This is a genomic window from Rhizobacter sp. SG703, from assembly GCF_012275445.1.
Classification (GTDB): domain Bacteria; phylum Pseudomonadota; class Gammaproteobacteria; order Burkholderiales; family Burkholderiaceae_C; genus Rhizobacter.
Map to the genome: position 1 here is coordinate 1 of NZ_JAAZQK010000004.1, position 455,457 is coordinate 455,457.

General features: G+C 68.9%; 401 protein-coding genes, 2 tRNA genes, 1 other RNA gene and 1 pseudogene (1 of these 405 only partly in view). 195 read left to right on the top strand and 210 right to left on the bottom strand.

What is annotated here, in order from left to right:
- Positions 1–107: 107 nt before the first annotated feature.
- Entirely contained in the window at positions 108–5,318 is a 5,211-nt protein-coding gene (locus FHT26_RS08215; protein WP_168559685.1) for a choice-of-anchor D domain-containing protein, read from the bottom strand.
- 331 nt (positions 5,319–5,649) lie between these two features.
- On the opposite strand from FHT26_RS08215, the gene FHT26_RS08220 reads away from it, so the two are divergent.
- Positions 5,650–6,414, top strand: a complete 765-nt coding sequence (locus tag FHT26_RS08220; RefSeq protein WP_168559686.1) for a response regulator — start codon at positions 5,650–5,652, stop codon at positions 6,412–6,414.
- A 133-nt stretch (positions 6,415–6,547) separates the two neighbouring features.
- Entirely contained in the window at positions 6,548–9,070 is a 2,523-nt protein-coding gene (locus tag FHT26_RS08225; protein WP_168559687.1) for an ATP-binding protein, read from the top strand.
- A gap of 58 nt (positions 9,071–9,128) precedes the next feature.
- Here the strand turns inward: FHT26_RS08225 and FHT26_RS08230 are convergent, their stop codons facing one another.
- The 10 genes from FHT26_RS08230 to FHT26_RS29505 form a co-directional block, all read right to left on the bottom strand.
- A complete protein-coding gene (locus FHT26_RS08230) occupies positions 9,129–10,481 on the bottom strand; it encodes an HlyD family type I secretion periplasmic adaptor subunit (protein WP_168559688.1) in 1,353 nt (450 codons plus the stop codon).
- Position 10,482: 1 nt separating this feature from the next.
- Positions 10,483–12,639, bottom strand: a complete 2,157-nt coding sequence (locus tag FHT26_RS08235) for a peptidase domain-containing ABC transporter (protein WP_168559689.1) — start codon at positions 12,637–12,639, stop codon at positions 10,483–10,485.
- Between the two features lie 102 nt (positions 12,640–12,741).
- Complete coding sequence (locus FHT26_RS08240; RefSeq protein ID WP_168559690.1) at positions 12,742–16,965, bottom strand: calcium-binding protein; 4,224 nt, start codon at positions 16,963–16,965, stop codon at positions 12,742–12,744.
- Positions 16,931–18,496: an SPM autocatalytic domain-containing protein gene (locus tag FHT26_RS08245; protein WP_168559691.1), complete on the bottom strand. Its 1,566-nt coding sequence runs from the start codon at positions 18,494–18,496 to the stop codon at positions 16,931–16,933. Before FHT26_RS08245 ends, FHT26_RS08240 begins: the two co-directional genes overlap by 35 nt.
- 69 nt (positions 18,497–18,565) lie before the next feature.
- Complete coding sequence (locus FHT26_RS30470; protein ID WP_349238112.1) at positions 18,566–19,978, bottom strand: calcium-binding protein; 1,413 nt, start codon at positions 19,976–19,978, stop codon at positions 18,566–18,568.
- A 37-nt stretch (positions 19,979–20,015) separates the two neighbouring features.
- A complete protein-coding gene (locus tag FHT26_RS08255; protein WP_168559692.1) occupies positions 20,016–20,738 on the bottom strand; it encodes a hypothetical protein in 723 nt (240 codons plus the stop codon).
- Between the two features lie 136 nt (positions 20,739–20,874).
- Positions 20,875–21,558 (bottom strand): hypothetical protein, encoded by a 684-nt coding sequence (locus tag FHT26_RS08260; RefSeq protein ID WP_168559693.1) that lies wholly within the window; start codon positions 21,556–21,558, stop codon positions 20,875–20,877.
- A 515-nt stretch (positions 21,559–22,073) separates the two neighbouring features.
- A complete protein-coding gene (locus FHT26_RS08265; protein WP_168559694.1) occupies positions 22,074–23,333 on the bottom strand; it encodes a glycosyltransferase family 4 protein in 1,260 nt (419 codons plus the stop codon).
- A gap of 172 nt (positions 23,334–23,505) precedes the next feature.
- Positions 23,506–23,859 carry a hypothetical protein gene (locus tag FHT26_RS08270; protein ID WP_168559695.1) on the bottom strand — a complete coding sequence of 118 codons (354 nt, stop codon included), beginning with the start codon at positions 23,857–23,859 and terminating at the stop codon, positions 23,506–23,508.
- 101 nt (positions 23,860–23,960) lie between these two features.
- Positions 23,961–33,464 carry a calcium-binding protein gene (locus tag FHT26_RS29505; protein ID WP_210427306.1) on the bottom strand — a complete coding sequence of 3,168 codons (9,504 nt, stop codon included), beginning with the start codon at positions 33,462–33,464 and terminating at the stop codon, positions 23,961–23,963.
- A gap of 237 nt (positions 33,465–33,701) precedes the next feature.
- On the opposite strand from FHT26_RS29505, the gene FHT26_RS08340 reads away from it, so the two are divergent.
- The gene (locus tag FHT26_RS08340) at positions 33,702–34,724 is read left to right on the top strand and encodes an aldo/keto reductase (protein WP_168559696.1); all 1,023 of its coding nucleotides are present in this window, start codon (positions 33,702–33,704) and stop codon (positions 34,722–34,724) included.
- An 11-nt stretch (positions 34,725–34,735) separates the two neighbouring features.
- A complete protein-coding gene (locus FHT26_RS08345) occupies positions 34,736–35,665 on the top strand; it encodes a dihydrodipicolinate synthase family protein (RefSeq protein ID WP_168559697.1) in 930 nt (309 codons plus the stop codon).
- A 108-nt stretch (positions 35,666–35,773) separates the two neighbouring features.
- Here the strand turns inward: FHT26_RS08345 and FHT26_RS08350 are convergent, their stop codons facing one another.
- The 3 genes from FHT26_RS08350 to FHT26_RS08360 form a co-directional block, all read right to left on the bottom strand.
- Complete coding sequence (locus FHT26_RS08350) at positions 35,774–38,416, bottom strand: hypothetical protein (protein WP_168559682.1); 2,643 nt, start codon at positions 38,414–38,416, stop codon at positions 35,774–35,776.
- Positions 38,417–38,633: 217 nt separating this feature from the next.
- Complete coding sequence (locus FHT26_RS08355) at positions 38,634–41,075, bottom strand: O-linked N-acetylglucosamine transferase family protein (protein WP_168559698.1); 2,442 nt, start codon at positions 41,073–41,075, stop codon at positions 38,634–38,636.
- Between the two features lie 71 nt (positions 41,076–41,146).
- The gene (locus FHT26_RS08360) at positions 41,147–42,295 is read right to left on the bottom strand and encodes a LacI family DNA-binding transcriptional regulator (RefSeq protein WP_246867801.1); all 1,149 of its coding nucleotides are present in this window, start codon (positions 42,293–42,295) and stop codon (positions 41,147–41,149) included.
- 190 nt (positions 42,296–42,485) lie between these two features.
- Between FHT26_RS08360 and atzF the strand changes: the two genes are divergently transcribed.
- From atzF to FHT26_RS08400, 8 genes are all read left to right on the top strand, one after another.
- On the top strand, positions 42,486–44,315 hold the full coding sequence (gene atzF, locus FHT26_RS08365) for an allophanate hydrolase (protein WP_168559699.1): 1,830 nt from the start codon (positions 42,486–42,488) through the stop codon (positions 44,313–44,315).
- A gap of 42 nt (positions 44,316–44,357) precedes the next feature.
- The gene (locus FHT26_RS08370; protein ID WP_168559700.1) at positions 44,358–44,576 is read left to right on the top strand and encodes a DUF4089 domain-containing protein; all 219 of its coding nucleotides are present in this window, start codon (positions 44,358–44,360) and stop codon (positions 44,574–44,576) included.
- A gap of 118 nt (positions 44,577–44,694) precedes the next feature.
- Positions 44,695–46,080: an AtzE family amidohydrolase gene (locus tag FHT26_RS08375; protein WP_168560109.1), complete on the top strand. Its 1,386-nt coding sequence runs from the start codon at positions 44,695–44,697 to the stop codon at positions 46,078–46,080.
- Positions 46,081–46,083: 3 nt separating this feature from the next.
- Entirely contained in the window at positions 46,084–46,458 is a 375-nt protein-coding gene (hpxZ, locus tag FHT26_RS08380; RefSeq protein ID WP_168559701.1) for an oxalurate catabolism protein HpxZ, read from the top strand.
- Complete coding sequence (locus FHT26_RS08385; RefSeq protein WP_056817425.1) at positions 46,455–47,168, top strand: GntR family transcriptional regulator; 714 nt, start codon at positions 46,455–46,457, stop codon at positions 47,166–47,168. Before hpxZ ends, FHT26_RS08385 begins: the two co-directional genes overlap by 4 nt.
- A 377-nt stretch (positions 47,169–47,545) precedes the next feature.
- Positions 47,546–48,412, top strand: coding sequence for a FecR family protein (locus tag FHT26_RS08390; protein ID WP_168559702.1), 867 nt, complete (start codon positions 47,546–47,548; stop codon positions 48,410–48,412).
- A gap of 65 nt (positions 48,413–48,477) precedes the next feature.
- The gene (locus tag FHT26_RS08395; protein ID WP_168559703.1) at positions 48,478–49,347 is read left to right on the top strand and encodes a Tll0287-like domain-containing protein; all 870 of its coding nucleotides are present in this window, start codon (positions 48,478–48,480) and stop codon (positions 49,345–49,347) included.
- A 21-nt stretch (positions 49,348–49,368) separates the two neighbouring features.
- Positions 49,369–50,760 (top strand): serine/threonine-protein kinase, encoded by a 1,392-nt coding sequence (locus FHT26_RS08400; RefSeq protein ID WP_168559704.1) that lies wholly within the window; start codon positions 49,369–49,371, stop codon positions 50,758–50,760.
- Between the two features lie 268 nt (positions 50,761–51,028).
- Here the strand turns inward: FHT26_RS08400 and FHT26_RS08405 are convergent, their stop codons facing one another.
- The 11 genes from FHT26_RS08405 to FHT26_RS08455 form a co-directional block, all read right to left on the bottom strand.
- Positions 51,029–51,706, bottom strand: a complete 678-nt coding sequence (locus FHT26_RS08405) for a cysteine hydrolase family protein (RefSeq protein WP_168559705.1) — start codon at positions 51,704–51,706, stop codon at positions 51,029–51,031.
- Positions 51,703–53,292: an ABC transporter ATP-binding protein gene (locus tag FHT26_RS08410; RefSeq protein ID WP_168559706.1), complete on the bottom strand. Its 1,590-nt coding sequence runs from the start codon at positions 53,290–53,292 to the stop codon at positions 51,703–51,705. Before FHT26_RS08410 ends, FHT26_RS08405 begins: the two co-directional genes overlap by 4 nt.
- A gap of 55 nt (positions 53,293–53,347) precedes the next feature.
- The gene (locus FHT26_RS08415; protein ID WP_168559707.1) at positions 53,348–54,121 is read right to left on the bottom strand and encodes an ABC transporter ATP-binding protein; all 774 of its coding nucleotides are present in this window, start codon (positions 54,119–54,121) and stop codon (positions 53,348–53,350) included.
- The gene (locus tag FHT26_RS08420; protein ID WP_210427307.1) at positions 54,118–54,888 is read right to left on the bottom strand and encodes an ABC transporter permease; all 771 of its coding nucleotides are present in this window, start codon (positions 54,886–54,888) and stop codon (positions 54,118–54,120) included. Before FHT26_RS08420 ends, FHT26_RS08415 begins: the two co-directional genes overlap by 4 nt.
- A 16-nt stretch (positions 54,889–54,904) precedes the next feature.
- Positions 54,905–55,873 (bottom strand): ABC transporter substrate-binding protein, encoded by a 969-nt coding sequence (locus FHT26_RS08425; protein WP_168559708.1) that lies wholly within the window; start codon positions 55,871–55,873, stop codon positions 54,905–54,907.
- A complete protein-coding gene (gene biuH / locus FHT26_RS08430; protein WP_168559709.1) occupies positions 55,870–56,592 on the bottom strand; it encodes a biuret amidohydrolase in 723 nt (240 codons plus the stop codon). The genes FHT26_RS08425 and biuH overlap by 4 nt, the downstream gene beginning before the upstream one ends.
- The gene (locus tag FHT26_RS08435) at positions 56,589–57,503 is read right to left on the bottom strand and encodes an ABC transporter permease (RefSeq protein ID WP_490362779.1); all 915 of its coding nucleotides are present in this window, start codon (positions 57,501–57,503) and stop codon (positions 56,589–56,591) included. Before FHT26_RS08435 ends, biuH begins: the two co-directional genes overlap by 4 nt.
- A 5-nt stretch (positions 57,504–57,508) precedes the next feature.
- The gene (locus FHT26_RS08440; RefSeq protein WP_168559711.1) at positions 57,509–58,666 is read right to left on the bottom strand and encodes an ABC transporter permease; all 1,158 of its coding nucleotides are present in this window, start codon (positions 58,664–58,666) and stop codon (positions 57,509–57,511) included.
- 16 nt (positions 58,667–58,682) lie between these two features.
- Positions 58,683–59,798, bottom strand: coding sequence for a BMP family ABC transporter substrate-binding protein (locus FHT26_RS08445; protein ID WP_168559712.1), 1,116 nt, complete (start codon positions 59,796–59,798; stop codon positions 58,683–58,685).
- Positions 59,799–60,089: 291 nt separating this feature from the next.
- The gene (locus FHT26_RS08450) at positions 60,090–61,193 is read right to left on the bottom strand and encodes a carbonic anhydrase (RefSeq protein WP_168559713.1); all 1,104 of its coding nucleotides are present in this window, start codon (positions 61,191–61,193) and stop codon (positions 60,090–60,092) included.
- Between the two features lie 57 nt (positions 61,194–61,250).
- Positions 61,251–62,477, bottom strand: a complete 1,227-nt coding sequence (locus FHT26_RS08455) for a multidrug effflux MFS transporter (protein ID WP_168559714.1) — start codon at positions 62,475–62,477, stop codon at positions 61,251–61,253.
- An 87-nt stretch (positions 62,478–62,564) separates the two neighbouring features.
- Here FHT26_RS08455 and FHT26_RS08460 point away from each other — a divergent pair, with 87 nt between their 5' ends.
- Positions 62,565–63,719, top strand: a complete 1,155-nt coding sequence (locus FHT26_RS08460; RefSeq protein WP_168559715.1) for an HD-GYP domain-containing protein — start codon at positions 62,565–62,567, stop codon at positions 63,717–63,719.
- Between the two features lie 2 nt (positions 63,720–63,721).
- Here FHT26_RS08460 and rnpB read toward each other — a convergent pair.
- The 11 genes from rnpB to FHT26_RS08515 form a co-directional block, all read right to left on the bottom strand.
- Positions 63,722–64,065: RNase P RNA component class A (gene rnpB, locus FHT26_RS08465), an RNA gene on the bottom strand.
- Positions 64,066–64,074: 9 nt separating this feature from the next.
- Positions 64,075–64,917, bottom strand: a complete 843-nt coding sequence (locus FHT26_RS08470) for an NYN domain-containing protein (protein WP_168559716.1) — start codon at positions 64,915–64,917, stop codon at positions 64,075–64,077.
- Positions 64,914–65,954: a dihydroorotase gene (gene pyrC, locus FHT26_RS08475; protein ID WP_168559717.1), complete on the bottom strand. Its 1,041-nt coding sequence runs from the start codon at positions 65,952–65,954 to the stop codon at positions 64,914–64,916. Before pyrC ends, FHT26_RS08470 begins: the two co-directional genes overlap by 4 nt.
- A gap of 29 nt (positions 65,955–65,983) precedes the next feature.
- Positions 65,984–66,718, bottom strand: a complete 735-nt coding sequence (locus FHT26_RS08480) for an amino acid ABC transporter ATP-binding protein (RefSeq protein WP_168559718.1) — start codon at positions 66,716–66,718, stop codon at positions 65,984–65,986.
- Positions 66,719–66,732: 14 nt separating this feature from the next.
- The gene (locus tag FHT26_RS08485; RefSeq protein ID WP_168559719.1) at positions 66,733–67,398 is read right to left on the bottom strand and encodes an amino acid ABC transporter permease; all 666 of its coding nucleotides are present in this window, start codon (positions 67,396–67,398) and stop codon (positions 66,733–66,735) included.
- A complete protein-coding gene (locus FHT26_RS08490; RefSeq protein WP_246867802.1) occupies positions 67,395–68,102 on the bottom strand; it encodes an amino acid ABC transporter permease in 708 nt (235 codons plus the stop codon). The genes FHT26_RS08485 and FHT26_RS08490 overlap by 4 nt, the downstream gene beginning before the upstream one ends.
- A 159-nt stretch (positions 68,103–68,261) precedes the next feature.
- Positions 68,262–69,164 carry a transporter substrate-binding domain-containing protein gene (locus FHT26_RS08495; RefSeq protein WP_168559721.1) on the bottom strand — a complete coding sequence of 301 codons (903 nt, stop codon included), beginning with the start codon at positions 69,162–69,164 and terminating at the stop codon, positions 68,262–68,264.
- Between the two features lie 109 nt (positions 69,165–69,273).
- The gene (locus tag FHT26_RS08500; RefSeq protein WP_168560111.1) at positions 69,274–70,140 is read right to left on the bottom strand and encodes an amino acid ABC transporter substrate-binding protein; all 867 of its coding nucleotides are present in this window, start codon (positions 70,138–70,140) and stop codon (positions 69,274–69,276) included.
- A 349-nt stretch (positions 70,141–70,489) separates the two neighbouring features.
- Positions 70,490–71,410: a LysR substrate-binding domain-containing protein gene (locus tag FHT26_RS08505; RefSeq protein ID WP_168559722.1), complete on the bottom strand. Its 921-nt coding sequence runs from the start codon at positions 71,408–71,410 to the stop codon at positions 70,490–70,492.
- 29 nt (positions 71,411–71,439) lie between these two features.
- Positions 71,440–71,937: a hypothetical protein gene (locus FHT26_RS08510; protein WP_168559723.1), complete on the bottom strand. Its 498-nt coding sequence runs from the start codon at positions 71,935–71,937 to the stop codon at positions 71,440–71,442.
- Between the two features lie 198 nt (positions 71,938–72,135).
- Positions 72,136–73,959, bottom strand: coding sequence for an ABCB family ABC transporter ATP-binding protein/permease (locus tag FHT26_RS08515; RefSeq protein ID WP_168559724.1), 1,824 nt, complete (start codon positions 73,957–73,959; stop codon positions 72,136–72,138).
- 43 nt (positions 73,960–74,002) lie between these two features.
- Here FHT26_RS08515 and FHT26_RS08520 point away from each other — a divergent pair, with 43 nt between their 5' ends.
- Positions 74,003–74,425 (top strand): acyl-CoA thioesterase, encoded by a 423-nt coding sequence (locus FHT26_RS08520; protein ID WP_168559725.1) that lies wholly within the window; start codon positions 74,003–74,005, stop codon positions 74,423–74,425.
- Positions 74,426–74,429: 4 nt separating this feature from the next.
- Positions 74,430–75,341: a delta(1)-pyrroline-2-carboxylate reductase family protein gene (locus FHT26_RS08525; RefSeq protein WP_168559726.1), complete on the top strand. Its 912-nt coding sequence runs from the start codon at positions 74,430–74,432 to the stop codon at positions 75,339–75,341.
- A 199-nt stretch (positions 75,342–75,540) separates the two neighbouring features.
- Here FHT26_RS08525 and FHT26_RS08530 read toward each other — a convergent pair whose 3' ends face one another.
- From FHT26_RS08530 to FHT26_RS08570, 9 genes are read right to left on the bottom strand one after another with little or no spacing between them, the layout of a single operon-like run.
- Positions 75,541–76,383 (bottom strand): SDR family oxidoreductase, encoded by an 843-nt coding sequence (locus tag FHT26_RS08530; protein WP_168559727.1) that lies wholly within the window; start codon positions 76,381–76,383, stop codon positions 75,541–75,543.
- Positions 76,380–77,141, bottom strand: a complete 762-nt coding sequence (locus FHT26_RS08535) for an SGNH/GDSL hydrolase family protein (protein ID WP_168559728.1) — start codon at positions 77,139–77,141, stop codon at positions 76,380–76,382. The genes FHT26_RS08530 and FHT26_RS08535 overlap by 4 nt, the downstream gene beginning before the upstream one ends.
- Positions 77,142–77,155: 14 nt before the next feature.
- Entirely contained in the window at positions 77,156–77,920 is a 765-nt protein-coding gene (locus FHT26_RS08540; RefSeq protein WP_168559729.1) for an enoyl-CoA hydratase, read from the bottom strand.
- Complete coding sequence (locus FHT26_RS08545; RefSeq protein ID WP_168559730.1) at positions 77,917–78,777, bottom strand: alpha/beta hydrolase family protein; 861 nt, start codon at positions 78,775–78,777, stop codon at positions 77,917–77,919. Before FHT26_RS08545 ends, FHT26_RS08540 begins: the two co-directional genes overlap by 4 nt.
- 58 nt (positions 78,778–78,835) lie before the next feature.
- Complete coding sequence (locus tag FHT26_RS08550; RefSeq protein WP_168559731.1) at positions 78,836–80,032, bottom strand: acetyl-CoA C-acyltransferase; 1,197 nt, start codon at positions 80,030–80,032, stop codon at positions 78,836–78,838.
- A 20-nt stretch (positions 80,033–80,052) separates the two neighbouring features.
- On the bottom strand, positions 80,053–82,437 hold the full coding sequence (locus FHT26_RS08555) for a 3-hydroxyacyl-CoA dehydrogenase/enoyl-CoA hydratase family protein (protein WP_168559732.1): 2,385 nt from the start codon (positions 82,435–82,437) through the stop codon (positions 80,053–80,055).
- Between the two features lie 22 nt (positions 82,438–82,459).
- Complete coding sequence (locus tag FHT26_RS08560; protein WP_168559733.1) at positions 82,460–82,903, bottom strand: DUF2147 domain-containing protein; 444 nt, start codon at positions 82,901–82,903, stop codon at positions 82,460–82,462.
- A 49-nt stretch (positions 82,904–82,952) separates the two neighbouring features.
- Complete coding sequence (locus FHT26_RS08565) at positions 82,953–84,743, bottom strand: acyl-CoA dehydrogenase C-terminal domain-containing protein (protein ID WP_168559734.1); 1,791 nt, start codon at positions 84,741–84,743, stop codon at positions 82,953–82,955.
- 38 nt (positions 84,744–84,781) lie between these two features.
- Positions 84,782–85,474: a TetR/AcrR family transcriptional regulator gene (locus FHT26_RS08570; protein ID WP_168559735.1), complete on the bottom strand. Its 693-nt coding sequence runs from the start codon at positions 85,472–85,474 to the stop codon at positions 84,782–84,784.
- A gap of 306 nt (positions 85,475–85,780) precedes the next feature.
- On the opposite strand from FHT26_RS08570, the gene FHT26_RS08575 reads away from it, so the two are divergent.
- Both FHT26_RS08575 and FHT26_RS08580 read left to right on the top strand, forming a co-directional pair.
- Positions 85,781–86,338, top strand: coding sequence for an HNH endonuclease (locus FHT26_RS08575; RefSeq protein ID WP_168559736.1), 558 nt, complete (start codon positions 85,781–85,783; stop codon positions 86,336–86,338).
- An 82-nt stretch (positions 86,339–86,420) separates the two neighbouring features.
- Complete coding sequence (locus tag FHT26_RS08580; RefSeq protein WP_056817327.1) at positions 86,421–86,921, top strand: outer membrane lipoprotein; 501 nt, start codon at positions 86,421–86,423, stop codon at positions 86,919–86,921.
- 30 nt (positions 86,922–86,951) lie between these two features.
- Here FHT26_RS08580 and pgi read toward each other — a convergent pair whose 3' ends face one another.
- Entirely contained in the window at positions 86,952–88,550 is a 1,599-nt protein-coding gene (gene pgi / locus FHT26_RS08585; RefSeq protein ID WP_168559737.1) for a glucose-6-phosphate isomerase, read from the bottom strand.
- On the bottom strand, positions 88,547–89,497 hold the full coding sequence (gene tal, locus FHT26_RS08590) for a transaldolase (RefSeq protein ID WP_168559738.1): 951 nt from the start codon (positions 89,495–89,497) through the stop codon (positions 88,547–88,549). The genes pgi and tal overlap by 4 nt, the downstream gene beginning before the upstream one ends.
- Before the next feature lie 244 nt (positions 89,498–89,741).
- Between tal and zwf the strand changes: the two genes are divergently transcribed.
- Positions 89,742–91,187 (top strand): glucose-6-phosphate dehydrogenase, encoded by a 1,446-nt coding sequence (gene zwf, locus FHT26_RS08595; protein ID WP_056817322.1) that lies wholly within the window; start codon positions 89,742–89,744, stop codon positions 91,185–91,187.
- A 24-nt stretch (positions 91,188–91,211) separates the two neighbouring features.
- Complete coding sequence (locus FHT26_RS08600) at positions 91,212–92,081, top strand: MurR/RpiR family transcriptional regulator (RefSeq protein WP_056817318.1); 870 nt, start codon at positions 91,212–91,214, stop codon at positions 92,079–92,081.
- A gap of 507 nt (positions 92,082–92,588) precedes the next feature.
- Here FHT26_RS08600 and FHT26_RS08605 read toward each other — a convergent pair.
- The 6 genes from FHT26_RS08605 to FHT26_RS08630 all read right to left on the bottom strand — a co-directional run bounded on the left by FHT26_RS08605 (position 92,589) and on the right by FHT26_RS08630 (position 96,622).
- Entirely contained in the window at positions 92,589–92,876 is a 288-nt protein-coding gene (locus tag FHT26_RS08605) for an STAS domain-containing protein (RefSeq protein WP_168559739.1), read from the bottom strand.
- Between the two features lie 7 nt (positions 92,877–92,883).
- Positions 92,884–93,504, bottom strand: a complete 621-nt coding sequence (locus FHT26_RS08610; protein WP_168559740.1) for an MlaC/ttg2D family ABC transporter substrate-binding protein — start codon at positions 93,502–93,504, stop codon at positions 92,884–92,886.
- A 145-nt stretch (positions 93,505–93,649) separates the two neighbouring features.
- A complete protein-coding gene (locus tag FHT26_RS08615; protein ID WP_168559741.1) occupies positions 93,650–94,495 on the bottom strand; it encodes an MlaA family lipoprotein in 846 nt (281 codons plus the stop codon).
- Positions 94,492–94,995, bottom strand: coding sequence for an outer membrane lipid asymmetry maintenance protein MlaD (gene mlaD, locus FHT26_RS08620; protein WP_056817501.1), 504 nt, complete (start codon positions 94,993–94,995; stop codon positions 94,492–94,494). The genes FHT26_RS08615 and mlaD overlap by 4 nt, the downstream gene beginning before the upstream one ends.
- Positions 94,996–95,009: 14 nt before the next feature.
- Positions 95,010–95,792, bottom strand: coding sequence for a lipid asymmetry maintenance ABC transporter permease subunit MlaE (gene mlaE / locus FHT26_RS08625; RefSeq protein WP_168559742.1), 783 nt, complete (start codon positions 95,790–95,792; stop codon positions 95,010–95,012).
- Entirely contained in the window at positions 95,789–96,622 is an 834-nt protein-coding gene (locus FHT26_RS08630) for an ABC transporter ATP-binding protein (protein ID WP_168559743.1), read from the bottom strand. The genes mlaE and FHT26_RS08630 overlap by 4 nt, the downstream gene beginning before the upstream one ends.
- A 182-nt stretch (positions 96,623–96,804) precedes the next feature.
- On the opposite strand from FHT26_RS08630, the gene FHT26_RS08635 reads away from it, so the two are divergent.
- From FHT26_RS08635 to FHT26_RS08660, 6 genes are read left to right on the top strand one after another with little or no spacing between them, the layout of a single operon-like run.
- A complete protein-coding gene (locus FHT26_RS08635; protein WP_168559744.1) occupies positions 96,805–97,410 on the top strand; it encodes a GspH/FimT family pseudopilin in 606 nt (201 codons plus the stop codon).
- 16 nt (positions 97,411–97,426) lie between these two features.
- Positions 97,427–97,879, top strand: a complete 453-nt coding sequence (pilV, locus tag FHT26_RS08640) for a type IV pilus modification protein PilV (RefSeq protein WP_168559745.1) — start codon at positions 97,427–97,429, stop codon at positions 97,877–97,879.
- An 11-nt stretch (positions 97,880–97,890) separates the two neighbouring features.
- Positions 97,891–99,069 (top strand): PilW family protein, encoded by a 1,179-nt coding sequence (locus tag FHT26_RS08645; RefSeq protein ID WP_168560112.1) that lies wholly within the window; start codon positions 97,891–97,893, stop codon positions 99,067–99,069.
- Positions 99,066–99,530 carry a pilus assembly PilX family protein gene (locus FHT26_RS08650; protein WP_168559746.1) on the top strand — a complete coding sequence of 155 codons (465 nt, stop codon included), beginning with the start codon at positions 99,066–99,068 and terminating at the stop codon, positions 99,528–99,530. Before FHT26_RS08645 ends, FHT26_RS08650 begins: the two co-directional genes overlap by 4 nt.
- 33 nt (positions 99,531–99,563) lie before the next feature.
- Positions 99,564–103,382: a pilus assembly protein gene (locus FHT26_RS08655; protein WP_168559747.1), complete on the top strand. Its 3,819-nt coding sequence runs from the start codon at positions 99,564–99,566 to the stop codon at positions 103,380–103,382.
- A gap of 41 nt (positions 103,383–103,423) precedes the next feature.
- A complete protein-coding gene (locus FHT26_RS08660) occupies positions 103,424–103,858 on the top strand; it encodes a type IV pilin protein (protein WP_168559748.1) in 435 nt (144 codons plus the stop codon).
- Positions 103,859–103,923: 65 nt separating this feature from the next.
- On the opposite strand, the gene FHT26_RS08665 is transcribed toward FHT26_RS08660, so the two are convergent.
- The 12 genes from FHT26_RS08665 to FHT26_RS08720 all read right to left on the bottom strand — a co-directional run bounded on the left by FHT26_RS08665 (position 103,924) and on the right by FHT26_RS08720 (position 119,487).
- Positions 103,924–105,402 carry a glutamate synthase subunit beta gene (locus FHT26_RS08665; protein WP_168559749.1) on the bottom strand — a complete coding sequence of 493 codons (1,479 nt, stop codon included), beginning with the start codon at positions 105,400–105,402 and terminating at the stop codon, positions 103,924–103,926.
- Between the two features lie 38 nt (positions 105,403–105,440).
- The gene (locus FHT26_RS08670; RefSeq protein ID WP_168559750.1) at positions 105,441–110,219 is read right to left on the bottom strand and encodes a glutamate synthase-related protein; all 4,779 of its coding nucleotides are present in this window, start codon (positions 110,217–110,219) and stop codon (positions 105,441–105,443) included.
- Between the two features lie 132 nt (positions 110,220–110,351).
- Positions 110,352–111,017 (bottom strand): transposase, encoded by a 666-nt coding sequence (locus tag FHT26_RS08675; protein ID WP_168559751.1) that lies wholly within the window; start codon positions 111,015–111,017, stop codon positions 110,352–110,354.
- A gap of 3 nt (positions 111,018–111,020) precedes the next feature.
- Complete coding sequence (locus FHT26_RS08680; RefSeq protein ID WP_168559752.1) at positions 111,021–112,184, bottom strand: deoxyguanosinetriphosphate triphosphohydrolase; 1,164 nt, start codon at positions 112,182–112,184, stop codon at positions 111,021–111,023.
- A 3-nt stretch (positions 112,185–112,187) separates the two neighbouring features.
- Positions 112,188–113,279, bottom strand: a complete 1,092-nt coding sequence (gene aroB / locus FHT26_RS08685) for a 3-dehydroquinate synthase (protein WP_168559753.1) — start codon at positions 113,277–113,279, stop codon at positions 112,188–112,190.
- 32 nt (positions 113,280–113,311) lie between these two features.
- A complete protein-coding gene (locus FHT26_RS08690) occupies positions 113,312–113,848 on the bottom strand; it encodes a shikimate kinase (protein ID WP_168560113.1) in 537 nt (178 codons plus the stop codon).
- 67 nt (positions 113,849–113,915) lie between these two features.
- On the bottom strand, positions 113,916–114,314 hold the full coding sequence (locus FHT26_RS08695) for a hypothetical protein (protein WP_168559754.1): 399 nt from the start codon (positions 114,312–114,314) through the stop codon (positions 113,916–113,918).
- A 75-nt stretch (positions 114,315–114,389) separates the two neighbouring features.
- Positions 114,390–116,534: a type IV pilus secretin PilQ gene (locus tag FHT26_RS08700; RefSeq protein ID WP_168559755.1), complete on the bottom strand. Its 2,145-nt coding sequence runs from the start codon at positions 116,532–116,534 to the stop codon at positions 114,390–114,392.
- A gap of 23 nt (positions 116,535–116,557) precedes the next feature.
- Positions 116,558–117,103: a pilus assembly protein PilP gene (locus FHT26_RS08705; RefSeq protein WP_157598203.1), complete on the bottom strand. Its 546-nt coding sequence runs from the start codon at positions 117,101–117,103 to the stop codon at positions 116,558–116,560.
- Entirely contained in the window at positions 117,103–117,795 is a 693-nt protein-coding gene (locus FHT26_RS08710) for a type IV pilus inner membrane component PilO (RefSeq protein WP_168559756.1), read from the bottom strand. Before FHT26_RS08710 ends, FHT26_RS08705 begins: the two co-directional genes overlap by 1 nt.
- A gap of 13 nt (positions 117,796–117,808) precedes the next feature.
- Positions 117,809–118,453, bottom strand: coding sequence for a PilN domain-containing protein (locus FHT26_RS08715; RefSeq protein ID WP_168559757.1), 645 nt, complete (start codon positions 118,451–118,453; stop codon positions 117,809–117,811).
- Positions 118,450–119,487, bottom strand: coding sequence for a pilus assembly protein PilM (locus tag FHT26_RS08720; protein ID WP_056817274.1), 1,038 nt, complete (start codon positions 119,485–119,487; stop codon positions 118,450–118,452). Before FHT26_RS08720 ends, FHT26_RS08715 begins: the two co-directional genes overlap by 4 nt.
- Positions 119,488–119,818: 331 nt before the next feature.
- Between FHT26_RS08720 and FHT26_RS08725 the strand changes: the two genes are divergently transcribed.
- On the top strand, positions 119,819–122,209 hold the full coding sequence (locus tag FHT26_RS08725) for a penicillin-binding protein 1A (RefSeq protein ID WP_168559758.1): 2,391 nt from the start codon (positions 119,819–119,821) through the stop codon (positions 122,207–122,209).
- 90 nt (positions 122,210–122,299) lie between these two features.
- On the opposite strand, the gene cyaY is transcribed toward FHT26_RS08725, so the two are convergent.
- Entirely contained in the window at positions 122,300–122,662 is a 363-nt protein-coding gene (gene cyaY, locus FHT26_RS08730; RefSeq protein ID WP_168559759.1) for an iron donor protein CyaY, read from the bottom strand.
- 73 nt (positions 122,663–122,735) lie between these two features.
- Here cyaY and lptM point away from each other — a divergent pair, with 73 nt between their 5' ends.
- Both lptM and lysA read left to right on the top strand, forming a co-directional pair.
- On the top strand, positions 122,736–122,879 hold the full coding sequence (lptM, locus tag FHT26_RS08735) for an LPS translocon maturation chaperone LptM (protein ID WP_168559760.1): 144 nt from the start codon (positions 122,736–122,738) through the stop codon (positions 122,877–122,879).
- Positions 122,876–124,150, top strand: coding sequence for a diaminopimelate decarboxylase (lysA, locus tag FHT26_RS08740; protein ID WP_168559761.1), 1,275 nt, complete (start codon positions 122,876–122,878; stop codon positions 124,148–124,150). Before lptM ends, lysA begins: the two co-directional genes overlap by 4 nt.
- Here lysA and FHT26_RS08745 read toward each other — a convergent pair.
- From FHT26_RS08745 to FHT26_RS08780, 8 genes are all read right to left on the bottom strand, one after another.
- Complete coding sequence (locus tag FHT26_RS08745; RefSeq protein ID WP_168559762.1) at positions 124,147–125,139, bottom strand: ABC transporter ATP-binding protein; 993 nt, start codon at positions 125,137–125,139, stop codon at positions 124,147–124,149. The two genes, lysA and FHT26_RS08745, sit on opposite strands and share 4 nt — an antisense overlap.
- Complete coding sequence (locus FHT26_RS08750; RefSeq protein ID WP_168559763.1) at positions 125,136–126,128, bottom strand: ABC transporter ATP-binding protein; 993 nt, start codon at positions 126,126–126,128, stop codon at positions 125,136–125,138. Before FHT26_RS08750 ends, FHT26_RS08745 begins: the two co-directional genes overlap by 4 nt.
- A 1-nt stretch (position 126,129) precedes the next feature.
- Positions 126,130–127,068 (bottom strand): ABC transporter permease, encoded by a 939-nt coding sequence (locus FHT26_RS08755; RefSeq protein WP_490362775.1) that lies wholly within the window; start codon positions 127,066–127,068, stop codon positions 126,130–126,132.
- Positions 127,050–128,618, bottom strand: coding sequence for an ABC transporter substrate-binding protein (locus tag FHT26_RS08760; protein WP_168559764.1), 1,569 nt, complete (start codon positions 128,616–128,618; stop codon positions 127,050–127,052). Before FHT26_RS08760 ends, FHT26_RS08755 begins: the two co-directional genes overlap by 19 nt.
- A 43-nt stretch (positions 128,619–128,661) precedes the next feature.
- Entirely contained in the window at positions 128,662–129,894 is a 1,233-nt protein-coding gene (locus tag FHT26_RS08765) for a M20 aminoacylase family protein (RefSeq protein ID WP_168559765.1), read from the bottom strand.
- On the bottom strand, positions 129,894–130,877 hold the full coding sequence (locus FHT26_RS08770) for an ABC transporter permease (protein ID WP_056817260.1): 984 nt from the start codon (positions 130,875–130,877) through the stop codon (positions 129,894–129,896). Before FHT26_RS08770 ends, FHT26_RS08765 begins: the two co-directional genes overlap by 1 nt.
- Positions 130,878–131,018: 141 nt before the next feature.
- Positions 131,019–132,116: a porin gene (locus FHT26_RS08775; RefSeq protein WP_349238114.1), complete on the bottom strand. Its 1,098-nt coding sequence runs from the start codon at positions 132,114–132,116 to the stop codon at positions 131,019–131,021.
- 243 nt (positions 132,117–132,359) lie between these two features.
- Positions 132,360–133,415 (bottom strand): porin, encoded by a 1,056-nt coding sequence (locus FHT26_RS08780; RefSeq protein ID WP_168559766.1) that lies wholly within the window; start codon positions 133,413–133,415, stop codon positions 132,360–132,362.
- Between the two features lie 253 nt (positions 133,416–133,668).
- Between FHT26_RS08780 and coq7 the strand changes: the two genes are divergently transcribed.
- A complete protein-coding gene (coq7, locus tag FHT26_RS08785; RefSeq protein WP_168559767.1) occupies positions 133,669–134,325 on the top strand; it encodes a 2-polyprenyl-3-methyl-6-methoxy-1,4-benzoquinone monooxygenase in 657 nt (218 codons plus the stop codon).
- A gap of 21 nt (positions 134,326–134,346) precedes the next feature.
- Here the strand turns inward: coq7 and FHT26_RS08790 are convergent, their stop codons facing one another.
- The gene (locus FHT26_RS08790) at positions 134,347–134,769 is read right to left on the bottom strand and encodes an OsmC family protein (protein ID WP_168559768.1); all 423 of its coding nucleotides are present in this window, start codon (positions 134,767–134,769) and stop codon (positions 134,347–134,349) included.
- Between the two features lie 312 nt (positions 134,770–135,081).
- On the opposite strand from FHT26_RS08790, the gene ilvA reads away from it, so the two are divergent.
- Together ilvA and FHT26_RS08800 are read left to right on the top strand one after the other, a co-directional pair.
- Entirely contained in the window at positions 135,082–136,662 is a 1,581-nt protein-coding gene (ilvA, locus tag FHT26_RS08795) for a threonine ammonia-lyase, biosynthetic (protein ID WP_168559769.1), read from the top strand.
- A gap of 172 nt (positions 136,663–136,834) precedes the next feature.
- The gene (locus tag FHT26_RS08800; protein WP_168559770.1) at positions 136,835–137,920 is read left to right on the top strand and encodes a nicotinate-nucleotide--dimethylbenzimidazole phosphoribosyltransferase; all 1,086 of its coding nucleotides are present in this window, start codon (positions 136,835–136,837) and stop codon (positions 137,918–137,920) included.
- A 125-nt stretch (positions 137,921–138,045) separates the two neighbouring features.
- Here FHT26_RS08800 and FHT26_RS08805 read toward each other — a convergent pair whose 3' ends face one another.
- On the bottom strand, positions 138,046–138,684 hold the full coding sequence (locus tag FHT26_RS08805) for a hypothetical protein (RefSeq protein ID WP_168559771.1): 639 nt from the start codon (positions 138,682–138,684) through the stop codon (positions 138,046–138,048).
- Positions 138,685–138,759: 75 nt separating this feature from the next.
- Here FHT26_RS08805 and gspG point away from each other — a divergent pair, with 75 nt between their 5' ends.
- The 12 genes from gspG to FHT26_RS08865 all read left to right on the top strand — a co-directional run bounded on the left by gspG (position 138,760) and on the right by FHT26_RS08865 (position 150,664).
- On the top strand, positions 138,760–139,197 hold the full coding sequence (gene gspG / locus FHT26_RS08810) for a type II secretion system major pseudopilin GspG (RefSeq protein ID WP_168559772.1): 438 nt from the start codon (positions 138,760–138,762) through the stop codon (positions 139,195–139,197).
- A complete protein-coding gene (locus FHT26_RS08815) occupies positions 139,181–139,681 on the top strand; it encodes a prepilin-type N-terminal cleavage/methylation domain-containing protein (protein ID WP_246867803.1) in 501 nt (166 codons plus the stop codon). The genes gspG and FHT26_RS08815 overlap by 17 nt, the downstream gene beginning before the upstream one ends.
- Positions 139,678–140,055, top strand: coding sequence for a type II secretion system minor pseudopilin GspI (gene gspI / locus FHT26_RS08820; RefSeq protein ID WP_168559773.1), 378 nt, complete (start codon positions 139,678–139,680; stop codon positions 140,053–140,055). Before FHT26_RS08815 ends, gspI begins: the two co-directional genes overlap by 4 nt.
- A complete protein-coding gene (locus FHT26_RS08825) occupies positions 140,055–140,726 on the top strand; it encodes a prepilin-type N-terminal cleavage/methylation domain-containing protein (protein ID WP_168559774.1) in 672 nt (223 codons plus the stop codon). The genes gspI and FHT26_RS08825 overlap by 1 nt, the downstream gene beginning before the upstream one ends.
- Positions 140,723–141,694, top strand: coding sequence for a type II secretion system minor pseudopilin GspK (gene gspK, locus FHT26_RS08830; protein ID WP_168559775.1), 972 nt, complete (start codon positions 140,723–140,725; stop codon positions 141,692–141,694). Before FHT26_RS08825 ends, gspK begins: the two co-directional genes overlap by 4 nt.
- 124 nt (positions 141,695–141,818) lie before the next feature.
- Positions 141,819–143,087 carry a type II secretion system protein GspL gene (gene gspL, locus FHT26_RS08835; RefSeq protein ID WP_168559776.1) on the top strand — a complete coding sequence of 423 codons (1,269 nt, stop codon included), beginning with the start codon at positions 141,819–141,821 and terminating at the stop codon, positions 143,085–143,087.
- Entirely contained in the window at positions 143,084–143,626 is a 543-nt protein-coding gene (locus FHT26_RS08840) for a type II secretion system protein M (protein ID WP_349238115.1), read from the top strand. The genes gspL and FHT26_RS08840 overlap by 4 nt, the downstream gene beginning before the upstream one ends.
- Positions 143,626–144,546, top strand: a complete 921-nt coding sequence (gene gspN, locus FHT26_RS08845) for a type II secretion system protein N (RefSeq protein WP_246867804.1) — start codon at positions 143,626–143,628, stop codon at positions 144,544–144,546. The genes FHT26_RS08840 and gspN overlap by 1 nt, the downstream gene beginning before the upstream one ends.
- A complete protein-coding gene (gspD, locus tag FHT26_RS08850) occupies positions 144,543–146,771 on the top strand; it encodes a type II secretion system secretin GspD (RefSeq protein WP_168559777.1) in 2,229 nt (742 codons plus the stop codon). Before gspN ends, gspD begins: the two co-directional genes overlap by 4 nt.
- Positions 146,772–146,775: 4 nt before the next feature.
- Positions 146,776–148,197, top strand: coding sequence for a type II secretion system ATPase GspE (gene gspE, locus FHT26_RS08855; RefSeq protein WP_168559778.1), 1,422 nt, complete (start codon positions 146,776–146,778; stop codon positions 148,195–148,197).
- A gap of 32 nt (positions 148,198–148,229) precedes the next feature.
- A complete protein-coding gene (gspF, locus tag FHT26_RS08860; RefSeq protein WP_168559779.1) occupies positions 148,230–149,444 on the top strand; it encodes a type II secretion system inner membrane protein GspF in 1,215 nt (404 codons plus the stop codon).
- A gap of 215 nt (positions 149,445–149,659) precedes the next feature.
- Entirely contained in the window at positions 149,660–150,664 is a 1,005-nt protein-coding gene (locus FHT26_RS08865; RefSeq protein ID WP_168559780.1) for an AAA family ATPase, read from the top strand.
- Positions 150,665–150,676: 12 nt separating this feature from the next.
- On the opposite strand, the gene FHT26_RS08870 is transcribed toward FHT26_RS08865, so the two are convergent.
- A complete protein-coding gene (locus tag FHT26_RS08870) occupies positions 150,677–151,504 on the bottom strand; it encodes a MipA/OmpV family protein (protein WP_168559781.1) in 828 nt (275 codons plus the stop codon).
- Positions 151,505–151,624: 120 nt separating this feature from the next.
- Between FHT26_RS08870 and FHT26_RS08875 the strand changes: the two genes are divergently transcribed.
- The 3 genes from FHT26_RS08875 to FHT26_RS08885 all read left to right on the top strand — a co-directional run bounded on the left by FHT26_RS08875 (position 151,625) and on the right by FHT26_RS08885 (position 154,247).
- Complete coding sequence (locus tag FHT26_RS08875) at positions 151,625–152,302, top strand: response regulator (RefSeq protein WP_168559782.1); 678 nt, start codon at positions 151,625–151,627, stop codon at positions 152,300–152,302.
- 5 nt (positions 152,303–152,307) lie between these two features.
- A complete protein-coding gene (locus FHT26_RS08880; protein ID WP_168559783.1) occupies positions 152,308–153,714 on the top strand; it encodes an ATP-binding protein in 1,407 nt (468 codons plus the stop codon).
- Positions 153,715–153,812: 98 nt separating this feature from the next.
- Positions 153,813–154,247, top strand: coding sequence for a globin family protein (locus FHT26_RS08885; RefSeq protein WP_168559784.1), 435 nt, complete (start codon positions 153,813–153,815; stop codon positions 154,245–154,247).
- A gap of 27 nt (positions 154,248–154,274) precedes the next feature.
- On the opposite strand, the gene FHT26_RS08890 is transcribed toward FHT26_RS08885, so the two are convergent.
- The 4 genes from FHT26_RS08890 to FHT26_RS08905 form a co-directional block, all read right to left on the bottom strand.
- A complete protein-coding gene (locus FHT26_RS08890; protein WP_168559785.1) occupies positions 154,275–154,592 on the bottom strand; it encodes a hypothetical protein in 318 nt (105 codons plus the stop codon).
- Between the two features lie 527 nt (positions 154,593–155,119).
- Positions 155,120–157,237, bottom strand: a complete 2,118-nt coding sequence (locus FHT26_RS08895; RefSeq protein WP_168559786.1) for a PAS domain S-box protein — start codon at positions 157,235–157,237, stop codon at positions 155,120–155,122.
- A 56-nt stretch (positions 157,238–157,293) separates the two neighbouring features.
- Complete coding sequence (locus FHT26_RS08900; protein WP_246867806.1) at positions 157,294–158,187, bottom strand: response regulator; 894 nt, start codon at positions 158,185–158,187, stop codon at positions 157,294–157,296.
- A gap of 8 nt (positions 158,188–158,195) precedes the next feature.
- Positions 158,196–158,399 (bottom strand): hypothetical protein, encoded by a 204-nt coding sequence (locus tag FHT26_RS08905; protein ID WP_168559787.1) that lies wholly within the window; start codon positions 158,397–158,399, stop codon positions 158,196–158,198.
- Between the two features lie 203 nt (positions 158,400–158,602).
- Between FHT26_RS08905 and FHT26_RS08910 the strand changes: the two genes are divergently transcribed.
- The gene (locus tag FHT26_RS08910) at positions 158,603–159,550 is read left to right on the top strand and encodes a 5'-nucleotidase (protein WP_168559788.1); all 948 of its coding nucleotides are present in this window, start codon (positions 158,603–158,605) and stop codon (positions 159,548–159,550) included.
- Here the strand turns inward: FHT26_RS08910 and otnI are convergent.
- Positions 159,535–160,320 carry a 2-oxo-tetronate isomerase gene (otnI, locus tag FHT26_RS08915; protein WP_168559789.1) on the bottom strand — a complete coding sequence of 262 codons (786 nt, stop codon included), beginning with the start codon at positions 160,318–160,320 and terminating at the stop codon, positions 159,535–159,537. The two genes, FHT26_RS08910 and otnI, sit on opposite strands and share 16 nt — an antisense overlap.
- 13 nt (positions 160,321–160,333) lie before the next feature.
- Positions 160,334–160,753, bottom strand: a complete 420-nt coding sequence (locus FHT26_RS08920; RefSeq protein ID WP_168559790.1) for a PH domain-containing protein — start codon at positions 160,751–160,753, stop codon at positions 160,334–160,336.
- Positions 160,754–160,840: 87 nt separating this feature from the next.
- On the opposite strand from FHT26_RS08920, the gene FHT26_RS08925 reads away from it, so the two are divergent.
- From FHT26_RS08925 to FHT26_RS08955, 7 genes are all read left to right on the top strand, one after another.
- Positions 160,841–162,040, top strand: a complete 1,200-nt coding sequence (locus tag FHT26_RS08925) for an MFS transporter (protein WP_168559791.1) — start codon at positions 160,841–160,843, stop codon at positions 162,038–162,040.
- 25 nt (positions 162,041–162,065) lie between these two features.
- A complete protein-coding gene (locus tag FHT26_RS08930) occupies positions 162,066–162,419 on the top strand; it encodes a YciI family protein (protein WP_168559792.1) in 354 nt (117 codons plus the stop codon).
- 128 nt (positions 162,420–162,547) lie between these two features.
- Positions 162,548–163,093 carry an SRPBCC family protein gene (locus tag FHT26_RS08935; RefSeq protein ID WP_168559793.1) on the top strand — a complete coding sequence of 182 codons (546 nt, stop codon included), beginning with the start codon at positions 162,548–162,550 and terminating at the stop codon, positions 163,091–163,093.
- 8 nt (positions 163,094–163,101) lie between these two features.
- Positions 163,102–164,376 carry an RNA polymerase sigma factor gene (locus tag FHT26_RS08940; protein WP_168559794.1) on the top strand — a complete coding sequence of 425 codons (1,275 nt, stop codon included), beginning with the start codon at positions 163,102–163,104 and terminating at the stop codon, positions 164,374–164,376.
- A 77-nt stretch (positions 164,377–164,453) separates the two neighbouring features.
- Positions 164,454–165,071 carry a 2-dehydro-3-deoxy-6-phosphogalactonate aldolase gene (locus FHT26_RS08945; protein WP_168559795.1) on the top strand — a complete coding sequence of 206 codons (618 nt, stop codon included), beginning with the start codon at positions 164,454–164,456 and terminating at the stop codon, positions 165,069–165,071.
- Positions 165,050–166,015, top strand: coding sequence for a 2-dehydro-3-deoxygalactonokinase (locus tag FHT26_RS08950; RefSeq protein WP_246867807.1), 966 nt, complete (start codon positions 165,050–165,052; stop codon positions 166,013–166,015). The genes FHT26_RS08945 and FHT26_RS08950 overlap by 22 nt, the downstream gene beginning before the upstream one ends.
- Positions 166,016–166,033: 18 nt before the next feature.
- Positions 166,034–166,819, top strand: a complete 786-nt coding sequence (locus tag FHT26_RS08955; RefSeq protein WP_168559796.1) for an SDR family NAD(P)-dependent oxidoreductase — start codon at positions 166,034–166,036, stop codon at positions 166,817–166,819.
- A 16-nt stretch (positions 166,820–166,835) separates the two neighbouring features.
- Here the strand turns inward: FHT26_RS08955 and FHT26_RS08960 are convergent, their stop codons facing one another.
- The 5 genes from FHT26_RS08960 to FHT26_RS08980 all read right to left on the bottom strand — a co-directional run bounded on the left by FHT26_RS08960 (position 166,836) and on the right by FHT26_RS08980 (position 169,120).
- Positions 166,836–167,030 carry a hypothetical protein gene (locus tag FHT26_RS08960; RefSeq protein ID WP_168559797.1) on the bottom strand — a complete coding sequence of 65 codons (195 nt, stop codon included), beginning with the start codon at positions 167,028–167,030 and terminating at the stop codon, positions 166,836–166,838.
- 187 nt (positions 167,031–167,217) lie between these two features.
- Positions 167,218–167,463 carry a hypothetical protein gene (locus FHT26_RS08965; RefSeq protein WP_168559798.1) on the bottom strand — a complete coding sequence of 82 codons (246 nt, stop codon included), beginning with the start codon at positions 167,461–167,463 and terminating at the stop codon, positions 167,218–167,220.
- An 82-nt stretch (positions 167,464–167,545) separates the two neighbouring features.
- Positions 167,546–167,764, bottom strand: a complete 219-nt coding sequence (locus FHT26_RS08970) for a cold-shock protein (RefSeq protein ID WP_073462332.1) — start codon at positions 167,762–167,764, stop codon at positions 167,546–167,548.
- Positions 167,765–167,995: 231 nt separating this feature from the next.
- A complete protein-coding gene (locus tag FHT26_RS08975) occupies positions 167,996–168,205 on the bottom strand; it encodes a hypothetical protein (protein ID WP_056817178.1) in 210 nt (69 codons plus the stop codon).
- Positions 168,206–168,376: 171 nt separating this feature from the next.
- Entirely contained in the window at positions 168,377–169,120 is a 744-nt protein-coding gene (locus FHT26_RS08980) for a S1 family peptidase (protein ID WP_168559799.1), read from the bottom strand.
- Between the two features lie 90 nt (positions 169,121–169,210).
- Here FHT26_RS08980 and FHT26_RS08985 point away from each other — a divergent pair, with 90 nt between their 5' ends.
- On the top strand, positions 169,211–169,630 hold the full coding sequence (locus FHT26_RS08985; protein ID WP_168559800.1) for a hypothetical protein: 420 nt from the start codon (positions 169,211–169,213) through the stop codon (positions 169,628–169,630).
- Positions 169,631–169,640: 10 nt separating this feature from the next.
- On the top strand, positions 169,641–170,993 hold the full coding sequence (miaB, locus tag FHT26_RS08990) for a tRNA (N6-isopentenyl adenosine(37)-C2)-methylthiotransferase MiaB (protein WP_168559801.1): 1,353 nt from the start codon (positions 169,641–169,643) through the stop codon (positions 170,991–170,993).
- Here the strand turns inward: miaB and FHT26_RS08995 are convergent.
- Positions 170,990–171,271 carry a hypothetical protein gene (locus FHT26_RS08995; RefSeq protein ID WP_168559802.1) on the bottom strand — a complete coding sequence of 94 codons (282 nt, stop codon included), beginning with the start codon at positions 171,269–171,271 and terminating at the stop codon, positions 170,990–170,992. The genes miaB and FHT26_RS08995 overlap by 4 nt on opposite strands.
- A gap of 135 nt (positions 171,272–171,406) precedes the next feature.
- Here FHT26_RS08995 and hemA point away from each other — a divergent pair, with 135 nt between their 5' ends.
- From hemA to FHT26_RS09025, 6 genes are all read left to right on the top strand, one after another.
- On the top strand, positions 171,407–172,696 hold the full coding sequence (gene hemA / locus FHT26_RS09000) for a glutamyl-tRNA reductase (RefSeq protein ID WP_168559803.1): 1,290 nt from the start codon (positions 171,407–171,409) through the stop codon (positions 172,694–172,696).
- 94 nt (positions 172,697–172,790) lie between these two features.
- Positions 172,791–173,876: a peptide chain release factor 1 gene (gene prfA / locus FHT26_RS09005; protein WP_056817165.1), complete on the top strand. Its 1,086-nt coding sequence runs from the start codon at positions 172,791–172,793 to the stop codon at positions 173,874–173,876.
- Complete coding sequence (gene prmC, locus FHT26_RS09010) at positions 173,873–174,718, top strand: peptide chain release factor N(5)-glutamine methyltransferase (RefSeq protein ID WP_168559804.1); 846 nt, start codon at positions 173,873–173,875, stop codon at positions 174,716–174,718. The genes prfA and prmC overlap by 4 nt, the downstream gene beginning before the upstream one ends.
- Positions 174,719–174,873: 155 nt before the next feature.
- On the top strand, positions 174,874–175,449 hold the full coding sequence (locus tag FHT26_RS09015; RefSeq protein WP_168559805.1) for a hypothetical protein: 576 nt from the start codon (positions 174,874–174,876) through the stop codon (positions 175,447–175,449).
- A gap of 133 nt (positions 175,450–175,582) precedes the next feature.
- The gene (gene grxD, locus FHT26_RS09020) at positions 175,583–175,900 is read left to right on the top strand and encodes a Grx4 family monothiol glutaredoxin (protein WP_168559806.1); all 318 of its coding nucleotides are present in this window, start codon (positions 175,583–175,585) and stop codon (positions 175,898–175,900) included.
- Positions 175,901–175,904: 4 nt separating this feature from the next.
- Positions 175,905–176,474 (top strand): UbiX family flavin prenyltransferase, encoded by a 570-nt coding sequence (locus FHT26_RS09025; protein WP_168559807.1) that lies wholly within the window; start codon positions 175,905–175,907, stop codon positions 176,472–176,474.
- 7 nt (positions 176,475–176,481) lie between these two features.
- Here the strand turns inward: FHT26_RS09025 and FHT26_RS09030 are convergent, their stop codons facing one another.
- Complete coding sequence (locus tag FHT26_RS09030) at positions 176,482–177,138, bottom strand: lytic transglycosylase domain-containing protein (protein WP_168559808.1); 657 nt, start codon at positions 177,136–177,138, stop codon at positions 176,482–176,484.
- Positions 177,135–178,880, bottom strand: a complete 1,746-nt coding sequence (locus FHT26_RS09035; RefSeq protein ID WP_168559809.1) for a proline--tRNA ligase — start codon at positions 178,878–178,880, stop codon at positions 177,135–177,137. Before FHT26_RS09035 ends, FHT26_RS09030 begins: the two co-directional genes overlap by 4 nt.
- 134 nt (positions 178,881–179,014) lie before the next feature.
- Here FHT26_RS09035 and FHT26_RS09040 point away from each other — a divergent pair, with 134 nt between their 5' ends.
- Positions 179,015–179,614: an RNA pyrophosphohydrolase gene (locus FHT26_RS09040; RefSeq protein ID WP_056817152.1), complete on the top strand. Its 600-nt coding sequence runs from the start codon at positions 179,015–179,017 to the stop codon at positions 179,612–179,614.
- Here the strand turns inward: FHT26_RS09040 and proB are convergent, their stop codons facing one another.
- From proB to rplU, 4 genes are all read right to left on the bottom strand, one after another.
- Complete coding sequence (proB, locus tag FHT26_RS09045) at positions 179,615–180,733, bottom strand: glutamate 5-kinase (protein ID WP_168559810.1); 1,119 nt, start codon at positions 180,731–180,733, stop codon at positions 179,615–179,617.
- Between the two features lie 18 nt (positions 180,734–180,751).
- On the bottom strand, positions 180,752–181,843 hold the full coding sequence (gene cgtA, locus FHT26_RS09050; RefSeq protein WP_168559811.1) for an Obg family GTPase CgtA: 1,092 nt from the start codon (positions 181,841–181,843) through the stop codon (positions 180,752–180,754).
- 132 nt (positions 181,844–181,975) lie between these two features.
- Positions 181,976–182,236, bottom strand: coding sequence for a 50S ribosomal protein L27 (gene rpmA, locus FHT26_RS09055; RefSeq protein ID WP_168559812.1), 261 nt, complete (start codon positions 182,234–182,236; stop codon positions 181,976–181,978).
- 42 nt (positions 182,237–182,278) lie between these two features.
- Positions 182,279–182,590, bottom strand: a complete 312-nt coding sequence (gene rplU / locus FHT26_RS09060) for a 50S ribosomal protein L21 (protein ID WP_056817140.1) — start codon at positions 182,588–182,590, stop codon at positions 182,279–182,281.
- 282 nt (positions 182,591–182,872) lie between these two features.
- Between rplU and ispB the strand changes: the two genes are divergently transcribed.
- The 4 genes from ispB to FHT26_RS09080 all read left to right on the top strand — a co-directional run bounded on the left by ispB (position 182,873) and on the right by FHT26_RS09080 (position 186,196).
- Positions 182,873–183,814 carry an octaprenyl diphosphate synthase gene (gene ispB / locus FHT26_RS09065; RefSeq protein WP_056817138.1) on the top strand — a complete coding sequence of 314 codons (942 nt, stop codon included), beginning with the start codon at positions 182,873–182,875 and terminating at the stop codon, positions 183,812–183,814.
- 74 nt (positions 183,815–183,888) lie between these two features.
- Positions 183,889–183,965, top strand: a tRNA-Pro gene (locus FHT26_RS09070).
- Positions 183,966–184,133: 168 nt separating this feature from the next.
- Positions 184,134–185,744, top strand: coding sequence for a site-specific integrase (locus tag FHT26_RS09075; protein ID WP_168559813.1), 1,611 nt, complete (start codon positions 184,134–184,136; stop codon positions 185,742–185,744).
- A 77-nt stretch (positions 185,745–185,821) separates the two neighbouring features.
- Complete coding sequence (locus FHT26_RS09080; protein ID WP_168559814.1) at positions 185,822–186,196, top strand: helix-turn-helix transcriptional regulator; 375 nt, start codon at positions 185,822–185,824, stop codon at positions 186,194–186,196.
- Positions 186,197–186,313: 117 nt separating this feature from the next.
- On the opposite strand, the gene FHT26_RS09085 is transcribed toward FHT26_RS09080, so the two are convergent.
- The 4 genes from FHT26_RS09085 to FHT26_RS09100 form a co-directional block, all read right to left on the bottom strand.
- Positions 186,314–186,997, bottom strand: a complete 684-nt coding sequence (locus tag FHT26_RS09085) for a hypothetical protein (protein ID WP_168559815.1) — start codon at positions 186,995–186,997, stop codon at positions 186,314–186,316.
- Positions 186,998–187,153: 156 nt separating this feature from the next.
- Positions 187,154–187,366 carry a hypothetical protein gene (locus tag FHT26_RS09090; RefSeq protein WP_168559816.1) on the bottom strand — a complete coding sequence of 71 codons (213 nt, stop codon included), beginning with the start codon at positions 187,364–187,366 and terminating at the stop codon, positions 187,154–187,156.
- Between the two features lie 676 nt (positions 187,367–188,042).
- Positions 188,043–189,251 (bottom strand): hypothetical protein, encoded by a 1,209-nt coding sequence (locus FHT26_RS09095; protein WP_168559817.1) that lies wholly within the window; start codon positions 189,249–189,251, stop codon positions 188,043–188,045.
- The gene (locus FHT26_RS09100; RefSeq protein ID WP_168559818.1) at positions 189,244–190,371 is read right to left on the bottom strand and encodes a hypothetical protein; all 1,128 of its coding nucleotides are present in this window, start codon (positions 190,369–190,371) and stop codon (positions 189,244–189,246) included. Before FHT26_RS09100 ends, FHT26_RS09095 begins: the two co-directional genes overlap by 8 nt.
- Positions 190,372–190,952: 581 nt before the next feature.
- Here FHT26_RS09100 and FHT26_RS09105 point away from each other — a divergent pair.
- From FHT26_RS09105 to FHT26_RS09145, 9 genes are all read left to right on the top strand, one after another.
- Positions 190,953–191,780 carry a hypothetical protein gene (locus FHT26_RS09105; protein WP_168559819.1) on the top strand — a complete coding sequence of 276 codons (828 nt, stop codon included), beginning with the start codon at positions 190,953–190,955 and terminating at the stop codon, positions 191,778–191,780.
- 212 nt (positions 191,781–191,992) lie between these two features.
- Positions 191,993–192,709 carry a hypothetical protein gene (locus FHT26_RS09110; RefSeq protein WP_168559820.1) on the top strand — a complete coding sequence of 239 codons (717 nt, stop codon included), beginning with the start codon at positions 191,993–191,995 and terminating at the stop codon, positions 192,707–192,709.
- Complete coding sequence (locus FHT26_RS09115) at positions 192,706–193,341, top strand: hypothetical protein (protein ID WP_168559821.1); 636 nt, start codon at positions 192,706–192,708, stop codon at positions 193,339–193,341. The genes FHT26_RS09110 and FHT26_RS09115 overlap by 4 nt, the downstream gene beginning before the upstream one ends.
- A complete protein-coding gene (locus FHT26_RS09120) occupies positions 193,338–196,661 on the top strand; it encodes a UvrD-helicase domain-containing protein (protein WP_168559822.1) in 3,324 nt (1,107 codons plus the stop codon). Before FHT26_RS09115 ends, FHT26_RS09120 begins: the two co-directional genes overlap by 4 nt.
- Before the next feature lie 99 nt (positions 196,662–196,760).
- Positions 196,761–197,258: a hypothetical protein gene (locus FHT26_RS09125; protein WP_168559823.1), complete on the top strand. Its 498-nt coding sequence runs from the start codon at positions 196,761–196,763 to the stop codon at positions 197,256–197,258.
- Positions 197,259–197,268: 10 nt separating this feature from the next.
- Entirely contained in the window at positions 197,269–197,727 is a 459-nt protein-coding gene (locus FHT26_RS09130) for a DUF7665 family protein (protein WP_168559824.1), read from the top strand.
- Positions 197,684–198,199, top strand: coding sequence for a M67 family metallopeptidase (locus FHT26_RS09135; RefSeq protein WP_168559825.1), 516 nt, complete (start codon positions 197,684–197,686; stop codon positions 198,197–198,199). Before FHT26_RS09130 ends, FHT26_RS09135 begins: the two co-directional genes overlap by 44 nt.
- Positions 198,196–199,593, top strand: coding sequence for a ThiF family adenylyltransferase (locus tag FHT26_RS09140; RefSeq protein ID WP_168559826.1), 1,398 nt, complete (start codon positions 198,196–198,198; stop codon positions 199,591–199,593). Before FHT26_RS09135 ends, FHT26_RS09140 begins: the two co-directional genes overlap by 4 nt.
- Positions 199,590–199,994: a hypothetical protein gene (locus FHT26_RS09145; protein ID WP_168559827.1), complete on the top strand. Its 405-nt coding sequence runs from the start codon at positions 199,590–199,592 to the stop codon at positions 199,992–199,994. The genes FHT26_RS09140 and FHT26_RS09145 overlap by 4 nt, the downstream gene beginning before the upstream one ends.
- Before the next feature lie 315 nt (positions 199,995–200,309).
- Here FHT26_RS09145 and FHT26_RS09150 read toward each other — a convergent pair whose 3' ends face one another.
- Positions 200,310–200,888: a hypothetical protein gene (locus FHT26_RS09150; RefSeq protein WP_168559828.1), complete on the bottom strand. Its 579-nt coding sequence runs from the start codon at positions 200,886–200,888 to the stop codon at positions 200,310–200,312.
- Between the two features lie 209 nt (positions 200,889–201,097).
- Here FHT26_RS09150 and FHT26_RS09155 point away from each other — a divergent pair, with 209 nt between their 5' ends.
- The 4 genes from FHT26_RS09155 to trfA all read left to right on the top strand — a co-directional run bounded on the left by FHT26_RS09155 (position 201,098) and on the right by trfA (position 203,482).
- Positions 201,098–201,649 carry an RNA 2'-phosphotransferase gene (locus tag FHT26_RS09155; RefSeq protein ID WP_168559829.1) on the top strand — a complete coding sequence of 184 codons (552 nt, stop codon included), beginning with the start codon at positions 201,098–201,100 and terminating at the stop codon, positions 201,647–201,649.
- A 10-nt stretch (positions 201,650–201,659) separates the two neighbouring features.
- Entirely contained in the window at positions 201,660–201,842 is a 183-nt protein-coding gene (locus FHT26_RS09160; protein WP_168559830.1) for a hypothetical protein, read from the top strand.
- Between the two features lie 264 nt (positions 201,843–202,106).
- On the top strand, positions 202,107–202,298 hold the full coding sequence (locus tag FHT26_RS30600; protein WP_168559831.1) for a helix-turn-helix domain-containing protein: 192 nt from the start codon (positions 202,107–202,109) through the stop codon (positions 202,296–202,298).
- Positions 202,299–202,510: 212 nt separating this feature from the next.
- Positions 202,511–203,482: a plasmid replication initiator TrfA gene (trfA, locus tag FHT26_RS09170; protein WP_168559832.1), complete on the top strand. Its 972-nt coding sequence runs from the start codon at positions 202,511–202,513 to the stop codon at positions 203,480–203,482.
- A gap of 1,348 nt (positions 203,483–204,830) precedes the next feature.
- Here trfA and FHT26_RS09175 read toward each other — a convergent pair.
- Positions 204,831–205,274 (bottom strand): hypothetical protein, encoded by a 444-nt coding sequence (locus tag FHT26_RS09175; RefSeq protein WP_168559683.1) that lies wholly within the window; start codon positions 205,272–205,274, stop codon positions 204,831–204,833.
- Between the two features lie 44 nt (positions 205,275–205,318).
- Here FHT26_RS09175 and FHT26_RS09180 point away from each other — a divergent pair, with 44 nt between their 5' ends.
- Both FHT26_RS09180 and FHT26_RS09185 read left to right on the top strand, forming a co-directional pair.
- Positions 205,319–206,605, top strand: coding sequence for a DNA (cytosine-5-)-methyltransferase (locus FHT26_RS09180; RefSeq protein WP_210427309.1), 1,287 nt, complete (start codon positions 205,319–205,321; stop codon positions 206,603–206,605).
- Positions 206,602–207,678, top strand: coding sequence for a hypothetical protein (locus FHT26_RS09185; RefSeq protein ID WP_168559834.1), 1,077 nt, complete (start codon positions 206,602–206,604; stop codon positions 207,676–207,678). Before FHT26_RS09180 ends, FHT26_RS09185 begins: the two co-directional genes overlap by 4 nt.
- A 25-nt stretch (positions 207,679–207,703) precedes the next feature.
- Here FHT26_RS09185 and FHT26_RS09190 read toward each other — a convergent pair whose 3' ends face one another.
- Positions 207,704–208,108: a DNA mismatch endonuclease Vsr gene (locus tag FHT26_RS09190; RefSeq protein ID WP_168559835.1), complete on the bottom strand. Its 405-nt coding sequence runs from the start codon at positions 208,106–208,108 to the stop codon at positions 207,704–207,706.
- A 96-nt stretch (positions 208,109–208,204) separates the two neighbouring features.
- On the opposite strand from FHT26_RS09190, the gene FHT26_RS09195 reads away from it, so the two are divergent.
- Positions 208,205–209,005: an endonuclease NucS domain-containing protein gene (locus tag FHT26_RS09195; protein WP_168559836.1), complete on the top strand. Its 801-nt coding sequence runs from the start codon at positions 208,205–208,207 to the stop codon at positions 209,003–209,005.
- Positions 209,006–209,171: 166 nt separating this feature from the next.
- Here FHT26_RS09195 and FHT26_RS09200 read toward each other — a convergent pair whose 3' ends face one another.
- The gene (locus tag FHT26_RS09200) at positions 209,172–210,872 is read right to left on the bottom strand and encodes a hypothetical protein (protein WP_168559837.1); all 1,701 of its coding nucleotides are present in this window, start codon (positions 210,870–210,872) and stop codon (positions 209,172–209,174) included.
- A 370-nt stretch (positions 210,873–211,242) separates the two neighbouring features.
- On the opposite strand from FHT26_RS09200, the gene FHT26_RS09205 reads away from it, so the two are divergent.
- The 8 genes from FHT26_RS09205 (at position 211,243) to FHT26_RS09240 (ending at position 220,440) form a co-directional block, all read left to right on the top strand.
- Positions 211,243–213,297 carry a hypothetical protein gene (locus FHT26_RS09205; RefSeq protein ID WP_168559838.1) on the top strand — a complete coding sequence of 685 codons (2,055 nt, stop codon included), beginning with the start codon at positions 211,243–211,245 and terminating at the stop codon, positions 213,295–213,297.
- Positions 213,298–214,118: 821 nt separating this feature from the next.
- A complete protein-coding gene (gene pilB / locus FHT26_RS09210) occupies positions 214,119–215,846 on the top strand; it encodes a type IV-A pilus assembly ATPase PilB (RefSeq protein ID WP_168560121.1) in 1,728 nt (575 codons plus the stop codon).
- A 76-nt stretch (positions 215,847–215,922) separates the two neighbouring features.
- On the top strand, positions 215,923–217,146 hold the full coding sequence (locus FHT26_RS09215; RefSeq protein WP_168559839.1) for a type II secretion system F family protein: 1,224 nt from the start codon (positions 215,923–215,925) through the stop codon (positions 217,144–217,146).
- Between the two features lie 9 nt (positions 217,147–217,155).
- The gene (locus tag FHT26_RS09220; protein ID WP_168559840.1) at positions 217,156–218,007 is read left to right on the top strand and encodes a prepilin peptidase; all 852 of its coding nucleotides are present in this window, start codon (positions 217,156–217,158) and stop codon (positions 218,005–218,007) included.
- 16 nt (positions 218,008–218,023) lie between these two features.
- Positions 218,024–218,626, top strand: a complete 603-nt coding sequence (coaE, locus tag FHT26_RS09225; RefSeq protein ID WP_168559841.1) for a dephospho-CoA kinase — start codon at positions 218,024–218,026, stop codon at positions 218,624–218,626.
- Between the two features lie 64 nt (positions 218,627–218,690).
- A complete protein-coding gene (gene zapD / locus FHT26_RS09230; RefSeq protein WP_056817127.1) occupies positions 218,691–219,449 on the top strand; it encodes a cell division protein ZapD in 759 nt (252 codons plus the stop codon).
- The gene (locus FHT26_RS09235; RefSeq protein WP_168559842.1) at positions 219,446–219,652 is read left to right on the top strand and encodes a DNA gyrase inhibitor YacG; all 207 of its coding nucleotides are present in this window, start codon (positions 219,446–219,448) and stop codon (positions 219,650–219,652) included. The genes zapD and FHT26_RS09235 overlap by 4 nt, the downstream gene beginning before the upstream one ends.
- Positions 219,653–219,741: 89 nt before the next feature.
- A complete protein-coding gene (locus FHT26_RS09240; RefSeq protein ID WP_168559843.1) occupies positions 219,742–220,440 on the top strand; it encodes a hypothetical protein in 699 nt (232 codons plus the stop codon).
- A gap of 13 nt (positions 220,441–220,453) precedes the next feature.
- On the opposite strand, the gene FHT26_RS09245 is transcribed toward FHT26_RS09240, so the two are convergent.
- The gene (locus tag FHT26_RS09245) at positions 220,454–221,029 is read right to left on the bottom strand and encodes a TetR/AcrR family transcriptional regulator (RefSeq protein ID WP_168559844.1); all 576 of its coding nucleotides are present in this window, start codon (positions 221,027–221,029) and stop codon (positions 220,454–220,456) included.
- Positions 221,030–221,121: 92 nt separating this feature from the next.
- On the opposite strand from FHT26_RS09245, the gene FHT26_RS09250 reads away from it, so the two are divergent.
- Positions 221,122–222,336, top strand: coding sequence for an MFS transporter (locus FHT26_RS09250; RefSeq protein WP_168559845.1), 1,215 nt, complete (start codon positions 221,122–221,124; stop codon positions 222,334–222,336).
- 4 nt (positions 222,337–222,340) lie between these two features.
- On the opposite strand, the gene soxA is transcribed toward FHT26_RS09250, so the two are convergent.
- The 6 genes from soxA to FHT26_RS09280 are packed head-to-tail and all read right to left on the bottom strand — an operon-like array spanning position 222,341 to position 227,088.
- Positions 222,341–223,096, bottom strand: a complete 756-nt coding sequence (gene soxA, locus FHT26_RS09255; RefSeq protein WP_168559846.1) for a sulfur oxidation c-type cytochrome SoxA — start codon at positions 223,094–223,096, stop codon at positions 222,341–222,343.
- 7 nt (positions 223,097–223,103) lie between these two features.
- The gene (locus FHT26_RS09260; protein ID WP_168559847.1) at positions 223,104–223,424 is read right to left on the bottom strand and encodes a thiosulfate oxidation carrier complex protein SoxZ; all 321 of its coding nucleotides are present in this window, start codon (positions 223,422–223,424) and stop codon (positions 223,104–223,106) included.
- Positions 223,425–223,431: 7 nt separating this feature from the next.
- Positions 223,432–223,869 carry a SoxY-related AACIE arm protein gene (locus FHT26_RS09265; protein ID WP_168559848.1) on the bottom strand — a complete coding sequence of 146 codons (438 nt, stop codon included), beginning with the start codon at positions 223,867–223,869 and terminating at the stop codon, positions 223,432–223,434.
- 8 nt (positions 223,870–223,877) lie between these two features.
- Positions 223,878–224,300: a sulfur oxidation c-type cytochrome SoxX gene (gene soxX / locus FHT26_RS09270; protein ID WP_168559849.1), complete on the bottom strand. Its 423-nt coding sequence runs from the start codon at positions 224,298–224,300 to the stop codon at positions 223,878–223,880.
- Entirely contained in the window at positions 224,300–226,525 is a 2,226-nt protein-coding gene (locus FHT26_RS09275) for a xanthine dehydrogenase family protein molybdopterin-binding subunit (RefSeq protein ID WP_168559850.1), read from the bottom strand. The genes soxX and FHT26_RS09275 overlap by 1 nt, the downstream gene beginning before the upstream one ends.
- Before the next feature lie 59 nt (positions 226,526–226,584).
- On the bottom strand, positions 226,585–227,088 hold the full coding sequence (locus tag FHT26_RS09280) for a (2Fe-2S)-binding protein (protein WP_168559851.1): 504 nt from the start codon (positions 227,086–227,088) through the stop codon (positions 226,585–226,587).
- A 136-nt stretch (positions 227,089–227,224) separates the two neighbouring features.
- Between FHT26_RS09280 and FHT26_RS09285 the strand changes: the two genes are divergently transcribed.
- Genes FHT26_RS09285 through FHT26_RS09300 form a run of 4 tightly spaced genes read left to right on the top strand, consistent with a single transcriptional unit; the run spans position 227,225 to position 231,510 of the window.
- A complete protein-coding gene (locus FHT26_RS09285; protein ID WP_168559852.1) occupies positions 227,225–227,551 on the top strand; it encodes a c-type cytochrome in 327 nt (108 codons plus the stop codon).
- Positions 227,548–228,834 (top strand): NAD(P)/FAD-dependent oxidoreductase, encoded by a 1,287-nt coding sequence (locus tag FHT26_RS09290; RefSeq protein ID WP_168559853.1) that lies wholly within the window; start codon positions 227,548–227,550, stop codon positions 228,832–228,834. The genes FHT26_RS09285 and FHT26_RS09290 overlap by 4 nt, the downstream gene beginning before the upstream one ends.
- Positions 228,831–229,481, top strand: coding sequence for a hypothetical protein (locus FHT26_RS09295; RefSeq protein ID WP_168559854.1), 651 nt, complete (start codon positions 228,831–228,833; stop codon positions 229,479–229,481). The genes FHT26_RS09290 and FHT26_RS09295 overlap by 4 nt, the downstream gene beginning before the upstream one ends.
- A 31-nt stretch (positions 229,482–229,512) precedes the next feature.
- Positions 229,513–231,510 carry a TFIIB-type zinc ribbon-containing protein gene (locus FHT26_RS09300; RefSeq protein WP_168559855.1) on the top strand — a complete coding sequence of 666 codons (1,998 nt, stop codon included), beginning with the start codon at positions 229,513–229,515 and terminating at the stop codon, positions 231,508–231,510.
- On the opposite strand, the gene FHT26_RS09305 is transcribed toward FHT26_RS09300, so the two are convergent.
- Together FHT26_RS09305 and FHT26_RS09310 are read right to left on the bottom strand one after the other, a co-directional pair.
- Positions 231,501–231,881, bottom strand: a complete 381-nt coding sequence (locus tag FHT26_RS09305; protein ID WP_168559856.1) for a hypothetical protein — start codon at positions 231,879–231,881, stop codon at positions 231,501–231,503. The genes FHT26_RS09300 and FHT26_RS09305 overlap by 10 nt on opposite strands.
- Positions 231,882–231,927: 46 nt before the next feature.
- A complete protein-coding gene (locus tag FHT26_RS09310) occupies positions 231,928–232,323 on the bottom strand; it encodes a YybH family protein (protein ID WP_168559857.1) in 396 nt (131 codons plus the stop codon).
- A gap of 245 nt (positions 232,324–232,568) precedes the next feature.
- Here FHT26_RS09310 and FHT26_RS09315 point away from each other — a divergent pair, with 245 nt between their 5' ends.
- From FHT26_RS09315 to FHT26_RS09335, 5 genes are all read left to right on the top strand, one after another.
- Positions 232,569–232,859, top strand: coding sequence for a co-chaperone GroES (locus FHT26_RS09315; RefSeq protein ID WP_056817099.1), 291 nt, complete (start codon positions 232,569–232,571; stop codon positions 232,857–232,859).
- Positions 232,860–232,893: 34 nt separating this feature from the next.
- The gene (gene groL, locus FHT26_RS09320) at positions 232,894–234,546 is read left to right on the top strand and encodes a chaperonin GroEL (protein ID WP_168559858.1); all 1,653 of its coding nucleotides are present in this window, start codon (positions 232,894–232,896) and stop codon (positions 234,544–234,546) included.
- A gap of 83 nt (positions 234,547–234,629) precedes the next feature.
- Positions 234,630–236,810, top strand: coding sequence for a DUF1631 family protein (locus FHT26_RS09325; protein WP_168559859.1), 2,181 nt, complete (start codon positions 234,630–234,632; stop codon positions 236,808–236,810).
- Positions 236,811–236,838: 28 nt separating this feature from the next.
- Positions 236,839–239,124: a patatin-like phospholipase family protein gene (locus FHT26_RS09330; protein WP_168559860.1), complete on the top strand. Its 2,286-nt coding sequence runs from the start codon at positions 236,839–236,841 to the stop codon at positions 239,122–239,124.
- A 120-nt stretch (positions 239,125–239,244) separates the two neighbouring features.
- Positions 239,245–239,502, top strand: coding sequence for a hypothetical protein (locus tag FHT26_RS09335; protein WP_168559861.1), 258 nt, complete (start codon positions 239,245–239,247; stop codon positions 239,500–239,502).
- Positions 239,503–239,613: 111 nt separating this feature from the next.
- Here the strand turns inward: FHT26_RS09335 and FHT26_RS09340 are convergent, their stop codons facing one another.
- The gene (locus FHT26_RS09340) at positions 239,614–240,513 is read right to left on the bottom strand and encodes an alpha/beta fold hydrolase (RefSeq protein ID WP_168559862.1); all 900 of its coding nucleotides are present in this window, start codon (positions 240,511–240,513) and stop codon (positions 239,614–239,616) included.
- Complete coding sequence (gene yihA / locus FHT26_RS09345; RefSeq protein WP_168559863.1) at positions 240,510–241,211, bottom strand: ribosome biogenesis GTP-binding protein YihA/YsxC; 702 nt, start codon at positions 241,209–241,211, stop codon at positions 240,510–240,512. The genes FHT26_RS09340 and yihA overlap by 4 nt, the downstream gene beginning before the upstream one ends.
- Positions 241,212–241,296: 85 nt before the next feature.
- Between yihA and FHT26_RS09350 the strand changes: the two genes are divergently transcribed.
- The 5 genes from FHT26_RS09350 (at position 241,297) to FHT26_RS09370 (ending at position 245,926) form a co-directional block, all read left to right on the top strand.
- A complete protein-coding gene (locus FHT26_RS09350) occupies positions 241,297–241,920 on the top strand; it encodes a c-type cytochrome (protein WP_168559864.1) in 624 nt (207 codons plus the stop codon).
- Between the two features lie 114 nt (positions 241,921–242,034).
- Positions 242,035–242,394 (top strand): hypothetical protein, encoded by a 360-nt coding sequence (locus tag FHT26_RS09355; protein WP_056817082.1) that lies wholly within the window; start codon positions 242,035–242,037, stop codon positions 242,392–242,394.
- A gap of 77 nt (positions 242,395–242,471) precedes the next feature.
- Positions 242,472–243,464: a protein-methionine-sulfoxide reductase catalytic subunit MsrP gene (gene msrP, locus FHT26_RS09360; RefSeq protein ID WP_168559865.1), complete on the top strand. Its 993-nt coding sequence runs from the start codon at positions 242,472–242,474 to the stop codon at positions 243,462–243,464.
- Between the two features lie 13 nt (positions 243,465–243,477).
- Complete coding sequence (gene msrQ / locus FHT26_RS09365) at positions 243,478–244,137, top strand: protein-methionine-sulfoxide reductase heme-binding subunit MsrQ (RefSeq protein ID WP_168559866.1); 660 nt, start codon at positions 243,478–243,480, stop codon at positions 244,135–244,137.
- Positions 244,138–244,222: 85 nt separating this feature from the next.
- Positions 244,223–245,926: a tetratricopeptide repeat-containing diguanylate cyclase gene (locus tag FHT26_RS09370; protein ID WP_168559867.1), complete on the top strand. Its 1,704-nt coding sequence runs from the start codon at positions 244,223–244,225 to the stop codon at positions 245,924–245,926.
- A gap of 137 nt (positions 245,927–246,063) precedes the next feature.
- Here the strand turns inward: FHT26_RS09370 and uvrA are convergent, their stop codons facing one another.
- Positions 246,064–251,802, bottom strand: coding sequence for an excinuclease ABC subunit UvrA (gene uvrA, locus FHT26_RS09375; RefSeq protein ID WP_246867808.1), 5,739 nt, complete (start codon positions 251,800–251,802; stop codon positions 246,064–246,066).
- Between the two features lie 264 nt (positions 251,803–252,066).
- Between uvrA and FHT26_RS09380 the strand changes: the two genes are divergently transcribed.
- The 3 genes from FHT26_RS09380 (at position 252,067) to FHT26_RS09390 (ending at position 256,472) form a co-directional block, all read left to right on the top strand.
- The gene (locus FHT26_RS09380) at positions 252,067–253,956 is read left to right on the top strand and encodes a response regulator (RefSeq protein WP_168559868.1); all 1,890 of its coding nucleotides are present in this window, start codon (positions 252,067–252,069) and stop codon (positions 253,954–253,956) included.
- 146 nt (positions 253,957–254,102) lie between these two features.
- Positions 254,103–255,206: an ABC transporter substrate-binding protein gene (locus FHT26_RS09385; protein ID WP_168559869.1), complete on the top strand. Its 1,104-nt coding sequence runs from the start codon at positions 254,103–254,105 to the stop codon at positions 255,204–255,206.
- A 150-nt stretch (positions 255,207–255,356) separates the two neighbouring features.
- On the top strand, positions 255,357–256,472 hold the full coding sequence (locus FHT26_RS09390; protein ID WP_168559870.1) for an ABC transporter substrate-binding protein: 1,116 nt from the start codon (positions 255,357–255,359) through the stop codon (positions 256,470–256,472).
- 129 nt (positions 256,473–256,601) lie between these two features.
- Here FHT26_RS09390 and FHT26_RS09395 read toward each other — a convergent pair whose 3' ends face one another.
- From FHT26_RS09395 to FHT26_RS09405, 3 genes are all read right to left on the bottom strand, one after another.
- The gene (locus FHT26_RS09395; RefSeq protein ID WP_168559871.1) at positions 256,602–257,402 is read right to left on the bottom strand and encodes a DUF1295 domain-containing protein; all 801 of its coding nucleotides are present in this window, start codon (positions 257,400–257,402) and stop codon (positions 256,602–256,604) included.
- Entirely contained in the window at positions 257,399–258,475 is a 1,077-nt protein-coding gene (locus FHT26_RS09400; RefSeq protein ID WP_168559872.1) for an SAM-dependent methyltransferase, read from the bottom strand. Before FHT26_RS09400 ends, FHT26_RS09395 begins: the two co-directional genes overlap by 4 nt.
- A 75-nt stretch (positions 258,476–258,550) precedes the next feature.
- Positions 258,551–260,014 carry a wax ester/triacylglycerol synthase family O-acyltransferase gene (locus tag FHT26_RS09405; RefSeq protein ID WP_246867809.1) on the bottom strand — a complete coding sequence of 488 codons (1,464 nt, stop codon included), beginning with the start codon at positions 260,012–260,014 and terminating at the stop codon, positions 258,551–258,553.
- Positions 260,015–260,117: 103 nt separating this feature from the next.
- Here FHT26_RS09405 and FHT26_RS09410 point away from each other — a divergent pair, with 103 nt between their 5' ends.
- A complete protein-coding gene (locus FHT26_RS09410; protein WP_168559873.1) occupies positions 260,118–260,375 on the top strand; it encodes an acyl-CoA-binding protein in 258 nt (85 codons plus the stop codon).
- Positions 260,376–260,378: 3 nt separating this feature from the next.
- Here FHT26_RS09410 and FHT26_RS09415 read toward each other — a convergent pair whose 3' ends face one another.
- The 4 genes from FHT26_RS09415 to FHT26_RS09430 form a co-directional block, all read right to left on the bottom strand.
- Entirely contained in the window at positions 260,379–260,726 is a 348-nt protein-coding gene (locus FHT26_RS09415; RefSeq protein ID WP_168559874.1) for a polyhydroxyalkanoic acid system family protein, read from the bottom strand.
- 34 nt (positions 260,727–260,760) lie between these two features.
- The gene (locus tag FHT26_RS09420) at positions 260,761–261,855 is read right to left on the bottom strand and encodes an aminopeptidase (RefSeq protein WP_168559875.1); all 1,095 of its coding nucleotides are present in this window, start codon (positions 261,853–261,855) and stop codon (positions 260,761–260,763) included.
- 76 nt (positions 261,856–261,931) lie between these two features.
- Positions 261,932–263,089, bottom strand: coding sequence for an ABC transporter substrate-binding protein (locus tag FHT26_RS09425; RefSeq protein ID WP_168559876.1), 1,158 nt, complete (start codon positions 263,087–263,089; stop codon positions 261,932–261,934).
- Positions 263,090–263,219: 130 nt separating this feature from the next.
- The gene (locus tag FHT26_RS09430; protein WP_490362776.1) at positions 263,220–265,265 is read right to left on the bottom strand and encodes a molybdopterin-containing oxidoreductase family protein; all 2,046 of its coding nucleotides are present in this window, start codon (positions 265,263–265,265) and stop codon (positions 263,220–263,222) included.
- Positions 265,266–265,399: 134 nt separating this feature from the next.
- Here FHT26_RS09430 and FHT26_RS09435 point away from each other — a divergent pair, with 134 nt between their 5' ends.
- The 4 genes from FHT26_RS09435 to FHT26_RS09450 all read left to right on the top strand — a co-directional run bounded on the left by FHT26_RS09435 (position 265,400) and on the right by FHT26_RS09450 (position 270,311).
- On the top strand, positions 265,400–266,527 hold the full coding sequence (locus FHT26_RS09435; protein ID WP_168559878.1) for an ABC transporter substrate-binding protein: 1,128 nt from the start codon (positions 265,400–265,402) through the stop codon (positions 266,525–266,527).
- A 172-nt stretch (positions 266,528–266,699) separates the two neighbouring features.
- Complete coding sequence (locus tag FHT26_RS09440) at positions 266,700–267,797, top strand: ABC transporter substrate-binding protein (protein ID WP_349238116.1); 1,098 nt, start codon at positions 266,700–266,702, stop codon at positions 267,795–267,797.
- A 218-nt stretch (positions 267,798–268,015) separates the two neighbouring features.
- Positions 268,016–269,218 carry a M20 aminoacylase family protein gene (locus FHT26_RS09445; protein ID WP_168559880.1) on the top strand — a complete coding sequence of 401 codons (1,203 nt, stop codon included), beginning with the start codon at positions 268,016–268,018 and terminating at the stop codon, positions 269,216–269,218.
- A gap of 10 nt (positions 269,219–269,228) precedes the next feature.
- Positions 269,229–270,311: a M14 family metallopeptidase gene (locus FHT26_RS09450; protein WP_168559881.1), complete on the top strand. Its 1,083-nt coding sequence runs from the start codon at positions 269,229–269,231 to the stop codon at positions 270,309–270,311.
- A gap of 36 nt (positions 270,312–270,347) precedes the next feature.
- On the opposite strand, the gene FHT26_RS09455 is transcribed toward FHT26_RS09450, so the two are convergent.
- Positions 270,348–272,480, bottom strand: coding sequence for a hypothetical protein (locus FHT26_RS09455; protein ID WP_168559882.1), 2,133 nt, complete (start codon positions 272,478–272,480; stop codon positions 270,348–270,350).
- A gap of 152 nt (positions 272,481–272,632) precedes the next feature.
- Here FHT26_RS09455 and FHT26_RS09460 point away from each other — a divergent pair, with 152 nt between their 5' ends.
- Both FHT26_RS09460 and FHT26_RS09465 read left to right on the top strand, forming a co-directional pair.
- Positions 272,633–272,941 carry a DUF1272 domain-containing protein gene (locus tag FHT26_RS09460; RefSeq protein WP_168559883.1) on the top strand — a complete coding sequence of 103 codons (309 nt, stop codon included), beginning with the start codon at positions 272,633–272,635 and terminating at the stop codon, positions 272,939–272,941.
- Positions 272,938–273,969: a GlxA family transcriptional regulator gene (locus FHT26_RS09465; protein ID WP_168559884.1), complete on the top strand. Its 1,032-nt coding sequence runs from the start codon at positions 272,938–272,940 to the stop codon at positions 273,967–273,969. The genes FHT26_RS09460 and FHT26_RS09465 overlap by 4 nt, the downstream gene beginning before the upstream one ends.
- A 94-nt stretch (positions 273,970–274,063) precedes the next feature.
- Here FHT26_RS09465 and mdoH read toward each other — a convergent pair whose 3' ends face one another.
- The 3 genes from mdoH to FHT26_RS09480 form a co-directional block, all read right to left on the bottom strand.
- A complete protein-coding gene (mdoH, locus tag FHT26_RS09470; RefSeq protein ID WP_490362777.1) occupies positions 274,064–276,208 on the bottom strand; it encodes a glucans biosynthesis glucosyltransferase MdoH in 2,145 nt (714 codons plus the stop codon).
- Positions 276,209–276,246: 38 nt separating this feature from the next.
- Positions 276,247–277,731, bottom strand: a complete 1,485-nt coding sequence (locus FHT26_RS09475; protein WP_168559886.1) for a glucan biosynthesis protein G — start codon at positions 277,729–277,731, stop codon at positions 276,247–276,249.
- A 371-nt stretch (positions 277,732–278,102) separates the two neighbouring features.
- Complete coding sequence (locus FHT26_RS09480) at positions 278,103–279,407, bottom strand: DUF4397 domain-containing protein (protein WP_168559887.1); 1,305 nt, start codon at positions 279,405–279,407, stop codon at positions 278,103–278,105.
- 134 nt (positions 279,408–279,541) lie between these two features.
- Between FHT26_RS09480 and FHT26_RS09485 the strand changes: the two genes are divergently transcribed.
- From FHT26_RS09485 to FHT26_RS09540, 12 genes are all read left to right on the top strand, one after another.
- On the top strand, positions 279,542–280,414 hold the full coding sequence (locus FHT26_RS09485; protein ID WP_168559888.1) for a DUF6502 family protein: 873 nt from the start codon (positions 279,542–279,544) through the stop codon (positions 280,412–280,414).
- Positions 280,411–281,595 carry a DUF5666 domain-containing protein gene (locus tag FHT26_RS09490; protein WP_168559889.1) on the top strand — a complete coding sequence of 395 codons (1,185 nt, stop codon included), beginning with the start codon at positions 280,411–280,413 and terminating at the stop codon, positions 281,593–281,595. Before FHT26_RS09485 ends, FHT26_RS09490 begins: the two co-directional genes overlap by 4 nt.
- A 144-nt stretch (positions 281,596–281,739) precedes the next feature.
- A complete protein-coding gene (locus FHT26_RS09495) occupies positions 281,740–282,426 on the top strand; it encodes a heavy metal response regulator transcription factor (RefSeq protein WP_168559890.1) in 687 nt (228 codons plus the stop codon).
- The gene (locus tag FHT26_RS09500; protein WP_168559891.1) at positions 282,423–283,796 is read left to right on the top strand and encodes a heavy metal sensor histidine kinase; all 1,374 of its coding nucleotides are present in this window, start codon (positions 282,423–282,425) and stop codon (positions 283,794–283,796) included. Before FHT26_RS09495 ends, FHT26_RS09500 begins: the two co-directional genes overlap by 4 nt.
- An 89-nt stretch (positions 283,797–283,885) precedes the next feature.
- Positions 283,886–284,224, top strand: a complete 339-nt coding sequence (locus tag FHT26_RS09505) for a DUF4148 domain-containing protein (protein WP_168559892.1) — start codon at positions 283,886–283,888, stop codon at positions 284,222–284,224.
- Positions 284,225–284,422: 198 nt separating this feature from the next.
- On the top strand, positions 284,423–284,869 hold the full coding sequence (locus FHT26_RS09510) for a hypothetical protein (RefSeq protein ID WP_168559684.1): 447 nt from the start codon (positions 284,423–284,425) through the stop codon (positions 284,867–284,869).
- Positions 284,870–284,982: 113 nt separating this feature from the next.
- The gene (locus FHT26_RS09515; RefSeq protein WP_168559893.1) at positions 284,983–288,738 is read left to right on the top strand and encodes a DUF4132 domain-containing protein; all 3,756 of its coding nucleotides are present in this window, start codon (positions 284,983–284,985) and stop codon (positions 288,736–288,738) included.
- Positions 288,735–291,722, top strand: a complete 2,988-nt coding sequence (locus tag FHT26_RS30475; RefSeq protein ID WP_168559894.1) for a DUF4132 domain-containing protein — start codon at positions 288,735–288,737, stop codon at positions 291,720–291,722. The genes FHT26_RS09515 and FHT26_RS30475 overlap by 4 nt, the downstream gene beginning before the upstream one ends.
- Positions 291,719–292,810: an ATP-binding protein gene (locus FHT26_RS09525; RefSeq protein ID WP_168559895.1), complete on the top strand. Its 1,092-nt coding sequence runs from the start codon at positions 291,719–291,721 to the stop codon at positions 292,808–292,810. The genes FHT26_RS30475 and FHT26_RS09525 overlap by 4 nt, the downstream gene beginning before the upstream one ends.
- The gene (locus FHT26_RS09530; protein WP_168559896.1) at positions 292,810–295,305 is read left to right on the top strand and encodes a DUF5682 family protein; all 2,496 of its coding nucleotides are present in this window, start codon (positions 292,810–292,812) and stop codon (positions 295,303–295,305) included. Before FHT26_RS09525 ends, FHT26_RS09530 begins: the two co-directional genes overlap by 1 nt.
- Entirely contained in the window at positions 295,302–296,447 is a 1,146-nt protein-coding gene (locus FHT26_RS09535) for a VWA domain-containing protein (protein ID WP_168559897.1), read from the top strand. The genes FHT26_RS09530 and FHT26_RS09535 overlap by 4 nt, the downstream gene beginning before the upstream one ends.
- Positions 296,444–298,462: a YehQ family protein gene (locus FHT26_RS09540; RefSeq protein ID WP_168559898.1), complete on the top strand. Its 2,019-nt coding sequence runs from the start codon at positions 296,444–296,446 to the stop codon at positions 298,460–298,462. Before FHT26_RS09535 ends, FHT26_RS09540 begins: the two co-directional genes overlap by 4 nt.
- On the opposite strand, the gene FHT26_RS09545 is transcribed toward FHT26_RS09540, so the two are convergent.
- Complete coding sequence (locus FHT26_RS09545) at positions 298,447–299,688, bottom strand: serine hydrolase domain-containing protein (protein WP_168559899.1); 1,242 nt, start codon at positions 299,686–299,688, stop codon at positions 298,447–298,449. The two genes, FHT26_RS09540 and FHT26_RS09545, sit on opposite strands and share 16 nt — an antisense overlap.
- Before the next feature lie 249 nt (positions 299,689–299,937).
- On the opposite strand from FHT26_RS09545, the gene FHT26_RS09550 reads away from it, so the two are divergent.
- The 3 genes from FHT26_RS09550 (at position 299,938) to FHT26_RS30325 (ending at position 301,475) form a co-directional block, all read left to right on the top strand.
- Positions 299,938–300,651, top strand: a complete 714-nt coding sequence (locus FHT26_RS09550) for a hypothetical protein (protein WP_168559900.1) — start codon at positions 299,938–299,940, stop codon at positions 300,649–300,651.
- A gap of 129 nt (positions 300,652–300,780) precedes the next feature.
- Positions 300,781–301,347, top strand: a complete 567-nt coding sequence (locus tag FHT26_RS09555) for a thioredoxin family protein (protein ID WP_168559901.1) — start codon at positions 300,781–300,783, stop codon at positions 301,345–301,347.
- Entirely contained in the window at positions 301,344–301,475 is a 132-nt protein-coding gene (locus tag FHT26_RS30325) for a hypothetical protein (RefSeq protein WP_282597157.1), read from the top strand. Before FHT26_RS09555 ends, FHT26_RS30325 begins: the two co-directional genes overlap by 4 nt.
- On the opposite strand, the gene FHT26_RS09560 is transcribed toward FHT26_RS30325, so the two are convergent.
- Complete coding sequence (locus tag FHT26_RS09560; protein WP_168559902.1) at positions 301,439–302,179, bottom strand: response regulator; 741 nt, start codon at positions 302,177–302,179, stop codon at positions 301,439–301,441. The two genes, FHT26_RS30325 and FHT26_RS09560, sit on opposite strands and share 37 nt — an antisense overlap.
- A gap of 173 nt (positions 302,180–302,352) precedes the next feature.
- Between FHT26_RS09560 and FHT26_RS09565 the strand changes: the two genes are divergently transcribed.
- From FHT26_RS09565 to FHT26_RS09580, 4 genes and pseudogenes are all read left to right on the top strand, one after another.
- On the top strand, positions 302,353–302,778 hold the full coding sequence (locus FHT26_RS09565) for an organic hydroperoxide resistance protein (protein WP_168559903.1): 426 nt from the start codon (positions 302,353–302,355) through the stop codon (positions 302,776–302,778).
- Positions 302,779–302,801: 23 nt separating this feature from the next.
- Entirely contained in the window at positions 302,802–303,401 is a 600-nt protein-coding gene (locus tag FHT26_RS09570) for a 2-hydroxychromene-2-carboxylate isomerase (RefSeq protein WP_168559904.1), read from the top strand.
- Complete coding sequence (locus tag FHT26_RS09575) at positions 303,398–304,705, top strand: ATP-binding protein (RefSeq protein WP_168559905.1); 1,308 nt, start codon at positions 303,398–303,400, stop codon at positions 304,703–304,705. Before FHT26_RS09570 ends, FHT26_RS09575 begins: the two co-directional genes overlap by 4 nt.
- 49 nt (positions 304,706–304,754) lie before the next feature.
- Positions 304,755–305,042, top strand: a pseudogene (locus tag FHT26_RS09580) (cytochrome c biogenesis protein DipZ); the annotation flags it as partial.
- Between the two features lie 44 nt (positions 305,043–305,086).
- On the opposite strand, the gene FHT26_RS09585 reads toward FHT26_RS09580, so the two are convergent.
- On the bottom strand, positions 305,087–306,652 hold the full coding sequence (locus FHT26_RS09585) for an AbfB domain-containing protein (RefSeq protein WP_168559907.1): 1,566 nt from the start codon (positions 306,650–306,652) through the stop codon (positions 305,087–305,089).
- Between the two features lie 183 nt (positions 306,653–306,835).
- Between FHT26_RS09585 and FHT26_RS09590 the strand changes: the two genes are divergently transcribed.
- Together FHT26_RS09590 and FHT26_RS09595 are read left to right on the top strand one after the other, a co-directional pair.
- Positions 306,836–307,057 carry a hypothetical protein gene (locus FHT26_RS09590; RefSeq protein ID WP_168559908.1) on the top strand — a complete coding sequence of 74 codons (222 nt, stop codon included), beginning with the start codon at positions 306,836–306,838 and terminating at the stop codon, positions 307,055–307,057.
- A gap of 162 nt (positions 307,058–307,219) precedes the next feature.
- Positions 307,220–307,699, top strand: coding sequence for a carboxymuconolactone decarboxylase family protein (locus FHT26_RS09595; RefSeq protein ID WP_168559909.1), 480 nt, complete (start codon positions 307,220–307,222; stop codon positions 307,697–307,699).
- Here FHT26_RS09595 and FHT26_RS09600 read toward each other — a convergent pair whose 3' ends face one another.
- On the bottom strand, positions 307,700–308,662 hold the full coding sequence (locus tag FHT26_RS09600) for a LysR family transcriptional regulator (RefSeq protein WP_168559910.1): 963 nt from the start codon (positions 308,660–308,662) through the stop codon (positions 307,700–307,702). It lies immediately after the preceding gene.
- 154 nt (positions 308,663–308,816) lie between these two features.
- Between FHT26_RS09600 and FHT26_RS09605 the strand changes: the two genes are divergently transcribed.
- From FHT26_RS09605 to FHT26_RS09620, 4 genes are all read left to right on the top strand, one after another.
- Positions 308,817–309,587, top strand: a complete 771-nt coding sequence (locus FHT26_RS09605) for an SDR family oxidoreductase (protein ID WP_168559911.1) — start codon at positions 308,817–308,819, stop codon at positions 309,585–309,587.
- A gap of 48 nt (positions 309,588–309,635) precedes the next feature.
- Complete coding sequence (locus tag FHT26_RS09610) at positions 309,636–310,517, top strand: RNA polymerase sigma-70 factor (RefSeq protein WP_168559912.1); 882 nt, start codon at positions 309,636–309,638, stop codon at positions 310,515–310,517.
- A 42-nt stretch (positions 310,518–310,559) separates the two neighbouring features.
- A complete protein-coding gene (locus FHT26_RS09615; protein ID WP_168559913.1) occupies positions 310,560–310,961 on the top strand; it encodes a TA system antitoxin ParD family protein in 402 nt (133 codons plus the stop codon).
- Between the two features lie 237 nt (positions 310,962–311,198).
- On the top strand, positions 311,199–311,771 hold the full coding sequence (locus FHT26_RS09620) for a hypothetical protein (protein ID WP_168559914.1): 573 nt from the start codon (positions 311,199–311,201) through the stop codon (positions 311,769–311,771).
- Here the strand turns inward: FHT26_RS09620 and FHT26_RS09625 are convergent.
- Positions 311,746–313,557 (bottom strand): cellulase family glycosylhydrolase, encoded by a 1,812-nt coding sequence (locus FHT26_RS09625; protein ID WP_168559915.1) that lies wholly within the window; start codon positions 313,555–313,557, stop codon positions 311,746–311,748. The genes FHT26_RS09620 and FHT26_RS09625 overlap by 26 nt on opposite strands.
- 144 nt (positions 313,558–313,701) lie before the next feature.
- Between FHT26_RS09625 and FHT26_RS09630 the strand changes: the two genes are divergently transcribed.
- Positions 313,702–314,181: a DUF4275 family protein gene (locus tag FHT26_RS09630; protein WP_168559916.1), complete on the top strand. Its 480-nt coding sequence runs from the start codon at positions 313,702–313,704 to the stop codon at positions 314,179–314,181.
- Between the two features lie 45 nt (positions 314,182–314,226).
- Here the strand turns inward: FHT26_RS09630 and FHT26_RS09635 are convergent, their stop codons facing one another.
- Complete coding sequence (locus tag FHT26_RS09635; RefSeq protein ID WP_168559917.1) at positions 314,227–315,996, bottom strand: ATP-binding protein; 1,770 nt, start codon at positions 315,994–315,996, stop codon at positions 314,227–314,229.
- A gap of 349 nt (positions 315,997–316,345) precedes the next feature.
- Between FHT26_RS09635 and FHT26_RS09640 the strand changes: the two genes are divergently transcribed.
- Positions 316,346–318,025, top strand: coding sequence for an ABC-F family ATP-binding cassette domain-containing protein (locus FHT26_RS09640; RefSeq protein WP_168559918.1), 1,680 nt, complete (start codon positions 316,346–316,348; stop codon positions 318,023–318,025).
- Here the strand turns inward: FHT26_RS09640 and FHT26_RS09645 are convergent.
- A complete protein-coding gene (locus tag FHT26_RS09645; RefSeq protein WP_168559919.1) occupies positions 317,995–318,897 on the bottom strand; it encodes a LysR substrate-binding domain-containing protein in 903 nt (300 codons plus the stop codon). The two genes, FHT26_RS09640 and FHT26_RS09645, sit on opposite strands and share 31 nt — an antisense overlap.
- Before the next feature lie 129 nt (positions 318,898–319,026).
- On the opposite strand from FHT26_RS09645, the gene FHT26_RS09650 reads away from it, so the two are divergent.
- Complete coding sequence (locus FHT26_RS09650; protein ID WP_168559920.1) at positions 319,027–319,464, top strand: carboxymuconolactone decarboxylase family protein; 438 nt, start codon at positions 319,027–319,029, stop codon at positions 319,462–319,464.
- 6 nt (positions 319,465–319,470) lie between these two features.
- Here the strand turns inward: FHT26_RS09650 and FHT26_RS09655 are convergent, their stop codons facing one another.
- On the bottom strand, positions 319,471–319,908 hold the full coding sequence (locus tag FHT26_RS09655; RefSeq protein WP_168559921.1) for a hypothetical protein: 438 nt from the start codon (positions 319,906–319,908) through the stop codon (positions 319,471–319,473).
- A gap of 151 nt (positions 319,909–320,059) precedes the next feature.
- Here FHT26_RS09655 and FHT26_RS09660 point away from each other — a divergent pair, with 151 nt between their 5' ends.
- Positions 320,060–320,590 carry a hypothetical protein gene (locus FHT26_RS09660; protein ID WP_168559922.1) on the top strand — a complete coding sequence of 177 codons (531 nt, stop codon included), beginning with the start codon at positions 320,060–320,062 and terminating at the stop codon, positions 320,588–320,590.
- Positions 320,591–320,609: 19 nt separating this feature from the next.
- Here FHT26_RS09660 and FHT26_RS09665 read toward each other — a convergent pair whose 3' ends face one another.
- Positions 320,610–321,218 carry a hypothetical protein gene (locus FHT26_RS09665; RefSeq protein ID WP_168559923.1) on the bottom strand — a complete coding sequence of 203 codons (609 nt, stop codon included), beginning with the start codon at positions 321,216–321,218 and terminating at the stop codon, positions 320,610–320,612.
- Positions 321,219–321,460: 242 nt separating this feature from the next.
- Here FHT26_RS09665 and FHT26_RS09670 point away from each other — a divergent pair, with 242 nt between their 5' ends.
- From FHT26_RS09670 to FHT26_RS09690, 5 genes are all read left to right on the top strand, one after another.
- Positions 321,461–322,528, top strand: coding sequence for a zinc-binding metallopeptidase family protein (locus FHT26_RS09670; RefSeq protein ID WP_168559924.1), 1,068 nt, complete (start codon positions 321,461–321,463; stop codon positions 322,526–322,528).
- Between the two features lie 70 nt (positions 322,529–322,598).
- Positions 322,599–323,066 (top strand): Rrf2 family transcriptional regulator, encoded by a 468-nt coding sequence (locus FHT26_RS09675; protein WP_168559925.1) that lies wholly within the window; start codon positions 322,599–322,601, stop codon positions 323,064–323,066.
- Entirely contained in the window at positions 323,050–323,988 is a 939-nt protein-coding gene (locus FHT26_RS09680; protein WP_246867810.1) for an NAD(P)/FAD-dependent oxidoreductase, read from the top strand. The genes FHT26_RS09675 and FHT26_RS09680 overlap by 17 nt, the downstream gene beginning before the upstream one ends.
- Positions 323,989–324,047: 59 nt before the next feature.
- A complete protein-coding gene (locus FHT26_RS09685; RefSeq protein WP_168559926.1) occupies positions 324,048–324,257 on the top strand; it encodes a hypothetical protein in 210 nt (69 codons plus the stop codon).
- 84 nt (positions 324,258–324,341) lie between these two features.
- Positions 324,342–325,787 carry a CoA transferase gene (locus FHT26_RS09690; protein ID WP_168559927.1) on the top strand — a complete coding sequence of 482 codons (1,446 nt, stop codon included), beginning with the start codon at positions 324,342–324,344 and terminating at the stop codon, positions 325,785–325,787.
- Positions 325,788–325,795: 8 nt separating this feature from the next.
- On the opposite strand, the gene FHT26_RS09695 is transcribed toward FHT26_RS09690, so the two are convergent.
- From FHT26_RS09695 to FHT26_RS09740, 10 genes are all read right to left on the bottom strand, one after another.
- Entirely contained in the window at positions 325,796–327,148 is a 1,353-nt protein-coding gene (locus tag FHT26_RS09695; RefSeq protein ID WP_168559928.1) for a sigma 54-interacting transcriptional regulator, read from the bottom strand.
- 22 nt (positions 327,149–327,170) lie between these two features.
- Positions 327,171–327,884 carry a hypothetical protein gene (locus FHT26_RS09700; protein WP_168559929.1) on the bottom strand — a complete coding sequence of 238 codons (714 nt, stop codon included), beginning with the start codon at positions 327,882–327,884 and terminating at the stop codon, positions 327,171–327,173.
- Positions 327,874–329,298, bottom strand: a complete 1,425-nt coding sequence (locus tag FHT26_RS09705; protein ID WP_168559930.1) for a sensor histidine kinase — start codon at positions 329,296–329,298, stop codon at positions 327,874–327,876. The genes FHT26_RS09700 and FHT26_RS09705 overlap by 11 nt, the downstream gene beginning before the upstream one ends.
- Positions 329,299–329,583: 285 nt before the next feature.
- Complete coding sequence (locus FHT26_RS09710; RefSeq protein WP_168559931.1) at positions 329,584–330,561, bottom strand: M48 family metallopeptidase; 978 nt, start codon at positions 330,559–330,561, stop codon at positions 329,584–329,586.
- A gap of 36 nt (positions 330,562–330,597) precedes the next feature.
- Positions 330,598–331,341: a lysophospholipid acyltransferase family protein gene (locus tag FHT26_RS09715; protein WP_210427312.1), complete on the bottom strand. Its 744-nt coding sequence runs from the start codon at positions 331,339–331,341 to the stop codon at positions 330,598–330,600.
- Positions 331,341–331,949, bottom strand: a complete 609-nt coding sequence (gene gmhB / locus FHT26_RS09720) for a D-glycero-beta-D-manno-heptose 1,7-bisphosphate 7-phosphatase (protein ID WP_168559932.1) — start codon at positions 331,947–331,949, stop codon at positions 331,341–331,343. Before gmhB ends, FHT26_RS09715 begins: the two co-directional genes overlap by 1 nt.
- A 39-nt stretch (positions 331,950–331,988) precedes the next feature.
- Positions 331,989–334,112 (bottom strand): glycine--tRNA ligase subunit beta, encoded by a 2,124-nt coding sequence (gene glyS / locus FHT26_RS09725; RefSeq protein ID WP_168559933.1) that lies wholly within the window; start codon positions 334,110–334,112, stop codon positions 331,989–331,991.
- Positions 334,113–334,115: 3 nt separating this feature from the next.
- Complete coding sequence (gene glyQ, locus FHT26_RS09730; protein WP_168559934.1) at positions 334,116–335,036, bottom strand: glycine--tRNA ligase subunit alpha; 921 nt, start codon at positions 335,034–335,036, stop codon at positions 334,116–334,118.
- Between the two features lie 207 nt (positions 335,037–335,243).
- Positions 335,244–336,845 carry an apolipoprotein N-acyltransferase gene (gene lnt, locus FHT26_RS09735; protein WP_349238117.1) on the bottom strand — a complete coding sequence of 534 codons (1,602 nt, stop codon included), beginning with the start codon at positions 336,843–336,845 and terminating at the stop codon, positions 335,244–335,246.
- On the bottom strand, positions 336,829–337,722 hold the full coding sequence (locus FHT26_RS09740) for a CorC family transporter (RefSeq protein ID WP_168559935.1): 894 nt from the start codon (positions 337,720–337,722) through the stop codon (positions 336,829–336,831). The genes lnt and FHT26_RS09740 overlap by 17 nt, the downstream gene beginning before the upstream one ends.
- 136 nt (positions 337,723–337,858) lie before the next feature.
- On the opposite strand from FHT26_RS09740, the gene FHT26_RS09745 reads away from it, so the two are divergent.
- From FHT26_RS09745 to hslU, 5 genes are all read left to right on the top strand, one after another.
- Positions 337,859–338,896, top strand: coding sequence for a CobW family GTP-binding protein (locus tag FHT26_RS09745; RefSeq protein WP_168559936.1), 1,038 nt, complete (start codon positions 337,859–337,861; stop codon positions 338,894–338,896).
- 123 nt (positions 338,897–339,019) lie between these two features.
- The gene (gene dksA, locus FHT26_RS09750) at positions 339,020–339,910 is read left to right on the top strand and encodes an RNA polymerase-binding protein DksA (RefSeq protein WP_168559937.1); all 891 of its coding nucleotides are present in this window, start codon (positions 339,020–339,022) and stop codon (positions 339,908–339,910) included.
- Between the two features lie 28 nt (positions 339,911–339,938).
- Positions 339,939–341,666, top strand: a complete 1,728-nt coding sequence (locus tag FHT26_RS09755; protein ID WP_168559938.1) for a hypothetical protein — start codon at positions 339,939–339,941, stop codon at positions 341,664–341,666.
- Positions 341,667–341,822: 156 nt separating this feature from the next.
- Positions 341,823–342,359 (top strand): ATP-dependent protease subunit HslV, encoded by a 537-nt coding sequence (gene hslV / locus FHT26_RS09760; RefSeq protein ID WP_168559939.1) that lies wholly within the window; start codon positions 341,823–341,825, stop codon positions 342,357–342,359.
- A gap of 1 nt (position 342,360) precedes the next feature.
- Positions 342,361–343,713: an ATP-dependent protease ATPase subunit HslU gene (gene hslU / locus FHT26_RS09765; protein ID WP_168559940.1), complete on the top strand. Its 1,353-nt coding sequence runs from the start codon at positions 342,361–342,363 to the stop codon at positions 343,711–343,713.
- A gap of 7 nt (positions 343,714–343,720) precedes the next feature.
- On the opposite strand, the gene FHT26_RS09770 is transcribed toward hslU, so the two are convergent.
- The gene (locus FHT26_RS09770; RefSeq protein ID WP_168559941.1) at positions 343,721–344,647 is read right to left on the bottom strand and encodes an AraC family transcriptional regulator; all 927 of its coding nucleotides are present in this window, start codon (positions 344,645–344,647) and stop codon (positions 343,721–343,723) included.
- A gap of 98 nt (positions 344,648–344,745) precedes the next feature.
- Between FHT26_RS09770 and FHT26_RS09775 the strand changes: the two genes are divergently transcribed.
- The gene (locus FHT26_RS09775) at positions 344,746–345,762 is read left to right on the top strand and encodes a zinc-dependent alcohol dehydrogenase family protein (RefSeq protein WP_168559942.1); all 1,017 of its coding nucleotides are present in this window, start codon (positions 344,746–344,748) and stop codon (positions 345,760–345,762) included.
- Here FHT26_RS09775 and FHT26_RS09780 read toward each other — a convergent pair whose 3' ends face one another.
- Positions 345,763–346,539: a type III pantothenate kinase gene (locus FHT26_RS09780; protein WP_168559943.1), complete on the bottom strand. Its 777-nt coding sequence runs from the start codon at positions 346,537–346,539 to the stop codon at positions 345,763–345,765.
- Positions 346,540–346,624: 85 nt separating this feature from the next.
- Positions 346,625–347,251, bottom strand: a complete 627-nt coding sequence (locus FHT26_RS09785; RefSeq protein ID WP_168559944.1) for a hypothetical protein — start codon at positions 347,249–347,251, stop codon at positions 346,625–346,627.
- A gap of 235 nt (positions 347,252–347,486) precedes the next feature.
- Between FHT26_RS09785 and FHT26_RS09790 the strand changes: the two genes are divergently transcribed.
- Positions 347,487–348,275 carry a PPK2 family polyphosphate kinase gene (locus FHT26_RS09790; RefSeq protein ID WP_349238118.1) on the top strand — a complete coding sequence of 263 codons (789 nt, stop codon included), beginning with the start codon at positions 347,487–347,489 and terminating at the stop codon, positions 348,273–348,275.
- Positions 348,276–348,321: 46 nt separating this feature from the next.
- The gene (icmF, locus tag FHT26_RS09795; RefSeq protein ID WP_168559946.1) at positions 348,322–351,612 is read left to right on the top strand and encodes a fused isobutyryl-CoA mutase/GTPase IcmF; all 3,291 of its coding nucleotides are present in this window, start codon (positions 348,322–348,324) and stop codon (positions 351,610–351,612) included.
- 12 nt (positions 351,613–351,624) lie between these two features.
- Here icmF and FHT26_RS09800 read toward each other — a convergent pair whose 3' ends face one another.
- Complete coding sequence (locus FHT26_RS09800; RefSeq protein ID WP_168559947.1) at positions 351,625–351,984, bottom strand: cupredoxin domain-containing protein; 360 nt, start codon at positions 351,982–351,984, stop codon at positions 351,625–351,627.
- Positions 351,981–352,904 carry a metallophosphoesterase family protein gene (locus FHT26_RS09805; RefSeq protein WP_168559948.1) on the bottom strand — a complete coding sequence of 308 codons (924 nt, stop codon included), beginning with the start codon at positions 352,902–352,904 and terminating at the stop codon, positions 351,981–351,983. The genes FHT26_RS09800 and FHT26_RS09805 overlap by 4 nt, the downstream gene beginning before the upstream one ends.
- A 132-nt stretch (positions 352,905–353,036) precedes the next feature.
- On the opposite strand from FHT26_RS09805, the gene FHT26_RS09810 reads away from it, so the two are divergent.
- From FHT26_RS09810 to FHT26_RS09820, 3 genes are read left to right on the top strand one after another with little or no spacing between them, the layout of a single operon-like run.
- On the top strand, positions 353,037–353,624 hold the full coding sequence (locus tag FHT26_RS09810; protein ID WP_349238119.1) for a sigma-70 family RNA polymerase sigma factor: 588 nt from the start codon (positions 353,037–353,039) through the stop codon (positions 353,622–353,624).
- Complete coding sequence (locus FHT26_RS09815; RefSeq protein WP_168559950.1) at positions 353,621–354,415, top strand: anti-sigma factor family protein; 795 nt, start codon at positions 353,621–353,623, stop codon at positions 354,413–354,415. The genes FHT26_RS09810 and FHT26_RS09815 overlap by 4 nt, the downstream gene beginning before the upstream one ends.
- A gap of 56 nt (positions 354,416–354,471) precedes the next feature.
- Complete coding sequence (locus FHT26_RS09820; protein WP_168559951.1) at positions 354,472–356,295, top strand: diguanylate cyclase; 1,824 nt, start codon at positions 354,472–354,474, stop codon at positions 356,293–356,295.
- Between the two features lie 88 nt (positions 356,296–356,383).
- Here FHT26_RS09820 and FHT26_RS09825 read toward each other — a convergent pair whose 3' ends face one another.
- Complete coding sequence (locus tag FHT26_RS09825; RefSeq protein ID WP_168559952.1) at positions 356,384–357,745, bottom strand: M28 family metallopeptidase; 1,362 nt, start codon at positions 357,743–357,745, stop codon at positions 356,384–356,386.
- A 146-nt stretch (positions 357,746–357,891) separates the two neighbouring features.
- Between FHT26_RS09825 and FHT26_RS09830 the strand changes: the two genes are divergently transcribed.
- The gene (locus FHT26_RS09830; RefSeq protein WP_168559953.1) at positions 357,892–358,845 is read left to right on the top strand and encodes a pyridoxamine 5'-phosphate oxidase family protein; all 954 of its coding nucleotides are present in this window, start codon (positions 357,892–357,894) and stop codon (positions 358,843–358,845) included.
- Here FHT26_RS09830 and FHT26_RS09835 read toward each other — a convergent pair.
- The 22 genes from FHT26_RS09835 to FHT26_RS09940 form a co-directional block, all read right to left on the bottom strand.
- Positions 358,842–359,888 carry a hypothetical protein gene (locus FHT26_RS09835; protein WP_168559954.1) on the bottom strand — a complete coding sequence of 349 codons (1,047 nt, stop codon included), beginning with the start codon at positions 359,886–359,888 and terminating at the stop codon, positions 358,842–358,844. The two genes, FHT26_RS09830 and FHT26_RS09835, sit on opposite strands and share 4 nt — an antisense overlap.
- On the bottom strand, positions 359,885–361,990 hold the full coding sequence (locus FHT26_RS09840; protein WP_168559955.1) for a GNAT family N-acetyltransferase: 2,106 nt from the start codon (positions 361,988–361,990) through the stop codon (positions 359,885–359,887). The genes FHT26_RS09835 and FHT26_RS09840 overlap by 4 nt, the downstream gene beginning before the upstream one ends.
- Before the next feature lie 10 nt (positions 361,991–362,000).
- Entirely contained in the window at positions 362,001–363,764 is a 1,764-nt protein-coding gene (gene sctC / locus FHT26_RS09845) for a type III secretion system outer membrane ring subunit SctC (protein WP_168559956.1), read from the bottom strand.
- A complete protein-coding gene (locus FHT26_RS09850; protein WP_168559957.1) occupies positions 363,764–364,210 on the bottom strand; it encodes a CesT family type III secretion system chaperone in 447 nt (148 codons plus the stop codon). Before FHT26_RS09850 ends, sctC begins: the two co-directional genes overlap by 1 nt.
- Positions 364,207–365,271, bottom strand: coding sequence for a type III secretion system export apparatus subunit SctU (sctU, locus tag FHT26_RS09855; protein WP_168559958.1), 1,065 nt, complete (start codon positions 365,269–365,271; stop codon positions 364,207–364,209). Before sctU ends, FHT26_RS09850 begins: the two co-directional genes overlap by 4 nt.
- Entirely contained in the window at positions 365,268–366,080 is an 813-nt protein-coding gene (gene sctT / locus FHT26_RS09860) for a type III secretion system export apparatus subunit SctT (RefSeq protein ID WP_168559959.1), read from the bottom strand. Before sctT ends, sctU begins: the two co-directional genes overlap by 4 nt.
- A gap of 9 nt (positions 366,081–366,089) precedes the next feature.
- Positions 366,090–366,359, bottom strand: a complete 270-nt coding sequence (gene sctS / locus FHT26_RS09865) for a type III secretion system export apparatus subunit SctS (protein ID WP_282597158.1) — start codon at positions 366,357–366,359, stop codon at positions 366,090–366,092.
- A 17-nt stretch (positions 366,360–366,376) separates the two neighbouring features.
- On the bottom strand, positions 366,377–367,027 hold the full coding sequence (gene sctR / locus FHT26_RS09870; RefSeq protein WP_168560128.1) for a type III secretion system export apparatus subunit SctR: 651 nt from the start codon (positions 367,025–367,027) through the stop codon (positions 366,377–366,379).
- The gene (gene sctQ / locus FHT26_RS09875; RefSeq protein WP_168559960.1) at positions 367,027–368,469 is read right to left on the bottom strand and encodes a type III secretion system cytoplasmic ring protein SctQ; all 1,443 of its coding nucleotides are present in this window, start codon (positions 368,467–368,469) and stop codon (positions 367,027–367,029) included. The genes sctR and sctQ overlap by 1 nt, the downstream gene beginning before the upstream one ends.
- The gene (locus FHT26_RS09880; protein ID WP_168559961.1) at positions 368,466–369,074 is read right to left on the bottom strand and encodes a hypothetical protein; all 609 of its coding nucleotides are present in this window, start codon (positions 369,072–369,074) and stop codon (positions 368,466–368,468) included. Before FHT26_RS09880 ends, sctQ begins: the two co-directional genes overlap by 4 nt.
- Positions 369,071–369,559: a type III secretion system stalk subunit SctO gene (gene sctO / locus FHT26_RS09885; RefSeq protein WP_168559962.1), complete on the bottom strand. Its 489-nt coding sequence runs from the start codon at positions 369,557–369,559 to the stop codon at positions 369,071–369,073. Before sctO ends, FHT26_RS09880 begins: the two co-directional genes overlap by 4 nt.
- Positions 369,559–370,878 carry a type III secretion system ATPase SctN gene (gene sctN, locus FHT26_RS09890; protein WP_168560129.1) on the bottom strand — a complete coding sequence of 440 codons (1,320 nt, stop codon included), beginning with the start codon at positions 370,876–370,878 and terminating at the stop codon, positions 369,559–369,561. Before sctN ends, sctO begins: the two co-directional genes overlap by 1 nt.
- Before the next feature lie 19 nt (positions 370,879–370,897).
- A complete protein-coding gene (locus tag FHT26_RS09895; protein ID WP_168559963.1) occupies positions 370,898–371,524 on the bottom strand; it encodes an HrpE/YscL family type III secretion apparatus protein in 627 nt (208 codons plus the stop codon).
- A complete protein-coding gene (locus FHT26_RS09900) occupies positions 371,494–372,150 on the bottom strand; it encodes a SctK family type III secretion system sorting platform protein (protein WP_168559964.1) in 657 nt (218 codons plus the stop codon). Before FHT26_RS09900 ends, FHT26_RS09895 begins: the two co-directional genes overlap by 31 nt.
- Positions 372,147–373,067 carry a type III secretion system inner membrane ring lipoprotein SctJ gene (sctJ, locus tag FHT26_RS09905; protein WP_210427314.1) on the bottom strand — a complete coding sequence of 307 codons (921 nt, stop codon included), beginning with the start codon at positions 373,065–373,067 and terminating at the stop codon, positions 372,147–372,149. Before sctJ ends, FHT26_RS09900 begins: the two co-directional genes overlap by 4 nt.
- Positions 373,064–373,582: an EscF/YscF/HrpA family type III secretion system needle major subunit gene (locus FHT26_RS09910; RefSeq protein WP_168559965.1), complete on the bottom strand. Its 519-nt coding sequence runs from the start codon at positions 373,580–373,582 to the stop codon at positions 373,064–373,066. The genes sctJ and FHT26_RS09910 overlap by 4 nt, the downstream gene beginning before the upstream one ends.
- 50 nt (positions 373,583–373,632) lie before the next feature.
- Positions 373,633–374,226, bottom strand: coding sequence for an RNA polymerase sigma factor (locus tag FHT26_RS09915; RefSeq protein WP_168559966.1), 594 nt, complete (start codon positions 374,224–374,226; stop codon positions 373,633–373,635).
- A gap of 140 nt (positions 374,227–374,366) precedes the next feature.
- Positions 374,367–374,882 (bottom strand): type III secretion system chaperone, encoded by a 516-nt coding sequence (locus tag FHT26_RS09920; protein WP_168559967.1) that lies wholly within the window; start codon positions 374,880–374,882, stop codon positions 374,367–374,369.
- Between the two features lie 50 nt (positions 374,883–374,932).
- Positions 374,933–376,648 carry a hypothetical protein gene (locus tag FHT26_RS09925; protein ID WP_168559968.1) on the bottom strand — a complete coding sequence of 572 codons (1,716 nt, stop codon included), beginning with the start codon at positions 376,646–376,648 and terminating at the stop codon, positions 374,933–374,935.
- A gap of 36 nt (positions 376,649–376,684) precedes the next feature.
- The gene (locus tag FHT26_RS09930) at positions 376,685–377,167 is read right to left on the bottom strand and encodes a type III secretion system chaperone (protein ID WP_168559969.1); all 483 of its coding nucleotides are present in this window, start codon (positions 377,165–377,167) and stop codon (positions 376,685–376,687) included.
- A gap of 58 nt (positions 377,168–377,225) precedes the next feature.
- Positions 377,226–377,549, bottom strand: coding sequence for a hypothetical protein (locus FHT26_RS09935; protein WP_168559970.1), 324 nt, complete (start codon positions 377,547–377,549; stop codon positions 377,226–377,228).
- A 128-nt stretch (positions 377,550–377,677) separates the two neighbouring features.
- Positions 377,678–378,259 (bottom strand): ECF-type sigma factor, encoded by a 582-nt coding sequence (locus FHT26_RS09940; protein WP_168559971.1) that lies wholly within the window; start codon positions 378,257–378,259, stop codon positions 377,678–377,680.
- 382 nt (positions 378,260–378,641) lie between these two features.
- Between FHT26_RS09940 and FHT26_RS09945 the strand changes: the two genes are divergently transcribed.
- Positions 378,642–379,823, top strand: coding sequence for a serine/threonine-protein kinase (locus FHT26_RS09945; RefSeq protein WP_168559972.1), 1,182 nt, complete (start codon positions 378,642–378,644; stop codon positions 379,821–379,823).
- Here the strand turns inward: FHT26_RS09945 and FHT26_RS09950 are convergent.
- From FHT26_RS09950 to FHT26_RS09985, 8 genes are all read right to left on the bottom strand, one after another.
- Positions 379,771–380,277 (bottom strand): tetratricopeptide repeat protein, encoded by a 507-nt coding sequence (locus tag FHT26_RS09950; RefSeq protein WP_168559973.1) that lies wholly within the window; start codon positions 380,275–380,277, stop codon positions 379,771–379,773. The genes FHT26_RS09945 and FHT26_RS09950 overlap by 53 nt on opposite strands.
- Positions 380,274–380,741 (bottom strand): hypothetical protein, encoded by a 468-nt coding sequence (locus FHT26_RS09955; protein WP_168559974.1) that lies wholly within the window; start codon positions 380,739–380,741, stop codon positions 380,274–380,276. Before FHT26_RS09955 ends, FHT26_RS09950 begins: the two co-directional genes overlap by 4 nt.
- A gap of 15 nt (positions 380,742–380,756) precedes the next feature.
- Positions 380,757–381,812, bottom strand: coding sequence for a hypothetical protein (locus tag FHT26_RS09960; RefSeq protein WP_168559975.1), 1,056 nt, complete (start codon positions 381,810–381,812; stop codon positions 380,757–380,759).
- Positions 381,813–381,881: 69 nt separating this feature from the next.
- Positions 381,882–383,060, bottom strand: a complete 1,179-nt coding sequence (locus FHT26_RS09965) for a hypothetical protein (RefSeq protein ID WP_168559976.1) — start codon at positions 383,058–383,060, stop codon at positions 381,882–381,884.
- A gap of 76 nt (positions 383,061–383,136) precedes the next feature.
- Positions 383,137–383,634 carry a hypothetical protein gene (locus FHT26_RS09970; protein WP_168559977.1) on the bottom strand — a complete coding sequence of 166 codons (498 nt, stop codon included), beginning with the start codon at positions 383,632–383,634 and terminating at the stop codon, positions 383,137–383,139.
- Between the two features lie 17 nt (positions 383,635–383,651).
- Positions 383,652–384,212 carry a hypothetical protein gene (locus FHT26_RS09975; RefSeq protein WP_168559978.1) on the bottom strand — a complete coding sequence of 187 codons (561 nt, stop codon included), beginning with the start codon at positions 384,210–384,212 and terminating at the stop codon, positions 383,652–383,654.
- Between the two features lie 9 nt (positions 384,213–384,221).
- Positions 384,222–385,628 (bottom strand): hypothetical protein, encoded by a 1,407-nt coding sequence (locus tag FHT26_RS09980; protein WP_168559979.1) that lies wholly within the window; start codon positions 385,626–385,628, stop codon positions 384,222–384,224.
- 27 nt (positions 385,629–385,655) lie between these two features.
- Positions 385,656–385,991 carry a hypothetical protein gene (locus FHT26_RS09985; RefSeq protein WP_168559980.1) on the bottom strand — a complete coding sequence of 112 codons (336 nt, stop codon included), beginning with the start codon at positions 385,989–385,991 and terminating at the stop codon, positions 385,656–385,658.
- Between the two features lie 120 nt (positions 385,992–386,111).
- On the opposite strand from FHT26_RS09985, the gene FHT26_RS09990 reads away from it, so the two are divergent.
- The 7 genes from FHT26_RS09990 to FHT26_RS10020 are packed head-to-tail and all read left to right on the top strand — an operon-like array spanning position 386,112 to position 392,853.
- Positions 386,112–387,755 carry a hypothetical protein gene (locus tag FHT26_RS09990; RefSeq protein WP_168559981.1) on the top strand — a complete coding sequence of 548 codons (1,644 nt, stop codon included), beginning with the start codon at positions 386,112–386,114 and terminating at the stop codon, positions 387,753–387,755.
- A gap of 12 nt (positions 387,756–387,767) precedes the next feature.
- Complete coding sequence (locus FHT26_RS09995) at positions 387,768–388,151, top strand: CesT family type III secretion system chaperone (RefSeq protein WP_168559982.1); 384 nt, start codon at positions 387,768–387,770, stop codon at positions 388,149–388,151.
- A 9-nt stretch (positions 388,152–388,160) separates the two neighbouring features.
- Entirely contained in the window at positions 388,161–388,565 is a 405-nt protein-coding gene (gene sctX, locus FHT26_RS10000) for a type III secretion apparatus assembly protein SctX (RefSeq protein ID WP_168559983.1), read from the top strand.
- Positions 388,566–388,570: 5 nt separating this feature from the next.
- Entirely contained in the window at positions 388,571–388,942 is a 372-nt protein-coding gene (gene sctY / locus FHT26_RS10005) for a type III secretion apparatus assembly chaperone SctY (protein WP_168559984.1), read from the top strand.
- 4 nt (positions 388,943–388,946) lie between these two features.
- The gene (sctV, locus tag FHT26_RS10010; protein WP_168559985.1) at positions 388,947–391,052 is read left to right on the top strand and encodes a type III secretion system export apparatus subunit SctV; all 2,106 of its coding nucleotides are present in this window, start codon (positions 388,947–388,949) and stop codon (positions 391,050–391,052) included.
- A complete protein-coding gene (sctD, locus tag FHT26_RS10015) occupies positions 391,049–392,554 on the top strand; it encodes a type III secretion system inner membrane ring subunit SctD (protein ID WP_168559986.1) in 1,506 nt (501 codons plus the stop codon). Before sctV ends, sctD begins: the two co-directional genes overlap by 4 nt.
- 2 nt (positions 392,555–392,556) lie before the next feature.
- Entirely contained in the window at positions 392,557–392,853 is a 297-nt protein-coding gene (locus FHT26_RS10020; protein ID WP_168559987.1) for an EscE/YscE/SsaE family type III secretion system needle protein co-chaperone, read from the top strand.
- Positions 392,854–392,863: 10 nt separating this feature from the next.
- On the opposite strand, the gene FHT26_RS10025 is transcribed toward FHT26_RS10020, so the two are convergent.
- The 5 genes from FHT26_RS10025 to FHT26_RS10045 form a co-directional block, all read right to left on the bottom strand.
- Positions 392,864–395,044 (bottom strand): winged helix-turn-helix domain-containing protein, encoded by a 2,181-nt coding sequence (locus tag FHT26_RS10025; protein WP_168559988.1) that lies wholly within the window; start codon positions 395,042–395,044, stop codon positions 392,864–392,866.
- Positions 395,044–397,287 carry a winged helix-turn-helix domain-containing protein gene (locus FHT26_RS10030; protein ID WP_168559989.1) on the bottom strand — a complete coding sequence of 748 codons (2,244 nt, stop codon included), beginning with the start codon at positions 397,285–397,287 and terminating at the stop codon, positions 395,044–395,046. The genes FHT26_RS10025 and FHT26_RS10030 overlap by 1 nt, the downstream gene beginning before the upstream one ends.
- Before the next feature lie 133 nt (positions 397,288–397,420).
- Entirely contained in the window at positions 397,421–398,224 is an 804-nt protein-coding gene (locus FHT26_RS10035; protein ID WP_168559990.1) for a DUF72 domain-containing protein, read from the bottom strand.
- 75 nt (positions 398,225–398,299) lie between these two features.
- On the bottom strand, positions 398,300–398,761 hold the full coding sequence (locus FHT26_RS10040) for a glycine zipper 2TM domain-containing protein (protein ID WP_168559991.1): 462 nt from the start codon (positions 398,759–398,761) through the stop codon (positions 398,300–398,302).
- Between the two features lie 124 nt (positions 398,762–398,885).
- Positions 398,886–399,863: a GlxA family transcriptional regulator gene (locus tag FHT26_RS10045; protein WP_168559992.1), complete on the bottom strand. Its 978-nt coding sequence runs from the start codon at positions 399,861–399,863 to the stop codon at positions 398,886–398,888.
- A gap of 109 nt (positions 399,864–399,972) precedes the next feature.
- On the opposite strand from FHT26_RS10045, the gene FHT26_RS10050 reads away from it, so the two are divergent.
- Positions 399,973–400,602, top strand: a complete 630-nt coding sequence (locus tag FHT26_RS10050) for a cysteine hydrolase family protein (protein ID WP_168559993.1) — start codon at positions 399,973–399,975, stop codon at positions 400,600–400,602.
- A gap of 15 nt (positions 400,603–400,617) precedes the next feature.
- Here the strand turns inward: FHT26_RS10050 and FHT26_RS10055 are convergent, their stop codons facing one another.
- The 3 genes from FHT26_RS10055 to FHT26_RS10065 all read right to left on the bottom strand — a co-directional run bounded on the left by FHT26_RS10055 (position 400,618) and on the right by FHT26_RS10065 (position 403,335).
- Positions 400,618–402,252: a hypothetical protein gene (locus FHT26_RS10055; protein WP_490362780.1), complete on the bottom strand. Its 1,635-nt coding sequence runs from the start codon at positions 402,250–402,252 to the stop codon at positions 400,618–400,620.
- An 81-nt stretch (positions 402,253–402,333) separates the two neighbouring features.
- Positions 402,334–402,705: a hypothetical protein gene (locus tag FHT26_RS10060; protein ID WP_168559994.1), complete on the bottom strand. Its 372-nt coding sequence runs from the start codon at positions 402,703–402,705 to the stop codon at positions 402,334–402,336.
- An 81-nt stretch (positions 402,706–402,786) separates the two neighbouring features.
- Positions 402,787–403,335, bottom strand: a complete 549-nt coding sequence (locus tag FHT26_RS10065) for a glycine zipper 2TM domain-containing protein (protein WP_168559995.1) — start codon at positions 403,333–403,335, stop codon at positions 402,787–402,789.
- 465 nt (positions 403,336–403,800) lie between these two features.
- On the opposite strand from FHT26_RS10065, the gene FHT26_RS10070 reads away from it, so the two are divergent.
- Positions 403,801–404,022: a hypothetical protein gene (locus FHT26_RS10070; RefSeq protein ID WP_168559996.1), complete on the top strand. Its 222-nt coding sequence runs from the start codon at positions 403,801–403,803 to the stop codon at positions 404,020–404,022.
- Between the two features lie 27 nt (positions 404,023–404,049).
- Here the strand turns inward: FHT26_RS10070 and FHT26_RS10075 are convergent, their stop codons facing one another.
- The 7 genes from FHT26_RS10075 to FHT26_RS10110 form a co-directional block, all read right to left on the bottom strand.
- A complete protein-coding gene (locus FHT26_RS10075) occupies positions 404,050–405,075 on the bottom strand; it encodes a GGDEF domain-containing protein (protein ID WP_168559997.1) in 1,026 nt (341 codons plus the stop codon).
- Positions 405,076–405,108: 33 nt separating this feature from the next.
- Positions 405,109–411,717: a hybrid sensor histidine kinase/response regulator gene (locus tag FHT26_RS29835; RefSeq protein WP_246867811.1), complete on the bottom strand. Its 6,609-nt coding sequence runs from the start codon at positions 411,715–411,717 to the stop codon at positions 405,109–405,111.
- Between the two features lie 97 nt (positions 411,718–411,814).
- A complete protein-coding gene (locus tag FHT26_RS10090) occupies positions 411,815–414,112 on the bottom strand; it encodes a methyl-accepting chemotaxis protein (protein ID WP_168559998.1) in 2,298 nt (765 codons plus the stop codon).
- A 59-nt stretch (positions 414,113–414,171) separates the two neighbouring features.
- The gene (locus tag FHT26_RS10095) at positions 414,172–414,690 is read right to left on the bottom strand and encodes a chemotaxis protein CheW (protein WP_056816806.1); all 519 of its coding nucleotides are present in this window, start codon (positions 414,688–414,690) and stop codon (positions 414,172–414,174) included.
- A 62-nt stretch (positions 414,691–414,752) separates the two neighbouring features.
- Positions 414,753–415,118, bottom strand: coding sequence for a response regulator transcription factor (locus FHT26_RS10100; RefSeq protein ID WP_047509914.1), 366 nt, complete (start codon positions 415,116–415,118; stop codon positions 414,753–414,755).
- A 46-nt stretch (positions 415,119–415,164) separates the two neighbouring features.
- Positions 415,165–415,557: a response regulator gene (locus FHT26_RS10105; protein WP_056816804.1), complete on the bottom strand. Its 393-nt coding sequence runs from the start codon at positions 415,555–415,557 to the stop codon at positions 415,165–415,167.
- Positions 415,558–415,629: 72 nt separating this feature from the next.
- The gene (locus FHT26_RS10110; protein WP_073463028.1) at positions 415,630–415,782 is read right to left on the bottom strand and encodes a rubredoxin; all 153 of its coding nucleotides are present in this window, start codon (positions 415,780–415,782) and stop codon (positions 415,630–415,632) included.
- Positions 415,783–415,973: 191 nt separating this feature from the next.
- On the opposite strand from FHT26_RS10110, the gene thiD reads away from it, so the two are divergent.
- Genes thiD through mpl form a run of 3 tightly spaced genes read left to right on the top strand, consistent with a single transcriptional unit; the run spans position 415,974 to position 419,599 of the window.
- Entirely contained in the window at positions 415,974–416,915 is a 942-nt protein-coding gene (thiD, locus tag FHT26_RS10115) for a bifunctional hydroxymethylpyrimidine kinase/phosphomethylpyrimidine kinase (RefSeq protein ID WP_168559999.1), read from the top strand.
- Positions 416,905–418,203, top strand: coding sequence for a glutamate-1-semialdehyde 2,1-aminomutase (hemL, locus tag FHT26_RS10120; protein WP_168560000.1), 1,299 nt, complete (start codon positions 416,905–416,907; stop codon positions 418,201–418,203). The genes thiD and hemL overlap by 11 nt, the downstream gene beginning before the upstream one ends.
- A 43-nt stretch (positions 418,204–418,246) precedes the next feature.
- Positions 418,247–419,599, top strand: coding sequence for a UDP-N-acetylmuramate:L-alanyl-gamma-D-glutamyl-meso-diaminopimelate ligase (gene mpl / locus FHT26_RS10125; protein ID WP_168560001.1), 1,353 nt, complete (start codon positions 418,247–418,249; stop codon positions 419,597–419,599).
- Between the two features lie 590 nt (positions 419,600–420,189).
- On the opposite strand, the gene FHT26_RS10130 is transcribed toward mpl, so the two are convergent.
- Positions 420,190–422,952 carry a zinc-dependent metalloprotease gene (locus FHT26_RS10130; protein WP_168560002.1) on the bottom strand — a complete coding sequence of 921 codons (2,763 nt, stop codon included), beginning with the start codon at positions 422,950–422,952 and terminating at the stop codon, positions 420,190–420,192.
- A 245-nt stretch (positions 422,953–423,197) separates the two neighbouring features.
- Between FHT26_RS10130 and FHT26_RS10135 the strand changes: the two genes are divergently transcribed.
- The 14 genes from FHT26_RS10135 (at position 423,198) to FHT26_RS10200 (ending at position 435,561) form a co-directional block, all read left to right on the top strand.
- Positions 423,198–423,785, top strand: a complete 588-nt coding sequence (locus FHT26_RS10135; protein ID WP_168560003.1) for a YqiA/YcfP family alpha/beta fold hydrolase — start codon at positions 423,198–423,200, stop codon at positions 423,783–423,785.
- A gap of 40 nt (positions 423,786–423,825) precedes the next feature.
- On the top strand, positions 423,826–425,883 hold the full coding sequence (locus FHT26_RS10140; protein ID WP_168560004.1) for a ribonuclease catalytic domain-containing protein: 2,058 nt from the start codon (positions 423,826–423,828) through the stop codon (positions 425,881–425,883).
- A gap of 7 nt (positions 425,884–425,890) precedes the next feature.
- A complete protein-coding gene (locus tag FHT26_RS10145) occupies positions 425,891–426,751 on the top strand; it encodes an energy transducer TonB (RefSeq protein ID WP_082542244.1) in 861 nt (286 codons plus the stop codon).
- 9 nt (positions 426,752–426,760) lie between these two features.
- On the top strand, positions 426,761–427,600 hold the full coding sequence (aroE, locus tag FHT26_RS10150; protein WP_168560005.1) for a shikimate dehydrogenase: 840 nt from the start codon (positions 426,761–426,763) through the stop codon (positions 427,598–427,600).
- Positions 427,597–428,370: a transglycosylase domain-containing protein gene (locus FHT26_RS10155; RefSeq protein ID WP_168560006.1), complete on the top strand. Its 774-nt coding sequence runs from the start codon at positions 427,597–427,599 to the stop codon at positions 428,368–428,370. Before aroE ends, FHT26_RS10155 begins: the two co-directional genes overlap by 4 nt.
- A gap of 63 nt (positions 428,371–428,433) precedes the next feature.
- Entirely contained in the window at positions 428,434–429,045 is a 612-nt protein-coding gene (locus tag FHT26_RS10160) for a hypothetical protein (protein ID WP_168560007.1), read from the top strand.
- A complete protein-coding gene (locus FHT26_RS10165; protein ID WP_168560008.1) occupies positions 429,042–429,554 on the top strand; it encodes a TlpA family protein disulfide reductase in 513 nt (170 codons plus the stop codon). Before FHT26_RS10160 ends, FHT26_RS10165 begins: the two co-directional genes overlap by 4 nt.
- Before the next feature lie 123 nt (positions 429,555–429,677).
- Positions 429,678–430,136, top strand: a complete 459-nt coding sequence (gene aroQ / locus FHT26_RS10170; RefSeq protein WP_168560009.1) for a type II 3-dehydroquinate dehydratase — start codon at positions 429,678–429,680, stop codon at positions 430,134–430,136.
- An 89-nt stretch (positions 430,137–430,225) separates the two neighbouring features.
- Positions 430,226–430,684, top strand: a complete 459-nt coding sequence (gene accB, locus FHT26_RS10175; protein WP_168560010.1) for an acetyl-CoA carboxylase biotin carboxyl carrier protein — start codon at positions 430,226–430,228, stop codon at positions 430,682–430,684.
- A 120-nt stretch (positions 430,685–430,804) separates the two neighbouring features.
- Positions 430,805–432,154, top strand: a complete 1,350-nt coding sequence (accC, locus tag FHT26_RS10180) for an acetyl-CoA carboxylase biotin carboxylase subunit (protein WP_056806226.1) — start codon at positions 430,805–430,807, stop codon at positions 432,152–432,154.
- Positions 432,155–432,161: 7 nt separating this feature from the next.
- Complete coding sequence (gene prmA, locus FHT26_RS10185) at positions 432,162–433,070, top strand: 50S ribosomal protein L11 methyltransferase (RefSeq protein ID WP_168560011.1); 909 nt, start codon at positions 432,162–432,164, stop codon at positions 433,068–433,070.
- Positions 433,071–433,077: 7 nt separating this feature from the next.
- Positions 433,078–434,121, top strand: coding sequence for a zinc-ribbon and DUF3426 domain-containing protein (locus FHT26_RS29510; RefSeq protein WP_210427316.1), 1,044 nt, complete (start codon positions 433,078–433,080; stop codon positions 434,119–434,121).
- A gap of 51 nt (positions 434,122–434,172) precedes the next feature.
- Positions 434,173–435,078, top strand: a complete 906-nt coding sequence (locus FHT26_RS10195; protein WP_168560012.1) for a carbohydrate kinase family protein — start codon at positions 434,173–434,175, stop codon at positions 435,076–435,078.
- 135 nt (positions 435,079–435,213) lie between these two features.
- Complete coding sequence (locus FHT26_RS10200) at positions 435,214–435,561, top strand: prefoldin domain-containing protein (protein ID WP_168560013.1); 348 nt, start codon at positions 435,214–435,216, stop codon at positions 435,559–435,561.
- Between the two features lie 156 nt (positions 435,562–435,717).
- On the opposite strand, the gene FHT26_RS10205 is transcribed toward FHT26_RS10200, so the two are convergent.
- The 9 genes from FHT26_RS10205 to FHT26_RS10245 form a co-directional block, all read right to left on the bottom strand.
- Positions 435,718–436,248: a histone H1-like DNA-binding protein gene (locus tag FHT26_RS10205; RefSeq protein ID WP_056806204.1), complete on the bottom strand. Its 531-nt coding sequence runs from the start codon at positions 436,246–436,248 to the stop codon at positions 435,718–435,720.
- Between the two features lie 227 nt (positions 436,249–436,475).
- A complete protein-coding gene (locus FHT26_RS10210; protein ID WP_168560014.1) occupies positions 436,476–437,678 on the bottom strand; it encodes a ribonucleotide-diphosphate reductase subunit beta in 1,203 nt (400 codons plus the stop codon).
- Between the two features lie 143 nt (positions 437,679–437,821).
- Positions 437,822–440,761, bottom strand: a complete 2,940-nt coding sequence (locus FHT26_RS10215; RefSeq protein ID WP_168560015.1) for a ribonucleoside-diphosphate reductase subunit alpha — start codon at positions 440,759–440,761, stop codon at positions 437,822–437,824.
- 38 nt (positions 440,762–440,799) lie between these two features.
- Positions 440,800–441,057 carry a hypothetical protein gene (locus FHT26_RS10220; RefSeq protein ID WP_168560016.1) on the bottom strand — a complete coding sequence of 86 codons (258 nt, stop codon included), beginning with the start codon at positions 441,055–441,057 and terminating at the stop codon, positions 440,800–440,802.
- A 281-nt stretch (positions 441,058–441,338) separates the two neighbouring features.
- On the bottom strand, positions 441,339–441,980 hold the full coding sequence (gene ampD / locus FHT26_RS10225; RefSeq protein ID WP_168560017.1) for a 1,6-anhydro-N-acetylmuramyl-L-alanine amidase AmpD: 642 nt from the start codon (positions 441,978–441,980) through the stop codon (positions 441,339–441,341).
- Positions 441,955–443,553, bottom strand: a complete 1,599-nt coding sequence (locus tag FHT26_RS10230; protein WP_168560018.1) for a sigma-54-dependent transcriptional regulator — start codon at positions 443,551–443,553, stop codon at positions 441,955–441,957. The genes ampD and FHT26_RS10230 overlap by 26 nt, the downstream gene beginning before the upstream one ends.
- Positions 443,550–445,463 carry an ATP-binding protein gene (locus tag FHT26_RS10235; protein ID WP_168560019.1) on the bottom strand — a complete coding sequence of 638 codons (1,914 nt, stop codon included), beginning with the start codon at positions 445,461–445,463 and terminating at the stop codon, positions 443,550–443,552. Before FHT26_RS10235 ends, FHT26_RS10230 begins: the two co-directional genes overlap by 4 nt.
- Positions 445,460–445,717 (bottom strand): PP0621 family protein, encoded by a 258-nt coding sequence (locus tag FHT26_RS10240; RefSeq protein ID WP_210427317.1) that lies wholly within the window; start codon positions 445,715–445,717, stop codon positions 445,460–445,462. Before FHT26_RS10240 ends, FHT26_RS10235 begins: the two co-directional genes overlap by 4 nt.
- Before the next feature lie 7 nt (positions 445,718–445,724).
- Positions 445,725–446,522: a cytochrome C assembly family protein gene (locus FHT26_RS10245; protein WP_056806184.1), complete on the bottom strand. Its 798-nt coding sequence runs from the start codon at positions 446,520–446,522 to the stop codon at positions 445,725–445,727.
- 100 nt (positions 446,523–446,622) lie between these two features.
- On the opposite strand from FHT26_RS10245, the gene ffh reads away from it, so the two are divergent.
- Both ffh and FHT26_RS10255 read left to right on the top strand, forming a co-directional pair.
- On the top strand, positions 446,623–448,002 hold the full coding sequence (ffh, locus tag FHT26_RS10250) for a signal recognition particle protein (protein ID WP_168560020.1): 1,380 nt from the start codon (positions 446,623–446,625) through the stop codon (positions 448,000–448,002).
- A gap of 137 nt (positions 448,003–448,139) precedes the next feature.
- Complete coding sequence (locus FHT26_RS10255) at positions 448,140–448,874, top strand: DUF2726 domain-containing protein (protein WP_168560021.1); 735 nt, start codon at positions 448,140–448,142, stop codon at positions 448,872–448,874.
- 4 nt (positions 448,875–448,878) lie between these two features.
- Here FHT26_RS10255 and ftsY read toward each other — a convergent pair whose 3' ends face one another.
- The gene (gene ftsY, locus FHT26_RS10260; RefSeq protein WP_168560022.1) at positions 448,879–449,937 is read right to left on the bottom strand and encodes a signal recognition particle-docking protein FtsY; all 1,059 of its coding nucleotides are present in this window, start codon (positions 449,935–449,937) and stop codon (positions 448,879–448,881) included.
- Between the two features lie 106 nt (positions 449,938–450,043).
- Between ftsY and FHT26_RS10265 the strand changes: the two genes are divergently transcribed.
- A tRNA-Met gene (locus FHT26_RS10265) sits at positions 450,044–450,120 on the top strand.
- Positions 450,121–450,212: 92 nt separating this feature from the next.
- On the opposite strand, the gene FHT26_RS10270 is transcribed toward FHT26_RS10265, so the two are convergent.
- Genes FHT26_RS10270 through FHT26_RS10280 form a run of 3 tightly spaced genes read right to left on the bottom strand, consistent with a single transcriptional unit; the run spans position 450,213 to position 452,853 of the window.
- A complete protein-coding gene (locus FHT26_RS10270; RefSeq protein WP_168560023.1) occupies positions 450,213–450,956 on the bottom strand; it encodes a GIN domain-containing protein in 744 nt (247 codons plus the stop codon).
- Positions 450,953–451,717 (bottom strand): LytR/AlgR family response regulator transcription factor, encoded by a 765-nt coding sequence (locus FHT26_RS10275; protein WP_168560024.1) that lies wholly within the window; start codon positions 451,715–451,717, stop codon positions 450,953–450,955. The genes FHT26_RS10270 and FHT26_RS10275 overlap by 4 nt, the downstream gene beginning before the upstream one ends.
- A gap of 5 nt (positions 451,718–451,722) precedes the next feature.
- Positions 451,723–452,853: a sensor histidine kinase gene (locus FHT26_RS10280; protein WP_168560025.1), complete on the bottom strand. Its 1,131-nt coding sequence runs from the start codon at positions 452,851–452,853 to the stop codon at positions 451,723–451,725.
- Positions 452,854–453,049: 196 nt separating this feature from the next.
- On the opposite strand from FHT26_RS10280, the gene FHT26_RS10285 reads away from it, so the two are divergent.
- The 3 genes from FHT26_RS10285 to FHT26_RS10295 form a co-directional block, all read left to right on the top strand.
- A complete protein-coding gene (locus FHT26_RS10285) occupies positions 453,050–453,301 on the top strand; it encodes a hypothetical protein (RefSeq protein WP_168560026.1) in 252 nt (83 codons plus the stop codon).
- Between the two features lie 37 nt (positions 453,302–453,338).
- Positions 453,339–454,361: a pirin family protein gene (locus FHT26_RS10290; protein ID WP_168560027.1), complete on the top strand. Its 1,023-nt coding sequence runs from the start codon at positions 453,339–453,341 to the stop codon at positions 454,359–454,361.
- 166 nt (positions 454,362–454,527) lie between these two features.
- Positions 454,528–455,457, top strand: the 5' portion of a protein-coding gene (locus FHT26_RS10295; RefSeq protein ID WP_168560028.1) for an RICIN domain-containing protein. 1,191 nt of this gene lie beyond the right edge of the window; only the first 930 of its 2,121 coding nucleotides appear in the window; its start codon is at positions 454,528–454,530; the stop codon falls past the right edge of the window.

Here is a 455,457-nt window from a genome sequence, read left to right on the forward strand (position 1 = left end):
CACCGTGCGGGTCACGGTCTGGCCGGCCGTCTGGGCCTGCGTTGCAACGCTCAACCCGAGCAGCGCCGCCAAGAACGCGGCCCGCATCATCTTGTTCTTCGTCGTGCTCATGTGCACTTCCCCGTCTTGATCGTGCCGGTCAGGCGCGCGGTGGCGGTCGTGAAATTCGCGCCCTGCACCTTGAGGTCACCCGCTGCGCTGCCCGAGGTGCATCCCGTCACGAAGACCACCCCCAGCGTGCACGACGCCCCGGCCGCAAGCTGCTGCCCGTTGACGGGACAAGTACCGCCCTGGCGCTGGAACGACCAGCCGCCCGAGCCCGACGGAAACACCGTCGTCATCGGTGCGGGCGCCGCCCCGGTGTTCGACACCGTCACCGTCTGTGCCGCCGACGTGCGATCCAGCCCCTGCGCGCCGTAGTCCAGCGCCGTCGGACTCAACGCAATCGTCGTGTTGCTCGGCGCGGGCAGCACCGTCAGCGTCACCGAGATCGACGGCACGCTGCCGCCCATCGACGACGTGCCGGTGATCGTGCCGGTGTAGGTGCCAGCAGTGGCCGGCGAATCGATCCGCACGCCGCTGCAGTACCCGCCGCCGAGATCCGACCAGGCCGGACACGTCATGGTCGTGCTGCTCAGCGTCAGGCCGCTGCCGCTGAACGACAGGTTCAGCGTTGTCGGCGTCGGCGTGCTGTTGATGTAGATCGCGTAGCCGACCGCCGGCGTCGGTGCCGTCGACGTGGCGCTGACCGAGGTGCTCGGGGCCGTGAGGACCGGAATGACGTAGCCGGTGCCCGAGACGCTGAAGGTGTTGCTGTTGTACGAGGCCGCGCTCATCGAGATGCCGCTGCCGCCCTGGCTCGTCACTGCACTCGGTGCGAAGCTCACCGCCACCGTGCAGCTGCCGCCCGGTGCCACGTTGCTGCAGTTGCCGGTGTTCACGCTGAAGCCCGCCGGCAGGTTCGCGATGCCCGAATTGGCAGCCCAGTTGTAGGCCACGTTGCCATCGTTGACGAGCGTCAGGTTCTGCGAGGCCGAGTTGCCCACGCCCACATTGCCGAAGGCCAGGCTCGTCGGGCTCCAGCGCGGCACCGCCGATTGCGTGGTCCACGTCACCGTCGTCGCAGCCGGTGCCGTCGTGGCGCCGCTCGGTGCAAAGGCCTGACTCTGGCCGATCCCGGGCACATTGGTCGCCGCTGCGATCACCAGGTTGCAGCTCGCGCCCGCCGCCACGGCGCTGCAGCCGTTGCTTGCCACGCTCAGCGGCGCTGCCAGCGCCGGCGAGGCCAGGCTCATCGGCAGGTTGCCGTCGTTGCGGTAGGTGGCCGTCACCGTCTGCGCACCTCCGCCGTACCAGGTTGCGGGCACGACGAGGTTCGCCGCCGAGGTCAGCGTGGCGATCGTGCCAGTGCCGTTGCCCGCCACCGGGATCGCGAGGTTCACGCCATTCGCGAGGATGTAGCCCCCGTTGGCCCCGCCTTGCATGCGCGGATACGACCCCTGCACCTGCAGCGTGGCACCGATGCCGTTGGCGATCGCGGTCGGCTTGAAGCTCACGGTCACCGTGCAAGCCGCGCCCGCGGCGAGACCGCTGCCGCAGCTGTGCGTCAGCGCGAAGTCGCCCGGCTTCGTGCCGGTCAGCGCGATCGACAGGTTCGCGAGCGTGCCGCCATTCGTCGCGTTGTTGGTCAGCGTGAAGCTCTGCGTGGCGCTGGTCGTGTTCATCGGCACGTTGCCGAACGACAGGCTGCTCACACTGGGCGTGGTGCTCGCCATCGAGAAGGCGTAGCCCTGCTGCACGGTGTAGGTCGTGCCGGTCGCGCCGACCACTTGGTAGCCGATCTGGTCGGTGGCGGTGTACGAACCTGGCGTGGCCAGGGCACCGGTGCCGAAGAAGGTCTGGCACGACGCGCCGGGCGCGAGCACCGTGCTGCCCGGCACGCAGTACCCGGACTGTCCCTGCCACGACCACATGCCCCCCGGCCCGGCGGCGGTCGTGTGTGCGGTGATCAGCAGCGACACGCTGCTGTTGTTCTTGATCGTCGGCCAGTCGCCCGAGTCGGACGCCGCACCGATGGTGCCCCACTGCGTCGACACCGGCACGAAGACCAGCGGCGGCGGCGCCACCGTCAGCGACACCGCCTTCGACGCGGCGCTGCCCGCCGGCGACGGCGTGGCACTCAGCGTGCCGCCGTAGGTGCCGGCGGCCGCGCCCGAGGTCAGCACCACCGCACCGCAGTCGGCGGTGTTGGCCGAGCAGTTGGCCGGGCCGTTCACCGTCATGCCCGCCGGCGCGGCGTACGCGATCGACGCGGCCACCGTCTGGCCGGTGTTGCCCAGCGTGCAGCTGATCCACGCCAGCGCCGGCATGGCCGCCGGGCTCGAGGTGTTGCAGGCCGAGAAGGTCAGCGCGGCCGGCGTCGCCGCCACGTCGCCTGCCTGCTGCGCCGACTTGGCCACCACAGACTTGCGCAGCAGCCCGATCAACCACGGGCCGGTGAGGTTGTCGTAGGTGTTCGTCGTGGTCGTCGTGAAGCTGTCGCCCCCGCCGCTCACCGTCTCGCTGCTCGATGTGATGTTGCCGAAGGCGTCGATGCCGTTCGCATTGACCTGCGTCGTGCGCGTCACCATCAACGCGTTGTTCAGGTCGCGCGTGGCGCTGGTGCTGCTGCTCGTGTAGGTGAACAGCGCGCCACCGGTGGTCGCGAACGACGCGAGGGTGCTGTCGGTCTGGCTCAGCACGACGCCGTTGGCCTGGGTGGCCTTGGTCTGCACCGGCATGCCGATGAACGGGTCGTCCTGCTTGAACCGGCTCAGCGTGGTGGTGCCGGTGGCCTGGTCGGTCGACTCGATCGTCTCGAAACCCACCGAGCCCAGGCCCTGCTGGTTGCTGCGCAGGCCCTGGTAGCGGTAGTCGGTGCTGAGCCAGCCGCCCTGCCCGTTGGCGACGCGGCGCTGCGCCACCAGCGGCGGGCCGCTGACGGTGTTGCGCAGCGGCCAGGCGACATCCGCGCCGCGCGTGTAGACGCTGGTGTCGTCCATGCGCTTGTAGCTGAACTGCGTCTGGTGGCCCTCGCCGTCGGTCACCGACTCGAGCAGGTCGGTGCTGCCGCCGTTGCCGGTCAGCGCGACGTACCAGTATCCCGAGGAGTTGGTCGTGGCGATGTAGTAGGCCCGGTCTGGGATGCCGTCGCCGTTGAAGTCGCCGACGTACGAAGCCGTCACCTCTGCGCCGGGGTTGGACGGCGCCCATGGGCGGCAGGCGATGTTGACGCTGCCGCCGTAGGGGTCGCCGAGCTGGTATGGCGCGCTGTCGCCGATCTGGCAGACGCCGGTGCTGCGGGCCGCATCGAGGCGGCCGTCTCCGTCGTAGTCGCCGACGTTCGAGAACCCCGGGTTGGTCGACACGCCCTGGATCGGAGAACACGACCATGCCACGCCGGTCGAACGGCACATCTTGGCCGTGCTGACGCTGTTCAGCGTGTGCGACTCCAGCACGTCGCTGTAGCTGTCGTACGGATCGCCGTTCTGGTCGGCCAGCCGGGTCGTCCCCGGGTCGGGGATCGACGGCAGGAAGAACTCGGTGGTATTCATCGCCCGCACCCTCACCAGCCCCTGGTCGGTCGACACATACACGCTTGCGCTGCTGAGGATCCCGGTTTTCTGCGTGAGGAGGAAGTCGGTGCGTCCGTCGCCGTTGAAGTCACCCGTCACGCGCTTGACGTTCGGCCCGGTCTCCCAGTCGGTCTCTATGGCCCCGATGAAGTCGACGGCGTCGATGACGCTGCAGCCGCCGCCGCTTGCCACCGCAAGGCACAGCTTGCTGCCGCCCTTGTCCCGATAGCGGTCGAGCACGATGATGTCGTCGCGACCGTCGCCGTTGAAATCGCCGACGAGGTTCCCGTTGGCGCCCGAGGACTCCGCGGTCCAGGCATTGCACGAGAATGAACTGCCGGTGGACAGGCAGATGATCCAACCCGGCCGGTTGGTGTCTGGCAACACAGCAAGGTCCGTACGTCCGTCGCCGTTGAAATCGCCCTGCATCACCGGCAACGAACCACTGATCGAGCTGACGCCAACGGCTGGACCAGCCCAGGCTTGACAGTCAAAGCTGGTGCGCCTGGACAGGCACACGCGCCAAGTACCGTTGCCGTCCGAACGCGCCAGGTCGGCCGCGCCGTCGCCGTCGAAGTCGCCCATCATCACCTGTGTCTGCACCTGCTGCGTCTTGCTGCCGAACTGCTGGTTCACCGGCATCAGTTCCTGCAATTGCGGCACCGGGCCGCCCCAGTTGCCGCTGCCGGGGGCCGCGAAGGTCTCCGCCGCGGGGTCGCGAACCGTCCAGGCGAAGCGCGTCGAAGGAAGGCAATTACCCGCGCCATCGCAATCGCTGATCGCATCGACCAGGCTGCGACCGTTGATCGGGTTCGTCTTGTAGGCCACGCGGTAGTCGCGGACCAGCGTGCCGCCGCTGCCGTCGGCCGCGGTGTCGATGCGCGTCTGGATGGCCGTCAACCGCAGCGTGCGGCTCAGCAGGTTGCCGGCCACATAGCCCTGCCACGGGTCGGGCCGGGTCTCGTAGACGAAGTTCACCGCGTTGTACGGCAGCAGCCCGGTGCTGTCGTTGCCGGTGTAGCGGATGCGCGTCGGCACCATCTCGCCGAGCGCGCTGTTCTTCGCGTAGCTGATGGCGAAATAGCTGCCGCGCCGGTCCTGCGAGCGCGACAGCGCCCAGCGCAGGTTGCGGGTGCCGCCTTGCACGTCGAGCGTGGCGTCAGCCGTGCCGCCATAGGTCATCACCTGCCCGGACTTCAGGTAGACCGTCCAGGCGTCCGGGCCCTTGGCGGCATCGGTGATGACGGGAACGATCTTGCTGAAGGCGTCGATGCGCGTGCGGTACTCGCTGCCGTTCGAGTCCGTCACCGGCAGCAGCCGCTGGCCGTCGAGGCAGAACCCGTCGGCCGTGCTCAGCTGCACCGCAGTGCGCACGCCATCGACAGCCCATGTCTTGCCGCAGCGCGCGATGCTCGACTGGCCGCCCAGGGCCCAGCCGCGCCCGAGCGTGCCCGTGCCGGACTGGCTCGAGTAGTTCAGCGACACGCCAGGTGCCATGCCCGCCGTGCCCGGCGGCACCGCGATCGACACCGAGTACGTCGCCGCACCCGCGCCCACCGACGCCCGGCCGGCCAGGCTGCCCGACACCGCGCCCGACAGGTTCGGCGGCTGGATCGTCACGGCCGTCTGCGCGAGCGCCGCCATCGGAATGCTGAAGAGAACAAGCACCAGAACGGCCACCGCGGCAAGCACCGCAACAGCCATGCGCGGCCGTGCCACGGCCCCATGACGTAAATGATTCAAGGATTCCCCCCAATGAGCTTGACCTGCGCCGCTCGCATCGGTCGTGCGAATTTGCGGGCTGGCTGGCATCGATCCATTGGCGATGCCAGCGTTGGAGCGCGACGGTATCGGCCTGATCGGACGGCGTCAAGCAGTTGATTGAAGGACAAGCATCCCTCGCTGGGGGGATAACCATCCGGCCGTCTGCAGAACGCCCAGCGCATGAACAACGATCAACAACCCAAGGGAAAGCCGGGAAGTGAAGCCGGCGTCATGTGCTGCACACTCACGAGCGCCGCCATGAGTTCATGAGATGAGTTCCATCATCGCACCCGCGACATTGCCACGCCAGCGCGTGCTGGTCGTCGACGACGACCCGGACCTGCGCGCGTCGCTCGACGACGCGCTGACGCAGTCCGGCTTCGACGTCAGCGTGGCCGGCGACGGCATCGGCCTGCATGCCGCGCTGGCCGAGGCACCGCATGCGCTGGTGCTGCTCGACCTGCGCCTGAAGGACGAGCACGGGCTGGCGCTCGCGCGCGGCCTGCGCGAGCGGCACCCGGCCCTGCCGATCATCATGATCAGCGGCAGCAGCGACGAGATGGACCGCGTGCTGCTGCTCGAACTGGCGGCCGACGATTTCCTCGTGAAGCCGTTCAGCCCACGCGAGCTGCTGGCCCATGTGCGCGCGGTGCTGCGGCGCACGCAGCCGGCAGCCGTGGCGGCACAGCCGCGCGAGCCGGCCGCTCAACTGCAGTTCGGCGACTGGACGCTCGACCTGCGCGAACGCGAACTGCGCGGCGCCGACGGCCGCGTGTGCGCGCTGACGCCGGCCGAGTTCCGGCTGCTCGAGGCTTTCGTCGGCCAGCCCGGCAAGGTGTGGACGCGCGACCAGCTGCTGGAGCACACGCGCAGCCTGGAGACCGAGGTGTTCGACCGCAGCGTCGACGTGCTGATCCTGCGCGTGCGCCGCAAGATCGAGCCGAACCCGAAGCACCCGCGCTACATCTGCACCGAGCGCGGGCTGGGCTACGTGTTCGCCGTTCCGGTCACCGGTGGCCATGCCAGCACTGCTTGAAGCACGCGGCGGGCCGAGCGCCGGGCCGCCCCAAGCCGGCCCGCATCCCGCCGGGGGATCGTCCGACGTCCCGGGCGGGCGAGGGGTTGTCATCAATTTGGGGCCGCGTGCGCAGCGGGTGCGCACGCGGCTGATGGCCGCCTTCGTGATCCTGCTGGCCGCGGCGATCGCGCTGACCCTCGTCGGCTGGCTCGGCATGCAGCGCACGCAGCGCGAGCTGTCGGCCTACGAAGGCGAGGTGCTGCCGCAGATCGCGCAGGCGCTCGAACTGGCCGAGCGCACCACGCGGCTGGCCGCCACCGCACCGAACCTGGCCGAGTCGCGCACGCCGGAGAGCCTGGACGCCAACGCGACGATCGCGCGCGGGCTGATCAGCGAGATCCGCCAGCGCTCCGGCGAGATCGACGTGCAGGGCCCGCTGAAGGCCCGGCTCGACCCGCTGATCGACCGCGGCGACATCAACCTGCTGCGCCTGGCCGAGCTGACGCAGATGCGCCAGCAGGTACGCCAGCGGCTGCAGACGCAGATGGAGCGGCTGGAGGACATCGGCAGCCGGCTGCACGCCCGCGGCACGCCGCCGCGCCACGGCGACCCGGTGCTGACGCAGGTGTGGTCCAGCCTGGTGCTGGGCGCGAGCGTCGACACGCCGGCCACGCTCGGTCGGCTGCAGGCCGACGTCGAGGCGCTGCTGATCGCGGCCGACCGGCGCGACGCGTACGCCGGCCTCGGCGACGTGTTCCGCGCGACGCTGCGCGAGCTGTCGATCGGCCCGGCCGGCATCCTGCGGCTGCGCAGCGACCAGATCAACCTCGACGGCCGCAGCGGCTCGCTGGTGCTGCTGACGCGCACCAACGCCGACGAGCTGAGCGCGCAGGTCTCGCGCCACGTCGACACGCTGCGCGAGACGGCGCAGACGCGCAGCGAGCTGGTGTCGCGCGCGATCGCCTCCGGCAAGACCGGGCTGCTGCTGCTGACGCTGGTGTGCGGCGCGATCGCGCTCGGCGCGACGGCCTATGTGCACCGGCTGGTCGGCGGCGTCGAGCGGATCACCGCGGTGATGTCGCGGCTGGCGCGCGGCGACACCTCGGTGGCGACGCCGGCCACTGCCCGGCGCGACGAACTGGGCGCGCTGGCCCGCACCTTCGAGGTTTTTCGCGACAACCTGCTGGCCAAGCAGCAGCTGGTGGCCGACCTGCGCGAGCAGGGCGAGCTGCGCGCCGCGGTGCACAGCAGCATGAACGACGGCCTCGCGGTGTTCGACCGCGACGGCCGGCTGCGGCTGTGGAACGAACCGCTCGAACGCATGCTCGCGGTGCACGGCGTGCAGCCGGCCGCTGGCCAGCCGCCGCGGCAGCTGATGGCGCAGCTGGCGGGCGGCATCGCGTGGCGTGCGCCGGGGCGGACCGAGCGGCAGGCGCTGGCCGCCGGCGCGCTGCCGCCGTTCACCGCGCATGCGCACGTCGAGCTGTACCTGCCGGACAACCGGGTCTACGACGTGCGCAGCCGCGCGATGCCCGACGGCGGCGTCGTCAGCCTCGTCACCGACCTGACCGAGCGCCGCGCGATCGAGGTGCAGCTGCAGCATGCGCTGCGGCTGGAGATGCTGGGCCAGCTGACCGGCGGCGTCGCGCACGATTTCAACAACCACCTGGGCACGATCGTCGGCACGCTCGGGCTGCTGGAGTCGCAGCCGGCGCTCGACGCGGCCGGCCGCGCGCAGCTGCAGCGCGCCGCCCGTGCCGCCGAACGCGCGAGCGCGCTGACGCGGCGGCTGCTGGCCTTCGCGCGGCGCCAGCCGCTGCAGGCCGAACCGGTCATGGTGGATGCGATGGTCGAGGAAATGGTCGACCTGATCGACTACAGCGCCGGCGGCGCGGTGCAGGTGGCGCTGGCGTTGCAGGCAGGCGGCGCCAGCGTGCACCTGGACCGCGGCCAGCTGGAGAACGCGCTGCTGAACCTGGTGATCAACAGCGCCGCGGCGATGCCCGAGGGCGGGCGGCTGGAGATCGCGACGCGGGTCGACGACGGCGAGCTCGAACTGCGCGTCACCGACACCGGCAGCGGCATCCCGGAGGCGCTGCGCGAGAAGGTGTTCGAACCGTTCTTCACCACGAAGGCGGACGGCGAAGGCAGCGGGCTCGGGCTGTCGATCGTCTATGGCTTCGTGAAGCAGTCGGGCGGGCGCATCGCGCTGGCGAGCCGGGTCGGCGAGGGGACGAGCGTGACCCTGCGGTTTGCGCTCGAGGCGGGCGCTGCGCCGCCGGTGCCGGCCGCCGCGCCAGCGCCAGCGGCCGACGGGCCGGCGGCGTCGGTGCTGCTGGTCGACGACGACGAGGCGTTTCGCCACACGGTGACGGAGATGCTGTCGAGCGCCGGCTGCCGCGTGCACGCGGTGGCCAGCGCCGAGCAGGCGCTGCATGCGCTGGACCAAGGCGTGTTGCCGCAGCTGATGCTGTCGGACGTGCGCCTGGGAGACGGCATGAGCGGCGTGCAGTTGGCCCGCACCGTCGCGACCCGCTGGCCGCAGCTGCGGGTCGCCCTGATGTCGGGGATGCCGCTGGAGACCGTCGCCTCGCAAGCGGACGGCGGCTGGCCGTTCCTGCAGAAGCCGTTCGATGCCGGCGCCTTGCGCCATTGGCTGCGCGGCCTGCAGTAGCCCGGATGCCAATCCGGGAATCGTCCGACACATCCCGGATTGGCATCCGGGCAACCGGTCAGCGCTCCCGCGCCGCCTCCTGCGCCACCTTCTTCACCGGCGACAGCAAGTACTCGATCACCGAGCGCCGCCCCTGCTGCACCTCGGCGGTGACCGCCATGCCGGGGTTCAGCGCGAGCTTCTCGCCGGTGGCGGCGCTGGTCAGCACCGGGCTGTCGATCTGCACGATGGCGCGGTAGTTCAGTTGCGGCTGGCCCGGCTGCGGCGGCTGTTGCTGCTGCTTCGGATCGGCCGCGTCGGCGCTCACCAGGATCACGCGGCCGTCGAGCAGGCCGTATTTCTGGAACGGGTAGGCGGCCACCTTCACCTTCGCGAGCTGGCCGACGCTGACGAAGCCGACATCCTCGTTGTGCAGCTGCACCTCGGCCTGCAGCGGCTCGCCCTGCGGCACGATGTTCATCAGCAGCGCGCCGGCCGACACCACCGCGCCGCGCGTCGTGGTGGCCAGGTCCTTCACGATGCCGTCGTTCGGCGCGCGGATCTCCAGCTGGCCGGCGCGCACCGCGGACTTCTGCAGCTCCTGGTCGCTGCGGTTCAGCGTGGCCAGCGTCTCGATGCGCTCGTTCTCCAGCTGCGAGCGGTACTGCGAGCGCAGCGCCGCCAGCTTGCGCTCCGATTGCGCGACGGCCAGCACGCCGCTTTGCACGTTGGCGGTCTGCACCTTCACGTCCTGCTCGCGCTCGGTGGCCTCGCGGGCCTTCTCGTTGGCCGCCAGTTCGCCGACGAAACCTTCCTTGACCAGTTGCCGGAAGGCCTGTGCCGACTGCTGGTAGCTCGGCAGGGTCTGCGTGAGCTTCGACAGCTGCTGCTGCGCCGCCAGCAGGTCGGCCTGCGCGCGGGCGCGGGTCTCCTGCTCTTGCGCGACGGCGTCGAGGTAGGCTTGGCGACGCGCACGGAACTGCGCCTCGACCTGCGCGTACAGCAGCGGCGGTTCGTCGCGCCCGGCCAGCAGCGGCCGGTCGGCCAGCTCGGCCTCGATGCGACGCAGCCCGAGCTTCTTCAGCGCCACCTCGTGCGTCAGCGCGGTGGTGTCGGCCAGCGAGGCCCGCGCATCCAGGCGCAGCAGCAGCTGGCCCTGCTTCACCGCGTCGCCGTCCTGCACCAGGATCTCGGTGACGACGCCGGCCTCGGCCGGCTGCACGAGCTTGGTGAAGCTCATCGGCACGAGCCGGCCCTCGGCGGTCGCGATGATGTCGAGCTGCGCGAACACCGACCACGCGAGCAGCAGCGCGATCAGCACCGCCACCGTGACCAGCAGCACCCGCGGCAGGCGCGCCGGCGGGCGCTCCTGGATCGCGAGCAGGTCGGGCGCGAAGTCGAGCGCGTCCGGGTCGAGCAAGACGACGGTCATGTCAGTTCTCCATGCCGCGGGTTTCGTGCGGCACCGCCTGCAGCATCTGCGCACCCTCGGCATGCAACTGCACCACTGCATCGATCTTCAGCAGCTTCGGCAGGTTGTGCGTGATGAACAGCATCGTCACCCGCCCCTTCAGTGCGTTGATCGTCTTCGCGAAGCTCTCGGCCGTGTCGTGGTCCAGCGCCGACGTGGCCTCGTCGAAGATCAGCACCTTCGGGCCCTTCAGCAACGCCCGCGCAATCGCCAGCCGCTGCTTCTGCCCTCCCGACAACCCGCTGCCACGCTCGCCGATCTCCGTTTGATAACCCTGCGGCAGCGCCTCGATCGTCGTGTGGATGCCGGCCATCTTCGCGGCCTGCACCACCTGCTCGAAACTCGCCGCCGGGTTGCCGGCGCGCAGGTTGTCGAAGATGCTGCCGCTGAACAGCACCGTCTCCTGCGGCACCACGCCGAAGTGCGCGCGCAGTTCGTTGGCGGCCATGTGGCGGATGTCGACGTCGTCGATGCGGATCTGCCCCTGGCTCGGCTGGTAAAAGCCCATCAGCAGCTTTGCGAAGGTGCTTTTGCCGGTGCCCGACGGGCCCATGATCGCGACCGTCTGGCCCGGTTGGATGCTCAGGGTCAGGTCCTGGTACAGGAGCGGCAGGTCGTCTGCATAACGGAAGCCCAGGTTGCGCACCTCGATGCGGCCGGCACCGCCGGTTTGCCGCTGAGGCGCCAGCGTGTACGGCTCGGCCGGCGCGTTCATCACGTCGCCCAGCCGCTGCACGCTCAGCGAGGCCTGCTGGAACTGGCTCCAGAGCCCGACGATGCGCAGCACCGGCTGGCTCAGCTTGCCGGCGAACATCTGGAAGGCCACCAGCATGCCGATCGTGAAGCTCGGCTCGGTCATCACCGTGTACGCGCCGACCATCAGGATCAGCAGCGTCTGCAATTGGTCCAGCGTGGTCGCGAAGATGTTGTAGGTGTTGGCGGTCTGCTTGGTCTTGAAGCCCGATTGCAGGTAGGTGGCCAGGTAACCCGCGAAGCGCTGGCGCAGCTGCGGCTCCATCTGCAGGCTCTTCACCGTCTCGAAGCCGGCGATGTGCTCGGTGACGAAGGCCTGGTTGCGCGCGCCCAGCAGGAACTGCTCGTTCAGCCGGGCCTGGAACAGCGGTGCAATCACGACGCTCACCACCGCGATGACTCCCAGGATGCCGAGCGCGATGCAGGTGAGCAACGCGCTGTACCAGAACATCAGCCCGAGGCAGATCAGCAGGAAAGGGAGATCGAGCACCAGGCCGACCGCCGCGCCCGACACGAACTCGCGGATCGTCTCGACCGCATGCAGGCGCGCCGCGACGACGCCGGTCGGCCGGTGCTGGAAGTAGCGCAGCGGCAGGCGCAGCAGGTGCTCCCAGATGGCGGCGCCGAGCACCGCGTCGACGCGGTTGCCGGTGTGCAGCACCAGGTACTGCCGCACCCAGCTCAGCAGGCTGGTGAAGACGGTGAAGATCGCCATCGCGATGCCGATCGCCACCAGCGTGCTCTGCGTGCGGTGCACCACCACCTTGTCGATGATGGCCTGCGTGAACAGCGGCGTGGCCAGCGCGATCAGCTGCAAGGCCAACGAGGCCAGCAGCACGTCGCGCCACACCTGGCGGTGCTTCATCAACTCGGGCACGAACCAGCGGAAGCCGAAGCGCGGCGTGGCGGAGGCGCCATCGGGGTCGGTGGCCGCCGCGGTGATCGGCGCGGCCAGCCATGCCTCGCCGGTGATGGCCTGCGCGAACGCATCGTTGTCCAGCGCCTGCGGGGTCGTGCTGCCGGCGCGGAACAGCACCACCTTGCCGTCGGCCACGGCCGTGACGATGCCGATCACCGGCGGCTCGGCACCACCGGCATCGTCGGCCGTGTCGGCTTTCAACGCGACCAGCAGCGGAAACACCATGCGCCCGATGCGCGAGGCCTTCAACGCAATCTCGCGCACCTTGAAGCCGAGCGCCCGCCCGGCCGCAATCACCGTGGCCTGCGTGCACGGCGGCGGGAACTCGCGCGCCACCAGCTCGGCTGCGAACGGCTGCCGGTGCAAGGCACACAACGATCCCAACGCCCACAGCAATTGCTGCTGCGGCAGCGCGCGCGGCGCCGTCCCTCCTCTCGCCCTCGTCATGGACGCCTACTCCCTCTCTTGTACCGGCAGTCTATCGAGCGAACGGCTGTCTTCGCGTGGCGCGGCATCCCTCGTGTTGAGGATGGACGCGCTCATGGTTTGTCAGGCTGCCAGCCTGCGCAGTGATTGGGTGCGACTGCTGCCGATCAGTCCGGCGAGCAGCGCGTCCTGGTGCAAATCGCTGTCCATGGCGACCAGCGGCGTCGGCAACCCTTCGCGCACCGGCGTGCCGCGCAGCGACGCTTCCATCGCATTCCAGCCCGTCACCACGGACGGCATCGCCTTCTCGGTCGGCACACTGCTGGACAACGCGCTCGCCGTAACCACAACGCTCGTGCCGTCGGCCAGCTTGATCGTCTCGATCTTGTTGGCCGTGCCCACGTAGTAGTTGGTGATCGTCAGCTTGTCCGTCGTCGTGCCACTGATGCCTAGCACCAGGTTGTTGCCGCTGCGCACCTGCGTCAGTTGCGCAGCGCTGATGCCGCTGCCGATCTCGATGCGGTCGGTGCCACCGCCGTCGGTGATCGTGTCCAGCCCGTCGCCGCGCCCCCAGCGGTACACCTCGTTCGAGGTTCCCGCGTCCGTCATCGTGTCGCTGCCGGCACCGCCGTAGTAGGTGTCGTTGCCCGTGCCGCCGCTCAAGGCGTTGTTGCCAGCGTTGCCGAACAGCAAGTTGTCGAGCCCGTTGCCGGTGGCGTTCAGGTTGCCGGTGCCGAGCAGGTTCAGGTTCTCGACGTTGCCCCACAGCGTCGCGATGTTGACGAGGCTGTTGACAGTGTCGGTACCGCCACCGGAAGACTCGGTGAGGGTGTCGCCGCTCGCATCGACGTAGTAGACGTCGTTGCCGGCGCCGCCGATCAGCGTGTCGTTGCCCGCACCGCCATCCAGGGTGTCGTCGCCGGCGGCGCCGGACAGCGAGTTGTTCGACCCGTTGCCGATCAGCACATTGGCCACGCCGTTTCCGGTGCCGTTGATCGTTCCGGAGCCGATCAGCGTGAGATTCTCCAGGTTCGTGGCCAGCGTCTTCGTGATGCTGCTGCGCACGGTGTCGGTCCCGCCGTTGGCCGACTCGTTGATCACGTCGCTGGCCGAGTCGATGATGTAGGTGTCATCGCCATCGCCGCCCACCAGCGAGTCGACGCCGGCACCGCCATCCAGCCAATCGTTGCCAGCCAGGCCTTGCAACGTGTCGTTGCCCCCATAGCCGGCAATGGTGTCGTCGCCGTCGAAGCCGGTCAGCCAATCGTCCCCTTCGCTGCCTTGCAGCGAAAGCTGGCGGATGGTCTGCTGGCTCCATACGGTGCCATCGGCAAAGCGCAGTTCTTCGATCACGCCATCACCGGCGCTGGCTGAACCCGGCACGTGAACCATGCGCACCTGCAGGCTTCCATCGAGCGTACTGAACGAATCGGCACCCTTTACGCGGATGTCCGCTGCAGTGATGCCCGAGCCGAACTCGATCACGTCGAAGCCGCCGTCATCGATGATCCGCACATCGCGTGCCGCACTGTCGACGAAGTAGCGGTCGTCACCGTATGAACCATCCAGCAGTTGGGGCAGCGCGGAATCTGCGGTAGCCGCACCGCTGATCAACAGGTCGTTGCCAGCACCGCCGCGCAGGATGTCGATGCCCGCACCGCCCGAGAGCGTGTCGTCTCCAGCACCGCCGAACAACATGTCGTCGCCACCTGCGCCCTCCAGCACATCGTTGCCGCCGGTGCCGATCAGGAAGTCGCGCTCCTCGGTCACGACATTCTGGTTGCCGGTGGATAACCGGCTGGCGACGATATCCTGCCAACCGATCGACGCGCCCTCGTTGGGGATCCGCGCGTCGTAGCGCGATCGTTCTGCTGCAGCAAAGCCGATGACCAGTGGCATCGAAGCCGTTGGCGATCCGTCAGCCAGGTAGTCCTTGAAGGAGACGCTGCCGCCGCCATCGGCAACGGACACCACCAGGTCGTCGCCCACGCGATCGAAGGCGAGGTCGGTCAGGTCGAGATCGCCTTGGAACGTGAGCATCCCTTGACCGCTCGCCGGCGAATACGCTTCCACCCGCACCGTGTCGTTGCCGTCGCCGCGCTGGAAGTACATGCGGCCGCTGGACGCGACCGGGATCACGCCACCACCCCACGGATCGGTCGACGTATAGCCTGCGTTCCGAAAGACGATCTGGTCGTCGCCGGCCCCGCCGTACAGAGAGTCGACACCCAGTGTCGAGATCAGCGTGTCGTTTCCGGCGTCACCCTTCAGGACGTCGCGGTCGGCACTGCCACCCTGCACGAAGCCCAGCCATTTGTCCGCCGGCGGTTCGGAGTCGAGCAGAACATCATCGCCGCCCCCGCCGGACAGTTCCGACACGACGGCGCCGCTCACCAGGAGATCGCTGCGAATGTCGTTCGAATGCTCGTCCCCCAGCACCCTGCTGCCATGGAAGATCTCGACGTTCGCGAACAGCGACACGTTGATCTCGTTGGCATGGACCTCGTCGATGCCACCGTCCGCTGCCTCGATGACCGAGTCGCCGGCCGCGATGTAGTACACATCGTCTCCAGACAGGCCGACCAGCGTATCGTTGCTGCCCTTGGACTCGAAGACACCCGGTTCCACCTCGACCATGGCGGAGCCCCAGGCATTGAAGGTATTGCTGCCCTCGTTGCCGGTGACCCGCAACGGGGTATAGCCCTGAGGGCCCGCCAACAGCCAAGCATCCTGCAGACCTGTGCCGAGCGTGTAGTCGATCGAAGTCATCACCGTGTTGCGCACGTCGGCGGCGCCGGGTAGATCTTCGATCACGTCGCCCACGTTGTCGACGACGAAGATGTTGTCCCCGGCACCGCCTCGCAGCGCGTCGGCGCCGGCACCGCCGTCGACCACCACCGGATTGACGAATTCGCCACGGGCATCAATGAGGTTGTTGCCGGCGTTGCCGCGCGCATAGATCCAATCGGTCCGGGGCGAGTTGCTGGCCGGATGCAGCAGCACCAGGTTCTCGATGCCTCCGGAAAGTTCGGCAACGCCGCGCGTGTAGTTTGCGAAGTTGGAGAGCTCGATGCCGGATGCGAAGCGCTGCGCCACCGTGGTCTGCAACGTGTCTACCCCTTCGCCGGGCAATTCGACCAGCGTATCGGCGGCATCGGTCTGCACATAGGTGTCGTCGCCCAGGCCGCCGTACAGCGTGTCGGCACCGCCGCCGCCATCGAGCATGTCATTGCCATCGTCCCCGAACAATGCGTCGTTGCCGGCACCACCCACCAGTGTGTCCGCATCGGCATCGCCGTGCAGCAGGTCGTCGCCGTCGGCCCCGTTCAAGCGGTCGTTGCCGGCCCCGCCGTAGAAAGTATCGGCGTTGGGTGTTCCCATCAGGTTGTCGGCCGCGGCGGTCGGGATCGGAACCAGACTGCTGAAGTTGTGAAGGCCCCAGCTCGTGCCATTGGAGAACGTGATGAGCTGCACCGGGCTGCGGGTCTGCGGCAGCGCGTTGGGATAGAAATAGTCGCGGATCGTGACGGCGTCGCTGCTGCCGGTGAGCGTCAAGATCAGGTCGTTCGCGACCCGGCTGGCCTGCACGTCCGAGGGCAGCACGTTCGAGCGGAAAACCAACCTGCTCTGCTTGCCGTAGAACAAGTCCCACTCGGCCGCGATCGTGTCCTGCCCGTCACCGCGACCGAACACGAAGGTGTTGTCGCCGGTGCCGCCGATCAGCAGGTCGTTGCCGGCGCCGCCTTCGAGATCGTCGTTGCCGCCGCCTGCCGAGATGACGTCATCGCCGAGGCCGCCGTTGATCACATCTCTGCCTGCGTAGCCGGTCAGCGTGTCGTCACCGGGAGTCCCGGCTAGCACCCAGGGCTTGAATGTCGCGAGGTTCCACGACCCGATGGAGCTCGTGAACTCCACCGACTCAACGACGCTGGAGGTCCCACCGTCTTGCACGAAGTAGTTGCGCACGGTGAGCGTGTCTGCACCGGTGCCGACGACGAGTTGCAGGTCGTCGCCGATGCGCCGACTGCTGATCTGGCCGGGCATGATGTCGGGGCCAAACAGGATGCGGTCCGGAGCACTGGGACCGTTGGCGGTGTCATTGTCGTCGTTGTAGATCACGTCGTGTCCGGAACCGACGTTGAAGACGTAGGTGTCCGCACCGTCGTTGCCGATCAGCGCGTCGTCGCCGCTGCCGCCTTCCAGCGTGTCGTTGCCCGCCCCGCCAATCAACTGGTCAGCGCCGCCGCCGCCCTGCAGGTTGTCGCGCCCTTGGCCACCGTACAACAGCTCGCCGGCACCGGTGCCCAGCAGGTCATCGTCGGCCCGACGCAGCGCTTCCAGGGGCAAGGGGGCGATCGGGCTCGGCGCTGCAACCGTGACCGCGGCGACTGCATCGGCACCGACCGGCGCTCAGCACCGACTGCAACTGAGAGACGACGGCGCTCGACAGCGCCCGCTCGCCCGCCAGCGCGCGGACGAAGTCGCCGATCAACCGCAGGCCGGCATCGTGATCGGCAGTGACGGCCGCCGCCAAGCTCAGGCCCGCCTGGCCAACGTTGACGCGGAAGGTCTGGTTTGCTGGGTCCCACGTTGCGGTGATTTGGTCGTACAGCGCCGCCAAGTGGCTGGATGCCATCAGCCGGGACAGTGTCAACTCGTAAATCTGCCGCGCGGCGTCGTAGACCTCGGCTGCTGCGACCGGGCCCGGATCGGTCGAGCCGGCATCGGGCCCCGCCGGCTGTACGAACGGCGTACCGCCGAAGGCCTCGATCACCCGCAGCCACCGCGCATCGGCGATGAACGGGCCGCGCTCGCCCGGCGACACCGCATCTGCGCCGGTCCAGCGCCAAAGGATGCTGGGCAACAGCGCCTCCGCCTCCTGAGTCGTGGCTGCGGCGACGAACTGCGCGATCAACGCCTTCAGCGCCGGGTCGACCGCCATCGCCGCATGCAGCGACGGCACGGTACCGCGGCCGTCGACGTTCGGCAGCGCAGCGACGTCCGCAGGCACCGGCCCGGTGGCGAGCGGCGCCGTAGCGCTCATGTCGGTCGCGAGCCAGACGTCCGAGATTGTGTTGTTGGCACCGTCGTTGGAGGTGAAATGCCCGACCTGTCGGTGCGCGTTCCCATTGGCGTCGACGAAGCCGCTGCCGGCATAGCCAACCGAGATGCTGTTCGGGCCGTCGGCCGTGAAGAAGAAGTCGCGTGCCGACTGCAGCTCGCCTCGGCCGACCTTGCCGTCACCGTCTGCGTCCCGCCAGAGCATCAGGGTTGCGAAGCCGGCGTCGTTTGCATTGACGATGCCGTCGCCGTTCTCGTCCAGTTCGGCGAGCGCCTGGAAGCCGTTGGCCGCCAGCGTGCCGTCGGACAACATCGTGTTGCTGCCGAACAGCTCACGGCCGGACGCGATCTGGCCATCGCCGTCGAGGTCGCGCACCAGCAGCGCGTCGTTGCCGCCGACCCAGCCCGTGAGTTCAGCGAAGCCGTCGGCGTTGTGATCGAACAGCGTGGACAACGGAGTGGTGGTGACGCCGTTGCCGTCGAGGTCGAGGATCAAGGGTGAGGCCGTTCTGGGACGAGGCGTGCCGGGAGCGGGCTGACCCAGCGTGATGTCGAGCTGGCCGTTGCTCCAGTCCTTGACCACGATCGTGCCGTCGATGTCTTTGCGACCGATATAGAGTGTGGAGCCGACCTGGTAGTAGTAGCCGTAGCCTTTGCTGTCGAAATAGAGACCGGGAACCGACGATTGCTGGCCGCCGCCCGTCAGCTTCCTGTCCTCGACGATCAATTGGCCCTTTCCGTCCGAATCGATGACGGTGTCGGTCCCAAAAGTGCAGCAGAAGAAGTAGGTGTCGTAGTCGGCGCCTCCAATCAGCACATCGTCGTCGGTAGGCGCATGGTCTCCGAGTTTCCATGTACCTGCTCCGCCAGCCAAGAAGTCGTTTCCCTAGCCGCCGGTCAGTCGATCATTATTCAAGCCGCCTTGCAAGACATCATTGCCGACGCCACCGTCGAGCGTATCAAAGCCTAGTCCGCCAGAGAGCGAGTCATTATCAGCACCTCCACGTAAATCATCGTCGCTCCACCCACCCTCCAGAAGATCATCTCCTCCAGATCCGATTAGTGTATCCCTTCCGTTGCCGCCAAAAATCTTGTCATCGCCGCCTCCCCCTGCTACCAAACCACCTTCATCTCGCGAAAAATATACTTGGCGCGCCAAACGCCCATCAGCGACTCCGGCGACGTTCATGGTCAATCCCCTGCCTGCATCTGTATATATCCAGAAACCCGATACAGAAGTGACCGTCAAAGTTCCTCCGTTAGCCAGAGGAACAACCTTGTCCCCTATCCTCCGCTCCAGAAATGAAAATGCGGTATTGAGAAGATTTATGCGCGACGAAAGCCATGCAGCGGAAACCCCCACTCCACCACCATTCTGATCAACATCAAGTGATCCGTCGGCATTTTCTGCCCGATAGTCCCTGCTCTGAAAAACGACTGGATATAACTTTTTTAGCGCATATCGACACGCCAGTCCGGCGGGTGTTTCTTCTATCGCCCGAGACATCAGCTCCCATGGTGAGAAATCCTCTCTCAACGAGTTGGAAACCGTTTCCCCATAAATTGGCGATCGCCCCAATAACTCAGCCAGTTGTTCAGAATTGAATTCATGGTCCAGGCCAGCACTTGTTCCACTTCCCGGTACTGGACAATAACGTCCCGTCAATGCCATCTGCGCAGCTGCACCCAGCCGAATAGCCGGCATTCCAACGTTGTATGCTGTTACGTAAACGGCGTCCTTTGTGCACTGCGGCAGTGTCTCCCAGTATGTCGGATCGACAAGAGTATCGACTTCCTTCTTGATTTCCATCAAGGCTAGTGCGGCGATTTTCGCTGACACACCGTCTGTCCCCTCGATGAGTCCCACAACCAGTGCATGATAGTCATTTGCATAGGCCTTTAATCCCAAGGGATCCGAGGGATTCTCTGCAAGATAGGCTTCCAGCACACGAATTGCGACGGCGATTCGTATATTCCCTGGCCCTACGTCTGCCATCACCTGATAAAGAACAGTATTGAATGCGGTCTTCTCATCTATGATCCCTGCCGCAACTGCATCTGCATACGATGATCGGAGGTCAGCATCGGATTGCTCAAGCGCACGCTCATCCAGAAATCTATCCCTGATATAGTCCATTGAACCCAAAGGGTATTCAAAATAGGAGAATGCCTCTTCAGCCAATGCACCCGCAATCGCCTCAGGTGAGACCCCAAGGCTCAAAGAGGCTTGCAGGATTCCGATCGTTTGCTTCCCTGCAAAACCAAGAGATTGCAAGCTGTAAAAACGACGTGTCTTCACTTAATATCTCCTATCTCGCCAAGAGCAGCCAGCAATATTAGATTGGGCGATAGCGCGCCACCTTGCAGTACCGTAGGAACCAGTGCAGATCCAATGCGCGAAACGCGCAGTCTCGCTGACCAGCGTTATCGTCCAAAGAGTCGAGCAGCGGCCCCAAATGATTCCCCTGCACACTGACATACTTTTCAGCACCATTCACGACTATATCAGGCTGTTCCGAGAAGAATACTATCATCTTCGTTTCATACTCATCAGCATCGCTTGGAAAGTATTGTCTCGGACCTTGTCTCCACGCCCAAATCTCAAAGTCTCTGCCGGGACAATCCGGAACCGCTGATTGCGTTTGCTGCTGCAATTGGCGGCGCACACCCGCCAAACTCCGAGCCGTAATCAATTCTGCAATTTCTGCTGCCTCGATCAGCGCAACAGCCTCTTTTTTGTGCCTTCTGATACCATTTGCCATTTCATCAAGGCAAGTGACAGAGCTATACCTCGCGATTTCTTGAAGCGCCCGTTCATTCCTCTTGAAGATGGATATATATTCACTATCCCGAGGAGCCCTCCCAAGAAGTGTATCGAGAGTCGATAGCCCACCAAAACTTGATGAACCAATGAACAGCCGGCCAGCCACCCAGATAACCAGTAGCAGCAAAAGTGATAGAAAACCAAATAGAGCAAGTTTTTTCAACATATCCTCCCTTGCGGAAATTAGTCGCGAAATGGAATACGCAGATGCCTTCAACTTGTAATCGACATTCATCTTGATACGCCTTGCTCAGCTTTCAGGCCCTGAACACCAAGCGCCGTTGCAAGAAAACCAAATGCAGAGTGGTGCCAGACATCCGAGACGAAACTTGGAAGTCCTGGAAATTGGTGCGCAACGCTATTCGGCATGATCATCTTTCAGATTTGGATGGCACAAGATGCCGCATTGAGAATTCCCACGTGTGCTCATCGCTGCGGTGACATCGGGGCGCATGAGTTTTAGCCCAACCCCAAGGATCCCTGAATCCATCTGTACTCCCTTGCCCGCTATCTACAATGTAGCCAATGCGTTCCGCAACAACTTCATTGGTCTGTAGGTCAATTGCCTTGAGCAAACCGGCAGCTATCCACAACTCACGGTCTTCGTGGGTTGAAATATCGTCCCAGGTAATACCATACCGCGCAGTGAATTGCTCGACAGGCCTGCGCTCCATGGCGAAGACATATGCGGAAGAGTCGATATCTTTCCCAGTCAATTCTTTCTCGCGCGCAACCGCCTGTTCAGTCCATCGAGGATGCATCTTGATGACACCAACGTAGCGATACTTCCGGCCATCGCTCGGATCCACGCTTTCGACAAAGCGGTAGCCCTTTTCATACTGCTTGGCTTCCACTGGATTTAGTTCCACACCCTGCGTTACTCGCAGCATTCTTTTGATGCAATCATCACCGCTGCAATCCTTGCCATAGGGATCATCTGGTTCAAACTGACCGCTGTTCAAGTTCATCGGCCGCCACTTCAACCACACGATTCCGTCAACATTCTCGACAGTGCGATTGATCTTTTCCCAGCCGACCCGCACCGGGAACTCCACGAATGCGCACGACGTAGTGAACCCCTTTGATGCTGCAGGTCTTCGTCACTTGGCGCACTGACTCCACGTACTCACCGGATGGATCGTTCTTCTTCAGCTGGAAGGTATCTACCAGGTAGCCCTCGGAGAAGAGAGGGTGCAGATGATCGGAGTGGTATGAGATCCGCAGCATTCCGCTCGCGGGCACACATTCGAATCCAACGAACCTCTGGTCGTCGCTGGCGCGACACGCAAACGAGGCGACAAGCCCCGTCACAAACACCATCGATCCAACGCAAAGCCATGAAGTGCCTCGCGTTCCAGACACCGGTCGCGCCCGGCACGCAAGCCGCGTATTTGCATTCATGGATGATGTCCTTGTCCCTGTTCGGCGCAGTCTAGCCACGCACCTCAAGAATCGCCATCTCCATCGCTCCCCTCTCATGGGGGACATCTAATCGAGAGAAGCCGACATGAGCGAACGCTATGGCAGCCGCAGCCGCAGCTGCATGCGCCTCGCCCACCCCGCGTGCAATTCACCGCGTCAGTGATGGCGCTGCTGCCAGCGCGCTACCGACGAGCGGGGCCACGCTTTTATTCCCCTGCAGCAATCGCTCATGCCCGGCCAGCCCCGCCGCCAGGCTGTAGGCCTGCGCATCGACCCTCGCGCGCTCGCGCAGCGGCTGCCACGCTGCCGGCGATTCCAGCCCGGCCAGCACCGCATCGGCCACCACCGTTGGCTCGAAGAACGGCACCAGCCGTCCGTTCTCGCCGTCGCGGATCACCTCGCGCACCGGTGCAGTGTCCGACGCCACGATGGGCACGCCGCAGGCCATCGCCTCCAGCAGCGACCAGCTCAGCACGAACGGATACGTCAGGTACACGTGCGCCGCCGATACCTGCAGCACCCGCAAGTACTGCGCGCGCGGCAGCTTGCCGGTGAAGTGCGTGCGCTCGGGATCGAGCTTCACCTCGGCCAGCATCTTCTCGCGCCAGTTGGTCGCGTCGCGCGTGCGCTTGCCGTAGCTCACGCCGTCGCCGCCGACGATCAGCGCATGGCAGGTCTTGTGCTGCGTTTGGATGCGCTCCAGCGCGCGCATGAAGACGTGGAAGCCGCGGTACGGCTCCAGGTTTCGGGCCACGTAGGTGATCACAGGATCGCCTGCCTTCAGCACCGCACCGCTGCGCGTCTTCACCACGGCATTCGCATCGGGCGCCAGCCCTTCGGTGTCGATGCCCTCGTGCTGCACGCCGATCTTCGGCAAGAAGATCTCCGGATGCCGGCTGCGCTGCCAGTGCGTCGGGCTGACCGCCGCATCGCAGTTCGTCAGGTTCAGCGTGTGCAGCGCATTCCAGGTGCGCACGCGTGCGCGGTCGTCGAAGCTGAGCGGGAATTCCGGGTCGAAGCCCAGGTCGGCGCCGTCGGCACCGTAGTACCACTCGCACAGGTGCACCAGCCGTGCGTCGGGGAACACATCCTTCGCATAGAGCGTCTCGCCCCAGCCGGGGTGCGCGAGGATCACGTCGGGCGTGAAGCCGTCGTGCTGCAGCTTCAGCATCGCGCGGGCGGTGGCCTGCCCATGCAGCGTGGCCGATTCCATCTGCCGCAGGTAGCCGTGCTGCTGCGCATGCGGCGCGCGCGCCAGCTTGTAGCGCACCAAGCCGTCGAAACCGGGCAGCCCGGGCGCCGTCTCGCGGCCCAGTGCCCGCACGTCCCATCCGGGGCGACGCGACCACGCCGTGACGAGGTGGCCGAACTGGCCGGGAAAGTTCTGATGGATCACGAGCAAGCGCATCTCATTGTCCTCGTCGATTCGCGCCGCTCGGGATGCCTGCGGCGACGCGTGGGTCATTGTGCAGGGCACCGCGACCAGGGCATCGATTTCACCAGCGGAATCGGGCGGGCTCCACGATGCGTCCACCGCGCCAGCGGGCCTGCCTGGCCCGCCCCGTCGGCAGAGCTGACCGCTAGGTCAGTTCGTCTTCCCCCTCCCTCGGCATGCCGAAGCGCGAATTGCACAGCCCGCACCGGCAGCTCACGTCCACCACTGCCGCGATCGGTTTGCCGGGCACCGTCACCGCCCGCTCGGCCACCTGCACGCCGCTGCGGCATGCAGGGCAATGCGGGTCGACGTTCGGCTTGATGTGCCGGAGGTAGGCGCGGGCCAGGCTCACGGCCAGGCCCTGGGCCTGCAGGTACATCCGCTCGGCCCGCCGTTCGACGTGCAGCACGAATGCATCCATCACGACGCCCATCGCCTTCACGACCGCCAACGAAACGCACAACGGCACCGCCGCAAACAGCTGCGTCCAGTTCTTCATGTCCAGCCCTTTCCGACCCCGTGGGTTGCACTGCAAGGTGGCGTCGTTCGGGCGAGTCTAGAAATCAACTGTGCAGAAGGTATGCATGTACCGCCCGCAGCTCAGAGGGCATGCTCGCGCCTCCACAGGACCGCGTCGCGGCTCAGCGCCAGGCCCGGGCCGGACAGGTCGTGAGCCGCACCGGTCTGCGCCGCGGCGATCGGCGTCGGCAGGCCCTCGCGCGCAGGCTCGGCGATCCGCATGACCACATCCAACGTCGCCCAGGCCGCGACCACCGCCGTGGGCACGCTGACGGGCATGGCCTTCTCGGTCGGCGCGCTCGTGGCGAGTGCGGTCACGGTGATCGGCACCGTCGTGCCGTCGGCCAGCTTGATCGTCTCGATCTTGTTGGCCGTGCCGACGTAGTAATTCGTGATCGTCAGCTTGTCGGTCGTGACGCCGCTGATGCCCAGCACCAGGTTGTTGCCACTGCGCGTCTGCGTGAGCTGCGCCGCGCTGATGCCGGAGGCGATCTCGATGCGGTCGGTGCCGCCTGCGTCGGTGATCGTGTCCTGCCCGTCACCGCGGCCCCACCGGTAGACGTCGTTCGAGCTGGCCGTGTCGCTCAGCGTGTCGTTGCCGCCGCCGCCATAGTAGGTGTCGTTGCCGGCGGCTCCGCTCAGCGTGTTTGCTCCGCTGTTGCCGAACAGCAGGTTGTCCAGCTCGTTGCCCAGGCCGGTCAGGTTGCCGCTGCCGAGCAGGTTCAGGTTCTCGACGTTGCTCCACAGCGCCGTCGTGATGCTCACCTGGCTGTTGACCGTGTCGATGCCCTGGCCGGCCACCTCGGCGATGGTCTCGCCCGACACGTCGACGGCGTAGGTGTCGTCGCCTGCACCGCCGATCATCGTGTCGACGCCACCCGCACCGTCCAGCACGTTGTTGCCGGCATTGCCGGTCAGCGTGTTGGCCACCGAGTTGCCGGTGGCGGTGAGGTTCTGGCTGCCGAGCAGCGTCAGCTTCTCCAGCTCGCTGGTCAGCGTCCAGTTGATCCACGATTCGACGGTGTCGGTGCCGCCGCCGGAAGCCTCGGTGATGCGGTCGCCGATGTCGTCGAGCACGTAGGTGTCGTTGCCGGCCCCGCCGATCATCGTGTCGGCGCCCTGCCCTCCATCCAGCCTGTTCGCGCCGGCGTTGCCGGTGAGTGTGTTCGCCCCGCCGTTGCCGGTGGCGGACAAGCCGGTGTTGCCGGTCGCGAGCGTCAGGTTCTCGACGTTGGCCGACAGCGTGTAGCTGACGCTGGCCTGCACGCTGTCGGTGCCTTCGCCCGTCGCCTCGGTGACGAGATCGCCCGCGTTGTCGACGATGTAGGTGTCGTCGCCGCTGCCGCCGGCCAGGTCGTCGGCATCGGCGCCGCCGTCCAGGCGGTCGTTGCCGCTGCCGCCCTGCAGCCAGTCGCGGCCGGCCTTGCCATTGAGCTGGTCGTTGCCGGCGCCACCGTCGAAGTAATCGGCAACCGCGGTGCCATTCATCACATCGTCGCCGGCCGTGCCGAGCAGCGGCACGCGAATGCCCTGCGAGACGTCGACGGTGCTGCCGTCGGCAAAGCGCAGCAGCGAGAACATCTGCGGATTGGTGAAGTAGTCGTAGACCATGAACGCGTCCTTCACCGCGCCGCCCAGCACCTCGACCACCAGCGTCGAGTCCTGGCGCGTGAAGCGCAGGTCCGACATGGCGATGCCGGCGCCGAACTCGAGGACGTTGCCGGTCGAGGTGTCGGCGATGCGGTCGACATCGCTGGACTGCAGCGGGTCGGTCCCGAGCCACTGCGAGTCGCCGCGCTTGAACACGTAGGTGTCCGCGCCGCCCTTGCCCTGCATCGCCTGCATGCCCACGCCGCCCTCGAAGCGATCGCTCTGCTCGGTGCCCACCATGTAGCCGTACTGCGAATCGGCCACCACGTTGAAGGCGCCGACGCGCGCGACGAGCTGGTCCATCGTCAGCACGGTGCCGTCGTCGAAGCGGAACGAATCGATGGTGCCGAAGCTGTAGCCCGGCAGCTTCGTGATCGCGCTCATGTCGTAGGCGTCGTCGCTGCCCGAGATGGCGCCAAGGCGAATCTGCCCGCCGCCCTGGTTGATCTCGATGACGCGCTCGGAATAGAAGTCCCAGACGCGGTAGGTCTCGACACGCAGCGACAGGTCCTCGGGACGGATGCCGGCACCGAAGCGGAAGGTGTCGGTGCCGCCGTAGTCGCGCACCACGTCGTTGCCGTCGCCGCGGTTGAACACGTAGGTGTCGTTGCCTTCCAGCCCGACCAGCGTGTCGTTGCCCTGCCCGCCGGTCAGCGTGCTGCCGGATGACAGCACCTGCCAGCGGCCGCTCGAATTGAGGCTGAAGGTGCCGGCGCTCCACAGGTGGTCGTCGCCGGCGCCGCCGTAGACCGGCACGTTCTGCAACGAGGGCATCAGGTCGGCCAGGCTGCGCGTCGTGCCGTCGGCGAACGTGAAGTTCAGCGTCGGGCTCTGCAGCTGGAACTCGATCGCGCGGTAGCTGAGCGCGAACGACACCGTGTCGCCTTGCGTGCCGTAGGCCAGCGTCAGCTTCATGCCCTCGCCGGCCGTGTTCTGCAGCACCGTCGCCTCGATGCCCACCACGTGCACCGACGCGGCGGCCACGCTGGCGTCGAACGCGACACGCCAGCGCGACGCAGCCCCGGTGCTGCCGATGCCTCCCACGTACTGCACATCGGTCACCAGGTCATGGCCGTCACCCTGCGAGAACACCAGGTCGGCGGACTGCAGGTTGGTGAGCGAGATGCTGTCGTCGCCGTGCCCGCCAACGACCGTGTCGACACCACTGCCTTCGCCGACGCCGTAGATCGCGTCGTTGCCGTCGCCACCATCGAGCCAATCGGCACCGGCACTGCCTTGCAGGCGGTCGTCGCCCGCATCGCCAAACAGACGGCCTCCGTTGCCGTCGGCGCCGGCGGTTCCCGTCAGCGTGTCGTCGCCGTCACCGCCGTGCAGCAGGTCGGCACCCGCGTCGCCCGCCATCGCATCGGCCCCCTGCAGCAGGTCGTCGCCGTCACCGCCGTACAGCGAATCGGAGCCGACGCCGCCATACAGCGTGTCGCGCCCGGCTCCGCCCTGCAGCAGGTCGTCGCCCTCGCCGCCCTCCAGCATGTCGCGGTCCGCGCCGCCATCCAGCTGGTCATTGCCCTGTCGACCCTGCAGCCAGTCGTCGCCGTCGTCGCCGAACAAGGTGTCGTCGTGGCTCTGCCCGCGCAGAATGTCGCTGCCGCCGGCCCCGTGCAATTCCATCGGCCGGTCTTCGTAGCTGAACAGTTCGTCGTTGGCCTCGGAACCTCCTCGATGGAGGGTGGCGTGTGGCGCAAGCGTCTGCGCAGTCCACAGCGTGCCGTCGGCAAACTCGACGTCGCCGAAATGGTCGACCGTGAGGCGGTCTCCCGCGCCGTAGCTGAACGTGTAGCGGCCGCCGTAGTCGTCCACGCGCACCTCGCTCAGCAGCATGTCGCTGAAGACGATGTGTTCGTAGCCGACCTGGCCGCCCAGCATGTCGCTGATCACGTCGACGCCGTCGCCGCGCCGCAGCACGTAGGTGTCGTCGCCGGAGCCGCCATACAGCAGGTCGTCGCCGGCGCCGCCGACCAGCACGTCATCGCCCGCGCCGCTGACCAGCGTGTCGTTGCCGGCGCCACCGTCCAGCGTGTCGTTGCCGCTCAGTTCAGTCCAGTCGAACGGACTGGACTGGTCTTCCCCGGCCAGCCAGTCGTTGCCGTCGCCACCTCGGATCGAATCGTCGCCGGCGCCGCCGCGCACCACGTCGTTGCCGCCCAGCGCATCGAGCGTGTCGTTCGAAGTGCCGAACACCTGCAGCAGGTCGTCGCCGGCCGTCAGCAGGGCTTGCCATGCGACGACAGGCAGGTTGCCCCGCTCGTAGACCGTGCCGTCGCCGAACACCAGTTGCTGCCGCCCGGCGTTGGTGAAGAAGCCGGTGAGGCGCAGGTGGTCGGGCAACCCGTTGAAGAGCACGACCACGTCGTTGCCGTCGCGCACATAGCGCAGGTCGCTCACCGCGATGGTGTCGTCGAAGCGGATGCGGTCGATCTCGCCAGCCGTCGCGGCAGTGTCGTCGATGATGTCGGAGCCGATCCCGCGCCCGATGCGGTAGAGGTCGTCGCCGGCACCACCGACCAGCGTCTCGTTGCCGCTGCCGGCGCGCAGGTCGTCGTTGCCGCCGCCGCCGTCGATTCGCCGGGACTGGTCGCTGCCCACCATCACGTCGGGCGCCGAGGTGCCGTAGTAGAACGGGCCGGGGCGCGTGTTCTCGACCAGCACGCCGCGGTCCAGCAGCTGCTGCCAGGTCAGCGAGCTTCCATCGTCGAACTCGAAGCGGTCGAAAGCGACCGGCACGTCCAGTAGCGCGTTCTGGAAGTTGGTGGCCAGCACCAGCCGGTCGCCGGCCGGCCCCAGGTCGAGCACCAGGCGGAAGGTGTCCGCTTCGCAACGCAGCCGCAGGTCGGCAGCCTGCAAGCCATCGGAGAGCTTCAACACGTTCTCGCCGGTGCGGCCGGCGTTGGAGACGTTCACCGTGTCGCGTCCGTCGCCTTTCGAGTACAGCACCACCGAGCCACTGGTGTTGGCCAGCGTGATCCAGTCGTCGCCGCGGCCGCCGGACAGCGTCGACGCCACGTCGTCCTGCCCGCCCCACAGCTGGTCGGCCACCGCGCCGCCGATCAGCGGCCGGGAGCTGGTGGCACCCGAGCGCAGATCCTGCCCCTGCATCAGGCGTTCGCCGATCAGCCGCACGGTGTCCAGCGTGCGTCCGTCGGAGAAGCTGTAGTGCTCGATCGCGCCGTTCGCGCCATTGCGGACGACGAAGCCGTGCGTGGCATCGATGGCGACCAGCAGGTCGTCGCCGCTGCGCGCCACCTGCACCGCGTTGGTCGCGAAATCCATCTGGATGACGTCCTTGCCGCTCGCGTCGACGATGGTGTCGTTGACGCCGCCCGACTGCGCGATGCCGTCGAGGGTCAGCACGTAGGTGTCGTCGCCCGCGCCGCCCGACAGTGCATCGGCGCCGCTGCCGCCGTCCAGCGTGTCGTTGCCGGCGCCGCCGAACAGCATGTCGTCGTCGGCGCCGCCGAGCAGCGCATCCCTGCCGTTGCCGCCGATCAGCGTGTCCTTGCCTACGCCGCCGTCGAGCCGGTCGTCACCGGTCAGCGTGGACACCTCGTCGGTGGCCTGCTCGTCCTCGCCGGCCAGCCAGTCGTTGCCGTCGCCGCCGCTCAGCTCGTCGTTGCCGCCGCCACCGGCGAGCACGTCGTCGCCCGCACCGCCGTCGAGCACGTCCTTGCCGTGGAAGCTGCCGGCGACATTGCCGATGAAGTCGTCGCCCAGCAGTTGGTCGTTGCCGGCACCGCCGAGCAGCGTGTCGTCATTGCCGCCGCCGTACAGGCGGTCGTCGCCGTCGTCGCCGAACAGCCGGTCGCGGCCATGGTCCGCGCCTGCGGTGTAGGTGGTATCGGCGTCGCCGAACAGCACGTCGTCGCCGGTGCCGCCGCGCAACTCGTCGTCGCGCGCGCCACCGGTCAGCGTGTCCTTGCCGGCGCCGCCGTCGAGCTTGTCGTTGCCGGCCCAGCGCACATCGATCCCGGCCTCGTCGCCGTGCAGTTCGTCGTCGCCGTCGCCGCCGTCGAGGATGTCGGAGCCGCCGTTGCCGATCACCACGTCGTTGCCGGCGTCGCCGTACAGCAGGTCGTTGCCGTGCTGGCTGCCGTCGAGGCCGCTGCGGCCGCGGACGATGCCGGTGTTGGGATCGATGATCAGCCCGCCGGTCCCGTGGTAGTCGCCGTACAGCAGGTCGTTGCCGGCGTCGCCGTGGACCAGGTCGCTGCCCTGGTAGCCGGCCACCACGTCATTGCCCGTTCCGGCGCGCACGACGTCGTTGCCGCCGCCAGCGTTGACCACGTCGTCGCCGTCGCCGGTGTCGATCACGTCATTGCCGGCATGGGCCGCGGTGCTGAAGCTGTCCAGCAACCGGGTTGCCGGGTTCGGGTCGGCAGGGTCCGAGCCGTAGCCGTTGCCAGTGTCGCGGTTGACGCCCTGGATCACCAGGTCGAAGCTGCCGGGCGTGTAGCCCAGGTTCGCGACCACGGCGGCGTACAGCGAATTGCTTTCGGGCAGCACCTGCGTGCCCAGCTGGTCGCGCGCGAACGCACGCAGATCGATGTTCTGCAGCGGATCGACACTCTGGTAGGCCAGCGTCAGCTTGGCCCCGGCCCCGGCCGGGTTGCCGGTCCATCCCTTGGGCGTGATGTAGATCGTGTATTCGTGGCTGTTCACGGCATCGAGGTAGCGCACGGTTCCGCCCGTTCCACCGATGCCGTTGGTGTTGGCGCCGCCCATCAGGCGCGCCGTCGCGCTGAAGTCGGCGAAGGACAGGAAGCCCGGGCCCAGATCGCCGTCGCTCATCACGATGTCGTTGCCGGCCCCGGTGATGACGCGGTCGTTGCCCTCGCCCCCGAAGACCAGGTCGTCGGCGCTGCTGCCGACGAGGAAATCGTTGCCCCGGCCGCCGTCGAGGACCGGGCCTTCCTGCGCAGCGAGCGTGGGCGTGCCGGCGAGGGCCTGCGCCTCGGTCTGCACGGCCACCGCGAAGATGCGGTCGTCACCGGCGCGGCCGACGATCTGCGTGCTGTTGAAGTTCAGCGGGCTGGTCGCCGTGGTGCCGACCACCGTGCCGCCGGTCATCAGGTCGTTGCCCGAGCTGCCTTCCACGCGCGCCATGCCGCCGGCGATGTTCACGAAGGTGGCGACCGGGCGGCCTCCCCGGCTCCAGGCCTTGTACTTGTCGAAGCTGTCGGGGGTCAGGAAATCGATGAAGTCGATCGGCGCCGGCGGCGGCGCGACCGGCGGCGTCGGCACCGGCGCCAGGATGCCGAGGTCGCCGGACTGGAAGTCCTTGACGATCACCGTGCTGCCGTAGCCCGCCACCGTCAGCTGGGCGATGTTGGCGTCGAGCATGTACAGGATCGGCGCGGCGGCATCGGACTCGTCGATCCACACGGTGACGCCGTCGACGCTGCTCTTGACGGTGCCGCTGCCGTCGAGGTTGCGGCCACCCAGCTTCAGGATGTCGACGGCGTCGCTGGAGACGATGGTGTCGACGTCCTCGTCTGCCTTGACCTCGTAGGTGTCGGCGCCCGCGCCGCCGTTCAGCAGGTCGTTGCCGATGCCGCCGGACAGCCAGTCGTCGCCGGCGCCGCCGAGCAGCACGTCGTTGCCCTTCTCGCCGTAGAGCGAATCGACGCCGGCGTTGCCTTCGATGTAATCGTTGCCGCTGCCGGCGTTGATCTTGTCGGCACCGCCGCCGCCGTACAGGTGATCGCCCAGTTCGTCGCCGATGAAGGCGTCGTTGGCATCGCCGCCGAAGGTGATCAGCGACTGAGTGCTCGGGCGCGGCGTGACCGCTCCGGCGTCGTCCGGCATCTTGGGCACGTTGCTCGCCTCGAGCGGGCGCCGCTCGCCGGTGAAGGGGTCGATGTAGGTATAGAGGCTCGCCGTACCGATGGGCAGCGTCAGGTCGTCGAGGGTCCCGGTCTGGTTGTTCGCACCATTCACCTGTTCCACGTACGACAGCAGCGTCAACCGGTCGTCGATCCACTGGTCGGTGTAGGTCTCGGCCGGCTTTCCCGCGGCGACGAGCGCCTGGTCGGCCTTCCAGGCCAGGTAGCTGGCGCGCCAAGGCTCGGCTTCCCACAGCGCCGTCATTGCAGCCACGCCCGCGGCCATCGGCATCAGCACGAACGGCGACAAGGTCAGCAGCGCGGCAATCTCCTGGAAGCCTGCGCGCTGCTTCACCGTCGAACCCGACAAGGCCGTGCTCGGCCTCAGCGAGACCTTGCCGACCAGGCTCTTGAAGACGTCGCTCTCCACCAGCAGCTTCAGATCCTGCTGGAACGTCGCCCGGCCGGTCACGCCGTTCTTGTCGGCCACGTTGGCCCAGGTTCCGCCGGCGAGGCTCGGGTTGAGTTTCGTCCAGGCGCTCGAGCTGAATCCGAGCTGGTCGGCCAGCGACTGCAGCACGCGTTCCAGCGTGTCGCCCTCGCTCTGGCCCTGGTCGTTGTTCGCGGGGCCTTGAATCCCGGCACTGTTGCCGGCAACCGCGTAGATGTCCGACATCGCCTTCTGATCGACACTGCCATCCAGCGTCGTCAGCGTCTTCTGCAACGACAGCGAATCGACGATCAGCACCAGGCTGTGCGTGTCGCCGAAGTCGTTCAGGTTGTACTTGTCGATCAGCAGCCGGATGCCCCATGCCGCTGCGGACGCGAGCGCCGTGCCGCCGATGTAGTTGCCGCGGTACATCGGCTGGTCCTCGATCAGCACCGGCGTCTTCGTGCCGTAGTGCCATTGCGAGTTGGAGACGGCCGACGGCGGGCTCTGGCCATAGAGGTCGAAGAAGTTCGGCAGCTCCGTTTTCACGTTGCGCCCGAAATAGGCATCCAGGGCGCCTCTCAATTCGTCCGCGCGGTACGGCGCGGTCAGCTGGCTCGCCCGCAGTACCGCCAGTTGGTAGTCCAAACCGAGCCCTGCAATGTCATCGAGCCCGACGATCCTGGCCGGCTTGTCGAACATCGTCATCGCATCGTCGCCCCCTGCAGTCAGAGAGAAGACCGTCTCCGAGATGCTCGCGATGGAGGCGATGCGCTCGAGCGCCTGCTTCAACAGTGCCAGATCATCGCCAAACGGTGTATGAACGTATTCCTTGCGCACGCCGAGGGGCGTCAGGACAGGAATGTAGGGCCTCTTGCTCTCGACCAGGTCGATGTCGGCCTTGGCCTGGGCGGCCGTCACGTCGGCCGTCCCGCTGTAGTGCTGCTTCAGCTGGGCGTACAGCGCCTTGGCCTCGTCGGTCGCAAACACGTCGGCATTGCCGTTGTCCCGCCAGCCAGCGAACTTGTCGATCACGTCGTTCAGCGTGCCCGCTCCGGATTTGACGTCGCCGACGCCCGCACCATTGAACGTGACGGTCCGGTGGATGTCGGGGCCGTGCATCAGCGTGAAGGCCGTGGCGAGGTGCCCGCCGAGGCTGTAGCCGGTGATGTCGATGCCCTGCGAATCGCTGAACTCGATCGGGTAGCGCTGCTTGAGCTCGCCATACCACTGCTCCATGTCGGCGATCTGCCCGAGTGCGAAGCCCGTTGCCTTGACCTCCAGCGTGTTCGTGGCCTCGTTGTCGCGCGCCGAATCCTCGATGAACTCGGTGGAGCGGAAGCTCATCACGAGTTGCCCCTCGTGCAAGCCCAGCTCGGGCTTGTCGAACCCTTGGTACTGGAACAGCGTGCCGCTGAAGCCGGTCGCGGTGTTCGACTGGTGCTCGACCAGCTTCCAGTCCTGCAGGAAGGCGTCGACCTGCGCCTCGGTGAAGCGGCTCGAATGGTCGTTGCCCTTGAGCAGCATCTCCCGGGTCATCGCCGCGGTGATCTTCTGCCCGGGAGAGTCGGTGTGCGACACACCGAACATCGCCTCTGCCGCAAGCTGCAGCATCGCGTACTCGAGCTGCGTCGCGACATTGATGTTCTGCTTCTGGTCCTCTGCCATCGCTCACTCCCGTTGAATCGTCGTTGGCGGGCGTGAAAGCGCGGTGATCGCGCGCAGCGCAGGGCAGCGCCTCGCGGCGCCGCACCCTCCCCGAACCTTTGTGGTTCCTTCCCCGTCCCTCTTGCCACCGAGTCTACCCACGGCAGTGCACACTGCGGCCCTGATCCTTACCCCCAAAATTGGGGACGAGGGACGCCCACTCCCTCGCTTCCCGCATACCCACCGATGGAGATTCGCATGGAACATCGCAGACTCGGCTCGAGCGGCTTCAAGGTCCCCGTCCTCAGCCTCGGCACCGGCACCTTCGGCGGCGGCGGCGAGTTCTTCAGCGCCTGGGGCAAGACCGACGCCGACGGCGCGCGCCGCCTGCTCGACATCTGCCTCGAGGCCGGCCTCAACATGTTCGACAGCGCCGACATCTACTCCGCCGGCGCGGCCGAAACCGTGCTCGGCCAAGCCATCGCCGGCCGGCGCGACAAGGTCATCCTCTCGACCAAGGCGACCTTCCGCCTCGGCACCGGGCCGAACGACGTCGGCTCGTCGCGCCACCACCTGCTCGACGCGGTGCATGCCTCGCTGAAGCGGCTCGGCACCGACTACATCGACCTGTTCCAGCTGCACGGCTTCGATGCGCAGACGCCGGTCGAAGAAACGCTGCGCACGCTCGACGACCTGGTGCGCGCCGGCAAGATCCGCTACCTCGGCGTGTCGAACTTCTCCGGCTGGCACCTGATGAAGTCGCTGGCCGCGTCGGAGCGCCTGGGCATCTCGCGCTACGTCGCGCACCAGGCCTACTACTCGCTGATCGGCCGCGACTACGAATGGGAGCTGATGCCGCTGGCGCTCGACCAGGGTGTCGGCGCCGTCGTCTGGAGCCCGCTCGGCTGGGGCCGCCTGACCGGCAAGATCCGCCGCGGCACCGGCCTGCCCGCGCAGAGCCGGCTGCACAAGACCGCCGAGTTCGGCCCGCCGGTGCCCGACGAGCAGCTGTTCCGCGTGATGGACGCGATCGACGCGGTCGCGAAGGAAACCGGCAAGAGCGTGCCGCAGATCGCGCTGAACTGGCTGCTGCAGCGACCGACGGTCGCGAACGTGATCATCGGCGCGCGCGACGAAGCGCAGCTGCGCGACAACCTCGGCGCGATCGGCTGGTCGCTGAGCGCCTCGCAGATGAAACAGCTCGACGAAGCCAGCACGGTGACCAAGCCCTACCCGTACTGGCACCAGACGAGCTTCGAACGCAATCCGCCCGCCGTCTGAGGAGACATGCCATGACCGCACTCAAGAAGCCGCGCTACCAGGGCGTGTTCCCGGTGGTGCCCACCACCTTCACCGACAGCGGCGAGCTCGACCTGGCCAGCCAGAAGCGCTGCGTCGATTTCATGATCGACGCCGGCTCGACCGGGCTGTGCATCCTCGCGAACTTCTCGGAGCAGTTCGTCATCGCCGATGCCGAGCGCGAGCTGCTGACCAAGACCATCCTCGAGCACGTCGCCGGCCGCGTGCCGGTGATCGTGACGACCACGCACTTCAGCACCCGGCTGTGCATCGAGCGCAGCCTGCGGGCGCAGCAGCTCGGCGCGGCGATGGTGATGGCGATGCCGCCGTACCACGGCGCGACGCTGCGCGTGCCGGAGGGGCAGAGCATCGAGTTCTTCTCGCGGCTGTCCGAAGCGCTGGCGATTCCGATCATGGTGCAGGACGCGCCGGTCAGCGGCACCACGCTGAGCGCCGCGACGCTGGCGCGGCTCGCGCGCGAGACCGCGAACGTGCGCTACTTCAAGATCGAGGTGCCGCAGGCCGCGGCGAAGCTGCGCGACTTGATCGCGCTGGGCGGCGACGCGATCGAAGGCCCGTGGGACGGCGAGGAGGCGATCACGCTGCTGGCCGACCTGGATGCCGGCGCGACCGGTGCGATGACCGGCGGCGGCTTCCCCGACGGCATCCGGCAGATCGTCGATGCATTCGCGGCGGGCGACCGCGAGGCGGCGGTGGCGGCCTATGCGAAGTGGCTGCCGCTGATCAACTTCGAGAACCGCCAGGGCGGCTTCCTGAGCGCGAAGGCGCTGATGAAGGAAGGCGGCGTGATCGCATGCGATGCGCCGCGGCATCCTTACCCGCCGATGCACCCGGCGACGCGCGCTGGATTGCTCGACGCGGCGCGGCGATTGGACCCTTTGGTGCTCCGCTGGAATCGCTGACCTCCGAGCGAAGCAAGGAGTTCATCAAGCAACGCCCGCGGAACCGGCTTTGCCGGGCCGCCGGGTGGCGCCCCTTGGGGGCAGGAGCGAAGCGACTGGGGGGCACGCCTAGTTCGGCCACATCCTGGTCGTCCAATCGGAGAACGTCTTGAGCCGCTGCGCCTCGGCCCCATGGTTGCGCGCCGAGATCACGCTCCAGCTGGTGTACTGCTCGGTCGTCCAGTCGACCCAGCCGCCCACCAGGTGCGGCTGCCCCTTGTCGTTCAGCGGCAGCGGCGTGCGCTTCGCATCCAGGCAGAAGCGAAAGCCCGACTTGACCTCCGACTCGGTGCCGAACGTCGCGTTCGGATCGCAGCGCCGCCACTGCTCGTAGGTGGTGTTCGCATACAGCGTGTTGTAGAGAGAGATCGAGCTGTTGATGAACATCAGGTGCAGCCCCGGTGTCACGCTGTCCAGTTGGCGGAAGCGCGTCTTCTCCCAGTCGTCCGGCCCGCGGTCGACCACCTCGCCGATGCCCAGCTTGTGGTTCGCCAGGTCGGCCTTGCTCTGCAGCCCCTTGTTCTTGAACAGGTTGGTCGGATCGGCCGGGTCCGGCACGTTGAACGGCAGGTTGGTGTTGGCCAGTTGCGCGAGCTTGGTGCGGACCTGGAAATAGCGCGCCAGATGCGAGGCCGACACCGCCGCCGGTGCCTTGGCGGTCATCAGGTCGTCGACCATCGCGGTCGTGAAGCCCATGTGGTACGGCCAGTCCATCGGCCCTTCGGACGCTCCCGGCCAACCCGGGTTCACCGTCATCTGCAGCTGGTACCACTGGTTGGTGCGGTAGAACGACACCAGCCGCGGCTCCCAAGAGAAGTAGTTCTCGCGGCCGCTCGCCGGCACGTACAGGATGTGCGGCGCCATGTAGAACACGCTCGGCCAGCTGAACGGCCAGCCGCGCTTCTCACCCACGCCGGCCCACTGGCCGCTCGAATTCCGCGCGCCGTGCAGCACGTCCTGCGGCCCTTCGAGGCCGTGGGTGTGGGCCAGCTCCCACTGTTTGACACCCATCCAGCGGATCACGCCGAACAGCGCGCGTTCGATGAAGGCTTCCTTCGTGAACGCCGCCGGCAGGTTGGCCGCGCTCGCGGTCTGTGCCGACATCAGCGCCTGCAGCTTCCTGCCGCCCACTTCGCCGCCATACGGCTTCGACGGGTCGCCCGAAACGCGCGAGCCGCGGCCACCGCCGGCGAAGTCGATCGTCTTGCCGCCGACATCGTTGAGCCACGCCTGCGCACGCTCGCGCAGCTCGGGCGTCAGGTGGCTCCAGTCGCCATAGACACCGTTCGGGTTCTGGTTGGCCTTCAGGAAGTCGCTGACGCGCTTGACGACCTTGATCGGGTTCGAGCCGTCGTCGCCCTGGGTCTCGAACAACCCCTGCGCCTGGCCGGCCTCGGGCGCCCAGATGTCGAGCGGGCTCTCGATCGGCAGCCAGGCGCTCCAGTCCGGCAGCTGCAGCGGGATCGGCATCTCGCGGGTGTTCAGCACCTTGCCGGGACTGGGGTCCATCGCGGCATCGAGCTCGGCCTGCGTCACCGCGGCAGTGCTGGTCGCGGCCTTGCCGGTGAAGACGTTGACGAAGGACTTCGCGTCCGGCAGCACCGCATCGAGGCCGGCACCGGCCGCCCATTCGACGATCGGCCTGCTGTCGAGGCCGGGGCCCGGCTGGTACGGCGGGTTCCACGGCGTGGCCTGCGCGACGTGCGGCACCTTGTCGGCCAGCGTGAAGCGCAGGTACGCCGCGATCTGTTTGCCCTGCGCCTCGCTCAGCCCGTGGAAGCGCGAGCGCTGCACGATCGAGTTGTTCGAGAAGTTGAAGTACTGCAGGTCGCGGCCGTCGCTCGCATGGCACGACGAGCACGCGGCGCGGATCTTCACATCGACGATCGGCGACTTCATCAGCAGGTTGGTGCCGCTCCACAGCGCCTGGCCGGCGGTCGAATCGGCCGATGCGGTGCGGCCGGCCGTCTTCTCGGCGCCGATGTCGGCCCACTGCTTCGGCATCGCCAGCAGGTTCTTTCCGCTGTCGTCTTGCAGTTGCAGGTCGAGGATGCGGTAGCCGTTGGAGCTGCCATCGGTGCCGTTGAAGCGGAACTCGATGCGGTTGCCGCCGGACGCGACGAGGCGTGCGCGCGTGGCCGCGTCGAGCGGCACGCTGAAGCGGATCGTCAGCAGCCCGCCATTGACTCCGCCGTGCGAGCGCTCGACGTCGGGCAGCGTGACGGTCGAGTCGCTGATGTCGATCCACGGCGCGGCGCTGCCGTTGCGCGCGCCGACGATGCGCAGGCTGCCGGCGATCTTCGTCACCGGCTTGGCCAGCGCCTGGTATTCGGGCGAGTTGTAGAAGCCGCACCGGTGGCATTGCACCGACAGGCGCGTCGCCTGCGCGGCAGCAGTGGCGTCGAGCGTCAGGTCGGTGGCGACGATGGTGGCGGCGTCCGGTGCGCCTGCACCGAGCACTTCGATCGGCAGCGCGAGCGCGGCGGGTGAAGGTGAAGGTGAAGGTGAAGGTGACGGGGCGGGCGCGGGAGCCGGAGCCGGCGCAGGAGAAGGCGCCGGTGCGGGCGAGGGCGTGGGCGAGGGGGCGGGGGCCGGCGACGGCGACGGGGCCGGCGTCGGCGCGGGCGGGTTCGCGCCGCTGTTCGGCGCCGGCGCGGCGTCGTCGTCCTTGGCCCCGCCACAGGCCGCCAGGGCCACGCAGGCTGCCAGCATCGCCAGCCTGCTTCTCGTGATCAACCGCTTCTGCATCCACTGCCCCTGTGTCGAGTTGTTCGCGCGTGCGCGATGACACGGGACATGCAGGAAACGCACCGTGCGGAGATCAGGGTGAAATCGGTTGCAACCCCGAATTGCGACATTTCCCGACAGGACGCCGGCATCGCAAGCCGATGGATTCGATCGATCAGGACGATGACGCCGACATAGCCTGTCAGTTGCGTGTGGAACCGTTACCAGCCGCGTCGACGGGATCGCCGGAGATCATCAGGTGATCGGGCGCGAGACCCTCACGCAATCGCTGCATCATCGCGGCATAGGCCCGCTCGATGCTGCGGGTGAAGCGCGGCGTGTCGAACAGCGGGCAGGTCGAGCGCCGCTGTGCCAGCCGATCCCGCAGCGCAGCCAGGGGCTGCGGGTCGGTGGCCAGCCGGATCGCCAGCCGCTCGTAGTCGTGCAAGTGGTCGACCACCAGTTCGGGCAGCCCGCACGCATGCAGCAGGCTGGCCCCCACACGGGCCGCAAACGTCGCCCCGGCACACGTCAGCACGGACAGGCCGACCCACAGCGCGTCGCTGGCTGTCGTGTGGGCGTTGTAGTGCAGCGTGTCCAGGAACAGGTCCGCGTGCGCGTGGCGCGCCAGGTGCTCCGGCATCGGCACGCGCGGCGCGAAAACCAGGCGCTGCGCCTCCACGCCACGGGCGATCGCTTCGCGGCGCAGGTTCGCCGCAGCGGCTTCGCTGTCCTGCAGCAGCCACAGCACGCTGCCCGGCACCTCCTGCAGCACCCGCATCCAGACGTCGAACACGTCGGGCGTGATCTTGTAGTTGTTGTTGAAGCAGCAGTAGACGAACCCGTCCTGCGGCAGTCCGGCCTCCGCACGCGTCGATTGCAAGGTCGCCACCGGTCGCTTCGAATCGTTGACCTGGTAGCTGTCGGGCAGGAAGACGACCTTCTCGCTGCACGCCTGCTGGATCGGCCCACCCGGCGGCACGACCGTCGCATCGGCCAGCAGGTAATCGATGAAATCGCACCCCATCGTGCCTGGGAAGCCGATGTAGCTGACCTGCAGCGGCGCGGCGCGGCTCGCAAAGATGCCCGGCCGGCAATCCTCGGTGAAGCCCTTGAGGTCGACCGCGATGTCGATCTCCAGCTCGCGCGAGCGTTGCGCGATCTGTGCGTCGTCGAGGTCGCGCACGTCGAGGAAGCGGTCGAAGGCGCGCTCCAGGCGCTGGCGCATCGCATCCTGCGACCGCGGGCCGAACGAGAACGCGACGATCTCGAAGCGCTCGCGGTCGTGGCGCTCGAAAAGCTCGGCCATCAGGTACGACGTCGCGTGCTGGTGGAAATCGGCCGAGAAATAGCCGATGCGGATGCGTGCCTGCGGCCGATGCGCGGGCAACGGCGGCGTCTGCGACCATCGATTCGATGCCGAGTAGATCGTCGACACGGCAAGCAGCTGCGCAGCCGACAGCGGCACCGACAGCGCGGGCCATGGCGTCGTCGCGCGTTCGCCGCGGTCGATGCGGCGGGCGAGTTCATCGAATCGCGACGTGAACCCGGTCCAGTCGCACACCACCATGCGCCCGTGCAGCCACGTGCCGTACAGCCATGCCGCGCCGTCGTCGATCGCCATCGCCCGCTCGATGGCGACCTGCGACTCGTCGCGCCGCTTCAGCACCCCCAGCGCCTGCGCGAGGTTGACCGCGGCATCGGTGAAATCAGGCTTGAGGGCCAGTGCGCTCTCGAAGCAAGGCACAGCCTCCTGCGCCCGCTGCAGCTTGATCAGCGCGTTGCCCAGGTTGTTGTGCGCGCCGGCGAGCGTCGCATCGCGTGCCACGGCTTGCCGGCCCGCCTGCACCGCCGCTTCGGGCCGCCCCAGTTGCAGCAGGATGCCGCAGAGGTTGCTGAAGGTGACCGCACTCGACGCGTCCAACCCGAGCGATGCCTGCCATGCGTCGGCCGCCGCCTGCAGCTCGCCCAGCCCGTAGCGGGCGTTGCCCAGTTCCCGCAGCGCATGCGCCTGGCTCGGGTCGAGCGTGACGGCCTTCTCGAGCGCCGCCGCAGCGTCCCGAGAGCGCCCGACGCCTCGCAACGCGAGACCCCGCGCGGTCCAGGCGTCCGCATCGCCGGGTGCGAGTTCGACGGCCACGTCCAGGTGGGCCAGCGCGGGTTCGGGGCGGCCTTCGTCCAGTTCGATCCGGCCGAGCAGCAGGCGGTGATCGGCAAATCGCGGCGCGTGGCTGACGGCCTCTTCGAGCAACGCACGTGCCGCCTCGCGCCGGCCATCGCGTGCCAGCACACGTGCCAGCGCCGCGATCGCGACGTCGAACCGAGGTGCCCTGGCGATCGCGCGACCGTAGCGATCGGCCGCCGCCGCCAGGTCGCCGGCCTGTTCGCAGATCGATCCCAGCATGAACAGCGCGTCGTGTGCCACCCCATCGTCATGGCTGGCAGAGGTCAGCAGCGCGGCAGCCTCCGTCATGCGCCCTTGCTGCATCCGCACGAAGCCGAGGCTGGTCAGCGCCGATGCATCGTCCGCGACGTGCGAGAGCACGCGCTCGTAGCCCGCCGCGGCGCCGGCCAGATCGCCCCCCTTCAGCGCATCGTCGGCCTGGGCCCGCCACGCCGCGAGGTCGGCCAGGTCGCTGGTCACAGCGACCTGCGGCGCTGCCTGCACCCGATCCCCCTTCGCGAGACGCCTCAGCCAAGCCAGCATGCCGTCCCTCACCGAGGCAGGCGCCGCGTCGATTCCCGCGTCACCAGCACTGGCGGCGGCAGCTCCCCTGCCGGCGCTTCGCCGCGCAGCATCGCCAGCACCGCCTGCGCGCCCAGTTCGCCGAGCTGGTACACCGGCTGGCGGATCGTCGTCAGCGGCGGGATCGCGTACTGCGAACCCGGCAGGTCGTCGAAGCCGACCATCGCGACGTCTTCCGGAATGCGCAGGCCGCGCCGGTACAGCCCGAGCGCCGCGCCGTAGGCGGTCTGGTCGTTGGCCGCGAAGATCGCGCTGAAATCCTTGCGCGATTCCATCAGGTGGCTCACCGCCTTCAGCCCCCCGGCCTCGCTGAAATCGCCCTGCACCACCAGCGATGCGTCGTACGCGATGCCGGCTTCCTTCAGCGCGCGGCGGTAGCCTTCCTTGCGCTCGCGCGCATCCGCGTGCTCGCGCGGACCGAGGATGTGCACGATGCGCCGGTGGCCGAGCTCGATCAGGTGGCGCGTCGCCATGCGCGCGCCCTCGACGTTCGCGAAGTTCAGGCTGAACAGCCCGGGGCCCGACAGCTGGCGGCCAGTCACCACCGTCGGCACGCGACGCGCCACCTGCATCAGCGTCTCGTCGGGCAGCCGGCCGGTGAACACGATCATGCCGTCGACGCGGCGCGACAGCAGCAGGTCGACGCACTTCTTCTCGTCGGCGGCAGTCCAGTGGCCGCTCGCGAACAACGGCATGTAGCCGGCCGCGCCGAGCACCGCCTCGATGCCGCGCAAGCCTTCGCCGTAGAACGGGCTGTCGATCGCCTGCGTGACCACGCCAATGCTCAGCGTGCGCCCGCCGGCCAGGCCGCGCGCCACCGGGTTGGGCATGAAGCCCAGTTCCGCGATCGCGGCATCGACCGCCTTCTGCTTGCCGGGGCTCACCTTCGCGCTGCCGTTCAGGATGCGCGAGACGGTGCTCGACGACACGCCCGCGGCGTCGGCCACCATCTGCAGCGTCACCGTCGTGTCGGTCGCGGTGGCGGTCGGCACCGGCGCGCGCCGGCGCGTCGCCTTGGCGCTGCTCGGCGGGGCGGTCTTCGGAGATGCCTTGGCACGCACCTTCGATGAGACCTTCCGGGTGGCCTTCTTGGGGACCTGCTTGGAGACCGCCTTCATGCGTGGCCGTGCTGATGTGAGTGAATCCAAAAGTGTACGTTCGTGCATCCACGCCGGGCCATCTTGAAACACCCCCGAAGGAGCGTATCGGCACCCGCGCAACATGAGGGAAAACCATGGCTCACAACTTGCATACAAGATCGCATTCACTTCGATCGATCCTGCCTTGCCCTGTTGTGGAGCCGCCCCCATGCCCCTCGAGCCACGGACCTTGCGTGAACTGCAGCAGGCGCTGCGCGATGGCACCCTGACGGTGCGCCGCCTGATGGAGCGCGTGCTGCAGGAGCGTGCATTGCATGCGGCCTCGGCGTGGATCTCGCTGCGCCCCGCCGACGAATTGCTCGCCGAGGCCGAGGCCTGCGATGCCCGCGCACGCGGCGAAGGCGCGGCGCTGTGGGAGCGGCTGCCGCTGTTCGGCCTGCCGTTCGCGGTGAAGGACAACATCGACGTGGCCGGGCTGCCGACCACCGCCGCCTGCCCGGGCTTCGCGAGCGGCCCCGCCGCGCGCCATGCGACGGCGGTGCAGCGGCTGGTGGATGCCGGTGCGATCGCCGTCGGCAAGACCAACCTCGACCAGTTCGCGACCGGCCTGGTCGGCACGCGCTCGCCGTTCGGCGCGGTGCCGAACCCCTTCGATGCGGCGCATGTGAGTGGCGGTTCCAGTTCGGGCTCGGCCTACGTGGTCGCGACCGGCCAGGTGCCGTTCGCGCTCGGCACCGACACGGCCGGCTCGGGCCGCGTGCCGGCCGGCTTCTGCCACGTCAGCGGCCTGAAGCCGACCAAGGGCTGGCTGCCGTCGACCGGCGTCGTGCCGGCCTGCCGCAGCCTCGACTGCATCTCGGTGTTCGCGCTGACGCCGGAAGACGCCTGGGCCGTCGCGAGCCAGGCCGCCGGGCCGGATCCGCAGGACCCGTTCAGCCGCACCGCGCTGCCGCCGCGGCTGCGGCTGGATGCGCTGCAGGACCTGGCGGTCGGCGTGCCCGACCCGCTGGAGTTCTTCGGCGACGAGCAGGCCCGCGAGGCCTTCGACGCCGCGCTGCAGCACTTGCGCGTGCGCGGGTGCCGGCTGGTGCCGGTGCGGTTCGAGCCGCTCGCCCGGGTGGCCGCGCTGCTGTACCAGGGGCCGTGGGTGGCCGAGCGCTACGCCGCGGTCGGCGCTTTCCTCGACACCCACCCGGCCGGTGCCGACCCGACCGTCTCGGCGATCGTGCGCAGCGGCCGCGCGCCGGCCGCGCACGAGCTGTTCGACGCGCAGTACGCGCTGGCCGCGGCGCAGCGGCAGGCGCTCGCGCTGTGGTCGCAGGTGGCGGTGCTGGTGGTGCCGAGCGCACCGACGCACCCGACGCAGGCCGACTTGCAGGCCGATCCGTTCGAGCCGAACCGGCGGCTTGGCCACTACACGAACTTCGTCAACCTGCTCGACATGGCCGCCCATGCGCTGCCCGGCCCGATGCGCCGCGACGGCCTGCCGGCCGGCGTGACGCTGATCGGGCCGGCGTTCAGCGATTTCGCGCTGGCCGGGCTGGCGTCGACGCTGGCGCGCGTGTTCGAGCCGACCGCCGGCGCGATGCGCCAGCCGATCGGCGCCGCGCCGGTGCTGGCGGCGAGCGCGCCGGCCCAGCCGCTGCGGCTGGTCGTCGTCGGCGCGCACATGAGCGGCCTGGCGCTGAACTGGCAGCTGACCGAACGCGCCGGCCGACTGCTGCAACGCACCCGCACCGCGCCGGCATATCGCCTGTACTCGCTGACCGGCCACGCACCGACGCGACCCGCGTTGGTGCATGTCGGCCCCGACGCGGGTCGCGCGGTCGACGTGGAGGTGTGGGAGATCGACGCGGCGCACGGCGGCAGCTTCCTGCAGATGGTCGGCCCGCCGCTCGCGCTCGGCACGGTGGAACTGGCGGACGGCACGCGGGAGCGCGGCTTCGTCTGCGAGCCGCGCGGCGTGGCCGAAGGCGGCAGCGCGCTCGACATCACCGCGTACGGCGGCTGGCGCGGCTTCCTCGCCTCGTTGAGCTGAGCACGGTCCTTGCAGCACTCCCGCGCAAGGAGGTCTCCTGCCATGACCGACACCACGCCATCCGACATCGTGGACTTCGTGCGCGCCAGCGCCCGGCTGCTCGAGCTGCCGCTCGACGATGCGCAGGTCGCGCGCGTTGCGACGCACCTGGCCCGCACGCGCACGATGGTGGCGCCGCTGCGGCTGCTGCCGCTGGGTCCCGAGCTGGAGCCGGCGGAGGTCTACTGCCCTGCACCGTTTCCAGCCGAGGATCCGGCATGAGGCGGGCCGAGCGCCGGGCCGCTCCCGAGCCGGCCCGCGTCCCCTCGGGGGACCGGCCGACGTACCCGTCGGACGAGGGGTTGTCGTGACCGCGCGGCATGCGACGCACGCCGGTGGGATGACCACCGGCATGTCGGTGGTGCGCGCGGTGCGCAGCGGCGAGATGCTGGCCGAAGAGGCGCTCGAGCATTGCATCGCCCGCATCGAGGTCTGCGACGCGCGCGTCAACGCCTTCACCGACGGCACCTTCGAGCGGGCGGGGCGCGAGGCGCGCGCGATCGATGCGCAGCGCGCCCGCGGCGAGGTGCTGCCGGCCCTGGCCGGGCTGCCGTATGCGGTGAAGAACCTGTTCGACATCGAAGGCCTGACGACGCGCGCCGGCAGCAAGGTGCGCCAGGGCGAGCCGCCGGCCGCCGCCGACGCGGTGCTGGTCGAGCGGATGCGCGCGGCCGGCGCGGTGCTGGTCGGCGCGCTGAACATGGACGAGTTCGCCTACGGCTTCACCACCGAGAACAGCCACTACGGCCCGAGCCGCAACCCGCGCGACCTGGAGCGCACGGCCGGTGGGTCGTCGGGCGGCTGCGGGGCCGCGGTGGCGGCCGGCCAGGTGCCGGTGACGCTCGGCTCCGACACCAACGGCTCGATCCGCGTGCCGTCCTCGCTGTGCGGCGTGTGGGGGCTGAAGCCGACCTTCGGGCGGCTGTCGCGGCGCGGCAGCTTCCCGTTCGTCGCGAGCCTCGACCACCTGGGGCCGTTCGCGCGCAGCGTCGAGGACCTGGCCGCCACCTACGACGCGCTGCAAGGCCCCGATGCGCTCGATCCCGGCTGCCACGCCACCCGCGTGCAGCCGGTGCTGCAACAGATCGGCCACCCGCTGACCGGCCTGCGCATCGGCGTGCTGGGCGGCTACTTCGACGACCACGCCGGGCCGGCGGCGCAGCGGGCGGTCGCGATCGCGGCCGAGGTGCTGCATGCGACGCGCGGCGTGCTCTGGCCCGATGCCGCGCTGGCGCGGGCCGCCGCCTTCGTCACCAGCGCGGCCGAGGGCGGCGCGCTGCACCTGCCGGCGCTGCGCGAACGCGCCGCCGAGTACGAGCCGCTGTCGGTCGACCGCTTCATGGCCGGCGCGCTGCAGCCGGCCGAGTGGTATGTGCGGGCGCAGCGCTTCCGGCGCCTTTACCGCGAGCGCGTCAATGCGCTGTTCGCCGACTGGGACGTGCTGCTCGCGCCGGCCACGCCGGTGCAGGCCACGCCGCTCGGCGCCGAGCGTTTCGAGCTGAACGGCGTGCCGATGCCGACGCGCCCGTCGATGGGCCTGCTGACGCAGCCGGTGTCGTACGCCGGCTGCCCGGTGGTCGCCGCGCCGCTGTGGCCGGACGGCCAGCTGAGGCTGCCGATCGGCGTGCAGGTGATCGCCGCGCCGTGGCGCGAAGACCTCGCGCTGCGCGTCGCCCGCGCGCTGGAGGCGAGCGGCGCGGCGGTGTCGCCGGTGGCCGGGATCTGAGCCATGGAGATCAACCGGCCCGACGTGCTGGCCGCGCTCACGGCGGCGTTCGAGCGCTACGAGCGGGCGCTGGTCGGCAACGACGTCGCGGTGCTCGACGAACTGTTCTGGGACAGCCCGCACACGCTGCGCTACGGCGTCGGCGAGAACCTGTACGGCATCGAGGCGATCCGCGCGTTCCGCACGGCGCGGCCGGCGACCGGGCTGGCCCGCAGCGTGCTGCGCACCCAGCTGACGACCTATGGCGAGGATTTCGCGACCACGCACATCGAGTTCCAGCGCGACGGCGGCACGCGGCCCGGCCGGCAGACGCAGACCTGGATGCGCACCCCCGCGGGCTGGCGCGTCGTATCGGCCCATGTAAGCTTGCTGGGATGAAACCGCTGGCCACGAAGACCGCCCCGCGCGCCAATCCCCGCGAACTGACCCGCGCCGAAGGCGCCTACCGGCGCATCAAGGCGGCCATCTTCGACTTCGTGCTGCTGCCCGGCGACGGCTTCACCGAGAGCGACATGGCCGAGCGGCTCGAGATGTCGCGCACGCCGGTGCGCGAGGCGCTGTTCCGCCTTGAGCTCGAAGGCTATGTGCAGGTGGCGTTCCGCAGCGGCTGGAGCGTGTCGCCGTTCGATTTCCGCAAGCTGGAGGAGCTGTACGACCTGCGGGTGGTGCTCGAGGCCACCGCGGTCGACCGGCTGTGCGCGGCCGAGCCGATGCCCGATCTGGGGCTGCTGAAGGCGACCTGGCTGGTGCCCGAGAAGGAGCGCAAGGCCGACACCGCCGAAGTGGCGGCGCTCGACGAGGCCTTCCATGCGACGCTGGTGTCGGCGGCCGGCAACCTGGAGATGGCGCGGGTGCATGCCGACGTGACCGACGGCATCCGGATCGTGCGCCGGCTCGACTTCACGCAGCCGCCGCGCATCAGCGCGACTTACGACGAACACGCGAAGATCCTGAAGGCGATCCTCGCGCGCCGCGCCGACGCGGCCAAGCTGATGCTGCGCACGCACATCGAGGCGAGCAAGGCCGAGGTGCGCAAGATCACGCTGCACAAGCTGCACAGCGCGCGGCCGGCGGCGGGGGAGTTGTGAGACGAGGGCTTCGACAGGCTCAGCCCGGCCCTTCGACAGGCTCAGGTCCTTCGGCAAGCTCAGGACGATCGGGCCCTTCGACAGGCTCAGGTCCTTCGGCAAGCTCAGGATGATCGGGCCCTTCGACAGGCTCAGGTCCTTCGGCAAGCTCAGGATGATCGGGCCCTTCGACAGGCTCAGGTCCTTCGGCAAGCTCAGGACGATCGGGCCCTTCGACAGGCTCAGGGCGAACGGGTTCGCGGGCGGGCTGGAACGGAAATTCCCGTTCGGGCTGAGCCTGTCGAAGCCCCTCCCCTGAGCCCGTCGAAGGGCCCGTCACGCACTGCCGTTATGCTTGTCGGCCCCCAAACCCACGCCCACGAAGCGAAGATATGCCCATGTGGCTGAAAACGTTGCGGAGCCTGCTGTTCACTGTTCCTCTGATCGCAGCGGCCGCGCCGCCGGCCGCCCCGCTGGCGACGTTGACCATCGTCGACGGCGAGGCCGTGCTGATCCGTGAGGCGGCCCGCTACGCACCGGCCGAAGGCGTGCGGCTGCTGCGCGAGGACATCGTCGAGACCGGCACCCAGGGCCGCCTGCTGCGCATCGAGTTCCCCGACGGCCTGATCGCCGACCTCGGTCCGGCCACCCGGGTGCAGATCGCACCGAAGCTGGCCGGCCGCCCGCCGGGCCGCTTCTACCTGCTGCAGGGCTGGGTCAAGGTGACGGCGCCCGCCGCGGTGGCCGGCCCGGTCTTCAACAGCCCGCTGTTCGATGCGAACCTCGTCGCGCAACGTGCCGTCGTCTCGGTGCAGGCGCAGGATGCCAACGTGTTCGCCGAGGCCGGCGAGGTCGCGCTGGTCGAACTGCTCGACGGCCGGCCGCTGGGCAACGTGACGCTGAAGGGCGAGCAGTTCCTGACCCGCGCAGGCGCCCCGAAGGCCAGCGTCGCGGCCCGGCCGAGCGCCGCCTTCGTCCAGCGCGTGCCGAAGGATTTTCTCGACACGCTGCCGTCGCGGCTGGAGCGCTTCAAGACCCGCGAGGTCGAACCGGCCCGGCTGTCGGGCATCGCCTATGACGACGTGTCGGCCTGGATCGACGCCGAGGCCGGGCTGCGCGCCGGCTTCGTGCCGCGCTGGAAGGGCGAGGCGCGCAGTGCCGATTTCAGGCGCGGCCTGGTCGGCACGCTGCGTTCCCACCCGGAATGGGACCGCACGCTGTTCCCCGAGAAATACCTGCCCAGGAAGGTCGAAACCCGACCCTGACGCCGGCACGTGCGTCCGTTTGGCCATCACCCTCGTAAGTCCCGGCACCATCCCCAAGAGGCCCCATGAAGCTGCTGCTCAAATTCAACCTGGTGTTCCTGATCGTGTTCGCGCTCGGCCTGGGGGCCGCCGGCACCATCGCCCGCGGGCTGCTGCAGCAGAACGCCCACGACGAAGTGCTGGACCGTGCGCGGCTGCTGATGGAGAACGCGCTGGCGGTGAGCTCCTACACCGCGACGCAGATCGCGCCGCTGCTGGAGACGCAGATGAAGTACACCTTCCTGCCGCAGTCGGTGCCGGCCTACTCGTCGACCGAGGTGCTGAACACGCTGCGCAAGAACCACCCGGAATATGCCTACAAGCCGGCGATGCTGAACCCGACCAACCCGCGCGACCGCGCGCAGGACTGGGAAGAAGACGTGATCCAGCAGTTCAGGCAGAACCCGGAGCGCAGCGAATTCGTCGGACAGCGCGCGACGCCGTCGGGCCCGGTCACCTACATCGCGCGGCCGATCAAGCTGTCGAACCCGGTGTGCCTGCGCTGCCACAGCACGGTCGACGCGGCACCCAAGCCGATGGTCGACAAGTACGGCCCGGCCAATGGCTTCGGCTGGACGATGACCGAGGTGCTGGGCGCGCAGGTGGTGTCGGTGCCGATGTCGGTGCCGCTGGAGCGCGCCGACCGGGCGTTCCGCATCGTGATGGCGCTGCTGGCAGGGGTGTTCCTGCTGATCGTGCTGGCGCTGAACCTGATGCTGTGGCAGTTGGTGATCCGGCCGGTGAGCCGGCTGTCGACGCTGTCGGACCGGGTCAGCCTGGGAGAGCTCGACGCGCCGGAGTTCAACACGAAATCGCGTGACGAAATCGGCGTTCTGGCCGAATCCTTCGCGCGCATGCGCAAGAGCCTGGTGCACGCGCTCAAACTCCTTGAGTGAAATCACGCGCGCGCCCCGCCCATGAAACACCCTGAGCAACTCGGCAAGTACCCGATCACCGGCGTGATCGGCGAAGGCGCCATGGGCGTGGTGTACAAGGCGTTCGACCCGGTCATCCAGCGGCCGGTGGCGATCAAGACGATCCGCAAGCACCTGGTCGGCGAAGACCTGTCGGGCTCGTCCACCGCGGATCGCTTCCGCAACGAGGCGCAGGCGGTCGGGCGCATGTCGCACCCGAACATCGTGCCGATCTACGAGTACGGCGAAGACGACGACACCGCATTCATCGCGATGGAGTATGTCGAGGGCCGCACGCTGTCGAAGATCCTCGCTGCCACGCCCCGGCTGCCCGAGGTCGACATCCTGAAGCTGATGGACCAGCTGCTCGATGCACTGGACTGCGCGCACCGCCATGGCGTGTGGCACCGCGACATCAAACCGGCCAACCTGATGGTCACCACGGCCGGCCAGCTGAAGGTGACCGACTTCGGCATCGCGCGCATCGAGTCGCAGGTGCTGACGCAGATGACCTCGACGATCGGCACGCCCGGCTACATGGCGCCGGAGCAGTACGTCGGCGAGAGCGTCGACCACCGTGTCGACGTGTTCGCGGCCGGCGTGCTGCTGTACGGCATGCTGGTCGGCCAGTCGCCGTTCCGCGGTTCGCCCGAGGCGGTGATGTACAAGGTGATGAACGACGAGCCGGTCGCGCCGAGCCGGATCGACATCGCGCCGCGGCCGGCGTTCTACGACGGCATCGTCGCCCGCGCGATGGCGAAGAAGCCGCAGGACCGCTTCGCGAGCGCGGCGCTGTTCCGCCAGGCGCTCGCGAAGCGCGTGCTGCCGGTCACCGACGACGAATCCGAAACGACCATCATCATGGCGCCGCCGCGTGCGGCCGCGCCGCCATCGGCCGACCCGCATGCGCCGACGGTCGTGATGTCGGCCGGATCGGCGCGCACCACCACGCCGCTGACCGGCTGGGATCCGCAGACGCTGGCGCGTGTCGAGCTGGCGCTGGCCTCGTTCGTCGGGCCGGTCGCGAAGGTGCTGGTGCGCAACGCGGCGCGTTTCAGCACCGACCTGCCGAGCCTGGCGGCCAAGGTCTGCGAGCACCTGGGCAGCGATGCCGACCGGGCGCGCTTCACCGCGAAGCTCGGCGCGACCGGCACGCAGGCGCTGCAGCACCCGGCGAACCCGTCGCTGCCGACCGGGCACCATGCGCTGACCGACGAGATGGTCACGCAGTCGCGCAAGGTGCTGACGTCGCACCTCGGGCCGATCGCCGGGGTGCTGGTGAAGAAGGCGCTGGCGAAGGCGCAGTCGCAGGAGCAGTTCATCGCGCTGCTGGCGGAGAACGCGGCGGCGGGGAAAGAGCGCGAGAAGTTGATCGAGGCGTTGAAGCGCGGGTGAGGCCGCCGCAGTTCGATGCAAGCCCGGTAGCTGAAGCTCCGGTTCTTCTTCTGCCCGGTCAGCTCCGACAGCCGGGCCATCGCCAGCCCGGCATCCCGTGCACCGTCGACATGGGACTCCGGCGCCAGCACCGGACGCACCGGCGGCAGCGGACGCGGCATGAAGGCGCGCACCGCCTCACCCGCGGCGGTGCTCCTGACGTAGGTGCCGGTGCTGCGCATCGTATGAAAGCCGCCTTGAATGGCGGACCACCATACAAAAGACTTCTTCAATTTGCGATCTGCCTTTGAAAGGCCGCTCGAACAGCCCGCAGCGACGCCGTCCACCCGACGATCCCGCCCTGTGCGCGGATCATCGCGAGCGTCGCCGCCTTGAACTGCGGAAAGTACGAACCGGTCGCCTCCTCGACCAGCAGGCATTCGTAGCCGCGGTCGTTGGCCTCGCGCATCGTTGTCTGCACGCACACCTCGGTCGTCACGCCGCCGAAGATCAGCCGCGTGATCTGCTGCTCCTGCAGCACCTGGGCCAGCCGCGTCGCATGGAACGCGCCCTTGCCCGGCTTCGCGATCACCACGTCGCCGGGCTCGGGCATCAGCTCGGGCACGAAGCCCGCGCCCGGCTCGCCGTCGATCAGGATGCGCCCCATCGGCCCCGGGTCGCCGATGCGCAGGCTCGGCTTGCCGCGCAGCCGCTTGGCCGGCGGGCAGTCGGACAGGTCCGGCCGGTGGCACTCCTGCGTGTGCACCACCAGCACGCCCATCGCGCGGCACAGCGCCACCAGCTCGACCGCCGCCGGCACCACCGGCGCCAGCAGCGAGACGTCGTTGCCGAGCGCCGCGCCGAAGCCGCCCGGCTCGATGAAATCGCGCTGCATGTCGATCATCACCAGCGCGGTGTGCGCCGGCTCGAACTCGAACGGACCCGGCAACGCGTCGACCTGGATCATCGATGGCTCCCGCCCATGAACCCGCCCAGCACGTGGCGGTCGGCCTGCAATGCATCGGCCTCGTGCACGATCCGCCCCTCGCTCATCACCGCGATGCGGTCCGACAGCGCCAGCAGTTCGTCGAGGTCCTCGCTGATCAGCAGCACCGCGCCGCCGCGGTTGCGCACGTCCATCAGCCGCTGGTGGATCTCGGCAACCGCCGCGAAATCGAGCCCGAACACCGGGTTCGAGACGATCAGCACCTCGGCCTCGTCGCTCAGCTCGCGCGCCAGCACCGCGCGCTGCACGTTGCCGCCGCTCAGCGTGCGGATCGGCGCCAGCTCGCCGCGCGTCCTGACGCCGAACTCGGCGATCAGCCGGCGCGCCCGCTCGCGCAGTGCCGACGCGCGCAACCAGCCGCTGCGCGTCGCCGGCGCCCGGTCGAAGGCCCGCAGGCCGATGTTGTCCGACACGCTGAGCTCGCCGACGCAGGCATTGCGCAGCGGCTCTTCCGGCAGGCTGCGCACCTTCAGGCGCCGGTTCTGCGCACGCGTCGCGGCGAAGCGCTCGCGCTGCTCGCCGTCGCCGACCCACACCTGGCCCGACACCCGGCGGCGCTGGCCGACCAGCGCCTCGGCAAACTCGCGCTGGCCGTTGCCCGACACGCCGGCCACGCCGACGATCTCGCCGGCATGCACGCTCAGGCTCAAGCCGTCGACGGCGACCTGCCCGCGGTCGCCATCGACCGTCAGCGACTCGATCGCCAGCCGCGCGGCGCCCCGCTCGCGCACCGCCCGCTGCGGCGGCGCGAACTCGCGCTTCGCTTCTGTCGGCCCGTCGGCGGGCCCGCCGGTCGCGCCGATCATTTCGGCCGCCAGCTGCTGCGGATCGGTCTCGGCCACCCGGTGCGCCGCCACCAGCCGGCCGCGCCGCAGCACGCTGACGTCGTCCGCGTACGCCATGACCTCGCGGAACTTGTGCGTGATCAGCACGATGCTGCAATCGCCCGCCTGCGCGCGCTCGCGCAGCAGGCCCAGCACCTCGTCGGCCTCCTGCGGCGTCAGCACCGAGGTCGGCTCGTCGAGGATCAACAGCCGCGGCTTCAGCAGCAGCTGCTTCAGGATCTCGAGCTTCTGCTTCTGCCCGGCCGACAGCTGCTGCGGTGTCGCGTCGAGGTCGAGCCTGAACGGCGTCGTCTCCAGGAAGGCGGCCAGCTCGGCACGCACCGTCGGCCAGTGGATGACGGCGGGCAGCCGGCCGCGCGCGAGCAGCAGGTTCTCGGCCACCGTCATGCCGGGCACGACGGTGAAGTGCTGGTAGACCATGCCGATGCCGAGCTCGCGCGCGACGACCGGCGACGCGATGTCGCGCTCGCGGCCGTCGATCAGCACGCTGCCTTCTTCGGCGCGCTGCCAGCCGACCACGCATTTCACCAGCGTGCTCTTGCCGGCGCCGTTCTCGCCGAGCAGCGCGTGCACTGTCCCGGGCCGCACCGCGAGCGACACGCTGTCGAGCGCGGTGAAGGCGCCGAAGCGCTTCGTCAGCCGATAGGTGTCGAGCGCCAGCGCACCGGTCGGCCGCGCCACCGGGTCCATCGGCGCGGTCATCCGGATGCCTCCGTGCTTCGCACTCCGGATGCGACCTTGGGGCGGCCCGGCGGTCTCATGCCTTCATCTCCCTGCGGAACACGTCGAGCGTGTGCGCCTTCACGCGCACGAAGCGCTCGTCGGACACCGCCTCCGGCCGCCGCGGCCGCGGCATGTCGAAGGGCACGAACTCGGCGATGCGCGTCGGCCGGCGCGTCAGCAGCAGGATGTGGTCGGCCAGGAACACCGCGTCTTCCAGGTCGTGCGAGACGATCACCATCGTCACCCCGGTCGCGAGGTGCGCCTCCTGGAGCTTCTCGCGGATGAACAGCGTCATCTCGAAATCGAGTGCCGAGAACGGTTCGTCGAGGAACATCACCTCCGGCCGCGGCGCCAGCGCCCGCATGATGCACACCGTCTGCATCTGGCCGCCCGAGAGCTCGTACGGGTAGCGCTTCAGGTCGAAGCGGATCTCGAACAGCGCGACCAGCTCGTCGACCCGCTCACGCACCTGCGGCTCCTTCATGCCCTTGCGGCGCAGCGGGTAGGCGATGTTGTCCCAGGCGGTGATCCACGGGAACAGCGCGTCGCGGTAGTTCTGGAACACGTAGCCGATGTCGGTCTGCTTCAGCGTCTTGCCGTCGAACAGGATCTCGCCGGCGTCCAGCGGAATCAGCCCGGCGATCATGTTCATCAGCGTCGACTTGCCGCAGCCGTTGGGCCCGAAGATCGAGACGATCTCGCCGCGCGGCAGGTCGAGGTCGAAGCCGGTGTACAGCGGCACGCCGGCGAACGATTTGCTCAGCCCGCGGATCGTCACGTGCGGCAGGTTCATCGGACGCGCGGTCATGCCTTGCCGCTCCAGTGGATCAGCTTCTTCTCGACCAGCAGGAACGCGAGGTTCAGCAGGTAGCCGAGCGCGCCGGTGACGAGGATCGCGGTGTACATGTCCTTCACGTTGAACACCTGCTGCGCATCGATGATGCGGTGGCCGAGGCCGGTCTCGGAGCCGATGAACATCTCGGCGACGATGACGATCACCAGCGCCATCGACACCGCGCTGCGCAAGCCGACGAAGGTCTGCGCGAGGCTCTCCATCAGCATCACGTCCTTGAACACATGCCAGCGCGACACGCCCATGATCTGCGCCGCCATCACCCGCGTCTTCTTCGCGTTCATCACCCCGTAGGCGCTGTTGAACAGCACGATCAGCATCGCACCGAAGCTGGCGATCGCGATCTTGTTGATGTCGGTGATGCCGAAGATCAGCATGAACAGCGGGATCAGCGCCGAGCTCGGGGTCGAGCGGAAGAAGTCGATCACGAACTCGACGCTGCGGTAGGCCAGCTCGGAGCTGCCGAGCAGCACGCCCAGCGGCACGCCGACCAGCACCGCGATGCCGAACGCTGCCAGCGTGCGGTACAGGGTGGACAGCAGGTCCGGCAGGATCGCGCCGCTGGTCACCGCACCCCACAGGTAGGCCAGCGTCTCTCCCGGCGGCGGCAGCAGCACCGGCTTGATCCACTTCGCCGAGATCACCAGCTCCCACAGGCCGAACAGCAGCAGCGGGCCGATCAGCGGAAGCAGCCGTCGGTCCATCAGGCGCGATGCGAACATGGTGGCCTCCCGGCGCTCAGGCGGTGTAGAGCAGCGGCTTCACCGGCACCGCGCGCGAGAAGATCTTGCGCTCGGTGAACACGTCGAAGAACTTCTGGAAGGCGTCGATGTCGCTCGGCTTGAACTCGTTGTACAGCGTGAAGCCCGACAACGGCACCTCCTTCACCAGCGACGCGTCGATCGACGTGAAGCCGTCGAGGTGGTTGCGCGATTCGTCGGGGTTCCTGCGCACGTGCTCGACCGCCTTCGCATACGCGGCGATGTACTTCTTCGCGTCGGCCGGGCGCTCCTTCAGCAGCGTGGCGGTCACGCTGGCCGAGCCGCCGAACCACGGCGCGTCGGCATCGCCGAGCACGTACTTGCTGATCACGCCGGTCTCGAGCACGCGCGTCAGGCCCTTCAGCCGGCCCGCAGTGCCGGTGGGCTCCAGCGTGTAGACCGCGTCGATCTGCCCGCCGACCAGCGCCGGCACGTGCTGGCCGACCGGCAGCTCGGTGACCTGCGGGTTCGCGACGCCGTTCTTCTCGAGCATGATCTTCGCGAGCGTGACGTTCTGGATGCCGGGGCCGCTGGCGATCTTCCTGCCCTTCAGGTCGGCGAGCGACCTGATCGGGCTGTCTTTCGCGACGACGAACTCGTCGAGCACCAGCTTGTGGTTCGACGGGTTGCTGCAGATGATCTTGAACAGCCCGGGCGAGGTGATCTCGGCCAGCGCCAGTACCGCCGACGCGGTGCCGTTGGCCGAACCGTGGATGCGACCCGAGATCATCGCCTCGGCCACCTGCTGGGCGCTGGAGAACTTGACGCCCTCGACATGGAGCCCGGCCTCCTTGAAGGTGCCCAGCTCCAGGCCGGCGTACAGCGGCAGCCCGCTCGCGATCGGCCAGTAGCCGATCAGGATCGCGTCGTCCGCGGCGCGGGCGAAGGAGGCCGCGCCGAGCGAGGCGGCGGCGAGGGTCTGCAAGGTGCGGCGGCGGGTGATCATGGGGACTGCTCCTGGTGAATCTGGATCGCGTCGATCAACGCATTCGACTCGGCGACCGCGCCGAACACGCCGCCCTGCATCGTCACCATCTTCAGCGCCGCGAGGTGGTTGCCGGGGTCGGTGGCGGCGGTGCAGTCGGCGAGGATCAGGCATTCGTAGCCGCGGTCGTTGGCGTCGCGCATCGTGGTGTGCACGCAGACGTCGGTCGTGATGCCGGCCAGCACCAGGTTGCGGATGCCGCGGGTGCGCAGGATCAGGTCGAGGTCGGTCGCGTAGAACGAGCCCTTGCCGGGCTTGTCGATCACCGGCTCGCCGGGCAGCGGCGCCAGCTCGGGGATGATCTCCCAGCCGGGTTCGCCGATCGTCAGGATGCGGCCGCAGGGCCCGACATCGCCGATGCCGATGCCGCCGGCGCCGATCTGGCGCGAGCGCCAGCGCTTGTTGGCCGGCAGGTCGCTCAGGTCGGGGCGGTGGCCTTCGCGGGTGTGGATCAGCAGGTGGCCGGCCGCGCGCATCGCGGCCATCAGGCGCTGCAGCGGTTCGATGGGTGCGCGCGTCAGGCCGATGTCGTAGCCCATCTTGTCGACGTAGCCGCCGACGCCGCAGAAATCGACCTGCATGTCGATCACGACCAGCGCGGTGTTGTCGGTGCGCAGGTCGCCGTCGAACGGCCAGCGGTAGGGGTCGGCCTGCACGTGGCGGGTCGTCGCGGGGTTCATCGCGAGACGCCCAGTTCGGCCGGTGCACCCTTGACGGCGCGCGTCGGCGAGCAGGTCCACACCAGGATCGCGAGCGTCAGCACATACGGCACCGCGTTGAAGAGGTAGTAGCCGCTGCTGATGCCCACCGACTGCAGCGCCGGGCCGAGCGCGCCGGCGCCGCCGAACAGCAGCGCGGCACCGAGGCAGCGCCATGGGTTCCAGCGCGCGAAGATGACAAGTGCCACCGCGATCAGCCCCTGCCCGCTCGACAGGCCTTCGTTCCAGCTGCCCGGGTAGTGCAGCGACAGCGAGGCACCGCCCAGCCCCGCGATGAAACCGCCGGCCACCGTGGCCGCGATGCGGATGCCGTTGACCGAGTAGCCGAGCGAGCGCGCCGCATCGCTCGAGTCGCCGGCCATGCGCAGCACCAGCCCGAAGCGCGTCGCCCGGAAGCCCCACGACAGCAGCGCCGCGAGCGCGACGCCGATCGGGAACAGCGCATTGACCTGCAGCGCCGAGCGGATCTGGGCCGAGCTGCTCCAGTCGCCCAGCGCCAGCGCCGGGATCTGCGGCGCCTGCGGCTGGATCAGCGGCTTGCCGAGGTAGAACGCCAGCCCGCTGCCGAGCAGCATCAGCGCGATGCCGGTGGCGACGTCGTTGACGCGCGGCAGCGAGCACACCAGGCCGTGCAGCAGCGCGAGCGCCGCGCCCGACAGCCCGCCGACCAGCACGCCGACCCAGGCCGAGCCGCTGAGGTACGCGCCGCCGAAGCCGCTCATCGCCGAGAACACCAGCACGCCTTCGAGCCCGAGGTTGATGCGGCCGGCCTTCTCGGTGACGCATTCGCCAAGGCTCACCATCAGGAACGGCGTGCCGACGCGGATCGCGCCGCCGAGCACGGCGATCAGCACGTTGACGAACAGTTCCATGCTGGTCATGACAGCCCCTCGTCCGACGAGTGCGTCGGCCACTTGCCCGAGGGGAGGGCGGGCCGGCTCGGAAGCGGCCCGGCGCTCAGTCCGCTCACGGCGCCACGCACAGGGCCTGACACGGCGCTCGCGACGAACAGCCTGCCGCGCAGTGCCTCGCTCGCGAGGATCAGCAGGAACGCGAAGCCCTGCAGCACCAGCACCGACGCGTCGGGCAGGTCCATGCGCCGCTGCAGCAGGCTGCCGGCCGCGCCGAAGCCGCCGAACAGCACCGCCACCGGCATCACGGCCCACGGGTTGTGGCGCGCGACGAAGGACACCAGGATGCCGCTGTAGCCGAGGCCGGCGATCAGCGCGGCGTTTGCGCTGGTGTGCACCGCCAGCACCTCGATGCCGCCGGCGAGCCCGGCACACGCACCGCCGAGCGCGCAGGCGATGACGATCAACCGCGTGCCCGGCAGGCCGACCAGCAGCGCGGCACGGGCGTTGCCGCCGACCACGCGCGTCGCGAAGCCGGACGGCGTCTGGAACAGCCACAGCCCCGATGCGATGCAGGCCACGATGCCGAAGGCCAGGCCCCAGTGGATGTCGCTGCCGCCGATGCCGCCGATCAGCAGCCCGTCGGCGATCGGCCGGGTCGACGGCTTGTTGAGGCTGGCCGGGTCGCGCAGCGGGCCTTCGACCAGGTGCTTGAACAGCGCGATGGCAATGTACGCGAGCAGCAGGCTGCTGATGGTTTCGTTGACGCCGCGCCGCTGGCGCAGCAGGCCGACCAGCGCGATCCAGCCCGCACCGGCCGCGCCGGCCGCGGCCAGCAGCAGGGCGCTGCCGAACGCATTGGCCGGCGGCGTGACGACGTACGGCAAGGTCGCGCCGGCCAGGCCGCCCAGCACCAGCGCGCCCTCGCCGCCGATCACCACCAGCCCGGCGCGTGCAGGGATCGCAACGCACAGCGCGGTGAGCATCAGCGGGGCCGCGCGCTGCAGCGAGTTCTGCCACGAGAACCAGTCGCCGAACGCGCCCTTGAACAGCAGCGTCCACGCGTCGACCGGGCTCTTGCCGCCGGCCCAGACGAAGGCGCCGAACAGCAGCAGCGCGCCGCCCATCGCAAGCAACGGCAGCGCGACCGATTCGAGCGTTTCGGCCTGGCGTGCGGACAGCATCGCGTGCTCGTCGGGCTCAGGCGCCGGTCTTGCCGACGACGCCTTCGACCAGGTAGTTCATGCCTTCCAGCGTGGGATCGGTCTGCCTGAAGACCTTGCCGGCCTCGATGATCGTCTTGCCGGCGTTGTCCTTCAGCGGGCCCTTGAAGATGTCGAAGCTGCCCTTCAGCATCGCGGCCTTCACGTCATCGGCCGCCTTCTTCGCCGGGGCCGACACCATCGAGCCGTACGGCGACGGCTTCACGAAGCCTTCCTTCAGCCCGCCGCGCACGAAGTTCGGATGCGGCTTGCCGCTGCGCGCCGCGTCGATGATGGTCTTGTACGCGGTGATCCAGTTCCACTCGGCGCCGGTGAGGTAGGCGGCAGGCGCGAGCTTCGCTTGGCTCGCGTGGTAGCCGCAGACGAACTTGCCGCGCTTGGCCGCCGTCTCGACGATCACCTTCGGCCCGTCGACGTGCATCGTGAACACGTCGACGCCCTGGTCGGCGAGGCTGTTGGTCGCCTCGGCCTCCTTGACCGGCATCGACCAGTCGCCAGTGAAGATCACCGTGGTGGCGATCGACGGATCGACCGAGCGCGCGCCCATCGTGAAGGCGTTGATGTTGCGCAGCACCTGCGGGATCGGCTTGGCCGCGATGAAGCCGAGCTTCTTGCTCTTGCTCATGTGGCCGGCGACGACGCCGTTCAGGTACTGGCATTCGTCGATGTAGCCGAAGAAGCTGCCGGTGTTCTTCGGGTGCTTGCCTTCGGTCCACATGCCGCCGCAGTGGGCGAAGCGCACGTTCGGGTTCTTGCCCGCCACCGCGAGCATGTGCGGATCGAAATAGCCGAACGAGGTCGGGAACAGCAGCGTCGCGCCGTCCTGCGAGATCATGCCCTGCATCGCCTTCTGCACCGCGGTGGTCTCGGGGACGTTCTCCTCTTCGACCGCCTTGATGCCGGGCAGCTTCTTGATCTCGGCCACCGCCTCGGCATGCGCCTGGTTGTAGCCGAAGTCGTCCTTCGGGCCGACGTAGATGAAGCCGACGGTGATCGGCGCCTGCGCGTGCGCGAGGCCGCCGAAGCCACCGAGTGCCAGCGCCGCGCCGGCGCCCTTCAGAACGTCCCGACGATTGAATTCCGCTGTCGCCATCACACCGCTCCTGTGCGTTGCCCGCATGAAGGGGATCGCAGGACCCGTGCCCGAAAGCACGCACCGTCCGCTCGCCCGGTTTAGAACACCTTCTTGTATACATGCAACGGGCGTGCCAGCGGGATTGCACCGGGCACACCAGGGCGCGGCACGGAATGAGTGCTGCGTGAGGAGCCCAAACGAGGGCGCGATGCCAAGACCGGAGCGCCAAGCACGGGCGGCGCAGCACCAAAAGCGACCAGCGCGCCGTTCCCACGACGCGCCGCAAGCGCGCAGCGACGATTGGGGGGCCTAGTTCGAGCCTTTGATGAGGCGCCCGCTCGCCGACTGGATCGGCCGCGCATTCATCGGGTACAGCCGCGAGAAGATGCCGATCTGCTCCGGCGAGATGCCCACCGGCTGCTTCATCACCATCCACAGCACGCCTTCGCTGCACGGCGGCGTCGTCAGCGAGCCCATGTAGGTGTAGTAGCCGCGCTCGGGCGGCAGCAGCGCGTTCAGGTCGAGCGTCGCACGCGCGGCGACCTCGTCGCCCTTCTCGAGCGGCAGGTTGTTCCACACCGTCTGCACCACCTGCTGCGTGTTGCCGCGGTCCAGCAGCACCGCGACCACCGCGAGCTTGCCGTCGAGGTCCTTGTGCACCAGGTGCGCGACCATGTCGAACTGGCGGCCGTTGATGCGCTCCTCCGACGGCCGGTGGAAGTGGAACTGCAGCAACTCGAAGCGCCGGCCCATCACCTCGATCGAATTGCCGGGCGACACGTTGACCTGTACCGTGTGGCCGTTGTCCAGCACCTTGAAGCTGCTGGGCTTGTAGTCGAACTGCACCGGATCGAGCTGCACCGAGATACCGTCGCGGATGTCGATCGGGCTCTGGCGCTTGCCGGCCGAACACGCGCTGAACTCCGGCTTCAGCTTGCTCCAGTTCTCAGGTGCGCCGTCGCCGCTGTAGTCCCAGTGCGGCGATGCGCCATGCGCGGCCACCACCGAACGCGACGGCCGGCCGGCGGCGATCGCCCGCGGCTCGGCCGGCTCGTGCGCGTCGAGCGCGGCCGCGGTGCCGCCGCCACCGGCTTGCGGCACCGCGGCCCGCACCAGCGTGGTCGATGCCGCACCGGGCCGGTTGGCCACGCGCACGATGTCGGGGTTGGCGTCGGCCTGCTGCGCACCAAGCTTCTCGGCCAGGCGCTGGCGCAGGCGGTCCATCGGGTCCTCGAAGCCGCGCGCCTTGGCGGCCTTGGCCGCGGCCGGCTTGTCGGAATCGGCGTCCTTCATCGGCTTGACCGGCGAGCTGCGCGGGTCCGGCGAGCGAACATCGGACGCCTGCGCCGCAGCGGCGCACAGGCTCAGGCCGAGCACGGCCGCAGCGACGCGGCCAGACAGGATGGTGGACATGGTGGAACGCTCCCGGCACGCCACCGGGATTCGGGGCGCCTGTCGCGATATCGGCCGTCAGGCGGCAGGCTTGAGCTTCAACACCACCCGCGGCTTGACCCAGATCCACGCGACGACGCCGATGCTCATCATCAGCAGCGACGCGATCGCGAGCCAGAGCGTGGAATGCATCACCAACGGCGCGATCACGCCGGCCACCAGGCCGTTGGCGAGGCTGCCGATGCAGGCCTGGAACGACGACGCCATGCCGCGCCGCTCGGGCACCAGGTCGAGCGTCATCAGCGTGACCACCGGCACCATCAGCGCCCAGCCGAACGCGAAGATGCCGATCGGCGGCAGCGCCCACCAGGCCTGCGGCACGAACAGCAGGTTCAGCGCCAGGTTGACGACCGAGACCACCAGCATGATCACGAAGCCGTGGCGGATCTGGTGGTGCGGCTTGATCTTCCCGGCCAGCCGTCCGGAGACCCAGGCGCCACCCATGATCCCGCTGATCGTGATCAGGAAGAACCAGAAGAACTGGCCGGGCTGCAGGTGCAGGTGGTCGCCGAGGAAGACCGGCGCCGACAGCACGTACAGGAACATGCCGTTGAACGGGATGCCGCTGGCCAGCGCGAGCATCAGGAAGCGCGGGTTCGCGCCGAGCTGCCGGTAGCCGCGCATCAGGTGGCGCACGTTGAACGGCTGCTTGTGCGACGCGTGCAGCGTCTCGGGCAGCAGCCGCCAGTTGCCGATCCACAGCGCAATGCCGATGGCCGTCAGGAACCAGAAGATCGCATGCCAGCCGATGTTCACGAACAGGAAGCCGCCGACCATCGGCGCGATGGCCGGCGCGATGCCGAAGTAGATGGTGACCTGCGACATCACGCGCTGCGCATCGGCCGGCGGGAACATGTCGCGGATCACCGCCCGCGAGACGACGATGCCGGCACCGGCCGACATGCCCTGCAGCGCGCGGAAGAACACCAGCGCGCCGATGTGCTGCGACAGTGCACAGCCGGCCGAGGCGAGCGTGAACACCGCGATGCCCCACAGCACCACCGGCCGGCGGCCGAGGCTGTCGGACAGCGCGCCGTGGAACAGGTTCATCACCGCGAAACCGAACAGGTAGGCCGACAGCGTCTGCTGCATCTCGACCGGCGTCGCGCCGATCGACTGCGCGATGCCGGTGAAGGCCGGCAGGTAGGTGTCGATCGAGAAGGGCCCCAGCATGCCGAGGCAGGCGAGCAGCGCGGCCAGGGCCCAGCGCGGGGCGCGCCAGAGTTGTTGTGCGTCGGGGTTCATGCGGAGCGTCGAGTGTAGCGGGCGGGGCGCCGCGCGATACGGGTTTGCCGGCTCGACCCGCGACGCGGCTTGCCTCACACTGGCCCGATGGGCTCCCCGTCGGACCGCATCCCGCTGGTCCAGGTGCGCGATCTGCTGCACGTGGGCGAGCCGCTGCCATTCCGCATCCTCGACACGCACGAACGGCTGCTGCTGAACGCCGGGCAGCTGCTGCTCGACGAACGCCAGCTCGACGACCTGCACGAACGCGGCGCGTGGGCGGAACGGCCGCTGGTCGAGGCGGCCCGGCAGGCACAGGCCGCCGCCGCCAAGAAGTCCCAGACTGCTGCCGCCCTGTCGGTCTTCGACCGCTGGGAGCGCTTGATGCATCACTTCGACCAGGTGCCTCGCGCGCTGCAGCGCCGCGAGGCGCAGGGCAGCGCGGTGACGACCTTCTTCACCGCGCTGCAGGCGCTGGTCGACCGGGATCCGGACGTGGCGCTGTTCGAATGCATGCGCCAGGAAGAGCGCCGCTTTGCGCTCTACCCGTTCCGCCATGCGGTGCGGGTGGCGGCGCTGTCGCTTCTGACCGCCCGCCAGCTCGGGTGGACCCCGCAGCGCTGCACGTCGCTCGGGTGTGCCGCGCTGACGATGAACCTGTCGATGCTCGACCTGCAGGCCATCCTGGCCGCGCAGGACACGGCGCCGACCCGCAAGCAGATGGAGCAGATCCGGGCGCATCCCGAAGCCTCGGTCGCGATGCTGCAGGCCGCCGGCGTCGATGACGAGACCTGGCTGGCGACCGTGCGGGGCCACCACGAACAGCTGGGCGGCACCGGCTACCCGCACGGGCACGAACCGAGCCCGGAAGCCCGCGTGCTGCGCGCGGCCGACGTCTACATGGCCAAGGTCAGTGCGCGCGAAAAGCGCCCGGCGATGACGCCGCAGATGGCCACGCGCCAGCTGTTCCAGCAAAGCGCCGGCGATGAACTGGCGATGGCCATGATCAGGACCGTCGGCGTGCACCCGCCCGGCAGCCTGGTGCGGCTGCACTCCGGCGAGGTGGGCGTGGTCATCCGCCGGGCCAGCACCGGGCCGCACCCGATCGTCGCGACGCTCAGCGACAAGAACGGCAAGCCGGTCGGCGAAACCCACCGCCGCGATTCGTCGCACGCCGATTTCTCGATCGAAGGCGCCGCCGAGAACGCCGCCGCGTTCCCGCGCATTCCGCCGGAACGGGTGTATGGCCTGATGGCCGGCTGAAAGTGTGAAGCGGACCGATAGGCCGGATTCTGTGCATCCCCTTGCCTTGCGGCGCGGGAACGTGACCGCCATTCCTCTGGGCCGGGCATCGCTGCCCGGCTCGGTGCTACCTACCCGCACACTCCTCGGGCCGAATCAACGTGTGCCTATTTGGTATTGCTGCGCGTAGAGATTGCCCGTTTCACCCGCCACGCCGGCCTTGCGACCGATGCGGCGACTCGTCTCTGTTGCTCTGATCCTCACCTCGCGGTGGACAGCCGTTGGCTGCTACGCTGCCCTGTGCAGTCCGGACCTTCCTCCAGTGCGCCCTTTCGGGCCTTGCACCAGCGGCGGTCTGGCCCGCTTCACCGGCGCATTATCCCCTGGTCTTCGCGAGGCGCTTGTCGCGCAGCACCACCTGGCTGCCGCGGCGGTCGAGTTCGAACAGCTGCGTCGCCTCGATCAGGTCGATCAGCTTGCGGTAGCCGTAATTGCGCGGGTCGAACGAGGCCTGGTTGCCGATCTGCTGGCCGACCGCGCCGAGCGCCGACCAGCCGTCTTCGCCGGCCGCCGATTCCGCCGCATTGCGCAGCAGCGACACCAGCCGCGCGTCCTGCTTCAGCGCCGCGGTGTCCTGGCGCAGCGGCGCGGCCGGCTCGGCCGCCGCCGGCGCGGGTTCCGGCGCCGCCTTCGCGCCGCCGCGCGTCTTGCGACCGGCCGCCGGCTTCGCCTTCGCGGGCTTCGGCGCGCTGTCGGCCTCGGCCACGTCGACCGGCTGGCCCAGGTTCTCGAGGTACAGGAAGCGCGAGCAGGCGTTGACGAAGGGCATCGGCGTCTTCTTCGCGCCGAAGCCGTAGACCAGCGCACCCTTGGCCTTCAGGTGCATCACCAGCGGCGTGAAGTCGCTGTCGGACGAGACGATGCCGAACGCGTCGGGCTGGTCGGTGTAGAGCAGGTCCATCGCCTCGATGACCATGCCCATGTCGGTCGCGTTCTTGCCCTTGCTGTAGTCGAACTGCTGCACCGGCCGGATCGCATATTCGTGCAGCACCGCCTCCCAGCCCTTCAGCCCGTCCTTCTTCCAGTTGCCGTAGGCGCGGCGGATGTTCGCGACGCCGACCTTGGCCAGCTCCGCGAGGATCACGTCGATCTTGCTGGCCGGCGAGTTGTCGGCATCGATCAGCAGCGCGATGCGGGCGGGCTTGTCGAGCAGGGTCATGCGGTCTCCAATTTCCAGCCAAGGGTCTCGCCGCCGCGCAGCGGCTTCAGCGTGGCCTCGCCGAATGGCAGGGCTTCGGGGAGTGTCCATGTTTCGCGGCGCAGCGTCACGCGGCCGCTGTTGCGCGGCAGGCCGTAGAAATCGGCGCCGTTGAAGCTCGCGAAGGCCTCCAGCTTGTCGAGCGCGCCGGCCGCGTCGAAGGCCTCGGCATACAGCTCCAGCGCCGACAGCGCGGTGTAGCAGCCGGCGCCGCACACCGACTGCTCCTTCAGGTGCGACGCATGCGGCGCGCTGTCGGTGCCGAGGAAGAACTTCGTGCTGCCCGAGGTCGCCGCCTGCACCAGCGCCTGACGGTGCAGCTCGCGCTTGAGCACCGGCAAGCAGTAGTAGTGCGGCCGCAAGCCGCCCTGGAAGATCGCGTTGCGGTTGTAGAGCAGATGGTGCGCGGTGACGGTGGCGGCGGTGTACGCATCGGCCTGCGCGACGTACTGCGCCGCTTCGCGCGTGGTGATGTGCTCGAACACCACCTTCAGCTCAGGGAAGTCGCGGCGCAGCGGCTGCATCACGCTGTCGATGAAGACGGCCTCGCGGTCGAACACGTCGACCGCCGGGTCGGTGACCTCGCCGTGCACCAGCAGCAGCACGCCTTCGCGCTGCATCGCCTCGAGCGTGGCGTAGGTCTTGCGCAGGTCGGTGACGCCGGCATCGCTGTTGGTGGTGGCACCGGCCGGGTAGAGCTTCAGCGCGACGATGCCCGCGTCCTTCGCACGGCGGATCTCGTCGGGCGGCGTGCGGTCGGTCAGGTACAGCGTCATCAGCGGCTCGAAGGCCGAGCCCGCGGGGCGCGCCGCGAGGATGCGTTCGCGGTACGCGACGGCCTGCGCCGCGGTGGTGACCGGCGGGCGCAGGTTGGGCATCACGATCGCGCGGGCGAACTGGCGCGCGGTGTCGGGCAGCACCGCGGCAAGCGCGGCGCCGTCACGCAGGTGAAGGTGCCAGTCGTCGGGCGTGGTCAGGGTGAGTGAATCGGTCGTCATCGGCCGATTTTCGCACCCGCGCCATCAGTTCAATGTTGAAGGATCTTCGAGAGGAAATCCTTCGCGCGCGGCGTGCGCTCTTCCGGCTTGCCGAAGAAGCTGTCCTTGCTGCAGTCCTCGACGATCTTGCCGGCGTCCATGAAGATCACGCGGTTGCTGACCTTCTTCGCGAAGCCCATCTCGTGCGTGACGCACATCATCGTCATGCCTTCGTTGGCCAGCTGCACCATCACGTCCAGCACCTCGCCGACCATCTCCGGGTCGAGCGCCGAGGTGGGCTCGTCGAACAGCATCACGATCGGGTCCATGCTGAGCGCGCGGGCGATGGCCACGCGCTGCTGCTGGCCGCCCGACAACTGGCCGGGGTACTTGTCCTTGTGCGCGCTCAGGCCGACGCGGTCGAGCATCTTCATGCCGCGCTGCTTCGCCTCGTCGGGCTTGCGGTTCAGCACCTTGATCTGCGCAAGCGTCAGGTTCTCGGTGACCGTGAGGTGCGGGAACAGCTCGAAGTGCTGGAACACCATGCCGACGCGGCTGCGCAGCTTCGGCAGGTTGGTCTTCGGGTCGGAGATCGAGATGCCGTCGACGACGATGTCGCCCTTCTGGATCGGCTCCAGCGCGTTCACCGTCTTGATCAGCGTCGACTTGCCCGAGCCCGACGGGCCGCAGACGACGACGACCTCGCCCTTCGCGATGCTGGTGGTGCAGTCGGTCAGCACCTGGAAGCTGCCGTACCACTTCGAAACGTTGTTGATCTTGATCATGGGAATCTCCGGACTCAGCGGATGATGGCGATCTTCTTTTGCAGGCGACGCACGAGCATCGACAGGCTGAAGCAGATCACGAAGTAGACGACGGCAGCGACCAGGTAGGTCTCGACCGGGCGGTTGAAGTTCTTGCCCGCCACCTCGAAGCCCTTCAGCAGGTCGTAGGCGCCGATCGCGTAGACCAGCGAGGTGTCCTGGAACAGGATGATGGTCTGCGTCAGCAGCACCGGCAGCATGTTGCGGAAGGCCTGCGGCAGCACGATCAGCTGCATCGTCTGGCGGTAGGTCATGCCGACCGCGTAGCCGGCGTACACCTGCCCGCGCGACACGCTCTGGATGCCGGCCCGCATGATCTCCGAGTAGTACGCCGCCTCGAACACCGTGAAGGTGACGATGGCCGACAGCTCGGCGCCCATCGGGCGGCCGATCAGCAGCGGGATCAGCAGGAAGAACCACAGGATCACCATCACCAGCGGGATCGAGCGCAGCGTGTTCACGTAGAACGCCGCCGGCATCACCAGCCACTTCTTGCCCGACAGCCGCATCAGCGCGAGCAGCGTGCCCAGCGCGATGCCGCCGAGCATCGCGACCAGCGTCAGCTGCACCGAGAAGATCAGGCCCTTGGCGACGAACGCCGAGACGACGTTCCAGTTCAGGAAGGCGAAGTCGAGGTTCATTTGCCACCTCCGAGCGTACCGGGCACCTGCACCTTGTGCTCGATGAGCAAGGCCAGGCGGTTGATCGCGAACGCGGAGATGAAGTACAGCCCGGTCACGGCGAGGTAGACCTCGATGCCGCGCGAGGTTTCTTCCTGCGCCTGCATCGCGAACATCGTCATTTCGGAGATGCTGACCGCGAACGCCACCGACGAGTTCTTGATGATGTTCATCGACTCGCTGGTCAGCGGCGGGATGACGATGCGGAACGCCATCGGCAGCAGCACGTAGCGGTAGGTCTGCGGCAGCGTCAGCCCCATCGCGAGGCCGGCGTAGCGCTGGCCCTTCGGCAGCGCGTTGATGCCCGCCTTGACCTGCTCGGCCACACGTGCCGACGTGAAGAAACCGAGCGCGAACACCACCAGCAGGAAACTGGGCACCGCCCGCAAGCTCAGGAACAGCGACGGGATCACGTGGTACCAGAGGAAGATCTGCACCAGCAGCGGAATGTTGCGGAACAGCTCGACCCAGCATTCAGCGAAGAACGCCACCCCCTTGTTCGGCACCGTGCGCAGGATGCCGATCAGCGAACCCACGACCAGCGCGACCACCAGCGACAGCAAGGCCACCGACAGCGTCCAGCCCCAGGCAGACATCAACCATTCGAGGTAGGTCTGCCCGCCCCCCGTGTCTTGCAGGAATACCTGCCAGTCCCACTTGCCCAAGGCATTGCTCCAATTCTTGTGAGGGGTACGACCACGGCGCTGCCCCAATGAAAAGCGCGACGCGGGTCACCCTGCGCCGCGCTGGGGGGACTGTAAGCAAGTGTCGCGCCCAGTGGCGTCAGGGCTTACCTCAGTCCCCATCCATCGCAAGAGCCCGCCTTATTTCTTGGCGTAGTCTTCCATCGGCTTGTCGTTCGGATTCGCCCAGGCGTTCTTCGTGGCTTCGGACAGCGGCAGGCCGACCTTGGTGTTGCTCGGCGGGATCGGCTGGTTGAACCACTTGTCGTAGGTCTTCGCCAGGTCGCCGGACTTGATCTGCGCCTTGATGCTGTCGTCGACCGCCTTCTTGAAGGCCGGGTCGTCCTTGCGCAGCATGATCGCGATCGGCTCGACGCTCAGCACTTCGCCGACGATCTTGAAGTCGGCCGGGTTCTTCGCGCGCGAGATGTTGCCGGCGAGGATCTGGCCGTCCATCACGAACGCATCGGCACGGCCCGATTCGAGCAGCAGGAAGCTGTCGGCGTGGTCCTTGCCGAACACTTCCTTGAAGTCGAGGCCGGTCGCGCGCTCGTGCTTGCGCAGCGTCTGCACCGAGGTCGTGCCGGTGGTGGTGGCCACCGTCTTGCCGGCCAGCTGGGCGATGCTGGTGATGCCGGAGTTGGCCTTCACCGCGATGCGCACTTCTTCGACGTAGGTGGTGACGGCGAAAGCGACGTCCTTCTGGCGGGTCGCGTTGTTGGTGGTCGAGCCGCATTCGATGTCGACGGTGCCGTTCTGCACCAGCGGAATGCGGTTCTGCGAGGTCACCGGCTGGTACTTGATGTCGAGCTTGGCCAGGCCCAGCTGCTTCTGCACGTCGGCCAGCACCTTCTGGCAGACGTCGTAGTGGAAGCCGGCGTACTTGCCATCTCCGAGCGTGTAGGCCAGCGCGCCGGACGATTCGCGCACGCCCATCGTGACGGTGCCGCTGTCCTTGATCTTCTTCAGCGTGTCGCTCTGCTGCGCCTGGGCAACGCCCGTGACGACCAGCAGGACGGCAACGCTCAGCCATGCCTTTTTCATACGATCTCCTTCAGGGTGGAAAAGAGGGGGTGGGGGAACCCCCCTACAACGAAATTCTAGGGACACGGGGTCTACGCACTTCCACGTAGACGGGCCGGCCGTGGCGGCGTCAGCCGGGCACCTGGTCCGACGGGTACTTCCAGAAGTCGCGCAGCAGGTAGTTCATCGGCAGGTTCAGCGGCAGGTTCTTCGGCGGGATCGGCTTGTTGAACCAGTGATCGTAGATCGCATAGGCCTCGCGGCTGAGGATCAGGCGCTTCATTTCTTCGTCGCAGATCTTCTTGAACTCGGGATCGTCCTTGCGCATCATGATGGCGAGCGGCTCGATGGTCAGGAACTTGCCCACCACCTTCAGCTTGCCCGGGTCGGCACTCGACGAGATCAGGCCATAGAGCAGCACGTCGTCCATCACGAAGCCGTCGGCCTCGCCGGCCAGCACCATCTGCATCGCCTTGGCATGCTCGGGCGCCTCGAGGATGGTGATGCGCAGCAGGCGTTCGCGGTTCGCGCGGTCCACCTCCTTCAGCGGCGTCGTGCCCTTGGTCGACACCAGCTTCTTGCCCTCGAACATCGGCAGCTCGGCGATCGGGCTGTCGGCCAGCACCATGTAGCGGGCCCCGGTGATGTAGTGCGGGATCGTGAAGGCCACCTTCTGGCGGCGCTCGGCGTTGTTGGTCGTCGAGCCGCACTCCAGGTCGGCCTTCCCGTCGACCACCATCTGGATGCGGTTGCCGGCGGTGACGAGCACGTACTCCGGCGCAATGGTCTTGATCTCGAGCCGCTTGCGCACCGCTTCGGCCAGCTTCAGGCACAGGTCGACCGCATAGCCGACCGGCTTCTTGTCGGCATCGAGGTACGAGAACGGCAGCGACGATTCGCGGTGCGCGATCAGGATCTTGCCGGTCTGCCTGATGCGGTCGAGCACCGGGCCGGTGGGGACCGGTGCAGCCGCCGGAGTCGCCGCGCCGGCCGGCATCGCGAGGGTCAGCGCAGCGAGCGCCACGAGGACTGCGGACGCGAAAGCCGATGAGCTGAACGAGGCGTACTTCATGGGGTGATTCTCGCAACCTTCGTGCCACGAGCCGGGACGGCGGGAGGGGTGGGAGGCCGGCACGTGGCACGCGCGGCCGCACGCCAGTGTGCCTGCATGGGGGCGTGAGATCGTTCACGCTGGCGCAGGTTCGGCGGGGCATGGCGGTGGGTGGAGGTTCGAGAGGCGATGGGCGCGGACTGTATGCGCCCGCCGGTTGGAAATCCAATGCGGAATCGCGGGCAAGCCATGCATCGAATGCATGCCGCGCAAGGGAAAACCCTCTGGCTTCGCGTCAGGCCGCGGGACTCAGGAAGTTCCACAGCGCGCGTGCACCGGGCTTGCCGCTGTGACGCGACAGCTCGGGCAGCTCGCGGTACATGCGCACTTCCATCGTCAGCTCGAGTGTGCCGGGTGCCGAGGCGCGCACCAGGCGCCGGCTCTTCAGCTCCTTCTTCACCGAGCTGACCGGCAGGAAGGCCAGCCCGTGGCCTTCGAGCGCCATCGCCTTCAGGCCTTCGGCCATGTCGGTCTCGTAGATCGGGTCGAGGTTGAGCGGCGCCGGCGAGAGCTTGACGATCTGCTCGACCAGCCGGCCCAGGTAGGCGCCGGTGCCGTAGCTGAGGAAGGGCACGCGCTCGCCCGGCGAGCCGGGCAGGCGGAACAGCGGCTCGCCCTTCGGGTCGGCCTTGGCGTACACCGCGAGCGTCTCGTGGCCGAGGCTCAGCATCTCGTAGCGTTCCGGGCTCAGCTGCAAGGGTTGCGACGGGTGGTGGTAAGCGATCAGCAGGTCGCAGCTGCCTTCGGTCAGCTGCATCACCGCGTCGTGCACGTTGAGCGCGATCAGGCGGCTCTTCAGCGCGCCGAAGCGCTTGCGCAGGTCCATCACCCAATGCGGGAAGAAGGTGAACGCGAGCGAGTGCGGCACCGCGAACTCGATCATGTCCTGCGAGGCGACCTGATGGCCGCGCATCATGTTGCGGGTCGTCTGCAGCGCGCCGAGGATGTCGAGCGCCTGCGCATGGAAGGTCTCGCCGGCGGGCGTCAGGCGGGTCGGGTACGACGAGCGGTCGACCAGGTCCAGCCCAGCCCAGGCCTCCAGCGCCTGGATGCGGCGCGAGAACGCCGGCTGCGTCACGTGCCGCATCTGCGCCGAGCGCGAAAAGCTTCGCGTCTCGGCCAGGCTCACGAAGTCTTCAAGCCACTTGGTTTCCACCGCTTGAAGTGTAACGACGAGGTCGATCCCTATTTGCGGCTGAGCGTCACGTCGAGTTCGTGCACCAGGTCGTTCACCAGCTGCGTCGACGCCTGGCGCGAATCGGCGGTGGGACCGTGGGTCTGCGCGACGACGTCGGCATTCCATGCGCCGCCGGACTTCGCGCTGATGCCCGAGACGCGGAACACCACGCGGCTGGCCAGCGTGTTGCAGTTCTGGCCGCCTTCCACCGGCGTCAGCGTGACGAACTGCTGGCTCGCCGGCGTCACGCCGTTGTTCAGCATCATCGGGCCGAGGTCGCTCATCAAGCGCTCGCGCAATGCGCCCATCACCGCCGCCACATGCTCGCTGCCGGCAGCGGAGCAGGTGTCGAATGCAAAGCTCTCGTTGTCGACCCACACCACCTTGGCGTCGGGCAGCCGCAGGCTGGCGGAGGACACGGCATCGGGTGTCGCCGCCTTCGCCGACATCGAGATCGCGCCGGCCGCCGCCAGCAGCGAAAACAGAGCCATCGTCTTCAAAGTCATCGGGAGTTTCTGAGCAGTCATCGCATCCGTCCTCTGTGGGTGAATCGGTGCCGCGACTCTAGAAGTGCAACAAGATGTGTGCTCGCCGGCTCGGTAACGATTGTTCACAATTGACGGAGACTTCACGCTCGTTTTTCACGAAACGGGCGGGATTCTGAAAGCCTGTCCTACAGGCAGCGCGTCCGGACCGGAACGATGTCACGCCAGCGCGTCGTCGGTGCTGCTCTGCTGCAGGCGCCACATGTCGGCGTAGCGGCCGTCGAGTGCCAGCAACTGCGCATGGGTGCCGCGCTCGACGATGCGGCCCTGCTCCATCACCAGGATCTGGTGCGCATCGACGACGGTCGACAACCGGTGCGCGATGACCAGCGCGGTCTTGTTGCGCGCGACGCCCTGCAGCTCGGCCTGGATGGCCCGCTCGTTGGCCGAGTCGAGCGCCGAGGTGGCCTCGTCGAAGATCATGATCGGCGGGTCCTTCAGCAGCGTGCGCGCGATCGCGACGCGCTGCTTCTCGCCGCCGCTGAGCTTCAGCCCGCGTTCGCCGACCGTCGTCTCGTAGCCCTTCGGCGTCGACACGATGAAGTCGTGGATGCGGGCCGCGCGCGCCGCCGCCTCGACCTCGGCCGCACTCGCGCCGGGCCGGCCGTAGGCGATGTTGTAGGCCACGCTGTCGTTGAACAGCACGGTGTCCTGCGGGACGATGCCGATGCGCTGGCGCACGCTGCCCTGCGTGACCGAGCGCAGGTCCTGGTCGTCGATCGTGATCACGCCGGCCTGCACGTCGTAGAAGCGGTACAGCAGCCGCGCGAGCGTGCTCTTGCCCGAGCCCGACGGCCCGACCACCGCGACCGTCTTGCCGGCCGGGATCTCGAAGCTGACGTCGTGCAGGATCTGCCGGTTCGGCTCGTACGAGAAGTCGACGTGGTCGAAGCGCACCTGCCCGTGCGCCACCTGCAGCGGCAATGCGCCGGGCGTGTCGGCGATCTCGCGCTCGCGCTCGAGCAGCGCGAACATCTTGTCGAGGTCGGTCAGGCTCTGCTTGATCTCGCGGTAGATCACGCCGAGGAAGTTCAGCGGGATGTAGAGCTGGATCATGAACGCGTTGATCATCACCAGGTCGCCGAGCGTCATGTGGCCGGCCACCACGCCCTGCGTCGCGCGCCACAGCATCGCGACCAGCCCGGCGGCGATGATCAGCTGCTGCCCGGTGTTCAGCATCGACAGCGTGGCCTGCGATTTCAGCGCGACGCGGCGCAGCCGCTCCAGGCTCTCGTCGTAGCGGCTGGCCTCGAAGTCCTCGTTGTTGAAGTACTTGACGGTCTCGTAGTTCAGCAGCGAGTCGATCGCGCGCGAATGCGCGGTCGAATCGAGCTCGTTCATCTGCTTGCGGAACTGCGTGCGCCAGTTGGTGAAGACGATCGTGAAGCTGATGTACACCGCCAGCGCCGCCAGCGTGATCCAGGCGAACCAGGCGTCGAACTTGACGGCCAGCAGCGTCAGCACCAGCACCATCTCGACCAGCGTCGGCACGATGCTGTACAGCGAGTAGGAGATCAGCGAATGCACCGCGCGCGTGCCGCGCTCGATGTCGCGCGTCATGCCGCCGGTCTGGCGCTCGAGGTGGAAGCGCAGGCTCAGCGCATGCAGGTGGCGGAACACGTTCAGCGAGATGCTGCGTGCGGTGCCTTCGGTGGCCTTCGCGAAGATCAGCTCGCGCAGCTCGGTGAACAGCGAGGTCGACAGCCGCAGCAGCCCGTAGGCCGCCAGCAGCCCGGCCGGCACCACCAGCACCGCCTGCAGATCGCCCGGCTTGATCGACAGGCTGTCGACCAGCTGCTTCAGCAGCAGCGGCACGCCGACGTTGGCCAGCTTGGCGCCGACCATGAAGCCGAGCGCGATGCCGACGCGCCAGCGGTAGCGCCACAGGTAGGGCAGCAGCTTGCGCAGCGTGGCCGCATCGGAACGGGGTGCGGCAGGCGTCACGGCATCGGGCACCGGCACAGGGGTCGAGAGGGATCGCATCGTGGAAGAATCGTGGGGTTGCACCCAGTTGAAGGCGTCCAGTATGAATACAAGCCAGCCCCGGCACGACCCCGCGTTGGCGGTCAGCCTGCCGAAAGACCTCGACCTGGTGCTGCGCGTGATGCCGATGCCGGCCGATTCGAACAGCAACGGCGACATCTTCGGCGGCTGGATCATGGCCCAGGTCGACCTCGCCGGCTCGGTGCTGCCGGCGCGCATCGCGAAAGGCCGGGTCGTGACGGTCGCCGTCAACGAGTTCGTGTTCAAGCAGGCGGTGTCGATCGGCGACCTGCTGAGCTTCTATGCCCGCGTCGACCGCATCGGGCGCACCTCGATCACGGTGCACGTCGAGGTGTATGCCGAGCGCAACCCGGCCGAGCTGCAGGTGGTCAAGGTCACCGAGGCCAACCTGACCTATGTCGCGATCGACCGCGACGGGCAGCCGCGGGTGATTCCGAGGGACTGAGCCGATGCGCATCGTCGACGCGGAACAGACGGCGGCCCTGCTGCCGTGGAAGCCGCTGGCCGACGCAATGCGGCGGGCGGCCGGCGAGCTGCATGCCGGTCGGCTGCACGCGCCGCTGCGCCACGCCTTCGCGCTGTCGGGCGACGACCGGCTGCTGCTGATGCCGGCCAGCGACGCGTATTACGCGAGCGTCAAGCTGGTGACGGTGAACCACGGCAACCCGGCGCTCGGCCGGGCCCGCGTGCAGGGCGAGGTGGTGCTGATGGACCGCGCGACCGGCGAGCGGCTCGCGTGGTTCGACGGCGTGGTGCTGACGGCGCGGCGCACCGCCGCGGTGTCGCTGGCGGCGGCGCTGGCGTTGCAGGTGGCGGCGGGAGCGCGCCTGCTGGTCGTCGGCGCCGGCGCACAGGCGCTGGCGCATGCACTGGCATTCGACGCGGTGCTGGCGCCGGCGTGGATCGGCGTGGCGTCGCGGTCGCGGGCTTCTTCCGAAGGCCTGGTGGCCGCGCTGAAGGCGCAGGGCGTGACGGCGCAGGTGGTGGACGACATTGCCGCAGAAGCGGCGCGCTGCGGCCTGATCGTCACCGCGACGACGAGCCGCACGCCGGTGATTCCCGACACGCTGCGGCCGGGCGCGCGGGTGTTCGCGGTCGGCGCGTTCACGCCGGCGATGTGCGAGTTGCCGGCCGCGCTGGTGAACCGCGCCGCGCTCATCGTCGACGAAAAGGAAGGCGCGTTGGTCGAGGCGGGCGACCTGATCCAGGCAGGCGTCGACGGGTCTCGCGTGCGGGATCTGGCGAGCGCGCATGAACTGGCAGGTGCCGGCGATCAGGTGGTGGTGTTCAAGAGCGTCGGCAGCGCCGCATGGGACCTCGCGGCGGCGCGGCTCGCCTGGGACCGCCTCAGCGCCTGCTGACCGAGGCTGAACGGTGCAAGTGCTCCGTTCGCCCTGAGCCTGTCGAAGGGCCTGCTCGCACGGCACCAAGGCTTCGACAGGCTCAGCCCGAACGGGCGGTATCGCTGCAGCCCGAACGGGCGGTATCGCTGCAGCCCGAACGGGCGGTATCGCTGCAGCCCGAACGGACGGTATCGCTGCAGCGCGAACGGGTATCCGCTCAATCCACGAAGAAATCCGGCACGAACTCGGTCGTCCCCGGCGTCACGCTGTACTTCTCCAGGTCCGTCACGCCATGCCGCGCCAGCAACTCGTCGTCGATGAAGAAGTTGCCGCTTGTCTGCCGCGCGTCGCTCGTCAGCACCAGGTACGCCGCATCGGCCAGGATCTCCGGCGTGCGGCAGCGGGCGATGTCGGCGCCCGGGATCATCTGCAGCGCGGCCGTCGCGATCGCGGTGCGCGGCCACAGGCTGTTGACGCCGATGCCCAGCGGCCGGAACTCGCCGGCATGGCCCAGCGTGCATTCGCTCATGCCGTACTTGGCCATCGTGTACGCGACATGCGGGCTGAACCAGTGCTCGCGCATCGACAGCGGCGGCGACATGTTCAGCACGTGCGGGTTGCGCCCCGCCTGCGCCGCCTTCGCCAGGTGCGGCAGGCAGGCCTGCGTCACCAGGTAGGTGCCGCGCACGTTGACGCCGAACATCAGGTCGAAGCGCTTCATCGGCGTCGCCGTCGTCGGCGTCAGGCTGATCGCGCTGGCGTTGTTGACCAGGATGTCGATGCCGCCGAAGCGCGCCACCGCCTGCTCCACCGCGGCCAGCACGCTGGCTTCGTCGCGGATGTCGGTCTGCACCGGCAGCGCCTGTCCGCCGGCCGCCTCGATCTCGGCGGCGGCCGAATGGATGGTGCCCGGCAGCTTCGGATTGGCTTCAGCGGTCTTGGCCGCGATCACGATGCGCGCGCCATCGGCCGCGGCGCGCTTCGCGATCGCGAGGCCGATGCCGCGCGAGGCGCCGGTGATGAACAAGGTCTTGCCCGACAGGTTGCTGGACTGGCTCATGCAGGTCTCCGCGTGGGGGTGGTGGCAGGCAGGCGCGGCGCGAGATCGGTCGCGATCATGCCGGCCAGTTGTTCGGCCCACAGCGCATACACCGCCGGGCCGGGATGGAAGCCGTCGTCGGCCATCAGGATGCTGTCGGACATGCGCTCGTTCTCGAACGGCACCGGCAGCCACCAGCGATCGGGCCAGCGCTTGATCCAGTCGGCCAGCGCCCGGTTGTAGCGCCGCGCGTCGCGCCCCAGCACCCAGCGCAGCGGGTTGGGCAGCAATGGAAACGAATGGATGGGCGGCACGCCGCTGTGCACCACCTGGCGCACGCCGGCACGCCGGATCGCGACGCCGTCGAGTTCGTCGAGCTGGGCCAGCCAGCGCCGCACCGGCACCTGCGAGATCACGTCGTTGACGCCTAGCGCGGTGACCATCACGTCGGCCGGGTGCAGCGCCGCGCTCTCCAGCGCGATCAATGCGTCGCGGGTGGTGTCGCCGGTGTGGGCGACCAGTTGCCACACGACCGCGCCGCCCAGCCGCTGCGACAAGGCCTCGCTGAGCCGGCCGGCCAGTGCCTGCCCCTGCGTCGGCGCGCCGACACCGGCCGCCGACGAATCGCCGACGATCAGCACGCGCAGCCGCACGCGGCCGGTACCGGCCACGCCTTCGCGCGAGCCTTCGGCCTCCGGCAGGCGCAGCGCGAGGCGCCGCACGCGGGCGCCCTGCCACAGCAGCAACGGCGACAGCAGCACCTTGGCCGCGGTGAGCATCGACCGGGCCGTCTTCAGCTGAACTGCGAGAAGTCGGGCTTGCGCTTCTGGAAGAACGCGCTGAAGGCCTCGCGCGCCTCGGGGCTGGTGAGCCGCTCGCCGAAGACTGCCGCCTCGGCCTCGATGGCCTGCCAGGTGGCCTCGGTGCTCGCGCGGCGCAGCAGTTTCTTGGTGTCGCGCACGGCCCCCGGCGGCATCGCGTTGAAGCGCTCGGCGACGCGGCGCGCATGCAGCGCGACCTCGCCGGTCGGCAGCACCGCGTTCGCGATGCCGAGCTCGACCGCCTCGGCGCCGGTGAACGGGTCGCCGAGCAGGATCTTCTCTGCCGCCTTCACGCGGCCCATCAGCTGCGGCACCACCAGGCTCGACGCGAACTCCGGCACCAGGCCGAGGCTCACGAACGGCATCGCGAGGCGCGCCTCGTCGGCCACGTAGACCAGGTCGCAGTGCAGCAGCATCGTCGTGCCGATGCCGATCGCCGCGCCGGTGACGGCCGCCACCACCGGCTTGTCGCAGCCGCTCAGCGCCTGCATGAACTGGTAGGCCGGCGAATCGGCGCCGCTCGGCGGGCGTTTCATGAAATCCTCGAGGTCGTTGCCCGACGTGAAGATGCCGGGCTGGCCGGTGATCAGCACTGCGCGCACGCTGCCGTCGGCCTGTGCGGCCTTCAGCCCGTCGGCCATCGCCTGGTACATGTCGATCGTGATCGCGTTCTTCTTCTCGGGGCGCGCGATCTCGAGGGTGAATACGCCGTTCAGCACGGCCGTCTTGATGCTCATGTCGTCTCCTTCATCGTGTTCAGCAATGCCGTCATGCGCGGCCAGAGTGTCGCCTGGAACTGCTCGCGGAACAGCCCGAAATGCCCGATGCGCCGCGCCTGCACGTCGGCCGGCGCGATGCGCTCGATGCGGCGCGGCGCGTTCGGGTAGCAGTCGACCAGCACGCGGGTGCCGCGCTCGGTCATCAATTCGTCGTCGGTGATCGACAGCGCGACCAGCGGGAAGCGCGCCGCCGCGAACTGCTCGCGCACCGCCGCGCCCTCGGCGCCGACGTGGTAGCGCGGATTCAGGCACCAGCGCCGCCATTGCAGCATCACGCCCTTCGGCAGGTCGCCGACCTTGCGCAGCCGCTTGCCGGGGAAGTAGCCGAACAGCGCGGTCGCGACCGGCACCAGCAGGTACCAGAAGTACAGGATCATGCGCCGCAGCGGCGGCGCGTTGTCGCGCCAGTAGCCGCTGCCGGCGGCCACCGAGATCAGGCCGTCGACCTGCGCGCGGTTGCGCAGCAGCCCGGGCAGCTGCGCGCCGAGGCTGTGGCCGACCAGGTACAGCGGCACGCCGGGCGCGGCCTCGCGCAGCGCATCGATCGCGGTGTCGTAGTCGCGCGCCCAGCCGAACAGGTCGACCTTCAGGCCGCGCAGCGAGCGCGTTGCGCGCGACTCGCCCATGCCGCGGTAGTCGAATGTGGCGACCGCGTAGCCCTGCCCGGCCAGCCATTGCGCGAACGGCTGGTAGTAGTCCTGCCGCACGCCCATCGCGCCGCCGATCAGCACGGCCGCGGTGACCGGGCCTTCGGGGCGGTACAGGCGCAGCGACAGGCGGCTGCCGTCGTCCGCGACCAAGTGCCTCGTCTCCATGGTCACCTCCTGGGGTGAAAGGAAAAGCCCGCTCTGCGGCGGGCTCGTGCGGGAGAGATCAGACGCGCTCGAAGATGCCGGCGGCGCCTTGGCCTGTGCCGACGCACATCGTCACCATCCCGTACTTCAGGTTGTGGCGGCGCAGCGCGTGGATCACCGTCGCAGCGCGGATCGCGCCGGTGGCACCCAGCGGATGGCCGAGCGCGATCGCACCGCCCATCGGGTTCACCTTGGCCGGGTCCAGGCCGACGCTGTTGATCACCGCCAGCGACTGCGCGGCGAAAGCTTCGTTCAGCTCGATCCAGTCCATGTCCTGCTGCTTCAGCCCGGCGTAGCGCAGCGCGGCCGGGATCGCCTCGATCGGACCGATCCCCATGATCTCCGGCGGCACGCCGCGCGCGGCGAAACTGACGAAGCGGGCCAGCGGCTTCAGGTCGAACTGCTTGACGGCCTTCTCGCTCGCGAGGATCAGCGCACCGGCGCCGTCGCTGGTCTGCGAGCTGTTGCCGGCCGTCACGCTGCCCTTTGCGGCGAACACCGCCTTCAGCTTGGCCAGGCCTTCCGGCGAGGTGTCGGGGCGCGGGCCTTCGTCGAGGTTCACGGTGCGGGTCTTCACGCCCTGCTCGCCGGTCAGCAGGTTCGGGAAGCGTTCGACGATCTCGATCGGCGTGATCTCGTCGCCGAACTCGCCGGCCTTCTGCGCCTTCAGCGCGCGCATGTGCGATTCGTACGCGAACGCGTCCTGCGCCTCGCGGCTGACCTTCCATTGCGCGGCGACCTTCTCGGCCGTCAGGCCCATGCCGTACGCGATGCCGACGTTCTCGTCCTTCGCGAACACCTCGGGGTTGAACGACGGCTTGTTGCCGCCCATCGGCACCAGGCTCATCGATTCGGCACCGCCGGCGATCAGCACGTCGGCCTCGCCGACGCGGATGCGGTCGGCCGCCATCTGGATCGCGGTGACGCCCGACGCGCAGAAGCGGTTGACCGTCACGCCGCCCACCGGGTGCGCAAAGGCCAGCGCGACCGCGATGCGGGCCATGTTCATGCCCTGCTCGCCCTCGGGGAACGAGCAGCCGATGATCGCGTCCTCGATCGCCTTCGGGTCCAGCGTCGGCACCTGGGCCATCGCGCTGCGGATGGCGGCGACCAGCAGGTCGTCGGGCCGCGTGTTCTTGAAATAGCCCCGGCCCGAACGGCCGATCGGGGTGCGGGTCGCGGCGACGATGTACGCCTCTTGCACTTGCTTGCTCATGGTGTGTTCTCCGTTCCTGTTCAGTTGCGCACCGGCTTGCCGGTCTGCAGCATGCCCATGATCCGTTCCTGCGACTTCGGGTGCTCCAGCAGCCCGCAGAAATGCTTGCGCTCCAGCGCCATCAGGTACTCCTCGCTGACCAGCGAGCCGGCATCGACATCGCCGCCGCACACCACGTCGGCGATCAGCGCCGAGATGTGGAAGTCGTGCGCGCTGATGAAGCCGCCGTCGCGCATGTTGACGAGCTGCGCCTTGATGGTCGCGATGGCATTGCGGCCGGCGACCGGGAACAGCGTCTTCGCCGGTGCGCGGTAGCCGCTGTCGAACATCGCCCTGGCCTGCTGGATCGCGACGAACAGCAGCTCGTCCTTGTTCGGGACGATCACGTCGCTCCACAGCAGGTAGCCGAGCTTGCGGCTCTCGATCGCGCTGGTGCCGACCTTGGCCATCGCGGCGTTCGTGAAGCCGTCGGTCAGGAACTTCAGGATGTCGGCGTTCGCGTTCGCGGCGCTCGCCATCTCGGCCGCGCGGCGCGCAATGTATGCAAGGCCGCCGCCGCCCGGGATCAGGCCGACGCCGACCTCGACCAGGCCGACGTAGCTCTCCATCGCGGCGACGCGCTTCGCCGAGTACACCGACAGCTCGCAGCCACCGCCGAGCGCGATGCCGCGGATCGCCGAGACGACCGGCACCTGGGCATAGCGGATGCGCAGCATCGCGTCCTGCAGCTTCTTCTCTTCGGGGGCGATGCCCTTCGCGCCGCTCTTCATGAAGACCGGCATCAGCGCCTCGAGGTTGGCACCGGCCGAGAACACGTCGTCCGGCGACCAGATCACCAGGCCCTTGTACTTCGCCTCGGCGATCTCGACCGCCTTCAACAGCCCTTCGGTGACGGTCGGGCTGATCAGGTGCAGCTTCGCGGTGATGCTGGCGATCAGCACCTCGCCGTCGAGCGACCAGACGCGCACTTCCTCGTTCTTGAACTCTTCGGTGCCGGCCTTCAGCGGGTCGGTCGCGCCCGAGCCGAGCACGGCCTCGGGGAAGTGCTGGCGGGCATACACCGGCAGCGTGCTGCGGGCGATGTACCTGCGTTGCGCGGCGCTCCACGAGCCTTCCGGCGTGTGGACACCGTCGCGGCCGTCGAACACCCAGGCCGGCAGCGGCGCCTTGCTCAGCGCCTTGCCGGCGTCGATGTCGGCCTTGACCCACTCGGCCACCTGCTTCCAGCCGGCGGCCTGCCACAGCTCGAACGGGCCCTGCTGCATGCCGAAGCCCCAGCGCATCGCGAAGTCGACCTCGCGCGCCGAATCGGCGATGTCGGCCAGGTGCACCGCGACGTAGTGGAAGCTGTCGCGCAGGATCGCCCACAGGAACTGCGCCTGCGGGTTGGTCGATTCGCGCAGCAGCTTCAGGCGCTCCGGCGCGGCCTTCTTCAGCATGCGCGCGACGATCTCGTCGGCCTTGCCGCCCGCAGGAACGTAGTCGGCCTTGGCCGGGTCGAGGCGCAGGATGTCCTTGCCGACCTTCTTGTAGAAACCGGCACCGCTCTTCTGGCCGAGCGCGCCCTGCTCGATCAGCTTGGCCAGCACCGGCGGCGTCGCGTAGCTCGGGAAGAACGGATCGTCGGCGAGGTTGTCCTGCAGCGTCTTGACGACATGCGCCATCGTGTCGAGGCCGACCACGTCCGCGGTGCGGAAGGTGCCCGAGCTCGCGCGGCCCATCTTCTTGCCGGTCAGGTCGTCGACCACGTCGTAGGTCAATCCGAAGTTCTCGGCTTCCTTGATCGTCGCCAGCATGCCGGCGATGCCGACGCGGTTGGCGATGAAGTTCGGCGTGTCCTTCGCGCGCACGACGCCCTTGCCGACCGCGGTGGTCACGAAGGTCTCGAGCTGGTCGAGGATCTCCGGGCGCGTCGTCGGGGTCGGGATCAGCTCGACCAAATACATGTACCGCGGCGGGTTGAAGAAGTGGATGCCGCAGAAGCGCGGCTTGATCTCTTCAGGCAGCACCTCGGACAGCTTGGTGATCGACAGGCCCGAGGTGTTGCTCGCGACGATCGCGTGCGGTGCGATGAACGGCGCGATCTTCTTGTACAGGTCGAGCTTCCAGTCCATGCGTTCGGCGATGGCCTCGATGATCAGGTCGCAGTCTTTCAGCAGCTCGCTGTGCTCTTCGTAGTTGGCCTGCTGGATCAGCGCGGCGTCTTCCGGAATGCCGAGCGGCGACGGCTTCAGTTTCTTCAGGCCCTCGACGGCCTTCGTGACGATGCCGTTCTTCGGACCTTCCTTGGCCGGCAGGTCGAACAGCACGACCGGCACCTTGACGTTGACCAGGTGGGCGGCGATCTGCGCGCCCATCACGCCGGCGCCGAGGACGGCGACCTTGCGGACGTTGAAGCGACTCATGTTTCTTCTCCTTTGATGGTGTTTACTCGACGCGGACCCAGGTCTGCGTGCGGCCGAACAGCGGCGCGCCGACGTAGCCTCGAACTTCCAGTTTCCTGCCGCCCTCGACCGGCTTCAGGCGCAGCTTGTAGGTCTTGCCGTTGGCCGGGTCGAGGATCGTGCCCCCGTCCCACAGGCCGTCGGTGTCGGCGCTCTTCTTCGCGCCGCGGATGATCGGCAGGCCGACCAGCGGCTGGCCCTTGCGGTCGTCGCTGCATTCGTCGCAGACGGCGTCCTGCTTCGCGTCGGGGTCCAGCAGCTTCTCGAGCTTGCCGCTGAGCACGCCGTCGGTGTCGACGATGCGCACCAGCGAGCGCTCCTTCTTCGTGCTGTCGTCGATCGTCTTCCACAGGCCCGCAGGCGTGGCCTGGGCCTGCGCGCCCGCCACGGCCAGCGTGGCGGCGAGTGCCAGCAGCAGTCTTTTCATCGCTTGTCTCTCCTGATTGTTCTTGATTCGATCGATGGCCGGCCGGGCCTCAGAACAGCGCCTCGTCCATCTCCATCAGCGGCTTCAGGCCGGAGCGCGCGGTGCGGATCAACGACGCGGTCTCGGGCAGCAGCTTCGCGTAGTAGAAGCGCGCGGTCGCGAGCTTGGCCTTGTAGAACGGGTCGCCGCCGTCGAGCTTGGCCAGCGCCACCTTGGCCATGCGGGCCCAGAAGTACGCGAACACCAGGTGGCCCGCGACGCGCAGGTAGTCGACCGCGGCGGCGCCCACTTCGTCGGCGTTGCCGAACGCCTTCATGCCGAGTTCGGTGGTCAGCTTGGTGACCTTGTCGCCCAGCTCGGCGAGCGGGTTCACGAACTCCTGCATCGCCTCGTTGGTGCCTTCTTCCTCGACGAACTCCTGCACCAGCTTGCCGAACTTCTTCAGCTTGGCGCCGTTGTCCGACAGGATCTTGCGGCCCAGCAGGTCCAGCGACTGGATCGTGTTGGTGCCCTCGTAGATCATGTTGATGCGGGCATCGCGCACGTACTGCTCCATGCCCCATTCCTTGATGTAGCCGTGGCCGCCGAACACCTGCATGCAGTGCGAGGTCGCGATCCAGCCGTTGTCGGTGATGAAGGCCTTGATGATCGGCGTGATCAGCGCGACCAGGTCGCCGCAGTCCTTGCGCACGTCCTCGTCGTCGGACGACAGCTCCTTGTCGAGCTGCAGCGTGGTCCACATCGCGAGCGCACGGCCGCCTTCGGCGTAGGCGCGCGCGGTCAGCAGCATCTTGCGCACGTCGGGGTGCACGATGATGGTGTCGGCCGGCTTGTCGGGGTTCTTCGGGCCCGACAGCGCGCGCATCTGGATGCGCTCTTTCGCATAGGCCACGGCGTTCTGGTAGGCCACCTCGGTCAGGCCCAGCGACTGCATGCCGACGCCGAGGCGGGCGGCATTCATCATCACGAACATCGCCGCCAGGCCCTTGTTGGGTTGGCCGACCAGCGTGCCGACGGCGCCTTCGAGCACCATCTGCGCGGTCGCATTGCCGTGGATGCCCATCTTGTGCTCGAGGCCGCCGCACCAGATGCCGTTGCGCGAGCCGATCGAGCCGTCGGCATTGACGTTGAACTTCGGCACCGCGAACAGCGAGATGCCTTTCGAGCCGGCCGGCGCGTCCGGCAGGCGCGCCAGCACCAGGTGGATGATGTTCTCGGCCAGGTCGTGCTCGCCGGCGGAGATGAAGATCTTGTTGCCGGTCAGCTTGTAGCTGCCGTCGGCCTGCGGTTCCGCCTTCGTGCGCAGCAGGCCCAGGTCGGTGCCGCAGTGCGGCTCGGTCAGGCACATCGTGCCGGTCCACACGCCGCTGGTCAGCTTCGGCAGGTACAGCGCCTTCTGCGCGTCGGTGCCGTGCGCATGCAGCGCCTCGTAGGCGCCATGCGACAGGCCAGGGTACATGGTCCAGGCCTGGTTGGCCGAGTTCAGCATCTCGTAGAAGCACTGGTTCACGACGTGCGGCAGGCCCTGGCCGCCGAAGGCCGGGTCGCAGCTCAGCGCCGGCCAGCCGCCTTCGACGTATTGCGCATAGGCCTGCTTGAAGCCCTTCGGCGCGGTGACCTCGTGCGTGGCCTTGTCGAGCGTGCAGCCCTCTTCGTCGCCGCTCTGGTTCAGCGGGAACACCACCTGCGATGCGAACTTGCCGCCCTCTTCGAGCACCGCGTTGATCGTGTCGAGGTCGATGTCGGCATGCGCCGGCAAGGCCTTCAGTTCGTCGACCACGTTCAGCACTTCGCTCATCAGGAACTGCATGTCACGCAACGGAGGGGTGTACTGGGCCATCGAAAAAACTCCTGGGAAAGAATTGGGAAATCGTGGGTTCAGCGGCGCGCGGCGCGCACCGGCTTGTCGGAAGGGGCGGCGGCATCGAGCGCCGCATCGACGGCGTAGTGGCCGATCACGCGCTCGAAGGCGTTGCGCGCGCGGTCGAGCGCGCCGGGGATGCGCAGGAAGCGCGCATCGTGGTGCAGCGCGAGGATCAGGCCGTGGATCTCGAACAGCATCTGCAGCGGATCGGTGTCGGGCCGCAGCTGGCCCTCGTCGACCGCGATGCGGATCGCCTTCTCCAGCGCGGTGTGCCAGGCCTGCACCATGGTCGCGAGCGCGTCGCGCACCGGGCCCGGCCGGTCGTCGAACTCGACCGCGCCGCTGATGTAGATGCAGCCCGAGTCCAGCTCGACCGACACCCGCTTGACCCAGCGCTCGAACAGTGCGCGCAAGCGGGGCAAACCCCTGGCCTCGCGCACGGCAGGGAAAAACACTTCTTCCTCGAACTTGGCGTGATACTCGCGGATCACGGAGATCTGCAGTTCTTCCCGGGAGCCGAAGTGCGCGAAGACGCCGGACTTGCTCATCTGCGTGACCTCGGCCAGCGCCCCGATCGACAGGCCTTCCAGCCCCATCGATGACGCCAGGCCGAGCGCGGCTTCGAGAATCGTCGCCCGCGTCTGCTGGCCCTTCTGCAGGGTCTTCGAGACATCGCGGGCCGGGCGGCCGGTGACGGTCGCTGCCATGTTCACGGGTGTATCGGTTGTGTCGCTCACGGTGCATCCACAAAATCGAACGGTCGTTCTATTTTGCAGGTTCCGAGCCGATCACGCGCTGCTATTTCGAGCAAGCCGTCTGTTTTTATAGGGTTTAGTGCCTAGAAAGCGACGGGGACCGGCGTCGCCCCGGGTTAACCCGGATCGCCGGTTATCGCCGCTGCCGGTGATCGGCGTGTGACAGCGTGTGCTTGTGGCGCCGATGCACTGCAGTATTCGCGCCACGGTTGAGCGAACCGCGTTGATTGGATTACGCTGCGGGGAAGGAGATCATCCGTGGAAGTGCTCCAGCTCGATGTGTCCGGCCGCCCTCAGTCGTGGATTTCAGCGAAGGAAGCGGCCATCCTCTACGCCAGCGACGGCGTCGCATGGACGCTGGGCGATGCGTTCTACGTGCTGCGCGGCGGCATGCAGCGGCGCACGGGCCTGCAATCGCGCATCGAGGTGCACCCGATCGTCGCGGTGCGCGGCGCGGTCCCGAGCCGGGCCTGGCGCCAGACGCCTGCACTGTCGAACCCGAAGCTGTTTGCCCGCGACCGGCAGGTGTGCGCCTACTGCGCCGGGTGTTTCCATGCGGACGACCTGACCCGCGAGCACATCATCCCGACCTCGCGCGGCGGCGTCGACAGCTGGATGAACTGCATCACCGCGTGCCGGGCCTGCAACGGCCACAAGGGCAACCGGATGCCGGAAGAAGCGCACATGTCGCTGATGTACCTGCCCTACGTGCCGAGCCTGCACGAGGACATGATCCTGCGCGGCCGGCGCATACTGGCCGACCAGATGGAATTCCTGCTCGCAAGCGTTCCGCGACATAGTCGACTGCGAGCCTGACTTCCGCTTTCTTTACATCGCCGCCGCGGAACTCGCCGCCCGGCCGACTCGTCCATGCAGATGAGCAATGAGGAGTGACCCCATGAACAAGCTTTTGATCGCCGTGGCCGTGGCCGCCACCTTGAGCGCCTGCGCCACCAGCAGCCCCGATGTCGTCTCGCGCAATGAAGCGCAGCGGCTGTCGCAGATCCAGGATGCCACCGTGCTGTCGGTGCGGCCGGTCGTGATCGACGGCTCGCAATCCGGTGCCGGCGCGGTGACCGGCGGCGTGGTCGGCGGCATCGCCGGTGCATCGGTCGGCGGGCACCGCGAAGCGGTCGCCGTCGGCGTGCTCGCCGCGGTGGCCGGTGCGGTGGTCGGCAACGCGATCGAGCGCGCCGGCACCCGCGAAGAGGCACTCGAGATCCTGGTGCAGCTGCGCAACGGCGAACGCCGCTCGATCGTGCAGGCCAAGGGCAACGAGACGCTGACCCCGGGCGAACCGGTGATCCTGGTGTCGACGAACGGCAAGACGCGCGTGATGCGCGCCCCGGCCGTCACGCAACCGGCACCGGTGCCGGCCGCACCGTCGACCCAGGGCTGAGACGCTCGAACCTGAAGCGCCTGCGCCGGGTCAGCCGCGCAGGCGAGTCAGCAGCCCGGCGGTCGAGCCGTCGAGCCCCGCGGTGTCGCCGGACGCGAGCCGCGGCAGCAATTCGTTGCACAGCGCCTTGCCGAGCTCGACGCCCCACTGGTCGAAGCTGTTGATGCGCCACAGCGCGCCGCTGACGAACACCCGGTGCTCGAACAGCGCGATCAGCGCCCCGAGGCTGCGCGGCGTCAGCTCGTCGAGCAGCAGCGTCGTGCTGGGCCGGTTGCCCGGAAACGTGCGGTGCTTCGCGAGCGTCAACGGGTCGAGCGTGGCCGATGCCGTCGGCGCCTTCTCCTTCATCGCCTGCTCGGTGGTCTTGCCGACCATCAGCGCCTGTGCCTGCGCGAGCCCGTTGGCCAGCAGCTTGGTGTGCAGGTCGCTCAGCGAATGCGTCGGCCGCTTGACGAGCAGGAACTCGACGGGGATCACGTCGGTGCCCTGGTGCAGCATCTGGAAATAGGCATGCTGCCCGTTGGTGCCGGGCTCGCCCCACACGACCGGGCTGGTGCCGAACGGCAGCGCTTCGCCGTCGATGTCGACGCGCTTGCCATTGCTCTCCATCTCCAGCTGCTGCAGGTAGGCCGGCAGCCGCTTCAGGCCCTGGTGGTACGGCGCCATGCTGCGGCTGGTGAAGCGGTGGAAGTTGCGGTACCAGACGTCGATCAGGCCCTGCAGCACCGGCAGGTTCTTCTCGAGCGGCGCCTGCGCGAAGTGCTGGTCCATCGCGTGCGCGCCGGCCAGCAGGCCGCGGAAGTTGTCGGCGCCGATGGCCAGCGCGATCGGCAGCCCGATCGCCGACCACAGCGAGTAGCGCCCGCCGACCCAATCCCAGAAGCCGAAGGTGGTGGTAATGCCGAATTCGGCCGCCGCGCGCACGTTGGTGGTGGTCGCGACGAAGTGCTTGTGGATCTCTTCGCCGCCCTGCGCGAGGAACCAGGCCTTCGCGGCATGCGCGTTGGCCATCGTCTCCTGCGTCGTGAAGGTCTTGCTCGCGACGATGAAGAGCGTTTCCTGCGGCTTCAGCCGGCGCAGCACCGGCGCGATGTCGTGGCCGTCGACGTTCGAGACGAAGTGGAACGCGATGCCCGGATGGACGAAGGTGTCCAGCGCCGGCACCACCATCTGCGGGCCGAGGTCGGAACCGCCGATGCCGATGTTGACGACATGGCGGATGCCGCTGGCCGCGGTGTCGCGCACCGTCTCGGCATAGGCGAGCATTGCGTCGAGCACCGCATGGACCTCGTGGCCGAACGGCGACGCGCCTTCGGGTGCGCGCAGCGCCACGTGCTGCACCGCCCGCCCTTCGGTGACGTTGACCGGGTCGCCGCGCAGCATCGCATCGCGCTGCGCCTCGATCCCGCATTCGCGCGCCAGGTCGACGAGGAACTTCAGCGTGGCGGTGTCGACGCGGTTCTTCGACAGGTCGGCGAAGATCTCCGGCGCCTCGACGCTCAGCGACGCGAAGCGGTTCGCGTCGCGCGCGAACGCCTCGCGGATGTCGAAGTCGCGCCCGTGCGCTTCGAAGTGGCCTGACAGCGCAGCCCAGGCCGATGTGCGGTCGCAGCGCGGGAAGCCGCTCATTTCAGGCCTTCAATGAGCTTGTCGAGCTTGCCGGCGTCGACTGCGAAGGCGCGGATGCCTTCGGCCAGTTTCTCGGTCGCCATCGCGTCGTCGTTCAGCGCGAAGCGGAAGCTCGGCTCGTTGAAGGTGGCCGCATGCAGCGTCGCGCCCTTGGCCTTCGCCGGGTCGAGCTGGCGGGTGATCGGCTCTTCGCTCGCCTGCATCTGCGCGAGCAGCTCGGGGCTGATCGTCAGCAGGTCGCAGCCGGCCAGCGCGGTGATCTGGCCGACGTTGCGGAAGCTCGCGCCCATCACCTCGGTGGCGATGCCGAACTTCTTGAAGTAGTTGTAGATGTGGGTCACCGACTTGACGCCCGGGTCGTTGGGACCGGCGTTCGCGGCTTCGTCCCACTGGCTGCCGGCCGACTTCTTGTACCAGTCGTAGATGCGGCCGACGAACGGCGAGATCAGCTTGACGCCCGCATCGCCGCAGGCCACCGCCTGGCAGAACGAGAACAGCAGCGTCAGGTTGCAGTTGATGCCGTCGCGCTGCAGGATGCGCGCCGCCTGGATGCCTTCCCAGGTGGACGCGAGCTTGATCAGCACCCGCTCGCGGCCGATGCCCGCGGCTTCGTACAGCTCGATGATGCGGCGCGCCCGCGCGACGCTGCAGGCGGTGTCGAAGCTCAGCCGCGCATCGACCTCGGTCGAGACGCGGCCCGGCACCACCTTCAGGATCTCCTGGCCGAAGCGCACCAGCACCTGGTCGACGATGCCTTCGAGCGGCAGGCTCTTGTGCTGGGCCACCGTCTCCTTCAGCAGCGGCGCGTAATCGGCGTGCTGCACCGCTTTCAGGATCAGCGACGGGTTGGTGGTCGCGTCCTTCGGCGCGAACTGCGCCAGTTGCTTGAAGTTGCCCGTGTCGGCGACAACGGCGGTGTACTGCTTGAGCTGGTCGATTTGATTCATGGCAAGACGCTGTTGAGCACAGGGACGAAATTAGAACCCGGCCGACGTGACACATGCGCACGCGACCCACCGTTTGTTGTCGGAACGTAACCCGAAGTTCCGCACGCCGCATGATGCACCTTCGATGTCCGCCTCGCGCAGCCTGGGTTTCGTTGACGCTGCCGGGAAACTTGGGCATGATCCGACGTGAAACTAAATTACATCCGCCGGCGGCTTCGCGGGCGATATCCGACTGAGGCAAGGCATGTCTTTCGATCTCGTTTTCTTCGGCGGCACCGGCGACCTGACGTGGCGCAAGCTGATGCCGGCGCTGTTCCAGGCCTTCCGCCACGGCAAGCTGCCGGCCGGTGGCCGCATCCTGGCGGTGGCGCGCGACGAGCAGAGCGACGACAAGTACCGCGCGTGGCTGAAGGATCGTTTCCAGGAGGTCGAAGGGGCCAAGCGCCCGACCGACGAGGAGTTCGCCCGCTTTGCCGACATGCTGCACTACCGGCGCATGGACCTGTCGCAGCCGGAGCACTATGCCAAGCTGAAGACCTGGCTGGAAGAGCGCAATGCCGACACCGCGGTGCTGTACCTCGCGACCAGCCCGCACCTCTTTCCGCAGATCTGCGAGCAGCTCGGCGTGGCCGGCCTGAACACGCCGCGCATCCGCGTCGTGCTCGAGAAGCCGCTGGGCCATGACCTGAAGAGCGCGCAGGAGATCAACCGTGTCGTGCGCTCGGTGTTCAGCGAAACGCAGGCTTTCCGCATCGACCACTACCTCGGCAAGCCGTCGGTGCAGAACCTGATGGCGCTGCGCTTCGGCAATGCGCTGTTCGAACCGCTGTGGCGCCGCGAGAGCATTGCCAACATCCAGATCACGCTGGCCGAGGCGATCGGCGTCGGCACCCGCGGCGACTTCTACGACCGCACCGGCGCGCTGCGCGACATGGTGCAGAACCACGCGCTGCAGCTGCTGACGATGATCGCGATGGAGCCGCCGTCGCGCAACGATGCCGACGCGATCCGCGACGAGAAGCTGAAGGTGCTGCGCTCGCTGAAGCCGTTCACCGAAGAGAGCGTCGGGCGCGACGTGGTGCGCGGCCAGTACCGCGCCGGCACCGCCGGCGGGCAGCCGGTGGTCGGCTATTCGCAGGAGGTCAAGGTGCCCGCGGGCAGCCAATGCGAGACCTTCGTCGCGCTGCGCACCGAGGTGCAGAACTGGCGCTGGGCCGGCGTGCCCTTCTACCTGCGCACCGGCAAGCGGCTGGCCGCGCGCGACGCGCAGATCGTCGTCAATTTCCGCCCGACGCCGCACAGCATCTTCCCGGGCCACAACCAGCCGAACAAGCTGGTGATCAACCTGCAACCGGAAGATGGCCTCGAACTGCACCTGCTGGCCGCCAAGGGGACCGGGCAGCAGGAGCAGCTGGCGCCGGTGTCGCTGGACCTGGACTTCGACAAGGCCTTCGCCGAGAACCGCGTGGGCGCCTACGAGCGCCTTCTGCTGGACGCGATCGCCGGGCGGTTGAACCTGTTCGTGCGCAGCGACGAGCAGGAGCAGGCCTGGCGCTGGGTCGAGCCGATCCTGGACGCCTGGAGCAAGGACACCACCGGCCCGCGCCCGTACGCGGCGGGCACCTGGGGCCCGGCGGCCGCGAGCGCGCTGGTCGCGCGCGACGGCTTCGCGTGGTCCGAAGAACAGTAAGCCCCTTTGTCATCGCCCTCGACCATGCTGGACCGCATCCGCGCCTCGATCCCGGCGCTTCCCCCTGCGGAACAGCGCGTCGCGAAGCTGGTGCTGGCCGACGCCCGCAGCTTCGCGAGCCTGCCGGTCAGTGAGCTGGCCGACCGGGCGCACGTCAGCAAGCCGACGGTGGTGCGCTTCTGCCGCAGCGTCGGCTACGACGGGCTGGCCGACTTCAAGCGCAAGCTGGCCGGCAGCGTCAACGAAGGTGTGCCCTTCGTGCACCGCGCGGTCGACGAGGACGACAAGCCGGGCGACATCGTCGTGAAGGTGGTCGACAACGCGGTCAGTGCGCTGTTGAAGTACCGGAACGACGCCGCCAGCCTGGCGTTCGATCGCGCGATCACGGTGTTGACCGAAGCCGGCCGTGCCGGGCGGCGCATCGAGTTCTACGGGGTCGGCAATTCGGGCATCGTCGCGCAGGACGCGCAGCACAAGTTCTTCCGGCTGGGCGTCAATGCGCTGGCCATCAGCGACGGCCATGTGCAGGTGATGAGTGCGACGATGCTGCAGCCGGGCGACTGCGTCGTGATCATCTCGAATTCCGGCCGCAGCCGTGACCTGATCGACGTGGCCGACATCGCGCGCAAGAAAGGTGCGACGACGATCGTGATCACCGCGAGCGGTTCGCCGCTGGCGCAGATCGGTCAGTCGGGCAGCAACCAGATCCTGCTGGCGGCCGATCATCCGGAAGACTACGACCGCTACAGCCCGATGGTGTCGCGGCTGCTGCACTTGATCGTGATCGACATCCTGACCACCGGCGTCGCGCTGCGCCTGGGCAGCGAGCTGCGGCCGATGCTGCAGGAGATCAAGCGGAACCTGCGGGCGAAGCGGTACGCGCAGGCTGAGTAGCTTCGGCGTTCGGGTGCGGCAAAGGTGCGGATGGGGAGGCTGGGGCTCGCCGGTCGGTGCGGTCATCGCCCCTGGCGGGGCAATGACTTCCCTCCGCCCTGATTGGCGCTCCCCAGCCTCCCCACCCGCACCTTTGCAAACACCACAGCTCTTTGCGGGAGTTGGGGAAGAGACTGAAGTGACCGACGAGCATGCGAGCGCCCGCACGCTCGTCGGTCACTGCAGTCTTTTCCCCCCAAAAGAGCAGGTGGTGTTGAGCGGCGGGTGAGGGGATGGGGTGGGGGCGATTTCTGAGGCGACGGAGAAGATCGGCTTTGGGGATGGCGCGCGCCAGCGCGCTTCGTGGACTGACTCGCCGGCACTGTTTGACCACAGCGAACGAAGTGAGCGGAGGGAGTTTGCCGGCGCATCCCCAAAGCCGATCTTCTCCGTGGAGTCGGCCCGCCAGGGCCGACCGCCGAGGCATGAGCCCCCACCCCATCCCCTCACCCGCCGCGACGCTGCGGACTACGCGGCAGTCTTCAGCAGCAACCCATCAACACCATAGAGCCGAGCCAGCTCCGCCAGCTTCGCCGGTGCATTGCGCACCGCGAAGCCCTTGCCGAAGGCCTGGGCCAGCCGCTGGCACTCCAGCAGCACGGCCAGCGCCGCCGAATCGAATTGCGCCAAGCCCGAGGCGTCCACCGTCACGGTGGGCTCGGACTGCGTCTTCACTTCCTGCTGCAAGGCCTGCGACAGCATGCGCTGCGTATCGCGGGCCTCGCGCGTCGTCACGGTGGCGGGCAGCAGCAGCATGCGGGCCTCAGCTCTTGCCGCCGCCGGCCGACTTGTTGCGCTCGATCAGCTTGGCGATCAGGCCGTCGATGCCGCCGGCACCGATCTCCTGCGCGAAGCTGTTGCGGTAGTTCTCGACCAGCCACACGCCGAGCACGTTGACGTCGTAGATCTTCCAGCCGTCAGCGGCCTTCTCGAGGCGATAGTCGAGCTGGATCGGATCGCCCTTGCCGCGGATCTCGGTGCGCACGATCACCTCGGTGTCCGCCGGCGTCGAACGCATCGGCTTCAGCTGCACCGTCTGGTCGCGCACCTGCGCGAGCGCACCGGAATACGTGCGCACCAGCAGCGTCTTGAACTCGTCCTGCAGCTTCTTCTGCTGCTCGGGCGTGGCCTGGCGCCAGTAGCGGCCGACGGCCGAGGCCGTCATGCGCTGGAAGTTGACATGCGGCATCACCTTGGCTTCGACCAGCGCCGAGACCTTCTGCACGTCGCCGGCCTGGATCGACTTGTCGGCCTTCGCCGCATCGAGCACCTCGGACGACACCTGCTTGACGAGCTGGTCCGGCGCCTGCTGCGCGAACGTGGCGGCACTGGCGACCAGCAGCGTGGCGGCGGAGATCCATCTGACGATTTGTCGGCTGAGCATCTGTGGTTCCTTTCTGGGAAGAGCCTCGCAGCTCGGTGCGGGCACGTTAACCGGAGTTCGCGGCGCCTGCGCCGCGGCCCGGTATGACCTCAACGGCGACGGGTGTCTGCCGGTTGGCCGCCGGATCGTTTCCGGCAGGTGAAGTTCATGGCTTGGGTCCCGACGCAGGCGCCGCCGGTGCAGGGGCGGAAGCCCCGTCAGCCGCGGCCGCGGGCGCGTCGGCTGGCACCGCATCCTGGTCGTAGCGTTCGTCCTTCGATTCCGGCACCTCGCCGTCGTAGACCAAGCTGCGTCGGCGCTGCAGGTAGGCGTCGCGGATGAAGGTGTACTTGTCGAGCGCGATGTCGTCGAGCATGCCGGTCGCGCCGAGCAGCGCGGCACGCTCGTTGACGAAGCCGACGCCGACCACGGCGTAGCGGGCCAGGCTGTCGTTGAAGGCCAGCGCCGGCGACACCGAGCGGTCGACCGGCAGCGCGAACGAGTCGCGCAGCGTCGACGGCCCGAAGAACGGCCACACCACGTACGGGCCCGACGGCACGCCCCAGCGGCCGAACGTCTGCCCGAGGTCCTCGTTGTGCCGGTCCAGCCCCATCTCGGTCGCGACGTCGAAGAAGCCGCCGAGGCCGAAGATCGTGTTGGTGGTCACGCGCATCACGTCCTGCATGCCGTCGTTGACCTTGCCCTGCAGCACGTTGTTGAACGCCGACCACAGGTCGGACACGTTGCCGAAGATGTTGCTGATGCCACGGCGCGTCGGCTGCGGCACCACATCGCGGTAGGTGGTGGCCACCGGCTTCAGCACCGCAGTGTCGAGCGTGTCGTTGAAGTTGTAGACCTTGCGGTTCCAGCTCTCCCACGGGTCGACGCGCTGCACCGGCTTGCCGTCGGGGCCGGGCGCGGTGGTCGCGCAACCGGTCAGCAGCGCGAGCCATGCCAGCGCGAGGCCGGCGAAGGCCAACCGCAACGGTGACTGCCAAGCCCGCAGGTTCACTTCTTCGCTCCGCTGGCCGGCGCCGCCGCGGCGGCCGGGGCGCCGGAATCGGCAGCCTTGCTGTACAGGAACTGGCTGATCAGGTTCTCGAGCACCACCGCCGACTGCGTCTGGCTGATGACGTCGCCGGCCGCGAGGTTCTTCTCTTCGGCGCCGGCCTCGAGGCCGATGTACTGCTCGCCGAGCAGGCCTGACGTGAGGATCTTGGCCGAGCTGTCCTTCGGGAACGCGAACTTCTTCTGCAGCTGCAGCACGACGCGCGCCTGGTAGCTCTTGTCGTCGAAGCCGATCGACTCGACCCGGCCCACGACCACGCCGGCGCTCTTGACCGCCGCGCGCGGCTTGAGCCCGCCGATGTTGTCGAACTTGGTGATCACCGTGTAGGTCTCGTCGAAGTTCAGGCTCAGCAGGTTGCCGGCCTTCAACGCGAGGAACAACACCGCTGCCGCGCCGATCAGCACGAACAGGCCCACCCACACATCGTGACGAGATTTCTGCATCGTCGCCTCTTTCTTCAAATCGAGAACATCATGGCCGTGAGCACGAAATCGAGCCCCAGCGTTGCAAGCGATGCCATCACGACGGTGCGCGTGGTGGCGGCGGAAACGCCTTCAGGCGTCGGCTTGCAGTTGTAGCCCTGCAGCAGCGCGATGAAGGTGACGGTGAAACCGAAGACGACGCTCTTGATCACGCCGTTGCCGACGTCGGCCCAGACATCGACCCCGCCCTGCATCTGCGACCAGAACGAGCCGGCGTCGATGCCGATCAGCGGCACCGCGACCAGCCAGCCGCCGAGGATGCCGACCGCGCTGAACACCGCCGCGAGGAACGGCATCGCGATCACGCCGCCCCAGAAGCGCGGTGCGAGCACGCGCTTGACCGGGTCGACCGCCATCATCTCCATCGCGGCGAGCTGCTCGCCGGCCTTCATCAGGCCGATCTCGGCCGTCAGCGAGGTGCCGGCGCGGCCGGCGAACAGCAACGCGGTCACGACCGGGCCCAGCTCGCGCACCAGCGACAGCGCGACCAGCAGGCCCACCGCCTCGGCCGAGCCGTAGCGCTGCAGCGTGTAGTAGCCCTGCAGCGCCAGCACGAAGCCGACGAAGAGACCCGACACCGTGATGATCGACAGCGAGCGGTTGCCGAGGAAGAACACCTGGTCGCTGACCAGGCGCGGGCGCGCGAAGCTCGCGCTGCCGAGGCCGCCGAGCCGGAAGAACAGCCGCGCGGCGTCTCCGATGCCGGCGAGCTTGCTGCGCACCGCGAAGCCGATGTCGGCGGGGTTGTACCAGCTCATCGGGCCGCTCCTGCGCCGAAGTCTTCTTCGACCGACACGGCCGGGTAGTGGAAGCGCACCGGCCCGTCGGTCTGCGCGTTGACGAACTGCTGCACCAGCGGGTCGTCGCTCGCGCGCATCTCGGCCGGCGAGCCCTGGGCCGCGATCTTGCCGTTGGCGACGAACACGATGTGGTCGGCGATCAGGAAGGTCTCGGCCACGTCGTGCGAGACGACGATGCTGGTGACGCCGAGCGCGTGGTTCAGGTCCTTGATCAGCGTCGCCGCGACGCTCATCGAAATCGGGTCGAGGCCGGCGAACGGCTCGTCGTACATGATCAGGTCGGGGTCGAGCGCGATCGCGCGCGCCAGCGCGACGCGGCGCGCCATGCCGCCGGACACCTGCGACGGCAGCAGGTCGCGTGCGCCGCGCAGGCCGACCGCGTTGAGCTTCATCAGCACCAGGTCGCGGATCATCGACTCGCCGAGGTTGGTGTGCTCGCGCAGCGGGAACGCGACGTTGTCGAACACCGACAGGTCGGTGAACAGCGCGCCGAACTGGAACAGCATGCCCATGCGCCGGCGCATCGCGTGCAGGCCCTGTGCATCGAGCGTCGCGATGTCGACGCCGTCGAACAGCACCTGGCCCTTGATCGGCTGCAGCTGGCGCCCGATCAGGCGCAGCACCGTGGTCTTGCCGCCGCCCGAGGTGCCCATCAGCGCGAGCACCTTGCCTCGCGGCACGCTGAGGTTGACGTTCTCGAGGATGATCCGGTCGCCGTAGCCGCACGTCACGTCGCGCAGCTCGATCAGGACAGGCGCGGCTGGCGCCGCGGTGGGGGGGGTCGACATGGATCGGAACCGGCGGCCCGTTGGGGCGGACGTCTGTAGCGAAGCCGCAATGATAGGGGAAAGCCCGCGCCCCTCGTTTCCGGCCCGTTGTCCGGTTTCATCGACAGACGGCGACTTCCGCCTGATGTCCGGCGCCCGCCTTGCAGGATGCACCACGGATAATTTGCGCAGAGGAAGGACCCATGGCCACCACACACTCCAACACAAATTACAGCATGCGACACGCCCGGCGCGCGCGCGGCTTCACCTTGATCGAGCTGCTGGTCACCCTGGTGGTCATGGCCATCCTGGTCACCATCGCCGCCCCATCGTTCAGCCGGTTGATCGCCTCGAACCGGCTGACGAGCCAGACCAACGAATTCATCCTCGCGCTGAACCTGGCACGCTCCGAGGCCACGCGGCGCGGGCAGCCGGTGACGCTGCTGGCCACGGCCACCGCCACCCCGGTGTTCCAGTCCGGCTGGCAGATTTTCACCGACGCCAACGGCAATGGCGCCAAGGGATCGACCGCTGAGGACGGCAACGTGCTCCGCGAAAGCGCGGCCGTGACGGGCAACACGACGATCACGCGCGTGACGAAGAGCGGCTCCACCTACCCCACGGCCACCGCCAGCGACACGCCCGACCGCATGTACCTGACGTTCAACGCCCTCGGCAGCAAGTTGTCCGGCGGGATCGCCTACTTCAAGGTCTGCGACTCGTCCATCTCGTCGCTGCCGGGCCGCGTCATCCAGGTGTCGCTGGTCGGCCGGGCCTCCCTCTATGCCAACAACGTTTCCTGCCCGTGACAAGGACTGGACTGACATGCAGCTGAATCGCAGCCCCCGCAAACGGCGCCAATCGGGCGTCAGCATGATCGAACTGCTGGTCGCGTTCGTGATCTTCTCGTTCGGCATGCTCGGCCTGGCCGGCCTGCAGAGCCGGACCCTCTCGTACAACCAGAGTTCGCTGTTCCGTTCGCAGGCCACCGCGCTGGCGGACGACATCCTCGACCGCATGCGCGTCGACCGCGACAACGCGCTGGCCCTGCGGTGGAACACCGAGCTCGCCAGCACGTCGTCGTCGATCACGCCGCTGACCTACATCTACCAGACGGACCTGAAGGACTGGAAGGAACAGATCGAAGCCCTGCTGCCGGACGGCAAGGGCCGCATCGCCGTGGCGGCCGACCGGTCGGTGACGATCGAGATCGAATGGCTCGACAACCGCACCGCGGATTCGCCGCGCCAGAGTTTCACCACCGTGAGCCGGTTTTGAAAGGGCTTCCCATGACATTGCAGACTTCCGCGCCGCCGCGGCTGCGCCAGGCCGGCTTCTCGCTGGTCGAAATGATGGTGGCCCTGACGCTGGGCCTCGTGCTGACCGGCGTGATGACCGCCGTCTACCTGACGAGCAAGAGCGCCACGCGGCGTGTCGACCAGCTGAGCACGCTGCAGCAGAACGTGCGGCTGGCCTTCCAGTTCCTGTCGTCGGACGCGCGCATGGTGGGCTACCAGGGCTGCTTCACGAACCGCACGTCCGGCTTCACGAATTCGCTGGCGGTCGGCCTGGCCACCAACTTCGCGGTCGGCGTCGAAGGCTACAAGTACAACCTCTCCGGATCGGCGCTGACGCTGAGCAGCAGCAACCCGGCGGATGTCACCACGGCCGCCTCGTGGGTCAACAACACCGCCGGGACGAGCAACACCATCCCGGTCACGTCGATCTCCAGCGTCGGCCTGACGCCCGGCAGCGACGTGCTCGTGATCCGGACGGTGTCCGGAGCTCCGATCCGCCTCACTGCCGCAGCCGTGGGTTCTGCGACGTCAGTGAGCATCGAGGACAACGGCGCGCCCGGAAAATGCCTCGATGGCACGACCAGCAAGGTGTCGGGCCTGTGCACCGGCAGCTATGCATTGATCGCCAACTGTTCGAGCGCCCAGGCGTTCCGGGTCTCTTCCGCCGCCACCACGCTGGGCGTGACCGGCGGCTTGAACGCCAGCAACGTCTATCCGCAGGCCTCCACCGAGGTGTTTCCGCTGCAGACCGTCGTCTACTACGTCAGGAGCTCGGGCAGCGGCACCGGTACGTCGCTCTACCGGCGCACCTTCGATGGCCAGACGACCACGCCCGGCGCGGCGGATACAGGCGTCGAGCAGGAACTGATCGAGGGCGTCGAGAACCTGCAGGTGCGCTTCGGCCTGGACACCACGACCGAGCCCGACGGCGTCATCGACGGCAGCTATGTGGCGGCGAACGCGGTCGGCGACTGGTCGCGCGTCCTCGCGGTGCGCATGAGCCTGTTGACCCACGGCCCTGCCGCCGCGGAAGCCGATGTGACGTTGCCTGCCACCGGCAAGGTCGGCGACGTCACCGTCACCTACCCGACCAGCGGAACGCGCTTCGACCGCCGCGTGTTCAGCACCACGGTCGCCGTCCGCAACAAGATCACCTACGCGTCGCCATGAAACTCAAGACCCTGAAGGCCGCCCGTCCCCAGCAGGGCGCGATCCTGATCATCATGATGGTGATGCTGGTGCTGATCACGCTGATCACCGTGTCGAGCCTGCGCTCGACGGCGCTGGACGAGCGCATGGCCGGCAACGCACGCGACCGCAACAAGGCCTTGCAGGCTGCCGAAGCGGCCGTCCGGGCCTGCCTGCTGCAGGCGACCTCGTCGCCGCCCACCTACCCGGCCAACAAGATCCTGCTGCCGACTTCTCCGCCAACGGCGGCCAACTGGGACACCGACGCCACGTGGACCGCCAGCGGCGTCGACGTGACGATGACGGGGGCCGGCCTCGCGTCCGACCCGCGCTGCCTGGTCGAGAACATCGGCGGCGGCACCAGTTTCAGGGTCACCGCACGCGCGGTCGGCGGCTCGGACCTCAGCGTCGTGATGCTGCAAGCCACTTATTCGGCGGACTGAGCGCAAGCCCGGTCGCCCCAACGGAGAACGATGATGAAAACCCCCTCCCGCCACTGGATGCAGCCAAAGCGCGTCGCCGCCGCGGTGATCCTGGAAGTGCTGCTGGTGCACGCCGTGTTTCCCGCCTACGCCACGGTGTCGCAGATCCCCGGCATCTATGTCCCGCCACCGTTGCCCAACGTGATGTACACGCTGGACGATTCCGGCTCGATGACCTCGGATGCGATCCCTGACTTCGCCCGCTGCACCGCCGGCATGCCCGACAGTTCGTCGCTGACCGACAGCTCCAATTGCGGTAAATGGAACGAAGGAGGCAACGGCTCGCAACTGCCGTCGATGTGGAAGAACGGTTCGGGATACCTGTCGACCACTTACTATCACAGCAACAACGCCATCGCGCGCTACATGCGTTCGTCGTCGGGCAACCCGCTCTACTACAACCCGAAGGTGACCTACCTGCCTTGGCCGGACGCGTCGGACGACACCAAGCGCATGGCCAATGCCAATGTCAAGGCGGTCAACATCGACGCCCTGGATCCGACGCAAACCGGCCGCCGGCTCGACCTGACGGTACAGCAAGGCAACGTCGGCTCCGCCAGCCAGGACGACAGTTACTGGCTCGCAACGTACTACGTCTACACCGACGATGTGGCGAACCCCTTGCCTGCGGCCAACCCGAACACGTCGCTCAACATGGCGTCGAAGTTCGTCAAATACGAGGTGAAGCCCGGCGTCGCCACTTACCCGCGCGACGCCGCGCGCACCGATTGCAGCGGCGCCACCTGCACCTACGCCGAAGAACTGCAGAACTTCGCCAACTGGCTGCAGTACTACCGCAGCCGCATGCTGATGGCCAAGGGCGGCGTGTCGGCGGCATTCGCGCAGCAAGGCACGAACCTGCGCGTCGGCTTCACGACCATCAACCAGAACAGTTCCACCCCGCGCCGGCCCGTGGCCCAGTTCAGCGGCAGCAACCGCAGCGGGTTCTACAGCGATCTCTACAAGATCGGCAACAACGGCAGCACGCCGTTGCGCCTGGCGATGGACAACGTCGGCAAGTACTTCCTGGGCACGACAACCGCGAGCCCGTGGGCCGAGGACACTTCCAAGCTGGCGGGCAGCGCGGACTCATGCCGCCGCTCCTTCCATATCCTGAGCACCGACGGCTTCTGGAACGGTTCCGACGCCAGTTCTCCCGCCAACAACAACAACGACAACTTCACCGGTTCGACCCCGGTGCCGTACGGCGGCACGGTCGGCTACCCCTATACCGACACCGGCACCGCGGGAACGCTGGCGGCCCGCTTCTCGGTCAGCCCGTTCAACGACAACAACACGGCCAACGTCAACACGCTGGCCGACGTGGCGGCGTACTACTGGAAGACCGACCTGCAGACCGGCGTCGACAACCGGATCTCGGCTTCGACCCGTGACCCGGCCTTCTGGCAGCACCTGACCACTTTCACCGTCGGCCTGGGCATCAGCGGGACCGGCAAGGTGCGACCGAAGACCGCCGCGACCGACACCAATGTGTTCGGGCAGTACATCGTGCCGCTGTCGACCTCGTCGACGTCTCCGTATTACCCGTACCGCGGGCAGACCTGGTTGTCGTCGCAGGGCCTGCGCGACCTGCTGGTGACGGACAAGGTCGAGATGATCTGGTCCCACGCGACCGGCGATTCCGCCGAGACCGGCGACGACCTGATCCACGCCTCGATCAACGGGCATGGACGTTATTTCTCGGCCACCAACCCGACCCAGCTGTCCGCCGGCATCGCGTCGGCGCTGAGCGAGGCCGTCAACCAGCCCCAGGCCACCGCGAACCTCGAAACCAGCACCGGTTCAGCGGCCGCGGGCACCCAGGTGTTCCAGGGCGTCTACAACCCCTATGGCTGGGCTGGCCGCCTGTACTCGTTCCCGCTCGCCGCCAACGGCACGGTGAACACCGACCCGACGAAGGCGAACTGGGAAGTGTCCAAGGCGATGCCGACCCCTGCCAATCGCAACATCTTCACCTGGAACCCGCTCGCGTCGCCGAAGGTCGCCGTGCCGTTCACCTGGGCCGGCCTCAACGGCACCCAGCGCACCGCGCTGGGCAACGACCAGAACGTGCTCGACTGGCTGCGCGGCAGCGGCACGAATGAGGCCCAGAACGGTGGCTCGTTGCGCGACCGCGTGCGCGACACCGCCACCAGCGGGGTGCTCGGCGACATCGTCGGCGGCGGCCCGATCAAGGGCCCCGATGACGGTGGCGGCTACCAGCGCATGAAGGCCGGTACGCCCGGCCAGGACAGCTACGCGGCATTCCGCTCGACCTCGTCGACCGCGCTCGACAACATGCGCTCGACGCTGTTCTTCGGTGCGAACGACGGCATGCTGCACGCCGTCAATACCGCCAACGGCGTCGAGCGCTTTGCTTTCGTGCCCAACTCGGTCTTCAGCGTGCCCCGCACGCTGTACTCGGGCAGCGTGCAGACGGTGCAGAAGCTGAAGACCTTGAGCGACCCGTCCTACAGCCACCTGTTCACCGTGAACGGTCCGCCGCAGCTCGCCGATGCGTACGTTGGCGCCTCCGTCCCGGCGTGGAAGACGGTGCTGGTGGGCTCCACCGGGGCCGGCGCGCGCTCGGTGTTCGGGGTGGACGTCACCAACCCGGCCGTCGGTACCGGCGGGTTCGGTGCCAGCAACATCATGTGGGAGTTCTCCGGCGACGACAGCACCAACACGAGCGCCGGCTACATGGGCAGCGTGATCGCCTACCCGCACGTGGCGCAGATGCGAGACGGCACCTGGGTCGCGATGTTCGGCAACGGCTACGACAGCGCCAACGGCCAGGCGACGCTGTTCCTGCTGAACCTGCAGACCGGCGCGATCGTCTGGCAGCAACCGGTCGGTACGACCGGCATCGGCAACGGCCTCAGCCAGCCGAACTTCCTGTTGAACGCGAACCGCGAAGTCGTGGCCATCTATGCCGGCGACCTGAAGGGCAACCTGTGGAAGTTCGACGTGGACGATGCGGTCCGCTCCAACTGGAAAGTTGCGTTCGGCGGCCAGCCGCTGTTCGCCGGCAGCGCCAACCAGCCGATCACGGTGATGCCGGAGATCAGCTTCCACACGAGCGCCGGTGGCCAGCTCATCACGTTCGGCACCGGCAAGCTCTACGAAACGGAAGACACCGCCAGCAGCGTGGCGACGAACGTCAACCTGAACACCCAGGCCATCTACGGCATCTGGGACAAGCCGGGAGCGACCGCCGGCATCAGCGGCACCTCGACGCTGGTGGCGCAGACCGTGACGGCGAGCACCTTCCCGTCGTTCCAGGGCACCAGCTCGAACACCGTCGACTGGTCGACCAAGCGTGGCTGGTACCTCAACCTGACCGCAGGCAGCGGCGAACGGGTCAACGTGAATCCCCAGCAGCAAGGGCGCGTGCTGTTCGTGGTCGCCAACACGCCGTCGACCCAGCCGTGCAGCGCCGGCGGCATCGCGCGCATCTTCACGTTGGACCCGATCACCGGCCAGGCGCCCACCTTCAGCGTGTTCGACGCCAATCGCGACAATTCGATCAACAGCTCCGATGCGGGCGCGAACGTGCGCCAGGTCGCCGGCGGCATCCTGTCGCTGCCGAAGATCCTCGGCAAGCAGACCGCCACCGGCATCACGCTCGAAGCCGCCACCAGCCGAGGCCAGACCGGCGCCAACCTGGGCGGTGTCGAGCTCGACAAGACCGTGCCCTGCACGGGCGGCGGCACCGGGACGCTGGTGGCCGGCGTCTCCGACACGACCACGGCCAGCGAGAGCGTCAAGACCTGCGACGGGAAGGCCCGCGTGACCTGGCGCCAGATCCGATGAACCGCCACATCCACAGCACCGAGACTCCAGGGAACCTGATCATGCACCGCTACAGAACCAGCGCCGCCGGCTTCACCTTGATGGAGCTGATGATCACGGTGGCGATCGTCGGCATCCTCGCCGCCATCGCCTATCCGTCGTACACCGAGCAGGTCGCCCGAAGCCGGCGGGCCGATGCCAAGGCGGCATTGATGGACGCGGCGCATTGGATGGAGCGCCAGTACACGGTGAGCAGCAGCTATGCCGCCATCACCGATTCGTCGTTGCCGCCGTTGAGGTCGCCGTTGTCGAACTACTACACGCTGTCGCTCGGGACGGCTTCGGCAGCCTCGGCTCCGACCGCCTCCGCCTACTGGTTGCGGGTGGTGCCGAGGGGCACGATGAGCAACGACCGATGCGGCACGATGTCGATCGACAGCAAGGGCCTGCCCACCGTGTCGGGCACGCCGGGCCTGGACGGCTGCTGGAACCGCTGAAGGCACGAAGGGCGGCAGGCACTCGGCGCGCCTGCCGCCCTCGCTGACGTGTCGACTCTCCCGGCTCAGCGCGGCAGGTCGCTCGTCCCCATCAGGAACTCATCGACCGCACGGGCCGCCTGCCGCCCTTCGCGGATCGCCCACACCACCAGCGACTGGCCGCGGCGCACATCGCCGGCCGCGAACACCTTCGCGACGTTGGTGGCATAGCCCCCGGTGAAGTCGGTGCCGGCGCGCGCATTGCCGCGTGCATCCTTGTCGACCCCGAATGCATCGAGCACGCTCGCGACCGGGCTGACGAAACCCATCGCCAGCAGCACCAGGTCGGCCGGCAGCGTCTGCTCGCTGCCCGGCACCTCGGTCATCTTGCCGCCCTGCCACTCGACGCGCACCGCCTTCAGCGCCTTCAGCTTGCCCTTGTCCTTGCCTTCGCCGCCGATGAACTCCTTGGTGGCGATCGCGAACTCGCGCTCGCAGCCTTCTTCATGGCTGGAGCTGGTGCGCAACTTGATCGGCCAGTAGGGCCACACCAGCGGCTTGTCCTCCTGCTCGGGTGGCATCGGCAGCAGCTCGAACTGCGTGACGCTCTTCGCGCCGTGGCGGTTGCTGGTGCCCACGCAATCGCTGCCGGTGTCGCCGCCGCCGATCACGATCACGTGCTTGCCGTCGGCGCGCAACTGGCTCTTCAGCTTGTCGCCGGCATTCAACTTGTTCTGCTGCGGCAGGAACTCCATCGCGAAATGCACGCCGTCGAGCTCGCGCCCCGGCACCGGCAGGTCGCGCGACTGCTCGGCACCGCCGGCCAGCACGACCGCATCGAACTGCGCCTGCAGCTCGTCGGGCGCGATGCTCTCCTTCGCCCAGTTGGTCACCTTGCTGCCCTCGGGCAGCTTGCCGACGATCACGCCGGTGCGGAACTGCACGCCCTCGGCCTGCATCTGCTCGACACGGCGGTCGATGTGCGACTTCTCCATCTTGAAATCGGGGATGCCGTAGCGCAGCAGGCCGCCGACGCGGTCGTTCTTCTCGAACACCGTCACGTCATGGCCGACGCGTGCGAGCTGCTGCGCGGCGGCAAGGCCGGCCGGGCCGGAGCCGACGATCGCGACCTTCTTGCCGGTCTTTGCCTTCGGCGGCCGCGCCTTGACCCAGCCCTCTGCCCACGCGCGGTCGATGATCGCGTGCTCGATGCTCTTGATGCCGACCGCGTCGTCGTTGACGTTCAGCGTGCAGGCCGCTTCGCACGGTGCGGGGCAGATGCGCCCGGTGAACTCCGGGAAGTTGTTCGTCGAGTGCAGCACGTCGATGGCATTGCGCCATTCGTTGCGGTACACGAGGTCGTTGAAGTCCGGAATGATGTTGTTGACCGGACAGCCGTTGTTGCAGAAGGGCGTGCCGCAGTCCATGCAGCGCGCGGCCTGGATCTTCGACTCGTCCGCCTTGAGCCCGATCACGAACTCGTTGTAGTTCTTCAGGCGCGTCTGCACGGGCGCGTAGCCCTCTTCCAGGCGCTCGTACTCCATGAAGCCGGTGACTTTTCCCATGATCTCTTGCTACTCCGGTGGGTTGGGCTGGACCTGGCTCAGGCCTTGGCGCCACTCTTGGACTTGGGGGCGCTCTTCTCGACGACCTTCGCCTTCGCGATGGTGTCGCCGGCCTGCTTCGCCGCGTTGATCTCGCCGAGCGCGCGCTTGTACTCGCTCGGGAACACCTTCACGAACTTGCCGCGCGATTCGGCCCAGGTATCGAGGATCTCGCGCGCACGCAGGCTGCCGGTCCAGCGGTGGTGGTCGTCGAGCAGCTTGCGCAGGATCGCTTCGTCGGCTTGGCCGAGGTGCCACACCGCCTTGTCGACCGAGGCCTCCTGCTCGGCGGCCGGCAGCACCTTGTCGAGCTGCACCATCGCGGTGTTGCAGCGCTTCGAGAACTGGCCGTCTTCGTCGAACACATACGCGATGCCGCCGCTCATGCCGGCCGCGAAGTTGCGCCCGGTGCGGCCGAGCACCGCGACCGTGCCGCCGGTCATGTACTCGCAGCCGTGGTCGCCGGTGCCTTCGACGACCGCGGTCGCGCCCGACAGCCGCACCGCGAAGCGCTCGCCGGCAACGCCGCGGAAGAAGGCCTCGCCGCTGGTCGCACCGTACAGCACGGTGTTGCCGACGATGATGTTGCGCGTCGCGTCGCCTCGGAAGTCGATGCTCGGGCGCACCACCACGCGACCGCCCGACAGCCCCTTGCCGGTGTAGTCGTTCGCATCGCCGATCAGGTACAGCGTGATGCCCTTCGCGAGGAACGCGCCGAAGCTCTGGCCGCCGGTGCCCTCCATCTGCATGAAGATCGTGTGGTCGGGCAGGCCTTCGGGATGGCGGCGCACCAGCTCGCCCGACAGCATCGCGCCGACCGTTCGGTTGACGTTGCGCGTTTCCTCCATGAACTGCACCTTTTCGCCGCGCTCCAGCGCCGGCAGGCATTTCTGGATCAGCTTCACGTCGAGTGCGCGCGCGAGGCCGTGGTCCTGCTCCTCGACCTGGCGGCGCGCCACGTCGGCCGGGGCCGTCGGCAGGTGGAAGATGCGCGAGAAATCGAGCCCGCGCGCCTTCCAGTGCGAGATGCCCTTGCGGGTGTCGAGCAGGTCGGCGCGGCCGACCAGGTCGTCGAACTTGCGGATGCCCAGCTGCGCCATGATCTGGCGCGCTTCTTCGGCGATGAAGAAGAAGAAGTTGACGACGTGCTCGGGGCGGCCCTGGAATTTCTTGCGCAGCACCGGGTCCTGCGTGGCCACGCCGACCGGGCAGGTGTTCAGGTGGCACTTGCGCATCATGATGCAGCCCTCGACCACCAGCGGCGCGGTCGCGAAGCCGAATTCATCGGCGCCGAGCAGCGCACCGATCACCACGTCGCGCCCGGTCTTCATCTGGCCGTCGGCCTGCACCCGCACGCGGCCGCGCAGCCGGTTCAGCACCAGCGTCTGCTGCGTCTCGGCCAGGCCCAGCTCCCACGGCGTGCCGGCGTGCTTGATCGAGCTCCACGGCGAGGCACCGGTGCCGCCATCGTGGCCGGCGATCACGATGTGGTCGGCCTTGGCCTTGGCCACGCCGGTCGCGATGGTGCCGACACCGACTTCGGACACCAGCTTCACGCTGATGCTGGCGCGCTGGTTCGCGTTCTTCAGGTCGTGGATCAGCTGCGCCAGGTCTTCGATCGAATAGATGTCGTGGTGCGGCGGCGGCGAGATCAGGCCGACGCCCGGCACCGAGTAGCGCAGGAACCCGATGTAGTCGGTGACCTTGCCGCCCGGCAGCTGGCCGCCCTCGCCCGGCTTCGCGCCCTGCGCCATCTTGATCTGGATCTGGTCGGCCGACGACAGGTACTCGGCGGTGACGCCGAAGCGCCCCGACGCCACCTGCTTGATCTTCGAGCGCAGCGAGTCGCCCTCTTGCAGCTCGTAGTCGGCCTCGATGACCTTGTTCGCGATCACGTCGCTGACCTTGGTGCCGGCGGTGATCCTGATGCCCTTCAGCTCGTTGCGGTAGCGCGCCGGGTCTTCGCCGCCTTCGCCGGTGTTCGACTTGCCGCCGATGCGGTTCATCGCGACGGCGAGCGTCGCATGCGCCTCGGTGGAGATCGAGCCGAGCGACATCGCGCCGGTCGCGAAACGCTTGACGATCTCGGCGGCCGATTCCACTTCATCGAGCGGGATCGCCTTGGCCGGATCGACCTTGAACTCGAACAGGCCGCGCAGCGTCATGTGGCGGCGCGACTGGTCGTTCACCAGCTGGGCGTATTCCTTGTAGGTGTCGAACTTGTTCGCGCGTGCGCTGTGCTGCAGCTTCGCGATCACGTCCGGCGTCCACATGTGCTCTTCGCCGCGCACGCGCCAGGCGTATTCGCCGCCGGCGTCGAGCATGTTCTCGAGCACCGGGTCGTCGCCGAAGGCCGCGCGGTGCATGCGGATCGCCTCTTCGGCGACCTCGAACACGCCGATGCCGCCGACCTGGCTCGCGGTGCCGCGGAAGTACTGGTCGATCAGCGCCTTGTCGAGGCCGATCGCCTCGAAGATCTGCGCGCCGCAATACGACATGTAGGTCGAGATGCCCATCTTGGACATGATCTTCGACAAGCCCTTGCCGATCGCCTTCACGTAGTTGTAGATGGCCTTGTCGGCCGACAGCTCGCCCGGCAGCTCCTTGTGCAGGCCGATCAGCGTTTCCATCGCGAGGTAGGGGTGCACCGCCTCGGCACCATAGCCGGCCAGCACCGCAAAGTGATGCACCTCGCGCGCCGAGCCGGTCTCGACCACCAGGCCCGCGGTGGTGCGCAGGCCCTCGCGCACCAGGTGCTGGTGGATCGCCGACAGCGCGAGCAGTGCGGGGATCGCGACGTGGCCGCGGTCCATCGCGCGGTCGCTGATGATCAGGATGTTGTGGCCGCTCTTCAGCGCATCGACGCTTTCGGCGCACAGCGACGCGAGCTTCGCCTCGACACCTTCGTCGCCCCAGGCCAGCGGGTAGGTGATGTCGATCACGTGGCTCTTGAACTTGCCGCGCGTGAGCTTCTCGATCTCGATCAGCCGCTCCATGTCGGCGAAGTCGAGGATCGGCTGCGACACCTCGAGGCGCATCGGCGGGTTCACCGCGTTGATGTCGAGCAGGTTCGGCTTCGGGCCGATGAACGACACCAGCGACATCACGACCGCTTCGCGGATCGGGTCGATCGGCGGGTTCGTGACCTGCGCGAACAACTGCTTGAAGTAGTTGTACAGCGGCTTGTTCTTGTCCGACAGCACCGCGAGCGGCGAGTCGTTGCCCATCGAGCCGGTGCCTTCCTCGCCGGCCTGCGCCATCGGGCTCAGCAGGAACTTGATGTCTTCCTGCGTGTAGCCGAAGGCCTGCTGGCGGTCGAGCAGCGATTCGCCGAACTCGCGCGGCTCGCCGGTCAGCTCGATCGAGTCGAGGCGGATGCGCACGTTCTCGATCCACTGGCGGTACGGCTTGGCGAGCGCGAACTGGTTCTTCAGTTCCTCGTCGTCGATGATGCGGCCCTGGTCGAAGTCGATCAGGAACATCTTGCCGGGCTGCAGCCGCCACTTCTTGACGATCTTGTTCTCCGGGATCATCGGCAGCACGCCGGATTCGGAGGCCATCACGACCAGGTCGTCGTCGGTGACGATGTAGCGCGACGGGCGCAGGCCGTTGCGGTCGAGCGTGGCGCCGATCTGGCGGCCGTCGGTGAACACCATCGACGCCGGGCCGTCCCACGGCTCCATCATCGCGGCGTGGTACTCGTAGAACGCGCGGCGGCGCTCGTCCATCGTCGCGTGCTGCTCCCAGGCCTCGGGGATCATCATCATCGCAGCATGGGCGAGCGAGTAGCCGCTCATCGTCAGCAGCTCGAGCGCGTTGTCGAAAGTCGCGGTGTCGGACTGGCCTTCGAACGTGATCGGATAGAGCTTGTTCAGGTCGTCGCCGAGCACCGGCGACTTCATCACGCCTTCGCGGGCGCGCATCCAGTTGAAGTTGCCCTTGACGGTGTTGATCTCGCCGTTGTGCGCCACCATCCGGTACGGGTGGGCCAGCGGCCATTCCGGGAAGGTGTTGGTCGAGAAGCGCTGGTGCACCAGCGCCAGCGCCGACGTCACGCGCGGGTCCTGCAGGTCCTTGTAGTACTTGCCGACCTGGTCGGCCAGCAGCAGGCCCTTGTAGATGATGGTGCGGCAGCTCATGCTGGGCACGTAGTACTCGCGGCTGTGCGTGAGCTTCAGGCGCTGGATCGCGCTCGACGCCGTCTTGCGGATCACGTAGAGCTTGCGCTCCAGCGCGTCCTGCACGATCACGTCGGGGCCGCGGCCGATGAAGATCTGGCGCAGCACCGGCTCCTTGGCGCGCACCGTCGGCGACATCGGCATCTCGGCGTCGACCGGCACTTCACGCCAGCCCAGCACCACCTGCCCTTCGGCGCGAACCGCGCGCTCGAGCTCCTGCTCGCAGGCCAGGCGCGACGCATGCTCCTTCGGCATGAAGATCATGCCGACGCCGTACTCGCCGGGCGGCGGCAGCTCGACGCCGAGTGCCGCCATCTCGGCGCGGTAGAACTCGTCGGGAATCTGGATCAGGATGCCGGCGCCGTCGCCCATCAGCTTGTCGGCACCGACCGCGCCGCGGTGGTCGAGGTTCTCGAGGATCTTCAGGCCTTGCGCGACGATGCTGTGCGCCTTGTGGCCCTTGATGTGGGCGACGAAGCCGACGCCGCAGGCATCGTGCTCGTGCGCCGGGCTGTACAGGCCGTTCTCGGCCGCGTGCTGCAATTCAGCGGCGTCAGCGGCTGTTGCGGGAGCTGCCCCACCTTGGTCGGCCTGGGTCATGGCGTTCTCCGTCCGGAAATCTGGAATGGGTCGAAGAATACTGCAGCGCAGCACGGGCTTCAATCGAATTAAATGGGGTCAGAAACCTTTTATGGAACTAGCAATGTCCGCCAACATTTAAATAGGGACAGATCAAAGGGGCGCTTTGGGTGGGCGTCCACGTGGCCGCGCCGCCAAGCGGCGGCTCGTCAACTGCGACAGGTCGTCAATGAAAGCGCGCTCGCCGAGCGGCCAGCCTTGGGTGACGGCACGCCGGAAGCGGTCGGCCTCAGCGGACGAGGTGCCTTGCTCGAACCAGGCCCGGTATTTCATCTCTCGATCGAAGGGTGTATTTCCCAGGGCCCAGTAGAGAGGGTGATCGCTCACTGCGTGGTCGACGGCCTGCCCGAGGTGATGCGCCGCGCTCGACGCGAGCAGGTCCGGCGCGGCCGACTCGACGTAGCGCATCGCGGCCAGCAGGTGCTGTTTCCCGTCGATCGGCACGGCGCGGAAGCGGCCATCCCACAGGCTGCCGGAGCGTGCATGGCGGCGGTTGAAGGCCTGGCCGTGCTGGCGGCCGAGCGCCTGCATCAGGCGGCTCAGCGAGTCGGCCGCGGCCGGTGTCGCCAGCAGGTGCACCTCGTCGGCCGCCAGCCCGTAGGCATGCACCGCAACGCCGCTCGCCTTCGCGCCGTCGGCCAACAGGCGCAGGAAACCCTGCGTGTCCGCCTCGTCGAGGAACACCGGCTGGCCGTTGTGGCCACGCTGCTGCACCAGGTGCGGGTGGCCGGGAATGCACAGCCGGGCAAGGCGCGCCATGGCTCAGTCGAACAGGCGGCGACCCGTCAGCCGTTCGTGCTCGCGCAGCGCGTACCGGTCGGTCATCCCGGCGACGTAGTCGGCCAGCTGGCGCAGCCCGGACGGGCGGGATTCGCCCGTCGGGATCCATTCGGACGGCGCTTCGCGGTAGATCGCGAACAGTTCGCGCACCACTCGCTTCGCGCGGTCGGTCGTCGCGACCACCTGCGGATGTCGGTAGAGGTTGAGCCGCAGGAAGCGCTTCAGCTCGGTGCTGTCGGCCGCCATCTGGGCGCTGAAGCAGATCATCGCCGGGGCCTGGCGCACTTCTTCGACCGTGCGCGGCGCGTGCAGCGCAATCGCCGCGGCACTGGCGGCGAGCACGTCATAGACCTGGGCGGACAGCATGCGGCGGATGCTCTCGAACAGCAGCCGCTTGCCGTGCAACCCGGGATGCGCGACCAGCGATTCGGCCTTGTGCCGCGCGAACAGCGGCACCTCGTCGAGCTGTTCGAGCTTCAGCAATCCCGAACGCACGCCGTCATCCACGTCGTGCGCGTTGTAGGCGATCTCGTCCGCCAGGTTGCACAGCTGCGCCTCCAGGCTCGGGCGCAGCCGCGCGATGAAGCGCCGCGCGACACCATTCGGCTCCTTCGCTTCGAGCCGCGCCGCGGCCGGACCGGAACAGTGCTTCAGGATGCCCTCGCGGGTTTCGAGCGTCAGGTTCAAGCCGTCGAATTGCGGGTAGCGCTCCTCGAGCGAATCGACGACGCGCAGGCTCTGCAGGTTGTGCTCGAAGCCGCCGCTGCGTGGGTCGGCGTCGAGCAGGCAATCGTTCAGCGCATCCTGGCCGGCGTGGCCGAACGGCGTGTGCCCCAGGTCGTGGGCCAGCGCAATGGCCTCGACCAGGTCCTCGTTCAGCCGCAGGCTGCGGGCAATCGAGCGGCCGAGCTGGGCCACTTCGAGCGAGTGCGTCAGCCGCGTTCGGAACAGGTCGCCTTCATGGTTCAGGAAGACCTGCGTCTTGTAGACCAGCCGGCGGAAGGCGGTGCTGTGCACGATGCGATCGCGGTCGCGCTGGTACTCGCTGCGGGTCGGTGCGGCCGGCTCGTGCAGCCTGCGACCGGCGCTGTGCGACGGATCGCACGCGAAAGCTTGCCATCCTCCCGCCGGAAGCAAGGGCGACATCGTTCAGCCCGCGTGCGCCGCCAGCACCTCGCGCACGACGTCGTCAGGCGCGTGCCGCAATGCGGCGCGACCGGGTGCCTCGATCACGACGAAGCGGATTTCGCCCGCTTCGGATTTCTTGTCGCCACGCATCAGTTCGAGGTAACGATCGGCGCCGAGTTGGGGGCCATGCACCGGCAGCTTCGCGCGCTCGACCAGTCGGGCGATGCGCTGCGCGTAGGGCCCGTCGATCAGCCCGAGGCGCCGCGACAGATCGGCCGCCATCACCATGCCGCAGCCGACCGCCTCGCCGTGCAGCCAAGTGCCGAAGCCGAGCCCGGCCTCGATCGCATGGCCGAAGGTGTGACCGAAATTCAGGATTGCGCGCAATCCGGTTTCGCGTTCGTCCTGTCCGACCACCCAGGCCTTGATCTCGCACGATCGCTTGACGGCGTAGGCCAGCGCCGGCTTGTCGCGCGCCAGCAGCGCATCGAGATGCTCTTCGATCCAGCCGAAGAAAGCGTCATCGGCGATCGGGCCGTATTTGATGACCTCGGACAGGCCGGCCGAGATCTCGCGGTCGGGCAGGGTGTCGAGCGTGTCCAGGTCGGCGATCACGCGCAGCGGCTGGTAAAACGCACCGATCATGTTCTTGCCGAGCGGATGGTTGATTGCCGTCTTGCCGCCGACCGACGAGTCCACCTGCGCCAGCAAGGTGGTGGGGACCTGCACGAACGGGACGCCGCGCATGTAGCAGGCCGCGGCAAAACCGGTCACGTCGCCGACCACGCCACCGCCCAACGCATAGAGCACGGTCTTGCGGTCGGCGCCCGCCCTGAGCAGCGCGCCGAAGATGCGTTCCAGCGAGGTCCAGTCCTTGTGGATCTCGCCGTCGGGCAGCTCGACGACCAGGCACTGGGTCACTGCGGAGCGCAGCAGCGCCTGCAGCCGGTGCGCGTACAAGGGAGCGACCGTCGGATTGGTCACGATGACCGCCGTGTGCCCGTGCGGCACACCATCGAGCGCCGTCCGGTCGGCAAGCAGGCCGGCCCCGATGCGGATCTGGTAGCTGCGCTCGCCCAGCTCGATCGTCACGTCTTCATGCCGCGAATTCATGGCCGGCAGTTTAGCGCGGGGATCTGGCGTGCTCAGTCGGGTGGCGAAGGCTCGCCTGCCGCGCCGTCCGGCAGCGCGAGGATGCCCACGAGTTGCAGTTGTGCCAGCACCATGTTCACCAGCGTGTGCACTGTCGGCCGGCCCGTGTCGATGACGAAATGGGCCGTCTCGCGATAGAGGGGATCGCGCAGCTGGTAGAGCTCGCGCAGCCGGGTCAGTGGATCGGCCACCTGGAGCAGTGGCCGCTGGGTGTCGTGGCGCAGGCGCCGGTACAGCTCTTCGGGCGATGAGCGGAGGTAGACGACATCGCAGCGCCCATGCAGCCGGCTTCGATTCTCCGCCCGGAGCACCGCGCCCCCACCGGTCGCGATCACCGCGGGGCCGCCGCCCGACAACTCGTCGATGACCTCGGCTTCGATGTCGCGAAAACGCGCTTCGCCCTCGCGTTCGAAAAAGCTTCGAATCGGCTCTCCGATCCGCGCTTCGATCAGGGCATCACTGTCGACGAAGCGACGCCGTGTTCGCTTCGCGATCTGCCTGCCGGCGGTGGACTTGCCCCCCCCAGGCATGCCAATCAATGCCAACGGCCTGCCAGGCGTGTCGGGGGAAACCAAGGTGTGCGAGCACGCCCTGCGGTCAGGGAGTCGCCTCCTCGAACGGGCTCGAAACCGAGACCGTGACGGTCCGGTTCAGTTTGTCCTTCACGACGACCAGCCCTGGGTCCATGCACCGTCCGTTCAGAGTGATCGTGAAACTGCCACCAGCGTCGTCGACTTTCGACTTGTTCAACACGATACCGTCCGGGAAAGTGTTGTTGATGTAGTACGGAGCCGACCCGCCATACACGAACACCTCAGCCAGGAAGCCCGCCGCGCAGGTCCCTTTCGCATTCTTCACCCCGATTGTCGACGGCTGAACGTTGAACGGAGCGGGCGCACCCGCTTCGTTGTCTTCGCTTCCCCCGCCGCCACACGAGGCGAGAACCGCAACAGAGATCGAAGCCAGAGCAACGCGGTTCAGCAAAGGCAGTTTCATATGGAGCACCTGAATATCCTGGTTGGCGAAGACGGGCAGGCTGCTGGTCGCCCCTCCCGTGATTGCAGACTATTTTTACCGAACCGCAGACCGATCGCTGACCACCTTCGGCGTGATGAAGATCAGCAATTCGGTCTTCTTCGACGATTTCGTCTTGACCTTGAACAGATTCCCGAGGAAGGGAATGTCGCCGAGGTACGGCACCTTCGTCACGCTTTCCTCGTCGTCCTGCGTGAAGATCCCGCCGATCACGACCGTGCCGCCATTCTCCACCAGCACCTGCGTGCGCACATGCTTGGTGTCGATGGCCAGGCCTTGCGAGGTCACCTGGCCCACGGTGTCCTTCGTCACGTCGAGGTCGAGGATGACGTTGCCCTCCGGCGTGATCTGCGGCGTGACCTCGAGTTTCAGGTTGGCCTTGCGGAACTGGATCGCCGTCGCGCCACTGGACGTGGCGGTCTGGTACGGCAGCTCGGTGCCTTGCTCGATCAAGGCCTTGACCTGGTCGGCCGTGATGACACGCGGGCTCGACAGGATCTTGCCCTTGTTCTCGGCTTCGAGCGCCGAGAGTTCCAGGTTCAGGAAGCGATTGGCACCGACACCGAACAGCGAGAGCGCAAACGTGGCCGCGTTGTAGTCGTTCTGACGGACGGCCGGCAGGCTGACGAAGTTGGTGTCCGCGTAGGTCAGCGCCGTCCCGGACTGGCCGGTCTGTGCGCCGATCGCGTTGATGTTGCCGCCCACGCCGACGCGGGTGTTGCCGCCTGCGTTGAATCCGGCGACACCGCCGTTGATGCCGCGCAAGTCGGAATAGCCCAGCTTGGCGCCCAGCGAGCGGCCGAAGCTGTCGTTGGCTTCGACGATGCGCGCTTCGATCAGCACCTGCCTCACCGGCACGTCGATCTTCGCGATCATGGCCTGCACTTCTTCGAGCTTCGACGGGATGTCGCTGACGAACAGCTGGTTCGTGCGGGTTTCGAAGATCACGCTGCCACGGTTGGTCAGGATGCGCGTCGTCGCCGCGCCGCCGCCCGCCGTGTTCTGGCCCGTCAGCCCCTTGGCCACTTCTTCGGCCTTCGTGTAGTTCAGCTGGAACGATTGCGTGCGCACCGGTTCCAGGTTGGCGATCTGCGCCTTGGCCTCGAGGTCGATCTTCTCTTTCGACGCGAGTTCATCCTTCGGCGCGATCCAGATCACGTTACCCGACTTGCGCAGCCCCAGGCCCTTGGCCTGCAGGATGATGTCGAGCGCCTGGTCCCACGGCACGTCCTTCAGGCGCAGCGTCACGTTGCCGGTGACGGTGTCGCTGGTGACGACGTTGAAGTTCGTGAAGTCGGCAATGACCTGCAGCAGCGCACGGACTTCGATGTTCTGGAAGTTCAGCGACAGCTTCTCGCCCGCGTAGCCCGGGCCTTGCACCAGCTTGTTCGGATCCTGCTTCTGCTGGCGCACTTCCAGCACGAACTGGTTGTCGGTCTGGTAGGCGCTGTGCTCCCAGGCCCCGCGCGGCTCGACGACCATGCGCACGCGGTCGCCGTTCTGGAAGGTCGAGACGCTCTGCACCGGCGTGCCGAAATCGGTCACGTCGAGCTTGCGGCGGAGGTTTTCCGGCAGGTTGGAGCGCAGGAATTCCACCACCAGGCTCTGGCCCTGCTGGCGGATGTCGACGCCGACCTGGTTGTTCGGCAGGTCGACCACGACCCGGCCCGCACCATCCTGGCCACGCCGGAAGTCGATGCCCTTCAACGGCATCGGTGCGTCGTTCAGGTTCTCGGCGAACCGCGTCGATTCGCCCGCCACCGGCGACTTGGCCGTCGAGACGGCGCCGCCGGCAGGAGCCGACGATTCCATCACCACGACCAGCACCTTGCCTTCGAGCTGGGCGCGGTAGTTCGACGCCGTCTTCAGGTTCATCACCAGGCGCGTGCGGTCGCCCGACTGCGCTATGTTGATCGAACGGATGTTGCCCTGGTTGATGTCCAGGTTCGACTTGCCCATCGCGTTGCCGACGCCGGGCAGGTCCAGCGCGATGCGCGGAGGCGTCTGAACCGTGAAGCCGGTGGGCACCGCCGCCAGCGGCTCCGACAGTTCGATGCGCACGACCTCTGCGCCCGCCTGCTGGGAGCTGTTGATGGACTGGATGGCGTTCTGCGCCCACGCAGACAAGGACGCGCCGAAGAGCAACGCGAGCGCAACGCTTCGAACTTGCCACTTACCCATGATCTGTTTCTCCTGCATGTTCTTCACCGCGCCCGTTCCTGAAGCTGAAGAGAGCTCGTACGCTCGATCCACTCACCCGCCGCGTCCTGCACGATTTCGCGCAACGAGACGTCCGTCTCGGAAATCTTGGTGACCTTGCCGTAGTTCTGGCCGAGGTAGTCACCGGTCTTGACCTGGTACAGCAGGTTGTCGACCCGCAGCAGCGCGTACGGGCGCCCCTGCTTGGTCACGCTGCCGACCATCGCCATGCTGTCCAGCGGATAGGCTTCGAGCGGTTCCTTGCGGCGGTTGATTTCCGCTGCCAGCAGCGAATTCGGCTGCCGGGATTCCTGCTTGATCGCGACCGTCAGCTTCTGCGTGCTGAACGGCTCGACACCGGCGCCGGCCAGGTAGGCCTGCGGGTTGAATTTCTTCGGCGGCGACAGCGGCGTCACGTTCGGCTTCACCTCGCGGCGCTGCTGTTCGATCCATTGCTGGAGCTCATCCTGCGCATCGCCACAGGCGGTCAGCGCGAGCACCGTGATGGCGCAGGCGCAGGCGGTTGCCGGCCAACGCAAAGTGGTTCCCATCATTTCTTCGCTCCCGCGGCCTTGGCAGCAGCCTGACGCTGCGCGGTGACCTCGTTCGGATCCAGGTAGCGGTAGGTTCTGGCCGTCGCGTCCATGCCCAGCAATCCGGTGGCGTCCTTGCCACCGGCATACGTGATCACCATGTTGTGCAGCGTCACGATCCGCGAGAGGTTGGCCACGTCGGCCGCGAACGCACCGATGTCGTGGTAGCGGCCGGTCACCCGGATCGAGATCGGCAGTTCGGCGTAGTACTCCTTCACGAGCACCTGGCCAGGACGGAACAACTCGAACTGCAACCCGCGGCCGAGACCAGCCTGGTTGATGTCCGACAGCAACGCATCCATTTCGGCCTTGCCGGGCAGCTGCTTCTCGAGCTGGGTCACGTACTCCTCGACCTGCAGCTTCTGCTTGCGCAGTTCGTCGAGGTTGACGGCCTGCGCCAGCTTGCCCCGGTAGTCCTGCTTCAGCACGGGTTCCTTGTCGCGCTCGGCCTGCAGTTGGTCGTCGACCCCGGTCAGCAGCAGGAACCAGCCCACCACGACGACCATGACGGCCAGCGCCACCCAGGTCGCAAGCTTGGGAAGCATCGGCCATTGGCCGGGTTCATTCGGATTCAGCCCCCGGAACTGCGAGGCGGCAGCCCCGAAGACCGAGTTCAGATCGACGTTGACGGATTTCGCTTTCGTTGCCATGGCGTCTCGATGGTCAGGGCTTCTTCGCGGCGACGGCGGCGCTGGCCGCAGCCGCCGGCACGACGGCCGAGGCGGCAGCTGCGGCCGCGTCGACGTCTTGCGGGCGCTTGATGGTCACGCGCATCGAGAAGTCGAACAGGCGCTTCTGCTCGCGGCTGGCCGTCTGCACGACCGCCGCCTTGATTTCGACCAGCTCCGGCTTCGTCAGCCATTCGGAGTTGTTGCTCGTGTTGCGCAGCAGCTCGGAGACGCGCTCGTTGGTCTGCGCGATGCCGTTCAGCAGCAGCACCTGGCCGTCTTGCTTGATGCTGCTGAAATAGACGCCTTCGGGCGTTTGCTTGACCAGTTCGTTGAGCACGTGCACCGGCAGGTTGCGATCGATCTGCAGGTCTTCGACCGCCTTCTGCCGCGCCTTGAGCGCGTCGATCTCGGCACGCAGCGTCGCGATGTCCTTGATCTGGACCTCGAGCTTGCGGATCTCGGTCGTCAGGAAGTCATTGCGACGAATCTGGTTCTCGGTCATCTGCTGCAGCACCAGGTACCACAGGCCGACGGCCGCCAACCCGGCCGCGGCGGCGAGAGCCAGACCGAGGAAGAACGCCGCCTTGCGCCGCTTGCGCTTTTCTTCGCGGTGCGGGAGTAGGTTGATCAGAATCACTGCAAGAACCTCCGCATCGCCAGCCCACAGGCCGTGAGGTAGGAAGGCGCTTCACGGCGCAGCTTGCTCTCGCGGACCGCGGAGCCCAGCTTCATGTTTTCGAACGGGTTGACGACCATCGACGCGAAGCCGGTCAATTCGGTGACACGGTCCTTCAGCCCCGGCAGGGTCGCCGTGCCACCGGCCAGCATCACGTAGTGCACCTTGTGGTGCGGCGTGCTGGTGAAGAAATACTGCAAGGCGCGGCCGATTTCCTGGGACAGGCTGTCGACGAACGGCACCAGCAGCGACGATTCGTAGTCCTCGGGCAGTTCGGCCGACAGCTTCTTCTGCTCGGCTTCCTCGAACGAGAAACCGTACTGGCGCGAGATCAGCTGCGTCAGCTGCGAACCGCCAAAGGCCTGGTCGCGGTCATAGAGCATTTCTTCGTCGCGCAGCACCTTCAGGCTCGTGGTGTCGGCACCGATCTCGAACAGCGCGACCAGCGCATCCTTGCCCTCGTTCGGCAGCGCTTCGATCAGACGCCCCATCGCCAGCCGCGATGCATGCGACTCGATGTCGAGCACCGCGGGCTTCAGGCCGGCCGCTTCCGCGAGACCCTGGCGATCCTGCACGCGGTCCTTGCGGGACGCAGCGATCAGCACCTCGACGTCACCCACCGACGTGGGGCTCGGGCCGATGACGGAGAAGTCAAGACTCACCTCGTCCAGCGAGAACGGGATGTATTGATTGGCTTCGGATTCGACCTGCAGCTCAAGCTCTTCTTCGCGAAGGCCGGCCGGCAGCATGATCTTCTTCGTGATCACCGCGGACTGCGGCATCGCGAGAACGACATGCTTGGTCTTGGTGCCGCTCTTGGTGACCACGCGGCGCACCGCATCGGCCACTTCGTCGAACTTCTCGATCTGGCCATCGGTGATCCAGCCCTTCTCGAAGCTCTCGGAGGCAAAACGCTCGAGCACATATTCACCGGAGGCACTTTGGCCCAGCTCGACCAGCTTCACACTGGACGAGCTGATATCCAAGCCGACCATCGGTGGATGCTTTCGGCCTAACAACAGGTCTAGGAAGCTCAAGGGGCCATCTCCCAACGCGACACGAATCGACAACCGAATTGGCGGTGAAACGTGCGCTGGATTGTTAAGAAGTTACTTCAATGCTAGCAGTAAAGCCTTTGTGGAACAAAGATTTTTCCTTTTCTTGCAACCCGGCTGCGTTGCGAAAGCGTGACGAATTCTGGCGCCAAAAATTGTCATTTCGGGACAACCCTAGCCCCTCGGCGACCGAAGCTGCCAAGCAGTTCACGGTCGATGCGGACCCATCAAAGTCGCTTCATATAATCGTCTCGACCACTGTTGGAGTCCCATGAGCGAATCCGAGGGCCTGTCCGAGCGCCCGGCAGCCGACCCGAACCGCCGATCGTCTTCTTTCGCACCGTCGTCCCTGCCCGCGTGGGCCCGCTGGGCGGGTCGTGTGCTGCTGTGGCTGATGGGAGGCGCGCTGGCCGGCGCGCTGAGCCTGCTGCTGCTGATCGGCATTGCGCTGTCCGTGGCCTACCCGAACCTGCCGCAGGTCAGCGGCCTCGTCGATTACCGGCCGAAGCTGCCGATGCGCATCTATTCGGCCGATGGCGTGATGCTCGGCGAGTACGGCGAGGAGCGCCGCAACTTCACGCCGCTGGCCCAGGTGCCGAAGGTGATGCAGGACGCGGTGCTCGCGATCGAGGACGCTCGCTTCTACCAGCATGGCGGCGTCGACTACAAGGGCGTGCTGCGGGCGGGCCTCGCGCAGTTCAACGAGTCGCGCAGCCAGGGCGCATCGACGATCACGATGCAGGTCGCGCGCAACTTCTACCTGTCCACCGAAAAGACGTTCACCCGCAAGATCTATGAAATCCTGCTGGCGCTGAAGATCGAGAGCCTGCTCAGCAAGGACCAGATCCTCGAGATCTACATGAACCAGATCTTCCTCGGCCAGCGCGCGCACGGCTTCGCGGCCGCCAGCGAGATCTACTTCGGCAAGCCGCTGAAGGACATCACGATCGCCGAGGCCGCGATGCTGGCCGGCCTGCCGAAGGCGCCGTCGGCCTACAACCCGATCATCAACCCGAAACGCGCGACGCAGCGCCAGCTCTACATCATCGACCGCATGCTGGAGAACGGCTTCATCACGCCGGAACAGCACGATGCCGCGCGAGCCCAGCAACTGAAGTACCGCGCCGCGCCCGAAGTGGTCGTTCACGCCGAGTACGTGGCCGAGGCCGCACGGCAGATGATCTTCTCGCAGTACGGCGAAGAGGCGTACACACGCGGGCTCAACGTCTACCTGACGATCCAGTCGGCCGAGCAGACCGTGGCGTACCGGTCGCTGCGCAAGGGCATCATGGACTACGAGCGCCGGCAGGTGTACCGCGGCCCCGAGGCCTACATCGACCTGCCGGCCAATGTGAAGGACCTCGACGCGCGCATCGCCGAGGCGCTGGTCGAGCACCCCGACAACGACGAGTTGCGCGCCGCCGTCGTGATCGAATCGAGCCCGCGCAAGGTCGTCGCCGTGCTGCAGAGCGGCGAAGCACTGACCGTCACCGGCGAAGGCCTGAAGCCGGCCACCTCCGGCCTGGCCGAGAAGGGCAACCCGAAGACGCAGATCCGCCCCGGCGCGGTGATCCGGCTCGTCAAGCTGCCGAAGGGCGACTGGTCCATCACCCAGCTGCCCGAGGTCGAAGGCGCGTTCGTGTCGCTCGATCCGCGCTCCGGTGCGGTGCGCACGATGGTCGGCGGCTTCGATCATGCGAAAAGCAAGTTCAACCACGTGACGCAGGCATGGCGCCAGCCGGGGTCGAGCTTCAAGCCGTTCATCTACTCGGCCGCGCTCGAGAAGGGCTTCACGCCGGCCACCGTCGTCAACGACGCACCGCTGTTCTTCGACGCCGGCACCACCGGTAGCCAGCCCTGGGAGCCGAAGAACTACGACGGCACCTTCGACGGGCCGATGTCGATCCGCCGCGGCCTCGCGAAGTCGAAGAACATGATCTCGATCCGCATCCTGCAGGCGATCGGCCCGGCCTATGCGCAGGACTGGATCACGCGCTTCGGCTTCGAACCCGACAAGCACCCGGCCTACCTGACGATGGCGCTCGGCGCCGGCTCGGTGACGCCGCTTCAGATGGCCTCGGCCTACGGCGTGTTCGCCAACGGCGGCTACCGGATCAATCCGTTCCTGATCAGCAAGATCACCGATTCGCGCGGCCATGTGCTGAACGAAGCCGTGCCGCAGGTGATGGACGAGACCACGCGCACGCTGCCGGCGCGCAATGCGTTCGTGATGGACAGCCTGCTGCAGGAGGTTGCGCGCTCGGGCACCGCGGCCAATGCACAGCGCACGCTGAAGCGCCCCGACCTGTACGGCAAGACCGGCACCACCAACGACTCCAACGACGCCTGGTTCGCCGGCTTCCAGCGCAGCGTGGTCGGCGTGGTGTGGATCGGCTACGACAACCCGCGCAAGCTGGGCGACCGCGAAACCGGGGGCGGCTTGTCGCTGCCGGTGTGGATCGACTACATGCAGCAGACGCTGAAGGGCGTGCCGGTCGATGAACCGTCAGCGCCCGAGGGCGTGGTCAACATGGGCGGCGAGTGGTACTACGAGGAGTACACGCACGGCAGCGGCGTCAGCAGCCTGGGGCTGGACGAGAAGCTGCCGACACCGCCGACCGAAGAAGAGAAAAAGGGCATCCTCGATCTTTTCAAGAGGTAGATGTCAGCCCCTCGGTCGACGGGTACGTCGACCGATCCCCCGAGGGGAACGATGGCGGCTTCGGGCGGCCCGGCGCCCGGCCCGCCCGCGTCAAACAGGTGGCGTGAATTTCAGCGCCAGATCAGCCTGCTCGCTCGCACAACGCGACACGTCGGCGAAGAACTCCCGCCCTTCCCGGGTGTCGAGCCAACGCCCGTTGACGTGCTTGTAGTGGTACCCCCCCGAGCGGGCCGCGAGCCACAGCTCGTGCAGCGGCGGTTGCGTGTTGATGACCAGCTTGCTGCCGTTCGGAAAGCTCAGTTCCAGCAGGCCGCCGGTGCGTTCGGCATCGATGTCGACCAGGTCGTCCTGCAGCCAGGCGTCGACGCTGGCCTCGATGCTCGACAGGATGGCGCCGGTCAGCGCGTGGAACTGGGCGTCGCTCAGTGGCGTGGGGACGATCTCGACAGTCATGGCCGGTAGAATTGTTCGCATGTTTCAGCAGCAGCGCAGTGTAGCGAGACGCCCGTCCACACTGGGCGCATTGATGTCTTTGGTCCTGGCGCTGGCCTTGGTGTCGTCGCTGGCGGCCTGCGGCCAGAAGGGCCCGCTCAAACTTCCCGCGCCCGCAGCCTCGGTCCCGGCCGCCGCTGCCTCCGCCCCGTCCTCCGCTTCCGCTCCCTCGCCATGACCCTGCCCGGCTCGCCCCACATCGCCTACCGCGGCGATGACCTCGCCATCGAAGACTGCGCGCTGAACGACCTGGCGGACCGCTTCGGCACACCGCTGTACGTCTACTCGCGCAGCGCGATGCTGGCCGCCCTCGACAGCTACCAGCGCGCACTCGCCGGCCGCGACCACCTGATTTGCTACGCGATGAAGGCCAATTCGAACCTGGCCGTGCTGCAGACCTTCGCGCAGGCCGGTTGCGGCTTCGACATCGTCTCCGGCGGCGAACTGAAGCGCGTGCTGGCGGCCGGCGCGCCGGCATCGCGCATCGTGTTCTCGGGCGTCGGCAAGACCCGCACCGAGATGCACGAGGCGCTCGAAGCCGGCGTGATGTGCTTCAACGTCGAGAGCGAGCCGGAACTGGAGCTGCTGTCGCAGGTGGCGGGCGCGAGCGGCCACACCGCCCGCATCAGCCTGCGCGTGAATCCGGACGTCGATGCCGGCACCCACCCCTACATTTCCACCGGCCTGAAGGGCAACAAGTTCGGCATCGCGCACGAGCGCGCGGTCGCGACCTACCAGCGCGCCGCCGCGCTGCCCGGGCTCGAGATCGTCGGCATCGACTGCCACATCGGCTCGCAGATCACCGAAGCCACGCCCTACCTCGATGCGCTCGACCGGCTGCTCGACCTGGTCGAGGCGGTCGAGGCGCAGGGCATCCGGCTGCAGCACATCGATGTCGGCGGCGGCCTGGGCATCACCTACACCGACGAGACCCCGCCTGAGGCCGGCGCGCTGGTCGCGCAACTGCTGGCGCGCATCGACGCGCGCGGGCACGGCCACCGCAAGGTGCTGTTCGAGCCCGGCCGCTCGCTGGTCGGCAATGCCGGCGTGCTGCTCGGCGAGGTGCTGTACCTGAAGCCGGGCGACGAGAAGAACTTCTGCATCGTCGACGCCGCGATGAACGACCTCGCCCGTCCGGCGATGTACGAGGCCTGGATGGCCATCGTGCCGTGCCGCACGCGGGCCACGCCGGCGCTGACCTGGGACGTGGTCGGCCCGGTCTGCGAATCGGGCGACTGGCTCGGCCGCGACCGCCCGCTGGCCGTGCAGCCCGGCGACCGTGTTGCGGTGCTGTCCGCCGGCGCCTACGGCATGAGCATGGCCAGCAACTACAACACCCGGCCACGTGCCGCCGAGGTGCTGGTGTCGGGCTCGCAGGCCTGGCAGATCCGCGACCGGGAAGACGCGGCCGCGCTGTTCGCCGGCGAGCACCTGCTGCCACCCGCCTAGATTCTTCCTTCGGCCACCGCGTGGCAGGCCACCTGGATGCCGTTGAGCGACAACAGCGCCGGCCGCTCCGCCTGGCAGCGCTCGTTCGCGTGCGGGCAGCGCGGGTGGAACGAGCAGCCGCTCGGCGGGCTCAGCGGGTTCGGCACCTCGCCCTGCACGGGCGTGCGCGCCCGGCCGCTCATCGCGATGTCCGGAATCGCATCCAGCAGCATCCGCGTGTACGGGTGGCGCGGTCGCGCGAAGATCTCGGCCTTCGGCGCCAGCTCGACCACGCGGCCGAGGTACATCACGCCGACCTGGTCGCTGACGTGCCGCACGACCGCGAGGTTGTGCGAGATGAACAGGTAGGTGAGCCCGCGGCTGCGCTGCAGGTCCTTCATGATGTTGAGCACCTGGGCCTGCACCGACACGTCGAGCGCCGAGGTCGGCTCGTCGCAGACCAGGAACTCCGGTTCGGTGGCCAGCGCGCGCGCGATCGAGATGCGCTGCCGCTGCCCGCCGGAGAACTGGTGCGGGAACTTCTCCATGTCGACGCTCGCGAGGCCCACCGACTGCAGCAGCTCGCCAACCTTGGCCAACAGCCGCGCCCGGTCGGTGATCAGGCCGTGCTCGGTCAGCGGTTCGCCGACGATCTGGTGCACCTTCCAGCGTGGGTTCAGGCTCGCGAACGGGTCCTGGAAGATCATCTGCATGCGGCGGCGCAGCGCCGCGGCATCCTGGCTGGCCAGCGTCAACGCGATGTTCTTGTGCCCGAAATGCACCTCGCCGGCCGTCGGCGCATGCAAGCCGACCAGCAGCCGTGCCACGGTGCTCTTGCCGCAGCCCGACTCACCGACCAGCGCGAGCGTGGTGCCGCGTTCGATCGAGAAACTGACACCGTCGACCGCATGCACCTGCTGCCGAGGCTTGCGCTCGATCACGCGGTTCAGCCACGGGGCCGAGACATCGAAGGTCTTCACCAGCTCGCGCACTTCCACCAGCACGTTCATCGCGCGGCTCCTGCGACAGCCGTTGCGGCCGTGTCGTGCAGCCAGCAGGCGGCGCGTGTCGCTCCGGCCACCAGCAGATCGGGCCGCTCCTCGCGGCAGCGCTCGAACACCTTCGGGCAACGCGGATTGAAGGCGCAGCCGCGCGGGATCGCGTTCAGCCGCGGCATCGCGCCATCGATCTGCAGCAGGCGCTCGCGGTCGAGGTCCATCGCGGGGATCGAGCCCATCAGCCCGGCGGTGTACGGGTGCGCCGGCGCATGGATCACGTCGTTCACCGGGCCGATCTCGGCGACCCGCCCGGCGTACATCACCGCGACGCGGTCGCAGGTCTCGGCGATCACGCCCATGTCGTGCGTGACCAGCATCACCGCCGCGCCGTGCTCCTTGCACAGCCGCTTCAGCAGCGAAATGATCTGCGCCTGGATCGACACGTCCAATGCGGTCGTCGGCTCGTCGGCGACGATCAGCTGCGGGTTGCCGGCCAGCGCAAGCGCGATCACGACGCGCTGGCGCATGCCGCCGGAGAACTGGTGCGGGTACTGGTCGATGCGCGCCTCGGCGGCCGGGATGCCGGTTTCCTTCAACAGGTCGATGGCGCGCTGGCGTGCCTTCGCTGCATCGAGCGGCAGGTGGGCCTGGATCGTCTCGACGAGCTGGCGGCCGACGGTGAACAGCGGGTTCAACGAGGTCAGCGGGTCCTGGAAGATCGCGCCGATGTGCTTGCCGCGCATGCGCCGCATCTGCTCGTATGGCAGGTTGTCGATGCGCTGACCCTGGAAGCGGATCTCGCCGCCGGCCACGCGCCCGGGCGGGTCGAGCAGGCCGATGATCGCCGCGCCGGTCAGCGACTTGCCGGCTCCCGATTCGCCGACCACGCCGAGGATCTCGCCGGGCGCGATGTCGAACGACACGTCGTCCAGCGCCACCAGCGTGCCGCGCCGCGTCGGGAATTCGACGCGCAGGTTCTTGACTTCGAGCAGGGCCGGCATGTCAGCGGAGCTTGGGGTTGAGGGCGTCGCGCAGCCAGTCGCCGAGCAGGTTCACGCTGAGCGCGATCATCACCAGCATCGCGCCGGGGTAGAGGGTGATCCACCACTCGCCGGAGAACAGCAGGTCGTTGCCGACCCGGATCAGCGTGCCGAGCGACGGCGAGGTGGGCGGCACGCCGACGCCGAGGAAAGACAATGTCGCTTCGATCAGGATCGCCGACGCGACCTGGATCGTCGCCAGCACCATCACCGGCCCGGTGACGTTGGGCAGCACATGGCGACGCATGATGCGCAGCGTCGGCACGCCGATCACGCGGGCCGCCTGCACGTACTCCTTGTTGCGCTCGACCAGCGTCGAGCCGCGCACCGTGCGCGCGTACTGCACCCAGCCGGTCAGCGAGATCGCGACGATCAGCACCGCGAACGCGAGGCCTTCGTGCGCATTCGGGAACACCGCCCGTCCGACGCCGTCGATCAGCAACGCGACCAGGATCGACGGGAACGACAGCATCACGTCGCACAGCCGCATGATGAAGGCGTCGGTCTTGCCGCCGACGAAGCCGGCCAGCAACCCGAGCGACACGCCGACCGCGAGCGACACCAGCACCGAGGCGACGCCCACCAGCAGCGAGATGCGCGAACCGTAGATCACCGCCGACAGGATGTCGCGACCCTGGTCGTCGGTGCCGAGCAGGTACTTCGAGCTGCCCTCGGGCAGCCAGGCCGGCGGCAGCCGCGAGTCGGCGAGCTCCAGCGTCGCGAGGTCCATCGGGTTGTGCGGCGCGACCAGTTCGGCGAACAGCGCGCAGAAGATGCAGGCGAAGGCGACGACCGCCGCCACCATCGCGGTCGGCGAGCGGCGGAAGCTGTACCAGAGATCGCCGTCGAAGAATTGTCGCAACGTCCGCCGCAGCGCGGCCGTCATTTCACCGTCACCCATTTGTAGGGCATGAAGTTGTCGGGCAGCTGGACGATGTCGACGTTCTTCTTCATCGCCGATGCGAGCGCCTGCTGGTGCAGCGGGATGTGGCCGACGTCATTCGCATGCAGTTCGAACGCTTCCTTGATCATCGCGTTGCGCTTGGCCTGGTCGGTCTCGCTCTGGATCTTCAGCGTCAACTCGTCGACCTTCGGGTTGCTGTACGAGCCGAGGTTGAACTGGCCTTGCCCCTTGTCGGTGGGCGTGGCCATCAGCGAGGTCAGCGCGTTGTGGGCGTCGTAGGTGCTGGGCGTCCAGCCGAGCAGGTAGAAGCTGGTGTCGCGGCGCAGGATCTTCGGGAAGTAGGTGTTCTTCGTTTCGGTCTGCAGGTTGACCTTCACGCCGATGCGCGCGAGGTTGGCGGCCACCGCCTGGCAGATGTCGGCATCGTTGACGTAACGGTCGTTCGGGCAGTTCAGGCCGACCTCGAAGCCGCCCGGGTAGCCGGCCTCGGCCAGCAGCTTCTTCGCCGCGTCGACGTCGTACGGCAGCCGCTTGTTCTGCTCCGGCGTGAAGCCGCGGATGCCCGGTCCGACCATCAGCGCCGACGGCAGCGACGCGCCGCGCATCACGCGGTTCTTGATCGTCTCGATGTCGATCGCCTGGTAGAACGCCTGGCGCACGCGCTTGTCCTTGAACGGGTTCTTTCCCTTCACGCTCGAGAACTGCAGTTCGTCGCGCTTCTGGTCCATGCCGAGGAAGATCGTGCGCAGCTCGGGCCCTTGCGACACCTTCAGGTTCGGCGACGCCTTGATGCGCTCGATGTCCTGCAGCGGCACCGGCTCGATCACGTCGACCTCGCCGGACAGCAGCGCCGCGACGCGCGTCGGCGCGCTGCCGATCGGCGTGAAGATCACCTCGTCGACATTGCCATCGATCTTGCCCCAGTACGTGCCGTTGCGAACCAGCACGGTGCGCGCCGACGGCTGGCGTTCCTTCAGGCGGAACGGGCCGGTGCCGTTGGCCTTGAAGCTCGCGGTGTTCTCGATGCCCTTGCGGCGATCGACCGGGATCACCGCCTTGTTCTCCTCGCACCACTTCCTGCTCATCATGAAGACGTTGGTCAGCACGTCCGGCAGGATCGGGAACGGCGCGAGCGTCTCGATCTCGATCGTCAGCGGGCCGACCTTGCGCACTTCCTTGAACGGCGAGGTGTAGCTCTGCATGTCGGAGCCTTCGCCGGCCGCGCGCTTCAGCGAGAACACCACGTCGTCGGCGCTGAACGGCGTGCCGTCGTGGAACGTGACCCCCTTGCGCAACTCGAAGCGCCACACCGTCGGCGAGGTCTGCTTCCATTCGGTCGCGAGGATCGGCGCGAGGCCGAGCTTCCTGTCGCGGCCGACCAGCGGCTCGTAGACGTTGCCGGTGAAGGTGAGCTGCAGCGTCTCGTTCAGCGAATGCGGATCCATCGACTGCGCATCGCCCTGGTTGGCGACGCGCAAGGTCACGGCACCGGCCATGCCGCACGACAGGAACAGCACAGCCGCGAGCAGGGTGGGTTTCAACATCATCGTGGACTCCTTGGGGATGAACGAACGGCGGGCGGGTCGGCGGCTACAGCGGCATCGCGCGCTCGGCGAGCGTCGCGAGCAAGGCACTGCCGAGCGGCAGGATCTCGTCATTGAAGTCGTAGCGGGTGCTGTGCAGGAAGCAGCCGCCCTCGCCGCCCTGGCCGATGCGCAGGTAGGCCCCGGGGCGCGCCTGCAGCATGAACGAGAAGTCCTCGGCACCCATGCTCGGTACCAGTTCGCGCACCACCTTGTCCTCGCCGACCAGGCTGGCGGCGACATCGGCCGCGAAGGCCGCCTCGCGCGGCGTGTTGATGGTCGCCGGGTAGACGCGCTGGTAGTCGAGGCTCGCGGTCGCGCCGAAGCCGAGCGCGATCGATTCGGCCAGCCGGCCCAGGCGCTCTTCGATCATGTCCTGCACCTCGCGCTTGAAGGTGCGCACCGTGCCCATCAGCTTGGCCTGGCGCGGGATCACGCTGAATGCGCCAAGGTCGCCGGCCTGCATCGCGCACAGGCTGACGACGGCGCTGTCGAGCGGGTTGACGCTGCGCGACACCAGGCTTTGCGCCGCGGTGATGATGTGCGCGGCGACCAGCACCGGGTCGATCGCCATGTACGGGTGCGCGCCGTGGCCGCCGCGGCCGTTGACGGTGATCTCGACGCGGTCGGCCGCGGCCATCATCGCGCCCATGTTCAGGCCGATGCAGCCGGGCTGCATGCTCGGCCAGTTGTGCATCGCATAGACCGAGTCGACCGGGAAGCGGTCGAACAGCCCGTCGTCGACCATCGCCTTCGCACCGGCGAAACCTTCCTCGCCCGGCTGGAAGATCAGCACCACGTCGCCGGCGAACTGGCGGGTCTGGGCCAGGTAGCGCGCCGCGCCGACCAGCATCGCGGTGTGGCCGTCGTGGCCGCAGCCGTGCATCAGGCCCGGCGTCGCCGAGCGCCACGGGAAGTCGTTCTCCTCGCGCATCGGCAGCGCGTCCATGTCGGCGCGCAGGCCGATCGACTTCGCGACAGCCACACCGTTCGAGCCGTTGGCACCGGCCGCCCGGCTGCCGTGGATCACGCCGACCACGCCGGTCTTGCCGATGCCGGTGTGGATCTCGTCGACGCCGCAGACCCGCAACGCCTCGACCACCTTGGAGGCGGTGCGCACCTCTTCGAAGCCGAGCTCCGGATGGGCGTGCAGGTCGCGGCGGAATGCCATCAACTCGGACTGCCAGCCGGCCAGCCGCTGGTAGGCGCCCGAGGCGGCCAGGGGTGCGGATTCGCGCATCAGTGCACTCCTGCCGTGCGTTCGACGCGCAGGCGCGGATCGACGGCAAAGTAGAGAAGGTCGACGACCAGGTTGATCACCACGAAGATCAACGCGATCAGGCAGAGGTACGCCGCCATCACCGGGATGTCGGCGAAGGTCACCGCCTGGATGAACAGCAGCCCCATGCCGGGCCACTGGAACACCTGCTCGGTGATGATGGCGAACGCGATCAGCGCGCCGAGCTGCAGCCCGGTGATCGTGATCACCGGCACCAGCGTGTTGCGCAGCGCATGCGAGAAGTACACGACGCGGTTCGGCAGGCCGCGCGCGCGGGCGAACTTGATGTAATCGGCCCGCAGCACCTCGAGCATCTCGGAGCGCACGAGCCGCATGATCAGCGTCAACTGGAAGGCCGCGAGCGTGACCGACGGCAGGATCAGGTGCTTCCAGCCGTCGACGGTGAAGAAGCCCGAGGTCCACGCCCCGAAGGCGACCACCTCGCCGCGCGAGAAGCTCGGCAGCCACTTCAGCGTGACGGCAAAGACATAGATCAGCAGGATGCCGATCAGGAACGTGGGCAACGACACGCCGAGCAGCGACAGCGTCATCAGCGACTGCGACAGGAAGCTGCCGCGGCGCAGCGCAGCATAAACGCCGAACGGAATGCCGATCGCCAGCGCGATCACTGCGGCGGTGAAAGAAAGCTCGAGCGTCGCGGGCAGCCGCTCGACGATCAGCGACGACACCTTGCGGCCCTGGCGCAGGCTCAGCCCGAACTCGCCTTGCACCGCATTGCCGACGAAGCGTGCGAACTGGATCGGAAACGGCTTGTCGAGCCCCAGATCGGCGCGCAACTGTGCCCGCTGCGCGGGCGTGGCCTCCTGTCCGAGCAGGTTGGTGACCGGGTCGCCGACATACTGGAACAGCATGAAGGAGATGAAGGCCACCGACAGCATCACGACGATGGCTTGGAGGAACCGGCGAATGATGAAGGCGAGCATGCGTGCGTGAAGGGATCCCGCGTGACTTTACTTCCGAAGCAACTTCCGAACCGCCTCGGGCAAACGAGGGGCCCGGCGTCTGCACACGCATGAAAAAAGGGCCGCTCGATGGCGGCCCTGGCTTGCGAAACGCGTCGGAGATCAGAAGCGGTGGCGCAGTCCGATCGTGAAGCCGTTGCGCTTCTGGGCGCCGTTGGCCGCGCCGCCGGCGCCGTTCAGGCTGACGCTGCCGCTCAGCTTGGTGGTGTCGACTTCGAGGTACGCATCGGTGCGCTTGGACAGCGCGTAGTCGGCAGCGGCGGTCAGGAATTTCGCGGTGGCGTCGGCCGACGCCAGCGGCCCGCTTTGCTTCGCATGGAAGTAATGAACGCCGAGGTTCAGTTCGGTCGTCGCCTGGAAGTTGGTGCCGATGGTCCAGATCTGGCGCTTGTCGGCCGCCAGGAAGGCTGCGCCGCCGAAGCCACCGTTGGCCGTGCCGGTCCAGAAGGCGCCAAGTGTCGCCCTGTCGGTGGCCGTCAGACCCGAGTCGACCTTGTTCTCGCCCCAGCCGACATTGAAGTACCAGGGGCCTGTCTTGTACGACGCACCGATGGTCGAGGCCTTCAACTTCTTCTCCGAGGCGAATTCGTATTCTTCGTAGCCCACGCCAGCGCCGATGCCGCTGTCTGAATAGCGCAGGTAGCCACCCACGGTCTTCCCACCGGTGGGCGACCCTTCGCCGGCCGACACCTGCAGCGCGGCACGCACCGGGCCGACTTCAATCAGGTACTTGACCATGTTGTCGGAGCGCGCGCCCACCGCGAAACCGATCTCAGGCTTGTAGGCCTCGAAGTACGGCGAATAGGGGTAGGACGCGTAGGTGCTGGTGACGACGTCGAACAGCACGTTGTATTGCCTGCCCAGGGACACACGACCGAAGCCGGTCTGCAAGCCGACCCACGATTGCTGCCAGAACTGGGCGGCGGGCTGCGTGCCGTTGTCAGGCAGCAGCCGGTGCTCCAGGTTGACCAGCGCCTTCATGCCGCCACCGAGGTCCTCGACGGTGTTGATGCCGAGGCGGCTTTGCGACATGCCGCCGCCAATCACCCGCCACATGCCCTCGTCGCCGCCGGCATTCTGTTCGTTCGACGTGTGCCGCACGGCCACGTCGACGATGCCGTAGATCGTGACGCTGGATTGCGCAAATGCCGAAGAACCCATCGCAGCGAGTGCCGCAGTCACCAAGATCGTCTTGTTCACAGTTGTCTCCTGTTGTTGGTAGCAAACCAATTCTTGTTGAATTAATTGTCACGGAAGCAGCACGGTCGTGCGCTTCCTTGTTGCTGCGCGTTCACTGGCGTAAACCTTGATTGCGACAAAGCGCCGATCGTTCTTGTTGTGTCAATTCGTGTCACTCAGGCGACACGCCCATGAAAAAGGCCGCCCGAGGGCGGCCTTTGAACGAACTGCATCAAAGTGGCACAGCAAGCTGTGCCGCTGAGATCAGAACGAGTGGCGGATACCAGCTTCGAAGCCTTGCGACTTCTGGCCGGCAACAGCTGCCGGGGGCGTTGCCACGGTGAAGGCGGCAGCACCCTTGTTCTTGATCTGGGCGTACGTGCTGTACAGCGCGGTGCGCTTCGACAGGTCGTACTGGTAGCCCAGTGCGAACTGGTTCGCGTCGTTGGCATCGATGCTCTGGTTGGCCGCGTTCGTGCCCTTGGCATCGACACGGACATAGCCAGCACGGAAGGTGCTCGCACCGACCGGCACCGAGACGCCGACGTCGATCACGTTCTGCTTGGCATTCAGGAACTTGGCTTGAGACACAAAGCCCAGGACCTTGACGACGCCGAAGTCGTACGATGCGCCGATGTTGCCCTTCTTGTACTTGTCTTCAGCTGCGTTGGCATCGGTCGTGCCGTAGGAGCCCGACACGTCCAGCGGACCAGCAGCGTAGCCGATGCGGCCAGCGATGTGCTTCTTGCCGGGGGTGCCTTCACCAGCGGCCACCGAGGCGCGGGCGTACAAGCCGCCCATTGCCGGGGTGTAGTAGCTCACCATGTTGTCGGCACGGGTGACCGTGTCGACGAGGGGCGCGCCCACGGTGGTCGGGTTGTTGAAGTGGCCGACGTCGCCGACACCGTTGGTGCCCATCACGTCGTAGTCAGCGAAGCCCGTGTAGGTTGCGGTCAGTTCGCGACCCAGGCGGATTTCACCGAAGTTGCCAAGCAGGCTGACGGTCGAACGACGATGCCAGAAGCGGTTCGTGCTGTTCGTCGAGTTGCCGCTGGTGGTGCCGCCGGAGCCCGTATCTGCACCGAAGCTCGTTTCCAGCCAGAAGCCAGCCTTCAGGCCGCCACCCAGGTCTTCGATACCGCGGAAGCCCAGACGGCTGCTGTTGATGCCGTCGGTGCTCAGCGACTTGACCTTCAGATCGCCGTTCTTGGTGTAGCGGGCGTTGACGTCGACGATACCGAACAGCGTGACCGACGATTGCGCCGAAGCTGCACCAGCGAATGCGCCGAGAGCTGCGAGAACGAGTAGAGATTTTTTCATTGCGACGATCTCCTAAGTTGAACAAGAGGTCCCGGTCACCAGAATCCCCGCCGGGGACAGACCGAGCCAACCTCCTCAGTGGAAGTTGCCGTATTGCACCAGAGCGCGGCATGTAAGCAAAGGCTCGTGGCGCTGCATTGGGGCCATTTGTTGTCTGAGCACAACGTGCACGGAATCGACACGAAAGCATGCTTGCTGCGCTGGCTCATGCCCGCGCGAGCGTTCATTCGCGCCCATTCGGTATCCTGCACCCATGGCTTCCATCGCAACTTCCGGCCGCTCGCTGTCGCGCGTCGACCAATGGCTGGGCGCGGCCGACAGCGCCCTCAGAACCCTGGCGGCATCGACACCCGGCGCCGCATCGAAACCCACGCCGGCGCGCACGCTGCCGACCCTGACGCAGGCCGAGCAGCAGCTGTCCGGCGCCCTGATGCGCGTCAACCACGTCGGCGAGGTCTGCGCGCAGGCGCTCTACCAGGCGCAGGCGCTGACGGCGCGCGATCCGGCGCTGCGCACGCACTGCGAGGCCGCCGCGCGGGAAGAGGCCGACCACCTGGCGTGGACACACCAGCGGCTGGTCGAACTGCAGGCGCACCGCAGCCTGCTGAACCCGCTCTGGTACGCCGGCGCGTTCGGCATCGGCTGGGTGGCCGGCCTGGCGGGCGACCGCATCAGCCTTGGCTTCATCGTCGAAACGGAGCGCCAGGTCGAGGCGCACCTGGCGGGCCACAACGAGCAGCTGCCCGCCGCGGACGATGCATCGCGCGCCATCGTGCAGCAGATGAAGGACGACGAAGCTCGGCATGCCGACGACGCGCGCCATGCCGGCGGCGTCGCATTGCCATGGCCAGTACGCACCGCGATGCGGTTGGCGGCACGCGTCATGACGGCCACCGCGCACCGCATCTGACGCGATCGGGCCGGACGCGGCTCAGGCCTCGACGATCTCGAAGCTGGTCGTGATCTCGGCCGTCTCGGCCAGCATGATGGTGGCCGAGCAGTACTTGTCGTGCGACATCTGGATCGCGCGTTCGACCGCCAACGCCGGCAAGCCCTTGCCGCTGACGGCGAAATGCAGGTGGATCTTCGTGAAGACCTTCGGATCGACCGGCGCCCGCTCGGCCTGCACCTTCACCTGGCAGCCGGTCACCTCGTGCCGGCCACGCTTCAGGATCAGCACCACATCGTAGGCGGTGCAGCCGCCGGTGCCGGCAAGCACCGTTTCCATCGGCCGCGGCGCGAGGTTGCGGCCCCCGCCGTCCGGCGCGCCGTCCATCAGCAACACATGGCCGCTGCCGGTCTCGGCGACCATGCCCATCCCGGTCGCGGGCATCCAGTTGATCGTGCATTCCATCGTTCGACTCCAGCCTTCGGCAAACCGCCCCAGCGGGCGCCCGGCATTGTGCATCCCGTCACGACCACAAGTGCTGCGCGGCCACCGATCCCCCTCACGGATATTGCAGCGCAGCATCACTGCGGCTACACTCGCGCAATCGATGTCTTCCGGGACATCACCGTTTGTCTCCTCCACCTCCTCCATTGGTGGATTCAGCCCAAGTCAGCAATGACTTGGGCTTTTTTCTTGGCCGCGCGCACGGCGTGCGGTTGGCGACCACTGACGTATCATCCGGCGCCCCCCAAGAACAACCCTCCGAGGAGTCTCCCGATGGCTGGCGCCGCTCGCCCGAAGAAATCGCCGCGCCCCGCGCCCGTCAAAGCCGCCGGTTCGCCGCTCGGCCTCTCCGACTACCTGCAGAAGATCCTGACCGCCAAGGTCTACGACGTGGCCGACGAGACGCCGCTCGAGATCGCGCGCAGCCTCTCGAAGCGCGTCGGCAACCAGGTGCTGCTGAAGCGCGAGGACAGCCAGCCGGTGTTCAGCTTCAAGCTGCGCGGCGCGTACAACAAGATGGCGCACCTGGAACCGGCGGCCCTGAAGCGCGGCGTGATCTGCGCCTCGGCCGGCAACCATGCGCAGGGCGTGGCGCTCGGCGCCCACAAGCTCGGCTGCGCCGCAGTCGTCGTGATGCCGGTGACGACCCCGCGGGTGAAGATCGACGCGGTGCGCGCGCTCGGCGGCGAGGTCGTGCTGTTCGGCGACAGCTACTCCGACGCCTACGTGCACGCGCTCGAACTCGAGAAGAGCCGCGGCCTGACCTTCGTGCATCCGTTCGACGACCCGGACGTGATCGCCGGCCAGGGCACCATCGCGATGGAGATCCTGCGCCAGCACCAGGGGCCGATCGACGCGGTGTTCGTCGCGATCGGCGGCGGCGGCCTGGTCTCCGGCATCGCCGCCTACATCAAGGCGGTGCGGCCCGAGATCAAGGTGATCGGCGTGCAGACCACCGATTCCGACGCGATGCTGCGCTCGGTCAAGGCCGGCAAGCGCGTGCAACTGAACGACGTGGGCCTGTTCTCCGACGGCACCGCGGTCAAGCTGGTCGGCGAAGAGACCTTCCGGCTGACGCGCGAGCTGGTCGACGACTTCGTTCTGGTCGACACCGACGCAGTGTGCGCCGCGATCAAGGACGTGTTCCAGGACACCCGCAGCATCCTCGAACCGGCCGGCGCGCTCGGCGTGGCCGCCATCAAGCAGTACGCCGAGACGCACAAGCTGAAGGGCCGCACGCTGGTCGCGATCACCTGCGGCGCCAACATGAATTTCGACCGGCTGCGCTTCGTCGCGGAACGGGCCGAAGTCGGCGAAGAACGCGAGGCGCTGTTCGCGGTGACGATCCCCGAAGAGCACGGCAGCTTCCGTCGCCTGTGCGAGCTGATCGGCGCGCGCAGCGTCACCGAATTCAACTACCGCATCTCGGACGCGAACCAGGCCCATGTGTTCGTCGGCCTGGCCACCAGCAACCGCGCCGAGTCGATGAAGATCGCGCGCAGCTTCGGCAAGCAGGGTTTCGCCACCGTCGACCTGACCGACGACGAGCTGGCCAAGCAGCACGTGCGCCACATGGTGGGCGGGCGCAGCGAGCTGGCGAAAGACGAGCGCCTGTACCGCTTCGTGTTCCCCGAGCGCCCGGGCGCGCTGATGCGCTTCCTGTCGTCGATGCACCCGGATTGGAACATCAGCCTGTTCCACTACCGCAACCAGGGCGCCGACTACGGCCGCATCCTGGTCGGCATCCAGCTGCCGCGCGGCGACCGCAAGGCCTTCAAGGAATTCCTCGAGGGTCTCGCCTACCCGTGCGTCGACGAGACCGACAACCCGGTCTACCGCCTGTTCCTGCGCTGAGCCCTACCGTGCTCGCAACGCCCATGCAGTCTAGGGGTGACACGGCATTGCCGCGGCGGCGAACGCTGCCCCACAATCCACGCTCGACAGTCGAAATCGAAGCGAACGAAGTGACGGCGACGCCGGGGCGAATTCCATGACGACCTCTGCGGCACGCCCCAACAACCTGCCCATGTCCGTCAACCGATCACTGATCTCTCCCACGGCCAATCCGCTTCTCGAGCAGGCACTGCGCGAGAAGCTCAAGCGCCGCAGCGAAGTGACCGGCAACCTGGGCGAGCTCGAACCGCTGGCGGTGCGCCTGGGCCTGATCCAGAACACGCTGAAGCCGCGCTTCAGCTCGCCGCAGATCGCGCTGTTCGCCTCCGACCACGGCCTGGCGGTCGACGGCATCAGCCCGGTCGGCCAGCCGTCGACGGCCCGGTTGGTGCAGAACCTGCTGGCCTCGCAGCTGCCGGTGTCGGTGTTCGCGCGCATCCAGGGGCTGGAGCTGAGTGTCGTCGACTGCGGCGTCGCCGAGGCGGTGGCACCGCACCCGCGGCTGATGGCCCGCAAGATCGCCCACGGCACGCGCAACGCGCGGGTCAACGTCGCGATGACGCTCGACCAGGCGCATGCCGCGATCCGCGCCGGCATGGAGATCGCCGATGCCTTGCCCGGCAACGTGATCGCCTGCGCCGGTGTCGGCGTCGGCTCGCACGAGAGCGCGGCGCTGGTGCTGTCGGGGCTGTCCGGCGAGCCGATCCGCGACCTGGTGTTCGGTGGCCCCGGCACGCGGACCGACCACGAAGCCCGCTTGCTGATGGTGCTGCAGGGCGCGCAGGGGCGTCACCGCGACGTCACCGATCCGGTCGAGGTGCTGGCGGCGTATGGCGGTTTCGAGATCGCGATGATGGTCGGCGTGATGCTCGTCGCCTCAAGCAAGCGCCACCTGATCATGGCGGATGGCGTGCCGGCCTGCGCCGCGCTGATGGTGGCGTCGCGCATCGCGCCGACCGTCACCGATTACTGCGTCTTCTGCCGCAGCCACACCCACCCGGGCCTGACGCAGACGCTGGGCCTGTTCCATGCGCTCGCGCTGCTCGAACTCGGCATGGAGAGCACCGACGGCACCGGCGCGACGCTGGCATGGCCGCTGGTGCGCAGCGCCGCGGCGCTGCTGACGGAGGTGGCCGAAGGCGAGGATCCGGGACCGTCGCTGCCTGCGGAGTTCGGTCCGGGCAACATCTCCGGGCCGGGTCGCTTCACCCGCGACTGAGTCAAGCGAGCCGCGGACCGAGCGCCGGGCCGCCATGGGCCACGTAGAGGCCCACTTCGTGGACCTTGCCGGCCCGCATCCCCTGGGGGATCGGTCGACGTACCGTCGACCGAGGGGTCGTCATCTCAGCGCGCCGTCTCGCCGGGCTTGGCGTACGGCGGGCGCGGGCGCCCCATGCCGCCGCCCTTGGATTGCGATGTCGGCGGCGGCGGCACGCTGCCCTGCACCGCGGGCATCGGCGGGGCCGGCTGCATCTGGGGCGCGGCCGGCTGCATCGGCGGCGGGTTCGATTGCATCGATGCGGTGTCGACCGGCGGCAGGCTGCCGGTGGCCGGCGGCGGCAGCGCCGGAATCTCCAGCACCAGCGCCGGGGTGCCCTGCATCGGACCGATCGACGCGGTGCGCAGGCTCACCGTCTGCAGCACCCAGTTCTCGTCGACACGGGCACCGGCGAGGAATGCCCGGGCCGGCTTGCCGTCGACCGCGATCAGCGCGACACCCGGGGCCGAACCTTCGGGTCCGGTCTTCGCGGCCATCACGCCGATCAGCTTGAAGCGGTTCGCCGCCGGCGACACTTCGGCGACGGCCGCGACCGGCTCGGCACCGAGCAGGCGTGTCAGGTCGCCCCGCAAGCCCACGGAGGTCGCCACCGTCACCGCATTGGAGGGCGCAGGGGTCGGCCGCACGAAGAGGCGCATCCCCCAGAACACGATGGATCCGGCCACCAGGGCCCAGATTACGAATGCCGACAATCTCGCAGTCATTCGACGATTATGATTGATCGTTCACCTCCGAACGGTAACGTGATTGTTGCTGACACCTCTGTTGCAGACACGCCTATGACCCGCCCCTCTCTTCAATCCCTTCGCCGCCAGCGCGGCTTCACGCTGATCGAACTGATGGTCGTGCTGGTGATCATCGGCGTGCTGGCAGCGTTGATCGTCCCGAACGTGCTCGACCGCGCCGCCGAAGCGCGCGTCACCGCCGCCCGCACCGACGTCAACAACCTGATGCAGGCGCTCAAGCTCTACAAGCTCGACAACCAGCGCTTCCCGTCCGGCGAACAAGGCCTGCAGGCCCTGGTCGTCAAGCCGACCACCGGCACCATTCCGCCGAACTGGAAGCCCTACCTCGACAAGCTGCCCAACGACCCGTGGGGCAAGCCGTATCAATACGCCAACCCGGGCGTGAAAGGCGAGATCGATGTCTACAGCCTCGGTGCCGATGGCCAGGTGGGCGGTGAAGGCAAAGACGCCGAAGTTGGCTCCTGGCAATGACCCGTGCCGCGGCCCGGTGCTGGCGCGCCGGGCGCATGCGGGCGGCTTCACGCTGATCGAACTGCTGGTGGTGGTGACCTTGATCGCCATCGCCTCGGCGGTCGCAAGCCTGTCGATCCGCAATCCGGCCAGCACCCGGCTCGACCATGAAGCAGCGCGGCTGGTTGCGCTGCTCGAATCGGCGCGTGCCGCTTCGCGCGCATCGGGCATCGCGGTGACCTGGCTGCCGCGCGCGGCCGAACCCAACGCCGCCGAAGGCTTCCGCTTCGTCGGCCTGCCGACCACCAACGACCTGCCGACCAAGTGGCTGACGCCGGAAGTCACGGCCGACATCGCCGGCGCCAAGGCCATCGTGCTCGGGCCCGAACCGCTGATCGGCGCCCAGCGCATCGTGCTGCACCTCGACGACCAGAACGTCGCGCTCGGCACCGACGGGCTCGGCCCGTTCGTGGTGCTCGACAACGAGCAGGTCGCGCAACCATGACCCGCCACCGCGCGCAGCGCGACACCGCGTCCGGCTTCACGCTGATCGAGGTGCTGGTCGCGCTGGCCATCATCGCGGTCACGCTCGGCGCCGGCATCAAGGCCGCGGGCGCGCTGACCAACAACACGCAACGCCTGGTCGAGGTCACCGCGGCCCAGTGGTGCGCCGAGAACCAGCTCACCGGGCTGAAGCTCAGCCACACCTTCCCGAGCGTCGGCGACGCCGAATTCAGCTGCGACCAGTTCGGCGCCAGCTACAAGGGCAAGCAGGCGACGCGGCCGACGCCGAACCCGAATTTCCGGCGCGTCGATGCGCAGATCTTCAACGAGGACGACCAGCCGGTGCTGACGCTCTCGACCATCCTGCCGCGCTGATGGACACGCCGCACCTGCCCCGTCGCCGCCGCACCCGCGGCTTCACCTTGATCGAGGTGCTGGTCGCGATGACCATCATGGCGATCGTCGCGATCATGTCGTGGCAGGGCGTCGACGGCATCGTGCGGGCGCGCACCGCGAGCCAGCAGCGGCTCGAGCAGGTGCTGCGCGTCAGCAGCGTGCTCGCGCAGTGGGAGCAGGACCTCGACAACGCGCAGGACAGCGGCGTGCTGCCGAGCGCGATGGCCTTCGACGGGGCGTCGATGCGCGTTTCGCGCCGCGTGCCCGGCGGCCTGCAGATGGTGGTTTGGTCGCTGCGCGGCGGCACCTGGCTGCGCTGGGCCGGCCCGGTCGTCACGACGGCGAGCGAACTGCAGCAGAACTGGATGTCGAGCCAGCAGTTCCTCGGCAGCGAGGTCGGCCAGCTGCGGACGCTGACCGGCCTGTCCGACTGGCAGGTGTATTACTACCGCGGCAACGCCTGGACCAACGCGCAGTCCAGCGCCGACCCCACGCAGCCGAACAACGGGCAGCCGAATGGCGGGCAGCCGAACCCGCCGTCCGGCATCACCACCCCGCTGCCGCAGGGCGTGCGCCTGGTGCTGAGCTTCGGCGAAGGCAGCGGCTTCTCCGGCAATGTCACGCGAGACGTGACGATCGGCCCGCAATGACGCGCCGCCCCGCTCCCTCGGCCTCGTCGCAGCGCGGAGCCGCGCTGCTGATGGCGATGATCATCGTCACGCTGATCGCGACGCTCGCGGTGTCGATGGTCTGGCAGCAATGGCGGGCGGTGCAGGTCGAAACGGCCGAGCGCTCGCGCTCGCAGTCCGCGTGGATGCTGTCGGGCGCACTCGACTGGTCGCGCATCATCCTGAAGGAAGACGCCAAGTCCGGCGGCTCCGACAACCTCGGCGAACCGTGGGCCGTGCCGCTCGAGGAAGCGCGGCTGTCGACCTTCCTGGCCGCCGACAAGGACAACACCGACGACGCGCCCGACGCCTTCCTGTCCGGCGGCATCACCGACCTGCAGGCGCGCTTCAACCTGAGCAACCTGGTCGACGGCGGCAAGATCAGCGAGCCCGACCTGCTGGCATTTCGCCGCCTGTGCGAGCGCGCCAACGTCGCGGTGACGGTGGCCGACAACCTCGCGAAGGGCCTGCTGCAGGCGACGCCGCCCGCCCCTGGGGCCAGCGCGCCCACCGGCACTGCCAATGCGCCGCTGCTGCCGAAGCGCTTCGACCAGTTGGTCTGGCTCGGCGTCGATGCCGCTGCGCTCGCCCGGCTCGAACCCTACATCACGATCCTGCCCACCCGCACGCCGATCAACGCCAACACCGCCAGCAAGGAAGTGCTGGCCGCGGTGATCCCGGGCGTCGACCTCGGCACCGCCGAGCGGCTGGTGCAGGTCCGGCTGCGCACGCCGTTCAAGACACCGGCCGACGTCAAGTCGCAGCTGCCGGGCACCGCGCCCGATCTGAATCCGGCGCAGGTCGGCGTGAACACCAGCTACTTCGAGGTGCGCGGCCGGCTGCGGCTGGCCGACCAGGTGCTCGAACAGCGCTCGGTGGTCGAACGCCGCGGCACCACCGTCACCCCGTTGTCGCGAGAACGCGTGAGCTCGATGGACAACAGCAATTGACAAGCATGGACAGCGTCGCCACGCTGTCGCAGGAACTACTACAACAAGACACTGTAAGTCGTTGATTTGTTAAGGTTTGCGCGCGCCGCATGCCTACAATGCCGCAGCCAACATCGCGCCCCCCATGAGCACACTCGTCATCCAGATCCCGCCCCGCCCCCGGTTGCGCGCCAGCGCCCAGGGCCCGGCCGGCGTGGACGGCACGGGCACCGAGTACGTCTACGCGATGTCGCCCGACGGCTTGTCGATGGCCACCCACGGCCGCTGCGCCGCGTCGCTGCTGCCGAAGGCGAACGTCGTCGTCGCGGTGCTGGCCGACACCGACATCAGCTGGCACCGCATCACGCTGCCGAAGGCGCCCGCCGCGCGGCTGCGCGCCGCCCTCACCGGCGTGCTCGAAGAAGCGCTGCTCGACGACGCCGAAGGCGTGCACCTGGCCGTCGCGCCCGAGGCCACCGCCGGCCAGCCGACCTGGATCGCCGCGGTCGACCGCCTGTGGCTCACCGGCGAACTGGCCGCGCTCGAGAAGGCGCAGGTCTTCGTCGACCGCGTCGTGCCGGTGGCCTGGCCCGACGATCCGCCGACCGGCCACTTCGCCGAAGGCGCCGCCGACCCGCAAGGTACGCGCGGTGCCGAAGGCATCACGCTGAGCTGGTCGCACCACGACGGCGTCGCGCTCGTCAGCCTGCAGGGCACGCTCGCGCGGGCGCTGCTGCCGCAGCCGCTGCCCGACGGCGCGCGCTGGAGCGCCACGCCGGCCGCGGCGACTGCCGCCGAGCGCTGGCTCGGCAACCCGATCACCGTGATGACGCCGGCCCAGCGCGCGCTGCAGGCCTCGCGCTCGCTGTGGAACCTTCGCCAGTTCTCGCTGGCCCGCAAGAACCGCGGCACGCGCGCGCTGCGCGACAGCTGGCGCAAGTTCCTGACCCCCACCTGGCGGCCGCTGCGCTACGGGCTGATCACCCTTGTCGTCGTGCAGCTGCTCGGACTGAACCTGTGGGCCGCGCACCAGAGCTCGGCGATCTCGGCGCGCCGGCAGGCGATGGTCGCCGTGGTGCAGACCGCCTACCCGCAGGTGCGCGCGGTGCTCGACGCGCCGGCCCAGATGCAGCGCGAGACCGACACGCTGCGCGCCCTGGCCGGCCGTCCTGGAGAAACCGATTTCGAGCCGATGCTGCAGGCCGCCGCAGCGGCCTGGCCGCCCGATCGCCCGCCGGTCGAGACGCTGAAGTACGAGCCCGGCAAGCTGACGCTCGCGGCCGCCGGCTGGAGCCCGCCGCAGATCGACCAGTTCCGCAACCAGTTGACCCCCGCCGGCTGGCAGGTCGAGTCGGTCGATGGCCGGCTGACCATCAGCCGGGCCCCCGCCACGACGCCAGGACGCCCGCTGTGAGCACCGCCCGCCCCTCCCGTTCCCAGGGTGCCTCGCGGCTGGCGCTGCCGGCCCCGCTGGCCGCTGCCCGCACCCAGTTCCTCACGATGTGGAGCGGCCTGGCCGCACGCGAGCGCCTGGGCGCCGGCGCCGCGCTGGTCTGCGTCGGCATCCTGATCGTCTGGATGATCGCGGTCGCGCCGGCGCTGCGCGTGTTGCGCGAGGCGCCGGCCACGCTCGACGCGCTCGACGCCCAGCTGCAATCGATGCAGCGCCTGGCCGGCGAAGTGCGCGAGCTGCGCGGCGTCGCGCCGGTGTCGCCGCAGCAGGCGGCCGAGGCGCTCAAGTCCGCCACCGACCGGCTCGGCGACCGCGGAAGGATCTCGGTGCAGGGCGACCGCGCGACGCTGACGCTGACCGGCGTCTCCGGCGAGAAGCTGCGCTCCTGGCTCGGCGAAGCCCGCAGCGGCGCGCGCGCGCGGCCGGTCGATGCACAACTGACGCGCGGCCCGCAGGGCTACGCCGGCACCATCCTCGTGAGCTTCGGAGGGGGCGCCTGATGGCCACCCGTCCGTTCCTGCGCCCGCTCGGGCGCAACGTGCCGAAACGAGTCGGCAAGCGCCGCTTCGCCGCCAGCCTGAGCCCGTCGGCCTGGCAGGAATCCACCTTCGCCGAACTGGCCTGGGACCAGTCGCGCGGTGCCGCCACGCGCTGGGGCATCGCCGGCACCATGCTCGGCCTGCTGTTCGGGCTGGTCGCCTTCGCGCCCGCCAGCTGGTTGGCCGGCGCGATCGAATCGGCCTCCGGCCAGCGCGTGCTGCTGGCCGATGCGCGCGGCACCGTCTGGTCGGGCAGCGCGGTGGTCGTGCTGACCGGCGGTCCGGGCAGCCGCGATGCCGCGGCGCTGCCGGGCCGGCTCGACTGGTCGCTCGGCCTGCGCGGCCTCGGCTTCGAACTGGTCGCGCGCCAGGCCTGCTGCCTGAACGGCAGCGTCGCGCTGCAGATCAAGCCCGGCTTCGGCCGGCTGTCGATGACGCTGATGCCGCAGGCCGGCTGGACCGGCCAGTGGCCGGGCGCGTTGCTCGGCGGCCTGGGCACGCCGTGGAACACCTTGCAGCTCGGCGGCGCGCTGCGCCTGGTGTCGCCGGGGCTGACGATGGAATGGGTGCAAGGCCGCTGGCTGCTGAACGGCCGGGCCGACGTCGAACTGATCGGCGCCGCATCCCGCGTGTCGACGCTGGAAACATTGGGCAGCTACCGGCTGTCGCTGACCGGCAACGCGGGCGGCGGCCCGTCGCAGCTGAGCCTGACGACGCTCGACGGCGCGCTGCAACTCTCGGGCAACGGCAGCGTGGGCGCCAATGGCGTGCGCTTTCGCGGCGAGGCCCGTGCGAACAGCGGCGACGAAGCCGCACTGAGCAACCTGCTGAACATCATCGGGCGGCGCAACGGCGCCGTGTCCGTCATTTCGATCGGATGAGCATGAAAAAGCGCCACTCCCCTCTGCTCCAGCCGCGACGCCCGCTCGTCGGCGCGCTGGTGGCCGCGCTGTTGACGACCAACCTCGGGGCGTTCCCGGTCGTGCTGGCGCAGCAGCCCGCCACGCCGGCGCCGTCGCGCTTCAAGGGCGAACCGGTCACCCTCAACTTCGTCAATGCCGACATCGAAGGCGTGTCGCGCGCGATGGGCGCGATCCTGAAGCAGCAGTTCGTCGTCGACCCGCGCGTCAAGGGCACGATCACGCTGTTCAGCGAAGAACCGATGACGCCGCGCGAGGCCTACCTGAACTACCTGGCCGCGCTGCGCGGCCTGGGCTTCACGGTGGTCGAGGTCGGCGGACTGTTCAAGGTCGTGCCCGAGGCCGATGCGAAGCTGCAATCTGGCACCGTGTCGGTCGGCTCGGTGTCGCGCCAGGGCGACCAGGTGCTGACGCAGATCTTCAAGTTGAGCCACGAGAACGCGAACAACCTGGTGCCGGTGCTGCGTCCGCTGATCAGCCCGAACAACACCATCAACGCGAACCCCGGCAACAACACGCTGGTGATCACCGACTACGCGGACAACCTGACGCGCATCGCGAAGATCATCGCCGCGATGGACACGCCGAGCTCCGGCGACGTCGAGATCATCCCGCTGAAGTACGCGGTGGCCACCGACCTCGCGACCGTCGTGCAGCGCCTGAGCGACGGCGGCACCGGCGTGCAGGGCGGCGTGCCCGGCGGCGGCGCCACCTCGTCGATCCTGGTCGATGCCCGCAGCAACGCGCTGATCGTGCGCGCGTCCACGCCGGCCCGCATGGCCAACATCAAGGCGGTGATCGAGAAGCTCGACAAGCCGATGGTCGGCGACAACCCGATGGGCAACATCTACGTCGTCTACCTGAAGAACGGCGATGCGGTGAAGCTCGCGACCGTGCTGCGCGCGGCGTTCAGCTCGACCGGCGGCGGTGGCGGAGGCGGTGGCGGCAGCTCGCCGACGGCCGCGCTGTCGCAGGCCGCCAACCCGAACCAGCAAGGCGGCGGCAGCCCGCAGGCGGTCGCGCCGCTCACGCCGTCGGCCGCGCCGTCGACCGGCGGCATGATCCAGGCCGACCCGGCCAGCAACTCGCTGATCATCACCGCGCCCGAGCCGGTCTACAAGCAACTGCGCGCCGTCATCGACCAGCTCGATTCGCGCCGCGCGCAGGTCTACATCGAAAGCATGATCGTCGAGGTGACCGGCGACAACGCGGCCGAAGCCGGCTTCCAGTGGCAGGGGCTGATCGGCAAGAGCGGCGACTCCACCGGCATCGTCGGCGGCACCAACTTCACGCCCAAGAGCGGCAAGGGCAACCTGGTCCAGATCGATGCGACCGGCGTGGCCGCAGGCCTCGGCGAGGGCTTCAACATCGGCGTGATCCGCAAGTTCGCCGGCCAGTACGGCCTCGCGGCGATCGCCAACCTGCTGCAGAGCCAGACGAACAGCAACATCATCTCGACCCCGAACCTGATCACGCTCGACAACGAGGAAGCGAAGATCATCGTCGGCAGCAACGTGCCGTTCATCACCGGCCAGTTCACCAACACCGGCACCGCGACCACCAGCCCGTTCCAGACGGTGGAGCGCAAGGACGTCGGCATCACGCTGAAGATCAAGCCGCAGATCGGCGAGAACGGAGCGGTGCGCATGACGATCTTCCAGGAGTCGTCCAGCCTGTCCGACAAGGTGGCACCCGGCACGACCAGCGCCGGCCCGTCGACCAACAAGCGCTCGATCGAATCGACCGTGGTCGTCGACGACGGCGAGATCATCGTGCTCGGCGGCCTGATCGAGGACAAGTACACCGAGACCAACAACAAGGTGCCGCTGCTCGGCGACATCCCGGTGCTGGGTGCGCTGTTCCGCAGCCAGAACCGCCAGAAGACGCGCACCAACCTGATGGTGTTCCTGCGCCCGATCGTGATGCGCGATGCCGCCACCTCGAACGCCGTCTCGCTGGACCGCTACGAGACGATCCGCGCGCAGCAGAAGGCCGAGCAGCCGCGCAACAGCTGGATCACGCCGATCAACGAATCGCCGGTGCTGCCGCCGCTGAACACGCTGCAGGATTCGCCGAAGGCGCTGAGCGCGCCGCCGCCGAAGCCGATCCGCAATCCAGCGCTGCCCGCGGCGCCGGCATCGGGCGCTTCGGCTCCCGACGCGGCCGCCAGCGAGCCGGGGCAGTAAGGCCATGGGCGCACGCCACCCCCTGCCCTACGCCTACGCGAAGGCGCACACGCTGCTGCTCGAAGACGACGGCGAGCGCCTGGTGCTGTGGGCACCCGAGACGGTGTCGATGCCGGCGCTCAGCGAGGTGCTGCGGCTGTACTCGATCGACGCGCTGGAGCGCGAGCCGTCGGCCACGCTGGTCAACCGCATCGCCGCCGCCTACGCCGGCGCCGAATCGAGCGCGGCGGTGGTCATCGGCGAGGTCGAGAGCAAGGTCGACCTGAGCCGCATGATGCAGGACCTGCCGGCCATCGAGGACCTGCTGGAAGCCTCGAACGACGCGCCGATCATCCGCATGCTGAACGCGCTGCTGACGCAGGCCGCGAAAGACGGCGCGAGCGACATCCACATCGAGCCCTACGAGCGTTCGAGCTCGGTGCGCTTCCGCGTGGACGGTACGCTGCGCGAGGTGGTGCAGCCGAACAAGGCGCTGCATGCCGCGCTGATCTCGCGGCTGAAGATCATGGCCGAGCTCGACATCGCCGAGAAGCGGCTGCCGCAGGACGGCCGCATCTCGCTGCGCATCGGCGGCCGCGCTGTCGACGTGCGGGTGTCGACGCTGCCGTCCTCGCACGGCGAGCGCGCGGTGCTGCGGCTGCTCGACAAGGGCGAATCCAAGTTCACGCTCGAAGGCCTGGGCATGGGCGGCGACACGCTCGAACGCTTCGACAGGCTGGTGCAGCAGCCGCACGGCATCGTGCTGGTGACCGGCCCGACCGGTTCCGGCAAGACCACCACGCTGTATGCCTCGCTCGGCCGCGTCGACACCAGCAGCACCAACGTGCTGACGGTCGAAGACCCGGTGGAGTACGAACTCGGCGGCATCGGCCAGACGCAGGTCAACGCGAAGATCGACCTGACCTTCGCGAAGGCGCTGCGCGCGATCCTGCGGCAGGATCCGGACGTCATCATGATCGGCGAGATCCGCGACTTCGAGACCGCGCAGATCGCGGTGCAGGCATCGCTGACGGGCCACCTGGTGCTCGCGACGCTGCACACCAACGACGCGCCGAGCGCGGTGACCCGGCTCACCGACATGGGCATCGAACCCTTCCTGCTGAGCTCCAGCCTGCTGGGCGTGCTGGCGCAGCGCCTGGTGCGCAAGCTGTGCCCGCATTGCAAGAAGCAGGACGCCAAGGGCCGCTGGCATCCGGTGGGCTGCAGCGAATGCGGCAACTCCGGCTACAAGGGCCGCACCGGCGTCTACGAGCTGATGGTGGCTGACGACAAGGTGCGCGCGCTGATCCACAGCCGCGCGGCGGAATCGCAGGTGTTCGTCGCCGCCGAAGCCGGCGGCATGCGCTCGATGCGTGAAGACGGCGAGCGGCTGGTGCGTGAGGGCGTGACCTCGCTCGAAGAGGTCATGCGGGTCACCAAAGAGTAGACACGAGAGCACCCAGGAAAGAGCACGCCGACATGCCCGCCTACAAGTTCGAGGCGATCGACGCCGCCGGCAAGACCAACAGCGGTCTGCTGGAGGCCGACAACGCGAAGGCCGCGCGCGCGCAATTGCGGGCGCAGGCGCTGGTGCCGCTGGAGGTGACGCAGGTCGCGTCGGCCGGCACGCAGGCCACCGGCCTGAAGATCGTGCGCCGGGTGTTCAGCTCGACCGGGCTCGCGGTGTGGACGCGCCAGCTGGCCGGGCTGGTCGGATCGGGCCTGCCGCTGGAGCGCGCGTTGACGGCGCTGAGCGACGAAGCCGAAGACCCGAAGCAGCGCGAGCTGATCGCCCACCTGCGCAGCGAGGTCAACGGCGGCTCGCCGTTCGCCCGTGCGCTGGGCAGTGCGCCGCGCGAGTTCGACGACGTGTACCGCGCGGTGGTCGGCGCCGGCGAGCAGAGCGGCGCGCTGGGCCGCGTGCTCGAGCGGTTGGCCGACGACCTGGAAGAGCGGCAGCAGCTCAAGTCGAAGATCATCGGCGCGACGCTGTACCCGGCGATCGTCTCGCTGATCGCGGTGGTGATCGTGGTCTTCCTGGTGACCTACGTGGTGCCGCAGGTGGCGTCGGTGTTCATCAGCTCGAAGCGGGCGCTGCCGGGGCTGACGGTCGCGATGCTCGCGATCAGCGCCTTCCTGCGCAGCTACGGCTGGCTGCTGCTGATCGCGATCGCCGGCGGCGTCACGACGCTGCGGCTGATGCTGCGCAACGCGTTGTTCCGCGAGCAGTTCGATTCGAGCTGGCTGACGCTGCCGCTGATCGGCAAGCTCTCGCGCGGCTACAACGCGGCGCGCTTCGCCGGCACGATGGCGATGCTGGCGAATGCCGGCGTGCCGATCCTGAAGGCGCTGCAGGCTGCGGCCGAGACGCTGTCGAACCACGCGATGCGGGCCGACGCGATGGATGCGCTGGTGCAGGTGCGCGAAGGCGCGCCGTTCGCATCGGCGCTGGCGGCCAAGAAGCGCTTCCCGGGGATCCTGGCGATGTTCGCGCGGCTGGGCGAGCAGACCGGCCAGTTGCCGCAGATGCTCGACCGGGCGGCCAAGCAGCTCGGGCAGGAAGTGCAACGCCGCGCGATGGCGATGGCGACGATCCTGGAGCCCCTGCTGATCGTCGCGATGGGCGCCGCGGTGATGCTGATCGTGCTGGCGGTGCTGCTGCCGATCATCCAGCTGAACACCTGGGTGAAATAGGGCCCCCACGTCGCTGCGCTCCTGCCCCCGAGGGGGCGCCACCCAAGGGGCCCGGCAAAGCCGGTTCCCCGGGTGTTGCTTGATCAGGCTCTGGCATGCGTCCTGCATGCCGGCTCCACCAGAACTGGGTGGTGTTCCGGGTTTTCATCGAGTGCTGACTTCCGGACACCTTTGCTTCAATGAATGCCAAGGTCTGCGTCTTCTGGAGGTCTTCGATGAGCGCATCCAAGCAGTTGGTCCCGGTGTCGTCATCCTCGCGAGGCGGCATCCCGATTGCCCGCATGCGCAGCCTCTACCGGGTCGACGAGGTCGGCCGCAAACTCGACAAGCTGCCGCACAAGGAGCACGAAAACCTGCGCTCCACCTATGAGCGCATGCTCGAGAAAGGGCCGGAGCGTTTCCAGGTGAAACCGTCCGGCCTGCCGGCGATGGACCACCTCTACGACGAACTGCCCAATTTCAGCGAGGTGCTCGACGACGTGAAGCGCCAGCTCGCACTGTGCGAAGACAGCCGCGACGCGCTCGAGATCACCCCGCTGCTGCTGCTCGGCCCGCCGGGCGTCGGCAAGACGCATTTCGCGCGCGAACTCTCGCAGCTGCTCGGCACCGGCATGGGCTTCATGTCGATGAGCTCAATGACCGCCGGCTGGGTGCTCAGCGGCGCCTCCAGCCAGTGGAAGGGCGCGCGCCCCGGCAAGGTGTTCGAGACGCTGGTCGATGGCCAGTATGCGAACCCGGTGATGGTGGTCGACGAGATCGACAAGGCCGGCGGCGAACACGCCTACGACCCGCTCGGTGCGCTGTACAGCCTGCTCGAGCACGACACCGCCGGCAGCTTCGTCGACGAGTTCGCCGAGGTGCCGATCGACGCCAGCCAGGTGATCTGGGTCGCGACCGCGAACGACGGCCGTGCGATCCCCGACCCGATCCTGAACCGCATGAACGTCTACGAGGTGCAGGCGCCCGACCGCGATGCCGCCCGCCGCATCGCCGCCCGGCTGTACGACGGCATCCGCCGCGACCATGCCTGGGGCGAGCGTTTCGAGGCGCAGCCCCGCGCCGAGGTGCTCGACCGGATGGGCGAGATGGCGCCGCGCGAGATGCGCCGCGCCTGGATGACCGCCTTCGGCAATGCCAAGCTGGCGTGCCGCGATCACGTCGTCTGCGACGACCTGCCCGAATCCGGCGGCAGGAAGTCGACGATCGGGTTCATGCAATAGCGCGCAGCGGCATCAGAACAGGTACGCCAGCCCGACGTAGCCGGTCGCGCCGGTTTTCTTCGCGACGATCGGGCTGTTCTTCGCGTCGCCGCCCAGCGCCGACACGCCGGCCGACGCCCGCAGCTTCAGGTCGGGCTGCAGCGTGTACTCCGCGCCGACGCCGAGGTCGACCTTGTGCAGCCCGGCCTTCGGCGTGTAGACCGCATAGCCGCTGGCCGCGGACTGCTCCGGCGTCACGCCGAAGTAGGCCTGCAGGTAGCGCTGGTCGGCCCAGCTGGCGCCGGCCGTGAAGTTCAGCGCGAACGCATCGGTCACCGGCACCGGCCACGACACGCCGAGGTCGACCTGCGCGCCCCGGTGGCCGCGCTGGCCGAGCGACTTGCGATAGGTCAGTCCCAGCGGCCCGTAGCCCGCCGTCACGCCGGCTTCGGCACTGGCGCGCACGTCGCCCATGCCGCGCAGCCGGTCGTCGCCCGGCGCAAACCCGAGGCCCGTCACGTCGTGGTCCTTGCGGCCGGGGTCGGCAGTCAGCAGCAGGCCGGCGCGAAGTGCATCCTGCTCGAGGAAGGTCCAGCCGAGCCCGGTGTGGTCGAGGTCGACATGGCCCCAGTCGGCGGTGCGGTAGCTGAGCGTCAGGTCGGGCGCAGCCAGCGTGCGGCGGTTCGGGCTGCCTTCGTAGCGGGGCACCGTCGCGACGCCGAGCGACACGCTGCCGCTCAGGCCGGTCGGCGGTGCCGGCGGCGACTGGCTCTGGGCGCACGACGGCAGCGTCGTCGCGAGGAGGGTGGCGGCCAGCAGGGCCGGGCGGAACAGGGGATGAGCGATCGACGGGGTCGGCATGCGAGACGGGGCCCATGGGGCCGGCGATGGAGAGGCCCGCACTGTGGCAGCAGCCAGCTTAGGGAACGCCCAGGGCCGGCCCACTAGACTCGGCGCCGACCTCCCCGGATCCGCACCACCATGCACCTCCTCCTCGTCGAAGACGACCTCGAACTGGGCGCCGAACTGCAGCGCGCGCTGGCCGGCCACGGGCTGACCAGCGAATGGGTGCGCAGCGTGAAGCATGCGCAGACGCTGACCACGCCCCAGCCCGGGGCCGACGATGCGCTGCCGTTCGCCTGCGTGCTGCTCGACCTGGGCCTGCCCGACGGCGAAGGCCTGCAGCTGCTGCAGCGCTGGCGACGCAACGGGCTGAAGCTGCCGGTCATCGTGCTGACCGCCCGCGATGCGCTCGATGCGCGGGTGGCCAGCCTGGATGCCGGTGCCGACGACTACGTGATCAAGCCCGCGGCGCCACAGGAACTGGCCTCGCGCATCCGCGCCGTCACGCGGCGCAGCGGCGGGCATGCGTCGGCGGTGTGGACGGTCGGTGCGCTGCAGATCGACAGCCTGCGCCGCGAGGTGCGGCTGGACGGCGTGCTGACCGCGCTGTCGCCGAAGGAGTTCCAGATCGTCGCCGAGCTGGCGCGGCATGCCGGCGAGGTGGTCTCCAAGCACCGGCTGGCGCGCGCCATCACGCCGTTGAACGAGCCGATGGAGTTCGGTGCGCTCGAATGGCACATCCACAACCTGCGCCGCAAGCTCGGCGACGGCTGCATCCGCACCGTGCGCGGCGTCGGCTACAGCCTGGTGGAATGACGACCATGCTGCGACGACTGCTGGAGCGCTCCGTCACACGGCGACTGATGGTGGCGCTGCTGCTGGCCTATGTGCTGACCTGGGGCGTGATGGTCGTGATCTCGGACTTCAGCCTGTCGGCGGTCGGCTCGGGCGATTTCGACAAGGAGATGGAGAGCGTGGGCGACGTGGCGACGCAGGCGCTGGAGGACCGGACCCGGCCGGCGGAGGCCGTGCTGCGCGGCCTCGCGCTGAAGATCGTGGCCGACGGCGCGCGCGTGGGGGCGGAGGGCGGCTTCGAGGCCTTCCACGTCCACGACGCGAGCGGGCGCCTGCTGCTCGCCGGCGGCAGCCCGCTGCCCGCACTGGCCGACGACGGGCGCGAGGGCTTCTTCCAGGTCGGCGAGCGACCGAAGCTGCTGCACGTGTACCGGCGCTGGGCGGCGGACCGCACGCGGCGCATCGACGTGATCCAGTCGGCGACGGCACGCACCGAGATGCTGCGGTTCGGCCTGTCGAGCCCGGTGACGCTGGCGCAATTGCTGGTCGGGTTCCCGCTGCTGCTGCTGCCGGTGTGGCTGGCGGTGCGCACCGGATTGCGTCCGCTGCTGCGCCTGTCGCAGGACCTGGCGGCCCGTTCGCCGGGCGACCTGCGCCCGCTCGACGAGAACCAGCCCTACCGCGAGCTGCGGCCGGTGGTGCGCGAGCTCAACGAGACGCTGGCCCGCCTGCAGGCGCTGCTGCAGCGCGAGCGCGCCTTCCTGGCCGACGCGGCGCACGAGCTGCGCACGCCGCTCGCGGTGATCGCGGCGCAGTGCGACACCTTGAAGCGCAGCCGCGATCCTGCGGCCTGCGCGCTGGCCGCGCAGCGGCTGGAGCGTGGCCTTGCGCGCGCGATGCGGCTCGTCAACCAGCTGCTGGCCCTGGCCCGGCTGGAGTCGGACGTGGAGCACCGGCGCAGCGAGATCGACGTGGCTGACATCGTGCGCGACTGCCTCGCGCTGCATGCCGACGACGCGCAGGCGCGCGACATCGAGCTGAGCTATGCCGGGCCGGACAGCCTGCCGATGAGGAGCGTCGAGCACGCCCTGGAATCGGTGCTGCACAACCTGGTCGGCAATGCGATCCGCTACGGCCGGCCGCAGGGGCGCGTCGAGGTGAACCTGACCGCCCCGGCAGATCGCAGCGGCGAGCACGTGCTCGAGGTCAGCGACGACGGTCCCGGCATCGCGCCAGCCGACCGCGCGCACGTGTTCGAGCGCTTCTGGCGCGGCGCCGCCGCGGCATCGAACGCGTCGGGCTCGGGCCTGGGCCTCGCGATCGTGCAGGCGGCGGCACGGCAGCTCGGTGCGCGCATCGAACTCGCGCAGGGCCTGAAGGACGGGCAGGGGTTGCAGGGCCTGTCGGTGACGCTGCGCTGGCGCAGCGGCTGAGGGCGCGCGGCAACCAACGAAACAGGAGGGGACCGGCGTCGAAACGGCCTCGAATCAATCGGTCGCCATCCTTGCGGGACATTGCAAGGAATCGACCCATGACCCCGCACGAGATCCACCTGATCCGCCACAGCTTCAACCTGGTGCAGCCGCACGCGGCCGACACCGCGCAGCAGTTCTACGACAACCTGTTCGATGCCGACCCCGGCCTGCGCGCGCTGTTCCGCACCGACATCCGCCACCAGGGCGAGCGACTGATGACGATGCTGGCCGCGGCGATCCGCGTGCTCGACGATCCGTACACGCTGCATGCCGCGCTGCGCCTGCTCGGCCGCCGCCACGTCGGCTATGGCGTGCAGCCGGCGCACTACGCGACGGTCGGCGCCGCGCTGATCAAGACGCTGCGCGACGGACTCGGCGACGCCTTCACCGCCGAGGTGCACGACGCCTGGGCGGCAATGTACGGCGTGGTGTCACGCACGATGATGGAGGCGGCGCACGAAGGGGCCGGCGTCCAGACTGCGATGCCGTAGCTTGCGCGAAGACAGCGCAAACTCGGTTCACCGGCCGATCGCGCAAGGGCTGCGCCCACGTTGCCTTCGGACATGCCGGACCAGCCGCTCGGCCCCGACGCCCAACGCGAACAGCGCCGGCAGCGTGACACCGCCCACCCGAAGGTAGGCATCGCGCCAGCTGGTGCAATCCATCACCCAGCCGAGCCCGACATGGTCGAGCAGCCACGTCTGCGGCGCCAGCGGATACCACAGCCAGGTGCGCTGCCACGCGGTCGTTGCCGCACCGAGGCCACCGGCCATCCCGATGCAGATCACGCACAGGTACAGGTAGAGGACACACAGCACGAAGCCGGTCCAGTTCATCCTCCATCGAGGCCATCGTCTGCCGGCAGGTGCCGTCGAAGATTTCAGTGCCTGGGTTTGCGTCATCGTCTCCTCCTTTGACAGGGATTCAACGCTGAGCCTGGGGACGCTTTGTGCAGGAAATTTGCAGGCTGGCATGCCGTCACGAGATGGCGCCATGCGCGATTCAGATGGCTGGCGCGGCAGGGCCTGCTTTTTGCGGTGTATGGGTTATTGCCACCACGAGTCACCGCGGCCATTGCCCAGTTGCTCCTGTGCCAGCCGGCCTTCCGCCTCCAGCAAGCGAGTCATCGAAGCTCAGACCGGTGGCGTATGCCGTCGGCATTGATCCGGCAACACCACTTGACGTGCGCGGCCCATCCCGAGGAGAGGTTGGCTTCCACGACACCCGCTGCGATCAGATTGTCTGGACTTCCATGCTCATCCGAATCGTCCGGGCTCGGGCGCATCAATCGATGCGGCGACCGCGGCCGTGCACGTTAGCCAGTGTCGCGGGCCGCGTCAACGGCTCGGCTGGCGATTCGTCATCAAGACGAAGGACGCAAGCTGGCGTGACGCACCGATTCGACCTGGCGGGTGTCCCCGTCGCCCGCCAGCAGCGCCGCCACGCGCGCCAGCAGGTCCGCCTTCGAGAACGGCTTGTCCAGCCCGGTGCAGCGCGCCTCCTTCAGGAACTCGCGCGCATCGGGCGACAAGGTGTCGCCGGTCACGAACAGCATGTGCCGCGCGAGCCGCGGGCGGCGCCGGCTGACCTCGCGCCACAGCGCCGCGCCGTCGATGTCGGGCATGCGCAGGTCGGACACGATCGCGTCGAAGCGCGCCGTCTCCAGCATCTCCAGCGCGACCGCCCCCGATTCGGCGGTCGCCACGTCGTAGCCGGCGCCCTCCAGCATCTCGCGCATCAGGCCGAGCAGCTCGGCCTCGTCGTCGACCACCAGCAGCCGCGCCCGCGCCGGGGCCTCGGCCGGTTCGGCGCGCGGCGCGGCCACCGCCTCGTCGGCGACACCGCTGACCGGCACGCTGAGCCGGAAGCTTGCGCCGCCGTCGGCCCCGGCCGCTTCGAGGATCAGGTCGCCGCCATGCTCGCGCGCCAACGAGCGCGACACCGCCAGCCCGAGCCCGGTGCCCATGCCGTCGGCCTTGGTCGTGAAGAACGGCTCGAAGATGCGCGCCGCGAGGTCCGGCGACACGCCCGGCCCGCTGTCGGCGACGCGCAGCCACACCCGCTGCGCCCGGTTGTCGCGGCGCGCCTCGACACCGGTCTGCACCTTCACCCGCCGGCGCGCATCGCGGCCGGCCAGCGCCTGCTGCGCGTTGATCAGCAGGTTCAGCACCACCTGGCCGATCTGGTCGCCGTCGGCGTTGATGGCCGGCAGCGCCGGCTCCAGTTCGGTCTCCAGCTCGATGCCGTGCGTGCGGTAGCCGTAGTGCAGCATCTCCACCGCGGCCCGCACCAGGTCGTTGATGTCGATGGTGCCGCGCTGCGGCGGCTTGCTGCGCGCCATGTCGAGGAAGGTGCGCACGATGCGCCCGCAGCGCTCGGCCGCCTCGCGGATTCGCAGCACGTCGGCCTTCAGCGCGTCGTCGTCGCACTTCTCTTCCAGCAGGCTGGCGCGGCCCATCACGATCGCGAGCGGGTTGTTCAGCTCGTGCGCCACGCCGGCCAGCAGGCTGCCCATCGCGGTCAGCTTCTCGCTCTGGCGCAGCGCCTCGCGCTGGCGTTCGATCTGCTCGGCCGCGCCGTGCCGCTCGGTCACGTCGACCATCGACGCGGTGTAGAACGCGGTGCCGCCGACATCGCTGCGCCACAGCACCATCTCGATCGGGAACTCGCGGCCGTCGGCGCGCAGCGCGAACAACTCCATGCGCCGGCCCAGCACGCGCGGGGCGCCGCCGCCTTCCAGCCGCGCCATGCCGGCATCGTGCGCGGCGCGGTAGCGCTCGGGCATCACGACCTCGCTGACGCGCCGGCCCAGCACCTCGGCCCGGCTGCGGCCGAACATCGCTTCGGCCGACGGGTTGAACTCGACGATGCGGCCCTGCCCGTCGGTCGAGATCAGCGCCGCCAGCGCATGGTCGACGATGGCCGACTTCAGCGCCTCGCTGGTGCGCAGCTGCTCGACCTGGCGGGCCAGTGCCTCTTCGTGCAGCTTCAGCTCGGTGTGGTCGCGCCCGAACACGACGATCGCCTGCACCGGCTCGCCGGCCGGCCCGTACGGCACCATCGTCTCCTGGATGAAGCGCCGCCCGCGCACCGGGTATTCGACCCAGCCCTGCCAGCGCAGCGATTCGCCGCCGAACAGCCGCTCGGCCCACGGCAGGTAGCCTTCGTACGACGCACGGCCGATCACGTCGGCCAGGTGCCGGCCGGCGATCTGCTTCGGCGTCAGCCCGAAGAACCCGGCCGCCTCGCCGTTCGCGTAGCGGTAGCGGTGCTCACGGTCGATCACCGCGACGCGCGCGGTGATGTGGTCGAGCAGCGAGCTCATCAGCGCCGGGTCCAGCGTCGCGCCGTCCGCGTCGTCGGGGCGCTCGCCCCAACGCAGCGATCCGGTCCAGCTGAGTTCGCGCTGCAGTCCGGAGACTGGAAGACCTTCGTGCTGCGCACTCCGGTATTCGCCCTTGGGGCGGCCCGGCGGGCTCACTGGACTACCTTCGTGCTGCGCACTCCGGTATTCGCCCTTGGGGCGGCCCGGCGGGCTCATGCATCCGCAACGTGGGGCACGAACACGTAGCCCACGTTGCGAACGGTCTTCAGCACTTCCGGCTTGTCGGGGTTGGATTCGATCTTGCGGCGCAGCCGCATCACGCGCAGGTCGATCGAGCGGTCGAACACGTCCCAGCCGCGGTTGTGCGCCTGCTCCATGATCTGGTCGCGGTTCAGCGGCCGGTTCGGGTTGCGCGCGAACAGCGACAGCAGGTCGAACTCGGCGGCGCTGATCTCGACCTCGTGGCCGTCGAGCGCGAACAGCCGGCGCTGGTCGAGGTCGAGCTCGCAGGTGCCGAAGCGCACCCGCTTGCTCTGCGTCGGCTGCGACGCGGCGGCCGCGACCTGCGGCGCCAGCCGGGCCAGCGTCACGCGGCGCAGCACCGCGCGGATGCGGGCCAGCAACTCGCGCATCTCGAACGGCTTGGGCACGTAGTCGTCGGCGCCGAGCTCCAGGCCGACGATGCGGTCGACCGATTCGCCGGCGGTCGTCAGCATCACCAGCCCCAGGTGCGGGTGGCGCTCGCGCATCCAGCGGGCCAGCGACAGGCCGTTCTCGCCGGGCATGTTGACGTCGAGGATGGCCAGGTCGGGCAGCGATTCGGCCAGCATCTCGCGCGCCTGCGCGGCGTCCTGCGCGGTGCGCACGACCAGGCCGTGGCGGCCGAAGTATTCGCTCAGCAGCGAGCGGATCTCCGGCTCGTCGTCGACGACGAGCACGACAGGGATGGCCGCTTGCGCGCCGGACGCCATGGGGAAGATGCCTCGTTGCGGGTTGTCGCGGGGGGGTCGCGGCGGATCATATCGGTCCGGTGGCGCGATGCCGGCGCGGTTCGCGCCGCTCAGCACCGCGGTGATCCATTCGGTGGCGGTCGGCGTCGTGTTCATCGCGCGGCTCACAGGCTCAGGTGCAGGTGGGCGATGTCCTCGCCGAAGGCCTCGCTGCGGAACACCTGCGGCTTGGTGTCGGCGAAATCCAGCCGGTGCGTCTGCGCGAAACGGGCGCGCTGCACCGCGATCCGCGACGGACGACGCACCGGTGTGGCGGCCCGGCGGGAGAACAGGCGTTGCAGCGTGGTGGTGACGAGGGTCGCGGTCATGGGGGGACTCCGGGCGTTTGTGCGTGTTGGTATGCCGGCAGTGTCGAAGCCGTGGGTATCACCGCCGTTTCCACAACGCCCCGCATTGTTTCGTTTGTTTCAACTGGCCCCTCGCCGACGGTACGTCGGCGATCCCCCGGGGGGATGCGGGCCGGCTTGGGGCGGCCGGCGCTCGGCCCCCGCCTGGCCCGTATCATCCGGCGATGCCCGCCACCCTCGCCGGCCAGCTCGTCGTGGCCATTTCTTCGCGCGCCCTGTTCGATTTCGAGGAAGAGAACCAGCTCTTCGAAGCCAAGGACGACCGCGCCTACATGCAGCTGCAGCTGCAGCGCGTTGCCGAACCGGCCAAGCCCGGCGTCGCGTTCTCGCTGGTCAACAAGCTGCTGGCGTTCAACGCGGCGTCGCCGCAAGCGTCGGTCGAGGTGGTGATCCTGTCGCGCAACGACCCGGTGTCCGGCATGCGGGTGTTCCGCTCGGCCCAGCACTACGGGCTGCCGATCCAGCGCGGCGTGTTCACCCGCGGCGAATCGCCGTGGCGCTACCTGCGGCCTCTGAATGCCCACCTGTTCCTGTCGACGAACGAGGCCGACGTGCGCTCGGCGCTCCAGGCCGGCGTGCCGGCCGCGCGCGTCTACCCGCATTCAGCCCGCGCGTCCGACGCCCACCCGCACGAGGTGCGCATCGCGTTCGACGGCGATGCGGTGCTGTTCTCCGACGAGGCCGAGCAGGTGTTCCAGAGCGGCGGGCTCGATGCCTTCCAGGCGCACGAGCGCGACAAGGCGCTGAAGCCGCTGCCGGCCGGACCGTTCAAGCCGCTGCTCGACGCGCTGCAGCTGCTGCAGCGCCAAGCCTCGCCGGCAATGCGGGTGCGCACCGCGCTGGTCACCGCGCGCAGCGCGCCGGCCCACGAGCGCGCGATCCGCACGCTGATGGACTGGCACATCGAGGTCGACGAGGCGATGTTCCTCGGCGGGTTGCCGAAGGGCGAGTTCCTGCGCGAATTCGAGCCCGACTTCTTCTTCGACGACCAGACCGGCCACATCGAGAACGCCGCGGCCCACGTGCCGTCGGGCCATGTCGCGGCCGGCGTGTCGAACCTGATCGCGCAGGTCGAGGCCGTGGTCGCCTCGAAGGTTCAGGCCGGGCGCTGACGCCACCAGCCGAGCCCGGCCGTGGTGCCGGCGCGCGGCCGGTATTCGCAGCCGATGTGGCCGTCCCAGCCGAGTTCGTCGATCACGTCGAACAGGTGGGCGCAGTTCAGCTCGCCGAGGTCAGGCTCGTGCCGCAGCGGCACGCCGGCCACCTGCAGGTGACCGACGCGGCCGCTCGGCAAGTAGTGGCGCAGCTTCGTCTCGACATCGCCCTCGACGATCTGGCAGTGGTAGAGATCCATCTGCACCTTCAGGTTGGGCCGCCCGAGCTCGACGACGGCGGCATGCGCCTGCGACTGCCGGTTCAGGAAGTAGCCCGGAATGTCGCGGGTGTTGATCGGCTCGATCGTCAGCTCGATGCCGGCCGGTGCCGCATGGCCGGCGGCCCAGTCGAGGTTGGCGAGGTAGCACTCGCGCAGCCACGCGTGGTCGACCTCGGGCGCGGCGATGCCCGCCATCACGTGCAGGCGCGGGCAGCCGATCTCGGCGGCCAGCGCGAGCGCCCGCTCGATGCCTTCGCGGAACGCCGCCTCGCGGCCGGGCAGGCACGCCAGGCCGCGCTCGCCTTGCGCGGCATCGCCCGGCGGTGCGTTGAACAGCACCTGGCGCAGCCCGTGGTCCTGCAGCCGCGCCTTCAGTTCGGCCGCCGGCACGTCGTACGGGAACAGGCACTCGACCGCGTCGAAACCGTCGCGCGCCGCGGCGCCGAAGCGGTCGAGGAAATCGTGCTCGGTGTACATCAGGCTCAGGTTGGCGGCGAACCGGGGCATCGCGACACTCCCTTCAACGGTGAGAGGCGCCGTCCTGCGCCTCCATGAACGCGCGCCGGAAGGCCAGCGGCTTCGAGATGCCCCTCAGCGGCGCCTGCGGCGAGCCGGCGCCGGAGATCAGCAGCGAGCCGAAGTCGAGCAGGCGGCCCATCACCGTCTGGTCGACCTGGATCGACTCGACCTTGCTGATGTTGATCTCGATCGTCTGCCGCGAGATGAAGCCCTGCTTGACGATGACCCGCTTGTTCGTCACCGCGAGCTCGGTGGTCTTGTACATCACGTAGGCGTAGCCCCACGCGATCAGCCCGATGCCGAAGGCCGGCAGCAGCACCAGCCCGACCAGCAGCGGCACCCACAGCGACCAGAGGCTCACATGGGCGTAGTGCAGCACGCGTTCGTCCTGGGTCAGTGCGCCTTCGATGTAGCTCGACATGGTGGTCCTTGTGTTCCGCGAGAGGGAGGCGCGTGACGATAGCAGCTGCCGGTTGCTACAGTCGTCGCCCCTGCCTGCCGTCCCGCGATGCCGTCCACCATCCGCACCGTCCTGCCGCTGTCCATCGTCACCGCCACCAGCATGCTGGCGATGGACCTGTTCCTGCCGGCCGTGCCGACGCTGCAGGCCTCGCTCGGCATCGACGTGACGCTGGCGCAGGCGACGATCGCGGTGTTCCTGGCCGGGCTGGCCGCGTCGCAGCTGGTGTGGGGCGAGGCGATGACGCGGCTCGGCCCGCGCCGCTGCGTGCTGATCGGCGTCTCGCTGCTGGTGCTCAGCGCCTTCGGCTGCGCGCTCGCCCCCGACATCGGCTGGCTGCTCGCGATGCGCGCGTTGCAGGGCGCGGCGGCCGGCGCGGCGACGGTGGTCGCGCCGAGCGTCGTGCGGGCGACGCTGCCTGACGAGCATGCGGTGAAAGGCATCGCGTCGATCGCGATGATCGAATCGGCGGTGCCGGCCGCCGGGCCGCTGCTCGGCAGCGCGCTGCTGCTGGCGATGGACTGGCGCTCGACCTTCTGGATCCTCGGCGGCGTCACGCTGCTCGCGCTGCCCTTCGTCGTGCGGGTCACGCCGCGCGAGCTGCCGGGGCTGGACCGCACGGCCGCCGCGGGTTACCTTGCGATCCTCGGCAACCGCAAGTACCTGCGCCTTGCGCTGTGCCATGCGCTGTGCTTCGGCGCGCTGCTGAGCTTCGTCGCGAGCGCGCCGCAGCTGATGGTGCATGCCTTCGGGTTGGGTGCCGGCAGCTTCGCCGCGCTGCAGCTGATGAGCGTGCTGTGCTTCATGGCGGTCGCCAGCCAGTCCGGGCGCATCAGCCGGCGCTTCGGCCCGGCGCGCGCGGTGCAGTTCGGCTGCGTGGCGCATGTGGCGCTGTGCGGCGCCTTCGTGCTGCTGGCCTGGCTCGGCCGGCCGGGGTTCGTCGGCGTCGCCGTGTTCTGGTGTGCCTTCTGCGCGGTGCTCGCGGTGCGCGGCCCCGCGGCCTTCAGCGAGGCGCTGGCCTTGCCGCCGGTGCAGATGGGCCGCGCGTCGGCGCTGCTGATGCTGGCCATCCTGGCGGCCGGTGCGCTCGGCACGCAGGGCGTCGCGCCGTTCATGTCCGGCCCGTCGGCGCTGCCGCTCGCGCTGGCGATGCTGCTGCTGTGCCTCGCCAGTTTCGCGATGGTGCTGCCATATCCCCACGTTCGCACTGTCGCTTCACAATCGCCCGCTTCACAATGCCCCCCGTGAACGCCCTCTCGAGATCGGAGATTCCATGTCCTACGTGATGCTCATCGTCGAACCCGTCGAACAGCGCGGCCAGCGCACGCTTGCCGAAGGCCAGGCCGCCTACGACAGCATGCTGGGCTACGCCGAGAAACTGAAGACCCGCGGCGTGCTGAAGAGCGCCGAATCGCTGCTCGCACAGGACCGCGCGGTGCGCGTGCAGAAGCGCGCCGGCGAGAAGCGGCTGGTCGACGGCCCGTTCGCAGAGGCCAAGGAAATGATCGGCGGCTTCTTCCTGCTCGACGTGAAGACGCGCGACGAAGCGGTGGCCATCGCGGCCGACTGCCCGGCCGCCGAGTGGTGCACGATCGAAGTCCGCGAACTCGGCCCTTGCTTCGCGTGACGCGGGCGGCAGCGCAGGTTGCGGGTTATCCCTGAGCCGCTTGCCGCGATGTCGATCCGGCACGCGATCGCCCGTCGTGTGAACAGGCGCGGACCATTCGCTCCGCCCGTCACACCAAGGAGCCGATCATGCTGAAGTCCACCCTGCTCGTCATCGCCGCCGCACTCGCGGTGCTGCTGGTCTACGCGGCCACGAAGCCCGATACCTTCCGCGTCGAGCGCAGCCTGCGCATCCACGCGTCGCCGGAGCGGCTGCACGCGATGATCAACGACCTGCACAGCTTCAACACCTGGAACCCGTACGAGCGCAAGGACCCGGCGTTGAAGGGCAGCTACGGCCAGACCACCGTCGGCGCCGGCGCGCGCTACGGCTGGGAGAGCCACGAGGTCGGCACCGGCAGCCTCGCGATCCTCGAGACCGTGCCGGCCTCGAAGGTGACGATGGCGCTCGATTTCGTGAAGCCGTTCGAAGCCCACAACCAGGCCGAGTTCACGCTGCAGCCCGAGCAGGACGGCACCCGCGTGACCTGGGCAATGCACGGCCCGGTGCCGTACCTCGCCAAGGTCATGCATGTCTTCATCAACGTCGACCGCATGGTCGGCACCGACTTCGAGGCCGGGCTCGCGAACCTGAAGACCCTGGCCGAGAAGGCCGTGACCGAGAAAGCGACCTGAGGACCTGGATGGCATCCACCGAGACACACCGTGCGATCGAAGCCGTCTGGCGGGCGGAATCCGCGAAGGTCATCGCCCACGTCGCGCGCATCGTGCGCGACGTCGGGCTGGCCGAGGAGCTCGCGCAGGACGCGCTGCTCGCCGCGCTGGAGCACTGGGGCGACGGCGTGCTGCCCGACAACCCGGCGGCCTGGCTGATGACCACCGCGAAGCACCGCGCGCTCGACCGGCTGCGGCAGGATGCGCTGCATGCCCGCAAGCACGAGGAACTCGGCCACGAGCTGGATGCGATGCAGGCCCACGTGGTGCCGGACTTCGTCGACGGGCTCGATGCGGCGCGCGAGGACGACATCGGCGACGACCTGCTGCGGCTGATCTTCACCGCCTGCCACCCTGTGCTGTCGACCGATGCGCGGGTCGCGCTGACGCTGCGGCTGCTGGGCGGGCTCAGCACCGACGAGATCGCGCGCGCCTTCCTGGTCCCCGAGCCGACCATCGCGCAGCGCATCGTGCGCGCCAAGCGCACGCTGAGCGCGGCCCGCGTGCCGTTCGAGGTGCCGCAGGCCGCCGAGCGCGCGGCGCGTCTCGCGTCGGTGCTGGAGGTGATCTACCTGGTCTTCAACGAAGGCTATTCGGCCACCGCCGGCGACGACTGGATGCGCCCGGCGATGTGCGACGAGGCGCTGCGGCTCGGCCGCGTGCTGGCCGGCCTGGTGCCCGCCGAGAGCGAGGTGCACGGCCTGCTCGCGCTGATGGAGATCCAGGCCTCGCGCACGCCGGCACGCACCGATGCGCAGGGCCGTGCGGTGCTGCTGATGGAGCAGGACCGCAGTCGCTGGGATGCGCAGATGATCGGCCGCGGCCTCGCGGCGCTCGCGCAGTCGGAGGCGCTGGGCGGCGCGCGCGGGCCGTATGCGCTGCAGGCGGCGCTGGCGGCCTGCCATGCGCGGGCGCGCAGCGCCGACGAGACCGACTGGGTGCAGATCGTCGCGCTGTACGACGCGCTCGAGCAGGTGGCGCCGTCGCCGGTCGTCGCGCTGAACCGCGCGGTGGCGGTCGGCATGGCGTTCGGGCCGGCGGCTGGGCTGGAACTGGTCGACGAGCTCGAAGCAGAGCCGGCGCTCGCGAACTACCACTGGCTGCCGAGCGTGCGCGCCGACCTGCTGGCGCGATTGGGCCGTCATGCCGAGGCGCGCGAGGCCTTCGAGCATGCCGCCGAGATGACGCGCAACGAACGCGAACGCGAGCTGCTGCTGCAGCGGGCGCGGGAGCTGCCGCGCTGACCCTCGCCGGTTTTGCTATGGCGAGGGCCCAAAATTTCATTTGTGCCCGGCGGGCGCCGTCGCTACGCTGTCGCCCCATGACCTGGCCGACCTCCCTGCCGCTGATCGCGATCCTGCGCGGCATCCGTCCCGACGAAGCCCTGCCCCATGCGCAGGCCTTGATCGACGCCGGCTTCGATGCGATCGAAGTCCCGCTGAACTCGCCGCAATGGCAGAAGAGCGTCGACTCCATCGTGCAGCGCTTCGGCAGCCGCGCGCTGGTCGGCGGCGGCACGGTGCTGAAGCCGGCCGATGTCGATGCGCTGGTGGACGTCGGCGCCAAGCTGGTCGTCACGCCGAACACCCGGCCGTCGCTGATCGAATACGCCGTGCGGCGTGGTCTGCAGGTGGCCGCCGGCTTCGCGACCGCCAGCGAGGCCTTCGACGCGCTCGATGCCGGCGCGCAGGCGCTGAAGCTGTTCCCGGCCACCACCTACGGCACCGGCCACGTGAAGGCGCTGAAGGCGGTGCTGCCGGCCGGCGTGCCGCTCTTCGCGGTGGGCGGCGTCACGCCGGCCAACCTGGGCGAGTACCTGGCGGCCGGCTGCATCGGCGCCGGGCTCGGCAGCGACCTCTACAAGCCGGGACAGGACGTGTCGCGCACCGGCGAGATGGCGCGTGCATTCGTCGCCGCATGGCAGGCCGCTCGCGGCTGAAGAAGAACACACGCGGGCGCCGCTGGAGCGACCCGCAGCACGGAGACACGGACAAGATGATCGCCATCGACTGGGGCACGAGCAGCCTGCGCGCCTACCGACTCGACGCCGCCGGCCAGGTGCTCGCGCAACGCAGCAGCTCGGCCGCGCTGCTGGCTTGCCAGGGCCGCTTCGAGGCGGTGCTGGCCGAGCAGATCGACGGCTGGACCGACCGCCACATCGTGATGGCCGGCATGATCGGCAGCCGCAACGGCTGGCGCGAGGTGCCGTACGTCGCCTGCCCGGCCGGTGCCGACGCGATCGCCGCCGGCATGCTGGCCTTCGAGGCGCCGGCATTGCCGGGCCGCGAGCTCTTCATCGCCCCGGGCATGAGCGACCGGCCCGCGCAAGGCGCACCCGAGGTGATGCGCGGCGAAGAGACCCAGGTGCTGGGCCTGCTCGATGACCTGGCCGGCCCGGGCCCGCACACGCTGTGCCTGCCGGGCACGCACAGCAAATGGATCACCGTCGAGCAAGGGCGCATCGCCCGCATCCACACCGCGATGACCGGCGAGCTCTACGCGCTGATGACGCAGCACGGCCTGCTCGGCGCGCTGATGGACAAGGACGCCGGCGACGACGAAGCGGCGTTCGCACGCGGGCTCGACGCCAGCCGCGGCAGCGGCGGGCTGCCGAACCAGCTCTTCAGCGTTCGCACGCTCGGGCTGTTCGGCGAGCTGAGCGGCGCGGCGGCGCCGTCGTACCTGTCCGGCTTGCTGGTCGGCCACGAGCTGAACGGGCTGGCGCCGGCGAACGGCACGGTCCACCTGATCGGCAGCGCCGCGCTGACCCGCCGCTACGAGCGCGCGCTGGCGGCGCGCGGCCTGCAGGCGATCGCCCATGCCGAGGCGCTGACCGCGCGCGGCCTGCACCGGCTGGCCCGCGCGCGCGGGCTGGTCGGCTGAACCCGAAGGAAGCTGTCGATGACCTCCCCCCGCTTCGCCCACTACCCGAGCCTCGAAGGGCGCACCGTCTTCATCAGCGGCGGCACCACCGGCATCGGCACCGCGTTCGTCGAGCACTTCCATGCGCAGGGCGCGAAGGTCGGCTTCGTCGGTCGCAACCGCGAGGCGGCCGATGCGCTGCTGGCCGGCATCGCCGCCCGGCCGAACCCGCACGGCGCACCGACGCCGCTGTTCATCCCGTGCGACGTGACCGACATCGCGGCGCTGCAGGCGGCCATCGCGCAGACGCGCAGTGCATTCGGCCCGATCGGTGCGCTGCTGAACAACGCGGCCAACGACCAGCGCCACCAGGTCGAGGCGGTGACGCCGGAGTTCTGGGACCAGTGCATGAACGTCAACCTGCGCCACCAATTCTTCGCGGCACAGGCGGTGGTCGACGACATGGTCGGGCTGGGCGGCGGATCGATCATCAACCTCGGCTCGATCAGCTGGATGATCAAGGGCGCCGGCTACCCGGCGTACGCGACGACCAAGGCCGCGATCCACGGGCTGACGCGCTCGCTCGCCAAAGACCTGGGCAAGCGCAACATCCGCGTCAATGCACTGGTGCCGGGCTGGGTGATGACGGACAAGCAGCTGCGGCTGTGGGTGACGCCGGAGTCCGAGAAGGACCTCGATGCCAACCAGTGCCTGCCGGGGCGGCTTCAGTCGGAAGACATCGCGACGATGGCGCTGTTCCTTGCCGCCGACGATTCGAAGATGTGCACTGCGCAGAGCTTCGTCGTCGACGCGGGATGGTCCTGATCCCGATCGGCTGGCGTCAGTTCAGGTCGTAGGACGGCTTGAAGCGGAAGCGGTCTTCGACCTCGGTGTCGGCGAAGCCGAAGTCGCGGTCCGGGTCGACCACGGTGTCCTGAAGGTCGTCGCCATGGCCGCCGTCCCCGCGGCTCACGCGCAGCCACAGGCGGTGCAGCAGCTTGGCCACTTCTGCGGTCGACGACTCGGGTGCTGACATCGGATGCCTTTCGCGGGGCCGCACGGGGCGGCGACAGGTTCCAGATGGCAAGTTGCGGACCAGGGACCTGGTCGGCGCCGCGCCCGGCAGCGGACCTGACGCGGCAGGTCATCCGGTGCGAAATCCGTCACATCGCTGACCGCCCTGGTTCAGGACTGCCGCGGCGTGTCAGGCGCCGCCGGACCCGCTACGACCCGATCAGCGCGGCGGTGCGTTCCACGTCGCGTTCGAACGCGGCGATCGACAGCTCGGAGATCGACGCATGCAACATCACCGTGCGCGCGACCTCGGCGTTGCCGTCGAAGGCGGTGCGCAACGCGGCGCGCTGCTCGGCCGGCAGCACGCGGATCAGCGCCGCCATCAGCGCGTCCATCGCAACCAGCGAGCCCTTCAGGTCGCAGATGCGTTCGGTGGCTTCCTGCAGGTTCTTCATGTGCGAGACCTCCAATGAAAAAACCGCGACCGAGGCCGCGGTTTTCTTGAGGACCCGGGAAACCCCGGGGCCGCTGTGCCGGTCAGGCCGGAACGATGTTCGACGCTTGCGGGCCCTTCTGGCCTTGCGTCACTTCGAACTGCACGCGCTGGCTTTCGGCCAGGCTCTTGAAGCCGCCGCCCTGGATCTGGCTGAAGTGGGCGAACAGGTCCTTGCCGCCGCCGTCCGGCGTGATGAAGCCGAAGCCCTTGCCTTCGTCGAACCACTTCACGGTGCCGGTTTGCGTTTGAGTCGTCGTCATGTCGATTCCTTTCGAGTCATGCGCAGCACATGCTGCGCAGTGCAGAGACGCCAAGAAAATCAACGATGGGAGTCAGCCGGCATCCCCGGGCAGGCGCCCGGGAACAGGGATGAGGACTTGCTGAAAGACGGTCTTATGCATGCCTACCGGCCGCATCGTACCCCGCGGCGGTGCGCGGCCTGCGCGCAAAGCCCTGCTGGGCTATGCGAGCGAGGCGCTGGCAGCAGGCTTTCAGACCAGGCCGCTGCGGATCTGCTTGCAGATGTTCTGGCCGGTGAGCGTGATCTGCAACGCGCCGCCGCGCCACTCGAACCAGTCGAGCGCCACGTACTCGTCGATCAGCTTCGCATTGATCTGTTCGGCCTGCCGGTGCTGCAGCAGTTCCACCGTGCCGAGCAACGCGTTGCGCAGCGCCTGTCGTTTGAGTGCCGCGGGGGTCACGGAGGTTGCGGGGGGGCGAGCGGGCGCTTCGGTCGAGGGTCGGCGAGGCGCGGAACGGGTCATGCTCATGAGGCCTTTCGTGAACGACTTTGAACGGCGAACCCTCCGACAGTACCACCCCGATCCGACATACCTGTGACGATTTCAAGGAGATTTGCCGAGCGAGACGGGTCACGCCGCCGGAGCGATGTCCGCGTCGTCGTCGGTCAGCGTCATCAGGATGTCGGCGTACCAGGCGCAGTTCAGGCCGAGCGACTCGTCGTGTTCGAGGTCGCGCCCGCCCATGTCCAGGCGCGACGAGTGGATCCCGAGCAGCTTCCACGGCAGCGCGCCGCCCTGCGGGTGCCGCATCACCACCGGCGCGCCGCTGGTGCCGCGGTGGGTGCGCGCATCGGTCAGGAAGTAGCCCTGGCCCTGGAAGCGCAGCCCGAACGACGACGCGATCGCCGCCTGCCGCACCACCGGCAGGTGGTGCAGCACGTCGTGGAAGCCGAGCGGGAAGCCGACCACCAGCAGCGAGCTGCCGACCTCCACCTCGTCGAGCGAATGCTGCAGGTGGTCAGGCGTGAACGGCACCATCGCGACGCCGGACGGCAGCGCGGCGCGCTCGACCTCGAGCACCGCGACGTCGATCTCGCCACCGGCATCGCGCCCCTGGCGCCACACGCTCTTGCCGTCGCGGTACAGCAGCATCGACAGCCCGATCGAGCGGGTCAGGTTGACGGCGTCGGTGTGCAGCTCGATCTCGATGCGGCTCGGGTAGTGCTTGCTCGGCGCATCGACCAGCACATGGCGGCTGGTGACGAGGAAGAGCCGCCGGTCGCGCTCGAAGAAGAAGCCGCTCGCACCGGTCAGCGGCTGGGTGCCGTCGAAGGTGGAGACGCGGGCGGTGGTCAGCAGCAGGGGTTCGATCATGGGGCCCGAGTGTGGGGCCTGCCGGTCTCTGGACGGAGGGCTGACCTAGAATCGACCTTCCGTCTGACCGACAGCCACTGGATCAACACCATGTACCGCTGTGTGATCGCTGCCACCGCAGCCCTCGCCTTCGCCTGCGCCGCCCTCCCCGCTTCCGCCCAGGTCCAGTCCCAGCCCCAGGCCCCGGCCCAGGCACAGCGCCCGTTCCCGCAGAACGCATTGCGTGGCGTGATCGCCTTCGACAACCCGCCGCAGGTCACGCTGAACGGCAAGCCGGCACAGCTCGCGCCGGGCGTTCGCATCCGCGGCCAGAACAACCTGCTGGTGCTGACCGGCCCGCTGGTCGGCAGCAAGCTGGTCGTTCACTACACGACCGAATTCACCGGCCTGATCAAGGACGTATGGATCCTGCGCGACGAAGAGATCAAGGTCGTGCCGTGGCCGACCACGGTCGAGCAGACCCAGGCCTGGAGCTTCGACCAGGCCGCCCAGGTCTGGACCAAGCCGTGACGAGGTCGTGATGGAAGAACGCACCAAGAAGGTCTACATCAAGACCTTCGGCTGCCAGATGAACGAGTACGACTCGGACAAGATGTCCGACGTCATGCACGCGGCCGAAGGCTACGAACCGACGCAGGACCCGGAGCAGGCCGACCTGATCCTGTTCAACACCTGCTCGGTGCGCGAGAAGGCGCAGGAGAAGGTGTTCAGCGACCTCGGCCGCGTCAAGCATCTGAAGGCCAAGGGCGTGATGATCGGCGTCGGCGGCTGCGTGGCCAGCCAGGAAGGCGCGGCCATCATCGAGCGCGCGCCGTACGTCGACGTGGTGTTCGGTCCGCAGACGCTGCACCGCCTGCCCGAGCTGCTGAAGCAGCGCCAGCGGCAGCAGCGGCAGCAGGTCGACATCAGCTTCCCCGAGATCGAGAAGTTCGACCACCTGCCGCCGGCGCGGGTCGACGGCGCGACCGCCTTCGTGTCGATCATGGAAGGCTGCTCGAAGTACTGCAGCTACTGCGTCGTGCCGTACACCCGCGGCGAAGAGGTCTCGCGGCCGTTCGACGACGTGCTGGTCGAGGTGGCCGGCCTGGCCGACCAGGGCGTCAAGGAAGTGACGCTGCTCGGCCAGAACGTCAACGCCTACCGCGGCGCGATGGGCGACACCGCCGAGATCGCCGACTTCGCGCTGCTGATCGAGTACGTCGCCGCGATCCCGGGCATCCAGCGCATCCGCTACACCACCAGCCATCCGAACGAGTTCACGAACCGGCTGGTCGAGGTGTATGGCCGCGTGCCGCAGCTCGTCAACCACCTGCACCTGCCGGTGCAGCACGGCAGCGACCGCATCCTGATGGCGATGAAGCGCGGCTACACGGTGCTCGAGTACAAGAGCACGATCCGCAAGCTGCGTGCGGTGCGGCCGGACATCAGCCTGTCGAGCGATTTCATCGTCGGCTTCCCTGGCGAGACCGAGGACGATTTCACGAAGATGATGAAGCTGATCGACGACGTCGGCTTCGACTCGAGCTTCAGCTTCATCTACAGCCCTCGCCCCGGCACGCCGGCCGCGGCGCTGGCCGACGGCACGCCGCACGAGACCAAGCTGGCGCGGCTGCAGCACCTGCAGGCGGCGATCGAGGACAACCAGCGGCGCATCGGGCAGTCGCGCGTCGGCACGGTGCAGCGCATCCTGGTCGAAGGACCGTCGCGCAAGGACGCGAGCGAGCTGATGGGCCGCACCGAATGCAACCGCATCGTCAACTTCGCCGGGCCGGCACGGCTGGTCGGGCAGATGATCGACGTGACCATCACGCAGGCCTACCCGCATTCGCTGCGGGCGGAGGTGGTGACGCGGGAGCTGGAGGCGCTGGCCTAGCGCCTGCCGGGGCCGAAACCGGCCCACCACAAGGTGAGCGCGCAGCCGACCACCATCGCGCCGTAGGTGGCCATCTTGCCGTCGCGGCCCAGCCAGGCGAGGCCGACGATGGTCACGACGCTGGCGACGCCGGCCGACCACAGCCACAGCCGGGCCCAGCGGACAGTGGCCAGTTCACGCCGCCACAGCAACTTGGTCAGCGCCGACGCCAGCGCGGTGACGCCGAAGGCGGGCCCCAGGAAATTCAACAGATGCCACAACGCGTCCAGGGGTCCCATCGGTGGTCTCTCAAAAGCTGGTCCGGGAATTGCCGATAAGCCGAAAGATGTGTCGAGTCGTCAGCCGGCGGTTGGCTCGCAAGGGTTTGCGATTCGACAGACACCTGAGCCGACTTCGAATTTTATAATCTGACCATGAGTGTTTTTGCCCTCGGACTGAACCACACGACGGCTCCGCTGGATTTGCGGGGCCGTTTTGCGTTCACGCTCGAGCAGCTGGCACCGACGCTGCAGGGTTTTCGCGAACGGGTCGCGCGCCCGAGCGGCAGCCCCGAAGCCGCGATCCTCTCCACCTGCAACCGCACCGAGCTGTACTGCGCGGCCGAACCGGCGCTGGTGCGCCCGGCGATCGACTGGCTGGCCGGCGTCGGCGGCGTCGCGAGCCAGCACTTCATGGACCATGCCTACGTGCTCGAAGGCGGCGCCGCGGCGCGCCATGCCTTCCGCGTCGCGAGCGGCCTCGATTCGATGGTGCTCGGCGAGCCGCAGATCCTCGGCCAGCTGAAGCAGGCGGTGCGCGAGGCCAGCAGCGCCGGCACGCTGGGCACGACGCTGCACCAGATGTTCCAGCGCTCGTTCGCGGTCGCGAAAGACGTGCGCACCTCCACCGAGATCGGCTCGCATTCGATCAGCATGGCCGCCGCCGCGGTTCGCCTCGCGTCGCAGCTGTTCGAAGACCTGCGCGAGACCAAGGTGCTGTTCGTCGGCGCCGGCGAGATGATCGAGCTGGTCGCGACGCACTTCGCGGCCCGGGCGCCACGGGCGATGGCAGTGGCCAACCGCACGCTGGAACGCGGCGAGAAGCTGGCCGGGCGTTTCGGCGCCGAGGCGATCCGCCTGTCCGACCTGCCGGCCCGGCTCGGCGAGTTCGATGCGGTGATCTCGTGCACCGCGAGCTCGCTCCCGATCATCGGCCTGGGCGCCGTCGAGCGCGCCCTGAAGGCCCGCAAGCACCGCCCGATGTTCATGGTCGACCTGGCCGTGCCGCGCGACATCGAACCCGAGGTGTCGCGGCTGAACGACGTCTACCTCTACACCGTCGACGACCTGTCGGCGCTGGTGCAGACGGCCGGCGAGAAGCGCCAGGCCGCGGTCGAGCAGGCCGAGGTCATCATCGAAAGCGGCGTGCAGAGCTTCGTGCACTGGCTCGACCAGCGCGGCACGGTGCCGCTGATCCAGGCGCTGAACGCACAGGCCGACGACTGGCGCGCGGCCGAGATCGCGCGCGCCCGCAAGATGCTCGCGAAGGGCGAGGACCTCGACGCGGTGCTGGAAGCGCTGACCCGCGGCCTGACCCAGAAGATGCTGCACGGCACGCTGGCCGAACTGCATGCGGCCGACGGCGAACACCGCGCCGCGCTCGCGCAGACGGTGTCGCGGCTGTTCCTGCGCGGCGCGCCGCGCAAGCCCGGCGACCACCACTAGCGACGCCCCGTCGTCCGCCGCATCACGGCGGAGCGGGCGCATCCTGTGCGGCTCCGGCCGCGCGCCGGCTCCGCGAACCTTTTCCGGAGCCCCGATGAAAGACACCCTCCGCCAGCAGTTCGAACGCCTCGCGATGCGGCTGAGCGAACTCGACGCGACGCTCGCCGACCCATCGGTGGTCGGCGACATGAACCGCTTCCGCGCGCTGACGCGCGAGCATGCCGAGGTCGACGGCGTGGTGCAGCGGTTTCGCCGCTACCAGCAGCGCGAGCGCGACCTGCTGGCCGCGCGCGACATGCTGGGCGACGCCGACCTGGCCGAGATGGCGCGCGACGAGATCGCCGCCGCCGAGGCCGACCTCGAACGCCTGCAGAACGAACTGCAGACCGCGCTGCTGCCGCGCGATCCGGACGACGGCCGCAACGCCTTCCTCGAGATCCGCGCCGGCACCGGCGGCGACGAGTCCGCATTGTTCGCGGCCGACCTGCTGCGCATGTACACCCGCTATGCGGAGCGCTGCGGCTGGCGCACCGAGCTGATGTCGGAGAGCATGTCCGACCTCGGCGGCTACAAGGAAGTGGTGCTGCGCGTCGACGGCGACGACGTGTATGCGCGGCTGAAGTTCGAATCGGGCGGCCACCGCGTGCAGCGCGTGCCGCAGACCGAGACGCAGGGGCGCATCCACACCAGCGCCTGCACCGTCGCGGCGATGCCGGAGCCCGACGAGGCCGAAGAGATCCAGCTGAACCCCGCCGACCTGCGCATCGACACCTTCCGCGCCAGCGGCGCCGGTGGCCAGCACGTCAACAAGACCGACAGCGCGATCCGCATCACCCACCTGCCGACCGGGCTGGTCGCCGAATGCCAGGACGACCGATCGCAGCACCGCAACAAGGCGAAGGCGATGGCAGTGCTGGCCGCGCGGCTGCGCGAGAAAGACCGCAGCGAACGCGCCGCGAAGGAAGCCGCGACGCGCAAGGGGCTGATCGGCAGCGGCGACCGCAGCGACCGCATCCGCACCTACAACTTTCCGCAGGGCCGGCTGACCGACCACCGCATCAACCTGACGCTGTACAAGCTGCAGTCGGTGATGGAAGGAGAGCTCGACGACGTGGTGGCCGCGTTGCAGGCTGCGAGCGCCGCCGAGCAGCTGGCCGAGCTCGAAGGACGCGGCGCGTGAGCGCAGCCACCGTCGACGCAGCGCTCGCCGGCGCACGCGGCGCAGGGCTGGACCGGCTCGATGCGCAGCTGCTGCTCGGCGCGGTGCTCGGGCGCGACCGCAGCTGGCTGATCGCGCATGGCGACGACGCAATGCCAGCAGACCGGGCGGCGGATTTCGACGCGCTGGTCGCGCGCCGCCTCGCCGGCGAGCCGGTCGCCTACCTGCTCGGCCGGAAAGACTTCCACGGCCTGGCGCTGCAGGTGTCGCCCGCGGTGCTGGTGCCGCGGCCGGACACCGAGACGCTGGTCGACTGGGCGCTGGAACTGCTCGGCGGCGAACTCGCCGGCACCGGTGCGCCGCAGGTGCTCGACTTGGGCACCGGTTCCGGCGCGATCGCGCTGGCGATCAAGCACCGCTGCCCGCGCGCAGACCTCAGTGCCGTCGACACCAGCCCGGACGCGCTGGCAGTCGCCGCTGGCAACGCCAGCGCCCTCGGCCTGCCGCTCGCGTTGCTGCGGGGCCACTGGTGGGCACCGGTCGCGGGCCGCCGCTTCGACCTGGTCGTCAGCAACCCGCCTTACATCGCCGGCGACGACCACCACCTCGACGCACTGCGGCATGAACCACGACTCGCGCTGACCCCCGGCGGCGACGGCCTGGATTCGTTGCGCGAGATCATCGCGGGTGCCAGTGCCCACTTGCGTGACGGAAGCTGGCTGTTGCTGGAGCATGGCCACGACCAGGCCCGGGAGGTGCAGGCCTTGCTGGCCGCCGCCGGCCTGTGCGACGTGGCGACCCGGCGCGACCTCGGGGGCCACGAGCGCTGCACCGGCGGCCGTTGGCGGCAGGCCACGCGCTGAGCCTGTTACCGGCAGGACTGCACGCGCTGACGACTGTTGCCATTGGATCGCGGGGTGGCGCCCCCCAAGCCGGCGCGGCCGGCGTAGCATGGTCGCGAGGCCTTCAGCGGGCCGCAGGTTCGTCTCCCGTCACACCCGTCGCAAGGAGAGTCGCCATGTGGAACCCCAGGTGGAAGTGGATCGGCATCGGCGCGCTGGCGTTCGCCAGCGCACAGGCTGCGGTGGCCCTCGACATCGGCGGCAACGGGCTCGGGTGGCGCAACCTGCAAGGTCGCATGAGCCTCGGCACCGCCAGCACCAGCCCGGGCCTGCGCAACGACACTCCCGGCTTCGACAGCGCCGGCCTGAAGCTCAGCAGCCTGAGCCTGATGGCCGACTACTACCTGATGCCCGCCTTCAGCCAGGGCACCCCCGCCGGCGGGCTGCGTGCCACCAGCGGCGTGCTGTTCGGGCCGCGCTCGTCGCCATGGAGCGGCCCCGGCACCGGCGCGCAGTTCAGCATCGACCGCCGCGTGAATCCCACCCCCGACGGCAGCACCGACAGCATCACCTCGCCGTACGTCGGCATCGGCTACACCGGGCTGTCGCTGAAGGGCGGTTGGGGCTTCTCGGCCGATGTCGGCGTGCTGGCCGGACGTTTCGGGCGCAGCCTCGGCCAAAGCCTGGACGACCAGGTGCGCGAGCTGCGCCTGCAGCCAGTGCTGCAGCTCGGCGTGTCGTATTCGTTCTGACGCCGGGTCGCCGCGTCGGCGAAGTCGCATTTCCGCCGGGGGCATGCCGGAGGTCGGCACGGGTCGCCTCCGCTTTGCCGTATAACGTCGGTCCTTCCACCCTGAACTCTGCCGGGCCCGCCGGCGCCAGACCATGAGCGACGTACAGCAACGCATCGATGACCTCGTCAAGCAGAACCGCGTGGTCCTGTTCATGAAGGGGACGGCGCAATTCCCGATGTGCGGTTTCTCCGGCCGCGCGGTGCAGGTGCTGAAGGCCTGCGGCGTGACCGACCTGAAGACCGTCAACGTCCTGGAGGACGAAGGCGTGCGCCAGGGCATCAAGGACTACGCGAACTGGCCAACCATTCCGCAGCTGTACGTGAACGGCGAGTTCGTCGGCGGCTCGGACATCATGATGGAGATGTACCAGGCGGGCGAGCTGCAGCAGGTCCTCGGCGTCAAAGCCTGATCTGGTGAGCGCGCCGCAGCGCATCGTCGTCGGCGTGACCGGCGCCAGCGGCGCGGTCCATGCCGTGCGGCTGCTCGAACGGTTGAAGGCCCTCGGCCGAGAGACCCACCTGGTGGCAAGCCCGGCCGGCGTGCTGAACGTGCACCACGAACTCGGCATGGACCGGCGTGCGCTCGAAGCGCTGGCCCACACCGCGTACAACCCGGCCGACATCGGTGCCGCGATCGCGAGCGGCTCGTTCCCGAGCGCGGCGATGGTCATCGTGCCGTGCTCGATGAAGACGCTGGCCGCGGTGGCGCACGGCTTCTCCGACAGCCTGCTGGCGCGCGCCGCCGACGTGACGCTGAAGGAGCGCCGCCGCCTCGTGCTGATGGTGCGCGAGACGCCGTTCAACCTGGCGCACCTGCGCAACATGACCGCGGTGACCGAGATGGGCGGCGTGATCTTCCCGCCGCTGCCGGCGTTCTACCACCGGCCGACGACGATCGACGAGATGGTCAACGACACGGTGGAGCGGGTGCTGTCGCTGCTGGGGGTCGAGGCCGCGACGCCGACCGCCTGGCCCGGGCTTTGACGCCCGATCAGGCCTTGTAGTCCCAGTAGCGCTTCGCGCCGAACACCAGGTTCGGGTACTCCGGCTTGCCGCGGCTGCCGTTGTAGCGCCCCAGCGCCATGTAGAGGTCGCCGCGTTCGACGTCGAGGTAGTGCCGCATGATCACGCAGCCGAAGCGCAGGTTGGTCTGCATGTGGAACAGCCGGCTCACGTCGCCGTTGCCGATCAGCCGCGCCCAGAACGGCATCACCTGCATGTAGCCGCGCGCCCCGACACTGCTGATCGCGTACTTGCGGAAACCGCTCTCCACCTGCACCAGCCCCAGCATCAACGCCGGCTCCAGCCCGGCGCGGGTGCTCTCGTACCACAGCGTGTCGAGGAACTCGATGCGGGTGACGTGCTCGGCCTTGCGCTTCTTCAGCCGCGCGCTCATCTCGCCGAGCCAGCGCAGATAGGCCAGCCGGGCCTCGGTGCTGACGAAGACGGGCTTCGGCGGCGCGCTGTTCGCGATCGCGGCTGCCAACGCACCGCGCACTGCATCGGCGAGCGGCTCCTCGACCTGCGCGCCGGCCACGGCCTCGCGCACCGGCCATGCCAACCACGGAGCGGCCGCAGCCGCCAGCAGCGATCGCCGCTGGATGGCCCCCGCGGCGCGCGGAGCCGCCGCGGGCCTCGCGGCGGTCATGACGCCAGCTTCGCCTTCACGAAGTCGAGCACCTCGGTGGCAGCGACCGCCGAGGCCTGCGCGTCGGCGCGGCCCTGGTACTCGACCTTGCCTTCCTTCAGGCCGCGGTCGGACAGCACCACGCGGTGTGGCACGCCGATCAGCTCCCAGTCGGCGAACATCGCGCCCGGGCGCTCGCCGCGGTTGTCGAGCATCACGTCGACGCCGAGCGCTTCGAGCTGCTCGTGCAACTGGTCGGCGGCCGCCTGCACCTCGGCCGAACGGTCGTAGCCGATCGGGCAGATCACGACGCTGAACGGCGCAATCGCGGTCGGCCACAGCATGCCGCGTTCGTCGTGGCGCTGCTCGATCGCGGCGCCCAGGATGCGGGTCACGCCGATGCCGTAGCAGCCCATCATCATCAGTTGCGGCTTGCCGGACTCGTCGAGGTAGGTCGCGTCCATCGCCTTCGTGTAGTTCGTGCCGAGCAGGAACACGTGGCCGACCTCGATGCCGCGCTGGATCGCCAGCACGCCCTTGCCGTCGGGCGACGGATCGCCTTCGAGCACGTTGCGGATGTCGGCGACCAGGTCGGGCTCGGGCAGGTCGCGGCCCCAGTTGACGCCGGTGATGTGCATGTCGGGTTCGTTGGCGCCGCAGATGAAATCGCTCATGTTCGCGACGGTGCGATCGGCGACGACCTTGACTGGCTTGCGCAGCCCGATCGGGCCGAGGAACCCCGGCTTGCAGCCGAAGTGGTCCTCGATCTCCGACGCGGTGGCGAAGCGGTAGCCCGCCTTCAGGCCGGCCAGCTTGCCGGCCTTGACCTCGTTCAGCGAATGATCGCCGCGCACCAGCAGCAGCCAGATCGTCGTCTGCTTCAGGTCGCCGGCATCGTCCGTCTCGTCGGTCGCGAGCACCAGCGACTTCACGGTGGTCTGCAACGGCACGCCGAGCAATGCGGCCACGTCGGCGCAGGTGCTGGCCTTCGGGGTCGGCGTGCGCTGCAGCGCGGCCGTCGCGGCGGCGCGCTGCGCGACGGCAGGGAGCGCTTCGGCGAGCTCGATGTTGGCAGCGAAGTCGGAGGTCGGGCAGTAGACCAGCGCGTCTTCACCGGTGTCGGCGATGACCTGGAACTCCTGCGAGACCTCGCCGCCGATCGCGCCGGTGTCGGCAGCGACCGCACGGAACTGCAGGCCCAGGCGCTCGAAGATGCGCACGTAGGCGTCGAACATCGCCTGGTAGCTCTTGCGGGCGGAGTCGAGGTCGCGGTCGAAGGAGTAGGCATCCTTCATCGTGAATTCGCGGCCGCGCATCACGCCGAAGCGCGGGCGGCGCTCGTCGCGGAACTTGGTCTGGATGTGATAGAAATTCTTCGGCAGCGCGCGGTAGCTGCGCAGCTCCTGGCGCGCGATGTCGGTGATGACCTCTTCAGAGGTCGGCTGGATGATGAAGTCGCGGTCGTGCCGGTCTTTCACGCGCAGCAACTCCGGCCCCATCTTCTGGAAGCGCCCCGTTTCCTGCCACAGCTCGGCCGGTTGCACGACCGGCATCAGCAGCTCGATGGCGCCAGCCCGGTTCATCTCGTCGCGGATGATGGCCTCGACCTTGCGGATCACCCGCAGCCCCATCGGCATGTAGGTGTAGATGCCGGCGCCGAGCCGCTTGATGAAGCCGGCCCGCAGCATCAGCTTGTGGCTCATGACTTCCGCGTCGGCGGGCGCTTCCTTGAGGGTCGAGACGAAGAACTGGGAGGCTTTCATGGGGATGCGGGGAAGAACGCCGAAAAAGAACGCTGAAGAAAACAGCAGTCGGCAGGCCTTGAGGGAAAGCCACGGGGTTGATTCCCGTCATGCCGGTGCAATAATGATTTCAACTAAGGAATTTGAGGTTGATTATGCTCGACCGAGAAGGGTTCAGACCCAACGTCGGCATCATCCTGCTCAATACGAAGAACCAGGTTTTCTGGGGCAAACGGATCCGGACCCACTCCTGGCAGTTCCCGCAAGGGGGCATCAAATACGGCGAGACGCCCGAGCAGGCGATGTTCCGCGAGCTTCACGAGGAGGTGGGGCTGACGTCGGACCATGTTCGCATCATCGCGCGCACGCGCGACTGGCTGCGCTATGAAGTGCCGGATCATTTCATCCGGCGCGATGCCCGCGGCCACTACCGGGGGCAGAAGCAGATCTGGTTCCTGCTGCAGCTGGTCGGCCGCGACACCGACATGAACCTGCGCGCCACCGACCACCCGGAGTTCGACGCCTGGCGCTGGAACGAGTATTGGGTACCGCTCGAGGTCGTGATCGAGTTCAAGCGCGACGTGTACCAGATGGCGCTGACCGAGCTCGCGCGCTTCCTGCCGCGCGGGAATCATCACAACCGCTACCTGCGTTCGGGCATGCGACCGCATCACCGCGACGATGGCTTCGAGGAATCGCGGCCGGCGACCGAGCCGCAGGCGCTGGACGACGACCCCGGCGCGCCGAAAGACTGATCAGCCGCGCACCAGGTTGTCGCGGTGGATCATCTCCGGCTCGCCGGTGAAGCCGAGCAGCCGCTCGAACTCGCTCGACGGCTTGCGCGCGATCAGGCGCGCCTCGGAACTCGAATAGTTCGCCAGGCCGCGGGCGATCTCGAGGCCCGCACCCGAGCGCACCGCGATCACGTCGCCGCGCGCGAACTCGCCATGCACCTCGATCATGCCGATCGGCAGCAGGCTCTTGCCTTCGTCGCGCAACTTCGCAACCGCACCGTCGTCGATCACGACAGCACCGCGCAACTGCAGGTGATCGGCCATCCACTGCTTGCGGGCGGCCATCTTCTGCGTCGGCGCGTTGAGCGCGGTACCGATCGCCTCGCCTTGCACGAGGCGGATCAGCACGTCGGGCTCGCGGCCCCAGGCGATCACCGTCGACGCGCCGCTGCGAGCGGCCCGCTTGGCCGCCAGGATCTTCGTGATCATGCCGCCGCGGCCGAGGCTCGAGCCGGCCCCGCCGGCCATGCGCTCCAGCTCGGGCGCCCCGGCCTGCGCCTCGTGGACGAAGGTGGCCGATTCATCCTTGCGCGGGTCGGCGGAGTACAGGCCCTTCTGGTCGGTGAGGATCACCAGCGCGTCCGCCTCGATGAGGTTGGCGACCAGCGCGCCCAGCGTGTCGTTGTCGCCGAATTTGATCTCGTCGTTGACGACGGTGTCGTTCTCGTTGATGACCGGCACGACGCGCATGCGCAGCAAGGTGAGCAGCGTCGAGCGTGCATTCAGGTAGCGCTCGCGGTCGGCCAGGTCGGCATGGGTGAGCAGCACCTGCGCGCTGCCCATTCCGTAGGCGCGCAACTGGGTTTCGTAGATCTGCGCCAGACCCATCTGCCCGACCGCGGCAGCGGCCTGCAGTTCGTGGATCGCCTTCGGGCGCGCCGCCCAGCCGAGCCGCTTCATGCCTTCGGCGATCGCACCGCTCGAGACCATCACGATCTCGCGCCCCTGCCCGGCGATGTGCGCCATCTGCCGGCACCAGTTGCCGACCGCCTCGGCGTCGACGCCCCGGCCTTCGTTCGTCACGAGGCTGGAACCGACCTTGACGACGATGCGACGGGCGTTCTTCAGCGCTTCACTCATCTGCTTCACTCGCCTGCATCACTCATGGGCAGCGGCGGCGGACCCCTGGTCTTGCACCGGCGCGTCGAAACGGGGATCGGGATCGTCCGGCACGACGTTCTTCAGCGCCGCCACGTGCTTGTAGATCGCATGCACCAGGTGCTCGCAGCCTTCGCGCGTCAGCGCGGAGATCTGGAACACCGGCCCCTTCCACTTGAAGCGCTTGACGAAGTCCTTCACGCGCTTCTCGCGCTCGTCGAGCGGCACCATGTCGAGCTTGTTCAACACCAGCCAGCGCGGCTTGTCGTGCAGCGACTGGTCGTATTTCTTCAGCTCGGTGACGATGGCCTTCGCCTGCGCGACCGGGTCGACCGCATCGTCGAACGGCGCCATGTCGACCAGGTGCAGCAGCAGGTGGGTGCGTTGCAGGTGGCGCAGGAAATAGTGGCCGAGGCCGGCACCCTCGGCCGCGCCCTCGATCAGCCCGGGGATGTCGGCGACGACGAAGCTCTGCTCCGGCGCCACTCGCACCACGCCGAGGTTCGGATGCAGCGTCGTGAACGGGTAGTCGGCGATCTTCGGTTTCGCGTTCGAGATCGCGGCAATCAGCGTCGACTTGCCGGCATTCGGCATGCCGAGCAGGCCGACGTCGGCCAGCACGCGCAGTTCGAGCTTCAGCTTCTTCTGCTCGCCGGGCCAGCCGGGCGTCTTCTGGCGCGGCGCGCGGTTGGTGCTGGTCTTGAAGTGCAGGTTGCCGAAACCGCCATCGCCGCCCTTCACCAGCAGCACCCGCTCGTCGGGCACCAGCAGCTCGGCCAGCACCTGGCCGCTTTCGGTGTCGGTGATGATCGTGCCCATCGGCATGCGCAGCACGATGTCTTCGGCCGCCGCGCCGTACTGGTCGGAGCCGCGGCCATTCTCGCCGCTGCGAGCTTCGTGCCGACGCGCATAGCGGAAGTCGATCAGCGTGTTCAGGTTGCGGTCGCCGACGGCGTAGACGCTGCCGCCGCGCCCGCCGTCACCCCCGTTCGGCCCACCGAAGGGAATGAACTTCTCGCGGCGAAAGCTCATGCAGCCATTGCCGCCATTGCCTGCCGCCACATCGATGGTCGCTTCGTCTACGAATTTCATGATCTCGCCCACAGGCCACCGCACCGCCAGAGGCTGCATGGTAGGCCACCGGTCGACCGGCGACCGGAAAAAACAAAAGCCCCGGGTGACCGGGGCTCGGGATCAACGCCAGCTGCACGAGGCAGCCGCAGCTCACGCTGCCGTCTTGACGCTGACCGTCTGGCGGTTGCGCGGGCCCTTGACGGCGAAGCTGACTTCGCCCTCGACCAATGCGAACAGCGTGTGGTCCTTGCCGATGCCGACGTTCTGACCGGCATGGAACTTCGTGCCGCGCTGGCGGACGATGATCGAACCGGCCGGGATCATCTGGCCACCGAAGGCCTTGACGCCGAGCATCTTGGGTTGGGAATCGCGGCCGTTCCGTGTGGAACCGCCGCCCTTTTTCTGTGCCATGGTTTAACTCCTGGAAGCTTGGGGAAGCAGGTCAGGCTTCGATCAGGCGGAAACCGCGCTGATCTCGATCTCGGTGAAGTTCTGGCGGTGACCCTGCCGCTTCTGGTAGTGCTTGCGACGGCGCATCTTGAAGATACGCACCTTGTCGTGCCTGCCTTGCGCCACCACGGTGGCCTTCACGCTTGCGCCCGTCACCAAGGGAGTCCCGACTTTCAGGTCTGCGCCGTTTCCGACGGCAAGCACCTGGTCGATCGTGATCTCTTGGCCAACATCCGCAGCAATCTGTTCTATCTTGATCTTTTCGCCTGCAGCAACCTTGTATTGTTTGCCGCCGGTTTTTATGACCGCGTACATATCAGCCCTTTCAATGAATTCCGCCAGGGGCTCGGCTCTCGATCTGCTCGAGTAGCGGCACCCATGGGCGAACCCTGCAGGAAATGCAGAGCCCGCGAGTCTAGCACGCTCACCCAGACCCGGGGAAGCCCGTACGAGGCGCCGGCGCCTCGGCGAGGCCGGCAATCCTGCACGAATCGATGGCGCGTCCCCGCTTCCTATAATTTGGCGCAAACACCTGAGCCTTCCGTGCAGACCTCCACCCCTCATCCCACCAGTCCCGCGCCAGGTTTTGCGCAACTCATGGCTCCGGAAATGAGCGAGGTCGATCAGGTGATCCGGCAGCGCCTGTCATCCGACGTCGTGCTGATCAACCAGATCTCCAACTACATCATCAGCGCTGGTGGAAAACGGATCCGCCCGATGCTGGTGTTGCTGTTTGCCAACGCGCTCGGCTTCCGCGGACCGGAGCGGTTCGACTTGGCCGCGACCGTCGAATTCATCCACACGGCCACGCTGCTGCACGACGATGTCGTCGACGAATCCGAGCTGCGCCGAGGACGCGCCACGGCCAACGCACTGTTCGGCAACGCCGCCAGCGTGCTGGTTGGTGATTTCCTGTATTCGCGTGCCTTCCAGATGATGGTGTCGGTCAACCGCATGCGCGTGCTCGAAGTGCTGGCCGATGCGACGAACGTGATCGCCGAGGGCGAGGTGCTGCAGTTGATGAACATGCACGACCCGGACCTCGCGGTGGAAGACTACCTGCGGGTCATCCGCTTCAAGACCGCCAAACTGTTCGAGGCCAGCGCGCGGCTGGGCGCGGTGCTGTCCGATGCACCGCCCCACATCGAGGATGCCTGCGCGAGCTACGGCCGTGCGCTCGGCACTGCGTTCCAACTGGTCGACGACCTGCTGGATTACGAGGGTGCGACCGAGCAACTGGGCAAGAACGTCGGCGACGATCTGCGCGAAGGAAAACCGACGCTGCCGCTGCTGCTGGCGATGGAACGGGGCACTGCCGGACAACGCGCCGTGGTGCGTCACGCGATCGAGCATGGCGAGGTCGCCCGGCTGGCAGAAATCGTCGAGATCGTCCGCCTCACCGGGGCGCTCGATGCCACGCGGCAAGCCGCCCGCGACGAAGCCGACAAGGCGCGCGAAAGTCTCTTGTTGTTGCCGGACTCGAAACACCGCGAAGCTCTGCTAGAATTGTGTTTTCGATCGATCGACAGGTCGTTCTGAGACCCCCGAATCAGAACACTGCGGCTTGTTGTCATCAGGTGCCTCGCGATGCTCGCGGGTTCGCACCGAAAGATCGGGGTGTAGCTTAGCCTGGTAGAGCGCTACGTTCGGGACGTAGAGGCCGGAGGTTCGAATCCTCTCACCCCGACCAGAATTCCCTTGGATATCAAGGACTTGCAGAAGCCGCGGACTCCGCGGCTTCTTGCATTTCAGGGGTTCTGTGCCAATTCTGTGCCACCGGAACGGCATTGGTTGGCACAGGACGCCCAAGAATCTAAACCTGCTTGGCTTCACGAGTCTCCTAGTCATCGGAGAACTCATGGCAACCATCGCCAACCGAAGCCGCTTCCGCGTCACCGTCAAGAACGTACCTGGCGCCACCCGCCACTTCAGCTACGACCAACTCGAGGCCGTCGAGGCCTACATGCAGGAGCTGCGTCGTTCCAAGAAGAAGTACAAGCCCAACGTAGTCCAGCTCGACGAGAGCTGGCTGGTCCGCATCCGCACCAAGGGCCAGAAGGAGCAGTCCGCCACCTTCTCCTCGCTCGAACAAGCCGAACGCTTCATCAAGCGCGTCGAGGAGGAACGCGGACGCAGCCTCTTCGCCGACTACAGCAAGTCGCTCAAGGTCACCCTGGCTGAACTCATCGTTCGCTACCTGCTCGAGGAGTCCCCCAAGCACAAGAGCCACCAGGTCACCTCGTACTGCCTCGAAGGCTGGCTCGCGGACAGCGGGCCCGCCGGCGTCAAGCTGCTGGAGGCCTACCGCGACAAGCTGCGCGAGCTCGGCAAGCCGGTGCGCGAGGTCAAGTTCCAGATGCGCCGCAGCAGCGACGAACTGGCCTGGATTCACAAGCCGCTGGCGGACATCACGACGGTGGACATCGAGTCCTTCATCAACGACCGGCTCGAAGTCGTGGCGTCCGGCACCGTCGACCGCGACATCGACCGTTTGAAGGCAATCTTCCAGGTCGTGACGAAGGTGTGGGACTACGCGCTCGCGAAGAACCCGATGGATTCCGTACGCCGCCCGAAGTACTTCAACGAACGAGTCCGACGGATTTCCACGGACGAAGAGGCCCGGCTGCTCGACGCATTGGCAGCGCTCGACTTCGAGCGCGCGGTTGAAGCACGGCTGACCCAGCTCGCCGACGAGGCGCTGGCTGGGCAGACGTTCACCAGCTTCAGCGCCCGGAAGAAGGTCCTCGCCAAGGTCCGCGCAGAACTCCGCCCCTTGGCCGAGGAAACGGCGGAGGTCGTGCCCTACCTGGAGTGCTTCTATCAATTCCAGGTTTGCACAGGGGCACGCCGCGCCGAGACCATGGGCCTCCCTTGGGAGCACATCGACCTCGTCGCGCAGACCGCATTCCTCCCCGAGACCAAGAACGGGCGCCCGCGCAAGCTGGCATTGCGCAAGGACCTCCTGGCCTTGCTGGAGGACTTGCCGCGCGACACCACGCGCATCTTCGACGTCGGGGTGGACTACATCGTGGGAGCTTGGATGAAGGCCTGCGAAATGGCTGGCATCAGCGACCTGCGCATTCATGATGCACGCCATGAGGCCATCTCTCGCCTCGCCGAGACCGGGAAAGTGTCTGTGCAGGACCTGCAGACCTTCAGCGGTCACCGCGACCTGCGGATGCTGATGCGCTACTCCCATCTCTGCGCTTCGCGACTGGCCAAGAAGCTCGATGAATGTTTTGCTGATGACAACCAGATTCGCCAGCACCGCGGCCGGAAATACCTCCGAAAGAAGGCCAGCGTCAGCGTGCGCGACGTGGTCGACGCCTCTTGTGAAACGGCCGAAGCCTCAGAGGCCACCCCGCTCAACACGTCGGGGGAAGTTTCTGAGGGCCGAAGCACCTTGACGTTCTCCGGCTTCCTGGCGTCCGAGCAGTCTCGCGAAAGCCTCGCATCGCTGGGCGCGTGAGTGCCACCAGTGCAGGCGGCATGCCGACGGAATAAACGGCAGGTTCTAGACATGGCATCGCCACTTCGCAATGCCCAATGTCCAACCTCACCGTTTCCAAGCTCGTCACGAAGGCCGACGCCGCCGCAGTCTTCGACGTGTGCACCAGAACCATCGACAACTACATCCGGGATGAGCGGCTGCCTCAGCCGGTCCAGTTCGGGAGTCGCGAGTACTGGCACCCAGCAGAGTTCGAGGACTTCCTGACCCGGACGTTTCGCCGAACTTCCGGGCCGTCATCTGACCATCCCAGCACGACCGAGGAGCTCGCCCCAGCGCAGAAAGGCAAGCCCCAGGCCTCTGCTCCAAAGCCACGGCCCAAGGCCGGCGCGAAGAGCAGCGACAGCAATGCCGTCGTACGACAGCAAGCCCGCCAAGAGGCAAGGCTGCGAGCATTGAACATTGCAAAATGAACCAGCAGAAGGCGGGATGGTCGCTACCGTATTTTCCGGTCGCCAAGTGGGACTGAGCGCAAGGACTCAGACGCTCTAAGGCGGCGTAGGAAAGCCCCCGAAGGGGCTTTGATTGAACTAGCGCTGCGCGAAAGCTGCAGCTTCGCGTCGACCCGTTGACCGTTCCGACCACTGGCGCCCGCGGAGCTTTGCAGCCTCCCGCCGCAATTCCTCGTCGGCCGCTTTGAACCCCTCGAGGGCACCTTTCTGAGCGACGGCGATGCAGGTCTTGGTGACATCGCGCAGGATGCTCTCGACTTCCCGTGCATCGTCCAACGCGGCGCAGTCTGCCTTGGACCACATCTCCCCGAACTGCTCGGCAGCGAACTTGGCGTCGTCGCCCTTCTTGCCTTGCTCGCGTCGCAGCTGAATCACCGCGTACGCGCATCCGGCGGCCTCTGGGTCCATGCCGAGCGCAACCGCCAACCGGACATAGAGCCCAGCCCAATCGCCGGCCTGCACATCGAGGACCTGGCTGTAGACCAGCTCACTCGCCTCGGCCACAGGCTGTGCCTGACGCGTCGATTTGAAAATCTCCTGCACCTTCTGCATCAGCCGCTCGCGAACCAAGCCGTTCCTGCTGCGACGAACACTTGCAGGCGTGAACAGCTGCTCGTAGGTCGATGCAATCAATGTCGCCTGGTCCCGCGTCAGCCCGCAGTCCAACTTATGAAGGACGCGCGCCATTTCGGTTGCGGAGAACAGCTCGAGCGCCGCCTTCGTTGCGTTGGGCGAGAAGCGCCCATCGTTTCCAATTGCCATGTCTTTTCCTCTGGGTGGTTTCCTTGAAGCCGCAGGTTTCCCGTGCGGCATCTTGTGTAGGTACCACTGCAGCACCGCGCCGCCGACGACCGTCGCGTGGCGAGCCCCTTACTCCAGAGAGCGCCCCCGCACCTGGCGGGGGCTGGATGAACCAATTCAGGACGATTCGGGCAGCAGCTTTGCCGCCTCTACCTGCAGGGCCGCCACTCTTGCCCTGTGCGTGCTCGGCACGTTAGGCAGGCCGAGTTCGACGCAAAGTTCCGACACCATCTGCTCGGTCAACGGCATCTCTAACTGATGCAGATGGGTGTGCAGGATGAGTTGAAGGCAAAGGCGTTGGCGCTCGGTGCGTGGGCCGTTGATGGGCATGGTTGACCTTGAGTCGTTGTGATGCAGCGTATAGGTAGCGGCATGGCAAGGTTGATGTCCATCCCCTGACGCCGAGCGCGAGGGTGCGTCGCAGTCCGTCGGATTGCCCCAGGCGCTGCTGTTTTCAACGTTGAAAACGCCCCAGCACCTCGCTAGTGTGGGGGGCTCAAAGTCTTCGAACTTATCTACGCCAGGACATGGCTCACTGTAGGCTGGTCGATGGCCCCGAGAGAGGCTACTAATCGGTCTGGGTGTGCTCCACTAACGCGGGCCCAGCAACAGTCCCAGCATCGGGCCTTCGCAGTCGACGGGGCGTTCCCTCCACTCACAGACCCATCTTCCATCGTCCTCAAGTACCTCGCCGAGTTGAACGGGTTGCACTTCCGCAGGACTGAGTGGGCGAATCAGACCTGCCCGGACAAAGTCCGTCTTGTCGCAGACGACGACGGTCGAGTCCGCATTCTGTCGTTGGAGGAGCTCAATGAGCGCGCTGACCTTCATTTCGTTGTTCCAAGCTTTTGAGGGAATTTCTACCCGCAGCCTTGCTATGTCACCACATTGTGTGCGACGCAGCGCCGGGCCTGCCCACTACGCCAAGCCCGCTGGGCAACGAGCGCGCCGGACAAGTGCAAGACTGCGTGGCGCACCACACTAGCCTCTACTTACCCGGCCAGGCTCAGAAACCCCCGCGCCGTTCGCGCAGGGCAATAGACGCCACGGACTCCATGCGGATGCCGGTCAGGCGGTGCTCCGAATCCTGGGTCAGTTCGGTGAGCCATACCTGCTCGCCCAGCCGCTCGGGGTCGAAGCCGGCCGTGAGTCGAGCGTTCTTCTGCAGCATGACCTGCACGTCGGCCCTCGACAGCCACCGCTCGTACGCATCCAACAGCTTCGCGCGCAGGTTGGCGTGCGGGTGGTTACGCGTGACCAGGGTGAACTTCGTGACCAGTCCACGCTCCAGGCTGGCGTCGAGCATCCGTCCCAGATAGAAGATGCCGTTGAACGACCTGCCCTGGGTCACCGCGTCCTTCTTGCTCGCCTCGACTTCCGTCCAGTCGATGTCGCCGAAGACATGGGGCGGCGTCGAATGCGGGTTGTGGCCGGTGGCATCCAGATAGCGCTCGCGTTCTGGTTGTTCGTCGAGCAGCAGCACATCGGGCCTGCGCGTGAAGTACCGACGATTCGCCTCGGTGTTCGCAACGCCGGTAAGGCCCAGTTCCGCGGGCGTCAGATACAGAGCCCCCGACATCGCGACGAGCTGCTCCCTTATCGTGGCCACCCTGGTGCCGGCGTCGGCCGGCGTGGGCTGCCGCGCTAGGCCGGACCGGATGGCATATTCGCCCCAGACCCGCAGCGACGGCCTGATGAGCCGGCGGGCAACGATGTACTGCTGCTCGAGTAGCCGGTGCTGGTCCTGCACCGAGCCGACGTGGGTCATGTTGTGGATGTTCTGGCGGCCGCGGACCCGGTAGCCAGCGTCGAGAACACGTTGTGCGCCGCGGCGCGTGAGCCAGTAGTAGCGCCCGGCCAAATGGTCTGAAGTCGTGCGCTCGACGATTGCGACGTTCAGCAGCTTCTCTTCGACCAGCTTGTGCAGTCGGCGTCGGGTCGCATGCACCGCGCTGGCACTCGTCACGCTGCCATGGCCGTTGCACGCCGGGTAGACCACGGCGTACTCGTCGGCGTAGCCCTGCATGCCGGCAACCGGCTCGAGATGCCCCCGATAGAAGAGTGCCAGCTCCGCTTCGCGCATGGAGCCCAGGACGCCGATGGCGTGCAGCAGTGCGAGGTCGGTGGCGGAATCGTCGTCGAACAGCCACGGCTGCACGCGTTCAAGTAGCTCCCGCGCATTTGGCATCAAAGGCAAGAGCATGTGCTCAAGCACGATGGCGCTCCATCAGCGTCCGGATACTGGCGGCATGGGGTCTCAAGGAGGTGAAGAATGTGGCCAGCTTGTCGACGCGGTACTTCCCGTCCTGGGTCCAGAAGACCTCCTTGTCTGCAGCTTTCAAGATGGCCCGAGCGAGCCGCGTGTCGTTCAATGCCGCGCCAGCTTCAGTCGGCATTCGACGACCGATGACTTCGATGGCGATGCTGCGCCCGAGCAGCAGCGAGGCCACCTTTGCGAGCTCCCGGTAGCTCGCGACGCTGGCGCCGTTTGATGAGCCTGGCCGGTCGGTGGCATAGGTGTAGGTCGACCGGTCTGTCGTGCTGACCTTGCACCAGAGGTTGGCAAGGCAGTTCAAGACGGCTCGCGGGAGCGGGTCGAGGTTCTGTTGCCGATTGACGTCGGCCGCTAGGGCGGCCGGCCCGACAAGCGTCAAGTCCTTGCCGGCGCGGTAGAGGGCCAGGCAGTGTTCGAACACGAGCGCGCGCTTGGCCATGTCGCTGACCGTGGTCAGTGACTTCGAAGCGTCGGGCAAGGCCAGCCCGAAGTTGTGCCGCATGTATCGCAAGCCTCCAGCGTTCAGGTAGTAGTAGAAGCAGGCGCCGACCTTCTTCCTGCCGAGCGCGCGCAGCACCGGCCGGTGGCCTTCGGTGGCCAGGCGTTGCGCAACGCTGCCGGCGCGGGCTTGCGGACACAGGCGCAGGGTCAGGGCTTGGGCTTGCCGATGCCGCGCGCCTTCCGTGGCAAGGTCCTTGAAGACCCACTCGCCCAGTTGTCGGGTGTTCAGAAGTCCGAAATGCCCCACGGCATAGGTGGCAGCCCACTCGTAGTCCTGCGCCTTGTCCCAGGTCGCGATGCCCTTCGACCGGAACTTTTTCAAGGGTTCGGCCGAGGAGGGTTTATTGCGGCTGCGCGGCGCGGCGCCGCGCGACTGCGCGCTGCCGTTTTCAGCGCTCGCGTCATGGCTCGGCAGGTGGTTGCGTGTGGGCGCTGCTGCAGGCGCAGCATCGAGCTGTGCAACCAAACTCGTGTGGACGACCGCTGCCGCGGTCTCAGGCCCGACATGCCGGGTTTTGGCCTCTTGAGGCCGCGCTGTGTTCGTGGTGTTGTTTGTCATCAGGGCTCCGAAAGCGCACTCGCTTTCGGACGTATAGGCACTACGAGTGCACCGTCGATGGCTATGGGCGTGCTTGGTCCCGCCGGGACCCGCGACACGCTTATGGGGACGACCCGGCCGGGGAGTAAGCGCTCCGCGCTACCAGCCCCGACCGCCTCATCCCCCTACCGGCGGACTCGGCGGTCGGCACTGCCGCCGGGTCGTCCCCATGGAGCCGAGCTTCCGCTCAGCTCCGTCGGTCCGGCTTACCGCCGGACTGGGCCGCATCCGCAGCCCACCCCTCCGGGGCTTGGGCAACCGTGTCGCGAAGGGCATAACTGTGTCGCCTCGTGCTGCCGCAAGCGGCGACAAAGCCGATTCGGCATCCGCCGACTTGGCATCGCAATCGGCGTCGCCACTGGACGGTCTGCGATTGCCGAGGCTCAACGTCGGCATCGTGCACCGGCAACTTCGCGGTGCGTGACGGCGCACTCGCACGCCGGCGTCAATGCGCGTCGCGGTATTGCTTGCAATGCGGTCGCTGTGTGGTGTGGGAGACCGGTTGCTATACGAGTCACTGCAACCAACCCAGGGGAATCCCAATGACTCAAACCAAATCGTCAACCGCAGGCGTACATGCCAAGAAGAGCCGCCCCGAACCTCTGCACATCATGGTCCTTCAGCGCTGCTCACCCGGCCTCCGGCCGGGCCCCATCCATGTGGTCAAGAAGGTGTTAAAGGATGTCGAGGTGGGCTCGACGGTCAAGAAGTGCCGCGTGCCTGTGACCATCGAGTACAGCTTGCCTGCAGGCACCGGCGCGCTGACTGCGGCCGACAAAAGGGCGTTTGCCGACGAAGGGCTGTCCGCGCGCGAAATCGCCTATGTCGAGGACAAGCTGCCGGAGAAGAAAGCGAGGAGCGACGCACACCAGGCCGCGTTCGAGGCCGAAGAGGCGACACGGCTGAAGAAGAAACTCACGAAGCGCCTCATCGCACAGCTATCGGCAGACCCCGAACTCGCCGCAGGTGTCATTGCAGCGTTGGAAGGCTCGGCCGCCGCCGATTCGACCATGGCAGCAGCGCCAACTACTTCGAATGCAGCCGTCACGCTGAGCGACAAGATTTCCAGCCTGCGCACTCTTCTTGACGAGGTGGGTGGCGACATCGAGGCCTATAAGGAAGCGGCAAAGGTCGGCAAGTACTTCGACAAGGACAAGCTGCGAGCCATGCTGAGCGAGGACGCCGAGCGCGATTGGAAGCTGTGCTGGTTCGCTTTCAGTCGGATGATTGACCAAGCTGTCCGAACTCCCTTTGCTCGTAAGAACGGCTGGGCCAGCGACCCTGAGTTGTCTCAGCTCGCAACGGCACACGGATACAAAGCGGGAGTTCCTGAAACCACGCGGTCAGGTGTCCGGGTCTCGATAACTTGACGGTCGATGCGGGCAGTCGGCGCGCGTTATCGGATACTGTTGCAACTGGATACACGCGTTTGCCGCCATGGGTGCTGCTCCAGGAGGTCGTTTCACCAGTGCAGCAGGCGGCTTCCGATTTCCGGCTTCTCTTGCGACTTAGTCATGCAGGGGGGCGTCCCCGAGATACCGAAATGGACGGGGGGCGTTCGCATGACCAACGGAAAACAACGATGTACACACGAGAACCTGACGCGGTCCTAGAGGCCCTCGACGACCGTTCTCTGCGGGCCAGGTTGGCGCGCACGGACTGGGAACGCGACCCGCTTTTCGTCACCGACGAGCAGGTCTTCAGCCTGTTCAGGCGGGCACGAGCCAAGGGCGACGCAGCCAGAATCGGGCTTTTCGCCGAGGCGTTCAACGAGCGCCTGCTTGAGCGGTCGCGCAAGTTCGTCCTCCGGGCGCGCATCTTTCCGGGGCTCATCGACGACCTCAAACGGGCTGCGCACGAGCTTGCCTCCTGCATCTGGGAGCACCTTCTATCGAGCGCGAGCGATGCCGCGCACGCAGAACGGGCGTTCGGGCAGTTCTTTGACCGACGGGCTATCGACTTTCAGCGAGGCCTTCTGGCGAAGAAGCGCAAGCTGCAGTCCAGCCTTGACGCCGATGAGGATGATGAAGACGAGTCGGTGTCGGCGACCGACGACCTCGAAGAACTGCAGGACCACAACACACCGGACCTTCTCGCTGCTCGACAGCAGAGGTTCGAGCGCGCGAACAGTCGCCTGCTCGAAATCCTCACGGAGAAGGAATACACCACCTATGCGCTGCTCTATGGCGCCGACTGGCAGGTCCAGGAAGTAGCTGCAGCGCTCAAGGTGACCGTCAAGAGCGTGAACAACTACAAGAGAAGCGCGCTCGCGAAAATCGACAAGGAGTTCAAGCAATGACAACGCCCACCCGCAGGCTGTCGCTCGACGAAGTGCTTGACGAGTTCTTCTACTCGGCCGACAAGCCGACCCCTGCCCAAGTGCTTCGCGCATGCGAGGCTCACCCTGAGTACCGCGACGACATCGTGGAGTTCGCAGCGCTCTGGACTGCCTACCAGGCATCGTCGGAGCCTGTTGAAGACTCTTCGCTTCCGAAGGCGACCGCCGACGATGTGGCGCGCCTGCAGAGCTACGTTCTCAATCGGATTCACGAGCTTGATGGAAAGACGGCGCAGACCTCTGACCTCGAAGCCACAAAACGCGCCATCTCGACCCTGGCTGGCGGCAAGCTGGGTCGAGCTGCTGCGGCGGCGGGATTCACCAGCTCGCTGCTAATGACCAAGGTGCTCACGACCATCACCAACGTCCCGCCTAGAGTGATTCGGGACTTGGCTAAACATCTGAACGTGGCGCCGGCAAGCCTGCGTCAGTGCATCGGGCCGCAGCTCGCAGGCGCTAGAAACTACAGCTCAACCCGCCAGCCCGATGCGCCTGGCTTGGAGACCTGGGAAAGTGCCGTTCGTTCCTTGCCAGAGAGCGAGGCCGAAAAGAAGCGACTCCTGGGGTTCCAGACGGAGGAAGACGCCTCGTGACACCCTTTCATCGTGCTCGCGAGGAGGCGAGACAGTTTCGGCAGGACCTCTTCGGGGTGGCTGCCGGAACTGGCATTGCGTCCAAAGCAATCATTGATGCCGCCGCCAGCGAGGATGCGGAGGATTTCCAGATTTCGGACGCCAATCCATCGGACAAGGCGCTTGGTGGCGCCGACGCTGTCCTGGAGGTCAAGTTCCGACAGATAGTCGTCCGCAACGACGTATCAACGGGCGAGCGCGCCTTCCTCGTCGCCCATGAATTCGGGCACTGGAAGCTCCATCACGACGGGCATGAGGGCTGCCACAAGGTCGTCGACTCGACCTTGAAGCCAGAGGACGGCGACACGTTCGGTGTCCAGAAGGTCGAGGCCTACGGGGCTCGGGAACGTGCCGAGCTGCAAGCCAACATCTTCGCCCGCGAGCTGCTGCTACCCAGAGAAGTGGCTCGAGCCCTGTTCCTTGCCGGCAAGACGGCGGAACAGCTCACGACTGAACTCGACCTTCCCCTGGAGCTGGTCCGGCAACAGCTGCTCGACGGCCTGCTGCTTCCAGAGCCAACCGAAGAACAGTCCGAGCCGCCCAAGGTCATCACCCCAACGGCGGAGCAGATAGCGGCGGCTCAGTCCGAGGCCACAACGTCATTGGTGAAGGCCGGTCCCGGCACCGGCAAGACGGCCACATTGCTGATGCGGGTCCAACACCTCCTGGCAAACGGCGCCAAGCCGGAGGAACTGCTGCTGCTCACCTTTTCCAACCGAGCGGCAAGAGAGCTGGTGGACAGGCTGCAGCAGCTGGGCGTTGAAAACGCGCACGAAATGTGGGTCGGCACCTTCCACGCGTTCGGGCTGGAGTTCCTGCGAAAGAACTGCGAACAGTTCGGCCTGAAATCTCGCTTCGGCGTCGCCGACAAGATGGCCGAGATTGCGGTGCTGGAGCCGCACATCTACAGCCTGGGTCTGCAAGCGTTCAACCCCTTGGGTGACCCACTCGACTGGTTGAAGACTGTCGTGGAGGCCATCCAGCGAGCGAAGGACGAGCTCGCTGACGCCGCCACCTACGCTGCAGCGGTGGAGGAATCCGCCGCCGATACGCCGGCCGACCTGCTTGCCAAGCGGCGAGATGTCGCAAAGCTCTACAGCTGCTACGAGGAGAAGACCGAGGCCAACTCCAGTCTTGTGGACATGGGCGACCTCGTGATGCTGCCCGCGCTTGCCCTGACGAACAACTACGACAGCTTCAAGGCCAGCGTCGGTCGCTTCCAGCACATCCTTGTGGACGAGTACCAGGACGTCAACCGGGCCAGCGCCCAGCTCGTGATGGCTCTTGCCGCCCATGCAGAATCGCTCTGGGTGGTTGGCGATGCCCGTCAGGCCATCTACCGCTTCCGCGGCGCATCCATGCGCAGCATCGTCAACTTCGGTGACGACTATCCCGACCACGTGCCTTTTCCGCTCAACGAGAACCGGCGCAGCTACGAAGAGGTCGTTCGAGTCTTCGAACACTCGGGGCGCGCGACACACCCGCTGCAGCTCATCCTTCCGCTCGACGATGTAGAGCCTGCCCGAGGCGCAAGCGGCGTGAAGCCTCGCCACGTCAAGTGCGCCACCACGGACATTGTTCGCGGTGAAGTTGCGGCCAACATCGCCCGCATTCATGGACTCGGCATCGCGTACAGAGACCAAGTCGTACTGGCCAGCACTCACGAAACCTGTGGCGACACAGCCGATGCCCTGAACGCCGCGGGCATACCTGCACTCCACCTTGGCGACATCTTCCAGCGCTCCGAAGCCAAGGACCTGCTAGCGTTGCTGCAGGTCTTCATAGACCGGTCCGGCAGCGGCCTACTGCGCATCTCCCGCCTGCCGGGCCTAGAAATGCCCGCGGCGGACGTCGACCTCATCCTCACTTGGCTCGACAGCGCTCGACCAGAGCCGCTGTCCTGGCTAGATTCGCCGCCGCCCGGTCTTTCGGCCAAAGGCATCGCGGCCCTTCTACGCTGGAAGGCCGCCTTCCAGGGCCTTGCGTCGAAAGACTCGCCCTGGGAGGTCATCTGCACCCTTCTTCTCGACCGAACAGGCATCCTCGCGCCGCACCTGGCGGGCAACGGAATACTCGACATTACTCGCCGCATCGCCCTGTGGCAGCTCATCTATTTCCTGCGTGTGCCCGACGGCGGTCACGCGTATCAGACAGTCGGAAGTTTCATCTCCCGCCTACGTCGGCGCCTGCGTATCGGCGATGACCGCGAGCTACGCGTACCGCCGCCGGAGGCCGACAGTCTCGACGCGGTAGCCGTCATGACCATCCACGGCAGCAAGGGGCTCGAGTTCGAGGCGGTCCACCTTGTCGATATCGACGCCAAGCACTTCCGTATGGGGGCTGACCCAGACTTGGTCCCTGAGTCCTTGCTGCAGTCCCTTCAACATCGCGAGAACTTCGAGGAAGAAACTGAAGCCTCGAACAAGCTGTACGTCGCACTCTCCCGGGCACGCGAGCATCTCGTCCTGTACGAGAGCCAAGGCGCCTACAAGGCGCAATGTGTGAGCGCAATCGAGCATGCCGCGCATCTTCTCCAGCCTGTTCAAGGGTTCGCGGCTGCACCCAAAGCGGTTATACCCAAGGCCTCGGCCACGGGCAGCCATCAGGCTGGGCGCTGCGAGTTTCCGGGGTTCATGACCTACATGGTCTGCCCGAGGCGCTACTACTACGACTACGTCAAAAACCTCAAGCCGGCATCTGGGCTCCACCCTGCGGCCCTGATTGAGGGTGCGGTGATGCGCGAGCTCTTCGTCCCCTATGGCGCCGACCCTTCGGTCGCTGCCGATGATGTCGAAAAGACGCTGGCATCGCTAGGGCACGCCTACAGAGATTCGCTCCCTCATCTGCGCGCGTACGCTGATGGCCTGCTGTCTGCAGGACGCAGCCTGATACGCGGACAGCGCGCCGCCATGGCCAAGCCCTTCCAGGTCACGTGCGCGGGGCTGCTAGTCAACGTGACGGCGCACAACATCTCGCGTTCCGGCGACACGTACACGATTGACTTCGTGCGCACGAAGCCGGCGGGCAAGCTCGGCCGGCAAAGGTCTTCAATCCGTTGGATGCTGAAATACCTAGCCGCAGAGAACAAGAACCTCTCGTTCTTGGCGCGCATCCACGTCCTCAGCACCGGAGACGTAGAGACACTCGGGCCGGACAGCCCCACATGGAACAACAAGTTCGCCCTGGCGGCGGCCGAGGGCCTGCTGGCCGGCAACTTCGAAGCTCGCCCGAACCAGTGGGAATGCCCGAAGTGCCGGCACTTCCTGCATTGCCCGGCCTGAGCGGCCCCGGCCCCCACGCTTCCGATTTCCAGGCCTTCCTGCGACTTACCCAGCATGAGCTGCGCATCCCGCGCGGCTCACAAGCTGTAAGGAGCAGCAATGCCAACCCGCGTTTACATCCAGTCGGAGTTCTTCTCTGACATCAAGTTCGTCGAAGTCAGCGACGAGGCCACCGTCGCCGAGCTGAAGCACGCCATCCTGGCGCTGCTGCCGCCCGGCACCGAAGCGTCGGACCTGACCCTCTCGGTTGAGGACGATGACGACGACGTCCACGGCAACGCGACCCACGTCAAGCACCTCAAGAAGGAGCACGGCGTACGCGTGCACCTCCACCGCTGCAAGCAGATGGAAGTGCAAGTCCGCTTCGGCGTCGAGGTCGTGCACCGCAAGTTCCGCCCAGCGACCACCGTCGGCCGCGTTCGCCTGTGGGCGGGCGAGCAATTCGGCATGGCGCCGGGCGACATCGCCGAACACGTCCTGCAGATTGCCGGCACCACCGAGCAGCCCGACGTCGACGTCCACATCGGCACGCTAACGAAGTGCCCGCAGTGCGAGGTGACGTTCGACCTGGTGCCTGCGCACCGCATCAACGGCTAAGGAGCGGGGTATGGCACCGGACGAGCAATCGCTACGTGCCGACCTCGCGTCGGCGCGTTTTCTCTCGGGCGAGGACCGCAACCGCTGGCAGTTCAAAAAACTGGAGTGGCCCTTCGCCTACATCAATGTCATCGCCCGCGACCGGCGCGAGTACACGCTGCGCCTGGACTGCAGCGGCTTTCCGACGACCCCGCCCACCGGCACGTTCTGGGACCTATCGACGAACAGCAAGCTGAGCTTCGACAAATGGCCCCAGGGCGGCGAGCGCCTGCAGTTGGCCTTCAAGCCTGGTTGGAAGAATGGCGACGCGCTCTACATCCCCTGTGACCGCGAAAGCATCGTCGGCCACGACTGCTGGTTCGCCCAGTACCCCCAACTCATCTGGAAGTCCGCCAAGGGCATCAGCCATTACCTGGAGGTGGTCCATGACCTTCTTCAAAGCCGCGACTACGCCGGCGCCCCTGCTTGAGGTGCCGGCCGCGCTCTGGACGGAGCTGACGGCCCACCTGCGTGCGCAAGGCGCTGGCGTTCGCGAAAGCGGCGCCTTCCTCCTTGGGCGCAAGACCGACGCCGGCCGCGTGGTCATGCGCTTTGTGCCCTACGAGCAGCTGCAACCTGACGCGTTCAGCAACGACTACGTGTCGCTGAAGGCCGACAGCTTCGCCAAGCTCTGGGAGGTCTGCCGCGCCGCCGGCATGACCGTCGTGGCCGACGTGCACACGCACCCCTTCGGTCCCGGCCAGAGCCGTTCGGACCGCACCAACCCCATGGTCGCGCTGAAGGGGCACATCGCGCTCATCGTGCCCAGGTTCGCCAAGGGCAACCCGCGCCCCCGCGACCTCGGGCTCTATGTCTACCAAGGCAACCACCAGTGGGCGTCGTATTCGGGCTCCGATGTCGGCCGCCTCCTGCGACTCACCGATGCTGGAGTTTTTCAATGAACGAGTTCGACGCTGATTCCATGCACCGGCTGGCCAAGATGGCCCTGGACGCCGGTGAGGTCGCCTCGCCCGAGGAGGCCGTGGCCCTGTTCTCGCGCTACCGGCTGCGCATTCACGTCGGCCACGGCTGGGCCAGCACGTTGGCCGGCCAGGCCTGCTTCCTAACCGCGCTGAACACAGCCGGGCGCGCCTTCCTCGGCGGCGTCGAGGTCTACGGCGACCTGGGCTTCACGCTCGACGTCCCGCTGTACCAAGGTCGCAGCGCTCTGGGCATCGCCGAGGAGCTCGGCGCCGCGGTGGTCAACAACGCCGCCACCGAGCTGCCCACGCTCGTGCTCGGCGCCGCCCCCGCGGGCGCGCGGCCGGCCTTCTGCGTTCAGCTCGGCTGGGACCACTGGCGCTTCGGGATTGCGCCCGTCGGCGCCGACGGCGGGCTGACCTGCGCTGACGACAACCCGCTCGCGGGCATCGGCGCCGCGGCGCTGGGCGTCAACGAGGCGTTCATGCACGTCCGCGGCGACCTGGCCGAGGCCGGCCACCGCAGCGTCGGCATGTCCCTCTGGAACCCGCTGGCCGTCGCCGACTGGCGCGACGACGCGCACAAGGGCCCCGAGCTCGCCTATTTGCCAAAGTCCCTCTGGCTGGTCGGCCTGGGTCACCTCGGTCAGGCCTATGCGTGGGCGCTTGGCATGCTGCCCTACTCGGTCGACGGCCGCCCGCACCTGGTGCTCCAGGACTTCGACAAGGCGGCCAAGTCCAATCTCAGCACCTGCTTGCTGCTGTGGTCCGGTGACCTGCTCAAGCCGAAGGTCCGGGCGGTGGCAACCCGCCTCGAGGCCGCCGGCTTCACCACCGCGCTGGTCGAGCGCCGGTTCGGCCCTGGACACCGCGTGATGGTTGACGAGCCGACTGCGGCGCTTTTCGGCGTCGACAACGTGGCCGCCCGCCGTGACCTGGATACTGCCGAGTTCGCGCTGGTTGTCGAGACCGGGTTGGGCAGCGGGTATCGCGACTTCCGCAACATCCGCCTGCACACCTTCCCGGGCCCGCGCCTGCCGTCCCAAATCTGGACGGCCGAATCCACCGCGCAAGCGGCCACCGAGCTGAACGGCACCTACAAGAAGCTGGCCGATGAGCGCAAAGACATCTGCGGGATGACGTTGCTGGCCTCGCGCGCAGTGGCTACGCCGTTCGTCGGCGCGCTTGCAGCGGTGCTGGCCATGGCCGAGGTGATGCGCCCGCTCCACGGCGGCCTGGTCTACGCCGCCTTGGATGTGCAGATGAAGAGCCTGCGCCACCGCACCGGCGCAGCGCCTTCCCCCTACCAGGGGCTCCAGACGGCCTTCGTTCAAGCCGAGAAGCGGCCGGTCAGCTCCACGCGGGAGGCGGCGTGAGCAGACACCACTACCGCCGCCGCCGCCGACGCAACAGTCTTTCCTCGGCGGTGGACGACACGGCACACATTGCTGCCAGCTTCGGCCCTGTTGGAGCCCTCTGGACTGGCGCGATTGGCTTCGCTGTCTTCTATGCGGCACTGCCTGCTTGCATGATGTCCTGGACTGCGGACCGTAAGGCCACCATGAAAGGCCCAGCCGCGGCGGCCTTCGCGAACTTGCTGGACCAGGTCATGTGGCACCGCTTCATATCGCCCTGTCAGTGGGCCGGGGTCGCCATCCTGCTGGTGTGCTCGGCCATCGCCATTTGGAAGCTTCTCGACCAAGCCGAGCTCGATGATGAAGACGTGACCTTCCTTAGCTTCATCTCAAAGGGCATCAGCCGGCTGATTGGGCATTGAAGGTCTAGCCTCCGCGCACTGGCCGCTGCATCAGCTCCTGCGTAAGGCAGCGGGCGAGTACCGCTACGTCAAATTACGGTGCTCATCCGTAATTTACACAATCGTTCAGTAGTCCGCCCTTGGTGGCCTCGAAGCAATCCTTCAGCGGCCAGTTCCTCGAGCGCCTAATTTCTGCAACCTGTCAGGTGGCAAGCCGACCCTTGCGATGCCGCGATGGCTACCTCGCTCCGTCAAAGGGAAAGGGCACGACAATGCGTGCCCTTCGAATCAAGGCATGGCACTGCCGGCCATGCAACTTCCAGCGTCAATGCCCTATCAGTGCAGTGCCGCCGCAAGGTCTTCGCTGCAGACCAGCACGGTGACTGCATGCGTTACCTCTTGCCCCAGAATGAGCGAGCAAACGCTGTGCAAGGGACGGAGCAAACGCCCGAGCCAGATGAGTGTCTGAGCATCGCATGGGCGGCTGGGGGACTCCTGCAACAGCCGCAGCACCAGTCCCGGCGCATGAAAGCCGACCGGGACGTTCATGAAGACAGGTATGCACGATGCCTCGTCCATGAGCAGTGCATGAATCCGTCCGCGTTGCATGCAGTCCAACAGATATCGTTGGATTCCGGGGTCGCCGAGCGGCATCACGAATCTGGCCTGAGCCTTGTTCGCCTGCAAAGTGAGGAGCGCAACATGCTCTCCGGCGCCAGGCATCACGAGCATCTCGAAGCGTTGGTCCGGCGCACGGCCGAACGTGCCCAACTCAGCCAAGAGCGCCGTCGGTGCCCATGAAACGATGCTGCGTCCGTCGAATCCCTGATTCCCCAGTTCCTTGCGGAGGAAATTCTCGTCACGCACGCGCCCAATCCGCAATTTGGCGAGGACTTCGCCGTCATCAATGTCCATAAATTCATTCGATAGATTGCCTAGGAACTTCGTGTAGCGATGACGTGCTGCCAACCTGCAAACCGTGACGCGTTGCACCCTCGCCACGCACGACATGCCTCTATAGAGACATGTTTTCCACGTTCGGCTTGACCCGCGGCTACCAGCCCTGCAGTCTCGACAGATGACTGGAAGCGCGCCCCAGCGGGCGCAGCCAAACCGACGCAACGATGGACGAGCTGACGACCCTAAGCAAAGCGATTTCCCGTGTCCTGCGGCATCGACCCGATGCAGCCGGCGTGATGCTAGACAAGGAGGGCTGGTGCCGTGTTGATGAACTGCTGGCAGGGTTGGCTCGGGCCGGAACCGTGGTCAGCGTCGAGCAGCTTCGTGAAGTCGTCCGGACGAGCGACAAGCGGCGTTTCGCTCTATCGGACGATGGACAGCTCATCCGCGCCAATCAGGGCCATTCGGTGCAGGGTGTGACCTTGCGACTGCCGGCGAGGACGCCGCCGAGCCGGCTGTTCCATGGCACCGCTGCGGCCAGCCTGTCATCCATCGCCAAGCAGGGCTTGCTGCCGATGAGGCGTCACCACGTGCACCTCTCGCCCGATGTAGCAACAGCAACAGCCGTCGGGGCCCGGCGAGGCAAGCCGGTGATTCTGGAAATCGACGCGGCCTCGATGCACAGAGCGGGCCACAAGTTCATGCTGAGCGACAACGGCGTCTGGCTGGTTGATGCTGTCCCGCCTCAGTACATCCGCGCGATGCCGACAAGATAGCGATGAGCACATGAAGCCAGACGAACTTCCCCAGCCTCTTGCCGACTGGCTACAGGAGCCCGAAGATTTTCATCTCCGCATCGAGCGGCTCTATGAAGAAATGAAGATGGACCCAGCGCCTCGAGTGCTCGATTGGTTGCTCGTTGCTTATGAGCTCGGCCTTGCAGAAGGCCGAAAGGTCTCCTCGCCCTAAGCCTTCAGGTCGTAGGCTGCGAGGCGCGCGCATACCGCATGCTGCTTGACGGCCGCGATTCGGCTGGTGACGGGCTGGCTGTGCTGGACAAACTCAGTGCCGATGCCGGCTTGTTGGGATGGACCCGCCGAGGCAGGTTCACGTCGGCGACGAAACGACTCGTGGGTGATGGCCAGCCTGCTGCAGGACCTGCAGGCGTTTAAAGGGGGTTGGCTTAACTCTGTTCCAGGCAACTACGCGCAATGACGCGCAATCCCAAAACAGATGAACGACCAACAATCCACTGACTACCTGACCAAGACCGAGCTGGCCTCGATGCTGCGTGTGTCGACCAGGACCATCACCAACTATGTGAGTACCGGAGCGCTCCCGGAGCCGGTCAAGTTTGGGCGCCGGGCCCTTTGGTGCAGGACCGCGCTGCTGGCATTTGTCCAGTCCCGCCAGCCGACGCCATGACCGCGCTCTGTCGTCAGCAGCGGTCCGGCTTGCCCGAGGGCCGACTGAGTGCCCTCCAGCATGCGCTGGGGACGCCCTCGCCCGTGCGGGAGGAACCTTCGAGGGCCGATGCGCGGCGGCCAGCCTCGTCGTCCTTGTCGGAACCCTTCCCCGCGACTCGTCTTGCGGACCCGAGCCATGACACCGAGCGTGACGTACGGCTCCCTCGACTGATGCAGGTCCGAGGGAAGAAGAACCAACTCGACGGCCTGACGCGCGAACTTGAGAACAGGGGGCGGTTTGACGGGGACAGCTTTCGCGAGGTTCAGCACCTCTTGGCGGAGGTCGAGCATCTCGAAGAGGCCTTTGCGCGGGACTTCCTGCCACAGCACACGCAACGTCAACTCCTCAGCCCGCGCAATTTCTTCACAGGAAGGCTTTTCCACGTCAAGGGCCGCAATGTCCCGCGAGCGCCGAGTGTGGAGTTTGCGCTCGATGCCGGGGCGATAGATGGCCCTCGCTACGTCGGCCCCGAGCTGCGTCAAGGTGACGGCCTCGTCTTCATGGCGCTGCTCAATCTCTGCCGCGACTACCGCGTTGGCAAGCAGGCCTGTTTCGGCGTGGCCGCCATGACGAAGGCTCTTTGGGGGGTGGACTACAACGGCCAGTTGCGCAAACGCCTGAAGCAAACCATCCAACGCCTGCAACGCGCGACCATCGAGTTCTCCGGCTTCACCGTGCAGCTCGTCCAGCGGTTCGAGCATCCGGCGCGCGGTGAATGGTCCGTGGCGCTCGACCGGGACATCGTGCAGCTGTTTCATCTCCAGCAGGAAGTCTGGCTGGACCTATCGTTGCGGCTGCGGCTGTCAGAAGGTTTGACGACCTGGCTCTATGGCTACATCCGCAGTCAGAGCCGGCTAATTCCGTGGTCCATCGACAACCTGAGAGAACGCTGCGGCTCGGATGCGCACGACAAGGCGTTCCGGGACACACTGCGCACGTCGTTGAGCCAGCTCGCTCGTGAAGGCGTCATCGACAGTGGCTGGTCGCTGAAAGGAAGAATGGTGCACTGGCGCAAGCCGCTTACGGACGCTGCGTCGACCCGACAGCAAGCCCAACTGCCTGCGCCGCAAGAGCAAGCGTCGCTATTGCCGTGCGACCAAACCATCGAGCAGGTGCTCCGCCCGCGAGGCCAGCGCTCGTAGCTTTTCGATTCGCCCGTTCCGCGAGCGGGTTCCCACTGTTTCCCGAGATTGCCATGACGATTGACCGGCGAGCGACTCGTCGAGTTCTCGTTGTTTCCTGCTATGTCGCGGAGGGCGAGCGTCGCAAGGCCGGCGCTCTTCCCGTCGTTTCCTGCTCTTTCCATGACGATTGACCGGCGGCACCCGGCCGCTAACCCGCATGGATACTGGCTTTGCGCCGTTCCGTCTCCTCAGTTTTTTGGCCGTACTGCGTCAATGGATGGAGCCTTCCCGCAAACGCCGGACGGGCCTTCTTTCGTCCAGCTCTCCCCGCCGACACTCAAGCATCGACATCACCGTCCTTCGACGACCACTGCTGTGAAGGCCGGTCGCCTGGGCTGGCAGCGACGAGTCGTTTCGTCCGCGTCTCGGCAGGGTCGTAGTCCGTGCAGAAATGCGGAACACCGGTCAAGGAAGGACTCGGCTACCAAAGTGCTTGAATCAGATAAAGCCCTGGCGAGGGTAAAGACTTTCGGCAATCGGTGGACTGGCTGGTGCGTGCACTATGGCTTGAGCATCTGGTCACTCAGCGCCGCAGGAATATTCCCGGCGCCAGGCCCTGTGTCCCAACAACGCGCCTTGTAGCGTCCGCTCCGAGCGGAGCTACCAATGGCATCGCAGCCGCTTCGGCATCCATGAAGACCTTGGTCAGCCCAGCGGCGTCGCCGCCGGGGTTCGGGCAATATGGCAGGACTTCGGACCACAAGGCCTGCGCTACAGGCTGCCAAAGGAATAGGGCAGGAGCGCCTTCCATAGGCAACCGCGCAATCGACGATGGCACTAGAACGCTGCTGTGCTGGCCCCGCTTTGGACCGGCCGGCGCAGGCTACGAAGCGCTTAGCCGCCAGCTCGCCGACCTCGACGCGGGGAACCGTCGGACGTGCGAGGAGTGGGAACGTCTCGCCCGAGGAGCGTGAGCGCCGCATGAATGGGCCCTTTGGTGGGTAGCGCGAGCCGGTAGACTGATGACGGCGTCAGCGCACCCGCGTTGGGGCCCCTGCTTTTCCTCCCTGAGCAGGCGCCGGTGACGTGATGACAGCGTCCACGCGCTCAGCCCCGGCCGTTTGGCCGGGGCACTTCTTTATCTGGCGTTGTGACGCCACATCGAGGCCGCCAGCCGACTGCGCTGCACCGTCCCAAAGGCCAGTTCACAGCCTGCCAAGGTAGTCGGCAGGCTGAGGATGGGCTTCGAGGTTGCGCCGGGCATGGGTCGGTAGACCGGCCGCAAGAAAAAGTTCGTAGGTGAACTGTCTGGCGTGCGCAGCCATTCGCGTTTCCACCATCTTTGAAAGCCGCAAATCGTTTAACATTAAATGCCCTGCAGTTTTCCTTGCGGGCGAGGTGAAGAATGTCTGAAGTTGCCCCAACTGCAACCATCACGGAAGCAACTCTGCGCGAGCTTCTTGCCGGCGGCCAGCGGGCGGTACGCGTTCGCGCGTCCGCCGTTGGAATGGCTGGAGGGTTCGAAGTGCACGTCCGCATAGCTGAGCAGGACGCCCGCACGCTTGCGACCACACGAGGTGCTGCAAAGCGTTTCGCCTCGCTGGATACGGTTGGCGAGGCACTCAGGGACATGGGCATTCCCGTGTTCCTCGTCGACATGCAAAACCATCAGCCGGGTCGCTTGCGCCCGCCAAGGCCTGACCGCGCCGCTGCGCTCAGAGCCACGCGCACCCGGCCACAGCAACAGAGGCTTGTCTGATGAAACGAGACATCCCACAAGGCGCAGCGAAGCCGAGGGGTCGAGGTACATCCAGTACCCAACTGCCGCAGCCCGTCCGGCGCCCGTTCACGGTCGTGGACCTCTTTGCGGGAGCGGGCGGTATCGCGGAAGGGTTTCGGCAGGCAGGGTTTACCGTCGTTGTTGGCAACGACTCCGACCCGGACGCATGCGCCACCTTCCAGCTGAACTTCCCTGACGCCACCGTAGTGCACGGAGACATCAGGCAGCAGTCGGTGAAGTCTCGCATCCTCGAGGCGGCGCGAGGCGCTGACCTTGTGGTTGGTGGTCCGCCGTGCCAAGCGTTCTCCCAGGTTCGCAACCACGTGCGCATCATTGACGACCCACGCAACTCGCTCTACAAGGAGTTTGTCCACATCGTCGGCGAAGTCATGCCAGCTGCGTTCCTGATGGAAAACGTGACTGGCATTGACCAAATGGGCTTCCGCGAGCAAATCGCTTCGGATTTGGCGCTTGGTGGACGCTACGAAGTGCTCCCGCAGGTCATTGACGCAGCCGATGTTGGTGTGCCGCAGACGCGCAAGCGCCTCATCTTCATCGGGGTCCGAAAGGGCCGAGGGGTTGTCCCGCCGACTGTGCGCCAGACGCATGCGACGTCCTTGCTTTCGCTGCTGCGAACTGAGCGGAGAGGAAAGGTGCGCTACGAGGCGCAAGAACTCGACGACCTGTTGGGGTCGGCGGCGGCTGCAGCCCTTCGCGATACCAATGACCTCTCGATAGTCAGCGCAGCGCAGGCTCTTTCCGACCTTGAGGTACTGCCGTCAGGGCTGCGGCACGACAGCCTTCTCTACGCCAGCCTCCCGGAGCCGCAGACGGCATATCAGCGATACGCTCGAGCCGGCGCGGGAGAACTGCTCTTCAATGTGCAGGTGCCACGGATGCGCAAGGATACGCAGTTGCGCCTGCGTGCGGTGCCTCCGGGCGGAAACCACCGCGACCTGCCTGAGCGCCTTCTCGTGCGCAACATCACAGGCGAGAAGTGGGGGCAAGAGAATGGCACCGGCAAGCTGTCGCGCCGCCATTACTACGCGTACCGACGCCTGCATCCTGACATGTGGTCGTGGACCTTGAACACGAAAGCCGACTGCGTTTATCACTACGGGGTCCTGCGCTCGCTGTCCGTGCGTGAGTTCGCGCGGCTGCACTCCTTCCCTGACAGGTTCGTCTTCACGACTGACCCGCGTACCGGGCCTCTGCCTGGCAGGCATGACGGCGGCCCGGCGCACTCCAGGTACCGCCAAGTCGGAAATGCTGTGCCGCCGCTCCTTGCACGCGCGTGCGCGGAGGCCATTCGAGAGACGCTCGAAATTATGGTTAACCGACCCGAGCTTGTCGCAGCATGAGCGGGGCGAAGACTGCCGCACCCAAAGCTCCCAGTAAAGGCAAGGCCAAGGCTCCCTTCGGCGCGGAGAACCGTCAGAAGCTCATCGGCGATTTCCTTGGCGAACACGGCGGGGCCCCTGTCTGGCAAAGCGTCTACCGCCTTCTGCTTTGGGTCGACAAGACGACGAGCCTGGCTCACTGCTATGAGAGCGACAAGTGCCAGCCCGGCAAGCCCTGGCACCTCCGCTCGCTGAGGTTCCATGACTGGCTCGCCCGCTCGCTCGGCGTCGAGCCGCACGCCGTCAGCGAAAGCATCGACTGGCTCTTCCGCAGGACGGCCGACGAATATGCTGCCGAGGTCTTGCGGAAGCAACAGCACCTGTTGCGCCGAGCGCAGGTACAGCGCGCACCGTATGAAGGGCGTGGCTTTCCAGAGCCCGGTGAGGACCCCGCCATCATCGCCATCATCAAAGAGATGCTTGGCGAGCGTCTGCTTGAAGAGCCGACCCCGCACGAATGGAGTGTGCTCAGTCAGAAGATTCGCGAGTCCATCGCGGTCGAGAACAAGCGCAAGAACCTGGTCGGCGAAGGCTTCGAAGATGTCCTTGCAGCGCTGCTGCGCGCCCAGCCGAATGCACAGAACTTCGACATCCATGTACGCAAGGCGCTGGACCAGATGCCGGGGTTCAAGAACGTGCGGCTTGGCGAGAAGGTGAACAAGGTTGACCTTGTCCTGGTGGACAAGCAGACGGGGCGGGAGACGCTGATAACGGCGAAGTGGAGCATCCGAGCTGACCGCGAGAAGCAGTTCCAGACCGAGTTCGCGAGTTACGTGCAGGCTCGCTCGAACCAGCAGGGTTGGGGATACGTGCTGGTGACCAACGAGTTCGACCCGGCCCGTCTGGCGCGCGCCTGTGAGGCCATGGCTGCCAACAACCGAATGTTCGAGCACGTCATCCACATCAACCCGGCGGCGGTTATGGATGTCTACGGGCCGTCGCCAGAGGATTCAATGGCGAGGGTCGCGTCGTATGTCACCGCGGACCGCCTACTCGGCCTAGATGACTGGCTCTCGAAAACTGGCTTGAAGTAATGGGCATCGGTGAGGCGGTCGGAAGTTAGCTCATCATGAACCGCTGCAGCAACTTCTCCAGGTGCACGTTGGCTCTGACGTCGCACTCCCACACTTCGAGCACTATCCAGCCGCGCTCTTGCAGGGCCTCGATGTTCCGCGCGTCGCGGGCCTTGTTCCCTGCAATCTTCTGCTCCCAGTAACCCGAGTTGGATTTCGGTTTCGAAGCAAGCCGGCAGGTATGGCCGTGCCAGAAGCAGCCCTGGACCAAGACAATTTTGCGGTGCCTTGGCAAGACGATATCCGGCTTGCCTGGCAAGTCCTTCCTGTGCAGTCGGAAGCGGTAGCCCAGCCGGTGCAGAATCGAGCGCACTACCAGCTCCGGCCCAGTGTCCTTTGACCGGATTCGGCCCATGACCTTGCTGCGTTGGTCCGGTGATATGGTGTCCACAGGCCTTCTCAGGTAACTGCTTGGCTGTGCAGAGTTTCGGACTATTGGGGCGGAAGGTGGAGGCCCGCGCGCCGCGGATTTTCACGGGGAGGGACCATGGCGAGGACCATCTACGACAAGCCGACAAGGGCGTTGCTGAAGGACATGCTGTCAGACCTGGGCCTGAAACCCGGCCAGGTCTTCACGACAGCGCGCGCCATCCAGTGGTTCCAGGAGCACTACCCGAAGCTGAAGCCGGGCAGCATCCGCGCCCACCTTGTTCAGGCCTCCACCAACGACCGGAGCCGTCTCCACCACCCGGCGACGAACGAGACCGACGACTTGCTGTTCAAGGTGGGCTCAGGGCAGTTCCGCCTCTACGAGCCCGGCAAGGACCCGGCGCCGATTCACGAGCTGGTCGATGGTGATGTCGCCCGCCAGGAGCAGCTTGGCGAAGAGGACGATGACGACGTCAGCCCTGTCGCCCGCGAAGCGCAGCCGGGCTCGACGCAGTTTGCTCTCGAGCAGGACCTGCAGCGTTACCTGGCCGACAACCTGCATATCATCGAGCCAGGCTTGACCCTCTTCGAGGACGAGGACATCAAGGGTTTCGAGTACCCGGCCGGCGGCGGCCGGCGCATCGACATCCTGGCGGTCGACAAGGCGGGCGGCTTCGTGGTGCTCGAGCTCAAGGTTGAGAAGGGCTACGACAGAGTCGTTGGCCAGCTGCTGCGCTACGTCAACTGGGTCCGCAAGGAACTGGCCGAGCCCGGCCAGCGCGTGCGTGGCATCATCGTCTGCCGGACGATGTCCGAAGACCTGCGCCTAGCGTGCGCAAGCATCCCCGACATCGAGCTGCTCGAGTATCAGCTCTCGGTGACCGTCTCGCGGGTGCCGGTGCTCGAACTGCCAAAGTGAGGCGCCGACGAACGAAAGAAGCACCGACGCCACGGGCCAGTGCAACTTGCAAGTGCCGAGGCGCTCTGGACCCCTTTTTCGGCGGGCCGGAAGAGTTCACCGGCCTCGCGTCGTCGTGGTGGAACCGGAGTTCGACGTGGAAGGCTATTCAGTTTGACCGGGGCTCTCAAGCGGAGAGTTCGACCAGCAGTTCTCGATAGGAGCCGGCCTGCAGGTCCAGTTGCATGCCTTCGTATGCCAGCGTTTGTCGGTCGAAAAACTCCTTGGGGCCGCTTAGTGTCGGCGAGTCGCGCAGCGCCTTCAGAAGTGCCATCAGCGCTGTCTTCAGGTAATACTCCAAATTCGCGCACAACAGAGCGGCGCTGGCCGAGCGCTCTGCGCTATGCACGATGTCGCAGCGTGCGCGCCAGAGGCGCTGAAGCTGCCATCGAAGCTTCTGCTCGTGGGCCGCGTTGCGCGCATGAAGCTTCTTGGCGTCAGCGATTGCGGCGAAGAACTGGGACAAGTGCCATGTGCAAAATTCTTGACCCGACACTGCGGCCAAGAGCTGTGATTGCACATGTGGCTTTTGCAGCTGTAGAAGAAGCTTGTCCAGTGACAGCGCCTTCAGCTCGATTGGGCTGCCATCAGTTTCCGTGACCATGGCTCCAGCCTCAATGAGCGCCGCTCGATAGGCAAGCAGGTGCTTCGCGATATATGACCGGCACAACACTGGTGCGAGATGGTCCTCCACTGATTTTCCGATGCCACCCGATTGGTTTGCGGTGCCGCGCACCAGGTACTCAAGGGCTGTCCACCAGTTGACGAGCTTGTTCTCAAGGACCGGCGTATCGAGTCCAGTTCGATAAAGGCGGAAGGCGGACATCACCCGGTCGCGTCCTTCGGCAGAGAAGCGAGCTCCATGCAGGACTAACTCATCCACGCTCTTCACGAAGGACGCGAGACCGTCAACGTCCATGGCAGTGCTTGGATTCGGTACCACTGCGGGTAGAGAGTACACGCGAGGGTCACGAGCTGGCTTTGTCGGGATGCGGAAGGCGAACGCGTCAGGCATGGTGACGCGCTCTCGCTCATACTCAAATCGAACCAGATTGAGGATGTCGTTCAGCTTCTCTGCTGCCTCCGCTCCGGCCGCCCGAGGGTCCTGAGCCTTAACAGTAATCGACGCAAAGAGCCGGCGCTTGGCCTGAGACAGGTAGCGCATTGCCAGTTGGCCACGGTGATTTGTGTTTGCCGCGTTCGCGAGAAAGGGCGGTACGACTCCGAACTCGAAGCCTCCAATCGAAGCTGGAAACGATGCTGGTTGAGTGACGTTGTCTAGCGCAAGCACGATATGGTGTTCAACCGCCACCTGAGTCAGGAGTGCCGTCAACAAGCCATATCGGTTCTGGAACTGATAGCCCGCTTTCGGAGCGCGCGGTACGAGCACCTCGCTATACAAGGAGTACAAGGATTCGAGACTGACGCGTTTGTAGATGAGGCTGCTGAGGAGGTTGCAGCACATCACGTGAAGCTCTGAGAATGCCGAATCAAGGCTCTCGCCCGCGGTTGGGTCGGGCTCCTGCAGACGGGCCGCGAGCGCGTTGATGGCTGCAGGGATGTACTGCTCGTTCAGCTGTGCGACTAGCTCTGCGACGAAGTAGCCCAATAGGGAGATACCACGCCCTTCCTCCTTAGATGTCGCCAGCAGCCCCTTGTCATCGGTCAGCTTTAGAACACGTTTGGTGACGGCCTCAAATGGTGGGGAATGCAACACCGGGTCGTTGCTGAGTATCCGGTGGGCTTCGTTTCTGACGGCCTTTCTCTCGTCTGGCTTTCCAAGCTCATAGATGCGCAGCAACTCGGGCAAGACGTTGAGCGGGTTCATCGCAGGGGCGCGATGTGAGTCCAACGAATGCTGATGCACAAGGTTGAACCAACAGCCCGCGAAGAAAAGTTGGCGTCTTGTCAGGCCCAGTGAGAGCGCATGCTTGTCCAACTTCATCGAGCCCCCCCATCGTGATGTTCTTCCTCACATTGTCAACGTGGTTGCCGGCGTTCTGCTACAGTGTTGGCACTGGGCTGTGAGGCCCAACCAAAAATGAACGGGGCAAGGGCTCCAGGTCTGGGCGAGTTCCCGCTGAAGATTCCACCCCAACTATCCGACGGCCCGCTATCGAGCGGGCCGTTCTCTTTGGCTGGCCTGCATGCACGGCACTGCCGCGCGGTGCCAAGCACCTCATGCGAAACTGGCCCGCATGAGCGGCCCCGCCAACCTCGTCGTCACCCATAGCGTCGGCGCGCGCCAAGCACTGGCCGACCTGGTCATGGCCTGGGCCCGGGACACGGCGACCGGCGAGCCCCGCTACATCCTCGAGCTCGACACCGCCCACCGCGGCGCCAAGTGCGGCTGCGAGTGCCCGAGCTGCGGCAAGCCTCTGACGGCGGTGAATGCCGCAAAGACTGAGTTCCTCCGCCGGCCGCACTTCCGGCACCCGGAGGGCGCGCAGCGCGACGAATGCCTGGTGCTGGCCGCGCGCGCCGCGGCGCTGCGTCAGCTACAGGAAGAGGGCTGGCTCGACCTGCCGCGGCGACGGATGTCCGCCAGGGTCGCCGGCCTCAGCGGCGAGTTCCACGAAGCCTGGGTCGAAGAAGCGCCAGCCCGCCTTCGCATCAATCAGGTCGACTACCGCGACAGGGCGACCGCGGTCATCACGCTTGACGACGGCCGCCAGCTGCGCGTCGAGCTGACCGGCACGCCAGGCAACCCGGACCAGCTCACGCCTGACGGCCAGCCTGTCCCCACCATCTACCTGGCCATCGACGACCCGTGGCTCGCTGCTCTTGAGCCGGAGGAACTGCGGTGCCGCGCGCGCCTGACGCCCAACGAACTGTGCTGGCACGCCCACTGGAACGACGCCGAGCTGCTGGCCCGGGCCGAAGCAGCCGCTCGCGCCCGCGCGCACTTCTACTTCGACGACATCCCGGATGGACTGGACCTGCCTGAAGGGATGGCCCCGGCTCTGCGCCGGGAGACCGTGCTGCACCACGAGGTGAAGCGCATCCTGGAGGAGGTGGGCCGGCTCACCGTCCCCGAGATTGCCGTCGAGGTCGAGCTGCCCGGAGTGAGCGGGCAAACGCTGCACGGGCGGTGGGTCGAGGAGGAGGAAGAGCTGCGCCTGGAGTGCGTCCAGCTGGAGACCCGCTACGGCCGCCTGGTCCCCGATATCACCTGCGATTCCTTCGACTTCGATGGACAAGCGCGGCACCTGCCACTGCTCATCGAGGTGACGGTGACGAACCACGTCGACGAGGAGCGTCTGGTTCGGATTCAGGCAACCGGCGAGGCGACCCTCGAGATTGACCTGAGCCTTGCCGGTGGCCGGGTGAACCGGGACGAGCTGCGTCGCCTGGTGGTCGAAGAGGTGGCGACTAAGCGCTGGCTCTTCCACCCGGACGTGGAGTGGCAGCGCTCCGCGCTGCTGAGCAAGCTGGCCAAGCAGGTGGTCGATGAGCAGGCCGAGCTGGATGCGCGCGCGAAGTGGCTCGCTGAGCGGCGGGAGCAGGTCCTGGCGACGCCGGTGTCCGACATCGCTGCCGAGTACCTGGACGCCGTGACTCGCATGCTCGACGCCGCCGTCGGGGACCCTGGCGCCGTGCGTGCCTTCCGCGAGCTCGTTGCCGACGCCGCGGACAAGCTAGGGATGCACGGCTACCCGGAAGCGGGCGACGAGAACATGGTCGGCAACGGCGCAATCCTGTCCCGGATGCTCTCCATCATGCTGGGGCGCCCTGTCGGCTACCGCTACGACAACCTCATGGGCGTGCTGAACGCCATCCGGCAGACCAGCGGAGCCAGGCTGTCCACGTTGTCCATCTACTTCATCGCCGCCAGGGCGTACCCGCTGCAGCTAACACCCGAGCAGCGCGCATGGTTCGATAGCTGGGCGGACGAGGTCCGCCAGAGCATCCAGGCGGGCGAGACCACCTATTTGCGCGACCCCGCTTTCGACCGGCTGCTGTCGCTGCTGTTTCCGGAGATGGCAGCCGGCCTCGCCAAGCCGTTCGGCAAGCTCGCGCCTGGTACCGGTGTCCGATGGGAGGAGGAACGCGGGATGTTCGTCCGGCCGCCATTACCTGAACGGCGCAGGGCCGGCTTCATCGACACCCAGCCGCGGTCGGACAGGGCGGGACCGAGGTTGCTGGACACCAAGCCAGGCGACTGGTGGCTGAAGGGGCGTGACCTTGAGGCCTGGAAGCGCGCGAATCCGGAATACGCCCGGGCTTGGTTCCCGGAGTCGAGCGACAGTTAAGTTCCCCTTCGGCCGCTCGTCGGTCGCCGAAGGGGAGCGAAGGACGTCCAGGCTCTGAAGGCTCTCTTGTGGCCGCTCAGCGCGCTTCATGTGAGGCGCATCACAAGAGACCCTGTGCCAACCGTCTCCGAGCCACTCAACGGCTAAATGGGCCGATTTGTGAACGCGCTCACACCAGCACCCCACAATCGACAGCAAAGTGTGAGCCGACTCACATCCGCGAGCACGCGGGCCTCCGGTCTGCCGGCGCCGAAGGTGCTGGAAGCCCGAAGCTGCTCCATGGTGTTGGCCCACCGCGACCGTCGGAAAGCCGGCTGGCGAACCGGAGATGGGAAGGCGCTGAAGGCCCTTCGCGCGTCACGCGGCAGCAGAGGTCTGCGCGCGCCGGTGGCCCTCGCCGGTGCCTTTGCCTTGCCAAACCTTGCCCACGCAAAGTTGGGGTCGCTACACTTCAGCCTGCTCGAAAATTTCTGTACCAATTCTGTGCCACGGACGCCACTTTGAAGGGGGTGGAAAGGGATGGAAACGGACGGAAGTGGTAAGCTAAGTTGTTGATTTTTATAGAGTCCATCAACCCCAGGTAAGACTCCTGGGCCTGCAGGTAGTGATTCGGGACGTAGAGGCCGGAGGTTCGAATCCTCTCACCCCGACCAGTTTTCCCGCAGTCCATCCGCCGTCCTTGCCGTCCTGACGCAATCTGTTGCAAGGCATCAGGCTGCTCGGTGTGACTTCTTGACCGCTCCAGCGCCGGCTTCGGTTTACAGTGCCACGTGGATCGGCGATCATCGTTTGATCGTCGACTAGTCTTTTTTGCACGAAACCTGCCTGTGGACACTCTTGCCGAAGCCCCCCAATCTGCACTCTCCGGCGTTGCGCGGGTCCTGGTGCATGCAGGCAAGCTGAATGCGAAGACCGCTGAAGACCTGGTCAAGACGTCGAAGGACAAGAAGGCCAGCTTCGTTGCCGCGGCCATCGCCGCCGGAGCGGTCTCCCCGTCGGATCTGGCCCATACCCTTGCCACGGCACTCGCGCTGCCGTTGCTCGACCTGAATGCGGTCGATCCGCAGAAGCTGCCGAAGAACGTCATCGACGGCAAGCTGACCGTGCAGTATCAGGTGCTGGTACTCGGCAAGCGCGGCAACCGGCTGTTCATCGGCGGCGCCGACCCGACCGACCAGGAAGCCGCCGAGCGCATCAAGTTCGCGACGCAGCTGTCGCCGGAATGGATCATCGTCGAGCACGACAAGCTCGCGAAGATCCTCGAGGCGAGCAGCACCAGCGCCAGCGAATCCCTCGAGAACATCGTCGGCGGCGAGTTCGAGTTCGACGTCACCGACGAAGACACGACAGCGGCCCCGGAGAGCCAGGAAGTCACGACCGACGTCGAAGACGCCCCGGTGGTGCGCTTCCTGCAGAAGATGCTGATCGACGCGATCAATGCGCGCGCCTCCGACCTGCACTTCGAGCCCTACGAATACCACTACCGCGTGCGCTTCCGCGTCGACGGCGAGTTGCGTGAAATCACGCAGCCGCCGATCGCGATCAAGGAAAAGCTCGCGTCGCGCATCAAGGTCATCTCGCGCCTCGACATCTCCGAGAAGCGCGTGCCGCAAGACGGCCGGATGAAGCTGAAGTTCGGCAACAAGGCGATCGACTTCCGGGTCAGCACATTGCCGACGCTGTTCGGCGAGAAGATCGTGATCCGGATTCTCGACCCGTCCAGCGCCAAGCTCGGCATCGAGGCCCTCGGCTACGAGAAGATCGAAAAGGACCGCCTGCTGAAATGCATCGGCCGCCCCTACGGCATGATCCTCGTCACCGGCCCGACCGGCAGCGGCAAGACCGTGTCTCTCTACACCTGCCTGAACATCCTGAACCAGCCGGGCGTCAACATCTCGACCGTCGAAGATCCCGCGGAAATCAACCTCCCGGGCATCAACCAGGTCAACGTCAACGACAAGGCCGGGCTCACCTTCTCGGCCGCGCTGAAGTCGTTCCTGCGCCAGGATCCTGACGTCATCATGGTCGGCGAAATCCGCGACCTCGAAACCGCCGACATCGCGATCAAGGCAGCGCAGACCGGCCACATGGTGATGTCGACGTTGCACACAAACGACGCTCCCACCACGCTGACCCGCTTGCTGAACATGGGCGTCGCACCGTTCAACATCGCGTCGAGCGTGTTGCTGATCACCGCCCAGCGCCTGGCACGTCGCCTGTGCGAGGTGTGCAAGACACCCGCCGAGTACCCGCGCGAAGCGATGCTGAAGGCCGGCTACGCCGAAAAGGACATCGACGGCAGCTGGAAGCCGTACCGCGCGGTCGGCTGCTCGGCCTGCAGCAACGGCTACAAGGGTCGGGTCGGCATTTACCAAGTGATGCCCATCAGCGAAGAGATTCAGCGCATCATCCTGTCCGAAGGGACGGCGATGGACATCGCGGCACAGGCCCAGAAGGACGGCATCCGCGATCTGCGGCAGTCCGGCCTGATCAAGGTCCGTGCGGGCGCCACGACGCTGGAAGAGGTCATTTCCGTCACCAACGAGTGATGCAATCCGTGCCGCTGGCGGCACGTGTCGAACAACTATTCAACGGGACGAGGACCGGCGTGTCCTCGCAGGCACCATGGCAACTGCAACTGCGTCGAAGAGCAACGTCCGCGAATTCGTCTTCGAGTGGGAAGGCAAGGACAAGAACGGCAAGATCGTCCGCGGCGAGATCCGCGCGGGCGGCGAGGCCGTGGTCAGCGCCAGCCTGCGCCGCCAGGGCATCCTGGTCAGCAAGGTCAAGAAGCGCCGCATGGGCGGTGGCCGCGCGATCAAGCAGAAGGACATCGCGATCTTCACGCGCCAGCTGGCCACGATGATGCGTGCCGGCGTCCCGCTGCTGCAGGCTTTCGACATCGTCGCGCGCGGCAGTGCCAATCCCCGCCTGACCAAGCTGCTCACCGACATCCGCACCGACGTCGAGACGGGTACCAGCCTGTCATCGGCGTTCCGCAAGCATCCGCTGTACTTCGACTCGCTGTACTGCAATCTGGTGGAGGCCGGTGAAGCCGGCGGCATCCTGGAAGCGCTGCTCGAGCGACTGGCCATCTATCAAGAAAAGACGATGGCGATCAAGAACAAGATCAAGTCGGCGCTGATGTACCCGGTGGCCGTGCTGGTCGTGGCTTTCGTCGTGATCGCCGTCATCATGATCTTCGTGATCCCGGCCTTCGAGGAAGTCTTCAAGTCCTTCGGTGCCGATCTTCCCGCGCCGACCCTCGTCGTGATCGCGTTGTCGAAGTTCTTCGTCAGCTACTGGTGGGCGATCTTCGGCTTCCTGGGTGGCGGCATCTACTTCTTCATGGAATCGTGGAAACGCTCCGAGAAGATGCAGAAGGCAATGGACCGGCTGATGCTGAAGGTGCCGGTGTTCGGCGACCTGGTCTACAAGTCGGCCGTTGCCCGCTGGACCCGCACGCTGTCGACCATGTTCGCGGCCGGCGTGCCGCTGGTCGAAGCGCTCGACTCGGTCGGCGGCGCGTCCGGCAATGCGGTCTTCAAGGAAGCCACCGAACAGATCCAGAAGGATGTGTCGACCGGCGCCAGCCTGACGAACTCGATGTCGACCACCGGCATCTTCCCGAGCATGGTCCTGCAGATGTGCGCCATCGGCGAAGAATCCGGCTCGCTCGACGGCATGCTCGGCAAGTCCGCCGAGTTCTTCGAGGACGAGGTCGACGAAGCCGTCAAGGGCCTGTCGAGCCTGATGGAGCCGTTCATCATCGTGATCCTGGGGGTCTTGATCGGCGGCATCGTCGTGTCGATGTACCTGCCCATCTTCAAGATCGGTCAAGTGGTGTGACCGGTCGCGATGGAAAAGGACCTGCTTGACATCTTCCTGACACCCGCTGCACTGGCCGTCGTCGGCCTGTGCATCGGCAGCTTCCTGAACGTCGTGATCCATCGCCTGCCGATGGCGCTGGAGCGTGGCTGGAAAATCGACAGCGCCGAGATGCTCGGCGTCAAGATCGACGTGCCCGAGCCGATCACGCTGTCGAAGCCGCGTTCGCGCTGCCCGTCGTGCGGCCACATGATCACTTGGTACGAGAACATTCCCGTGCTGAGCTGGCTGTGGCTGCGCGGGCGCTGCTCGGCCTGCAAGACACGCATCTCGGCGCGCTACCCGTTCATCGAGATCCTCACCGGCGTGCTGTTCGCTGCGGTCGGCTGGCGCTTCGGCGCGCAGCCGGTGGCCCTGCTGTGGTGCGGCCTGGTGGCGGTGCTGATCGCGCTGGCCGGCATCGACTGGGACACCACGCTGCTGCCCGACAACCTGACGCTGCCGCTGCTGTGGGCCGGGCTCGTGGCCAGCCAGCTCGGCTGGACGATCCCGTTGCCGCAGGCGCTGTGGGGCGCGGTGGCCGGCTACCTGTCCCTGTGGTCCGTCTACTGGCTGTTCAAGCTGACCACCGGCAAGGAGGGCATGGGCTTCGGCGACTTCAAGCTGCTCGCCGCGCTGGGCGCCTGGCTGGGCTGGCAGATGGTGCTGCCGATCGTGCTGGGGGCCTCGGTGCTCGGTGCGGTGGTCGGCATCGGCATGAAGGCGATGAGTTCGCTGCGCGAAGGGCGCTACGTGCCGTTCGGTCCCTTCCTCGCCGGCGGCGGCATCGTCGTGCTGCTCGCGGGCCAGCCCCGCGTGCTTGGCTGGCTCGGCTGGGCCTGAGCCGCCAGACACCCGCATGGCCGCGCTGCGCATCGGCCTGACCGGCGGCATCGGCAGCGGCAAGAGCACGGTCGCCGGCATGCTCGCCGACGTGGGCGCGGCGCTGATCGACACCGATGCCATCGCCCGTTCGCTGGCCGCCCCGGGCGGCGCGGCCATCGATGCGTTGCGCTTGCAATTCGGCGCCGAGGCGATCGATGCCGATGGCGGCCTCGACCGCGCCCGCATGCGTCAGATCGTGTTCGCCGACCCCGCTGCGAAATCGCGGCTCGAAGCCATCCTGCACCCGCTGATCGGCATCGAGACCGATCGCCAGGCCGCCGCGGCCGGCGAGCGCCCGCGGGTCTTCGACGTGCCATTGCTGGTGGAATCCGGGCGCTGGCGTGCTCGGGTCGATCGCGTGCTGGTGGTCGACTGCAGCGCCGCGACGCAGGTGGCCCGCGTCACGCAGCGCTCCGGCTGGGCGGTGGCCGCGGTGCAGGCCGTGATCGACCAGCAGGCCAGCCGCGAAGCGCGCCGCGCGGCCGCCGATGCGGTGATCTTCAACGAGACCCTGAGCTTGGCGGAACTTGCAGCCGAAGTGCACAGTCTGTGGACAAGCTGGATCCGATCGCGCTGAAGCGCCACCCTGTGGAACAATCCGGCGTCACGTTGTCACATTGATCGTCCGGAAAGCCCCCGTTTTGGTCCTGTACGAATACCCGTTCAACGAGAGCATTCGCACGATGCTCCGGCTCGAACACCTGTTCGACCGCCTCGGGCGACTGCTGCCGCGCGACGAAGCTGTCGACCACCACTACGCACTGGCGACGATGTTCGAGATCATCGACGTCGCGTCGCGTGCCGACCTGAAGTCCGACCTGCTGAAGGAGCTCGAGCGCCAGCGCGGGCTGCTGCAGAGCTATCGCGGCAACCCGGCGATCTCCGAAGGCGCGCTGCTCGAGGTGATGGCACGCGTCGACCATGCCTTCAACGGCCTGAACCAGCTGCCCGGCAAGGCCGGCCACGTGCTGACCACCAACGAATGGCTGATGAGCATCCGCAGCCGCATCAGCATCCCGGGCGGCACCTGCGAGTTCGACCTGCCGGCCTACTACGCCTGGCAGCAGCACGACGCCGCGAGCCGGCGCGCCGACCTGTCGGGCTGGATCGCGACGCTGACGCCGCTGGCCGAGGCCCTGAGCGTGCTGCTCGGGCTGCTGCGCGACGCCGGCGTGCCGCACAAGGTCGTCACGCAGGGCGGGCAGTACCAGCAGAGCCTGCCTGCCGGCCGTGTGTACCAGCTGCTGCGGGTGCGCATCGACAACGGCAGCCGGCAGCTCGTGCCCGAGATCAGCGGCCACCGGCTGATGGTGATGGTGCGACTGATGAAGCAGGACGCCGAGGGCCGGCTGAAGCCCGCGGCGGTCGATGCCACCTTCGAACTGACGCTGTGCGCATGAACGCCACCGGCAAGCCCCGTATCGTGCGCTGTCCGACCTGCGGCGGCGACAGCGTCTACGCCAGCGACAACCCGTACCGGCCGTTCTGCAGCGAGCGCTGCAAGAACGTCGACTTCGGCGCCTGGGCCAGCGAGAGCTACCGCGTCGCCGCACCGCCGCCGCCCGGCAGTGGCGCGACGCCGGCTGCGGACGCCGACGACTGATCGAAATCCGCTGCGGCGTGCAAACTGGCGCGCTTTCCCGGCATTGATCGAGCCCACGGCACGGGCAGTTCCCGATTCAATGGGAAGCCATGTGGAAGCGTGTTGTTCTGGCGCTGGGCTTCATCCCGGCAACCTTCACTCCGTTGCACGCCAGCGCCGCGGCGCTGACGCCGCTGGAGACCCGCTGGATGCAGGCGGCCTGGCCGGTGATCACCTACGCGCGGGCGCAAGGCCTGCCGCTGGACATCGTGGCCCAGCCGGTGGCCCAGGGCGGCGAGCCGCCGATCGCGATGGGCTACGTCGACGGCCGCTGCAAGCTGGTGCTGACGATGCGCGGCAACCCCGAGGCGGAGTCCACGCTGGACAAGATCCCTGCCGAACTGCGCGACACCATCGTCGAAGCGATGACGGCCCATGAGCTCGGCCACTGCTGGCGCTACGTGGAAGGGGCGTGGCACACGCCGCCGGTGGCCGGTTTCACCGACGCCCTCGACGCCAGCAACACGCCGCAGGCCGACCTGGAGCGCGACATGCGCGCGACGCGCTGGGAAGAAGGCTTTGCCGACCTGGTCGGGCTCGCGTGGACCCGCACGCAGCATCCCGAGCGCTACCGCGCGGTGCACGACTGGTTCGAGCAGTTCCGCGCCGACCAGCCGCTGCCCGGCGCGCACCACGATACCCGCGCCTGGTTGAAACGCGCGAAGGACCCGGCGGTGTTCGGCGCGGCCGCCACGCCGTTCGAACAGGCCTTGCCGGTCTGGCGCAGCGAGCCCGACGCGGGCCGCTGAGCCGCACCGCGCGTCAGCGCACGGCGCCCCGCGCCAGGCACTCGCCGACCCAGCCCGCCACCGCGTCCGCATCGGCCGGCACCGGTCCCCACAACGCACGGTAGATGATCGGCGCGACGACGACATCCATCGCTCGCTGCACCGGCGGCACCGCCTCGCCGCGGGCCAGGCCACGCTCGAAGATGACCGCGATCTGCGCTGCGGTGAACTGCGCGCACTGGCACGACGCGGTGCCTTCACCATGGGCCTCGGTCGACAGCACGTCCTTCATCATCGCCAGCCCGACCGGTGACGACATCTCCTCGTGGAACTGCTGCGCCCAGGCCAGCAGATCACCGGCCACCGAACCGGTATCGGCCGGCTGCGCATCCGGTTTCATCCGCTCGACCGACACATCGGCCAGCAACTCGCCGAGGTCGCCCCAGCGTCGGTAGATCGTCGACGGCGTGACCTCGGCACGCGCCGCGATCATCGGGACGGTCAGCTCGGCGCGGCCGTGCAGTTCGATCAGTTCACGCGTGGCGCGGTGGACCGCGGCCTGGACGCGGGCGCTGCGGCCGCCCGGCCGCGGGGTGGTTGTTGCAGTCATGAAACCATCCTAACGCAAAGTATTTGCTTTAGTTTGAAGGCGGGTTCAGAATCCGCTAACGCAACTTTTTTGCGTTAACCGAAGGAGCCGACATGACCACCCCTGCAGTCGCCAATGCGCCCCTCGCCCTCCGCGCGCCTGGACTGCGCCTCGGCCCCACGGCCTCGCTGTGGTTGACGGTCTCGCTGGTCGTCAGCTTCCTCGCCGCCTCCAGCGCGCCGTCGCCGCTGTATGCGCTGTACCGTGAGGCCTGGGGCTTCAGCCCGCTGGCGCTGACGGTGATCTTCTCCAGCTACGCGTTCGCGCTGCTCGGCGCACTGCTGGTATTCGGCGCGCTGTCCGACCACCTGGGCCGCCGCACCGTGATCGTCGCGTCGCTGCTGGTCGAATTGCTGTCGATCGTGCTGTTCTGGCGCGCCGAATCCGCCGGCTGGCTGCTCGCGGCGCGCATCGTCCAGGGCTTCGCGACCGGCATCGCAACCAGCGCGCTGAGCGCGACGCTGCTCGACCTGAGCCCGTCGCGCGGCGCGCTGTTCAACAGCGTCGCGCCGATGTTCGGCATGGCCGTGGGCGCGCTTGGCGCCAGTGCGCTGGTGCAGTTCGCGCCGGCGCCGACGCGGCTGGTGTTCGACGTGCTGCTGGCCATCCTCGCGCTGCAGACGCTGGCCGCCGCGTTCCTGCCCGACACCGTGACGCGCCGGCCGGGCGTCTGGCAATCGCTGCGGCCGCGCATCGCGATCCCGCCGGCGGCGCGTGCCACGCTGTGGCGCATCCTGCCGCTCAACACCGCCAGCTGGGCGCTCGGCGGCTTCTACCTGTCGCTCGGGCCGACGCTCGCGAAGCTGGTCACCGGCACGCCGGCCCCGCTGACCGGCGGCGCGCTGATCGCGACGCTGGTGCTGGCCGGGGCCGCTGCGATCGGCGCGGTGCGGCTGCGGCCGGCGCGCGCGGTGCTGACCGGCAGCGCGCTGGCGCTGGCGCTCGGCCTGTCGCTGACGCTCGTCGGCGTGCACTCCGGCTCGGGCCTCGCGTTCTTCGGCGGCACGCTGCTGGCCGGCCTCGGTTTCGGTGCCGGCTTCAACGGCGCGGTGCGCAGCCTAGTGCCGCTGGCGGCGCCGCACGAGCGCGCCGGGCTGATGGCGGGCTTCTTCGCACTCAGCTACCTGGCGTTCAGCGTGCCGGCGATCCTCGCGGGCCTGTTCGCCGGGCTGGTCGGGCTGCATGCCACGGCACTCGCCTACGGCAGCCTGCTGGTCGCGATGGCGCTGGCGGCGCTGGTCGCCTCGTGGCGCAGCGCGGCGCGCTGAACCTTCAGGGTCGCACCGCGGGCGACTCCACCGGCATGCCGCGGTCGCGCCACGCGAGGTAGGTCGCGAGCGCAGCGAACTCCGGCGAGTCCGCCGCCAAGGGCTGGGCGCGCACGCCGGTCATGCAGTTGCGGATGCGCCGCAGCAGCGAGCCGACGCCCTGCCACTCCAGCCGGTACAGCGGGTAGCCGTTCGCATGGCCTTGCGGGATCAGGCCGCCGCCGAGCCGCAGTCCGGCCCGCTCGTCGTGGCACTGCGCGCACGACAGGTTCAGTTGGCCGATGCGCGCGCGGTACAACGCCTCGCCCCGCTCGCGCCAGGGCAGCAGGCGCACATCGGCAGGCGGCTCGACCGGCAACCCGCGCGACTGCAACGCGAGATGGCTTTCCAGCGACAGCAGCTCCTGGCTGTCGGGCGCCCAACGCGGCGCGCCCTGGCGCATCTCGCGGCAGCGGTTGATGCGCGTCGCGAGGTCGATCGGCCGCGCCAGCGCCTCGTCGTACGCCGGGTAGCGCGCCGCGACGCCGCGCATCGATGCGCGCGCCTCGCCGTGGCAGCCGGCGCAGGCCGGCACCGACGGCGACGGTGCGCGCGCCCACAGCGCCGCGCCGTCCTGCGCCCACAGCATCGCCGGGTTCTGCGCATCGTCGCGCTGCATCGCCTGCGTCGACGGGCTCATGTCGTCGAAGCCGGAGCGGCGCGCCGGCTGCGCCACCGCGTGCAGCGCGACTGACAGCAACAGCCACAGCAGGTGCCGCATCGCTTGATCAGGTGACGCTCAGCGACACGGTCTCGGTCTGCGCAAAGCCATGGTCGCCTTCCCAGCTGAAGCTCAGCGTGCCGCTCTCGGTGGCGACGGTGAAGAACGCGATGTACGGATTGGCGGCCGTTGCCGCATGCAGATCGGCACTGAACACCAGGTCGCCGTTGTAGCGGCAGCTGAAGCGCGTGATCAGGTTGCGCGGCAGCAGCAGGCCGTCGGCACCCGGCCGGAAACCGGTCTCCATCGGGTGCGCGATCAGCGTGCGCAGCTCGATCACCTCGCCGCGCTTCGCGGTGGCGGGAGCGGTGATCAGCGTGCGGGCCATCGCGTGCTCACTCCAGACAGGCGGCCAGCGTGACCAGCACGTCGACGCCCTGCGACCAGAACGTGCCGTCGCTCAGCCGCGCCACCGCCACCAGCTGCTGCGAGGTCGCGAGCCGGATCCGCGTCGACACCACCGCGCGGCCGGCGCGCGGCCCCAGCGTGAAGCGCGCCACGTCGCGCTGCGGGTTGCGCTCGTTGAACACCGCGATGCCGGTCACGTGATCGGCGGCGGTCATCGGGCTGTCGACGCTGACGGTGATCGGCACGCCGTTGCCGTTCTCGACCAGCGGCGGAATGTCGAACATCACCTTGCCCGGCTTCACCGGCGCACCGGAGGCGTAGTCGGCGATCGCCGATTGCATCTCGAAGCGGGTCGCGCGCGCCGGCCGCACCAGCAGCAGCCCGCCGGCGGCGAGGCCGAACTGCAGCACGACTCGGCGACGCATCGCACTGTTCACTGCAGCGTCACCAGCCACGCGACCACATCCTCGACCTGCTGCGCATCGAGCACCGCCTTGCCCTGCCACGCACTGCCGACGCGTTGCAGCCCGTCGGTCGCGTGGTACGGCGGCATGATGGTCTGCGGGTTCTGCATGCGCGCGTCGACGATGCGCAGCCGCAATTGCGCCGCCGACCAGCGCGCCCCGGCACCGGCCAGGTCGGGCGCGAGATTGCCCTGGAAGCGCTCCTCGGGGATCGGCGCCGGGTGGCACAGCAGGCACAGTCCGGCCTGCCGGCTCGCGACGATCGCCCGGCCGCGCGCCGCATCGCCGGGCGACGCGGTCAGCGGCTGCGGCATCGCGTCGCGCGGCGGGGTCGCCGCACACGCCGCCAGCACCATCGGCAACATCGCCGCGATCGAGCCCATCGTCCGCATCAGGCCTTCTTCAGCGAATGGTTCTTCAGCGGCAGCTCGCGGATGCGCTGCCCGGTCGCCGCGAAGATCGCGTTCAGCACCGCCGGTGCCGCGACCGCGATGGTCGGCTCGCCGACGCCGCCCCAGAAGCCGCCGGACGGCATCACCACCGTCTCGACCTTCGGCATCTCGTCGAGGTGCAGCACCGGGTAGCTGTCGAAATTGGTCTGCTCGATGCGGCCGTCCTTCACGGTGCAGCCGCCGTACAGCGCGGCCGACAGCCCGTAGACGAACGAGCCCTCGACCTGGGCCTCGATCTGCTGCGGGTTGACCGCATGGCCCGGGTCGGTCGCCGCGACGATGCGGTGCACCTTCAGCTTGCCGTCCTTGTCGACCGACACCTCGGCCACCGCCGCGACGTAGCTGCCGAAGCCCATCGTCTGCGCGATCCCGCGGTACACGCCCTTGGCCGCCGGCCGGGTCCAACCGGCGCGCTCGGCCGCGGCGTTCAGCACCGCCAGGTGCTTCGGATGCTGGGCCATCAGCTTGCGCCGGAACGCCAGCGGGTCCTGCTTCGTCGCGTGCGCGAGCTCGTCGATGAAGCACTCGAGGTAGATCGTGTTCTGGTTCAGGTTCACGCCGCGCCAGAAGCCCGGCGGCACATGCGGGTTGCGCATCGCATGGTCGATCAGCAGGTTCGGCACGCTGTAGCCGATCGACGCCTCGGGGCCGGGCGCATTCAGCCCCTGGAACACCACCGGGTCCTTGCCGTCGCGGATGTTCTGCGGGAACACGCCGGCCAGGATCGACTGGCCCGAGATCCGCATGTGCAGCGCGCTCAGGTTGCCGGCCGCATCGAAGCCGGCGCGCAGCTTGCACTGCGTGATCGGGTGGTAGCGGCCGTGCGTCATGTCTTCTTCGCGCGACCAGATCAGCTTGACCGGCGTGCCCGGCATCTCCTTCGCGATCGCGACCGCCTGGTGCACCCAGTCGTGCACCGCGCCGCGCCGGCCGAAGCCGCCGCCGAGCAGCAGCTTGTAGACCTCGCACTGGCCGGCCGGCAGCCCGGACGCCTCGACCGTGGCCGCATGCGCCGCCTCGCCGTTCTGCGTCGGCGTCCAGACCTCGCAGCGCGCCGGCACGCCGTCGGACGCTGGCGTGAATTTCGCCGTCGCGTTCATCGTCTCCATCGTCGCGTGGTTCTGGAACGGGTAGGCGTAGACCGCCTCGACGACGCGCGCGGCCGACGCCAGCGCCGCCCGCGCATCGCCGTTCGAATTGCCGACCGCCGCCTCCGGCGCATCGAGCCCGGCCGCCAGCGTCGCGGCGATCTCGGCGCTGCCGATCTTCGCGTTCGGGCCTTCGTCCCAGACCACCGGCAATGCATCGAGCGCCGACTTCGCGCGCCACCAGGTGTCGGCGACCACCGCCACCGCGCTGTCGCCGACGCGCAGCACCTTCTTCACGCCCGGCTTGCCGGCGATGGCCGCCGCGTCGAAGCTCGCGAGCTTGCCGCCGAACACCGGGCAGTCGCGGATCGCCGCATTCAGCATGCCGGGCAGCTTCAGGTCGGAGCCGTAGACCTGCGAGCCGTCGAGCTTGCCGCGCGTGTCCAGCCGCGCAAGGCGCTTGCCGGCGAGCTTCCAGTCCTTCGGGTCCTTCAGCGCCACGTCGGCAGGCGGCGTCAGCCGGGCAGCGGCCAGCGCGACCTTGCCGTAGGTGGTCTTGCGGCCGCTCGCCGCGTGCGTGATCACGCCCCGGTCGACCTGGCACTGCGCGGCCGGCACCTGCCAGCCGTCGGCGGCCGCCTGCACGAGCATCGTGCGCGCGATCGCGCCGCCCTTGCGCACGTAGTCGTGCGATTCGCGGATGCCGCGGCTGCCGCCGGTCGAGAAGTTGCCCCAGACGCGCTTGCGCGCGAGGCTCTGGCCTGGCGTCGGGTACTCGGTCTTCACGCGCGACCAGTCGCAGTCGAGCTCCTCGGCCACCAGCTGCGCGAGGCCGGTCAGCGAGCCCTGCCCCATCTCCGAGCGGGCGATGCGGATCACGACGGTCTCGTCCGGCTGCACCACCACCCAGGCGTTGATCTCCGGCGTGGCGACGGCCGGCGTGATGCCGGCCGGCGAGGCCTGCGCGGCGGCCTCGTCGGCGAACGGGATGTGGAACGCGACGACCAGCCCGGCCGCCGCCGAACTGGTCAGAAGGCCGCGTCGAGTGATGACAACCCCTGCGCTCGATGAGTACATCGATCGATCCCCCGAGGGGATGCGGGCCGGCTTGGGAGCGGCCCGGCGCTCGGCCCGCTTCATGCCTTGCCTCCATCGATGTGCACGATGTGCAGCCCCGCCTGCTTCGGATCCCCGCCCTGCGCGGCCGCCTTGATCGCCGCGCGCACCCGGTTGTAGGTGCCGCAGCGGCAGATGTTGGTCATCGCGTCGTCGATGTCGGCATCGCTCGGCCGCGGCTTGGCCTTCAACAGCGCCGCGGCGGCCATGATCATCCCGGACTGGCAGTAGCCGCACTGCGGCACGTCGAGCGCGGCCCAGGCCTTCTGGGCCGGGTGCGTGGCGTTGGCCGACAACCCCTCGATCGTCACGATCTTCTCGTCGGGCCCGACCGTCGACACCGGCCGCACGCAGCTGCGCGTCGGCACGCCATCGAGGTGCACGGTGCAGGCGCCGCACTGCGCGATGCCGCAGCCGTACTTGGTGCCGGTCAGTTCCAGCTGCTCGCGCAGCACCCACAGCAGCGGCGTCTCGGGCTCGGCATCGACCTCGCGAACGCTTCCATTGACGTGCAATCGGGGCATCGCTCTCTCCTGGGTTGGCGACGGAGCATCCCTCAGGAGTGCGCCAGGCCGAAACCCCTGCTGGCCAAAGGGGACGAAAACCGTAGGATTCTGTGCGGCCCCGAAGATCCGGGCTTCGCGTGGAGGAGACGACCGCATGAGCTTGCAGCACCCCGCCTGGCTGGCGCTCGCGCTGGCCTGGACCGCCGGCGGCACCTTTGCCGCACCCGCACCGACGGCGGACGAGCTCGCGCTGCGCTCGCTCGCCGCCACCTGCGCCGCCTGCCACGGCACCGACGGCCGTCCGCCCGCGGGCAGCGCGATCGCCGGCCTCGGCGGGCGCGACCGCGACGACCTGCTCGCGCGACTCATCGGGTTTCGCGATGGCACGCGTGCCGGAACCGTGATGCCTCAGCTCGCCAAGGGCTACACGCCGGACCAGCTCTCGCAACTGGCCGGCTGGTTCGCCGCGCAGGCCCGATGAAGCGCCGCGACCTGCTGACGTCCGCCGGCGCGGTCGGCTTCGCCGGCCTCACCGGCGTGGCAGGCTGCGCCGCACCGGCTCCGCTGCCGACGCGAGCCCAGGTGGTGGTGATCGGCGGCGGCTTCGGCGGCGCCACCGCGGCACGCTACGTGCGGCTGCTGTCGCAGCAGCGCATCGAGGTCGTGATGATCGAGCCGCAGCCGCGCTTCGTGTCCTGCCCCGGCTCCAACGGCGTGCTCGGCGGCACGCGCACGCTCGACGCGCTGACGCTGTCGTACGACGCGCTCACGTCGCGCCACGGCGTGCGCTGGGTGCGCGACGAGGCCAGCGCGATCGACGCCGCGCGCAAGCAGGTGACGCTCGGGTCCGGTGCCACGATCGGCTACGACAAGCTGGTGCTGTCGCCAGGCATCGAGCTGATGTTCGACGAGGTCGACGGGCTGCGCCGCGCGCACGACGACGGCCGCGTGCTGCAGGCCTGGAAGGCCGGGCCCGAGACGCTGGCGCTGCGCCGGCAGCTCGAGGCGATGCCCGACGGCGGCGTGTTCGCGATCACCATCCCCGAGTCGCCGTACCGCTGCCCGCCGGGGCCGTACGAGCGCGCCTGCGTGGTCGCGGCGTACTTCCGGCGCGCGAAGCCGCGCTCGAAGCTGCTGGTCCTCGACGCCAACCCCGACGTCGTCTCGAAGCCCGCGCTCTTCAAGGCCGCGTGGCGCGACCTGTACCCCGGCATCGTCGAGTACCGGCCGCAGCACAAGGTGATCGGCGTCGACGCGGCTGCCGGCCTGCTGCGCATCGAGCTGCAGGATGCCGTGCGGGCCGACGTGCTGAACGTGCTGCCGCCGATGCGCGCCGGCGCGCTCGCGGTGAAGAGCGGGCTCGCGAATGCGGTGAACCGCTGGTGCCGCGTGAACTTCATCGACTTCGGCTCTTCGGTCGCGCCGGACGTGCACGTGCTCGGCGATGCGATCCAGATCGCCCCCGGCATGCCGAAGAGCGCGCACATGGCGAACGCGCAGGCCAAGGTGGCGGCCGCGGCGGTCGTCGCGCAGCTGTCGGGCGTCGCGGTCGACGCACACCCGATGCTGACCAACACCTGCTACAGCTTCGTCGACGAGACGAACGCGATCCACGTCGCGAGCGTGCACGAGTACGTCGCGGCCGAATCGACCTTCAAGCCGGTGGCCGGCGCCGGCGGCGTCTCGGCGCAGCGCAACGAGGCCGAGGGCGCCTACGCAGCCGCGTGGGCGCGCAACATCTGGGCCGATACATTGGGGACATGAGCCTTCCCGTTGAACTCGATCCCTGGTTCGCCCGCATCGCGGTGGGCGACCATGCCGGCCGGCTCGACGTCGAGCTGAACCTGCTCGACCGCGCACAGGCCGCCGAGTGGACCAGCTTCCTCGCGGTCCACCCGATCGTCGAAGCGCTCGGCGGCATCGTGCTCGACGACCCCGAGACCAGCAACCACCACCTCTACGCCAGCCGCTCGCCGCTGCGGGGCAGCGTGTTCTACCTGGCCCACGACGACGATTCGCGCGTCGTCTATGCGTCGCTCGACGACTTCCTCGCCGCCGCCGACGATGCGAAGCGGCGGCAGACCTGGCTCAGCGAACTGCACCCGGCCTGCTCGCCGATCGCGGCCGACCAGGCCGGCCTGTCGCGCTGGATCGGCCAGCTGCTCGGCAGCCCCGGCGGCCACGAGGTCGTGATGGCGCTGATGCCGTCGCTCGACCTGGGCGACACCGCGCTGCTGCGCCGGCTGGTCACCGATCCCGACTTCTTCCTCGGCGAGGCGGTCGCGGTCGAGATCGAGAAGCGGCCGTCGCGCGCGCTCGGCATCGTCGCCGAGCTGTGCATGCTGCACCCGCATCCGCAGGTGGTGAGCGCCGGACGGCTGGCGGCGCGGGCGATCGCGAAACTGCGCTGACGCGGCGCCGCCGGTGGCCGAGAATCGCGGCGTGAGCGCCCCACCCGAGATCGCCGCCCCGAGTCCCGCCCGCCGCATCGCCTGCCCGCGCTGCACCGCGCCGATGCGCGTGCTGTCGCTGTCGTCGCACAAGGGGCAGCCGGTCACGGTGGAGCACTGCCCCGACTGCCGCCTGGTGTGGTTCGACGAGTTCGAATCGGTGCAGCTCGACAGCTTCGGCTGGGTGCGGCTGCTGCGCGAGATGGAGGCCGGCACCGGCCGCCCGCTGGCCGAGGCCCAGGTCGCGCACCCGGGTTGTCCGCGGTGTGCCGCGACGCTGAAGCAGGTGCAGAACCGGTCGCGCTTCGGCCTGTTCGCCGCGCTCGAATGCCCGCGCCGCCACGGCCACCTGCACAGCCACAGCGGCCTGCTGGCCGAGCGCGGCCTGGTGCGGCCGCTGGGGGTTGCCGAACGGCGTGCGCTGGCGCAGGAGCGGCACACGCTGCTGTGCCTGAACTGCGGAGGTGCGGCCTCGGCCGGCGACGAGCACTGCAGCTGGTGCGGCACCGCGCTGGTGGTGATCGACATGCCGCGGCTGGCGCATTCGCTGCGGCTGCACCTGGACGGCATGGGCGCGTCGCCGCAGGCCATCGGCCACGCCATCGCATGGCCGTGCCGCGCTTGCGGGTCGGCGCTCGACCCGGCCCGCGACACGCAGTGCGCGCACTGCGGGCACATCGTCGTCGCGCAGAACCTGCCGGACATCGACCCGCTGCTCGACGCGGCCGAGGCCGACCTGGCGGCCGCCGCCGCCGTCGAAGCGAAGCGGTTGGCGCGCTACCCCAGCACGCGGCGCCTGAAGCCGGCGTCCCCGGGATCGGCGTCGACGCCGGCAGCCGCACGCCGCTCGGTGCTGTCAGGCTGGACGCCGCTGCTGATCGCGCTGGCGGCGGCGCTGGCCGTCGCGCTGTTCGTCGTCGCCGACCTGCACGCGCCGGGGCGCGACCCGATGGAGGCCCTGCGCGCGCAGCGGCTGGGCGCGCGGCCCGGGTCGGCGTGGGCCTGGCTGCCGGCGTGGCGCGAGCTGGCGCCCGGCGACCGCAACGGCCTGCAGGCGCTGCGCCGCGGGCTGTTCGCGGTGCACCTGCGCCAGCTTGCCGGCGAACCGCTGCCGGCCACCGCGACATTCGGGCAGGTCATCGACGACACGCTGCCCCAGGCCGCGCGCCACCGGGACACCACCGCGCGCTGGAACGCCGAGCTGTCGCGCAGCCTGAAGATCGACCCGGTGGCCGGCGAGCCTCCGCTCGGCGACGAAGCGGCGGAATTCGGCGGCCGCCTCGCGCCGGCGGCGCCGAACGTGTGGATCCAGTCCCCGTCGCGCACGGCCGCGCTGTGGGCCTTGACGGTGCGGAACAGCGGCAGCTTCACGATCCTCGCGCACAAGCTGGCGGTGCGGATCCCGCTCGACGGCCGCTCGGGCGTGAACTGGCGCTGCCATCCGGCGCCGGCGGCGAATCCGGTGCTGGCCCCCGGTGCCGGCGTGCCGCTGTTCTGCCGGACGACCGTGCCGCCATCGGCCCAGGAAGACACCTGGCGAAGCTCGATGCAGAAGCTGCGGGACGGCGAAGCGACCAACCTGCAATGGAGCGACGAAGCCTTGCAGACCCCGGCCGGCTTCGAAGCCGCGACCGATCGCTTGGTCGCCGACGCGTTGAAGGGCCCGCCCGCGAAGCCGCCCCGGCGCAGTTGGAGCGAGTGGTGGTCGATGCTGACGACACCGCGTCGGCATGCGCTGCTGCTGGTCGGCGGCGTCGCGGCCTTCGCGGTCTTCTGCATGGTGGCCCGGCGGCTGGGCGAGCGCCGGGCGGTGGTCGCCGCGCTGTCGGCCGCGGCCATCGGCAGCTACCTGGGCGGGCGCGGTGAAGGCGCGGCGTCGGTGCTGCTGGTCGGCATGTATTTCGTGCTGTCGCTGCTGCTGACCTTCGGCTTCGCGTTCGGCGCGCGGCTCTACGCGCAGTGGTTCCTGAGGCGCCCCGGTCAGGTCTGAGGCCGTCGGCCGGAGGCCGCCGTGCCCAGCGCGCCGAGCACGCCGCCCAGCACCAGCACGTACCACAGCGGGGCGGAGCCTCCATCGCCGTGTATCGCCCACAGCCCGGCCGCGCCGGCCACCAGCGCCACCGCGGCGGCCAGCGCCAGCAGCAACAGCGGCACGGCCAGCAGCAGCGTCGGCAGCCTGACCACCGGATCGCGGCTGCCGGCCACCAGCAGCGCGTAGCCGACCAGCGTGAAGAGCGGGAACAGCACCCACAGCGTCAGCCCCGGCGATGCCTCGGACAGGCCCAATGGCGCCGCGACCAGCGCGACGGCGGACAGCAAACCCAGGGCGGCCAGCACGCCGCCGACGATCGCGATCAACATGGTTGGAACGAAGGGGTGAAGGTGCCGAAGGATAGCGCGCCGTCCATCAGCGGCCCGTCGCAGGCGCCAGAAGATTCGCGTCCCTTGCGATGACCCACCGGCCCGCTTCCTTCCTCAGCACGGTCAAGGTGTGACCGGCGCGCTTCTGCGGCGGAGCGCCGGGCGGCGTGACGGTGACGACCAGCTTCGTCCACATGAAGGCCCAGTCGCCCAGCACCTGGATCTCCTGGATGTCGCTGACGCCGTCGACCGCCGGGCCACCGGGCGCGGCCTGGGCTTTGGAGACCGCGGTGAACTCGTCCTTGCCCATCGGGGGGCGCCCCGGCGCGAGAAAGACGACGTCGTCGGCGACGAGGCTCAGCACCGTGTCCACATCGCCGGCTCGCGTCGCGGCCATCCAGGTCGTCACGAACTGCCGGATCTGCGCTTCGTCGTCGTGCATGGCTGCTCCTTGGAAACTCGGTCGGTGCCCGGGATGGGGCAATCCGCAGTCCAGGGGCGGGGCAAAGACCGCGCTCTTGAACCGTCACGCGCTGCCCCTATAATCCTGGTCTGCTAGCACTCGACTCAACCGAGTGCTAACGACATCCAGGGGCCTGCGGGCACCGGTGTTCCATCAGGTCAATGAGCGCCAACTTGCCTCGTTGCCCACCAGAAGTCCCATTTTTGAGACATCAAGGAGAAGTCATGAAATTTCGTCCGTTGCACGACCGCGTGGTCGTCGAGCGCGTTGAAGCCGAAACCAAGACCGCTTCGGGCATCGTGATCCCCGACGCCGCCACCGAGAAGCCGGAGCAAGGCATCGTCCTGGCCATCGGCCCGGGCAAGCGCAACGAGAAGGGCGACTTCATTGCCCTGAATGTCAAGGTCGGCGACCGCGTGCTGTTCGGCAAGTACAGCGGCCAGACCGTCAAGGTCGACGGCAAGGAACTGCTCGTGATGCGCGAGGAAGACCTCTTCGCCGTGATCGAAGCCTGATCCTCGTCCCCCACAAGCAATTCGGAGAAAACACATGGCAGCAAAAGACGTAGTCTTCGGCGGCGAAGCCCGCGCACGCATGGTCGAGGGTGTCAACATCCTGGCCAACGCCGTCAAGGTGACCCTGGGCCCGAAGGGCCGCAACGTGGTCCTCGAGCGCTCGTTCGGCGCCCCCACCGTCACGAAGGACGGTGTCTCGGTCGCCAAGGAGATCGAGCTGAAGGACAAGCTTCAGAACATGGGCGCGCAGATGGTCAAGGAAGTCGCTTCCAAGACCAGCGACATCGCCGGTGACGGCACCACCACCGCCACCGTGCTGGCCCAGGCCATCATCCGCGAAGGCATGAAGTACGTGGCCGCCGGCATGAACCCGATGGACCTGAAGCGCGGCATCGACAAGGCCGTCACGGCCCTGGTCGAGCAGCTGAAGAAGGCCTCGAAGGCCACCACGACCTCGAAGGAAATCGCGCAAGTCGGCTCGATCTCGGCCAACAGCGACGAAACCATCGGCAAGATCATCGCCGACGCGATGGACAAGGTCGGCAAGGAAGGCGTCATCACCGTCGAAGACGGCAAGTCGCTCGAGAGCGAACTGGAAGTCGTCGAAGGCATGCAGTTCGACCGCGGCTACCTGTCGCCGTACTTCATCAACAACCCCGAGAAGCAATCGGCGTTGCTGGACAACCCGTTCATCCTGCTGTTCGACAAGAAGATCAGCAACATCCGCGACCTGCTGCCGGTGCTGGAGCAAGTGGCCAAGGCCGGCCGTCCGCTGCTGATCATCGCCGAGGAAGTCGAAGGCGAAGCGCTGGCGACCCTGGTGGTCAACACGATCCGCGGCATCCTGAAGGTCGTCGCCGTCAAGGCCCCGGGCTTCGGCGACCGCCGCAAGGCCATGCTGGAAGACATCGCCATCCTGACCGGCGGCAAGGTCATCGCCGAAGAAGTCGGCCTGACGCTCGAGAAGGTCACGCTGGCCGACCTGGGCCAGGCCAAGCGCGTCGAAGTGGGCAAGGAAAACACCACCATCATCGATGGCGCCGGTGCCGGTTCCGACATCGAAGCCCGCGTCAAGCAAGTGCGCGTGCAGATCGAGGAAGCCACCAGCGACTACGACCGTGAAAAGCTGCAAGAGCGCGTGGCCAAGCTGGCCGGCGGTGTTGCGGTGATCAAGGTCGGCGCCGCGACCGAAGTCGAGATGAAGGAAAAGAAGGCCCGCGTCGAAGATGCGCTGCACGCCACCCGTGCCGCCGTCGAAGAAGGCATCGTGGCCGGTGGTGGCGTGGCCCTGCTGCGCGCCAAGCAATCGGCTGGCGCCATCAAGGGTGACAACCCCGACCAGGAAGCCGGCATCAAGCTGGTGCTGCGCGCGATCGAAGCGCCGCTGCGCGAGATCGTCTACAACGCCGGCGGCGAAGCCAGCGTGGTCGTCAATGCCGTGCTGAACGGCAAGGGCAACTACGGCTTCAATGCAGCCAACGACACCTACGGCGACATGATCGAGATGGGCATCCTGGATCCGACCAAGGTGACCCGCACTGCGCTGCAGAACGCCGCGTCGGTGGCCTCGCTGATGCTGACGACCGAGGCGATGATCGCCGAGGCGCCGAAGGAAGACGCTCCCGCCGGTGGCGGCATGCCCGGTGGCGGCATGGGCGGCATGGGCGGCATGGGCATGGACATGTAAGGTCCAGGCACCTCGCCTACCTCGAAAGGGCTGCTTCGGCAGCCCTTTTCTTTTGAGCTTCGCCGGGTCGCACAATACGAACCATGCCGACCGCCCCCCTGCTGAAGCGCTTCATCGACGATGAACTGGGCCGCGCGCCCGACCTGATCGCCCGCACGATGGCGGCGGTGGTCGAACAGCTGCGCCGCCCGCGCGACCAGCTGCTCGCGAGCGAGCGCCAGCACCACTTCGACCTGGTCGAGCTGCTGCAGCAGCAGGCCGGGCGTTTCCAGCGCAGCTTCGTCGACGCATTGCGCCAGCGCGTGCTGGCCGACCTCGAGCCCGCCGACAGCGCCGCGGCGGCGGCATCCTCGGGCCCGAGCAGCCTGTCCGGCCTGCAACTGATGGACGAAGGCCGCGTCGAATCCGACATCGAGATCTCGCGCGCGGTGCAGCAGATCGACACCGGCACCGAATGGGAGCTGCGCGAGCTGCAGACCTTCACGTCGACGCTGCGCGGCCAGAGCCACACCACCGCCGAATCGAACCCGCTGCGCCCGCTCGCTTATGCACATGCGCTGTGGGACGCCGCTGGCGACGTGACCGACAAGCCGGTGCAGCAGGCCATCCTGCTGCGCATCGCGTCGACCGCGATGACGCCGCTGCTGCGCATGGCCTGGGCCGCCGCCTGCTCGCGCCTCGAATCGCAGGGCATCGAGCCGAGCATCTACCGCACCGTGGTGTTCGCCCCCGGGGCCGGCGCGGCGCGCAAGCCGGAGGTCGACGTGACGATGCCGGGCGCGCTCGAAGGCCTGGTGCGCAGCATGCCGGGCGGCATTCCGACCGCGGCGTCCCCGCCTTCGGCCCGGCCGGCAGCGGCCGGCCGCGGCAACGCGCTCGGGCCGGCCCTCGAACAGGCGCTCGCCCGCATCGAGGCGATGCTGGCGCGCCTGCCGGTCGCCGACGGCGACACCGGCGGCGACGCGGCCGATCGCGCCGGCACGCCATCGTCGCGGCTGGCCGAGTTCCGCGGCTCGCTGCTGACGGCCGCCGACGAGACGATCGAGCGCCAGATCATCGAGCTGCTGTCGCGGCTGTTCGAGACCATCCTCGGCGACCCGATGCTGCCGAAGCCGCTGCGCACGCTGATGGGCCGGCTGCAGGTGTCGGCGCTGCGCGTCGCGCTGCGCGACCCGAAGATGATGGAAGTCCACGACCATCCGGTGTGGCAGCTGATGGACCGCATCGCCGGCGCCGCGGTCGGCTACCCGCAGGCCGGCGACCCGCGGCTGGCGCAGTTCCTGGCGGTCTGCGACCGGCTGGTCGACGAGATGCTGGCCGAGCCGGTGCAGGACGCCGCGCTGTACCGCCGCAGCATCGCCCGCGTCGACGCCTGCACCGCCGAGCAGCTGCGCGACGCCCAGGTGGCCGCGCGCGTCGCGATCGCGACGCTGGTGATGGCCGAGCAGCGCGAGCGGCTGCAGCGCGAGCTGTCGCACCGGCTGTCCGAACAGATGGCGGCGATCCGCACGACGCCGGCGATCCGCCGCTTCGTCACCGGCACCTGGGCGCGGGTGCTGGCCGAATCGTTCACGCGCTACGGTGAAGAGGCCGACGCCAGCCGGCTGGCGCTGAAAGCCACCGAGCACCTGCTGTGGAGCCTGCGCCTGCCGGACCACCCGCAAAGCCGGCTGCGCCTGCTGGGCCTGCTGCCCGACCTGCTGAAGCAGCTGCGCGCCGGCATGGAGCTGATCGACCTGCCTGCCGATGAGCAACAGGCGGCGCTCGACGCGCTGGTCGAGGTCCACTCCGAAGCGATGAAGCCGCGTTCCCGGACGGGCACGGGTGCCGAGCCCGAGCCGACGCCGGAAGAGATCGTTCGCCGCATGCGCGACGAGAGCGTCGAGCCGATGCCCGAGAGCGGCACGCCGTTCAGCGATTCGCTGATCGACCTCGGCTCGATGGACACCGTGCCCGCCGAGTGGTTGCCGAGCGGCCCGGCCTCCGCCGGCGACGATGCGGCCACCTGGGTCCACGCGATGGCGATCGGCCGGCACTACCGGATGTTCCTGCTCGGCCGCTGGAGCCACCTGCAGCTGCTGTGGCGCAGCGACGGCGGGCAGCTGCTGCTGTTCGCCGGCGAGCACCCCGGCAGCACGCATTCGGTGACGTCGCGGGCGCTCGAACGGCTGCGCACCGCCGACCTGCTGATCCCGCTGGCCGACTATTCGCTGGTGCAGCGCGCGGTCGACGGCATGCTGCGCAGCCTGGCGACGCTGCGCTGAGCGGCCGCGAGCCGGCAGAATGCCGGCCATGACATTCGGAGGCGGGACCCATCGGCGGGCATGGCTGTGCCTGCTCGCGCTCATCGGCAGCGCGGCGCTGGCGCAACAGGCGCCGCCGGCAGCCACGCCGGCAACTGCCCAACCGGCCCCATCGGCTCGTCCGCGCATCGGCCTCGTGCTGTCCGGCGGCGGCGCGCGCGGGCTGTCGCACGTCGGGGTGCTGAAGGTGCTGGAGCGCGAGCGCATCCCGGTCGACGTGATCGCCGGCACCTCGATGGGCGCGATCATCGGCGGCCTGTACGCCAGCGGCATGGATGCCGAGACGCTGGAGCGCGAGCTGCTGAAGGTCAACTGGGACGCGGTGTTCGCCAACCGGGTCGACCGCCAGCTGCTGTCGCAGCGGCGCAAGGAAGAAGACTTCGAGATCTCGCCGTTGATCGAGTTCGGCATGCGCGACGGCGAGATGCGCGCGCCGCTCGGTGCGCTGTCGGGCCGCGGCCTCGAGACGCTGCTGCGGCGCTACACGCTGCCGGTGCGGGCGGTGCGCGATTTCGACCGGCTGCCGATCCCGTTCCGCGCGGTCGCCACCGACATGGAAGACGGCCGCGCGGTGATCCTGCGCCAGGGCGACCTCGCGCTCGCGCTGCGTTCCAGCATGAGCGTGCCCGGCGTGTTCCCGCCCACCGAGATCGACGACCGCATCCTCGGCGACGGCGGGCTGGTCGACAACGTGCCGGTCGACGTGGCGCGCGCGATGGGCGCCGACATCGTGATCGCGGTCAACATCGGCACGCCACTGGCTCCGCGCAAGACGCTCGGCTCGGTCGGCGGCCTGACCGGGCAGATGATCAACATCCTGACCGAGCAGAACGTGCAGCGCAGCCTGGCGTCGCTCGGCGGACGCGACCTGCTGATCTCGCCGCAGCTGGGCGACATCACCGCCGGCGATTTCAACAAGACGCGCGAGCTGATCGCGCTCGGCGAGCAGGGCGCGGTGCAGCTCGCACCGCGTCTGGCCGCGCTGTCGCTCGACGAGACGAGCTACGCGCAATGGAAGGCCGGCCACCCGCGCGAGCCCGCCCCGCAGGCGACGCTGGCATTCGTCGAGTTCGAAGGCAGCGAGCTGACCAACCCGAAGCGTTTCGCCGCGCAGATGGAATCGGCGGCCGGCCAGCCCTTCGACGCTGCGAAGGCCGAGCGCGATGCGCGGCGCCTGGCCGCCAGCGGCGACTACGTGCGCGCCGACTACGAGCTGGTGACGACCGACCGCGGCGACGGTCTGGTCTTCGACCTGGAGGACAAGCCCTGGGGGCCGCACTACTTCCGCGTCGGGCTGGACCTGAACACCGACTTCAGCGGGCGCAGCGCCTTCAACCTGAAGATCAGCCACAACCGCCACTGGCTGGATGCCAACGGCACCGAATGGCGCAACCGCGTGCAGATCGGCGAGGTGCCGAAGCTGTTCACCGAGATCTACCACCCGCTGAACTGGACGCTCGGCATCTCGAACGACTGGTTCGTCGCCGGCTACGGCGAGATCGAGCGCCGCAAGGTGGCCGTCTACAACGACGTCACCGGCGACGAGCGCGGGCACTTCAACCGCTCGACCGGCCGCTTCGGCGTCGACCTCGGCCAGCCGTGGGGCCAGTTCGGCGAAATCCGCATCGGCCTGACGCACCTGACGCTGCGCAACGAACCGGAGATCCTGTCGGCCGACTACATCGGGCCGCGCGACACGGTGACGATCGACGAATCCGGCCTGCGCGTCGGCGTGGTGGTCGACCAGCTCGATTTCGCGAACTTCCCGTTGCGCGGCTACCGCGTGCAGGGCGAGGTGGTCACCGGCCGGCGCAGCGACACCGTGACCGGCAGCGATTCCGACCGCTTCACGCGGGTCGAGAGCGAGGGTTCGGCGGTCGGCACGTGGGGACGGCACACGCTGAACGCGTTCGCGCGGGTGCAGCATGCCGACCAGCGCGCGATCGCCGGGCTGGGCCGCTACTCGCTCGGCGGCTTCCAGCAGATGTCGGGCTACCTGCCGGGCCAGATAGAAGGCAACTACCTGCTGTTCGGCCGGCTCGCGTACTACCAGCGCATGAGCTACACGCCGGTGTTCACCCGCGGGCTGTTCGTCGGCGGATCGCTGGAGGCCGGCAACGCCTGGGCGTTCAGCAGCCAGATGAAGCTGAACGACCTGCGCAGCGGCATGAGCCTCTTCGTCGGTGCCGACACCGGCATCGGGCCGCTGTACCTCGGCGTGACCTACGCGCCACGCGGTGCCGCCGGCCTGTACCTGTTCATCGGCCGACCGTGACGGATAAGGCAGCTGCCGGGGGTGGACTGCCGCGTTCGGGGGGGTGTCAAGCGAGGAGGCGCTTCCTAAACTGGCTGCCAGGGTAGAGCAGAAGAGTCAGCGACGTTCGGCGAGGCGCACATGACAGACAGCGAATTGATGCGGATCAGCGATGGCGGCGTGGAGTCCTCGGAAGGCTGGGCGGTCCACGTGCTGAACCCCGACGTGCTGGAGTACTGCAGCGGCCCGGCCGCCTGCATCGTCAACATCGGGTATTCGGCGGCGCAACGGGCCCGGCAGATCTACGCGACCGAGTCGTCGTCGGACCTGTTCCCGATGCTGCGCGAACACCTTCAATCCGCATCGCGCCTGCTCGAAGGCCGCTACGTCGTTGTATGACGGCCCCACGCTCGACGAGTACGTCGAGCGGTCCCCCGAGGGGACGCGGACCGGCAAGGTCCACGAAGCGGGCCTCTTCGTGACCCATGGCGGCCCGGCGCTCGGCCCGCCTCACCGAACCAGCGCTCTCTCGATCTCCCGCGCCACCAGCGCCGGCAGTTCGTGCACGATCCAGTGGGTCGCGCCGGGCACGCGGGTCAGCGTCAGGTTCGGAACGAAGGCCTCCAGCCCGTCCAGCAACGACGCGGGCAGCGCCACGTCGGCCTCGCCCCACACCACGTGCGTCGGCACCTGCACCGTGACGAACTCCGGCGGGAAACGCAGCGCGAGCACCGGTGAATCGGGCCCGGTCGGCGGGCGCAGCGGCGACACGCGGTAGTAGTTCAGCGCCCCGGTCAGCCCGTGGCGCCAGACCGCGCGGTACTGGTCCTTCACGGCCGGCGTCAGCCAACCGCCCGGGCGCGACGGATCCTCGGCGCTCATGTGCGAGAACACCGCCCACAGCCGCGCGAAATCGCCGGCTTCGAGCTCCACCTCGGCCTCAGGGCGACTCCAGGTGTTCATGTAGGCGCTGGCTGCCTGCTGCTGCGGGTCGGTCTGCAGAGCCTTCAGGAACACGCCCGGGTGCGGCGAATTGACGATCACCAGCCGCTGCAGCGCCTGCGGGTGTTGCACCGCGAAGTTCCAGGCCACCGCGCCGCCCCAGTCGTGCGCCACCAGCGCGGCCAGCGGTCCGCCGGCCTGCTGCGCGATCAGCGCCAGCAGGTCGGCCACCAGGTGCTTCGCGCGATACGCTTCCACCTCGGCCGGTGCCGACGAGCGCTCGTAGCCGCGCAGGTTCGGCGCGATGCAGCGGTAGCGATCGCCGAAATGGCGCAGCAGGCCGTCCCAGACGAAGGCGCCCTCGGGAAAACCATGCAGGAACACGATCGCGGGCGCGTCGCGCGGCCCGCTGGCCCGGCAGCTCAGCGTGATGCCGTGCGGCAGCACCGCGTCGAAGGTCTCGATCACGGCGCGACCCACTCCCGCAGCACGCAGGCCGCGTCGCCGACGCCCTGCTTCTTCAGCGCCGAGAACAGCGAGATGCCGATGTCGGCATGCTCGCTCGTCAGCTCGCCCAGCACCGCCTGCGTGGTTTCCAGCGCGGTGGCGGCTTCGCGGCGGTTCAGCTTGTCGGACTTGGTCAGCAGCACCAGCAGCCGCACCTCGCCGGAGCCGACGCGCGGGGCGACGAATTCGAGCAGGTTGCGGTCGAGCTCGGTCAGCCCGAGCCGCGAATCGACCATCAGCACCACACCCGACAGGCTGCGGCGCACCTGCAGGTAGTTGGCCATCACCTCCTGCCAGCGCTGCTTGGCCGAGCGGGCGACGGCGGCATAGCCGTAGCCGGGCAGGTCGGCGAACAGCGCATTCGGCGCGTCTTTCGGGCCCAGCTCGAACAGGTTGATGTGCTGCGTGCGGCCGGGCGTCTTCGATGCGAAGGCCAGCCGCTTCTGCTGGGTCAGCGTGTTGATCGCGGTCGATTTGCCGGCGTTCGATCGGCCGACGAAGGCGATCTCGGGCAGCTCGGTCTGCGGCAGCTGGTTCAGCTGGCTGGCGGTGGTCAGGAAGCGCGCGGTGTGCGTCCAGGCCAGCGCCAGTTTCTCGGCCGCGGCCGCATCGCTGCTCGCGTCAGCGGCCGGCGCACCGGAATTGTTTTCGTCGGTCATGGAAGGCACCAAAAACTTGCATTGTAAAATCGCCGGGTTTTGCACCCACAAAACGCATCCAGCCACCTCACACCCACACGCCATGATGCCTGTTGCTCCCCTGCTGTCGAGTCTGTTGTTGGCCGCCGCGCTGGTGGCGCCCGCATCCGCGAGCGAGACGGCCAGGGCCAGGCCCGACGTCGCGAAAGGCCAGGCGATCTCGGCCAACGTGTGCGGCGCCTGCCACTCGGCCGACGGTTCGCGCGGCAGCCCGGCCAACCCGATCCTGCAGGGGCAGCACCCGGAATACCTCGTCAAGCAGCTGACCGAGTTCAAGGAAGGCAAGCGCGACAACCCGGTGATGAAGGGCATGGCCTCGACGCTGAGCGAAGACGACATGCGCAACGTCGCCGCGTTCTACGCGTCGAAGGACGCGAAGCCCGGTTTCGCGAAGAACAAGGAATCGGTCGCCCTCGGCGAGAAGATCTATCGCGGCGGCATTGCCGACCGGGCCATTCCGGCGTGCTCCGGCTGCCACAGCCCGACCGGCGCCGGCCTGCCGATCCAGTACCCGCGCCTGCGCGGCCAGCACTCCGACTACACCGAAGCGCAGCTGGTGGCCTTTCGCAGCGGGCTTCGCAAGAACAGCCCGCAGATGATCGGCGTCGCCGCGAAGATGAACGACAAGGAAATCAAGGCGGTGGCCGACTACATCGCCGGGCTGCGCTGAACGCGGCGAATCTCACGCTTCGCGTGCAATGGGCCGGTCGCTGACCGGCCTTTTTCGTTCCCGGCCGAGGCGCGCGCGACTATAGTCGTTCGACTCGCCACTGCGAACGCCCCCATGCCCCACATCCGACGCGGACCCGACGGACAGATCGACAGCCTGCACCGTCAACCGGGGGCCGGCACCGAGTTCATGGCCGACGGGCATCCGGAGCTGCTGGCCTTCATCGGGCACACCCCGGCCAACAGCGATTTCGGCAAGCTCGACGCCGATTTCGTCCGCGTGATCGAAGACGTGATCGACACGCTGATCGTGCGCAACATCATCAACATCACCGACCTGCCGGGCGAGGCGCAGGCCAAGCTGTTCGCCCGCAAGAGCTTCCGCGAACGCACCGCGCGCAATTCGCTGCGGCTGTTTTCCGACACGCAATTCGGCACCGTCATCGACGACACCAATTTCGGCGAACTTCCCTGACCGGGAACCGCTGTAAGGTTCGCGGCTCCAAGCCCGACTGACCGGCAACGCGCCCGCAGGCGCCCCCAGGAGTTTCCATGCATTACCGCCCGAACCGCGGCTTCGACCATGCCGTGCCGTCCGAGATCACGCCGCGCAGCGTCTACGAACGCCGCCGCGAGCTGCTGAAGCTGATGGCCCTCGGCAGCGCCGGCGCCGCACTGTCCGGCTGGGCCGCGCGCGATGCGATGGCGCAGGCCGCCCGCCCGAACAAGCTGGCGCCGCTGCCCGGCACGCGCAGCGCCGTCCCCGGTGCGATCACGATGGAGAAGCTCACGTCCTACAACGACGTGACCGGCTACAACAACTACTACGAGTTCGGCACCGACAAGGCCGACCCGGCACGCAACGCCGGCTCGCTGAAGACCCGGCCGTGGACAGTAGCGATCGAAGGCGAGGTCAAGAAACCCAAGGTCTACGACCTCGACGAGCTGCTGAAGCTCGCGCCGATGGAAGAGCGCACCTACCGGCTGCGCTGCGTCGAGGGCTGGTCGATGGTGATCCCGTGGGTCGGCTATTCGCTGTCCGAGCTGATCAAGCGCGTCGAGCCGACCGGCAATGCGAAGTACGTCGAGTTCGTCACGCTGGGCGATGCCAAGCAGATGCCCTTCCTCGGTTCGCGCGTGCTGTCGTGGCCGTACGTCGAGGGCCTGCGCCTCGACGAGGCGATGAACCCGCTCGCGCTGCTGGCCTTCGGCCTGTATGGCGAGGTGCTGCCGAACCAGAACGGCGCGCCGGTGCGGCTGGCGGTGCCCTGGAAATACGGCTTCAAGAGCGGCAAGTCGATCGTCAAGATCCGCTTCACCGACAAGCAGCCGCTGACCTCGTGGAACCATGCGGCTGCGCAGGAGTACGGCTTCTATTCGAACGTCAATCCGAATGTCGACCACCCGCGCTGGAGCCAGGCCACCGAGCGCCGCATCGGCGAAGACGGCCTGTTCGCGAAGAAGCGCGCGACGCTGATGTTCAACGGCTACGAAGCCCAGGTCGGCCAGCTGTATGCCGGCATGGACCTGAAGAAGCTGTTCTGACGGCGGATCGACGATGAAGACCGCCGTGCTGTCGCCCGACACCGCCCCCTCCCCCCGCGCCGCCGTGCCGCGCCGGCGTTCGCCGCTGCTGCACCCGGCGGCCAAGCCGCTGCTGTTCGTCGCCGGGCTGCTGCCGTTCGCATGGCTGTTCCATGGCGCGCTGATGAACACGCTGGGCGCGAACCCGGCCGAGGCGCTGATCCGCTCGACCGGCGACTGGACGCTGCGCCTGCTGTGCATCACGCTGGCGGTGACGCCGCTGCGGGTGATCGCGCACCAACCGGCGCTGGCTCGCTTCCGGCGCATGCTGGGGCTGTTCGCGTTCTTCTACGTGGTGCTGCATTTCCTGGCGTATTCGTGGCTCGACATGGGACTCGACCTCGACGCCATCGTGCGCGACATCCCGAAGCGCCCGTTCGCGCTGGTCGGCTTCCTCGCCTTCGTGCTGATGATCCCGCTGGCCGCCACCTCGTTCAACCGGGCCATCAAGGCGCTCGGCGCGAAACGCTGGCAGGCGCTGCACAAGAGCGTCTACGCGGTCGTGCTGCTGGGCTTGCTGCACTTCTTCTGGATGAAGGCGGCGAAGAACAATTTCGCCGAGGTCGCGGTGTACGCCGCCATCATCGGCGTGCTGCTCGGCTGGCGCATCTGGCACGCGCTGCGCAAGAGTTGACGGCGCGTCGCGAACCTGACGCCTGCGTGTCTGGCGCGGGCGCGCCGGGCCACGCACAATCGGGCCCTCCATGGTCGCCCACGCCTTGCCCTCCCACACCCCCGCCGGCCCCGAGACAGTCGCCAGACGCCTCGTCAGGCTGATCGCCGATTCACAGGCCGCGCACGACGCCGGCCACCACCAGCAGGGCCTCGCGCTGGCCGAACAGGCCCTGGCGGGCGCCAGCGCGGTGGGCGAACCACTGGTGGTGGCGCGCATCCACACGCTGATCGCCAACCACCTGTGGCGGCTCGGGCAGTTCGAGCCGTCGGTGCAGTCGGCGCGCGCGGCGCTCGCGCTGTGGAAAGCGGCCGGGCGCATCGACGAGCAGTGCGACACGCTGTGCCTGCTCGCGATCTCGTTCAGCGAGATCGGGCTGCAGGAAGAAGCGTTGAAGCACGCCACCGCGTCGTTCGAGCTGGCCCGCGAGCATGACCGCGGTTTGGCGATGGGTGTCGCGCTGAACCGCATCGGCATCTGCTACGACCGGCTCGGCGATTCGATCCAGGCCGAGAGCTTCCTGCTGCAGTCGCTGGGCATGGCGCGCGAGCACGGCGGCCACGGCGACCGCATGCTGGCGCTGAACAACCTGACCGCCACCGCGATCAGCGCCTACTACCAGGCGCAGCTGCGCGCCGACGACGAGGCCAGCCAGCAGGCGATCCAGCGGGCGCGCCAGTACGGCAGCCGGGCCCTGTCGCTGGCGCGTCGCCATGGCGACATCTACCGCGTTGCCGTCACGCAGGGCAACCTCGGCGAAGCGCTCGGGCTGGCCGGCGACTTCGCCGAGGCCCGTGCGCTGTTGCAGGAGGCGCTGGCGAGCGCCGAGCAGAACGGGTTCCGCGCGGTGGTGCTGCGCATGCGGCACAACATCGCCGAGGTGCTGCTGCGCGAGGGCCGCAATGAAGAGGCCATCGTCGAACTGACCGCGACGCTGCAATCGCTGACCGAGCTCGACCATGAGACCACCCGCATGCGGGTGCATTCGGCACTGCACCGCGCCTACAAGGCCACGCGCCAGTTCGAGCCGGCGCTGCTGCACTGCGAGGCGCACCACCAGATCGAGATGCAGCGGGTCGCGCTGCAGAGCAAGGCGCAGGCGCGGCTGATGGTGAACCGCATCGATGTCGAGCGCGCGCTGATGGATGGCGAGCGTTCGCGGCTCGAGGCCGAGCTGCAGCGGCTGCGCACGCAGCAGCTCGAAGCCGAGAAGGAACTGCTCGAGCAGCGCACCGCCGAGCTGCACCGCGAGACGCTGGAAGACCCGCTGACCGGCCTCGCGAACCGGCGCCACGTCGACGCGACGCTGCCGCTGCTGATCGAGCGCTCGCGCGGCCAGCGCCAGCCGATGGCGCTGGCGATGGCCGACCTCGACCACTTCAAGCAGGTCAACGACCGCCATGGCCATGCGGTCGGCGACGAGGTGCTGCGCACGGTGGCGCGCCTGTTCGGCGACAAGACGCGGGCACGCGACCTGCTGGGCCGCTGGGGCGGCGAGGAGTTCGTGCTGGTGTTCGTCGACACCCCGCGCGAGACCGCGCACGAGATCTGCGAGCGCCTGCGCAGCGCCGTGCAGCTCTACCCGTGGGACGCGATCGCGCCGGGGCTGCAGGTCACGCTGAGCCTCGGGTTGGCTGTCGCGCAGCCTTCCGACAACGCGATCGAACTGGTCGAGCGGGCGGATGCTGCGCTCTACGAAGCGAAGCGGCTCGGTCGCAATCGGCTGGTGGCGTCTTCGGCTTCTTCTTGAGGCGGGGAGGCGGGGCGCTCAGGGACAGGACGTCAAGGAGGAGCGGAAGGGCAGCCGCCAGGCGGCCCTTTCGCGGGGGACAGTCCAGTCCCTGAGTGCCCTGCCCTCACGAGCACGCAAAGAAAGAAACTCGGCCTTCAGGTCCGAGCCAGCACAGGCTTCAAAGCCACGCCCGTGTGGCTGCCTCGGGTCTTGACCAGCAGCTCAGGTACGCCATTCGCGACGACCGTGCCGCCGCGCACGCCGCCTTCCGGTCCCAGGTCGATGACCCAGTCCGCCTCGGCGATCACGTCCAGGTCGTGCTCGATGACGACGACGCTGTGCCCGCCATCGACCAGCCGGTGCAGCACGCGGATCAGGCGTTCGACGTCGGCCATGTGCAGCCCGACCGTCGGCTCGTCCAGCACGTACAGAGTGTGCGGCGCCTTGTTGCCGCGGCGGCCGACGTCGTCGCGCACCTTGGTCAGCTCGGTCACCAGCTTGATGCGTTGCGCCTCGCCACCAGAAAGCGTCGGTGACGGCTGGCCCAGCGTCAGGTAGCCGAGGCCCACGTCCTTCATCAGCTGCAACGGGTGCGCGATGTTCGGCATCGACGCGAAGAATTCCACCGCCTCGTCGATCTCCATCTGCAGCACGTCGCCGATGCTCTTGCCGCGCCAGCTCACCGCCAGCGTCTCGGCATTGAAGCGCTGGCCGTGGCACACGTCGCACGGCACCTTCACGTCCGGCAGGAAGCTCATCTCGATCGTGCGCATGCCCTGCCCCTCGCAGGCCGGACAGCGGCCGTCGCCGGTGTTGAAGCTGAAGCGCGCCGGCATGTAGCCGCGCGCCCGCGATTCCAGCGTGTCGGCGAACAGCTTGCGGATGGTGTCCCAGAAGCCGATGTAGGTCGCCGGGCACGAACGCGGCGTCTTGCCGATCGGCGTCTGGTCGACCTCGAGCACGCGGTCGATGTAGCCCCAGCCGTCGATCTTCTCGCAACCCTGCCAGTTCGGCTTGCCGCCGCGTACGTTGATGAACTGCAGGTTGGCCAGTAGCACGTCGCGCGCCAGCGTCGACTTGCCCGAGCCGCTGACGCCGGTCACCGCCACCAGCCGCTTCAGCGGCACGTCGACCGTCACCTGCTGCAGGTTGTGCAGCGACGCGCCGTGCACCGTCAGCCGCCGGTTCGCTTCGCCTTCCTTCGCGACCTGGCTCGCCACCGACGCCAGGAAGGCATCGACCTCGCGCCGCGCCTTCAGCGGGTGCACCAGCGGGTTCGCGAGGAAGCGGCCGGTCACCGAATCGGGATGCGTCGCCAGGTCGGCGGCCGTGCCCTCGGCCACCAGCCGGCCGCCGCGCTTGCCGGCGCCCGGGCCGATGTCGATGATGTGGTCGGCCCGGCGGATGGTGTCCTCGTCGTGCTCCACCACCACCAGCGTGTTGCCCTTGTCGCCCAGCTTGTGCAGCGCATCGAGCAGGATCTGGTTGTCGCGCGGGTGCAGCCCGATGGTCGGCTCGTCGAGCACGTAGCAGACGCCCTGCAGGTTGCTGCCCAGCTGCGCCGCGAGCCGGATGCGCTGCGCCTCGCCGCCGCTCAGCGTCGGCGCCGCACGGTCCAGCGTCAGGTAGCCGAGGCCGACTTCCTCGAGGAACTCCAGCCGGCTCGCGATCTCGGTGACGACGTCGCGCGCGATTTCCGCGTCGCGGCCGGCCAGCGCCAGCGCCTGCACCCACTTGCGCGCATCGGTCACCGACCACTGCGCGATCCACGCGATCGAATGGGTGTCGAAGGTGACGCCGCGCGACACCGGGTTCAGCCGCGTGCCGCTGCAGTCAGGACAAGGTTCGTCGACCACGCCTTCGACCTCGGCCTCCTCCGACGGGAAGCTCTGCTCGCGGCCCTTGTTGTCGTCGTCCTGCACCGAATCGTCGTACGCCTTGCGCTGCTCGCGCGTCAGCGCCAGGCCGGTGCCGACGCAGGTGGTGCACCAGCCGTGCTTGCTGTTGTAGCTGAACATGCGCGGGTCCAGCTCGGGGTAGCTGGTCGCGCACACCGGGCAGGCCCGCTTGGTCGAGAACACCTTCACCTCGCCGAGCTTGCGCGTCGGCGTGCCGGCCAGCATCGCACCGCGCAGTCCCTTCAGCGGGCTCAGCAGGTGCATCACGCCCTTGCCGACATCCAGCGCCTGCGCCAGCAGCGCGCGCAGCTCGGCCTCGTTGTCCTTGCCGATCACCAGGTCGCCGACCGGCAGCTCGACGGTGTGCTCCTTGAAGCGGTCGAGACGCGGCCACGGGTCGACCGGCAGGAAATCGCCGTCCACCCGCAGGTGCGTGTGGCCGCGCGCCTTCGCCCACTTCGCGAGGTCGGTGTAGACGCCCTTGCGGTTGACGACCAGCGGCGCCAGCAGCCCGACGTGCACGCCCTGGTGGTCGCGCAGCAGCTGCGCCGCGATGCTCTCGACGCTCTGCGGCCGCACCGGCGCGCCGTCGTTGACGCAATGCTGGATGCCCAGCTTCACGTACAGCAGCCGCAGGAAGTGCCAGACCTCGGTGGTGGTCGCGACCGTGCTCTTGCGGCCGCCGCGGCTCAGCCGCTGCTCGATCGCCACCGTCGGCGGGATGCCGTACACCGCGTCGACCTCCGGCCGGCCGGCCGGCTGCACGATGCTGCGCGCATAGGCGTTCAGCGATTCGAGATAGCGGCGCTGGCCCTCGTTGAACAGGATGTCGAAGGCCAGCGTGCTCTTGCCCGAGCCCGACACGCCGGTCACCACGCTGAACTTGCCGCGCGGGATGCTGACGTCCAGCGACTTCAGGTTGTGCTCGCGCGCATTGACGATGCGGATCGATTCGTCGCGCTGCACGTCGCGCGCCTTCTTCACCAGGTACTGCAGCGGCACGCCTTCTTCCACCTTGTGCTCGTTGAGCCGCATCGCCACGTCGTAGTCGGCCAGCGCGCGGCCGGTGTGCGACGTGGGATGCAGCTTCACGTCATCCGGCGTGCCGGTGCAGACCACCAGCCCGCCGGCCTCACCGCCTTCCGGCCCGAGGTCGATCAGCCAGTCGGCCGCGCGGATCACGTCGAGGTTGTGCTCGATCACGACCAGCGAATGCCCGGCGTCGAGCAGCTTGCGGAACGCCCGCATCAGCTTCGCGATGTCGTCGAAGTGCAGCCCGGTGGTCGGCTCGTCGAACATGAAAAGCGTGCCCTTCTTCGCGACCGGCTGCCGGCTCGCGGTCGTGGTCTGCGCCGCCTCGGCGAGGAAGCCGGCCAGCTTCAGCCGCTGCGCCTCGCCACCCGACAGCGTCGGTACCGGCTGGCCCAGCTTCACGTACTCCAAGCCGACGTCGACGATCGGCTGCAGCACGCGCAGCACCTCGCGGTCCTGCGCGAACATCTGCACCGCCTCGCTGACGGTCAGTTCCAGCACGTCGGCCACGCTCAGCTCGCGAACGACCTCGCCCGGCAGGCGGCGCTCGATCTTCACGTCGAGGATCTCGGCGCGGTAGCGGCGGCCGTCGCAATCGGGGCAACGCAGGTACACGTCGGACAGGAACTGCATCTCGACGTGCTCGAAGCCCGAGCCGCCGCAGGTCGGGCAGCGGCCGTCGCCGGCGTTGAAGCTGAACATGCTGGCGCTGTAGCCGCGCTGGCCGGCCAGCGGCTCTTTCGCGAACAGCTTGCGGATCTCGTCGAACGCACCGACGTAGCTGGCCGGGTTCGAGCGCGCGGTCTTGCCGATCGGCGACTGGTCGACGAACACCGCATCGGTGAGCCAGTCGGCGCCGAGCAGGCGGTCGTGCTCGCCGGGCGTCTCGGTGGCCTTGCCGAAGTGGCGGGCCAGCGCCGGGAACAGCACGTCCTGCATCAGCGTGCTCTTGCCCGAGCCGGAGACGCCGGTCACGCAGACCAGGTGCTGCAGCGGGAACTCGACCGTCACGTTCTTCAGGTTGTGGTCGCGCGCGCCTTCGAGGATCAGCTTCGGCGTGGCGTCGGTGACCAGCCGCTTCAACCCGCCCAGCCCGACCTGCTTGCGCGCGCCGAGGTAAGCGCCGGTCAGCGTGTCGGCACGGCGGATCTCGTCGGGCGTGCCGTCGAACACGATGTTGCCGCCGCGCTCGCCGGGGCCGGGGCCCATGTCGATCAGCCGGTCGGCGGCCAGCATCACCGCCGGGTCATGTTCGACGACCACCAGCGTGTTGCCTGCATCGCGCAGCCGGTGCATCGCCTCGACGATGCGGTTCATGTCGCGCGGGTGCAGGCCGATGCTCGGCTCGTCGAGCACGAACATCGTGTTGACCAGCGAGGTGCCGAGCGCGGTCGTCAGGTTGATGCGCTGCACCTCGCCGCCGCTCAGCGTGCGGCTCTGGCGGTCCAGCGTCAGGTAGCCGAGGCCGACGTCGCACAGGTACTTCAGCCGCGTGCGGATCTCGTCGAGCAGCAGCTTCAGCGCGTCGTCGAGCAGCGTGCTGGGCAGCGAGATGCCGTCGAAGAAGCGGCGGATGCGGTCGATCGGCATCAGCATCAGGTCGTGCACCGTCAGGCCGGGCAGCGCTTCGAGCTGCGGGCGCGACCACGCGGTGCCCTGCGGCAGGAAGCGCTTCTCGGGCGGCAGCACGCCGTCGGCATCCGGCTTGCTGCCCAGGCGCCACAGCAGCGCCTCGGTCTTCAGCCGCGCGCCGCCGCAGGTCGTGCATGGCGTGTAGCTGCGGTACTTCGACAGCAGCACGCGGATGTGCATCTTGTAGGACTTCGATTCGAGGTACTCGAAGAAGCGCTTGATGCCGTACCACTGCTTGTTCCAGTTGCCCTTCCAGTGCGGCGAGCCGTTGATGACCCAGTCGCGCTGCGCCTCGCTGAGCTGCGACCACGCGGCGTCGCGCGGGATGCCGGCCTCGGCGGCGTACTTCAGCAGGTCGTCCTGCGAGTCTTTCCAGGCCGGCGTCTGGATGGTCTTGATCGCGCCGGAGCGCAGCGTCTTGCGGTGGTCCGGGATCACCAGCCCCCAGTCGACCCCGATCACGCGGCCGAAGCCGCGGCAGGTCTCGCAGGCGCCCATCGCGGAGTTGAACGAGAACAGCGCCGGCTGCGGCTCGCCGTAGCGCAGGTCGCTGTCGGGGCAGTGCAGGCCGGTCGAGAAGCGCCAGAGCACCGGCTCGGCCTGCTCGTCCGTCACATACACGTTGACCCGCCCGCTGCCCCGCTTCAGCGCCGTCTCGATCGCTTCGATCGCCCGCACCTTCTCGGTGTTCTGCAGCCGGAAGCGGTCCGCCACCACGTCGAGCACCTTGCGCGGCCCGGTCGGCGTCGCGACCTCGCGCTCCGCCTGCACGCGGGTGAAGCCGCTGGCCGCGAGCCATTGCTCGATTTCCTCGGGCGTGGTGCCGCCCGGCAGCTCGACCGGGAACGTGACCACCAGCCGCGGGTCGCTCGCCGCGGTGCGCGCCATCAGTTCCGCATGGATCGTCTCCGGCGTGTCGTGCCGCACCGGCTGCGCGGTCTGCTTGTCGAACAGCGCAGCCGCGCGGGCGTACAGCAGCTTCAGGTGGTCGTTCAGCTCGGTCATCGTGCCGACGGTGGAGCGCGAGGTGCGCACCGGGTTGGTCTGGTCGATCGCGATCGCCGGCGGCACGCCGTCGACCCGGTCCACCGCCGGCCGGTCCATCCGGTCGAGGAACTGGCGCGCGTAGGCGCTGAAGGTCTCGACATAGCGCCGCTGCCCCTCGGCGTACAAGGTGTCGAACACCAGGCTCGACTTGCCCGAGCCCGACGGCCCGGTCACCACCGTCATCTCGCCGGTGCGGATGTCGAGGTCCAGGTTCTTCAGGTTGTGCTGGCGGGCGCCGCGGATGCGGATCACGCCGGTCATGTCATCGGGCACGACATCGGACATGGGGGAGGCTTTCGGAATGCGAAGGCGAAGATTCTAGGGAGCCAGGGCGGGCGAGCACGATCGCGGGCCATTGGTCAGTAGCCGTCAGCAACCCCCGCTGACGTGGCGCAACACATCGGACACCGAAGCGCATTGCCCAGACGGAGTCCATTGGCTACCATGCGCGACGCTTCGCGCGTGCCGTTTGCGTGTGGCGTCATGAAAGCACCAGCAGTCCCTCCGCTTCCTCCCCTTCCCCCCGACAGCGGCCGCGCCACGCGGTTGATGGATGTCGTCGGCGAGGGCGTGTGGGAGCACGAACTCACACCGGGCCACCCCGCCCCCAGCGCCTGGCATTCGCCGCGCTGCCGCGAGCTGCTCGGTGCCGACCTGGCTGACGAGCCGTCCGCCATTCGCACACGGGTGGACCGGTCGGACCTGGCACGCTGGGATGCGCTGTGCGGCGCCGCGACGCGCGCCCCCGGCCACACCGTCGACGGGCGCCTGCGCCTGCGCAGCGCCGACGGCAGCCTGCGCTGGTTCCAGGTGCGCATGCGCGCCACCGCCGACGGCACTGCCGCGGCCGACCGGCTGAGCGGCAGCCTGCGCGAGCTCGACACCGATGCCGCGCCCCACCAGGCCAAGGCCACCTTCCTGGCCCACATGAGCCACGAGCTGCGCACGCCGCTGAACGCGGTGCTCGGCATGACCGAGCTGGCGCAGCGCCTGGCCACCCACAACGAGCAGCGCGGCTACCTCGAACTGGCCCGGCAGTCGGGCCAGTCGCTGCTGCGCCTGATCGGCGACGTGATCGACTACGCCCGCGCCGAGGCCGGCGAACTCGCGCTGCGGCTCGAGACCTTCGACCTGTCGCAGCTGCTGGCCGAGACCTTCCGCGGCTTCATGCCGCAGGTGCAGGGCCGCAGCCTGGCGATGCTGTACGACTACCTCGGCGAGCAGACGCAGTTCCAGGGCGACCCGGCGCGGGTGCGCCAGATCGTCTCGAACCTGCTGGCCAATGCGGTCAAGTTCACCGCGCACGGCCATGTCGCGCTGGTCACCGAGCTGCGCCCGCAGCCCGACGGTCCGTGGCTGCTGCGCATCCAGGTGCACGACACCGGCACCGGCATGGACGCCGCCACCCTCGAACGCGTGTTCCGGCCCTTCGAGCAGGGCGACAACAGCGCGCGCCGCCAGCACGGCGGCACCGGGCTTGGCCTGTCGCTCGCGTGCAAGCTGGCCGCGCTGATGGGTGGCCGAGTGACGGCCACCAGCGTGCCGGGCCGCGGCTCGGTGTTCAGCGTCGAGCTGCGGCTCGCGGCGGCGGCCCAGCCGGCGCTCGCGCCGCACGCGCCCGGGCATGCCTGGCTGGTGGTGCGCAGCGCGACCACGTCGCCGTGGCTGCCGCGCCGCATCGAGCGCCTCGGCTGGACCACCGAGCTGATCCCCGACCTGGCGCAGGCCACGCGGCGCGCCCAGCTCGGCGGCCGCGCACCCGACTGCATCGTGCTGGCCGAAGACGGCCTCGACGACCACAGCGACCTGGAGGCGCTGCGCCGCGCGCTGCCCGACAGCACGCGCGTCACGCTGCTGCTGCGGCCCGACTTCCACCAGCCGGTGCTGCTCGAACGGGCCGCGCGCAGCCGCATGGCGGTGCTGCTCAAGCCGCTGACGCCGGCCGAGCTGCGCACCGTCGCCAGCGCCGAGACGCGCCGGGCTCCGGCGCGGATCGAACCGTCGACGCCGATGCGCCCCGGCATGCACGTGCTGGTGGTCGAGGACAACCCGCTGAACCAGCTGGTGGCGCGCGAGATGCTGATGGTGCTGGGCATGAAGGTCAGCGTCGCCGAGAGCGGCGAAGAGGCGCTGGCGCACTGCCTGCAACAGGCGCCCGACCTGGTGCTGATGGACATCCAGATGCCGGGCATGGACGGCGTCGAGGCGACGCGCCGGCTGCGTGCGCTGCAGGCCGACGGCACGCTGCGGCCGTTCCCGATCGTCGCGCTGACCGCGCATGCGCTGGCAGCCGACCGGCAATCGAGTCTCGAGGCCGGCATGGACGAGCACCTGACCAAGCCGATGCAGTTCGAGAGCCTGCGCACGGTGCTGGATCAGTGGCGGCCCGATGACCCTGGGTTGACGGGCGACGACGAAGACGCGCCGACCGCGAACTAAGTCGCGCCGAAGGCGACTGGGTGGACATTTCGTCCACTTGACGCATGCTCGCGGCGGTGGCGTGTGAAAACATCCCGGCCTGCCGTGCGCCGTTGGGACAGCGTCCGTCGACACGGCGACACCATCCAGGGAAAACCGGAGACATCATGAAGAAACTTCTTTGCGTGCTGGCCTTGTCCAGCCTCGCGGCCACCGCGGCCGCCCAGATCGTGATCGGCCAGACCGCCGGCTTCAGCGGCCCGGCCGCGGCCGGCGTCAAGGAAACCACCGACGGCGCGAAGCTGTACATCGACTCGGTCAACGCACGCGGCGGCATCAACGGCCAGAGCATCGAGCTGGTCTCGGTGGACGACAAGTTCGACCCGAAGCTCGCCGCCGAGAACGCCAAGAAGCTGATCACCGAGAAGAACGTGGTCGCGCTGTTCCTGGTGCGCGGCACGCCGCACACGCAGGCGATCGCGCCGCTGCTGGCCGAGTACCGGGTGCCGCTGATCGCGCCGTCGACCGGCGCGATGGTGCTGCACAAGCCGGTCAACCCGTACATCTTCAATGTGCGCGCCACCTACCAGCGCGAGGCCGAACGCGCGATCCGCCACCTGAGCCTGATCGGCATGGAGCGCATCGCGGTGCTGCACGTCGACGACAGCTTCGGCACCGACGCCGTCGTCGGCGCGGCGAGCGGCTTCACCGCGGTCGGCAAGCAGCCGGTCGCCATCGAGAAGTTCGACCGCGCGAAGCCCGATTTCAGCGCGATCGCGCCGAAGCTGGCCAAGCAGAACGTGCAGGCCGTGCTGTTCATCGCCGCCGGGGCGGCGGTGGCCGAAGGCACGAAGGCCTTGCGCGACGCCGGCAGCCCAGCGCAGATCGTCACGCTGTCGAACAACTCCTCCAGCGGCTTCATCGCGCAGATGGGCGACAACGCGCGCGGCGTGATCGTCACGCAGGTGTTCCCGTACGAGCGCTCGATCGCGTCGCCGATCGTCAAGGAAGCGACCGAGTTCGCGAAGGCCAAGGGCCTCGAGGCGATGACGCCCGCGATGATGGAAGGCTATGCCGGCGCGAAGGTGCTGGTCGAGGGCCTGCGCCGCGCCGGCGGCACGCCGACGCGCGACAAGCTGCTCAACGCGCTGAACAACATGCACAAGTACGACATCGGCGGCATGGAAGTGAGCTTCAGCACGACCGACCACACCGGTCTCGATTTTGCAGATCTCTCCATCATCGGACCCGACGGCAAGTTCCGCCGCTGAGCGCTCTGCGCAGCACGTCACGCCCGCCCCGGCGTGACGCGCAGACAGGCGTACTGCACGCAGGCACGCCCGCGCTGCCCGTGAAACCATGGCTTTTGCCGCGCGCTCTTGCGCGGCGCGATGCGTTCACAGACAGAGCGGAGACACGCGATGAAGCAGTACCTCGGTGCGTTGGCCCTGGCGGCCACGATGATGTCGATCGGCGCCCCTGCCGCAGCCCAGCTCCTGGTCGGGCAGACCTCCGGTTTCACCGGTGCGGCGGCGGCCGGCGTCAAGGAGAACACCGACGGCGCGAAGCTCTACATCGACTGGGTCAATGCCCAGGGCGGCGTGCACGGCCAGTCGGTGCAGCTGGTGTCGCTCGATGACAAGTTCGACCCGGCGCTCAGTGCCGAGAACGCGAAGACGCTGATCGTCGAGAAGCGCGTGCTGGCGATGTTCCTCGGACGCGGCACGCCGCATGCGCAGGCGCTGCTGCCGCTGCTGGCCGAGCACCGCGTGCCGATGATCGCGCCGTCGACCGGCGCGATGGCGCTGCACAAGCCGGTGCAGCCCTACGTCTTCAACGTGCGCGCCACCTACCAGCGCGAGGCCGAGCGGATGATCCGCCACCTGAGCCTGGTCAGCGTCGACCGCATCGCGGTGCTGCAGGTCGACGACAGCTTCGGCGCCGATGCGGTGCAGGGCGCGATGGCCGGCTTCGACGGCATCGGCAAGAGCCCGGTGATGCTCGAGAAGTTCGATCGCAGCAAGCCCGATTTCAGCCAGTTGGCGCCGCAGGTGGCGAAGTCCGGCGCGCAGGCGGTGCTGTTCATCGGCTCGTCCGGCGCGGTGGCCGAAGGCACGATGGCGCTGCGCAAGGCGGGCTCGGCGGCGCAGGTGGTCACGCTGTCGAACAATGCCGCGAGCGGCTTCATCCGGTTGATGGGCGACTACGGCCGCGGCACCATCGTCTCGCAGGTGTTCCCGTACGAGCGCTCGATCGCGTCGCCGCTGGTCAAGGAAGCGCTGGAACTCGCGAAGGCTCGCCAGCTGGACGGCGTGTCGCCGGCGATGATGGAAGGCTTCGCCGCCGCGAAGGTGCTGGTCGAAGGGCTTCGCCGGGCCGGCCCGAACCCGACGCGCGAACGGCTGCTGGCTGCGCTGAACGGCATGAACCGCTACGACATCGGCGGCATGGAGGTCAGCTACAGCATGACCGACCACACCGGGCTCGACTTCGCCGACCTGTCGATCATCGGCTCCGACGGCAAATTCCACCGCTGATGTGGGCCCCCCCAGTCGCTATCGCTCCTGCCCCCAAGGGGCGCCTCCCCTCGGCCCGGCGGAGCCGGATCCCGGGGAGTGGCTTGATGGGCACATCGGTGCGCTCGTGCATGCGTGCGGACCATGGCTCTAGCCTTTGCCGGGTCGCCACGGGATGAATGCGTTGGTCCGCGCCACGTAGTCACGGTAGTCTGGCCGGCGCTCGCCGATGTCCTTCTCGAGCAGCACGACGCCGGACACCTTCAGCAACAGCACCGTCATCGCGAGCGGCGACACCACCGTCCACCAGCCGCCCGCGCCGCAGGCGAGCAGCCACAGGCCCCACCAGGTGCAGGCCTCGCCGAAGTAATTCGGATGGCGGCTCAGCCGCCACAGCCCGCGGTCCATCACCCGGCCGCGGTTCGCCGGATCGGCCTTGAAGCGCGCCATCTGCGCATCGGCGACCGCCTCGAAGCCGATGCCGAAGACGGCCAGTGCAGCACCGAGCGCGTCGACCGCGCCCAGCGGCGCATCGACCGCGAAGCCGGCCAGGAACGGCGTCGCGACCACCCACGCGATCAGCGCCTGCAGCGCGAACACCAGGTACAGGCTCTTCAACGCGAAGTTCGGCTGGTTGCGCGCGCGGATCGCCCGGTAGCGGCGGTCTTCGCCATGTCCCCAGTTGCGCCAGCTGATGTAGACGGCGAGCCGCAGCGCCCACACCAGCAGCAGCGCGCCCATCCACCCCGCCCGCGCGCCGGTGGCCGGCAGCAGCAGCGCATAGGCGAGCGCCGCGGCGCCGATCAGCGCCGACCAGAAGCGGTCGACCAGGCTCGCATCGCGACGCAACACGCTGCCCGCCCACGCGACCAGCGCCAGCGACGCGCTCGCCGCCAGGCCCCACGGTGCGACCTGCGGCAGCGCACCGAACGACGACCCGGCGCCGGTCATGCGCGGCGCTCGAACAGGTAGTGGCTGATGAACCACTGCTGCCCGCCGTCGTGGCCGAACAGCTCGGCACACGACATGAAGAACAGCCGCCAGCGCACCCACCACAGCGCCGACTGCCGGGCCCCGTAGCAGCCATCGAACACCGGCTGCAGCGCGGCGCGGCGGGCGTCCATGTTCTGCAGCCAGGCCTCGGCGGTGCGCTGGTAGTGGGTGCCGTCCCAGCGCCAGCGCTGCAGCAGCCGCAAGTCCTCCTGGAAGTGCAGCGCCAGGTCGTCGCTCGGCATCATGCCGCCGGCGAAGAAGTGCTCGCTCATCCAGTCGCTCGCATCGCGCGCGACGAACGCATACGGCGTGCTGCGGTGCGCGAACACGTGCATGAAGAAGCGTCCGCCCGGCCGCAGCCAGCCGGCGACGCGGCGGAACGCCTCGGGCCAGTTGCGCAGGTGCTCGAACATCTCGACCGACACCACCCGGTCGAAGCGGTCGCCGATGCCGGCCTCCGCCGGATCGAACTCGTTGATGTCCTGCGTGACGACGCGCAGGTTCGACAGCCCGCGCAGCGCCGCCTGGGCCTCGATGTGGGCGCGCTGCGAATGCGAGTTGGACACCGCGGTGATGCGGCTGCCGGGGAAGCGCTCGGCCATCCACAGCGACAGCGAACCCCAGCCGCACCCGAGTTCGAGCACCTGCTGCCCGTCGACCAGCCCGGCGCGCTCGCAGGTGACGGTGAGTGCGGCGGCCTCGGCGGCATCGAGCGTCGTGATGGCGGTGCCGGCAGGGTCGCCCCACCAGCAGCAGCTGTACTTGCGGTGGCTGCCGAGCACGCTGCCGAAGAACGCGGCCGGCAGTTCGTAATGCTGTTCGTTGGCTTTCTCGGGCAGCAGCGCGAGCGGTGCGTTGCGCAGGCCGGCGATGAAATCGGTGCTGAGCGCGGCCGACGCGGCGACGTCGTCGGCCCGGATCTCGTGCAGCCGTTCCTTCAGCAGCCGCCGGATGCCAAGCCGCACGACGCGGTCAGGCACGAGGCCTTGTTCGACCCAGTTGACGACGCGGGCGGTGGACGATGCGGACATGACGACGGACTCCAGGCGATGGATTCCCTCATACGTGCCGGGTCGCGAACTGGATGCAGGTCCGGCGACGGCGCGTCATTCCCACGGCAGCATCAGCGTGACCATCAGCAACTTCTCGAACTCCGGCTCGAAGCGCTCGACGATGGCCTGCGGGTCGTTGCACAGCGCATCGTCGGTGACCAGCCCGAACTGAACGCCGCCGCCGTAGCTCAGGATGCTGACGCCGACGCCGATGTGGCCCGACTGCGGCACCCAGAACATCGTCTGGCGAAGCGTCGAGCCGCAGAACTTCAGCGGCGCGGCCGGCCCCGGCACGTTGGTCATCACTGCGGTCGCCTTCTTCGCGAACAGGTTCAGCAGCGCGTCCTGCGCCGGCTTGATCAGCAGCCCGGCCACCGACAGCACCGCGAACGCCAGCAGCGGCTGGTAGCTGCCCTTCAGGTCGGTCATGCGGGCGCGCACCGCATAGACGCGCTCCACCGGGTTCGCGATGCCGATCGGCAGCACCAGCGGCACCAGCCCGAAGCGGTTGCCGAGCTGGTGCGCCTTCTCGAGCGGGCGCAGGTTCACCGGCACCATCGCGCGGATCTCCTGGCCGTCCGGCTCCTCGCCGCGCGCGCGCAGGTAGCCGCCGATTGCGCCGGCCACGCAGGCCAGCAGCACGTCGTTGACCGAGCAGTTCAGCGCGCGGCCGATCGCCTTCACCTGGTCGAGCGGGATCGGCTCGCCCCAGGCCACGTGCTTGCGGCCGACCGGCGTGCCCTTCAGCGAGGTCGGCGAGTCGTCGGGCATCAGCGCCAGCGCCGCGACGTCGCCGAGCACCTGGTAGCCGGTGCGCGCCATGTCGATCGAGCCCAGCAGCGGCTGCTGCGGGTTCGCCAGCATCTCCATCGACTTCGCGATGCCGCCGCCGTACATGCCGATCGCCTTGACGGTCAGGTCGGTCAGCGGCTTGACGACCGCATCGGACAGCCAGTCCGCATCGCCGTCATCGTCGGCGGCCTTGCCGCGGGAGGGGCGCGGCGGCGGATCCTGGCCGCCGTCGGTGATCGACAGCATCACCGAGATCAGCGCGATGCCGTCGGCGATGCAGTGGTGCACGCGGGCGATCAGCGCGCTGCCGCCTTCGTAGTCGTCGATCAGGTGGAACTGCCACAGCGGGTGGCCGCGATCCAGCGGCGTGCTGCTCAGCTCGGCAACGCGTTCCTGCAGCGCCTGGCGCGCCGACTGGCCGCGGGCGCGCTGCAGCGGCTCGTGCAGCACATGGTGCCGCAGGTCGAAGGCGGCGTCGTCGACCCAGCTCGCGCCCATCGCGTCTTCGACGACCTTCTGGCGGAAGCGCTGGTACTTCAGCAGCTTGTCGTCGACGCGCTCGCACAGCGCGGCATGCGTGATGGCCGGCTGCAGCAGCCAGACGCCGACGATCATCATCAGATTCACGTCGTTGTCCATGCGCAGCCACGCGGTGTCGACGCGCGACATGCGCTGGGCCGAAGCGCGGGCGGCCGCTGGGGGGGCCGCTGGGGGGGCGGTACGCATCGTCGGGGTCTCCAGGGGGGCGTTGTTGTTCTGCGGGCGACGATGATGGGTAACATTCGCGCCGTCAATGCCGACTTTCACCCAAGCATCACCGGAGACCTTCATGGCCGACCTCAAGACCCAGTTCGACGCCGCCGTGGCCGATTCGAAGAACCTGCCCGAGAAGCCCGACAACATGACGCTGCTGAAGATCTACGCGCTGTACAAGCAGGCGAGCAGCGGCGACGTCGACGGCAAGCGCCCCGGCTTCACCGACATGGTCGGCCGCGCCAAGTGGGACGCGTGGGATGCGGTGAAGGGCAAGTCGAGCGACGAAGCGATGCAGGAATACATCGACCTGATCGAATCGCTGAAAGACTGAGGGTCAGGCGCCCTTCTTGCCGGTCGCCTTTTTCGCGGCCGCCTTCTTCGCCGCCGGCTTGCCCCCCGCCAGCAGCGCATCCAGGTTCTTCTCGATCTCGCCCTGGATCGTGCCGGCGAAGGCGCCCATCAGGAAGCCGAGCCTGGCCTGCAGGTCGAAGTGATCGGCGGCCACCACCAGCTCGCCGCTGACGCCTGAGCGCTTGAACTCCACCGTGTCGCTGTCCTCGCCTTCGATCACGGTGCATTCCATCTCGAACTTCTTCTCGGCTTCCTCGGCCCATTTCCATGCGATCTCGCGGGCGCGGACCAGGCCCAGGTCGTGGTCGCGGTGGATGTGGATGTCGGGCATGTCGTCTCCTCGGGTCCTGCAGGCGGGTGGGAATTCAGGGCGTCGCCGTGGCGGCTTCGGCCGCCTTGAGTGTCGCGCGGCGCTCGTCGCGCGGCAACGCGGCGATGCGGCGCACCTCGGCGTAGAAGCGGTCGAAATCTCGGCCCTCGCGCTCGAACAGCCGCTCGAACTGCGGCACCAGCTCGTTGTAGGCCGCCAGCACGCCGAGCGATGCATTGTTGGCCCGTTCGAACCAGCCGTCGTAGCCGGCGTAACCCTGCCACGCGCCGGCCTTCAGCGCGGCGTAGTCGCTGCGCAGCGTCGCCATGCGGCCGGCCTTCGCGGCGCGCTTGTCGGCATCGCTGCGGCCGCTGCGGTAGATCGCGTCGAGGTCGCTGCGTGCCTGCATCGTCAACGCGCGGAACTCCTGGCGCCGCTTGTCGTAGCGCTCGTACTCGTCGCGCGCCGCAGGGGTCGACCGCTCGGCCAGCCAGCGCGTGCCGCCGATGCGCTCGACCGCCGTCGCGAACGACTCGTTGAACATCGTGTCGTCCTTCGCGAACGCCACCTGGTGCGCCAGCTCATGGAAGATCAGCCGCGCCAGCTCGCCTTCCGGCCAGCGGATGAAGGTGTTCAGCAGCGGGTCGCTGAAGAAGCCGCCCGGCAGCTTGCCGAGCGTCGAATAGGCCGGCACCGCGTAGACGCTGACCTCCAGGCCCTCGGCGCGCAACTCGTCGCCCTGCGCATTGGCGGTGGCCTGGTCGAAGTAGCCGCGGTAGCCGACGCAGCCGGTCACCGGGTAGCACCAGGTCTTCAACTGCAGGCTCAGCTCGGGTGCGGCCACCACGTTCCACACCGCGGCGTTGCGGTGCAGGTCGGCATAGCGCCGGTAGCTCGCGTTGTCGGGCAGCTTCAGCTCGCTGACCGCGTAGTCGCGCATGCGCTGCGTCAGCTGCAGGCGCTCGCGCAGCGGTTCGGCCGTGGCCGGGTCGGCGATCCAGTCGTCGACCGGCTTCGCCTGGTTCAGCAGGCTCAGGTGGCCGCCGACCGATTGCGCCAGGTAGCGCACCGAGCCGCAGCCGCTGAGCGAGCTCAGCAGCACGACCAGACCCGACACGACCCACCATTTCTTGTTCGCCAGAACTCGCATCGCGCGAGTCTAGTGGCATGGCGACCCCTCGGCCGTCGGGTACGCCGTCCGATCCCCGAGGGGATCCCGCCGCCGCTCAGCTCAGCCGGCGCCCGTTGGCCCCGAGCACCGCGAGGCTGACGTAGCGCGACGCCACGTACGGCGCCGCACCGCCGAAGCCGAGCGACAGCTCGCCCAGGTTCAGCTGCTTCAGCCCGGTCAACGCCTGACGCAGCTTGTCGCGCGTCACGTCGCGGCCGGCGCGGCGCAACCCCTCGGCCACCACCATCGCGTTGACATAGCCCTCGAAGCTGCTGGCACCGAATTCCTCGCGGCCGATCGCGCGCATCGCCGCCTGGTAGGCACGCACCGATTCGAGCTTCGCCGAGGTCGCATCCGGAAACACCTGCGACAGCGCGATGCCCTGCGACGCGGCGCCCAGCTTGGCCAGCTCCGACGAGATCACCGACACCGACAGCCCGACCAGCGGCAGCCCGGCCATGCGCGCACGCATCTGCAGCATCAGCGCCGTGCTGGTCGTGCCCGTCGTGCCGAAGAACACCACGTTGGGCTTGGCCGCGAGCAGCTGCTCGACGACCTGGGCCGCGTTGGAGCCGTCGACCGCCGCCGCCACGGTCGTCACCGCCTGCAGCCCGGCCGCCTGCAGCGCGGCGGTCGCGTCCTTCGCGACCTCCTTGCCGAACGGGTTGTCGAGGTAGACCAGCGCGATGTCCTTCAGGCCCATCGCCACCAGCTGCTGCGTCACGCGCGTCACCTCGTCGGTGTAGCTCGCACGCACGTGGAAGACGTTGCGCTGACCCGCCTGGCGCAGCGACGATGCCCCGGTGATCGGCCCGACGTACGGCACGCCGGCCTGCTCGATCGCCGGGATGATGGCCGCGTTGTTCGCGGTGCCGATGCACGAGATCAGCGCGAACGCGGTGTTGCCCTCGATCATCTGCTTGACGTTCTCGACGGTGCGCGCCGGCACGTAGCCGTCGTCCTTCATCAGCAGGCGCAGTTCGCGGCCGTGGATGCCGCCGGCCTTGTTGATCACGCCGAAGGCCGCCGAGATGCCCGCGCTCTGGTCGCGGCCCGAGCCGGCCAGGATGCCGCTGAGCGCGGCCGAACTGCCGAGCGTGACCTGGGCCGCGCCCAGGCCTTCGTCGGCCGCGCCGGCCACCTGCACCCAGCCGGCGCCGCTCGCCGCCGCCACACCCTGAACACACGAACGCAAGAACGACCGACGTTTCATCGCAACGACTCCAGGCGAAAAGCCGTCACTCTCGCGTCGACGACCGCGTCGACCCTGTCGCGGCCGCGACACCGCCGCAGACATCGCGGGAAAACGTGAAGCCCGTCACCGGCCTGGCGGCCGGCGTGCATCATCCGCGCGACACGTCGACCAGGCAGTCGTAGAAGCTGGGCGCGCGGCCGAGATCGGTCAGCCGCTGGTGCGTCAGCTCGTTGACGTTTGTGCCGCGCGCGCCGAGCTTGCGCCACCAGATGCCCAGGCCGTTGACGACGCCGGGCCGGGCGCGCTTGCTGATCACCGCCTTGCACCAGTACTCGCCGCGGTCGTTGAACACGCGCACCAGCTCGCCGCCTTCGATGCCGCGCACCTGCGCATCGTCGGCATGGATCTCCAGCACCGGTTCGCCCTCGATGTCGCGCAGGCTCTGCACGTTGACGAAACTGGAGTTCAGGAAGTTGCGCGCCGGCGGCGAGATCATCGCGAGCGGGTAGCGCCGCGCGAGTTCGGGCGCCGAGCTCGCCGATTCGTAGTTCGGCACATGGTCGGGCACGCCGTGGCCGGGCGCATCGATCATGCAGCGCCCGCTCGCGGTCGGGAAGCCGCCGTCTGCGAACGGCGCCTCGGGCAGCGGCAGCTTGATCCAGCGCTTCTCGCGCAACTCGCCGAAATCGAGCGTCGCGCCGAAGGCCTGGCGCGCGATGGCCTCGTCGTCGTCGCGGAAGCAAGCCTCGTCGAAGCCCAGGCGCTGCGCCAGCTCGCGGAAGATCTGCGTGTTCGGCCGGGCCTCGCCGACCGGTGCGATCGCCGGCTCGTTGATCAGCACGTAGGTGTGGCCGTAGCTGGTGTGCACGTCGAGGTGCTCCAGCTGCGTGGTGGCCGGCAGCACGTAGTCGGCGTGGTCGGCGGTGTCGGTCATGAAGTGCTCGAGCACCACGGTGAACAGGTCGTCGCGCCGGAAGCCCTTCACCACCTTCGGCGACTCCGGCGCCACCGCGACCGGGTTGCTGTTGTAGACGACCAGCGCCTCCAGCTTCGGGCCGAACGCGGCGGAGCCGTCGCGCAGCAGGTCGTCGCCGATGGTGCTCATGTTGATGGTGCGCGGGCGCCGCCCGGCCAGCAGCTGCGGCTGCTGCAGCGCGGCCTTGTCGGCGCGGAACCAGCCCGACGACGACAGCAGCAGCCCGCCCGCGCGGTGCCGCCACGCGCCGGTCAGGCAGGGCAGGATCGCGATCAGACGCACCGCGTTGCCGCCGCCGCGCACGCGCTGCATGCCGTAGTTCAGCCGGATCGCCGCCGGCTTCGTCGTGCCGTAGTCGCGCGCCAGGCCGCGCACTTCGTCGGCAGCGATGCCGCAGGTCTCGGCGGTGCGCTCCGGCGTCCAGGCCATCGCGCGCTCGCGCAGCGCCGGCCAGCCCTCGGTGTGGCGTTCGATGTAGTCGTGGTCCAGCCAGTCGTTGACGATCAGCTCGCGCATCAGACCGAGCGCGAGCGCGCCGTCGGTGCCGGGCAGCAGCGCGATGTGCTGGTGGCACTTGTCGGCCGTCTCGGTCTTGCGCGGGTCGATGCAGACGAGCTTCGCGCCTTCCCGCCTGGCCGCGTTCGCGAAGGTCCAGAAATGCAGGTTCGACGCGATCGAGTTGCTGCCCCAGATGACGATCAGCCGGCTCTCGGCGAAATGCTCGACGTGCATGCCGACCTTGCCGCCATAGGTCGCGGTCAGTGCCTCGCCGCCGGCCGACGCGCAGATCGTGCGGTCGAGCAGCGAGGCGCCGAGCTTGTGGAAGAAGCGCATCGCCATGCTCTCGCCCTGCAGCAGGCCCATCGTGCCGGCGTAGCTGTACGGCAGGATGGCCTCGGGCGCGCGCGCGGCGATCTCGCGCAGGCGCGCGGCGATGTCGGCCAACGCCTCGTCCCAGCTGACGCGCTCGAACTGCCCGCTGCCTTTCGCGCCGACCCGCTTCAGCGGATGCAGCACCCGGTCCGGGCTGTAAGTTCGTTCGGTGTAGCGCGACACCTTGGTGCACAGGGCACCGTGCGTGGTCGGGTGATCGGGGTCGCCTTGGATGCGGATTGCACGATCGTTCTCGACGGTCACGCGAATGGCGCAGGTGTCTGGACAGTCATGCGGACACGCAGCCGCAACAGTTCGGTAACTCATCGCGGAACTATTGCACATGCTTCCGGATGTATGTACCCGCTCGTTCACGAACCCTGCACTTTGTACCGATATGGACGGATATCCTTACGCCCCAGCAAACGGCCCGCTGAGTCGTAACAAGCTGCAACACATTTGTCAACGGAACTTGCCCTATGAAACGTCGTGATCTTCTGAAGAGCGTTGCCGCCGGCAGCGCCGTGCTGGCGTTGCCTGCGCTGGCTCAAAGTGACCGTCGGCTCGTGCTGGGCCAGTCGGCCGCCTTCACCGGCCCGGCCGCGCAGCTGGGCATCCAGATGAACCGCGGCGCGCGGGTGTTCTTCGACGCCTTCAATGCCGCCGGCGGCGCCAACGGCCACACGATCGAGCTGAAGACGCTGGACGACGGCTACGAGCCGGACCGTTGCAAGGCCAACACCGACCGCTTCATCAAGGACGACGTGTTCGCGCTGTTCGGCTACGTCGGTACACCCACCTCGCTGGCCGCGCTGCCGCTGGTCAACGACAGCAAGATGCCGTTCTTCGGGCCGTTCACCGGTGCCGAGGCGCTGCGCGAGCCGTTCAGCAAATCGGTCTTCCACGTCCGGGCGTCGTACTACGACGAGACCGCGCTGATCGTGAAGAACCTGACCCAGCTGAGCCTGAACAAGATCGCGGTGTTCTACCAGAACGATGCATACGGCAAGGCCGGCCTCGAAGGCGTGACGCGCGCGCTGAAGCCGCTGAGCCTCGCGCCGGTGGCGCTGGGCACCGTCGAGCGCAACACCGTCGCGGTCGGCCAGGCGGTGAAGGACATCGTCGCGAAGCTGCCCGATGCGGTCGTGATGATCAGCGCGTACAAGTCGTGCGCCGCGTTCATCCGCGAAGCCCGCAAGGCCGGCTACGGCGGCACGTTCTACAACGTGTCGTTCGTCGGCACGCAGGCCCTGGCCGACGAGCTCGGCAAGGAAGGCCGCGGCGTGATGATCAGCCAGGTGATGCCGTTCCCGTTCTCGACCACGACGCCGATCTCGCGCGAGTACCTGGACGCCGTCGCGAAGGCCGGCGGCGATGCGACTCCCAACTACTCGAGCATGGAAGGCTACCTGGCGGCGAAGGTGTTCGCCGAGGGCCTGAAGCGTGCCGGCCGCGCACCGTCGCGCGAAGCGCTGATCGCCGGGCTGGAGACGATCCAGAACGCGAATTTCGGTGGCTTCAACGTGCACTTCGGTGCGAAGGACCACGTCGCGTCGAGTTTCGTCGACGTCTCGATGCTCACCGAAGACGGCAAGGTGAGGCGATAGGCCCACCCCCGAGGCGCTGCGCGCCTCCCCCTCGAGGGGGCCGCCGCCAACGGCCCGGCCAAGCCGGTTCCGCGGCGTCCTGCTGGATGAACTCGAGCGCCGTGCGCCGAGTGTTCGTTTCTTTTTGTCTGGAGTTGTTGTGAAGCGTCGTCAATTTCTGAGCGTGGGTGCAGTGGCACCGGTTGCCCTGGCCTTCCCCAAGCTGGCGACCGCCGCTTCCACCAAGATCGTGCTCGGCCAGTCGGCCGCGTTCTCCGGCCCGGCCAGCGCGCTGGGCGAGCGCTTCAAGGAAGGCGCGCTGCTCGCGTTCGAACGCGTCAACGCGCGCGGCGGCGTGAATGGCCGCACGATCGAACTGCGCAGCCTCGATGACGGCTACGAGCCGGACCGCTGCGCCGAGAACACCCAGAAGCTGCTGAAGGAAGACGTCTTCGCGCTGTTCGGCTACATCGGCACGCCGACCTCGGTGGCCGCGCTGCCGCTGGCGACCGCGGCACGCACGCCGTTCTTCGCGCCATTCAGCGGCGCCGAGGCACTGCGCGCGCCATTCAACCGGATGGCCTTCCACGTGCGGGCGTCGTACAACGACGAGACCCTCGAGATCGTCAAGCAGATCACGTCGATCGGCATGAAGCGCATCGGCGTCTTCTACCAGAACGACAGCTACGGCAAGGCCGGCCTCGACGGCATGACGGCGGCACTGAAGGCGCACAACCTGAGCCCGGTCGGCCTGGGCACGGTCGAACGCAACACGGTGGCCGTGGAGGCCGGCGTCGGCAAGATCCTGGCCGACAAGCCCGACGCGATCGTGCTGATCAGCGCGTACAAGTCGTGCGCCGCGTTCATTCGCGAAGCCCGCAAGCAGGGCTTCCTCGGCAGCTTCTACAACGTGTCGTTCGTCGGCACGCAGGCGCTGGCCGCCGAACTCGGCCAGGACGCCCGCGGCGTCGCGATCAGCCAGGTGATGCCGCTGCCGTTCAGCGCGACGGTGCCGATCTCGGCCGACTACCTGTCGGCCGGCAAGGCGCTGGGCGCGAAGTTCGAACCCAACTACGGCGGCATCGAAGGCTTCGTCGCCGCGCGCACCATCATCGAAGGCCTGCGCCAGGCCGGCGGCAACGTGACGCCGGAGACGCTGGTGACGGCGCTCGAGAACATGCCGGAACTGAACCTCGGCGGGTTCTTCGTCGACTTCAACGACCGCTCGCATGCGGGTTCGAAGTACGTCGACATGACGATCCTGACGGCCGAAGGCAAGGTAAGACATTAGCCCCCCCCAGTCGCTGCGCTCCTGCCTTGCAGGCCGCGCTGGGCCGGCGGCCCGGCAAAGCGCTTGCGCTTCAGCGCAGGCTCATATCGCGTCAGCGATGTGATGCCGGAGCTGAAGCCGGTTCCGCGGGCGTTGCTTGATCGGTCGCTTGCTTCGCCCGCTCCCCGGCACGGGATGTGCTCGACGAGTAAACTCGTCCGCCTTCCTGGAGCGCGCCCATGCAGTTGATCGAATCCATCCTGGCCGATGCCGCGGCCGTCACGGCGATCCGACGTGACATCCATGCCCATCCCGAACTCTGCTTCGAGGAAACGCGCACCGCGGACGTGATCGCGAAGGCGCTGACCGACTGGGGCATTCCGATCCACCGCGGGCTGGGCACCACCGGCGTCGTCGGCATCGTGAAGGGCACCGCGGGCACGAGCGATCGCGCCGTCGGGCTGCGCGCCGACATCGACGCGCTGCCGATGACCGAGAAGAACACCTTCGCGCACGCCAGCATCCACGCCGGCAAGATGCACGCCTGCGGCCACGACGGCCACACCGCGATGCTGCTGGCCGCCGCGAAGCACCTGTCGAAGAACCGCAATTTCGACGGCACCGTCTACCTGATCTTCCAGCCTGCCGAAGAAGGCGGCGGCGGCGCGCGCGAAATGATCAAGGACGGCCTGTTCGACAAGTTCCCGATGGAAGCGGTGTTCGGCGCGCACAACTGGCCCGGCATGCAGGTCGGCCAGTTCGCCCTGAAGAACGGCCCGTGCTTCGCGTCGAGCAATGAATTCCGCATCGTGATCCGCGGCAAGGGCTCGCATGCGGCGATGCCGCACAACGGCATCGACCCGGTGCCGATCGCCTGCCAGCTGGTGCAGGGCTTCCAGACCATCATCACGCGCAACAAGCGGCCGATCGACGCCGGCGTGATCTCGGTGACGATGATCCATGCCGGCGAGGCCACCAACGTCGTGCCCGACAGCGTCGAGATCCAGGGCACGGTGCGCACCTTCACGCTCGAGGTGCTCGACCTGATCGAGAAGCGCATGAAGGAGGTGGCCGAGAACCTGTGCGCCGCGTTCGACGCCGGCTGCGAGTTCGAATTCACCCGCAACTACCCGCCGACCATCAACCACCCGGCCGAGACCGAGTTCGCGCGCGGCGTGATGGCCGACGTGGTCGGCGCCGAGAACGTGCAGGAGTTCGAGCCGACGATGGGCGCCGAAGACTTCAGCTACTTCCTGCTCGAGAAGCCGGGCTGCTATTTCCTGATCGGCAACGGCGACGGCAGCCACCGCATCGGCGGCCACGGCATGGGCCCGTGCATGCTGCACAACCCGAGCTACGACTTCAACGACGACCTGATCCCGCTGGGCGCGACGCTGTGGGTGCGCCTGGCCGAGCAGTGGCTCTCGCAGCCGCGGCGCTGAGGCCGGCACGATGAACACCGAAACGTTCTTCGCGCAAACCTACGCCGAAGCGCGCGGCAAGTTCCTCGCCGCGGCCGAAGCGGCCGAGCTCGACGTCGAGACCCACGCACACCCGCTGCTGGGCCGCGACGGCGAGACGCTCGCGATGGACGTCGTGCGCGACGGCCCGGCCGATGCGAGCCGGCTGCTGATCGTCAGCAGCGCGTGCCACGGCGTCGAGGGCTTCTGCGGCTCCGGCATCCAGGTCGGGCTGCTCGGCGATGCGGCCTGGCGCGCGTCGGCGCACGACGCCGGTGTCGCGGTGCTGTACCTCCATGCGCTGAACCCGTACGGCTTCTCGTGGTGGCGCCGCACGACGCACGAGAACGTCGACCTGAACCGCAACTTCCACGACTTCAGCCGGCCGCTGCCGGCCAACCCCGGCTACGACGAGCTGGCCGGGCTGCTGGTGCCGCCGACCTGGCCGCCGTCGCCCGAGGTGGTGATGCGCATCGGCCAGTTCGTGCAGCAGCGCGGCATGGAGGCGCTGCAGGCGGCGGTGTCCGGTGGCCAGTACGAGCACCCCGAAGGCCTGTTCTATGGCGGGCGCAACCCGACCTGGAGCCACGTGACGCTGCGCCACGTGCTGCAGCAGCACGGCCGGCGGGCGGCCCGGCTCGGCTGGATCGACCTGCACACCGGGCTCGGGCCGATGGGCGTCGGCGAGCGCATCTTCGCGTGCCACGACGATGCGGCCGCGCTGGCCCGCGCCCGCGCGTGGTGGGGCGACGGCGTGACCTCGATCTACGACGGCAGCTCCAGCTCGGCGATGCTGACCGGGCTGATGTGGAACGTGGCGTACGAGGAATGCCCGCAGGCCGAGTACACCGGCATCGCGCTCGAATACGGCACCCTGCCGATCATGCAGATGATCGAAGCGCTGCGGGCCGACCAGTGGGTCGAGAACCACCCGGAGGCACCGGCCGAACAGCAGGCGCAGATCAAGCGGCAGACGCGGGACGCGTTCTACATCGACACGCCCGAATGGAAGCAGCAGGTGTGGGACCAGGCGCACGATGCGGCAGGCGCCGCGGTGCGGGGGTTGGCGGGTTGAGGTGAGCGCGGGCCTTGGCGGCTTGGCACGAAGCGATCAGCTGTTCGATCGCTTGAGCTTCAAGGCTTCCAATCGCCCGGCCAGACGCCCGGCCCAGGCGTCGCACTCGGTCTCGGCGATGGGCAGCGGCCTGGATGACCGCTCCGCGCGCCACCGCCCGAGCAGCCGTTCGGCTTGTTCTCGCCATGCCTGCACCAGCTTCTTGGGCGGACGAGGGCAGCATTCGAGAAATTCCACGAGTGCGGCAGCACTGCACAACGCGCGATATCGGATGTTGGCGTGCCGGCGAAAGGCCGATTCGGCTTGAGCGCCGAGCCCTTGGAGGCCGCCCCTTTCGCCCGAGAGGGCGGCCATTCGCAAGATCCCGAGCAACAGCAAGTCCAGCCGGCGGGCGCCCGGCTCCATGCCTGCGTTGCACCACTGCCTTTCCCAGCCGGGTTCAGGCTCTGCCGCCACCGCCAGCCACTGCGCCAATGACGCCTTCCGCAGACCGAGATCGTTGTAGCCTTCAGACATGACGGCGGCATAGGCGGCCACCGATGCATCCTCGTCCGGGAAGCAGGCGGCCACGGTGTGCAGCAAGGACATTCTCGGAACACTGGTCAGTTGATCCCAGTCGTAGCGAGTAGCTTGCTCCCATTTCAACTCGCGCCGAAAGTGCTCTCCCAACAGATGGCGTCGGGTTCCGGATGTCCTGCGTTCGGGGGAGGCATTCTGCAAGGCCCCCATGACGCTGACAGAGAACGAGGGATCGAGACCCAATTCGCGATACAAGACTTCGGCGAAGGGGTCCTTCTGCTTCACATGAAGTCGCAGATCCTCCAGGGCGTTCGCCCCGATGCGTCGCTTGCTCCAGAGCTTCGCTTCGTAGTACATCGCCGGCCACACGTCTTCGGACCGGGTGACCAACTCCTGCCACGCACCGAATGCCCGCTTTTCCACCTGTTCGCGGTCAAGGTCGGAAGATCCGGGCACGCAGCCGACCAGCCACTCCCGCACCGGGACGACGTCTGCGGCCGAGCAGCGCTCGTCGTCGAACTCACCGGCGGACAGCGCCTGTTCGATGAACTGCAACACCCTGACAGGAGGGCAATCCTCCATCGTCATCAGCATGTTCGCGACATCGATCGGCGTCCAGCCCGTCTTCTGCAGCGCGTCCAGCGTGGCGTCCAACACACCCGGCATCACGGCATCGCCGCATTTCACAGCCGTCTCCACGAAGTACTGCAGCGCTCCGACGTCAACGGTGCGGCCTTCTTGCAGGATCCACTCGCAACGGATGCTTCCACCCGCTTCGCTCGTGTTGTGCGTCGAAAGCACCCATCCGGCTTCGTTCATCCGCTGCGTCGCGTCCTGCATCGTCAGCAACGGTTGTTGCTCTGCCCAACGGGTCTTCAGCGCCGACGCCAGCTCTTTCGCATCCAGATTGTTGCCGAGCAACTTGAGGCACAAACCGATGACATCGGCGCGGCCATCGGTGCAGGCGCTCTGAAACAGCGTCGTCAGCAATTCGGTCGCGCGTTCGCATTCAGGCGTCAGCTCACCACCGACTTTCTCGACACTCCGGACGATGCAGGCGATGGCCCTGGCTTCGGCCTGGGCGATCTCATCCTCCGACGCAGCACCGCTCAGGGTGCAGAGTTGCACGGCGTCGGCGCACTCCTGCATCAGGCGTTCGTGGATGACGCCGAACACCTGCAATGATTCCAGGTGCTGCCACACCCCATCCGGCACCGGCAAGCCGGCCTCGCAGTGCTGCAGAACCGACACCAGGCACTTCACCTGCTTGACCGCCATGCCGATGCGCGGCACTGGAAACTGCTGCATCAGATGCACCAGCAGTTGCATGGCCAGCTCCGGGCAACCGCTGTCGCTCAGCCCCTTGACGACGGCGAGCAATGTCTCGACATGCTCGTCAACCGTGCCCAGCACAGTGTAAGTTTGCGGGACATACGCAGGCAGCGGGTAGCCCGACATCAAGGAGTTCAACAAGTCCGCATAGGCCATCAGCGTGTTGGAGATGTCGTCCGCATTCGCACTCGACCGACGGCCTCGATCCACGCACAGGCCCACCAGGTCCGAGATCTCCTTCGGCGGAAGTTTGTTGTCGGGCGAGGTCTTGCTGCCACGCGAGACGCTGCGACTCCGCGGAGGGGTACTTCCTTGCATCGGGATCCTCCTCATCAATTCATGTTGCCAACTGAGTAACACGATGGCCAAAAACGTTCCTGTCCTGAATTGATCGATGCGGGTCCGCCACCGTCGAGACACAGCTGCGTCCGATCATTTATGGTTCGTTGACTTCACCAGCCGAGCCCGCCATGCTTCAACTCCGCCCCACCTGCGAACACTGCAACACCACGCTGCCGCCGGAATCGCTCGATGCGCGCATCTGCAGCTTCGAATGCACCTTCTGCGCGAACTGCGTCGACAGCGTGCTCGGCAACGTCTGTCCCAATTGCGGCGGCGGCTTCGTGCCGCGCCCGGTGCGGCCGGTGCACGACTGGAAGGGCGGCAATCACCTCGCCGGCTACCCGGCGCAGAGCACGGTGAAGCACCGCCCGGTCGACCTCGCTGCGCAGGCCGCGCTGCGCGAGCGCTTGCGCGGCGTGCCGCCCGAGCAGCGATGAACCGCGTCGATGTCGCGATCGCCGTGCCGCCGCGCACGCTGCTGCTCGATGTCGCCGGGCCGGCGGAAGCATTCCGGCTGGCCGACGCGCACCTCGCGGCGCAGGGCCGGCCGGAGCGCTTCCGGCTGCGCTTCGTCGGACCGCAGGCGCAGGCCGCGAGTTCGGTCGGGCTGCAGGTGGCGGGGCTCGAATCGCTGCCGACGCGCTTCGAAGTGCCCACCTGGTTGATGGTGGTCGGCCAGCCCGCCGCGGCGCTCGGCCGGCCCGATGCGGCCACGCTGGAGACGATCGACTGGCTGCGCCGCGACATCGGCCCGCTGATGGCATCGGGCGACGACCACCGCCTCGTCGGCGTGTGCACCGGCACGCTGCTGCTCGCACGCGCCGGGCTGCTCGGCGGGCGCCGCTGCACGACGCACCATGCGTTCATCGAGATGCTGCGCCGCCTGGCGCCCGCAGCCCAGGTGGTCGACAACCGGGTGTTCGTGCTCGACGGCGCGCTGGCCACCAGCGCCGGCGTGACCGCCGGCATCGACCTCGCGCTGCACCTGATCGCGCTGGCCTGCGGCGACGCGCTGGCAGCGCGGGTCGCGAAGGACCTGGTCGTGTACCTGCGCCGCACGCCGAACGACCCCGAGCTGTCGCCGCTGCTGGCGCACCGGCACCACATCCACCCGGCGCTGCACCGCGCGCAGGATGCGGTGTGCGAGCGGCCCGGCGACGACTGGACGCTGGCGTCGCTGGCCGAGGCCGCGCACGTGACGACGCGCCACCTGCTGCGGCTGTTCGCCGAGCATGCGGCGGTGTCGCCGATGACCTATGTGGAAAAGATTCGCCTGGAGCGGGCGCGCCAGGCCTTGTCGGGCGGCGCGAGCGTCACGCGGGCCGCGCAGCACGCGGGGTTCGCATCGGACCTGCAATTGCGCCGCGCGTGGGGGCGGCACCTCGAAGGCACACCGCGCACCGCGCGAACACCTTCCCAGCCCGGATGCCAGTCCGGGACCCGGGTTGTCACCCGGGCTACGTGACCGACGAGCAGCGGGCCGATCGCCGGGCCGCCCCAAGCCGGCCCGCATCCCCTCGGGGGTTCGGCCGACGTGCCCGGCGGCCGAGGGGTTGCCGTCAGGCGCGTCGTTCGTTGCGCACCAGGCTGGCATTCGCCGCCAGCTGATCGCGCAGGCGCACGATGGTCTGCGGCTCGCTCAGCAGGCGCATCCGGTCGGCCTTGCTCAGGCGCTCGGTGTCGTGATGGACCAGCAGGCCCTTCATCAGCAGGCGGCGCGCCTTGCCGCGGCTGCCCCAGCTGGTGTTGCGCGGGCCCATCGCGCTGCGCACCACGTCGAACAACCACGGGTCGTTCAACGCATCGCGGAACTGGCGCATCGGCGCCGCGCGGCGCGCATGCGCCCACGCACGGCGCAGCACCGTCGGCGCCGAATGCTCTTCCGGCGTCAGCAGCAGCTTGTTGGCCAGCAGGCGCTGGCCCAGCCCGGAGCGGCTCGTCAGCACCACCAGCGGCACCGCCAGCAGCAGCGGCAGGCCCATCGGCGCCAGCCACAGCGTGGCCTGCGGTTGCACCCACAGCACCAGCGCCGACAGCAGCGCCACGCCGCCGCTGATGAACATGAAGCGGCGCGCCGCATCCGCCCAGCCGATGTCGCTCGCTTCGCGCGGGGGCGACTTCCAGTCCAGCTTCAGCCCGGTCAGCGCGACGACGACGAACAGCGTGTGCGCCATCATCCGCACCGGCGCCTGCAGCACCGACAGGCCGCCTTCCAGCAGCGCGCCCTTCACCAGCGCGGCGGTGCCGCCATAGCGGCGCTGCTGCCCGGTCATCACGATCGCGGCGACGCCCATCACGCGCGGCATCGCCAGCATCACCGCGGTGGCCAGCCACAGCAGCGCCATCTCGACCGGCAGCTCGCGGGCCGATCCGAACACCGGGTGGCCGCCGAACATCCACAGCCCCGCGCCGAGCAGCACGAAGGCCAGCCACAGCGGCGCCGACAGGTAGGCCAGCGCGCCGGTCAGCAGCATCGCGCGGTGCACGCCGTGCAGGCCGGGCTCGGCGATCAGGCGGGCGTTCTGCAGGTTGCCCTGGCACCAGCGGCGGTCGCGCTGCAACTCTTCGAGCAGGTTGGGCGGCTGTTGCTCGTAGCTGCCGTGCAGGTCGTGCACCAGCCAGACGTGGTAGCCGGCACGGCGCATCAGCGCGGCTTCGACGAAGTCGTGCGACAGGATCTCGCCGCTCAGGCCGCCGCGGCCCTTCAGCGGTGCCAGGCCGCAGTGCTTCATGAACGGCTCGACGCGGATGATCGCGTTGTGGCCCCAGTAGTGCGATTCGCCCAGCTGCCAGTACTGCATGCCGGCGGTGAACAGCCGGCCCGCGACGCGGCCCGAGAACTGCTGCGAGCGCGCATGCACGGTGTCCAGGCCGCAGGCCTGCGGCGCGGTTTGCAGGATGCCGGCGTTCGGGTTGGCTTCCATCAGCCGCACCAGCTTCACCAGGCAGTCGCCGCTCATCACGCTGTCGGCATCCAGCACCACCATGTAGCGGTAGTCGCGGCCGAAGCGGCGGCAGAAGTCGGCGACGTTGCCGGCCTTGCGCTTGGTGCGGATGGTGCGCCAGCGGTAGTAGATGCGCTCGGCCAGCCCGCTCTCGGCGCGCAGCTCGGCCCACGCGGCCAGCTCGGCGGCGCGGATCTCGGGGTCGCTGGTGTCCGACAGCACGTAGACGTCGAACAGGCTGGACGCGCCGGTGGCGGCCAGCGATTCGACGGTGGCGCGCAGGCCGGCGAACACCGTCGACACCTGCTCGTTGCAGATCGGCATGATGATCGCGGTGCGCGCGCTCTTGTGGATCGGCTCGTTGCCGACCGACGATGCCGACATCGCATGCCGGTCGCCGCGCCACAGCACCCAGAAGCCCATCATCGCGGTGAAGAAGCCGGCCGACACCCACGCGAACAGCAGCGCGTACAGGCCGATCTGCAGGTTGCGCAGCCAGGCGCTGTCGTGCGGCGGCAGCACGGTGGCCAGCAGCGCGGTGGCACCGGCGGCCGACAGCGCGACCAGCCCCAGCAGCACGCGGCGGCGCGCCTTCGCGGCGTTCTCCCAGGCCGCGGGGGCCGGGGCCGGCGCGGCCGGCGCGGCGCGCGCGCCGGGCTGCACCAGGCGGCCCAGGCCGGCCAGCGTGCCGACCAGCAGCTCGCCCAGGCTGCGCGTGAAACCACGCCACGGCTGAGCCACCATCGAGCCGCGGTTCATGCGCGGCATGCTGGCGCCCGGTGCGGATCGGTCGGCGCTCACTCGGGTTGAATGATCGTGGTCCATGTTTCGGTCAAGGCGTTGTCGCCGGTTTGGAGAAAGGCTCGCAGCTCGGCGGGTTGCGCGGGCTGGAGGCGGTTGACGCGCACGGTCATGCGCCAGGTGCCGGTCGCAGGGTTGCGATAGGCGTTGCGTTCGACGATCTGGGCGTTGCTGCCGGCGGTGACGACGGCCTTCACCACCGCATCGGCGGGCAGCGCGCGCAGTGCCGGGCCGTCGAAGTCGACGACGTACTGCACCTCGCGCGGGTCGAGCGCCTTGTGGCGGTCGACGAAGCCGTGGCCGCGGCGCGTCTGCACCGTCCAGCCGGCCGGCGGGCGCTGCTGGCGCTCGCCCTGCCACTGCATGCGGTACGCAAAATCGATCGGCTGGTTCGGTGCCGGCACGCTGTCGGGCACCCAGTACGCGACGACGTTGTCGTCGGTCTCGTCCGGCGTGTGCAGTTGCAGCAGCTCGACGCGGCCCGGGCCCCACTTGCCCTGCGGCGTGATCCACACGCTCGGGCGGTGCTCGTACTGCGCCTCGGTGTCTTCGTAGCTGGTGTACGCGCGGTCGCGCTGCATCAGCCCGAAGCCCTTCAGCTCGGCCATCGAGAACGAGGTCACCAGCGTGCGGTTCGGGTTGACCAGCGGGCGCCACAGCCATTCGCCGCCACCCTTGCCGTCGCCGGTGGCGATCATCAGGCCGTCCGAATCGTGGACCTCGGGGCGGAAGTCGCCGGCCTTCGGCTGGTTCTCGCCGTGCGCGAACATGCTGGTCAGCGGCGTCAGGCCGAGCGTCGCGACACCGGCGCGCAGGAACAGGCGGGCCTGCACGTCGATCGCCGTGTCCGGATTCTTGTCGTCCCCCGGGCGCAGCGTGAAGCGGTACGCACCCGTCGCGCGCGGCGAGTCGAGCAGCGCATGGATCACCAGCGTGGTCGCCTGCGGCGCCGGGCGCTCGATCCAGAACTCGCTGAAGCGCGGGAACTCCTCGCCGCTGCCGCCGACGGTGTCGATGCCCAGCCCGCGCGCCGACATGCCGTAGTGCTGGCCCTTGCCGAGCGCGCGCAGGTAGCTCGCGCCGAGGAAGACCACCAGCTCGTCCTTGTAGGCCGGGTTGTTCAGCGCATAGTGCACGCGGAAGCCGGCGAAGCCGAGGTCGCCCCAGCCCTTCTGCGTCAGCTTGTTCTTGCCGTAGTCGAAGTCGGCGCGGTCGAACGCGACGTGGTTGACGCGGCCGTCGGGCGCGATCTCGTTGATCGACACCGGCTGGGTCTGGAACTTGCCGAGGTGGAAGAAGGCCAGCTCGAACGGCAGGTTCTCGCGCCGCCACAGCGACTTCTGCGGGTTGAAGCGGATGTCGCGGTACTGGTCGTAGTCGAGGTTCTTCAGCTCGTCGGGCAGCTTGACCGCGACCGGCGCGTAAGCACGGGTGGCCATCTGGCGGGCGCGCTCGGCCACGTCGTCGAAACCGAAGGCCATCGCGTGGCCGGCGAGGCCTGCGAGGCCGAGCGAAACCAGCGCGCGGATCCATGTCGCGGATCGGCGAATGGCGGGAGCGGTGAACGCGGTGTGACCGGGGGCAGCGAGCAAAACGTGGTTCCTGTCTGGCAAAACAAGGCCGTCGAAAACGGCCGCGATGCCATGACAGCGCAACGCCTGTGCCAGCAAGAAAAGTCGTTTGATATCAACGACTTACCACGCGTAACGAAGGGTTTCCCCGTATCTGACGCGAAAACAGCGCTCCGGACCGGTCGTTTTGTCGCCGCGCAGCGACAGCGGTCCGGAGCTGCCTCGCCAAGTCCTTGTCGTGTCAGGACTTTTTGGCTGTCACCGGACAGCGACAGCCGGCATCAGCGGTCGCGCACCAGCGTGCCGAGCGGGGTCGCGGCGTCGCCGAGCATGAACACCGTGTAGACCTTGGTCGCCTGCAGGTTGGCCTCGCCGTTCAGGTACAGCCGCGACGCCGCGGCCGGCGAGGTCACCTCCAGCCGGATCGGGTTGCCGACCACCAGGCTGGCGCCGACCGAGGCCTGGCCGAACGGGATGTCGCTGGCGACCAGGCCGTAGTCGGCCGTCAGCGTCACGTTGCCGGCCAGCCCGTTGACGCCGTGCACCAGCCGCAGCTTCGCGCTGGTGGCGGCAGCCGGCTTGTTGTTGTCCTGCAGCACGAAGGCGGTCGGCGCGGCCGGCGTGCCCAGCACCAGCAGCGTCACGTCGGCGCCGGGCGGCGCGGTGAAGGCCGGCAGCGCGAGGGCCGCGCCGCCGTTCACCCGCAGCTCGCCGGTCACCGCACCGGCCGGCACCATCGCATACGGCACGATCGCCGGCGACGCGATGCCGCTCGACAGCGTGATGCCGTTCGCCTTCACCGACACCGCACCGCCGGCCGTCGTCCCGGCCACCACGCGCACGCGGGCCGACGGGTTCTTCTGCGCGACCACGTCGGCGCGCTGGTTCAGCACCAGCCCGTGCACCAGCACGCCGCCGGGCGTGGCCGTCAGCACCAGCGTCGCGATCTGCTGGTCGGCCAGCGTCACCGACGGCAGGTCCAGCCGCACGTCGGCCTTGTTGCCGGCGCCGGTCGCGACGACGCGCCACGCGCCCTTCGCGAACTCCTTGTACGCACTCAGCGTGTCGATGGCGATGCCGAACCCCGGGTTCTGGTCGGCCAATGCGGCATCGACCGGGAACACGTACACGTCGAGCGCGCCGGCTTCGACCGCGCCGTTCATCACCCGCAGCTTCGCCTGGCCGGCGGCCGGCGCCGCTTCGCCGTCGTTCATGTACATCGCGCGCAGCGAGGTCTCGGTGCTGTAGGCCACCAGCGTGTGATAGCCGTCGCTCGCCACGGTGCGGCTCACGCTGGCCGCCGCTGCCGTGGAGCCGCTGCGCTTCAGCGTCATCGCGACCGTGCCCGAGCCGATCTCCGAATAGGCGCCGACCGCGAACGATGCGGTGTCTTTCGTCTGCAGCACGTCGTTGGCATAGAAGTCGAGTGCCGTGTAGTCGGTCGTCGCGTTGACCAGGCGCACGCGGCCGGGCGCGCCGCCGCCGTCGTCCGAACCGCCGCCGCAACCGGGCAGCACGGCGGCGGCCGCCAGCATCGCGAGCGCGCTCGCCGCAACCAGGGCCCGGCGGGAGAAGTACTTGTTCATCGAAGCGTTTCCAGTGGATTTCACGAATGTGCTGTTTGCACATTCACTGTAGATTCCACGACACATCGTGACAAGTCCCGGGCAACCCCGGATTGCGCAAGCATGATCAAATGTGTATGTTGCACATTGACCCGATGACCCCGCCCGACGACACCGAAACCGCCTTCCAGCAGGCGCTCGAGCGCCTGCTGCTGCCGCTGGCGCAGCTGTGCCTCGACCGCGGCCACGGCTTCCCGCTGCTGGCCGAGGCGATGAAGCGCGCGCTGGTCGCGGCGGCGCGCGAGGCGCATTCGGGTGCGCAGGCGAGCCGCGACATCAGCCGCATCAGCACCACCACCGGCCTGACGCGCCGCGAGGTGACGCGCATCACGCACACGCCGCAGGCGGAGGCGCCGGCGCGCAGCTCGCCGGCCACGCAGGTGTTCACCAAGTGGATGGGCAGCCGGCGCCTGCAGGACAAGGACGGCCACCCGAAGGCGCTGCCGCGCCAGGGCAAGGCGCCGAGCTTCGAGGAACTGGCGCGCTCGGTGACGCGCGACGTTCACCCGCGCAGCCTGCTCGAAGAGCTGTGCCGGCTCGGCCTCGCCAGCTTCGACCCGGTGACCGACACCGTGACGCTGGAGCGCGACTCCTTCGTGCCCAGCGCCGACCAGTCGCGGCTGCTCGGCTTCGTCGGCCACAACGTCGGCGACCACCTGTCGGCCGCGGTGGCCAACCTGGCGGCCGGCAGCGGCGGCGAGAAGCCGCCGCACTTCGAGCAGGCGGTATTCGCCGACGGCCTGTCGGCCGAGTCGGTCGCGCAGCTGCGCGGGCTGGTCACCGAGCAATGGCGCGGGTTGATGGCCGCGCTGGTGCCGCGGCTCACCGAGATGATCGACGCCGACGAGCGCGCGCACCAGGCCGGCGACCCGCCGCCGCGCCGCGTGCGCATCGGCCTGTACACCTTCCATGCCGAAGCGCCCGCGGCGGCGGCACCCTCTTCACCCGACGAGCCCGATCCATCGTGAACACCCGCCTACCGACCCGCCGCCGCCTGACCGCGGGGCTCCTGGCCGCCGCGCTGCTGATCACCCACCTGGCCGGCTGCGGCGGCGGTGTCGACAGCGGCGGCACCGGCATCATCGCGTCCGGCCCGATCAGCGGGCTCGGCTCGATCTTCGTCAACGACGTGCGCTTCGACGACGACAGCGCCGAGATCCGCGACGAGCAGGGCGCGCTGCTGACGAAAGACCAGCTGAAGCTCGGCATGACGGTGATCGTCGAGGGCGGCACGCTCGACACCAGTGCCGCGCAGGCCACCTCCACCGCGCAGGTGATCCGCGTCGTCAGCGACCTGGTCGGACCGGTCGGCATGGTGGACGCCGCCGCCGGCAGCTTCACCGTGCTCGGCCAGACGGTGATCGTCGGCGCGCGCACGCTGTTCGACGGCAGCCTGACCGGCGGCTTCAGCGCGCTGGTGCCCGGCATGACGGTGCAGGTGTATTCGCAGTACGACCCGCTGACGCGCCAGTACGCCGCGACGCGGGTCGAGCAGCTGCCCGATGCGACGTTCTTCAAGATCCGCGGCGTGGTCGCGGCGCGCGACCCGCAGGCGCCGAGCCTGACACTGGGCAGCGAGGTGATCGGCGTCGGCGGCGTGGCCGGCAGCGCGGTGCCGCCGGCGGACATCGGCGACTTCCTCAGCGTGCGGCTGCTCGCCGAGAACGGCCAGCTCGCCGCCACCTCGGTGCGCAGCGCCGACCTGATGCTCGGCGACCATCCGGTGGCGCGGGTCGAAGGCACGGTGACCGAGATCCTCAGTTCGCGCAGCTTCAAGGTGAACGGCATCGCGGTGGACGCCGCCACCGCGCACGTCGACGGCGACGAGGCCAAGGTCGTGCTGGGCGCGCGCGTCGGCGTGCTGGGCAGCACGCTGGCCGGCACGCTGGTGGCGGCGCGGGTGATCGTGCACGACGACAGCGTGCCGGCGATCGCCAGCTTCGCGCTGGTCGGTGCGGTGCAGGAGCTCGACGCGGCGGCGCGCAGCTTCCGCATCCGCAACACCCCGGTGGTGTTCGACGACGGCACCGCGTTCAGCGGCGGGGCGGCCGCCGACCTGGCGAACGGCCGGCTCGCCACCGTGACCGGCCTGCCGTCGCTCGACGGCACGCGGATCGTCGCGACGCAGGTCACCTTCGCCGCGCCCTGACCACCCTTCTTCCGTTCGCCCTGAGCTCGTCGAAGGACCTGAGCTTGTCGAAGGGTCGGGCTGAGCCTGTCGAAGCCCGCAGATGACGAATTTGTCATCTGCATGACAGCCGCCGGCCGGGAGAGCATCACTAAACTCCCGGGAATGCGCGTCCTGATCATCGAAGACGAACCGAAAACGGCCGACTACCTGCGCCGCGGGCTGACCGAGCAGGGCCACGTCGTCGATGTCGAACACAACGGCATCGACGGCCGCCATGCGGCGCTCGAAGGCCGGCACGACGTGATCGTGCTCGATGCGATGCTGCCCGGCATCGACGGCTTCGAGATCCTGCGCGACGTGCGCCGCGTGAAGCAGGTGGCGATCATCATGCTGACCGCCCGCGACGGCATCGAGGACCGGGTGCGCGGCCTGCAGGACGGCGCCGACGACTACCTGGTCAAGCCGTTCTCGTTCCTCGAACTCAGCGCGCGGCTGCATGCGCTCTCGCGCCGCAGCCGGCAGCAGGAGCCGACCACGATCACGATCGGCGACATGGTGCTCGACCTGCTGGGCCGCAAGGTGCAGCGCGGCGGCGACCGCATCGACCTGACCGCCAAGGAGTTCTCGCTGCTGACCACGCTCGCGCGCCGGCCGGGCCAGGTGCTGTCGCGCACCGAGATCTCCGAGCTGGTGTGGGACATCCACTTCGACAGCAACACCAACGTCGTCGAGGTCGCGGTGAAGCGGCTGCGCGCCAAGCTCGACGGCCCCTACCCGGTCAAGCTGCTGCACACGATGCGCGGCATGGGCTACGTGCTCGAGGCGCGCGACGCGGAGGGCTCGCCGTGACGCGCGGCCTGTCGGTGCGGCTCACGCTGATGTTCGCGGGCTGCGCCGCGGTGGTGTTCCTGGTCGGCGGCTGGGCGCTCTACCGCATGCTCAACGGCGGGATGATGGAGCAGGTGCGCGGCGAGATGCGGCTGCGCGCCGGCTGGGCCGAATCCATCGTGCAGCGCGTGCAGGACGAATCGCAGTGGCGGCTGTGGCTCACGCCGAAGTTCAACACCCTCGAGATGGAGCGCAGCGACGTGCGGCTGTGGGTCGTCAGCGACGTGCCGACCTTCCGCTACGGCCCGCGCCGCGCCGACATCGAGGCGCTGGCGATGGCCGGCGGCTACGGCGAGCTGGTCGAGCCCGGCCACCCGTGCAAGCTGCTGACCTGGACCCGCCACCTGCCGGCCGACGGCGACCGCCCCGCGGTGACGCTGGTGCTGGTCAAGGACCCGCTGCGTTTCCTGCAGACGCTGGAGGACTTCCGCTTCGCGCTGATCGGGCTGGGCCTGGCCGGCGTGCTGGCGGTGGGCTGCCTCGGCTACGTCATCGCCCGCGTCGGGCTGCGCCCGCTGGACCGGCTGAGCCGGCAGGCCCGGGCGCTCGACCCGAACCACCAGGAGCAGCGGCTGGTGCTGCAGCCGATGCCGGCCGAGCTGGACAACCTGACCGCGTCGTTCAACGGCGCGCTGGCGCGGCTGCAGACGGCCTACCAGCAGCTGGAGGCCTTCAACGCCGACGTCGCGCACGAGCTGCGCACGCCGCTCACCAACCTGATCGGCCAGACGCAGGTGATGCTGACGCGCGAGCGCAGTGCCGGCGAGCTGGAGGAGGTGCTGCGCTCCAACCTGGAGGAGATGGAGCGGCTGAAGGGCATCGTCAACGACATGCTGTTCCTCGCACGCGCCGACCAGGGCGCGGCCGCGTCGCGCCATGCCGACACCTCGATCGCCGACGAGGTGCACAAGGTGGCCGACTACCTCGACGCGCTGCTCGACGAACGCGGCGTGCGCATCCGCGTGCAGGGCGACGAACGCGGCTGCGTCGAGACGGCGCTGCTGCGGCGCGCGCTCGGCAACCTGCTGCAGAACGCGATCGAGCATTCGACGCCGGGCGACGAGATCGTCGTCGAGGTCGGGCGCCTGCTCGACGCACCCGAGCAGATCCGCGTGGCCGTCAGCAACCCCGGCGGCCCGATCGACGACCAGCACCTGACGCACCTGTTCGACCGCTTCTACCGCGTCGACAGCGCGCGCCGCAACCCGGGCGGCAACCACGGGCTGGGCCTCGCGATCGTCAAGGCGATCGCGCTGATGCACCGCGGCTCGGTGTTCGCGCGCTCGCAGTCCGGGCGCAACACCTTCGGTTTCACATTGACGGCCACCTGACAAAAACGTCATCTGCCGGACAGGGTCCTGAGCGGGTCCGCTTTCTACGATGCCTTCACTCCCAACCACTTCGTGAAAGGTACCGAACCATGAAAGCCACCCTCGCACTGAGCCTCGCCGCCCTCGGCTTCACCGTGCTGTCGCAGGCCGCGCACGCCGACACCGACACCGCGGCCGATCGGGCCTACGACAGCACGCCGTCGACGCTGACGCGCGCCGAAGTGCAGGCCGACCTGGCGCTGTGGCAGCGTGCCGGCCTGGAAGCCGCCGCCGGCCGCGAAAGCTTCGACCCGACGCGTCCCGACATCGCCAGCCGCCTGGCGCAGTACAAGCAATGGCGCAGCGGCTCCGAATACCGCACCGAGCTGGCACGCCTGCAGGACAAGGCGATGACGGCGCAAGCTCCGTCGTCGCGCACGGCGAACTGAGCGGGTCCGCCGTTCAAGCCGCCAGCTTCGCCGACCGGCAGGCCGAGGCCAGCGCGACCAGATCCGGGTTGCGCTGGCCTCGCTCGCAGATGGAGGGCTGACCCGAGCGGGAAGACGCATCCAAGCGTTACACCTCGCCAGTCAACACACCGGCCGCCGGATCCGTTGGATGCCCCATCAACGACTCCGGATGCGCCCATGCGTCACGTCCTGCGAACCCTGCCGCGGCTTGCCGCCGCGGCCTGCCTGGCCTTGGCCCTCACCGCCTGCGGTGGCGGTGGCGACGACGGCAGCGTCACCTTCGACATCGGCATCATCGTCGCCGGGCAACCACTCAGCAGCGGGCATGTGCACTCCGGCTCGTCGCAGAGCATCTCGGTGTATGCAGGCGACTCGCTGCAGCTCGATGCCAGCGAGCCGGTCGTGTGGTCGCTGCAGGTCGCAGGCACCTCGGTGAGCGGCAGCGGCAGCACCGTGTACTACGGCGGCATCGGTGTCACCATCGACACCCTCAGCGCGTCGCGCATCCTGGTCGACACCTTCGACACCAGCGCCTTCAGCACGCCGGTCGCGCTGACCTTCACCGCGACCTCCACCTACGACGCGGCCGTGGTGGCCACGGTCACGGTGTTCGTCTACTACTGAAACGACGCCGCAGCGTCTTCGTGCAGAACCAGCCCGACACCGAACCCCGCCGCCGACACAGGTCGCCGATATAGTTGCCCGCTGGTTGCGACCATCACGGGAGGACATCGGGCATGCGGCGATTCGAGCTGGTCGAGGGCACATCGAGCAAGTTCTGGGAAGTGGCCGTGGCCGAAGGCGACGTGACGGTGCGCTTCGGCCGCATCGGCACCCAGGGCCAGACCAAGACCAAGTCGTTCGCGAGCGCCGCGGCAGCGCAGACCGAGCATGACGCGCTGGTGAAGGAGAAGACCGGCAAGGGCTACCGCGAGATCGGCGTGGCCGCCGGTGCGACGCTGGCGGCGGTCGCGGCGCCGGTCGCAGCGACTGCGGCACCGAAGGCCGCGGTGGCGGCGACATCCACCATCGCCTCGCCAGGACCCGCATCGAAGGCGACAGCCACGCCCACGGCCCCGCAGCCTGCTGCCGCCAGCACGGACGCCACGCCGATCAAATGGCCGAGCGCCGGCTTCGAGTGGAACGATGGCCTGCGCAGCGACGTGCCGGTGGTGCGCGGCATCCATGCGCCGACGCCGATCGACGGTCACCTGCTGCTGGCCTCGCCCTTCACCGTCTACGAGACCCAGTACTCCCACGGCCATCAGCAGCTGGCCGACCTCGCCACGCAGCTGAACCGCACCTGGTCGCCGTGGACGGCCGCCACCTTCGCGCAGAAGACGTCGGCCGCGCACCTCGCGCAGGCCGATCCGGAGGCTTGGCTGGAGCTGTGCGCGCAGAGCCTGCACGCGAACATCCTGCACCAGGGGGACCACTACGGCAACCACGGCCTGCGCTGGACCACCTGCGTCGGCATCGCGCTGCACGGCATGCCGTTCATGGTCGAGATCGCGCTCGACCTGGCGCGCGGCGTGCAGCCTCACGATTACACGCTCAGTCGCGTCGTCGACTCGCAGTTCCAGGCGCTGCGCAACGCCATCGCCGCGGCCGACGAGGCCGCACACGATGCGGTCATCGCCATGCTGGAGCGCCAGGCCGGCTCGACGCCGCTCGATCGCCTGCTGCGCGCGGTGCTGTGCCCGCACCGCACCGACTGGGCCCTTGCCGCACTGGCCGACGGCCCGTCGGTCGACTGGCCCTTCCTGCGCGACTGCGTCATGCCAGCCGATGCGATGCGGCAGTACCTGAAACAGTCGGCGCTGCATTACTACACGGTGCAAGGCGCCCTGCTGCTGCAGATCCACCTGCACGGCGCCGGCGCCTTCGAGCTGCTCGCCGACCTGCTGCGCCGTGCCGACGATCGCGAGAACAGCGAGAAATTCACCGCGCTGGTGCTGCGCATGCGCCTGCCGCAGAGCATCGCGCTGCTGACCGAGCTGATCGAGCGCAAGGAGGCCCGCGCCGCGCTCGACAAGCTGTCCGAGCGCTACCCCGCCGCCACGCTGCAATCCGTGATCAGCCATGCGCTCGCCACGCGCTCGCGGCTGGCCGAAGGCTGGGCGGTGCGGCTCGCGCTGCGCGAACCCGCTGCGCTGGCACAAGCCCTTCCGACGCTGGCCGACGGCGAACGCGAGCGCTTCCAGGCGCTGCTCGATGCATTGCAAAGCGCGGAGGCCACGCCCGAGCAACTCCCGCCGCTGCTGCGCGAGCCGCCGTGGCTGCGCAAGGCGCGCGCCGCCGACCTGCCGACGCTCGACATCGCGGCCCGTGCGACGCCCGACCGCATCGAGTGGACGCCCGAGACCCGCGCACGCCATGCCGCCCATGCGATCCACCCGGGCTACCTGAAGCAGACGCCGAGCCCGATGGCGTATGCGTTCGACCGGATGCAGGTCACGCCCGACGGCCAGGTCCGCGTGATGGCGGGCCAGCCGCTGCGGCCCGACGACGTCAAGGTCACCGCGACCTATTTCTACGGCCACACACCGGAGGCCGTGCTGCTGTTCCCCGAGCCCGCCGCACTGGCACTGTGGAACAGCTACCCGTCGAAGCACTGGTATTCGTACCACGACACCAGCGCGCCGATCCGCGCCATCCTCGCGCGCCATGGCGAGGCCGCGTTGCCGGGCTTCGTCGGCTATGTGCAGTCGTACCCCGAGGCCGGGCTGGCGATCGCGATCGACGTCGACAGCGCGCAGATCGTGCCGATCGCGCTGCATGCGCTGCGCAACCTGAAGAAGGCCAAGGCGCAGGCCATCGCCTGGCTGCGCGCGCATGGCGACACCGCACTGGCGCAGGCGCTGCCGCTCGCCTTCGGCACCGACCGCACGCTGCGCGAGAACGCGCAGTTCGGGCTGCGCTGGCTGGTGGCCAACGGCTTCCAGCCACGCGCCGGCGAGATCGCCGAATCGTATGGCGCCCCGATGCAGCAGGCGCTGCAGGCCCTGCTCGACGCCGACCCGCTGCTGGTGCTGCCGGCGCGCATGCCGAAGCTGCCGGTGTTCTTCGTCGCGCCGGCACTGCGCCGCCCGCTGCTGCGCGACGGCGGCGAGGCCTTGCCGACCAGCGCGATCGAGCACCTCGGCTCGATGCTCGCGATCAGCACGCTCGAAGCGCCCTACCCCGGCCTCACGGTCGTCAAGGAACTGTGCACGCCGGCCTCGCTGGCCGAGTTCGCCTGGGACCTGTTCGAAGCCTGGATCGCCGCCGGCGCGCCGAGCAAGGAAGGCTGGGCCTTCGCCGCGCTCGGCCTGCTGGGCGACGACGAGACCGCGCGGCGGCTCGCGCCGCGCATCCGCGAATGGCCCGGCGAATCGGCGCACCAGCGCGCGGTCACCGGCCTGGACCTGCTGGCCGCGATCGGCAGCGACGTGGCCTTGATGCACCTGAACGGCATCGCCGGCAAGGTCAAGTTCAAGGCCCTGCAGGACCGCGCGAAGGAGAAGATCGCCGCGGTGGCAGAAGCCCGCGGCTTCAGCGCCGCCGAGCTGGCCGACCGGCTGGTGCCCGACCTGGGTCTGGACGAGCACGGCGCGCTGGAACTCGATTTCGGGCCGCGCCGCTTCTTCGTCGGCTTCGACGAAACGCTGAAGCCGTTCGTGAAGGACGCGCAGGGCGTGCGCCTGAAAGACCTGCCGAAGCCGGTCAAGAGCGACGACCCGGCGCTCGCCGACGACGCCACCGACCGCTACAAGCAGTTGAAGAAGGACGCCAAGGCGATCGCCAGCCTGCAGGTGACGCGGCTGGAGATGAGCATGGTCGAGCGCCGCCGCTGGACGGCGGCCGACTTCACGCTGTTCTTCCTCGAGCACCCGCTGATGCGCCACCTGGCGGCGCGCGTGGTGTGGGGGGTGTATGACGGCTCGCCGGGCACGCTCGCCAGCGCCTTCCGCGTCGCCGAGGACTGGACGCTCGCCGACGGCGACGACGTGCAGACCACGCTGCCCGCCGATGCGAACGTCGGCATCGTCCACGTGCTGGAGATGCCGACCGCGCTGCAGGCGGCGTTCGGCCAGGTGTTCGCCGACTACGAGATCCTGCAGCCGTTCAAGCAGCTCGGCCGCGAGACCTACCGCCTCGCGCCCGACGAGCTGCAGGCCACCGAGCTGCAGCGCTTCGCGCAGAAGACGGTGGCCACCGGCAGCGTGATGGGCCTGGTCAACCGCGGCTGGGAGCGCGGCGATGCGCAGGACGGCGGCTGGGTCGGCTGGTTCACGAAGCGCGTCGGCGGCGGGCTGGAGGTCCAGCTCGAACTCGACCCCGGCACCGTGATCGGCGACCTGAGCTACGAGCCGAAGCAGCGCATCCCGAAGATCGTGCTGCGCGAGGCCGGCACCTGGGCCCAGCAAGGCCATGTGAGGTTCGAGCGGCTCGACCCGATCGTCGCGAGCGAGGTGCTGCGCGATGCCGACCTGCTGGCGCCGCTGCCGTGAAGAAGGCATCGCTCACCCTGGTGTGGCCCGAAGGTGGCTTCCAGTGGACGCCGGAGTGGCTGGCGCTGCTGCCGGTGATGCGCGGCGTGCACCTGCCGTCGCCCGCGCCGTCGGGTCCGCAGGACCCCGCCCTCGCACTGGAAGCGGCCCTGGGGGGAGCCCTGCCCCAGGCCTACGCGGACTGGTTCGCACGGTTCCAGCCGTTGCGAGACACGGTCGCCTGCGCCGACGAGCGCGGGTACGAGGCTGCGCTCGCGGTGGCGCAGCGCGGAAGGACGGGTTCTTCGCCGGCCGCCCGCGCCTGCGCCTTCGTCTTCGCGCACCTCGGCGAGTGGACGGCCGAGTGGCGGGCCGCGCAGGCCAGGGAACCTTACGGGCATGCGGTGCTGGGCTGGTCCGCGATGCAACCGGCCGATTTCCTGGCGCATGCTGCGGCGCACCCGTGGCTCGACCACGCGACGCTGACGAAGGGCGTGCTGCTGCAGTTGAAGCTGCACGGCGAGGCGGCGCTGGAAGTGCTGGCGTGGTTCATCCGCACGCGCCTGGCCTCGCGCGACCCGAAGCTCGGCACGCAGGCGCTGAAGCTCGCGGCGCAGATGCGGGTGCCCGGCCTGCTGCCGCTGCTGGCGGCGCAGTCGGACCACAAGAAGGTGCGCGACACGCTGGAAAAGCTCGCGAAGACCCATCCGGTGGCCGTGCTGTCCACGGTGATCCGCCAGGCGATGGCCGGACGCAGCCGGGCCGCCGAGACCTGGGCCTTGCGGCTGGCGCACGAGTGGCCGCAGGCCCTGCCGGTGGCGCTCGAGGCGCTGGAGCCCGCGTTGCGCAGCCGCTTCGAGGGCGTGGTGGCGGCGCTGAATCCGGTCGAAGCACCGGCCGAGGCCGTGCCGCCGATCCTGCGCGAGCCGCCGTGGCTGCGCACCGATCGGCCGGGGCAGTTGCCGGTGCTGGAGGTCGCGGCCATCGCGACGCCCGATGCGCTGGCGTGGCCACCGGAGCTGCTGGCGCGCCTGCAGGCCATGCCGCCCCGCCCGGCGCCCGACCCGGTCGACGAGCTGGCGCAGTGGAACAGCCTACCGCCCGAGCACTGGACCTTCAGTCCGTGGAACCTCGACGCCCAGCAGTTGCTGGCCCGGCTCGGCGTGGCGGCCATTCCCGGCATGGTCGCGGTGCTGTCCACGCACCTCGGAAAGTGGCCGGCCGTCGCGCTGCTGATGGACACGCCGCTGCTGGCGCCGCGCATGGCGAAGCTGCTGCGGCAATCGCGCATGCACCGCGCCGGCGCCATCGACTGGATCGCGAAGTTCCCCCGCACCGCGATGCTGCAGGCGCTGCCGGCGGCCTTCTCGGCGCAGCACAGCGCGGAGCGCGACGACGCGCGCCACCTGTTGCGCTGGCTGGCCGGACAGGCCGGGCCAGGCGGGCGCACTGCCTTGCTCGACGCCGCCGGCGCCTACGGCGACGAGATGATCCGGGCCGCGACTGCGCTGCTCGACACCGACCCGCTGGACGTGCTGCCGGGCGAGATGCCACCGCTGCCGGCCTTCTGCGACGTGGCGACGATGCGCCGCCCGCAGCTGCACGCCAGCGGCGCGCTGGGCACGGCGGCCACCGGGCACCTGGTGCGGATGCTGATGATCGGCCAGCCCGATGCGCCCTACCCCGGCGTCGCGCTCGTGCAGGCCGCGTGCACGCCGGCGAGCCTGGCCGAGTTCGCGTGGGACCTGTATGAAGCCTGGGCCGGCGCCGGCGCGCCGTCGAAGGACGGCTGGGCCTTCCGCACGCTGGGCCTGCTCGGCAACGACGAGACGGCGCGCCGCCTGATCCCGCGCATCAACGACTGGGCCGGCGCGCCCGGCACCCGCGGCCGCGCCGAATCCGCGCTCGACCTGCTGGCCGCGATCGGCACCGACGTGGCGCTGATGCTGCTGAACACGCAGGCCACCAAGGGCCGGCACAAGCGCGTGCAGCTGCGCGCCGCCGCGATGATCTCGGCGGTGGCCGACGCGCGCGGGCTCACGCTCGACGAACTCGGCGACCGGCTCGCGCCGACGCTCGGCCTCGACGAACCGGAGGCGGCCGTCTTCGATTTCGGCCCGCGCCGATTCACGCTCAGCTTCGACGAAAGCCTGAAGCCCGTCGTGCGCGACGCGCGCGGGCAGCGCCTGAAAGACCTGCCGAAGCCACTGAAAAGCGACGATGCCGCGCTCGCCGGCCCGGCGGCCGATCGCTTCAAGCAGCTGAAGAAGGACGTCCGCTCGATCGCCAGCCTGGAGATCACGCGGCTGGAGCGTGCGATGCGCAACCGCCGGCGCTGGCCGCTGCCCGAGTTCCGGCGCTTCTTCCTGGCCCACCCGCTGATGCGCCACCTCGCGACGCGCCTGGCCTGGGCCACCTACGACGGTGGCACGCTCGCGCAGCCCTTCCGCGTAGCCGAGGACTGGACGCTCGCGGATGCCGCGGACGAAGCGCTGGTGCTGCCCGAGGACGCGCAGGTCGGCATCCTGCACGTGCTCGAACTCGACGCGCCCGCGAAAGCGCAGCTCGGCCAGTTGTTCGGCGACTACGAGATCCTGCAGCCGTTCAGGCAACTGCAGCGCGAGACCTACGCGCTGACGCCGCACGAGCAGCAGCAGCCCACGGTCAAGCGCTTCGAGAACCGCGACGTCGCGACCGGCGCGGTGATCGGCCTCGACCAGAAAGGCTGGCAGCGCGGCGGCGCCGAAGACGGCGGCATGGTCCGCGAGTATTCGCGCGACGCGCCGGGCGGCCTGCGCGTGACGCTGCGCTTCAGCCCCGGCATCTTCGTCGCCGGCGGCATGATGGAGCCGCGCCAGTCGCTCGAGTGGCTCACGCTCGCGCGCCATTCGGCCGAAGGCAGCGTCGACGCGGTATCGTTCGACGCACTCGACCCGGTGTCGGCCAGCGAGATGCTGCGCGACATCGACCTGCTGAACCCCGCACTCTCGCAGCCCTCGCCATGACCGAACGCACCGACGCCCTCCGCAGCCAGCGCCCGCCGGCCGAGCTGCTCTACGCCGACGAACTGGCCCAGCTCGCGAAGCACGACAGCGGCCCGGTGCCGCCCGGCTGGCGCCTGTCGATGAAGGCCGTGATGCGCTTCATCGGCGGCGCGCCGGGCATCTGCCGCAAGATCGTCTGCGCGCCCAGCCTGCTCGAGCGCGCGATGGTCACGCTGGCGTCGAACCGCGCGCTGCTGCTGGTCGGCGAGCCCGGCACCGCGAAGAGCCTGCTGTCGGAACTGCTCGCGGCGGCCATCGGCGGCACCAGCACGCTGACCATCCAGGGCAGTGCCGCCACCACCGAAGACCAGATCAAGTACGGCTGGAACTACGCGCTGCTGCTCAACGAAGGCCCGAGCCTGCGCGCGCTGGTGCCGTCGCCGCTGTATCGCGCGCTGCGCGACGGCCGCATCGTGCGCTTCGAAGAGATCACCCGCTGCCCGCCGGAGGTGCAGGACAGCTTGCTGTCGATCCTCTCCGAGCGGCTGCTGATGGTGCCGGAACTGGCCGACGACAACGCGGTGTTCGCCGCGCCCGGCTTCAACCTGATCGCCACCGCCAACACCCGCGACCGCGGCGTCAACGAGATGTCGGCCGCGCTGAAGCGGCGCTTCGCGTTCGAGACGGTGTTCCCGATCGCCGACTACGACGAGGAGCTCGCGCTGGTGCGCTCCGAGCTCGCGCGGCTGCTGGCGCACGACCAGCTGGCGGTGCAGCCGTCGGACGACGTGCTGGAGGTGCTGGTCACCACCTTCCGCGAGCTGCGCACCGGGCTCGACCAGGACGGCAACGCCGGCGAGCGGCTGTCGACCGTCGTCAGCACCGCCGAGGCGGTCAGCGTCGCCCATGCGGTCGCCCTGCGCGGGCATTACCTGCGCGGCGACGCCGGCCAGCCGGCCGACATCGTCGAAGCGCTGGCCGGTGCGGCCGCGAAGGACAACGCCGACGACCTGAAGAAGATCCGCCGCTACATCGAGCAGCGGGCCAGCCGCCGCAAGGGCGAGCACTGGCAGGCGTTCCACGCGGCGCGGCACCTGCTGCCGCAATGATGCCCAGCGGCCGCGTCCGCGTGGTCGGCGTGCGCCACCACAGCCCCGCCTGCGCGCGGCTGGTGGCGCAGGTCATCGCGCAAGAGCGGCCGCAGGCGGTGCTGATCGAAGGCCCGAGCGATTTCAACCCGCGCCTCGGCGAGCTGCTGCTCGACCACCAGCTGCCGCTCGCGCTGTACAGCTATGCCAACGAGGACGGGCAGGCGGCGCAATGCTGGTTCCCGCTGCTCGACCACTCGCCGGAATGGGTGGCGCTGCGCGAAGGCCGCGCGGTGGGCGCGGCGCTGCGCTTCATGGACCTGCCGCACTGGCGCTACCGCGCGCTGCCGGATGCGCAGCGCCGCACCGCCGCGCAGCGCAACGCGCGGCCGCGCTACGCGCAGGTGGTCGAGCACCTGTGCCGCCGCTTCGGCTGCGACGGCGACGATGCGCTGTGGGACCACCTGTTCGAATCGCAGCCGGCCGACGCGGCGCCGGACGAGCTGTCGCGCCGGCTCGACCTGTACTTCGACGAGCTGCGCGGCGACGAAGCCGGCACCCCGCAGGACCAGGCGCGCGAGGCCCACATGGCGCAGTGGATCGCGTGGGCGGCCTCGAGCTTCGAGCGCGTGCTGGTGGTGTGCGGCGGCTGGCACAAGCCGGCGCTGGAAAAACTCCCGTTCGCCCTGAGCTCGTCGAAGGGCCGGCACAAACGACCCGTTCGGACTGAGCCTGTCGAAGGCCTGCGCGCTTCGACACCCCTCCTTCGACACGGGCCTTCGACAAGCTCAGTCCCTGCTCAGGGCGAACGGAAAGGCGAACGGGCGGAGGAGCCCGACGTTCCACAACCCGCCGACGAACGCGCCGCCGGCTGCTACCTGGTGCCGTACGAATTCCGCCAGGTCGACGCGCTCGGTGGCTATGCCGCCGGGCTGCCGTCGCCGATGTACTACCAGTGGCTGTGGCAGCACGGCCCGCGCCCGGCCGGCGACCGCGCGGTCGCGGCGATGGTGTCGCGGCTGCGCCGGGCCCAGGTGCCGCTGTCGACCGCCGACCTGCTGGCTTTCGAGCGCAGCGCCGCCGCGCTGGCCGCGTTGCGCGGGCACCCGGTGCCGCTGCGCACCGACCTGCTCGACGCGCTGCAATCGGCCGTCGTCAAGGAAGCGCTGGAGGCCCCGGCGCCGTGGAGCAACGACCGCCGCCTCGGCGCGCAGCATCACCCAGTGCTGCGCGAGGCGCTGCTCGCGCTGACCGGCGACGGTGCAGGCCGCCTGCACGGCGACACGCCGCTGCCGCCCTTGCTGCACGACGTGCACCAGCGGCTGGCTGCGCTCGACCTGCAGATCGAACGCACGCCGCAGAAGCTGGTGCTCGACCGCCGCCGCGCCGACGACGCGCCCCGCGCCCACCTGCTGTGGCAACTGCGCTGCCTGCAGATCGGCGGCGTGCAACTGGTCGAGACGAAGGCGCCGCGCGCCGCGCGCGGCCTGGCCCGCGAGCTGGCCTTCGAGGAGCACTGGCGGCTGCAGCAGACCGAGCGCTGGCACCCCGACCTGATCGAGGCCGCGGTGCATGGCGCCACGCTCGAATCCGCGGCACGCCAGGCCTTGCTGCGCCGGGTGGCCGACGCGCACGGCGATGCCGCGGTGCTGACGCAGTGCCTGATGCAGGCCATCCGTGCCGGCCTGCTCGACATGGGCCAGGAGCTCGCGCAGCAACTGCGCCACGGCATCGGCGCGAGCCATGACCACGGGGCGCTCGCGCGCGCTGCGCAATCGCTGGCCGCGATCGTCGAGGCCGGCTTCTGGGGCGACGACCCGCGCGACCTGCTCGAAGACACGCTGGCGCTGATGGCCGGGCAGCTGTTGTGGCTGCTCGAAGGCCGCGACGGCGCCGGCAGCCCGCAGCAACTCGAGGCCGACGTGCGCGCGGCCGCGGTGTTCGACACGCTGCTGCGGCTGCACCTGCCCGCGCTCGATGGCGGCTTCGTGCGGCAGACGATGGCCCGCCTCGCGCGCAGCAGCTCGAAACCGCCGGCATTGCGCGGCGCGGCGCTCGGCGTCGCGTTCCAGCATGAGGCGCTGGCCGGTGCCGCCGGCGACGCGCAGGCCGCGCGCGACGAGGTCATCGCGATCACCCGCGCAATGCCGCCGCGCGATGCGCTCGGCGATTTCCTCTACGGCCTGTTCTCGTGCGCGCGGGCGCTGGCGAGCGAGGGCGACGGCATCGTGCGTGCGATCCACGCGGCACTCGACGGCATGGGCGTCGAGGACTTCCTGGTCGCGCTGCCGGCACTGCGCGCGGCGCTCGGCTGGTTTCCGCCGCGCGAGCGCGGCGCGCTGGCGGCCCATGTCGCGCGGCTGCTCGGCCTCGATGCCGGCCAGCGGCAGCGGCTGCTGAAGCTGCACGACGGCACCGAGGCGCTGCTCGATGCGCGCCGCGTCGAAGCGCAGGCGCTGGCCTGGGCGCAACAGATCGGCCTGCTGCACGATCCGCAGCCGACCACCCCGCCATGACGAAGCCGCTGCCCGAACTCGACGCCGCCGAGCGCTGGCGCCTGCTGCTCGGCGAGGCTGCCGACGCGAGCCTCGGCGCGGCCGGCGGCCCCGCGGCGGCGATGGACCGCTCGCTCGCCTGGCTGTACGGCCGCGACGACCCGTCGCAAGGCGGCCGCCATCCCGACGACGCGCTCGACCGCCACGGCGGCAGCGAGGCCTCGCAGCTGACGGTGCCGGAGTGGATCAACGGCATCCACGAGCTGTTCCCGAAGGAGACGATCGAGCGGCTGGAGCGCGACGCGATCGAGCGCTACGGCATCGACGAGGTGGTGACCAACCTCGACGTGCTGGAACGCGCGACGCCGAACCCGGCGCTGCTGCAGGCGGTGCTGCGCACCAGGCACCTGATGAACCCGCAGGTGCTGGCGATGGCGCGCCGGCTGGTCGAGAAGGTGGTGCGCGAACTGGTCGAGAAGCTCGCGAAAGAGGTGCAGCGCGCCTTCAGCGGCGCGCGCAAGCCGCAGCAGCTCAGCCTGCAGGGCGCCGCCCACCAGTTCGCCGCGCGCGAGACGCTGCGGCGCAACCTGCGCCACTACGACGTGCAGCGCGGGCGGCTGGTGATCCAGCGGCCGCTGTTCCACGTCAACACGCGGCGCGTGCTCGAGCCCTGGCAGGTGTTCCTGCTGGTCGACCAGAGCGGCAGCATGCTGAACTCGGTGATCCATTCGGCGGTGACGGCCGCCTGCCTGTGGGGTCTGCCCGGCGTGAAGACGCACCTGGTCGCGTTCGACACCGAGGTGGTCGACCTGAGCGACAGCGTCACCGACCCGGTCGAGGTGCTGATGGGGGTGCAGCTCGGCGGCGGCACCTTCATCGGCAAGGCGGTGGGCTATGCGGCCGAGCGCATCAGCGTGCCGCGGCGCGCGATCGTGGTCATCGTCAGCGACTTCTACGAAGGCATGCCGGAGCACGTGCTGATCGGCCACGTGCGCGCGCTGGTGGCGCAGGGCAGCACGGTGCTCGGGCTGGCCGCGCTCGACGAACGCGCCGACCCGGTCTACGACAAGGAGCTCGCCGGCCGGCTGGTCGAGGCCGGCGCGCAGGTCGGCGCGATGACGCCGGGGCAGCTGGCCGCGTGGCTGGCGGAGAAGCTGAAGTGAGCGCGGCGGGCGCGGTCGTCCGCGACGACCTGCTGCACCTGTCTCCCGAGGCGCTGTCGCATGCGGCGAATGCCGGCATCGTGAAGCGCGCAGTGCGCGAGCTGGCCGGCGGCTACCGGCCACGGCTGTCGGTCGATGCACACGGGCTGCTGGAAGCGGCGTTCGACGACGGCGTGGCCTGCCGCTGGCCGGCCGGCGTGGCGATCCAGGATGCGCGCTGCAGCTGCAACGCGGCCGGCGTGTGCCGGCACCGCGTGATCGCCGCGCTGGCCTACCGCGAATCGGCGTCCGGGCCCGCGGCCGAACCGCTGCCGGCCGCGGCGCCGGTGGCGGACGCCGATGACGCCGCGCTCGCGCGCGTCGTGCCGGCCGCGTTGCTGGCCGAGGCCGCGGCGCTGCGCGAGGCCGGCATCGGCATCGAGCTGCGGCAGCGCGCCGGCGGCGAGCCCTGCGACACCGCGCGGCTGCCGAGCGCCACCGTGCGCTACTGGGGCGGTGCCGCGCTCGAGGCCGCGCGCTGCGACTGCGTGCGCGCGGCGGCCTGCGAGCACGTGGCGCTCGGCGTGTGGGCGTTCCGCGCCGCGCGCGCGCAGGACGCGGCGGCCACGCAGCTGACGGTGCGCCTCGGGTCGGCCGGGCGGGCACAGGCGGTCGACCGCGCGCCCTTCGAGCGGCTGGTGGAAGCCATCGTGCGGCACGGCGCGGCGCAAGGCGGCGAGGCCCTGATGCAGGACCTGTCGTCGGCACGCATCGCCGCGGCGGACGCGGCCTGGCTCGCGCTGCTGCTCGGCGACCTGGAGACCTGGAGCGAGGGCTACGCGAAGCGCGCCGCACTGTACGACGCCGTGCAAGGCGTGGACCTGCTGGCCGAGCTGGGCCTGCGCCTGGCCGCCGGCGGCCTGCCCGGCCATGCCGCCGCGGTGCTCGGCATCGGCCAGGCCGGCGAGACCGCGCTCGACCGGGTGCGCCTGATGTGCCTGGGCGCGCGCACGCAGCGCGACGGCGAGGCACGCCGCACGACGCTGGTGATGGGCGACATCGACACCGGCACGCGCCTGGTGCTGGCGCATGCGTGGCAGGTGCCCGAGGCGCGGCGGGCCGACGAGGCGGCGATCCGCGCCGCCGAACGGCTCGCACCCGGCGTGCTGCTGGAGGCGCTGGCGCGCGGGCAGTTGCTGGCACGGCAGGCCGCGCGCCGGCCGGACGGCAGCGTGCGGCTGGCACGGGCGCGCAGCGCGCAGAACAGCGTGCTGCCGCAATCGGCCGACTGGTCGCAGCTCGGCGCGCCGGTGCGTTTCGACAGCGTGGCCGCGCTGCGTGCCGAGCAGCTCGCGCATCCGACGGCGGCGCTGCAGCCGCGGCACGCGGCGCGGCGCTTCATCGTGTTCAGCCCGGCGGAGGTCGAACCACCCGCCTACGACGCCACCGCGCAGAGCGTGGTGACGGTGCTGCGCGATGCGCAGGGCGCGCCGCTGCTGCTGCAGCGTTCCCACGAGCGCCATGCGCCGCATGCGCTGGATGCGCTGGCCGCCGCGGCCAGCGGCCGGCACGGCGCGTTGCGCCACGTGGCGGGCGTGCTGAGCTGGCAGCACGGGATGCCGAGCCTGGAACCGTGGGCGCTGGGCTGCGAGGGCATCGTGCTGGTGCCCGACTTCGCCGCGGCGAGCGGCGCGCTGGGCGCGTTGCCGCTGGGCATCGCGCAGCCGGCGGGCAGCGACCCCTGCACGCAGCAGCTCGAAGCGCTGCGCCAGCACCTGGCGACGCTGCTGCACCACGGCCTGGCGCGCCTGCCGCGCGGGTGGGCCGGCGAATCGGCACCGCTGGCGCGCCGGCTCGAGGCCGCCGGGCTGCGCGCGTTGTCGCAACGGCTGCAGGCACTGGCCGCCGACGTGGCCGCGGCGCAGGCCCATCCGGCGGGCGCGCGGTTGGCGCCCGGGCTGCTGGAACTGCTGGCGCTGCGCCAGCTGCATGAAGACGCGGCGCTGCTCGACCGCGGCGACTACCAGTCCCCGTAAGCGGCGACGATGCCGCGCAGCAGCGCGTCGCGCTCGGCGCCGAGGTGGTTGCCGCTGGCGTCGCCCGAGGCGTCCTTGCCGACCGCGGTGTGCACGACCACCAGGTTCAGCGCCGGGTCGACGAAGATCGCCTGGCCGTACACGCCCAGCAGCATGAAGCGACGTTGCCGGCCCGGCAGCAGCCAGGTCTGGAAGCCGTAGCCGAAGTAGTTGCTGCCGTGGTGCTGCATCTGCCCGGGCCGGAAGGCCTCGGGCTGGCGCGCGGCGTCGGTCATGTCGAGCAGGTGCTCGCGCGACACCACCGCGACGCCGCTCACCCGGCCATCGGCGGCCATCATCATTCCGAGGCGCGCGTAGTCGTGCAGCGTGGCATTGAAGCCCCCCTGCGCGAGCTCGACCTGGTCGGCCGGGTTCAGCAGCCAGCTCGCCGCCGCCTGCGCGCCGATCGGCTTCCACAGGCGTTCGCCGACGTAGTCGCACAGCGTGCGGCCGGTCGCGCCGCGCAGCACCAGGCCCAGCACCTCGGTCTGCGCGCCGGCGTAGTTGAAGCGCTGGCCCGGCGGGTCGCTGCGCTCGGCGACCTCGCGCACCGCCTGCGCGGTGCCGGCGCGGCGCGCGGTGGCATTGAAGCGCGCGCGGTCGTCGTTCGGCGTGTAGTCCTCGACGTAGCGCGCGCCGGACGCCATGCGCAGCAGGTCGACCAGCCGCGTGCCGCCATACAGCGTGCCCTTCAGCGCGGGCGCGTAGGCCTCGGCCGGGTCGTCGAGCGACTTCACCAGGCCGTCTTCCAGCGCCTTCATCACCGCCAGCGCGGTGATCGTCTTCGCCATCGAGTTCGACAGCATCCGCATGGCCGGCGTGCGGCCGTAGTTGTAGCGCTCGGCGACGATCGCGCCGTCCTTGACGACCAGCAGGCCGGTCGCGCGCTGGTGCTGCATGTAGTCGTCCAGCGTCCACCGGCGGCCCTGGTAGCGGTAGCCGAACGCCGTCTCGGCCGGCGCGGCCTTCAGCGCGACCGGCGCCTCGGCCGGCGCCAGCGTGCACGACGGGTTGAAGCTGTCCATCGCGCTGAACGAGCCGACGATGAAGGGCTCCTGATAGGCCTGCCGCAATGTGCGCGCCGCCGGGTAGCCGGCGGCCTGGCCGAGCGCGGCCTCGTCGGGTGCCGCGACGGCGACGAACGGGGCGAGCAGCAGCAACAGCAAAGGCAGGGGATGAAGGCGCATCGGCCGATTGTGCCGATGCGCAGCCACGCCGTAACGCTTCTTTACGCCGATGTCGTGTCAACGCATGTCTTGCGTGTTAGTTCAATTACGCAACTAACAAGACACCACCCAACCTGAGCCGTCGTGCCGATCCGCGGATCGGCACGGGATGGGCGGAGCCTTGCCCTGCGAACCGAACGAAAGGAGTCACCCACCCGAGAGATTGCATCGCGCGCATCACCCTCCCCCACAACTCTCCTTAATACCATCATGAAACTATCACGCACCCCCATCGGCCTGTTGATCGCCGGACTCTGCTCGACGCTTGCGGCCTGCGGCGGCGACGTCGGTGGCAACACGCCGCCCGCGGTCGACCCGCCGGTCGAGACGCCGGCCGACGTCAAAGCCTGCTTCACGGTCAAGCCCGGCCTGCGCTACACGATCTCCGATCCGGACAGGACCTACGTCGCGAAGTCGGTCTTCTACACGCAGGAGAAGTTCGACGGTGCCGTCCATCCGGTGCAGATCGAGTACTTCGACGTCGAAGGCACCTCGCGCGCCGCGGCGCTGTACTTCTCGGTCGAGGCCGACGGCGTGCGCTTCTGGGGCGACTACGACTACACGCCGCCCGACGGCGTGCAGGCCACGAAGTCGGTCTACACCGGCTTCCTGGTGCCGAACACGCTGGCCCCGACGCAGACGGTGACGATCAAGTACATCGACAACAACTACTTCACGAACGGCAACGTCACGGCCGACGCCGAACAGGAGACCTGGACCTTCGAAGGCCACGAGACGCTGGCGATGGCCGGCCGCAGCTTCCCGGGCGCCTGCCGCTTCAAGATCGTCAACGACGCCCAGCCGACCGCCTGGACGACCGTGATGTGGGTCGCGCCGGGATACGGGCCGATCCAGTACAAGTTCATCGATGTCGACGGCACCGTCAGGGGCGTGCGCAACCTCGCCAGCGTGACCGAACCCTGAGCGCCGCGCGGTCATTGCCGTGAAACGTAATGTGTCGGGGCGCCGGGCCGACACACAGGTTGACGAACCCACCGCGATGGTGGCGGTGCGCGACCCAGAATCCGCGCACCGCCACGCCGCACCACCGCCATGAACCTCCGATCCAACGCCCTCCTCGCCGCCGCGGCCCTCGCCGCGACGGTGGCCCTCGTCACGCTGACTGCGCCACCGGCCAGCGGCAGCCCGGCCGCCACCCACGCGGTGGCGGCGCCCGACTTCCAGGGCATCGCCAGCTGGCAGAACTCGCCGCCGCTGAAGATCGACGCGCTGCGCGGCAAGGTGGTGCTGGTCGACTTCTGGACCTACACCTGCAGCAACTGCCTGAACCAGCTGCCGCACGTGAAGGAATGGCACGAGAAGTTCAAGGACCAGGGGCTGGTCGTGATCGGCGTGCACACGCCGGAATTCGCGTTCGAGAAGTCGACGCCCAACGTGCAGGAGGCGATCCGCAAGCTGCAGATCCGGCATGCCGTCGCGCAGGACAACGACTACGCCACCTGGCGGGCGTACGGCAACCAGTACTGGCCGGCGCTGTACCTGATCGACAAGCAGGGCCGCATCGTCTACACGCACTTCGGCGAAGGCCGCTATGGCGAGACCGAAGCCAGGATCAAGACACTGCTGGCCGAGTCACCGACACCGGCACCGGCGCCATGAGCCGGTGGTGGTTCGCGTTGCTGTTCGTGGCCGGCGGTCTCTCGCACGAGATCCGCCAGCCGGTCGGCTGCCATTGCATCTCGGTGCGTCGTCAGTCGCGCGACTCGACGCCCGACGCGAAGACGTAGCCTTCGCTGCGCACCGTCTTGATGTAGCGCGGCTCGCGTGCATCGTCGCGCAGCCGCTGGCGCAGCCGGCTCACCAGCAGGTCGATCGAGCGCTCGAACAGCTCGGCCTCGCGCCCCTGCGTCAGGCTCAGCAGCTGGTCGCGGCTCAGCACCCGCTGCGGGTGGTCGAGGAACACCCGCAGCAGCCGGTATTCGGCGCCGCTCAGCGCCACCATCACGCCCTGCGCGTCGAGCAGGTGGCGCGCCACGGTGTCGACCTCCCAGTCGCCGAACGCCAGCCGGTGCGAGGCCTCGGCCACCCGCATGTTGGGCGGCAGCATGCGGGTGCGGCGCAGCACCGCGCGCATCCGCGCCAGCAGCTCGCGGGCGGCGAACGGCTTGGCCAGGTAGTCGTCGGCGCCCATCTCGAGCCCGAGGATGCGGTCGGCCTCTTCGTTGCGCGCGGTCAGCATCACGATCGGCGTCGCCTTGTGCTTGCCGCTGCGCAGGTCGCGGCACAGCGTCAGCCCGTCTTCGCCGGGCAGCATCAGGTCGAGCACGATCAGGTCGAACGGGCCCTGCTCCTCGAGCGCCGCGCGCATGTGCCGGCCGGTCGGCACGGCGACCACCCGCAGGCCGTTCTTGACCAGGTAGGTGGTCAGCAGTTCGCGGATTTCCCGATCGTCGTCGACGATCAGCACGTGGTCGCTGGGCTTGGCTTGCATGGCCGTGACTGTAGTGCCGGCGGGGCGCCTCCGCAGCGGCTTTGTATGGCAGTGTGTCCGGCCGCACGGCGCCTACACGCGAATGCAAATCCGGGGGGTGGCCGACACACCGGGGATACAGCGGGCCGTTGCAATACAGGCTCGCTTCAACCACCCCTCTCGAAGGATTCGCCATGCTGCAGAAGATCGACAACGTGCTGTACACCGCCGCCACCCACACCACCGGAGGCCGCGACGGCGCGGGCCGCTCCAGCGACGGCGCGCTCGACGTGCAGCTGAGCCCGCCCGGCTCCGGCAAGCCCGGCACCAACCCCGAGCAGCTGTTCGGCGTCGGCTACTCGGCCTGCTTCATGGGCGCGATGCAGATCGCGGCCCGTCAGCTGGACATCAAGTTTCCGGCCGACACCGCGATCGACGCCCGCGTGTCGCTAGGCAAGACCGCCGGCGACGCGAGCTACGCGCTGGGTGTCACACTGTCGATCAGCCTGCCCGGCCTCGACGCCGACGTGAAGCGCCGCCTCGTCGATGCGGCGCACCAGACCTGCCCGTACTCGCATGCGACGCGCGGCAACATCGAGGTCGATTTCCTGATCGCCTGACACCGCCGCCACCGGACACCGCCATGAGCCACGTCATCGACTACTACTTCGCGCCGGTGAGCCCGTGGGCCTACCTCGGCCACGCGCGCTTCGGCGCGATCGCGCGAGCCGCCGGCGCCACCGTGCGCGTGCGGCCGGTGCACATCAACGCGGTCTTCGCGGTGTCGGGCGGGCTGCCGCTCGCGCGGCGGCCCGCCCAGCGCCAGGCCTACCGGCTGGTCGAGCTGCAGCGCTTCTCGCGCCACCTGGGCGTGCCGATGAACCTGAACCCACGCCATTTCCCGGTGCCGCCGGAACTGGCCGCGAAGCTGATCGTCGCGGTCGCGCTGCACGACGGCGACGAGGCCGCGATGCGGCTGGCCGGCGCAGTCTTCGCGGCGGTGTGGACGCAGGAGCGCGACATCTCGAAACCCGCCGTGCTGTCGCAGCTGCTGGACGAGTGCGGCCTGAACGCCGACCGCAGCGTGCTGGCGCAACAGCAGCCGGTCGACGCGCAGCTCGACGAGAACACCCGGCTCGCGATCGAGGCCCAGGTGTTCGGCTCGCCGAGCTACGTGCTGAACGGCGAGATCTTCTGGGGCCAGGACCGCCTCGACTTCCTGCGCGAGGCGCTCGCGGCATGAAGCTCTCCCGGCCCGCACTGCCGCGCTCGCTGTTCGCGCGCGTCACGCTGATCATCGTGCTCGGCCTGGCGATCGCGCAGGGGCTGACCTTCGTGCTGATCCGCTACGAGCGCGGCATGGCGCTGCGCGAGCTGATGATGCTCGGCATCGAGCGCGACATCGCGAGCTCGATCGCGATCCTCGACCGCCTGCCCGCGGCCGAGCGCGACGGCTGGCTTGCGCGGCTGGAGCGCCGCAATTACCGCTTCTCGCTCGGCGGCAGCGTGGACGGACCGGCCCCCGAGGCGCCGATGCTGCGGCAGTTCGCGACGGCGATCGTCGACGCGATGAAGCCGTTCGAGACGGTGCGCGTGGTGCAGGTGCCGGAACCGGTCGGCGGGCTGCAGATCCAGGTGCGCCTGTCCGACGCCAGCATGGTGATCGTGCATGCGCGCCGTGTCGACATGCCGGTGTCGGACTGGGTCAACTGGGTGCTGGCCGCGCAGCTGGCGGTGCTGGCGAGTTGCGCGTGGATCGCGGTGCGGCTGCTGACGCGGCCGCTGGCCGAACTGGCCGCCGCGGCGGACGAGCTGGGCCCCGACCTGAAGGGCCGCACGCTGCCCGAGCAGGGCCCGAGCGAGGTCGCGCACGCGGCACGGGCCTTCAACGCGATGCAGCAGCGCATTGCCGGCTACGCGGCCGAGCGGGTCGAGATACTGGCCGCGATCTCGCATGACCTGCAGACGCCGATCACCCGCATGCGGCTGCGCACCGATCTGATGGACGACGGCCCCGACCGCGACAAGATCCGCCAGGACCTGGACGCGATGAACCTGCTGGTGCGCGAAGGCGTGACCTATGCGCGCACGCTGCACGGCGCGACCGAGGCGCCGTGCCGCATCGACGCCGACGCGCTGTTCGAGAGCCTGGTCGCCGACTACGAAGACGCCGGCGAGCGGGTGGCGCTGGAAGGCCGCGCCGGCGCACCGATCGTGTCGCGGCCGAACGCGCTGCGCCGCATCCTGATGAACCTGGTCGACAACGCGTTGTCGTTCGGCAGCGAGGTCGGCCTGCGGGTGCAGACCGACGGCACGCGGCTGACGCTGTCGGTGCTCGACGACGGACCGGGCATTCCCGACGACCAGCTGGAAGCGGTGCTGAAGCCGTTCTACCGCCTCGAAGGCTCGCGCAACCGCAGCACCGGCGGCACCGGGCTGGGGCTGGCGATCGCGCACCAGCTGGCGATCGCGATGGGCGCGCAGCTGAGCCTGCACAACCGCAGCGCCGGCGGGCTGGAAGCCCGGCTGGTGCTGCCGCTGGGCTGATCCCGATTCCTTGATGACGTTGACCTCGACGGAGCGACCGCCATGCCGGGTCGTCACGCTGAACGAGGCCGGACGCTGGGCGGCGATCTTGCTGCTCGCGGTGTTCGGATCGACGCTGCTGCGGCCGGGGCTGGCGGATCGGCTGAGCCGGCCGGTGGTGGCGCTCGGCACGAAGTTGAAGCGCTCGCTGCACGCGGGTGAATGGCTGCGGCGAGCGGCGGGTGTCGCGGTGCTGGCGGGCGTCGGCGCGATCGCCGCCGGGTTGGACACCGGCGTGCCGAGCCGGTTGTCGCCGGCGGGGACGACCGGGTGGGAGCAGGCGCTGGTGGACAAGGTCCACCGGCCCGCACACTGAGCCGGCGAGCGCATCGCCGGCACGGATCAGCGGCTCAGCTTGATCCAGTTCAAATTCCACCCACCCTGCAGCGCCTTCACCGCGATCTGCTGCTGCCCGGCGCTCAGCTGCACCTGGTGCGAGACCGTGGTCCAGTTCTGCCAGCCGCCGGTCGCCGGCACGCCGAGGCTGCCGTACACCTGCGTGCCGCCGGCGCGCTCCAGTTGCAGCACGCCACCGCCGCTCTGGCTCGCGACGCGGTACTGCACGGTCCACGTGCCGCTGCTCGGCACGTTGACGTCCCACACCACCCAGTCGTTGGCGTCGATGTAGCCCAGGTTCTGCCCGCCTTCGGTGCAGGCTTCGGCCGTCATGCCCTGCATCACCGCGTAGTTCTCGGCCTCCAGCGTGATCGCCGCGCCGGTCAGCAGCGGCGTGCGTGCGAAGGTCGCGTCGTTGCGGTCGAGGTCGCTCGCGATGCCCTCCACGTACAGCAGCGAGTTGCGGTGGCGCAGGTAGCGGCCCGGGAAGTTCCACGATTCGAACGAGGTCGCGCCGGCATTCGCGAGGCCCGCGCGCTGGTTGAAGGTGGCGTCCTGGCGGAACAGCGTCGAGTTGTCGTTCGCGTCGAGCCAGACCTCGCCGTTGCGGTGGCGCAGGTAGCTGTTCGGGTAGTTCACCGACTGGAACGACACGCCGCCGCCGGCCAGGCCCGGCACCATCGTCCAGTTGCCGTCGGCGACCGGCGACACGCTGCCGGCCGGGTCGATGCGGCCACGGCTCGCCTGGTGGCGGATCACGTTGCCGTTGATGTTCTGGCTGGTCCAGGCCGCTTGCGTCGTCGTCGCGGTGCCGGGCTGGTAGACCCGCACGTAGTCGACCAGCATGCGCGCTGGCAGCGCGCCTTCGTCGATGTTGAAGCCAGGCCAGTTGCCGCCCACCGCCATGTTGAGCAGCAGGAAGAAATCGCGCTGGAACTCGTCGGTGCCGCCGGCGTTGTTGCCGATGTCGATCACGTGGTACTGCGTGCCGTCGATGAACCAGCGGATCGTCTTCGGATCCCACTCCACCGCGTACACATGGTAGTCCTGGATGCTGGTGGCCATGTGGCCGCCGTACGACGCGTGGCTGCCGTCGTTGGCCTGCCAGTGCACCGTGCCGTAGACGTCGGCGCCGGTGTTGATCTGCTCCATGATGTCGATCTCGCCCGAGGCGGGCCAGCCGACCGTGGAGATGTTGCTGCCCAGCATCCAGAACGCCGGCCAGGTGCCCAGCTTGCCCGGCAGCGCGATGCGCGCTTCCATGCGGCCGTACTTGAAGCTCTTCCTGCCCTGCGTCTTCATGCGCGCCGAGGTGTAGCGCATGCCGCCGAAGTCTTCGCGCTTGGCCGTGATGACCAGCGCGTCGTTCTCGACCGTCGCGTTCTCGCGCCGGTAGTACTGCTGTTCGTTGTTGCCCCAGCCGCCCGAGCCGGTGCCGGTCTCGAAGACCCAGTCGGGGCCGATGCTGCCGTGGAATTCGTCCTGCCATACCAGCTGCCAGTTCTGCGCGAGCGCGAACGGCGCGCTGAGCAGGCCCAGCAGCAGCGCAAGGAAGAGACGCAATTTCTTCATGGGTTGTCCTCCAACGAAATGTGTGTGGCGATCGGCGCGGCTGCCGGGCACTCTGACGGCACCCATCGCCGGATCCTAGCGGCTTTGCAAGCGGTTTCATACCGCTGCACTTTGCAACGCGCCGCGGGGCGCCATGCCGTGGTGGCACGATGGGGGTCCACATCACTCATCAGGGGAAACACCATGAACGCCACCCACACCAGATCGGGCATCACGGCCGAGCGCATCGCGAAGAAGTTCCAGGGCCTGGCCCAGGCCAACGGCTGGGGCGACAACGAGGACGTGAAGGCCTTCGGCGCGCTGCTCGAGACCTTCTCGGAAGCGATCGACGGCGAGATCGATGCGCTGAAGGTCCAGCTGACCGACGTGGCCGCGCAGGTGCGCAAGCTGATGCCGCCGGCATGACCTGACGCGCGCGCCGCCGGCACCGATTGGTGCCCGGCGGTCAACACCGCGGTCCCTGCCGCAGGCCTACCGCGGCGCGCACCCCGCTCCTACGATCTGCCCATTCCGCACTCCGCAGAAACCGGGCACCCCAGCCGCTCTGGGGACACGAAGGAGCATGTGATGACCCAACGCATCAACTACGTTCACGAGGCGCCTGAACTCTTCAAGAAGTTCGTCGCGTTCAGCACCGCGGTGAAGGACGGCACGATCGAGGAGAAGATCCACGACCTGGTCTCGATCCGCGCATCGCAGCTCAACGGCTGCGGCTTCTGCGTCGACATGCACATCAAGCAGGCGACGATCCACGGCGAGCGTCCGCTGCGCCTGCACCACCTCGCCGTCTGGCGCGAATCGACGCTGTTCGAACCGCGCGAGCGCGCCGCGCTGGCCTGGACCGAGGCGCTGACCACGCTGGGCGCGCAAGGCGTGCCCGACGACCTGTACGAGCGCGTGCGCGGCCAGCTGTCCGAGAAGGAGCTGACCGACCTGACCTACGCCGTGATGAACATCAATGCATGGAACCGCATCAACGTCGCGTTCCGCACCGTGCCGGGCTCGTCCGACGCCGCGTTCGGCCTCGACAAGGCCCGGCTGGCCTGATCACGCGAAGTCGAGCGCGCGCATCTCGGTGGTCATGTGGTCGATGAACACCCGGATGCGCGCCGGCAACTGGTGGCGGCTCAGGTAGCACAGGTAGTGGCCGCCGTCGTCCGGTGCCTGGCCCCCCAGGCAGGCCACCAGCCGGCCGCTGCGCAACAGCTCGCCGGCCTGGTAGGCGGCCACCTGCGCGAGGCCCTGGCCGTCCAGCGCGGCCTGCAGCACCAGGTCGGCATCGTTGAAGGTGTGCTGCGACGACGGCACCAGCTTGCGCGGCTGGCCGTCGACCTTGAACTCCCAGTCGCGCACCCGCCTCGACGCCAGCCGCAGGTTGATGCAGCGGTGTGCCGCCAGCTCGTCGACGCTGCGCGGCAGGCCGTGCTCGCGCGCGTAGCCCGGCGACGCGACCACCCGCAGGCGCATCGGGATCAGCTGTTTCGCGATCACCTGGCTGTCGTCCAGCCGGCCGTCGCGGAAGGCCACGTCGATGCCATCGCCGGTGAAATCGGCCGGGCGGTCGTCGAGCCGCAGGTCGAGCGCGATCTCCGGGTAGCGCGCCTGGAAGCCGCGCAGCAGCGGCGCCACCACCTTGCGGCCGAAGCCCACCGTCGACGCGATGCGCAGCGGCCCGCGCGGCGGGCCCTGGCGCAGTTCACGCATGTCGTCCAGCGCCTGCTGGATGTGGTCGACGCCGACCCGGCAGTTCGCATGGAACAGCTCGCCCTCGCGCGTCAGCGCGGTGCTGCGCGTGGTGCGGTGGAACAGCCGGGCGTCGAGCTGGGCCTCCAGCTTCTGCACGCTGCGGCTGACCGCCGAGCGGCCGATGCCGAGCCGGTCGGCGGCTTTCGCGAAGCTGCCGGCGTCGACGACGGCGATGAAGGCGACCACGCCGGCATAGCTGGCCGCGAAACTGGCGGCCAGCGTGTCGCCGGCCGAGGGTGAAGCGAGCGGGTTCAAGGTGTCCATGCCCTGTAGAACACGCGAGCCCCAAGTCTTGTGACACGCCACTGAAAAAAGATTGGTGCGCGGCGGGCAACAGCGTGGTCCCTGCCGCAGGGCTTCCGGCGGCGGCAGCCGCTGCCTAGCATCCCCTCCACCCTGCAACCCCTGAAAGTCCCCCATGAAGATCGTCGTGATCGGCGGCTCCGGCCTGATCGGCAGCAAGCTCGTGCAACGCCTCGCCCGCAGCGGCCACGAGGTGCTGGCCGCCTCGCCCAACTCCGGCGTCAACACGCTGACAGGCGTCGGCCTGCCCGCTGCGCTGGCCGGCGCGAAGGTGGTGGTCGACGTGTCGAACTCGCCGTCGTTCGCCGACGACGCGGTGATGAGCTTCTTCCAGACCTCGACCCGCAACCTGCTGGCCGCGGCCGCCGCCGCCGATGTCGGGCACCTCGTCGCGCTGTCGGTGGTCGGCACCGAGCGGCTGCAGGCCAGCGGGTACTTCCGCGCCAAGCTCGTGCAAGAGGCGCTGATCAAGGCCTCGCCGCTGCCGTACACGCTGGTGCACTCGACGCAGTTCTTCGAGTTCCTCGGCGGCATCGCGCAATCGGGCACCGAGGCCGACGGGCAGACGGTGCGGCTGTCGCCGGCCTGTGTCCAGCCGATCTCGTCCGACGACGTGGCCGATGCGATGCACGACGTGGCGCTCGGCAAGCCGCTGCGCACGACGGTCGAGATCGCCGGGCCGGAACGCATCGGGCTGGCCGAGATGGTGCGCCGCTATCTGGCCGCCAAGGGCGACCCGCGGCGTGTCGTCGACGACCCGCACGCGCGCTACTTCGGTGCCCAGATCGACGACCGCACGCTGGTGGCCGGCGACGACGCGCGCCTCGGCACGGTGCCGTTCGCGCAGTGGTTCGCCGCGCAGGCATCGACGCCCGCGCCGACGTAGCGCGGGGCCGGGTTGCCACAGAATGGGTCCCTCGAACGCCTTCGCCCGATGGACACCGCCTCGCTCACCTTCAACAGCCTGCGCCCCCGGCTGCGCGGCATCGCCTACCGCATGCTCGGCTCGCTGGCCGAGGCCGAGGAGGTGGTGCAGGACACCTGGCTGCGCTGGCACGAGGCCGGCTACGTCGCGCGCGACGACCCGACCGGCTGGCTGGTCACCGTCGCGACCCGCTTGTCGATCAACCGGCTGCGCGCCGCGAAGGTCCAGCGCGAGCACTACGCCGGCCTGTGGCTGCCCGAGCCGGTGCTGACCGATTCGCCCGATTCGCCGGAGCAGATGCTGGAGCGTGCCGACAACCTGTCGGTCGCCTTCCTGCTGATGCTGGAGCGGCTGACGCCCGAGGCGCGCGCGGCCTTCCTGCTGCGCGAGGTGTTCGATGCCGACTACGACGAACTGGCCAGCGCCATCGGCAAGAGCGAGGCCGCCTGCCGCCAGCTGGTGCACCGGGCCCGCGTGCAGTTGCGCGAGGAGCGGCCTCGCTTCGAGGTGTCGCCCGACACGCACCGGCGTTTGCTCGGCCGTTTCGCGCAGGCGCTGACCGGCGGCGATTTCTCGGCGCTGAAGGCGATGCTGGCCGAGGATGCCGAGCTGATCGGCGACGGCGGCGGCAAGGTGCCGAGCTTCGGGCGGCCGATGCTGGGCGGCCAGCGCATCGCGCAGCTGCTGTTCTCGGCCAACCTGCGGTGGAAAGACGAGCTGCGCATCGAGCTCGCGCTGATCAACGGCGAATGGGGGCTGCTGCGCTTCTTCAATGGAATGCTCGAATCGGCGCAGTCGTGCGAGACCGACGGCGAGCGCATCGTGCGCATCCACGTGCAGCGCAATCCGGACAAGCTGGTGCGGGTGGCGAAGGCATTCGGGGGGTGCTGACGGCACCTTGTTATGTCGTGAAACGCCACATAAGATGACGGCATGGCCAAATCGATCCGCGTCTCCGACGGCGTCTATGAACTTGCTGCTGCGGCGGGCGAGGCGGTGCACCGCTCGCTGGCAGAGCAGGTCGAGTACTGGGTCCGCCTGGGAGCGGCTCTCGACGCGGCCGGCATCACGATGGAAGAATCGCTGCTCTTGCTGCAGGGCGATCCATCCGTCAAGGACCGGATCCTGGCCCACGTCACGTCGACCCCTGGCAAGACCCGCCGGCGCAAGATCTACACCGGCGCATCGTCGATCACCGCCAGGAAGGCGGAATTCGAGCGCGCCGTCGAGCGCGGTGAACGCGATCCGGAGAGCCTGTTCCTCTTCTCCCGCGAACGGGTGAAGGCCGCCAAGGTCGCCGAGCGCCTGCCCGCGAAGCCGGGCAAGGGATGGTGACACGGCGCAGGGCCGCCGAAACACCATGGCATTTGGTGGAGAAACTGCTGAGCGTCTGCGACGACAACGAGGTGCTCGTCGGCGGCCAGGCGCTGATGTTCTGGGTGGCCCGGTACGGCCTGAGCGTACCGAAGCAGTTGCCGGTCATCTCGCAGGACGCCGACTTCCTGACCCAATCGCCCACCGCGACCGACTCCGTCGAGAAGTTCGCGCGAGCCATTCACGGCAAGGCCCGCTTTGCGCGACGCCAGGCGCCTCACGTCGCTGGTGGGGCAGGTCGAGCTCGATCTCTCGGCCGAGGAGTTCGTCAACGTCGACGTGATCTTCAAGGTGATCGGCCTCGACGCGAAGAAGGTCTTGCAACGCGCGATGCACATCGAGTTCGGCCAGCACGGTTTCCTGGTGATGCATCCACTCGACCTGCTGTGCAGTCGCACGGCCAACTTGCACGAGTTACCTGACAAGAAGAACGAGAAGGGTGCGCTACAACTCGGCTTGGCCATCTCCGTCGCACGCGAGTTCCTCCGCGAGACGGCCGCGGGGATTGCCCCTGCTGACACCGCCGCCGGCCGCAGCCCCCTCCAACCGCTGGTCTCGGAAATCGAGCGCCTGGCCCTCAGCGATGCCGGCCGCAAGGTCGCCGCGCGCTGGCAGCAGCATGGCCGACGCGATCGACCCGAGCCTGATCCTGGCCGGCCCGTTCTGGTCGCGCAAGTGGCCGACGCTGCGGGCCCTGATGTCGGCCGGGCACGCCGCCCGGTTCACGCCGCCCGGTTGAGCGCGCTCACTGCACGCCGGGTGTCACGCTGAACCAGTTCAGGTTCCAGCCGCCGCTCTGCGCCTTGAAGCCGAACTTGTGCGTGCCCGCGGTCAGCGTCAGCGTGGCCTTGATCGTCGTCCAGTTCTGCCAGCCGCCGGTGGCCGGCACCGAGACGGTCGCATACACCGGTGCGCCGCCGGCCTCCTCGAACGAGAACCAGCCGCCGCCGTTCAGGCTCGCGACGCGGAACGCGATCGTGTAGGTGCCGGTGCTGGGCACCGTGATCGGCGTGCCGGCGTACGACAGCCAGTCGCCGGCGTCGATGTAGCCGACCGACTGGCCGCCGCCGCTGTCGGTGGTGGCCTCGGTCTGCACGCCGCTCATCTGCGAGAAGCTGCTGGCCTTCACCGTCGCGAGCGGCGTCGAACCGCTGCCGTCGGCCCGCTCCACCTGCAGCCAGTTCAGGTTGAAGCCGCCGGTCTTCGTCGACACGCCGAGCACCTGCTTGCCGGCCTTCAGCGCGACCACGTGCGACACCGTCGACCAGTTCTGCCAGCCGCCCGTGCCGGCGATGTCGACCGTGCCGAACACCGGCGTGCCGCCGCCCTGCTCCAGCTGCAGGCTCGCACCGCCGGCGGCCGCCGCGACGCGGTACGAGACGCGGTAGTTGCCGTCGGCCGGCACGTCGACCGCATAGGTCATCCAGTCGCCTGCGTCGATGTAGCCGAGGTTGCTGCCACCGTCCGCATCGGTGGTGGTTTCGACCTGCACGCCCGACATCTGGCACCAGCTCTCGGCCTGCAGCTTCGCTGGCAGCGCGGTGTTGGCGCAGGCGGCCGGCGGCGGCGTGCCGCCCCAGCCGCGCACGATGCTGCGCGCGAGCTTGCCGGACGCGGTCAGCGCCGATTCCGGCCAGCCGCCGGTCGAGCTCGCACCCGAGGCGAGCGCGGCCGAGCCTTCCGGCGCATCGTCGAGCGCCCAGTTGGCATTGCTCAGGTTGTGGGCCTTCATGAAGGCGACCCAGGCATTGGTCTCGTCGGTGGCGACGCCGCCGTTGCCGTCGGCATTGACCGAGCCCCATTCGGTGACGAACAGCGCCAGGCCGTTGGCCATCGCCGTGCTCGCCTTGTCGCGCAGGAACTGGCCGTGCGTGCCGGCATAGAAGTGCAGCGTGTAGGCGATGTTCGCGTAGCCGGTGATCGGGTCGCGCGACGCCACGTCGGCGTCCTGCGACCAGTTCGGCGAGCCGACGATGACCAGGTTGTCGGGGTCGATCGCGCGGATCGCGCCGATCACCGCCTGCGCATACGGCTTGACGTTGCCGCTCCAGCTCGCGTCGTTCTTCGGCTCGTTGTAGATCTCGTAGATGACGTGGTTGTTCTTGCCGTAGGTGCGCGCCATCTCCTGGAAGAACTCGATCGCCTGCGCCTGGTACTGGTAGGCGTAGTGCGAATGCCAGTCGATGATCACGTACAGGTCGTTCGCGATCGCCGCGTCGACCACTGCCTTCAGCCGCGCCTTGTTCGACGCCGGGTCCTGCAGGTAGCCGCCGGCTTCGTCCACGCCCATCGCCGCGCGCACGACCGTGGCCTTCCAGTCCGACTTCAGCCAGCCCACCGTGCTCGCGTTGTAGAAGCGCGCACCCGGCCAGCCGTTGTTGCTCCAGTAGTAGCTGACGCCCGACAGGCTGCCGGGCGTGCCCCCCACCAGCAGCTGGTTGCCGCGCACCGACAGCGCCGGCACGTCGGCCAGCGCGGGGCCGGCCGCGGCCGCCGACAACAGCGCGGCGGCGAGGACTGCACGCCACGACGACACGGAATTCCTGTTCGACACCATCACGCTCCCTTTCGTTTGAAACCGTTTTCAAAATTGAAGGCCGAGGGTAGGCGAGATTCCGCGCCGGAGGTGTCCAGCCCGCGGTAACAGCGGGTTTCAGTGCGCTGGTTTCGGTGAGCGATCCGCTGCGCTAGAGTGCGCGCGATGGTCGATCGCCGTCTCCACGAACCGCTGGTCGCGCCCGGCCGGGTCACCGCCACCTTCACGAAGCCGGAGGTGGCTGCGCTGGTCGCGCAGTGGCTCGAGGTCTTCGGCCTCGACCGCTTCGGCGTCAACACACGCGCCTACCTGTGGCATGTCTTCAGCAACGAGCGCTACCCGAATGTGTCGGGCGAGGCGGCGCAGGCCGCGTACGACCAGCAGCAGGCGCCCGGCTACATCGTGCTGTCGAATGACCGCGACCTCGCGTTCACCACCGACCAGCGCCCGGTGCGGGCGATGCTGCGCGACTACCAGGTCTTCCCGCCGAACCTCGCGTGGACGATGTCGTTCACGCACGAGGACGGCTGGCTCGGGCCGTACTTCGCGAAGCACCCGCAGTACGACACGCTGAACGCCGCCAACCTGGCGAAGCTGCAGAAGGCGCGCGACATCGAGGCCGCGCGGCGCAAGGGCTGGTTGTGAGCGCGAGGCAGCCGGGAGCGGGCCGCGTGGAGTTCCGCTGCTGCGTCACCAGGTCGACGCCGGCGGCGTGCGATGCCCGGTCCAGCGCTCGATCACCGACGCCAGCATCGCGGTGCTGACCGGCTTCGTGACGACGTCGTTCATGCCGGCCTCCAGGCAGCGCTCGCGGTCGCCGTCGAGCGCGTCGGCGGTCAGCGCGACGATCGGCGTGTAGCCGCCCTGCTCGCGCTCCCACGCACGGATGTGGCGCGCCGCGTCGTGGCCGTCCATCACCGGCATGTGCAGGTCCATGAAGATCAGGTCGTGCCGGAACGCCTGCGCGGAGCGGAATGCGGCGGCACCGTCGGCCGCGATGTCGACCTCGCAGCCCAGCTTCACCAGCATGCTGTGCAGCACCATCTGGTTGACCGGGTCGTCTTCGGCCAGCAGCACGTGCGCACGCAGCGGGCCGCGCGGCGCGGCCGGTTCGGCGGCCTGCGCGGTGGGCGACGGCGACGGCGTCGCGGTCGACTTCTTCATCGCCAGCTCGACCCAGAAGGTCGAGCCGACGCCCGGTTCGCTGCTGACACCGATGTCCCCCCCCATCAATTCCACCAGCTGCTTGACGATCGCGAGGCCGAGCCCGCTGCCGCGGTGGCGGCGCGTGCTGCTGCCGTCGACCTGCGTGAATGCATCGAAGATCAGCCCGAGCTGGTCGGCCGGGATGCCGATGCCGGTGTCCTCGACCCGAAAGCGCAGCCGCACCGCTTGCGGCGTGTCCTCCTGCAGCGTGACCACCAGCGCGACGGTGCCGCGCTCGGTGAACTTGATCGCGTTGTGCAGCAGGTTGACCAGCACCTGGCGCAGCCGCACCGGGTCGCACTCGACGACGGCCGGCAGCCCGGTCGGCAGCGAGCAGTTCAGCGTGACCGGCTTGTCGCGGCCGGCGAAGCTCATCAGCTCGACGGTCTCGGCAGCCAGCGCGCCCACGTCGACCGCGGTCGGGTGCAGCGTGAGCTTGCGGGCCTCGATGCGCGACAGGTCGAGCACGTCGTCGATCAGCGCGAGCAGCGCCATCGCCGAGCGGTGCGCCGTCTTCGCATAGCGGTGCTGCTCGGGCTGCAGCGCGGTGGACAGCAGCAGTTCGGTGGTGCCGAGGATGCCGTTCATCGGCGTGCGGATCTCGTGGCTCACCATCGCGAGGAACTGCGACTTCGCGCGGCTCGCCTGCTCGAGGCTGTCGACCAGCTCTCGCGCCGAACGCACCGCGACGCGCATGCGGTTGCGCAGCCGCTCGATCACCAGGCCGGTCACTGCCAGGTACGCGCCGAGCACGTACATCGTCGCGGCGATCGCCAGCCGGTCGATCCATTGCACCGCGGCCGGCTCGTAGACCCACAGCCACAGTGCGTAGACCAGGTAGGCCACCACCGTGACATGGTTGAACCAGAACGCGCGCCGGAAGCCGAAGCCGACCTGGTCGGCCACCCGCATCAGCAGCAGGTAGGCGAAGAACAGGTTCGACTTCTCGAGGTAGTGCAGGTTCGCGATCCACACCAGCACGTCGACATGGAACAGCAGCATGGCCAGGTCGAGCCGGCCGGTGCGCTGCCAGCCCCAGCGCAACGCGATCCAGCCGAGCCCGGCGTACAGCAGGTTGATGCCGATCAGCGCCAGCTGCGGCGGCGCCAGCGCGGTGCCTTCGCGCCCCGCCTGCAGCACCACCATCAGGCAGACGATCACGAAGCCGATCGTGCGGATCGCGGGGATCTGGACCGTGTGGACGCGGCGCGCGTTGCCGGCCTTGCGCGCAGCCAGCTCGCCGGCCTCGAGCATGAGGCCGGGCTCGTCGCCGGGACCGGGGGCTGTCGTCTCCACGTCGCGCCTTTGCTGCGTCAGCGGTCGCTGGTTTGCGGACGATGGTACGCGTCCTACAGCGCCGCAGGGCAGCGCTTGCGGCCTTTGGTAGCCTCGTTTGCAGCCGCTCATCCTCCAGAGTGAGGATGCGGCGCCGCCCGGCCCCTGGTGCGTTGACGCGGTGCGACGCCGCCGCTAGGATCGCCGCCTCCCCTCACCCTGCCTGGCAGACCGATGCGCCGCTGAGCCTTTCCTTCGAACGCCGTTCCACGCCCTTCATGCGGCGTGGCGTGCCTGCTTCCTCGGAAGCTTCCTCGGAAAGCCAGCCATGTCATCGATCTCCACGGGCCGACGCCCGTCCGGGGCGCATCCGTCCGCCCCTTCTGCTTCGTCCTTCGCTTTTCAGCTGCACGACCTGCAATGGCGCACGCCCGACGGCCGCTCGCTGTGGTCGGTCCCGTTGTCGCTGGCGATCGGGCCCGGGCGGCTTGGCATCGTCGGGCGCAACGGCGTCGGCAAGAGCGTGCTGGTTCGACTGCTGACCGGCGACCTGGCCCCGTCGGAGGGATGCGTCGAACGTGCCGGCCGCGTGCACCTGGTGTCGCCGCCGTTGCTCGCGCACGATCCGCGTCGCGTGGCCGATGCGATGGGCGTGGCCGGCGCGCTGGCGGCCGTCGACCGCCTTGCCGCAGGCCTCGCGACAGCCGACGACCTGCTGCTCGCCGACGGCCACTGGGACTTGCCCGCGCGCATCGCGCAAGGGCTCGCCGACGCCGGCCTGCCTCGCCTCTCGCCCGACACGCCGATGGCCGCGCTCAGCGGCGGCGAGCGCATGCGCGTCGCGCTGGCCGGCGCGATGGTGGCCGACGCCGACACTCTGGTCCTCGACGAGCCGACCAACCACCTCGATGCACCGGCGCGCGCATGGCTGCAGCGCTGGCTGAGGCAGTGCAAGCGCACCGTGGTGCTGGTCAGCCACGACCGGCCGCTGTTGCGCGCGGTCGACCGCATCGTCGAGCTCGGACCGCGCGGCCTGTCGGTCTACGGCGGCGACTACGCGCTGTACGCCGCCCAACGCGACGCCGAAGCGGCAGCCGCCGACGCTGCGCTCGCCCGTGCACGCGCCGAGCGCGACACGGTGCTGGCCCGGTTGCGCCGCGAGCACGACGCGCGGCAGCGCCGGCAGGCGCAGGCACGCGAGAGCGCGCGCAGCGCGAACCTGTCGGCGATCGCGATCAACGGCATGCGCGAAACGGCCGAGGCGACCCAGGCGCGCGACATGAAGCGCGACGCCGGCACGCGCGGCGCGCTCGACGCGGCGGTGCGGGACGCCGCGCGCCGCGTCGCGCACGCGCCGGCGGTGTTCGTCGCGCTGCCCGCCAGCCGGGTCGTGCCCGGCAAGCGGGTGCTGCGCCTGGACGGCCTGCAGCTTCCGCACGGCGACGCGCCGCTGTGCGACGGCTCGGTCAGCGGCCCGGCGCGCATTGCGCTGACCGGCCCGAACGGCTGCGGCAAGAGCACGCTGCTGCGCGTGCTCGCCGGGCTGCTCGCGCCAGCCGCGGGCAGTGCGACGCTGCATGTGCCGTTCGCGATGCTCGACCAGGACGGCGCGGCCTCGCTGCCAGCGCAGCGGTCGCTGCTCGACCACCTGCGCATGCTCGACTGTCCGCTGCCGCCCGGCGAGCTGCGCACGCGGCTGGCCCAGCTCCGGCTGGATGCGGCGCGGGTCGTGCTGCCGATGGGCGCGCTGAGCGCGGGCGAACGCCTGAAGGCCGCGCTCGCCTGCGCGCTGTGGCGCCGCGAGCCGGCCTGCCTGCTGTTGCTGGACGAGCCGACCAACCACCTCGACCTCGACAGCACGCTGGAACTGCAGCGCGCGCTGCAGGATTTCGAAGGCGCGTTGCTGGTGGCCAGCCACGATGCGGAGTTCGTCGAGGCGCTGCGGCCATCCCACCGATGGCAGTGGCCGACCCGCGCTCACTGCGCCAGCGCGGCCGGCACCTGCTGAACCAGATGGTCGACCAGCGCGCGCACCGACGGCAGCATGCCGCGGCGGCTGACGAACACCAGGTGGATCGCCTGCTCGGGCGTGCTCCAGTCTTTCGCGACGTGCACCAGCGTGCCGCCCTGCAGCCCCCGCCAGGCCACCCGCAGCGGCAGCAATGCCACGCCCACGCCGCCGACCGCCGCCTCGTACTGCACCGTGAAGTCGGAGCACAGCAGCCGCGGCCGGTGCGGCAGCCGGCATTCGGCCCCTTGCGACGAGACCAGCGACCACACCTGCTGGCCGCCCTCGCGCTGGCCGCCGATGGTGTCGAAGGGCTCGACCTGCGTCGGTGCGTCGATGGCCGGCCGGCCGGCGAGGTACGACGGGCTCGCGACCAGCACCATGCGGCCGGACGCGATGCGCCGCGACACCAGGCCCGGGTCCTCGAGCCCGGTGTCGCGCACGCGCAGCGCGAGGTCGATGCGCTCCTCGATCAGGTTGACCAGCCGGTCGGTCGATTCGATCTCGACCCGCACCTTCGGGTGCTGGCACATGAAGTCCGCGACGATGCGGGCGACGTGGAACTGCGCGATCGCGACCGGGCAGGTCATGCGCACGGTACCGGCCGGCGATGCGCTGAGCTGCTCGACCGCATGCTGCGCCGCTTCGGCCTCGACCAGCATCGCGGCGCAGTGCGCGTAGAACACCTGGCCGGCTTCGGTGAGCGACAGCCGCCGCGTGCTGCGCTGGAACAGCCGCACGCCCATGCGTTCTTCCAGCAGCGAAATGCGCCGGCTGAGCTTGGATTTGGTGATGTGGGTGATGCGCTCGGCCGCGCTGAAGCCGCCGTGCTCGACGATCAGCGCGAAGTAGCGCAGGTCGTTCAGGTCCATCGATTAAGCACGTTCATAGAACAATGAGTCCTGAAAAGGCCGTCTTATCGGAGATTGGGATCGCGAATATCGTAACTCCCGTGCTGCAACCGCCCCGCACCGGGGCATTCACCGAAGGAGTCACGACACATGGAACCCCGCCTCGATTTCTACCAGGCCGGCCCCGATGCGATGAAGGCGATGGGCGCGCTCGAACGGCGCATCGCGACCTGCGCCCTGGAGAAGCCGCTGGTCGAGCTGGTGCGGCTGCGCGCCTCGCAGGTCAACGGTTGCGCCTACTGCGTGGACCTGCACGCCGCCGATGCGCTGAAGGCGGGCGAAGACCCACGCCGGCTGGCGACGCTGTCGGTGTGGCACGAGGCGCCGTTCTTCAGCGACCGCGAGCGTGCCGCGCTGGCCTGGACCGAGGCGCTCACGCGCGTCGCCGACTCGCACGTGCCCGACGCGGTGTGGGCGCAGGTCCGCCCGCAGTTCACGCCGGAGGAGATCGTCGACCTGACGCTGCTGGTCTCGACGATCAACGCCTGGAACCGGTTCGCGATCGCGTTCCGCAAGCTGCCGGCGTGACGGCGCTCACTTGCGTTCGAGATCGTCCGGCGCAACGCCCGACGCCGCCGGCTCCGCCGGGCCGATGGTGCGCGTGACGAGCTCGCGGTAGATGCCGCCGGCGGCGGCGCTGCCGCTGGTCGTGCCCTGCCCTTGCATGCGGGCTTCGCAGTCCTTGCGATCGTCGATCGGCAGCGCCGCGCAACGCTTCGTCGCGTTGCGCGCCAGGCTGGGATCGGCCTCGGGCAGCCGGCCACCCTGCGACGCGGCGAGCGCGGCGCGGGCCTCCTGCATGCAGGTCGCACGGTCCTGGTTGGAGCGGCCGCTGTTGCAGACGGCGCTGTCGTGCTCGAAGCGGGCGCGGGCCGATTGCTGGGCGGCCTTGTCGGCGGCCATCGCCGCGGGCGCGGCGAGCACGATCAACGGTGCCAGCGCGAGCGAGCGAATCAACGTGGAGGTCTTCATCAACGGCTCCTTCAGTGTGGATCGCTGAAGTCTGGGCACCGGCGGCCACAGCGTCTGTCGGACGGCGGGCCGAAGGCTGCGCAGGATCCGCCTACGCGGCTTGCTTACCTCGCGTTGCGGACCCGCGCAACGGATGCGCGAAAATCGCCCGATGCCACACACCACCACGCTCAACGCCCTGCTGGCGACCCTGCTTGCCGCCAGCGCTGCCACCGCTGCGGCGGCCACGCCCACCGCCAGTGCCACGTTGCTCGCCCGCTCGACGCTGGTCGGCGTGCAGGCCGCGATGCGCGAGGCCCGGGCCGGCAACAAGATCGGCGTCGACGCCGCCACCTGCGTGCAGGCGCTGCAGCCCGCGGCGCTCGTGCCGGTCTTCGAGACCGCGGTGAAGGACAACTGGAGCGCCGCCGACGTCGACGCGATCGAGGCCTTCCTCGCGACGCCGGCCGGCCGCAAGTACACCGAACGCAGCGTCGTGCAGGCGCGGCTCGACGCCGGCGAGCCGCTGACGGCGCCGATGCCCGAGTACACCGAAGACGAGCTGGCCGCGCTCAACCGCTTTCGCAAGACGCCGGCCGGTGCGCAGCTGGTGTCGCGCAGCGAGTTCGCGAACGAGCGCTCGCGCAAGGCCATCCAGGCCCGCCTGCTGGAACTGCTGACCGGTTGCCGCGCGGTGCCCTGACGAGGGCTGCTGCGTCAGGTCACTTCGGGCGCTTCAGCACCGCGATGCCGCGTGCCGCGGCCTGCAGCCCCGGCTCGACCTTCGCGAGGTCCACCCGCTCGCTGAAGTGGCGCTGCAGCGGCGTCAGTTCCGCGCGGCGCTTCAGTGCGATGCCGCGCGCGGTCGAACTCAGCGCATTGAAGATCGATTCGCTGGCCGGGCCCCAGGTCCGCGCGTCCTGCAGCAGTTCGCCCGCCGGCAGCTGCGCCGGCGCGCCCGGCAGGCCGGCCGATGCGACGCGCCGCAGCTGGCCGATCCGGGCCGCGAGCGCATCGCTGCGCAGCGAGCCGACCACGCTCAGCACCATCAGCGCGTGCTCGTCGAGCCTCGCGGCACCGCTGCCGGGCCGCCCGCCATCGAGCCGGCCATCGACGTGGGTCACCTCGAGGTCGCTCTCGCGCAGCCGCAACTCGATGGCCTTCATGCCGCTGCCCGGCAGCACGCGCACCTGGAAGCTCGCATCGCCGGCATGGCAGATGCGGTAGAAGCCGTTGTCGGGCCGGATCAGGTGGCTGTCTTCGGTGACCGACTCGCGGATCCTGCGGACCTGTTCGGCCCAATCGGGGGCAACGCGCAGCGTGAACATCATCGGCCTTTCCCTTTCCACGTCCTTGTCGTACGTCGCTGTCCGGTGGTCGGATGCAAGGTCCCCGGACCGGACCTGCCATTGTGGTGGAGCTTGCGTGACAGATGCGAGAACCCGCCCTTCAGGGTGGGTGCCTCGGCGCCCCCCTCCTTGAGGGGGAGCGACAAGCGAATGCGACTTCGTCCTACAGCTCGACGGCCCGATCGGCTCGCGACCGGCGCAGCACCGCGCCCTATCCTCGTCGGATGAAGACACTGGCTTGCGAACGCTGCGGACTGCGCGTGTTCTTCGAGAACGTGGCCTGCGAGCGCTGCGGCGCCGCACTCGGCTTCGTGCCCGACGAACTCGAGATGGGCGCCTTCGAGATCGCGGACGACGGCGCGTGGCAGCGGCTGCGCGACGGCGCCGCGGCGCAGAAGCCCTGCCACAACTACACCAGCGCGCAGGCCTGCAACTGGATGGTGCCGGCCGACAGCGACGCAACGCTGTGCACCTCGTGCCAGACCACGCACATCCTGCCGGCGCTCAGCGAGCCGGACAACCTGGTGTCGTGGCGGCTGATCGAACAGGCCAAGCGGCGGCTGGTCTACAGCCTGCTGTCGCTCGGCCTGCCGGTGCGCAGCAAGGCCGACGACCCCGAGCACGGCGTGTGGTTCGAGTTCCTGCAGGAGCTGCAGCCCGGCCAGCGCGTGATGACCGGCCACGACAACGGCACCATCACGTTGAACGTCAGCGAGGCCGACGATGCGCGCCGCGAGCAGACGCGCACCGAGATGCACGAGCCGTACCGCACGCTGCTCGGCCATTTCCGGCACGAGATCGGCCACTACTACTGGGACCTGCTGGTCGACGGCACGCCGTGGCTGGACGAGTTCCGCACGCTGTTCGGCGACGAACGGGCCGACTACGCGCAGGCACTGCAGGCCCACTATGCGGCGCCGCGCGCCGACTGGCCGGAGCAGTTCGTCAGCGCGTACGCGAGCGCGCACCCGTGGGAGGACTGGGCCGAGTGCTGGGCCCACTACCTGCACGTGCAGGACGGGCTGGAGACCGCGTCGGCCTGGGGCTTGCAGCTCGCGTCGCCGGGCGGTGCGCCGGTGCGCGCGGCGGCGCTGGAATTGCGCGACGGTGCGTTCGCGCCGGCACTGGTCGAGCGCTGGCTGCCGATCTCGCAGTTCATCAACGCGATGTCGCGCAGCCTCGGCTCGCACGACGCCTACCCGTTCGTGGTCCCCGAACCGGTGGTGCGCAAGCTCGACTTCGTGCACCGCGTGGTGACGGCAGCGGGAGCTGCGCCCGGCAAGGCCGCCTGAGCCCTCGCCGCGGGCGGGGTCATTCGCCGAGCCGGCGGCGTTCTTCAAATCATGCAACTCATAATGTTGCATGAAAAGAGACAGCAAGCTTTCCGGCGTCCTGCACGTGCTGCTGCACATGGCCGAGCTGAAGGGCCCGGCCACGTCGGAGTCGCTCGCCGCGGCGATGCAGACGAATCCGGTCGTCGTGCGCCGGCTGATGACCGGCCTGCGCGAAGCGGGCTTCGTCGCGTCGGCCAAGGGGCATGGCGGCGGCTGGGTGCTGTCGTGCCCGCTGGATGAAGTGACGCTCGGCGACATCCACGCGGCGCTCGGCTCGCCGGCGCTGCTGGCGCTCGGCAACCGCACCGAAAGCCCGGGCTGCCTGGTCGAGCAGGCGGTCAACGCCGCGCTCGACAGCGCCTGCCACGACGCCGAGGCGCTGCTGCTGAAGCGGCTCGGGCAGGTCACGCTGGCCGACCTGTCGAACGATTTCCACCGCCGCATGCTGGCCGGCGGCCATTCACCGAAGGACCTGGACCATGCACATGCCCATTGAATCCCCCCATGACGCCATCGTGATCGGCGGCAGCTTCGCCGGCCTGTCGGCCGCGATGCAGCTGGCCCGCGCGCGCCGGCCGGTCTGCGTCGTCGACGCCGGCGCACCGCGCAACCGCTTCGCCGCGCATTCGCACGGCTTCTTCGCACAGGACGGCACGCCGCCGTTCGAGCTGATCGCCGCCGCCCGCGAGCGGCTGCGGGCCTACCCGTCGGTGCGCTTCGTCGACGGCCGCGCGGTCGATGCGCGCCGGGTCGACGACGACACCGGCGGCGGCCAGCGCTTCACGGTGTCGCTCGACGACGGCAGCACGCTCGCCGCGCGCCGCCTGCTGCTGGCGGTCGGCGTGCAGGACGTGCTGCCCGAGATCGACGGCCTGCAGCCCCGCTGGGGCACGAGCGTGCTGCACTGCCCCTACTGCCACGGCTACGAGTTCGGCGGCCAGCGGCTGGGCGTGCTGTACGCCTCGCCCGAGTCGGTGCACCACGCGCTGCTGATCGCCGACTGGGGCCCGGCGACGCTGCTGCTGAATGGCAACGCGATCGACGACGCGTCGAGCGAGCTGCTGCGCCAGCACGGCGTCGCGGTCGAGCCGGCCGTGGTCAGCGGCCTGGAAGGCCCGCTGCCGCACCTCGCCGGCGTGCGGCTGGCCGAGGGGCGACTGCTGCCGCTGGAAGCGATGTTCATCGCGCCGCGCGTGCGCATCGCCGCGCCGCTGGCGTCGGCGCTCGGCTGCGAGATCGTCGACGGCCCGATCGGCTCGATGCTGCGCGTCGACGAGCTGAAGATGACCAGCGTGCCGGGCGTCTACGCGGCCGGCGATGCGGCGCAGATGCGGCACAACGCGACGCTGGCGTCGGCCGACGGCGTGCTGGCCGGTGTCGCGCTGCACCGGTCGCTGGTGGCGGGGCTGGGCGACTGACGGCGCTGCGGGCATGTGGATTGCCGCCTGCCTCGCATCACCGCCGAAAGGACCTTGCCATGACGAAACCCACCGACCGTTCCGCGCCGCCGTCGTACACGCCGGCCAGCACGCCGACCGCGCGCGAGGACCGCCGGCCGGGGCCGCCGCCGAAGGACGACGACAACGCGCTGGAGTCGATCGGCAAGGCGGTCAGCCAGCCGGTGCGCGGCGCGGCCGAGCCGGACGAGAAGCAACAGACGGGCGACGCCGCGAAGAAGCCGCGCTGATCGCCGTCGCGGGCGCCGCGCGGTTGACCCGCATCGCCCGGCGGTGTCGAATGCGCGCCATCGTCACCAGGCCGGGAGTTCCGCGTGCCATCCGATGTTCGTGAGGGTCGTGAGACCGGCGGCACCGATTCCGCCCGGCACGCACTGGCCGGCTTGTGGGAACAGGCCGGCCTGCCGCCCGCCGCGCTCGACCACATCGACGTTCCCGGCAACGCGCCGGTGCTGCCCAGTTCGTTCGCCGTCGCCGATGCGATCCAGGCCAGCATGGCGGCCGCGGCCGGCGCGGCCGCCGAGCTGTGGCACCTGCGCCACGGCCGCCGCCAGCAGGTGCGGGTGCCGCGCGAGCAGGCGGTGCTGGAGAGCTGTGCGCACTTCACGCTCGACGGCCGCGCGCCGCAGGTGTGGGACAAGCTGTCGGGCCTGTACCGCTGCGGCGACGTTGCGGGCGCGCCGGGCTGGGTGCGCCTCCATGCGAACTTCGCGCACCACCGCGACGGCGCGTTGAAGCTGCTCGGCTGCCCGGTCGGCGACCGCACCGAGCGCAGCGCGGTCGAGCAGGCCTTGCGCGGCTGGCGCGCCGGCGAGTTCGAAGACGCCGCGGCGCAGGCCGGCCTGGTCGTCGCCGCACTGCGCAGCTTCGACGAATGGGACCGGCATCCGCAGGCCCTTGCGCTGGCCGACGAACCGGTGGTGCGCATCGACCGCATCGGGGACGCGCGCCCGATCGATGCGCCGCCCTGCACCGCCGCCGACCGCCCGCTGCACGGGATGCGCGTGCTCGACCTGACGCGCATCCTCGCCGGCCCGGTGGCCGGCCGCACGCTGGCGGCCTACGGCGCCGAGGTGCTGCTGCTGAACGCCCCGCACCTGCCCAACATCGAGGCCATCGCCGAGACCAGCCGCGGCAAGCGCTCGGCCCACCTCGACCTGCGCGAGCACGCCGGCCGCGAACGGCTGCAGGCCTTGCTGGCCGACGCACAGGTGTTCGTGCAGGGCTATCGGCCGGGCGGGCTGGCAGCGCTCGGCTTCGGAGCGGCACAACTGGCCGCGCTGCGGCCGGGCATCGTCGCGGTGTCGCTGTCGGCCTACGGCGCGAGCGGGCCGTGGTCGGCGCGGCGTGGATTCGATTCGCTGGTGCAGACCGCCACCGGCTTCAACGACGCCGAAGCCCGTGCCTCGGGTGCCGCGAAGCCGCAGGCGCTGCCTCTGCAGGCACTCGACTACGCGGCTGGCTACCTGCTGGCTTTCGGCGCGCAGGCCGCGCTGTGGCGCCAGGCGCGCGAAGGCGGCAGCTGGCATGTGCAGGTGTCGCTCGCGGGGGTCGGCCGCTGGCTGCGTTCGCTCGGGCGGGTCGACGGCGGCTTGTCCGCCCAGGCACCCGACATCGCGCCCCACCTGGTCAGCGAGCCGTCGGGCTTCGGGCGCCTGGTCGCGGCGCGGCATGCGGCGCAGTTCTCCGAGACGCCACCGCTGTGGCGCTGGCCGTCGATGCCGCCGGGCACGCACGACGCCGTGTGGCCGCCGCGCTGAGCAGGCGGTCAGTCGTCTTCCGCCGCCGCCTTGAACTGCCCCGGCGTCAGCCCGTTGCGCTGCAGCAGCCGGTAGAACTCGGTGCGGTTGCGGTCGGCCAGCCGCGCCGCATCGGCCGCGTTGCCGTCGGTCAGCTTCAGCAGGCCGACCAGGTAGTCGCGCTCGAAGCGCTCGCGCGCCTGCGCATAGGTCAGCACCTCGACCGTCGGCACGCGCAGCGCGCGCTGCACCAGCGTCAGCGGGATCAGTGGCGTGGTCGTCAGCGCGCACACCTGCTCGACCACGTTGTGCAGCTGGCGCACGTTGCCGGGCCAGCTCGCGGTGGTCAGCGCCTTCATCGCCTCGGGCGCGAAGCCGTTGAAGCGCTTGCCGTACTTCTCGCCCAGCGTCGCGAGGAAGTGGTTCACCAGCAGCGGGATGTCGTCGCGCCGCTCGGCCAGCGTCGGCAGGTGCAGCGACACCACGTTGAGCCGGTAGTACAGGTCTTCGCGGAACTGGCCTTCGGCCATCGCGGCGTCGAGGTCGCGGTGCGTGGCCGACAGGATGCGCACGTCGACCGGCACCGCCTGGCTCGCGCCGACCGGGCGCACCGAACGCTCCTGCAGCACGCGCAGCAGCTTGACCTGCAGCGCCGGCGGCATGTCGCCGATCTCGTCGAGGAACAGCGTGCCGCCGTCGGCGGTGACGAACAGGCCGCGGTGGTTGGCCACTGCGCCGGTGAACGAGCCCTTCACATGGCCGAACAGCTCGGATTCGAGCAGGGCCTCGGGGATCGCGCTGCAGTTCACCGCGACGAAGGGCTTCGCGGCGCGCGGGCTGGCGCGGTGGATGGCCTGCGCGAGCAGCTCCTTGCCGCTGCCGCTCTCGCCGCGGATCAGCACGCTGGCGTCGGACGCGGCCACCATCTTCGCCTCGCTGAGCAGCTCGGTCATGCAGCTCGATCGGCTGACGATCGCGGCACGCCAGGCGCCGTCGCCGTCTTCGCCGCGCGGCACCGGCGGCGCGAGCGCCAGCGCCTGGTTCACCTTGTCGAGCAGCGCCTTGCCGTCGAACGGCTTGGTCAGGTAGCTGAACACGCCGCGCGCGGTGGCTTCGACCGCATCGGGGATGGTGCCGTGCGCCGTCAGCAGGATCACCGGCAGCGCCGGGTGGCGCGAGCGGATCTCGTCGAACAGCGCAAGGCCGTCGCGCCCGGGCAGTTGCACGTCGCTCACCACCAGCTGCGGCCGCGCGACGGCCAGTTGCGTCAGCGCCGCCTCGGCCGATTCGACCGAGGTCACGCGGTGGCCGGCCGCGCCGAGCCGCATCGACAGCAGCTTCAGCAGGTCGGGATCGTCGTCGACGAGCAGGATGTTGGCCATCGGAGGCGCGGGCGGCGGGGTCTCAGGGCGCCTTCGGCGCGGGCGCGGTGGGGGCGGCCGACGCGGCCGCCGGCACCGGCGTCACCGGCACCGCGGCGGCGCCCGAGCCGGGACGGGTCGTCATGCTGCGCTCGATCGCCTTCAGCGCTTCGAGCTTCTCGTTGAGCTGCTGCAGCGTGCGCTGCTGGTCGCGGCGCTGCGCGGCCTCGCGGTTGAAGGCATCCTCGAGCCGGCGCTGCTCGCCGATGCGGGCGAGCAGCAGGCGGGCCATCGGCTGCCAGGGTTGCAGCTCGGGGGCGCCGGCCTTCACGACCGATTCGAGCAGTTGCACCGCGCGCGTCACGTCGCCGCCGTTGTGCTGCTGCGAGAGCGCGAGCGCCAGTTCGAGCACCGCGCCGGTCGGCGCCGCCGAAGTGTTCGCGCTGACGATGGCGTTCAGCCGCGTGATCTCGTTGCCGAGGTCGGCCGCCGACATCTGACGCAGCTGCTCGTGGTAGCCGAGGATCTGCCGCGACACCTGGTCGGCCGGCTCGGGCGGGCTCGGCACCATGATCACGACGGCCGACGCAGCCGGCGCCGGCGCGGCGACCGGCGCCGACGCGGCGGGCGCGGGCGGCGGCGGCTCGGCCGGCGGCGTCACGCAGGCGGCCAGCGACATGGCCAGCAGCGACGGGGCCCACAGCGGCGTGCCGAGCCAGGCGGGAGCGCAACGAAGGACGGGACGACTAACGCGCATGGGGCAATTCGATGTGAAAGTGAGCGCCGGAGCTGCCGTCGTCCATCAGTTCGACCTGGCCGCCATGGGCCGTGACGTACTCGTGCACGATCGACAGGCCGATGCCGCTGCCGCGCACCGCGTCGCCCGGCTGGCGTTCGCCGCGGTAGAAGGGCTCGAACACGCGGGCCCGGTCGGCAGCCGCAACGCCCGGCCCCTGGTCGACGATGTCGATGCAGGCGCGACCGGGCACGCGGGTCACGGAAAAACGGATGGTAGCGCCGAGCGGGCTGAAGCGTATCGCGTTCGACAAAAGGTTACCCAGCGCGGTGCCGAGCTTGTCGGCATCGACCTCGGCGCTCAGCGGTTCGCCCTCGACGACCACCGCGAGCTGGCGGGCCTGCCACTGCAGCCGCTGCTGCGCGACCAGGTCCTTGATCAGCGCGGTCAGCTCGGTCTTGCGGCGCACCAGCTGGCGGGCCTCGAACGCCGCGGCGTTGAAGCGCAGCAGGTCTTCGATCTGGCTTTGCAGCACGTGGGTGTTCTGGCGCAGGATGCGCGCGACCTCGCGCTGGTTCTCGCTGAGCTCGCCGGTGACGCCGTCCTCTAGCAGCGAGACGCCTTCGCGCAGCGCGGCCAGCGGCGTCTTCAGCTCGTGCGAGACGTGGCGCAGGAAGCGCGACTTGTCGGAATCGAGCTCGGCCAGCCGCAGCCGCAGCCATTCGAGGCGGCGGCCGAGCAGGCGCACGTCGGTCGGTCCCTGGATGTCGATCGGCTGGTCGAGCCGGTTCTCGCCGAGGCTGACGACCGCGCGCTCCAGCCGCTTCAGCGGCCGCGCGAGCCACAGCCCGAAGCCGAGCGCGAGCACGATCGAGATGCCGATCGCCGCGAGGATCTGCCGGCCGAGCTGGGTGCGGCCGGCCTCGAGCTCGTTCATCAGCACCTGGTTGCGCGCCTCGGTGGCCAGGCGCACCTGCTCGGCGATCGCGGCGTTGATCGACTCGAGCTCGCGGAACGCGGTGGTGACGGTGACCTCGCGCAGCCGGATCGCCGGCTCGGGGCCGCTCAGCTGGGCCTCGATGTCGGCCTCGGTGGCGCGCCAGTCGGCGGCCAGGTTCGACGGGATGCGGTTGTCGGCCAGCCGGGCCAGCGCCGAGGTGGCATCGCGCGCGGCCTCTTCGAAGCGCTGGCGCAGCACCGGGTCGTCGAGCACCAGGTACTGGCGCGCGGCGCGCTCCATCGCGACGGTGCGTTCGGCCAGCACCTGCGCATCGGCGGTGTGCGCGACGGCCTGGCGCGCGCCTTCGCTGCTCTGGCGCAGCAGGCCTTCGAGCTGGAACAGGCCGCGCAGCGAGGCCGCGCTGAGCAGCGCGGCGATCAGCAGGAAGGCGACGAGCAGCAGCTGGCGGAAAGAGTATCTGTTCAGGCTAAACATGGGCCCCCCAGTCGCTTCGCTCCCGCCCCCAAGGGGCGCCTCCCAGCGGCCCGGCAACGCCGGTTCCGCGGGAGTGCATGGGCCCCCCAGTCGCTTCGCTCCTGCCCCCAAGGGGCGCCTCCCAGCGGCCCGGCAAAGCCGGTTCCGCGGGAGTGCATGGCCCCCCAGTCGCTTCGCTCCTGCCCCCAAGGGGCGCCTCCCAGCGGCCCGGCAAAGCCGGTTCCGCGGGAGTGGCTTGATGGACGCCCTTCACTGCGGTCGGGCTCGCAGTGCCAATCGGGGTCGTCAGTCAAACACCGGGAGGACGTCATCCTTGAGGGTACCGCGCACCTGTTCGTAATCCGGCATCACCGAGCGCACCACATCCCAGAAGCGCGGGCTGTGGTTCATCTCGCGCAGGTGCGCCAGCTCGTGCGCGACGACGTAGTCGATGCTGGGCATCGCGAAGTGGATCAGCCGCCAGTTCAGCCGGATGCGGCCGTCGGCGCTCGCGCTGCCCCAGCGCGTCTGCGCCGACGACAGGCTCAGCCGCGTGTAGCGCACGTTCAGCTGCGCCGCGAAATGCCGGCAGCGGTCTTCGAAGATGCGCCGCGCCTGGCGCTGCAGCCAGCTCTGCACCGCATCGCGGATCTGCTCCGGCGCGGCCGTCTGCGGCAGCCCCACGTGCAGCGTCAGCCGCGGCACGCCGGGCAGCGCCGCGGCATCGGTGTTCAGGATCGCGCCGGTGGCCCGCGAATCGAGCACGATGATCACCGTCTCGCCGAGGAACGGGATGCCGGTGCCGTCGCGCCAGTCGACCTTGGCGGCCTGCAGCCGCTGCCCGCGCTGCTGCTGCTCGACCAGCTTGCGCAAGATCCAGCCGGCCTTCTCGCGCAGCGCGGCCTCGATGTCCTGCTGGCCGACCCACTTCGGCGCCGCGACGCTCAGGCCTTCGGTGCCGACGACGAAGCCGATGCTGGTGCGGCGCGCACGCCGCAGCGCATAGCCGACCAGGTGATCGTTCAGGCGGATCTCGCGCTGCGCCTGCGGATGGCGGAAGACGGCGGGTTGCAGGCTGGACACCGCAGGCGGAGCGACGGGCGAAAGGACCGGCGCGCGCGGCACCGGCGAGGCATCGGCGACCGGCGGGCGCAACGGCGCGCGCGGCAGCGAAGGCCAGAGGGAGGGGGATGCGGAAGAGGGTGAAGACGACGACACCGGCGGAGGCGACTCATCGAACAGCGACAGCTGCGATTCTTCGGGGCCCGGCACAGGTCGAGTCATGGGCCGCGATTGTAAGAGCGGCTCCTCGACTTTTTGCTATTGCGTCGAATACGCCTCGGGATCGATGCGCCGCATCTCCGCCTCGATCCAGGCCTCGACCTCGCGCATCAGCTCGTCGGCCTGGCGCCCGGCCGGCGCGATCGGCTTGCCGATCGACACGGTGACCAGGCCCGGACGGACCAGGAACGACTTGCGCGGCCAGCAGCGCGCCGAGTTGACGGCGATCGGCACCACCGAGGCGCCGGTCGCCACCGCCAGCCGCGTGCCGCCGGTCTTGTAGGTGCCCTGCTGGCCGCGCGCGATGCGCGTGCCTTCGGGGAACATGATCACCCAGTTGCCCTGCGCCATGAAGCGCTGGCCCTGCTCGGCGACGCGCGACCAGGCCTCGGTGCGCTTGCTGCGGTCGATGTGCACCATGTCGAGCCGCGCCATCGCCCAGCCGAAGAACGGGATGTACAGCAGCTCGCGCTTGAACACGTAGCACAGCGGGCGCGGCATCAGCGTCGGGAACGCGAAGGTCTCCCAGGTCGACTGGTGCTTGGGCAACAGGATGGCCGGGCCGTCGGGCAGGTTCTCCATGCCTTGCACCTGGTAGCGCACGCCGCAGATGAAGCGGCAGCCGGTGATCGCGATGCGCAGCCAGAAGGTGGTGAACCAGAACAGCGGCGTGCCGCGGATGAAGATCGACGCGACCAGCGAGAACACCGCCCACGGGATCACGGTGGCGGCCATCCACAGCACGAACAGCAGCGAACGAAGCGCCGCAATGAATTTCGACATCAATCGAGCCTTCCGAATCCGGAGTCGGTCTTGCCGGAGGCGCCGCGCAGCGTGCGCTCCTGCTGGATCATGTGTTCGGCGAATGCCGCCAGGTCGGCGTGCACCTGCAGGCCGGGTACCTTCTCATGCAACTGCGCGAGCTGCACGTCGTCGAGCGCAGCGCCCTTGCCGGTGCGCACCAGGTGCGGCGGGCAGCCGGCCGCGACCGCCGCTTCGAGGTCGCGCAGCGAATCGCCGACCACCGGCACGTTCTTCAGGTCGACGCCGAAGCGCTCGCCGATCTGCAGGTACAGGCCGGGCAGCGGCTTGCGGCAATCGCACTGATCCTCGGGCGTGTGCGGGCAGAAGAACACCGCACTGACGCGCCCGCCGACGCGCGCGAGCTGCACGTTCATCTTCGCGTGCATCAGGTTCAGCGTGGCCATGTCGAACAGCCCGCGGCCGAGGCCCGACTGGTTGGTCGCGACCACCGTCTGCCAGCCGGCATGGTTGAGCCGCGCGATCGCCTCGAGCGTGCCCGGCATCGGCACCCATTCGTCGACCGTCTTGACGAAGTCGTCGCGGTCTTCGTTGATGGTGCCGTCGCGGTCGAGGATGATCAGGTTCATGGCGTCGGACCTCGGGAGGCGTGCTTCGCGGGGCATGGCTCAGGCGGCGAGGCGGGAGAGGTCGGCGACGCGGTTCATCGCGCTGCGCAAGGTGGCGAGCAGGCCCAGCCGGTTCGCGCGAATCTTCGGGTCGTCGGCATTGACCATCACCTGGTCGAAGAAGGCGTCGACCGGCGCCTTCAAGGCCGCCAGCGCCTGCAGCGATGCGGTGAAGTCGCGGCGGTCGAATGCCGGCCGGGCGATCCGTTCGATGTCGACCAGCGCGGCGTGCAGCGCCTTCTCGGCCGGGTCGGCCAGCAGCGCCGCATCGACCTGCTCGACCACCTCGCCGTCGGCCTTCTTCAGGATGTTGCTGACCCGCTTGTTGGCGGCGGCCAGCGATTCGGATTCGGGCAGCGCGGCGAAGGCCCGCACGGCGGCCAGCTTCTTGCCGACATCGTCGAGTTCCTTCGGACGCAGCGACAGCACCGCATCGACCTGCTGCGCGGTCGCGCCCTGCTCGCGCAGCACGCCGGCCAGGCGCTCGTAGATGAAGTCGCTCAGTGCTGCGCTGGCATCGGCGATCTTGTCGCCGAAAGCCTGCGCCGCATCGTGCAGCAGCGCGTCGAGCGGGATCGCGAGCTGGCGCTCGGTCAGCAGCCGGATCACGCCGAGCGCATGGCGGCGCAGCGCGAACGGGTCCTTGTCGCCGGTGGGCAGCTGGCCGATGCCGAACAGGCCGACCAGCGTCTCGAGCTTGTCGGCCAGCGCGACGATCTCGCCGATCGGGCCGCGCGGCAGCTCGTCGCCGGCGAAGCGCGGCTTGTAGTGGTCCTCGACCGCCAGCGCGACCTCGTTCGTCTCGCCGTCGTGGCGCGCGTAGTAGCCGCCCATGATTCCTTGCAGCTCGGGGAACTCGCCGACCATGTCGGTCAGCAGGTCGGCCTTGGCGAGCAGCGCGGCGCGGTCGACGTCCCGCACCAGCGCCGCGCGCTTGTCAGCGTCTTCATACAACGCGACCGCATTCGCAATTCCTCGCGCAATAGCCTGCACGCGCTTGACCCGCTCGCCCTGCGACCCGAGCTTGCCGTGGTAAACCACCTTGTCGAGCCCGCCGACGCGATCGGCCAGCGTCTTCTTGCGGTCCTGGTCGAAGAAGAACTTCGCATCGGCCAGCCGCGGGCGCACGACGCGCTCGTTGCCGCCGGTCACCCGGCTCGCATCGGCCGGGCGGATGTTGCTGACGACCAGGAACTGGTTGGTCAGCTTGCCGGCCGCGTCGAGCAGCGGGAAGTACTTCTGGTTGGCCTTCATCGTCAGGATCAGGCATTCCTGCGGCACGTCGAGGAACTCCGGCTCGAAACGGCACAGCAGCACGTTCGGCCGTTCGACCAGCGCGGTCACCTCGTCGAGCAGCGCAGCGTCGTCGATCGGCTGCAGGCCCTGCTGCTTCGCCGCATGGTCGAGCTGGCGCACGATCTCGGCATGGCGGGCCGCGAAGCTCGCGATCACCGCGCCCTGCTCTTCCAGTTGCCGCGCGTAGTGGTCGGCGTCCTGCAGCACCACCGGCTCGACGGCCGCCTCGAAGCGGTGGCCGCGCGTCTCGCGGCCCGATGTGAGGCCGAGCACCTGCAGCGGCACCACGTCGGCCCCGTGCAGCGCGACCAGCCCGTGCGCCGGGCGCACGAAGTTCACGCTGTGCCAGCCGTCGCCCAGCTGGTACTGCATCACCTTGCGGATCGGCAGCCCGGCCAGCGCTTCGTCGAGCGCGGCCTGCAGGCCCTCGGCCAGCATCGCCCCCTTGACCTGGCTGTCGTAGAACAGCGCTTCGGCCTTGCCGTCGGGCTGGCGCTTCAGCTGCGGCAGCACCGACGCATCGGCGCCGACGCTCGCGAGCTTCTTCAGCAGCGCCGGCGTGGCCTGGCCGTCGGCCGTCAGCCCCACGCTGACCGGCATCAGCTTCAGCGACACCGCGCGGTCGTCGGCCTGCGCGCGCACCGCGCTGACGTGGGCGGCCAGCCGGCGCGGCGTCGCGTAGGCGGTCACCGCGGAGTGGTCGGTGGCGAGGCCGCGCGCCTTCAGCCCGGCGAACAGCGTCGCGGAGAACGACTCGCCGAAGCGCTTCAGGTCCTTTGGCGGCAGTTCCTCGACGAACAGCTCGACCAGCAGGTTCTTGTGGCTCATCGCTCAGGCCGCCTTCTTCTTGTTCAGTTGCTCGATCACTTCGTCGGCCCAGTCCTTCGGCGCCATCGGGAACCCGAGGCGGGCCCGGCTGTCGAGGTAGGCCTTCGCGACGGCGCGCGCCAGCGTGCGGATGCGGCCGATGTAGGCGGCGCGCTCGGTGACGCTGATCGCGCCGCGCGCGTCCAGCAGGTTGAAGGTGTGGCCGGCCTTCAGCACCTGCTCGTAGGCCGGCAGCGCGAGTTGCTGCGCCATCAGGTAGGTGGCCTGCTTCTCGTGCGCGGCAAAGGCCTGCAGCAGGAAGTCGACGTCGCTGTGCTCGAAGTTGTAGGTGCTCTGCTCGATCTCGTTCTGCAGGTAGACGTCGCCATAGCTCAGCGTGTCGGTCCACTGCAGGTTGTAGACGTTGTCGACGCCCTGCAGGTACATCGCGAGGCGCTCCAGCCCGTAGGTGATCTCGCCGGTGATCGGCTTGCAGTCGATGCCGCCGACCTGCTGGAAGTACGTGAACTGCGTGACCTCCATGCCGTTCAGCCAGACCTCCCAGCCGAGCCCCCAGCAGCCGAGCGTCGGGTTCTCCCAGTCGTCCTCGACGAAGCGCACGTCGTTGGCCTTCAGGTCGAAGCCGAGCGCTTCGAGCGAGCCGAGGTAGAGCTCGAGGATGTTGGCTGGTGCCGGCTTCAGCACGACCTGGTATTGGTAATAGTGCTGCAGGCGGTTCGGGTTCTGGCCGTAGCGGCCGTCCTTCGGGCGGCGGCTGGGCTGCACGTAGGCGGCCTTCCACGGTTCGGGGCCCAGCGCGCGCAGGAAGGTGGCGGTGTGGCTGGTGCCGGCACCGACCTCCATGTCGTACGGCTGCAGCAGCGCGCAGCCCTGCCGGTCCCAGTAGTCTTGCAGGCGCAGGATGATTTGCTGGAAGGTCAGCATAGGGGTTCGAAGGTGGAAGATGCGTCACGCCGGGTGAACGCGGAACTGGCGATTCTAGGCGGGGCGGGTCGTTCGGGCGTTGGCGCGGAAGGCGCCCTGCCTTGCGGAGGTGACGAGCGAACAACTGGGTGTTGATCCCGGGTTGGCACCCGGGCGCCGATGCGTTTTTTCTGCGCATCGAACCACTGCTTCGGCAAAGGCCCGCACCTAAGAACGACGCAGCGGCACGACGATCAGCAACGACAGCAGCGCGCCAACGAACAGCGGCCACAGCCACCAACGCGCCGCCCAGCTCGCATACGGCGTCATGCCCTGGCGGCCTTCGACCGGCGCTTCGAGCACCGCCATCGCGAGCGGCGGCAGTTGGTGCGTGACGCGCCCGGTGTGGTCGATCACCGCGGTCACGCCGGTGTTGGTCGCGCGCAGCATCGGCCGCTGGAACTCCAGCGTCCGCATGCGCGAGATGTTCAGGTGCTGCGCCAGCGCGATGGTGTCGCCGAACCAGCCGATGTTGCTGAGGTTCGCGAACACCGTCGGCGCCCGCTCGGGCTCGCGGAAGTGCGCCGCCAGCTCCTCGCCGAACAGGTCTTCGTAGCAGATGTTCGGCGCGATGCGCTGGCCCTTGACCTCGAACGACGGCGCGCCGACCGGCCCGCGGTTGAAGTCGCCGAGCGGGATGTTCATCAGCTCGGTGAACCAGCGGAAACCGGTCGGGATGAACTCGCCGAACGGCACCAGGTGGTGCTTGTCGTAGCGGTAGAAGCCGCCCGGCCACTTCGCGGTCTCGCGCGACAGCCCGACCGCCGAGTTGGTGTAGCCGGCCTCGAAGCTGCCGAGCGGCACGCCGATCAGCGCCGCCCGGTCGCCGCGCTGGAAGCCGGCCGCCAGCGCCGCCCAGTAGCCCTCGGGCAGCTGGTCGGGCAGCAGCGGCACGATGGTCTCGGGCGCGAGCACCAGGTCGCCGCGCGCCGATTGCAAGGTCGTCGCGGCCCAGGCCAGCGCCTGCGGCAGCTTCTCTTCGGCGAACTTCTCGTCCTGCGCGACGTTGGACTGCAGCAGCGTCAGCTGCAGGCTGCCGTTGCCGCGGGTGAAGTTGACCGGCTGCATCGCGGCCAGCCCGCCGACCACCGCGACCGCGGCGATGGCGCCCAGCCCGCCGGGCCCGACCCCGCTGCGAAAACCGATCACCGCCAGCGCGCCCAGCAGCGCCGCGACCCAGCCGATGCCGTAGACGCCGACCCACGGCGCCAGTTGCGCGAGCGGGCTGTCGACATGCGAATAGCCCGACGCCGCCCACGGGAAGCCGGTGAACAGCAGCCCGCGCGCCAGCTCGGCCAGCAGCCAGCAGGCGGCGAACACCAGCGTGTCGACGACCAGGTGGTTGCGCCGCAGCACGCCGAACAGCGCCATCGCCGCCGCGAAGTACAGCGCCAGGAAGGCCGACAACGCCAGCACCGCGGCACCGGCCATCCAGCCCGGCAGGCCGCCATAGCGGTGCATGCTGATGTAGAGCCAGAACGTGCCGGCGACGAACCAGGCGGTGGCGAACGCCCAGCCGAGCAGCGCCGCCCGACGCGGCGAGGCCCGGCTGACGCGGAACGCGAGCCCGCCGACCGCCAGCAGCTGCAGCACCCACGCGTGGGTGTAGGTGGCGGCCAGGCTGTGCAGCCCGCCGAGCGCCAGCACCAGCAGCAGGTCCAGCCCGAGGAACAGGGTGTCGGACGCCCCGGTGTCGCGGTGCGCGCCGCGGCGGCCCGTGCCGGGGCGAGGCGCGGGCGGCGCCGCCGCCGGCCTACGCACCGTCTTCACCGATGGCGGCTTCGGGCGCGCGCGTCACCTTGAACCAGCGCACCGCGCCGCCGCGCGTCAGCATCACCGTGAAGATCAGGCTGCCGACCGTCACCGCCTCGCCGCGGCGCGGCACCCGGCCCAGTTCCTGGGCGACCAGGCCGCCGATGGTGTCGAAATCCTCGAGCGGCAACATCACACCGAAATCGTCGTTGACCGCCTCGATCGTCGTGTCGCCAGCCACCCGGTGGCTGCCGTCGGCCAGCGTGTAGATGCCCGATTCGCCGTCTTTCTCGTCGAATTCGTCCTCGATCTCGCCGACGATCTCTTCCAGCACGTCCTCGATCGTGATCAGCCCGGCGGTGTTGCCGAACTCGTCGATCACGATCGCCAGGTGGTTGCGGTTGGAGCGGAAATCGCGCAGCAGCTCGTTCAGCCCCTTCGATTCGGGCACGAACACCGCCGGGCGCAGCAGCGTGCGCAGGTTCAGCTCGGGTGCGCGCTGCAGCTTCAGCAGGTCTTTCGCCATCAGCGTGCCGACGATGTTGTCGCGCTGGCCCTCGAAAACCGGAAAACGGGAGTGGCCGGTGTCGATCACCAGCCCCAGCAGCTCGTCGTACGGGGCCTCGATGTCGAGCAGGTCCATGCGCGGGGCGGCCACCATCGCGTCGCCGGCGGTCAGGTCGGCCATGCGGATCACGCCCTCGAGCATCATCCGCGACTCGGGCGCGATCAACTCGCGGTTCTCCGCATCGGCCAGCGTGGAGATCAGCTCGTCCTTGGAGTCGGGGCCGGGGGACATGAACTCCATCAACCGCTCGAACAGGCCGCGCTTGTCCGTGGGGGCGGGGTGCTTGTCGGCGCCTCTGGAAGATCGACTCGGGTGGGGGTCTGACATCGCGCCGGGGCGAAGAGTGGGCAGGGGCAAAAGCTTACTCGAAGCAGGGAGTCACACGGGGTTGACACATCTGATACCTTGAACAAAAGTTTTTCGGCCGCATCTGGCCCGCTTCCTCGTCAAGGACCGACATTCCATGAGCCTCATCCCCGCCACCATCCTGACCGGCTTCCTCGGCTCGGGCAAGACCACGCTGCTGAAGCGCGTGCTGACCGAAGCGCACGGCCAGAAGATCGCCGTGATCGAGAACGAGTTCGGCGACGAGAACATCGACAACGACATCCTGGTGCAGGACACGAAGGAGCAGATCATCCAGCTGAACAACGGCTGCGTCTGCTGCACCATTCGCGAAGACCTGCGCACCACGCTGAACGACCTGGCCGAGAAGCGCCGCAAGGGCGAACTGAGCTTCGACCGCGTCGTGATCGAGACCACCGGGCTGGCCGATCCCGGCCCGGTCGCGCAGACCTTCTTCATGGACGACGAGATCGCCGAGAGCTACCTGCTGGACTCGATCCTGACGCTGGTCGACGCCAAGCACGCCGAATCGCAGCTCGACACCCGCCAGGAAGCGCGCCGCCAGATCGGCTTCGCCGACCAGATCTTCATCAGCAAGACCGACCTGGTCGACGCCGCGCAGGTCGAGGCGCTGATCCACCGCATCAAGCACATGAACCCGCGCGCGCCGCAACGCAAGGTCCACTTCGGCGAGGTGCCGCTGGCCGAGGTGTTCGACCTGCGCGGCTTCAACCTGAACGCCAAGCTCGACATCGACCCCGATTTCCTGAAGGCCGACGAGCACGACCACCATCACCACCACGACCATGACCACGAACACGGCGAGCACTGCGACCACCCGCACCACCACGCCCATGACGACGACGTGAAGTCCTTCGTGTTCCGCTCCGACCGGGCGTTCAACCCGGCCAAGCTGGAGGACTTCCTGGGCGCGATCGTGCAGGTCTACGGCCCGAAGATGCTTCGTTACAAGGGCGTGCTGAACATGAAGGGCAGCGACAAGAAGGTGATCTTCCAGGGCGTGCACCAGCTGATGGGCAGCGACCTGGGTCCGGCTTGGGCGAAGGGCGAGAAGAAGACCAGCAAGATGGTGTTCATCGGCCTGGACCTGCCGCGGGAAATCTTTCTGCAGGGGCTGGAGCAGTGCCTCGTGTGATTCCGCCGAAAAACCCGTGGAGCCGGAAAACAACGTGGCTACAATCCGCGGCGCCCAAGTTTGGCTGCGGGGTGATTGCCCACCCCACAGAGCGGGTATAACCGCCGTTGCGAGGAGATCTCAGTGACAAAGACCACGGTCCAGCGAGCAACACCATCCAAGCCAGCCGCCAAGAAGCCGACGACACCGGTCGCCAAGACCCCCGTGAAGCCGGCCGCCAAGGCACCGGCCAAGGCCGCCCCTGCGTCGAAGGCGGCCGCCGCCAAGGCAGCACCGGCCGCCAAACCGGCAGCGAAGGCGGTGCATGCACCGGCTGCCGCGCCGGCCAAGCCGGCCGCCAAGGCCGCACCGGCGCCTGAGGTGGTGGCGCCGAAGCCGGCGGCCGTGAAGCCGCCGCCCGCTCCCAAGCTTTCCGCCGCCGCCCGGGCTTCGGCTGCGGCATCCTCCCCGGCCCCGATCCCGCCGGCCACGTCCCGTTTTGCAGACCGCTTCGCGCCTCCGAGGCCGCCCACCCGACAGATGAATTCTCTCGTGACCGACATTTCCAAGCACGAACACAAAGCCGATCCGAAGCTCGCCAACGCCTGGAAGACCAAGCCCGGCCATGCGTTGACCGACGAAGAGCTGCAGGCCATGCCTGACAGCGAGTACATGAACGAGAAGCAGCTGGCCTTCTTCAAGGCGCGGCTGCAGCAGCTGAAAGACGACCTGCTCAGCAACGCCGGCGAAACCACCGAGCATCTGCGCGAAGACACCTCGATCGTCCCCGATCCCGCCGATCGCGCCACCATCGAGGAAGAGCACGCGCTCGAGCTGCGCACCCGCGACCGTGAGCGCAAGCTTCTGAAGAAAATCTCACAGTCGCTGGGCCGCATCGAGGCGGGCGACTATGGTTTCTGCGACGAAACTGGCGAACCGATCGGATTGGGGCGCCTGATCGCACGCCCGACCGCTACACTGTCCCTCGAAGCCCAGCAACGGCGCGAGCTGAAGCAGAAGATGTTCGGCGACTGACACCCCTTCGCGCACCCCGTCACCCGACATGTCGGACCAGAAAGACAACACCAGCTTCTTCCGTAAGGTTGTCAAGTTCGTCGCCAACCCGGCCACGGACTGGGCGCAACTCGGCACGCCCACGGAAGAAGCCCGCGAGAGCGAGTACGCCAAGTCCGAACTGAAGGCGATGATCGAGCGCAAGCGGCGCAACGATTTCGTCCGCAAGCGCGAATTCGACATGCTGCGCAAGGTGCGTCGCGAAGGCCTGACCAGCGAGCAGCTGGCAGCGCTCGGCGGCTCCTCCCGCCTCGACGACTCCGAAGCCCGCATGCAGGACAGCGGCGCGAAGCCGGATGTCGGCGTCAAGGCCAAGATCGACGAGATCGAGCAGCAGATGGTCGGCGACGGCCTCGCGTCGCCGTCGCGCCGCCCGCCCTCTTTCTATGAAGCGCCGACGCAGCCGGCGGCCATCGGCTATGCGGCCACCGAGCCCGACACCAGCCGCATCCGCCCCGAGCAGCCGGCCCGCACGAACGGCGCGAACGCTCCCCACGCGGCCCCGGTGAAGCCGGCGCGCCCGCCGGCCGGCGCGCCCGCCACCGTCGTGATGGGTGCCGGGCTGTCGCCGTTGTCGCCGCTGAACCTCGACATCAACGGCAGCGACCTGGGCAGCCCGTACGCGGTCGAGGTGACCGAAGTCGCCCACGACCCCGAACTCGACGAGGCGGTGATCGCCTTCGCGAACGCCGACTTCGAAAGCTGCGAATCGTCGCTGGCCGCGCTCACCGGCCAGGGCGGCCCGCGCGCCCAGCATGCCGAAACCTGGCTCGCGCTGTTCGACCTGTACCGCGCGATCGGCCAACACCACAAGTTCGAGAGCCTCGCGATCGACTACGCCCAGCAGTTCGGCTGGTCGGCGCCGCAGTGGTTCTCGATGCCGAAGCTGGTGGCCGAGGCCGCCGGCGAAGAACGCCGCCCCAGCTCGCGCATCGACGGCCAGGTCGGCTGGGTGTGCCCGAGCATCGTCGATGCCGACGCGGTCGCGCGGCTGCGCTCGCAGTCGCTGCAGATGCCGCTGCCGTGGGTGTTCGACTGGAGCGCGCTGCAGAGCATCGATGCCGAGGCCTGCGCGCGCATGAGCGAGCTGTTCCGCGGTTGGATCAACGAGCCGCTCGACATGCGCTGGCTCGGCGGCGACCGCCTGATGCAGGTGCTGCAAGACGCCGCCCCCACCGGCGTGCGCGACGCAGACCCGGTGTTCTGGCAGCTGCGCCTCGACGCGCTGCGCATGGCCAACCGCGCCGACCAGTTCGACGAAGCCGCCATCGACTACTGCGTGACCTACGAGGTGTCGCCGCCGTCGTGGGAAAGCGCGAAGTGCCAGGTGCGCATCAGCGGCTCCAACATGAGCACGCAATCGCCGCCGATGTCGGTGGTGAGCGACGTGTCCACCAGCTTCCTCGAATCGCAGATGCCCGACGAACCGGGCGTGCAGGTCGCGGGGGTCGAGCTGTCCGGCCAGCTGGTCGGTGACATCGGTGCCACGTTGAACAAGATGAACGATGAGCTGGGCAATGCCGAGGTCGTCAACGTCTCGTGCGCCCGCCTGATCCGCGTCGACTTCATCGCGGCCGGCGACCTGCTGAACTGGGTGCTGGCACGCCGCGGCGAGAACCGCTCGGTCACCTTCTCCGAATCGCACCGGCTGGTCGCGCTGTTCTTCGGCGCGATGGGCATCAACGAGCACGCCAAGGTCAAGGTCCGCGTGGTTTAGGCCCCCCCCAGTCGCTGTCGCTCCTGCCCCCAAGGGGCGCCTCCCGGCGGCCCGGCAAAGCCGGTTCCGCGGGAGTTGCTTGATTGGTCGATTGCTTCGCTCGCTCGGTCACAATGCCCGGCTTGAAGCTTTCTGCTTCGCCCGAATCTGACCCCTATGGATCAATACCACGGCACCACCATCCTGAGCGTGCGGCGCGGCAACCTCGTCGCGCTCGGCGGCGACGGCCAGGTCACGCTCGGCAACGTCGTTGTCAAAGCCACCGCCCGCAAGGTGCGCAAGCTCTATCGAGACCAGGTGCTCGCCGGCTTCGCCGGGGCCACCGCCGACGCTTTCACGCTGTTCGAACGCTTCGAGGCCAAGCTCGAGAAACACCAGGGCCACCTGGTGCGCGCCGCGATCGAGCTGACCAAGGACTGGCGCACCGACCGCGTGCTGCGCCGCCTGGAAGCGATGCTCGCGGTGGCCGACAAGGAAGCCTCGCTGATCATCACCGGCAACGGCGACGTGCTGGAGCCCGAGAAAGGCATCGTCGCGATCGGCTCCGGCGGTTCCTATGCGCAGGCCGCGGCCATCGCGCTGCTGGAGCACACCGCGTTGCCACCGCAGGACATCGTCAAGCGCTCGCTCGAGATCGCCGGCGACCTGTGCATCTACACGAACCAGAACCACACGATCGAGACGCTGGGCTGACATGAGCGCGATGACCCCCCAAGAGATCGTCTCCGAATTGGACCGGCACATCGTCGGCCAGGCCGGCGCCAAGCGCGCGGTCGCGATCGCGCTGCGCAATCGCTGGCGCCGCCAGCAGGTCGACAGCGCGCTGCGCGGCGAGATCACGCCGAAGAACATCCTGATGATCGGCCCGACCGGCGTCGGCAAGACCGAGATCGCGCGCCGCCTGGCCAAGCTGGCCGATGCGCCGTTCATCAAGGTCGAGGCGACCAAGTTCACCGAGGTCGGCTATGTCGGCAAGGACGTCGACACCATCATCCGCGACTTGGTCGACATGGCCGTCAAGCAGGAGCGCGAGACGCAGATCAAGCGCCAGCGCGTGCGCGCCGAAGACGCCGCCGAAGACCGGGTGCTCGACATCCTGGTGCCGCCGCCGCGCGCCGCCAGCAGCGATTTCGGCCTGGCCCCGCCGACGCCCGCCGCACCGGCCGCCGACAACACCGCCCGCCAGGTGATGCGCAAGCGGCTGCGCGAAGGCTCGCTCGACGACAAGGAGATCGAGATCGAGGTGGCCGACACCAAGCCGACGCTCGACATCATCGGCCCGCCCGGCATGGACGAGATGGCCGAGCAGCTGAAGGGCATGTTCGCGAACCTCGGCCAGGGCAAGCGCAAGCTGCGCAAGCTGAAGATCGGCGAGGCGCTGAAGCTGCTGGTCGACGACGAGGCGGCCAAGCTCGTCAACGAGGACGAGATCAAGACCGCGGCGCTGCACAACACCGAGCAGAACGGCATCGTGTTCCTCGACGAGATCGACAAGGTCGCGTCGCGCCAGGAATCGAGCGGTGCCGACGTGTCGCGCCAGGGCGTGCAGCGCGACCTGCTGCCGCTGGTCGAGGGCACCACGGTGAACACCAAGTACGGCATGGTGAAGACCGACCACATCCTGTTCATCGCGTCGGGCGCGTTCCACCTGAGCAAGCCGAGCGACCTGATCCCCGAGCTGCAAGGGCGATTCCCGATCCGCGTCGAACTCGGCTCGCTGAGCGTCGACGATTTCGAGGCCATCCTGACGCAGACGCACGCGAGCCTCGTCAAGCAATACCAGGCGCTGCTGGCGACCGAAGGCGTCACGCTCGAACTGCGGCCCGACGGCATTCGCCGCCTGGCGCAGATCGCGTTCGACGTCAACGAGCGCACCGAGAACATCGGCGCGCGCCGGCTGTCGACGGTGATGGAGCGCCTGCTCGACGAGGTGAGCTTCGACGCGCCGAAGCTGTCGGGCCAGACGGTGTCGATCGGCGCCGCCGAGGTCGACGCGAAGCTCGGCGAGCTGGCGAAGAACGAAGACCTCTCGCGCTACATTCTTTGAGCCTGCGCTACATCCTCGGAGCCTCGCGCCGCCAGGCGCCGGGCGGCCGGCCGGTGATGCGCTTGAAGGCCTTGTTGAAGGCCGGCTCGGAGTCGTAGCCCACCTGGGCCGCGATGCCTGCGAGCGGCGCATCGCCGGCACGCATCAGGCAGGCGGCGCGGAACATGCGCCAGCGCGTCAGGTACTCGAGCGGCGGCTCGCCGACCTTCTGCTTGAAGCGCAGCGCGAAGGCCGAGCGCGACAGGCCCGCGGCGGCCGCCAGTTCGTCCACCGTCCACGCCCGCGCAAGCTCATGGTGCATGCGGCGCAGGGCCGTGCCGATGCGTCGGTCGGCCAATGCGCTGAGCCAGTTCGCGTCGCCGGCGTCGTCGGTCGCGACCGCCTGCGCGTGCGACCTGACTGCATGCACGAACAGGATGTCGGCGAGCCGGCTGATCACCGTGCCCGAACCGAGCCCCGGCGTGCCGGTCTCGACGGCCAGCATCTGCAGCGTCGCCTGCAGCAGCCGGCGGCGGTCGTCGTCGAGCCGGGCAAGCAGCAGCGCCGGGATCAGCTCGACCAGCGGCGTCGCCGCCAGCGCATCGAATTCGAACCAGCCGGTGATCACGGTGGCCGCCACGCCGCCGCCGCCCAGCGTCACGATGCCGCCGACATGGTCGCGCACCGTCTCGCTGCATGGCCGCGTCGCGGAACCAGGCGCGTCGCTCAGCACGTAGCGCGAGCCACGCAGCATCACGAAGCAATCGCCCGCGGCGAGCGCGACCGGGGGGCCGGTGCCGTCCAGGCGCAGCACCGCGCTGCCGCGCACGACGAGGCCGAAGCGCGCCATGCGGCCGGCCGCGAAATCCAGGCCCCAGGGTGCGCTCAGTTCGAGCCGGGCGTACAGCGCGCTGCGGACCCGCATCGCGGCAAAGATGTCGTCGAGAGGATCCATCGCGGCATGGACGAGCGGACAAGAGATCGAGCGTAGCAGGCATTCATCGTCCGCCGCCCGGCTTCGAGAATGGAGGCATTCACCCGCAGGAGCTTCCGATGCGCAGCCTACACCTCGATGCCGAACACCCCGCCGCCCCGCTGGTCGCGCGCGATGCGCCGAGTGCCCCGCTGGCCCCGAACGACCTGCGCGTGCGGGTGCGGGCGGTGTCGCTGAACCGGCGCGACCTGATGATCCGCGCCGGCACCTACCCGGTTCCGCTGACCCCCGGCGTCGTGCCGGTCAGCGACGGCGCCGGCGAGGTGGTCGCGGTGGGCGCTGCCGTGACGCGCTTCGCCGTGGGCGACCGCGTGACCAGCAGCTATTTCCCGCAATGGATCGATGGCCGGCTGAGCTTGGCGCAGGCGATGCAGCAGACCGGCTGCAGCCTGCCCGGGTGGCTGGCCGACGAGGTCGTCGTCGACGAGCAGGCGGTGCTCGCGATGCCAGGGCACCTGAGCTTCGACGAAGCGTCCACGCTGCCCTGCGCCGGCCTGACCGCCTGGAACGGCCTGACCGGCGGGCGCCCGGTGCAGGCCGGCAGCACGGTGCTGACGCTGGGCGCCGGCAGCATCGCGGTGTTTGCGATCCAGTTCGCGAAGGCGCTGGGCGCGCGCGTGATCGCGACGACCTCCAGCGACGAGAAGGCGGCCCGGCTGAGCGCGCTCGGCGCGGACGAGGTCGTCGACTACCAGCGCGTGACCGACTGGGACCGCGAGGTGCTGCGCCTGACCGGCGGGCGCGGCGCCAACCACGTGATCGAGGCGGTCGGGCCGGCGACGCTGGAGCGCTCGCTGCGCTGCGCCGCGTGGGACGCCGACATCGGCCTGATGGGCGTGTTCGGCGCCGACGACAGCCGCGTCGATCCGCGTGCCTTCAGCGGCCGGCTGTTGACGCTGCGCCGCATCGCGGTCGGCAGCCGCAGCGACTTCGAGGCGATGAACCGCTTGATCGCCGCGCACCGGCTGCGACCGGTGATCGATCGCGTGTTTCGGTTCGAAGACGCCGAAGCGGCCTACCGGCACCTGGCCGACAACGCCCACCTCGGCAAGGTCGTCATCCGCGTCGCCGGCTGATCACAGCGCCAGCCGGTGCGACTGCAGCTCCAGCAAGCCGTCGAAGATCAGCGTGTCGACCGTCTCGAACGGCAGCTCGACGATCGGCGCGAGCTTCACCGCCGCGCCGCCGGTCATGATCAGCGCCGGCTCGTGGCCGGTGCGCTCGCGCAGCTTGTACGCCATGCGCTCGATCGCACCGGCCATCGCATGCGCCCCGCCGCTCATCAGCGCATCGCTGGTGTTGGTCGGGAAATCGACCACCTCGCCGGTCGGTGCCTTCAGGCCGGCGGTGCCCATCTCGAGCGCGCGCAGCATCAGCCCGAAGCCCGGCAGGATCATGCCGCCGATGAAGCGGCCGGTCTCGTCCAGCGCGTCGACCGTGACCGCGGTGCCGACCATCACCACCAGCGCCGGCCGCGGCACGCCGGCGGCCCGCACGCGCTGCCAGGCCCCGATCAGCGCGACCCAGCGGTCGGTGCCGAGGCGGTTCGGATGGTCGTAGCCGTTGGTGACGCCGGCCGCCTGCGCGGTCGAGACAACCCAGCGCGGCTCGACCTGCCAGTGCGCGAGTTGCTCCAGTTGCTCCTCGACCTCGCGCCGGATGCCCTCGCCGGCCACCACGCAGCCCAGCATGCTGCTCGGCGGCGGCAGGCTTTTCCATTCGGTGTCGGCCAGCCGGTCGATGGTCTCGAGGAAGACGGCGCCATGCGCCAGCAGGCGCGCGCCCGGTTGCGGGCTCGCGTAGTGCGCCCACTTGAGCCGGGTGTTGCCGATGTCGATGGCCAGGAACGTCATGGCCGCAAGGGTAACCGCTGCCGCCCGGGCGACTGGCCGGCGGCCGGCAAACCCGGGAAAGTCCCGGGCCGGTGCGCCAGCCGCGTCAGGCCGCCGACGGGGAATTGACCGTGCGCAGCAACTCGCGCACGCGGGCGATCGTCTGGGCCGCCCAGATGCCCTTGAACGGCTTCGTGATGCGTTGCTCCACTTCGTCGAGCAGCGCTTCGATGTCGTGGCGCGAGCGCGCGCGCTTCAGGCGCATCAGCGTCAGCGAGCCGGCGACCGGCGCCTCGGCCTTCACCGCGCGCATCAGGATCGCACGTGCTTCGTCGAGCGCGGCATCGGCTTCGTCCAGCGGGACCAGGTCGGAAATCGGCAGCTCGCCGACCATCGAATCGGTGAGCACCGACTCCGGCTGCAGGCTCAGCGACGGCGGCAACGGGCCGGACACGGTGTCCAGCGGCAGGTCGACGTCGAGCGGCGCCATGCCCGAATTGCCCGGCATCGAGCCGGTGCCCTGCGTGAACATGATCAGGCCCATCGCCACCAGCTCGTCGAAGATCTGATCCGGCACCCCGGCCTGCACGGCCAGCTGCCGCACCTGGCTCTCGCGCCTGCGCCCATCGACCAGCAGCAAGACCGTGCGATGCCGCTGTCCCAGTTTTCGTTGTCGACTGCCCAACTCGTCGACGCCTTCGGGCGTCTTCACGGGGATATTGATGCTCGGCACGGAACCACTCCTGATGTTCTGCCCTGGCGCTCCCTCTGGCGCCGTACTTCTGAACGGCGCGATTGTGCCGCCGGAATCGGGTCGGGTAGACCATGATTCCCCGCCACCGAGTGCGGCCGCCCGTCGCGAAGTATCGGCGATACACTCGCGATTGACGTATACGTCAATTGCAACGATCGGAGTCCACGTGGCGACCAAGGCAGCGGATGGGGCGGATTTCCAGTATGCGGACGCGGTGAGCAAGAAGCGCGCCTTCGACCTGTCGGCGATCGATCCGGGCGCCAAGCCGTTTTCAACCGGCGACAAGGCGGCCGACAAGGCCGCGGTCGAAGCCCTGGCGCTGGAGCTCGACGAACTGCAGAACCTGTTCTATGCCGACCGCCGCTTCAAGCTGCTGGTGGTGCTGCAGGGCACCGACACCAGCGGCAAGGACGGCACGCTGCGCGGCGTGTTCGGCCAGATGAGCGCGCTCGGCGTGCAGACGGTGGGCTGGAAGGCGCCGAGCGAACCGGAGCGCGACCACGACTACCTGTGGCGCATCCACCAGAAAGTGCCGGGCGCCGGCGAGGTGATGGTCTTCAACCGCAGCCACTACGAAGACGTGCTGGTGCCGGTGGTCAACGGCTGGATCACGCCGCTGCAGACGCGCCAGCGCTATGCGCAGATCAACGACTTCGAGCGCATGCTGACCGAGACCGGCACCGTGCTGCTGAAGTTCATGCTGCACATCTCGAAGGACGAGCAGCGCGCGCGGCTGCAGGAACGGTTGGACGATCCGACCAAGAACTGGAAGTTCGCCCCCGCCGACCTGACCGTGCGCAAGCAATGGAAGGCCTACCAGCAGGCGTATGCCGACGCGATCTCGGCCACCGGCACCCGCTGGGCGCCGTGGACCGTGGTGCCGGCCGATTCGAAGACCCACCGCAACCTGATGATCGCGACGCTGGTGAAGCGCGCGCTGGTCGGCCTGAAGCTGCGCTACCCGCCGGCGTCGGACGATCTCGCGAAGCTGCGCATCAGCTGACGACGACGGGCCGCAGAGCCTGTGCTGCACGACCACGGAGACCCGCATGACCGACCTCTCTGCCGAGTTCAAGGCATTGGCCGCCTACCGGCCCACGCACAAGGTGCGCTTCGTGACCGCCGCGAGCCTGTTCGATGGCCACGACGCGGCGATCAACATCATGCGGCGCATCCTGCAGGGCATGGGCGCCGAGGTGATCCACCTGGGGCACAACCGCTCGGTCGACGAGGTCGTCACCGCGGCGCTGCAGGAAGACGTGCAGGGCATCGCGATCAGCAGCTACCAGGGCGGGCACGTCGAGTACTTCAAGTACATGGTCGACCTGCTGCGCGAGCGCGGCGGCGCGCACATCCAGGTGTTCGGCGGCGGCGGCGGCGTGATCGTGCCGGCCGAGATCGCCGAGCTGCAGCGCTACGGCGTCAGCCGCATCTACAGCCCGGAAGACGGCCAGCGCATGGGCCTGCAGGGGATGATCGGCGAGATGGTGATGCGCTGCGACGTCGACCTGTCGCCGCATGCACCGGCCACGCTGGCGGCGATCCAGGGCCGCGGCGAGCCGCAGCGGCGCGCGCTGGCGCAGCTGATCACCGCGCTCGAGAACGGCCAGGTCGGCGACACGCTGAAGGCCGAGCTGCATGCCGTCGCGAAGCGCAACGCGACGCCGGTGCTCGGTATCACCGGCACCGGCGGCGCCGGCAAGAGCTCGCTGACCGACGAGCTGATCCGCCGGCTGCGCCTGGACCAGCACGACGCGCTGCACGTCGCCGTGATCAGCATCGACCCGTCGCGCCGCAAGAGCGGCGGCGCGCTGCTCGGCGACCGCATCCGCATGAACGCGATCGCGCCGTGGCGCGCCGGGCAGCGGGTCTTCATGCGGAGTCTCGCGACACGCGACTTCGGCAGCGAGATCAGCCAGGCGCTGCCCGACGTGCTGGCGGCCTGCCGCGCAGCCGGCTTCGACCTGGTGATCGTCGAGACCTCGGGCATCGGCCAGGGCGACGCGGCGATCGTGCCGCTCGTCGACGTGCCGATGTACGTGATGACGCCGGAGTTCGGCGCCGCGAGCCAGCTCGAGAAGATCGACATGCTCGATTTCGCCGAGTTCGTCGCGATCAACAAGTTCGACCGCAAGGGCGCGGCCGATGCGCTGCGCGACGTCGCGAAGCAGGTGCAGCGCAACCGCGAGGCCTGGGGCACGAAGCCCGACGAGATGCCGGTGTTCGGCACGATGGCCAGCCGCTTCAACGACGACGGCGTGACCGCGCTGTACCAGGCGCTGCTGCCGCGGCTGGCTGCCCTCGGCATGCCGGTGCGGCCCGGCGTGCTGCCGCCGGCCGCGACGCGCCACAGCACGCACCAGGTGCCGATCGTGCCGGGCGCGCGGGTGCGCTACCTGGCCGAGATCAGCGACACGGTGCGCGGCTACAAGCAGCAGGCGCGGGCACAGGCGCGCATCGCGCGCGAGGTGCAGCAGTTGCGCGGCGCGGCCCGCATGCTGCTGGAGACCGCGGCCGGCCAGCCGCATGCGAACGCCGCGGCGCAGCTCGCCGACCAGCGCGAACAGCAGCTCGATGCCGCCTCGCGCAAGCTGCTCGCGCAATGGCCGCAGCTGCAGGCCGCCTATGCCGGCGACGAGTACGTCGTGAAGATCCGCGACAAGGAGATTCGCACCGCGCTGACCACGCAGAGCCTGTCCGGCACCAAGGTGCGCAAGGTCGCGCTGCCGGGGTTCGAAGACCACGGCGAGATCCTGAAGTGGCTGCTGCTCGACAACGTGCCGGGCAGCTTTCCGTACAGCGCCGGCACCTTCGCGTTCAAGCGCGAGGGCGAGGACCCGACGCGCATGTTCGCCGGCGAGGGCGACGCGTTCCGCACCAACCGGCGCTTCAAGCTGCTGTCCGAAGGCATGCCGGCAAAGCGGCTGTCGACCGCGTTCGACAGCGTCACGCTGTACGGCAACGACCCGGCGCTGCGGCCCGACATCTACGGCAAGGTCGGCAACTCCGGCGTCAGCATCGCGACGCTGGACGACATGAAGGTGCTGTATGGCGGCTTCGACCTCTGCAACCCGGCCACCAGCGTCAGCATGACGATCAACGGGCCGGCACCGACGATCCTCGCGATGTTCATGAACACCGCGATCGACCAGCAGCTGGAGCGCTTCCATGCCGACAACGGCCGCGGGCCGAGCGACGACGAGCTGCACAAGATCCGCGCTTGGGTGCTGCAGAACGTGCGCGGCACGGTCCAGGCCGACATCCTGAAGGAAGACCAGGGGCAGAACACCTGCATCTTCTCGACCGAGTTCAGCCTGAAGGTGATGGGCGACATCGCCGAATACTTCGTGCACCACCAGGTGCGCAACTTCTATTCGGTGAGCATCAGCGGCTACCACATCGCCGAAGCCGGCGCGAACCCGATCAGCCAGCTGGCGTTCACGCTGAGCAACGGCTTCACGTTCGTCGAGGCCTACCTCGCGCGCGGCATGCACGTCGACGATTTCGCGCCGAATCTGAGCTTCTTCTTCAGCAACGGCATGGACCCGGAGTACACCGTGCTCGGCCGCGTCGCGCGGCGCATCTGGGCGGTGGCGATGCGCGAGCGCTACGGCGCCAACGAGCGCAGCCAGAAGCTGAAGTACCACGTGCAGACCTCGGGCCGCTCGCTGCACGCGCAGGAGATCCAGTTCAACGACATCCGCACGACGCTGCAGGCGCTGATCGCGGTCTACGACAACTGCAACTCGCTGCACACCAATGCGTTCGACGAGGCGATCACGACGCCGACCGAAGACAGCGTGCGCCGCGCGATGGCGATCCAGCTGATCATCAACCGCGAATGGGGGCTGGCGAAGAACGAGAACCCGAACCAGGGCGCGTTCATCATCGACGAGCTGACCGAACTGGTCGAAGAGGCGGTGCTGGCCGAGTTCGAGAAGATCGCCGAGCGCGGCGGCGTGCTGGGGGCGATGGAGACCGGCTACCAGCGCGGCCAGATCCAGGAGGAGAGCATGCACTACGAGATGCTCAAGCACACCGGCGAGTACCCGATCGTCGGCGTCAACACCTTCCGCAACCCGCACGGCGACCCGGTGCCGGAGCACATCGAGCTGGCGCGCTCGACCGACGACGAGAAGCAGTCGCAGCTCGCGCGGCTCGCGGACTTCCAGGCCCGGCATGCCGACGCGTCGCCGGCGATGCTGGCCCGGCTGCAGCAGGCGGTGATCGCGAACGGCAACGTGTTCGAGGTGCTGATGGACGCGGTGCGCTGCTGCTCGCTCGGGCAGATCACCGCGGCGCTGTTCGAGGTGGGGGGGCAGTACCGGCGGAGCATGTGAGCCGGGCTGTCCCTATCCATCGGCGCCGACCACGATCACCCCGTCCATCCCCTCGTGCCCCGAGCCGCAGAACACGTCGCAGTTGAACGCGAACTGCCCGGCCTGGCGCGGCGTGAACGGCAGCCGCGTCGGCTGCCCCGGCACGATGTCGGCGCGCAGTCCGAGCTCCGGCGCGCTGAAGCCCATCAGCACCTCGGGGGCGCTGAGTTCGAGCACGACGGCTTCGCCGACCGCGACCCGGATCTCGTCCGGCACGAACACGAATTTCTTCGCGACCACCGGGATCACGCGCGGCGCGGCACCGCGCACCGTGGCCGCCAGCGCGAGCGATGCCGCGAGGGCCAGCACCTGCCGCCGCCGAACGGCCGTCATGCCTTCACCACCGGCAGTTCGGTGACCTGCCACGGCTCGCGGCCGGGGACCGGCGGGCTGCCGCCCTCGCGCTCCACCTGCCGGAACCCGAGCCCGCGGTACGGCAGCGCCGGGTCCCACGCGAGCGGCGTGCGGCGCGGCTGCGACCCCGGCGCCGGCAACGGGAAGATCAGCGACTTCGCCGAATGGTGCGCGATGTGCCCGGTCATCGCATGGTGCGCCTGGTGGATGTGGCCGTAGAACACCGTCACGTTCGGATGCGGCATCAGCAGCTCGACGACCTGCGCGCCATCGCGCGTCGCCCAGTCCCAGGCCGGCGCCAGGTCGAACAGCGGGCGGTGCGTGAAGACGACGATCGGCGCGTCGACCGGCCGTCGCTTCAGGTCGTCGGCCAGCCACGCGCGCTGCGCGTCGCCGACGCTCGCGCCGGGGTCGGACACGTTGTCGAGCACGATGAAATGCACGCCGCGGTGATCGAACGCATAGCTCGTCGGGCCGAAGAACTCGCGGTAGGCCTCGCCGCGGTCGAGCGCCGCATCGTGCTCGCCCGGCATGAAGTGCACCGTCGGCACCTTCAGCATCGTGGCCAGCTCGCGGAACTCGCGCAGGCGCCGTCGCCGCTCGGCCGGGTCGTCGGTGGTGTGCGTCAGGTCGCCGGTGAAGACGACGAAGTCCGGGCCGCCCCCGCCGCCTTCGGCCAGCGCGTTGACCGCGGCGATCGCCTTCGGCAGCGTGCCGCGGGCATCCGGGTTCGGCGCGCCTTCGAAGCCCCAGTGGGTGTCCGACAGCTGCACGAAGTAGAAGTCGTCGACCGCGCCGCGGCCGGCCGTGCCGGCACAGCCGGACGCGAACACCACGCCGCCGAGGCCGGCGAGGCGGAGGAAATCCCTGCGATTCGATGAGGCATTCGATGAGGCCATGGCCCCTCCTGCTGGTGAATGGAACACCCCCGCCCTACCGGCTTCGCCCCGTCCCCATTCCCCTGCTGTTCCTTCACCGAGCGAATCGCTCGACATCGGGAATAAAAGCGGCGCGGCGCCGGTATGCCCGTGGTGGACGACGACACCGACCGCCGGCGCTTCGAGCGCTTCGCGCTGCCGCACCTGGATGCGGCCTACAACCTCGCGCGTTGGCTGACGCGCAACGACCAGGACGCGCAGGACGTCGTGCAGGAGGCCTGCCTGCGCGCGATGCACTACTTCGCGTCGTTCCGCGGCGAGCAGGCCCGGCCCTGGCTGCTGACCATCGTGCGCCACAGCTGCTACGCCTGGCTGCGCGAGAACCGGCCGGCCGAACTGGTGCACTTCGGCGACGGCGATGACGGCGGCGTGCCCGAAGCCGCCGCACCGTCGGCCGAGGGGCCGCACGAGACCGCGCTGCGCAACGCCGACCGCGCCCGGCTGAACCAGGCGATCGCCGCGCTGCCGATCGACTTCCGCGAGGTGCTGGTGCTGCGCGAACTGGAAGACCTGCCGTACAAGGACATCGCCCGCATCGCCGACATTCCGATCGGCACCGTGATGTCGCGCCTGTCGCGCGCCCGCGCGCTGCTGCGCGAGGCGCTGCAGCCGGCGGCACCGGCGCGTGCGGCGGTGCTGCGCGCGGTGCCACGGTCCACCGGCACCGGAGAGCCGACATGAGCCGTTTCGACGCCACGCCACGCGCGCTGAACGCCTTCATCGACGGCGAGCTCGACCTGGCCACCCAGCTCGATGCCGAGGCACAACTCGCGCGCGACCCCGCGCTGCAGTCGCGCAGCGCGCAGCTGCGCGAGCTGAGCCGGTGCGTGCGCACCCAGGCCGACTACCACGCGGCACCCGCCGCGCTGCGCGAGCGGCTGGGCCGCTTCTGCGCCCCCGCGCCCGAAGACCGACCGCTGGCGCGCCGCCCGCCGCGCGTCGCGCCAGCGGCCGCGTGGACCGGCCCGTGGCCGGCGGCCGCGGCCTCGATGCTGTGCACCGCCGCGCTGGCCTGGACCCTGCACGCCACGCTGGCAGCGCGGGCCGACGACGCGCTGCCGGGCGAGGCGGTGGCCGCCCATGTGCGCGCAACGCTGTCGCAGCGCAGCATCGACGTGGCCTCGACCGACCAGCACACCGTCAAGCCCTGGCTGTCGGCGCGGCTCGCCTTCTCGCCGCCGGTCGAGCACCCGCTGGCGGCCGGCGCGGAACTGATCGGCGGGCGCATCGACGTGCTCGACGGCCAGCCGGTGGCGGTGCTGGTCTACCGGCTGCGGGCGCACCTGATCGACGTCTACATCTGGCCGTCGCGCGGCAGTGCGGCGCCAGCCCTGGCCTCGACGCAGCGCGGCTTCCAGCTGCTGGGCGGCCGCCGGCACGGCATGTCCTACCTGGGCGTCTCCGACGTCAACGCCGATGACCTGGCCCGGGTCATGCAGGCGCTGACCGGCGACGACGCGGCGCCGCGGTGATCTCCTCTCGGGCTGGGGATGCCGACCGTCACCGAAAACGTCGACAATCCGGTGCCATGACAGCGCCGCCCAGCCGCCGATCCACGTCGACCGCACTCGCCACCGCGCGTCGCGCGTGGCGGCTGCTGTACAGCGATTCGCGCCGCTGCATCGCGCTGGCCGGCCAGGCGCTCGAACGCGGTCTCGCGCACGGCGACCTCGCCGCCGAAGGCTGGGCCCGGCTGGTGCGCGGGCTGCACCTGATCTGGTATTCGACGCCGCTCGAAGCCGCCGGCGAGCTGGCCGAGGCCGACCGCTGCTTCGACGCCACGCACGACCGCGCCGGCCACCTGCTGGCCGAGGTCGGCATCGCGCGCTGCCTGTGGCGCGAAGGCAAGTACCGCGAATCGCTGGCGCGCGCGCTGCCGCTGCGCGCCGAGGGGCTGGCGGTGCTGAAGCACGACGAGCTCGGCCTGCTGCTGAACGTGATCGCCGGCTGCTATGCATCGCTCGGCCAGTCGGAACAGGCCTTCGCGTACATGTTCCAGGCGCTGAACGAATCGCGCCCGGCGCGCGGCAACGGCTTCGAGGTGGTGCTGTACTGCAACCTCGCGCACGAGCTGATCCAGCTCGGCGACTACCACCAGGCGCTCAGCTACGTCGAGGAAGGCATCGCCCGCTACGCGCAGCTCGACAACCCGCGGCTGCTCAGCGTGCTGCTGATCAACCGGGTGATCTGCCTGACCAACCTCGAACGCGCCGCCGATGCGCTGGGCGACGTCGAGCGGCTGCTCGCACTGCCGACCGATGCCAGCGGGCGCGGCAGCACCAACCCGAACTTCGAGACGATGGCGATCGCCGCGCTGCGCGCGGGCAACACCGCGCTCGGCGCCGAGCTGATCGAGCGCGCGTCGCAGGACAGGTCCGGCATCAAGCTGCCCGACGAGCGCATCACGCTGGTCGTCGCCACCGCCGAGGTGATGGCCGCGCGCGACCTGCTGCCGCAGGCCGCTGCGCTGCTCGCGCAGGCCCAGCCGGCGGTGCTGAACACCGCGGCCGAAGGCCTCAGCCTGCGCGTGCGCTGCCTGTTCCACCAGGCGATGGCCGACATCCACGAGCGGCTCGGCAACGCCGCGCAGGCGCTGGCCTCGCTGCGCCTGTGGCAGGCGCTGCACGTCGAGCGCGCGCAGCTGGCCTCGCGGGCGCGCTACCAGGCCGCATCGCTGCAGACCGAGCTGCGCCGGCTGCAGCAGAACCTCGACGAGATCGAGGCGCGGCGGCGCAGCAGCGAGCGCGCGAAGGCCGAGCTGGAGGCCATCAACCAGCAGCTGTCGCAGAAGATCGACGAGGTCGAGGCGCTGCAGGCCGAGCTGCGCCAGCAGGCCACGCGCGACTTCCTCACCGGCCTGTTCAACCGCCGCCACCTGAACGACGTGCTGCCGCAGATGCTGCTGCTCGCGCAGCGCGAGCAGCAGCCGCTGGCGGCCGCGATCATCGACCTGGACCACTTCAAGTCGGTCAACGACCGGCATGGCCACGTCGCCGGCGACAAGTTGCTGGCCGCGTTCGGCGCGCTGCTGATCGCACACGGGCGGCGCAGCGACATCGCGTTCCGATTCGGCGGCGAGGAGTTCTGCCTGCTGATGCCGCGCACCGATGCGGCGGCCGCGCAGCGCAAGGTCGAGGCGCTGCTGGGTGCCTGGCGCAGCGAGGTATTCCAGTTCGACACCGGCACGCTGCGCAGCAACACCTTCTCGGCCGGCGTCGCCGATTCGCTCGCCGAGCTGGCGGCGATGGAGCAGCTGCTGAAGACCGCCGACGACCGCCTGCTCGAGGCCAAGCGCAGCGGGCGCAACCAGGTGCTGGCGGCCGATTCGCCGGCGCAGGCGGTCGAGGCCTGAGATCGCAGTGAGCCGTTCGCCCTGAGCTTGTCGAAGGGCCTGCCCACATCGAACGAGGGCTTCGACACGCTCAGCCCGAACGGGGGGGTCAGAAGCTCCCCGGATCCCCCGGAAACACCACCGGCGATTCGTAGCCGTCGGCCGACACCGCCGAGACGCCGAAGAACCAGTCGTCGATCACGACGTTCTTCAGGACCAGCTGCGTCGCATCGCCGGCGACGTGGCGGCTGTGCTGCCACTGCGGCGCGGTCGTCTCGCGCCACCACACGCGCCAGCCGGCCACGCCAGGCTGCGCCTGCCACTGGACCGTGGTGTCCGGCGTCACCGCGCCGGAGATCGACACGCCCTTCGGCGGCTGCGGCGCATTCGCCATCGCCGCCAGCGTCACCGCGTTCAGCCGCGTCACCTGCGCGAGGTACGGGAAGTCGACGCCGTCGATCGTGTCGCCGTACGCGATGCCGCCTTCGGTGCGCAGGGCCTGGTGCTGGCGGGTGTAGTCCTCGTGCGCCTCGGTCACGCGCACCGCCGGGATGCCGGCATCGAGGAACGGCACCTGGTCGCCGCCGCGACCGTAGCGGTCGGTGCGGTAGACCATCTGAACGCGCAGGTTGGTCACGTAGCGTTCCGACAGCGTCGCGATGAAGCGGGCGACGTTGCGCGACGGCGAATCGAGCTCGCCGCCGTTGTAGCGGCGCTTGCCGGCCTGCGCCGGCGTCTCGACCGCCTTGGTCCCCTCGGAAAACACCCGCACCGTGCCGTTGTCGTGCACGCCGTCCTGGCCGCGGCTGTTGCCGACGATGTCGTTGTTCAGATCGGCCTGCACCTGCCAGCCTTCGACCTTGGCATGGTCGACCAGCACCTTGCCGCCGTACAGGCCCTGTTCCTCGCCCGACAGCGCGGCATAGACGACGGTCGCGCGCAGCTTGTGCTTCGACAGCACGCGCGCCGCCTCCATCAGCGCGGCGACACCGGAGGCATCGTCGTTCGCGCCGGGCGCGTCGCTGGTCGCGTCCATCACGTCGCCGACGCGCGAATCGAGGTGCCCGGTGATCACGATCACGCGCTGCGGGTCGGTGGTGCCGCGCTGCACCGCGACGATGTCCATCACCTCGGTGGGCTGCGGCAGGCGCGGGCCGGTGAAGGTCTGCGACGGCGTCGCGACCTGCAGGCAGCCGCCGCAGTCGCGCGAGATCGCGGCGAAGCGCGACTGCACCCAGCGGCGTGCGGCGCCGATGCCACGCGTCGGGGACGCGGTGTCCGACGCGGTGTGGCGGGTGCCGAACCCGACCAGGTGCGTGATGGTGCCGCGCAGCTCGTCGGCGCTGACCGCGGCGGCGATCTCGCGCAGCGCCGGTTGGTCGGGGAACGGCGCCGGCGCCGCATCGGGCGCCGCCCGCGCGAGGCCCGCGATCGACAGCAACAGCAGCAGGCTCGGACGGATCAGGTTCATCGTGGCATCCATGGCAGGGGGAGCGGGGATCATCCGCGCATTCTCACCATTCCGCGCCGCGGAAGAGTCCAATGCGCGCGACGGGGATTCCGCGCCGCACCGCGGCGGCCTATCGTGAGGTCTTCGCAGACCGACGGATCCTTGCCATGAACCACGCTCCCCTGTTCCATGCCGGCGAACTGGCCGTGCAGCAACGCGCCGGCACGCGTGCGCTGGTCGACGGCTTCGCGCCGCAGATGGTCCGCGATGCGATGAGCTTGCAGCACCAGCAGTTCTTCGCGCAGCTGCCGACGCTGTTCGTCGGCAGCCTCGACGCGCTGCGCCGGCCGTGGGCCTCGGTGCTGGCGGGCACGCCCGGCTTCGTCGACGCGCTGGACGCACGGCAGCTGCGCATCCGCGCACCGCGCGATGCGGCCGACCCGCTGTCGCAGCACCTGGCGGTCGGCGACCCGATCGGCCTCTTGGGCCTGGAGCCGCAGACCCGGCGACGCAACCGGCTGAATGGCACCGTGACGCAGGTCGATGACCGGCACATCGACATTCACGTCGACCAGAGCTTCGGCAACTGCCCGCAGTACATCCAGGCGCGCGAGCCCCGGCCGGCGGAGGCCGCGGCGCTGCCGGCGCGGCCGGAGGGCACGGCGCTGAGCGCCGAAGCGGCGGCGCTGGTGCAGGCGGCCGACACCTTGTTCATCGCGTCGGCCTCGCCGCATGCGCGCGGCGGCGCCGGGGCCGATGGCGTCGACGTCTCGCACCGCGGCGGCCGGCCGGGCTTCGTGCGGATCGACACCATCGACGGGCACAGCGTGCTGACGCTGCCCGATTTCCGCGGCAACCGCCTGTTCAACACGCTGGGCAACATCGCCGCGCACCCGCATGCGGGGCTGCTGTTCGTCGACTACGCGCGAGGCGACCTGCTGCAGCTGACGGGGGATGCCGAGCTGGTCTGGGACGGGCCCGAGCTGCGCGCCTTCGACGGCGCGCAGCGGCTGCTGAAGGTGCGCGTCGAGGCCGGCGTGTGGCGGCCGGGGGCGCTGCCGCTGCGCTGGTCGCCGGCGCAGCCGGCATCGCAACTGGCGCAGACCGGCGCCTGGCGCTAGACGGCGCCGCCGGTGACGATGCCGCGGAAGGTCAGCTGCGCGAGGCGCGCATCGAGGGCCTGCTGTGCCGGCCGAAGCGCATCGTCACCGTCGCGCGGGTCCGGTTCGGCACGGTCGGTTTGCGCGTCGGCCAGGCCGTCGAGCGGAGCCGATCGCTGCGCCGGCGGCGATGCCGGTCGAGGCAGCGGCGACGCCATGTCGCGAACGCCGGCATCGAACGAGGTCGCCACCTCGTTCGGCAAGGGCATCGGGACGGCCTCATGGCCAGGCGCATGCTGCGCCGGCGGCGGGTCCTCGCCGCGAGGCGCTCGGGCCGGTGGCGCTTGCGTCTGCGGAATCCGCGACGTCTGCGGCGTCTGCGGACGGGACGGCGGCGGGCAGGAGCTCATCTCGCGCACGCCAGCTTCGAAGGCCGCAGCGACCTGCTGCGGCACGGTCATCGGGCCGGCCGGCGGCTGCGCCACCGGCATCAGCGGCGCGCCCGGCAGCGTTGGCGGCGGGCCTTCGTCGAGCCGACACTCGTCGTCGGCCACTCCCTCCCGCACCGGCATCGGGGCCGCCTCGCGCGGCGAGTCATCCGCACCCACGGCCGGGCGCGCCGGTGGCCGTGCCATCTGCTGCAGGCCGATGTCGAAGGCGGCCGCGGCCCCGCTCGACATCGTCGACCCGGCGACCGCTCCCCGCGGGACCGGCTGCGATGCTCTCGCCTTCGGCGGCTGCGGCGCCGAAGGCGGCGGTTCTGCTGCCGGCATCGGCGTTTCGTGATCGGCAGCCGCAGCGACTGTCGGCTCGCATCCCCAGGACTCGCCGGCCATGGCCTGGCACAGCGGTGCCCTCAGCATCGCGTGCGGCAGCGGCGGCGCGTCCGGCGGCTCCGGTCGAGCAAGCCAACCGGGATCGAACGCGACCTCCGGCGCTGGCGGCGCTTCGACCGGCTCCTCCGGCACGCTGCGCGGCTCCAGCTGGTAACGGTGGACCGCGGCCGTGCGCTGCGCAGTCCGCACCGACGCGACGCGCCGCCGCTCGTCCCAGGAATGGCTCATGCCCAGCCGCCCTCGTGGACCGCCGCATCCGGATCGGGTTCGAAATCGACCGGCTGCTCCTCGCGCCGGTTGTAGTCGATCAACACCGCCAGTTCGTCGACCTCCACGCCGGGGGCTTTCAGCGCCATGTAGTGCAGGCCTTCCTTGTCGCTCGGCCGGCGCACCGGTATGCGGCGGAAACCGATGCGCATCAAGGCGCGCATCGAGCGCGTGTTGTCGACATAGACCGACGTGACCAGGCAGTCGACCCCATGCGCCAGCGCATGCCGGCACAGCATCCCGCCGGCCTGCACCGCGAAGCCCCGGCCCTGGAAATCGATGCCGATCCAGAAGTAGAAGAAGCCCGCGCGCGCCCATTGGTACAGCCCGGTGTGGCCGACGAAGCCATGCTCGGCATGCATCACCGCGTAGTCGATGCGGCTCGGCTCCAGGCGCCGCGCGTCGACCCACTGCGCCGCAGTGCAGGTGGCATCGATCGGATCGAAGCCGGACATCACCGCGATCTGCGGGTCGCGGAACTGGTGCCCGAGCGCCGGGGCATGGCTGCCGTCCAGCGGCTCCAGCACCAGCCCGCCGGGATCGCGGGCAATGCAGCGCAGCCAGCCGTCTTCGGCCGTGTCCCAGGCCGCCAGCCGCTCGTGCAGGCGGCGCTGCACGTCGAGCGCCAGCGGGTCGGCCGGCTGAATCGCGAGCGCCTCGGCGACATGCCGCACCGCGGACGCGAGGTCGCCGCTGCACGACTCGCACCACGCGAGCTGCGCCAGGTCGGGCGCGGTCCGCCCCTGCACCGCCAGGCCACGCAGCCACACGCGCCGCGCGAACCCCCACTCGGCGATGCGCATCGCCGACAGCGCGACATCGCGGAACAGCGGCGGTCCGTGCGGCGAAGGCAGGTGCTGGCCCCACACGCAGCGCAGCGCTTCGGCCCAGGCTTCCCGGTCGACTCCGCCGCGGCCCAGCCAGCGCAGGTGCAGGTCGGGGCAGGCGGCGGCGAAGACGCGCGGGTCGTGGTGGGCCCGGCGCAACACCACCAGCCCGGCCGACGCGCCCGAATCGCGAAGCGCGCAGCGCATCACGCGCGCGAGCGCGGCGCCGTCGCCGCAATCGCCGCGCGCCAGCGGGGCGACCCAGCGCTCCAGCGCCGCGCGCGAGCTGCCGGCGCCGCCGGCCACCGCCTGCACCACCTCGGCCTCGCCGACCGCGCGGTGCCATGCCAGCGCCTGCTGTCCGGCCAGGTGCGCGCCCAGCAGCGCGAAATCGGTCGGCAGCAGCCGGTCGCGCCGGAAGGTGGACAGCACGCTGTCGAAACCGCCGAGCCGCACGCCGCGGTCGTTCGCGAAGCCGCGCGCCGTCGACAGCACCAGGTAGCCGCCCGGACACAGCGCGGCCACCTGCGCCAGCGCATCGATGGCCCCGACCGGCAGGCACACCGGTGCGCTGTTCAGACCGGCCACATGCGATTGCACCAGCGCACGCAGCGCCGGCGTCAGCGTGTTCTCGTCGACCGGGCGCCAGCGCTGGTCCTCGGGTTCGTCGCGCCCGGCCACCAACTCCTGCGGCGAGGCCTCCAGCAGCCGCCCGTAATGCGTCGCGAGCAGCCGTTGCGGCAGGTGGCGGAACCGGTCGTGCGCCAGCACCACCACCGGGTTCGGGCTGGTCCAGCGTCGCGGCTCGCCCAGCGGCAGCAGGCATGGCGCGTCGCCGCCCCCGGGCTGCCACAGCATGGTCACCAGCAGGCCGGGGTCGAGCAGGCTGCACAGCTCGGGCTCGTCATGCCAGGCACCGGCCACCGCCGCGTCCTCGACGCAGGCCAGGTAGCGCAGCCGCGGCTCGAAGCCCAGCCGCCAGCGCATGCGCTGCACCAGTGCCTGGATCATCTGCCGGGCCGAGCCGCCGTCGCCGGGCATCCAGTCGACGACATCGAGCGGGGCGCGTGGATCGATGCGTCCGGCGCGGTGCTGGTCGTCCCAGTACGAGACGATCATCTCGGCCCACGCGCTCGCCATCAGCGTGTCGAAGGCCGACGGTGTGTGGCCGTGCGCGGCGCGGCGTGCGACCGCGGTGGAAGACGGGGCGGCGGAGTAGACAGGGTGGGCGACCATGGCGCGAACCTCAGCGGGGAACGGTCGGTTGAACGGCCGGCAGGGCGGCCGGCGTGACGGCGACCGGCAGGCCTGCCGCCGCCGACTGGATGATGCGAGGCGTGATCAGGAACAGCCGCTCGCGCTTTTCGACATCGCCGTTCTTCTTGCCGAAGAAGCCGCCGATGAACGGCAGCTTGCGCAGCCCGGGCACGCCGTCGTCCTGCTTCGTGTCGCGTTCGGAGTTGAAGCCCGCCACCAGCAGGCTCTGGTTCTCGCCCATCACCGCCTGCGTGCCGATCGTGCTCTTGCGCACCATCGGGATGCTGCCCACCGTCGGCGTCACCAGCGTGCCGTCCTCGATGTCCACCGTCAGGTGCACGGCCTTGCGGCCATCGGGCAGGTCGACGGCATGCGGCGTGACCCGCAGCGTCACGCCCACGGTCACCGGCACGACATTCGCCGCGCGTTCGGAGGTCACCGACACGTAGAAGGTTTCGGACAGGTCGATCAGCGCGCCGAGGTTGTCGATGGTCAGCACCGTCGGGCGCGACACGATGCGCGCATCGCCTTCCTGCTCGAGCACGTTGATGCGCGTCGTCAGGAAATTTCCCGCGTCGGCCACGATGCTCGCGGGCGTCATGCCGCTGCCGCGGACCAGCGTCGCCGACGTCGCATCGGCCGCCGTCGACGTCGTGCCGTAGCCCCCGGCGATGCTGCCCACGCGGGCGCCCCAGTCGATGCCCAACGAGGTGACCTTGGTCTTGTTCACGTCGACGATCACCGCCTCGATCTCGATCAGCGGGCTCGGCACGTCGAGCAGCGCGATCAGCTGCTCGTAGACCTGCAGCTGTTCCGGCCGGGCGCGGATGATCAGCGCGTTCAGGCGCGAATCCGCCTGCACCGTCGGCGCCGCGCCCTTCGATGGCGCGGCACCGCGGCGCGTGCCACCGGCCGGCGCGGCGCCGTCCGACGCGGGGCGCGCGTCGCGCTCGTCGGACTTCTCGTCGCGCGATGCGCCGCCTGCCGTGTCGGCGTCCAGTCCCTGCATCGGCTGCGCCGCCTGCAGCGGCTGCAACGAGCCGCGCAACGGCGCCGCCATCTCGGCCAGTGCGATGTTGGTGCCGGTCTTGCCGCCGTCACCGGCCACCAGCGCGCGCAGCATGTTGGCCACGCCGGTGGTCACGATCTGCTTGTCGCGGTAGAAGATCACCCGGTCGTCCACCGACGCATGGCGCAGGCGGAAGACGCGCAGCTGCTGGTCCGACAGCAGCGGCGGCATCGGCAGGTCGGCCAGCGCCCGCGCCAGCACATCGACATAGGCGGGCGGCCCCGACACCAGCGCGGCACTGCGGTCGGCGATGTCGGCCCAGCCGAACTTCGGCTCGATCAGCCCCACCTCGAGCAGCGCCTTCTTCAGCGCCGCGCCACCGGCGCCCGGCATCGTCAGCACGCGCGTCACCTGCTCCTCGATGCGGCTGACGTGCAGCACGCCGCCCTGGTAGAACCAGGCAAGGCCGTAGGTCGATGCCAGCTGGTTCATGAAATCGGTCGGCGACGTGGCGGTCAGCGTGCCGTCGACCAGTTGCCCGCCCTCCTCGACCGCTGCGCTGGCCTGCACGCGCAGCCCGAAGCTGCGGCCGAACGAGTTCAGTACCGCGGCGAGCCGGTGGCTGCGCGCCAGGTAGCTGTAGCTCACCTCGGGCCAGGGCGGCGGTCCCGCCTGCGCGGCGCTGCCGAACAACGTGGCGGCCAGCAGCGCAAGCGCTCCGGCGATGCGGTGCCAGGGTTTCATCACAACACTCCCAGGTAACGTCGCCAGAAGCCCACCGCGTCCAGGAAGGCGTGCAGGTTGCGTTCGAATTCATCGGCCCCGCTGTCGGACGGCACCGTCTGCTGCAGCATCAGCATGTCCAGCTCCGGCGACAGCACCAGCGTCTCGCTGGTGCGCAGCCAGCGGTTGCCGGCCACTTCGAGCGCTTGCGTCAGGCGCTCCTCGCCCTGCCGGCTCTTCAGGTCGATCGGCGCGACGCGGCACTCCAGCACCACGTCGCCACGAAAGCCGGGCCGCACCATCACGCGCAGCCGGTTGCCGAATTCCAGTGCGATGCTTCCATCGCTGCGCGGCGCGCCGTCGCCCAGTCCGTTGCGTTCCAGGTACTGCGCCAGGCCACGATGGCGAGGCCGGCCCGCCAGGGTCGGTGGAGCGCCGTCGCCCCGGGGGCGGCCCGGCGGGTTCATGAGGACTCTCCTTCGCCGCGCTCGAGCGCCAGCCGCTGCAGCTCGCGCAACAGCTCGGCCACCGGCTCGATGAACTCGGTCGGGACGTAGCGGTGCAGCGTCGCGCTGCGCGTCAGGCCACGCGCGAGCGGGATGTTCTGCAAGACCGGCACGCCGGCCTCGCGGGCGACTCGCACCATCATGTGGGCCACCTCGTCGGCGCCCTTCGCGGTGACGATGGGCAGGGGCGTCACGTCCTGCTCGTAGCGGATCGCGACGGCGAAGTGGGTCGGGTTAGTGACGACGACCGAGGCCTTGCGCGTCTGGTGCGCGGTCTCACCCATCGCGATCTCCTTGGCGAGCTCCTTGCGGTGCGACTTCACCTCGGGATCGCCCTCCATCTGCTTGTGTTCCTGCTTGATCTCGTCGAGCGACATCATCAGCTGCTTGATGTGCTGGCGCCGCTGCCACACCAGGTCGGCGAAGGCCAGCACGCCGTAGGCGAGGAAGGTCCAGATCACCAGCTTCTTCAGCATCGCGACGAAGATCGCGCCGACCGCGGGCATGCCGGCCGGCGGTACCTTGACGAGCGGGTCGAGGAAGTCGCGGATCAGCACCGTGATGATCACGGTCAGCAGGATGACCTTCAGGTTCGACTTCAGGAATTCGACCAGGCTCTTGATCGAGAACATGTTCTGCAGGTTCTTGACCGGGTCGAGCTTGTCGCCCTTCGGCACCAGCGGCTTCAGGCTGAACACCAGGCCGGTCTGCGCCGCCTCGACCGCGATGCCGACGACGACCACGATCAGCAGGAACGGCAGCGTCAGCGAGACCAGCGCATGCACGGCGTGCATGCCGAGGCTGGCCACCGCGGTGCGAAAGTCCGTTTGATAGAGCCCGGCCGGCGCCAGCATCAACGAGGTCATCTCGCGCACCAGGTCTTCGGACATCGCGAGCGTCCAGCCGAACAGCGCGGCCAGCAGCACGGTCTCGGTGAAGTCCTTGCTGCGCGCGACCTGCCCGTCTTCGCGCGCCTGCTTCAGCCGGTGGTAGGTGGGTTGCTCGGTCTTCTCCCCGCTCACGGCGACGTTCCCCCGACCATGGCCTTCATCCCATCAAGTGCACCGTTCGCGTCGAGCAGGTCGTCGTGCGCGATGTCGAACATCGTGCCGGCATACACCGCGAACACGAACATCGCGATGCCGCTCTTGACCGGCATCGCCAGGAAGAACACCTGCAGCTGCGGCGCGAAGCGGCTCACCAGCGCCAGGCCCAGCTCGGCCAGCAGCATCGACAGGATCACCGGCGAGCCGAGCAATACCGCCAGCCGCGTCAGCCGGTCCAGCTGGCCGAGCAGGATTCCCGGCGTCTCGTCGCTCAGGTGCGGCGTCCATGAGAGCACCGGCCACAGCTCGAAGCTGCGGTACGCGATGCCGAGCATCAGCAACAGCCCACCGCCGGCCAGCAGGTAGGTGACGGCCGCCTGGCTGAACAGCTCGCCCAGCGGCGACGAGTCGTGGCCCGTCAGCGGATTGATGGTCTGCGCAATGCTCGCGCCGCGCTGGTTGTCGATGTACGAGCCCATCGTGTCGAAGGCCCAGATCGGTATCGCGACCAGGAAGCCGAGCACCATGCCCAGCAGCGACTCCTTGGCGACCAGCAGCGCGATCGCCAGCGGCTCGCGGCCGCCGGCGACCACGGTGTCGAGCAGCCCGGGCACCTGCAGCGTCGCCATCGCCGCGACGACCCCGAAGCGCAGCAGGCCCGGCAGGCTCTCGCGCGACAGCACCGGGATCATCGAGAACATCAGCAGCAGGCGCGGCATCGCGATGGCGTAGGTCGCCATCAGTTGCATCGGCTGCGTGAACGGATCGAACCCGGGATCGGTCATGGCCAGGGCCTAGCGCACCAGCGTGCCGAACGAATCGAAGACGCCGACGCTGAAGTTGAAGATCTCGCCGCCGACCCAGCGGGCGGTCAGGTAGATCGTCAGCCCCACGGCCACCAGCTTCACCGCGAACGACAGCGTCTGCTCCTGGATCTGCGTCAGCGCCTGCACCAGCGCGAACAGCGTGCCGACCACCGAGGCGACGATGATCGGCGGCAGCGACAGCCACAGCGTCAGCAGCAGCGAATGCATCACGTGCGAGGTCAGGTCGTTGACGTTCAAGGCGTGTCTCCCGCGAATCAGGTGGCGTAGGTCTGGACGATCCCGTGGATGAGCCGGGACCAGCCGTCGATCATCACGAACAGGAACAGCTTCAGCGGCAGCGTCAGCGTGACCGGCGAGACCATCGACATGCCCATCGCCATCAGGATGTTCGAGACGACCAGGTCGATCACGATGAACGGCAGGAACAGCAGGAAGCCGATCTCGAAGCCCGAGGTCAGCTCGCTGACGAGGAAGGCGGGCACGACGATCATGAAGTCGTCGTGCGCGGCACCGGCGGCGTACTGCGGCGGCCACTGGCGGCGTGCGGTGGTCAGGAAGAAGTCGCGCTGCTCGGGGCGGCTGTTGCGCACCAGGAAGTGCCGCAGCGGCTCGGCCGCGTTGCGCAACTCGGGCATGAAGGCCTTCACATCGGACGTCGAGACCTTCGATTTCTCGAGGGTCCCGGCGATCTCGGTACCCACCGGCGCCATCACGTAGACCGTGAGCATCAGCGCCAGGCCGTAGATCGCCATGTTCGGCGGGATCTGCTGCACGCCCAGCGCGTTGCGCAGGATCGACAGCACGATGGCGAGCTTCAGAAAGCAGGTCATCGTGACGACCATGACCGGCACGAAGGCCATCGCGACGAACAGCAGGATCAGGTTGAACGGATCGACGTCATGCATCATCGCGCGGCTCCTGCCAGGCTGACGAGGGACACGCCGAGTTGCCCGTCGATGTCGACCAGCTCGCCCTCGCCGATCGGCCGGCCGTTGGCCCGCACGACGACGCAGCGCCGCAGGTCGCGGCCGAGCTCGAAGACATGGCCGGGGCCGATGTCGCGCAGCTGCGCCAGCGTCAGCGTGCGCTGGCCGAGGTCGAAGCTCAACCGCACGGGCAGCGTGCCCAGGTGGCGCGCGACGCTTCGGCGGGTGGCCGGTGCAGGGCGCCCTGCCGTCGGCCCGGCGGCCGGCGCGGCCGCCACGACGGCCACGTCGGTGCCCGCGGCAGCGAGCCCGGCGGCCACCGGTGCCGGCTGCAGCGCCTGCGCTGCGGGCGGCTGCGCCGGCAGGCGGCGCGGCGGCCGGTCGTCCGGTTCGGCCAGGTCGACGGGTGCGGCCGGCGCCTGTCCTGCACCGTCGTCCAACTCGTCTTCTTCGTCGTCGAACTCGTCATCGTCGAGCTCGGCGCGGTCCTCCTCGTCGTCGTCGTCGTCGTCGTCTTCGTCGTCTTCGTCGTCTTCGTCGTCTTCGTCGAAGTCGTCATCGAACTCGTCATCGAACTCGTCGTCGAACTCGTCGTCTTCCATTCGATCGTCCATGATGTCGGTCCATCCTTGCGTGATCACGATGCGCGTGCCGTCGATGCGGCCGATCAGCGCGCTGTCGCGGCCGACGCGCAGCGCGATGCCGCCGTCCGGCCGCAGCCAGGTCTCGTCGAGCAGCAGCACGTCGTGCTCGCCCAGCGTGGCCAGCTCGCCGGCAGGCAGGTCGACCCAGCCAACGCCCAGGCGCAGCACGATCGGTTGGTCCTCGAAGCCCGCGACGAGCCCTTCGTGTTCGTTTTCGGTGTCGCCGTCACCGTGGCCGAGAGGTACAGGCGTCCAGTTCGCGGCCAACTGCTGCAAGCCGGCGTCGTCAGTCCACAGCTCGCCTTCGCTGACCAGCCCGTCGATCTGCAGCTGCCAGTCGATGCCGTGCCGCACCGCCGGCGAGTCCGCCGAGTGGCCCGCGTCCACCAAGTGCAGGCGCCGGCCGCAGGCGCGTTCCAGCTGCGTCATCGCCGCGCCGAGCGCGGCCTCGACCATCGCGCGGCGCAGCAGTGCCGGCGCCTCGTCCGGCAGGTCGGTGCCGAGCGCCTGCTGCACCAGGTCACCGAGGCTGCGCGGGCGCAGGCGCACCCGCAGCGGCGCGATCCCCCATTCGACGGGCAGGTCGACCAGCCCGTCGCGCGGGGCACGGCCCGGCTCGCACGGCCGCAGGGCCAGCGTTCCCTGCCGACCGGCCAGCTCGAGCTGCAGCGGCGCGCGCCGGCGTGCCATGCGATTGCGCTGCTCGATCGTGCTGCGCTCCAGGCGCGGCAGGCTCGGAAGCCGCCGGGGCGCGGGAGTTGTCGTCGGCCGGTTCATGCGTCGAAGTCCTCCGGCCAGTGGACGGCCTCCAGGGCCGGCGCGCCTGCCGCTTGTGCCGCCGCGGGCGTCGACAACGACACGCGCAGCGGCCGGTCGAGATGGCGGCCCAGGTGCGCGGCCAGCCCGTGCAGGCGTTGCGACAACCACTCGCGCGACTCGCCGGCCGGGGTTTCGAACTCGATCACCAGCCGGCCTGCGTCCTCCAGCATGCGCAGCGAGGTGTCGGCCAGCCGCTCGCCGAGCGCGTGCATCCGCAGCTCACGCCCGTCCGCGCCGTGCGCCACCCACAGCGATTGCACGGCGTCCACGAGCAAGGCATCGGCCTGGCCACCGGCCGCTGCGCCGCTGCCGTCGGCCGCCACCCCGATCGGCGGCAGCGCCGCCGCGGTCGCTGCGGCCGGCGCGAAGACCTCGTCGAAGACGTCCTGCAGGCCCGGCGCGCCACCGTGCGAGCCCCGCCCGCCACCGTCGCCCATGTGGCGTGCGAACAGCGCCAGCGCGTCCGGCTCGGGCACGGGCCCTGCGGCATCCCCCGCTTCGCCCTGCAGGCCGGCGTCGAGGTAGGCTGCGCCGAAATCGACCTCCTTGTGCAGCAGCGTCATGCGAACTCCTCGGTGAACTGCTCGGGGCCTGCCACGCGCACTTCCTCGAGTTCGAGGTCCTCGATGCGCTGGCGTTCGTGCACCGCGTCGGCATCGGCCTGCGCGACGATCTCGTCGAACTTCTCGCGCTGGCGCACGGCGAGCCGGTGCTGGCGTACCGCGTCGTCGCGCGCGTCGACGGCCGCCCGCAGCGCCTGCGCGACCGCTTCGAGGTCCTTCTCGCGCGCGGCAAGGTGCTCGCGCAGCTCGCCGACCTTGAACTTCACATCGTCGATGTCGGACTTCAGCACCACGCGGCTGAACAGGTCGGCATACAGCGCGTCCTCGCGCTCGCGCGTGTCGATGCGCAGCTGCCGCAAGGCCCGCTTCTCGTCCTCGAGACGCTGCGACGCCTGCTCCAGCGCCCGCGCGGCGCGCTGCACCTCGGTCTGCGCCTTGCGCTCGCGGAAGACCTTGATGTCGCGCAGCTTCCTGAGCATCGGCATCAGCGCCCTCCCTCGACGAGTTGCTGCAGCTTGCGCAGCGTGGCGTCGAACGACATCTGCTCGTCGGTGCGCTGGCGCAGGAATTCGTTGATGCGCGGCATGCGTTCGATCGCGCGGTCGGCCAGCGCGTCGCTGCCCTTCTTGTACTCGCCGATCTTCACCAGCAGCTCGACCTCCTGGTACTTCGCCATCAGCTCGCGCAGCTTGCCGGCGGCCGCGCGGTGCTCCGGCTTCACCACCGCGTTCATCACGCGCGAGGCCGAGGCCAGCACGTCGATCGCCGGGTAGTGGTTGGCCGAGCCCAGCTTGCGCGACAGCACGATGTGGCCGTCGAGGATCGAGCGCGTCTCGTCGGCGACCGGCTCGGTCATGTCGTCGCCCTCGACCAGCACGGTGTACAGCGCGGTGATCGAGCCCTTGTCGTTCATGCCGGTGCGCTCCATCAGGCGCGGCAGCGTCGCGAACACGCTCGGCGGGTAGCCGCGGCGCGTCGGCGGCTCGCCGGCGGCCAACCCGATCTCGCGCTGCGCACGGGCGAAGCGCGTCACCGAATCCATCAGGAACAGCACCTTCTGCCCCTGGTCGCGGAAATCCTCGGCGATCGCGGTGGCCACGTAGGCCGCCTTCGCGCGCTCCATCGCCGACTTGTCGGAGGTGGCGCAGACGATCACCGAACGGCGCCGGCCCTCGTCGCCGAGTTCGTGCTCGAGGAACTCGCGCACCTCGCGGCCGCGCTCGCCGATCAGCGCGATGACGATCGCGTCGACCTGCGCGCCCTTCACCAGCATGCCCATCAGCGTCGACTTGCCGCCGCCGGCCGCCGCGAAGATGCCCATGCGCTGGCCTTCGCCGCAGGTCAGCAGGCCGTCGATCGCGCGGACGCCGAGCGGCACCGGGCGGTCGATGATGCGGCGCTTCATCGGGTCGGGCGCGGCGCAGAACACCGGGCACTGCCGGCTGGTGACCAACGGGCCGTGCACGTCGCTGTCGAGCGGCTGGCCCAGCCCGTCGAGCACGCGGCCGAGCAGCTGCGGGCCGACGCCGATCATGTGCACCTGGCCGGTCGGGATCACCTCGGTGACGCTGGAGATGCCCAGCGTGTCGCCGATCGGCGTCAGCAGTGCGGTGCCGCGCACGATGCCGACCACCTCGGCCTTCATCTCGCGCGCTTCGCCCGGGTTGCGCAGCGTGCAGATCTCGCCGACCACCGCCGCCGGTACCACCGCCTTGATGATGGTGCCGGTCACCTGAGTGACGCGCCCGCGCAGCGTCGGGCCGCCTTCGTGCCGGCGCAGCGTGTCGTGCAGCCGGTCGAGCACCGGCTCGAAGCCGGGCGACTCAAGCCACTGCACGCGACGCTCCCTTCAGGGCCGCTTCGAGCGCCGCGAGCTGGGCCGGCAGGCTCGCCTCGACGACGCCGATCTCGGACTCGAGCAGGCAGGCATCGGGGGCGATGCGCGCATCGGCCGCCACGTCGACGCATTCGATCGTCGGGAACGGCGCCAGCACGCGCTCCAGGTCGGCGCGCAGCGCGTCGGCCTGCGCCGGGTTCACCCGCAGCGTCAGCTGCTTCTGGCCGCGCACCAGCGCGAGCGCCCGCTGCACGACGCTGCGCACGCGGGTGCCGGCATCGGCATCGTCGATGACCTTGCGCACCGCCTCGCCGACCAGCGCGACCAGGCGCTCCTCGACACCTTCGAGGTGTGCACGCGTGCGGTCGGCCATCTGCATCATCGCCTGCGCCTGCTCGCTGCGTGCTTCCTGCCGGCCGGCCGCGAGGCCGAGTTGCTGCTGGACCGCAAAGGCCTTGTGCGCCTCTTCGCGAACCAAGGCGGCATCGTGCTGCGCCTTCTCGAGGAGCGCGCGGGCATCGCTCCAGGCCCAGAAGGCCTCGGCGCGGATCAGCTTGCCTGCGGCGGCAGGCCGGGCGCGGCTCAGCGCAGCGTCGCGAACGATGTACACCATTGCGGATCCAGTGCGGAGAGGACGGTGCCGACGACGCGGCGTGCGTGCGCCGGATCGACCGGCGCGGGAAGGGTGTCGGCGGGCAGCTTCAGCGCGGCGCGCAGCCGGATCTCGTCGGGTGCGTTCGCAAGGCCGGCGCAGATCCAGGCGTGGCCGAGCGGCTCGATCGGACCGTCGGGCTCGGCCTCGAGGGCGGGAAGGCCCGGCAACAGCGCGGCCGAGTGCAATGCGAACTCATGCAGGCGCGGCGTGAGCCGGCGCTTCCAGTGCAGCACCTGCTCGCGCAGCAGGCTGCGGCGCACCAGCGGTGCGAGGCGCAGCGCCGCGAGGCCGCGCGACAAGGTCTCCAGGCGCGCCGCGTCGAGCAGCGCAAACGGCAACTCGGCGCAACCGGCATCCAGGCAGGGCCGCTGCGCGAGCCCGAGGCCCTGCAGCACCAGCGCCGACAGGCTGCGGCGCGCGCGTGCATCGGCCCACACCGCCTCGGGCACCGCGCCGCCAAAGCTCGCGCGGCGCGAGGGATGCAGGTAGTCGGCCGGCATGAAACTGAAGCTCGCCAGCCGGGTGGCCAGGCCGGCCGGCAGCGTTGCGAATCCGCCGGCGGTCGCGATGCCCGCGGCCGTCACGCCTGCTTCTCCGGCGTGACGGTGGAAGCGACGCCAGGCGTGGCGCCGGGCGCCGCATCGGGCGCCGCCGCCGGCTTGCGCCGCCGCTTGAGCCACCACACCACGGCCCCGCCGGCGATGCCCAGCAGCGCCAGGCCGGCGATGGCAGCCACCATGGTCCAGCGGGGGCGGCCGGCGCCGGCACTGGCCGCCTTCGCGTTGATGACGGCGCCCTGCCCGCCCGACGCGGCGGAGGCCACTTCGGCGGCCTTCTCGGCGCCTTTCGTCTCCGCGCTTTTCGTCTCTGCGCCTTTCGGCACGCTGCCGGCCGCGGACTCGGCCACCGCGCCCGCCTTCTGCGCCGACACCAGCACCACCGCGACGCGGTCGACCTGCAGGCCGGGGATGCTGCCGGACACGAGCATCTTGATCTGCGGCACCGAAGCCTGCAGGTTGTAGCCGCGCTGGTGCTTGATGAAGACGGCTGCCGACGACGGCAACGGCGGCTCGCTGCCGTTGCCGCGCTCCGGCAGCACCACGTGCACGCGGGCCTTCAGCACGCCGTCCATCTGCGACAGCGTGGTGCCCAGCTCCTGCGACAGCGCCCACAGGTAGCGGGCCCGCTCCTCCAGCGGCGACGAGATCAAGCCCTCCTTGCGGAAGACCTCGCCCATCGACGCATGGCGCTCGCGCGGCAGGCCTTCGTTCTGCAGCACGACGACGGCGGCCGGGACCTGGGCGGCATCGATCTCGACGTTGACCAGGCCCTCCTTCGCGGGGCGCTTGCTCGCCTCGATCCGGGCCTGCGACAGCGCCGCGACCACTTCGTTGGCCTCGGACTCGGAGACGTCGGTCAGCAGGTCGGCCGGGCGGCTGCAGCCGCTCAGCAGCGCCAGCACCAGCGGCAACGTCAGGCGCAAGGTGTGCTGCGTGCTCATTGCAGCTTGGTCAGGTCGTTGAGGCTCTGCGTGCTCTGCTTGCCGCACGAGGTGTACAGCTCGACGAGCAGGTTCCAGTGCGCGACCTTGCCTTGCACCTCGATGAGCGCCGCGGGGGTCGCACTCGCGCCATCGACGGCGCCCACGCCGGCCTTGATCGACGCATTCATTCCCTCCATCGATTTCGCGTAGGTGTCGCCCAACGCGCCCACCCCGCTCAGGATGGCGTCGCCGAACGAGCGCGTGGGCGCGACCGCGCCGACGGCATCGACGGCGGGCAGCGGATCGACCGCGCCGGAGGCGGCGGCCGCCGGAGCGGGCTGTGCCATCAGCTGGGCGAAGCGGGCCGCGTCGGCGGCCACGTCGCCGGTGGGCGGCAGGCCGCCGCCGGCGGCCGAGGCGGCAACGGCGACGGTGTTGAACATCAGGGGCGAGGCGACATCCACAGCAAACTCCTTGGCACGGCGGCGTACCCAACCCTGGTCTACGCAGCGAATGCGGCCGGATCGGCTCACGCGGGGGGAGGGAAGCGGCACTGCATCACGCAGCGGGCCGCTCCCGGCGATCAGAAGCGGGTGTCGACCCCGCCCGCGGTGAGGTGCTCCTTCAGCAGCGCGCGAGCGCGCGAGAGCCGGCTGCGCACGGTGCCGACCGGCACGCTCAGGATGGCGGCGGCGTCCTCGTACGACAGCTCGTCGACGGCCACCAGCATCAGCACTTCCTGCATGGCCTGCGGCAACTCGGCCATCGATTCGACGAGGCGGCGCATGGTCTGCTGCCGGCTGAGCAGCTCGCTCGGGTCGGAATCGCCCGACGGCATCTCGTCGAGTTCCTCGGTGCCGACATGCACGTGGTTGCGGCGCGGCGAGCGGCTCAGCCAGTTCTTCACCAGGTTCAGCGCGATGCCGTACAGCCAGGTCGACAGCTCCGATTCGCCGCGGAAGCGCTCGATGGTGCGCGCCGCCTCGACGAACGCCTGTTGGGCGATGTCTTCGGCGTCGTTCGGGTGGCCGATGTGGCGCAGCACGAAGCGGTAGAGGCGAGGCTGGTGGTCGGCCACGAGCTTGCGGAACAGCTTGTCGCGCGCGGGTCGATCCCAGCGTTGCGCCGCATCGGCTTCGATCAAGGCCAGGGCGGGAAGGCAGGCGGGCTCAGTCATGTCGGGTTACGCAGCAAATCGCAGCGAACTGGCTCATGCCGTTGCAGGGAGCTCGAGATCCGCGACGACATGCGGCGGCGCGCCTCGGACGGAGGCGGCCATCTAAACGGGCGGAAAGGGGCGAGCCGGAGAGCGCGGGCTCAGCGCCCGGCGAGGTGCTCCACCGGCATGGCCGGCAGCGGCGCGCCCGCCAGCAGCGAGGCGGCCTGGAGGTCGTCGGACGGCACGGTGGGGCGCGTGTCGGTGTCGCCGGCGACGAAGCGCGTCCACTCGAGCGTGGTGGCATGGAAGTGCAGCAGCGCCTTCTGCAGGTCCTGCAACAGCAGCGCATCGGCGGACAGCTGCAGCATCAGCATCAGCTCGCCACCCGCGCCGCCGAGGCCGACGGTCACGCCGCCACGCGACATGCCGGCCCCGCTGTACGCGAGCGCCGACGTGTAGAGCAGCGGCTCGCGCCCGAGCGGCGCAGCGCCGAGCAGGCTGCTGAGCAGCAGGCGCGAGGGCGCGTCGTCCCATTCGACCAGCACCTCGGACTCGTCTTCCATCACGACGGCCCAGGAGCCGTCTTCACCGTTGAAGCTGACCTCGCGGACCTGGTCGGTGGCGGGGCCGAGGGATTGCACGACGTGGGTCACGGAGGCGGGGATGGGGGTCATGGTGGCGTCGGGTCGGTGGATGGGGAGACGAGGAAGGGCGCAGGGGACAACTACCTGTAGCAGCGGCCCAGATCGGTCCTCATGAGGACCATCAGGTCGGAATCACTTCTATTCGCGTACTTGCCATTGGGTCTGTCGAATTTCTGGTGAAGTGCAAGCAGCTTCTCTCGGAGCTCCGTCCATGAGAAGCGCTCGTTCGGGCCGTTCGGCTTGGCATCTGGGTTCGCAAGGAGGGCTGCAATTCCGAGTTGAATCTTCGATGCAACGATGGTTGGCGGAATCTGCGCGCCGGACGGTTGGCACTGCCTGGTTACCCACCAATCCTCGAGTTCATCGACTTGTTTCTGCATTTGGAGCCTCAAGGTGGCTTCGTAGATCTCCTCGGCAAGTTTGTTGGGGTAGCCAAGCAGATTCCTTAAGTCTTTCACCGCTCGATCCAGCCGCTGATACGTCACAACCGTGTTCGGTGCCAGGACCTTTTTCAGCGACTCAACTTCGCGCCTCAACCGCGGGGACAGCGCGTCCAATGGCAGTTTTTTCACTTCGTCGCGCAAGACATTCATAGCGAACCCCGACGGCTCCTTCTCGACAGCGTTGCGGCCGAGGATCAGCCGGCGTATCAACTCATCGCGCTGGCGAATCTGATCGGGCGTCGGCGTGTCGGCTGCCTTCACCGCCGGAGCACCAACACTCGCGTACCCCGGCCAAGCCTGCACCTCCTTGTACAGCGCTCGTATCTCGTGGTAATTGGCGCCCTGATTCTTGATGAGGGAGGTCAACTTGGCGGTCAGGTTGTCACCCAGCGGGCTCGCGGAGGTTGACGGCGCCTTGGCTGCGCCTGACGAGGGCGGGATCTGCAATTTCTTGAACTCGGACTCCAGCTGCTTGCGATCGGGGGCGCTGATCGTCGTGCGCGAACCATCCTTTTGATGCGTCGACAGAATGCCCAACACCCGCTCGTGCGTTGTCTTGCGCAACCCCTTCGAACCCACCAGCACAGCAGGAAGCCAGGTGCCGTACGGAGTCGGCGGAACAGACTTCTCTTCGAAGCCCGTCACCCTCGCGAGCTGGGCTGTCTGCCGGCCGAGAGACTCCCACAGGGTGTGCATCGATGGGATGTGGTCGCCGCCCTGGCATTCCGCCTGCCAATCATCCAGGGCGCGTGTCAATTCCTCGCGCGCCTCCGTCAGACACGAACTCAGATCGCGTTGGGCATCAGAGCGATTGGTGCTGACTTCGATGTTGTTCAATTGCGTTTCCAGCTCTTTGATGGCCGTAGCGAAAAGCGTGGTCATTTGCAACTTGCAATCCGAAATCTTTGCCGAACTGTGACGCTTATCGAGCCTTTCCGCCGCCTTTTGAAGGCCCTGCTTGACACCGCCGAAATTCTTGAAGACAGCATTTCTGGCAGCCTTGTCCAGGGCGCTCGGCCGCATGGACTTGCGGACCGCATCCATCAGTTTTTCAGACTGGACGTACCCTCCCTCCTTCTTCGCTTTGTCGAGGTAATCCAGCACCTTCGTCTTCATCCGGCAATCCGGCTCCTTGGAGATGGCCTTCTTCATCGCCTCGCGATATCTCTGGGCTGCACTGAGTCGCTGCGTGTTGACGAGCCCTGCAAGCCCTGTGAGATCGTCCGGATTCACACCCGCGACGTAATTGGGCTTGCCTAGGAGAACCTTGTTGGGACCGTGGTAGTGCCTGGCCGCGAACTCCAGACCGCTCTTGCTGAACAAGTCGCCGGTTACATAGCGTGGTGTTTTCATGACATCACGGTCTCAAGAGAAGGCGGTCCGCCACGCTCAGGCCAATTGCTGGAAGGGTGACGCCGAATCAGCGCCATCGGCGACATCGGTCGCATCGTTCGCCGCCGACTGGTTCGCGACGAACACCGACCACATGCGCACCGACGCCGCGAAATCCGACAGTGCAGCGCTGAGCTGCGGCAGCGTCAGGTTGTCGGTGTACAGGTCGAGCAACAGCACCAGTTCGGAAGACGCCTCGCGCATCGCGAGGCGGATGCCGCCGTTCTCGCGCATCAGCGCGTTGTACGAGAGCGAAGCCTCCAGCAGCATCTGCCGGTAGTCGCCCGGCAGGCGACCGAGCACCGTCGTCAACAGCAGGCGCGACGGCTGGTCGTGCCATTGCGCCAGCCAGGTGGTGCCATCGCGCGTGCGCATCGACCACGACGCGCCGTCGGGCCTCGCCCTCAGCTGCACGGTGCGCGGCTTGCTGGCGTCGAGTTCGCTGAGCAAGGTGCTCAGGCGTTCGGGGGCACGGCTCATGAGGAAGACCTTTCAATGGCGGGTGTGGGTGGTACGCAGGTTTCGTCGGGGAAGCGGCTCATGACGCGCCGTCCGGCGGGCCCAGGAAGGTGTTGGCCACCTTCTCGGCGACGTGAAGGCACGCGGCGCCGATGTTGATTTCATTGACAAGCCAGCCCTCTTGTTCGACGTCGAGCGGCGCGTCGGGGACCAAGCCCAGCTGGTCGACGTAGGCCTGCGCCAGGGCCCTCGATTCCAAGGTGTCGAGCACCGAGCCGTTCGTTCTCACCACGTCCTGCGGCACCTCCTGCAGTACCTCCGCAACCTCGTCAGCCGGCCCTGTAGCGGGCGCTTTCGGGTAAGGGTGGCTCTGGGCTTTCGAGGTGATCGGAGAAGTGGCCATGACGGCGATCCGGGAGTCGCGGCGCGACCCGAAGGACCGCACCGCCAAAGGTTGTGGACCTCGCTTGAGTAACACCCGGCAGCAAAAGGTTCACCGCCGACGACCGGCGCGGAACGCCACGCCCCGGGTCAATCGTTCAGGCGGCGGCGCAGCCACAGCTTCGCGGTCAGCCAGTCGCGCTTGACGGTGGCCGGCGAGACCGCCATCACCTCGGCCGTCTCCTCGATCGACAGGCCGCCGAAGAAGCGCAGGTCGACGATCTGCGCCTGCCGCTCGTCGAAGCCGCGCAGTTCGAGCAGGGCCTGGTCCAGCGCCAGCACGTCGACCCCCGGGGCTTCGGCCGCCACCGGCAGCTCGTCGTCGATCTGCTCGTGCACGAGCCCGCCGCCGCGCTTTTCGGCCTTGCGGCTCATCGCGTGGTTGATCAGCACCCGGCGCATCATCTGCGACGCGAGCGCGACGAAGTGGCCGGTGTCCATCACCGGATTGCTCTGGTCGATCAGGCGCAGGAAGGCTTCGTGCACCAGTGCCGTCGCCTGCAAGGTGTGCCCGGGGTTCTCGCGCATCAGGAAGTGCCTCGCCAGGCGCCGCAGCTGCGGATAGGCACTGGACAGCAGTTCGTGCCGGTCCTGCCCTGCAGGCGCCATCGGGTTGCCGATGCCGTGGCGGTGGACGGAAAGATCGGAGTCGAGAGAGGCTGGAGGCGTCATGGTCGTCCTTGGGGGTAGAGGGACTGCGCGGGGGACTGCGCGGCCGTGCCACAGCGGAGCTTCGACTGCCGGCTCGTGACGACTGTGAAGGGCTGCAGCGCGCGCTGCACCGATTCTGTGGAGGTGACTTGCAGCAAGCGTGCATGGCATCTGCACGGCTGCTGCACATTTGCCCTCCGTCGATGCACAGCATTGGCAATTGATGCCTGCTCGTTGACATTGGCGTTGCGGCATATCTGTCGGAAGGGGGGCCGTAGATCGCCTGCGTCACCGATCCATCAGCGCCTCGTCATTCGCGCATCGAACCGCCTGCGCATGCTGCGCGCTCGGTGCCAGGCGCAAAACGTCAGGCCGATTCCTTTTTTGCGTCGGGTGATCCTCCTTGCAATCCCTCCACTGGCATCGCGTCAAGCTGGTCGTCGAACAGGCGCTCGGTTGCCCTCGCGCCGCGCGGGCGGCGTTCGTCGCGCAGGCCTGCGGCGACGATGACGGGGTACGCACCGAAGTCGAATCGCTGCTCGAGATGGCCGATGACGACGACTTCCTCGAGACCCCCGCCAGCCTGCCGCCCGCGCCCGCGCTCCCCGAGCGCATCGGCCAACGTTTCGGCGCCTATCGCCTGGAGCGGCAACTCGGGCGCGGCGGCATGGGCGAGGTGTACCTGGCGGCGCGCGATGACGAGCTGCTACCCGCGCGGCGCGAGCAGGTGGTGCTGAAAATGCCCCGCCAGGACCTGGACACGCCCGAGATGCGCCGGCGCCTGGAGCACGAGGGCCGCCTGCTCGGCCGCCTGCACCACCCCGGCATCGCACTGCTGCGCGGCAGCGGCCGGGCCCGCACGCTGCCCTTCCTGATGCTGGAATATGTCGACGGCATCGCGATCGATGCCTGGTGCCGGCGGCATGCGATCGGCGTGCTGCAGCGGATCGACCTGGTCATCGCGCTGTGCGACGCGGTCGCCCATGCCCACGAACGCGGCGTCGTGCACCGCGACATCAAGGCTGGCAACGTGCTGGTGACCGCCGAGGGCCGGCCGAAACTGCTGGATTTCGGCATCGCGCAGCCGCTGAACGCCGACGAGATGGAACCCGGCATGCCGTCTTTCGGCAGGCAGCACGGCGTGCGCGGTGCGACGCGCGACGCCATCCGCCGCGAGGAGTCGGACAGCGCGGCCTTCACCGGCGAATGTGCCGCGCCCGAGCAGGTGCGCAACCAGCCGTCGACCACGGCGACCGACGTGCACGGCCTGGCCGGGCTGGCCTACCGGCTGCTCACCGGCCAGACGCCGCATGACAGCAGCACGCACACGACGGTGGTCGACACGATGCGGGCGATCTGCCACGAAGACCCGCTGCTCGCGAGCGTTCGCGTGCGGCGCAGCGGCTGCGCGCCCGAGCCCGGATTGTTGCCGCCCGACCGCATGGCCAGCCTGCTGCACGGCGATGTCGACGCGCTGCTCGCGGCCGCGCTGTCGCGCGACCCGCAATGCAGGCCGCGCGACGCGCTGTCGCTCAACCGGGCGTTCGTGCGCTGCCGGCGAACGGTGGCGCAGCGGCTGGCCTGAGCGAGGCCGGGCCGCCCGGCGCCCGGCCTTGCATCGCCGCGCTCTGCAGCACCTCCTGCGCAGTGATGCGCGCGTTCGCGCCCTGCGGCGCGTCGGCCACCACCCGTTCGAGCACGCGCCGCGCTTCGTCGTGCTTGCCGGCCACCAGCAGGCTCATGCCCAGGAAGAGCCGGATGTCGTGGTCGTCGTCGGGCACCTTCGCGAGCGCTTCGTCGCGCAGCAGGCGCACCGCCTCGTCGGCGCGGCGCATCGCGATCCGGGTCATCGCGATGCCCACGTACGGACAGGCGCTGGTCGGCGCGAGCACGCGAAGCCCCGAGAAGATCGCATCGGCCCGGGCGGGGTCGGCAGCCATCGCGGCCAGGAAGCCGATGTCGGCGAGCAGGCGCATGTCGTCCTTCGCGAGCACGCCCGACGACGACTCGGGGGCCGGCGGCGTCGTGGAGGCCCTCACGGCAGCGCCTTCGCCGCCGGCACCGCAGGCGCCGCGGGACGCGCCGGCGGCCGGCCGCGCTCGAGGATCACCTGCGCGCGCTGCCGCAGCGGCGCCTCGAAGGTGCCGCCCTGCAAAGGGCAACGCAACGCGTCGCGTGCGCAATCGAGGGCCAGTCCCGTTTGGCCCGACAGCAGCGCGCAGTCGGCCAGGTGGACCCTCGGCTCAAGCCGCGACGGATGCAGCATCACCGCCATCTGGAAGACGGCCATCGCGTGCGCGTCCTGGCCGAGCATGCGGTACGCCAGGCCGACGGCGATCATGCAGTGCAGCGCTTTGGGCCGCAGCAGCATCGCCACCGTCAGGACCTGCAGCGCCTGCGGGTAGCGCTTCATCGTGAAAAGGCCGTGGCCGCGCGCATACAGCGCCTCGACCTCTTCGTCGCTCATCGTCGCGACGGACACGGCGGCAGCTGGGTTCGACATGGCGTTTCCTTTCGTTCAATAGCCGCCCGCCGGGCCCTTGGACACCAGCGGAATCGCGCTCTTGAGCAGTTCGATGATCGAAGTGATGAGCTCGAGGGCCGCACGGTAGGCGTCGTCGCCGGACTGCTTGACCGTCGATGCCACGCCTTCGTTGCTCTTCGCGTACTGTGCATCCGCCTCGGCGATCTTGGAATCGAGCGTGGCGTCGCTCGCACCCAGGTTCCCGCCGGCGGAGACCATCGTGGCGCCCTTCGCCAGCGACGTGATCGCGTTCGAGAAAGCGCCGAGTGCGGACGACCGGGTCTGCAGTCCGGCCACGGTTTCTTTCTGCCGGTCGACAAGCTGCTGCTGGTTTTCGAAGGCGACTTTCTTCGCGTCGAAATCGGCCTGTGCCTTTTTCACAGCCGACTTCCCGTTCGCGACCTTCAGCGCCTCGTCCGCCTTGCCGAATTCGTCACGCTTCGTCCGCAGATCGACCTCCATGACGGCCAGCGCTCGCTGCTCACTCGCCTCCGTCTTCGCCAGCGACGCCGACCGGCTCGCGTAGGTGACGCTGACGACCGAGATGACGCTCGTCACGGCGCCTTCGACCATCGTCGTGATGGCCTGCATCATCGTCGCGTCATGCTGGCTGTTCGCCGAGGCGACGCTCTGTTCATACGACGCCTTCATCGCGGTGAGCTGCTCGGCCAGTCCGAACAGGCGGTCACTGCTGGCGTTCTCCAGGTATTCCTTCGCGGCGTCGATCACCACCTTCATGAACTCCGCCACCACGAAGGCGCACTGGCCCACCAGCGAGCTGAGCGAGGCCACCACGTCGTTGAGCGAAGCGCCGGAGTCGGTCGTCGGCGGCTCCATGTACTTGCCCATCTCGAGCGCGTACTCGAGGAATTCGCAGGTCTGCCGCATCGCCGGATCCAGCGATGCGTCCGTCAGCGCGGTCTCGATGCCGTCGATGGCGGCCTGCTTGCTCACCTCGAACGACTTCTCGTCGCCGGCGTTGTTCACCGCGGTGACCAACTTGACAACATTGGAGGGCAATACCAGACCGCTTCCGTACATGGTGGACATCGTGGAATCCTTTCGTGGGGGGTGACTTGATCGAGATGGGGTCGCGTTGGGATCGCGACGGATGGGGCTTCAACCGAGCATCGCGCTCGGCCGGTCTGCCCGGTTGAGCAGGCGCAGCAGGTCGTCGGTGAGGTTCATGCCGTCGTCCATGGCCTTCATGTTCCGCTCGAACGCGTCGCAGTAAGCCTGCGCCTGGCTGGACAACTGGCTCGACAGCGATGTCATGAATTCCTTCATTGCCGTCGCGAGATCCGACACCAGGGTCAGGTCGCCCTGCACCTTCTGCAGGTGGCCGTCGACGATCGTCAGCGACGCATCGCTCAGCGTCGTGACCGTCTCCGCCACCCGCGCGCCCTGCTCCAGCCCGACGTGCGCGCCCTTCAGCTGGGCCATCGCCTGCTCGATGCCGGCCTTCGCGTCCTTGACCAGCGAGCGGATCTGGCGGTAGCCGGCGCCGCTGGCAGCCATCATCGCCAGCGTGATGGTGATGTTCAGCGCCATCGTCCAGCCTTGCTCCCACTTGGAGATCTTCTCGTCGGACCAGTCCTCGAGATGACCGTTCTTCCTCAGATGCTCCGTGAGCGCGGTGACCATGCCGCCGATCGTGACGTCCTTGTTGCGCATCGTGCCGTCCGCATTCGCCACCTGCACGCCGTTGGCGGCGTAGACCGTCGTGGCCAGCTGGCCCGCCGCGATCGCGACACCGACGACGGCGGCGACGCCCGCGGCGATCAGCGCTCCACCGGTCAGCGGCGAGACCAGCACGCACAGCGAGAGGATCACGGCGGCGATCAACGCGGTGGACGAACGCCCGATGGTGACCTGCCTGCTCTTGCCCTGCGTGGCTTCGCATTCCTTCATCGCGTCCATCGCCTTGCGCAGCGAGTCGCCGCGTTTCTCGTCGCAGGCCTTGCGCTCGTCGAAGCTGGCCTTGGCCTGCTCCAGGTTGTTGCTGATGGCGCCGGCATAGCCCTCGGACACCTGCGCGCTGAGCTCGGCGATCGCGGTGGCGAAGTCGTAGATCGGCCGCGGCAGCGTCGGTACGCCGCCGTCCCGGTCGATGTAGAGGTACTGATCGTCGTCATCGCCGCCGATCCGCACCGAGCCATCGAACGTGAAGCCCATCGCCGCCGCGAGGATCTGCTGTACGTCGGCCAGGCTGGTGCCGAAGCGGTCGACCGCCAAGGTCGAGATCGTCCAGCTCCCCGGATTGCCGGAGGGCGTTGACGTGACGTTGTTCTTTCCCATGGAAACCTCGCTTTCTGCTTGGCAAAACTTCTGCGCGGCAAAACTCTGCCCGGTGAATTCCTGCCGGCCGGAATCTTCAGGACGCCTGCGGTGCGCCCCGGGCCGGCGCGGCCTGGAGCAACCCGATCAGCCCGCGCACACGCGGCCCGAAATGGGCATGCCTCGGGAATGACTCGACGTGGCCGAGTGCGAAGCCGAGCTTCTCGAGCGCGTCATCACGCTGGCCGAGCGACAACAGGCACTCTGCCCAATGCAGCAGCGGCTGCGGATCGGTCATGTCGAGCATCGTCGCGAGCGCGTAGTGCTGCATCGCGGCGCCGGGCTGCTGCTGCATCTGCTTGCAGGCGCCCATGCCCTTCTGGAAGCGCGGGTCGTAGGGGTCGAGCGTGACCAGGATCGCGAACAGGCGCAACGCGTCGTCATGGCGCGCCTGCCCGTACAGGTGGTGCGCCACGCTGTACATCGGCTCGATGGCTGCCACCGACCACCCGCTCAGGCGCTGGGCCGCGGCCAGGTAGTCGTCGGCGGATTCGAACAGCGGGGCGGGCGGGGTACAGGACAAGGCGGTCGGCATGGCGTGCTCCATGGTCTCTACTTGATGTCGGCGATGAGCGAGTGGCAGATGTCCGCGGCGGTCTTCAGGAAGTCGGCTCCCAGCTCCGTGGCCTTCGACCACTGCTCGATCCTCGACTGGGCCTGCGTCTCCAGCGTCTTGATGTCTGCCGATATGGTGTCGCCGGAGGTTCCGAGACCGATGAGCCACTGGTCGTAGACGCCTTGCTGCACCTTGTAGGGCTTGCCACTGTCCTGCTTGGTGTAGTCGGCGGTCTTGACCACGACGCCGTAATACGCGAGCTTCGCGATCAGCGCCTTCGACTCTGCCTCCGTCGTGCCGAGTTCGCTCGATGTGCCCTGCGATGCAGCCTTCGTGGCGTCGTCCTCGTCGGTGGACGGACGGTAGCCGCGCAGCGTGGCGGAAAAGGTGTTGAGCGCGCTGAGCTTCTCCGTCTGGTCGTCGACGCGGTCGCTCAACTGCTGCATCGAGGTCGCCAGCCCGCTGCAGCAGTTCAACATCGTGACGCCGACGTTGTGCGCGACGTTGTCGGTGTCGTTCGTGGTCAGGAACGTTGCATAGGATTGGATGGTCGTCATGGGGGCTCCTCAGACTTTGCGCGCCATGCTCGTCTTCGCGTCGTTCACGGCCGACATCAATTTCCCCACCAGCTCGCAGGTGTTCTGAAACGTCTTCAGCTGCTCGGACAAGCGGGCGCTTTCGGTGGAAAGGGTCGTGGTCAGCACACCGCTGCTCTTGTCGAGAGCGGCCAGCTTGTCCTCGAACCATGTTTCCCAGGTGGAATGGTGTTCGCCGATGCCGGTGAAGGCTTTCGCCTCGGCACCGGTGTAGACGGTGAGGCCATGACCCAGAAAGGCCGTCACCGGGTCGCCGCTGGCGATGCCGGCCTTCAACGCCGCCTGGAAGTCGGCGTAGTCGGGTGAGTCCACATCGAAGGCGGCCTCCGCCCAGCCGAACCCGATCTGGTAGATCGACGTGCCGTCGCTCCACAACCGGGTGTTGCTGCCCGAGAAGGTGAAGTCGGTTCCGTAGTTTTTCATCAGGATCGATGACGGATCCGTGCCCGCAGGGACAACCAGGTACTTCGAGTCGCCGTAGGGGTAGAGGTCGAACTTGCCTCCGGAAGCGACGTCCTTGGCATCGTCGGTCGGCACGAGTTTCCTGCTCACGCCCAGCGAGTCGATGACCGTGCCGCCCCACCGCTTCGCCGAGCTCAAGGAAATCCCCTTGACGACAGAAGCCTTGTCGACCGCGTAGAAGCCGTCGGTGTCGCTGTCATAGACGCCCAGCGGGGACTCGGCGTTGTCGGTCAGCTGCACCAGTTGGGTCGGCGCAGAAGCCGGGTCGAAGGTCGGGAGCGACCAGCTCCTCTCGAGGTCGGTCAGGTCGAAGCTCAATGCCCTTGAGCCTATCCAGTAGGTATCGCTCACGTCCGATGCCGGAATCCCCTGGGCCATCAGCCATTCGGTGAACTTCGTCGCGGCACCCGCCGTCAGCGGCCAGTCCACCGTCGATCCGCTGGCCGTGGACTGGGTCAGCGCGTCGAGCAACGCCGTGGCCGAATCCACCTGCGCCTGCATCGTCGCCTTGCGCGATGCAATGACCGTGGGATCAATCGTCGACGGGATGTTCGACGCCGGCGGATCTTCCGGAAGACCGGAAGCGATGTCGGCCGTGAACAGCGCGATCAACTGGTTCTGGCTGGTGGCATTTTCCGGCCACTTGGCCCTCATGATTTTTTCGCGCAACTGCCATACCTGGTCCGACAGGTTGTTCAGGTCCTGCTGGTCGATGACCGCCTGGTACTCGCTCTGGGCCGCATTCAGCGCCTGCTCGGTCACCGCCGCCGCATAGCAGGCATACAGGAGCGGCTTGTTGACGGCACTGACGAGGTTCATCAACTCGTCGTAGCTCAAGGCCGCCTGCTGCGGCGTGATGACGCCCAGCGTGACCAGCTGTTGCCGTGCCGAGACGGGAAGGTAGACGGCTGCCATGGGGGTCCTTGGTGAAGGTGGAACTGCTCAGACCATGCTGCGCGGCCGGCGCGACTTGCCGTCGTTCGACGGCTTCACCTCGAAGCGCTTGCGCAGCCGCTGCTCGGTGCCGTCGATCGCCGACAGCACCTTGTCGTACTCTTCCCGCAACCGCGCTGCGCCACCGGGGCCGTACCTGCGCTGCAGACCAACCGCCACCGCGCGGTAGTCGAGGCCCAGGGCCTCGAAACGGCGGCGCCCCTCCTGCAGCGCGCGGTCGATGTCGGCCACCAGCTTGCGGCCCGCTGCCACGGCCTCGACGCGGGCTTGCTGTTTGGATGAATGCGCCTGCGCGGCGCGGCGCGGGTCGGGGTGCATGGCCATGGCGATCTCCTCGAACGAAACGGATTGAAGGTTGCGTGCTGAGTGCCGCTGCCGCGATTCCAGTTCCATCCCGCATTCAAAAAGGGCCACCCGTCCCGGCCTCCTGACAGGACGACGTCGATGGAACCGATGTGCAGACATCGGCACTCAGTCATCGACCCGCACTCATCCGTGCGGAGTCGCCCCCTGCAGGCAGAGGCATCGCGAGACATGAAGAATCACGTCACCCAAACGGTCCCGACGTCCACCAGCCACGGCACGGGCGCGGCACGCGGAAGAATCACCATCGGCGCCCACCGCGCGGAGATCCTGACCTGGGACGCCGGCGACGATTCGCCGCCACCCGGTGACGCCGCCGCCCCGCCATTCACCGCGGGCACCCGCCCCGCACTCTCTTCGCTCGCGCCCTCTTCGCTCGCGCCCTCTTCACTCACACCCTCTTCGCGCGCCATCGCATCGCCTGCGCCGCACGCCCGGAGCGCCACGTCGCCAGCCACGCTGCAGCCGCGCATCGCCTTGCTGACCCCGCCCCCCTCGGCGGCCGGGTTGCACACGAGCACGCCGACCGGCGCCGAGCTGCACGCTCGCCAGATCGCCGTCCAGTTCATGCGCACCGGCCGCCTGCCTCGCCACGGCCAGGCACTCGACCGCGAGACCGCGACGCAGCACTACCTGGCGCTGCGCACGATCAAGGTGGCCCTGCGCGAGAGCGACGACAACAAGCACCCGCGGCACAACGCGCTGGCGCAGCTGATTCCGCTGGCCTCGCAGAAGCCGGGCAAGCGGCTTCCGGTCACCGCGCGCTCGTTGTCCAGGCGGTTGCGCCGCGCCCATGCACGCGACCCCGCCGAGCTGGAAGACATGCTCGAACCGATCTTCGGGCGCGAAGGCCTGCCCGAAGGCCTGCTCGACCTGATCGCCGATTCGAACGATTCGGACAACGGCGAGGAGCTGACCGAGCTGCTGGCGGACGCCTGCGACCTGCCAGGCCTGTCAACGCATCGCCGGCGCCTGCTCGAGTTGGCGGACGATGCCGAGCACGACCTGCTCGACCAGAACCGGCACCGGATCTTCGCGTCGCTGAACACCCAGCCGCAGGCGAGCGAGACCTCCGATCCGACCAGCTTCCAGGACGCCTACTGCGAACTGGTTCACGGCGACCTCGGCTTCTGCGGCACCTTCAGGAAGATCGTTGAGCTGTTTGGCGCCGAGAACCTGCGTTCCACGCTGAAGACCCTGTGGGCCGCGCTCGGCGATGACATGCGCGGCCTGTCGGTTGCGTCATCCCACCACTCCCGCGAATACCTCGCCGCGCTGCATTCCTTCGTGACCGCCATGTCCAACCTGTCGCAGATCACCGTCGTGCTCGATCACTTCACCGGTTTCCTTGACTTCATGACCCGCCGCGGAACCCCCACGAACGCCGCCGTCCTGCTGACGGGATGGCCCGACCTGTTCGAGCCCGGCACGCCGTCGGCCTTCAGGTTCCAGAACCTGTGCGATGCGCTCGACCTCGCGCGCGGCGAGCAACGCGCCATCCTGCTCAACGAGCTGGGCAGCATCTTCCGCACGCTGCCCGACAGCGCCTTCCGAGATGCCGCCCAGGAGAGCGACCTGCTGCGCCGGGCCCAGCTCGTCGATGCGGCGGTGTCGGCCCAGGAAGGCGAGCAAGAGTTCGACGACCCCCTCCACTACACGCTGTCGCCCCACGAACAGAAGCTGCAGGGCCAGCCGGTCGCTGCGCCGGGCGCCGCCGTTCACTGACGCCCGCACGCCATGGACTGGATCCGCCAAGCCATCTCCGAATTCGGCCGCTCCGTGGGCCTGCCCGGGCTCGAGCTGTCGGCCGGCGGCCGGCTCAAGCTCACGCTCGGCAGCGGCGGGCAGGTCGGCATGGTGCACCTGGGCGACCTCGACACGCCGGTGCTGGTGTTCTACCGCAGCTGCGCGCTGGCGTACCAGGCCGGCGCCCAGCTGCGCCGCGCGCTGCGCCTGACGGACTTCCGCCACGGCGCGCCGTGGCCGCTGCAGGCGGCCATCAACAGCGGCGAGCTGTTCCTGGCATTGCGCCTGCCGGAGCGGCGCGTCACCGCGGCGGCGCTCGACGAAGCGATGGGCACGCTCGCCCGCCTGCACCTCGAACTGCAGCAGACCCGCTGACCGACCGCCATGGCGACCGACGTCAGCACCGCCCTCTCGATTGCCCCACGGCGCACCGGCTCCGGGCTGGAGCGGATCGTCCGCGGCGCACCTGCGGAGTCGAGCTACGGCTGGACCGAGAACCTGTCGCCATCGGAGTTGCAGGCGATCTCGGTGCTCGACCAGCTGTTCGAGATGCCGGACATCGGCGACTTCATCCTGCAGTCGCTGCTGGTCCCGCTGGACGACGCCTCGCTGCTGCAGCCGCAGCATTTCGCGAAGGCACTGTCGACGGCCGTCCCGCAGCTGCGCGCCGCTGCCGATGCCGACCCGTCGCTCGCGCTCGAGCTCGGCCGCTGCGCCGGCGTCATGAGTCACGTGGAGGACATGTGCGAGACGCTGCGCCTCTACACCACCGCGCTGCTGCAAGGCTGATGACGATGCCTCATGCCACCACCCCGTCACCCGCGCTGGCGCACTGCCCCGCCGACCTGATGCGCCTGCTCGGCCACCTGTACCTGCGCCATGGGCATTCGGCCCACGCGGCGGTGCTGTTCGACGCCTTGCACAAGCTCGACCCGCTCGACGCGCTGGCAGCGCGCTCCCTCGCGTACAGCCGCCTGCAGGAAGGCCGACCCGAAGAAGCGCTGGCCCCGCTGCAGCGCCTGCTCGACCACGGCGACGGCCATGCCGTGACCCACGTGCTGCACGCCCAGGCGCTGCTGGCGCTGGGCCGCACGGCCGACTCCGCCCGCGCGATGCGCGCCTACGTCGCCGCGCGCGCCGTCCCGACCCACCCCGAAAGGCCCTGACCCGATGGATGCCTTGCTGCAGCGCACCCAGCGCATCGTGATGGCGGTCGCGAACCGCAACGACCTGGTGCTGGCCGCGCTGATCGTCTGCATCATCTTCATGATGATCCTGCCGCTGCCGATCTGGCTGGTCGACGCGCTGATCGCGGTGAACATGTGCCTGTCGGCGATCCTGCTGATGCTGGCGATGTACCTGCCGAGCCCGCTCGCGTTCTCGTCGTTTCCGTCGGTGCTGCTGGTCACCACGCTGTTCCGCATGGCCATCAGCATCGCGACGACGCGGCTGATCCTGCTGAACGGCGACGCCGGCCACATCATCCAGACCTTCGGCCACTTCGTCGTCGGCGGCAACCTGGTGGTCGGCCTGGTGGTGTTCCTGATCCTGACGATCGTGCAGTTCGTCGTGATCACGAAGGGCGCCGAGCGGGTCGCCGAGGTCGGCGCGCGCTTCTCGCTGGACGCGATGCCGGGCAAGCAGATGTCGATCGACGGCGACCTGCGTGCCGGCACCATCGACATGGCCGAGGCGCGCCGGCGCCGTTCGGTGGTCGAGAAGGAAAGCCAGCTGTACGGCGCGATGGACGGCGCGATGAAGTTCGTCAAGGGCGACGCGATCGCCGGGCTGATCATCGTCGGCGTCAACCTGCTGGGCGGCATCCTGATCGGCACGCTGCAGCGCGGCATGAGCGCGGCCAAGTCGGTGCAGGTCTACTCGATCCTGACCATCGGCGACGGCCTGATCGCGCAGATCCCGGCGCTGTTCATCTCGATCTGCGCCGGCATGATCGTCACCCGCGTGACCACCGGCGAAGGCGGGCCGAGCAACATCGGCAAGGACATCGGCGCGCAGTTGCTGTCGCAGCCGAAGGCGCTCGCGATCGGCACCGTCGTGATGATCGGCTTCGGCTGCATTCCCGGCATGCCGACGGCCACCTTCCTCGGGCTGGGTTCGCTGGTGGGGATGGTCGCCTACACGCTGTCGCGCGGCGAGCGCCGCGTCGTCGACGAGAAGACCGGCCAGGTCACCACCGTCAGCGCGATGGAGGCGAGCGGCCGTGCCGGCGCCGAGAGAGCCACCGACACCAAGGAAGGCTTCACGCCGGCCGTGCCGCTGATGCTCGACGTGCACGCCGGCCTCGAATCGGCCTTCTCGGCGGCGCTGCTGAACGAGGAGCTGGTGAAGATCCGCAAGGCGCTGTACTTCGACCTCGGCGTGGTGTTCCCCGGCATCCAGCTGCGCTACAACGACCGGTTGCCGTCGCAGACCTACACCATCATGATCTCCGAGGTGCCGGTGTCGCAGGGCCGGCTGCGCCCCGAACACCTGCTGGTGCGCGAGCGGCCGGCCAACCTGACGGCGCTGTCGGTACCGTTCGAGGCCGACAAGAAGTTCCTGCCGCACCTGGCCACGATCTGGACGCCGGCCGAGTTCGCCGAGCCGCTGCGGCGCGCCGGCATCTCGTTCATGACGCCGACGCAGATGCTCGGCTACCACATCGCGTTCGTGCTGAAGAAGTACTCGGCCGATTTCGTCGGCATCCAGGAAGCGCGCGCGCTGGTCGCCGAACTGGAGCAGCGCTTCCCCGACCTCGCGAAGGAGCTGCAGCGCGTGCTGCCGATCCACAAGATCGCCGAGATCCTGCAGCGCCTGGCCTCCGAAGAGGTGTCGATCCGCAACCTGCGCGCCGTCAGCGAGGCGCTGATCGAATGGGGCCAGAAGGAGAAGGATTCGGTGCTGCTGACCGAGTACGTGCGCGTCGCGCTGAAGCGCCACATCAGCCACAAGCATTCGAGCGGCCAGAACCTGCTGCCGGCCTACCTGCTCGCGCCACCGGTCGAAGACGCGGTGCGCAGCGCGATCCGCCAGACCTCGGCCGGCTCCTACCTGGCGCTCGACCCCAAGCTGTCGAAGCAGATCGTCGAGGCGGTCAAGACCACTGTCGGCGACCTGTCGACGAGCCCGCAGCGGCCGGTGCTGCTGACCTCGATGGACATCCGCCGCTACGTGCGCAAGATGATCGAGGCCGAGCTGTATGAGTTGCCGGTGGTCTCGTACCAGGAGCTGACGCCCGAGATCAACATCCAGCCGCTCGCGCGGGTCGAGATATGAGCGAGGCCGCCGTACCGACCGGGCCGGTCGAGCCCGCCCGCGCGACACCGCCGGAGCATCCGCACGAGCTGCGCGTGCTGCTCGGCGCGCAGGCCGGCAGCCGGCTGCCGCTGCGCGACGGGGAGTACACGCTCGGCAGCAGCGACGACGGCTCGATCATCCTGGTCGGCCCGCGCATTGCCGGGCTGCACGCGACGCTGCTGGTCGACGGCGACACGGTGCAGGTGCGGCCCGAAGCCGGTCGCGTGCTCGACGCGCAGGGGCGTGAACTGACCCATGCGCTGCCGCTGGCGCCGGGCATGCCGATCGAACTCGACGGCGTGTGGATCACCGTCGACCGTGGCGAAGCGGCCTGGCCCGAGGTGCGCGACCTCGCCGCCCCGGCCGCGCCGGCGACGGACGCAGTGGCCGCGGGGGTGCCGGCAGCGGCCGCGGGCGAGCCACCCGAACGCGATGCCGCCCCAGCCGCGGCGGACACATCGGCGGCCCGCGGCTGGCGCCGGCACCTGTCGCAGCGGACCGGCGTGGCACTGATCGTCGCGGCCGTGCTGTCGATGATCGTCGCGGGCGCAGCCGCGTGGTGGCATGGCGACACCGCGATCGCGGAGGTGGCGGCCGCCGCGTCGGCGCCCGCGGCCACGGCCAGCGGTGTGCCGCAGCAGGCCGAAGCCGCTTCGGCCGCCTCTTCGGCGGCGTCCGCCGCCGAGGCCGGGCCGCCGGCCGCACTGGTCGAACTGCTGCGGCGGCTCGCGCTCGACGACGTGCTGACGCTGACGAAGCAGCCGGACGATGCCTGGCGCATCGCCGGCTACGTGCCGACCGCGGCCGTCAAGGCCGAGCTGGTGAAGTCGCTGAAGCAGATGAAGGACACGGCGCCCGGGACGCCCGAAGCACCCGAAACGCAGCTGCAGGTGTTCGCCCAGGACGAGCTGGCCGTCGCCGCGCAGGAGGCGCTGATCGCCGCCGACCTGCCGGCCGGCCTGCGCTTCGCGCCGGCATCGGCCGGCGGCACGCTGAAGCTCGGCGGCGGTGCGCGCTCCGAGGCGGTGGCCGACGCCGCCGCGCTGGTGGCCATCCGCCGCGTGCCGGGGCTGCACCAGCTGGAGTCCGAGGTGCTGCTGCCCGACGCGCTGCTGGCGCGCCTGAAGGACGAGATCACGGCGGCCGGCTTGAACCGCCGCATCGCGTTCACGCGCGAAGTCCCCGAGGTCGTGCTCAGCGGCAAGCTGGTGGGCGACGACCTGGCCCGGTGGCAGGCGCTGTACCAGAAGTTCCGCGCCGACTGGGGCGAGGCCTTGCCGATCCAGGCCAACGTCGACGGCACGCCGCCGGTGCTGCCGTTCGTCGTGCAGGCGGTGGTCGGCGGCCCCTCTCCGTACCTGGTCACCGAAGACGGCACGCGCGTGATCCGCGGCGGCCGCATCGCCGGGCGCACGCTGACGGCGATCCAGAACGGCGAGCTGGTGTTCGAAGGCGGCGAACGCGTGCGCTACACGAGGTAATGATGAATCCGAGACACCCCCCCGCCAGCACCCACACTTACACGACCGAACTGGAAGCGCAGCTGGGCCGCGACGAGAACGGCAGCGTGCGCGCCGCGCTGCGCACCCGCCTGCTCGCACTGCAGGACTCGCTGACCTCGCAGTTGCGGCGGCCGCATCCGGTGGATCGCTACCGCCAGCTCGATGCGGCGTTGCGAGCCACCCAGGCGGCGCTGGAGACGCTGCGCTGCGTCCACGTTCCCCGTCCGGACGGCAGCTTTGCCGGTCCGCCCTCCCACCTCGCGTTCCGGCGCGATTGATTGCAGTACTTCAAAGGAGAACGACTTGGCAGATACCATCACCAGCTTCACTCAGAACATGTCGGAAATCGTCACCTCCGTGACCGACGAGATGGGCACCTCGGCCGCCGCCCTGTCGAGCGGCGACGTCAGCCCCTCCAGCCTGATCACCCTCATGGGCGCCACCGCCAAATTCACGATGGCGCTCGAAGCCTGCTCCGGCATCCAGAAGGCGTTCGGAGACGCCTGCATCACTCCCGCGCGCAAGATGACCTGACCGGGCCGCCACCAGCCGGCCCGCCGGAGACTGCTCGAGCCACGTGCCCAGCGCCGCCACCCTCGTGGCGGCCTGCGTCGCGCGGCCCGCGTCCAGGTCGATCCAGGCGGCGGCGAGCGCGGCCATCGCGTGGGCATGGGAACGTCCCCCGCGCGCGAGCAGGGCCTCGAGTCGCCGCAACGCGATCGCGGGGTCGGCGTGCAACGCATGTTCGCAGCACGCCACCGCGAGCTCGAGCCAGGGCATGAGGCGTGCATCGAGGCAGCCGGTGCGCGCGGCGACCAAGGGCCTGCACAGCGCCTGCACCGCATCGAAGCGGCGCGCGGCGAGCAGCACCTGCAGCCGATCCCGCATGCAGATCGCGGCCAGCAACGGATGCCGGCGGCTGACGTGCCGCGCCTGCGCGATGCAGGCGAGCGCGGCGTCATGCTGGCCGGCGAGGCGCAGCAAGGTGGCGCGGCAGCACGACTCCCGGGCCACCTGCATCGCGACCGACGGGTCGTCCGCCAGCGCGTCGAGCGAGGACAGCAGTTCGCGCAGCGCGCCTGTCCGGCGCCTTGCACGCAACGCCTCGGCCAGCGCCATCGCAGCTTGGCCCTGGGCCGGCTGGGCCCCGGTGAGGCGCGCGCAGCGCAGCGCCTCGACACCGGCGGCCTCGGCTTCGCGCAGCAGGCCGAGCTGCAGACGCGCCTGCGACAGGCCGCACAGCGGCGCAGCCCGCGCGGCATCGTGCAAGGTTTGCGCCATCGTCAGGCCCATCGCGTGATGGCGCAGCGCGCCCTCCCAGTCTTCGTCGAGCGCCGCAGCCTGCCCGAGCGCGTCGCAGGCATCGCGCAGCAACAGGCGGTCGCCCGAGCGCTCGGCGTCGCGCAGCGCCTGCGCGAGCCCGTCGCGCGCGTCGTCCGCGGGACCTGCCGCGGCATCGTGCTGCCGTGCGGCACCCGCCTCGATGCGCGGCGGCGCCTGCGCGGCCTGCGGTCGGCCGAGCAGCCGCGCGATGCGCGCCTGCTCGAGCCTGACCTCGGGCGCATCGGCGCCCGCATCGCGCAGCACCTCGAGCAGGTGCTCGGCTTCCAGCAGGCTGTCGTCGCGGCCGCATCGCAGCACACGTTGCCAGGCTTCGTTCAGGAAGGCGTCGCCGAGGTCGAGCGCGGCCGCGCCTTCGGCCGGTGCGAGCCAGCGCGCCACCAGCGCGGCGGCCCGCGGCGGCAGGTCCTCGAGGTCGTCGGCCAGCACGATGCCTTGCTGCCACGGCGCGCCGTCGCGATGCAGCGCCAGGTGAAGCATGCAGCGGCCCTGCTGCTGTTCGAAGCGGCTTGCCAGCACGGCCTGCGCGCCGAGGGCCTGCGCGAGCAGCCGGGCGCAGCGCGCCGTGTCGGCTCGCGCCGCCGGCGGCACGGCCTGCAAGACCCCCAGCGCCCGCCGGACGCTGGCAATGCCGACGACCTGCAGCGTCGCCAGGCCATCGCCGATCAGCGATGCAAGCCCCAGTTCAACCCACGCGAGCTGCGGGTCGGCGCTGCGGTTGTCCACCGGCAGCACGGCCAGGCGCACCGTCGAGCCGGGTTTGCTGTGCGTCGGCCCCGCGGCGAGCGCCCGCACCGGCGCGACGAACCGGTAGCCGACGCGCGGCACCGTCTGGATCCACCCGCGCTGCGGATCGGCATCGCCCAACGCGTTGCGCAGCGACACCAGGATGCGGGCCACCACGCCCTCCGTCACGTCGCGCTCGCCCCAGCAGTGCGCGATCAGTTCGGCGCGCGAGACGGTGCGGCGGTGGTGCCGCACGAGGTGCAGCAGCAGGTCGAACGCGAGTGGCCTCAGGTGCACCGGCAGGCCGGCGCGGGTCAGCGTGCGCCGCCTGCCGTCGAGTTCGAGATCGGCAAAACGCCACGACGTGGCGTCGGCCGGCGCGCGGGGTTCGCTGTTCGGCATCACGCCGATGCGGTGTCGCGCAGCCCCTGCATCGCCGGCGACGGCAGCGGCCCTCGCTCCCTGCGTGCCCCTCGGTCGCACGCCAGGTCGTGCAGGCTCGGCAGCCCATGCGACTCGCTGTCGTGAAGGACCGCCCGACCGGTGTCGACCAGCGACTGCCAGGCCGCCTGCACCCGCAGCGCCGGCACGTACCCGCTTGCCAGCGCCGCCTGCATGAAGGGCCCCGCCTCGCCGAGCAGCGCGTGGGCCGCAGCGCGGTCGCCGGCCTTCAGGTGCAGCCAGACGGCATCGAGCCGCGCATCGGCCCGCGCGATCGACGGCCCTTGCGCACCGAGGCTGTCGTGCAACAGTGCGAGCGCGGACCGCTGGGAACCCTCGGCATGCGCCACCAGCGCGCGCAGGTGCAGGCTCGATCCGAGCATCGCGCGCTGCAGGCGGCCGGCGGCGCGGGCGCGCAGTTCTTCGCACCGGTCGAACGCCTCGTCGAGCCGGCCGAGCCGCACCAGCAGGCGGGTGCGCAGCACCGCTGCGTGGTAGCCGAAGCTCTGGCTGTGCGCCATGCCGTGCCCGGCCCGGTCGAGCGCCGCAACCGCCTGCCGCAGCAGCCCGCGGCGCCCGAGCGCGAAGGCCTCGGCCAACGCGACCGTGGCCGGCGGTGCGCCGGCGCTGCGCATGCGGGCCAGCAGGGCGTCGGCATCCTGCGGTGGGGCGTGCCGAACGCTGCACGCACCGCACAGCCCGATCGCGACCGGGTTGCCCGACCGTTCGGCATGGTCCAGCGCGCGCTGATAGTGCGCAGCGGCGTCGGCCATGCGGCCCAGGTCGAGCAGGCAGTGGCCGACGTGCGCGAGGCCATGGGCCGCCGCCGCGTTCAGGCCGTGCCGCTCGTTCAGCGGGGCCGCCGCCTCGAAGCTGGCGAGCGCGTGCGCGACATCGGCCCGGTACAGCGCCAGCCGCCCGCGCACGTCGAGCAGGCGCGCCATCGCGACCGGATCGTCGAGCCGCAGCGACAGCTGCTCGGCACGGTCGAGCATCCACGACGCGACGGCCGGCTTGTCGAGGCAGGTGAGCGTCTGCGCGCCGCACAGCAGCCACTGCAGTTCGGCATCGGCGTCGCCGGCCGCCTCGGCGATGCGCAGGCCGTCGCCGAGCAGCCGCTCGGCCTCGGCGAAGTTGCCGCGGCTGTGGTGGCAGGCCGCGAGCAGTTGCAGTGCGCGCTGCTCGCGGCCCGCGTGGCCGGCAGCGCGCGCATCGAGCCATGCGGAGTGCAGCACGCCCTCCGCGCGCGGATCGCGCTGACCAGCGAGGCAGCAGGCGTGGTCGAGTTGCAGTTCGGGGTCGTGCGGCAGCAGGTCGAGCGCGACGCGCAGCAGCCGGGCTGCGCTGCCCCAGCGTTCTTCATGCAGCGCCTTGCGCGCGCGTGCGTGCGCGGCGGCGGCGAAACGCGTGTCGGCCGACGGAACCTGCGGCAGCGCGTTGGCGAGGCGGCGGGCCCACTGCCGTGACAGCCGCACCGGATCCGATCCGTCGAGCACGCCGCTGCGCCCCGCCGATGCGGGCCCGAGCGTCGTGAAGCGCAGCGCGAAGTCGCCGGCGCGTGTCGCGTGCGAAAGCCGGGCCTGCACGATGTCGACCGGTCCGAGCGCGTTGCCGAGCGTCGCGACGACGGCGTCGAGCGGTGCTGCGGTGTCGCTGTCGGGGTCGGTGTCACTGTCGCCGAGGGCGGCAAGCAATTCGGCGACCGGCACGACGCCCTCCGCACCGATCGCGTGCACCAGTTCGTCGACCGCGGTCGCCATCAGCCCGAGCTCGATCCACGCCTGCTGCGGGTCACCGGTGTCGTTGACGAACGGCAGCACCGCGATGCGGCCCGGTGCCGCGCCGGGCGTCGCGCCATCGGCCAGCGCGGACGGCGCTGCGGCGATCACCTCGTCGACCGCCGCAACGAAACGGTAACCGACGCGGTGGACGGTCTTGATCATCGTCGGCTCGGCCGCGTCGTCGCCGATCAGCTTGCGCGCCTTCATCACGGTGCGTGCGATCACGCCGTCGGTGACGACCATGCGGCCCCACACCCCGTCGAGCAGCTCCTGTTTCGTGACGACGCGCTGCCGGTGGCGCAGCAGCAGCACCAGCACGTCGAAGACTTTCGGCTCGGCATGCAGGCGGTGGCCGGCATGCGTCAACTGGCGGGTCGCCGGATCGACCTCGTTCTCGCCGAACCGGTACTGCGGGGTGTTCAAGGACGCTGCACTCGCTGGGGGTCACATGACAAGGCACGGGACACCGGCGAGAGAGTTCATCCATCCGTACCGGCCCCAACGGCGGTTGTAGCGAACGATCGTCGAGAAACTGTGGATTTGCCGCCCGCGGCCGTCAGCCGAGTCGTTCAATCAGTGACATTGCACCGGCCGGCGCGCGTTCCTTGGCGCCGTTGATGAAGAAGATGAACACGTCGCGCGGCATGCCGGTGGCCGGCGGCGCCGCTTCGACGCGCGGCAGGCCGGCGGGCTCGTCGCCGGCCGCCCAGCAGCGGGCGCAGGCGGCGATCGCGTCGAGGGCCGCCGGCTCGTAGCCGGTCGGCACCTCGGCGCGGGCCGACATCAGTCGGGCGTACAGGAAATCGCCGGTCAGGTCGGCGAAGGACGGGTAATCGGCGGAATGCGTGAACACCGTCGCGACCCGGTGCCGGCGTGCCAGCGCGAGGTACGCCGGGCTGCGGAAGCTGTCGTGCCGCACGTCCATCACGTGGTGCAGCGGGCGGCCATCGACGTTGGCCGGCAGCAGCTCGAGAAAGGCCTCGAAATCCGCCGCATCGAAGCGCTTGGTCGGCGCGAACTGCCAGACCACCGGGCCCAGCTTGGCGCGCAGTTCCGACAGGCCGCTGCCGATGAAGCGCTGGATCGAATCGCCGGCCTCGGCGAGCACGCGCCGGTTGGTGCAGAAGCGCGAGGCCTTCAGCGAGAACATGAAGCCGTCGGGCGTCTCGTCGTGCCACTTCGCGAACGTGGCCGGCTTCATCGTGCTGTAGTAAGTGCCGTTGACCTCGATCGCGGTCACCTGGCGGCTCGCGTATTCGAGCTCGCGCGCCTGCGGCCAGCCGGCCGGGAAGAAATTGTCGCGCCAGGGTTCGAAGGTCCAGCCACCGATCCCGACGCGGATGAGCTTGTCTGTCGCCATGCGCACGTGCTCCCGGAAAAAAACGGAAGCGCGATGATGGCCTCAAACGCCGGCCGGCGCCAGGGCCGTGCGCGCCTACACGCGGTGGAGCTGTCCGCCCTCCCACTTCACGCGGTCGCCGACGCGCAGGTCGTCGATGCGCTGGAAGTCGTAGCTCTGCACGCTGCCGTTGTCGAAGCGCACGCTGACCCTGTAGACCTCGTCGTCGCGGCGGTTGCGCCGCTCGATCTGGTTACCGACGACGCCGCCGGCCACCGCGCCGACCCCGGTGGCCGCGACGCGGCCGGTGCCGGAGCCGATCTGGTTGCCGACGACCGCGCCGAGCACGGCCCCCAGCACCGCGCCGCCGCCGGAGGTGTGGCCGCTGCCGGTGGACACCAGCTCGATGTCGCGCACCCGGCCGTATTCGCCATACACCGGCGCGGCGATCGGCGCGTCGGCGACCGGGCGGCGCTCTTCGCGCGGCGCGGAGCCGCAGGCCACCAGCGTGGCGGCCAAGACAACGGAAGCGAGTGTGGGCAATGCACGAGCGATCATCGTCGACTCCTGTCGTGGAACATCGACTGCATCGTCCGCGCGACCCGCCGCGGCGCGAATCGGCCGACACGACAGGGGCAAGTCGGTCCAGCGGCGAACCGCCTGTAGTCCTTGCCCGACAGCCTCATCCGGCGCGGAAGGCCTTGCGGTACTGCGACGGCGAGGTCGCGAGGCGGGCCGCGAACAGCTGGCGCAGCGACAGCGCCGAGCCGAAGCCGGCTTCGGCGGCCACCGCCTCGATCGGCTTGGTGCTGGTCTCCAGCAAGCGCTGCGCGCGTGCGAGGCGCTGGTTCTGCAGCCACTGCAGCACCGTCGTGCCGGTGGCCTGGCGGAAGTGCCGCGTGAAGCTGCGCCGGCTCATCGCCGCGCGCGCGGCCAACGCGTCGAGGCTGTGGGCTTCGTCGAGCCGCGCGAGCGCCCAGCCCATCACCGCGGCCAGCCGCTCGTCGGCGCCGCTGCGCGGCAGCGGTTGCTCGACGTACTGCGCCTGTCCGCCCTGCCGGTGCGGCGCGACCACCATGCGGCGCGCCACGTGCGCCGCCAGGTCGGCTCCGGCGATGCCGCGCAGCAGGTGCAGGCAGCAGTCGATGCCGGCGGCCGTGCCGGCCGAGGTCAGCACATCGCCGTCGTCGACGTACAGCACGTCGGCCTTCACGTCGACCTGCGGAAAGCGGCGCGCGAACTCGCCCGCCAGGTGCCAGTGCGTGGTCGCCGGCCGGCCGTCGAGCAGGCCGGCCTCGGCGAGCACGAAGGCGCCGACGCACAGGCCGACGATGCGCGCGCCGCGGGCATGCGCGCGGCGCAGCGCCTGCAGCAGCGCCGGCGGCACCGGCTCGGCGGTGTCGCGCCACGACGGCACGATCACCGTCTGCGCCTGCGCGAGCGCAGTCAACCGGTGCGTCGCGGCGATCGTGAAGCCGGCGGTGGTGCGCAGCGGGCCGGCCTCGCTCGCACAGACCTGCAGGCGGAACGGCGGCATGCCCGGGCCGGCCATGTCGGGGCCGAACACCATGCACGGCACCGACAGGTGGAAGGGGCTGATGCCGTCGAATGCGACCACCGCAACGCGGTGGACCGGCTCGGGCGAGGTGCTGGACGACATGGCCCGATTTTATCGAAAGAGGGGTTTCGGGCCACTGTCGCATCGCACTCTGCGGCGAAAGAATGCGCTCCATCGACGGCACGGTGCCGTTGCCCAGAAGGAAAGATCGATGACCTCCACCACCACCCCCCGCCGCGCGCTCGTCGTGATCGACGTCCAGAACGAATACGTCAGTGGCAAGCTGCGCATCGAGCATCCGCCGGTCGCGCAAAGCCTCGCGCAGATCGGTCGCGCGATGGATGCGGCGCGCGCGGCCGGCATCCCGGTGGTGGTCGTGCAGCACGGCGAGGCCGCCGGCGCGCCGCTGTTCGCCGCCGGCTCCGACGGCTGGGCGCTGCACGAGGTGGTGGCCAGCCGCCCGCACGATCACCGGATCGAGAAGCACTGGCCGAGCGTCTTCACCGACACCGGCTTCGCGCAGTGGCTCGCGCAGCGCGGCATCGACACGCTGGCCATCGCCGGCTACATGACGCACAACTGCAATGCGTCGACGGTGTTCGAAGCCACGCACCGCGGCTTCGCGGTGGAGCTGCTGTCGGACGCGAGCGGCGCGCTGCCCTATGCGAATGCGGCCGGCCGCGCCAGCGCCGAAGAAATCCACCGGGTGTTCAGCGTGGTGTTCCACAGCCGCTTCGCCGCGGTGACCGGCACCGACGACTGGATCGGCGCGGTGCGGGCGGGCCGGGCGATCGCGCGCGACAACATCCCGGCGTCGAACGCGCGGGCGCTGGCGACGTGAACAAATGAGGCCGGCTCAGTCGACCGGCCGCCGCCACACCGCCAGCAGCGCCTTGAACTTGGTCCAGGCCGACAGCCGCTCGTCGGACAGCGCGTCGAGGAAATCCGACAGCCCCTTCGACTTGGCCATCGTGTAGAACGTCAGCACCGTCGTCGCGACGAAGACGATGCCGAACAGCCACAGCTTGCGCGAGACCGGCGCGTCGGCCTCGGCCAGCAGGTTCATGCCGAGGAAGCCGGTCGTGACGGTGCCGATCAGCCCGAGGATCGTGACCACCGTCAGCCGCACGACGGTGTTGGCCTGGCGGCGCAGGCTGTCGGCATCGAGGTAGCCGTTCATGTCGGCGATGCGTTCCTTGACCTCGGCATAGAGGGCGTCGAGCCCGAGGTGCGTCGAGCACATCTGGAACAGCGCGCGCACCTGCGCCTGGTCGGACACCGAATGGAACCAGTAGCGGTGCGTGAAGCGCAGGAAGGACTCGAAGCTCGCGCGGATCGCCCGCTTGAAGCGCCGCACGCTGGAAGGCTGGCCGATGTCGAGCTGCTTCAGTGCCTCGACCAGCGTGTCGGAGAACATCAGCAGCGCCGCCTTCTGGAAGTGCGCGATCAGGAACAGCAGGAAGTGCTGGTGGCGGAACTGCGCCAGCACGCCGCGGTCGCGGCAGTTGTAGAAGGTGGAGCGCGCATCGCCGACGACGATCAGCGAATGCCCGCTGCAGAGGTAGCGGGTGCGCGGCGCCATGCCGGCGTCGATCCAGAAGCGGTCGTAGCAGAAGCGCTGTTCGAAGTCGGTGGCGCGGCCCTGCATCGTCGATTCGAGGTACGGCAATGCGGTCTCGGCCTCGCTGCCGCCGATCACCAGGCCGAGGCGGATGAAGTCGCCGCGCGTCAGCCGCGCCGGCTCGTCGACGGCGATGAAGCCCATCACCGGCATGCGGTGGTATTCGATCTGGCGGTAGCGCAGCAGCCCGGGCTCGCCCGAATGGTCGCTGACCAGCGGCTGCAGCATGAAGGCCCAGTGCGACGCGATGCGCGGCGCCCGGTGCTCGGCGACGTGCGCGAGAAAGGCCTCGCGCTGGCCGGAGTCGGACCGCGCCAGCACCTGGCCGTCGGCGCCCAGCCATTCGACGCCATGCATGCCGTGCAGCGGCGTGCCTTCGGCGTCCCAGCCGGCCGGGTAGCCGCGGCCGAAGCGGTACAGCAGGTCCTGCGCCTGCGCGAGGCTCAGGTCGCTGATGCCGACCTCGAGGTTCAGCATCACGATGTCGATGTCGTAGAAGAAGTACAGGTCGGCGTGCACCACTTCCAGCGTCAACGGCGCGTCGCCGGGGCGCGGCACCACGCGCACCGCCTTCACGTCATGGCGGCGGAACACCCGCATCGGCGAGGCGCCGTCGCCCTGCGCGCCATCGCGCCGCGCGCGGCCTTCGCCGTACAGGAAGCGCTGCACGTACGGCAGGAAGCTGACGAACTCGTTGTAGTGGCGCTCGTGGAAGCGGGTCGCGTCGCCGGTGTACTCGTCGACCTCTTCGCGCCATGGCGAGCCGGGCAGGTCGCGCAGCAGCTCCCACGGCCTGGCATGGCGGGCCGCGGCGCCGTCGGGCGGGATCAGCCGCAACGGCCACAGCAGGATCTGGCGCAGGTGGCGCACCGGCTGCGACGCGGAGGCCTCGGCGTCAACCGAGGTGGCGATGGCGTCGACGTCGGAACTGCCCACGAACGTCTCCGGCCGTCAGCGCAGCAGCTGCGTCGTCGCCAGCGCGGCAACGGCCAGCAGCAGCACGGCGCACGCGCCGGTCAGCAGCTTGCTGCGCAGGCGCAGCACCTCGATCGCGTCGACGACCTTCGCGTTGTGCTCGGCCAGCGATTCGAGCAGCGCCGCGGCGGCCTGCTGCTGCTCGCCCAGGCGAGCCACGGCGACTTCGAGCCGTTCGATGCGTTGCGCCGGCGACTCGGCCAGCTCGCCGGCCGATGGCTGCGACACCGCAGGTTCGGCCTGCGTGCGGCTGAACACCTTGCGCGCGCCCTTGACGAGCCCGGGCGCGGCCTCGATCACGTCTCCCCATGGGATGACCTTGAGCGCGCTGATCCAGCTGATGGCCACGGCGGACTCCTGAAGGCCGCGCCGCGGCGGCCATCGCGCAGTGTAAGCACGCCAGCGCGGGTTGCGCCGGAGTGCGCTCGATCAGGCCCGGCGGATCTGGTTGCCGTCGACGCGCACACGGTCGCCGACCTGCAGCCCGGTGCTGCCGGTCTGCTCGAAGGTGCGCTGCTGGCCGTTGTCGAGCGTCACGTGCACGCGGTAGCCGACCACCTTCTCGGAACGGTTCTTCTCGATCTTGTTGCCGACGACCGCACCGCCGACCGCGCCGGCCACGGTCGCGACGTCGCGACCGGTGCCGTTGCCGACCTGGTGGCCCAGCACGCCGCCGAGCACGCCGCCTGCGACCGCACCGACGCCGCTTGGCTTCGAGGTCGCGGTGATCGGCTCGATGCTGCTGACCTGGCCGAGGCGGTCGCTGCGCACCGGGGCCGGTGCAGGGGCGGCGGCCCGGTAGGTCGGTGCGGGCGCCGGCACGGCCTGCACCGGCGCCGGTGCGGGTGTCGTGGCCGGAGCAGGCGCCGGGGCCGCGGCCACCGGCTCGCCGTTCTGCGGACCGCAGGCGGTGACGACCATCGCGGCGCACAGCGCACTCACGACCATGCCCGGGGTATACCAGCTCTTCGCGTTCATGCTGCTTCCTTTCGATGCCGGCACAGGCCGGTTGATGCGGACGGATCGTCGCGCTGCACGGGGTCGCAGGCTGTCGCCGCCGGCCGCATCGCGACGCAGGAGGCCCGCGTCATCGTCTGTAGGGCAATGCCGACGTGCGATGGCGTGGTGAGCAGACGTGTCGGCTGTAGGCACGCTCCTACGACGATTCGCAGCCTCCGCCGATGGCGACCACGCCGGGTGCCCGCGACGATGCCTGTCATTGCTTCGCACCTCGCGGGGCGCTCGTCGAGGAGTGGTGACGATGGCAAGCGATGCGGAGTGGCTGGAAGACGTGCGGCGTTGGGCTCTCGGCGAGCCGCGACTGCGGATGGAGGAACCCTTGGAGACGGCCCCCGCCGCGGTGCCGGACGACCTCGGCTATGAGGCCGCCCACCCGGCGCTGCAGGCCCGCCACTGGCCTGACGCCTTGTCGGTCAAGCCGTGATGGCCACCGCCGCCCCGACCGTCGCCGCGTGCTGGGAACGCCTGCCCGCCGAATGGCGCACCGAACGCATGTTGATGGCCGCCGGCTTGGTGCTGGCGGCGATCTTTCTGGTCGCGTTCTGCCTGGTCGTCTCGAACGTGGTGCGCAGTGCCGAACGGCAACACGAGGCATTCACCGCGGTTGCGCCCGCGCAGGTCGTCAGCTCGATCGGCAACCCATAGCCGCACGCACCGAGGCGACTGGGGGCCCTAGAACAGCTCGACGTCGCCGATGATGGAGTCGTCTTCGAGCGCGCCGCTGGCCACCAGCGCCGCATGGCTGCGCACCTGGTTGCGGCCATGGCCCTTCGCGTAGTACACCGCCTTGTCGGCCCGCTCGAACGCGCCGCTCGGGGTGTCGCCCGGCTTGACCTCGGTGAAGCCGATGCTGATCGTGATGCGTCCGACCTGCGGGAACGCGTAGGCCTCGGTGTTCTGCCGCATGCGCTCCAGCGCCATCGCGGTGTCTTCCTCGCGCGCGCAGCGCATCAGCACGACGAATTCCTCGCCGCCGAAGCGGTACAGCCGGTCGTGGAAACGGAAGCTGCTGCGCATCAGCCGCGACAGCAGCAGCAGCACCTCGTCGCCGATCAGGTGGCCGTAGTTGTCGTTGACCGACTTGAAGTGGTCGATGTCGATCACGCCAAGCCAGTAGTGCTGGTGCGATGACGGCGGCGCACGCCGCGTGTCGGCATGCGACACCAGCGCCGGCGTGTTGGTCGCCTTCAGGAAGCTCTCGTCGAAGGTCTTGCGGTTCAGCAGCCCGGTCAGCGTGTCGCGCTCGCTGTAGTCGAGCAGGCCTTCGAAGTTGCGGTAGATGCGCAGGATGCTGCAGACCAGCCGCTGCGACTCGTCGCTCATCGCCGCCTCGGTCTCGACCTCGAGCACGCCGACGACCTCGCGGTCGGTGCTGACCGCGAAGATGGTCAGGTTCGGCGTGCCGGGCACCGCCAGCACCGTCTGCCCGTTCATCGCCTGCAGCCGCGCCGGGAAGGCGTCGATCTCGGGCAGGCTGTCGACATCGGCCCACACCGGGTCGGCCCGCGCCACGGCATCGTGCTGGCCCAGGTGGGCCCGCGTCAGCCAGCGCTCCTGCCCCTGGTCGCCGACGCTGCGGTAGATCGCCACCGACAGGGGGCGCAGCAGGTCGCGCAGCGCGCCCACCAGGGTCACGTCGAGAATGTCGCGGTCGCGGAACCCGGTCAGCTCGGCAAGGTGGTCGACCAGCTCGGACATCGGATGTTCTCGTGTGAGCGCATGGTCGCCAGATTACGCCAATGTGACATCGGCCGTGTAGCGCCCGATCAAGGCCAGCAGGTCTTCTTCCGAATACGGCTTGCCCAGGTAGTGGTCGACCCCCAGCTCGGCCGCGTAGTCGCGGTGCTTCTGCGCGATCCGCGACGTGATCATGATCACCGGCAGGTCGCGCAGGCGGGCATCGCCGCGGATGTTGCGCACCAGGTCGAAGCCGTCCATGCGCGGCATCTCGATGTCGCTCAGCACGACCTGCGGCAGGTCTTCGGCCAGCCGCTCCAGCGCGTCGATGCCGTCCTTGGCGAGCTGCACGCGGTAGCCTTCGCGCACCAGCAGGCGCTGCGTGACGCGGCGCACCGTCAGCGAATCGTCGACCACCAGCACCAGCGGCGCCAAGCGCTGCGGCGCTTCGGCGGCCGCCGCTGCCTCGATGATCTGCGCCTGCGTCGGCGCCTGGCGTGCCGCCAGCGTCGCGGCACGGGCCGCATCGCCATACAGCGTGGCCAGCGCCACCGGGTTGTAGATCAGCGCGACCGCACCGGAAGCCAGCAGCGTCATGCCCGCGAGACCCGGCAGGCGCGACAGCTGCGGCCCGAGGTTCTTCACGACCACTTCCTGGTTGCCCAGCACTTCGTCGACGTGCAGCGCGATGCGTTGCTGCGCACTGCGCACCACCACCACCGGCCGCATGCGGGTCACTTCCTGGCTGATGGCCGTCTGCTGCAGCAACGCGCCGAGCCAGAAGAACAGCAGCGAACGGTCGCCGACCGTGAAGGTGCCGCTGGCGTAGGCATGCTCCAGCTCGTCGAGCTTGGCGCGGCGCACGATCTCGATCAGCGTGGCCGGCACGGCCACCACGGTGCCGCCGCAGCGCAGCATCACGACCTGCGTCACCGCCGTCGTCAGCGGCAGCAGCAGCTTGAAGCTGGTGCCCTGGCCGACCGAGGTGGCGGTTTCGATCCGGCCGCCCATCGCGTTCACTTCGGAGCGGACCACGTCCATGCCGACCCCGCGGCCGGCCAGCTCGGTCACCTGGTCGGCGGTCGAGAAGCCCGGCGTGAAGATCAGGTTGGCCAGCTCGGCATCGCTGTGCGATTCGCCGGGCTTGATCAGGCCCATCGCCTCGCCCTTGTCGCGGATGCGCATCAGGTTCAGGCCGGCGCCGTCGTCGCGGAATTCGACGCCGACTTCGTTGCCTTCCTGGTGCAGCGACACGACGATGCTGCCGGCCGCTTCCTTGCCGATGCCGGTGCGGACCTCGGGGCGCTCGATGCCGTGCGTCACGCAGTTGCGCAACAGGTGCTCGAAGGCCGGCGTCATGCGGTCCAGCACGCCGCGGTCGATTTCGATCGAGCCGCCGACGATGTCCAGGCGCACCTGCTTGCCGGTTTCCTTCGCCGCCTGGCGCACCACGCGGTACAGGCGGTCGGAGGCGCTTTCGAATTCGACCATCCGGGTGCGCAGCAGGTCGTCCTGCAGGTCGCGCGTCAGGCGGGCCTGGGCCGCCAGTTCGTCTTCGGTGGTTTCCAGCGTGCGGTGCAGCGTGCGCTGCACGGTGGCCACGTCGTTCACCGACTCGGCCATCATCCGCGTCAGTTCCTGGAAGCGGGTGAAGCGGTCGAACTCCAGCGGGTCGAAGGACTGGGCCTGCGCCTTGGCCTGCTCCAGCCGCGAGCTCATCTGCGTCTCGGCCTGCAGCTCGATGTCGCGCAGCTGGCCGCGCAGGCGCTCCAGGTTGTCCGTCAGGTCGGACAGCGAGCCGCGAATGTTGCCGACCTCGGCCTCGATCCGCGAGCGCGTGATGCTGACCTCGCCGGCCTGGTTGACCAGGCGCTCGAGCAGCGGCCCGCGCACGCGCACCGCGGAGTGCGTCGGCGAGATCGCCTGTTCGACCGCCGCGGCCACCGCCGTCGGGTTGGCGGCGAAGCGCGACCAGTCGATGTCGCCACCGGCGATGTTCGACTGGGCGGCCACGCGTGCCGGGGTCAGCACTTGCGGGGCGGCAGGCGGCGGGGTCACCGGCGCGGCGACCGGGGCCGCGACAGGCGCAGCCACGGGAGCCACCACTGGCGCAGCGGCCTGGACCGGCGCCGGGACCACCGGCGGTGCGGCCGGTGTCGTCGGTGCCAGCGGCTCGATGAACGGCGCGGCTTCGGCGACCGGCGTCGGGGCCGCAACCACCGGCGGGGCCACCGGTACAGCGACCGGGGCCGCCACGGGCGGTGCCGCGACGACAGGCGCCACCACCGGCGGCGCGATCGTCATCGGCGCCAGCGCCACCGGCGGTGCGACCGGCGGACGGGCCACCGGTGCGGGCGGCGGGGCGACCGGCGCCGCGGCCGCTTCGGCATACGCCTGGGCGTCGCGCGACCGCAGGATCTCGAAGGTGTGGGCCAGGCCGTCGGCCCGGCCTTGCAGCGCCTCGACGTCCTGCGTGGTCGCCGGCGTCGCCTGCTGCAGCAGGTGCTCGATGCGGGTTTCGAGCCGGTGGGCCATTTCGCCCAGCCGCATCGCGCCGGCCAGGCGGGCACCGCCCTTCAGCGTGTGCAGCGTGCGCATGCAGGCCGCGGCGGCCGCGTTGTCGGTCGGGCGGCGCGACCATTCGCGCAGCTTGGTCGCCAGCTCGGGGATCAGCTCCTCGCCCTCTTCCTCGAAGATCGGGAACAGCTCGGCGTCGACCGCATCGATCGCGTCGATGTCGTCGTCATCTTCGTCGACCTCGTCGTCGACGTCGACGCGCACCGGCGTCGAGCGCTGCGGCTCGGCGGCCAGCGGCGAGAACGCCTTCAGCTCGGGCAGGCCGAGGCCGGCGAAGTTGGTGTCGTTGCTGCCGAACGAGCCTGCGGCCGCGGCCGCCAGCGCGTCGGGATCGATCACCTCGGCGACGGCCGGCAGCTCGGGCGCCAGCAGCATCGGCTCGCTGAGCGCGATCTCGGGCGCCGGCTCGGCGGCTTCGGCCAGCGGCTCGAGGTCGTCGAACGACACATCGACCTCGTCGAAACCCGCTTCCGGTTGCGGCGCCGGGATGTCGTCGATCGACGGCTGTGCCGCGTCGGCCGCCGCATTGGCGGCCTCGAGGCGGCGGGCCGAGCTGATCTCGTGCTCGGCCAGGCGCTCCAGCAGCTCCGGTGCGGCCGGCTTCAGGAAGCCGGCGGCGAACTGGTGCAGCAGGCGGCGCACTTCTTCGGCCGAATCGACGAACAGGCGGCCTTCGTCGGTCGTGCCGACGCCGATCGCCTGCGAACGCATCAGCGCGTGCTCGAGCAGCCGCGACAGGTGCGACAGCTCGCTGAAGCCCACGGTGGCCGAACTGCCGGCCAGCGAATGCGCGAGCGCGATCGGCATTTCGCCGACCGGGCGGTGCAGCTCCATCGCCCATTCGGCGACCTCGGTCGTCAGGCGGCGCGACAGCTCGTCGGCTTCGTTCAGATAGATGTTGAACAGCGGGATGCCGATGCGCAGCGGACCGACGATCTTGACCTGGTCGTCGTCGGACAGCGGCGCTGCCGCGGCCGTGTCGGCCGCGTCGACCGGCACTTCGGCCGCCGCCGCGGCGGGCGTCGGCGACAGTTCGGACACCAGCGGTGCGGCTTCGACGACCGGCTCGCTGCCGAAGAACTCGTCGCCCAGGTCGAGCTCGATCAGCTCGACCGATTCGGCGGACAGCAGTTGCGGCTCGACGCTGTCGGCGACCGGCATCGGCTCCAGCGCCGCATCGGTCGGCGCGGACGCGCCGAGCTGGTCGAGCATCGAGGTGTCGGGCAGGTCGAAGCTCGGCAGGTCGAAGCCGGGCAGCTCGGCGGCCGGCGTGACGATCGGCGCGGCCGGGGCTTCGTCGAACGCGCCCAGGTCGAGGTCGAACGACAGGTCGGCCAGCGGCAACGGCGCGGATGCCGTCGAGGCGGCCGGCGCCGGCACCGCCGGGGCGGCAGCGACCGGCGGCGCCACCGGACGTGCAGCCACCGGCGGCAGCGCAGACAGCGGCGCAGGCTTCGACACCGGCGCGGTGACCACCGGCGTCGCGGCGGCCGGCTTGGCGGCGGCGTCGCCGAACGACAGCGACATCAGCGACACCGGCGAGGCGGCACCGACCTTGATCGGCGGCACCGGGTCGCCGCGGCCGAGGGCATCGGCGGCGGCCTTCACCGTCGCGGCATGGAAACCGGTGACGTTCTGCGCGGCGATCGCGTCGACCCACTTCGCAAAGTAGGCGAGCGCTTCGTTGGAGAAATTCAGCAGCGTCGGATCGGCGGCCTTCTGGCCGGCCAGCCAGGTGTTGTAGACCTGCTCGCACGCCCACGCGGCATCGCCGAAATCCTTCAGCCCGACCATGCGCGAGCTGCCCTTCAGCGTGTGGAACGCGCGGCGCACGGTGGTCTGCTGTTCGACGTCGGCACTGGCATGCGCCAGGCTCTTCAACGCCGTCTCGGCCGTCTCGATCACCTCGCGCGCTTCCTCGAGGAAGATCTCGCGCATCTCGGGATCGTCGCCGAGGTCGGTGGCCATGCTGGCCGGTGCGGCCGACAGGGCCGGCTGCACCTTGGCCGGCGCGGCCTCGGGCATGTCGAGCACCGGGTCGGTGGCGGTGTGGACGAAATCGGACAGCGCTTCGGACAGCTGTTCGCGCGCGGCCGCCACCTCTTCGGTGTTGTGCGAATGGGCGATCGCGTCCTTCGCGTGCTCGACCGCGGCGACCAGCTCGGGCTGGGCCGCGGCCTGCGCTTCGTGCGACAGGCGGTCGAGGTCGCGCGTGACTTCGTCGAGCGGCACGTGGTCGCTCGCGGCGGTCAGCGACAGCGACTGTGCCTGCTCGATCAGGCGCGGCTCGACCGGGGTCGGCGCCTGTGCCTGCGCCAGCGCGAGGTTCGACGCCTGGCGCGCCGCGGCACTGCGGCCCATCAGCGGGCTCAGCGTGCCGGACTTGGCATCGAACACGAACAGCGACTTCGCCATCTGCGGCTGCACGCTGAGCATGTCGATCAGGAAGCCGAGCGCGCCCAGGTTGCCGGCGAGGCGATCGAAGGTGCCCGACTGGACGACCTGCTGCGGGTCGACCTCGGTCGTGATCATGCCGTCGACGTCTTCGCGCATGCGCAGCACGGCGTGCGACGCCTGGTCCATGCCCAGCACCGACAGCACGCCGCGCATCGCGGACAGCTGGTTGGGCACCGGCATCAGCAGCTCGCGCTGCGTCGGGTTGCGGAAGAACTGGTCGATCGACTTCTCGGCCTCGGACAGCGAGGCGCGCAGTTCCTGCACGACACTGCCCATGGTCTGGCGGTCGGAGACGCGGCGGTACAGCTCCTCCATCCACGCTTCGAGCGGGTCGGGGGTGTTGCCGGCGCGCACCGAGGCGATGCGCTGCGCGAGCCGGCGCACGCGGGCGGCCTGCTCGGGGTGGTCGAAATCGGCGTCCTCGAGCGAGGCTTCGAGGTACAGCACGCTGGTCGCGACTTCCATCGCGAGCGCGGCTTCGGGTGCGGCGTTGGCCTGCTGCGTCTGCACGACGGCCTGCTGGATCTCGTCGGCCAGCAGCTCGCCGCTCGGGTACAGGCGCTTGACCGAATCGCCGACCAGCGAGAACTGTTCGGCCAGCCCGCTCATGCGGTGCATTTCGCCGCCGGCCACCGACGACCAGGCGTCCTTGGCGGTCGCGACGCGCTTGCGCGCCTGCACGATCAGCGCCGGGTCGAAGCGACCGAGGCGGCTGGTGTCGTAGTCGACCGGCAGGTGCTGCGCGAGGCCGTAGGCCTGGCGGACCGCGGCCAGGCGCGGTGTCTTGCGGCCGTCGCCGGGCGAGGTGCTCTGCGCGCAGAAGAACAGCAGGTCTTGCGCGAGGCGCTCGGAGACGTCGGGCTGACCGCGTTCGAGCGTGCGCAGCTGCGCGAGCAGCCGCGAGGCCACGCGCTTGGTGTGCACGTCGCCCTTCAGCAGGCCGTTGGCCTGGCCTTCGAAGAAGGCGGCGGCGAGCTTCCACAGCGTGGAATGGGTCAGGTCGGACGCCTTCGCGCCGAGGCCGGCGCAGATGTCGCTCATGCGCTGCACCGCCGGCATCGGCTCGCCGCGCATGATCAGCAGCAGCTGGCGCTCCATCAGCCCGCGGGTGATCGAATCGGGAGCGCGCGGCTTCACCGTGGTGTCGGTGGGCAGCTCGCGCCAGCGCCAGTCGATGTTCCACAGGTCGGCGGGGTGCACGCGTTCGGCACCGGCCAGCGTCTGCACGGCCTGGTACTGCGGGAACAGCGCGAGCGGCGACACCGGCTTGTCGGCCAGCAGGCGCTGCAGGTAGTCGAGCAGCGCGAACGATGCGCGCTCGATGGTGTCGACCTCGGCCGACGTGAGCTTCTGCGGCTTCGCGACGAAGCGCAGCACCGCCGCCTCGCTGGCGGCCAGCAGGCGCGCGACGGCCGGCAGGCCGACCAGTTCGAGCGCACCGACGCCCTGGTGGATCTGTTGCCGTGCGGTGCGCAGCACCGACGGGTCGACGGAATCGACGTCGGAGCCGCTGTTCGCCTCGGCTTCCTTCACATAGCGGCGCAGCGCCTTGTGGGCCGTGTCCAGGGACTTGCGCAGTTCCTCGTGAACCCACGCGAGCGCGCTGAGGTCGTCTGTGGTCTCACTCATGGTGTCGCTCATCGTCGCGTTGGGGGCGGTGGCAATCCATCTGCCTGTGTGGGGTGAAGGGCTGCGGCCCGATCAGGGCCGCAGGCGACACACTAGCTCAACCGATCTTGAACCGTGCAACCGATTGCTTCAGTTCCTCGGCCGTGCGGGACAGTTCGCGCACCATCTGTGCGGTGGAACGGGTACCTTCACCGGTCTGCTCGGTCACCGCGAAAATGTGCTGGATGTTCGCTGCCACCACGTTGGCCGATTCGGCTTCTCGCGATGCCTGGCTGGAAATGTGCGCAATCAGGTCGGCAAGCTGGCGCGACACGCGGTCGATGTCGCCCAGTGCGTTACCTGCCGCGTCGGACAGCCGGGTTCCTTCGACCACGCCCTGCGTCGAGCGCTCCATGGCCGCCGCAGCATCCTGGGTGTCGGTCTGAATGGTCTTCACCAGGGCCGCGATCTGCCGCGTGGCGTCGCCGGAGCGTTCTGCCAGCCGCTGCACTTCTTCGGCAACCACCGAGAAGCCCCGGCCCGCTTCACCGGCCGATGCGGCCTGGATGGCGGCGTTCAGTGCCAGCACGTTGGTCTGTTCGGTAATGTCCGAAATCAGTTCGGTGATTTCGCCAATTTCCTGCGACGACTCGCCCAGCCGCTTGATCCGCTTGGAGGTTTCCTGGATCTGGTCGCGGATCGAGTTCATGCCGCCGATGGTGTTCTGCACCGCGGTCAGGCCGGTTTCGGCAGCCTGCAGCGATTGACGCGCCACCTGGGCCGTCTGCTGCGCCTGGCTCGACACGTCGTTGATTCGGCCTGCCATCTGCAGCACCGACTCGCCGGTTTCACGAATCTCGCGCAGCTGTTCGTCGGATGCGGCCAGCAGTTCGGTCGACGTGGCTTCCACCTGCTGCGTCGTTTCGGTCACCCGACCCACCGTGCCCTGCACCTGCGACACCAGCGTGCGCAGCTCTTCCACCGTGTAGTTCACCGAGTCGGCGATGGCGCCCGTGATGTCTTCGGTCACGGTGGCCTGTTGCGTCAGGTCGCCTTCAGCGACCGTCTGCAATTCGTTCATCAGCCGCAGAATGGCCGCCTGGTTCGCGTCGTTGACACGCTTGGCTTCCTGCTCCTGGCGTTCGGCTTCGAGTCGCTGGTTCTCGGCAAGCGCGGCACGTTGCGCCTGGTCTCGCACATACAGCTGCAGGAAGCCCGCGCCGCCGAGGGCCAGCACGACGGCCGACAGCACCAGCAGGCCCAGGTTCACGACGTTGAAGCCGGTGACGGTCGACAGGCGGTCCTGCACCGTTTCCAGGCCCTTGCGCAGCGGTTCGCTGTCGCCAATGATCGCGGACTGCGCTTCACGGGCCGACACCAGGCCCTGCAGGTTGCCCAGAATCGAGCTGGCCTGGGTGCGCGTCTCTTCGTATTGCTTCAGCAGCGCGGTCAGGCGCTCCTTGGTCTGCGGATCCTTGGTGCCCGGCAGGCGCAGTTCGGCATTGCCGTTCGACAGGCCGTCGGCGATTTCGCGGAACGAGTTCAGGTCCTTGCCGAGCAGGAACACGGCCTCGGGGCTCACGCCTTCCATCGTCAGGAATTCGTTGGCCGACTTGCCGATGCGCTGGGTCAGCATCACGAGCTGACCGACGGCCGACAGCTCGGCCGGCGAGGCTTCCTGCTGCAGCTTCAGCGACGACACCGTCTCGGCGATTTCCAGCAGGTCCGACGACTGGCGGTTGATCGCGCGCAGCGCCTGGCCGACCTGCGTCAGGATCTTCTGCTGTTGCAGCACGGTGTTCGCGTTCTTCTCGGCGCGGTCGACCAGCGGCAGCAGCGGCTCCAGCGTGTCCTGCACGACGCCCGGCGCCGCATCGACGTTCGCATCGCCCTTGGCCAGGCCGCGCACGTTGCGCGCCAGCACCTCGGTACTTTCCTTCACTTCCGGGAAGGCCTGCGCGCTGCCGATCAAGGCCTGCGACACCGACTTCGCCAGACGCTGCGACTGCATCAGCGCCTGACCGGAGTAACCCACCTGGGCGGCGCCCTTGTTGGCTTGGTTCAGCGAGCTGATCGTCATGCCGACCAGGCCGACCAGGCCGACCAGCACCATGAAGCCCAGCACGCGCTGCTGCTGGCCGACCGGCCGGTTGCCGATCAGAGGCACGCCAGTGCCCGACATCAGCGCAGCGTTGTCGCCGCTGGGCAGCCGGGTTTCGGAGAAGTCGGCGATTTCGGACGGCGCGGCCTCCGAGATGATCGACGAGTCGAGGTTCACCGTCTGGGCGCCGCCGTCCGGCCGCCCGTCGTCGTGCAGGTCGAGGCCGGCCACGTCGTCCAGCGCAACGGCACCGTCGGCGCCATATGCGTCGTCACGGCCTTTGCCCTTGCCTTTGATTTTGTTCAGGAAGCTCATAGGTGCCTCGTTGCGTCGTCTTGGGTAATGCAGTCAGGAGGGCCGGCGCGGAGTGCGCCTCAGCCTGCGATCTTCAGGAAAGCGGCCTCGGTGGCCAGCTGTGCCAGGTTCAGTTCGCGCCAGAGGCGGTTGCCTTCGTCGCGGTAATGCGTTCCGACGAAGGCCGGCTTGGCCTGCCCGTCGTCGGGTTCGGGCTTCAGCTGCGTCAGGTTGCGCAGGCCGGCGAGCCGGTCCACCAGCACCGCGCAGTTGATGTTCAGTTCGGTGTTGAACGCGACGAACCAGGACTGCTCGCGCACCGGCTCGTTGCCGCGCACGCCGAGGAAGCCTGCCAGGTCGACGACCCCGTGCAGCCGGCCGCGCAGGTTGGCCACGCCCATGAACCAGCGGCTCGTGTACGGCACCGGCATCGCCGGCGCGAACGGGAAAATTTCGCCGGCTTCCTGAAGCGGGAACAGGAACCCGTGGCTGCCGCACTCGACGGCCAGCCAGGCGCTGCCGCGCTCTTGCGTACGCGCCGCCTGCAGCCTCTCGGCCAGGCGACTTTGCAGCTCGCGCAATGCTTCCTTGTTGGCCATTCAGTTCTCTGCCTGCGGGGCGACGTGTGACGGTGAGGTGATGGAAACGGGTCCGGCCGCGTTCAGTCGAACGCGCGGATCTTGGACACCAGCTCGTCGGCGTCGACGGGCTTGACGATGTAGTCGCGTGCGCCCTGGCGCATGCCCCACACCTTGTCGGTTTCCTGGTTCTTGCTGGTGCACATGATCACCGGCACGTCGGTGAAGCGCGGATCGCGCGTGATCGCGCGGGTCAGCTGGAAGCCGTTCTGCCCGGGCATCACGACGTCCATCAGGATCAGGTCGGGCTTCTCTTCGCCCAGCCGGCGCATCGCATCTTCGCCGTTCTCGGCAGTTCGCACCGCGTAGCCGCGCTTGGTCAGCAGCTCCGACAGGTAGTGCAGTTCGGTCTTCGAATCGTCGACCAACAGAATTTTCTGAATCGCCATCGTCTTACTCCTTCAACTCTTTGCAGGGCAGCACCGGAAGGCCGCGTCAGACGCGGGCCGGCCGGTGCTGTGCCACGGCTTGCAACAACTGGTCTTTGGTGAACGGCTTCGTGAGGTAGTCCTCCGAGCCGACCATCCGGCCGCGCGCCTTGTCGAACAGGCCGTCCTTGGAGGACAGCATGATCACCGGCACGTCGGCGAATCTGGCGTTGCGCTTGATGATCGCGCAGGTCTGGTACCCGTCCAGGCGCGGCATCAGGATGTCGCAGAAGATCAGGTCGGGCGAGTGATCGTTGACCTTGGACAGCGCGTCGAAACCGTCCTCCGCGAGCAGCACGGTATGGCCGCCCTGCTTCAGGAAGATCTCCGCACTGCGGCGAATCGTGTTGCTGTCGTCGATCACCAGCACCTTGATGCCTGCGATGGCTTCATTGCTCACCGAGAATCCCCTCAATGACTGAAAGCGGCCGCGGCACTTGCCCGGCACGCCATGTAAGAGCCTCAGCGACCATCAGATCTGGACCATTTCGAAATCTTCCTTGCGCGCGCCGCATTCCGGGCAGGTCCAGTTCATGGGTACTGCTTCCCATGCGGTGCCCGGTGCAATACCGTGTTCGGGATCTCCTGCCGCTTCGTCGTATATCCAGCCGCAGATCAGGCACATCCAGGTTCGGGTACCGCTGAGGTCATTGCTCACTTTGTTTTTGTCGCATCACTACAATGAGAAAAGATTGTAGCGACGCAGATTGACAAAAATACATTGATTTCTAGGCACCTACGCCACATTCCTCACATTTTTCTAGAAGTCAGTGCCGGCACCCGCGGCTCGTCTTCACCTTTCCCGACGGACTTCCAATGACCCCAGACGCCCCCTCCGCGGACCCCCAGGCCGACCCGAACCAGGAAGCGCCCGCCCCTGCCTGCGTGATGACATTCAACGCGAGCGACCCGAGCGGTGCCGGCGGCCTGGCCGGCGATGTCGCGACCATCGCGGCGATGGGCGCGCATGCGCTGCCGGTCGTCACGTCGATCGTGCTGCGCGACACCGCCGAGGTGTTCGACCACAGCGCGATCGACGCCGACGTCGTCGTCGAGCAGGCCCGCAGCATCCTCGAAGACGTCAGCATCGCCGCGTGGAAGGTCGGTTTCCTCGGGTCCGCCGAGGGCGTCAGCGCGGTGGCCGAGGTGCTGTCCGACTACCCCGAGGTGCCGCTGGTGGCCTACATGCCGAACCTGTCGTGGCTCGAGGAAGACGACCAGCAGGCGTACCTCGACGCGTTCCGCGAACTGGTGCTGCCGCAGACCGAGGTGCTGGTCGGCGCCCACCAGACGCTGACCGATTTCCTGCTGCCCGAATGGAGCAGCGAGCGGCCGGCTTCGCCACGCGAGCTGGCGGTGGCCGCGGCGCAGCACGGCACGCGCTTCGTGCTGGTCACCAGCGTGCCGCTGCCCGACCAGTTCATGGACAACGTGCTGGCTTCGCCGCAGGGCGCGATCACCGGCGAGAAGTTCGAGCGCTTCGAGGTCAGCTTCGTCGGCGCGGGCGACACGCTGTCGTCGGCGCTGGCGGCGCTGCTGGCGGCCGGCAGCGAGCTGCATGCGGCGGTCGGCGAATCGCTCGCCTTCCTCGACCAGGCGCTCGATGCCGGCTTCCGCCCCGGCATGGGCAACGTGATCCCCGACCGCTTCTTCTGGGCGCTGCCTCCGGGCGAAGAAGAAGGCGAAGAAGGCACGGCGGCCACCGAGGGTGCCGCCAACGACGACGAGGCCCCGAAAGACCCGCGCCATGTCCACTGACAAGAAAAGCAACGAAGCCCTGTTCGAACGCGCCCGCCGCGTGATCCCCGGCGGCGTCAATTCGCCGGTGCGGGCGTTCAAGGCGGTCGGCGGCACGCCGCGCTTCATCGCGCGCGCGCAAGGCGCCTACATGTTCGATGCCGACGGCAAGCGCTACATCGACTACATCGGCTCGTGGGGCCCGATGATCCTCGGCCACGGGCACCCGGCGGTGCTCGAGGCGGTGCAGAAGGCCGCGCTCGACGGCTTCTCGTTCGGCGCCCCCACCGAGCGCGAGATCGAACTCGCCGAAGAGATCCTGAAGCTGGTGCCGAGCGTCGAGCAGGTCCGCCTGGTCAGCTCCGGCACCGAGGCCGCGATGAGCGCGATCCGCCTCGCGCGCGGCGCCACCGGCCGCAACCGCATCGTCAAGTTCGAGGGCTGCTACCACGGCCATGCCGATGCGCTGCTGGTGAAGGCCGGCTCGGGCCTCGCGACCTTCGGCAACCCGACCAGCGCCGGCGTGCCGGCCGAGGTGGTGCAGCACACGATGGTGCTCGAATACAACCACCTGGCGCAGCTCGAAGAGGCCTTCAGCCTGCACGGCCGCGACATCGCCTGCGTGATGATCGAGCCGATTGCCGGCAACATGAACTTCGTGCGCACCCAGCTGCCGTTCATGAAGCGGCTGCGCGAACTGTGCACGCAGCATGGCGCGCTGCTGGTGTTCGACGAGGTGATGACCGGCTTCCGCGTCGGCCTGCACGGCGCGCAAGGCCTGTATGCCCGCGCGCTGCCGGGCTTCGAGCCCGACCTCAGCGTGTTCGGCAAGGTGATCGGCGGCGGCATGCCGCTGGCGGCCTTCGGCGGCAAGCGCGCGGTGATGGAGCAGCTCGCGCCGCTCGGCTCGGTCTACCAGGCCGGTACGCTGTCGGGCAACCCGGTGGCCACCGCCTGCGGTCTGGCGACGCTGCGCGAGATCCAGCGCCCCGGCTTCTTCGAGGCGCTGTCGGCGCGCACCCGCAGCCTGGTCGACGGTCTCGCCGCGATCGCGCGCGACAACGGCGTGCCGTGGTCGACCGACTGCGAAGGCGGCATGTTCGGCTTCTTCCTTGCCGACGAGCTGCCGCAGAACTACGCCACCGTGATGGCCACCGACAAGGAGCGCTTCAACCGCTTCTTCCACGGCCTGCTGGACCACGGCGTGTACATTGCCCCGGCACTGTACGAAGCCGGCTTCGTCAGTGCCGCGCACACGGCCGACGACATCGCCGAGACGCTGGCCGCGGCACGATCCGTGCTCCGCTGAACCTGCAGGGCGGCCACCGCCGCCCGTCTTCCCGACGCCCTCCATGCACATCCACATCCTCGGCATCTGCGGCACTTTCATGGGCGGCATCGCCGCGCTCGCGCGCGAGGGCGGCCACCGGGTCACCGGCTGCGACGCCGGCGTCTACCCGCCGATGAGCGACCAGCTGCGCGCGCTCGGCATCGAGCTGATCGAAGGCTGGGGCGCCGACCAGCTGAAGCTCGCACCCGACCTGTTCGTCGTCGGCAACGTGGTCTCGCGCGGCAACGAGCTGATGGAAGCCATCCTCGACGCCGGCCTGCCGTACACCAGCGGGCCACAGTGGCTGGCCGAGAACGTGCTGCAGGGCCGCCATGTGCTGGCGGTGGCCGGCACGCACGGCAAGACCAGCACCACCTCGATGCTGGCCTGGGTGCTGGAGCAGGCCGGGCTGAAGCCGGGCTTCCTGGTGGGCGGGGTGCCGCAGAACTTCGGCGTGTCGGCCAGGCTGGGTGAAGGCAAGACCTTCGTGATCGAGGCCGACGAATACGACACCGCGTTCTTCGACAAGCGCAGCAAGTTCGTGCACTACCGGCCGCGCACCGCGGTGCTGAACAACCTGGAGTTCGACCACGCCGACATCTTCCCGGACCTGGGGGCGATCGAGACCCAGTTCCATCACCTGGTGCGCACCGTGCCGGCGGCCGGGCGGCTGGTCGTCAATGCGCGCGAGGAGTCGCTGCAGCGGGTGCTGGCGCGCGGCTGCTGGAGCGAGGTGGTGCGTTTCGGCGCGCGCAAGGAAACGCCGGGGGCGTTGCGCGCGCGCGGCGAGCCGCACGTGTTCGACGTGCTGCGCGGCAGCCTGAAGATCGCGCATGTCGAATGGCCGCTGCTGGGCGAGCACAACCAGCTGAACGCGCTCGCGGCGATCGCCGCCGCCGAGCATGTGGGCGTCGCGCCGGAGGTCGCCGCGAAGGCGCTCGCGAGCTTCCAGAACGTGCGCCGGCGCATGGAGTTGCGAGGCGAGGCCGGCGGCGTGAAGGTGTACGACGATTTCGCGCACCACCCGACGGCGATCCGCACCACGGTCAACGGGCTGCGCCGCAAGGTCGGGCTCGACCGCATCCTCGCGGTGCTGGAGCCGCGTTCGAACACGATGAAGCTCGGCACGATGAAGGCCCAGCTGCCGTGGTCGCTCGAAGAGGCCGACCTGTCGTTCTGCTACCAGGGCAACCTGGGCTGGGATGCACGCGAGGTGCTGGCGCCGATGGGCGACAAGGCCATCGTCTGCGACACCATCGACGCACTGGTCACCGCGGTGCGCCGGACCGCGAAGCCCGGCGACCATGTGCTGTGCATGAGCAACGGTGGGTTCGGCGGGGTGCACGACAAGCTTTTGGTGGCCCTCGCAGGCTGACCCTTTTGGGGCATTGGCGCGAGCGAAGGCGCGGGCGGGGGGTGTGGGGCTCGCCGGCCAGTGCGGTCATCATCCCTGGCGGGATGCTGACTGCCCTCCGCTGCACAGTTTGATGGCCCGTCCTGATTGGCGCTCCCCACCCCCCTCCCGCCCGCGCCTTCGCCGAACCAGTGGCTTGGTGCGTCGAGAACACGCCTGCGTAGCCCGGATGCCAATCCGGGAATCGTCGATCACATCGGATGTCGGCCCCGGATTGCGCTGCGCTTCATCCGGGCTACGTGAGTGAGCATGCCCAGAGGCCGCGAACGATCAAGCAACGCCCCGGGATCCGGCTTTGCCGGGCCCAGGGGTGGCGCCCCTTGGGGGCAGGAGCGAAGCGACTGGGGGGCTCACTCCCTTGACTGTCGCCGACTGTTTGACCACAACGAACGAAGTGAGTGGCGGGAGTTTCGGCGACGGACCATGAAATCAGTCAGCGGAGGGAAGTCATTGCCCTCCAGGGCAATGACCGCTCCGCCCGGCGAGCCACAGACTCCCCGCTCGCGCCTCCCGCGCCAACGCACGAACGTGGGCAGCCCCCACCCCCGTGATCAACTCCGCAGCATGGAGGCCTTCAGTGCCTCGTTCAAGGTCGACAGACTGTCCTGGAGATGCGCACGGCTCTCGACCGACAGCCGCGACCCGTTGACCGCGCTGCGCAGCTGCCCCTGCAGCTCCACCGCCTCCATCCGCACCAGGCTCAGCGCGTCCGGCGGCAGCGTGCCGGCACCGCGAATCAGCAGCGACTGCACGCGGCGCAGGTGCTCGCGCTGCAGGTTGCGGCGCAGCCGGTCGATGTCGCTGCCGGTCTTCAGCTCGCTCCACACCGAGCCCTGCAGCGTGCCGTACACCTCGGCCAGCGAAATCACGTTGCGCTTGTTCGCATCGGCCACGTACAGCGGCAGGTCCAGCAAGCGCGACGCGGTGCCCGGGCTCATCAGCCGGTCCAGCGCGGTGACCTGCACCTGCAGCACCGCCGCCGGGATGCTCACCGGGCCGCCGCGGTCCCACTCGTTGTAGTCGGGCGACAGGCCGGCGAGGAACTGCGGCTTGAAGCGGAAGCTGTCCGCGTTGAACAGCCCCTTGGCCAGGAACTGCAACGCATCGCGCTGCTTGGCCGGCGCCACCGGCGCATAGGCCGGCCGGTTGGTCGAGCCCGGCAGGTCGCGCACGGTGTTCATGCCGCCGACGTACTTGCCGACCAGGTCGGCCGCGCGGTTCAGCTGCTGGAAGCCGCTCAGCAGCACGCGGCGCTGGCGAACGGCCTCGTCGCCCGGCTGCGGCGTGCGGTCCTGCACCCGCTGCCACAGCTCGCGCGACAGCTGCAGCCGCTTCTCGTAGTACGCGAGCGGGTCGTCGCCCAGGTCGAAGCGGTTGACCAGCGGGTCGATGCCGTCGTTGCCGCGCTGGCCGCCGGCCTCGGCGTCGTCCGAATACGCAAGCAGCGGATCGGTGCTGCGCGACGCGATGCGCGACAGCTCCGCCGTCTCGTCGGCCGGCGCGATCGACTTGTAGGCGTACTCGATCGCCCAGTAGTCGTACGGCCCGAGCGTCGTGTTGTTCAGGCTCGCCTGGCGCTCGCCCGCCAGCGCCAGGTTGTAGGCGTTGTAGTCCATCACCGAGCCCGAGATGCCCTTGCTCTCGGTGAAGCCCTTGTCCTGCAGCTGCGCGCGGCTGACCACCGTCGAGGCCTTGAAGTTGTGCTTCAGCCCCAGCGTGTGGCCGACCTCATGCATCACGACGTCCTTGATGCGCGACTGCACGAAGGCATCGGCCTCCGGGCCGTCCGGCGCGATCTCGCCGCGCGCCTCCAGCAGGTCCATCGCGAAGTCCATCTCGGCGGCCGCCTCCTGCGCGTAGTTGCAGTAGTCGGCCCCGCCGAACTTGCTCCAGGCGGCGAAGGCCGGTGACGCGAACGGCGTCGCACGGCCGACGTCCTCGACCAGGAAGCGCCGCGCGCCGCGGCCGAACACGTCGCTCATGCCGATGTCGGCATCGATGATCTCGCCGGTGCGCGGGTCGGAATGGCTCGGGCCGATCGCGAAGCCGACGTCGGCGCCGGTGAACCAGCGGATCGACGCATGGCGCGCGTCCATGTTGTCCCAGTCGGCATCGTCGGGCTGCTGCTTCGCGACGATCGCGTTCTTGAAGCCGATGCGCTCGAAGGCCTTGTTCCATTCCAGCACGCCGGCCTCGACCGCCCCGCGGTACTGCACCGGGATGTTCTTGTCGAGCCAGTAGACGATCGGCTGCTTCGGTTCGGACAGCGGGGCCTGCGGGTCCTGCTTCTCCAGCCGCCAGCGCGTCACGTAGTGCAGCCGCGGGTTGGCCTTGGTGTCGCTGGTCAGGTCGGTGACGACGTCGAAGAAATGGCCGAGCCGCGGGTCGGTCTTGCGCGGCGCCATCGGCTCGCCGAGCTTCGCGAAGTTGTAGACGTAGCCGACGAACATGCTGCGAGGGTCCGGCGTGGTCTGCGGCGGCGGCGGCGTCGGCACCGGGCTCGGCGTCAGCGGCGGCGCCGGCATGCGCGCGGTCGCGTAGTGCATGCGCGCGTTCAGCGTCGTCAGGTCGTCGGTGACACGGATCTTCTCGAAGTACGAGTTGCCGCGGTCCAGCGCGTACGGCAGGCGGAACGCCGTCTCGATCGCGGTGGAATAGCCCGGCATGTCCGCCAGCAGGAAGCCGGCGTCGACCAGCACCGACTTGCGCTGCGGGTGCGGCGCGCTGACGATGGCGGCCGCGCCCAGCAGGCTGTTCGAGAACGCCTGCTCGACGCTGGCGCGCATCGCCGGCGTCGTCGCGACGTAGTTGCTGTTCAGCGCCACCAGCTGGATCAGGTTGCTGCCGATCTTGCGGAAGCTGGCCAGCCACTGCGGCCCCATCTGGCTGGCGTACAACCCCCGTTCGCCGATCGAGTTCGAGATGTTGATCGACAGCAGGAACGGCTGGTCCAGGCGCTCGACCGGGATCTCGAGCCAGGTCTTCTCGTCCTTGCGCCACACCGGCACGAAACCGTCCTGGTGGGTCGCGCCCTTGATGACCTCGTCGAACGGCTTCGGCGCCGCCGGGTCCAGCCGCACGACGGTGGCACCCGGCGCGGACGCGGCGGCGGCGGCCGACGCGGCGGCGGCTGAAGCCGCGGCACTGACCGGTGCCGACGCGGCCCCGTTCGGCGCGATCACGACGACCGGCGGGGTGGCCGGCGTCACGGTGGTCACGCAGCCTTGCAGCAGCAGGCCGGTCAGCAGAAGGCCCGGCGCAAGCGACAGGCCGGCAGGCGCGGCGGATCGGGTGGGATTCAGGGAGTCATTCACGTCAACGGTGTCCTGGTGGTGTCCTGGTGGGAGGGGACGGTGGAGCGACTTCTGGCAGCGATCGGACGAATTCACGAAGGTCGGATGGACCTCGTGCAGAAACAAAGTGTAGAGCCCGGGCACCGGGCGTTCACCCCGTGAAACGCCGAGCTAGACTCCGTCGCGCTTTGCAGGTTCCGTGCCTCCGGTCTATCGGACACATGCCGCCGGCCGGCGCTGCACCGGATGTGCATTCCTCACGCTCCATGATCACCCACCTCCTTTACCTGCACGGTTTTCGTTCGTCGCCGCGCTCGACCAAGGCGCGCCAGGTCGAGGCCTGGGTGCGGCGCCACGCACCGCGCGTGCGCTGGTGGTGCCCGCAGCTGCCGCCGTCGCCGCAGCAGGCGATCGACGGGCTGCGCGCCGAGCTGGCATGGTGGCCGCGCGGACGGACGGCGATCATCGGCAGCTCGCTCGGCGGCTTCTATGCGACGGTGCTGGCCGAGCAGCTCGACTGCCCGGCGGTGCTGCTGAACCCGGCCGTCGACCCGGCCCGCGACCTGGCCGGCCACATCGGCGAGACGACCGCCTGGCACAGCGACGAGCGGTTCTTTTTCTCGGCGATCGACGTCGACCAGTTGCGTGCGATGACGCCGGGCGCGTTGGCCCGGCCGTCGCGCTACTTCGCGGTGATCGCCACCGGCGACGAGGTGCTCGACTGGCGCGAGATGAGCGAGCGCTACCGCGGCGCGCACCTGCGCATCGTCGAGGGCAGCGACCACGCGTTGAGCGGCTTCGACGAACACCTGCCCCATCTGATGCACTTCCTGCAGCTCGCGCCGTCGCCGTGACCGGCGGGAATGACCGAGCTTTCCGCGACAATCCCCACCCATGTATGCATTGTTCGAAGACGCCGGCAAGTTCCTCGCCGGCCGCGTGATGACCGAAGCCGACAGCTCGATGCAGATCGAGCTCGACTCGGGCAAGCGCGTGAAGGTGAAGGCAGCCAATGTGCTGCTGAAGTTCGAGAAGCCGCTGCCGGCCGAGCTGATCGCCGAAGGCCAGCGGCTCGCCCGCGAGATCGACCTCGACCTGGCCTGGGAGTTCGCGCCCGAAGGCGAGTTCGGCTTCGCCGACCTGGCGCGCGACTACTTCGACAGCAAGGCCGGCGTCGAGAAACAGGCCGCTGCGCTGTTCCGGTTGTTCGAGGCGCCGCATTACTTCCGCCGCCTCGGCAAGGGCCAGTTCAAGAAGGCGCCGGAAGAGATCGTGAAGGCTGCCTTGCTCGGCATCGAACGCAAGAAGCAGCTGGCCGCGCAGATCGACGCCTGGGCCGCCGAGCTGGTGGCCGGCCAGTGCCCGGCGCCGGTGCGCGAGCAGCTCTACCGGATCCTGTTCCGCCCCGACAAGAACGCCGCCGAGTACAAGGCCGTCGTCGAAGCCTCGCGCCGCGCGCAGAAGGCGCCGCTCGACCTGCTGACGGCCGCGGGCGCGATCGACTCGCCGTACCAGTTCCACTGGCGGCGCTTCCTGTTCGAGAACTTCCCGAAGGGCACCGGCTTCCCGCCGCTGTCGGCCCCGGCCATCAAGGACGAGTTGCCGCTCGCGGCCGTGCAGGCGTTCTCGATCGACGATTCGCAGACCACCGAGATCGACGACGCGCTGTCGGTGCACGGCCTGGGCAGCGGCACCGTGGTGTTCGGCGTGCACATCGCGGCCCCGAGCCTCGCGATCGCGCCCGACAGCCCGGTCGACAAGGTCGCGCGCGACCGGCTGTCGACCGTCTACATGCCGGGCTACAAGCTGACGATGCTGCCCGACGACGTGGTGCAGGCCTACACGCTGCAGGCCGGGCGCGACTGCCCGGCGGTGTCGCTGTACGTCAGCTTCGACGAGGCCACGCTGAAGGTGACCGGCAGCGAGACGAAACTGGAGCGCGTGCCGATCGCGGCCAACCTGCGCCATGACCAGCTCGACGCGGTGATCACCGAAGCCACGCTGCTCGGCGACGCGCCGGCCGGCTACGAATTCGCACCCGAACTGGCGTTCTGCTTCCGCCTGGCCCGCCACCTGAAGGCCGGCCGCGAGCAGGTGCGCGGCAAGCCGGAGCTCTTCAACCGGGCCGACTACAACTTCAAGCTCGACGGCAACGACGGCGCCGAGCCGCAGGGCCACGAGCGCGTCAGCATCGTCGCCCGCCAGCGCGGCTCGCCGCTCGACCTGATCGTCGCCGAGGCGATGATCCTGGCCAACAGCACCTGGGGCGGCTGGCTCAACGAGCTCGGCGTGCCGGGCATCTACCGCAGCCAGGCCAGCATGGCGCCGGGCGTCAAGGTGCGCATGGGCACGCGGGCCGCGCCGCACGCCGGCATGGGCGTCGCGCAATACACCTGGGCCACGTCGCCGCTGCGCCGCTATGTCGACCTGCTGAACCAGTGGCAGATCGTCGCCTGCGCGCGCCATGGCCGCACCGCGGCGCTGGCCGCGCCGTTCAAGCCGAAGGATGCGGCGCTGTTCTCGGTCATCTCCAGCTTCGATGCGGCCTACGGCGCCTACAACGGCTTCCAGTCGGGCATCGAGCGCTACTGGACGCTGAAGTACCTCGAGCAGAACGGCATCGCCGAGCTCGACGCCGCGGTGATGAAGGAAGGCCTGGTGCGGGCCGACACGCTGCCGCTGGTGTTCCGCGCCGTCGGCGCCGAGCGGCTGCCGCGCGGTGCGCGCGTGAAGGTACGCATCACCGGCACCGACCTGCTGACGCTGGACGTGCATGCGAGCGTGCTGTCGCGCATCGACGATCCGGACACCACGGCCGATGACGCCGTCGTCGAGGATGCCGAAGCCGAGAACGAGGACGTCGCTGCCGGTCCGCTGACGCTCGCGATCGACGTGCAGGCCGACGATGCCGATGCCCCGGCGGACGCTGCCGCCACCACTCCCGCCGCTTGAGGGATCGATGCTGAAGAAGTTCTCCACCCTGCAGATCGCGCTCGCGGTGTCGATCGGCGTGCATGCCCTGTTGCTGGTGGTGCGCTTCGTCGATCCGGAAGGCTTCAACCGCGTGTTCCAGGACACGCCGCTGGAGGTCATCCTCGTCAACGGCAGTTCGGCCGAGGCGCCGACCAAGGCGCAGGCCATCGCGCAGCGCAACCTGGCCGGCGGCGGCGACGCCGACCGCGGCCGCGCCACCTCGCCGCTGCCGGCGTCGCCGATGATGGAGCTGGGCGACTCGGCCGACGAGGCGCACAAGCAGATCGAGCAGTTGCAGGAAACCCAGCAGCAACTGCTGGCGCAGGTGCGCCGCGAGCTGGCCTACCTGCCGGCGCCCGACCCGAAGCGCGACCGTGGCGATCCGGCCGCGCGCGCGCAGGAAGAGCGCCGCCGCCAGCTGATGCAGCTGCTGGCCGAGATCGAGAAGCGCATCAACGAAGAGAACTCGCGGCCGAAGAAGCGCTACATCAGCCCGGCCACGCGCGAAGAGCTGTACGCGATCTACTACGACTCGCTGCGCCGCAAGATCGAGGACCGCGGCACCCGCAACTTCCCCGAGTCGCAGGGCAAGAAGATCTACGGCGAGCTGATGATGGTGATCACGATCGACGCCGCCGGCCGCGTGCTCGAGACCGAGATCGTGCGGCCGTCGAAATCGCCGCTGCTCGACAAGCGTGCCCAGGCGATCGTGCGGGCGGCCGCGCCGTTCGGCCAGTTCAACACCGAGATGCGCAAGCGCGCCGACCAGCTGGTGATCACCTCGCGCTTCCGCTTCACGCGGGAAGAAGGCCTGGAGACCACGCTGAGCGCGCCCGAGCAGCGCTGAAGGACCGCGATGGATCGCTACGTCGTCGCCGGCAACCCGGTCGAGCACAGCCAGTCGCCGTTCATCCACGCCCGCTTCGCCGCGCAGACCGGCCAGGCGCTGCACTACGACCGGCTGCTGTGCCCGCTGGACGGGTTCGCCGACACCGTGCGCCGCTTTGCCGCTGACGGCGGCCGCGGCTGCAACATCACGGTGCCGTTCAAGTTCGATGCGTTCGCGCTGGCGGCGCGCCGCACCGACCGCGCGACGCTGGCCGGGGCCGCCAACATCCTGCGCTTCGACGCCGAAGGCTGGCTGGCCGACAACGCCGACGGCTGCGGCCTGGTGCGCGACATCGAACGCAATGCCGGCCATGCGCTGGCCGGGCAGCGCGTGCTGGTGATCGGCGCCGGCGGCGGCGCGGCCGGTGCGCTCGGCCCGCTGCTGGCGGCGCGGCCGGCGCAGCTGGTGCTGGCGAACCGCAGCGTCGACAAGGCGCAGGCGCTGGTGGCGCGCCATGCGGCGCCGGCCCGCGCAGCAGGTGCCGAGCTGCACGCCACCGGCCTGGCCGATTGCGGCGAGGCCTTCGACGTCGTCGTCAACGCCAGCGCGAGCAGCCTGCAGGGCGCCGGCATCCCGGTGTCGCCGCGCGTGCTGCGCGCCGGCAGCCTGGCGCTCGACATGATGTACGGCCCGGCCGCGCAGGGCTTCGTCGCCTGGGCCGCGCAGCATGGCGCGGTCGGCCGCGACGGCCTGGGCATGCTGGTCGAGCAGGCCGGCGAAGCCTTCTTCGTCTGGCGCGGCCTGCGCCCGGACACCGCGCCGGTGCTGGCCGAGCTGCAGGCCCGCCTGTCCGGCGCCGGCCGATGAAGAGCACGCTCCGCCAGGTCGCGCGGCTGATCGCGCTGTTGGTGCTGTCGGTGCTCGCGCTGCAGCTGTACTTCCTGGCGCGGGTCGCGCTGATGGCGGTCGTCGACCCGCAATCGACGACCTTCCAGCGCTCCGAGGCGTGGCGGCTGCTGACCGAGCAGCACCAGGTGCCGTGGAGCCAGGAGTGGCAGCCGTACGACCACATCGCCGACGCGCTGAAACGGGCGGTGATCGCGTCGGAGGATGCGAGCTTCACCGAGCACAGCGGGGTCGAATGGGACGCGGTCGAGAAGGCCTGGGAGAAGAACCAGCGCGCCGAGGCGCGGGCCGACCGGATCAACGACCGGCTGGAGCAGCGTCCGCCGAAGGCCCATGGCGCGCCGGCCCGCCGCGCCGAGCCGAAGATCATCGGCGGCTCGACGATCACGCAGCAGCTGGCGAAGAACCTGTTCCTCGGCAGCGAGCGCAGCCTGCCCCGCAAGGCGCAGGAGTTCGTCATCACCTTCATGCTGGAAGGCCTGCTGTCGAAGCAGCGCATCCTCGAGATCTACCTGAACAACGTCGAATGGGGCGAAGGCGTGTTCGGCGCACAGGCGGCGGCACGGCACTACTTCCGCGTCGACGCAGCCAGGCTCGCGCCGATGCAGGCGGCGCGGCTGGCGGTGATGCTGCCGGCACCGAAACGCTTCGAGAAGCGGCCGGGGTCGCCGTACGTGGTCGGGCGCGCGGGGACTGTCGTGGCGCGGATGGGGGCGGTCGAGCTGCCCTGAAATCTTCGTTCGGTGCGCGTGCGAAGAACTCGGTGCGCACATCGCCACGCCTAGAATCTTCGGATGACGACCTCTCTGACCGACGAACTGGCGAGCGCGGCGGCACGGCTGATCGTCGAGGAAGGCATGGAGTACGGGCCGGCCAAGCGCCGCGCCGCGCGCGACCTCGGCAAACGCAGCACGCGGCAGGTCGACCTGCCCGACAACGACCAGGTCGAGGACGAGGTGCGGGCCTACATCGCCCTCTTCTGCGCCGACACCCAGCCGGCCGAGTTGCGCGCGCTGCGCGAGGTCGCGCTGTTGTGGATGGAACGGCTCGAGGCGTTCCGGCCCCACCTGCATGGCGCGGTCTGGCGCGGCACCGCGACCCGGCTCAACAGCGTGCGGCTGGAACTGTTCTGCGACGACTCGAAGGAAGCCGAGCTGGCGCTGATCGACCGCCGTGTCTCGTATGACGTCGGCAGCCTGGACGGGCCGCGCGGCGAACCGATCGACGTGCTGACCGTCAGCAGCCCGAGCGCTGCACTCGGCGAGGAAGTGACCGTGCACCTGACCATCCTGGACCACGACGACCTGCGCGGCGCGCTGAAGCCGGACAGCCGCGGCCGCAGCGAACGCGGCGACCTGGCCGGGCTGCGCCGGTTGCTCGCGGAGTCCGATGGAGCGTCGTCATGAACCGCCGCCATGCGTTGACGATCGGCGTCGGCGGCGTCGCGCTCGCCGCGGGCGCCGGCGTCGGCTGGTGGCGCGAACGGCTGCCCGACGCCGAACGGGCGCTGTGGGCGCTGCAGTTCGACCGGCCCGAAGGCGGCTCGCTGCCGCTGGCCGGCCTGCGCGGCCAGCCGCTGCTGCTGAACTTCTGGGCCACCTGGTGCGCGCCCTGCGTGAAGGAGATGCCGCTGCTCGACACCTTCCAGCGCACCCACCAGCCGGCCGGCTGGCGCGTGGTCGGCCTCGCGGTCGACAGCCCGACCCCGGTGCGCGAGTTCCTGCAGAAGCTGCCGGTCACGTTTCCGATCGGGCTGGCCGGGCTGACCGGCGTCGACCTGGCCCGCTCGCTCGGCAATGAGCGCGGCGGCCTGCCGTTCAGCGCCGTCTTCGACCGCGATGGGCGCGTCATCGCGCGCAAACTGGGCAGCATCGCCGAGCAGGACCTGGCCGCCTGGGTGCAACGGCTCGCTTGACGCCTCGATTCAGGACATCCGGCCGAGATTTTTCTATATTGCAGTCTTCGGACCCTAAAGCGCGTAAAGTTCAGCCTTTGCAAAATTCCGGGCCGCCTGCCGCAGGCACCCGATCCGCGTTTCATGCACATCCTGGTCCTGCACGGCCCGAACCTGAACCTGCTCGGCACCCGCGAGCCGGAGGTCTATGGCGCGACGACTTTGGCGCAGATCGATGCCGATCTCGCCGAGATCGCGTCGAAGGCCGGTTCGACGCTGGTGAGCTTCCAGAGCAACCATGAAGGCGCGCTGATCGACCGCGTACACGCCGCGCGGCTCGACGGTACGCAGTTCATCCTGATCAACCCGGGCGCGTTCACGCACACCAGCGTCGCGCTGCGCGATGCGCTGGCCGGCGTCGCGATCCCGTTCATCGAGGTGCACTTGTCGAACGTGCACCGGCGCGAAGCCTTCCGCCACCATTCCTATTTCTCGGACCTGGCCGACGGCGTGATCGTCGGCCTGGGCGCGGACGGCTATGCCTGCGCCCTGCGCCACGTGCTGCAACGTGACGTGAAGCGCCCTCCCCAGCGGACGGCCTGACCCCACGGCGCCGACGGCCCGACCCGGGCCGGCGATGCCCGAGACCGGCAACAAGCCCGACAACAAAGACGACAGAAGTTGGAGAACCCATGGACCTGCGCAAACTGAAGACCCTGATCGATCTCGTCTCCGAATCGAACATCTCCGAGCTGGAGATCACCGAAGCGGACGGCAAGGTCCGGATCGTCAAGGCCGACCCGACCGCCGTCGCGTCAGGTCCGGTGGCCTATGCGGCCCCCCCGATGATGGCGCCCGCCGCCGCACCGGCCGCGCCGCTGGCCGCCGCACCGGCCGAGGCCCCTGCCGCGCCGGCCGGCCACACCGTCAAGTCGCCGATGGTCGGCACCTTCTACGGCGCCGCCAGCCCGGGCGCCAAGCCCTTCGTCGAAGTGGGCAGCACCATCAAGGAAGGCGAACCGATCTGCATCATCGAGGCGATGAAGATCATGAACGAGATCGAGGCCGACAAGTCCGGCACCGTCACGAAGATCCTGTGCGCCAACGGCCAGCCGGTCGAGTTCGGCCAGCCCTTGTTCATCATCGAATAAGGCGCTGCGCATGTTCAAGAAGATCCTGATCGCCAATCGAGGCGACAAGGCCGCAGGCCTTGCGGCGAAGCCACATTGCGCTGCAGGCGCAGCCTGCAAGGGCAATTGAGCCGAGGCACTATGTTCAAAAAAATTCTCATTGCCAATCGAGGCGAAATTGCCCTGCGCGTGCAGCGGGCCTGTCGCGAGATGGGCATCAAGTCGGTCGTCGTCTATTCCGAGGCCGACCGCGACGCCAAGTACGTCAAGCTGGCCGACGAAGCGGTGTGCATCGGCCCGGCCCAGTCGGCGCAGAGCTACCTCAACATGCCGGCCATCATCTCGACCGCCGAGGTGACCGACGCCGAGGCCATCCACCCGGGCTACGGCTTCCTGTCCGAGAACGCCGATTTCGCCGAGCGCGTCGAGCAGAGCGGCTTCGTCTTCATCGGCCCGACGCCGGACGCGATCCGCACGATGGGCGACAAGGTGTCGGCCAAGCAGGCCATGATCAAGGCCGGCGTGCCCTGCGTGCCCGGCTCCGAAGGCGCGCTGCCAGACGATCCGAAGGAGATCATCAAGGCCGGCCGCGCGGTCGGCTACCCGGTGATCATCAAGGCGGCCGGCGGCGGTGGCGGGCGCGGCATGCGCGTCGTGCACACCGAGGCGGCGCTGATCCATGCGGTGCAGACCACGCGCGCCGAGGCCGGTGCGGCCTTCGGCAACCCGGCGGTCTACATGGAGAAGTTCCTCGAGAACCCGCGTCACATCGAGATCCAGGTGCTGGCCGACGAGCACAAGAACGCCGTCTGGCTGGGCGAGCGCGACTGCTCGATGCAGCGCCGCCACCAGAAGATCATCGAGGAGGCGCCGGCGCCGGGCATCCCGCGCCGCGTGATCGAGAAGATCGGCGACCGCTGCGCCGCCGCCTGCAAGCGCATCGGCTACCGCGGCGCCGGCACCTTCGAGTTCCTGTACGAGAACGGCGAGTTCTATTTCATCGAAATGAACACCCGCGTGCAGGTCGAGCATCCGGTGACGGAACTGGTGACCGGCATCGACATCGTGCAGATGCAGATCCGCGTGGCCGCCGGCGAGAAGCTGCCGTTCCAGCAGCGCCAGATCCAGATGCGCGGCCATGCGATCGAATGCCGCGTCAACGCCGAGGATCCGTACAAGTTCACGCCGTCGCCGGGCCGCATCACCACCTGGCATGCGCCGGGCGGGCCGGGCGTGCGCGTCGATTCGCATGCGTACACCAACTACTTCGTGCCGCCGAACTACGACTCGATGATCGGCAAGATCATCACGCACGGCGACACCCGCGAGCAGGCGCTCGCGCGCATGCGCATCGCGCTGTCGGAGACGGTGGTCGAAGGCATCCTGACCAACATCCCGCTGCACCGCGAGCTGATGGCCGATGCGAAGTTCGTCGAAGGTGGCACCAGCATCCACTACCTGGAAGGCTGGATGAGCCAGCACAAGCGCTGAGGCCCCGATGTACGAGCTGCTGCTGCTGGTCCCGGAAGACCTCGTCGAGCCGGTGTCCGATGCGCTGATGGACGAGCTGCAGGCGCTGTCGGTCTCGGTGGAAGACGCCGATGCCGACACCGATGCCGAGCATGCGCTGTTCGGAGAACCGGGCATGCCGGCGCCGCGCGGCGGCTGGCAGCGCTCGGTGGTGAAGGCGCTGTTCGCCGACGCAGACGCGGCCGACGAGGCGGGTGCGCTGCTGCTCATGCAGGACTGGGCTGCCGACGTGGAGCCGATCGCGATGCACGAGGTCGAGGAACAGGACTGGGTGCGGCTGACGCAATCGCAGTTCGCGCCGGTACCGGTCACCGACACCTTCTGGATCGTGCCGACCTGGCACGAACCGCCGGCGCAGGCAACCACCGTGATCCGGCTCGACCCGGGCCTCGCGTTCGGCACCGGCACGCACCCGACGACGCGCATGTGCCTGCGCTGGATCGCGACGCAGGCGCCGGCCCGCGCGGCCGGTTGGCAGCGCGTGCTCGACTACGGCTGCGGCTCGGGCATCCTCGCGATCGGCGCGGCGCTGCACGGCGGGCGCGGCATCGACGCGGTCGACATCGACCCGGCCGCCGTCGAATCGACGCGCGCGAATGCCGATGCCAACGGTGTCGCGCTCGACGCCGGCCTGCCCGACGCCGCCCGCGGCGAGTACCCGCTGGTGCTCGCGAACATCCTGGCATCCCCGCTGAAGCTGCTGGCCCCGCTGCTGTGCGGCCATGTGGCCGCCGGCGGCGACCTGGTGCTGGCCGGCATCCTCGAACGCCAGGCCGACGAGTTGAAGGCGGCCTATGCTCCCTGGTGCACGCTCGAGGTCAGCGACCAGGAAGAAGGCTGGATCCTGATGACGGCGCGGAAGAAGGCCATGGCATGATTTCGCCATGAGCCTGGCCACTCGTTGCACTGCCTGCGGTACCGTCTTCCGGGTCGTCCAGGACCAGCTCAAGGTCTCCGAAGGCTGGGTCCGCTGCGGACGCTGCGACGAGGTCTTCAATGCGCTCGAGGGCCTGTTCGACCTGGAGCGCGATGCGCCGCCCGAGTGGCGCCCGCCGACCCCACCGGCGCCGGCCCCGATCGCCACCGCTCCCGTGCCGGCGACGCCGTCGTTCCAGCCGCTGCCCGAGCCGCCGGACGATGACGACATCTTCCAGCTCAGCGAAGACGACCGCATCCACTCGCGCTTCTTCCACCCCGAGCAGCCCGACGTCGCGCAGACGCCGGCGCAAGGCGTGGCCCAGCGCGACCGGGTCGATTTCTCGGACGCCCAGTTCAACATGGACCTGCTGGAAAGCGAGGTCCACGGCGGCGCGCCGCCACCGGCACCGCCGCGCAAATCGAAGCCGGCCGCCAGGCCGGCCGCGAAGTCGGCCAAGCCGTCGAAGCCGGCTGCCCGGACGCCGCCGAAGCCCGCGGCGCCCGGCTTCGTGCGCGAGGCTCGGCAGCGCGAGCGGTGGCGCAGCCCGTGGGTGCGAGGACTGCTGTCGCTGCTGGCGCTCGCGCTGCTGGCCGGGCTGGCCGGGCAGGCGGCGCTGCATTTCCGCGACACCGTGGCCGCGCAATGGCCCGAGACGAAGCCGTGGCTCGCGATGGCCTGCAGGCAATGGCATTGCGAGATCGGCGCGCCGCGCCGCATCGACGACCTGGTCGTCGAGAGCAGCGCGCTGGCGCCGGCCAATGGCGGCGCGGCCTACAAGCTGTCGATCGTGCTGCGCAACCGCAGCGCGCTCGCGCTCGCGATGCCGTCGATCGACCTGAGCCTGAGCGACCCGAGCGGGCAACTGGTCGCCCGGCGTGCGCTTGCACCATCGGATTTCCACGTCGCGACGCCGGTCGTCCCGGCCGGCAGCGAGAGCAGCCTGCAGGTGCTGCTGGCCACCGAAGGGCGCCGCGTCAGCGGCTACACCGTCGAGATCTTCTACCCCTGAACCCGAGGGCGCGCCTGGTCGGCACGGTCGCCTCTCTCCCCTGGAGCTTTCATGTCAGCCCTCATCTGCGGATCCCTGGCCTTCGACACGATCACGATGTTTCCCGGCCGCTTCGCGCAGCAGATCCTGCCGGAGCAGGTGCACATCCTGAACGTGTCGTTCCTGGTGCCGACCTTGCGCCGCGAGTTCGGCGGCTGCGCCGGCAACATCGCCTACACGCTCGCGAAGCTCGGCGGCGAGCCGCTGGTGATGGCCACGGTCGGCGCCGACGACGAGGAGTACCGCGCGCGCATCGCGTCGTGGGGCGCGAGCACGGAGTTCGTGCGCAACGTGCCTGACAGCTACACCGCGCAAGCCATCATCATCACCGACACCGACAACAACCAGATCACCGCGTTCCACCCCGGCGCGATGCAGGCGGCGCACACGATCACCGTGCCGACCGACCGTGGCGTGCGCATCGCGATCGTCGCGCCCGACGGCCGCGACGCGATGCTGCAGCACGCGCAGCAACTGGCCGATGCGCAGATCCCGTTCATCTTCGATCCGGGCCAGGGCCTGCCGATGTTCGATGGCGCAGAGCTGAGCCGCTTCATCGCGCAGGCGAGCTGGGTCACCGTCAACGACTACGAGGCGCGGATGCTGTCCGAGCGCACCGGCCTGAGCATCGAGGCGATGTCGCGCTCGCACCTCCAGGGCGTCGTCGTGACGCTGGGGGCCGAGGGTTGCGAGCTGTGGCAGCAAGGCGTGTGCACGCGGGTGCCAGGCGTGCCGGCGAGCGAGGTGCTCGACCCGACCGGCTGCGGCGATGCCTTCCGCGCTGCGCTGCTGTACGGCCTGGAGCGCGGCTGGACGCTCGAGCGCTGTGTCGCGCTCGGCAACCGGGTCGGCGCGCTGAAGATCGCCAGCCGCGGCGGCCAGAACCATGTGATCGATCGCACGGCACTCGGCGTGTGACGCGGAAGTTCCCGGAGTGAGGGGGTGACCCATCGCGGTTTCCGGGATATCTTCACGCCCTGCGTCAGACAAATGTTGATACCTTCGTTGGGTTGATCGGCTCCTCGTCCTGAGAGAGCCGGCAAAGGGAACACGATGCAGGCTTTCCAGTCACTCATATTGGCCTTCACGACACTCGCGTTGTGCGCGGTGACGTGGGGCGTCTGCCATTGGTGGTATGGCCGCCAGCTGAAGGTCTTGCAGCAGCGGGTCGACAAGATGGAGAAGGCGCGGCACGTGGCCGGCCTGCACGCGCAGCAGGCCCGCAAGCAGATCGAGCAGTTGCACAAGCAGATGGCCGTGCTGCAGCAGAAGCGCAGCGACCTGCAGGCGGTGATGCAGTCGCAGCTCGACGTCGACCTGCCGATGGCCACCGGCCGTTCGGCCGGCGACGGCGCGCCTGCGCTGCCCCCGAACGGTTTCGCAGATACGCAGCCGATGTAATTCAGCGGCGGTCGAGACGGAGCCGGGCCGAGCGCCGGGTCGCCCCAAGCCGGCCCGGATCCCCTCGGGGGATCGCCGAAGTACCCTTCGACGAGGGGCCGTCATTCACGAAAAAAACCCGGCCGAGGCCGGGTTTTGTCTGAATGCCTTCCGGCCTCAGGGCTTGTTGCCCGTCGGGAAAGGCCACGCAGCCGCGGGGCTGAGTGCGGTCTTGGCTGCAGGAGCAGCCGCAGGCTTCGCAGCAGCAGGCGCAGCAGGCGCCGCGGGTGCCGCCTTCTTGGCCGCAGGCTTCTTCGCAGCCTTCTTGGCTGCGGGCTTCGCAGCAGGCTTCGCAGCCTTCTTCGCAGGCGCAGCCTTCTTCGCAGGCGCCTTCTTCGCAGCGGCCTTCTTGGCAGGCGCCTTCTTGGCAGCAGCCTTCTTCGCCGGGGCCTTCTTGGCAGCGGCCTTCTTCGCCGGAGCCTTCTTCGCCGCGACCTTCTTCGCTGCAACCTTCTTCGCCGGCGCCTTCTTGGCTGCCGCCTTCTTCGCCGGCGCCTTCTTGGCGACGACCTTCTTGGCAGCGACCTTCTTGGCCGGAGCCTTCTTCGCTGCGGCCTTCTTCGCCGGGGCCTTCTTCGCCGCGACCTTCTTGGCCGGAGCCTTCTTCGCTGCCGCCTTCTTGGCCGGAGCCTTCTTTGCAGTTGCCATTACATTTCTCCTTGATCAAGTTGAAAGAGCACTGCCCTGCGCCGGCGCCATGCCGATGCGAGGCAGTTATTCACTGTCCGAAGTCGCCCAGGAGGGACGCCCCGGTACGGTGAATGGGGTTGCAGACCGTTGGCCACCGCTTGCTTGACGGTGATCTCTTGACGGCCTGCGAATCTTGATCTCGTCCATGACCTGTTGCTGATCTCTTGTATGCAGTCAGCGAAGCGTCAGTCCCACGAGAGGGCGCCACCGGATTGGTACTCGATGACGCGCGTCTCGAAGAAATTGCGCTCCTTTTTCAGGTCGATCATTTCGCTCATCCACGGGAACGGGTTTTCCTCGTTCGGGAAGAGCTCTTCCAAACCAATCTGCGTCGCACGCCGGTTGGCGATGTAGCGCAGGTAACCCTTGAACATCGATGCATTGAGGCCCAGCACGCCACGCGGCATGGTGTCCTCGGCATAGCGGTACTCGAGCTCGACGGCCGTCATGAACAAGGCCTTGATCTCGGCCTTGAACTCGGCGGTCCAGAGGTGCGGATTCTCGAGCTTGATCTGGTTGATCAGGTCGATGCCGAAATTGCAGTGCATCGACTCGTCGCGCAGGATGTATTGGTACTGCTCGGCAGCGCCGGTCATCTTGTTCTGCCGGCCAAGCGCGAGGATCTGCGTGAAGCCGACGTAGAAGAACATGCCTTCCATCAGGCACGCGAACACGATCAGCGACTTCAGCAGCGTCTGGTCGTTCTCGGGCGTTCCGGTGTTGAAGGCCGGGTCCATGATCGCGTTGATGAACGGGATCAGGAACTCGTCCTTGTCGCGGATCGACTTCACCTCGTTGTAGGCGTTGAAGATCTCGCTCTCGTCGAGCCCGAGCGACTCGACGATGTACTGATACGCGTGCGTGTGGATCGCTTCCTCGAAGGCCTGGCGCAGCAGGAACTGCCGGCATTCGGGCGCCGTGATGTGGCGGTAGGTGCCCAGCACGATGTTGTTGGCGGCCAGCGAATCGGCAGTGACGAAGAAGCCGAGGTTGCGCTTGATGATGCGGCGCTCGTCTTCGCTCAGGCCGTTCGGGTCCTTCCAGGTCGCGATGTCGCGCGACATGTTCACTTCCTGCGGCATCCAGTGGTTCGCGCAGGTCGCGAGGTACTTCTCCCACGCCCACTTGTACTTGAACGGCACCAGCTGGTTGACGTCGGTGCGACCGTTGATGATGCGCTTGTCGGCAGCCTTCACGCGTTGCGTGGCGGCGGGACTGGCAGCGGCTTGCGTGCTGGAGGCGGTGGGGATCAAGGGAGAGGCAGGTGCTGCGACGGCAGCATCGAAGTCCGGAGACGGAGCGACCGCACGCGCTTGAGAGGGCAGGCTCTGCGCGGGACTCGCTTTGTGAGAGATCGAGGGTTTAAGGTCTTCTTCCCAAACCAACATGGTGGACTTCCTTGACGCGTTGAATTATGAGAGTGTTGTGTTGAAACACCAAGCACTTATTGACATCGCGAGCACTTCGCTGTTGCTGTGTTGCATCGAAAAAAACGCGTGCTCATCGGAGCACGCGTTCGATGCTCAACGCATCACTGGCAGGCTTCGCAGGTCGGGTCGTCGATCGCGCAGAACTTGATGTCGGTCGCAGGCTCTTGCGATGCCGAGATCACCGGCGCGACAGCCGCGGCGACCACGGCAGCAGCCACCGGCGCCGCCATCACCGACGAGCCGCCATCACCGCTCGACACCGAGTTCATCTGCCCCGCCTTCACGGTCGACTTCTCGGCGTGCGTGGCACCGACGGTGCGCAGGTAGTAGGTCGTCTTCAGGCCGCGCGTCCATGCGAGCTTGTAGGTCTCGTCGAGCTTCTTGCCCGACGCGCCGGCCATGTAGATGTTCAGCGACTGCGCCTGGTCGATCCACTTCTGGCGGCGCGCGGCGGCCTCGACCAGCCACTGCGTCTCGACCTCGAAGGCCGTCGCGTACAGCGCCTTCAGGTCGGCCGGCACGCGGTCGATGCGGCGCAGCGAGCCGTCGAAGTGCTTCAGGTCCATCACCATCACGTCGTCCCACAGGCCGAGCTTCTTCAGGTCGCGCACCAGGTACTCGTTGACGATCGTGAACTCGCCCGACAGGTTGGACTTCACCGACAGGTTGCCGAACGACGGTTCGATCGACGCGCTGACGCCGATGATGTTCGAGATGGTCGCGGTCGGCGCGATCGCCACGCAGTTGGAGTTGCGCATGCCGTGCTCGGCGATGCGGCCGCGCAGCGCCGACCAGTCGAGCGTCGAGCTGCGGTCGACATCGACGTACCCGCCGCGGGCTTCGGCCAGCAGGTCGAGCGAGTCGATCGGCAGGATCCCCTTGTCCCACAGCGAGCCGCGGTAGCTGGAATAGCGGCCGCGCTCGGCGGCGAGCTCGGTCGAGGCCCAGTAGGCGTAGTAGCAGACGGCTTCCATCGAGCGGTCGGCAAACGACACCGCGTCGTCGGACGCATACGGCGTGCGCAGTTCGTACAGCGCATCCTGGAAGCCCATGATCCCCAGGCCCACCGGGCGGTGGCGCAGGTTGGAGTCGCGCGCCTTCTTGACCGCGTAGTAGTTGATGTCGATCACGTTGTCGAGCATGCGCATCGCGGTGGCGACGGTCTTCTTCAGCTTCGCGTGGTCGATCTGCACCACGCCGTCGACCTGCTTCAGGTGGTGGACCAGGTTCACCGACCCGAGGTTGCAGACGGCGATCTCGGTCTCGCTGGTGTTCAGCGTGATCTCGGTGCACAGGTTGCTCGAGTGCACGACGCCGACGTGCTGCTGCGGCGAGCGCACGTTGCAGGCGTCCTTGAAAGTGATCCACGGGTGACCGGTCTCGAACAGCATCGAGAGCATGCGGCGCCACAGGTCCTTGGCCGGGATCTTCTTGAACAGCTTGATCTCGCCGCGCGCGGCCTTGTCTTCGTAGCGCGTGTAGGCTTCCTCGAAGGCCTTGCCGAACTTGTCGTGCAGGTCGGGACAGGTCGACGGCGAGAACAGCGTCCAGTCGGCGCCTTCCATCACGCGGCGCATGAACAGGTCCGGAATCCAGTTCGCGGTGTTCATGTCGTGCGTGCGGCGGCGGTCGTCGCCGGTGTTCTTGCGCAGTTCCAGGAACTCCTCGATGTCCAGGTGCCAGGTCTCGAGGTAGGCGCAGACGGCGCCCTTGCGCTTGCCGCCCTGGTTCACCGCGACCGCGGTGTCGTTGACGACCTTCAGGAAGGGCACGACCCCCTGGCTCTTGCCGTTGGTGCCCTTGATGTGCGAGCCGAGCGCGCGCACGTTGGTCCAGTCGTTGCCCAGGCCGCCGGCGAACTTCGACAGCAGCGCGTTCTCCTTCAGCGCCTCGTAGATGCCGTCGAGGTCGTCGGCGACGGTCGTCAGGTAGCAGCTCGACAGCTGCGAGCGCTGCGTGCCGGCATTGAACAGCGTCGGCGTCGAGCTCATGAAGTCGAAGCTGGACAGCACTTCGTAGAACTCGATCGCACGCGCCTCGCGGTCGATCTCGTTGAGCGCCAGGCCCATCGCGACGCGCATGTAGAACGCCTGCGGCATCTCGATGCGCACGTCGTTGATGTGCAGGAAGTAGCGGTCGTACAGCGTCTGCAGGCCGAGGTAGTCGAACTGCAGGTCGCGTTCGGCCTTCAGCGCCGCGCCCAGGCGCGGCAGGTCGTACTGCAGCAGCTTCTCGTCCAGCCGCTCCGCTTGCACGCCCTTCTTGATGAAGCCCGGGAAGTAGTCGGCGTAGCGCGCCGGCATCTCGCCCTGCAGCACTTCCTCGCCGAGGATTTCCTTGCGGATCGTGTGCAGCAGCAGCCGCGCGGTGGCGCGGGTGTAGCCGGGGTCCTTCTCGATCAGCGTGCGCGCGGCCAGGATCGCGGCCTTGTGCACTTCGTCGATCGGCACGCCGTCATAGAGGTTGCGGCGCGTCTCGGCCAGGATCGGGTCGGGCTTCACGTCGGCGCCCAGGTCGGCGCAGGCCGATTCGATCAGCACCTGCAGGCGGGCGAAGTCGAGCGGCACGCGCTGGCCGCGGTCGATCACGGTCAGCACCGGCTCGGCGGCGGCCTCGGCCACCGGGCCCTGCTTCGAGCGCTCCTGCGAACGGCGCTCGCGGTACAGCACGTAGGCACGCGCCACTTCGTGGTGGCCGCCGCGCATCAGGCCGAGCTCGACATGGTCCTGCACGTCTTCGATGTGGAAGGTGCCGCCGCCCGGGCGCGAGCGCAGCAGCGCACGCATGACCGATTCGGTCAGGCCGTCGACGGTCTCGCGCACGCTGGCCGAGGCCGCGCCCTGCGTGCCGTGCACGGCCAGGAAGGCCTTCATCAGCGCGACGGCGATCTTGTTGGGTTCGAAGGACACGACCGCGCCGTTGCGGCGGATGATCTGGTAGCCCTGGTAGGCCGACGCGGAAGCCGCCGGGCCGGTGCCGCTGCGCGGCGTGCTGGTGGACGTGGAGGCGGCGCTGGGAGTGACGTTGCTGACTGCTTGCATGGATACCCCTTCTTGTGGTCTGTCGACGCGGTATGGATTCAATGCCCGACGTTCACGCCGACCGCCCCGCAGGCCATGGACTGCGGCGCGCCCCCGGCGCTGAGCCGCCGGTGACGCCTGAGAGGAACGATGAAGAACGAAGGACGAGCGCGATGGTTGAGGCTGTGGAACGGCTTGCCAACATGCGCGACCCGGATGCCTGATGACGTGGCGCCCTGACGTTGCCGTCGTGACGTGTTTTCGTCGATGCCGCCTGCTGCGCAGGCCCCTGGATTCCAGATGGCAAGGGCGGGCATGGGTCTGAAGCTGCTGAGACAAGAGGATACCACGAGGACACTATATCTGGGGGTCCGCCACCCTTCAAGCACTAGCTGTAGCGTCCTGCCAAACAAGGGGGTGCTCCGCCGCGGCGCTGCCGCGCATCGTGAAAGTGCATCGCGCGGCCTCGGCGCCCACCAGCGCTGCGCCTGTATCGGCGCATCCGCCAGCAGCCTTGCGCTCCGCGCGATTTGCGTCCGAGACGCCGATGAGAACTGGCTTGTCGCGATGCACGAACGCGTGCATCGGCGTGCAGGACTCAGCGCGGCGCGCGCAGTCCCTCGGGAAAATACCGACGGTGCCAGCGCAGCGCGCCGGTCACGCGCGGCCAGTCGAAGCCCGGACCCGGGTCGATCTTGCGGCCGGGCGCGACATGTTCGTGTCCGGCCACGCCCTGCAGCGGATAGCGCCGCGCGATCGCACGCAGCAGCGGCAGCAGCCGCTCGTACTGCGCGTCTTCGAAGCGCTCGCCTTCGAGTCCTTCGAGTTCGACGCCGACCGAGAAGTCGTTGCAGCCCTCGCGCCCGCGCCAGGCCGAGCGGCCGGCATGCCACGCACGCTGGTCGCAGGAGACAAATTGCAGCAGCTCGCCGTCGCGCCGCACGACGAAGTGCGACGAGACCTGCAGCCCGCGGATCTGCTGGAAATAGGGATGCGCGTCCCAGTCGAGCCGGTTCGCGAACAGGCGCTCGATCGCATCGCCGCCGTATTCGCCGGGCGGCAGGCTGATCGAATGGATCAGCGCCAGCTCGACCGCGCACCCCGGCGGCCGCGGCCCGAAGTTCGGCGATTCGCAGCGGCGGGCCTGCGCGCACCAGCCGTCGGCGTCGATCGCGAGCGCCGGCAGCTCGTCCTGCGCCGGCGTGCCGGCCGCTTCAGCCGGGTTCGCCGCGCTCGACATCGACCGGGTCGTCGGTGCCGCCGACGTTGACGCCGAGGCGGGCCATCCGGTAGCGCATCTGGCGCAGCGACAGCCCGAGGCTCGCACCGGCCGCGGTGCGGTTGTAGCGGTAGCGCTCGAGCGCGCGTTCGAGCACGTCGCGCTCGATGTCGTCGAGGTAGGCCGCGAGATCGCTCGGCAGCGGCGCCTGCACCGGCGCGGCCGGCGCACGCGCGGCTTCGGCGACGGCCGCAGCGGCGACGGGCTTGGCCGACACCACCGGCGTGGCGTCGAACTCCGACGCCTCGCTGTCGCTGAACACCAGTTCGGAGACGCCCAGGTCGGCGACGTCGATCACGTCGCCCACCGTCAGCGCGACCGCGCGGTGCAGCAGGTTCTCGAGTTCGCGCACGTTGCCGGGGAAGCTGTAGCGGCTGAGCTGCACCATTGCGTCGCGCGTGAGCCGCGGCGCGGGCGACACGCCGGCATCGCGCGCGATGCGGTCGAGCACGCGGTCGCAGATCGACGGCAGGTCTTCGAGGCGCTCGCGCAGCGGCGGCACGCGGATCTGGATCACGTTCAGGCGGTAGTACAAGTCCTGGCGGAACTTGCCGGCCTGCACTTCGGCGCCGAGGTCCTTGTGGGTCGCGCTGAGCAGCCGCACGTTGACCGCCTGCTCGACGACCGCGCCGACCGGCCTCACCGAGCGCTCCTGGATCGCGCGCAGCAGCTTGCTCTGCATCGCGAGCGGCAGGTCGCCGATCTCGTCGAGGAACAGCGTGCCGCCGTTGGCGGCCTGGAAGAAGCCCTCGCGGTCTTCGGCGGCGCCGGTGAACGCGCCCTTGCGGTAGCCGAAGAACTCGGCCTCGAGCAGCTGCTCGGGGATCGCGCTGCAGTTGACCGGCACGAAAGGCTGCGCGCCGCGCGGGCTGATCTCGTGGATGGCGCGCGCGACCAGTTCCTTGCCGGTGCCGGACTCGCCGTTCACCAGCACCGGCGCCATGCTGCGCGCCACCTTGTCGATCAGCTGGCGCACCTGCTGCATCGCCTGCGACTGGCCGGCCATGCGCATCAGCGCCTGGCTGACCGGGCCGGCTGGCACCGGCGGCGCGGCCGGCGCCGGCGCGACCGGCCGGGCGGCGGACGGGCCGGAAGACGTCGCCGCCCCGCCGTTCTCGGACGGCAGGCTGGACGGCACCATCGTCGGCACCGTGGCCGCGCTGCGGCCGAGCGCCGACGCGACGACCGCGCGAAACTGCTTCAGGTCGACCGGCTTGGTCAGGTAGTCGTAGGCGCCGGCCTTCAGCGCCTCGACCGCGTTCTCGGCCGAGCCGTAGGCGGTGATGACGATCGCCTTCTCGCGCCGGTTGCCCTCTTCGAGCCGGCGCAGCAGGTCGAGGCCGGTGCCGTCGGGCAGCCGCATGTCGGTGATGACGGCGCTGTACGTGCGGTCCTTCAGGTGCAGCAACGCGTCGTCGACGGTGCCCGCCGTCTCGACGTCATAGCCCTCGCGCAACAGCGTCAGCTCGTACAACGTGCGCAGGTCCGGTTCGTCGTCGACGACCAGCAGGCTGAAGTGGGAAGGCGAACTCATGATGTGAGGTGCAGTCGGGTCTCGGGCGCTTCGATGCCCGCCAGCGGTTTGCGCCGCATCGCGACAAAGAATTCGTTGCGGTTCGGCTCGCTGGCGGCGCGCAGCCGGTAATCGATGCGCGCGCCGTAGCGCTCGCACAGTTCCCGGCAAATATACAAGCCCAGGCCGGTGCCGCGGCTGCGCGTGGAGAAGAAAGGCTCGAACAGGTAGCGCTCGACCTCCGGCGGGATCGGCTCGCCGTTGCTGGTGATGCTCAGCACCACGTGCACGTCGTCGCGCGCCGACAGCGTCAGCCGCACGCCGCCGGGCGTCTGCTGCGCATGCCGCCTGGCGTTGTCGAGCAGGTTGACCATCACGCGGCGCAGGTGTTCCGGGTCGAAGAAGACGCCGAGCGGCTCCTCGGGCAGCCGCACCCGCAGCAGGCTGTCGCCGCCGATCGGCATGCCGGCGGTGCGCGCCCATTCGCTGCAGACGGCGGCGACCAGCGCGGTGGCATCGATCGGGCCGCCGTCCTGCACCTCGCTCGGTGCCACCTCCATCACGTCGTCGACGATGCGCTTCAGCCGGCCGACGTTCTCGGTGACCATCTGCGTCAGCTGGCGCTGGCCCGGCGTCGTGGCGTCTTCGGACAGCAGCGCATTGGCCTGCGAGATCGCGGCCAGCGGGTTGCGGATCTCGTGGGCGATGCCGGCCGACACCCGGCCCATCGCGGCGAGCTTCTCCTGGCGCGTGCGCGCCTGCATGCTGCGCACGTCTTCGACGAACAGCACGCACAGCTCTTCGCTCGGGTCGGGCGCCTGGCGCCGCGTGAAGCGCACCCGCACCCGCAGCGTGCGCGGCGGCGCGGAATCGAAATCGAGCAGCACGTCGCGCCCGCCTTCGGGCCAGGTCGATTCGGCGAATGCGCGCTCGACCGACTTGACGAGCGCGTTCCACGCCTCGACGCCCTGCAGCTGGAACGGTGCCTCGCGCGACACGCCGCTCGGCGCCAGCAGCGCACGCGCGGCCGGGTTGGCGGTGCGCACGCGGCCGCGCCGGTCGACCACCAGCACGCCCTCCTGCATCTCCTCGATGACGAGCCGGTTCAGCTGCGCCTGCTGGCGAGCGAGTTCGAGGCTGCCGCGCGCAGTGAGTTCTTCGCGCGCCAGGCGACCGGCCAGCTCGCCGGCCAGCAGCGTGATCACGAAGAAGCCGCTGCCGGCGAGACCCGCCTGCGTCATCAGCGCGGTGACGTCGGCCCCGCCGGCCAGCACCGACAGCCACGCGACCCCGAGCAGCGCCAGCGTGACGACCGACGCGGTGGCCAGCGCCATCAGGCGCGGCGTCAGCACGCCGGCCATCAGCACCGGCAGCACCAGCAGCGCGACGTAGTTCAGCCCGGAGGCCGGCGACATCCAGTGCAGCGCGCCGAAGCAGACGATGTCGACGCCGATCGTCGAGATCCACTGCGGGCTGCGCAACCGCGCGAGCTCGCGCGGGGCGGCCGAGCGGCGATAGCGCGGCAGCACCCACATCGACAGCGAGAGCGCCGCGTAGGCGATGCTGACGGCGACCACCGGCCACGGTGGCCGGACGCCGAACAACGCGGCGACCACCATCGTCGCGACCAGCGCGACGCCGAGCGCCGCGCGCGCGCTGATGAAGGCGCCGTAGATGCGCTGGAAGGCCGTCTGGCCGGAGCCGATCAGGCGCCGCGCCTGGCGCGTCAGGAAATTGCTGTCGGCCTGCGCCGCCTGCGCGGCCTGCCAGTTGCCGTCGTAGCGCGACTCGTCCTCGGCCCAGCCTTCGCGCGCCTGCGTGTCCTCGCCGAGCGCGCCGAACCACGATTCCTGGCTGGGGCGGGTGGTCGCGCGCGCGTTGGATCGGCGGTCGCTGCGCCGGCGCTCGGGCTTCGGCGGTGTGCTGCTCATTGCGGCGGTTGTGCGCGCTCGAACGCGGCACGGTGGGCTTCGCCGCAGAACACGCCGCCGCGACCGGGCAGCGCATCGGCCTGCGGCAGGTGCAGGCCGCAGTGCGCGCAGGCAACGATGGTGTCGGGCGTTGCGGCGGGTTTCGCAGGCGGCGGCGTCGTCGGCGAGGGGGGTGCCGAGCGGCCGGGGCGCCCGCCGCGCGCCAGCCACACGATCAGGAACACCACCACCAGCAGGACGATCAACTTTCCCATGCGGACCTCAGGCGACCGTGCGGTGCAGCACGACCTCGAACACGAAGCGCGAGCCGACATAGGCCAGCAGCAGCAGCAACGCGCCGGCATACAGCCAGCGGATCGCATGCCGGCCGCGCCAGCCGAGCAGCTGGCGCCCGATCAGCAGCCCGGCGAACACGATCCAGCCGAGCACCGACAGCGTGGCCTTGTGGTCCCAGCGCCACGGGTTGGTGAACCACCAGCCGAGCAGCAGCGTGGCCGACAGCAGCGCGAAACCGGCGGTGACGAACTGGAAGGTCAGGCGCTCGAGCTGCAGCAGCGGCATGCCGGTGCGCGACGCGGCGCGCAGGTTGGAGCGCATGCGCCGCTCGGCGGTGTCGAGCATCACCGCGTGCAGCACCGCGGCACCGAACAGGCCGTACGACGCGATGCCCAGCGCCCAGTGCAGCGGCGCCCAGGCCGACACCGCCTGCGGGCGGAACTCGCCGGGGAAGATCGCCGCCAGCACCACCGCGGCGGCGCCCAGCAGGCCGAGCCAGCGGCGCACGCCGGGCAACGGCACCCAGCGGCTCTCGACGGCATAGACCGCGATCACCAGCCACAGCGTGGCCGACAGCGCCGGCGCGAAGCCGAAGCGCGCGCCGGAGATCGGGCTGCCGATGCCGGCCATGTCGACCACGATGGCCAGCGCATGCGCGATCCAGCCGGCGATCAGCGCGCGGCGGGGCGCGGCGCCGGGGCCGGCGGCTTCGGTGCGACGCTCGCCCAGCAGCACCGCCGCGGCGTAGGCCAGCAGGGCGGCGGCACTGGGCACCCACAGCATCCATGTCGACGGCGAGCTCAATGCGTTGCAACCCTGGGCGATAAACTCATGGTCCACAGTGTACTTTCGCGGGCCGCGTCCTTCGCGCCCGCTTCGCCCCATGGCTTCCACCCTCACCGATCGCCTGAGCCGGCTCGTCAAGACGATGCGCGGCCAGGCCCGCATCACCGACAGCAACGTGCAGGACATGCTGCGCGAGGTGCGCATGGCGCTGCTCGAGGCCGACGTCGCGTTGCCGGTGGTGCGCGACTTCATCGCCCGCGTGAAGGAGAAGGCGCTCGGCGCCGAGGTGGTCGGCTCGCTGTCGCCCGGGCAGGCGCTGGTCGGCATCGTCAACCGCGAGCTGGCGGCGACGATGGGCGACGGCGTCTCCGACATCAACCTCGCGGCCCAGCCGCCGGCGGTGATCCTGATGGCCGGCCTGCAGGGCGCCGGCAAGACCACCACCACCGCCAAGCTGGCCAAGCACCTGATCGAGAAGCGCAAGAAGAAGGTGCTGACCGTGTCGGCCGACGTCTACCGGCCGGCCGCGATCGAGCAGCTGAAGCTGGTGACGAAGCAAGCCGGCGCCGAATGGTTCCCGTCGAGCGCCACCGACCGGCCGCTGGACATCGCGCGCGCCGCGCTCGACCATGCGAAGCGCCACTACTTCGACGTGCTGCTGGTCGACACCGCCGGGCGCCTGGCGATCGACGAGCAGCTGATGAACGAGATCCGCACGCTGCATGCCGAGCTGAAGCCGGTCGAGACGCTGTTCGTCGTCGATGCGATGCAGGGCCAGGATGCGGTCAACGTCGCGAAGGCCTTCAAGGAGGCGCTGCCGCTGACCGGCATCGTGCTGACCAAGACCGACGGCGATTCGCGCGGCGGTGCGGCGCTGTCGGTGCGCCAGGTGACCGGCGCGCCGATCAAGTTCGCCGGCGTCAGCGAGAAGATCGACGGGCTGGAGGTGTTCGACGCGCAGCGCCATGCTGGCCGGGTGCTGGGCATGGGCGACATCGTCGCGCTGGTCGAGGAGGTGCAGAAGGGCGTCGATGTCGCGGCGGCGCAGAAGCTGGCCGAGAAGCTGAAGTCCGGCGACAACTTCGACCTGAACGACTTCCTGTCGCAGATCAGCCAGATGAAGAAGATGGGCGGGCTGTCGGGCCTGATGGACAAGCTGCCGACCCAGATGACCGCGAAGGCCGGCAACCTGGGCCAGGCCGACATGGACCGCGCCGAGCGCGACGTGCGTCGGATGGAGGGCATCATCAACTCGATGACGCCGCTGGAGCGCCGCAAGCCCGAGCTGCTGAAGGCCACCCGCAAGCGGCGCATCGCCGCCGGTGCCGGCGTGCAGGTGCAGGAGGTCAACCGGCTGTTGAACCAGTTCGAGCAGATGCAGGGCATGATGAAGAAGATGAAGGGCGGCGGCCTGATGAAGATGATGAAGCGCATGGGCGGCCTGAAGGGCCTGGGCGGCCCGGGCGGCCTGCGCTGAGACGACTTGTCACATCCCACCCCGAACCGGTGGGCTGCTGACGCGCTGCAACCGCCCGGCAGGCGGCACAATGACGGACCTCGCGCGCGCCGCCTGCCAAGGCCGCGCTGCTCCCCAACACGGACCTGGACCCCGAGATGGAACTGCTGTTGATCGCCGCCCTGGTGCTGGTGGGCGGCCTGGTGATCTGGAAGATGAGCACGCGCAGCGCCAAGCCCGCCGCCGCCAAGCGCAACAAGCCGCGCTCGCTGGAGGCGCTGGACACGCTGCAGTCGTGGCAGCCGCAGGCCACGCGCATCCTGACCACCGCCGAGCGCAAGGCCTACCTCGCGCTGCGCGGCGGGTTGCCGGAGCACATCATCCTGGCGCAGGTGCCGCTGGCGCGCTTCGTCAAGGTGCCGACGCGGCATTCGTATTCGGAGTGGCTGCGCCGCGTCGGGCTGCTGTGTGCCGACCTGGTGGTCTGCGACAGCAGCTCGCAGGTGATCGCGGTGGTCGACATCCGCGCGCCCGAGGCGCACGAGAAGGAGCGCACCTCGCAGCGCCACAACCGGATGGACCGCGTGCTCGAAGCCGCCGGCATTCCGCTGCACGTCTGGCGCGAGGATGCGCTGCCGAGCGCGACCGGCGCACGCAACGCGATCCTCGGCAACAAGTCGAGCGAGAGCACGCCGTCGACCCACGCGCCGTCGACGACCGCCGGCTATCAGCCGGTCGGCCGCCACCAGGCCGACGAGGACGACGGCCTCGAGATGCGCGAACCGCCGCCGTCGACCTGGTTCGACGACATCGATTCGGCGCCGGCCCCGCTGGCCCCGGCCGCGCCGCCGGCGAACATTCCCCGCTCCGGCAGTTCACCGCGCATACGATAAAAATTCAGTCCAGCAGCGCCTGCGCGAACTCGCGCGCGCTGAAGGTCTGCAGGTCCTCGAGCTTTTCGCCGACGCCGATGAAGTAGACCGGGATCGGCCGCTCGCGCGCGATCGCCGCCAGCATGCCGCCCTTCGCGGTGCCGTCGAGCTTGGTGACGATCAGGCCGGTGAGGCCGAGCGCGTCGTCGAAAGACTTGACCTGGGCCAGCGCGTTCTGGCCGGTGTTGCCGTCGATCACCAGCAGAACCTCGTGCGGCGCGCCCTGCTGGGCCTTCGCGATCACGCGCTTGATCTTCTTCAGCTCCTCCATCAGGTGCAGCTGCGTCGGCAGGCGTCCGGCGGTGTCGGCGATGACCACGTCGCAGCCGCGCGCCTTGCCGGCGACCACCGCATCGAAGCTGACCGCGGCCGGATCGCCGTCGGCCTGCGAGACGATCTCGACCGAGCCGGCCTGCTGCGCCGGCACGTCGGCGCGTTCGGCCCACACCGCGAGTTGCTCGCGCGCGGCGGCGCGGAAGGTGTCGGCCGCGGCCAGCAGCACCTTCTGCCCGCTGTCGGCCAGGTGGCGCGTCAGCTTGCCGATGCTGGTGGTCTTGCCGGCGCCATTGACGCCGACCACCATCATCACGGTGGGCGCGTGCTCGCCGACGCGCAGCGGCTTCTCGAGCGGGCGCAGCAGGTCGGCCACCGCCGCGGCGAGCAGCGCCTTGACCTGCGCCGGATCGGCGGCCTTGGCCTCCTTCACGCGGCGGCGCAGGTCGTCGAGCAGGAACTCGGTGGCCTTGACGCCGGCGTCGGCCATCAGCAGCGCCGATTCAAGTTCTTCGTAAAGGGTCTCGTCGATCTGCGTGCCGGTGAAGACCTGCGCGATGCTGGAGCCGGTCTTGCGCAAGCCGCCGCGCAGCTTGTCGACCCAGCTGCGGCGTTCGGGTTCGGAGGCGATGGCGGCGGGTGCGGTGGCCGCCGGCGGTGCGGCAATCGGCGATGCAGGAACCGGCGGCACGACGGCGGGCGACGGCGCGGCATCGGCAGGGGCCGGTTTTTTCTTGAAGAAGCTGAACATTCGAGGCAGGTCGGTCGTGTGAGAGCGAGAGTGTGAAGGGTCCCACGACAACGTGTGCCGAGGTCGACCGGAAGTGATCAAAACCCTGGCTATAATGTGAGGCTCAGGCGCTTTAGCTCAGTCGGTTAGAGCGACGGAATCATAATCCGCAGGTCCGGGGTTCGAATCCCTGAAGCGCCACCAGATCAGCAAGCCCGCACGAACATTCGTTTGTGCGGGCTTTGTCATTCATGGCATGCCTTCGAGCGGTGGATCTCACGGTCGCACAGCCAGCGTCACGGCTTGTCCCCCCGCGGCGTGATGTTCCCCATCCCCGACACCGCGCGCCGCACGACCGGGTGCCCCCAGAAGTCGATCCTTCCGGCGCCCGAGATCGCGAGCTGCAGGTCGTCGATCACCCACAGCTCGGCGGTGCCGACGCCGCTGATCGCCACCTTCGCGCGCGCCGTACGCAACTGATCGGCCATCAGCTTGCCGCGGCCCGACACGTTGAGCTCGAGCTGCTCGACGCGCCCGGCCAGCTGCCCGTCGCCCGCGCCCGAGATGTCGAAGCGCAACTGCCGCGCGGCGAGCTCGTCGAAGCGCACGCTGCCCGAGCCCGAGATGCCGATCACCAGCTGGTCGCAACGGACCGGTCCCGGCGCCTGCACCTCGCCAGCGCCCGACATCGTCACGTGCGTCAGTTGCCGCACCTGCACGTCGATCGTCGGCCGATCCTCGCGCCAGAATTTCCAGCCGTCGCCGGCGCGGATGCGCAGCCGTCGGTCGACCAGGTCCACCTCGACGCCGCGCTGCGCCGACTCGTCGCCGGGGATGAACACCTGCTCGCGTTCGCCCTGCGTGACCCGGATGCGCGCGCTGCCGTCGATCTCGATCCGGTCGAAGGCCCCCGGCGCGACCACGCGGCCGACCGGCGCGGCGGCCGGCTGTGCCTGCGCCCCCAAGCCGGCGAGCGCCAGCACCACGCCCGACACCAGGCCCGACAACGCGCGCGCCATCACCCGCCGCAACGCCCTCACAGCGACTGCTCCCGCAGCCGCCGCGACACGTCGCGGTTGGCGGTGATGCGGCTGCCGTCGCGCATCTGCACCACCAGCTGCGAGTTCTCGTCGGGCGCCATCGCGTCGACGAAATCGAGGTTGACGATGCAGCCGCGGTGCAGCCGGATGAAGCGCGCCGGGTCCAGCCGCGGCTCGAAGCTGGCGATCGGCAGGCGCACCAGGAAGCTGCGGCCGCGGCTGACCAGCGCGGTGTACTTGGTGTCCGAGCGCAGGTACTCGATCTGGTCGACATGCAGCGGAAAGATCTTCCCCTGGTCGCGCACCAGCACCCGTGTCAGCGGCTCGGTCGGCGCCTGCTCCAGCGCGCTCACCGCCTGCGCGGTCGCCTCCTGCACCTCTTGCGCCTGCGCCACGCCCGAGGCCAGTGCATGCTCGATCGCCTCGACCAGCCGCTCGCGCGCGAACGGCTTCAGCAGGTAGTCGACCGCATGCAGCTCGAAGGCGGCCAGCGCATGCTCGTCGTACGCCGTCGTGAAGATGACGGCCGGCCGCGGCCCGTCGTCGGCCAGCGCCTTCAGCACCTGCAGCCCGTTCAGGCCCGGCATGTGGATGTCCATCAGCACCAGCTGCGGCCGCAGCGCGCGGATCTGCGCGAGCGCCGACACGCCGTCGGCACAGGTGGCCACCAGCGCGAGCTGCGGCATCTGCGCGACCCAGTCGGCCAGCGCATCGGCGGCGAGCGGTTCGTCTTCGGCGATCAGCACGCGGGTCGTCGTCATGTCGTTCATTGCGGTATCCACAAGTCCACCCGGAAGCCGGCGCCGGGCGCGGTGTGCACGCGCAGGCGTGCGCGTCCGTCGTAGTCGAGCGCGAAGCGGCGCTTCAATGCGTTCAGGCCGATGCCGGTGCGCGGCGCCTGTCCCTCGGCGGTGTCGGCCACCCGTGCCGGATCGCAGCCCGGACCGTCGTCGGCGACCGTCAGGTCCAGCCCGCGGTTCAGCCCGTTGCGCTCGCTGACGATGCGGATGCAGCCGCCCTGCAGCCGCGGCGCCACGCCGTGCAGCACGCTGTTCTCGACCAGCGGCTGCAGGCTCAGCGGCGGGATCTCGTCCTGCAGCGTCGCCGGGTCGAGCTGCCAGTCGATCTGCAGCCGCCCGCCCAGGCGCAGGCTCTCCAGCGCCAGGTAGTCGCGCACGAAGGCCACCTCGTCGGCCAGCGCGACCCGGTCGGCCGCGCTGCGCTTGCTGTCGAGCACGTAGCGCAGCATGCCGGCAAAGCGCATCAGCGCCGCTTCGGCGGCCTGCGGGTCCTTGCGGGTCAGCGCGATCAGCGTGTTCAAGGTGTTGAACAGGAAGTGCGGATTCAGCTTGCCGGTGATCGCCGCCAGCTCGGCCTGCGCGAGCGCCGATTCGGCCTGCGCGGCCGCCAGCGCGGCGCGGCGCGCACGGCGGGCTTCGAGCAGCGCGGTGAAGCCGGTCGCGATGGCGGCGTAGACGACGGCGCCCCAGATCGCCCGCCACAGCAGCGTCTGCGAGAACACCGCGAACGCATGGTCGGCGCCGAACAGCAGCAGCGAGGTCGCGAAATCGAGCGCCTGCCACAGCGCGCCGAACAGCAGTGCGCACGCGGCATGCAGCGCGATCGCGGCGGCCGGGCGCGGCATGCGGTCCTGCAGCCAGCGCACCCACGGCAGCACGACCGCGCCGAGCAGCATCGCCGGCCACAGCTGCAGCGTGGCCTGGTAGACCGCCTCCCACAGCTGCCAGAGGCCGCGCTGGAACTCGGTGCCGGCCAGCACGTACAGCAGCCACGACAGCAGGCAGCCGGCGGCATAGGCGAGCCACGGCGTCCAGTCGGCGCGGCGCGTGCTGCCGCCGGTCGGCAGGGGAATGGCGCTGGCGCGGTGGTCGGGCATGCACGCATCTTAGGGAGTCGCGCAGCGCGCGGCCGCGCGCTGCGACCGATCGCCAGATCGCGGGATCGAAATGGGTCTGCTCGCGGTCGACCTGGCGTTCGAAACCCTTCCCGCCCCACGGCCTTGCCGCCCCGGGTGGCTTGTGCCGCCGGCTTGCAGTTCAATCGGCCGACGATCCACCTTCCAGGAGACCTCGATGGAAAAGCGGCTTCACCAACTGGAAACCCTGCGCCTGCACGGCGACGACGGACGTGACTACGTGGTGCACGGCTTCGAGCACCTGGCCCGGCTCGACGCGGCGCCCGGCCTCGGCGGCGACTGGGAGCCGACCGGCGAATCGGAATACCGCCTGGCCGACGGCCGGCCGGTGAATGTCGATGCAGACGGCACGATGACGATCGCGCAGAACGGCGTGCGCCTGACGCGGCAGGCGACGAGCACGGCCTGAGCGGCAGGCCGGCACGGATTGAGGGACACTGCGCGCCATGCCCGGTGAAGCCATCCTCCATGTCGGCGCCCTCGGTTTTCCGTGGGAGACCCTCGACCCGTTCCTGTTCTGCGTCCACCACGACGACGCCTACCCGCGCGGCAATGCGCAGTTCGGCCCCGATGCGCTGCTGACCGGCCGCGACCTCGGCCAGGACTTCGCCGGCCTCGACGGCTGGCGCATGTACCACGGCATGACGGTGCCGGGCTTCCCGTCGCACCCGCACCGCGGCTTCGAGACGGTGACGATCGTGCGCCACGGGCTGGTCGACCATTCCGATTCGCTCGGCGCGATCGCCCGCTTCGGCGGCGGCGACGTGCAATGGCTGACCGCCGGCCGCGGCATCGTGCATGCCGAGATGTTCCCGCTGCTGAAGCGCGATGCGCCGAACCGGCTCGAGCTGTTCCAGATCTGGCTGAACCTGCCGGCACGCAGCAAGATGGTGCCGCCCCACTTCACGATGTTCTGGTCGGAGCAGATCCCGCACCGGGTGCACACCGACGACGGCGGCCGGCAGACCGAGGTCGTCTGCATCGCCGGCCGGATGGACGGCGTGGCCGATCCGCTCGCGCCGCCGCCCGATTCATGGGCGTCGCAACCCGATGCCGACCTCGCGATCTGGACGCTGCGGATGGCACCGCATGCGCGCTGGACCTTGCCGGCCGCGCAGGGCGACGGCACGCGGCGCAAGCTGTATTTCTTCGTCGGCAGCGCGGTGACGGTCGACGGCGTCGCGGTCGACCGCCATGCGGCGATCGAGCTGCGCGCCGGCGCCGCGGTCGAGCTCGTCAACGGGGCCGACACCGCCGAGTTCCTGGTGCTGCAGGGCCGGCCGATCGGCGAGCCGGTCGCGCAGTACGGCCCGTTCGTGATGAACACGCAGCAAGAGTTGCAACAGGCCTTCACCGACTACCGGCGCACCGGCTTCGGCGGATGGCCCTGGAAAGACAACGCGCCGGTGCACGGCGCCGAGCCGCAGCGCTTCGCGCGGCGCCCCGATGGCGCCGACGAGCGGCCCTGACGCCCGTCCATCCGACGCCGCGTGACGAACCCATCGGGTGAGCCGATGGGTGGGTGTCGCCGCGCAAATGCCCTCGCCGCAGTGCTTGTATCGAGTCGTGTGCTTGCCTGAAGTGGAAACGTTTCCATAGAGTGCGGCCCTCACACCACGACACGAGGGGACGCCGATGAACACGCTGAACCGGGCCGCGCTCGCCTGCTTGCCGCTGCTGCTGGCCGCCTGCGGCGGCGGCGAAGCGCCTTCCGCGGGCGCCGACGCCGCCGCGTCCCACGAACAGGCGGCCGCACTGGCGGTGCCTGCCGTTCCGGCCGGCCGCTACGCGCTGAAGAACCTGCAGAGCGCGAAATGCGTCGATGCGGTGCCGCCCGGCAGCGACGGCGGCGCCTTCGTGCAGACCGCCTGCAGCAGCACCGTCACGCAGGCCTTCGACCTGACGGTGCAGGCCGGCGGCAGCTACAAGCTGGTCGCGGTGGGCACCGGCCGCGTGATGGACCTGGCCGCGAGCGCGACCGCCGACGGCGCGCCGATCCACCAGTGGACCAGCAACGACACCAGCGCGCAGCGCTTCGTTCTGCAGCGCAGCCAGGGCAACCGCTTCGCGCTGGTGAACGCCGGCAGCGGCAAGTGCGTCGCGATCGACGGCGGCTCGCTGAACGACGGCGCCGGCCTGCGCCAGGCCGGCTGCAGCGCCAGCGGTGCACAGCAGTTCCTGCTGTACCCGGTGTCCACCACCGGCCGCGGCGTGCTCGCGATCGGCCGCTATGCGCTGAAGGCGGTGCATTCCGGGCTGTGCATCGACGTCGAGAACGGCTCGCTCGACAACGGTGCGAAGACGGCCCAGGCCGCCTGCAGTGCCGCCGACCGGCAGCAGTTCGAGGTGCAGCCGGCGGCCGAAGGCACCTACAGCTTCGTCAACGTCAACAGCGGCAAGGGGCTGGACGTCAGCGACATCTCGCTCGACAACGGCGCGCTGATCCAGCAATGGGCCTATGGCGGCGGCGCGAACCAGCGCTTCGTCGTGTCCGACGACGCCGGCGCGCTGCGCATCGCGGCCCGCCACAGCGGCCGCTGCGTCGACGTGAGCGGTGTCAGCACG

Bases quoted from the DNA above. Each gene is read 5' to 3' on its own strand.
- FHT26_RS08215 (WP_168559685.1), bottom strand. From the start codon at position 5,318: ATGGCTGTTGCGGTGCTTGCCGCGGTGGCCGTTCTGGTGCTTGTTCTC.
- FHT26_RS08220 (WP_168559686.1), top strand. From the start codon at position 5,650: ATGAGTTCCATCATCGCACCCGCGACATTGCCACGCCAGCGCGTGCTG.
- FHT26_RS08225 (WP_168559687.1), top strand. From the start codon at position 6,548: ATGGCCGCCTTCGTGATCCTGCTGGCCGCGGCGATCGCGCTGACCCTC.
- FHT26_RS08230 (WP_168559688.1), bottom strand. From the start codon at position 10,481: ATGACCGTCGTCTTGCTCGACCCGGACGCGCTCGACTTCGCGCCCGAC.
- FHT26_RS08235 (WP_168559689.1), bottom strand. From the start codon at position 12,639: ATGACGAGGGCGAGAGGAGGGACGGCGCCGCGCGCGCTGCCGCAGCAG.
- FHT26_RS08255 (WP_168559692.1), bottom strand. From the start codon at position 20,738: ATGAATGTCGATTACAAGTTGAAGGCATCTGCGTATTCCATTTCGCGA.
- FHT26_RS08265 (WP_168559694.1), bottom strand. From the start codon at position 23,333: ATGCGCTTGCTCGTGATCCATCAGAACTTTCCCGGCCAGTTCGGCCAC.
- FHT26_RS08270 (WP_168559695.1), bottom strand. From the start codon at position 23,859: ATGAAGAACTGGACGCAGCTGTTTGCGGCGGTGCCGTTGTGCGTTTCG.
- FHT26_RS29505 (WP_210427306.1), bottom strand. From the start codon at position 33,464: ATGGCAGAGGACCAGAAGCAGAACATCAATGTCGCGACGCAGCTCGAG.
- FHT26_RS08340 (WP_168559696.1), top strand. From the start codon at position 33,702: ATGGAACATCGCAGACTCGGCTCGAGCGGCTTCAAGGTCCCCGTCCTC.
- FHT26_RS08345 (WP_168559697.1), top strand. From the start codon at position 34,736: ATGACCGCACTCAAGAAGCCGCGCTACCAGGGCGTGTTCCCGGTGGTG.
- FHT26_RS08350 (WP_168559682.1), bottom strand. From the start codon at position 38,416: ATGCTGGCAGCCTGCGTGGCCCTGGCGGCCTGTGGCGGGGCCAAGGAC.
- FHT26_RS08360 (WP_246867801.1), bottom strand. From the start codon at position 42,295: ATGAAGGCGGTCTCCAAGCAGGTCCCCAAGAAGGCCACCCGGAAGGTC.
- atzF (WP_168559699.1), top strand. From the start codon at position 42,486: ATGCCCCTCGAGCCACGGACCTTGCGTGAACTGCAGCAGGCGCTGCGC.
- FHT26_RS08370 (WP_168559700.1), top strand. From the start codon at position 44,358: ATGACCGACACCACGCCATCCGACATCGTGGACTTCGTGCGCGCCAGC.
- FHT26_RS08375 (WP_168560109.1), top strand. From the start codon at position 44,695: ATGACCACCGGCATGTCGGTGGTGCGCGCGGTGCGCAGCGGCGAGATG.
- hpxZ (WP_168559701.1), top strand. From the start codon at position 46,084: ATGGAGATCAACCGGCCCGACGTGCTGGCCGCGCTCACGGCGGCGTTC.
- FHT26_RS08385 (WP_056817425.1), top strand. From the start codon at position 46,455: ATGAAACCGCTGGCCACGAAGACCGCCCCGCGCGCCAATCCCCGCGAA.
- FHT26_RS08390 (WP_168559702.1), top strand. From the start codon at position 47,546: ATGTGGCTGAAAACGTTGCGGAGCCTGCTGTTCACTGTTCCTCTGATC.
- FHT26_RS08395 (WP_168559703.1), top strand. From the start codon at position 48,478: ATGAAGCTGCTGCTCAAATTCAACCTGGTGTTCCTGATCGTGTTCGCG.
- FHT26_RS08400 (WP_168559704.1), top strand. From the start codon at position 49,369: ATGAAACACCCTGAGCAACTCGGCAAGTACCCGATCACCGGCGTGATC.
- FHT26_RS08405 (WP_168559705.1), bottom strand. From the start codon at position 51,706: ATGATCCAGGTCGACGCGTTGCCGGGTCCGTTCGAGTTCGAGCCGGCG.
- FHT26_RS08410 (WP_168559706.1), bottom strand. From the start codon at position 53,292: ATGACCGCGCCGATGGACCCGGTGGCGCGGCCGACCGGTGCGCTGGCG.
- FHT26_RS08415 (WP_168559707.1), bottom strand. From the start codon at position 54,121: ATGACCGCGCGTCCGATGAACCTGCCGCACGTGACGATCCGCGGGCTG.
- FHT26_RS08420 (WP_210427307.1), bottom strand. From the start codon at position 54,888: ATGTTCGCATCGCGCCTGATGGACCGACGGCTGCTTCCGCTGATCGGC.
- FHT26_RS08425 (WP_168559708.1), bottom strand. From the start codon at position 55,873: ATGATCACCCGCCGCCGCACCTTGCAGACCCTCGCCGCCGCCTCGCTC.
- biuH (WP_168559709.1), bottom strand. From the start codon at position 56,592: ATGAACCCCGCGACGACCCGCCACGTGCAGGCCGACCCCTACCGCTGG.
- FHT26_RS08435 (WP_490362779.1), bottom strand. From the start codon at position 57,503: ATGGAACTGTTCGTCAACGTGCTGATCGCCGTGCTCGGCGGCGCGATC.
- FHT26_RS08440 (WP_168559711.1), bottom strand. From the start codon at position 58,666: ATGCTGTCCGCACGCCAGGCCGAAACGCTCGAATCGGTCGCGCTGCCG.
- FHT26_RS08445 (WP_168559712.1), bottom strand. From the start codon at position 59,798: ATGGCGACAGCGGAATTCAATCGTCGGGACGTTCTGAAGGGCGCCGGC.
- FHT26_RS08450 (WP_168559713.1), bottom strand. From the start codon at position 61,193: ATGTCCACCATCCTGTCTGGCCGCGTCGCTGCGGCCGTGCTCGGCCTG.
- FHT26_RS08455 (WP_168559714.1), bottom strand. From the start codon at position 62,477: ATGAACCCCGACGCACAACAACTCTGGCGCGCCCCGCGCTGGGCCCTG.
- FHT26_RS08460 (WP_168559715.1), top strand. From the start codon at position 62,565: ATGGGCTCCCCGTCGGACCGCATCCCGCTGGTCCAGGTGCGCGATCTG.
- FHT26_RS08470 (WP_168559716.1), bottom strand. From the start codon at position 64,917: ATGACCCTGCTCGACAAGCCCGCCCGCATCGCGCTGCTGATCGATGCC.
- pyrC (WP_168559717.1), bottom strand. From the start codon at position 65,954: ATGACGACCGATTCACTCACCCTGACCACGCCCGACGACTGGCACCTT.
- FHT26_RS08480 (WP_168559718.1), bottom strand. From the start codon at position 66,718: ATGATCAAGATCAACAACGTTTCGAAGTGGTACGGCAGCTTCCAGGTG.
- FHT26_RS08485 (WP_168559719.1), bottom strand. From the start codon at position 67,398: ATGAACCTCGACTTCGCCTTCCTGAACTGGAACGTCGTCTCGGCGTTC.
- FHT26_RS08495 (WP_168559721.1), bottom strand. From the start codon at position 69,164: ATGAAAAAGGCATGGCTGAGCGTTGCCGTCCTGCTGGTCGTCACGGGC.
- FHT26_RS08500 (WP_168560111.1), bottom strand. From the start codon at position 70,140: ATGCCGGCCGGCGCGGCGACTCCGGCGGCTGCACCGGTCCCCACCGGC.
- FHT26_RS08510 (WP_168559723.1), bottom strand. From the start codon at position 71,937: ATGACTTTGAAGACGATGGCTCTGTTTTCGCTGCTGGCGGCGGCCGGC.
- FHT26_RS08515 (WP_168559724.1), bottom strand. From the start codon at position 73,959: ATGCGATCCCTCTCGACCCCTGTGCCGGTGCCCGATGCCGTGACGCCT.
- FHT26_RS08520 (WP_168559725.1), top strand. From the start codon at position 74,003: ATGAATACAAGCCAGCCCCGGCACGACCCCGCGTTGGCGGTCAGCCTG.
- FHT26_RS08525 (WP_168559726.1), top strand. From the start codon at position 74,430: ATGCGCATCGTCGACGCGGAACAGACGGCGGCCCTGCTGCCGTGGAAG.
- FHT26_RS08530 (WP_168559727.1), bottom strand. From the start codon at position 76,383: ATGAGCCAGTCCAGCAACCTGTCGGGCAAGACCTTGTTCATCACCGGC.
- FHT26_RS08535 (WP_168559728.1), bottom strand. From the start codon at position 77,141: ATGCTCACCGCGGCCAAGGTGCTGCTGTCGCCGTTGCTGCTGTGGCAG.
- FHT26_RS08540 (WP_168559729.1), bottom strand. From the start codon at position 77,920: ATGAGCATCAAGACGGCCGTGCTGAACGGCGTATTCACCCTCGAGATC.
- FHT26_RS08545 (WP_168559730.1), bottom strand. From the start codon at position 78,777: ATGGAGACGAGGCACTTGGTCGCGGACGACGGCAGCCGCCTGTCGCTG.
- FHT26_RS08550 (WP_168559731.1), bottom strand. From the start codon at position 80,032: ATGAGCAAGCAAGTGCAAGAGGCGTACATCGTCGCCGCGACCCGCACC.
- FHT26_RS08555 (WP_168559732.1), bottom strand. From the start codon at position 82,437: ATGAGTCGCTTCAACGTCCGCAAGGTCGCCGTCCTCGGCGCCGGCGTG.
- FHT26_RS08560 (WP_168559733.1), bottom strand. From the start codon at position 82,903: ATGAAAAGACTGCTGCTGGCACTCGCCGCCACGCTGGCCGTGGCGGGC.
- FHT26_RS08565 (WP_168559734.1), bottom strand. From the start codon at position 84,743: ATGGCCCAGTACACCCCTCCGTTGCGTGACATGCAGTTCCTGATGAGC.
- FHT26_RS08570 (WP_168559735.1), bottom strand. From the start codon at position 85,474: ATGGCAGCGACCGTCACCGGCCGCCCGGCCCGCGATGTCTCGAAGACC.
- FHT26_RS08580 (WP_056817327.1), top strand. From the start codon at position 86,421: ATGAACAAGCTTTTGATCGCCGTGGCCGTGGCCGCCACCTTGAGCGCC.
- pgi (WP_168559737.1), bottom strand. From the start codon at position 88,550: ATGAGCGGCTTCCCGCGCTGCGACCGCACATCGGCCTGGGCTGCGCTG.
- tal (WP_168559738.1), bottom strand. From the start codon at position 89,497: ATGAATCAAATCGACCAGCTCAAGCAGTACACCGCCGTTGTCGCCGAC.
- zwf (WP_056817322.1), top strand. From the start codon at position 89,742: ATGTCTTTCGATCTCGTTTTCTTCGGCGGCACCGGCGACCTGACGTGG.
- FHT26_RS08600 (WP_056817318.1), top strand. From the start codon at position 91,212: ATGCTGGACCGCATCCGCGCCTCGATCCCGGCGCTTCCCCCTGCGGAA.
- FHT26_RS08605 (WP_168559739.1), bottom strand. From the start codon at position 92,876: ATGCTGCTGCTGCCCGCCACCGTGACGACGCGCGAGGCCCGCGATACG.
- FHT26_RS08610 (WP_168559740.1), bottom strand. From the start codon at position 93,504: ATGCTCAGCCGACAAATCGTCAGATGGATCTCCGCCGCCACGCTGCTG.
- mlaD (WP_056817501.1), bottom strand. From the start codon at position 94,995: ATGCAGAAATCTCGTCACGATGTGTGGGTGGGCCTGTTCGTGCTGATC.
- mlaE (WP_168559742.1), bottom strand. From the start codon at position 95,792: ATGAGCTGGTACAACCCCGCCGACATCGGCTTCGCGGTGCGCAGCAAG.
- FHT26_RS08630 (WP_168559743.1), bottom strand. From the start codon at position 96,622: ATGTCGACCCCCCCCACCGCGGCGCCAGCCGCGCCTGTCCTGATCGAG.
- FHT26_RS08635 (WP_168559744.1), top strand. From the start codon at position 96,805: ATGGCCACCACACACTCCAACACAAATTACAGCATGCGACACGCCCGG.
- pilV (WP_168559745.1), top strand. From the start codon at position 97,427: ATGCAGCTGAATCGCAGCCCCCGCAAACGGCGCCAATCGGGCGTCAGC.
- FHT26_RS08645 (WP_168560112.1), top strand. From the start codon at position 97,891: ATGACATTGCAGACTTCCGCGCCGCCGCGGCTGCGCCAGGCCGGCTTC.
- FHT26_RS08650 (WP_168559746.1), top strand. From the start codon at position 99,066: ATGAAACTCAAGACCCTGAAGGCCGCCCGTCCCCAGCAGGGCGCGATC.
- FHT26_RS08655 (WP_168559747.1), top strand. From the start codon at position 99,564: ATGAAAACCCCCTCCCGCCACTGGATGCAGCCAAAGCGCGTCGCCGCC.
- FHT26_RS08660 (WP_168559748.1), top strand. From the start codon at position 103,424: ATGCACCGCTACAGAACCAGCGCCGCCGGCTTCACCTTGATGGAGCTG.
- FHT26_RS08665 (WP_168559749.1), bottom strand. From the start codon at position 105,402: ATGGGAAAAGTCACCGGCTTCATGGAGTACGAGCGCCTGGAAGAGGGC.
- FHT26_RS08670 (WP_168559750.1), bottom strand. From the start codon at position 110,219: ATGACCCAGGCCGACCAAGGTGGGGCAGCTCCCGCAACAGCCGCTGAC.
- FHT26_RS08675 (WP_168559751.1), bottom strand. From the start codon at position 111,017: ATGGCGCGCCTTGCCCGGCTGTGCATTCCCGGCCACCCGCACCTGGTG.
- FHT26_RS08680 (WP_168559752.1), bottom strand. From the start codon at position 112,184: ATGTCGCCCTTGCTTCCGGCGGGAGGATGGCAAGCTTTCGCGTGCGAT.
- aroB (WP_168559753.1), bottom strand. From the start codon at position 113,279: ATGAATTCGCGGCATGAAGACGTGACGATCGAGCTGGGCGAGCGCAGC.
- FHT26_RS08690 (WP_168560113.1), bottom strand. From the start codon at position 113,848: ATGCCTGGGGGGGGCAAGTCCACCGCCGGCAGGCAGATCGCGAAGCGA.
- FHT26_RS08695 (WP_168559754.1), bottom strand. From the start codon at position 114,314: ATGAAACTGCCTTTGCTGAACCGCGTTGCTCTGGCTTCGATCTCTGTT.
- FHT26_RS08700 (WP_168559755.1), bottom strand. From the start codon at position 116,534: ATGGGTAAGTGGCAAGTTCGAAGCGTTGCGCTCGCGTTGCTCTTCGGC.
- FHT26_RS08705 (WP_157598203.1), bottom strand. From the start codon at position 117,103: ATGGGAACCACTTTGCGTTGGCCGGCAACCGCCTGCGCCTGCGCCATC.
- FHT26_RS08710 (WP_168559756.1), bottom strand. From the start codon at position 117,795: ATGGCAACGAAAGCGAAATCCGTCAACGTCGATCTGAACTCGGTCTTC.
- FHT26_RS08720 (WP_056817274.1), bottom strand. From the start codon at position 119,487: ATGGTCGGCTTGGATATCAGCTCGTCCAGTGTGAAGCTGGTCGAGCTG.
- FHT26_RS08725 (WP_168559758.1), top strand. From the start codon at position 119,819: ATGAGCGAATCCGAGGGCCTGTCCGAGCGCCCGGCAGCCGACCCGAAC.
- cyaY (WP_168559759.1), bottom strand. From the start codon at position 122,662: ATGACTGTCGAGATCGTCCCCACGCCACTGAGCGACGCCCAGTTCCAC.
- lptM (WP_168559760.1), top strand. From the start codon at position 122,736: ATGTCTTTGGTCCTGGCGCTGGCCTTGGTGTCGTCGCTGGCGGCCTGC.
- lysA (WP_168559761.1), top strand. From the start codon at position 122,876: ATGACCCTGCCCGGCTCGCCCCACATCGCCTACCGCGGCGATGACCTC.
- FHT26_RS08745 (WP_168559762.1), bottom strand. From the start codon at position 125,139: ATGAACGTGCTGGTGGAAGTGCGCGAGCTGGTGAAGACCTTCGATGTC.
- FHT26_RS08750 (WP_168559763.1), bottom strand. From the start codon at position 126,128: ATGCCGGCCCTGCTCGAAGTCAAGAACCTGCGCGTCGAATTCCCGACG.
- FHT26_RS08755 (WP_490362775.1), bottom strand. From the start codon at position 127,068: ATGGGTGACGGTGAAATGACGGCCGCGCTGCGGCGGACGTTGCGACAA.
- FHT26_RS08760 (WP_168559764.1), bottom strand. From the start codon at position 128,618: ATGATGTTGAAACCCACCCTGCTCGCGGCTGTGCTGTTCCTGTCGTGC.
- FHT26_RS08765 (WP_168559765.1), bottom strand. From the start codon at position 129,894: ATGCGCGAATCCGCACCCCTGGCCGCCTCGGGCGCCTACCAGCGGCTG.
- FHT26_RS08770 (WP_056817260.1), bottom strand. From the start codon at position 130,877: ATGCTCGCCTTCATCATTCGCCGGTTCCTCCAAGCCATCGTCGTGATG.
- FHT26_RS08780 (WP_168559766.1), bottom strand. From the start codon at position 133,415: ATGAAAAAATCTCTACTCGTTCTCGCAGCTCTCGGCGCATTCGCTGGT.
- coq7 (WP_168559767.1), top strand. From the start codon at position 133,669: ATGGCTTCCATCGCAACTTCCGGCCGCTCGCTGTCGCGCGTCGACCAA.
- FHT26_RS08790 (WP_168559768.1), bottom strand. From the start codon at position 134,769: ATGGAATGCACGATCAACTGGATGCCCGCGACCGGGATGGGCATGGTC.
- ilvA (WP_168559769.1), top strand. From the start codon at position 135,082: ATGGCTGGCGCCGCTCGCCCGAAGAAATCGCCGCGCCCCGCGCCCGTC.
- FHT26_RS08800 (WP_168559770.1), top strand. From the start codon at position 136,835: ATGTCCGTCAACCGATCACTGATCTCTCCCACGGCCAATCCGCTTCTC.
- FHT26_RS08805 (WP_168559771.1), bottom strand. From the start codon at position 138,684: ATGACTGCGAGATTGTCGGCATTCGTAATCTGGGCCCTGGTGGCCGGA.
- gspG (WP_168559772.1), top strand. From the start codon at position 138,760: ATGACCCGCCCCTCTCTTCAATCCCTTCGCCGCCAGCGCGGCTTCACG.
- gspI (WP_168559773.1), top strand. From the start codon at position 139,678: ATGACCCGCCACCGCGCGCAGCGCGACACCGCGTCCGGCTTCACGCTG.
- FHT26_RS08825 (WP_168559774.1), top strand. From the start codon at position 140,055: ATGGACACGCCGCACCTGCCCCGTCGCCGCCGCACCCGCGGCTTCACC.
- gspK (WP_168559775.1), top strand. From the start codon at position 140,723: ATGACGCGCCGCCCCGCTCCCTCGGCCTCGTCGCAGCGCGGAGCCGCG.
- gspL (WP_168559776.1), top strand. From the start codon at position 141,819: ATGAGCACACTCGTCATCCAGATCCCGCCCCGCCCCCGGTTGCGCGCC.
- gspN (WP_246867804.1), top strand. From the start codon at position 143,626: ATGGCCACCCGTCCGTTCCTGCGCCCGCTCGGGCGCAACGTGCCGAAA.
- gspD (WP_168559777.1), top strand. From the start codon at position 144,543: ATGAGCATGAAAAAGCGCCACTCCCCTCTGCTCCAGCCGCGACGCCCG.
- gspE (WP_168559778.1), top strand. From the start codon at position 146,776: ATGGGCGCACGCCACCCCCTGCCCTACGCCTACGCGAAGGCGCACACG.
- gspF (WP_168559779.1), top strand. From the start codon at position 148,230: ATGCCCGCCTACAAGTTCGAGGCGATCGACGCCGCCGGCAAGACCAAC.
- FHT26_RS08865 (WP_168559780.1), top strand. From the start codon at position 149,660: ATGAGCGCATCCAAGCAGTTGGTCCCGGTGTCGTCATCCTCGCGAGGC.
- FHT26_RS08870 (WP_168559781.1), bottom strand. From the start codon at position 151,504: ATGCCGACCCCGTCGATCGCTCATCCCCTGTTCCGCCCGGCCCTGCTG.
- FHT26_RS08875 (WP_168559782.1), top strand. From the start codon at position 151,625: ATGCACCTCCTCCTCGTCGAAGACGACCTCGAACTGGGCGCCGAACTG.
- FHT26_RS08880 (WP_168559783.1), top strand. From the start codon at position 152,308: ATGCTGCGACGACTGCTGGAGCGCTCCGTCACACGGCGACTGATGGTG.
- FHT26_RS08885 (WP_168559784.1), top strand. From the start codon at position 153,813: ATGACCCCGCACGAGATCCACCTGATCCGCCACAGCTTCAACCTGGTG.
- FHT26_RS08890 (WP_168559785.1), bottom strand. From the start codon at position 154,592: ATGAACTGGACCGGCTTCGTGCTGTGTGTCCTCTACCTGTACCTGTGC.
- FHT26_RS08900 (WP_246867806.1), bottom strand. From the start codon at position 158,187: ATGAACACGACGCCGACCGCCACCGAATGGATCACCGCGGTGCTGAGC.
- FHT26_RS08905 (WP_168559787.1), bottom strand. From the start codon at position 158,399: ATGACCGCGACCCTCGTCACCACCACGCTGCAACGCCTGTTCTCCCGC.
- FHT26_RS08910 (WP_168559788.1), top strand. From the start codon at position 158,603: ATGCCCGCCACCCTCGCCGGCCAGCTCGTCGTGGCCATTTCTTCGCGC.
- otnI (WP_168559789.1), bottom strand. From the start codon at position 160,320: ATGCCCCGGTTCGCCGCCAACCTGAGCCTGATGTACACCGAGCACGAT.
- FHT26_RS08920 (WP_168559790.1), bottom strand. From the start codon at position 160,753: ATGTCGAGCTACATCGAAGGCGCACTGACCCAGGACGAACGCGTGCTG.
- FHT26_RS08925 (WP_168559791.1), top strand. From the start codon at position 160,841: ATGCCGTCCACCATCCGCACCGTCCTGCCGCTGTCCATCGTCACCGCC.
- FHT26_RS08930 (WP_168559792.1), top strand. From the start codon at position 162,066: ATGTCCTACGTGATGCTCATCGTCGAACCCGTCGAACAGCGCGGCCAG.
- FHT26_RS08935 (WP_168559793.1), top strand. From the start codon at position 162,548: ATGCTGAAGTCCACCCTGCTCGTCATCGCCGCCGCACTCGCGGTGCTG.
- FHT26_RS08940 (WP_168559794.1), top strand. From the start codon at position 163,102: ATGGCATCCACCGAGACACACCGTGCGATCGAAGCCGTCTGGCGGGCG.
- FHT26_RS08945 (WP_168559795.1), top strand. From the start codon at position 164,454: ATGACCTGGCCGACCTCCCTGCCGCTGATCGCGATCCTGCGCGGCATC.
- FHT26_RS08950 (WP_246867807.1), top strand. From the start codon at position 165,050: ATGGCAGGCCGCTCGCGGCTGAAGAAGAACACACGCGGGCGCCGCTGG.
- FHT26_RS08955 (WP_168559796.1), top strand. From the start codon at position 166,034: ATGACCTCCCCCCGCTTCGCCCACTACCCGAGCCTCGAAGGGCGCACC.
- FHT26_RS08960 (WP_168559797.1), bottom strand. From the start codon at position 167,030: ATGTCAGCACCCGAGTCGTCGACCGCAGAAGTGGCCAAGCTGCTGCAC.
- FHT26_RS08965 (WP_168559798.1), bottom strand. From the start codon at position 167,463: ATGAAGAACCTGCAGGAAGCCACCGAACGCATCTGCGACCTGAAGGGC.
- FHT26_RS08970 (WP_073462332.1), bottom strand. From the start codon at position 167,764: ATGACGACGACTCAAACGCAAACCGGCACCGTGAAGTGGTTCGACGAA.
- FHT26_RS08980 (WP_168559799.1), bottom strand. From the start codon at position 169,120: ATGATCGAACCCCTGCTGCTGACCACCGCCCGCGTCTCCACCTTCGAC.
- FHT26_RS08985 (WP_168559800.1), top strand. From the start codon at position 169,211: ATGTACCGCTGTGTGATCGCTGCCACCGCAGCCCTCGCCTTCGCCTGC.
- miaB (WP_168559801.1), top strand. From the start codon at position 169,641: ATGGAAGAACGCACCAAGAAGGTCTACATCAAGACCTTCGGCTGCCAG.
- FHT26_RS08995 (WP_168559802.1), bottom strand. From the start codon at position 171,271: ATGGGACCCCTGGACGCGTTGTGGCATCTGTTGAATTTCCTGGGGCCC.
- hemA (WP_168559803.1), top strand. From the start codon at position 171,407: ATGAGTGTTTTTGCCCTCGGACTGAACCACACGACGGCTCCGCTGGAT.
- prfA (WP_056817165.1), top strand. From the start codon at position 172,791: ATGAAAGACACCCTCCGCCAGCAGTTCGAACGCCTCGCGATGCGGCTG.
- FHT26_RS09015 (WP_168559805.1), top strand. From the start codon at position 174,874: ATGTGGAACCCCAGGTGGAAGTGGATCGGCATCGGCGCGCTGGCGTTC.
- grxD (WP_168559806.1), top strand. From the start codon at position 175,583: ATGAGCGACGTACAGCAACGCATCGATGACCTCGTCAAGCAGAACCGC.
- FHT26_RS09030 (WP_168559808.1), bottom strand. From the start codon at position 177,138: ATGACCGCCGCGAGGCCCGCGGCGGCTCCGCGCGCCGCGGGGGCCATC.
- FHT26_RS09035 (WP_168559809.1), bottom strand. From the start codon at position 178,880: ATGAAAGCCTCCCAGTTCTTCGTCTCGACCCTCAAGGAAGCGCCCGCC.
- FHT26_RS09040 (WP_056817152.1), top strand. From the start codon at position 179,015: ATGCTCGACCGAGAAGGGTTCAGACCCAACGTCGGCATCATCCTGCTC.
- proB (WP_168559810.1), bottom strand. From the start codon at position 180,733: ATGAGTGAAGCGCTGAAGAACGCCCGTCGCATCGTCGTCAAGGTCGGT.
- cgtA (WP_168559811.1), bottom strand. From the start codon at position 181,843: ATGAAATTCGTAGACGAAGCGACCATCGATGTGGCGGCAGGCAATGGC.
- rpmA (WP_168559812.1), bottom strand. From the start codon at position 182,236: ATGGCACAGAAAAAGGGCGGCGGTTCCACACGGAACGGCCGCGATTCC.
- rplU (WP_056817140.1), bottom strand. From the start codon at position 182,590: ATGTACGCGGTCATAAAAACCGGCGGCAAACAATACAAGGTTGCTGCA.
- ispB (WP_056817138.1), top strand. From the start codon at position 182,873: ATGGCTCCGGAAATGAGCGAGGTCGATCAGGTGATCCGGCAGCGCCTG.
- FHT26_RS09075 (WP_168559813.1), top strand. From the start codon at position 184,134: ATGGCAACCATCGCCAACCGAAGCCGCTTCCGCGTCACCGTCAAGAAC.
- FHT26_RS09080 (WP_168559814.1), top strand. From the start codon at position 185,822: ATGTCCAACCTCACCGTTTCCAAGCTCGTCACGAAGGCCGACGCCGCC.
- FHT26_RS09085 (WP_168559815.1), bottom strand. From the start codon at position 186,997: ATGGCAATTGGAAACGATGGGCGCTTCTCGCCCAACGCAACGAAGGCG.
- FHT26_RS09090 (WP_168559816.1), bottom strand. From the start codon at position 187,366: ATGCCCATCAACGGCCCACGCACCGAGCGCCAACGCCTTTGCCTTCAA.
- FHT26_RS09100 (WP_168559818.1), bottom strand. From the start codon at position 190,371: ATGACAAACAACACCACGAACACAGCGCGGCCTCAAGAGGCCAAAACC.
- FHT26_RS09105 (WP_168559819.1), top strand. From the start codon at position 190,953: ATGACTCAAACCAAATCGTCAACCGCAGGCGTACATGCCAAGAAGAGC.
- FHT26_RS09110 (WP_168559820.1), top strand. From the start codon at position 191,993: ATGTACACACGAGAACCTGACGCGGTCCTAGAGGCCCTCGACGACCGT.
- FHT26_RS09115 (WP_168559821.1), top strand. From the start codon at position 192,706: ATGACAACGCCCACCCGCAGGCTGTCGCTCGACGAAGTGCTTGACGAG.
- FHT26_RS09125 (WP_168559823.1), top strand. From the start codon at position 196,761: ATGCCAACCCGCGTTTACATCCAGTCGGAGTTCTTCTCTGACATCAAG.
- FHT26_RS09130 (WP_168559824.1), top strand. From the start codon at position 197,269: ATGGCACCGGACGAGCAATCGCTACGTGCCGACCTCGCGTCGGCGCGT.
- FHT26_RS09135 (WP_168559825.1), top strand. From the start codon at position 197,684: ATGACCTTCTTCAAAGCCGCGACTACGCCGGCGCCCCTGCTTGAGGTG.
- FHT26_RS09140 (WP_168559826.1), top strand. From the start codon at position 198,196: ATGAACGAGTTCGACGCTGATTCCATGCACCGGCTGGCCAAGATGGCC.
- FHT26_RS09150 (WP_168559828.1), bottom strand. From the start codon at position 200,888: ATGGACATTGATGACGGCGAAGTCCTCGCCAAATTGCGGATTGGGCGC.
- FHT26_RS09155 (WP_168559829.1), top strand. From the start codon at position 201,098: ATGGACGAGCTGACGACCCTAAGCAAAGCGATTTCCCGTGTCCTGCGG.
- FHT26_RS09160 (WP_168559830.1), top strand. From the start codon at position 201,660: ATGAAGCCAGACGAACTTCCCCAGCCTCTTGCCGACTGGCTACAGGAG.
- FHT26_RS30600 (WP_168559831.1), top strand. From the start codon at position 202,107: ATGAACGACCAACAATCCACTGACTACCTGACCAAGACCGAGCTGGCC.
- trfA (WP_168559832.1), top strand. From the start codon at position 202,511: ATGCAGGTCCGAGGGAAGAAGAACCAACTCGACGGCCTGACGCGCGAA.
- FHT26_RS09175 (WP_168559683.1), bottom strand. From the start codon at position 205,274: ATGTACCTCGACCCCTCGGCTTCGCTGCGCCTTGTGGGATGTCTCGTT.
- FHT26_RS09185 (WP_168559834.1), top strand. From the start codon at position 206,602: ATGAGCGGGGCGAAGACTGCCGCACCCAAAGCTCCCAGTAAAGGCAAG.
- FHT26_RS09195 (WP_168559836.1), top strand. From the start codon at position 208,205: ATGGCGAGGACCATCTACGACAAGCCGACAAGGGCGTTGCTGAAGGAC.
- FHT26_RS09200 (WP_168559837.1), bottom strand. From the start codon at position 210,872: ATGAACCCGCTCAACGTCTTGCCCGAGTTGCTGCGCATCTATGAGCTT.
- FHT26_RS09205 (WP_168559838.1), top strand. From the start codon at position 211,243: ATGAGCGGCCCCGCCAACCTCGTCGTCACCCATAGCGTCGGCGCGCGC.
- FHT26_RS09215 (WP_168559839.1), top strand. From the start codon at position 215,923: ATGGCAACTGCAACTGCGTCGAAGAGCAACGTCCGCGAATTCGTCTTC.
- FHT26_RS09220 (WP_168559840.1), top strand. From the start codon at position 217,156: ATGGAAAAGGACCTGCTTGACATCTTCCTGACACCCGCTGCACTGGCC.
- coaE (WP_168559841.1), top strand. From the start codon at position 218,024: ATGGCCGCGCTGCGCATCGGCCTGACCGGCGGCATCGGCAGCGGCAAG.
- FHT26_RS09235 (WP_168559842.1), top strand. From the start codon at position 219,446: ATGAACGCCACCGGCAAGCCCCGTATCGTGCGCTGTCCGACCTGCGGC.
- FHT26_RS09240 (WP_168559843.1), top strand. From the start codon at position 219,742: ATGTGGAAGCGTGTTGTTCTGGCGCTGGGCTTCATCCCGGCAACCTTC.
- FHT26_RS09245 (WP_168559844.1), bottom strand. From the start codon at position 221,029: ATGACTGCAACAACCACCCCGCGGCCGGGCGGCCGCAGCGCCCGCGTC.
- FHT26_RS09250 (WP_168559845.1), top strand. From the start codon at position 221,122: ATGACCACCCCTGCAGTCGCCAATGCGCCCCTCGCCCTCCGCGCGCCT.
- soxA (WP_168559846.1), bottom strand. From the start codon at position 223,096: ATGCGGCACCTGCTGTGGCTGTTGCTGTCAGTCGCGCTGCACGCGGTG.
- FHT26_RS09260 (WP_168559847.1), bottom strand. From the start codon at position 223,424: ATGGCCCGCACGCTGATCACCGCTCCCGCCACCGCGAAGCGCGGCGAG.
- FHT26_RS09265 (WP_168559848.1), bottom strand. From the start codon at position 223,869: ATGCGTCGCCGAGTCGTGCTGCAGTTCGGCCTCGCCGCCGGCGGGCTG.
- soxX (WP_168559849.1), bottom strand. From the start codon at position 224,300: ATGCGGACGATGGGCTCGATCGCGGCGATGTTGCCGATGGTGCTGGCG.
- FHT26_RS09275 (WP_168559850.1), bottom strand. From the start codon at position 226,525: ATGTACTCATCGAGCGCAGGGGTTGTCATCACTCGACGCGGCCTTCTG.
- FHT26_RS09280 (WP_168559851.1), bottom strand. From the start codon at position 227,088: ATGCCCCGATTGCACGTCAATGGAAGCGTTCGCGAGGTCGATGCCGAG.
- FHT26_RS09285 (WP_168559852.1), top strand. From the start codon at position 227,225: ATGAGCTTGCAGCACCCCGCCTGGCTGGCGCTCGCGCTGGCCTGGACC.
- FHT26_RS09290 (WP_168559853.1), top strand. From the start codon at position 227,548: ATGAAGCGCCGCGACCTGCTGACGTCCGCCGGCGCGGTCGGCTTCGCC.
- FHT26_RS09295 (WP_168559854.1), top strand. From the start codon at position 228,831: ATGAGCCTTCCCGTTGAACTCGATCCCTGGTTCGCCCGCATCGCGGTG.
- FHT26_RS09305 (WP_168559856.1), bottom strand. From the start codon at position 231,881: ATGTTGATCGCGATCGTCGGCGGCGTGCTGGCCGCCCTGGGTTTGCTG.
- FHT26_RS09310 (WP_168559857.1), bottom strand. From the start codon at position 232,323: ATGCACGACGACGAAGCGCAGATCCGGCAGTTCGTGACGACCTGGATG.
- FHT26_RS09315 (WP_056817099.1), top strand. From the start codon at position 232,569: ATGAAATTTCGTCCGTTGCACGACCGCGTGGTCGTCGAGCGCGTTGAA.
- groL (WP_168559858.1), top strand. From the start codon at position 232,894: ATGGCAGCAAAAGACGTAGTCTTCGGCGGCGAAGCCCGCGCACGCATG.
- FHT26_RS09325 (WP_168559859.1), top strand. From the start codon at position 234,630: ATGCCGACCGCCCCCCTGCTGAAGCGCTTCATCGACGATGAACTGGGC.
- FHT26_RS09330 (WP_168559860.1), top strand. From the start codon at position 236,839: ATGACATTCGGAGGCGGGACCCATCGGCGGGCATGGCTGTGCCTGCTC.
- FHT26_RS09335 (WP_168559861.1), top strand. From the start codon at position 239,245: ATGACAGACAGCGAATTGATGCGGATCAGCGATGGCGGCGTGGAGTCC.
- yihA (WP_168559863.1), bottom strand. From the start codon at position 241,211: ATGACCGACGAAAACAATTCCGGTGCGCCGGCCGCTGACGCGAGCAGC.
- FHT26_RS09350 (WP_168559864.1), top strand. From the start codon at position 241,297: ATGCCTGTTGCTCCCCTGCTGTCGAGTCTGTTGTTGGCCGCCGCGCTG.
- FHT26_RS09355 (WP_056817082.1), top strand. From the start codon at position 242,035: ATGCCCCACATCCGACGCGGACCCGACGGACAGATCGACAGCCTGCAC.
- msrP (WP_168559865.1), top strand. From the start codon at position 242,472: ATGCATTACCGCCCGAACCGCGGCTTCGACCATGCCGTGCCGTCCGAG.
- msrQ (WP_168559866.1), top strand. From the start codon at position 243,478: ATGAAGACCGCCGTGCTGTCGCCCGACACCGCCCCCTCCCCCCGCGCC.
- uvrA (WP_246867808.1), bottom strand. From the start codon at position 251,802: ATGTCCGATGTCGTGCCCGATGACATGACCGGCGTGATCCGCATCCGC.
- FHT26_RS09380 (WP_168559868.1), top strand. From the start codon at position 252,067: ATGGATGTCGTCGGCGAGGGCGTGTGGGAGCACGAACTCACACCGGGC.
- FHT26_RS09385 (WP_168559869.1), top strand. From the start codon at position 254,103: ATGAAGAAACTTCTTTGCGTGCTGGCCTTGTCCAGCCTCGCGGCCACC.
- FHT26_RS09390 (WP_168559870.1), top strand. From the start codon at position 255,357: ATGAAGCAGTACCTCGGTGCGTTGGCCCTGGCGGCCACGATGATGTCG.
- FHT26_RS09395 (WP_168559871.1), bottom strand. From the start codon at position 257,402: ATGACCGGCGCCGGGTCGTCGTTCGGTGCGCTGCCGCAGGTCGCACCG.
- FHT26_RS09400 (WP_168559872.1), bottom strand. From the start codon at position 258,475: ATGTCCGCATCGTCCACCGCCCGCGTCGTCAACTGGGTCGAACAAGGC.
- FHT26_RS09405 (WP_246867809.1), bottom strand. From the start codon at position 260,014: ATGCGTACCGCCCCCCCAGCGGCCCCCCCAGCGGCCGCCCGCGCTTCG.
- FHT26_RS09410 (WP_168559873.1), top strand. From the start codon at position 260,118: ATGGCCGACCTCAAGACCCAGTTCGACGCCGCCGTGGCCGATTCGAAG.
- FHT26_RS09415 (WP_168559874.1), bottom strand. From the start codon at position 260,726: ATGCCCGACATCCACATCCACCGCGACCACGACCTGGGCCTGGTCCGC.
- FHT26_RS09420 (WP_168559875.1), bottom strand. From the start codon at position 261,855: ATGCGAGTTCTGGCGAACAAGAAATGGTGGGTCGTGTCGGGTCTGGTC.
- FHT26_RS09425 (WP_168559876.1), bottom strand. From the start codon at position 263,089: ATGAAACGTCGGTCGTTCTTGCGTTCGTGTGTTCAGGGTGTGGCGGCG.
- FHT26_RS09430 (WP_490362776.1), bottom strand. From the start codon at position 265,265: ATGTGCAATAGTTCCGCGATGAGTTACCGAACTGTTGCGGCTGCGTGT.
- FHT26_RS09435 (WP_168559878.1), top strand. From the start codon at position 265,400: ATGAAACGTCGTGATCTTCTGAAGAGCGTTGCCGCCGGCAGCGCCGTG.
- FHT26_RS09445 (WP_168559880.1), top strand. From the start codon at position 268,016: ATGCAGTTGATCGAATCCATCCTGGCCGATGCCGCGGCCGTCACGGCG.
- FHT26_RS09450 (WP_168559881.1), top strand. From the start codon at position 269,229: ATGAACACCGAAACGTTCTTCGCGCAAACCTACGCCGAAGCGCGCGGC.
- FHT26_RS09455 (WP_168559882.1), bottom strand. From the start codon at position 272,480: ATGCAAGGAAGTACCCCTCCGCGGAGTCGCAGCGTCTCGCGTGGCAGC.
- FHT26_RS09460 (WP_168559883.1), top strand. From the start codon at position 272,633: ATGCTTCAACTCCGCCCCACCTGCGAACACTGCAACACCACGCTGCCG.
- FHT26_RS09465 (WP_168559884.1), top strand. From the start codon at position 272,938: ATGAACCGCGTCGATGTCGCGATCGCCGTGCCGCCGCGCACGCTGCTG.
- mdoH (WP_490362777.1), bottom strand. From the start codon at position 276,208: ATGAACCGCGGCTCGATGGTGGCTCAGCCGTGGCGTGGTTTCACGCGC.
- FHT26_RS09475 (WP_168559886.1), bottom strand. From the start codon at position 277,731: ATGGCCTTCGGTTTCGACGACGTGGCCGAGCGCGCCCGCCAGATGGCC.
- FHT26_RS09480 (WP_168559887.1), bottom strand. From the start codon at position 279,407: ATGAACAAGTACTTCTCCCGCCGGGCCCTGGTTGCGGCGAGCGCGCTC.
- FHT26_RS09485 (WP_168559888.1), top strand. From the start codon at position 279,542: ATGACCCCGCCCGACGACACCGAAACCGCCTTCCAGCAGGCGCTCGAG.
- FHT26_RS09495 (WP_168559890.1), top strand. From the start codon at position 281,740: ATGCGCGTCCTGATCATCGAAGACGAACCGAAAACGGCCGACTACCTG.
- FHT26_RS09505 (WP_168559892.1), top strand. From the start codon at position 283,886: ATGAAAGCCACCCTCGCACTGAGCCTCGCCGCCCTCGGCTTCACCGTG.
- FHT26_RS09510 (WP_168559684.1), top strand. From the start codon at position 284,423: ATGCGTCACGTCCTGCGAACCCTGCCGCGGCTTGCCGCCGCGGCCTGC.
- FHT26_RS09515 (WP_168559893.1), top strand. From the start codon at position 284,983: ATGCGGCGATTCGAGCTGGTCGAGGGCACATCGAGCAAGTTCTGGGAA.
- FHT26_RS09525 (WP_168559895.1), top strand. From the start codon at position 291,719: ATGACCGAACGCACCGACGCCCTCCGCAGCCAGCGCCCGCCGGCCGAG.
- FHT26_RS09530 (WP_168559896.1), top strand. From the start codon at position 292,810: ATGCCCAGCGGCCGCGTCCGCGTGGTCGGCGTGCGCCACCACAGCCCC.
- FHT26_RS09535 (WP_168559897.1), top strand. From the start codon at position 295,302: ATGACGAAGCCGCTGCCCGAACTCGACGCCGCCGAGCGCTGGCGCCTG.
- FHT26_RS09545 (WP_168559899.1), bottom strand. From the start codon at position 299,688: ATGCGCCTTCATCCCCTGCCTTTGCTGTTGCTGCTGCTCGCCCCGTTC.
- FHT26_RS09550 (WP_168559900.1), top strand. From the start codon at position 299,938: ATGAAACTATCACGCACCCCCATCGGCCTGTTGATCGCCGGACTCTGC.
- FHT26_RS09555 (WP_168559901.1), top strand. From the start codon at position 300,781: ATGAACCTCCGATCCAACGCCCTCCTCGCCGCCGCGGCCCTCGCCGCG.
- FHT26_RS30325 (WP_282597157.1), top strand. From the start codon at position 301,344: ATGAGCCGGTGGTGGTTCGCGTTGCTGTTCGTGGCCGGCGGTCTCTCG.
- FHT26_RS09560 (WP_168559902.1), bottom strand. From the start codon at position 302,179: ATGCAAGCCAAGCCCAGCGACCACGTGCTGATCGTCGACGACGATCGG.
- FHT26_RS09565 (WP_168559903.1), top strand. From the start codon at position 302,353: ATGCTGCAGAAGATCGACAACGTGCTGTACACCGCCGCCACCCACACC.
- FHT26_RS09570 (WP_168559904.1), top strand. From the start codon at position 302,802: ATGAGCCACGTCATCGACTACTACTTCGCGCCGGTGAGCCCGTGGGCC.
- FHT26_RS09575 (WP_168559905.1), top strand. From the start codon at position 303,398: ATGAAGCTCTCCCGGCCCGCACTGCCGCGCTCGCTGTTCGCGCGCGTC.
- FHT26_RS09585 (WP_168559907.1), bottom strand. From the start codon at position 306,652: ATGAAGAAATTGCGTCTCTTCCTTGCGCTGCTGCTGGGCCTGCTCAGC.
- FHT26_RS09590 (WP_168559908.1), top strand. From the start codon at position 306,836: ATGAACGCCACCCACACCAGATCGGGCATCACGGCCGAGCGCATCGCG.
- FHT26_RS09595 (WP_168559909.1), top strand. From the start codon at position 307,220: ATGACCCAACGCATCAACTACGTTCACGAGGCGCCTGAACTCTTCAAG.
- FHT26_RS09600 (WP_168559910.1), bottom strand. From the start codon at position 308,662: ATGGACACCTTGAACCCGCTCGCTTCACCCTCGGCCGGCGACACGCTG.
- FHT26_RS09605 (WP_168559911.1), top strand. From the start codon at position 308,817: ATGAAGATCGTCGTGATCGGCGGCTCCGGCCTGATCGGCAGCAAGCTC.
- FHT26_RS09610 (WP_168559912.1), top strand. From the start codon at position 309,636: ATGGACACCGCCTCGCTCACCTTCAACAGCCTGCGCCCCCGGCTGCGC.
- FHT26_RS09615 (WP_168559913.1), top strand. From the start codon at position 310,560: ATGGCCAAATCGATCCGCGTCTCCGACGGCGTCTATGAACTTGCTGCT.
- FHT26_RS09625 (WP_168559915.1), bottom strand. From the start codon at position 313,557: ATGGTGTCGAACAGGAATTCCGTGTCGTCGTGGCGTGCAGTCCTCGCC.
- FHT26_RS09630 (WP_168559916.1), top strand. From the start codon at position 313,702: ATGGTCGATCGCCGTCTCCACGAACCGCTGGTCGCGCCCGGCCGGGTC.
- FHT26_RS09635 (WP_168559917.1), bottom strand. From the start codon at position 315,996: ATGCTCGAGGCCGGCGAGCTGGCTGCGCGCAAGGCCGGCAACGCGCGC.
- FHT26_RS09640 (WP_168559918.1), top strand. From the start codon at position 316,346: ATGTCATCGATCTCCACGGGCCGACGCCCGTCCGGGGCGCATCCGTCC.
- FHT26_RS09645 (WP_168559919.1), bottom strand. From the start codon at position 318,897: ATGGACCTGAACGACCTGCGCTACTTCGCGCTGATCGTCGAGCACGGC.
- FHT26_RS09650 (WP_168559920.1), top strand. From the start codon at position 319,027: ATGGAACCCCGCCTCGATTTCTACCAGGCCGGCCCCGATGCGATGAAG.
- FHT26_RS09655 (WP_168559921.1), bottom strand. From the start codon at position 319,908: ATGAAGACCTCCACGTTGATTCGCTCGCTCGCGCTGGCACCGTTGATC.
- FHT26_RS09660 (WP_168559922.1), top strand. From the start codon at position 320,060: ATGCCACACACCACCACGCTCAACGCCCTGCTGGCGACCCTGCTTGCC.
- FHT26_RS09665 (WP_168559923.1), bottom strand. From the start codon at position 321,218: ATGATGTTCACGCTGCGCGTTGCCCCCGATTGGGCCGAACAGGTCCGC.
- FHT26_RS09670 (WP_168559924.1), top strand. From the start codon at position 321,461: ATGAAGACACTGGCTTGCGAACGCTGCGGACTGCGCGTGTTCTTCGAG.
- FHT26_RS09675 (WP_168559925.1), top strand. From the start codon at position 322,599: ATGAAAAGAGACAGCAAGCTTTCCGGCGTCCTGCACGTGCTGCTGCAC.
- FHT26_RS09680 (WP_246867810.1), top strand. From the start codon at position 323,050: ATGCACATGCCCATTGAATCCCCCCATGACGCCATCGTGATCGGCGGC.
- FHT26_RS09685 (WP_168559926.1), top strand. From the start codon at position 324,048: ATGACGAAACCCACCGACCGTTCCGCGCCGCCGTCGTACACGCCGGCC.
- FHT26_RS09695 (WP_168559928.1), bottom strand. From the start codon at position 327,148: ATGGCCAACATCCTGCTCGTCGACGACGATCCCGACCTGCTGAAGCTG.
- FHT26_RS09700 (WP_168559929.1), bottom strand. From the start codon at position 327,884: ATGCGCGTTAGTCGTCCCGTCCTTCGTTGCGCTCCCGCCTGGCTCGGC.
- FHT26_RS09705 (WP_168559930.1), bottom strand. From the start codon at position 329,298: ATGTTTAGCCTGAACAGATACTCTTTCCGCCAGCTGCTGCTCGTCGCC.
- FHT26_RS09710 (WP_168559931.1), bottom strand. From the start codon at position 330,561: ATGACTCGACCTGTGCCGGGCCCCGAAGAATCGCAGCTGTCGCTGTTC.
- FHT26_RS09715 (WP_210427312.1), bottom strand. From the start codon at position 331,341: ATGTCGAAATTCATTGCGGCGCTTCGTTCGCTGCTGTTCGTGCTGTGG.
- gmhB (WP_168559932.1), bottom strand. From the start codon at position 331,949: ATGAACCTGATCATCCTCGACCGCGACGGCACCATCAACGAAGACCGC.
- glyS (WP_168559933.1), bottom strand. From the start codon at position 334,112: ATGAGCCACAAGAACCTGCTGGTCGAGCTGTTCGTCGAGGAACTGCCG.
- glyQ (WP_168559934.1), bottom strand. From the start codon at position 335,036: ATGCTGACCTTCCAGCAAATCATCCTGCGCCTGCAAGACTACTGGGAC.
- FHT26_RS09740 (WP_168559935.1), bottom strand. From the start codon at position 337,722: ATGTCAGACCCCCACCCGAGTCGATCTTCCAGAGGCGCCGACAAGCAC.
- FHT26_RS09745 (WP_168559936.1), top strand. From the start codon at position 337,859: ATGAGCCTCATCCCCGCCACCATCCTGACCGGCTTCCTCGGCTCGGGC.
- FHT26_RS09755 (WP_168559938.1), top strand. From the start codon at position 339,939: ATGTCGGACCAGAAAGACAACACCAGCTTCTTCCGTAAGGTTGTCAAG.
- hslV (WP_168559939.1), top strand. From the start codon at position 341,823: ATGGATCAATACCACGGCACCACCATCCTGAGCGTGCGGCGCGGCAAC.
- hslU (WP_168559940.1), top strand. From the start codon at position 342,361: ATGAGCGCGATGACCCCCCAAGAGATCGTCTCCGAATTGGACCGGCAC.
- FHT26_RS09770 (WP_168559941.1), bottom strand. From the start codon at position 344,647: ATGGATCCTCTCGACGACATCTTTGCCGCGATGCGGGTCCGCAGCGCG.
- FHT26_RS09775 (WP_168559942.1), top strand. From the start codon at position 344,746: ATGCGCAGCCTACACCTCGATGCCGAACACCCCGCCGCCCCGCTGGTC.
- FHT26_RS09780 (WP_168559943.1), bottom strand. From the start codon at position 346,539: ATGACGTTCCTGGCCATCGACATCGGCAACACCCGGCTCAAGTGGGCG.
- icmF (WP_168559946.1), top strand. From the start codon at position 348,322: ATGACCGACCTCTCTGCCGAGTTCAAGGCATTGGCCGCCTACCGGCCC.
- FHT26_RS09800 (WP_168559947.1), bottom strand. From the start codon at position 351,984: ATGACGGCCGTTCGGCGGCGGCAGGTGCTGGCCCTCGCGGCATCGCTC.
- FHT26_RS09805 (WP_168559948.1), bottom strand. From the start codon at position 352,904: ATGGCCTCATCGAATGCCTCATCGAATCGCAGGGATTTCCTCCGCCTC.
- FHT26_RS09815 (WP_168559950.1), top strand. From the start codon at position 353,621: ATGAGCCGTTTCGACGCCACGCCACGCGCGCTGAACGCCTTCATCGAC.
- FHT26_RS09820 (WP_168559951.1), top strand. From the start codon at position 354,472: ATGACAGCGCCGCCCAGCCGCCGATCCACGTCGACCGCACTCGCCACC.
- FHT26_RS09825 (WP_168559952.1), bottom strand. From the start codon at position 357,745: ATGAACCTGATCCGTCCGAGCCTGCTGCTGTTGCTGTCGATCGCGGGC.
- FHT26_RS09830 (WP_168559953.1), top strand. From the start codon at position 357,892: ATGAACCACGCTCCCCTGTTCCATGCCGGCGAACTGGCCGTGCAGCAA.
- FHT26_RS09835 (WP_168559954.1), bottom strand. From the start codon at position 359,888: ATGAGCCATTCCTGGGACGAGCGGCGGCGCGTCGCGTCGGTGCGGACT.
- FHT26_RS09840 (WP_168559955.1), bottom strand. From the start codon at position 361,990: ATGGTCGCCCACCCTGTCTACTCCGCCGCCCCGTCTTCCACCGCGGTC.
- sctC (WP_168559956.1), bottom strand. From the start codon at position 363,764: ATGAAACCCTGGCACCGCATCGCCGGAGCGCTTGCGCTGCTGGCCGCC.
- FHT26_RS09850 (WP_168559957.1), bottom strand. From the start codon at position 364,210: ATGAACCCGCCGGGCCGCCCCCGGGGCGACGGCGCTCCACCGACCCTG.
- sctT (WP_168559959.1), bottom strand. From the start codon at position 366,080: ATGACCGATCCCGGGTTCGATCCGTTCACGCAGCCGATGCAACTGATG.
- sctR (WP_168560128.1), bottom strand. From the start codon at position 367,027: ATGCATGACGTCGATCCGTTCAACCTGATCCTGCTGTTCGTCGCGATG.
- sctQ (WP_168559960.1), bottom strand. From the start codon at position 368,469: ATGAACCGGCCGACGACAACTCCCGCGCCCCGGCGGCTTCCGAGCCTG.
- FHT26_RS09880 (WP_168559961.1), bottom strand. From the start codon at position 369,074: ATGACGCTGCTGCACAAGGAGGTCGATTTCGGCGCAGCCTACCTCGAC.
- sctO (WP_168559962.1), bottom strand. From the start codon at position 369,559: ATGCCGATGCTCAGGAAGCTGCGCGACATCAAGGTCTTCCGCGAGCGC.
- FHT26_RS09895 (WP_168559963.1), bottom strand. From the start codon at position 371,524: ATGGTGTACATCGTTCGCGACGCTGCGCTGAGCCGCGCCCGGCCTGCC.
- sctJ (WP_210427314.1), bottom strand. From the start codon at position 373,067: ATGAGCACGCAGCACACCTTGCGCCTGACGTTGCCGCTGGTGCTGGCG.
- FHT26_RS09915 (WP_168559966.1), bottom strand. From the start codon at position 374,226: ATGACTGAGCCCGCCTGCCTTCCCGCCCTGGCCTTGATCGAAGCCGAT.
- FHT26_RS09920 (WP_168559967.1), bottom strand. From the start codon at position 374,882: ATGACCCCCATCCCCGCCTCCGTGACCCACGTCGTGCAATCCCTCGGC.
- FHT26_RS09925 (WP_168559968.1), bottom strand. From the start codon at position 376,648: ATGAAAACACCACGCTATGTAACCGGCGACTTGTTCAGCAAGAGCGGT.
- FHT26_RS09930 (WP_168559969.1), bottom strand. From the start codon at position 377,167: ATGAGCCGTGCCCCCGAACGCCTGAGCACCTTGCTCAGCGAACTCGAC.
- FHT26_RS09935 (WP_168559970.1), bottom strand. From the start codon at position 377,549: ATGGCCACTTCTCCGATCACCTCGAAAGCCCAGAGCCACCCTTACCCG.
- FHT26_RS09940 (WP_168559971.1), bottom strand. From the start codon at position 378,259: ATGACGCCTCCAGCCTCTCTCGACTCCGATCTTTCCGTCCACCGCCAC.
- FHT26_RS09955 (WP_168559974.1), bottom strand. From the start codon at position 380,741: ATGTCGAACCCAGCTGCCGCCGTGTCCGTCGCGACGATGAGCGACGAA.
- FHT26_RS09960 (WP_168559975.1), bottom strand. From the start codon at position 381,812: ATGTCCACCATGTACGGAAGCGGTCTGGTATTGCCCTCCAATGTTGTC.
- FHT26_RS09965 (WP_168559976.1), bottom strand. From the start codon at position 383,060: ATGGGAAAGAACAACGTCACGTCAACGCCCTCCGGCAATCCGGGGAGC.
- FHT26_RS09970 (WP_168559977.1), bottom strand. From the start codon at position 383,634: ATGCCGACCGCCTTGTCCTGTACCCCGCCCGCCCCGCTGTTCGAATCC.
- FHT26_RS09975 (WP_168559978.1), bottom strand. From the start codon at position 384,212: ATGACGACCATCCAATCCTATGCAACGTTCCTGACCACGAACGACACC.
- FHT26_RS09980 (WP_168559979.1), bottom strand. From the start codon at position 385,628: ATGGCAGCCGTCTACCTTCCCGTCTCGGCACGGCAACAGCTGGTCACG.
- FHT26_RS09985 (WP_168559980.1), bottom strand. From the start codon at position 385,991: ATGGCCATGCACCCCGACCCGCGCCGCGCCGCGCAGGCGCATTCATCC.
- FHT26_RS09990 (WP_168559981.1), top strand. From the start codon at position 386,112: ATGGAACCGATGTGCAGACATCGGCACTCAGTCATCGACCCGCACTCA.
- FHT26_RS09995 (WP_168559982.1), top strand. From the start codon at position 387,768: ATGGACTGGATCCGCCAAGCCATCTCCGAATTCGGCCGCTCCGTGGGC.
- sctX (WP_168559983.1), top strand. From the start codon at position 388,161: ATGGCGACCGACGTCAGCACCGCCCTCTCGATTGCCCCACGGCGCACC.
- sctY (WP_168559984.1), top strand. From the start codon at position 388,571: ATGCCTCATGCCACCACCCCGTCACCCGCGCTGGCGCACTGCCCCGCC.
- sctV (WP_168559985.1), top strand. From the start codon at position 388,947: ATGGATGCCTTGCTGCAGCGCACCCAGCGCATCGTGATGGCGGTCGCG.
- sctD (WP_168559986.1), top strand. From the start codon at position 391,049: ATGAGCGAGGCCGCCGTACCGACCGGGCCGGTCGAGCCCGCCCGCGCG.
- FHT26_RS10020 (WP_168559987.1), top strand. From the start codon at position 392,557: ATGAATCCGAGACACCCCCCCGCCAGCACCCACACTTACACGACCGAA.
- FHT26_RS10025 (WP_168559988.1), bottom strand. From the start codon at position 395,044: ATGCCGAACAGCGAACCCCGCGCGCCGGCCGACGCCACGTCGTGGCGT.
- FHT26_RS10035 (WP_168559990.1), bottom strand. From the start codon at position 398,224: ATGGCGACAGACAAGCTCATCCGCGTCGGGATCGGTGGCTGGACCTTC.
- FHT26_RS10040 (WP_168559991.1), bottom strand. From the start codon at position 398,761: ATGATCGCTCGTGCATTGCCCACACTCGCTTCCGTTGTCTTGGCCGCC.
- FHT26_RS10045 (WP_168559992.1), bottom strand. From the start codon at position 399,863: ATGTCGTCCAGCACCTCGCCCGAGCCGGTCCACCGCGTTGCGGTGGTC.
- FHT26_RS10050 (WP_168559993.1), top strand. From the start codon at position 399,973: ATGACCTCCACCACCACCCCCCGCCGCGCGCTCGTCGTGATCGACGTC.
- FHT26_RS10065 (WP_168559995.1), bottom strand. From the start codon at position 403,335: ATGAACGCGAAGAGCTGGTATACCCCGGGCATGGTCGTGAGTGCGCTG.
- FHT26_RS10070 (WP_168559996.1), top strand. From the start codon at position 403,801: ATGGCCACCGCCGCCCCGACCGTCGCCGCGTGCTGGGAACGCCTGCCC.
- FHT26_RS10075 (WP_168559997.1), bottom strand. From the start codon at position 405,075: ATGTCCGAGCTGGTCGACCACCTTGCCGAGCTGACCGGGTTCCGCGAC.
- FHT26_RS29835 (WP_246867811.1), bottom strand. From the start codon at position 411,717: ATGAGTGAGACCACAGACGACCTCAGCGCGCTCGCGTGGGTTCACGAG.
- FHT26_RS10090 (WP_168559998.1), bottom strand. From the start codon at position 414,112: ATGAGCTTCCTGAACAAAATCAAAGGCAAGGGCAAAGGCCGTGACGAC.
- FHT26_RS10095 (WP_056816806.1), bottom strand. From the start codon at position 414,690: ATGGCCAACAAGGAAGCATTGCGCGAGCTGCAAAGTCGCCTGGCCGAG.
- FHT26_RS10100 (WP_047509914.1), bottom strand. From the start codon at position 415,118: ATGGCGATTCAGAAAATTCTGTTGGTCGACGATTCGAAGACCGAACTG.
- FHT26_RS10110 (WP_073463028.1), bottom strand. From the start codon at position 415,782: ATGTGCCTGATCTGCGGCTGGATATACGACGAAGCGGCAGGAGATCCC.
- thiD (WP_168559999.1), top strand. From the start codon at position 415,974: ATGACCCCAGACGCCCCCTCCGCGGACCCCCAGGCCGACCCGAACCAG.
- hemL (WP_168560000.1), top strand. From the start codon at position 416,905: ATGTCCACTGACAAGAAAAGCAACGAAGCCCTGTTCGAACGCGCCCGC.
- mpl (WP_168560001.1), top strand. From the start codon at position 418,247: ATGCACATCCACATCCTCGGCATCTGCGGCACTTTCATGGGCGGCATC.
- FHT26_RS10135 (WP_168560003.1), top strand. From the start codon at position 423,198: ATGATCACCCACCTCCTTTACCTGCACGGTTTTCGTTCGTCGCCGCGC.
- FHT26_RS10140 (WP_168560004.1), top strand. From the start codon at position 423,826: ATGTATGCATTGTTCGAAGACGCCGGCAAGTTCCTCGCCGGCCGCGTG.
- FHT26_RS10145 (WP_082542244.1), top strand. From the start codon at position 425,891: ATGCTGAAGAAGTTCTCCACCCTGCAGATCGCGCTCGCGGTGTCGATC.
- aroE (WP_168560005.1), top strand. From the start codon at position 426,761: ATGGATCGCTACGTCGTCGCCGGCAACCCGGTCGAGCACAGCCAGTCG.
- FHT26_RS10155 (WP_168560006.1), top strand. From the start codon at position 427,597: ATGAAGAGCACGCTCCGCCAGGTCGCGCGGCTGATCGCGCTGTTGGTG.
- FHT26_RS10160 (WP_168560007.1), top strand. From the start codon at position 428,434: ATGACGACCTCTCTGACCGACGAACTGGCGAGCGCGGCGGCACGGCTG.
- FHT26_RS10165 (WP_168560008.1), top strand. From the start codon at position 429,042: ATGAACCGCCGCCATGCGTTGACGATCGGCGTCGGCGGCGTCGCGCTC.
- aroQ (WP_168560009.1), top strand. From the start codon at position 429,678: ATGCACATCCTGGTCCTGCACGGCCCGAACCTGAACCTGCTCGGCACC.
- accB (WP_168560010.1), top strand. From the start codon at position 430,226: ATGGACCTGCGCAAACTGAAGACCCTGATCGATCTCGTCTCCGAATCG.
- accC (WP_056806226.1), top strand. From the start codon at position 430,805: ATGTTCAAAAAAATTCTCATTGCCAATCGAGGCGAAATTGCCCTGCGC.
- prmA (WP_168560011.1), top strand. From the start codon at position 432,162: ATGTACGAGCTGCTGCTGCTGGTCCCGGAAGACCTCGTCGAGCCGGTG.
- FHT26_RS29510 (WP_210427316.1), top strand. From the start codon at position 433,078: ATGAGCCTGGCCACTCGTTGCACTGCCTGCGGTACCGTCTTCCGGGTC.
- FHT26_RS10195 (WP_168560012.1), top strand. From the start codon at position 434,173: ATGTCAGCCCTCATCTGCGGATCCCTGGCCTTCGACACGATCACGATG.
- FHT26_RS10200 (WP_168560013.1), top strand. From the start codon at position 435,214: ATGCAGGCTTTCCAGTCACTCATATTGGCCTTCACGACACTCGCGTTG.
- FHT26_RS10205 (WP_056806204.1), bottom strand. From the start codon at position 436,248: ATGGCAACTGCAAAGAAGGCTCCGGCCAAGAAGGCGGCAGCGAAGAAG.
- FHT26_RS10210 (WP_168560014.1), bottom strand. From the start codon at position 437,678: ATGTTGGTTTGGGAAGAAGACCTTAAACCCTCGATCTCTCACAAAGCG.
- FHT26_RS10215 (WP_168560015.1), bottom strand. From the start codon at position 440,761: ATGCAAGCAGTCAGCAACGTCACTCCCAGCGCCGCCTCCACGTCCACC.
- FHT26_RS10220 (WP_168560016.1), bottom strand. From the start codon at position 441,057: ATGCCCGCCCTTGCCATCTGGAATCCAGGGGCCTGCGCAGCAGGCGGC.
- ampD (WP_168560017.1), bottom strand. From the start codon at position 441,980: ATGTCGAGCGCGGCGAACCCGGCTGAAGCGGCCGGCACGCCGGCGCAG.
- FHT26_RS10230 (WP_168560018.1), bottom strand. From the start codon at position 443,553: ATGAGTTCGCCTTCCCACTTCAGCCTGCTGGTCGTCGACGACGAACCG.
- FHT26_RS10235 (WP_168560019.1), bottom strand. From the start codon at position 445,463: ATGAGCAGCACACCGCCGAAGCCCGAGCGCCGGCGCAGCGACCGCCGA.
- FHT26_RS10240 (WP_210427317.1), bottom strand. From the start codon at position 445,717: ATGGGAAAGTTGATCGTCCTGCTGGTGGTGGTGTTCCTGATCGTGTGG.
- FHT26_RS10245 (WP_056806184.1), bottom strand. From the start codon at position 446,522: ATGCTGTGGGTGCCCAGTGCCGCCGCCCTGCTGGCCTACGCCGCGGCG.
- ffh (WP_168560020.1), top strand. From the start codon at position 446,623: ATGGCTTCCACCCTCACCGATCGCCTGAGCCGGCTCGTCAAGACGATG.
- FHT26_RS10255 (WP_168560021.1), top strand. From the start codon at position 448,140: ATGGAACTGCTGTTGATCGCCGCCCTGGTGCTGGTGGGCGGCCTGGTG.
- ftsY (WP_168560022.1), bottom strand. From the start codon at position 449,937: ATGTTCAGCTTCTTCAAGAAAAAACCGGCCCCTGCCGATGCCGCGCCG.
- FHT26_RS10275 (WP_168560024.1), bottom strand. From the start codon at position 451,717: ATGACGACGACCCGCGTGCTGATCGCCGAAGACGAACCGCTCGCCGCC.
- FHT26_RS10280 (WP_168560025.1), bottom strand. From the start codon at position 452,853: ATGCCCGACCACCGCGCCAGCGCCATTCCCCTGCCGACCGGCGGCAGC.
- FHT26_RS10285 (WP_168560026.1), top strand. From the start codon at position 453,050: ATGGAAAAGCGGCTTCACCAACTGGAAACCCTGCGCCTGCACGGCGAC.
- FHT26_RS10290 (WP_168560027.1), top strand. From the start codon at position 453,339: ATGCCCGGTGAAGCCATCCTCCATGTCGGCGCCCTCGGTTTTCCGTGG.